Annotated in this window: 398 protein-coding genes, 4 tRNA genes, 1 other RNA gene and 2 pseudogenes (2 of these 405 only partly in view); 225 read left to right on the forward strand and 180 right to left on the reverse strand. The window is 63.5% G+C overall.

The features are described from left to right. The 4 genes from IGS60_RS01820 to IGS60_RS01835 all read left to right on the forward strand — a co-directional run. A protein-coding gene (locus tag IGS60_RS01820; RefSeq protein ID WP_230502044.1) for an acetate/propionate family kinase crosses the window boundary here: on the forward strand, positions 1-685 show its 3' portion. 533 nt of this gene lie to the left of the window's left edge; 685 of the gene's 1218 nt are visible here — the last part of the coding sequence; its start codon lies off the left edge, out of view; its stop codon occupies positions 683-685. 215 nt (positions 686-900) lie between these two features. Further along, a complete protein-coding gene (locus IGS60_RS01825; protein WP_070224288.1) occupies positions 901-1377 on the forward strand; it encodes a hypothetical protein in 477 nt (158 codons plus the stop codon). Positions 1378-1541: 164 nt separating this feature from the next. Then, positions 1542-3866, forward strand: coding sequence for a M43 family zinc metalloprotease (locus IGS60_RS01830; protein WP_230502046.1), 2325 nt, complete (start codon positions 1542-1544; stop codon positions 3864-3866). A 34-nt stretch (positions 3867-3900) separates the two neighbouring features. Beyond that, positions 3901-4248, forward strand: coding sequence for a hypothetical protein (locus tag IGS60_RS01835; RefSeq protein WP_070224289.1), 348 nt, complete (start codon positions 3901-3903; stop codon positions 4246-4248). On the opposite strand, the gene IGS60_RS01840 is transcribed toward IGS60_RS01835, so the two are convergent. The 5 genes from IGS60_RS01840 to IGS60_RS01860 form a co-directional block, all read right to left on the reverse strand. Beyond that, positions 4245-4433: a helix-turn-helix transcriptional regulator gene (locus IGS60_RS01840; RefSeq protein WP_035822224.1), complete on the reverse strand. Its 189-nt coding sequence runs from the start codon at positions 4431-4433 to the stop codon at positions 4245-4247. The genes IGS60_RS01835 and IGS60_RS01840 overlap by 4 nt on opposite strands. Positions 4434-4617: 184 nt before the next feature. Then, positions 4618-6972 carry a DNA topoisomerase IV subunit A gene (gene parC, locus IGS60_RS01845; protein WP_230502048.1) on the reverse strand — a complete coding sequence of 785 codons (2355 nt, stop codon included), beginning with the start codon at positions 6970-6972 and terminating at the stop codon, positions 4618-4620. A 48-nt stretch (positions 6973-7020) separates the two neighbouring features. Beyond that, a complete protein-coding gene (locus tag IGS60_RS01850) occupies positions 7021-8826 on the reverse strand; it encodes a J domain-containing protein (protein ID WP_230502051.1) in 1806 nt (601 codons plus the stop codon). Positions 8827-8838: 12 nt separating this feature from the next. Then, complete coding sequence (locus IGS60_RS01855; protein ID WP_070288625.1) at positions 8839-10548, reverse strand: molecular chaperone HscC; 1710 nt, start codon at positions 10546-10548, stop codon at positions 8839-8841. Further along, the gene (locus tag IGS60_RS01860) at positions 10548-12545 is read right to left on the reverse strand and encodes a DNA topoisomerase IV subunit B (protein ID WP_230502052.1); all 1998 of its coding nucleotides are present in this window, start codon (positions 12543-12545) and stop codon (positions 10548-10550) included. The genes IGS60_RS01855 and IGS60_RS01860 overlap by 1 nt, the downstream gene beginning before the upstream one ends. A gap of 463 nt (positions 12546-13008) precedes the next feature. Here IGS60_RS01860 and kdpF point away from each other — a divergent pair, with 463 nt between their 5' ends. The 7 genes from kdpF to IGS60_RS01895 all read left to right on the forward strand — a co-directional run bounded on the left by kdpF (position 13009) and on the right by IGS60_RS01895 (position 22165). Further along, the gene (gene kdpF, locus IGS60_RS01865) at positions 13009-13098 is read left to right on the forward strand and encodes a K(+)-transporting ATPase subunit F (RefSeq protein ID WP_034746483.1); all 90 of its coding nucleotides are present in this window, start codon (positions 13009-13011) and stop codon (positions 13096-13098) included. Then, positions 13098-14903, forward strand: coding sequence for a potassium-transporting ATPase subunit KdpA (gene kdpA, locus IGS60_RS01870; RefSeq protein WP_070311586.1), 1806 nt, complete (start codon positions 13098-13100; stop codon positions 14901-14903). The genes kdpF and kdpA overlap by 1 nt, the downstream gene beginning before the upstream one ends. Positions 14904-14912: 9 nt before the next feature. Continuing rightward, positions 14913-16997: a potassium-transporting ATPase subunit KdpB gene (kdpB, locus tag IGS60_RS01875; RefSeq protein WP_070224295.1), complete on the forward strand. Its 2085-nt coding sequence runs from the start codon at positions 14913-14915 to the stop codon at positions 16995-16997. 10 nt (positions 16998-17007) lie between these two features. Then, a complete protein-coding gene (gene kdpC, locus IGS60_RS01880) occupies positions 17008-17583 on the forward strand; it encodes a potassium-transporting ATPase subunit KdpC (protein ID WP_230502054.1) in 576 nt (191 codons plus the stop codon). 250 nt (positions 17584-17833) lie between these two features. After that, complete coding sequence (locus tag IGS60_RS01885; protein WP_230502056.1) at positions 17834-20575, forward strand: DUF4118 domain-containing protein; 2742 nt, start codon at positions 17834-17836, stop codon at positions 20573-20575. Further along, the gene (kdpE, locus tag IGS60_RS01890; RefSeq protein WP_034746496.1) at positions 20572-21270 is read left to right on the forward strand and encodes a two-component system response regulator KdpE; all 699 of its coding nucleotides are present in this window, start codon (positions 20572-20574) and stop codon (positions 21268-21270) included. The genes IGS60_RS01885 and kdpE overlap by 4 nt, the downstream gene beginning before the upstream one ends. Before the next feature lie 145 nt (positions 21271-21415). Further along, positions 21416-22165 carry a TorF family putative porin gene (locus IGS60_RS01895; RefSeq protein WP_230502059.1) on the forward strand — a complete coding sequence of 250 codons (750 nt, stop codon included), beginning with the start codon at positions 21416-21418 and terminating at the stop codon, positions 22163-22165. A gap of 95 nt (positions 22166-22260) precedes the next feature. Here IGS60_RS01895 and IGS60_RS01900 read toward each other — a convergent pair whose 3' ends face one another. Genes IGS60_RS01900 through IGS60_RS01910 form a run of 3 tightly spaced genes read right to left on the reverse strand, consistent with a single transcriptional unit; the run spans position 22261 to position 24105 of the window. Further along, positions 22261-22812, reverse strand: coding sequence for a ParA family protein (locus IGS60_RS01900; RefSeq protein ID WP_230502060.1), 552 nt, complete (start codon positions 22810-22812; stop codon positions 22261-22263). Then, the gene (dapA, locus tag IGS60_RS01905) at positions 22790-23827 is read right to left on the reverse strand and encodes a 4-hydroxy-tetrahydrodipicolinate synthase (RefSeq protein WP_230502062.1); all 1038 of its coding nucleotides are present in this window, start codon (positions 23825-23827) and stop codon (positions 22790-22792) included. Before dapA ends, IGS60_RS01900 begins: the two co-directional genes overlap by 23 nt. Then, complete coding sequence (locus IGS60_RS01910) at positions 23824-24105, reverse strand: hypothetical protein (protein WP_230502065.1); 282 nt, start codon at positions 24103-24105, stop codon at positions 23824-23826. The genes dapA and IGS60_RS01910 overlap by 4 nt, the downstream gene beginning before the upstream one ends. Positions 24106-24341: 236 nt before the next feature. Here IGS60_RS01910 and IGS60_RS01915 point away from each other — a divergent pair, with 236 nt between their 5' ends. Both IGS60_RS01915 and IGS60_RS01920 read left to right on the forward strand, forming a co-directional pair. Then, positions 24342-25343 (forward strand): gamma-glutamyl-gamma-aminobutyrate hydrolase family protein, encoded by a 1002-nt coding sequence (locus IGS60_RS01915; RefSeq protein ID WP_230502067.1) that lies wholly within the window; start codon positions 24342-24344, stop codon positions 25341-25343. Beyond that, a complete protein-coding gene (locus IGS60_RS01920; RefSeq protein ID WP_230502069.1) occupies positions 25340-26437 on the forward strand; it encodes an alginate lyase family protein in 1098 nt (365 codons plus the stop codon). The genes IGS60_RS01915 and IGS60_RS01920 overlap by 4 nt, the downstream gene beginning before the upstream one ends. Here the strand turns inward: IGS60_RS01920 and IGS60_RS01925 are convergent. The 8 genes and pseudogenes from IGS60_RS01925 to IGS60_RS01960 form a co-directional block, all read right to left on the reverse strand. Further along, the gene (locus IGS60_RS01925; RefSeq protein WP_230502071.1) at positions 26434-28905 is read right to left on the reverse strand and encodes a TonB-dependent receptor; all 2472 of its coding nucleotides are present in this window, start codon (positions 28903-28905) and stop codon (positions 26434-26436) included. The two genes, IGS60_RS01920 and IGS60_RS01925, sit on opposite strands and share 4 nt — an antisense overlap. Positions 28906-29000: 95 nt before the next feature. Continuing rightward, on the reverse strand, positions 29001-29753 hold the full coding sequence (locus IGS60_RS01930; RefSeq protein ID WP_230502673.1) for a FecR domain-containing protein: 753 nt from the start codon (positions 29751-29753) through the stop codon (positions 29001-29003). A gap of 81 nt (positions 29754-29834) precedes the next feature. Further along, positions 29835-30317 (reverse strand): annotated as a pseudogene (locus IGS60_RS01935) (sigma-70 family RNA polymerase sigma factor); the annotation flags it as partial. Positions 30318-30555: 238 nt separating this feature from the next. Next, positions 30556-31686 carry a YbdK family carboxylate-amine ligase gene (locus IGS60_RS01940; protein ID WP_034780287.1) on the reverse strand — a complete coding sequence of 377 codons (1131 nt, stop codon included), beginning with the start codon at positions 31684-31686 and terminating at the stop codon, positions 30556-30558. Continuing rightward, positions 31687-32874 carry a cation:proton antiporter gene (locus IGS60_RS01945; protein ID WP_070218615.1) on the reverse strand — a complete coding sequence of 396 codons (1188 nt, stop codon included), beginning with the start codon at positions 32872-32874 and terminating at the stop codon, positions 31687-31689. A gap of 313 nt (positions 32875-33187) precedes the next feature. Continuing rightward, positions 33188-34357: a VWA domain-containing protein gene (locus IGS60_RS01950; protein ID WP_070288614.1), complete on the reverse strand. Its 1170-nt coding sequence runs from the start codon at positions 34355-34357 to the stop codon at positions 33188-33190. Beyond that, entirely contained in the window at positions 34351-34968 is a 618-nt protein-coding gene (locus IGS60_RS01955; RefSeq protein ID WP_230502675.1) for a GNAT family N-acetyltransferase, read from the reverse strand. The genes IGS60_RS01950 and IGS60_RS01955 overlap by 7 nt, the downstream gene beginning before the upstream one ends. Positions 34969-34998: 30 nt before the next feature. Beyond that, complete coding sequence (locus IGS60_RS01960) at positions 34999-35868, reverse strand: MoxR family ATPase (protein WP_034746522.1); 870 nt, start codon at positions 35866-35868, stop codon at positions 34999-35001. A 233-nt stretch (positions 35869-36101) separates the two neighbouring features. Here IGS60_RS01960 and IGS60_RS01965 point away from each other — a divergent pair, with 233 nt between their 5' ends. After that, the gene (locus IGS60_RS01965) at positions 36102-36431 is read left to right on the forward strand and encodes a cytochrome c (protein ID WP_046684254.1); all 330 of its coding nucleotides are present in this window, start codon (positions 36102-36104) and stop codon (positions 36429-36431) included. Positions 36432-36445: 14 nt separating this feature from the next. After that, positions 36446-36787, forward strand: a complete 342-nt coding sequence (locus tag IGS60_RS01970; RefSeq protein WP_230502677.1) for a cytochrome c — start codon at positions 36446-36448, stop codon at positions 36785-36787. 14 nt (positions 36788-36801) lie between these two features. Here IGS60_RS01970 and norR read toward each other — a convergent pair whose 3' ends face one another. Next, positions 36802-38358 (reverse strand): nitric oxide reductase transcriptional regulator NorR, encoded by a 1557-nt coding sequence (gene norR / locus IGS60_RS01975; protein ID WP_121670464.1) that lies wholly within the window; start codon positions 38356-38358, stop codon positions 36802-36804. Positions 38359-38508: 150 nt separating this feature from the next. Between norR and nirK the strand changes: the two genes are divergently transcribed. From nirK to IGS60_RS01990, 3 genes are read left to right on the forward strand one after another with little or no spacing between them, the layout of a single operon-like run. Further along, the gene (nirK, locus tag IGS60_RS01980) at positions 38509-40005 is read left to right on the forward strand and encodes a copper-containing nitrite reductase (RefSeq protein ID WP_230502073.1); all 1497 of its coding nucleotides are present in this window, start codon (positions 38509-38511) and stop codon (positions 40003-40005) included. Between the two features lie 32 nt (positions 40006-40037). Then, entirely contained in the window at positions 40038-40715 is a 678-nt protein-coding gene (ytfE, locus tag IGS60_RS01985; protein WP_070288611.1) for an iron-sulfur cluster repair protein YtfE, read from the forward strand. A 14-nt stretch (positions 40716-40729) separates the two neighbouring features. Beyond that, positions 40730-43003 carry a nitric-oxide reductase large subunit gene (locus IGS60_RS01990; protein WP_230502075.1) on the forward strand — a complete coding sequence of 758 codons (2274 nt, stop codon included), beginning with the start codon at positions 40730-40732 and terminating at the stop codon, positions 43001-43003. A 48-nt stretch (positions 43004-43051) separates the two neighbouring features. On the opposite strand, the gene IGS60_RS01995 is transcribed toward IGS60_RS01990, so the two are convergent. From IGS60_RS01995 to IGS60_RS02010, 4 genes are read right to left on the reverse strand one after another with little or no spacing between them, the layout of a single operon-like run. Beyond that, a complete protein-coding gene (locus tag IGS60_RS01995) occupies positions 43052-43435 on the reverse strand; it encodes a DoxX-like family protein (RefSeq protein WP_052140001.1) in 384 nt (127 codons plus the stop codon). Further along, a complete protein-coding gene (locus IGS60_RS02000) occupies positions 43432-43902 on the reverse strand; it encodes a DUF2269 domain-containing protein (RefSeq protein ID WP_099410756.1) in 471 nt (156 codons plus the stop codon). Before IGS60_RS02000 ends, IGS60_RS01995 begins: the two co-directional genes overlap by 4 nt. Next, entirely contained in the window at positions 43899-45017 is a 1119-nt protein-coding gene (locus tag IGS60_RS02005; protein WP_230502078.1) for a saccharopine dehydrogenase family protein, read from the reverse strand. Before IGS60_RS02005 ends, IGS60_RS02000 begins: the two co-directional genes overlap by 4 nt. A 46-nt stretch (positions 45018-45063) precedes the next feature. After that, positions 45064-45486 (reverse strand): DUF1841 family protein, encoded by a 423-nt coding sequence (locus IGS60_RS02010; RefSeq protein WP_070218599.1) that lies wholly within the window; start codon positions 45484-45486, stop codon positions 45064-45066. A gap of 442 nt (positions 45487-45928) precedes the next feature. On the opposite strand from IGS60_RS02010, the gene mqo reads away from it, so the two are divergent. Then, a complete protein-coding gene (mqo, locus tag IGS60_RS02015; protein WP_230502080.1) occupies positions 45929-47527 on the forward strand; it encodes a malate dehydrogenase (quinone) in 1599 nt (532 codons plus the stop codon). A 100-nt stretch (positions 47528-47627) separates the two neighbouring features. On the opposite strand, the gene IGS60_RS02020 is transcribed toward mqo, so the two are convergent. Next, entirely contained in the window at positions 47628-48260 is a 633-nt protein-coding gene (locus tag IGS60_RS02020) for an RNA pyrophosphohydrolase (protein ID WP_070218597.1), read from the reverse strand. Between the two features lie 204 nt (positions 48261-48464). On the opposite strand from IGS60_RS02020, the gene IGS60_RS02025 reads away from it, so the two are divergent. Both IGS60_RS02025 and IGS60_RS02030 read left to right on the forward strand, forming a co-directional pair. Then, positions 48465-50204 (forward strand): proline--tRNA ligase, encoded by a 1740-nt coding sequence (locus tag IGS60_RS02025; RefSeq protein ID WP_230502082.1) that lies wholly within the window; start codon positions 48465-48467, stop codon positions 50202-50204. After that, complete coding sequence (locus IGS60_RS02030; protein WP_230502083.1) at positions 50201-50818, forward strand: lytic transglycosylase domain-containing protein; 618 nt, start codon at positions 50201-50203, stop codon at positions 50816-50818. The genes IGS60_RS02025 and IGS60_RS02030 overlap by 4 nt, the downstream gene beginning before the upstream one ends. A 216-nt stretch (positions 50819-51034) precedes the next feature. Here the strand turns inward: IGS60_RS02030 and IGS60_RS02035 are convergent, their stop codons facing one another. Continuing rightward, a complete protein-coding gene (locus IGS60_RS02035) occupies positions 51035-51430 on the reverse strand; it encodes an SWIB/MDM2 domain-containing protein (RefSeq protein ID WP_071650146.1) in 396 nt (131 codons plus the stop codon). 77 nt (positions 51431-51507) lie between these two features. Between IGS60_RS02035 and IGS60_RS02040 the strand changes: the two genes are divergently transcribed. Beyond that, positions 51508-51858: a hypothetical protein gene (locus IGS60_RS02040; protein ID WP_230502085.1), complete on the forward strand. Its 351-nt coding sequence runs from the start codon at positions 51508-51510 to the stop codon at positions 51856-51858. A 4-nt stretch (positions 51859-51862) separates the two neighbouring features. Here IGS60_RS02040 and ffh read toward each other — a convergent pair whose 3' ends face one another. Continuing rightward, positions 51863-53230, reverse strand: a complete 1368-nt coding sequence (gene ffh, locus IGS60_RS02045; RefSeq protein ID WP_034746567.1) for a signal recognition particle protein — start codon at positions 53228-53230, stop codon at positions 51863-51865. Between the two features lie 239 nt (positions 53231-53469). Here ffh and IGS60_RS02050 point away from each other — a divergent pair, with 239 nt between their 5' ends. The 9 genes from IGS60_RS02050 (at position 53470) to IGS60_RS02090 (ending at position 64172) form a co-directional block, all read left to right on the forward strand. After that, positions 53470-53979, forward strand: a complete 510-nt coding sequence (locus IGS60_RS02050; protein WP_070310119.1) for a sigma-70 family RNA polymerase sigma factor — start codon at positions 53470-53472, stop codon at positions 53977-53979. Next, positions 53976-54968 carry a FecR domain-containing protein gene (locus IGS60_RS02055; protein WP_230502088.1) on the forward strand — a complete coding sequence of 331 codons (993 nt, stop codon included), beginning with the start codon at positions 53976-53978 and terminating at the stop codon, positions 54966-54968. Before IGS60_RS02050 ends, IGS60_RS02055 begins: the two co-directional genes overlap by 4 nt. Before the next feature lie 115 nt (positions 54969-55083). Further along, on the forward strand, positions 55084-57282 hold the full coding sequence (locus tag IGS60_RS02060; RefSeq protein ID WP_230502090.1) for a TonB-dependent siderophore receptor: 2199 nt from the start codon (positions 55084-55086) through the stop codon (positions 57280-57282). Positions 57283-57398: 116 nt separating this feature from the next. After that, a complete protein-coding gene (locus tag IGS60_RS02065; protein ID WP_230502092.1) occupies positions 57399-57680 on the forward strand; it encodes a hypothetical protein in 282 nt (93 codons plus the stop codon). Then, positions 57677-59374 (forward strand): PepSY domain-containing protein, encoded by a 1698-nt coding sequence (locus IGS60_RS02070; protein ID WP_230502094.1) that lies wholly within the window; start codon positions 57677-57679, stop codon positions 59372-59374. Before IGS60_RS02065 ends, IGS60_RS02070 begins: the two co-directional genes overlap by 4 nt. Next, positions 59371-59712 (forward strand): DUF3325 domain-containing protein, encoded by a 342-nt coding sequence (locus IGS60_RS02075; RefSeq protein WP_070218591.1) that lies wholly within the window; start codon positions 59371-59373, stop codon positions 59710-59712. The genes IGS60_RS02070 and IGS60_RS02075 overlap by 4 nt, the downstream gene beginning before the upstream one ends. Positions 59713-59803: 91 nt before the next feature. Then, the gene (locus tag IGS60_RS02080) at positions 59804-60991 is read left to right on the forward strand and encodes an efflux RND transporter periplasmic adaptor subunit (protein WP_099410762.1); all 1188 of its coding nucleotides are present in this window, start codon (positions 59804-59806) and stop codon (positions 60989-60991) included. A 5-nt stretch (positions 60992-60996) separates the two neighbouring features. After that, a complete protein-coding gene (locus IGS60_RS02085; protein ID WP_230502678.1) occupies positions 60997-62991 on the forward strand; it encodes a MacB family efflux pump subunit in 1995 nt (664 codons plus the stop codon). A gap of 236 nt (positions 62992-63227) precedes the next feature. Further along, a complete protein-coding gene (locus tag IGS60_RS02090; protein ID WP_099410811.1) occupies positions 63228-64172 on the forward strand; it encodes an ABC transporter substrate-binding protein in 945 nt (314 codons plus the stop codon). Positions 64173-64241: 69 nt separating this feature from the next. On the opposite strand, the gene IGS60_RS02095 is transcribed toward IGS60_RS02090, so the two are convergent. Continuing rightward, a complete protein-coding gene (locus tag IGS60_RS02095; RefSeq protein ID WP_230502096.1) occupies positions 64242-64781 on the reverse strand; it encodes a hypothetical protein in 540 nt (179 codons plus the stop codon). 331 nt (positions 64782-65112) lie between these two features. On the opposite strand from IGS60_RS02095, the gene IGS60_RS02100 reads away from it, so the two are divergent. The 6 genes from IGS60_RS02100 (at position 65113) to IGS60_RS02125 (ending at position 72568) form a co-directional block, all read left to right on the forward strand. Next, a complete protein-coding gene (locus IGS60_RS02100; protein WP_070218587.1) occupies positions 65113-65916 on the forward strand; it encodes an inner membrane protein YpjD in 804 nt (267 codons plus the stop codon). Beyond that, on the forward strand, positions 65913-66167 hold the full coding sequence (locus tag IGS60_RS02105) for a PP0621 family protein (RefSeq protein ID WP_070218586.1): 255 nt from the start codon (positions 65913-65915) through the stop codon (positions 66165-66167). Before IGS60_RS02100 ends, IGS60_RS02105 begins: the two co-directional genes overlap by 4 nt. A 119-nt stretch (positions 66168-66286) precedes the next feature. Beyond that, positions 66287-67366, forward strand: a complete 1080-nt coding sequence (locus IGS60_RS02110; protein WP_306798455.1) for a sigma-54 dependent transcriptional regulator — start codon at positions 66287-66289, stop codon at positions 67364-67366. After that, on the forward strand, positions 67344-67955 hold the full coding sequence (ampD, locus tag IGS60_RS02115) for a 1,6-anhydro-N-acetylmuramyl-L-alanine amidase AmpD (protein WP_070310136.1): 612 nt from the start codon (positions 67344-67346) through the stop codon (positions 67953-67955). The genes IGS60_RS02110 and ampD overlap by 23 nt, the downstream gene beginning before the upstream one ends. 391 nt (positions 67956-68346) lie before the next feature. Then, positions 68347-71298 carry a ribonucleoside-diphosphate reductase subunit alpha gene (locus IGS60_RS02120; RefSeq protein ID WP_070218583.1) on the forward strand — a complete coding sequence of 984 codons (2952 nt, stop codon included), beginning with the start codon at positions 68347-68349 and terminating at the stop codon, positions 71296-71298. A 118-nt stretch (positions 71299-71416) separates the two neighbouring features. Next, positions 71417-72568 (forward strand): ribonucleotide-diphosphate reductase subunit beta, encoded by a 1152-nt coding sequence (locus tag IGS60_RS02125; protein ID WP_034780261.1) that lies wholly within the window; start codon positions 71417-71419, stop codon positions 72566-72568. Positions 72569-73287: 719 nt separating this feature from the next. On the opposite strand, the gene IGS60_RS02130 is transcribed toward IGS60_RS02125, so the two are convergent. Further along, positions 73288-73998, reverse strand: coding sequence for a hypothetical protein (locus tag IGS60_RS02130; RefSeq protein ID WP_230502098.1), 711 nt, complete (start codon positions 73996-73998; stop codon positions 73288-73290). A gap of 56 nt (positions 73999-74054) precedes the next feature. Next, the gene (locus IGS60_RS02135) at positions 74055-74423 is read right to left on the reverse strand and encodes a hypothetical protein (protein ID WP_230502100.1); all 369 of its coding nucleotides are present in this window, start codon (positions 74421-74423) and stop codon (positions 74055-74057) included. A 254-nt stretch (positions 74424-74677) separates the two neighbouring features. On the opposite strand from IGS60_RS02135, the gene IGS60_RS02140 reads away from it, so the two are divergent. Beyond that, on the forward strand, positions 74678-75211 hold the full coding sequence (locus IGS60_RS02140; RefSeq protein ID WP_227742044.1) for a YggT family protein: 534 nt from the start codon (positions 74678-74680) through the stop codon (positions 75209-75211). Between the two features lie 70 nt (positions 75212-75281). Here IGS60_RS02140 and IGS60_RS02145 read toward each other — a convergent pair whose 3' ends face one another. The 8 genes from IGS60_RS02145 to IGS60_RS02180 form a co-directional block, all read right to left on the reverse strand. Continuing rightward, complete coding sequence (locus IGS60_RS02145) at positions 75282-76220, reverse strand: carbohydrate kinase family protein (protein ID WP_034780255.1); 939 nt, start codon at positions 76218-76220, stop codon at positions 75282-75284. An 11-nt stretch (positions 76221-76231) separates the two neighbouring features. Continuing rightward, positions 76232-77491 carry a DUF3426 domain-containing protein gene (locus tag IGS60_RS02150; protein WP_230502102.1) on the reverse strand — a complete coding sequence of 420 codons (1260 nt, stop codon included), beginning with the start codon at positions 77489-77491 and terminating at the stop codon, positions 76232-76234. A gap of 8 nt (positions 77492-77499) precedes the next feature. Then, the gene (prmA, locus tag IGS60_RS02155) at positions 77500-78444 is read right to left on the reverse strand and encodes a 50S ribosomal protein L11 methyltransferase (RefSeq protein ID WP_070310144.1); all 945 of its coding nucleotides are present in this window, start codon (positions 78442-78444) and stop codon (positions 77500-77502) included. Continuing rightward, the gene (accC, locus tag IGS60_RS02160; RefSeq protein WP_070222157.1) at positions 78441-79856 is read right to left on the reverse strand and encodes an acetyl-CoA carboxylase biotin carboxylase subunit; all 1416 of its coding nucleotides are present in this window, start codon (positions 79854-79856) and stop codon (positions 78441-78443) included. The genes prmA and accC overlap by 4 nt, the downstream gene beginning before the upstream one ends. Before the next feature lie 101 nt (positions 79857-79957). After that, a complete protein-coding gene (gene accB / locus IGS60_RS02165; RefSeq protein ID WP_070222155.1) occupies positions 79958-80422 on the reverse strand; it encodes an acetyl-CoA carboxylase biotin carboxyl carrier protein in 465 nt (154 codons plus the stop codon). Positions 80423-80513: 91 nt separating this feature from the next. Further along, on the reverse strand, positions 80514-80951 hold the full coding sequence (aroQ, locus tag IGS60_RS02170; RefSeq protein ID WP_034746628.1) for a type II 3-dehydroquinate dehydratase: 438 nt from the start codon (positions 80949-80951) through the stop codon (positions 80514-80516). 82 nt (positions 80952-81033) lie between these two features. After that, positions 81034-81588, reverse strand: a complete 555-nt coding sequence (locus tag IGS60_RS02175) for a TlpA disulfide reductase family protein (RefSeq protein WP_070222153.1) — start codon at positions 81586-81588, stop codon at positions 81034-81036. Positions 81589-81607: 19 nt separating this feature from the next. Next, positions 81608-82246, reverse strand: coding sequence for a hypothetical protein (locus IGS60_RS02180; protein WP_070222151.1), 639 nt, complete (start codon positions 82244-82246; stop codon positions 81608-81610). 115 nt (positions 82247-82361) lie between these two features. Here IGS60_RS02180 and mpl point away from each other — a divergent pair, with 115 nt between their 5' ends. From mpl to IGS60_RS02225, 9 genes are all read left to right on the forward strand, one after another. Then, entirely contained in the window at positions 82362-83738 is a 1377-nt protein-coding gene (gene mpl / locus IGS60_RS02185; RefSeq protein WP_230502104.1) for a UDP-N-acetylmuramate:L-alanyl-gamma-D-glutamyl-meso-diaminopimelate ligase, read from the forward strand. Next, entirely contained in the window at positions 83735-84319 is a 585-nt protein-coding gene (locus IGS60_RS02190) for a YqiA/YcfP family alpha/beta fold hydrolase (protein WP_230502107.1), read from the forward strand. The genes mpl and IGS60_RS02190 overlap by 4 nt, the downstream gene beginning before the upstream one ends. Next, positions 84316-84930 (forward strand): chorismate lyase, encoded by a 615-nt coding sequence (locus tag IGS60_RS02195; RefSeq protein ID WP_070222145.1) that lies wholly within the window; start codon positions 84316-84318, stop codon positions 84928-84930. The genes IGS60_RS02190 and IGS60_RS02195 overlap by 4 nt, the downstream gene beginning before the upstream one ends. Positions 84931-84932: 2 nt before the next feature. Further along, positions 84933-87002, forward strand: coding sequence for a ribonuclease catalytic domain-containing protein (locus tag IGS60_RS02200; protein ID WP_230502111.1), 2070 nt, complete (start codon positions 84933-84935; stop codon positions 87000-87002). A 137-nt stretch (positions 87003-87139) separates the two neighbouring features. Beyond that, a complete protein-coding gene (locus tag IGS60_RS02205; protein WP_070222141.1) occupies positions 87140-87997 on the forward strand; it encodes an energy transducer TonB in 858 nt (285 codons plus the stop codon). 11 nt (positions 87998-88008) lie between these two features. Further along, on the forward strand, positions 88009-88836 hold the full coding sequence (aroE, locus tag IGS60_RS02210; protein WP_230502113.1) for a shikimate dehydrogenase: 828 nt from the start codon (positions 88009-88011) through the stop codon (positions 88834-88836). Beyond that, positions 88833-89558 (forward strand): monofunctional biosynthetic peptidoglycan transglycosylase, encoded by a 726-nt coding sequence (gene mtgA, locus IGS60_RS02215; RefSeq protein WP_230502115.1) that lies wholly within the window; start codon positions 88833-88835, stop codon positions 89556-89558. Before aroE ends, mtgA begins: the two co-directional genes overlap by 4 nt. Before the next feature lie 221 nt (positions 89559-89779). Further along, positions 89780-90745, forward strand: a complete 966-nt coding sequence (corA, locus tag IGS60_RS02220) for a magnesium/cobalt transporter CorA (protein WP_034746658.1) — start codon at positions 89780-89782, stop codon at positions 90743-90745. A gap of 278 nt (positions 90746-91023) precedes the next feature. Beyond that, entirely contained in the window at positions 91024-91740 is a 717-nt protein-coding gene (locus IGS60_RS02225; protein WP_070222139.1) for an HAD family phosphatase, read from the forward strand. A 6-nt stretch (positions 91741-91746) separates the two neighbouring features. Here the strand turns inward: IGS60_RS02225 and hemL are convergent, their stop codons facing one another. Next, entirely contained in the window at positions 91747-93036 is a 1290-nt protein-coding gene (gene hemL, locus IGS60_RS02230) for a glutamate-1-semialdehyde 2,1-aminomutase (RefSeq protein WP_070310161.1), read from the reverse strand. A 59-nt stretch (positions 93037-93095) separates the two neighbouring features. Next, positions 93096-93953, reverse strand: coding sequence for a hydroxymethylpyrimidine/phosphomethylpyrimidine kinase (locus tag IGS60_RS02235; protein ID WP_368858608.1), 858 nt, complete (start codon positions 93951-93953; stop codon positions 93096-93098). Positions 93954-94049: 96 nt separating this feature from the next. Here IGS60_RS02235 and IGS60_RS02240 point away from each other — a divergent pair, with 96 nt between their 5' ends. The 6 genes from IGS60_RS02240 (at position 94050) to IGS60_RS02265 (ending at position 103214) form a co-directional block, all read left to right on the forward strand. Beyond that, positions 94050-94202, forward strand: a complete 153-nt coding sequence (locus IGS60_RS02240; protein ID WP_010401308.1) for a rubredoxin — start codon at positions 94050-94052, stop codon at positions 94200-94202. Positions 94203-94286: 84 nt separating this feature from the next. Further along, entirely contained in the window at positions 94287-94709 is a 423-nt protein-coding gene (locus IGS60_RS02245) for a response regulator (RefSeq protein WP_070222136.1), read from the forward strand. Positions 94710-94745: 36 nt separating this feature from the next. Next, a complete protein-coding gene (locus tag IGS60_RS02250; protein ID WP_070222135.1) occupies positions 94746-95111 on the forward strand; it encodes a response regulator transcription factor in 366 nt (121 codons plus the stop codon). 62 nt (positions 95112-95173) lie between these two features. Next, a complete protein-coding gene (locus IGS60_RS02255; protein ID WP_230502119.1) occupies positions 95174-95743 on the forward strand; it encodes a chemotaxis protein CheW in 570 nt (189 codons plus the stop codon). Beyond that, complete coding sequence (locus IGS60_RS02260; RefSeq protein ID WP_070308405.1) at positions 95743-97980, forward strand: methyl-accepting chemotaxis protein; 2238 nt, start codon at positions 95743-95745, stop codon at positions 97978-97980. The genes IGS60_RS02255 and IGS60_RS02260 overlap by 1 nt, the downstream gene beginning before the upstream one ends. Positions 97981-98021: 41 nt before the next feature. Next, on the forward strand, positions 98022-103214 hold the full coding sequence (locus IGS60_RS02265) for an Hpt domain-containing protein (RefSeq protein ID WP_230502121.1): 5193 nt from the start codon (positions 98022-98024) through the stop codon (positions 103212-103214). Positions 103215-103337: 123 nt separating this feature from the next. Here IGS60_RS02265 and IGS60_RS02270 read toward each other — a convergent pair whose 3' ends face one another. Continuing rightward, a complete protein-coding gene (locus IGS60_RS02270; RefSeq protein WP_230502123.1) occupies positions 103338-104801 on the reverse strand; it encodes a deoxyribodipyrimidine photo-lyase in 1464 nt (487 codons plus the stop codon). A 386-nt stretch (positions 104802-105187) separates the two neighbouring features. On the opposite strand from IGS60_RS02270, the gene IGS60_RS02275 reads away from it, so the two are divergent. The 6 genes from IGS60_RS02275 to IGS60_RS02300 all read left to right on the forward strand — a co-directional run bounded on the left by IGS60_RS02275 (position 105188) and on the right by IGS60_RS02300 (position 110081). Then, positions 105188-105790, forward strand: coding sequence for a YqgE/AlgH family protein (locus IGS60_RS02275; RefSeq protein WP_070222127.1), 603 nt, complete (start codon positions 105188-105190; stop codon positions 105788-105790). Between the two features lie 165 nt (positions 105791-105955). Continuing rightward, on the forward strand, positions 105956-106339 hold the full coding sequence (ruvX, locus tag IGS60_RS02280) for a Holliday junction resolvase RuvX (RefSeq protein ID WP_070222165.1): 384 nt from the start codon (positions 105956-105958) through the stop codon (positions 106337-106339). A 39-nt stretch (positions 106340-106378) separates the two neighbouring features. Next, positions 106379-106903, forward strand: coding sequence for a bifunctional pyr operon transcriptional regulator/uracil phosphoribosyltransferase PyrR (gene pyrR, locus IGS60_RS02285; protein WP_070222125.1), 525 nt, complete (start codon positions 106379-106381; stop codon positions 106901-106903). Beyond that, positions 106896-107861, forward strand: coding sequence for an aspartate carbamoyltransferase catalytic subunit (locus IGS60_RS02290; protein WP_034746695.1), 966 nt, complete (start codon positions 106896-106898; stop codon positions 107859-107861). Before pyrR ends, IGS60_RS02290 begins: the two co-directional genes overlap by 8 nt. A 24-nt stretch (positions 107862-107885) precedes the next feature. Continuing rightward, a complete protein-coding gene (locus tag IGS60_RS02295; protein WP_230502125.1) occupies positions 107886-109187 on the forward strand; it encodes a dihydroorotase in 1302 nt (433 codons plus the stop codon). 147 nt (positions 109188-109334) lie between these two features. Next, positions 109335-110081, forward strand: a complete 747-nt coding sequence (locus IGS60_RS02300) for a 1-acyl-sn-glycerol-3-phosphate acyltransferase (RefSeq protein WP_070300501.1) — start codon at positions 109335-109337, stop codon at positions 110079-110081. Here IGS60_RS02300 and IGS60_RS02305 read toward each other — a convergent pair. From IGS60_RS02305 to IGS60_RS02335, 7 genes are all read right to left on the reverse strand, one after another. Further along, a complete protein-coding gene (locus tag IGS60_RS02305) occupies positions 110078-110842 on the reverse strand; it encodes an ABC transporter permease (protein ID WP_070222119.1) in 765 nt (254 codons plus the stop codon). The genes IGS60_RS02300 and IGS60_RS02305 overlap by 4 nt on opposite strands. 2 nt (positions 110843-110844) lie before the next feature. Then, positions 110845-112089, reverse strand: coding sequence for an ABC transporter substrate-binding protein (locus tag IGS60_RS02310; RefSeq protein ID WP_070222116.1), 1245 nt, complete (start codon positions 112087-112089; stop codon positions 110845-110847). Between the two features lie 20 nt (positions 112090-112109). Further along, entirely contained in the window at positions 112110-112898 is a 789-nt protein-coding gene (locus IGS60_RS02315; protein WP_086137046.1) for an ABC transporter ATP-binding protein, read from the reverse strand. Next, positions 112895-113974 (reverse strand): acyl-CoA dehydrogenase family protein, encoded by a 1080-nt coding sequence (locus tag IGS60_RS02320; protein ID WP_230502127.1) that lies wholly within the window; start codon positions 113972-113974, stop codon positions 112895-112897. The genes IGS60_RS02315 and IGS60_RS02320 overlap by 4 nt, the downstream gene beginning before the upstream one ends. 1 nt (position 113975) lies before the next feature. Further along, complete coding sequence (locus tag IGS60_RS02325; protein ID WP_070222110.1) at positions 113976-114530, reverse strand: carboxymuconolactone decarboxylase family protein; 555 nt, start codon at positions 114528-114530, stop codon at positions 113976-113978. Positions 114531-114659: 129 nt separating this feature from the next. Beyond that, complete coding sequence (locus tag IGS60_RS02330) at positions 114660-115580, reverse strand: AraC family transcriptional regulator (protein WP_070222108.1); 921 nt, start codon at positions 115578-115580, stop codon at positions 114660-114662. Between the two features lie 93 nt (positions 115581-115673). Then, a complete protein-coding gene (locus tag IGS60_RS02335; RefSeq protein WP_070290470.1) occupies positions 115674-116513 on the reverse strand; it encodes a symmetrical bis(5'-nucleosyl)-tetraphosphatase in 840 nt (279 codons plus the stop codon). A 410-nt stretch (positions 116514-116923) separates the two neighbouring features. Between IGS60_RS02335 and IGS60_RS02340 the strand changes: the two genes are divergently transcribed. From IGS60_RS02340 to waaA, 4 genes are all read left to right on the forward strand, one after another. Beyond that, positions 116924-117232, forward strand: coding sequence for an H-NS family nucleoid-associated regulatory protein (locus tag IGS60_RS02340; protein ID WP_070290469.1), 309 nt, complete (start codon positions 116924-116926; stop codon positions 117230-117232). A 90-nt stretch (positions 117233-117322) separates the two neighbouring features. Beyond that, positions 117323-118705 (forward strand): phosphomannomutase/phosphoglucomutase, encoded by a 1383-nt coding sequence (locus IGS60_RS02345; RefSeq protein WP_230502129.1) that lies wholly within the window; start codon positions 117323-117325, stop codon positions 118703-118705. Between the two features lie 4 nt (positions 118706-118709). After that, the gene (waaC, locus tag IGS60_RS02350) at positions 118710-119732 is read left to right on the forward strand and encodes a lipopolysaccharide heptosyltransferase I (protein WP_230502132.1); all 1023 of its coding nucleotides are present in this window, start codon (positions 118710-118712) and stop codon (positions 119730-119732) included. 32 nt (positions 119733-119764) lie between these two features. Beyond that, complete coding sequence (waaA, locus tag IGS60_RS02355; protein ID WP_230502134.1) at positions 119765-121042, forward strand: lipid IV(A) 3-deoxy-D-manno-octulosonic acid transferase; 1278 nt, start codon at positions 119765-119767, stop codon at positions 121040-121042. Positions 121043-121101: 59 nt separating this feature from the next. Here waaA and IGS60_RS02360 read toward each other — a convergent pair whose 3' ends face one another. The 11 genes from IGS60_RS02360 to miaB form a co-directional block, all read right to left on the reverse strand. Further along, entirely contained in the window at positions 121102-122022 is a 921-nt protein-coding gene (locus IGS60_RS02360) for a M48 family metallopeptidase (RefSeq protein ID WP_230502136.1), read from the reverse strand. 44 nt (positions 122023-122066) lie between these two features. Next, positions 122067-122807 carry a 1-acyl-sn-glycerol-3-phosphate acyltransferase gene (locus IGS60_RS02365; protein WP_034746739.1) on the reverse strand — a complete coding sequence of 247 codons (741 nt, stop codon included), beginning with the start codon at positions 122805-122807 and terminating at the stop codon, positions 122067-122069. Positions 122808-122823: 16 nt separating this feature from the next. Continuing rightward, on the reverse strand, positions 122824-123411 hold the full coding sequence (gmhB, locus tag IGS60_RS02370) for a D-glycero-beta-D-manno-heptose 1,7-bisphosphate 7-phosphatase (RefSeq protein ID WP_083287342.1): 588 nt from the start codon (positions 123409-123411) through the stop codon (positions 122824-122826). Then, the gene (gene glyS / locus IGS60_RS02375; protein WP_230502138.1) at positions 123411-125513 is read right to left on the reverse strand and encodes a glycine--tRNA ligase subunit beta; all 2103 of its coding nucleotides are present in this window, start codon (positions 125511-125513) and stop codon (positions 123411-123413) included. The genes gmhB and glyS overlap by 1 nt, the downstream gene beginning before the upstream one ends. 37 nt (positions 125514-125550) lie before the next feature. Next, positions 125551-126465, reverse strand: a complete 915-nt coding sequence (gene glyQ, locus IGS60_RS02380; RefSeq protein ID WP_070290459.1) for a glycine--tRNA ligase subunit alpha — start codon at positions 126463-126465, stop codon at positions 125551-125553. 146 nt (positions 126466-126611) lie between these two features. Beyond that, positions 126612-128201: an apolipoprotein N-acyltransferase gene (gene lnt, locus IGS60_RS02385; RefSeq protein WP_230502139.1), complete on the reverse strand. Its 1590-nt coding sequence runs from the start codon at positions 128199-128201 to the stop codon at positions 126612-126614. A 16-nt stretch (positions 128202-128217) separates the two neighbouring features. Next, positions 128218-129096 (reverse strand): HlyC/CorC family transporter, encoded by an 879-nt coding sequence (locus tag IGS60_RS02390; RefSeq protein ID WP_034746750.1) that lies wholly within the window; start codon positions 129094-129096, stop codon positions 128218-128220. Positions 129097-129213: 117 nt separating this feature from the next. Further along, a complete protein-coding gene (locus IGS60_RS02395; RefSeq protein WP_070290454.1) occupies positions 129214-129636 on the reverse strand; it encodes a DUF4259 domain-containing protein in 423 nt (140 codons plus the stop codon). A 165-nt stretch (positions 129637-129801) separates the two neighbouring features. Further along, complete coding sequence (gene ybeY / locus IGS60_RS02400) at positions 129802-130272, reverse strand: rRNA maturation RNase YbeY (protein ID WP_230502140.1); 471 nt, start codon at positions 130270-130272, stop codon at positions 129802-129804. Beyond that, positions 130256-131320 (reverse strand): PhoH family protein, encoded by a 1065-nt coding sequence (locus IGS60_RS02405; RefSeq protein ID WP_034746759.1) that lies wholly within the window; start codon positions 131318-131320, stop codon positions 130256-130258. Before IGS60_RS02405 ends, ybeY begins: the two co-directional genes overlap by 17 nt. After that, a complete protein-coding gene (miaB, locus tag IGS60_RS02410; RefSeq protein WP_070310193.1) occupies positions 131317-132684 on the reverse strand; it encodes a tRNA (N6-isopentenyl adenosine(37)-C2)-methylthiotransferase MiaB in 1368 nt (455 codons plus the stop codon). The genes IGS60_RS02405 and miaB overlap by 4 nt, the downstream gene beginning before the upstream one ends. A 650-nt stretch (positions 132685-133334) precedes the next feature. Between miaB and IGS60_RS02415 the strand changes: the two genes are divergently transcribed. After that, on the forward strand, positions 133335-133661 hold the full coding sequence (locus tag IGS60_RS02415) for a hypothetical protein (RefSeq protein WP_034746769.1): 327 nt from the start codon (positions 133335-133337) through the stop codon (positions 133659-133661). Between the two features lie 166 nt (positions 133662-133827). Here IGS60_RS02415 and IGS60_RS02420 read toward each other — a convergent pair whose 3' ends face one another. Beyond that, the gene (locus tag IGS60_RS02420) at positions 133828-134673 is read right to left on the reverse strand and encodes an HDOD domain-containing protein (RefSeq protein ID WP_070221006.1); all 846 of its coding nucleotides are present in this window, start codon (positions 134671-134673) and stop codon (positions 133828-133830) included. Next, a complete protein-coding gene (locus IGS60_RS02425) occupies positions 134670-135008 on the reverse strand; it encodes a hypothetical protein (protein WP_070221004.1) in 339 nt (112 codons plus the stop codon). Before IGS60_RS02425 ends, IGS60_RS02420 begins: the two co-directional genes overlap by 4 nt. 207 nt (positions 135009-135215) lie before the next feature. On the opposite strand from IGS60_RS02425, the gene IGS60_RS02430 reads away from it, so the two are divergent. Genes IGS60_RS02430 through IGS60_RS02445 form a run of 4 tightly spaced genes read left to right on the forward strand, consistent with a single transcriptional unit; the run spans position 135216 to position 137959 of the window. Beyond that, positions 135216-136781 carry a sensor histidine kinase gene (locus IGS60_RS02430; RefSeq protein WP_230502680.1) on the forward strand — a complete coding sequence of 522 codons (1566 nt, stop codon included), beginning with the start codon at positions 135216-135218 and terminating at the stop codon, positions 136779-136781. A gap of 13 nt (positions 136782-136794) precedes the next feature. Next, entirely contained in the window at positions 136795-137382 is a 588-nt protein-coding gene (locus IGS60_RS02435; protein ID WP_070290442.1) for a DUF1697 domain-containing protein, read from the forward strand. Then, a complete protein-coding gene (locus IGS60_RS02440) occupies positions 137382-137783 on the forward strand; it encodes a DUF3224 domain-containing protein (protein ID WP_230502142.1) in 402 nt (133 codons plus the stop codon). The genes IGS60_RS02435 and IGS60_RS02440 overlap by 1 nt, the downstream gene beginning before the upstream one ends. Further along, positions 137780-137959, forward strand: a complete 180-nt coding sequence (locus IGS60_RS02445) for a hypothetical protein (protein ID WP_121670428.1) — start codon at positions 137780-137782, stop codon at positions 137957-137959. The genes IGS60_RS02440 and IGS60_RS02445 overlap by 4 nt, the downstream gene beginning before the upstream one ends. Positions 137960-138030: 71 nt before the next feature. Here IGS60_RS02445 and IGS60_RS02450 read toward each other — a convergent pair whose 3' ends face one another. Further along, positions 138031-138435 carry a PEP-CTERM sorting domain-containing protein gene (locus IGS60_RS02450; RefSeq protein WP_230502144.1) on the reverse strand — a complete coding sequence of 135 codons (405 nt, stop codon included), beginning with the start codon at positions 138433-138435 and terminating at the stop codon, positions 138031-138033. A 333-nt stretch (positions 138436-138768) separates the two neighbouring features. Between IGS60_RS02450 and IGS60_RS02455 the strand changes: the two genes are divergently transcribed. Genes IGS60_RS02455 through IGS60_RS02470 form a run of 4 tightly spaced genes read left to right on the forward strand, consistent with a single transcriptional unit; the run spans position 138769 to position 140895 of the window. Further along, on the forward strand, positions 138769-139122 hold the full coding sequence (locus IGS60_RS02455) for a helix-turn-helix transcriptional regulator (protein ID WP_070310209.1): 354 nt from the start codon (positions 138769-138771) through the stop codon (positions 139120-139122). Positions 139123-139129: 7 nt separating this feature from the next. Further along, entirely contained in the window at positions 139130-139555 is a 426-nt protein-coding gene (locus IGS60_RS02460; RefSeq protein ID WP_230502146.1) for a YeeE/YedE family protein, read from the forward strand. A gap of 8 nt (positions 139556-139563) precedes the next feature. After that, positions 139564-139995, forward strand: coding sequence for a YeeE/YedE family protein (locus tag IGS60_RS02465; protein WP_230502148.1), 432 nt, complete (start codon positions 139564-139566; stop codon positions 139993-139995). 42 nt (positions 139996-140037) lie between these two features. Then, positions 140038-140895 carry a ChaN family lipoprotein gene (locus IGS60_RS02470; protein ID WP_230502150.1) on the forward strand — a complete coding sequence of 286 codons (858 nt, stop codon included), beginning with the start codon at positions 140038-140040 and terminating at the stop codon, positions 140893-140895. Here the strand turns inward: IGS60_RS02470 and IGS60_RS02475 are convergent, their stop codons facing one another. Then, positions 140896-141723 (reverse strand): IclR family transcriptional regulator C-terminal domain-containing protein, encoded by an 828-nt coding sequence (locus IGS60_RS02475; protein WP_230502152.1) that lies wholly within the window; start codon positions 141721-141723, stop codon positions 140896-140898. A gap of 165 nt (positions 141724-141888) precedes the next feature. Between IGS60_RS02475 and IGS60_RS02480 the strand changes: the two genes are divergently transcribed. The 18 genes from IGS60_RS02480 (at position 141889) to IGS60_RS02565 (ending at position 163805) form a co-directional block, all read left to right on the forward strand. Continuing rightward, positions 141889-142587 carry a 3-oxoacid CoA-transferase subunit A gene (locus IGS60_RS02480; RefSeq protein WP_230502154.1) on the forward strand — a complete coding sequence of 233 codons (699 nt, stop codon included), beginning with the start codon at positions 141889-141891 and terminating at the stop codon, positions 142585-142587. Positions 142588-142597: 10 nt separating this feature from the next. Next, on the forward strand, positions 142598-143239 hold the full coding sequence (locus tag IGS60_RS02485; protein WP_230502156.1) for a 3-oxoacid CoA-transferase subunit B: 642 nt from the start codon (positions 142598-142600) through the stop codon (positions 143237-143239). Between the two features lie 66 nt (positions 143240-143305). After that, positions 143306-144508 (forward strand): 3-oxoadipyl-CoA thiolase, encoded by a 1203-nt coding sequence (pcaF, locus tag IGS60_RS02490; protein ID WP_230502158.1) that lies wholly within the window; start codon positions 143306-143308, stop codon positions 144506-144508. Between the two features lie 153 nt (positions 144509-144661). Next, positions 144662-145957, forward strand: coding sequence for an MFS family transporter (locus tag IGS60_RS02495; RefSeq protein ID WP_230502160.1), 1296 nt, complete (start codon positions 144662-144664; stop codon positions 145955-145957). A 76-nt stretch (positions 145958-146033) separates the two neighbouring features. Then, a complete protein-coding gene (locus tag IGS60_RS02500) occupies positions 146034-146729 on the forward strand; it encodes a fumarylacetoacetate hydrolase family protein (RefSeq protein ID WP_070290426.1) in 696 nt (231 codons plus the stop codon). An 18-nt stretch (positions 146730-146747) separates the two neighbouring features. Next, a complete protein-coding gene (locus IGS60_RS02505) occupies positions 146748-147071 on the forward strand; it encodes a thioredoxin family protein (RefSeq protein ID WP_230502162.1) in 324 nt (107 codons plus the stop codon). 585 nt (positions 147072-147656) lie between these two features. Beyond that, positions 147657-148955: an MFS transporter gene (locus IGS60_RS02510; protein ID WP_070310222.1), complete on the forward strand. Its 1299-nt coding sequence runs from the start codon at positions 147657-147659 to the stop codon at positions 148953-148955. A 247-nt stretch (positions 148956-149202) separates the two neighbouring features. Next, entirely contained in the window at positions 149203-150222 is a 1020-nt protein-coding gene (locus IGS60_RS02515; RefSeq protein ID WP_099410802.1) for an ABC transporter substrate-binding protein, read from the forward strand. A gap of 203 nt (positions 150223-150425) precedes the next feature. Continuing rightward, complete coding sequence (locus IGS60_RS02520; RefSeq protein ID WP_230502165.1) at positions 150426-152600, forward strand: iron ABC transporter permease; 2175 nt, start codon at positions 150426-150428, stop codon at positions 152598-152600. After that, positions 152597-153682, forward strand: coding sequence for an ABC transporter ATP-binding protein (locus IGS60_RS02525; protein WP_070220974.1), 1086 nt, complete (start codon positions 152597-152599; stop codon positions 153680-153682). The genes IGS60_RS02520 and IGS60_RS02525 overlap by 4 nt, the downstream gene beginning before the upstream one ends. Further along, positions 153679-154512 (forward strand): inositol monophosphatase, encoded by an 834-nt coding sequence (locus tag IGS60_RS02530; RefSeq protein ID WP_230502166.1) that lies wholly within the window; start codon positions 153679-153681, stop codon positions 154510-154512. Before IGS60_RS02525 ends, IGS60_RS02530 begins: the two co-directional genes overlap by 4 nt. Positions 154513-154623: 111 nt before the next feature. Beyond that, the gene (locus IGS60_RS02535) at positions 154624-155724 is read left to right on the forward strand and encodes a porin (protein ID WP_230502168.1); all 1101 of its coding nucleotides are present in this window, start codon (positions 154624-154626) and stop codon (positions 155722-155724) included. Between the two features lie 70 nt (positions 155725-155794). After that, positions 155795-156784, forward strand: coding sequence for an inositol 2-dehydrogenase (iolG, locus tag IGS60_RS02540; RefSeq protein ID WP_230502170.1), 990 nt, complete (start codon positions 155795-155797; stop codon positions 156782-156784). A 12-nt stretch (positions 156785-156796) separates the two neighbouring features. Continuing rightward, a complete protein-coding gene (gene iolC / locus IGS60_RS02545; protein WP_230502172.1) occupies positions 156797-158743 on the forward strand; it encodes a 5-dehydro-2-deoxygluconokinase in 1947 nt (648 codons plus the stop codon). Then, positions 158740-160581, forward strand: a complete 1842-nt coding sequence (gene iolD, locus IGS60_RS02550; RefSeq protein ID WP_230502174.1) for a 3D-(3,5/4)-trihydroxycyclohexane-1,2-dione acylhydrolase (decyclizing) — start codon at positions 158740-158742, stop codon at positions 160579-160581. Before iolC ends, iolD begins: the two co-directional genes overlap by 4 nt. 1 nt (position 160582) lies before the next feature. After that, complete coding sequence (gene iolE / locus IGS60_RS02555; RefSeq protein WP_230502176.1) at positions 160583-161497, forward strand: myo-inosose-2 dehydratase; 915 nt, start codon at positions 160583-160585, stop codon at positions 161495-161497. Further along, entirely contained in the window at positions 161494-162291 is a 798-nt protein-coding gene (gene iolB / locus IGS60_RS02560; RefSeq protein WP_230502178.1) for a 5-deoxy-glucuronate isomerase, read from the forward strand. Before iolE ends, iolB begins: the two co-directional genes overlap by 4 nt. Before the next feature lie 14 nt (positions 162292-162305). Next, on the forward strand, positions 162306-163805 hold the full coding sequence (locus tag IGS60_RS02565; protein WP_306798456.1) for a CoA-acylating methylmalonate-semialdehyde dehydrogenase: 1500 nt from the start codon (positions 162306-162308) through the stop codon (positions 163803-163805). Between the two features lie 30 nt (positions 163806-163835). On the opposite strand, the gene IGS60_RS02570 is transcribed toward IGS60_RS02565, so the two are convergent. The 12 genes from IGS60_RS02570 to IGS60_RS02625 form a co-directional block, all read right to left on the reverse strand. Beyond that, positions 163836-165422 carry a histidine-type phosphatase gene (locus tag IGS60_RS02570; RefSeq protein ID WP_230502180.1) on the reverse strand — a complete coding sequence of 529 codons (1587 nt, stop codon included), beginning with the start codon at positions 165420-165422 and terminating at the stop codon, positions 163836-163838. 96 nt (positions 165423-165518) lie between these two features. Next, positions 165519-167135 (reverse strand): histidine-type phosphatase, encoded by a 1617-nt coding sequence (locus IGS60_RS02575; RefSeq protein ID WP_230502182.1) that lies wholly within the window; start codon positions 167133-167135, stop codon positions 165519-165521. A gap of 78 nt (positions 167136-167213) precedes the next feature. Next, positions 167214-168614 carry an alkaline phosphatase family protein gene (locus IGS60_RS02580; protein ID WP_070220788.1) on the reverse strand — a complete coding sequence of 467 codons (1401 nt, stop codon included), beginning with the start codon at positions 168612-168614 and terminating at the stop codon, positions 167214-167216. A 240-nt stretch (positions 168615-168854) separates the two neighbouring features. After that, positions 168855-169874 carry a LacI family DNA-binding transcriptional regulator gene (locus tag IGS60_RS02585; RefSeq protein WP_070310452.1) on the reverse strand — a complete coding sequence of 340 codons (1020 nt, stop codon included), beginning with the start codon at positions 169872-169874 and terminating at the stop codon, positions 168855-168857. Positions 169875-170036: 162 nt separating this feature from the next. Then, positions 170037-172511 carry a TonB-dependent receptor gene (locus tag IGS60_RS02590; RefSeq protein ID WP_230502184.1) on the reverse strand — a complete coding sequence of 825 codons (2475 nt, stop codon included), beginning with the start codon at positions 172509-172511 and terminating at the stop codon, positions 170037-170039. Positions 172512-172584: 73 nt separating this feature from the next. Then, entirely contained in the window at positions 172585-173589 is a 1005-nt protein-coding gene (locus IGS60_RS02595) for a FecR domain-containing protein (RefSeq protein ID WP_230502186.1), read from the reverse strand. Next, positions 173586-174113 (reverse strand): sigma-70 family RNA polymerase sigma factor, encoded by a 528-nt coding sequence (locus IGS60_RS02600; protein ID WP_070312288.1) that lies wholly within the window; start codon positions 174111-174113, stop codon positions 173586-173588. Before IGS60_RS02600 ends, IGS60_RS02595 begins: the two co-directional genes overlap by 4 nt. A gap of 180 nt (positions 174114-174293) precedes the next feature. Further along, positions 174294-174370 (reverse strand) — tRNA-Met (locus IGS60_RS02605). A 59-nt stretch (positions 174371-174429) separates the two neighbouring features. Next, positions 174430-174506, reverse strand: a tRNA-Met gene (locus tag IGS60_RS02610). 227 nt (positions 174507-174733) lie between these two features. Further along, the gene (miaA, locus tag IGS60_RS02615) at positions 174734-175681 is read right to left on the reverse strand and encodes a tRNA (adenosine(37)-N6)-dimethylallyltransferase MiaA (protein ID WP_070223023.1); all 948 of its coding nucleotides are present in this window, start codon (positions 175679-175681) and stop codon (positions 174734-174736) included. A 106-nt stretch (positions 175682-175787) separates the two neighbouring features. Next, on the reverse strand, positions 175788-177701 hold the full coding sequence (gene mutL / locus IGS60_RS02620) for a DNA mismatch repair endonuclease MutL (protein WP_230502188.1): 1914 nt from the start codon (positions 177699-177701) through the stop codon (positions 175788-175790). A gap of 116 nt (positions 177702-177817) precedes the next feature. Continuing rightward, entirely contained in the window at positions 177818-178756 is a 939-nt protein-coding gene (locus IGS60_RS02625) for a peptidylprolyl isomerase (RefSeq protein ID WP_070312284.1), read from the reverse strand. A 248-nt stretch (positions 178757-179004) separates the two neighbouring features. Here IGS60_RS02625 and IGS60_RS02630 point away from each other — a divergent pair, with 248 nt between their 5' ends. Both IGS60_RS02630 and IGS60_RS02635 read left to right on the forward strand, forming a co-directional pair. Next, on the forward strand, positions 179005-179655 hold the full coding sequence (locus IGS60_RS02630; protein WP_070223029.1) for a VTT domain-containing protein: 651 nt from the start codon (positions 179005-179007) through the stop codon (positions 179653-179655). Positions 179656-179812: 157 nt separating this feature from the next. Continuing rightward, positions 179813-180844 carry a carbonic anhydrase gene (locus IGS60_RS02635; protein WP_070312282.1) on the forward strand — a complete coding sequence of 344 codons (1032 nt, stop codon included), beginning with the start codon at positions 179813-179815 and terminating at the stop codon, positions 180842-180844. Here the strand turns inward: IGS60_RS02635 and IGS60_RS02640 are convergent. From IGS60_RS02640 to tsaE, 3 genes are read right to left on the reverse strand one after another with little or no spacing between them, the layout of a single operon-like run. Beyond that, on the reverse strand, positions 180841-181677 hold the full coding sequence (locus IGS60_RS02640) for a D-hexose-6-phosphate mutarotase (protein WP_230502190.1): 837 nt from the start codon (positions 181675-181677) through the stop codon (positions 180841-180843). The genes IGS60_RS02635 and IGS60_RS02640 overlap by 4 nt on opposite strands. A 14-nt stretch (positions 181678-181691) precedes the next feature. Next, complete coding sequence (locus IGS60_RS02645) at positions 181692-183089, reverse strand: N-acetylmuramoyl-L-alanine amidase (RefSeq protein WP_230502192.1); 1398 nt, start codon at positions 183087-183089, stop codon at positions 181692-181694. Then, positions 183053-183541, reverse strand: coding sequence for a tRNA (adenosine(37)-N6)-threonylcarbamoyltransferase complex ATPase subunit type 1 TsaE (tsaE, locus tag IGS60_RS02650; RefSeq protein WP_070223037.1), 489 nt, complete (start codon positions 183539-183541; stop codon positions 183053-183055). The genes IGS60_RS02645 and tsaE overlap by 37 nt, the downstream gene beginning before the upstream one ends. A 78-nt stretch (positions 183542-183619) precedes the next feature. Here tsaE and queG point away from each other — a divergent pair, with 78 nt between their 5' ends. Then, positions 183620-184711 (forward strand): tRNA epoxyqueuosine(34) reductase QueG, encoded by a 1092-nt coding sequence (queG, locus tag IGS60_RS02655; protein ID WP_230502193.1) that lies wholly within the window; start codon positions 183620-183622, stop codon positions 184709-184711. A 6-nt stretch (positions 184712-184717) separates the two neighbouring features. Here queG and IGS60_RS02660 read toward each other — a convergent pair whose 3' ends face one another. Beyond that, a complete protein-coding gene (locus IGS60_RS02660) occupies positions 184718-185062 on the reverse strand; it encodes a DUF3052 family protein (protein WP_230502195.1) in 345 nt (114 codons plus the stop codon). Positions 185063-185304: 242 nt separating this feature from the next. Here IGS60_RS02660 and IGS60_RS02665 point away from each other — a divergent pair, with 242 nt between their 5' ends. Both IGS60_RS02665 and IGS60_RS02670 read left to right on the forward strand, forming a co-directional pair. Beyond that, positions 185305-185856: a PadR family transcriptional regulator gene (locus IGS60_RS02665; RefSeq protein WP_230502199.1), complete on the forward strand. Its 552-nt coding sequence runs from the start codon at positions 185305-185307 to the stop codon at positions 185854-185856. A gap of 22 nt (positions 185857-185878) precedes the next feature. Then, complete coding sequence (locus IGS60_RS02670; protein ID WP_230502201.1) at positions 185879-186706, forward strand: siderophore-interacting protein; 828 nt, start codon at positions 185879-185881, stop codon at positions 186704-186706. A gap of 98 nt (positions 186707-186804) precedes the next feature. Here the strand turns inward: IGS60_RS02670 and IGS60_RS02675 are convergent, their stop codons facing one another. Next, positions 186805-187389 (reverse strand): response regulator transcription factor, encoded by a 585-nt coding sequence (locus IGS60_RS02675; RefSeq protein WP_070287725.1) that lies wholly within the window; start codon positions 187387-187389, stop codon positions 186805-186807. 26 nt (positions 187390-187415) lie between these two features. Beyond that, positions 187416-189440 carry a PAS domain S-box protein gene (locus tag IGS60_RS02680; RefSeq protein ID WP_230502203.1) on the reverse strand — a complete coding sequence of 675 codons (2025 nt, stop codon included), beginning with the start codon at positions 189438-189440 and terminating at the stop codon, positions 187416-187418. 130 nt (positions 189441-189570) lie between these two features. Between IGS60_RS02680 and IGS60_RS02685 the strand changes: the two genes are divergently transcribed. The 6 genes from IGS60_RS02685 (at position 189571) to IGS60_RS02710 (ending at position 194662) form a co-directional block, all read left to right on the forward strand. Next, a complete protein-coding gene (locus IGS60_RS02685; protein WP_070223050.1) occupies positions 189571-190569 on the forward strand; it encodes a TRAP transporter substrate-binding protein in 999 nt (332 codons plus the stop codon). A gap of 116 nt (positions 190570-190685) precedes the next feature. Next, positions 190686-191258 carry a TRAP transporter small permease gene (locus tag IGS60_RS02690; protein WP_034746865.1) on the forward strand — a complete coding sequence of 191 codons (573 nt, stop codon included), beginning with the start codon at positions 190686-190688 and terminating at the stop codon, positions 191256-191258. Beyond that, positions 191255-192535 (forward strand): TRAP transporter large permease, encoded by a 1281-nt coding sequence (locus IGS60_RS02695; RefSeq protein WP_070223052.1) that lies wholly within the window; start codon positions 191255-191257, stop codon positions 192533-192535. Before IGS60_RS02690 ends, IGS60_RS02695 begins: the two co-directional genes overlap by 4 nt. A gap of 425 nt (positions 192536-192960) precedes the next feature. Next, positions 192961-193461, forward strand: a complete 501-nt coding sequence (locus IGS60_RS02700) for a methylated-DNA--[protein]-cysteine S-methyltransferase (RefSeq protein WP_230502205.1) — start codon at positions 192961-192963, stop codon at positions 193459-193461. Next, the gene (gene xerD, locus IGS60_RS02705; protein WP_175444799.1) at positions 193461-194375 is read left to right on the forward strand and encodes a site-specific tyrosine recombinase XerD; all 915 of its coding nucleotides are present in this window, start codon (positions 193461-193463) and stop codon (positions 194373-194375) included. The genes IGS60_RS02700 and xerD overlap by 1 nt, the downstream gene beginning before the upstream one ends. Positions 194376-194455: 80 nt before the next feature. After that, positions 194456-194662, forward strand: coding sequence for a hypothetical protein (locus IGS60_RS02710; RefSeq protein ID WP_070223057.1), 207 nt, complete (start codon positions 194456-194458; stop codon positions 194660-194662). A gap of 66 nt (positions 194663-194728) precedes the next feature. On the opposite strand, the gene IGS60_RS02715 is transcribed toward IGS60_RS02710, so the two are convergent. The 3 genes from IGS60_RS02715 to IGS60_RS02725 are packed head-to-tail and all read right to left on the reverse strand — an operon-like array spanning position 194729 to position 200223. Then, the gene (locus IGS60_RS02715; RefSeq protein ID WP_230502207.1) at positions 194729-196006 is read right to left on the reverse strand and encodes a TolC family protein; all 1278 of its coding nucleotides are present in this window, start codon (positions 196004-196006) and stop codon (positions 194729-194731) included. Continuing rightward, a complete protein-coding gene (locus IGS60_RS02720; protein WP_230502210.1) occupies positions 195993-199097 on the reverse strand; it encodes an efflux RND transporter permease subunit in 3105 nt (1034 codons plus the stop codon). Before IGS60_RS02720 ends, IGS60_RS02715 begins: the two co-directional genes overlap by 14 nt. Continuing rightward, the gene (locus IGS60_RS02725; protein WP_230502212.1) at positions 199090-200223 is read right to left on the reverse strand and encodes an efflux RND transporter periplasmic adaptor subunit; all 1134 of its coding nucleotides are present in this window, start codon (positions 200221-200223) and stop codon (positions 199090-199092) included. The genes IGS60_RS02720 and IGS60_RS02725 overlap by 8 nt, the downstream gene beginning before the upstream one ends. 238 nt (positions 200224-200461) lie before the next feature. Between IGS60_RS02725 and IGS60_RS02730 the strand changes: the two genes are divergently transcribed. Next, positions 200462-201142, forward strand: coding sequence for a response regulator transcription factor (locus IGS60_RS02730; protein ID WP_230502214.1), 681 nt, complete (start codon positions 200462-200464; stop codon positions 201140-201142). Beyond that, positions 201135-202532 carry a cell wall metabolism sensor histidine kinase WalK gene (locus IGS60_RS02735; RefSeq protein WP_205602421.1) on the forward strand — a complete coding sequence of 466 codons (1398 nt, stop codon included), beginning with the start codon at positions 201135-201137 and terminating at the stop codon, positions 202530-202532. Before IGS60_RS02730 ends, IGS60_RS02735 begins: the two co-directional genes overlap by 8 nt. Here the strand turns inward: IGS60_RS02735 and IGS60_RS02740 are convergent. From IGS60_RS02740 to IGS60_RS02755, 4 genes are all read right to left on the reverse strand, one after another. Continuing rightward, on the reverse strand, positions 202524-202835 hold the full coding sequence (locus tag IGS60_RS02740) for a hypothetical protein (RefSeq protein WP_230502215.1): 312 nt from the start codon (positions 202833-202835) through the stop codon (positions 202524-202526). The two genes, IGS60_RS02735 and IGS60_RS02740, sit on opposite strands and share 9 nt — an antisense overlap. Then, complete coding sequence (locus IGS60_RS02745; protein WP_070223069.1) at positions 202835-203557, reverse strand: MgtC/SapB family protein; 723 nt, start codon at positions 203555-203557, stop codon at positions 202835-202837. The genes IGS60_RS02740 and IGS60_RS02745 overlap by 1 nt, the downstream gene beginning before the upstream one ends. 358 nt (positions 203558-203915) lie before the next feature. Further along, positions 203916-207029: an efflux RND transporter permease subunit gene (locus IGS60_RS02750; protein WP_230502217.1), complete on the reverse strand. Its 3114-nt coding sequence runs from the start codon at positions 207027-207029 to the stop codon at positions 203916-203918. Between the two features lie 3 nt (positions 207030-207032). After that, entirely contained in the window at positions 207033-208271 is a 1239-nt protein-coding gene (locus IGS60_RS02755) for an efflux RND transporter periplasmic adaptor subunit (protein ID WP_230502219.1), read from the reverse strand. A gap of 391 nt (positions 208272-208662) precedes the next feature. Here IGS60_RS02755 and IGS60_RS02760 point away from each other — a divergent pair, with 391 nt between their 5' ends. Next, on the forward strand, positions 208663-211197 hold the full coding sequence (locus IGS60_RS02760; RefSeq protein ID WP_230502222.1) for a bifunctional diguanylate cyclase/phosphodiesterase: 2535 nt from the start codon (positions 208663-208665) through the stop codon (positions 211195-211197). On the opposite strand, the gene IGS60_RS02765 is transcribed toward IGS60_RS02760, so the two are convergent. Next, positions 211194-212171: an endonuclease/exonuclease/phosphatase family protein gene (locus tag IGS60_RS02765; RefSeq protein ID WP_230502224.1), complete on the reverse strand. Its 978-nt coding sequence runs from the start codon at positions 212169-212171 to the stop codon at positions 211194-211196. The two genes, IGS60_RS02760 and IGS60_RS02765, sit on opposite strands and share 4 nt — an antisense overlap. A 37-nt stretch (positions 212172-212208) precedes the next feature. Here IGS60_RS02765 and ybaK point away from each other — a divergent pair, with 37 nt between their 5' ends. The 21 genes from ybaK to eutC all read left to right on the forward strand — a co-directional run bounded on the left by ybaK (position 212209) and on the right by eutC (position 233443). Beyond that, positions 212209-212700 carry a Cys-tRNA(Pro) deacylase gene (gene ybaK, locus IGS60_RS02770; RefSeq protein ID WP_230502226.1) on the forward strand — a complete coding sequence of 164 codons (492 nt, stop codon included), beginning with the start codon at positions 212209-212211 and terminating at the stop codon, positions 212698-212700. Positions 212701-212797: 97 nt separating this feature from the next. After that, positions 212798-213442, forward strand: a complete 645-nt coding sequence (plsY, locus tag IGS60_RS02775) for a glycerol-3-phosphate 1-O-acyltransferase PlsY (RefSeq protein ID WP_230502228.1) — start codon at positions 212798-212800, stop codon at positions 213440-213442. A gap of 90 nt (positions 213443-213532) precedes the next feature. Next, positions 213533-214204: a DsbA family oxidoreductase gene (locus tag IGS60_RS02780; protein WP_230502229.1), complete on the forward strand. Its 672-nt coding sequence runs from the start codon at positions 213533-213535 to the stop codon at positions 214202-214204. 70 nt (positions 214205-214274) lie between these two features. Beyond that, positions 214275-214565 (forward strand): DUF427 domain-containing protein, encoded by a 291-nt coding sequence (locus IGS60_RS02785; RefSeq protein ID WP_230502231.1) that lies wholly within the window; start codon positions 214275-214277, stop codon positions 214563-214565. A 48-nt stretch (positions 214566-214613) separates the two neighbouring features. Further along, a complete protein-coding gene (locus IGS60_RS02790; RefSeq protein ID WP_230502233.1) occupies positions 214614-215573 on the forward strand; it encodes a DUF2157 domain-containing protein in 960 nt (319 codons plus the stop codon). Next, positions 215570-217231 carry a GDYXXLXY domain-containing protein gene (locus tag IGS60_RS28305; RefSeq protein ID WP_268993876.1) on the forward strand — a complete coding sequence of 554 codons (1662 nt, stop codon included), beginning with the start codon at positions 215570-215572 and terminating at the stop codon, positions 217229-217231. The genes IGS60_RS02790 and IGS60_RS28305 overlap by 4 nt, the downstream gene beginning before the upstream one ends. Before the next feature lie 101 nt (positions 217232-217332). Continuing rightward, entirely contained in the window at positions 217333-218574 is a 1242-nt protein-coding gene (locus IGS60_RS02810; protein ID WP_230502235.1) for a metal-dependent hydrolase, read from the forward strand. Between the two features lie 106 nt (positions 218575-218680). Beyond that, positions 218681-220432, forward strand: coding sequence for a cation:proton antiporter (locus IGS60_RS02815; RefSeq protein ID WP_070287752.1), 1752 nt, complete (start codon positions 218681-218683; stop codon positions 220430-220432). Between the two features lie 81 nt (positions 220433-220513). Then, a complete protein-coding gene (locus IGS60_RS02820) occupies positions 220514-221422 on the forward strand; it encodes an ion transporter (protein ID WP_230502237.1) in 909 nt (302 codons plus the stop codon). A gap of 37 nt (positions 221423-221459) precedes the next feature. Next, on the forward strand, positions 221460-222440 hold the full coding sequence (locus tag IGS60_RS02825) for a 3-oxoacyl-[acyl-carrier-protein] synthase III C-terminal domain-containing protein (RefSeq protein WP_070287756.1): 981 nt from the start codon (positions 221460-221462) through the stop codon (positions 222438-222440). Positions 222441-222450: 10 nt separating this feature from the next. Then, entirely contained in the window at positions 222451-223488 is a 1038-nt protein-coding gene (locus IGS60_RS02830; protein ID WP_121670388.1) for an NAD(P)-dependent oxidoreductase, read from the forward strand. Further along, positions 223481-224311: an MBL fold metallo-hydrolase gene (locus tag IGS60_RS02835; RefSeq protein ID WP_230502240.1), complete on the forward strand. Its 831-nt coding sequence runs from the start codon at positions 223481-223483 to the stop codon at positions 224309-224311. The genes IGS60_RS02830 and IGS60_RS02835 overlap by 8 nt, the downstream gene beginning before the upstream one ends. After that, complete coding sequence (locus IGS60_RS02840) at positions 224308-225603, forward strand: F390 synthetase-related protein (protein ID WP_230502242.1); 1296 nt, start codon at positions 224308-224310, stop codon at positions 225601-225603. The genes IGS60_RS02835 and IGS60_RS02840 overlap by 4 nt, the downstream gene beginning before the upstream one ends. An 11-nt stretch (positions 225604-225614) precedes the next feature. Further along, positions 225615-226238, forward strand: a complete 624-nt coding sequence (locus IGS60_RS02845) for a phosphatase PAP2 family protein (RefSeq protein WP_230502244.1) — start codon at positions 225615-225617, stop codon at positions 226236-226238. Further along, positions 226235-227350 (forward strand): sterol desaturase family protein, encoded by a 1116-nt coding sequence (locus IGS60_RS02850; RefSeq protein WP_083287504.1) that lies wholly within the window; start codon positions 226235-226237, stop codon positions 227348-227350. Before IGS60_RS02845 ends, IGS60_RS02850 begins: the two co-directional genes overlap by 4 nt. Further along, positions 227347-228462 (forward strand): acyl-CoA desaturase, encoded by a 1116-nt coding sequence (locus IGS60_RS02855; protein WP_230502247.1) that lies wholly within the window; start codon positions 227347-227349, stop codon positions 228460-228462. Before IGS60_RS02850 ends, IGS60_RS02855 begins: the two co-directional genes overlap by 4 nt. 67 nt (positions 228463-228529) lie before the next feature. Next, a complete protein-coding gene (locus IGS60_RS02860) occupies positions 228530-229084 on the forward strand; it encodes a GbsR/MarR family transcriptional regulator (RefSeq protein WP_230502249.1) in 555 nt (184 codons plus the stop codon). Then, positions 229081-229725 carry a DUF4166 domain-containing protein gene (locus IGS60_RS02865; protein ID WP_230502251.1) on the forward strand — a complete coding sequence of 215 codons (645 nt, stop codon included), beginning with the start codon at positions 229081-229083 and terminating at the stop codon, positions 229723-229725. The genes IGS60_RS02860 and IGS60_RS02865 overlap by 4 nt, the downstream gene beginning before the upstream one ends. Then, positions 229722-231185: a TIGR01777 family oxidoreductase gene (locus IGS60_RS02870; RefSeq protein WP_230502253.1), complete on the forward strand. Its 1464-nt coding sequence runs from the start codon at positions 229722-229724 to the stop codon at positions 231183-231185. The genes IGS60_RS02865 and IGS60_RS02870 overlap by 4 nt, the downstream gene beginning before the upstream one ends. Before the next feature lie 86 nt (positions 231186-231271). Continuing rightward, positions 231272-232660 carry an ethanolamine ammonia-lyase subunit EutB gene (locus IGS60_RS02875; protein ID WP_230502255.1) on the forward strand — a complete coding sequence of 463 codons (1389 nt, stop codon included), beginning with the start codon at positions 231272-231274 and terminating at the stop codon, positions 232658-232660. 9 nt (positions 232661-232669) lie between these two features. Then, positions 232670-233443 (forward strand): ethanolamine ammonia-lyase subunit EutC, encoded by a 774-nt coding sequence (gene eutC, locus IGS60_RS02880; protein WP_230502257.1) that lies wholly within the window; start codon positions 232670-232672, stop codon positions 233441-233443. On the opposite strand, the gene tsaD is transcribed toward eutC, so the two are convergent. Continuing rightward, complete coding sequence (tsaD, locus tag IGS60_RS02885) at positions 233444-234484, reverse strand: tRNA (adenosine(37)-N6)-threonylcarbamoyltransferase complex transferase subunit TsaD (protein ID WP_099409665.1); 1041 nt, start codon at positions 234482-234484, stop codon at positions 233444-233446. It abuts the gene before it with no gap. 210 nt (positions 234485-234694) lie between these two features. Here tsaD and IGS60_RS02890 point away from each other — a divergent pair, with 210 nt between their 5' ends. Beyond that, entirely contained in the window at positions 234695-235102 is a 408-nt protein-coding gene (locus tag IGS60_RS02890; protein ID WP_230502258.1) for a nitrite reductase (NAD(P)H) small subunit, read from the forward strand. 166 nt (positions 235103-235268) lie between these two features. On the opposite strand, the gene IGS60_RS02895 is transcribed toward IGS60_RS02890, so the two are convergent. Together IGS60_RS02895 and IGS60_RS02900 are read right to left on the reverse strand one after the other, a co-directional pair. Further along, complete coding sequence (locus IGS60_RS02895) at positions 235269-236330, reverse strand: 3-deoxy-7-phosphoheptulonate synthase (RefSeq protein WP_070223112.1); 1062 nt, start codon at positions 236328-236330, stop codon at positions 235269-235271. Between the two features lie 149 nt (positions 236331-236479). Further along, positions 236480-237157, reverse strand: coding sequence for a hypothetical protein (locus IGS60_RS02900; protein ID WP_230502260.1), 678 nt, complete (start codon positions 237155-237157; stop codon positions 236480-236482). A 159-nt stretch (positions 237158-237316) separates the two neighbouring features. Between IGS60_RS02900 and ybiB the strand changes: the two genes are divergently transcribed. From ybiB to IGS60_RS02935, 7 genes are all read left to right on the forward strand, one after another. Continuing rightward, positions 237317-238309 (forward strand): DNA-binding protein YbiB, encoded by a 993-nt coding sequence (gene ybiB, locus IGS60_RS02905; RefSeq protein WP_230502263.1) that lies wholly within the window; start codon positions 237317-237319, stop codon positions 238307-238309. 56 nt (positions 238310-238365) lie between these two features. Further along, a complete protein-coding gene (locus tag IGS60_RS02910; protein WP_230502264.1) occupies positions 238366-239580 on the forward strand; it encodes an NAD(P)/FAD-dependent oxidoreductase in 1215 nt (404 codons plus the stop codon). A gap of 183 nt (positions 239581-239763) precedes the next feature. Beyond that, entirely contained in the window at positions 239764-239976 is a 213-nt protein-coding gene (gene rpsU, locus IGS60_RS02915; protein WP_008451879.1) for a 30S ribosomal protein S21, read from the forward strand. A 196-nt stretch (positions 239977-240172) separates the two neighbouring features. Then, positions 240173-240625 carry a GatB/YqeY domain-containing protein gene (locus IGS60_RS02920; protein ID WP_070287781.1) on the forward strand — a complete coding sequence of 151 codons (453 nt, stop codon included), beginning with the start codon at positions 240173-240175 and terminating at the stop codon, positions 240623-240625. A 130-nt stretch (positions 240626-240755) separates the two neighbouring features. After that, entirely contained in the window at positions 240756-242552 is a 1797-nt protein-coding gene (gene dnaG / locus IGS60_RS02925; RefSeq protein WP_070223121.1) for a DNA primase, read from the forward strand. Between the two features lie 464 nt (positions 242553-243016). Continuing rightward, on the forward strand, positions 243017-245257 hold the full coding sequence (gene rpoD / locus IGS60_RS02930; protein ID WP_230502266.1) for an RNA polymerase sigma factor RpoD: 2241 nt from the start codon (positions 243017-243019) through the stop codon (positions 245255-245257). 108 nt (positions 245258-245365) lie between these two features. Further along, a tRNA-Ile gene (locus tag IGS60_RS02935) sits at positions 245366-245444 on the forward strand. Positions 245445-245528: 84 nt separating this feature from the next. Here IGS60_RS02935 and IGS60_RS02940 read toward each other — a convergent pair. The 3 genes from IGS60_RS02940 to IGS60_RS02950 are packed head-to-tail and all read right to left on the reverse strand — an operon-like array spanning position 245529 to position 248768. Next, positions 245529-246611, reverse strand: a complete 1083-nt coding sequence (locus IGS60_RS02940) for a serine/threonine-protein kinase (RefSeq protein WP_230502268.1) — start codon at positions 246609-246611, stop codon at positions 245529-245531. Continuing rightward, on the reverse strand, positions 246608-247660 hold the full coding sequence (locus IGS60_RS02945; protein WP_230502270.1) for a protein kinase: 1053 nt from the start codon (positions 247658-247660) through the stop codon (positions 246608-246610). The genes IGS60_RS02940 and IGS60_RS02945 overlap by 4 nt, the downstream gene beginning before the upstream one ends. After that, a complete protein-coding gene (locus IGS60_RS02950) occupies positions 247647-248768 on the reverse strand; it encodes a PP2C family serine/threonine-protein phosphatase (RefSeq protein ID WP_230502272.1) in 1122 nt (373 codons plus the stop codon). Before IGS60_RS02950 ends, IGS60_RS02945 begins: the two co-directional genes overlap by 14 nt. Positions 248769-249010: 242 nt before the next feature. On the opposite strand from IGS60_RS02950, the gene IGS60_RS02955 reads away from it, so the two are divergent. Beyond that, entirely contained in the window at positions 249011-249346 is a 336-nt protein-coding gene (locus IGS60_RS02955) for an FKBP-type peptidyl-prolyl cis-trans isomerase (RefSeq protein WP_230502274.1), read from the forward strand. Between the two features lie 15 nt (positions 249347-249361). Here IGS60_RS02955 and IGS60_RS02960 read toward each other — a convergent pair whose 3' ends face one another. Together IGS60_RS02960 and IGS60_RS02965 are read right to left on the reverse strand one after the other, a co-directional pair. Then, a complete protein-coding gene (locus IGS60_RS02960; protein WP_230502276.1) occupies positions 249362-249850 on the reverse strand; it encodes a DUF2726 domain-containing protein in 489 nt (162 codons plus the stop codon). Positions 249851-249947: 97 nt separating this feature from the next. Further along, on the reverse strand, positions 249948-250661 hold the full coding sequence (locus tag IGS60_RS02965) for a YjjG family noncanonical pyrimidine nucleotidase (protein WP_230502277.1): 714 nt from the start codon (positions 250659-250661) through the stop codon (positions 249948-249950). Positions 250662-250789: 128 nt separating this feature from the next. Here IGS60_RS02965 and IGS60_RS02970 point away from each other — a divergent pair, with 128 nt between their 5' ends. Then, positions 250790-251515: a pyridoxine 5'-phosphate synthase gene (locus IGS60_RS02970; RefSeq protein WP_230502278.1), complete on the forward strand. Its 726-nt coding sequence runs from the start codon at positions 250790-250792 to the stop codon at positions 251513-251515. A 120-nt stretch (positions 251516-251635) separates the two neighbouring features. On the opposite strand, the gene IGS60_RS02975 is transcribed toward IGS60_RS02970, so the two are convergent. The 5 genes from IGS60_RS02975 to IGS60_RS02995 all read right to left on the reverse strand — a co-directional run bounded on the left by IGS60_RS02975 (position 251636) and on the right by IGS60_RS02995 (position 254869). Further along, positions 251636-252037: an STY0301 family protein gene (locus tag IGS60_RS02975; protein ID WP_141749877.1), complete on the reverse strand. Its 402-nt coding sequence runs from the start codon at positions 252035-252037 to the stop codon at positions 251636-251638. Continuing rightward, positions 252034-252489, reverse strand: a complete 456-nt coding sequence (locus IGS60_RS02980; RefSeq protein ID WP_230502280.1) for a BPSL0067 family protein — start codon at positions 252487-252489, stop codon at positions 252034-252036. Before IGS60_RS02980 ends, IGS60_RS02975 begins: the two co-directional genes overlap by 4 nt. Before the next feature lie 38 nt (positions 252490-252527). Continuing rightward, positions 252528-253019, reverse strand: coding sequence for a DUF4265 domain-containing protein (locus IGS60_RS02985; RefSeq protein WP_070310528.1), 492 nt, complete (start codon positions 253017-253019; stop codon positions 252528-252530). Positions 253020-253307: 288 nt separating this feature from the next. Further along, entirely contained in the window at positions 253308-253970 is a 663-nt protein-coding gene (locus IGS60_RS02990; protein ID WP_175444717.1) for a hypothetical protein, read from the reverse strand. A 179-nt stretch (positions 253971-254149) separates the two neighbouring features. Next, positions 254150-254869: a Crp/Fnr family transcriptional regulator gene (locus tag IGS60_RS02995; RefSeq protein ID WP_035828139.1), complete on the reverse strand. Its 720-nt coding sequence runs from the start codon at positions 254867-254869 to the stop codon at positions 254150-254152. Between the two features lie 498 nt (positions 254870-255367). On the opposite strand from IGS60_RS02995, the gene IGS60_RS03000 reads away from it, so the two are divergent. Beyond that, a complete protein-coding gene (locus IGS60_RS03000; RefSeq protein WP_070224356.1) occupies positions 255368-257056 on the forward strand; it encodes a methyl-accepting chemotaxis protein in 1689 nt (562 codons plus the stop codon). A 10-nt stretch (positions 257057-257066) separates the two neighbouring features. Here IGS60_RS03000 and IGS60_RS03005 read toward each other — a convergent pair whose 3' ends face one another. After that, positions 257067-257285 carry an oxidoreductase-like domain-containing protein gene (locus IGS60_RS03005; protein ID WP_070224406.1) on the reverse strand — a complete coding sequence of 73 codons (219 nt, stop codon included), beginning with the start codon at positions 257283-257285 and terminating at the stop codon, positions 257067-257069. A gap of 362 nt (positions 257286-257647) precedes the next feature. Here IGS60_RS03005 and IGS60_RS03010 point away from each other — a divergent pair, with 362 nt between their 5' ends. The 22 genes from IGS60_RS03010 to IGS60_RS03115 all read left to right on the forward strand — a co-directional run bounded on the left by IGS60_RS03010 (position 257648) and on the right by IGS60_RS03115 (position 280615). Then, positions 257648-259231, forward strand: a complete 1584-nt coding sequence (locus IGS60_RS03010; protein WP_230502283.1) for a DEAD/DEAH box helicase — start codon at positions 257648-257650, stop codon at positions 259229-259231. A 400-nt stretch (positions 259232-259631) separates the two neighbouring features. Then, complete coding sequence (locus tag IGS60_RS03015) at positions 259632-260570, forward strand: glycosyltransferase family 2 protein (RefSeq protein WP_230502285.1); 939 nt, start codon at positions 259632-259634, stop codon at positions 260568-260570. 1 nt (position 260571) lies between these two features. Continuing rightward, the gene (rfbB, locus tag IGS60_RS03020) at positions 260572-261630 is read left to right on the forward strand and encodes a dTDP-glucose 4,6-dehydratase (protein WP_230502287.1); all 1059 of its coding nucleotides are present in this window, start codon (positions 260572-260574) and stop codon (positions 261628-261630) included. Continuing rightward, positions 261627-262523 carry a dTDP-4-dehydrorhamnose reductase gene (gene rfbD, locus IGS60_RS03025; RefSeq protein WP_230502289.1) on the forward strand — a complete coding sequence of 299 codons (897 nt, stop codon included), beginning with the start codon at positions 261627-261629 and terminating at the stop codon, positions 262521-262523. The genes rfbB and rfbD overlap by 4 nt, the downstream gene beginning before the upstream one ends. Continuing rightward, positions 262520-263401, forward strand: coding sequence for a glucose-1-phosphate thymidylyltransferase RfbA (gene rfbA / locus IGS60_RS03030; protein WP_230502291.1), 882 nt, complete (start codon positions 262520-262522; stop codon positions 263399-263401). Before rfbD ends, rfbA begins: the two co-directional genes overlap by 4 nt. Next, complete coding sequence (rfbC, locus tag IGS60_RS03035) at positions 263401-263946, forward strand: dTDP-4-dehydrorhamnose 3,5-epimerase (RefSeq protein ID WP_230502293.1); 546 nt, start codon at positions 263401-263403, stop codon at positions 263944-263946. The genes rfbA and rfbC overlap by 1 nt, the downstream gene beginning before the upstream one ends. Then, the gene (locus IGS60_RS03040) at positions 263943-264731 is read left to right on the forward strand and encodes an ABC transporter permease (protein WP_230502295.1); all 789 of its coding nucleotides are present in this window, start codon (positions 263943-263945) and stop codon (positions 264729-264731) included. The genes rfbC and IGS60_RS03040 overlap by 4 nt, the downstream gene beginning before the upstream one ends. A gap of 5 nt (positions 264732-264736) precedes the next feature. Beyond that, positions 264737-265480 carry an ABC transporter ATP-binding protein gene (locus IGS60_RS03045; protein WP_230502297.1) on the forward strand — a complete coding sequence of 248 codons (744 nt, stop codon included), beginning with the start codon at positions 264737-264739 and terminating at the stop codon, positions 265478-265480. Next, on the forward strand, positions 265473-267230 hold the full coding sequence (locus IGS60_RS03050) for a DUF563 domain-containing protein (protein WP_230502299.1): 1758 nt from the start codon (positions 265473-265475) through the stop codon (positions 267228-267230). The genes IGS60_RS03045 and IGS60_RS03050 overlap by 8 nt, the downstream gene beginning before the upstream one ends. Next, positions 267227-267745, forward strand: coding sequence for a GNAT family N-acetyltransferase (locus IGS60_RS03055; RefSeq protein WP_230502301.1), 519 nt, complete (start codon positions 267227-267229; stop codon positions 267743-267745). Before IGS60_RS03050 ends, IGS60_RS03055 begins: the two co-directional genes overlap by 4 nt. Positions 267746-267752: 7 nt before the next feature. Further along, positions 267753-268169: an FdtA/QdtA family cupin domain-containing protein gene (locus tag IGS60_RS03060; RefSeq protein ID WP_230502303.1), complete on the forward strand. Its 417-nt coding sequence runs from the start codon at positions 267753-267755 to the stop codon at positions 268167-268169. Next, entirely contained in the window at positions 268166-269260 is a 1095-nt protein-coding gene (locus tag IGS60_RS03065; RefSeq protein ID WP_230502305.1) for a DegT/DnrJ/EryC1/StrS aminotransferase family protein, read from the forward strand. The genes IGS60_RS03060 and IGS60_RS03065 overlap by 4 nt, the downstream gene beginning before the upstream one ends. 124 nt (positions 269261-269384) lie before the next feature. Continuing rightward, positions 269385-270779 carry a glycosyltransferase family 4 protein gene (locus IGS60_RS03070; protein ID WP_230502306.1) on the forward strand — a complete coding sequence of 465 codons (1395 nt, stop codon included), beginning with the start codon at positions 269385-269387 and terminating at the stop codon, positions 270777-270779. 50 nt (positions 270780-270829) lie between these two features. Further along, positions 270830-273226, forward strand: coding sequence for a glycosyltransferase (locus tag IGS60_RS03075; protein WP_230502308.1), 2397 nt, complete (start codon positions 270830-270832; stop codon positions 273224-273226). Positions 273227-273392: 166 nt separating this feature from the next. Next, complete coding sequence (gene rfbF / locus IGS60_RS03080; RefSeq protein ID WP_230502310.1) at positions 273393-274166, forward strand: glucose-1-phosphate cytidylyltransferase; 774 nt, start codon at positions 273393-273395, stop codon at positions 274164-274166. Next, on the forward strand, positions 274163-275236 hold the full coding sequence (gene rfbG / locus IGS60_RS03085; RefSeq protein ID WP_230502312.1) for a CDP-glucose 4,6-dehydratase: 1074 nt from the start codon (positions 274163-274165) through the stop codon (positions 275234-275236). The genes rfbF and rfbG overlap by 4 nt, the downstream gene beginning before the upstream one ends. A gap of 31 nt (positions 275237-275267) precedes the next feature. Continuing rightward, a complete protein-coding gene (rfbH, locus tag IGS60_RS03090; protein WP_152250489.1) occupies positions 275268-276596 on the forward strand; it encodes a lipopolysaccharide biosynthesis protein RfbH in 1329 nt (442 codons plus the stop codon). A gap of 12 nt (positions 276597-276608) precedes the next feature. Then, positions 276609-277427: a transketolase gene (locus tag IGS60_RS03095; protein WP_230502313.1), complete on the forward strand. Its 819-nt coding sequence runs from the start codon at positions 276609-276611 to the stop codon at positions 277425-277427. Further along, positions 277424-278341: a transketolase family protein gene (locus IGS60_RS03100; RefSeq protein ID WP_230502316.1), complete on the forward strand. Its 918-nt coding sequence runs from the start codon at positions 277424-277426 to the stop codon at positions 278339-278341. The genes IGS60_RS03095 and IGS60_RS03100 overlap by 4 nt, the downstream gene beginning before the upstream one ends. 3 nt (positions 278342-278344) lie before the next feature. Beyond that, positions 278345-279286 (forward strand): NAD(P)-dependent oxidoreductase, encoded by a 942-nt coding sequence (locus tag IGS60_RS03105; RefSeq protein WP_230502318.1) that lies wholly within the window; start codon positions 278345-278347, stop codon positions 279284-279286. Next, the gene (locus IGS60_RS03110; protein WP_230502320.1) at positions 279283-279675 is read left to right on the forward strand and encodes a GtrA family protein; all 393 of its coding nucleotides are present in this window, start codon (positions 279283-279285) and stop codon (positions 279673-279675) included. Before IGS60_RS03105 ends, IGS60_RS03110 begins: the two co-directional genes overlap by 4 nt. Positions 279676-279679: 4 nt before the next feature. Next, positions 279680-280615, forward strand: coding sequence for a glycosyltransferase (locus tag IGS60_RS03115; RefSeq protein ID WP_230502322.1), 936 nt, complete (start codon positions 279680-279682; stop codon positions 280613-280615). 116 nt (positions 280616-280731) lie between these two features. Here IGS60_RS03115 and IGS60_RS03120 read toward each other — a convergent pair whose 3' ends face one another. The 5 genes from IGS60_RS03120 to IGS60_RS03140 all read right to left on the reverse strand — a co-directional run bounded on the left by IGS60_RS03120 (position 280732) and on the right by IGS60_RS03140 (position 286827). Then, positions 280732-282681, reverse strand: a complete 1950-nt coding sequence (locus IGS60_RS03120; RefSeq protein WP_230502324.1) for a nucleoside-diphosphate sugar epimerase/dehydratase — start codon at positions 282679-282681, stop codon at positions 280732-280734. An 82-nt stretch (positions 282682-282763) separates the two neighbouring features. Beyond that, the gene (locus tag IGS60_RS03125; RefSeq protein WP_230502326.1) at positions 282764-283324 is read right to left on the reverse strand and encodes a sugar transferase; all 561 of its coding nucleotides are present in this window, start codon (positions 283322-283324) and stop codon (positions 282764-282766) included. Further along, positions 283308-284267 (reverse strand): SDR family oxidoreductase, encoded by a 960-nt coding sequence (locus IGS60_RS03130; protein WP_230502328.1) that lies wholly within the window; start codon positions 284265-284267, stop codon positions 283308-283310. The genes IGS60_RS03125 and IGS60_RS03130 overlap by 17 nt, the downstream gene beginning before the upstream one ends. Positions 284268-284551: 284 nt before the next feature. Continuing rightward, complete coding sequence (locus IGS60_RS03135; RefSeq protein WP_230502330.1) at positions 284552-285433, reverse strand: sulfurtransferase; 882 nt, start codon at positions 285431-285433, stop codon at positions 284552-284554. A gap of 179 nt (positions 285434-285612) precedes the next feature. Next, entirely contained in the window at positions 285613-286827 is a 1215-nt protein-coding gene (locus IGS60_RS03140) for a hypothetical protein (RefSeq protein ID WP_230502332.1), read from the reverse strand. A 569-nt stretch (positions 286828-287396) separates the two neighbouring features. On the opposite strand from IGS60_RS03140, the gene dnaE reads away from it, so the two are divergent. Then, positions 287397-290936: a DNA polymerase III subunit alpha gene (dnaE, locus tag IGS60_RS03145; RefSeq protein WP_230502684.1), complete on the forward strand. Its 3540-nt coding sequence runs from the start codon at positions 287397-287399 to the stop codon at positions 290934-290936. A 65-nt stretch (positions 290937-291001) separates the two neighbouring features. Here the strand turns inward: dnaE and IGS60_RS03150 are convergent, their stop codons facing one another. From IGS60_RS03150 to IGS60_RS03165, 4 genes are all read right to left on the reverse strand, one after another. Next, positions 291002-291232, reverse strand: coding sequence for a DUF6139 family protein (locus tag IGS60_RS03150; protein WP_070224376.1), 231 nt, complete (start codon positions 291230-291232; stop codon positions 291002-291004). Between the two features lie 118 nt (positions 291233-291350). After that, complete coding sequence (locus tag IGS60_RS03155) at positions 291351-292349, reverse strand: VirK/YbjX family protein (protein WP_230502334.1); 999 nt, start codon at positions 292347-292349, stop codon at positions 291351-291353. 46 nt (positions 292350-292395) lie between these two features. After that, the gene (locus IGS60_RS03160; RefSeq protein WP_070224378.1) at positions 292396-292935 is read right to left on the reverse strand and encodes a universal stress protein; all 540 of its coding nucleotides are present in this window, start codon (positions 292933-292935) and stop codon (positions 292396-292398) included. Between the two features lie 103 nt (positions 292936-293038). Then, on the reverse strand, positions 293039-293860 hold the full coding sequence (locus IGS60_RS03165; RefSeq protein WP_070224379.1) for a MipA/OmpV family protein: 822 nt from the start codon (positions 293858-293860) through the stop codon (positions 293039-293041). Between the two features lie 156 nt (positions 293861-294016). Between IGS60_RS03165 and IGS60_RS03170 the strand changes: the two genes are divergently transcribed. The 4 genes from IGS60_RS03170 to IGS60_RS03185 all read left to right on the forward strand — a co-directional run bounded on the left by IGS60_RS03170 (position 294017) and on the right by IGS60_RS03185 (position 298401). Then, the gene (locus tag IGS60_RS03170) at positions 294017-294703 is read left to right on the forward strand and encodes a response regulator (protein ID WP_070224380.1); all 687 of its coding nucleotides are present in this window, start codon (positions 294017-294019) and stop codon (positions 294701-294703) included. Then, positions 294700-296088, forward strand: a complete 1389-nt coding sequence (locus IGS60_RS03175) for a HAMP domain-containing sensor histidine kinase (protein ID WP_230502336.1) — start codon at positions 294700-294702, stop codon at positions 296086-296088. The genes IGS60_RS03170 and IGS60_RS03175 overlap by 4 nt, the downstream gene beginning before the upstream one ends. 119 nt (positions 296089-296207) lie before the next feature. Next, positions 296208-297803, forward strand: coding sequence for an ATP-binding protein (locus tag IGS60_RS03180; RefSeq protein WP_230502338.1), 1596 nt, complete (start codon positions 296208-296210; stop codon positions 297801-297803). Beyond that, positions 297790-298401: a response regulator transcription factor gene (locus IGS60_RS03185; RefSeq protein WP_070310517.1), complete on the forward strand. Its 612-nt coding sequence runs from the start codon at positions 297790-297792 to the stop codon at positions 298399-298401. The genes IGS60_RS03180 and IGS60_RS03185 overlap by 14 nt, the downstream gene beginning before the upstream one ends. Positions 298402-298416: 15 nt before the next feature. Here the strand turns inward: IGS60_RS03185 and IGS60_RS03190 are convergent, their stop codons facing one another. The 4 genes and pseudogenes from IGS60_RS03190 to IGS60_RS03205 all read right to left on the reverse strand — a co-directional run. Next, positions 298417-299517 (reverse strand): glycosyltransferase family 9 protein, encoded by a 1101-nt coding sequence (locus IGS60_RS03190; RefSeq protein ID WP_070224383.1) that lies wholly within the window; start codon positions 299515-299517, stop codon positions 298417-298419. A 58-nt stretch (positions 299518-299575) separates the two neighbouring features. Beyond that, on the reverse strand, positions 299576-301309 hold the full coding sequence (gene msbA, locus IGS60_RS03195) for a lipid A export permease/ATP-binding protein MsbA (protein ID WP_230502340.1): 1734 nt from the start codon (positions 301307-301309) through the stop codon (positions 299576-299578). A 51-nt stretch (positions 301310-301360) separates the two neighbouring features. Further along, positions 301361-302572 (reverse strand): O-antigen ligase, encoded by a 1212-nt coding sequence (locus IGS60_RS03200; protein ID WP_230502342.1) that lies wholly within the window; start codon positions 302570-302572, stop codon positions 301361-301363. A gap of 254 nt (positions 302573-302826) precedes the next feature. Beyond that, positions 302827-304065: pseudogene (locus IGS60_RS03205) on the reverse strand (malic enzyme-like NAD(P)-binding protein); the annotation flags it as partial. Between the two features lie 206 nt (positions 304066-304271). On the opposite strand from IGS60_RS03205, the gene IGS60_RS03210 reads away from it, so the two are divergent. The 3 genes from IGS60_RS03210 (at position 304272) to IGS60_RS03220 (ending at position 306490) form a co-directional block, all read left to right on the forward strand. Then, positions 304272-305297 carry a LacI family DNA-binding transcriptional regulator gene (locus tag IGS60_RS03210; RefSeq protein WP_070224387.1) on the forward strand — a complete coding sequence of 342 codons (1026 nt, stop codon included), beginning with the start codon at positions 304272-304274 and terminating at the stop codon, positions 305295-305297. A 107-nt stretch (positions 305298-305404) separates the two neighbouring features. Then, on the forward strand, positions 305405-305884 hold the full coding sequence (locus IGS60_RS03215) for a hypothetical protein (RefSeq protein ID WP_070310515.1): 480 nt from the start codon (positions 305405-305407) through the stop codon (positions 305882-305884). Between the two features lie 66 nt (positions 305885-305950). Beyond that, a complete protein-coding gene (locus IGS60_RS03220) occupies positions 305951-306490 on the forward strand; it encodes a hypothetical protein (RefSeq protein ID WP_230502344.1) in 540 nt (179 codons plus the stop codon). A 4-nt stretch (positions 306491-306494) separates the two neighbouring features. Here IGS60_RS03220 and IGS60_RS03225 read toward each other — a convergent pair whose 3' ends face one another. The 12 genes from IGS60_RS03225 to IGS60_RS03280 form a co-directional block, all read right to left on the reverse strand. Beyond that, on the reverse strand, positions 306495-307124 hold the full coding sequence (locus tag IGS60_RS03225) for a LysE family translocator (RefSeq protein ID WP_230502346.1): 630 nt from the start codon (positions 307122-307124) through the stop codon (positions 306495-306497). 79 nt (positions 307125-307203) lie between these two features. Continuing rightward, positions 307204-307986 carry an AraC family transcriptional regulator gene (locus IGS60_RS03230; RefSeq protein ID WP_230502348.1) on the reverse strand — a complete coding sequence of 261 codons (783 nt, stop codon included), beginning with the start codon at positions 307984-307986 and terminating at the stop codon, positions 307204-307206. Positions 307987-307988: 2 nt separating this feature from the next. Further along, positions 307989-309452 (reverse strand): ribonuclease G, encoded by a 1464-nt coding sequence (gene rng / locus IGS60_RS03235; RefSeq protein WP_034747098.1) that lies wholly within the window; start codon positions 309450-309452, stop codon positions 307989-307991. 43 nt (positions 309453-309495) lie between these two features. After that, positions 309496-310116, reverse strand: a complete 621-nt coding sequence (locus IGS60_RS03240) for a nucleoside triphosphate pyrophosphatase (RefSeq protein ID WP_070224393.1) — start codon at positions 310114-310116, stop codon at positions 309496-309498. An 8-nt stretch (positions 310117-310124) separates the two neighbouring features. Beyond that, positions 310125-310595, reverse strand: coding sequence for a 23S rRNA (pseudouridine(1915)-N(3))-methyltransferase RlmH (gene rlmH, locus IGS60_RS03245; protein WP_034747108.1), 471 nt, complete (start codon positions 310593-310595; stop codon positions 310125-310127). A 6-nt stretch (positions 310596-310601) separates the two neighbouring features. Further along, positions 310602-311291: a ribosome silencing factor gene (rsfS, locus tag IGS60_RS03250; RefSeq protein WP_121670355.1), complete on the reverse strand. Its 690-nt coding sequence runs from the start codon at positions 311289-311291 to the stop codon at positions 310602-310604. After that, on the reverse strand, positions 311292-311963 hold the full coding sequence (nadD, locus tag IGS60_RS03255) for a nicotinate-nucleotide adenylyltransferase (protein ID WP_368858609.1): 672 nt from the start codon (positions 311961-311963) through the stop codon (positions 311292-311294). Continuing rightward, positions 311960-312874, reverse strand: a complete 915-nt coding sequence (hemF, locus tag IGS60_RS03260) for an oxygen-dependent coproporphyrinogen oxidase (protein ID WP_070310513.1) — start codon at positions 312872-312874, stop codon at positions 311960-311962. The genes nadD and hemF overlap by 4 nt, the downstream gene beginning before the upstream one ends. Before the next feature lie 129 nt (positions 312875-313003). Beyond that, positions 313004-314554 carry a class I SAM-dependent methyltransferase gene (locus IGS60_RS03265; protein WP_230502350.1) on the reverse strand — a complete coding sequence of 517 codons (1551 nt, stop codon included), beginning with the start codon at positions 314552-314554 and terminating at the stop codon, positions 313004-313006. Between the two features lie 70 nt (positions 314555-314624). Beyond that, positions 314625-315440, reverse strand: a complete 816-nt coding sequence (locus IGS60_RS03270) for a hypothetical protein (protein WP_230502351.1) — start codon at positions 315438-315440, stop codon at positions 314625-314627. A 113-nt stretch (positions 315441-315553) separates the two neighbouring features. Beyond that, positions 315554-316822 (reverse strand): phosphoribosylamine--glycine ligase, encoded by a 1269-nt coding sequence (gene purD / locus IGS60_RS03275; protein WP_230502354.1) that lies wholly within the window; start codon positions 316820-316822, stop codon positions 315554-315556. A 69-nt stretch (positions 316823-316891) separates the two neighbouring features. Next, a complete protein-coding gene (locus tag IGS60_RS03280; protein ID WP_230502356.1) occupies positions 316892-317617 on the reverse strand; it encodes a YebC/PmpR family DNA-binding transcriptional regulator in 726 nt (241 codons plus the stop codon). Positions 317618-317760: 143 nt separating this feature from the next. On the opposite strand from IGS60_RS03280, the gene IGS60_RS03285 reads away from it, so the two are divergent. The 4 genes from IGS60_RS03285 to IGS60_RS03300 all read left to right on the forward strand — a co-directional run bounded on the left by IGS60_RS03285 (position 317761) and on the right by IGS60_RS03300 (position 322802). Next, positions 317761-320244, forward strand: coding sequence for an alkaline phosphatase (locus IGS60_RS03285; protein WP_230502358.1), 2484 nt, complete (start codon positions 317761-317763; stop codon positions 320242-320244). 195 nt (positions 320245-320439) lie between these two features. Continuing rightward, positions 320440-321360: a DMT family transporter gene (locus tag IGS60_RS03290; RefSeq protein WP_230502360.1), complete on the forward strand. Its 921-nt coding sequence runs from the start codon at positions 320440-320442 to the stop codon at positions 321358-321360. Positions 321361-321389: 29 nt separating this feature from the next. Next, positions 321390-321779, forward strand: a complete 390-nt coding sequence (locus IGS60_RS03295; RefSeq protein WP_034786684.1) for a methylglyoxal synthase — start codon at positions 321390-321392, stop codon at positions 321777-321779. A gap of 93 nt (positions 321780-321872) precedes the next feature. Continuing rightward, complete coding sequence (locus IGS60_RS03300) at positions 321873-322802, forward strand: quinone oxidoreductase (protein ID WP_070224409.1); 930 nt, start codon at positions 321873-321875, stop codon at positions 322800-322802. 181 nt (positions 322803-322983) lie between these two features. Here the strand turns inward: IGS60_RS03300 and IGS60_RS03305 are convergent, their stop codons facing one another. Further along, positions 322984-323613 carry a DUF4136 domain-containing protein gene (locus IGS60_RS03305; RefSeq protein ID WP_230502363.1) on the reverse strand — a complete coding sequence of 210 codons (630 nt, stop codon included), beginning with the start codon at positions 323611-323613 and terminating at the stop codon, positions 322984-322986. A gap of 198 nt (positions 323614-323811) precedes the next feature. Here IGS60_RS03305 and pepN point away from each other — a divergent pair, with 198 nt between their 5' ends. From pepN to IGS60_RS03320, 3 genes are all read left to right on the forward strand, one after another. After that, positions 323812-326466, forward strand: coding sequence for an aminopeptidase N (gene pepN, locus IGS60_RS03310; protein WP_230502364.1), 2655 nt, complete (start codon positions 323812-323814; stop codon positions 326464-326466). A 135-nt stretch (positions 326467-326601) separates the two neighbouring features. Then, positions 326602-327603: a class 1 fructose-bisphosphatase gene (locus IGS60_RS03315; RefSeq protein WP_034747152.1), complete on the forward strand. Its 1002-nt coding sequence runs from the start codon at positions 326602-326604 to the stop codon at positions 327601-327603. 117 nt (positions 327604-327720) lie between these two features. Next, a tRNA-Thr gene (locus tag IGS60_RS03320) sits at positions 327721-327796 on the forward strand. Positions 327797-327870: 74 nt separating this feature from the next. Here IGS60_RS03320 and IGS60_RS03325 read toward each other — a convergent pair. The 4 genes from IGS60_RS03325 to IGS60_RS03340 all read right to left on the reverse strand — a co-directional run bounded on the left by IGS60_RS03325 (position 327871) and on the right by IGS60_RS03340 (position 332257). Continuing rightward, on the reverse strand, positions 327871-328281 hold the full coding sequence (locus tag IGS60_RS03325; RefSeq protein ID WP_230502366.1) for a cupin domain-containing protein: 411 nt from the start codon (positions 328279-328281) through the stop codon (positions 327871-327873). A 77-nt stretch (positions 328282-328358) separates the two neighbouring features. After that, the gene (locus tag IGS60_RS03330) at positions 328359-329186 is read right to left on the reverse strand and encodes an AraC family transcriptional regulator (RefSeq protein WP_230502368.1); all 828 of its coding nucleotides are present in this window, start codon (positions 329184-329186) and stop codon (positions 328359-328361) included. 98 nt (positions 329187-329284) lie between these two features. Beyond that, positions 329285-330373 carry a porin gene (locus tag IGS60_RS03335; RefSeq protein WP_230502370.1) on the reverse strand — a complete coding sequence of 363 codons (1089 nt, stop codon included), beginning with the start codon at positions 330371-330373 and terminating at the stop codon, positions 329285-329287. A gap of 9 nt (positions 330374-330382) precedes the next feature. Then, positions 330383-332257, reverse strand: coding sequence for an amidohydrolase (locus IGS60_RS03340; RefSeq protein WP_230502372.1), 1875 nt, complete (start codon positions 332255-332257; stop codon positions 330383-330385). A 245-nt stretch (positions 332258-332502) separates the two neighbouring features. On the opposite strand from IGS60_RS03340, the gene IGS60_RS03345 reads away from it, so the two are divergent. Beyond that, positions 332503-333201, forward strand: coding sequence for a YoaK family protein (locus tag IGS60_RS03345; RefSeq protein WP_230502374.1), 699 nt, complete (start codon positions 332503-332505; stop codon positions 333199-333201). Positions 333202-333209: 8 nt separating this feature from the next. Further along, positions 333210-336284 (forward strand): sensor histidine kinase, encoded by a 3075-nt coding sequence (locus IGS60_RS03350; RefSeq protein WP_230502376.1) that lies wholly within the window; start codon positions 333210-333212, stop codon positions 336282-336284. Here IGS60_RS03350 and IGS60_RS03355 read toward each other — a convergent pair. Continuing rightward, complete coding sequence (locus IGS60_RS03355) at positions 336258-336890, reverse strand: response regulator transcription factor (protein ID WP_070310322.1); 633 nt, start codon at positions 336888-336890, stop codon at positions 336258-336260. The two genes, IGS60_RS03350 and IGS60_RS03355, sit on opposite strands and share 27 nt — an antisense overlap. A 198-nt stretch (positions 336891-337088) precedes the next feature. On the opposite strand from IGS60_RS03355, the gene IGS60_RS03360 reads away from it, so the two are divergent. After that, positions 337089-337775 (forward strand): hydrolase, encoded by a 687-nt coding sequence (locus IGS60_RS03360; RefSeq protein WP_035828118.1) that lies wholly within the window; start codon positions 337089-337091, stop codon positions 337773-337775. A gap of 72 nt (positions 337776-337847) precedes the next feature. Beyond that, positions 337848-338129, forward strand: a complete 282-nt coding sequence (locus tag IGS60_RS03365; RefSeq protein ID WP_230502378.1) for a XapX domain-containing protein — start codon at positions 337848-337850, stop codon at positions 338127-338129. A 23-nt stretch (positions 338130-338152) separates the two neighbouring features. Here IGS60_RS03365 and IGS60_RS03370 read toward each other — a convergent pair whose 3' ends face one another. The 3 genes from IGS60_RS03370 to IGS60_RS03380 all read right to left on the reverse strand — a co-directional run bounded on the left by IGS60_RS03370 (position 338153) and on the right by IGS60_RS03380 (position 340686). Then, positions 338153-338797: a response regulator transcription factor gene (locus IGS60_RS03370; RefSeq protein WP_121670342.1), complete on the reverse strand. Its 645-nt coding sequence runs from the start codon at positions 338795-338797 to the stop codon at positions 338153-338155. 8 nt (positions 338798-338805) lie between these two features. Then, the gene (locus IGS60_RS03375) at positions 338806-339549 is read right to left on the reverse strand and encodes a sensor histidine kinase (protein WP_230502380.1); all 744 of its coding nucleotides are present in this window, start codon (positions 339547-339549) and stop codon (positions 338806-338808) included. Positions 339550-339705: 156 nt separating this feature from the next. Then, positions 339706-340686 (reverse strand): alpha/beta fold hydrolase, encoded by a 981-nt coding sequence (locus IGS60_RS03380; protein ID WP_230502382.1) that lies wholly within the window; start codon positions 340684-340686, stop codon positions 339706-339708. A gap of 184 nt (positions 340687-340870) precedes the next feature. Between IGS60_RS03380 and IGS60_RS03385 the strand changes: the two genes are divergently transcribed. From IGS60_RS03385 to IGS60_RS03415, 7 genes are all read left to right on the forward strand, one after another. Continuing rightward, positions 340871-341284: a DoxX family protein gene (locus IGS60_RS03385; RefSeq protein WP_230502384.1), complete on the forward strand. Its 414-nt coding sequence runs from the start codon at positions 340871-340873 to the stop codon at positions 341282-341284. 332 nt (positions 341285-341616) lie between these two features. Next, complete coding sequence (locus IGS60_RS03390; RefSeq protein ID WP_230502386.1) at positions 341617-341970, forward strand: YqjD family protein; 354 nt, start codon at positions 341617-341619, stop codon at positions 341968-341970. Positions 341971-342211: 241 nt separating this feature from the next. Next, a complete protein-coding gene (locus IGS60_RS03395) occupies positions 342212-344623 on the forward strand; it encodes a catalase (RefSeq protein ID WP_306798458.1) in 2412 nt (803 codons plus the stop codon). A gap of 188 nt (positions 344624-344811) precedes the next feature. Beyond that, positions 344812-346506 (forward strand): MFS transporter, encoded by a 1695-nt coding sequence (locus IGS60_RS03400; RefSeq protein WP_070287897.1) that lies wholly within the window; start codon positions 344812-344814, stop codon positions 346504-346506. Further along, positions 346493-347689, forward strand: coding sequence for an HlyD family secretion protein (locus tag IGS60_RS03405; RefSeq protein WP_230502388.1), 1197 nt, complete (start codon positions 346493-346495; stop codon positions 347687-347689). The genes IGS60_RS03400 and IGS60_RS03405 overlap by 14 nt, the downstream gene beginning before the upstream one ends. After that, positions 347686-349080, forward strand: a complete 1395-nt coding sequence (locus tag IGS60_RS03410; RefSeq protein ID WP_230502390.1) for an efflux transporter outer membrane subunit — start codon at positions 347686-347688, stop codon at positions 349078-349080. Before IGS60_RS03405 ends, IGS60_RS03410 begins: the two co-directional genes overlap by 4 nt. A gap of 95 nt (positions 349081-349175) precedes the next feature. After that, positions 349176-349916, forward strand: coding sequence for a hypothetical protein (locus tag IGS60_RS03415; RefSeq protein WP_070310338.1), 741 nt, complete (start codon positions 349176-349178; stop codon positions 349914-349916). 30 nt (positions 349917-349946) lie between these two features. On the opposite strand, the gene IGS60_RS03420 is transcribed toward IGS60_RS03415, so the two are convergent. From IGS60_RS03420 to IGS60_RS03470, 11 genes are all read right to left on the reverse strand, one after another. Next, positions 349947-350918, reverse strand: coding sequence for a hypothetical protein (locus tag IGS60_RS03420; RefSeq protein WP_230502392.1), 972 nt, complete (start codon positions 350916-350918; stop codon positions 349947-349949). Between the two features lie 131 nt (positions 350919-351049). Further along, the gene (locus IGS60_RS03425; RefSeq protein ID WP_230502394.1) at positions 351050-354166 is read right to left on the reverse strand and encodes an efflux RND transporter permease subunit; all 3117 of its coding nucleotides are present in this window, start codon (positions 354164-354166) and stop codon (positions 351050-351052) included. An 8-nt stretch (positions 354167-354174) separates the two neighbouring features. After that, complete coding sequence (locus tag IGS60_RS03430) at positions 354175-355359, reverse strand: efflux RND transporter periplasmic adaptor subunit (protein WP_121670335.1); 1185 nt, start codon at positions 355357-355359, stop codon at positions 354175-354177. Between the two features lie 13 nt (positions 355360-355372). After that, positions 355373-356788: an efflux transporter outer membrane subunit gene (locus IGS60_RS03435; protein WP_230502396.1), complete on the reverse strand. Its 1416-nt coding sequence runs from the start codon at positions 356786-356788 to the stop codon at positions 355373-355375. Next, positions 356785-357507, reverse strand: a complete 723-nt coding sequence (locus IGS60_RS03440) for a CerR family C-terminal domain-containing protein (RefSeq protein WP_230502398.1) — start codon at positions 357505-357507, stop codon at positions 356785-356787. The genes IGS60_RS03435 and IGS60_RS03440 overlap by 4 nt, the downstream gene beginning before the upstream one ends. A 263-nt stretch (positions 357508-357770) precedes the next feature. Further along, on the reverse strand, positions 357771-359132 hold the full coding sequence (locus tag IGS60_RS03445) for a hybrid sensor histidine kinase/response regulator (protein WP_070310347.1): 1362 nt from the start codon (positions 359130-359132) through the stop codon (positions 357771-357773). A gap of 142 nt (positions 359133-359274) precedes the next feature. Beyond that, on the reverse strand, positions 359275-360009 hold the full coding sequence (locus tag IGS60_RS03450; RefSeq protein WP_230502399.1) for a 2OG-Fe dioxygenase family protein: 735 nt from the start codon (positions 360007-360009) through the stop codon (positions 359275-359277). A 103-nt stretch (positions 360010-360112) separates the two neighbouring features. After that, positions 360113-362149 (reverse strand): TonB-dependent receptor, encoded by a 2037-nt coding sequence (locus IGS60_RS03455; protein WP_230502401.1) that lies wholly within the window; start codon positions 362147-362149, stop codon positions 360113-360115. 22 nt (positions 362150-362171) lie between these two features. Beyond that, entirely contained in the window at positions 362172-362660 is a 489-nt protein-coding gene (locus tag IGS60_RS03460; RefSeq protein WP_230502403.1) for a DUF6702 family protein, read from the reverse strand. A 342-nt stretch (positions 362661-363002) separates the two neighbouring features. Next, positions 363003-363464 carry a MarR family winged helix-turn-helix transcriptional regulator gene (locus IGS60_RS03465; RefSeq protein WP_070224423.1) on the reverse strand — a complete coding sequence of 154 codons (462 nt, stop codon included), beginning with the start codon at positions 363462-363464 and terminating at the stop codon, positions 363003-363005. A 21-nt stretch (positions 363465-363485) separates the two neighbouring features. Continuing rightward, entirely contained in the window at positions 363486-364361 is an 876-nt protein-coding gene (locus tag IGS60_RS03470; RefSeq protein ID WP_230502405.1) for an aldo/keto reductase family oxidoreductase, read from the reverse strand. 130 nt (positions 364362-364491) lie between these two features. On the opposite strand from IGS60_RS03470, the gene IGS60_RS03475 reads away from it, so the two are divergent. Next, the gene (locus IGS60_RS03475; RefSeq protein ID WP_070310358.1) at positions 364492-365430 is read left to right on the forward strand and encodes a LysR family transcriptional regulator; all 939 of its coding nucleotides are present in this window, start codon (positions 364492-364494) and stop codon (positions 365428-365430) included. On the opposite strand, the gene IGS60_RS03480 is transcribed toward IGS60_RS03475, so the two are convergent. Together IGS60_RS03480 and IGS60_RS03485 are read right to left on the reverse strand one after the other, a co-directional pair. After that, positions 365415-366236 (reverse strand): sugar phosphate isomerase/epimerase, encoded by an 822-nt coding sequence (locus IGS60_RS03480; protein WP_230502407.1) that lies wholly within the window; start codon positions 366234-366236, stop codon positions 365415-365417. The genes IGS60_RS03475 and IGS60_RS03480 overlap by 16 nt on opposite strands. Further along, positions 366236-367075, reverse strand: a complete 840-nt coding sequence (locus IGS60_RS03485; RefSeq protein WP_086143956.1) for a phytanoyl-CoA dioxygenase family protein — start codon at positions 367073-367075, stop codon at positions 366236-366238. Before IGS60_RS03485 ends, IGS60_RS03480 begins: the two co-directional genes overlap by 1 nt. 109 nt (positions 367076-367184) lie before the next feature. Here IGS60_RS03485 and IGS60_RS03490 point away from each other — a divergent pair, with 109 nt between their 5' ends. Beyond that, positions 367185-368144, forward strand: coding sequence for a LysR family transcriptional regulator (locus tag IGS60_RS03490; RefSeq protein ID WP_230502409.1), 960 nt, complete (start codon positions 367185-367187; stop codon positions 368142-368144). Positions 368145-368147: 3 nt separating this feature from the next. Here IGS60_RS03490 and IGS60_RS03495 read toward each other — a convergent pair whose 3' ends face one another. Further along, complete coding sequence (locus IGS60_RS03495) at positions 368148-369218, reverse strand: hypothetical protein (RefSeq protein WP_230502411.1); 1071 nt, start codon at positions 369216-369218, stop codon at positions 368148-368150. Positions 369219-369494: 276 nt separating this feature from the next. Here IGS60_RS03495 and IGS60_RS03500 point away from each other — a divergent pair, with 276 nt between their 5' ends. After that, positions 369495-369941, forward strand: coding sequence for a hypothetical protein (locus IGS60_RS03500; RefSeq protein ID WP_070224416.1), 447 nt, complete (start codon positions 369495-369497; stop codon positions 369939-369941). A 433-nt stretch (positions 369942-370374) separates the two neighbouring features. On the opposite strand, the gene IGS60_RS03505 is transcribed toward IGS60_RS03500, so the two are convergent. Continuing rightward, positions 370375-371877 (reverse strand): hypothetical protein, encoded by a 1503-nt coding sequence (locus IGS60_RS03505; protein WP_230502412.1) that lies wholly within the window; start codon positions 371875-371877, stop codon positions 370375-370377. Next, the gene (locus tag IGS60_RS03510) at positions 371874-372746 is read right to left on the reverse strand and encodes a hypothetical protein (RefSeq protein WP_230502414.1); all 873 of its coding nucleotides are present in this window, start codon (positions 372744-372746) and stop codon (positions 371874-371876) included. The genes IGS60_RS03505 and IGS60_RS03510 overlap by 4 nt, the downstream gene beginning before the upstream one ends. Before the next feature lie 294 nt (positions 372747-373040). Between IGS60_RS03510 and IGS60_RS03515 the strand changes: the two genes are divergently transcribed. Continuing rightward, on the forward strand, positions 373041-373844 hold the full coding sequence (locus IGS60_RS03515) for a hypothetical protein (RefSeq protein WP_230502416.1): 804 nt from the start codon (positions 373041-373043) through the stop codon (positions 373842-373844). A 56-nt stretch (positions 373845-373900) separates the two neighbouring features. Here the strand turns inward: IGS60_RS03515 and acpA are convergent, their stop codons facing one another. After that, positions 373901-376021: an acid phosphatase gene (acpA, locus tag IGS60_RS03520; RefSeq protein ID WP_230502418.1), complete on the reverse strand. Its 2121-nt coding sequence runs from the start codon at positions 376019-376021 to the stop codon at positions 373901-373903. 167 nt (positions 376022-376188) lie between these two features. Here acpA and IGS60_RS03525 point away from each other — a divergent pair, with 167 nt between their 5' ends. After that, positions 376189-377454, forward strand: coding sequence for a cytochrome-c peroxidase (locus IGS60_RS03525; protein WP_230502687.1), 1266 nt, complete (start codon positions 376189-376191; stop codon positions 377452-377454). Positions 377455-377603: 149 nt separating this feature from the next. Then, positions 377604-377933 carry a hypothetical protein gene (locus IGS60_RS03530; RefSeq protein WP_230502420.1) on the forward strand — a complete coding sequence of 110 codons (330 nt, stop codon included), beginning with the start codon at positions 377604-377606 and terminating at the stop codon, positions 377931-377933. Between the two features lie 57 nt (positions 377934-377990). Here the strand turns inward: IGS60_RS03530 and IGS60_RS03535 are convergent, their stop codons facing one another. From IGS60_RS03535 to phaP, 5 genes are all read right to left on the reverse strand, one after another. After that, a complete protein-coding gene (locus IGS60_RS03535; RefSeq protein ID WP_306798459.1) occupies positions 377991-380054 on the reverse strand; it encodes a tetratricopeptide repeat-containing diguanylate cyclase in 2064 nt (687 codons plus the stop codon). Positions 380055-380227: 173 nt separating this feature from the next. Further along, positions 380228-381928: a methyl-accepting chemotaxis protein gene (locus tag IGS60_RS03540; RefSeq protein WP_070218019.1), complete on the reverse strand. Its 1701-nt coding sequence runs from the start codon at positions 381926-381928 to the stop codon at positions 380228-380230. Between the two features lie 126 nt (positions 381929-382054). Next, the gene (locus IGS60_RS03545) at positions 382055-383863 is read right to left on the reverse strand and encodes an ABC transporter ATP-binding protein (protein ID WP_230502422.1); all 1809 of its coding nucleotides are present in this window, start codon (positions 383861-383863) and stop codon (positions 382055-382057) included. After that, the gene (locus IGS60_RS03550; RefSeq protein ID WP_070218015.1) at positions 383853-385604 is read right to left on the reverse strand and encodes an ABC transporter ATP-binding protein; all 1752 of its coding nucleotides are present in this window, start codon (positions 385602-385604) and stop codon (positions 383853-383855) included. Before IGS60_RS03550 ends, IGS60_RS03545 begins: the two co-directional genes overlap by 11 nt. Before the next feature lie 165 nt (positions 385605-385769). Continuing rightward, on the reverse strand, positions 385770-386642 hold the full coding sequence (phaP, locus tag IGS60_RS28440; protein ID WP_306798460.1) for a TIGR01841 family phasin: 873 nt from the start codon (positions 386640-386642) through the stop codon (positions 385770-385772). A 382-nt stretch (positions 386643-387024) separates the two neighbouring features. On the opposite strand from phaP, the gene IGS60_RS03565 reads away from it, so the two are divergent. The 12 genes from IGS60_RS03565 (at position 387025) to IGS60_RS03620 (ending at position 401079) form a co-directional block, all read left to right on the forward strand. Continuing rightward, entirely contained in the window at positions 387025-388299 is a 1275-nt protein-coding gene (locus IGS60_RS03565; RefSeq protein WP_070312832.1) for an amidohydrolase family protein, read from the forward strand. A 36-nt stretch (positions 388300-388335) separates the two neighbouring features. Next, on the forward strand, positions 388336-388854 hold the full coding sequence (locus tag IGS60_RS03570) for a GNAT family N-acetyltransferase (protein WP_070221881.1): 519 nt from the start codon (positions 388336-388338) through the stop codon (positions 388852-388854). An 8-nt stretch (positions 388855-388862) separates the two neighbouring features. Continuing rightward, positions 388863-389393: a GNAT family N-acetyltransferase gene (locus IGS60_RS03575; protein WP_230502425.1), complete on the forward strand. Its 531-nt coding sequence runs from the start codon at positions 388863-388865 to the stop codon at positions 389391-389393. 137 nt (positions 389394-389530) lie between these two features. After that, positions 389531-390811 (forward strand): sugar ABC transporter substrate-binding protein, encoded by a 1281-nt coding sequence (locus IGS60_RS03580; RefSeq protein WP_070312831.1) that lies wholly within the window; start codon positions 389531-389533, stop codon positions 390809-390811. 115 nt (positions 390812-390926) lie between these two features. Further along, positions 390927-391823 (forward strand): carbohydrate ABC transporter permease, encoded by an 897-nt coding sequence (locus IGS60_RS03585; RefSeq protein WP_230502427.1) that lies wholly within the window; start codon positions 390927-390929, stop codon positions 391821-391823. Then, complete coding sequence (locus tag IGS60_RS03590; RefSeq protein ID WP_230502429.1) at positions 391811-392638, forward strand: carbohydrate ABC transporter permease; 828 nt, start codon at positions 391811-391813, stop codon at positions 392636-392638. Before IGS60_RS03585 ends, IGS60_RS03590 begins: the two co-directional genes overlap by 13 nt. A 10-nt stretch (positions 392639-392648) precedes the next feature. Continuing rightward, positions 392649-393689 (forward strand): NAD(P)-dependent alcohol dehydrogenase, encoded by a 1041-nt coding sequence (locus tag IGS60_RS03595; protein WP_230502431.1) that lies wholly within the window; start codon positions 392649-392651, stop codon positions 393687-393689. Between the two features lie 2 nt (positions 393690-393691). Continuing rightward, entirely contained in the window at positions 393692-394828 is a 1137-nt protein-coding gene (locus IGS60_RS03600) for an ABC transporter ATP-binding protein (protein ID WP_230502433.1), read from the forward strand. Between the two features lie 35 nt (positions 394829-394863). Further along, a complete protein-coding gene (locus IGS60_RS03605) occupies positions 394864-395754 on the forward strand; it encodes an AraC family transcriptional regulator (RefSeq protein ID WP_070289188.1) in 891 nt (296 codons plus the stop codon). A 17-nt stretch (positions 395755-395771) separates the two neighbouring features. Continuing rightward, positions 395772-397247 carry a xylulokinase gene (gene xylB, locus IGS60_RS03610; RefSeq protein ID WP_230502435.1) on the forward strand — a complete coding sequence of 492 codons (1476 nt, stop codon included), beginning with the start codon at positions 395772-395774 and terminating at the stop codon, positions 397245-397247. Between the two features lie 226 nt (positions 397248-397473). Then, on the forward strand, positions 397474-399102 hold the full coding sequence (locus IGS60_RS03615) for a methyl-accepting chemotaxis protein (protein WP_230502437.1): 1629 nt from the start codon (positions 397474-397476) through the stop codon (positions 399100-399102). A gap of 168 nt (positions 399103-399270) precedes the next feature. After that, positions 399271-401079, forward strand: a complete 1809-nt coding sequence (locus IGS60_RS03620) for an EAL domain-containing protein (protein ID WP_230502438.1) — start codon at positions 399271-399273, stop codon at positions 401077-401079. On the opposite strand, the gene IGS60_RS03625 is transcribed toward IGS60_RS03620, so the two are convergent. The 8 genes from IGS60_RS03625 to IGS60_RS03660 all read right to left on the reverse strand — a co-directional run bounded on the left by IGS60_RS03625 (position 401066) and on the right by IGS60_RS03660 (position 410839). Next, entirely contained in the window at positions 401066-401434 is a 369-nt protein-coding gene (locus IGS60_RS03625) for a DUF3325 domain-containing protein (protein ID WP_230502691.1), read from the reverse strand. The two genes, IGS60_RS03620 and IGS60_RS03625, sit on opposite strands and share 14 nt — an antisense overlap. After that, entirely contained in the window at positions 401434-403056 is a 1623-nt protein-coding gene (locus IGS60_RS03630; protein ID WP_230502440.1) for a PepSY domain-containing protein, read from the reverse strand. Before IGS60_RS03630 ends, IGS60_RS03625 begins: the two co-directional genes overlap by 1 nt. Continuing rightward, positions 403053-403388 carry a DUF3649 domain-containing protein gene (locus tag IGS60_RS03635; RefSeq protein WP_230502443.1) on the reverse strand — a complete coding sequence of 112 codons (336 nt, stop codon included), beginning with the start codon at positions 403386-403388 and terminating at the stop codon, positions 403053-403055. The genes IGS60_RS03630 and IGS60_RS03635 overlap by 4 nt, the downstream gene beginning before the upstream one ends. 2 nt (positions 403389-403390) lie before the next feature. Next, on the reverse strand, positions 403391-404137 hold the full coding sequence (locus tag IGS60_RS03640; protein WP_099409562.1) for a DUF4198 domain-containing protein: 747 nt from the start codon (positions 404135-404137) through the stop codon (positions 403391-403393). A 59-nt stretch (positions 404138-404196) separates the two neighbouring features. Next, the gene (locus IGS60_RS03645; RefSeq protein ID WP_230502445.1) at positions 404197-406458 is read right to left on the reverse strand and encodes a TonB-dependent siderophore receptor; all 2262 of its coding nucleotides are present in this window, start codon (positions 406456-406458) and stop codon (positions 404197-404199) included. Between the two features lie 274 nt (positions 406459-406732). After that, entirely contained in the window at positions 406733-409156 is a 2424-nt protein-coding gene (locus tag IGS60_RS03650) for a TonB-dependent receptor (protein WP_230502446.1), read from the reverse strand. An 85-nt stretch (positions 409157-409241) separates the two neighbouring features. Next, positions 409242-410336 (reverse strand): FecR domain-containing protein, encoded by a 1095-nt coding sequence (locus IGS60_RS03655; protein WP_230502448.1) that lies wholly within the window; start codon positions 410334-410336, stop codon positions 409242-409244. Positions 410337-410344: 8 nt separating this feature from the next. Further along, the gene (locus IGS60_RS03660) at positions 410345-410839 is read right to left on the reverse strand and encodes a sigma-70 family RNA polymerase sigma factor (RefSeq protein WP_230502450.1); all 495 of its coding nucleotides are present in this window, start codon (positions 410837-410839) and stop codon (positions 410345-410347) included. 168 nt (positions 410840-411007) lie between these two features. On the opposite strand from IGS60_RS03660, the gene IGS60_RS03665 reads away from it, so the two are divergent. After that, positions 411008-412639 (forward strand): alpha-D-glucose phosphate-specific phosphoglucomutase, encoded by a 1632-nt coding sequence (locus IGS60_RS03665; protein ID WP_230502453.1) that lies wholly within the window; start codon positions 411008-411010, stop codon positions 412637-412639. Between the two features lie 111 nt (positions 412640-412750). Here IGS60_RS03665 and IGS60_RS03670 read toward each other — a convergent pair whose 3' ends face one another. Both IGS60_RS03670 and IGS60_RS03675 read right to left on the reverse strand, forming a co-directional pair. Beyond that, the gene (locus IGS60_RS03670) at positions 412751-414289 is read right to left on the reverse strand and encodes an oligopeptide:H+ symporter (protein ID WP_162995845.1); all 1539 of its coding nucleotides are present in this window, start codon (positions 414287-414289) and stop codon (positions 412751-412753) included. 118 nt (positions 414290-414407) lie between these two features. Further along, positions 414408-414977, reverse strand: a complete 570-nt coding sequence (locus IGS60_RS03675) for a GNAT family N-acetyltransferase (protein WP_230502455.1) — start codon at positions 414975-414977, stop codon at positions 414408-414410. Positions 414978-415077: 100 nt separating this feature from the next. Between IGS60_RS03675 and IGS60_RS03680 the strand changes: the two genes are divergently transcribed. Further along, entirely contained in the window at positions 415078-415617 is a 540-nt protein-coding gene (locus IGS60_RS03680) for a PadR family transcriptional regulator (protein ID WP_230502457.1), read from the forward strand. Then, entirely contained in the window at positions 415614-416852 is a 1239-nt protein-coding gene (locus IGS60_RS03685; protein WP_230502459.1) for an MFS transporter, read from the forward strand. Before IGS60_RS03680 ends, IGS60_RS03685 begins: the two co-directional genes overlap by 4 nt. Positions 416853-416856: 4 nt before the next feature. On the opposite strand, the gene IGS60_RS03690 is transcribed toward IGS60_RS03685, so the two are convergent. The 3 genes from IGS60_RS03690 to groES all read right to left on the reverse strand — a co-directional run bounded on the left by IGS60_RS03690 (position 416857) and on the right by groES (position 419540). Further along, positions 416857-417330: a hypothetical protein gene (locus IGS60_RS03690; RefSeq protein WP_230502461.1), complete on the reverse strand. Its 474-nt coding sequence runs from the start codon at positions 417328-417330 to the stop codon at positions 416857-416859. A 219-nt stretch (positions 417331-417549) separates the two neighbouring features. Next, a complete protein-coding gene (gene groL / locus IGS60_RS03695; protein WP_230502463.1) occupies positions 417550-419199 on the reverse strand; it encodes a chaperonin GroEL in 1650 nt (549 codons plus the stop codon). A 50-nt stretch (positions 419200-419249) separates the two neighbouring features. Then, entirely contained in the window at positions 419250-419540 is a 291-nt protein-coding gene (groES, locus tag IGS60_RS03700) for a co-chaperone GroES (RefSeq protein ID WP_010400979.1), read from the reverse strand. A gap of 524 nt (positions 419541-420064) precedes the next feature. On the opposite strand from groES, the gene IGS60_RS03705 reads away from it, so the two are divergent. From IGS60_RS03705 to IGS60_RS03725, 5 genes are all read left to right on the forward strand, one after another. Then, positions 420065-420811: a hypothetical protein gene (locus IGS60_RS03705; RefSeq protein WP_230502465.1), complete on the forward strand. Its 747-nt coding sequence runs from the start codon at positions 420065-420067 to the stop codon at positions 420809-420811. 156 nt (positions 420812-420967) lie between these two features. Next, positions 420968-421231: a DUF904 domain-containing protein gene (locus IGS60_RS03710; RefSeq protein WP_070289202.1), complete on the forward strand. Its 264-nt coding sequence runs from the start codon at positions 420968-420970 to the stop codon at positions 421229-421231. Next, complete coding sequence (locus IGS60_RS03715) at positions 421231-421542, forward strand: cell division protein ZapA (protein ID WP_034747344.1); 312 nt, start codon at positions 421231-421233, stop codon at positions 421540-421542. The genes IGS60_RS03710 and IGS60_RS03715 overlap by 1 nt, the downstream gene beginning before the upstream one ends. A 54-nt stretch (positions 421543-421596) precedes the next feature. Further along, a non-coding RNA gene (ssrS, locus tag IGS60_RS03720) (6S RNA) lies at positions 421597-421774 on the forward strand. A gap of 90 nt (positions 421775-421864) precedes the next feature. Further along, positions 421865-422329 (forward strand): EVE domain-containing protein, encoded by a 465-nt coding sequence (locus IGS60_RS03725; protein WP_230502467.1) that lies wholly within the window; start codon positions 421865-421867, stop codon positions 422327-422329. Between the two features lie 9 nt (positions 422330-422338). Here IGS60_RS03725 and lgt read toward each other — a convergent pair whose 3' ends face one another. Both lgt and IGS60_RS03735 read right to left on the reverse strand, forming a co-directional pair. After that, positions 422339-423169: a prolipoprotein diacylglyceryl transferase gene (gene lgt / locus IGS60_RS03730; RefSeq protein ID WP_230502469.1), complete on the reverse strand. Its 831-nt coding sequence runs from the start codon at positions 423167-423169 to the stop codon at positions 422339-422341. A gap of 79 nt (positions 423170-423248) precedes the next feature. Then, positions 423249-424160 (reverse strand): LysR family transcriptional regulator, encoded by a 912-nt coding sequence (locus IGS60_RS03735; protein WP_230502471.1) that lies wholly within the window; start codon positions 424158-424160, stop codon positions 423249-423251. Between the two features lie 173 nt (positions 424161-424333). On the opposite strand from IGS60_RS03735, the gene ilvD reads away from it, so the two are divergent. After that, positions 424334-426199: a dihydroxy-acid dehydratase gene (ilvD, locus tag IGS60_RS03740; RefSeq protein WP_121670309.1), complete on the forward strand. Its 1866-nt coding sequence runs from the start codon at positions 424334-424336 to the stop codon at positions 426197-426199. Positions 426200-426419: 220 nt separating this feature from the next. Next, positions 426420-426731 carry a c-type cytochrome gene (locus IGS60_RS03745; RefSeq protein ID WP_070221905.1) on the forward strand — a complete coding sequence of 104 codons (312 nt, stop codon included), beginning with the start codon at positions 426420-426422 and terminating at the stop codon, positions 426729-426731. Between the two features lie 21 nt (positions 426732-426752). Here the strand turns inward: IGS60_RS03745 and IGS60_RS03750 are convergent, their stop codons facing one another. Further along, complete coding sequence (locus IGS60_RS03750) at positions 426753-427760, reverse strand: NAD(P)H-binding protein (protein WP_070221960.1); 1008 nt, start codon at positions 427758-427760, stop codon at positions 426753-426755. 108 nt (positions 427761-427868) lie between these two features. On the opposite strand from IGS60_RS03750, the gene IGS60_RS03755 reads away from it, so the two are divergent. Beyond that, a complete protein-coding gene (locus IGS60_RS03755; protein ID WP_230502473.1) occupies positions 427869-428771 on the forward strand; it encodes a LysR family transcriptional regulator in 903 nt (300 codons plus the stop codon). Here IGS60_RS03755 and IGS60_RS03760 read toward each other — a convergent pair. From IGS60_RS03760 to folD, 5 genes are all read right to left on the reverse strand, one after another. Further along, on the reverse strand, positions 428764-429906 hold the full coding sequence (locus tag IGS60_RS03760) for a branched-chain amino acid ABC transporter substrate-binding protein (protein ID WP_070289205.1): 1143 nt from the start codon (positions 429904-429906) through the stop codon (positions 428764-428766). The two genes, IGS60_RS03755 and IGS60_RS03760, sit on opposite strands and share 8 nt — an antisense overlap. A gap of 382 nt (positions 429907-430288) precedes the next feature. Further along, positions 430289-430654, reverse strand: a complete 366-nt coding sequence (locus IGS60_RS03765; protein ID WP_230502475.1) for a hypothetical protein — start codon at positions 430652-430654, stop codon at positions 430289-430291. After that, positions 430651-431076, reverse strand: coding sequence for a DNA polymerase III subunit chi (locus tag IGS60_RS03770; RefSeq protein WP_230502477.1), 426 nt, complete (start codon positions 431074-431076; stop codon positions 430651-430653). The genes IGS60_RS03765 and IGS60_RS03770 overlap by 4 nt, the downstream gene beginning before the upstream one ends. Before the next feature lie 5 nt (positions 431077-431081). Continuing rightward, positions 431082-433151: a M3 family metallopeptidase gene (locus IGS60_RS03775; RefSeq protein ID WP_230502693.1), complete on the reverse strand. Its 2070-nt coding sequence runs from the start codon at positions 433149-433151 to the stop codon at positions 431082-431084. A gap of 94 nt (positions 433152-433245) precedes the next feature. Continuing rightward, on the reverse strand, positions 433246-434091 hold the full coding sequence (gene folD, locus IGS60_RS03780) for a bifunctional methylenetetrahydrofolate dehydrogenase/methenyltetrahydrofolate cyclohydrolase FolD (RefSeq protein WP_035821601.1): 846 nt from the start codon (positions 434089-434091) through the stop codon (positions 433246-433248). A gap of 956 nt (positions 434092-435047) precedes the next feature. On the opposite strand from folD, the gene aceE reads away from it, so the two are divergent. The 4 genes from aceE (at position 435048) to IGS60_RS28310 (ending at position 441583) form a co-directional block, all read left to right on the forward strand. Beyond that, positions 435048-437744, forward strand: coding sequence for a pyruvate dehydrogenase (acetyl-transferring), homodimeric type (aceE, locus tag IGS60_RS03785; protein WP_099408847.1), 2697 nt, complete (start codon positions 435048-435050; stop codon positions 437742-437744). 94 nt (positions 437745-437838) lie between these two features. Continuing rightward, the gene (gene aceF, locus IGS60_RS03790) at positions 437839-439512 is read left to right on the forward strand and encodes a dihydrolipoyllysine-residue acetyltransferase (protein WP_230502479.1); all 1674 of its coding nucleotides are present in this window, start codon (positions 437839-437841) and stop codon (positions 439510-439512) included. A gap of 10 nt (positions 439513-439522) precedes the next feature. After that, positions 439523-441301: a dihydrolipoyl dehydrogenase gene (lpdA, locus tag IGS60_RS03795; protein ID WP_230502481.1), complete on the forward strand. Its 1779-nt coding sequence runs from the start codon at positions 439523-439525 to the stop codon at positions 441299-441301. Between the two features lie 153 nt (positions 441302-441454). Continuing rightward, the gene (locus IGS60_RS28310) at positions 441455-441583 is read left to right on the forward strand and encodes a hypothetical protein (RefSeq protein WP_268993879.1); all 129 of its coding nucleotides are present in this window, start codon (positions 441455-441457) and stop codon (positions 441581-441583) included. 299 nt (positions 441584-441882) lie between these two features. Here the strand turns inward: IGS60_RS28310 and IGS60_RS03800 are convergent, their stop codons facing one another. Further along, a complete protein-coding gene (locus IGS60_RS03800) occupies positions 441883-442095 on the reverse strand; it encodes a hypothetical protein (protein ID WP_230502483.1) in 213 nt (70 codons plus the stop codon). Between the two features lie 180 nt (positions 442096-442275). On the opposite strand from IGS60_RS03800, the gene IGS60_RS03805 reads away from it, so the two are divergent. Further along, positions 442276-443445, forward strand: coding sequence for a hypothetical protein (locus IGS60_RS03805; protein WP_230502484.1), 1170 nt, complete (start codon positions 442276-442278; stop codon positions 443443-443445). A gap of 23 nt (positions 443446-443468) precedes the next feature. Here IGS60_RS03805 and IGS60_RS03810 read toward each other — a convergent pair whose 3' ends face one another. Beyond that, positions 443469-444188 carry a TetR/AcrR family transcriptional regulator gene (locus tag IGS60_RS03810; protein ID WP_230502487.1) on the reverse strand — a complete coding sequence of 240 codons (720 nt, stop codon included), beginning with the start codon at positions 444186-444188 and terminating at the stop codon, positions 443469-443471. A 144-nt stretch (positions 444189-444332) separates the two neighbouring features. On the opposite strand from IGS60_RS03810, the gene IGS60_RS03815 reads away from it, so the two are divergent. The 3 genes from IGS60_RS03815 to IGS60_RS03825 all read left to right on the forward strand — a co-directional run bounded on the left by IGS60_RS03815 (position 444333) and on the right by IGS60_RS03825 (position 448678). Then, positions 444333-445538 (forward strand): HlyD family secretion protein, encoded by a 1206-nt coding sequence (locus tag IGS60_RS03815; RefSeq protein ID WP_230502489.1) that lies wholly within the window; start codon positions 444333-444335, stop codon positions 445536-445538. Positions 445539-445544: 6 nt separating this feature from the next. Beyond that, complete coding sequence (locus IGS60_RS03820; protein ID WP_070312823.1) at positions 445545-447143, forward strand: DHA2 family efflux MFS transporter permease subunit; 1599 nt, start codon at positions 445545-445547, stop codon at positions 447141-447143. 74 nt (positions 447144-447217) lie between these two features. Continuing rightward, entirely contained in the window at positions 447218-448678 is a 1461-nt protein-coding gene (locus tag IGS60_RS03825) for an efflux transporter outer membrane subunit (protein ID WP_230502491.1), read from the forward strand. Between the two features lie 9 nt (positions 448679-448687). Here the strand turns inward: IGS60_RS03825 and IGS60_RS03830 are convergent, their stop codons facing one another. Continuing rightward, positions 448688-449605 (reverse strand): LysR family transcriptional regulator, encoded by a 918-nt coding sequence (locus tag IGS60_RS03830; protein WP_230502493.1) that lies wholly within the window; start codon positions 449603-449605, stop codon positions 448688-448690. Positions 449606-449717: 112 nt separating this feature from the next. On the opposite strand from IGS60_RS03830, the gene IGS60_RS03835 reads away from it, so the two are divergent. From IGS60_RS03835 to IGS60_RS03850, 4 genes are all read left to right on the forward strand, one after another. Further along, entirely contained in the window at positions 449718-450317 is a 600-nt protein-coding gene (locus IGS60_RS03835) for a short chain dehydrogenase (RefSeq protein ID WP_121670302.1), read from the forward strand. Positions 450318-450425: 108 nt separating this feature from the next. Beyond that, positions 450426-452147 (forward strand): hypothetical protein, encoded by a 1722-nt coding sequence (locus IGS60_RS03840; protein ID WP_230502495.1) that lies wholly within the window; start codon positions 450426-450428, stop codon positions 452145-452147. Between the two features lie 153 nt (positions 452148-452300). Next, entirely contained in the window at positions 452301-453011 is a 711-nt protein-coding gene (locus IGS60_RS03845) for a hypothetical protein (protein ID WP_230502497.1), read from the forward strand. Positions 453012-453115: 104 nt separating this feature from the next. Next, positions 453116-453394, forward strand: partial view of a BON domain-containing protein gene (locus tag IGS60_RS03850; RefSeq protein ID WP_121670300.1) — the 5' portion only. The gene runs 453 nt beyond the window's last position; 279 of the gene's 732 nt are visible here — the first part of the coding sequence; it begins with the start codon at positions 453116-453118; the stop codon falls past the right edge of the window.

Genomic DNA, 453394 nt, shown 5'->3' on the forward strand with positions numbered 1-453394 from the left:
GCGGGGCTTGCGCCGCTATGGTTTCCACGGCCTGTCCTACGAATACCAGTCGCTGGTGCTGGAACAGCGTTTTGGCGCTGTCGCGCGCGGCAAGGTCATCGTGGCCCACCTGGGCAGCGGCGCCAGCCTGTGCGCCATGGACAATTTGCACAGCGTGGCCACCACCATGGGCTTTTCCGCGCTCGACGGCCTGATGATGGGCACGCGCTGCGGTTCGCTCGATCCTGGCGCCGTGATCTACCTGATGGAAATCGAAAAGCTGTCGCTGGAAAAAGTGGCGCATGTGCTGTACCACGAGTCGGGCTTGCTGGGCGTGTCCGGCGTGTCGGCCGACCCGCCGGTCTTGCTGGCGCAGCAGGACCGGCAGGATGCGACGGGCGAACGCATCCGCGCCGCGCTGGCTTTATATATCCGCCGCATCGTGCGCGAGATCGGCGCCCTGACGGCCGTGCTGGGGGGACTGGACATGCTGGTGTTTACGGCCGGTATCGGCGAACACAGCGCCGAATTGCGCCAGCGCATCTGCGCCGAGCTCGGTTTTATCGGCCCCGTGCTCGATGCGCAGGCCAATGCGCGCAACGCCAGCCGTATCTCCACCGACGCCAGCCGCATCGTGGTGGGCGTGGAGCCGGCCAACGAGGAGTGGGTGGCGGCGCGCCACGCGGCGCTGGCCGTGGGCGCATGAGGATCTGAAGCGTCAGGCCGCGCTCGATGGGAAATTTGCCGATTTGCATATATTTCTCGTTGAGTGCGCTACCGCACTGTGTGGTTTGCCAGTTATCTTTACTATGAAGTCATGCCATTGCGCTACATCAAGAAACAGCGCGATGCCTGGCAAATTTTGAACATTTTGCCCGCCTTTAGTAAGAATAAAATTAAACCATATTGAAAGGTCTCATCATGAACAAATTACTCGCCGCACTGATCGCTACCCTGTTTGCTACCGCCGCCTTCGCTCAAACCGCGCCGGCCACGGAAGCTGTCGTGAAAGCCCAGGCTTCCGCGCAAAAAGACGTCAACAAGGCTGCCGCTTCGGAAGCCAAAGTCGATGCCAAGGCTGACGCCAATGTCGCCAAGGCCGAGATGAAGGCTGACGAAAAGAAAGCTGACGCCCATCACAAGGCGAACAAAACCAAAGCCAAGGCCCATGACAAAGTCGTCAACGCCGATGCGGAAGACAAGCTGAAAGCGGAAGCCAAGGCAGACAAAACCGATGCCAAGGCCGATGCGAAAGCCACCAAGGCTGCCGTAAAAGCGAACGCCAAGGTCGCCAAGGAAAAAGTGGAAGCGAATGCCGACAAAGCCCTCGCCGCCACCAAGACGGAAGAAGCCAAGGCCAAAGCCGACGCTGAAGTCAAGGCCGCCGCCGCCAAGTAATTCCCCGTTTGCGGGCCACGGCCCGCAAGCCAAAAAGACAGCTTCGGCTGTCTTTTTTTTCGTCTGCCACTTTTTTCGGGCACCGCTTGCCAGTCTTGATCTGGCACAAATGCTCCTCTTTTCGCCGTGCCATAGTGAATTGGCAAACAGACGAAGGAGACACCATGAGCACCGCTAAAACGAAAAAATTACCGGCCACCGGTTCGGCCGAAGGCGCGCCGGCCATACAGTCCATGCAGTCCATGCCGGTCGAGGGCGACGTGCATGCCGGTACTGATGCGGCGGGCGCCGACGCCATGCCGGGGCCGCGCCTGGGCATGTCGTACGCGGATCAGGCGGCGCTCGCGCAGGGCGCGGCCGCGGCGAACGGCGGCGACATGCCGGGCGGCGGCATGCAGCAGGCATCGCAGGGCATGGCCGGCGCCAGTTGCATGCACGTGGGCGATGGCGGCGGCATGGGGGGCGACCGCGATGGCGGTGGAGGCGGCATGGGCGGCGACGGCGGCGGCCAGGGCGGCGGCACGCCGCAGGTGCGCACCTGCGCCACGATGGACGTGCATCGCCGCCTGCTGACGGAGGACCCCTCCTATGCGAACATCCGCGCCGATATTGAAAACCAGGCTGGCATGTACGAGGGCGCCGGCAGCAGCGCCGGGCGTTCCGGCGTGACGCAGATACCGGTGGTCGTGCACGTGGTGTGGAATACGGCCGCGCAGAATATTTCGGATGCGCAGATCGCCAGCCAGATCGATGTACTGAACCGTGACTTCCGGCGCGTCAATCCCGATGTCAACAGCACGCCGGCGCCGTTCCTGCCGCTGACGGCCGATGCGCGCGTGGAGTTCGCGCTGGCCACCATCGATCCGCATGGCGCGGCCACCAGCGGCATCGAGCGGCGCCAGACGACCGTGGCCTCGTTTGGCGCCGACGATGCCGTCAAATCGCAGGCGACGGGCGGCATGGATGCCTGGCCGGCCGACAGCTACCTGAATATCTGGGTCTGCCAGCTGGGCGGCGGCTTGCTCGGCTACGCGCAATTTCCTGGCGGCCCGGCCGCCACCGACGGCGTGGTGATCCTGCAATCGGCCTTCGGCACGACGGGCACGGCGGCGCCGCCGTTCCACCTGGGGCGCACGGCCACGCATGAAATCGGCCACTGGCTGAACCTGAACCATATCTGGGGCGACGACGGCACCGGCTGCTCGGGCACGGACAACGTGGCCGACACGCCGAACCAGGGCGGACCGAACACGGGCCAGCCTTCGTTTCCCCACATTTCCTGCAGCAACGGGCCGAATGGCGACATGTTCATGAACTACATGGATTACGTCGACGATCCCGCCATGTTCATGTTTACGGCGGGCCAGGTGGCGCGCATGCAGGCCTGTCTCGACGGTCCGCGCGCCAGCATCGGCACGGGAACGGGCGGCACGGGCGCCACGCCGCGCCAGAGTTCTTCCCCCGTCGTGGCCTGGGGCGCGAACCGCCTCGACGTCTTCGTGCTGGGCACCGACCGCGCGCTGTACCACAAGGCCTGGAACGGCACGGCCTGGGCGCCTTCCGCCACCGGCTATGAAGGGCAGGGCGGCATCTGTACCAGCGCCCCGCAGGTGGTGTCGTGGGGGCCGAACCGGCTCGACGTGTTCGTCACGGGCACCGACAGCGGCTTGTTCCACAAGTGGTGGAACGGCACGGCCTGGGGGCCGTCCCTGACCGGTTATGAAGCGATGGGCGGGCTGTGCGTGGGCGACCCGCGCGCCGTGGCCTGGGGGCCGAACCGCCTCGACGTGTTTGTCGTCGGCACGGACCGCGGCCTGTATCACAAGTGGTGGAACGGGGCCGCCTGGGGGCCGTCGCTGACCGGCTACGAAGCCATGGGCGGCATCTGCCTGGGTCAGCCGGAAGCCGTGGCGTGGGGGCCGAACCGCCTCGACGTCTTCGTCATCGGCACGGACCGGGCGCTGTACCACAAGTGGTGGGACGGCACGGCCTGGGGACCGTCGCTGACGGGCTACGAGCGCCTGGGCGGCATTTGCACCTCGTCGCCGAAGGCGGTGGCGTGGGGACCGAACCGGCTCGACGTCTTTGTCACGGGCACCGATGGCGCGCTGTACCACAAGTGGTGGGACGGCGCGAAATGGGGGCCTTCCAACGACGGCTTCGAACGGCTGGGCGGCATTTGCGTGGGCGAGGTGGAAGCCGTGTCGTGGGCGCCCAACCGGCTCGACCTGTTCGTCATCGGCACCGATAGCGCCCTGTACCACAAGGCGTGGAACGGCAGCGCCTGGACGCCGTCGCTGACGGGCTTTGAAAGCCTGGGCGGCGTGTGCACTTCGCGCCCGCGCGCCACGGCCTGGGCGGCGAACCGCCTCGACGTGTTTGTCACGGGCACGAATGGCGCTCTGTTCCACAAGGCCTGGAACGGTACGGCCTGGTCGCCTTCCGTGAGCGGCTATGAAAGCCTGGGCGGCGTGGTATCGTGTTTCTGACGTCAATGCGTCAATGCGTGAAACGGGAGGCGGCATGCACGGTATGACAACGGCTTTGCCCAGCGGCAGCTGGACGCATTCCTTCGAGGAGGATGCAGACGGTATCGAGGTGTACCGGCCCACGGCCACCTTCGTCTTTCCTCCCAGCCGCAAGGGGCGCAAGGTGCTGGAGTTTGGCCCGTCCGCCGGCGCCATGGCGCAAGGGGCGGCGACATTGACGTCGATGGCGCCCGGCCCCGACGACCGTCCCCGCGCCGGCCCCGTTGCCAAGCTGGTGCCCTTGGGCATGGGCCGCTATGCCCTGAGTGATGCTGGCGGGGCGCAGGACGTGATCGACATCGTCGAAGCGACGCCCGACGTGCTGCGCCTGGCGCGGCGTTAAGGCTGGCCGCGCAACTTGTGCGCGAGCGCCGTGCGGTTGCCCACGCCCAGTTTCTGGTAAATCGCATGCAGCTGGTTGCGCACGGTGGCCGGCGACTTGCCCAGTTCCCTGGCGATGCTTTTATACGGCAAGCCTTCCGCCGCCATGGCCGCCACCAGCCGTTCTGCCGGCGTCAGGCGCTGCATGGCAGCCTGCCTGAAACGTTGTGTGTCATTCTTGCTCTCCTGTCCGTAAGCGGCATGCCGGTGGCATGCCTGCAGGGATAACGGGAGCACGGTGCCTATCTGTAAAATTATTTTCTCTGCTGCCAGATGCGATGAACGAAAAAAAAGACAGGCGTACCTGTCTTTTCGTGTGGCTGGGTGGCGCTCAGCCGATGGCTGCCATCGAGACAGGCTTCAGCTTGGCCGCCAGCGCCTTGCCCTTCTTGGCGCGCTTGCCGAAGTGCTCGGCCAGGGCCGTGGCGCCCAGCGACGCATCCTGCGGTTTCGAGGCCCGGCCGATGCCCGAGACCACCACGCCACGCTGCGTGATCGGCTGCACGGCCAGCAGCTTGTCCTTGGCATCGAGGTCGATCAGCTTGACGCCGGTGCCGCCCTTGGACAGGGTTTTCATTTCATCGAGGCCGAACACCAGCAGGCGCCCGCCTTCCGTCAAACAGGCCAGGGCGCTGGCCGCCTCGGGGATGACTTTCGGCGCCAAAGGCACGTCGCCATCGTCCAGGGTGATGAAGGCCTTGCCGCCTTTCAGACGGCTCGTCATGTCGCCCGCCTTGGCGATGAAGCCGTAGCCGGCGCTCGACGCCAGCAGCAAATTGGTGGCGCCATTGCCCGCAAAGTAATGGAGGATGCGCACGGCGTTGCCCGGCGTGCCGCCGCTCAGGTCGCACAAGGTCGTGATCGGCACGCCGTCGCCGCGCGCGTTGGGCAGCGCCGAGACGGGCACCGAGTAGATCTTGCCGTTGTTGCCAAAGCCCAGCAGGGTGTCGACCGTGCGGCACTCGAAGGCGCCATGCAGGCTGTCGCCCGCCTTGAAGGTGAACTGCGCCGCATCGTGGCCGATGCCGGTACGCGCGCGCACCCAGCCTTTTTCCGAGATGATGACGGTGACCGGCTCATCGACCACTTTTTGCTCGGCCACGGCTTTCTGCGCTTCCTCGATCAGGGTACGGCGCGCGTCGCCGAACTGCTTGGCGTCCGCTTCGATCTCGCGGATGATGGCGCGCTTCATCGAGCCCGGGTTGTCGAGCAGGTCCTGCAGCGATTTTTCTTCCTTGCGCAGCTCGGCCAGTTCCTGCTGGATCTTGATCGTTTCCAGGCGCGCCAGCTGGCGCAAACGGATTTCCAGGATATCGTCGGCCTGGCGCTCGGACAGCTTGAACGCCTCGATCAGGGCCGCCTTCGGCTCATCCGAATTGCGGATGATCTGGATCACCTTGTCGATATTGAGCAGGATCGCTTCGCGCCCTTCCAGGATATGGATGCGGTCCTTGACCTTGCCCAGTTTGTAGCCGGTGCGGCGCGTGACGGTCTCGAAACGGAAATCGATCCACTCGCGCAGGATGTCGCCCAGACCTTTCTGGCGCGGACGGCCATCGCCGCCTATCATCACCAGATTGATCGAGGTCGACGATTCCAGCGACGTATGCGCCAGCAGCATCAGCATGAATTCCGTCTGGTCCTGGTTCTTCGACTTCGGCTCGAACACGAGGCGCACGGGCGCGGCGCGGCCCGATTCGTCGCGGATGGTGTCGAGCGAATTGAGGATCAGCGCCTTCAGGGCCACCTGGTCCGGCGACAGCGCCTTCTTGCCCAGCTTGATCTTCGGATTCGTCAGTTCCTCGATTTCTTCCAGCACCTTTTGCGAGGAGGTGCCCGGCGGCAGTTCCGTCACGACGGCTTGCCACTGGCCGCGCGCCAGCTCTTCGATCTTCCAGCGCGCGCGCACCTTCATGCTGCCACGGCCGCTCGCGTACATGTCGGCGATCTGCGATGGCGGCGTGATGATCTGGCCGCCGCCGGGGAAGTCGGGGCCGGGAATGATGGCCATCAGCTCGGCGTGCGTCATCTTCGGATCGCGGATCATGGCGACGGCCGCTTTCGCCACTTCGGCCAGGTTGTGCGACGGGATTTCCGTCGCCAGGCCCACGGCGATGCCGGAGGCGCCATTGAGCAGCACCATCGGCAGGCGCGCCGGCAGCAGCTTCGGTTCTTCCGTCGAACCGTCGTAGTTGGGCTGGAAGTCCACCGTGCCCATGCCGATTTCATCCATCAGCAGCTTGGCGATCGGCGTCAGACGCGCTTCCGTGTAACGCATGGCCGCGGCGCCGTCGCCGTCGCGCGAGCCGAAGTTGCCCTGGCCATCGATCAGCGGGTAGCGCAAGGAGAAATCCTGCGCCATGCGCACCAGCGCGTCGTACACGGACTGGTCGCCGTGCGGATGCAATTTACCCAGCACGTCGCCGACCACGGCCGCCGATTTGCGCGGCTTCGCCGTGGAATTCAAGCCCAGCTCATTCATCGCATACAGGATGCGGCGCTGCACGGGTTTCTGGCCGTCGCACACGTCGGGCAGGGCGCGGCCCTTGACGACGGAGATGGCGTAATCGAGATAGGCGCGCTCGGCAAAGGTGGACAGGGTCAGCGCTTCGCCGTCGAATACCGGTTCATCCGGCTCGATCGGCTCAGGCTGGGCATCGTCAAATAAATTGGTTTGTGTGGACATGGCGCTTGTTTCGGTGTTAAGTGGTTGCGGTTGAATTCGTGGGGCTGATTATGACAGCCGTGATTTGGAAAAGGACTTGCCGTACGTCAGATACATATAGCGCAAGGTCAGATACAGCACGGCCAGGGCCAGCTCGACGCTGTTGTGCATCATCGGCATGGCGCGGATGGCCGGGGCGTGGCCGGCCAGCACGAAGCTGGCGAGGGACGGCACCAGCACCACCGGCCAGATCGTCTTCCATTTGAAATCGGTGGGGGAAAACAGCAGGCCGGCGCACGACCAGGCATACAGCGCTGCGCCCACGAGGGCGGCCGGCAGCAATTGCAAATACAGTTGCAACAGCAAGCCCGCACAGCCGATCAGCCATGCCGCGCGCAGGCGGGGCAAGAGCGCCTCCGGCCCGCCGCAATCGCCATACAGGCCGGTGGCGCTGCGCAGGGCCAGCGCCGCCAGACAAAACATCATCGGCATGGCGTCGCCGATGGCCAGCGCAGACTGGCCCTTGCCGCTCATGAACATGGCGGCGAACAGCGACATGCCCAGGACCAGGAGCAGCAGCATGCCATGCAGCAGCTGGCGGTTCATCGCATACGCGAGCAGGGCCGACGCGCACAGGCCGCCCGCAGTGACGAGGCGCATGGTGTCGCTGCGTTCGGGCAGGAACAGCATCAGCGCCAGTACGAGGTAGGGCACGATCCAGCCCAGTTGCCGCAAGCCGGGCCGCTGCCATAGTACGGGCAGGCGGTCCTGCAGCGCGTCCTGCAGCGAGTCGAGCCGCGCGAACAGGGGTGCCGGCCAGCGCAAGGCATGCATGGCCAGCACGGCAAAGGCCAGCGCCTGGAAGCCGAGCAGGCTGACATAGGCGGCCGCGTCGCCGAGCTTGAAGCCGGCCGCATCGAGCACGCCCGCGAGCATGAAGTGCAGCACGAAGCCCAGGCCGCCCGACGCGAGCGCCGTCTGCTTGAAGTAGCGTTTGCCATGCACGGCGTGTTCCCACTGCTCGAACAGGTCCGTATCGAGCTTGTAGGCCAGCATCTCGCCATGCTGCCAGCGTATCGCGTGCAGCAGTTCGCGCAGCTGCAGCGTGAATTTTTGGTCGAACAGCTGGCGCGCATAGGCGCTTGGTGCCTGCTGCGACATGATGCAGTCCAGGCCCGGGTAGCTGTCGCGGTTGTCGCTGAAATGGGCGAACGAGCGGTCCGCCCGGTAGCGCTGCACGGCACTGCGCACCAGGTCCGCATGGCTGCGCGCCAGATAGGAAAAGTCGTGGTCCCAGCCCAGCTGCTCGAACAGGGCGTGGCGCAGCGCCGGGTCATAGCCGGCGCTGGCGCAATAGCGCAGCGCGCACAGCTCGAATTCCTCGCGCACGTCGAGGTTCAGCATGGCCTCGTCCTGCAGCATGCGGGCCAGCGCGTCGCCCGCATCCGCATGCCGCATCCATGCCAGGCAGCCTTGCCACAGATTGGCCGCTTCCTGCGCCGGATCGGTGGCGAGCACGCCCCATAGTTCCGGCGGCGGTGCCTGGTCCTGGGCTATGACGCCCCACAGTTCCGCAGGCGCCTGCTGCGCGGGCTCGTCGATGACGCCCCACAGGTCGGCCGGTTCCATGGGCGGCGCTTCTGGCGCTTGCGCCACCGCCGCTTCGGCCGCTTGCGCTTCCGGCAGTTCATCAGCAAACAGGTGCGCATGGCGCAGCGCGTATTCATACGCTTCGCGCAGCTCCTGGAAGGCGGCCGGATCGTCTTCGGGCCGCGTCACCTTCAGGCGCTTCGCATACGCGCGCTTGAGGGCGCGCTCGTCGCCGGTCGGCTCCGTGCCGAGGATCTCCCACAGGCCGCGCTGGCCGTTGTGCATGCCGCCGTCCATTTACAGGAAGCTCTCGCTCTCGACCTGGCGCAACACCTCGTCGAGCGCCTGGCGCGCCTTGCGGATGGTGGCCGGGTCCTGCGTTTCCAGCGCGGCCTGGAAATTGGCCGTGTGCGCCGCCAGGTACTGGCGCACGTCGCCCAGCGACTGTTCATACAGGCGGTCGGCGCGCGTGACGAGGGTGCGGTTTTCCATCTGCTCGCGCGGGTGGATCTTCAGGTCGGCCAGTTCCGCAAAGCGCTGCTCGATCTGTTCCGGCGTCATCACGCCCGCATTGTCGCTGATGATCATCTTGTGGCGTTCCTGCGTGGCCAGCACCGTCACTTCCGCTTCCAGCACGCCGCTGACGTCGTAGGTGAAGCGCACGTCGATGCCGATCTCGCCCGCCTTTTTCGCGGGGATCGGGAAGCTGATCTTGCCCAGGAAGACGTTGTCGGCCACCAGGCGCGACTCGCCCTGGAAGATCGCCACGTTGATTTCCTTCTGGTTGTCGTGGATGGTGGTGATGTTTTCCGTGCGCGAGACGGGTACCACGGAGTTACGCTCGATGATGGGCAGGTAATGGCCGCCCTCATACTGGTTCGCGCCGACCTGGCGCGAAATCGAAATGCCCAGCGAATACGGCGCCACGTCCGTCATGACCACTTCGTCGAGGGCCGCGTCGCGCATCTTCAGGCCCGCCTGCACGGCGGCGCCCAGCGCCACGGCTTCGTCCGGGTCCAGGTGGATGGCGGGGAAGCGGCCGAACATGCGCGAGACGAGTTTACGCACCAGCGGCATGCGCGTGGCGCCGCCGGCCAGCACCACTTCATTCAATTCCGCCGCGCGGATGGTGGCGTCGCGCAGCGCCCGTTCCACGGGCAGGCGCAGGCGGGCCAGCAGCGGCTCGCACAATTGCGCCAGCTTGTCTTCGCCGATCTCCCAGCTGTATTCCTTGTCCTGGTAGCGCGTGGCCATGCGCACGGACGGCTGGTCCGACAGCAATCGCTTGACGCGCTCGGCTTCGTCGCGCAGCAGCTGCTGCTGGCGCGGGTCGAGCAGGCGGCTGCCGACGGCGTCGCGCAGGCCGCTGCCTTCCATGAAAGCGTCGACCAACACGGTGACGAAGTCTTCGCCGCCCAAAAAATTGTCGCCGGCCGAGGCGCGCACTTCCATTACGCCTTCGAACAGCTCCAGGATCGACACGTCGAACGTGCCGCCGCCCAGGTCGAAGACGAGGAATTTGCTTTCCTGTTCCTTGTCGCGGATGCCGTAGGCCAGCGCGGCGGCCGTCGGCTCGTTGAGCAGGCGCTCCACGCGCAGGCCCGCCAGCTGGCCGGCGATGCGCGTGGCCTTGCGCTGCGCATCGCTGAAATACGCGGGCACGGTGATGATGGCTTCCTCGACCTTGTGGCCGAGGAAGGCTTCGGCATCTTCCTTCAGCGCGCGCAGCACCATCGACGACAGTTCTTCCGGGCGGAATTGCTGCGTGCCGAGGGTGATCTTCTTTTCGCTGCCCATGTAGCGCTTGAAGACGGCCGCCGTCAGCTGCGGGTGCGTCTGCAGCCGTTCGCGCGCGGCGCGGCCGACCAGCACGGTGCCGTCGTCGTCGATGCTCACGCATGACGGCGTCAGGTGTTCACCGAGCGCATTCGGGATGATGGAAGCCTTGCCGTCGCGCCAGATGGCGACCAGGCTGTTGGTGGTGCCCAGGTCGATGCCGATGATCATCAGATATCCGCCTCCGCCTCATTGCCGTGTTCCTCGATCCAGGCGCGGCGTCCTGCCGCCTCGCCCTTGCCCATCAACATATTGAAGCGCAAGGCCGAGGCCATGTGGTCGATTTCGCCGAGCGTGACGGGCAGCAAACGGCGCGTGTCCGGGTTCATCGTCGTTTCCCACAGCTGCTCGGCGTTCATCTCGCCCAGGCCCTTGAAGCGCGAGATCGACCAGGCGCCCTGTTTCACGCCTTCCTTGCGCAACTTGTCCTCGATGGCCAGCAGTTCGCCATCGTCGAGCGCATAGATTTTCTGCATCGGCTTCTTGCCGCGCGCCGGCGCGTCCACGCGGTACAAAGGCGGACGGGCGATGCAGATGTGGCCCTTGTTGATCAGGACGGGGAAGTGCTTGAAGAACAGGGTCAGCAGCAGTACCTGGATGTGCGAGCCGTCCACGTCCGCGTCCGACAGGATGCAGATCTTGCCGTAGCGCAGGCCCGACAGGTCGGGCGAGTCGCCCACGCTGTGCGGATCGACGCCGATGGCCACCGCGATGTCGTGGATCTCGTTATTGGCGAACAGGCGGTCGCGGTCCGTTTCCCACGAGTTCAACACCTTGCCGCGCAGGGGCAGGATCGCCTGGAATTCCTTGTCGCGGCCCATCTTGGCCGAACCGCCCGCCGAGTCGCCCTCGACGAGGAACAGTTCATTGCGCGCGATGTCCGACGATTCGCAGTCGGTCAGCTTGCCCGGCAACACGGCCACGCCCGAGGATTTTTTCTTTTCCACTTTTTGCAGCGAGCGCTGGCGCGACTGCGCCTGCTTGATCACGAGCTCGGCCAGCTTCTTGCCGTAATCGACGTGCTGGTTCAGCCACAGTTCCAGCGGCGGCTTGGTGAAGGTCGACACGAGGCGCACGGCGTCGCGCGAATTGAGGCGTTCCTTGATCTGGCCCTGGAATTGCGGGTCCAGCACCTTGGCCGACAGCACGAACGATGCGCGCGCGAACACGTCTTCCGGCAGCAGTTTCACGCCTTTGGGCAGCAGCGAGTGCATCTCGACGAAGTTTTTCACGGCGCCGAACAGGCCGTCGCGCAAGCCCGATTCGTGCGTGCCGCCATTCGAGGTGGGAATCAGGTTGACGTACGATTCGCGCACGATGGCGCCTTCTTCCGTCCAAGCCACGACCCAGGCCGCGCCTTCGCCTTCGGCAAAGCCTTCCGAGTCCGGGCCAGCGTATTGCGCGCCTTCGAACAGGGGAATCAGGGTTTCGCCGTTCGATACCTGTGCCAGCGTTTCGGTCAGGTAGCCGCGCAAGCCTTCCGCGTACTGCCACGTTTGCGTGTCGCCCGTCTTCGCGTTGGTCAGCGTGACGGTGACGCCCGGCAGCAGCACGGCTTTCGAGCGCAGCAGGCGTTGCAGTTCCGTTTGCGAGATGTTCGGCGAATCAAAGTATTTCGCATCGGGCCAGGCCGTGACGCGCGTGCCGGATTTTTTGCCGTCGCGCGGGGCGGGGCGGGAACTCAGGGGCTCGATCACGTCGCCGTTGGCAAACACCATGTGGTGCAGGCCGTTGCCATCGCTTTCCTTGCGCCAGACGGTGATTTCCAGGCGCGTCGACAGTGCATTGGTGACGGACACGCCGACGCCGTGCAAGCCGCCCGAGAACGCGTAGGCGCCGCCCGAACCCTTGTCGAACTTGCCGCCCGCGTGCAGCCGCGTAAACACGATTTCCACCGTCGGCACGCCTTCTTCCGGGTGCAGGCCGACGGGAATGCCGCGGCCATTGTCTTCGACGGTGATGCTGCCATCCGTGTTCTGCGTCACGGCGATATGCGTGCAATGACCGCCCAGCGCCTCGTCGGAGGCATTGTCGATCACTTCCTGAATGATGTGCAGCGGATTTTCAGTGCGGGTGTACATCCCCGGGCGCTGCTTGACGGGTTCCAGTCCTTTCAGGACACGGATGGATGATTCGCTGTAGTCGGATGCTGGTTTTTTAGTGGCCATACGTGTTCAAGCTAAGTAAAGACAGTGGTTGGAACGCCAGGCCAGGGCACTGCGGGACGCAATGACAGCGGCGGCGATAACTGTATGAATATACAGTATATCCCGTCCAGCGTCACTGGGGGAGGGCAGTGCGGCAGGCTTGGCGTCCTTGTGCGGACGCTCGCGCATTCTATCTTGTCCGGCGAGCAATAGCGCTACTCCAAGGCAACAACAGTGCGCCGCGCGCGTGGTTTTGCGCCCATTGTGATGGATTTTATGCGGTAAAGCCGCCTTTTTTACATCTTGTTTACAGCTGCCTTCCCAGTCTTTACGAATTTTTTAGACCCTTTTGGCTAATCTGCTCACTATCAAAACAAACCTGAATGAGGGTGGGAATGGATCTCGTATATCTCGGCTTGATTGCCGTGTTTTTCGTCGTGGCGGCCGGCTTTGCCGTCGCCTGCGACAAATTAGGGAGCGTCAAATGAACGCGTTTTATGTGCTGGGCGCCGTCGTCTCAGCCGGCCTGCTCGTGTATTTGCTGGTGGCGCTGCTGAAGGCGGAGGAACTGTGATGACGACGCAATCGATATTGTTGTTGGTGGCCTTCCTGGCCGTGCTGCTGGCCGCCGGCTATCCGCTGGGCCTGTACATGGCCAGGGTGGCCGGCGATGGCCCCGTGCGCGGCCTGGGCTGGCTGCAAAAACTGGAAAACCTGCTGTACCGCTGGTCCGGCCTGCCCGCCGACAAGGCCATGGGCTGGAAAAGCTATGCCATCGCCCTGATCGTGTTTAACACGGTGGGCGCCGTCTTCGTCTACGGCCTGCAGCGCCTGCAGGGCTTCCTGCCCCTCAATCCCCAGGGCCTGGGCGCCGTCAGCCCCGATTCCTCGTTCAATACCACCGTCAGCTTCGTCGCCAACACCAACTGGCAGGGCTACGGCGGCGAACAGACCATGAGCTATCTGACGCAGATGCTGGGCATGGCCTGCCAGAATTTCTTTTCGGCGGCCACCGGCATCGCCGTGATCTTCGCGCTGGTGCGCGGCTTCGCCTCGCGCTCGGGCAAATCGATCGGCAATTTCTGGGTCGACCTGGTGCGCTCGACCCTGTACATCCTGCTGCCGCTGTCCCTGGCCCTGTCCGTCGTCTTCATGGGCGAAGGCATGATCCAGAATTTTTCCGCCTACAAGGAAGTGACCCTGCTCGACCACGTGGCGTATGAGACGCCGAAAACGACGGCCGACGGCCAGCCCGTGCTGGACGCCGCCGGCAAACCCGTGATGGAAGCGCAAGTGGCGGCCACGCAGACGATCGCCATGGGCCCCGTCGCGTCGCAGGAATCGATCAAGCTGCTGGGCACGAATGGCGGCGGCTTCTTCAATGCCAATTCCTCGCACCCGTACGAAAACCCCACTGTGCTGTCGAACTTCCTGCAGATGCTGGCCATCTTTATCATTCCCGCCGGCCTGTGCTTCACGTTCGGCCGCATGGTGGGCGACATGCGCCAGGGCTGGGCCGTGCTGGCCGCGATGACCCTGATCTTTGTCGTCATGACGGCCGGCGTGATGAGCGCCGAGCAGCAGGCCAATCCGGCGCTGCAGGCGCTGGGCGTGGATCAGCAGGCCAGCAGCCTGCAATCGGGCGGCAATATGGAAGGCAAGGAAACGCGCTTCGGCATCAGCTCCTCGACCCTGTTCGCGGCGGTGACGACGGCCGCGTCGTGCGGCGCCGTCAATTCCATGCACGACTCCTACATGCCCCTGGGCGGCATGGTGCCGCTGCTGCTGATGCAGTTCGGCGAAGTGATCTTCGGCGGCGTGGGCACGGGCCTGTACGGCATGCTGATGTTCGCCATCCTGGCCGTCTTCATCGCCGGCCTGATGATAGGCCGCACGCCTGAATACCTGGGCAAGAAAATCCAGGCGTATGAAATGAAGATGGTGTCGCTGGCCATCCTGATTACGCCAGCCCTCGTATTGACGGGCACGGCGATCGCCGTGATGGTCGAACCGGGCAAGATCGGCGTGGCCAATCCGGGCGCCCACGGTTTCTCCGAGATCCTGTACGCCTTCACGTCGGCGGCCAACAACAACGGCAGCGCGTTTGCCGGCCTGTCCGCCAACACGCCGTTCTACAACGTGATGCTGGCGATCGCCATGTGGTTCGGCCGCTTCGGCGTGATCGTGCCCGTGCTGGCGGTGGCCGGTTCGCTGGCGGCCAAGCAGCGCCTGTCGGCCAACGCCGGCACCATGCCCACGCACGGCCCCATGTTCATCGGCCTGCTGATCGGCGTCGTCGTGCTGGTTGGTGTATTGAATTACGTTCCCGCGCTGGCCCTGGGCCCGATCGTCGAACACCTGCAACTTTTCATCAAATAAGAGGCTACCATGTCACGCACAAGCCTGACTTTGTTCGATTCCGCACTGATTGGCCCCGCCATCGTCGATGCGTTCAAAAAACTCGACCCCCGCACGCAATGGCGCAGCCCCGTGATGTTCGTCGTCTATGTCGGCAGCATCATCACGACCTTGCTGGCGACCCAGGCCGGGATCAGCGGTGGCCAGGGTGAAGCGCCGTTCGGCTTCATCGTCGCCGTCGCCGTGTGGCTGTGGTTTACCGTGCTGTTCGCGAACTTTGCCGAAGCGCTGGCCGAAGGCCGCAGCAAGGCCCAGGCGGCTTCGCTGCGCGCCCTCAAGCAGACGGTGATGGCGAAGAAAATGCAGACGCCGAAGTACGGCACTTCCTGGCTGCCCACGCCGGCGACCGACCTGCGCAAGGGCATGACGGTGCTGGTCGAGGCGGGCGACGTGATTCCCGCCGACGGCGAAGTGACGGCCGGCGTGGCCTCCGTCGACGAAAGCGCCATCACGGGCGAATCGGCGCCCGTCATCCGCGAATCGGGCGGCGACTTTTCCGCCGTGACGGGCGGCACCCGCGTGCTGTCGGACTGGCTGCTGGTGCGCGTTTCCGTCAACCCGGGCGAAGCCTTCATCGACCGCATGATCGCCATGGTCGAAGGCGCCAAGCGCCAGAAGACGCCGAACGAGATCGCCCTGACGATTTTACTCGTCGCCCTGTCGATCGTGTTCCTGATCGTCACCGTGACCCTGCTGCCGTACTCGCTGTTTTCCGTGGCGGCGGCCGGCAGCGGCACGCCGGTGACGATCACCGTGCTGATCGCGCTGCTCGTGTGCCTGATTCCGACCACCATCGGCGGCCTGCTGTCGGCCATCGGCGTGGCCGGCATGAGCCGCATGATGCAGGCCAATGTGATCGCCACCTCGGGCCGCGCCGTGGAAGCGGCCGGCGACGTGGACGTGCTGCTGCTCGATAAGACGGGCACCATCACCCTCGGCAACCGCCAGGCGTCGAGCTTCGTGCCGGCGCCCGGCGTGACGGAACAGCAGCTGGCCGATGCGGCGCAGCTGGCCTCGCTGGCCGATGAAACGCCGGAAGGGCGCAGCATCGTCGTGCTGGCCAAGCAGAAGTTCAATATCCGCGAACGCGAGATGGCCAGCCTGCACGCCACATTCGTCCCGTTCACGGCGCAGACGCGCATGAGCGGCGTGGATATCCCGGGCGAACAGCAGGTGCGCCAGTTGCGCAAGGGCGCGGCCGATTCCATGAAAAAGTATGTGGAAGCGCTGGGCCAGCCGTATCCGGCCGAGGTGGGACGCGCCGTCGACGACATCGCGCGCCGCGGCAGCACGCCGCTGGTGGTGGTCGACGACGGCCGCGTCATGGGCGCCGTGGAACTGAAGGATATCGTCAAGGGCGGCATCAAGGAGCGCTTCGCGGAATTGCGCCGCATGGGCATCAAGACCGTCATGATCACGGGCGACAACAAGCTGACGGCGGCCGCGATTGCCGCCGAAGCGGGCGTGGACGATTTCCTCGCCGAAGCGACGCCGGAAGACAAGCTCAAACTGATTCGCAGCTACCAGTCCGAAGGCCGCCTGGTGGCGATGACGGGCGACGGCACCAACGACGCGCCCGCGCTGGCCCAGGCCGACGTGGCCGTGGCCATGAACTCGGGCACGCAGGCGGCGAAGGAGGCGGGCAACATGGTCGACCTCGATTCGAACCCGACCAAGCTGCTGGAAATCGTTGAAATCGGCAAGCAGATGCTGATGACGCGCGGTTCGCTGACGACGTTCTCGATCTCGAACGACATCGCCAAGTACTTCGCCATCATCCCGGCCGCCTTCGTGGGCACCTATCCGCAATTGAAGGCGCTCGACATCATGCATTTGGCCAGCCCCGCCTCGGCCATCATGTCGGCCGTGATCTTCAATGCCCTGATCATCGTCGTGCTCATTCCGCTGGCGCTGAAAGGCGTGCAGTACCGGGCCATCGGCGCGGCCAGCCTGTTGCGCCGCAACCTGCTGATCTACGGCCTGGGCGGGATTATTTTGCCCTTCATCGGGATCAAGCTGATCGACATGCTGCTGTCCGCCCTCAATTTAGTCTAAAGGAACCATCATGAGCACTATCGTCCGTCCCGCCCTGGTCCTGTTTGCCGCGCTGACCGTGATCTGCGGCGTCGTCTATCCGTTTGCCACGGCCGGTATCGGCCAGCTGGCCTTCAACGATGAAGTCAACGGCAGCATCGTCGAGCGTGGGGGCAAGCCCGTCGGCTCGATGCTGATCGGCCAGTCCTTTACCTCGTCCAAGTATTTCTGGGGCCGGCCGTCGGCCACCGCGCCGATGGCCAATAACGGCGCCGGTTCGGGCGGCTCGAACCAGGGGCCGACCAATCCGGCCCTGGTGGACGCCGTCAAGGCGCGCATCGCCGCCCTGCAGGCAGCCGATCCCGGCAACCGCAAGCCGATCCCCGTCGACCTGGTGACGGCGTCGAGCAGCGGCCTGGACCCGGAAATCAGCCTGGCGGGCGCCTTGTACCAGGCGCCCCGCGTGGCCCGCGTGCGCGCCGTGCCGCTGGCGCAGGTGGAAAACGCCATCGCCAAGGTGCAGAAAACCGCATATATCGGCTTTTTCGGCGAACCGCGCGTAAATGTGCTGGAACTGAATCTGGCGTTGGATGCCATGGCAAAGTAAGCTGGCAAAGGCGTGCAGGTCGGTATCGTGCACGGCTTGGCCAATGATGTCGTCGGATGACGCGCTTGCGCGCTAATCCGACCTACTTGACGCCATGGCAAAATAAGGCGCAGGTCGGCGTAGGTCGGCTTAGCGCAGCGTAAGCCGACATCACCCATAGCCCCAGCCAGGCCAACGATGTTGTCGGATTACGCGCGCCCTTCGGACGCGCTAATCCGACCTACAATGCCCAAGAAGATTAAAATACAACATGCTCCCCAACGACAGCCAACGCCCCGACCCTGATGCCCTGCTGGCGCAAGTGCAGGCGCAGGAACAGAAAGCCGCGCGCGGCCGGCTGCGCATCTATTTCGGCGCCTCGGCCGGCGTCGGCAAGACTTACGCGATGCTGGCGGCCGCCCGCAAATTGCTGGCCGACGGCCAGGACTTGCTGGTGGGCGTGGTGGAGACGCATGGGCGCCAGGATACGGCGGCCCAGCTGGACGGCTTGCCCGTGCTTCCGCTCAAAGCCATCGAGTATCGGGGCAAGATCCTGTACGAGTTCGACCTGGACGAGGCCCTGCGCCGCGCGCCGCCGCTGATACTGATGGATGAACTGGCCCACTCGAACGTGGCCGGATCGCGTCATCCGAAGCGCTGGCAGGATGTCGAGGAATTGCTGGCGGCCGGCATCGACGTGCTGTCGACCGTGAACGTGCAGCACCTGGAAAGCCTGAACGACGTGGTGGGCGGGATCACGGGCGTGCGCGTGGCCGAGACCCTGCCCGACACGGTGTTCGACCGCGCCGATGAAGTGGTGCTGGTCGATATCCCCGCCGATGAACTGCTGCGCCGCCTGAAGCAGGGCAAGGTGTATCAGCCGCAGCAGGCCGAACGCGCATCGCAGCATTTTTTCCGCAAAGGTAACCTGATCGCCCTGCGCGAACTGGCCTTGCGCCGCACGGCGGACCGGATCCAGGATGACGTGCAGGCCTACCGCGTCGAAAAATCGATCAACCCCGTATGGAAGACGGGCGCCGCGCTGCTGGCCTGCGTGGGACCGCACGCGGGGGGCGAACACGTGATCCGCAGCACGGCGCGCCTGGCCAGCCAGCTGAACGCGGAATGGCACGCGCTGTACGTGGAAACGCCGCGCTTGCAGCGCTTGCCGGCGGGCCAGCGCGAACGCATCCTGAAAACCCTGAAACTGGCGCAGGACCTGGGCGCGCGCACGGCCATTGTGCCGTCCGCCGACATCGCCGGCGCCGTGGTCGAGTATGCGCGCGGCGCGAATATCTCGAAAGTCATCGTGGGCCGTGGCCGCGGCCGTGCGCTGGCGCGCCTGTGGCAGGCGCCGCCGGCCGCCCGCATGGCCAGCCTGGCGCCCGATATCGATTTGATCGAGGTGGGCTTGCCGCCGGCCGATGCGGCGCCCCGGCGCGCGGCGGGCGACGACGCGGACGCGCCGCGCCGGCCCGCGCGTCACTGGCGTTACATCCTGGCCGCCGGCGCCAGCCTGGGCACGGCCCTCGCCTCGGTGCCGCTGCAGCCCTACCTGGACCTGGCCAACATCGCCATGCTGTCCCTGCTGACGGTGGTGCTGCTGGCCGTGCGCCTGGGGCGCGGGCCGGCGGCATTGGCCAGCCTGGTGGGCGTGGCCTGCTTCGATTTCATCTTCGTGCCGCCCCGTTTCTCGTTTGCCGTGGGCGATTTCCAGTATGTGATCACGTTTGGCGTGATGCTGGCCGTGGGCCTGATCACGGGCCACCTGACGGCCGGTCTGCGCTTCCAGGCGCGCGTGGCCTCGCACCGCGAAGCGCGCGCCCGAGCCTTATACGAATTCTCGCGCGAATTGTCCGGCGTGCTGCAGACGGAGCAGATTTTCGACATCACGAAAAGCGCCATCGAACGGGCGTTCCGCGCGCGCGCCACCTTGCTGCTGCCCGATGACGAGGGCAACTTGCAGGCCGCGAACGGCGGCGAACCGCTCGATATCGGCATCGCGCAGTGGGCCTTCGACCATGCGCAGGCGGCGGGGACGGGCACCGATACCTTGCCGGCTTCGCCCATTTTCTACCTGCCGCTGATCGCGCCGATGCGCACGCGGGGCGTGCTGGCGCTGCTGCCGCTCGATGGCGCGCAGCGCGGTCGCTGGCTGCTGGTGCCGGAACAGCGCCAGCACCTCGATACTTTTGCCGCGCTGGCGGCCATCGCCCTCGAACGCGTGCACTACATCGACGTGGCGCAGGGCGCGCTGCTGCAGATGGAATCGGAGCGGCTGCGCAATTCGCTGCTGGCGGCCCTGTCGCACGACTTGCGCACGCCCTTGACGTCGCTGGTGGGCCTGGCCGAATCGCTGGCGCTGTCCCGGCCTGCGCTGTCGCCTGCGCAGCTGGACATGGCGCGCTCGCTGCAGTCCGAAACCGTGCGCATGAGCGCCCTGGTGGCGAACTTGCTGGACATGGCGCGCATCGAGAGCGGCCAGGTGCGCCTGAATTTGCAATGGCAGGCGCTGGAAGAGGTGGTGGGCAGCGCGCTGCGCGCCAGCGGTCCGCAATTGCAGCAGCACGCCGTGCAGACGCAGCTGGCGCCGGACCTGCCGCTGGTGCGCTACGACGCCGTGCTGATCGAGCGCGTGCTGTGCAACCTGCTGGAAAACGCGGCCAAGTACACGCCGCCGGGCAGCACCATCACGGTCGCCGCCGGCGTGCACGGCCAGTTCCTGCAGGTGACGGTGCTTGACGATGGCCCGGGCCTGCCGCCCGGCCGCGAAGAAGCCATCTTTGAAAAATTCACGCGCGGCGAGCGCGAATCGAACAAGCCGGGCGTCGGGCTGGGGCTGGCCATTTGCCGCGCCATCGTCGAAGCCCACGGCGGCACCATCCACGCGCAGCCCCACACGCCGGGGCAGGGCGCCGCCATCGTCTTCAGCCTGCCGCTGGGCACGCCGCCGGCGCCGCCGGAGATCGAGCTCGATGACGCCAACGACCATGAAACAGGAAAACCAACATGAACGAACCTTCCGCCACCGCCTTGCTGGTCGAGGATGAACCGCAAATCCGCCGCTTCGTGCGCGCCGCGCTGGAAGACGAGGGCTGGCAGATTTTCGAGTCCGCCACCATGCAGCGGGGCTTGATTGATGCCGGCACGCGCCGGCCCGACCTGATCGTGCTGGACCTGGGGCTGCCCGACGGCGACGGCATCGATTTCATCGCCGACATCCGCAAATGGTCGGCCGTGCCCATCATCGTGCTGTCGGCGCGTGTCGACGAGCAGGACAAGATCCGCGCGCTCGATGCCGGCGCCGACGACTATCTGACCAAGCCGTTCGGCGTGGGCGAGCTGCTGGCCCGCGTGCGCGCCACCCTGCGCCGCCAGCGCCAGCCCGCCGCCAGCGATGATGGCGTGGTGCAGTTCGGCGACGTGCGCGTCGACCTGAAGGACCGGCTGGTCACCCGCAACAAGCAGCTGGTGCACATGACGCCGACGGAGTTCCGCCTGCTGTCGGTGCTCGTGAAGAACGCGGGCAGGGTGGTCACCAATCCGCAGCTGCTGCGCGAAGTGTGGGGGCCGTCGAACAGCGAGAATGGCCATTACCTGCGCATCTACATGGGCCATCTGCGCCAGAAGCTGGAAGCCGATCCGGCCCAGCCGCAGTACCTGCTGACGGAAACGGCCGTCGGTTACCGCTTGCTCCTGCCGCTCTAACACCTGATATTCCCCTGTTGGAAAACAGGCGCCGCGCGCGCCGGGGGGACGCTTTACTTTAAATTTTTGCAGCGAATTTTTGCAGCGGCGGGCCAGCTGCGCCATGTTGGCAAAGGCCCATACCACCCATGAAGAAGAAAAAACCATGAATAAAATGCTACTTGCACTTGCCGTCGCCACCTCCTTGACGGGCAGCCTGGCCCACGCGGAAGAGGCCAAGCCCGACAATGAAGTCAGTTTCAACGTGGCCGGCGTGTCGGACTACCGTTACCGGGGCATCTCGCAGACGCGCCTGAAGCCCGCGCTGCAGGGCGGCGTCGATTACGTCAATAACCCGACGGGCCTGTATGCAGGCGCCTGGGCTTCCACCATCAAGTGGACCAAGGATGCGGGCGGCAGCGGCGACGTGGAAGTCGATCTGTATGCGGGCAAGCGCGGCCAGTTGGGCGGCGATGTTGGCTATGACGTGGGCGTGCTCGCTTATGTGTATGCGGACAACGGCTTGAAGCACATCGCCGGCCTGGCCGACGCGGATACGCAGGAAGTCTATGGCCAGCTGTCTTACGGCCCCGCCTATATCAAATATTCGCACGCCGTCTCGAACCTGTTCGGCATCGTCAACAGCAAGAACAGCGGCTACCTCGATATCGGCGCGACGATCGACCTGACGAACGGCTGGACCGGCAACCTGCATGCGGGCCACCAGAAAGTGAAAAACAATGATGCATCGAGCTACACGGACTGGAAAGTGGGCGTCACGCGCGACTTCGGCTTTGTTTCGGGCGCGCTGGCCGTGATCGGCACGAACGCGGACAAGTCGGCCTATGCCTCGCCCGTGAATGGCAAATTCATGGGCAAGACGGCGCTGCAGCTGACGCTCAGCAAGACGTTTTAATGGACTGAGTTGACTGAAAGGAGAGGCGGCGCATGCGCCGCCTTTTTTTGCGCCACGGGGTCAGACCCGTCGGGTCTGACCCCAGCTGTCGAGAGCTATGCTGCGCGGTGATGGTTGTCGAAAACGGCGCAGTACAGCTGCCCCAGACCGACCACGCGGGCGGCTGGAATCTGCGCGGCCAGGGCATGGGCGGGCGCCGCCTGCGTGTCCGTTGCCAGCAGCACGCGCAGGTCAGGATTGACGCTGCGCGCGTGCGCGATGCGGCGCGCCAGGCCCGCCTGCGCGCCGGCGTCGACGACGCCGGCTAGCGGCACCACCAGCACGCGCGCGGCGATCAGGGCCGAGCGGCTGCCCATGGAGTCGCGGCCTTCGCTGTCGATGACGATGTCGTGGTAGCAGTGCACCAGGTGCTCGAGCTCCGGCTGCAAGCCCTTGGCGCTGATGGCGCGCGCCATCAGGCGCGGCCGCGTCAGGCTGCCGTGCATGGCACCGTCGTGCAGGTTCCTGGCCTGCGCCATGGCGCCCTGGCGCGGATCGGCATCGAGCAGCAGCACCTTGCGGCCGGCCAGCGCGCGCGAGGCGGCCAGCCGTCCGGCCAGGATGGATTTCTCCATCCCTCCGCGGTCATCCGTGATAGCGATGATCATCTTGGCGCACGGCTGGCATGATGTTGGCAGGGGAAACCAGCTGCAGCAGACAGCCTTCGCGCGGCGCCTCCCTGTCGCTGCAGGTCCATACGGGCAGTTCCAGCAGGGGTTCGAGTGCTTCTGCCAGGGCGGCCTGGCCGGCGGCCGACATGGGCGTCATCGGCAGGCGCAATGCGTCGCCTACCTTGCCCTGCATGGCCAGAGCTGCCTTGACGGGAGCGGGATTCGGTTCGGCAAACAGCAGGCGGATGACGGGCAGCATGGTCTTGAACAGGGCGCCCGCGGCGCCGTGGTGGCCCTGCCTGACGAGGTGGTACAGCTGCGCATACAGGTCGGGACGCACCTGGGCGGCGGCCGACATGGCGCCGTGGCCGCCCATGGACAGGCTGGCCAGCAGCAGCGCATCGTCGCCGCACAGCACATCCAGACGCGTGTCGAGCAGCAGTTCGCCCAGCTGCTGCAGCTTGCCGCCCGCTTCCTTGATGGCGACGAAGTGCGAGTCGCGCGCCAGCAGTGCCGCCGTTTGCGGTTCGATATTGACGCCCGTGCGGGCCGGCACGTTGTACAGCACGATGGACTGGTCGGTGGCGGCGGCGATGGCCTGGAAGTGGCGCACGATGCCGTCCTGCGAAGGGCGCACATACGCTGGCGCCGAGACCAGCAAGCCGGCCAGCGGATGGTCGTTGTAGCGCTGCACGGCGGAGACGACGCTGCGCGTATCGCTGCCGCCTATCCCCATCACGACGGGGAAGCGGGGGCCGACGGCTTCGAGCACGCTGTCGAGCAGCATGCCCTGTTCCGCGGCGCTCAGCATGGCCGCTTCGCCCGTGGTGCCGCACACCACCAGGCCATCGATGCCGCTGGCGGCCAGTTCGCACGCGAGCTGCTGTGCCGCGTCGAAGTCGATGTCGCCATCGCCGTCGCAAAATGGCGTGACCATCGGCACCCAGATGCCCTGGAAGTGCGCGGTGATGCGCGATGACGACATCGCCTGCTCGCAGGAGTACTGGTTCATAGCGATTTCCCCTGGCTGATGCGGCCAAATTCCGCCGCCGGCAGCAGGCGCATGACGGCATCCATGGTCAGGCGCAGGGCCGGTTCCGTGACGCACAGCCAGACTTTCATGCGCTCGGCATGATCGACCGCCTCGACGCGCATGAACGACAGCATGCCGCCGCAGGTCCTGACGACCAGCCGGCGCAGCTCGGCCAGGCAGGCTTTGTCGACCGTGATATGCATGAGGAAGGTGGGCAGGCGGGGGGTGCGGTGGGGCAGCGCTTGATGCGATGGCATGCGTGAATGGGGTTCCATGGTGGCTTTGCAGCGGTGGTTGAGGTACGTTCAAGATTAGCAGCGGGGGCGTAAAGATTCTCTAAAAAGCGGGGCCCCCGGCGTAAACGGGCTGTATGCAGGCGGCGTGAGTGTGTTGCGCAGAGGCCCCGCGCGTGGGCTTTTGTTACAAAATTGAATCGTGCTTTCGGGGGAGGAGGTTTATATTGAAAACGTCTCCGCTTTCAGTCAGCCTTGCCATGTCAGACGAAAAAGATCCCCAGCAGCCCCCATCCACCGATCCCGCAGCGCCAGCGCCGTCCCGGCCCGACCGGGTAGGCCGCCGGGCGCCCGATGATGAGCACCGTGCGCGCGACGCCGCCCCCCGCTATTTGAAGGATAACGACACGCCGCTGGCGCTGGCCTGGCGGGTGATCTCGTCGCGCTACCGTTCCATGCGCGACAAGGCCAGCCGCGATTTCATGCGGCGCACCCTGCGCATCGGCATCTCGGCGCGCATTTTCCACCCCGAGCCGGGCGCCACTGGATTGCGCAGCAAGAACCTGCAATACCTGGAAGAGTCGATTGCCCAGTGGGTCATGTCGCGCGACGTGCTGGTGTTCATGATCCCGACGGTCAATACCAGCGGCCAGCTACACCCGAGCAATATCACCCTGCGCCACTATGCGCGCCACCTGGACGGCCTGGTGCTGCAAGGCGGCGCCGACGTCTCGCCGCAGACGTATTCCGAGGCGGCCACGCGGCCCGAATGGAACGGCGACCGCGCGCGCGACCTGTACGAGCTGGAACTGCTGCACGAATTCGTCGATGCGGGCAAACCCGTGCTGGGCATTTGCCGCGGCTGCCAACTGATCAACGTGGGCTTTGGCGGCACCCTGTACCAGGACATCGCCTCGGACGTGGAAGGTGCGGCCTCCCACGTCAACGACCTGTATGACCGCCACCGCCACACCATCGTCTTCCCGAAAGGCTCGTCCCTGGCGGGCATGTTTCCGAAGGCGGGCGAGGCACTCGTCAATTCCATCCACCACCAGTCGGTCAAGGATCTGGGGCGCGACGTCACCGTGGAAGCCTATTCGCAAGGGGACAACATCGTCGAGGCCATCCGCTACCAGCGTGCCCGCTTCGTCATGGGCTTGCAGTGGCACCCGGAATTCCATTCGGCGGGCGGCGTCGAGCTGCTCGATTGCACGCCCATCCTCGATAACTTTTTGCGCGCGGCGCGGGAGACGCGGTTTTGAGTACGCATCTGATCCGCCGGCGCGCCGTGCTGGCCGGCCTGCTGGCGCTGCCCCTGGCGGGCTTGCGCGCGGCGCCGCGCCCGCATGAAGGCGCGCCGCCGTTTGCGCTGACGTCCGCCGCGCGCGCACGCACGCTCAAGGCGCGGGTGGCGCCGGCCATCGCCGAACAGGTGGTCAAGGCGGCGCGCAAGGACGCTGCGCGGCCCGTGCACCTGATGGCGCAGGTGCGCACGGGCGGCTTGCTGAAGGGAGAGGGCGGGCGCGAGACCAGCCAGCAGGCGCAGGAAGACTGGCGCCAGGCGCGCTTGCAGGCGCTGGCCTGGCGGCTGTCGGGCGAGATGCCGCATTTCGAGGCGGCGCGCCAGCTGCTGCTGGCCTGGAGCGGCAGCTATCAGCCCTCGTTCAGCCCTGTCGACGAGACGGAACTGGCCAGCCTGCTGATGGGATTTGACCTGGTGCAGGAGCGCTTGAACGGCGTCGAGCGCGAGCAGGTGCAGGCGTTTTGCCGCACCCTGGCGCACGGGTATCTGAGCGATCCGATCAAGGTGGGAGGCCCGTCCACGGCGCGCAACAACTGGCACAGCCACCGCATCAAGATCGGCACGGCCGCCGCGTATGTCACGGGCGACGCCTTGCTGGTCGCGCGGGCGAAGGAACGCTTCCTGGCGCATGTGCCGCGCAATATCGGCGCCGGCGGCGTGCCCTTCGACTTCGAGCAGCGCGACGCCCTGCATTACACCACCTACAGCCTGGAGCCGCTGCTGACGACGGCCCTGATGGCGCAGGCGCATGGCGACGACTGGTATGGCGCGCCGGAAGCGCGGCGCCTGGCCGAGGCGCTGGCCTGGCTGGCGCCGTACGCGCAGGGCAAAAAGACGCACGAGGAGTTCGCGAAAAGCGCCGTGCCCTTCGACCGCAAGCGCGTGGCCGCCGGCGAAAAGGGCTTTACGGGGAATTGGGAGACCAAGGGCGCCGCCAATGTGTATCTGCTGGCGGCGCGCTTCGATCCCGCTTACCTGTCCCTGGCGCTGGAATTGCGCCCGCCAGCCTGGGCGCTGGCGCTGTACGGCAGTGAGTTAAAACTTGTTGGTTAAAACTTCGTGCGCACGGTGAACATCACGTTGCGCGGTTCGCCGTAAAAGCCCGTCTGGAACAGGCCCAAGCCCGTAAAGTACTTCTTGTCCAGCAGGTTGTTCACGTTCAGGCTGGCCGTGACGTTCTTGCTGATCTCGTAGCGCGCCATCAGGTTGACCAGCGCGTAGCCGCCCTGCTTGATGCGTGAATAGTCCTCGATGGCGGGATTCCAGATATTGCCGTAGTAGCTGCTTTGCCAGTTGATGCCGCCACCGACGGTCAGCTTGTCCAGGCTGGCCGGCAGGCGCCACGATCCTTGCACGCGCACCAAATGGGCAGGCTGCGTGGTTTGCAGCATGGTGGAAAAGACATCCTTGCCATCCGCGTCGCGCACGTGGGTGTAGGTATAGCCGGCGCTCAGCTTCACATCCTGCATCACTTCGCCCGTCACTTCCATTTCCACGCCGCGGCTGGTGACGCCGTCGATGGCTCGATACGCTTCCTCGCCGTTGACTTCACCCACGGAGCTGGCCACATTGCTCTGGCGGATATGGAACAGGGACGCGCTGGCATTGACCTTGCCATCGAGGTATTCGGCTTTCACGCCCGCCTCGATACCTTTGCCGCGCACGGGGGCGAGGAAGTTGCGGTTCACATCGCGGTTGCTTTGCGGAGCGAAGATGCTGGTATAGCTGCCGAAGAGGGAATACGTCTTGTCGAGGTCATACACGACGCCCGCATACGGGGTGATGACGTTGCTTTCGTCGATGCGCGAGGTGATGCGTGCGGTCTTGGGGTCGAAGAAGCTGCGGTCCTGCTCCTGCCTGTAGTTGCTCACGCGCGCGCCGACGATGACGGACAGCGCGTCGGCCGGATGCAGGCGCACGGCACCATACAGGCCGCTCTGGCGCGTGCTGTCGTTGTCGTTGCCCAGACGGCTAAATGCGGGTTCCGCATACTGGCCGCGCCAGTCGAAATAGCTGCCTGCGACGGGTGGGTAGACCGATTCGTAGACGGGGCCATCCTGCTTTGCCGTCGAGGTGGAATAGCCGAGCATCGCTTCATGGCGGCGGCCGAAGGCGGTAAACGGCCCGCTGGCGTCGACGTTGACGGTGGTCTGGCGGCGGTCACCCTTGTATTTGCCCATGAAGAAATAGGCGCCTTCGCCCGTGACGGGGTCGGGATTGCCGCCGCTGGCCGAACCGAGCACGCTGTCATGCTTGCTGCGCAGCTGGTTGGCGCTCAGTGTCAGTTTCCACGCGTTGGCGAACGTGTGTTCGAGCGACGAGAACAGCGTGGTGTTCTGCATGTCGCGGCGGCTCCAGCCGGTGGCCGGGTTCCACGCGGTGGGGAAATCCGTGCGCGAGCCGTCGGCCAGCAGCACGGGGAAGCCCGTCCAGGTCGAGCCGCGCGGCTTGTAATCCTGGTGCGTAAAGCCGGCCGTCAGCAGCGTCACGGGTGTCAGGTCCGCCTCGACGATGCCGTAGGCGACGGATTTTTGCTGCGTGTAGCGGTCCAGGTAGGAGTGCTTGTCCTGATAGGCGCCGACCAGGCGGCCGCGCACCGTGCGGCTGTCGTTCAGGGGACCGGAGACATCGGCCTCGCCCCGGTAATTGTCCCACGATCCCGCGCCCAGGGTCGCCGCGCCCTCGAAGCTGGCAGTGGGACGCTTGCGCACCATGTTGACGGTGGCCGACGGGTCGCCCGAGCCGCTCATCAGGCCAGTCGCGCCCTTCAGCACTTCGATGCGGTCGTAGATGGCCATGTCGCTGTTGGTCGTGCCCCAGTCGTAGACGCCGTCATAGATGGCCGAGACGCCGTCGTACTGGAAATTGGTGACGGCAAAGCCGCGCGCCTGGAAGCTCCAGCGGTCGCTGTCATAGTTTTGCACGCTCACGCCATTGACGTTCTTCATGACGTCGGAGACGGCGTTGCTGTTTTGGTCATCCATCTGCTGGCGCGTGACGATGGTCAGCGACTGCGGCGTTTCGCGCTGCGTCAGGGCCAGGCCCGTGGCGCCGCTGGCGGGGCCGCCCGTGTAGCTGCCCGTGCCGCTGGTGGCGGCGCTGCGCTCGGCCGACGCCACCACGGTGACGCCGCTCATGACGGCCATGCCGCGGCTGTCCGCCGTGGGAGTAGTCGCGCCGGCGGGGATCTTTTGCAGCAGGTAGCCGCCATTTGCCTGCGGCACGGCTTGCAGGCCGCTGCCGGCCAGCAGCACGCGGAAACCGTCTTGTACGCCATAGCTGCCTTGCAGGCCGGCGCTGCGCAAGCCTTGCGTGGCGTCGCTGGAGAACGACAACAAAATGGCGCTGTCGCTGCCGAAGCGCGTCAGCACGTCGCCCAGCGCGCCGGCCGGAATGCTGTAGGCGCGTACTTGCCGGCTTTGCGCCTGGGCTGGCGTCGGCAGGGCCAGGGCCATGCCGATCTGCGCCAGGGCGCAGGCCAGAACGGTACGGGTAAGGAGGGAACGCGAAGCGTGGTGCATGGAATAAAGCCTTTCGTGGATGCGCAAGATGGAGACTGCCTATCTTCCAGGTCACGCGAGCACGGTAAAACAGCTCACTTTGCAGAAAATATTTTTCAGCGGGCCGCCAGTTCGATGCGCACCACCTGATGGCCCCAGAAGCGCGTGACGGTATTGCGCCGCAATTGCAGGCTGGCGCTGACGGCGTCGACGATGGCATCGACGTCGGCCAGCGGGTAGGAGCCGGACACGCGCAAACCGGCGACGGCGGGCGTGCAGTCCAGCGGCTGCTCGCTGTAGCGCGACAGCTCGGCGAGGAAATCGGCCAGGCGCATGTCGCGCGCCACCAGCATGCCATCGAGCCAGGCGCCGCCGTATGGCGCCAGCGCCTGGCGGTGATAACCGTCACTGTCGAAATGGGCGCCTTCGCCGGGGCGCAGCAGCAGGCGCTGGCTGCCGTCACCGGCCAGCACGGCGACGGCCCCTTCGAGCACGCCGGCGCTGGCATAGCCATCGTGCAGGCGCACGGTGAAACGCGTGCCCAGCGCCTGCAGCCTGCCGTGCGGCGTGCCGACGAAGAACGGCCGCTGCGCCGCATCCTTGCCGGTGGCGATGAAGATTTCGCCGGCCAGCAGGTCGATGCGGCGCTGCGCGCCGTCGTAAGCGATATTCACGGCGCTATTGGTATTGAGGGTGAGCCGCGTGCCGTCGGCCAGGGTCACGACGCGGCGCAGGTTGACGGCCGTGCGGTAATCGGCCGTCCAGCTGCGCCACGGGCCACGGCGTTCGAATCCATACAGCGAGGCGCCGCAAGCCAGCAGCAGGGCCAGCGTCTTGACGGCGTGGCGGCGCGGCGCGTTCGCCTGCACGCAGGCGCGCAGCAGGCTCGCGTGCGCCGCGGGCGGCAGGTGCTCGTGCTGTATTTGCAGCTGCTGCCACGCCTGCGTGGCGCTGCCGGCCCGCTGCAGATGGCGTTTTACTGTCGCCAGCGAGATGCCGAGCTGGCGCGCGATGTCTTCCTGCGGCAGTTCGTCGAGCTGGCGCAGTAAAAAAGCCCGTTTGACGGGAGGCGGCAGGCCGTCGAGCATGCGGTCCAGCTCAAACACGGTGGCCAGCAGCAGCGCGCGTTCCTCGGGCGAGGGTGCATGCAGGGGCGGCAGCTGGGCCAGCACGTCGAGGTACGCCTGTTCCAGTTTCTGGCGGCGGTAATGGTTGAACAGCACGCGCTGGGCGACGGTGGCGAGAAAGGCGCGCGGCTCGCGCGCGGCGACGGCGTCTTCGCGGTCGAGCAGGCGCATGAAAGTATCGTGCGCCACATCGGCCGCGCACGCCGTGCTGCCCAGTTTTTTGCGCAGCCAGCCCTGCAGCCAGCCGTGGTGGTCGGCATACAGTGTCGCGATGTCCTGGCGTTGTAGCGGCTTTGCCAGCGGCATCGCATTCCCCTTGCGTTTTTAAACAATAATAAGAATCATTCTCATTGTAGCAAGCGAGGACGGCGGCTGTAAATGACGGGCAGGCGCGCTGTGGTTTTTTGGTTGACGAACGGTAGGTCGGATTAGAGGGGCCGCCGAGGCGCGCAAGCGCGTAATCCGACGCCACCACCGGCGCTAACGATGTTGTCGGATTACGCGGCTACGCCGCTAATCCGACCTACGTTACCAGGCAGCAACGTCAGTAGTTCATGGGCTCGCCACGGAAGCAGCGGATCGCCGAATCGACCATGCCCTCGGCGCTGCCCTGCAGGCTGTGCTGCTTGCGCAGGTATTGCGCGTCGCTCCACTGCTTGGCCACGTCCGACAGGTGTTTCAGGGCCGGCGTGCTGCCCAGCGCCTCGGCGTGCGGTTCCATCTTGCGCAGGGTGGTCATGATGTCTTCGCGCAGCGACATCGTTTCGTAGGTTTTCGGATGCGTGATGGCGCCATCGAGGCCGAAGCGGCAGGCCTGGAAGCGGTTGTAGTTATATACGAGGTAATCGTCTTCCACGGGCGGGGTTTCGCGGCGTTCGAGCAGGTAGCGGCACAGCGCCTGCAGGTAGGCGGCCAGCGCGGCGGCCCGCTCCACCGTCAGCGGCGTGTCGCACACGCGCAGTTCGATGGTGCCGAATTCCGGCTTGGGACGGATATCCCAGTAAAAATCCTTCATGCTCTTGATGATGCCCGTGTTCTCCATCTTGGCGAAATACTCGTTGGAGAACTGATCCCAGCTCAGCGTAAACGGCGCGCGTCCGCTCATGGGGAATGCGAACACGGAGTTCAAACGGGCCGAATCGAACAGGGTGTCGCGGCCCTGCACATAGGGCGAGGAAGCCGACAGGGCGATGAAGTGGGGGATGTAGCGGTTCAGCGAATGCAGCAGGAACATGGCGTCGTCGCCCGAGGCGCAGCCGATGTGCACGTGTTGGCCGAAGATGGTGAACTGCTTGGCCAGGTAGCCGTACAGTTCCGAAATCTCCTGGAAGCGGGGCTTGGAAAAGATCTTTTGCGACGACCATTGCTGGAACGGGTGCGTGCCGCCGCCCGCGATGCCGATATTGAGCTTGTCGCCGGCCGTGATCAAGGTGTCGCGGATTTCCTGCAGCTGCTCCAGCAGGGGGCCGTGATGCGTGTGCACGCTCGAGTTGATCTCGATCATGCTCTCGGTGATTTCCGGCGTGACGTTGCCGGGAAACGGTTTCTTGTTCAGCAGATGCAGCAGGTCTGGGCTGGCGGCCGTCAAGTCATAGTCCGACAGGTTCACCAGTTGCAGTTCGAGTTCGACGCCGAAGGTCAGCGCGGCCGATTGGCCAAAAGGTTCCAGCGGCATTTAGCGCTCCTTGATTTCGTGGGTTTCTTTGGCCAGCATCAGCACGCGCTGCACCAGCACGGGGCCGATCAGTTCCAGGCCCAGGGTGATGGCGGCCAGGGCGTTCAATTCGTCGCCGAAGTTCACGCCGTGCTGGCGCGCGTGCTCGAGCAGCAGGATGATGAAGACGGAGACGGGCGTCAGGGCCACGCCCGTCAGCACGCCCTTGCGCCAGGAAATGCCGCTCACATGCGAAAACGCGGCCACGCCGGCGACCTTCGTCAGCAATCGTCCGCCGACGACGGCCAGGGCCAGTCCTGCGCCGGCCGTCACGCTGGCCCATTCCAGGGTGGAGGCGGCATACACGAACAGCAGCACCGTCAGCAGCTCGCCCATGGCGCCGAAATTGCGCTGCGCCTGGCTGAAGGCGACCCTGCGGTGGCGCGCCACCAGGCCGAAGGTGAGGGTGGCCAGCAGCGGCGACAGGCTGGTGGTGTAGGTCAGGGCGACGAGCAGCATCACCGACAGGGCGAACGCCACGGTGGCGTCCTGCGCCATGTTGCCCAAGCGGCGCAGCATGGCCGGCACGACGATGCCGAAGACGGTGCCGGCGGCCACGGAGGCGGCCAGCACGGCGGCGCTGCTGCTGCTCGCCTCGATCAGGTCGGTGGAACTCTGGAACATCCAGAAGCCGACGATGATGTTGAACGTGAAGACGGCCAGCACGCAGTTCAGGGCGGTGAGGTGGACGATGCGTTCCGTGACCTGGCCCGAGCTGCGTTCCTCGTTGATGACGCGCATGATGGTGGCCGGCGAGGTGGACATGGCCAGTGATGCGAGCAGCAGCGCCGTCATCGAGGTGCTGCCGAATTCGATGCCGATGAAGTAGACGACGGCAAAGGTCAGCAGGGATTCCACCAGGCCCGTGACGGCGATCCACGGATTGTTCTTCAGCCAGCGCAGGTTGATGCGGTAGCCGACCTCGAACAGGATCAGGCCGAAAGCCACGTCGGCCAGCACCAGCATGGGGCCGGCGTCCGTCTGCGGCAGGATGCCTACCTGCGTCTGCGCGAGGACGAAACCGATCACGCCGTAAAAACTGATGCGCGGCAGGCCAGTCCAGCGGTGGCCGAATTCGCCCACCACCCAGGCCAGGGTAATGGCGAACGGCCAGGACAGGTCGGCGGCGATCGAGATCAGACTTTGCATGCTCATTCCTTTGAAATTGGCGCTGGCACCGGCCGGCAGCACGGGGGCTGGCGCGGCAAGGTCTTGGTGCAGCGGTGGTGCATAGTTTGCGCAGAGCGATGCGCCGATTCTACCGGAGCAGAGGGCGCGCACGATGTGCGCAATCGAACAGTGTCGCGACCATGGCGGCCGCGCACGGGATGCAGCAGGGTGGGGCAGGGCTGGTATCGGCGTATGCTACCCGCCCGCGGCGGAGATGCTCCGCACGGTAGTGCCGTGTCGCAGTGTACGGCATGGCGGGCTCATGCCGCCATGGACTTTTTGTTGCGTGCTTTTATTTACTGAGCAGACGCATGCCCCGTTCCAGCCCATCGATCGACAGGGGGAACATGCGGTTGTTCATCAACTGCCGCATCACGCCGATCGACTGGCGGTACTGCCACAATCCTTCCGCTTCGGGGTTGAGCCAGATGAATTTCGGGAACGCCTGGGTAAAGCGCGCCAGCCACGTCGATCCCGCTTCCTCGTTGTTGTATTCCACGCTGCCGCCCGGCTGCAGGATTTCATAGGGGCTCATGGTGGCGTCGCCGACGAAAATCAGCTTGGTATCGGGCGGGTATTTGCGCAGCACGTCCCAGGTGGGAAAACGCTCGGCATTGCGGCGCCGGTTGTTCTTCCACAGATAGTCGTAGACGCAGTTATGGAAGTAAAAGAATTCCATGTTCTTGAATTCCGTCTTCGCCGCCGAAAACAGTTCTTCGGTGCGCTCGATATGGTCGTCCATGCTGCCGCCCACGTCGAGCAGCATCAGCACCTTGATGCGGTTCTTGCGCTCGGGCCGCATCCTGATGTCGAGGTAACCCGCGTTGTTGGCCGTGGCGGCGATGGTGGCGTCGAGCGCCAGTTCGTCTTCCGCGCCTTCGCGCGCGAATTTGCGCAGGCGGCGCAAGGCTACCTTGATGTTGCGCGTGCCCAGTTCGCGCTCGCCGTCGTAATCCTTGTAGCTGCGCGCTTCCCACACCTTCACGGCCGTGCGGTTGCCGCCCTTGCCGCCGATGCGGATGCCTTCCGGATTCGTGCCGCCATTGCCGAACGGCGAGGTGCCGCCCGTGCCGATCCACTTGCTGCCGCCCTCGTGGCGCTCCTTCTGTTCCTTCAGCAGCTCGTTCAGGCGGTCCATCAGCTTGTCGTAGCCGAATTTTTCCAGCTGCGCCTTCTGCTCCTCGGAAAGCTCGCGCTGCATGCGTTTGAGCAGCCAGTCGAGGGGAATCGCCGCGTTCGTGTCGAAAGCCGCGCTGACGCCCTTGAAGTACTGGCCAAAGGCGCGGTCGAACTTGTCGAAATGGGCTTCATCCTTGACCAGCGTCAGGCGCGCCAGATAGTAGAAATCGTCCATCGAGGCGTCGATGACGTTCTTTTGCAGCGCTTCAAGAAGGGTCAGAAATTCCTTGATCGAGACGGGAATCTTCGCATCCTTGAGCGTGAAGAAGAAATCGATCAGCATGGCGCCTGCTCTCCCGCGCGGGGCAGTGCGGCAATGGGGCGCTGCGCCAGCTTGTGGCGCAGGTGGGCGGCAATTTCCGGCCACTCGCCGCGCGTGATGCTGTACATGACGGTGTCGCGCACGGTGCCGTCGCGGCGCAGCGCATGGTGGCGCAGCACGCCATCCTTTTTCGCGCCCAGGCGCTCGATGGCCGCCTGCGAGGCGTGGTTGAAATTGTCGGTGCGCAGGCCCACCAGCGCGCAGCCGAGGTTATCGAAGGCGTGCGCCAGCAGCAGCAATTTGCAGGTGGTGTTGACATGGCTGCGCTGGCAGCGCTTCGCGTACCAGGTATAGCCGATTTCCAGGCGTCCGATGGCCGGCACCACGTCGTGGTAGCTGGTGGTGCCGAGCACCTCGCCGCTGGCCGCGTCGATGACGGCAAAGGCGAAGCGCGTGGGGCGCATCTCGATGCCCTTGAAAATGTACTGGTCCACCTGGTCCGGCTCGGGCACGGAGGTGACGCGCAGATTCCACAGTTCCCCATCCATGGCCGCCGCGCGCAGGCCGGGCGCGTGGTGCGGCGCCAGTGCCTCGAGGCGGATGCCGTGCAGTTCCAGGGGGACGAAGACCATGTCGGGGCTGATATCGTTCACCGGCGCTCCTTAGCGGTTGGTGCGCGACATGAACATCAGGCGCTCGAACAGGTGCACGTCCTGCTCGTTTTTCAGCAGCGCGCCGTGCAGCGGCGGCACGACGGCCTTGTTGTCCTTGCTGCGCAGCGCTTCGGCTGGGATGTCCTCGGCCAGCAGGAGCTTGAGCCAGTCGAGGAATTCCGACGTCGACGGCTTTTTCTTCAGGCCCGGCACGTCGCGCACTTCATAGAAGGTTTGCAGCGCCTGCGCCAGCAATTCCTGTTTCAGGTGCGGGTAGTGGACGGCGACGATCTGCTCCATCGTGTCCTTGTCCGGGAATTTGATGTAGTGGAAGAAGCAGCGGCGCAGGAAGGCATCCGGCAATTCCTTCTCGTTGTTCGAGGTGATGATGACGAGCGGACGGTGGCGCGCCGTGACCATTTCGCGCGTCTCATACACATAGAATTCCATGCGGTCCAGCTCGCGCAGCAAGTCGTTCGGGAATTCGATGTCGGCCTTGTCGATTTCATCGATCAGCAGCACCACCGGTTCGGGCGCCGTGAATGCCTGCCACAGCACGCCCTTGACGATATAGTTCTGGATGTCGCGCACGCGCTCGTCGCCCAGCTGCGAATCGCGCAGGCGCGACACGGCGTCGTATTCGTACAGGCCCTGCTGCGCCTTGGTGGTCGATTTGATATGCCATTGCATCAGCGGCATGTTCAGCGCGGCGGCTACTTCCTCGGCCAGCATGGTCTTGCCCGTGCCCGGTTCGCCCTTGATCAGCAGCGGGCGTTGCAGGGTCAGCGCCGCATTCACGGCCAGTTTCAGGTCGGCGGTGGCGACATAGCTGTCGGAACCTTCGAAGCGTTGGCCTTGCTGGGTGTGCTGTGCTTGCATGAGCGGTCTGCCAAAGTAGGGAAATGGTGAGTATAAACAGAACTGTGGCGCGCTGCCACGCGGACGGCCTGTGCCTGCCTGCCGACAATGCGGGTTTTATAGGTGGACTTGCAAGAATATCTTGGCTAGAATCGGCAAGCAGCAGATTAATTGTCAACCTTAATTGTCAACACATAAAATCAATAAAAACCAGCACTGGCGTTTCTCCGATTACCTTTGTTCACATTGCCACTATGAAAAAAATATTTGCACTTCTCGTGCTTGCCGGCATAGCAAATGCCGTCACAGCGGCTGACATTGTAGGAAACGCCAAGGCAGCCCCTGCCAAGGTGGAAATGTGTATCGGCTGCCACGGCATCCCCGGTTACAAGGCAACCTTCCCCGAAGTGTTCCAGGTGCCGATGATCGGCGGCCAGCCGGCAAAATATATCGAGAATGCGCTGCAAGCCTACAAGAAGGGCGACCGCAAGCACCCCAGCATGAAGGGCATCGCCAGCAGCCTGTCGGACCAGGATATCGCCGATGTCGCCGCGTACTATGCGCAACAAGCCAAGCCGAACTGAGGATCAGCCAGATGATGAAAACACTACTCGCCGCCCTCGTTTGCGCCACCGTTTCGTTTTCCGTCAGCGCCGCCGGCAATGTCAACACGGGCAAGGCCCTGGCCGAAAAATACAGCTGCGCCACCTGCCACGGCAAGGATTACGGTTCGCCCATCGACCCGTCCTACCCGAAGCTGGCTGGTCAGCACAGGGATTACCTGGAACACGCGTTGACGGCGTATAAACGGGGCGACAAGGCCAACGGCCGCAACAACGCCATCATGACGGGCCAGGTGAAACCGTTGAGCAACCAGGACATCAAGGACCTGGCCGCCTACCTGCACAGCTTGCCGAGCAGCCTGGTCACTCATCGCTGAGCGGTAACGCCGGCTCAGGCTTTCAGCCCCACCCGGCGAGCAAGTTTATGCAGATTGCTGGCGTCGAGTCCCAACTGCCGCGCCGCAGCGGCCCAGTTATCCTGATGCAGCACCAGCGCTTGCCGGATGGCCTGGCGCTGGCTCGCTTCGACGATCTGATGCATCGATAGCAGCGGCGCCGCCGGCGTGCCGCACGCGGCTGGCGCCAGCGGCAGCGCGTCCGTGCCGGCCGGCGCTTCCAGCGCATCGAGGTCGAGCATATCCGTTTCCAGCGTTACTATCTCTTTGCGGTCCGCGCCGCGGATCACGGCTTTCAGCGCGGCCCGGCTGATCACATGTTCCAGTTCGCGCACGTTGCCGGGCCAGCGGTAGTGGCACAGAGCGTTTTCCGCCGCGGCCGACAGGCGCAGGCTGCGCAAGCCCAGGCGCGCGCGGTTCAGTTCCAGGAAGCCGCCCGCCAGCAGCAGCACGTCGTTGCCCCGCTCGCGCAGCGGCGGAATCGGCACGGGATAGACGGATAAACGGTGGTACAGATCGGCGCGGAACGAGCCGTCGCGCACATGTTCGCGCAGGCTGCGGTTGGTGGCGGCGATCACGCGCACGTTGACCCGGCGCGGCCGGTCCGCGCCCAGGCGCTGGATTTCGCCATTTTGCAAGGTGCGCAGCAGCTTGGCCTGTATCGACAGCGGCAATTCCCCCACTTCATCGAGAAACAGGGTGCCCCCTTCGGCCGCCTCGAAACGGCCGGGCCGGTCGCTGACGGCGCCGGAAAACGCACCGCGCACATGGCCGAACAACTCGCTCTCGGCCAGCGATTCCGGCAAGGCTGCGCAATTGACGTGGATCAGCGGTTTGCCCGCGCGGCGCGACAGGCGGTGCAGGCGGTGCGCGCACAATTCCTTGCCCACGCCCGTCTCGCCCAGCAGCAGCACGGGCAGTTCGGAATCGGCGACCACCTGCAATTCGTGCAGCAAGTGCGTGATGGCGCTGCTCTGGCCGACGAAATCGTGTTCCTCGCGCGGCGCCTGGGCATCGGCCAGCATGGCGCCGCCCGACAGGCGCAGGGCGCGGATTTCCGTCTCCAGGCGCGTCACGCGCACGGCCGCCTCGATGGCGCAGGCCAGCTCGCCCAGGTCGCGCTGCGCCTGCGTATCGAAGGTGCCCACCCGCAGCGCGTCGAGCGTGATCACGCCCCAGCGTTCGCCTTCCAGGTCCAGCGCCATGCCCATGCAGTCGTGCACGGGCAGCGGTTCGCCGGCCCGCTCGGCGATCAGGCCATCGTAGGGATCGGGCAGGGAGCTGTCGTGATGGAAGCACAGCACGCCGCGCCGCTGCAGGATGGCGGCCAGGCGCGGATGGTCGGCGACGGCGAAGCGGCGTCCCAGCGCGTCGCTGGCCAGGCCGGCCATCGCCACGGGGCGCAGGTGCTCGCCGTCGAGCTTGAGCAAGGCCACGGCCTCGCAGCCGAAGTGCGCGCGCAGGCTGCCCACGAGGCGCTGCAGGCGCACGGCCACGGGCAGGTCGGCGACCAGGTCGGTGAGCAGCAGCAGGTGGATGGCGGTGGTGGTCATAAGTACCATGCAGGGTACAACGGACCACGCTTGAAAAGGGTCATATCGACCCTGCATTTTTCAAATCGTTGATTTAAAACAAGTTTTTCCTGGCACACCGTTTGCCTAGGTAAGGGTGCCGAACCGGCATACAAGACCAAGGAAAGCCTGATGAAAACGACTCCCTCCCTCCGCGCCATTGCCGCCGCCGTCTGCGTGCTGGCCATGCCCCTGTCCGTGCAAGCCCAGGCGAGCCTGCCGGCCAGCGCCGCCGCCACTGCGGCCGCTGTCAGCCAACCCTCTGCTGCCGCCGCGCTCAAGCGCTATGAACTGCAAACCAATATCGTCGACGGCAAGATGGTGTTCATCGATGCCAAGGGCCAGGTCAACCCCGTGCTGACGGCCAAGGTGGGCGACACGGTCGAACTGGTGCTGAAAAGCGGCGAAGGCGCCGAGCACGACCTGCTGATCCCGGAACTGAACGTGGCATCAAACAAGTTCAGCGCCAATAGCGGCAGCACCACCGTGCGCTTCAAGGTCACGCGCGCCGGCACGTTCACCTATTACTGCTCGATTCCCGGCCACCGCCAGATCGGCATGGAAGGCAAGCTGGAAGTCGCCGGCACCTCGCTGGCCGAAGCCGGCGCGCCGAAGGCCGCTGGCGCCGGCAGCGCAGCGGGCGAATCGAGCCAGGCCGCCGCGCTGGCCCTGTACACGCCCGCGCCGTCGCCGATGCGCGGCCCCGATCCATCGGCCGTCAGCGTGGCCGCCAATCCGGCGCAGGTGCCTTCCGCCATCGGCGCGCGCGCGCCACAAACCCTGAAATACCGCATGGAGACGGTGGAACTGCCGGGCAAGCTCGATGACGGCACCAGCTTTACCTACTGGACCTTCAACCGGCAAGTACCGGGCCCGATGCTGCGCGCGAAGGTGGGCGATACGGTGGAACTGACCCTGTTCAACGCCAAGGACAGCAAGATGATCCACTCGATCGACCTGCACGCGGTGACGGGCGGCCATGGCGGCGGACAGCACACGCAGGTGGCGCCGGGGCAGGAAAAGACGGTGACTTTCAAGGCGCTCAATCCGGGCCTGTTCGTCTACCACTGCGCCACGCCGCTCGTGCCGCAGCATATCGCGGCCGGCATGTACGGCATGATCCTCGTCGAACCGGAAGGCGGCCTGTCGAAGGTCGACCGCGAGTACTACGTGATGCAGGGCGAGATGTACACGGGCCGTCCGCACGGCGCACCCGTGCACCAGGAACCGAACCTGGAAAAAATGGCCAATGAGCTGCCCGACTACTACGTCTTCAACGGCGAAGTGGGCGCCCTGAGCAAGACGCACAAACTGCAGGCGAAAGTCGGCGAGACCGTGCGCATCTATTTCGGTGTCGGCGGCCCGAACAAGATTTCGTCGTTCCACATCATCGGCGAGATCTTCGACAAGGTGTACAGCGAAGGCTCGATCAGCAGCCCGAAAAACGACGTGCAAACCACGCTGGTGGCGCCGGGCGGCGCGACCATCGTCGAACTGAAGGTACAGCATCCTGGCAGCTATCTGCTGGTCGACCATGCGCTGTCGCGCGCCGGCAAGGGCGCCGTGGGCGTGCTGGAAGTGACGGGCGAAGCCGTGCCCGGCGTCTACCACGCGGGCGCCGTCCAATAAAACAACCCCCCATTCATCATCAAGGAACTGCTATGGAAATGATCGACCTATCCCTGGGCCAGCTGGCCCGCCGCATCCCCGGCGCCACGCGCCTGTTCGATGCGCACCGCCTCGATTTCTGCTGCGGCGGCAACAAGACCCTGCGCGCGGCGGCCGAAGCGGCCGGCGTGGACGCGGCGCCCATCGTCAAGGAACTGCAAGTGCTGGCCGGACGGATTGACGCCAGCGGCGAGCGTGACTGGCAGGACGCCCCGGCCGCCGAGCTGGTGGAACACATCCTGGCGCGCTACCACGCCGTGCATCGCGAGCAGCTGCCCGAGCTGATACGCCTGGCGCGCAAGGTCGAGCAGGTGCATGGCGACCGCGCCGACTGTCCGCACGGGCTGGCGGAACACCTGTCGGCCATGGCGCAGGAACTGGAAAGCCATATGCGCAAGGAGGAAGACGTGCTGTTCCCCATGATCGTGCGCGGCCAGGGCCCCCGGGCCGGCGCGCCCATCAACGTGATGCGCATGGAGCATGACGACCATGGCGTGGCCTTGCGCGCCATGGAGGCGATGACGAACGATATCACCGCACCAGGTGGCGCCTGCACCACCTGGCGCGCGCTGTACACGGGCCTGCGCACCTTCCGCGAAGACCTGATGGCGCACATCCATACTGAAAACAATATCCTGTTCGAGCGCTTTGCGCCGGCCGTGGTGCACTGACAAAGGAAAGACCCATGGGTCCCTACAAAAAACTCTGGTTCACCCTGATCGGTGTGCTGATCGTGACGTTTTCGCTGCTCGGCTACTACGGCACGGAAGTGTATCGCCAGGCGCCGCCGATTCCCGCGCAAGTGCTGGCGCAGGATGGCCGGCAACTGTTCGACCGCGAGGGCATCCTCGACGGCCAGACGGCCTGGCAATCCGTCGGCGGCATGCAGCTGGGCTCCATCTGGGGCCACGGCGCCTACCAGGCGCCCGACTGGACGGCCGACTGGCTGCACCGCGAACTGACGGCCTGGCTGGAACTGGCCGCGCAAGAGCAGCATGGCAAGGCGTACGCGGCGCTCGACGGCCCCGCGCAGGCGGCGCTGCGCGAAGCGCTCAAGCTGGAATACCGCGGCAACCGGGTCGATGAAGAACAAGTACTGCATCTGTCGGCGCGCCGCGTGCAAGCGATCGCCAGCACGGCGCACTATTACGACCAGCTGTTCTCGGACGCGCCTGCGCTGCACGCCAGCCGCGAGCATTTCGCCATGAAGGAAAACACCTTGCCCAGCGCCGCGCGGCGCGCGCAGATGACGCAGTTCTTCTTCTGGACGGCGTGGGCTGCCGCCACCGAACGTCCGGGCCAGAAAGTGACCTATACGAACAACTGGCCGCACGAACCGCTGATCGGCAACCAGCCCAGTGGCGAAAACCTCGTCTGGTCGGTCGCCAGCGTGGTGGTGCTGCTGGCCGGCGTGGGCTTCCTCGTCTGGGGCTGGGCCTTCTTGCGCGACCACGACGAAGCGCTGCCGGCCGCCGGTCCGCGCGACCCGCTCACCACTTTCGCGCTGACGCCTTCGCAGCGGGGACTGGGCAAGTACCTGTTCCTGGTGGTGGCGCTGTTCATCTTCCAGGTCTTCATCGGCGGCTTTACGGCGCACTACACGGTGGAAGGACAGCAGTTCTACGGCATCGACGTGTCGCGCTGGTTCCCGTATGCGCTCACGCGCACCTGGCATATCCAGGCCGCGCTGTTCTGGATCGCCACGGGCTTCCTGGCCGCCGGCCTGTTCCTCGCCCCGCTGATCAATGGCGGCAAGGACCCCAAGTGGCAGCGCCTCGGTGTCGACGTGCTGTTCTGGGCCCTCGTCGCGGTCGTCGTCGGCTCGTTCATCGGCAATTACCTGGCCATCGCGCAAGTGATGCCGCCCGAGTGGAATTTCTGGCTCGGCCATCAGGGTTATGAATATGTGGACCTGGGACGCCTGTGGCAAATCGGCAAATTTGTCGGCATTCTGCTGTGGCTCGTGCTGATGCTGCGCGGCGTCGTGCCCGCCCTGCGCCAGCCGGGCGGCGACAGGAACCTGCTGGCGCTCTTGACCGCGTCCGTGGGCGCCATCGGCCTGTTCTACGGCGCCGGCCTGTTCTACGGCGAGCGCACGCATTTATCGGTGATGGAGTACTGGCGCTGGTGGGTGGTGCACCTGTGGGTGGAAGGTTTCTTTGAAGTCTTCGCCACCACGGCGCTGGCCTTCATCTTCTCGACCCTGGGCCTGGTGTCGGTGCGCATGGCCACGACGGCCAGCCTGGCGTCGGCCTCGCTGTTCATGCTGGGCGGCATACCCGGCACCTTCCACCACCTGTACTTTGCCGGCACCACCACGCCCGTGATGGCCATCGGCGCGAGCTTCAGTGCGCTGGAAGTGGTGCCGCTGATCGTGCTGGGCCACGAAGCGTGGGAAAACTGGCGCCTGAAGGAACGCGCGCCGTGGATGGAGCAGTTGCGCTGGCCCCTGATGTGCTTTGTCGCCGTCGCCTTCTGGAACATGCTGGGCGCCGGTGTGCTGGGCTTCATGATCAACCCGCCTGTGGCCTTGTACTATATCCAGGGTCTCAACACGACTCCCGTGCATGCGCATGCGGCGCTGTTCGGCGTGTACGGCTTCCTGGCGCTGGGCTTTACCTTGCTGGTGCTGCGTTATCTGCGGCCCGACTACCGCTTCAGCCCTGCGTTGATGAAGACGGCATTCTGGGGCTTGAACGGGGGCCTGGCGCTGATGATCTTTACCAGCTTGCTGCCGATTGGCATCATCCAGTTCCACGCCAGCGTGACGGAAGGCCTGTGGTATGCGCGCAGCGAAGGCTTCATGCAGCAGCCTTTGTTGCAGAACCTGCGCTGGATACGCACCTTCGGCGACGTGGTCTTCATCGTCGGCGCGGTGGCCATGGCGTTGCAGGTGGTGCTGGGGTTGATGGGCAAGGCGAAGGCACCCGCGCTGCCACAGGCGGTACGGCCAGCCTGATCGGTTGCTGCGCCGCCGAGTGTTGTTGATCGATCTCCCGAAGCCGTGCTAGCCACGGCTTTTTTCATATAGGGCCAGGAAGACGAGGCCGGCGACCAGCGGGATATTTTTCGTCAGCGGCCCGAAAGGGTGTATCAGGAATTCCGGCAGGAAGACGGCGATCACCAGTGTATAGCCGGCCACCAGCGCGCACTGCGTCCACCATAGCAACGGCCTGGCATGGAACAGCGAGGCGATGCCCATGGCTAGGTCGGCCAGGCAGGAGGCGGCAAACACGTGTTCCGTATGCAGCGTGATGCCGCTGCGGCGCAGCCATGCGAGCGATTCGGCATGCGGATACAGATACCAGGACACAAACGCCGTCCATAGCCAGATAAAGGCCATGCCGAGGCGCATGGCCCAGTACAGCCCTTGCAGCTTGGCTGGCGTCATGGCGCGGGCTTGGCAACCATCAGCCAGTAGACCAGCATGAGCGCGGCAAATGCGGGCACGCCAAGCCAGAACCAGCAGCGCGCATAGAACCAGTACAGGCGCGGCAGCGGTGTGCCCGTGTCATCAGCCAGGCGGGCCAGGCTGCGCATGCGGATCTGCAGCCATACCACGGGTAACCAGCAGGCGCCGGCCACCGCATACAGCAGCATCGAGGCGAGGACCCAGCCGGACAGGATCGGATAGCCGGCCAGGTGCGCCAGGGCCAGTCCGGACAGCGGCTGGACAATGACGGCCGGCGTGGTGAACAGCCAGTCGGCCAGCACGGTCTTTTCGGCCGACAGGCGGATCGCACGCACCTCGCCACCCCGGTCGTTGATCCACTTGAAGAAAGCGATGCCGATGCCAGTGCCAAACAGGATGGTGGCGCTGAGGATGTGCAGCCATTTGACGAACAGGTACCAGCTCATGCCGGTACCTCGGTCACGTCATGGCCTTGCAGCGCGGCCAGGTAATTTTCCACCGTGAGCAGGCCGACGCAGGGCATCGCGCCGTGCGGTAGCGGCGCGCCACCGCTGCTGGCGCCGGCCAACCGGTTCGCCAGCGCGATCGACGCGCCGCACGGGATATGCGGGCCGTGGTTTTGCGCCGCCAGCAATTGCCAGGTCAGCGTCAGCGGCAGGCCATCGAGTCCCGTGCCTTGCAGCGTTACGAACATCGCGCCTTTGTCGCTGACCAGCGGTTCCACCCATTGGCTGATGGCGTGCAATGGCCTGGCCAGCGGCAGCAGGCTGCGCAACAGGCCCAGGCGCACCAGTTGCGCGGCGGCCCAGACGAACAGATGGCCGGGCGCACCGGCAAAACCGGCGTGAAAAGTGACGGTGTCGAGGCCCGGATAGCGTTGCGGGAACAGCGCCAGGTCGGGCACGTCGCAGCTGCCCAGCAAGCGCCGTCCCACGGGCGCGGCAAAGCGGTGGCGCTTCAGGTCGAGCCAGCCGTGCGTGGTCTGCTGGCTGCCGGCAACCAGGCGCTGGAACGGTTTGCCACAGTACGAGAAGATGCCGGCCATAGTGGCGATGCCCGGCGCGCGGGCGCCGGAGGCGATGCCGTGGCGGATCGATGTGAGCTGGCGAAAGCGCGGCAGGTAGCGGTCTACCACGGCCGAGGACAGCGCTGGCAGCGAGCTGGCGCCGCTGGTGACGAACACGCCGCGCTGGCGCGCCAGGTCGTCGAGGCTGGCGATGCCGGCGACAAAATCGCGGCCGTCGGCCAGGTCGATATAGTTGGCGCCGGCATCGATCGCCGCATCGGCGACGCGGTAATCCTGGCCCTGGAACGGGCCGGCGGTATGGATCAGCGTATCGACGCCCAGTTCGGCCAGGCGCCGCGCCAGATCAGGTGCATCAGCATCGAGCGCCAGTGCTTGCCGCGGCGGCAAGCCCAATTGCGCCGCCAGTACCCTGGCCCTGGCGGCGTCGCGCCCGGCCACCAGCAGATGGATATCCTGGTTGCCGGCTAGCGCCTGGCAAATGCGCGTGCCGAAAAAACCGTAACCGCCGAGTACGAGAATGGTGTGATGGGCCAAGATATCCTTCAGTGGCTGAGTTTCTTGGCAACATGATACTACCTGATCAGCGGCGCCGCACGCAGTCGATATACGCGTCCGTATCGGGCGGCAAGCCCGAGCGCTGCGAGGCCCAGATCATCTGGCCCAGACATTCCATCACTTCGTGCTGGGCCGCATGGGCCGAATCGAGGCGCTGGGTCAGCTGCTGGACGGCCGGGCGAATGCCGCGCGGCTGGTCCACCTGTACCTGCTCCGTGATCGACAGATGCATGGACAGGTGCAGGAAAGGATTGGCCTGGCCCCCTTCGACGGAGTAATCGCGCGCCAGCGCCGCTTCGACGTCGGAGAGCTCGTTTTCATACTCGGGATGTTCGAGGATCCAGTCGAGCGCGATGGCTTCCATCGGCGTGAGGATTTCGTGGGCGCGGTGCTTGCGCAAGGTGTCGCAAAAGAAGCGGCGCACGTCGTCGGAAGAGGGGTTGAACATGGCGGAAGGACTATGGCTAAGGGGCAGCCGGCATTGTACCGCGTACATCAATTCAAGGCATCGGGGATGCCCTTTTTGCCGTCCGGCGTCCGCTTTCGTGACCCGATAGTCACCGCAATTTAATACCCTGCAGTAAGTATTATCCACTACCGCCACGGCCCGGCGGCGCCAAATAACGGTGATAAAATCGCCGCTCTTGATATTTGCTCTGGACACGACGGCGATTTTGTTGCTATTCCGTGCTTCCATTGCCCGCACCTTTGCCACCAGATCTTGCTCCTGGCTTATTCCGGAGCGCGGCAGCATGCCTATCACCATCGACCTTGACCTGTCCGGCCGCCCTGGCGTTCCGGCTGGCCAACTGTTTTCATTTCATACAGCGATGGTGCCGCCACGGTGGCGCGCAAGAATCATCCTTCAGTATTCATAAACGGAGTTACGTATGCGTAAATCGCTATTACTTTTGATGTCGTGCCTGATCCTGGCGGCATGTGACAAGACCCCTCCGGCCTCGTCCGAAAAACCGGTCGACGTGCTGCTGATCGGCGCCGGCACCATGAGCGCCACCCTGGGCAGCATGCTCAAGGAACTCGATCCCTCGCTGACGATGGAAATGGTCGAGCGCCTCGATTCCGTGGCCGCCGAAAGCTCGGACGCGATGAACAACGCAGGCACGGGCCACTCGGCATTTGCCGAACTGAACTACACGCCCGAAGCGGCCGACGGCAGCATCGAGACCAAGAAAGCCGTTGCCATCAACGAGCAATTCGAAATTTCCAAGCAATTCTGGGCTTATCAGGTGGCCAACAAGCACCTGGGTGCGCCGCAAACCTTCATCAACAACGTGCCGCACATGGCTTTTGTCTGGGGTGACGACAATATTGCCTTTTTGAAGAAGCGCTATGCCGCGCTGCAAAAGGAAAACCTGTTCAAGGGCATGCTGTACTCGGAAGACCAGGCGCAGATCGAACAATGGGCACCGCTCGTCATGCAAGGGCGCGACAAGGGCCAGAAAGTGGCGGCGACGCGCATGGAGATCGGTACCGACGTCAATTTCGGCAACCTCACGCGCGGTCTCGTGAAATACCTGACGGACAGCCACGGCATGGTGCTGCACCTGCGCCACCAGGTGGAAGACATCCGGCGCGGCGCCGACGGCGTGTGGAACGTGACGGTGAAAGACCTGGCTGCCGGCAAGGAAAAAACCATGCGCGCCAAGTTCGTCTTCATCGGCGCCGGCGGCGGTTCTCTGCCGCTGCTGGAAAAATCGGGTATTCCTGAAGCCAAGGGCTACGGCGGCGTGCCGGTGGGCGGCCAATGGCTCGTGACCACCAATCCGGAACTGGTGGCGGCGCATGCGGCCAAGGTGTACGGCAAGGCGTCCGTCGGTTCGCCGCCGATGTCCGTGCCGCATCTGGACACGCGCATCATTGATGGCAAGAAAGCCCTGCTGTTTGGACCGTTTGCCACCTTCTCGACCAAGTTCCTGAAAAACGGCTCGTGGATCGACTTGCCTGCCTCGATCGGCACGGGCAATGTGAAACCGATGCTGCAAGCCGGCTACGACAATATTCCGCTGACGAAGTATCTGGTGGAACAGGTCATGAATACGCCGGAAGACCGCCTGAAGACCCTGCGCGAATACTTGCCGAACGCCAAGATGGAAGACTGGACCCTGCAAAACGCCGGCCAGCGCGTGCAGATCGTCAAGGATGACCCTGTCAAAGGCGGCTTGCTGCAGTTTGGCACGGAAGTCGTCGGCGCCGCCGATGGCAGCATCGTCGCCTTGCTGGGTGCTTCGCCAGGCGCCTCGACCGCGCCGCCGATCATGATCAAGGTGCTGCAAACGGCCTTCAAGAGCCGTCTGGCCACGCCGGAATGGCAAGCGAAGATGGTGGAAATGGTGCCGTCGTACGGTCAAAAGCTGAACAACGACCCGGCCCTGGCCAACAAGATCCGCCATTACAGCAGCAATATCCTGGGCTTGAAGGCGATCACGCTCGACGTTCCCGCTGCTGCGCCAGCGCCGGCGGCAAACTAAGTCAGCCTGACCGGCAGGGAAGTTTCCTGCCGGCATGAAAAAAGGGGCAGCCTGTTCAGGCTGCCCCTTTTGCGTGGGAGCGTGCGTTCATTGCGGCGGACTACTCCTTGCCCGGCAAGATCAGCTCCGGCGTACACCCTTCGGCGGCGATGCCGTCGCAAGGCTTGGCCAGTGCCGCGCCGTCCTGTGCCCGTGGCGCATGGGGCTGGCGCAGGTAGCGCGACGTGTGGCGATGCGCTTGCTGTGCGTTGCCATGCACGGGCCAGGTCAGGAAGCGGGACAGCTCCTGCAAGGCGCGCTGGTACACATCGCGTTTAAATTCAATGACGACATCGAGCGGGACCCAGTATTCATGCCAGCGCCAGGCGTCGAACTCGGGATGGTCGGTCAGGCGCAGATTGACGTCGTTATCGCGCGCGCACATTCTCAGCAGAAACCAAATCTGCTTCTGGCCACGGTAATGGCCGCGAATCTCGCGCTTGATGAAGTGGTCTGGCACTTCATAGCGCAGCCAGTCGCGGGTGCGGCCGACAATTTTGACGTGTTCCTGTCTGAGTCCGATTTCCTCTTCAAGTTCGCGAAACATGGCTTGTTCCGGTGTTTCGCCATATTTGATACCGCCTTGCGGAAACTGCCATGAGTGCTCGCGCACCCGCTTGCCCCACCACACCTCGTTCTGGGCGTTTAGCAGGATGATGCCGACGTTGGGCCGAAACCCTTCACGGTCGAGCATAATGCACCTCAAACTTTCTGCGACAGTGCGTCCTTTTTTACATAATTACCCACAACTTCGCAAGCCGGTGACCTTTTCGGGGTGCGAAAAGCGCCGGAATCGCACCAATTGAGCGCATTTGTGTAAAGTATGGACGCATCAGCCAGCTAATCCTTTAAAATTAGGTTGATTATAACCCTCTCTTTTTAAAAAGAATTCACCGTTATGCGCGCCTCCCGTTTTTTTATTTCCACACTTAAAGATGCACCTTCTGACGCGGAAATCGTCAGCCACCAATTGATGATGCGTGCAGGCATGATCAAACGCCTCGGTTCCGGCATCTATACCTACATGCCGATGGGCTTGCGCGTGATCCGCAAGGTGGAAGCCATCATCCGTGACGAGATGAACAAAGCCGCCGGTATCGAACTGCTGATGCCGCTCGTGCAGCCGGCCGAACTGTGGCAGGAGACGGGCCGCTGGACCAAGATGGGCGACGAACTGATGCGCGTGAAAGACCGCCACGGCCGCGAATACGCGATCCAGCCCACGTCGGAAGAAGTCATCACCGACGTCGTGCGCACGGAAATCAAGTCCTACCGCCAGTTGCCGCTGAACTTTTATCACATCCAGACCAAGTTCCGCGACGAGCGCCGCCCACGTTTCGGCCTGATGCGCGGCCGCGAATTCACGATGAAGGACGCGTATTCGTTCGACCGCGACTTGGCCGGCATGCAGGCGTCGTACAAGGTCATGTTTGACGCCTACACTCGCATCTTCACGCGTTTCGACCTGAAATTCCGCGCCGTGGCGGCCGACAACGGCGCCATCGGCGGTTCCGGTTCGCATGAATTCCACGTCATCGCCCACACGGGTGAAGACGCGCTTGTGTATTGCCCGACGTCCGACTACGCCGCCAACATGGAAGCGGCCGAAGCGCTGCCGCCAGCGGGCGAGCGCCCGGCCGCCGCCCAGGCGCTGACCAAAACGGCCACGCCGGACACCGTCAAGTGCGAAACCGTGGCCGCCTTGCTGGGCATCGAGCTGTCGCGCACCGTGAAAACCATCGCCCTGACGGTGGAAACGGCGGGCAAGGATGAAAAAATCACGAAACAGCATTTCATGCTGCTGCTGCGCGGCGATCATGAATTGAACGAGATCAAGGTGGGCAAGGTTGCCGGCCTGGCCGGTCACCGTTTCTCGACGGAAGCGGAAATCCTGGAAGTCTACGGCACCATCCCCGGCTACCTGGGCCCGATCGGCACGAAGGCACCGGTCACCGTGGTGGCGGACCGCACGGTCGCCCACATGAGCGACTTCGTCTGCGGCGCGAATGAGGCCGGTTTTCACTACACGGGCGCCAACTGGGGCCGTGACGTGGCCGAGCCTGCCATCGTGGCCGACTTGCGCAATGTCGTCGCCGGCGACGCGTCGCCGGACGGCCAGGGCGCACTGGCCATCGAGCGCGGCATCGAAGTGGGCCACGTGTTCCAGCTGGGTACGGCGTATTCGGAAAGCATGAAAGCCACCTTCCTCGACGAGAACGGCAAGCCTGCGCCGCTGCAGATGGGTTGCTACGGCATCGGCGTGACGCGCATCCTGGGCGCCGCCATCGAACAGAACTTCGATGACAAGGGCATCATCTGGCCAGCGTCGATCGCGCCGTTCGAGGTCGTGCTGTGTCCGATGGGCATGGATCGCAGCGAACTGGTCAAGGAAGAGACGGAGAAGCTGTACGCGGCCCTGCAAGGCGCTGGCGTGGACGTCATCGTCGACGACCGCGGCTTGCGCCCTGGCGCCATGTTTGCTGACTGGGAACTGATTGGCGTGCCGCACCGCATCGTCATCGGCGAGCGCGGCCTGAAAGAAGGCAAGCTGGAATACCAGGGCCGCCGCGATGCGGAAGCGACCGGCGTGGCGCCGGACGAGATCGTCGCCTTCATCCAGGGCCAAATGGCGCAGTGAAGCGCCTATCGGTAAGTAAAACGGCTGGCGCGCTCGCGCTGGCCGCCGGCCTGGCCTGCGTCTCTCCGGCGCAGGCCGGTAACCAGAAGGAGGAGGCGCTGGCCGACTCCGTCCGCCTGGCCCTGTCGCATGCGATCCGCGACGAACGCCCGCCGCAGCCCAAATTTGTCACGCCCGCCGACCTGCAGCGCTACCAGCAATGGCTGGCGCAGATGTCGTCACGTCTGCAGCGCAAGCTGCCGGACGCGCAGTTGCGCACGGAATTCCTGGAAACCGTCTGGTACGAGTCGCGCCGCGCGGGCCTGGAACCGGCGCTGGTGCTGGGTCTGATCCAGGTGGAGTCGGCCTACCGCAAATATGCCGTCTCGCTGGCTGGCGCGCGTGGCTACATGCAGGTGATGCCGTTCTGGACGGGCGTCATCGGTGATAGCGACCGCAGCAAGCTGTTCCACATGCAGACGAATCTGCGCTACGGCTGCGCGATCCTGCGCATGTACCTGGATATGGAAAAGGGCGATTTGTACCTGGCGCTGGGCCGGTATAACGGCAGTCGGGGCCGGGCCGAGTATCCGAATGCGGTAAGGGCGGCTTGGAAGCAGTGGGAAGTCAAATAAAGGCTGGGGTCAGACCCCCGGCAGCGTTGGCGCAGAGCTCTGTATTAACGGTGTTGGGGGGGTGACCCCGGGTGAATGGGGCGGACGTAGGTCGGATTAGGTCTGAAAGACCGTCATCCGACAACATGGTTGCCCCCCCCCGCAGCAAAAAAATGCCCCGCTCGCAGTAAAGCGGCGGGGCACTCACACGGCGTAGACGCCCTGTGCGTATCTGATTTATTTCAAATGATCGGAGATCAGTTTCGTCATTTCAAACATGGAGACTTGGGCTTTGCCGCCGAAAACAGCTTTCAGCTTGTCGTCCGCATTGATCATGCGGCGGTTGGCCGGATCTTGCAGATCGAGTTTTTTGATGTAATCCCATACCTTTTTGGTCACTTCCGTGCGCGGCAGTGGTGCTGCGCCAACAACGGCGGCCAGATCTTTCGATGGCGTCATTGCTTTCATGAATGCTGCGTTTGGCTTGCGTGGTGTTGCCGGTGCTGCCGCTTTCTTCGCCGCTGCTGGTTTAGCTGCTGCCTTGGCTGCGGGTGCTGCTTTCTTGGCGGCTGCAGGCTTGGCTGCTGCTGCTTTGGCTGGCGCTGCTACTGGGGTTTTTTTGGCTGTTGCCATCTTCGAGCCTCCTTAACAAACACATGGGAAATTGCGCAATTAATCGCACGGCTAATATTGGTGTGGATTTACCTTGTATGCAAGTGTTTTTCACGTTTTCACGAGGAAAAAGCAGGGAAATGGCAATGCTGTCGCCCGGGCGCACCGCTTGGGAGCGCAGAACGGGGTTTTTACCCGTAAATGGCATGGTTGCTGGCTATGCGGGGAGGGGCGCTGCGGAGGGCGGGAAGCGTGATGCCGGACACATGAAAATGCAATCCGGCATTATTTGGAACGGTGTTTTTTCGGGTTTTAAAGCGATGATCTGCGGCATCTCGAAGGCCTTCAAAATCACAGCGAGCGGGGATGATTTGTGGCCGAGAAGCGCAACCGTACTGAAGTACGGTGAGCATCGCCGGCCGCAAAGCGCCCCGCGCAGCGGATTTTGACGCCTTACCTCATCCCGGGCATCATGCCCTTCATGGAACGCATCATCTTCATCATGCCGCCGCCCGACAATTTCTTCATCATCGTCTGCATCTGCTCGAATTGCGTCAGCATGCGGTTCACTTCCTGCACCTGCACGCCGGCGCCGGCGGCGATGCGGCGCTTGCGCGTGGCCTTGATCAGTTCAGGCTTGGCGCGTTCCTGCGGCGTCATCGAGTCGATGATGCCGCACATGCGGCGCACCTGCTTGTCTGCCTGATCCATGTTCTTGCCGCCCGCCGCCTGCTGGAACTGGGCCGGCAGCTTGTCCATCAGGTTGGCCATGCCGCCCATTTTCTTCATCTGGCCCAGCTGCGCCTTGAAGTCGTTCATGTCGAACTTGCCGCCGACCTTGATCTTTTGCGCCAGATCGGCTGCCGCCTTGCTATCGACGCCCTTGCGCGCCTCTTCGACCAGCGCGAGGATGTCGCCCATGCCGAGGATGCGGTTGGCCATGCGGGTCGGATCGAACGCTTCCAGGCCGTCGAGTTTTTCCGAGACACCGGCAAACTTGATCGGTTTGCCCGTGATGTGGCGCACGGACAGGGCCGCACCGCCGCGCGCGTCGCCGTCGAGCTTGGTCAGCACGATACCGGTCAGCGGCAGCGCATCATTGAAGGCCTTGGCCGTGTTGATGGCGTCCTGGCCCAGCATGGCGTCGACAACGAACAGGGTTTCGATCGGTTTCACGGCGCCATGGACGGCGGCGATTTCGCGCATCATCTCTTCGTCGATACCGAGACGGCCCGCCGTATCGATGATCAGCACGTCGTGGTAGTGCTTTTTCGCCCAGTCCAGCGCGGCCAGGGCGATATCGACCGGCTTGTCCGTGCTGGTGGACGGGAAGAAGTCGGCGCCGACCTGGGCGGTGACCGATTGCAGTTGGGCGATCGCGGCGGGACGGTACACGTCGGCCGAGACGGTCAGCACTTTCTTCTTCTTTTCTTCCTTCAGGTACTTCGCCAGCTTGCCGACGGTGGTGGTTTTACCCACACCTTGCAGACCGGCCATCAGGATGATGGCGGGCGGCTGCTGCGCAAAGCTGATCTGCGACGCTTCCGGTCCCAGGTCGGCGCCCATCAGGGCGGCCAGCTCGCGCTGCACCACGCCAACGAGGGCCTGGCCTGGCGTCAGCGAGGAAATGACATCCTCGCCCATGGCTTTTTCTTTGACTTTGGCGATGAATTCGCGCACGGCGGGCAGGGCGACGTCGGCTTCGAGCAGCGCCAGGCGCACTTCGCGCAGCATGTCGGCGGTGTTCGCTTCGGTCAGGCGCGCCTCGCCGCGCATGGTCTTGACGACTTTGGCAAGCCGTTGGGTGAGATTATCTAGCATGATGAACCTGCAATGAAAAGCTTGGGAGTGGGCGGCGCAAGCCGGACGATGGCCGTCATTTTACCTTATCGCGGGTGGCTGGCGGTCCCGCGCGGCAGCGCCTGGCGGTTGGCCGGCTTTTGAATGAGTTGGTATTTCTGCCAATGCCGCGATTGCATGAAAGTCAAAAACACGGTTAAAATGAGAATAATTCTTATTTACATTCGTGGGCGCGTCGCGCCAGACCGGAAAGGAATGCCATGTCGGCCGCCGATTTTGCACAGCAACAAGACCTGCACGCGCTCTACAGCAGCCATCACGGCTGGCTGCAGGGCTGGCTGCGGCATAAGCTGGGCAATGCGGGCGACGCGGCGGATCTGGCGCAAGATACCTTCATCAGCGTGCTGACGGCCGCTTCCGCGCCGCAGATCCGCGAAGCGCGGCCGTTTCTCGCCACTATCGCGCGCCGCCTGGTGGCGCACCGCTACCGCCGCCAAGTGCTGGAAGACGCTTACCTGGAGGCGCTCGCCTGCCTGCCGCCCGAGGTGGTGCCCGCGCCGGAAGCGCGGCTGCTGGCGCTGGAAGCCTTGCAGGAAATCGACCAGGCCCTCGACGGCTTGCCGGGTCCCGTGCGCACGGCGTTCTTGCTGGCGCAGCTCGAAGGCCTCAGCTATGCCGAGATCGCCGCGCGCCTGAACGTATCGGCCAGCTCGGTCAAGCAATACCTGACGCGCGCCAACCGCCAGGTGTTTTTCTCGCTGCCGGCATGAGCAAGTTGGCAGAGCCGGCGGCACCGCCAGCCATCCGCGAGGAGGTGCAGCAGCAGGCGGCCGAGTGGCTGACCGTGCTGATGTCGAGCGAGGCCAGCGAAGCGCAGCAGGCCGCCTGGCAGCGCTGGCGCGCCGCCGACCCGGAACATGAACGGGCCTGGCGGCATATCGAAGCGGTATCGCGGCGCTTCAACGGCTTGCACCGCGGCGCGGCCGCGCAGGCGCTGGCCGGCACGCAGCGCAAAGCCGTCAACGGCAAGCGGCGCCAGGTGCTGGCGTGGCTGGGCGTGGCGGCCGGCGGCGGCATGCTGGCCGCGCAGACGGGCGCCTGGGACGGCGTGCGCACCCTGCGTGCCGACTACCGCACGGCCACGGGCGAGCGGCGCGAGGTGGTGCTGGACGATGGCAGCGTGCTCAGCCTGAATACGGGATCGGCCGTCAACGTGCGTTTCGACGCCAGCCGCCGCCTGATCGAACTGCTGGCCGGCGAGATCCTCGTCGTTAGCGGCCACGGCGCCGGCAGCGCCGCGCCTTTGGTGGTGGCCACGCGCGAAGGCCTGGTGCGCGCGCTGGGCACGCGCTTTGCCGTACGCCAGCAGGATGACTACAGCACGGTGGACGTGTTGGAAAGCGCCGTTGAAATCCGTCCCCGCGACAGTGCCGGCGCGCCAATGCTGCTGGCGGCCGGGCGCGGCGTGGCATTTTCCCGCCAGACGCTGGACGCGCCGCACGCCATCGCTGCGTATGCGCATGCCTGGTCGCGCGGGCAGCTGATCGTCGACGACGTGACCCTGGGCGATTTCCTGGCCGACCTGGCCCGCTACCGCCCCGGCGTGATCGACTGCGCGCCGGCAGTGGCCCAGCTGCGCCTGTCGGGCGTGTTCCCGCTGGCCGACACGCAGCGCATTTTGAACATGCTGCCCAACTCGCTGCCGGTGCAGGTCCGCAGCCGCACGCGCTATTGGGTCAGTGTCGAGCCGGCGTCATAGCACGCTGCGCAGAAATATTTAGCCATCCGGCTGCCCGTTTTTCGTTTTCGCGGCACCTACAAGGTAGGCGCCTGTTTTTTACCGTCTCATGACGCCATTACTATCAGGAACTTTCATGTCGCACGCTTTGCCTTTTGTCAGTTTGCCATCCTCTCACTCCTCACTGCGTCCGCTGGCGCAAGCTGCCGCGGCCCTGTGCCTGGCCGCCAGCCTGCCGGCGCTGGCGCAGCAGGCGCCAGCCATTCCCGCGACCGAGCAAACCATGCTCGGCGTGTCCGTCACGGCGGGGCGCGATGCGACGACGGAAGGCAGCGGCTCCTACACGACGGGCGTGAGCAACACGGCAACCAAGCTGAACCTGTCGCTGCGCGAAACGCCGCAGTCGGTCAGCGTGCTGACGCGCCAGCAGATCGACGACCTCGGCATCACGACCCTGGACGATGCCGTGCAGTCGATCACGGGGCTGGTCATGCAAAAAGGCAACTTTACGGGCGATTCGGGCAGTTTCAGCGCGCGGGGCTTTCCAATCGACAACATCCTGTTCGACGGCTTGCCTACCAGCCTGGGCGCGAACGGCACGTTCAATGGCGACAATGACGACCTGGCCATCTATGACCGCATCGAGGTGGTGCGCGGCGCCACGGGCTTGATGACGGGCAGCGGCACGCCCAGCGCGGCCATCAACATGGTGCGCAAGCGCCCGACGGCCACGCCGCAAGCGTCGTTCTCGGCCAGCATCGGCAGCTGGAGCAACTACCGCCTGGAAGCCGATGCGGCCAACGCGCTCAACGCAGCGAAGACCCTGCGCGGGCGCATGGTCGTCACGGTGCAGGACAAGAAGGATTTTGTCGACGTGCTGCATGGACGCAATCACCAGCTGTACGGCATCATCGAGGCCGATCTGCGTCCCGATACCACGTTGACCGTGGGCGCGCATTACCGCAAGACGGACAACGACGGCGTCTCGACGGGCGTGGTGACGGCCGCCGACGGCCGCTTTTTGCATTTGCCCCGTTCCACCTACCTGGGCAGCGATTTCGACGGCTGGCGCCAGACCGATAAAACCATCTTCGCCGAACTGGAACACCGCTTCGCCAACGGCTGGAAGGCCAAGCTGGCGGCCACGCGCAAGACGCCCGAGATCGACACGACGTTTTCCGGCATCAACCGCCGCGGCGACACCCTGCGCTTCAATTCGCAAAGCTACCGCGCCGAACTGGCCAACACCAGCTATGACGCCTATGCGAGCGGCAGCTACAGCCTGTTCGGCCGCGAGCACGAGCTGACGGTCGGTGCCAGCCACCGCCGTTCGTCGAAAAACAGCTATGGCGGCTGGGCGCCGTACAGCTGGGGCGCGGCTGCGCCCGTGCTCGACCCGTTCCACTGGGACGCGGGCAGCGTGGCGCGCCCCGTCATCAATTACGCGCAGTGGCGCACGGCCAGCATTACCGAGCAAAGCGGCGTGTATGCGGGCACGCGCCTGCGCCTGACCGAGCCGCTGTCGCTGGTGCTGGGCGGGCGCGTGAGCTGGTACAAGGACGATGCCGGCTACTCGGTGGCGCGCGAATTCACGCCGTACGCCGGTGTCGTGTATGACCTCGACAAGCAGCATTCCGTGTACGCCAGCTGGACCGAGATCTTCCAGCCACAGGCGTCCACCGATGCCAATGCGCGGCCCCTGAAACCGATCAGCGGCACCAACTATGAAGCGGGCGTGAAAGGCGAATACTTCGGCGGCGCCCTCAATGCCAGCGCGGCCGTGTTCCAGATCCGCCAGCAGAACCGCGGCGTGGACGACCTGGCCGGTCCGAATCCCTGCCCCGGCAGCACCTGGGGCTATTGCCAGCGCGCGTCGGGCGAAGTGCGCAGCGAAGGCGTGGAGCTGGACGTGGCGGGCGCGCTGACGCCGGACTGGCAGCTGTCGGCCGGTTTTACGTATGTGAAGGCGCAATTCACGCGCGACAGCGATCCGGCCAATATCGGCAAGGATTTCAACAGCCGCTATCCGCGCCAGCAGCTCAAGCTGGCCACCAGCTACCGCCTGTCCGGCGCCGCACAGGGCTGGCGCGTCGGCGCGTCGGTGTACGGGCAGGGCGCGACCGAGTCGAGCGACGGCACCTACCATCTGCGCCAGGGCCGCTATGCGATCGTGGGCCTGAACGCGGCCTGGCAGATCGACAGCCGCGCCGAGCTGCGCCTGAACGTCAACAATGCGCTGGACAAGCATTATTACCAGAGCATCTATTCCGATGTCTTCGGCAACCTGGCAGGGGCGCCGCGCAACGTGATGCTGACATTGAACTACAAACTGTAAACAATCACTTTTGAATGACCTATCTTGATGAAGGATGCATGGCTTATGGATGTGCAGTTGAATCTGGCCCACGCCAGTAATGGCGTGAGCCGGCGTATGCCACGGGGAGTGCCGCGATGATGAAGTCGGCCAACATGATGTTGTTTTCGCGCGTGCTTGCCGCCGTCTTTGGCGGCTATGCGCTCACGTCCGGCGTGGCCGTGCTTCTGGCGGCCATGCTGCCGCTGTCGCGCGCCGAAGCCGTGCTGACGGCGACCCTGAGCGCCTTTGTCGTCTACACCTGCGCCGTGATCTGGGTCTTTGCCGTGCAGGACCTGCGCCGCGCCTGGCTGGGCATGCTGTTGCCAGCGATCCTGTGCGGCGGCATCGGCCTGCTGCTGTCGCGGGGTGCCGCATGAGCGCCGTCAAGGTAGACAAAGTGGTGAAAACGCCGCAGCAGGGCGGCCTGCGCCAGGCCATGGCCTGGCTGCATACCTGGAGCGGCCTGTGGATTTCCTGGCTGCTGTTCGCCATCTTCCTGACCGGCACCCTGGCCGTCTTCGACGACCCGATCGGGCACTGGATGACGCCCGAACACGCGTTGGAAGAAGCGGCGCATGCGAACGATCCGCCGTTGCCGAAGGTCACGGACCGTGGCCACCGCCTGGAGCTGGCGCTCGACTTCATGGCCAAGGAACATCCGAAGGCGGACATGTGGGAAATCTGGCCCGTGCAGCGTCCCGGCCACGGCCTGTCCGCCTACTGGTTCCAGCCCAGCGGCGGCTATGGCTCGGCGGAGCTCGATCCGCTGACGGGCGCCGTCATCGAACATGCGCGCGAGGCAACGGAACGGGAAACCATCGGCGGTCACCATTTCGTCGATTTCCACTACGAGCTGCACGCGGGGCGCATCGGCGTCTGGATCGTCGGCATCACCACCATGATCATGCTGGTGGCGCTGGTGAGCGGCGTCATCACGCACAAGCGCATCTTCAAGGATTTCTTCACCTTCCGCCCGGCCAAAGGCCAGCGCTCGTGGCTCGACGCGCACAACGCCGTGGCCGTGCTGACCTTGCCGTTCCAGTTCATGATCGCCTACACGGGCCTGGCATTCTTCAGCGATGACTATGTGCCGGCCCCCGTGGCGGCGCAATACGGCATGGACAATCCCAAGAAAGCCTTTTTGAGCGACTGGAACGACGCGGGCAAACCCGTGAAGACGGGCCAGCCGCTGGCCATTCCCGCGCTGGAAGCGTTCGCGCTGCGCGCCGAGCAGTCCATCGGCCAGGAAATCCGCGCCGTGGTGCTGGACAATCCGAACGACGCCTCCATGCGCGTGTGCATGTACGGCTGGAATGAAGAGACGGACACGATGGAACGCATCAGCGCCAACACGGGCAGGGCCTGCTATGCGCTGGCCACGGGCGAGCAGACCGCCTTGCGCCTGCCCGGTGCGTCCGACACGGGCGGCGCGGGCCTGACGCGCTCCGTCATGTCGAATCTGCACATGGTGGGTTTTGGCGGCACGCCCATGCGCTGGCTGTACTTTTTCTGCGGCCTGGCCGGCACGGCCATGATGGGCACGGGCGCGATCATGTTCATGGTCAAGCGCCGCCAGAAGTCGGGCGGCGAGTTCGGCGCTTACACGCAGCGCGTCTACCGCGTCATCGAATGCCTGAACGTGGCGGCGATTGCCGGCCTGTCCATCGCCTGCGTGGGCTTCCTGTGGGCGAACCGTTTGATCCCCGTCGGCCTTGAGCACCGCGCCGGCTGGGAAGTGCGGGCCTTCTTCGGCATGTGGTTTTTGATGCTCGTGCACGCCTGCCTGCGCGCGGAAAGGCGCGCGTGGATCGAGCAACTGGGCTTGCTGGCCGCCCTGTGCCTGCTGCTGCCGGTGCTCAATGTCCTGAGCACGGGCGACAACCTGGCGGCGCAGATCGCGCGCGGCGACTGGGAAAGCGCCGGCGTGGAGCTGGGCAGCATGGCCTTCGGCCTGCTGGCCGCCTGGGGCGCGTGGAAAGTCCACCAGCGCAAGGAAAAACCGCTCAAAAAGACGGCAAGCAAGGAAACACCATCGGTCAGCCTGCACGTCACTACGGAAGGACAGTCATGATTAACACCATCCTGTGCGCGCTGGGCCTGTCGTATGCGGGCATGGCCAGCCTCTCGCTGGCGATGGACCGCCACCATGGCCAGGTCTGGGGCAGGGACGCGGCGCCGAACGTGCGGCGCGCGCTGCAGCTGGCGGGTGCCGTCCTGCTGGCGCTGGCCATCTGGCCTTGCGTGGCCGGCTGGAGCGCCACCGTCGGCGTCGTCGCCTGGCTGGGGTTCATTTCGGCCGGCGCGCTGCTGGTGGCCCTGCTGCTGCCGTATGCGCCCCGCTTGCTGTTGCGTAGTTCCCTGCTGGCAGCCGTCGCCGCGCTGGCAGGTCTTGTGACGTTCCTGCGGTGATGTCCACCGCTATTTTCAAGGATAGACCGATGTATTTTTCACGTTTGGCGACACCGTTTTACTGTACCTGTAACCGCAAGGCGGCTTCCTGATGGCGGCCCGACTGCCTTCGCGCCGCGCCCGCATCCTCGGCGGCGTGGTCTTGCTGGCGCTGTTCGGCGCCGGCGCACTGTGGGCCACGCGCGGCCCGGCCACCGTGTTCGACACGGCGCCCGTCAAGCGCGGCAATATCGAGGCCAGCGTCACGGCCATCGGCACCCTGCAGCCGCAAACCTATGTCGACGTGGGTGCGCAGGTGTCGGGCCAGATCACCCGCCTGCACGTGCAGCCGGGCAGCGCCGTGGAAAAAGGCCAGTTGCTGGCCGAGATCGACCCCAGCGTGCAGCAAGCCACGGTCGACGCGGGCCGTGCCGCGCTGGCGGGCTTGCGCGCGCAGCTGGCCGACCAGCAGGCGCAGCATCGCCTGGCGGGCCAGCAGCACGTGCGCCAGAAGCAGATGGCCAAGTTCGATTCGACGCCGCTGGCCGACCTGGAGACGGCCGAAGCCACCCTGGCCTCGGCCGGCGCCAAGATCGACCACCTGAAGGCGCAGATCGACCAGACGCAGGCCAGCCTGAAGGCGGACGAGGCGCGCCTCGGCTATACGCGCATCTACGCGCCGATGGCCGGCAAGGTGGTGGGCCTGGACGCGAAAGAGGGGCAAACCCTGAACGCCACCTACCAGACGCCGAACATCCTGCGCATCGCCGATTTGTCTGCCATGACGGTATGGACGGAAGTGTCGGAAGCGGACGTGCGCCGCGTGCGCCCGGACATGCCCGTGTACTTCACCACCCTGGGCGGCGACCAGCGGCGCTGGAGCGGCAAGGTACGGCAAGTGCTGCCGGCGCCGCCGGTGCCCGGTGGTTCCGCCGCCGGCACGGCCCTGGCGCCGTCAACCAGCAAGGTGATCTTGTATACCGTGCTGTTCGACGTCGATAACGCCGATGGCGAATTGATGCCGCAGATGACGGCGCAAGTGGTGTTTGTCACGGCAGCGGCGAACAATGTGCTGGCCGTGCCCTTGCCGGCCCTGAAACCATCGACGGAAGAAGGCGCCAAGCCGGGGCAGTTCACGGCCCGCGTGATGGATGCGGACGGCAAGGTCGATACGCGCGCCGTCACCGTGGGCGTGCGCAACCGCCTCAGCGCGGAAGTGCTGCAAGGCTTGCGCGAAGGCGAATTGCTGGTCACGGGCGAGCAGCCGGCCGGCAGCGGCAGCAGCAGGTTCCAGCTGTGAGCGCGATGAGCGAGGCCGCTTCTCTGGGACAAAGCGGAGAAGGCGGCCAGGCGGCGCCCCTGATCGAGCTTGCCGGCATCCGCAAGCGCTACGGCGGCCACGATGGCGCGCCGGCCGTGGAAGTGTTGCGCGGCTTGACCCTGGCTATCGGCGCCGGCGAATTCGTCGCCATCGTCGGTGCGTCCGGTTCCGGCAAATCGACCCTGATGCACTTGCTTGGGTGCCTGGACAGGCCCAGCGACGGCACTTACCGTTTCGCCGGCCAGGACGTGGCCAGCCTGAATCCCGATGAACTGGCGTGGCTGCGGCGCGAAGCGTTCGGCTTCGTCTTCCAGGGTTATCACCTGATCGCCACCGAATCGGCGCGCGAAAACGTGGAAGTGCCTGCCTTGTACGCGGGCATGCCGGCCGCGGCCCGCCACGCCCGCTCGGAAGCGCTGCTCAAGCGCCTGGGCCTGGGCGAGCGGCTCGACCACCGGCCGAATCAATTGTCGGGCGGGCAGCAGCAGCGCGTGTCGATCGCGCGTGCCCTGATGAATGGCGGGCGCATCATCCTCGCCGATGAACCGACGGGGGCGTTAGATAGCAGCAGCGGTGCCGAAGTCATGGCCCTCTTGGGCGAACTGGCCGACGCGGGCCATACCATCATCCTCATCACGCATGACCGCAAGGTGGCGGCCCAGGCGCGCCGCGTGATCGAGATCAGCGACGGCGAAATCATCGCAGACTCGGGCGCCATCGCCATTCCCGCCACATCGACGGCCCTGCCGCCGCTGGACATGTCGCGCGCCGCCCATGACACGGGCGCGTCGCTGGGCACGGAATTGCTCGACGCGGCGCGCGCCGCCTGGCGCGTGCTGTGGATCAACCGTTTCCGCACGGGCTTGACCTTGCTCGGCATCGTCATCGGCGTCGCTTCCGTGATCGTCATGCTGGCCATCGGCCTGGGCACGCGCCAGCAGGTGATGGCGCAACTGGGCGCCTTCGGCTCGAACCTGCTGTACATGGCGTCGCGCGGCGAAAGCTCGCGCATCCCCGGGCGCAGCATCACCCTGGCCGACCTCGATGCGCTCAAGGACGTGCCGGGCATTTCCCACGTGCTGCCGAATGTTACGGGCAACAAGGTGATACGCCACGGTAACCTCGACGTGCAGACCTATGTGCGCGGCACGGGGCCGGCCCTGCCGCAGATCCAGACCTGGCCCGTGGCCAAAGGCGGCTTCTTTACCGAGGAAGACGAGCGCGAGATGGCCACCGTGGCCGTGCTGGGCGCGCACCTGGCCGAAAAGCTGATGCCCGACGTGGCCAACCCCGTGGGGCAGAGCATCCTGATCGGCAACGTGCCGTTCCAGGTGATCGGCGTGATGAGCGCGAAGGGCGCGCTGACGGGCGAGAAGGATGAAGACGACGTGCTGCTGCTGCCGTTTTCCACGGCCGGCATCCGCGTCTTCGGCCAGCGCGAGCCGACGTACACGGTGATGGCGGTGGACGACGTCAAGCGCGTGACGGAGGTGGAGGCGGCGGTCGACGCCACCATGTTCGAGCGCCACCGCATCCGCGACTACGGCATAAGCAATGCGGCCGCGTCGATCGCCGCCGAAGCCAAGACGCAGGACAACATGACCATGATGCTCAGCCTGATCGCCGCCGTCTCGCTGGTGGTGGGCGGCATCGGCGTCATGAACGTGATGCTGATGACGGTGCGCGAGCGCACGCGCGAAATCGGCATCCGCATGGCGACGGGCGCGCGCCGGCGCGACATCCTGCGCCAGTTCCTCACCGAAGCCGTGCTGGTGTCGGTGGTGGGCGGCGTGGCCGGCATCGTGGTCGGCGTGACGGTGGCCGGCCTGCTGCTGGTCTGGGACGTGCCGGTGATCTTTTCGCTCAGCGCCATCGCCGGCGCATTTGCCTGCGCCGTGGTGACGGGGCTGGTGTTCGGCTTCATGCCGGCGCGCAAGGCGTCGGGACTCGATCCGGTGGTGGCGCTGGCGGGACAGTAACGCTTCATGCAGCCGGGCTTGCTGCTCCCGGATTCGCCTGTCTTTGCGCTGCTGCAACAGCGCCAAGGCAGGCTTTCCATAAAAAAGATTGCTCCTGACTCAACACACGGTACTATCTCCCCATAATAAGAAGCCGTGTTTCGCATAGCTGTGCCCTGACGGGCACACGTCAACCACCACAGGAGAACCCGATGCAGAAAAAATCAACCTTGAAGACCGGTATTGCCGCCGCCCTCATGCTGGCGTTCGGCATGGGCGCCGTGCAGGCGCAGGCGCAGGAAGTCGTGCGCCTGGGGAATTTGAAATTCGCCCACTACGGCGCCGTGTCGTACATCAAGGAAATCGCGCCCAAGTGCGGCATCAAGGTCGAAGAGCATGTCTTCGCCAAGGGCCTCGACGTGATGCAGGCAATTATCGCGGGCGAGCTGGACGTGGGCGCGACGGCATCCGAAGCGGCCATTTCCGGCCGCGCCGGCGGCGCGCCGATCTATGTGGTGGCCGGTTTTGCCAAGGGCGGCGCGCGCCTGGTGGCGGGCGCCGGGCAAAAGATCGCCAGCGTCAAGGAACTCAAGGGCAAGCGCGTGGGCGTGACGCGCGGCGGCATCCAGGAAGTGCTGCTGCTGGCCGAGCTGTCGCAGGCGGGTCTGACGTATTCGGAAACCAAGGGCAAGGACGTGCAGCTGGTGTTCCTCGCCTACGCCGACTTGAACCAGGCGCTGATGGGCAAGAATATCGACGCCATGATGCAGTCGGAACCGCAATCGTCGCAGGCGATCAACAAGGGTTTTGGCACCGAAGTCATCAAACCGTACGACACGCCGATCGGCGAGCCTGTGCGGACCATGGTGATGACGGAAAAGTTCTACAAGGAACGCCGTCCTGTGGCGGAAAAATTCATGCGCTGCTTCGTCGAAGCGACGAAAACCTTTATCGACAACAAGGCGACGGCGGAAAAGTATGTGCGCGAAGTCGTGTTCCGCGGCCAGATCACGAAGGATGACTTCGACGACGCGATCAGCAATTCGCCGTATTCGTACGACATCTCGCCCGAGCATATCCAGGTCACCACGGACGTGATGGTGAAAACGGGCGTGGGCCGCATGACGAAACCGCCTGTGGCCAAGGACTGGGTCAAGACGGACTTGCTGGAGCAGGCGAAAAAGAGCCTGAACGTGAAGTAAATCAGGCAACCATGTAAAAAACCTCCGTGCCAGCGATGGCGCGGAGGTTTTTTTTGTGGAGGCGTGGCCTTAGCGGGCGTTAAAACCCATCCAGCCTTTTTCCGTCTGCCGGAAGCTCAAGGTGTAGATGCGCGTCAGTTCATCGCCCTTCTTGAGCTGGCGGCTGATGATGGCGCCGTAATTGTCTTGCACGAGCTGGTCCGACCATTGCAGCAGGTTCTCGAAACGCTCGGCCGTCATCGCCGCCTGGCGCGCCAGCAGCGGTGCGGGAATCGCCTTCTTTTCCTGCTGCTGCGTCCAGAATTCGCGGAACACCTTGTTTTCGCCGCCCATGCCGCGCGCCATCAGGCCCAAACCCATGGTCATGCCCACGGAGCCGTCCGTCTTGGTCTGCGCTTCGAGCTTGTCGGCCACGTCGGCCAGCAATTCCAGGTAGCCCACCTTGGCGCGCAGCACGGCCGAGCCCTTGATTTCATATTGTTCGTTCTCTTTCCAGCCGTTCAGCTTTTCCAGCTTCGCGATGTCGAAGTACTCCTTGTACAGGTCATAGCCCTGGATCGAGGTACGGAAATACTCTTCGTACGTGGATTGTGACGGCGCATCTTTCATGCAGCCGCTTAATATAGTGCAGGCGGCCAGCAGCAGACAGGTCCAGGAAATTTTTTTGAAAGAAAACATGGCGATGGGGGCAGGTGGCGAAAAGTGAAAGATTGTTGCTCTATGGACATAATTATAGGGCTGGCTCATCCAGATGGCAACGTGGCCGCGACGCGGCGACCGTACATGGAAGGAAAGATTGCCGAAATCTTGAGGGTGCGCCACCCCGTCGCGCCCGAGGCACGATATCATGGCAGGCTTGCGGTATCGGCTGGCGGCGAATTGCCTGCAGCCCATACTGTCGCTTGAATCGCGCTTGCCGGCTATGGTGTAAACTTAAACTATGCAGATCTATTTCTTTTTCATCGCCGCCCTGTTGTATGCGGCGTGCGCGGTGCTTCCCTCGTCCCGTGCCCGGCTCATTGCCGGCCTGACCGGCGTCGCCTGGCTGGCGCACGCCGCCACCCTGTGGTTCGACCTGATGGCGCCGGGCACCTTGCGCTTCGGTTTTTCCGCCATGCTGTCGGCCGCGCTGTGGGTCTCGGTGGGCGCCTACTGGATAGAGAACCGCAATTTCAGCCTGGACGGCCTGCGCCGCATGGTCATGCCCAGCGCCGTCATCGCCATCGGCTTGGCCTGGGCCTTTCCCGGCAGCCAGGTCAGCATGGAAGGCAAGTCGGCCGTCTTCGGCTGGCATATCGCCGTGGCCGTGCTCGCCTACAGCACCTTGACGATCGCCGCCTTTCACGCCGTGCTGATGGCGCTGCAGGAATCGCGGCTGCATACGCGCAGCGAAAGCCGCGGCTTCATCGGCAGCGCGCTGGACCAGCTGCCCGCCCTGCTGACGATGGAAAAGCTGCTGTTCCGCATGATTGGCCTCGGTTTTATTTTGCTCAGCTTGACCGTGCTGTCGGGCATCGTGTTCTCCGAGCAATTATTTGGCAAGGCGCTCAACTGGGATCACAAATCCGTGTTTACCATGCTGTCGTGGTTATTGTTTGCCGCCCTGCTGGCGGGGCGCCGCTTTCGCGGCTGGCGCGGCAAGACGGCGCTGAGCTTTACCCTGGCCGGTTTCGCCACCTTGTTGCTGGCCTATGTCGGCAGCCGTTTTGTACTGGAAGTGGTTTTACACCGAGGATTCGCATGACACGTGTTTTATTCTGGCTGGCGCTGGTGTTCCTGGTGCTGTTTGCTATCCGCAGCAAGATCCGGGGCATGCAGCAGCGCGCCCGCGCGCAGCAGCCGCCGAATCCGTTTGCGCCGCCGGGCCGGCCGCAGGAATTGCCCGATGCCGAGCTGATGCTGTGCTGCGCCCATTGCGGCGTCTACTATCCGGCCTCGGAAAACGTGCAGGCCAAGGGTCACGATTACTGCAGCCACGCGCACGCCACCGTGTAAGGGCAAGCGCGCAGCTTCGCGCGCGTTGCTCATCCGTATCGTAACGACCTCCGGCATTCGTCCGGCGTAGCATCTGCAGCAGGCGGTTCGCCACCGCCATTGCAGAAAGGCGCGCTCCCATGTCCAGTCCCCGCACCAGCCAGCAGACCGTGACCACCACCGGCATGCCGCCGGCGCCACAACTGAGCGGTAATTCCTTGCCCATGCAGGCGCTGCGCGCGCAGATAAGCCGCATCGCCCGCTGCGGCGCGCCGGTGGCCATCCGCGGCGAATCGGGCACGGGCAAGGAACTGGCGGCGCGCGCCATCCATGCGCAGGGCGCGCGCGCCGGCTTCCCGTTTATCGCCGTCAACTGCGGCGCCATACCCGAAGCGCTGATGGAAGCGGAATTCTTTGGCTGCCGCCCGGGCGCCTACACGGGCGCGCTGCACGAGCGCCAGGGCTTGTTCCAGGCGGCCCATGGCGGCAGCCTGCTGCTCGACGAAGTCGACGACCTGCCGCTGGCCATGCAGGTGAAACTGTTGCGCGTGCTGCAGGAGCGCCGCGTGCGCAAGCTGGGCGGCAGTGCCGACGAAGCCGTTGACGTGCGCATCCTGTGCGCCAGCCAGCATGGCCTGGCGCGCGGCGTGGCCGCCGGCACCTTTCGCCAGGATCTGTTTTACCGCCTCAATGTGATCGAACTGGCGCTGCCGCCGCTGCGCGAACGGCGCGGCGATCTGCAGGTATTATGTGAGGTGATCCTGGCGCGCCTGTCGCCACGCCGGGCCGTGAGCCTGGCGCCGCCCGTGCTGGCGGCCCTGGCCGCGTATGCGTTTCCCGGCAATGTGCGCGAACTGGAAAACGTGCTGGAGCGGGCACTGGCCTTTGCCGACGGCGGCGTGATCGCGCTCGACGGGCTGGCCTTGCCATCCGGGGCGGGCAGCATGCCGTTGCGGGCGGCGCCGGCATTGCCGGACTTGCCGGAACGGCAACTGTGCCTGTCCGGCATGGCGGCATATGCCGTGGGCCCGGTCCTGCCGCTGGACGTGTATTTGCGTCAGGCCGAGCGCGACATGATCATGCAGGCGCTGGTCCAGGCGCGTTATCACCGCGCGCGGGCGGCGCGTCAGCTGGGCCTGAGCGTGCGCCAGTTGCGTTACCGCATGCAGAAATTGACGATACAGGAAGCATTACTTGATGAGCGGATGGACGATAGATGAAGACGGCTGGTGCGACGGCGCGCTGCGCTATGACTCGCCGTACTGTGATGCGCGTCCGGACGGTGCGCAAGTCGACTTGCTGGTGATTCATAACATCAGCTTGCCGGGTGGCCGCTTTGGCGGGCCGCATGTGTCGGACTTGTTTACGGGCCGGGTAGATTATAATGCCGATCCTTCCTTCGCCGACCTGCGTGGCTTGCAGGTGTCGGCGCACTTTTTTGTGCGGCGCGATGGTGCGTTGTTGCAATATGTTTCTACTGATCAACGTGCTTGGCATGCGGGCGCGTCCGTATTCGAAGGACGCCCGCAGTGCAATGGCTATTCCATCGGTATCGAAATGGAGGGCGCGGACGATGTGCCTTTCCAGCGGCGGCAATACCATGTGCTGGCGGCGCTGACGGCGGCGCTGGTGGCGCGCCACGGGCTGTCCCATGTGCGCGGCCACGAGCATATCGCACCGGGAAGGAAGACGGATCCGGGGCCGTTTTTTGACTGGCATTTTTATCAAGAGTGCTGGCTGGAAACCCTGCGCGGGCAGCCTGCGTTAGCGCTTACTTCGCGGGGATTGGGCTTTCCATCCATGCCCTGAAAAGTCAACCGAAATCGTATATGAAAATACAAAAAATTACGCCGGCGGATGCTGGAAAACTATTGCATCGCCCTTCGATGGGCACTACAATTAGTGCAGAAGTTGGATATAAAGACTATATCTAGTGCCATCACAGACGTTTTCAGAATTATTATCAAAGCTACCCGGATTGCTGATAAAGCACTGGAACTGGCGGTTTATCACCCTTGATCATGTTTTGCGCCAGCCGGGCAGTACGGTGTGGCGCTATGGATACTGACCTGTTTTATGCATTATAAATTTACTATTTAGCAACAAATACCTGAAGAAACCCTGACCATCGGGCGTTCTATTCAACAACACACGCGGCAGCAAAACTGCAGGCTGACTTTAGCTGACAACGGGAGCTTCAATGCAATCACCACAAGATATTTCCATCCATCCAACGCCAGTATCGCCAGCGCCAGGCGCGGCCAACAGCGTGGCGAGCACGGGCGCGGCATTGGGCGACTATCGCATCATCCGCCGCAACGGCGCGGTGGTGGCATTTGAGCCTTCGAAGATCGCCATCGCCATGACCAAGGCGTTTTTGGCCGTTAACGGCGGCCAGGGCGCCGCCTCGGCACGCATCCGCGAACTGGTGGAGCAACTGACGGACGGCGTCGTCGCCGCGCTGGTGCGTCGCCATCCGGGCGGCGGCACCTTCCATATCGAAGACGTGCAAGACCAGGTGGAACTGTCGCTGATGCGTTCGGGCGAGCACGACGTGGCGCGTGCCTACGTGCTGTACCGCGCCAAGCATATGGAAGAGCGCCGCCTGCAGAAGGAAGCGCAAGGCGCGTCCGCACAAGTTTCCGCACCACAATTAAATGTCACCGACAACGGCGTGCGCCGCCTGCTGGACATGCAGGAAGTGCGCGACCTGATCAACGCCGCCTGCGCCGGCCTGGAAAAGCACGTCGATGCCGACGCCATCCTGGCTGAAACGGTGAAGAACCTGTACGACGGCGTGCCCGTCGAAGAGCTGCACAAGTCGGCCATCCTGGCAGCGCGCGCGCTGATGGAAAAAGACCCGGCCTACAGCCAGGTCACGGCCCGCATCCTGCTGCACACGGTGCGCAAGGAAGTGTTCGGCAAGGAAGTGCCGCAAGCGGCCGCCGCCGCCGAATACCTGACGTATTTCCCGCAATATATCGCCAAGGGCATCGCCGCCGAGCTGCTGAATCCGGTGCTCGCCAGTTTCGACCTGGAGCGCCTGGCGAAAGCCATCGTCGCCGACCGCGACTTGCAGTTCGGCTACATCGGCCTGCAAACCCTGTACGACCGCTACTTCCTGCACATCCAGGACGTGCGCATCGAAATGCCGCAGGCGTTCTACATGCGCGTGGCCATGGGCCTGGCGTTGAACGAAGCGGACCGCGAAGCGCGCGCCATCGAGTTCTACAGCCTGCTGTCCTCGTTCGACTTCATGAGCTCGACGCCGACCCTGTTCAACTCGGGCACCCTGCGCTCGCAGCTGTCGTCGTGCTACCTGAGCACCGTCTCCGATGACCTGGAAGGCATCTACGACGCCATCAAGGACAACGCGCTGCTGGCCAAGTTTGCCGGCGGCCTGGGTAACGACTGGACGCCGGTGCGCGCCCTGGGCGCCCACATCAAGGGCACCAACGGCAAGTCGCAAGGCGTGGTGCCGTTCCTGAAAGTGGTCAACGACACGGCCGTGGCAGTCAACCAGGGCGGCAAGCGCAAGGGCGCCGTCTGCGCCTACCTGGAAACCTGGCACATGGACATCGAGGAATTCCTCGACCTGCGCAAGAACACGGGCGACGACCGCCGCCGCACGCACGACATGAACACGGCGAACTGGATTCCCGACATGTTCATGAAGCGCGTCATGGAAAAAGGCGATTGGACCCTGTTCTCGCCGTCGGACACGCCAGACCTGCACGACAAGGTCGGCAAGGCTTTTGAACAGGCTTACCTGGGCTACGAAGCCAAGGCCGCTGCCGGCGAAATCCGCGTCTTCAAGAAGATCGCGGCGCTGGACCTGTGGCGCAAGATGCTGTCGATGCTGTTTGAAACGGGCCACCCATGGATCACGTTCAAGGATCCTTGCAACATCCGCAGCCCGCAGTCGCACGTCGGCGTCGTCCACAGCTCGAACCTGTGCACGGAAATCACGCTGAACACGGGCCCTGACGAAATCGCCGTCTGCAACCTCGGTTCCGTCAACATGCCGGCGCACATGAAGGAAGGCAAGCTCGATCACGTCAAGCTGGCCAAGACCATCCGCACCGCCATGCGCATGCTCGACAACGTCATCGACATCAATTACTACGCCGTCGACAAGGCGCGCAACTCGAACATGCGCCATCGTCCGGTCGGCATGGGCATCATGGGCTTCCAGGACTGCCTGCACATGATGCGCGTGCCGTTCGCCTCGGACGCGGCTGTCAGCTTCGCCGACACCTCGATGGAAGCCGTCTGCTACTACGCCTACCTGGCGTCGACGGAACTGGCCGAAGAGCGCGGCCGCTATGAATCGTACGCCGGTTCGCTGTGGGACCGCGGCATCCTGCCGCAAGACTCGGTCAAATTGCTGGCCGAAGAGCGCGGCGGCTACCTGGAAGTCGATTCCTCGTCGGCCATGGACTGGACGCCGGTGCGCGAACGCATCGCCAAGTTCGGCATGCGCAACTCGAACTGCGTGGCGATCGCCCCGACGGCGACGATTTCGAACATCATCGGCGTCTCGGCCTGTATCGAGCCGACGTTCCAGAACCTGTACGTGAAATCGAACCTGTCGGGCGAATTCACCGAGATCAACGGCTACCTGGTGCGCGACCTGAAGGCGCGCGACCTGTGGGATGAAGTCATGATCTCGGACCTGAAATACTTCGACGGCAGTCTGGTGAAGATCGACCGCATCCCGCAAGACCTGCGCGACATCTACGCCACCGCCTTTGAAGTGTCGCCAAGCTGGCTGGTGGAAGCGGCTTCGCGTCGCCAGAAGTGGATCGACCAGGCCCAGTCGCTGAACATCTACATGGCTGGCGCTTCGGGCAAGAAACTCGACGAGACCTACAAGCTGGCATGGCTGCGTGGCCTGAAAACCACCTACTACCTGCGCACCATCGCCGCCACCCACATGGAGAAATCGACTTCCAAGACGGGCGCGCTGAACGCCGTGGCAGTCGACGGCGGCATGTCGGCCAGCGCACAGAGCGCCCAGGCAGCGGTCGTGGCGGCAGCAGCAGTGGCCGTGGCGCCGGTAGTGGCAGCGGCGGCGGATGACGCCGATGGCGAAGCCTGCTATCTGCGTCCCGGTGATGACGGCTTTGAAGAGTGCGAAGCCTGCCAGTAAGATTTTAGTTGTCAGCCCAGAACTTCTGGGCTGATTCAATGTTGTCAATGTCCGTATTGTCCGATTCAACGGGCCTGTTGCGGATCGCCGGCTCGCCGGCATGGAAAGGAAGAAGAATATGTCGTTGTCTTGGGATGATGAAACCACGTCGGCAGCTGTGCCGCGTCCGGCGCAGCAAGCGCCGTTGGGAAATACCGAATTGAACCTGCCGGCCGGCGCCGAGCCGTCCGAAGCGAATGCCGAGCAAGTGGCGCGCCGCGTGAATGCCGACGACAAGCGCATCATCAACGGCAAGACGGACGTCAACCAGCTGGTGCCGTTCAAGTACAAGTGGGCGTGGGACAAATACCTGGCCGGCTGCGCCAACCACTGGATGCCGCAGGAAGTGAACATGCAGCGCGATATCGAGCTGTGGAAAAACCCGAACGGCCTGACGGACGACGAGCGCCGCCTGGTCAAGCGCAACCTGGGCTTCTTCGTGACGGCCGACTCGCTGGCCGCCAACAACATCGTGCTGGGTACCTACCGCCACATCACGGCGCCCGAGTGCCGCCAGTACCTGCTGCGCCAGGCGTTCGAAGAAGCGATCCACACGCACGCCTACCAGTACATCGTCGAATCGCTGGGCCTGGACGAAGGCGAGATCTTCAACGCCTACAACGAAGTCAAGTCGATCCGCGACAAGGATGAATTCCTGATCCCGTTCATCAACACCCTGACCGACCCGGCCTTCGTTACCGGCACGGTGGAAAACGACCAGAAGCTGCTCAAATCCCTGATCGTGTTTGCCTGCCTGATGGAAGGCCTGTTCTTCTACGTCGGCTTCACGCAGATCCTGGCGCTGGGCCGCCAGAACAAGATGATGGGCGCGGCCGAGCAGTACCAGTACATCCTGCGCGACGAATCGATGCACTGCAACTTCGGCATCGACTTGATCAACACGATCAAGATGGAAAACCCGCAGCTGTGGACGGCCGCCTTCCGCGAAGAGATCAAGGATCTGTTCATGAAGGCCGTGGAACTGGAATACGCGTACGCGGAAGACACCATGCCGCGCGGCGTGCTGGGTCTGAACGCGCCGATGTTCAAGGGCTATTTGCGCTTCATCGCCAACCGCCGCGCGCAGCAGATCGGCATCGAGCCGCTGTTCGCCCAGGAAGAAAACCCGTTCCCGTGGATGAGCGAGATGATCGACATGAAGAAGGAACGCAACTTCTTCGAGACCCGCGTGACCGAGTATCAAACGGGTGGTGCGCTGAACTGGGAGTAATCCTTTTTCAGGCTACGCCAACAAGCGCCGTCATCGTGACGGCGCTTTTTTTTTGCGTGCGTGGCGGCGCAAAAATGCGCGCATCATCGGTGCATGCGACGAGGCCTGCGCCAGGATTTCCGGATGCCGCGCATGGCCGCATCGCACACCCGAAAAAGCATTTCCGGAGACGCTGGCGGCGGCATTTGCCGCGCGATTGTGCGATAGCACGCGTATCGTGCAAAAAAGCGGGCGAAAACGTGTCGTGCCGGTTGCGCATTGACAAGGTTTTCGTGTACTTTATGAGATTGCAAATGCGAGCGTTAGAATGCGGGGTTTTTTAACCAGCGCGGTAGCGAAAAAACCTCGCAAAACAGGGATACAGATTTACACGGATATGCACAAAACCACACCGTTTTCGTCTGCCGCCGTGCCCGAATTTTTTCAGGCATGGCGGTTTTTTATTTGACGCATCGGTGTTGTGGCGAGCGCGATGCGAGGAGCGAAAAAACGCACGGCATCGAAAACGAATGACCGAATTCAGACTTTGCCACCAGCTGCGAGATAAAGCAGGGTGGCACCGACGATGGCTGAAGTGCTGCAAACGTGAGGAGTTGCAGCAGTTCAGCTGGTGCCGAATTCATTAGCGCAAACGACCGTTTGTGCCGATGAATAATTCGCCTGGCCTATCCCTGTGGTGGGTCGGACGGGTTTAAATCTTGTAGCTTAAATTTCTCATCTCAGATGAAGGAGAGACAAATGGCAACAGCCGCTAAGAAATCAGAAGTAAAGAAACCAGCCGCCAAGGCTGCTCCTGCCGCGAAGAAGCCGGCAGCCGCAGCGAAGACGGTTGCCGCTAAACCAGCTGCCAAAGCCGCAGCGAAACCAGCAGCAAAACCAGCCGCCAAAGCCGCAGCCAAGCCCGCAGCAAAAGTGGCTGCCAAGCCAGTAGCGAAAGCCGCAGCCAAACCAGCGGCCAAGCCGGCAGCGAAAGCCGCAGCAAAACCTGCAGCCAAGGCAGCAGCCAAGCCTGTAGCGAAAAAAGCCGCAGCCAAACCAGCGGCCAAGCCAGCAGCAAAAGCTGCGGCAAAACCAGCCGCCAAAGCAGCAGCCAAGCCAGCAGTGAAAAAAGCCGCAGCGAAACCTGTAGCCAAGGCAGCAGCCAAGCCGGCCGCCAAGGCAGCAGTCAAGCCAGCAGCGAAAAAAGCCGCGGCAAAACCAGCAGCCAAGCCGGCCGCCAAAGCCGCAGCGAAGCCAGCAGCAAAAGCTGTCGCCAAGCCAGCAGTGAAAAAAGCCGCAGCGAAACCTGCAGCCAAGGCAGCAGCGAAGCCGGCCGCCAAAGCGGCCGCCAAGCCAGCAGCGAAAAAAGTCGTCGCCAAGGCGGCAGCCAAGCCAGCAGCCAAGGCAGCAACCAAGCCAGCAGCAAAAGCAGCATCGAAGCCAGCGGCCAAGGTAGCAGCGAAGCCGGCGGCCAAGGCCGCAGCGAAGCCGGCAGCCAAGCCAGCAACTAAGGCAGCAGCCAAGCCAGCGGCCAAGGCAGCGGCGAAGCCAGCAGCCAAGGCAGCAACGAAGGCCGCAGCCAAGCCAGCAGCCAAGGTGGCAGCGAAGCCGGCAGCAAAAGCGGCAGCCAAGCCAGCGGCCAAGGTCGCAGCGAAGCCAGCCGCCAAAGCAGCAGCGAAACCTGTCGCCAAGGTAGCAGCAAAACCTGCAGCCAAGCCAGCGGCCAAGGTAGCAGCGAAGCCGGCAGCAAAAGTTGCAGCCAAGCCAGCGGCCAAGCCGGCAGCAAAAGCAGCAGCGAAACCTGCCGCCAAACCAGCCGCAGCGCCAGTCGTGGCAGCCGCACCAGCAGCAGCGCCGGCAGCAGCTCCAGCGGCACCAGCCGCCGTGGCCGCCAAGCCAGCCGCCAAGAAGGCCGCGCCTAAAAAGGCCGCACCGAAGAAGGCAGCTCCTGTCGCCAAGCCATCGGCACCTATCGCACCTGTAGCAAAAACCGTGTTGGCACCGGCTGCAGCCTGGCCATTCCCAACCAGCACCCGCCCATCGTAATTCCAACGATACGGGTGCCTGGATGAGGCAACACGCCGCTGTGTGACTCAATCACACAGCGGTTTTTTTTTTGGAGAATTAGTCGTGCTGATCGTTATCCTTACATTGATCGTTGATACCATCGCCACCTTGCTGGGCGGCGTGTTGCTGCTGCGCTTCTGGATGCAGGCGGTGCGCGTGCGGCCGCCCTCGTCGGTGGCGCAATTCACGTTTCAATTGTCCGACTGGCTGGTGCGCCCCCTGCGCCGCGTGGTGCCGGGCGTGGGCGGGTATGACTGGGCCAGCCTGATCGGCGCCTTCCTGATCGTGCTGCTGGCCAGCTCGGTGCTGTTTATTTCCGGCGCTCCCGTCGAAGTGGTGCTGCTCAAGTCGCTGCAACGCTTCCTGCAATGGATACTCTACGGTTTCATGGCCTTGCTGATCATCGAAGCCATCTTCAGCTGGGTCAACCCGCATGCGCCGCTGGCGCCGTTCGTACGGGCCCTGAACGAGCCGCTGCTGCGTCCGATTCGCAAGGTGGTGCCGCTGGTGGGCAGTCTGGATTTGTCGCTGCTGGTGGCGCTGATCCTGTTGCAGATTGCGCAAGTGCTGGTGGGGATGATTATTGTGCTGCGATGATGGTGATGTGAGGGCGTAGGTCGGGTTAGCGTAGCGTAACCCGACATCCCCCACGAACCCGACCTACATATTAATAGCGGTAACCGAATGCCGCTTCGAACTGCTCGGCGATGCTCTCCGGCGTAAACACATGGTTTTGCGCGCCCTGGGTGGCGATCTTGATGGCGCCCAGCAAGCTGGCCAGACGGCCGCTGGTTTCCCAGCCCAGGTCGTTGGTGATGCCGAACAGCAAGCCGGCACGGTAGGCGTCGCCGCAGCCGGTCGGGTCCAGCACTTCCTTGGCGGTCACGACAGGAATGTCGATGCGCTTGCCGTCCGTATAGATCTCCGAACCTTTTTCGCCACGCGTGACGATCAGCGCTTCCAGGCGGCTGGCGATGTCCGGCAGGGTCAATCCCGTGCGTTCCATCAACATTTCCATCTCATAATCGTTGGCCGATACATACGTGGCCTTGTTGATGAAGTCGATCAACTGTTCGCCATTGAAGCGTGGCAACTGCTGGCCCGGATCGAACATGAAGGGAATGCCCAGCTCGGCCAGGTCGGCGGCGTGCTTGAGCATGCCCTGGTCGCCGTCCGGTGAAATGATGGCGACCTTGGCCGGGCCTGCATTGGCGATCGGGTTTTCATGCGCGAACGACATGGCGCCCGGGTGGAAGGCGTTGATCTGGTTGTTGTCCGCATCGGCCGTGACGAAGCACTGCGCGTTGTAACTGTCGGCCTTGATCAGGATGTTGGCGGTGGAAATGCCCAGCTTTTGCAGGCGCTCCAGGTAGGCGGCACTGTCTTGCCCCATGACGCCGACGATGCGCGGGTCGCCGCCCAGCATTTTCAGGCTGTAGGCGATGTTGCCCGAGCAACCGCCGAACTCTGTGCGCATGGTGGGCACGAGGAAGGAGACGTTCACCTTGTGCAGCTGGTCGGCCAGCAGGGATTCGCCGAAGCGGCCAGGGAATTGCATGATGGTGTCGGTGGCAAGCGAGCCGCAGATCAGCGATGTTTTGGTCATGATAGTGCCTGTTAAGGGTAAAAGATGGCGATATGGTAGCCAGACGCCGTGAGCTGGTCTAATGCAAAATACAGTTTGATGGTTTGTTCCGAGCGCGGCGCAAACCCCGTGTTCACGTCGATAGTGGCCGGCAGATAGTCGCGCGGCGCGATCACGCGGCGCAAGAGGGGCTTGTCGTTCGCGTCGTTGAGAATCAGTTCGATGCTGGGCCAGGCTTGCACGCTGCGGCTCTGGTTGCGCAGCAGCGAGACGTAGGAAAACGTCTGTTCCTTCAGGGTCTGCAGCTCGCCCTGCTCGATGGCCAGCGCCTCGATCTGCGCCGGCAAGTCGACCTGGCAGCCGCTGAGCTTGCACAGCGTGACCAGGGTCGGCTTCCACTGCGGAAATTGCGCCGCCAGCGGATTGCGGAAGGTGGTCATTACCTGCAGGAATAATAAAAGCAGCAGTACCACCGAGCCGGCGGCCATGGCCACGCGCAGGGCCTTGCTGCTCTGTTCGCGGCGCCGGCCCTGGGTGACGAAAGCCGGTTCGTCGTCGGCTGGCGGCAGGACCGGTTCTTCCTGCTCATCGGCTGGCGCCGGCGCAACGGCGGCGGGCCGCGGCGTGAAGGCATGGTCGGCCAGCGTGGGTTCGCGGCGCGCGGGGCTGGCTGCGGCAGGCGCAGGCGGCATGGGCTTGTCCAGGCTGACTTTTTCGGTCGCGGGCGGCGCCGCTGCGGCGCCAGTTTCCAGATTCGGTTCGCGGCGGCTGTCGCGCAAATACGTGGCAAAGGCGGGCGCGTCATCGACCTGGCGGCGCTTGAAGGGCGCCATTGGCTGGGGCAACGGTGGTTCGGGCAGCTCGGCCGGTGTTTTTGCCGGTGTTTCTTCGGGGAGTTCGGGCGGTGTGTCGGCTGCTGCCTCTTCAGGCAGGCTGACGTCGAGGTCCAGCTCGATGTGCTCGCCATCGTCCGCGTCGTCCTTGAGCTTCGCCGTTTCCGGCAGGATGCCAAACGGGTCAAACGAGGTGTCGAAGTCGAGGGAGTAGATGGGTTCGTCGTCCGTGGCGGACGGCAGGCTGTTGTCGGCCAGATAACTGCTTGACGGCGGGGCGGCAGTACCGGGAGCGGATGTTAAAAACGGCGATGCCGCGGCTGGATCGACCAGCGCGGCATTGCCGTCAAACACTTCCCTGCACGTGCCACAGCGCACGATGCCCCCACGTAACTTCAACTGGTCAGCAGCGACCCGAAATATCGTGTTGCAATGGGGGCATTTGGTGGCGAGGGCCATTGCTGTGCTTATGCACCTTCCGCGCGGGGCGCAGGCGCTTGCGTTGCACCCAGGCGGCCATGCAGGGCCACCCAGCCGTCTTGCTCGGCCCATACACCCAGCTGGATGAACGGTGCGTAGGCAGCGGCCACTTCTTCCGCCTGGCGTGCCAGCACGCCGGACAGGATCAGCGCGCCGCCGTCGGCGACACGGCCGGAGAGCATCGGCGCCATCAGCTTCAATGGGCTCGACAGGATATTGGCGACGACGATGTCAAACTTGGCCGTGGCGTGTGCCGACGTGGCAAACGTGTCTGGCAAGAAATATTCGATCTCGCACTGGTTGCGCTCGGCATTGTCGCGCGCCGATTCGATCGCTTGCGGGTCGATGTCGACGCCGGCCACCGTTTGCGCACCGAGTTTCTTGGCCACCATGGCCAGGATGCCGGAACCGCAACCGTAGTCGAGCACGGTCTTGCCTGGGGCCGGATGGGCTTCCAGCCATTCCATGCACAAACGCGTGGTCGGATGGCTGCCCGTGCCGAAGGCCAGGCCCGGGTCCAGTTCCAGGATCAGACCGCTTGGATCCGGTGCCTCGTGCCAGCTGGGCACGACCCAGATATTCTTGCCGATGTGAATCGGTGCGAATTGCGACTGGGTCAAACGCACCCAGTCCTGCTCTTCCACGGGGCGCATGCTAAAGGCGGGCACTTCCGTCATGCCGACCGCTTGCGCAGCGGCGGCCACGATGGCGGCCTGGTCGGCGTCGACGTCCGTCAGCGCCACCACGCGGCTGCGTTCCCACGCCGCTTCCTTCGGTTCCATGCCGGGCTCGCCAAACAGCGGCTGCTCGGCATCCGTGCCTTCATCGGCGTCTTCCACCGATACCGACAGGGCGCCCGCTTCCATCAACGCGTCGGACATGGCCTCGGCGTTGTCACGGGCGATTTCGATGACGATTTCCGTCCAGCTCATGCGCCCGCCTTGATTTCGGACTTCTTGGCGATGCTGGGGCTGCCGCCATTCAGGTTCTTGCCCAGGTCCGGCATGTCGGCCAGCTTCTGTTCCAGATAGTGAATGTTGGTGCCGCCTTCGATGAAGCGCGCGTCGATCATCAGTTCGCGGTGCAGGGCGATATTCGTGTTGATGCCTTCGACCACCATTTCGGACAGGGCGATCTGCATGCGGCGGATCGCTTGTTCGCGCGTGGCGCCGTAAGCGATCACTTTGCCTATCATCGAGTCGTAATGCGGCGGCACATAGTAGCCGGCGTAGGCGTGCGAGTCGACGCGGATGCCAGGGCCGCCCGGCGCATGCCAGGACACGATCTTGCCTGGCGATGGCGTGAACTTGAACGGGTCTTCCGCATTGATGCGGCACTCGATGGCGTGACCCGACAGCAAGACGTCGCGCTGGCGGAAACGCAGTTTTTCGCCGGCGGCGATGCGGATCTGTTCCTGCACGATGTCGATGCCGGTGATCATCTCGGTGACGGGATGCTCCACTTGCACGCGGGTATTCATTTCAATGAAATAGAACTCGCCGTTTTCGTACAGGAATTCAAACGTGCCGGCGCCGCGGTAGCCGATCTTGCGGCATGCTTCGGCGCAACGGTCGCCAATTTTCTCGATCAGTTTGCGCGGGATGCCCGGCGCCGGTGCTTCTTCGATCACTTTCTGGTGGCGGCGCTGCATGGAGCAGTCGCGCTCGCCCAGCCAGACGGCGTTCTTGTGTTCGTCGGCGAGGATCTGGATTTCCACGTGGCGCGGATTTTCCAGGTACTTCTCCATATACACTTCAGGGTTGCCGAAAGCGGTGCCCGCTTCCGTCTTGGTCATCGCCACGGCGTTGATCAGGGCAGCTTCCGTGTGCACCACGCGCATGCCGCGTCCGCCGCCGCCGCCGGCGGCCTTGATGATGACCGGGTAGCCGATCTTGCGGGCAATTTGCACGATCGCTTTCGGATCGTCCGGCAACGCGCCTTCCGAGCCGGGTACGCACGGTACGCCAGCCTTGATCATGGTTTGCTTGGCCGATACTTTATCGCCCATCAAGCGGATCGATTCGGAGCGGGGGCCGATGAAGACGAAGCCCGATTTCTCGACGCGTTCGGCAAAGTCGGCATTTTCCGACAGGAAGCCATAGCCTGGGTGAATCGCTTGCGCATCCGTCACTTCAGCGGCGCTGATAATGGCGGGCATGTTCAGGTAGCTCAGGGTCGACTGTGCCGGACCGATACAAACGGATTCGTCGGCCAGCTTGACGTATTTCGCGTCCTTGTCGGCTTCGGAGTGGACTACAACCGTTTTAATGCCCATTTCGCGGCAGGCGCGCTGAATACGGAGGGCAATTTCACCACGGTTGGCAATCAGGATTTTTTCAAACATGGTAGGTTCGCGTATGTCTGTGAGAGCCGGCGAGCCGGCGAAACAACAAGTGTGAGGGGCTAAAACTGCAAACGGCCGTTGCCGGCCGTGTGGACTGGGTTTTAGCCGATCACAAACAAGGGTTGACCGAATTCGACCGGTTGGCCGTTTTCGACCAGGATCTGGGTCACGACGCCGGCTTTATCGGAGTCGATTTCATTCAGGAGCTTCATCGCTTCGATGATGCACAGGGTATCACCTTCCTTGACGGTCGAGCCCACTTCAACATAGGCGGCGCTGCCAGGAGCGGAGGAACGGTAGAAGGTACCGACCATCGGCGACTTGACCACATAGCCCGTTGGCTCGGCGGCGACCACGACGGCAGGTGCCGCAGCGGGAGCGGCGGCTGGCGCGGCTGGCTGGTATTGCGCTTGCATGCCTTGCGGCTGCATCATGACCATCTGGTTTTGCGGCATGGCCGACGATTTGACGATGCGAACCTTGCTTTCGCCTTCGGTAACTTCCAGCTCTGCGATATCCGATTCGGCGACCAGGTCGATCAAGGTCTTGAGTTTTCGTAGATCCATGTAAAACCCCTAGGAATGTAGTTTGTTTTATGAGTGATGCGGTGATGTCCAAGAGCCTATCGCCGCGCTAAATGCGTGCAGATCGCGTAGATTAACGTTTTTTAAGCGCAAAGTCGATGGCAAACCGATATCCATCGATACCTAGCCCGCAGATCGTCCCCTGCGCGATCGCGCTGAGAAATGAGTGATGTCGAAACGTTTCGCGTTGATAAATATTCGAGATATGGACTTCCACGAACGGGATGGCGACCCCGGCCAGCGCATCGCGCAAGGCAACACTGGTATGGGTCAGGCCGCCCGGATTGATGACGATGGCATCGATCCCTTCCGCTCGCGCGGCATGGATGCGGTCGATCAGCGCGCCTTCGTGGTTGCTTTGAAAGCAGACCAGGTCGGCACCGGCCGCCATGGCTTGCGCCATTGCTGCCTGTTCGATATCGGCCAAGGTGCTGGCGCCGTAGACCTCAGGCTCGCGCGTTCCCAGCAAATTCAGGTTGGGACCGTTGAGCAGAAGGAGGTTTTTTGCCATGTATGGAAGACCGTTTTAGCGAAAGTTCCGCATTTTGCCGCCAAAGATACGCATTGGCAAGAGAAAAAAGCACGCTCCGAATTTACAATTTATCCAGATCGGCGCGTAACTGATCAAATTTCAAGCGGCCCAGATAGGTCTTTTTGACTTCGCCATCGGCGCCGATCAGCACCGTAAAGGGCAAACCGCCCGTGGCATTGCCAAAATGGCGCGACAGGTCGGTGCCGCTCATGCCGGAGACATACACGGGATAGGCAATCTTGAACTTGCTGGCAAAAGTAGCAATATTGCTGGCCGAATCGATGCCGATGCCGATCACCTGCAGGTTTTTTGCCGCATAGTGGCCTTGCACTTCGGATAACTCCGGCATTTCTTCCACGCAAGGAGGGCACCACGGCGCCCAGAAATTGACCAGCAAATTCTTGCCTTTCCATTGCGACAAGGCTTGCGTGGCGCCCGCCGCGTCCGGCAAGGACAGCGCATACAGCTCGTTGACGGGGCCCGTCGCGCCTGGCGCGATCGTGGTCGTCAGCGGTCCCGCTGCTTTCGCTTTTTCCTTGCTTAAACCGACGTAGGCGCCCATGCCGCCAAACATCAGCGCGACGATGGCGCAGGCGATCCAATTCTTTTTTGTCATAACTTTATCTATATCAATGTTAGTCGGCAGCCGGCACGCCATCGGCAAGGCTGGCGGCCAGCAGGCTGCGCAGCCCGGCGATATCGGTGCGCAGCACCTTGCCGTCCGCCTTGGCTTTCAGCGCGCCGCGCATATCGTCGAGCTCATACATGGCGGCGTGCACGCCTTCGTTTTTCCACAGGAAACTGGCTGTCTCGACCGCATCATAACGCGCTCCCTTGAAATGCGGGCTTTCCGACATGTCGAGCACGACATTTTTATTCAGCAGGAAGATGTGGATTTCCTTGGCGCTCTCGGCAAACAGCTGCAAATAGATCTCGTCATGGGGGCCGGCCGTGCCATTGAGCACGGGGCCGCTGAGCAGGGGATGAAATTGTTGCAACGCTTCCATGACCTGCAGCGCAATCGTGCGCAGCTGGAACAGCCGTGCCGGCTGGCTGTCGGCCAGGAACAGGGCATTGTATTGCCGCACCTGTTCTTCGATCATGTCGTTGTCAGGCAGTACATTGGTCAGGTTCGGCGCGTCACCGAGGACTTGCCGCGCCGCCTTGCGCTTGGCGCTGCCATAGTCGGCGCCATCCTGCGCCACGAGGCGCGCGGCAGCGGCGGCGATTTCCAGGCGCAACTGCGCGCTATCGTCAAATGCATCGTTCGTCATGAGCGAGATGATACTCCGAAGCGGAAAAAGTCATGGCGTCAGGTAAAATCCTGCACTTGCTGTTTTTTATCTCACCGTCTTACTTACTTAAGCGTGCACCTTTCGCACTGATCACATGCATATTCATATTCTCGGTATTTGCGGTACCTTCATGGGCGGCCTGGCCGTCCTGGCCAAGGAAGCCGGCCATAAAGTCACCGGTTGCGATGCCAACGTCTATCCGCCGATGAGCACTCAGCTGGAATCGCAGGGAATCGAACTGATCCAAGGATTCGATCCGGAACAGACCAAGCTGAACCCGGATTTGTATGTGATTGGCAATGTCGTCTCGCGCGGCAACCCGCTGGTGGAAGAAATCCTCAACCGCAGCCTGCCCTATGTATCGGGCCCGCAATGGATCGGCGAACACATCCTGCGCAATCGGTGGGTGCTGGCCGTGGCCGGTACGCATGGCAAGACGACAACATCAGCCATGCTGGCCTGGATACTCGAAGACGCGGGCTACGCGCCGGGCTTTTTGATCGGCGGCGTGCCGATGAATTTTGGCATTTCCGCGCGCCTGTCCGGCAAGATCGACGGCAAGAGCGCCGAGTCGGACTTCTTCGTCATCGAAGCCGACGAATACGATACGGCCTTCTTCGACAAGCGCAGCAAGTTCGTGCATTACCACGCGAAGACGGCCGTCATGAATAACCTGGAATACGATCACGCCGACATCTTCCCCGATCTGCACGCGATCGAGACGCAATTTCACCATCTGGTGCGCACCGTGCCCGGCATCGGCCGCCTCGTGTACAACGGCGACGAAGTGTCGCTGCAGCGCGTGCTGGCACGCGGTTGCTGGAGCGAACAGGAAAGTTTTGGTCAAGATGCTAACTGGCAACTGCAAGAGCAGGCCGACGGCAGCTTCGATGTGTATTTCAATGGCCAGCAGGAAGGCCATGTGGCCTGGGCGCTCACGGGCAAGCACAACCGCAGCAATGCGCTGGCGGCCATCGCCGCCGCGCGCCACGTGGGCGTGCCCATTGCCCAGGCGTGCGCTTCGCTGGCCACGTTCGAGAGCGTCAAGCGCCGCATGGAAGTGCGCGGCGTGGTCAACGACATCACCGTGTACGACGATTTCGCGCACCATCCGACGGCCATTGCCACCACCGTGGGCGGCTTGCGCCAGAAGATAGGCGACAGCGGCCGCATCCTGGCCGTGCTGGAACCGCGCTCGAACACCATGAAGCTGGGCGCCATGAAAGAGGCGTTGCCGGGCAGCCTCAAGGATGCGGACCTGGTCTTCGGTTTTGGCAGTCATGCCGCGCTGGGCTGGAGTCTGGGCGACGCGCTGGCGCCGCTGGGCAAGATTGCCAGCGCCTTTGAAGACATCGATACCCTCGTGGCCGCCGTGGCCGCCAGCGCCCGTCCAGGCGACCAGATCGTGGTCATGAGCAACGGCGGCTTTGGCGGCGTGCACCAGAAATTGCTGGAGGCGCTGGGCCGATGATTCTGTACCTGCATGGATTTCGCTCGTCGCCCCTGTCGATGAAGTCGCGCCTGCTGGCCGCGCAGATGCAGGCGCTGGGCCGCGAAGCTGAATGGCTGTGCCCGCAGTTGCCGGCCTCGCCCAAGCTGGCCATCGAGCTGGCCCTGTCGCTGGTCAAGGATGCGGCGCCGGCCGACCTGACGATTATCGGCTCCTCGCTGGGCGGCTATTACGCCACCTGGCTGGCCGAGCGGCTCGGTTGCCGCGCCGTGCTGCTCAATCCTGCCATCGTGCCCCTGATCGACCTGGAGCAGCATGTGGGCGTGACGACCGAGTTCCATTCGGACAAGCCATTCGAGTTCAAGCGCGAATACATCGCCGAGCTGGGAACCTTTGCTGTAGAGAAAATTACTGAGCCGCAACGCTATTTCCTGATCGCCGCCACCGGCGATGAAGTGCTCGACTACCGCGACATGGTGGCGCATTATCAGGGGGCGCGGCAGTGCGTCATCGACGGCAGCGACCATGGCATCAGCGAATTTGCCGCCTACCTGGCGCCCGTGCTGGCCTTTTGCGGCATCGACGCGGACTCTGCCCAGTGAGGCCGGGTTCGCTGCGGCAGGCGCAATGGCATGCGCACGTGAACGCCGTCAATGCGCCGCCGGCCCTGCGCCACTGGCTCACGGGCGGCGGTTCGCTGACGGCCAAGCTGAAAGCGCACAGCCAGGCGTTCCGCGTGCAATGTTTGCATCAGGAAACGGCACGCTGCTTGAGCGACGAGGCCGCCATCATTGGTTTGCACCGCGCGGGCCGGGTATGGGAGCGCGAAGTGCTGTTGCGTTGTGATAACAGACCGGCCGTGTTTGGCCATACCGTCGTGCCCATGCAGGCGACGGCCACGGACTGGCCCCTGTTTTCGGCGCTGGGCGAGCGCTCGCTGGGCACGACGCTGTTTGGCGACCGCATGGTACGCCGCGGTGCACTGGAATTTGCCCGCTTGCGCGCCGGGCACCCGCTGGTGCAGAGGGCGCAGGCGGCACTGGCATTGGAAGGGCGGCGCTTTGATGCCAAGTCGCTGTTTTTTGCCCGCCGCTGCCTGTACCAGCGTCACCAGGGCTTGCTGCTGGTAACAGAAGTATTTTTGCCGGCGGTGCTCGAGTTGACGTCCGTCGCTCGCACCGCTGCAACCGACACACTAATAAACAAAGCATAATAATGAATCTATTTTTTGAAGAATCCGGCGATTTCAAGGTCGGCACGGTCCTGTCGCAAGCGGGTGAAGCGTACCAGGTCGAAATGGCCAGCGGCAAGCGCACCAAGGTCAAGGTCAAGGATGTGCTGCTGCAGTATGAAAAGCCGGCCCCGGCCGAGCTGCTGGAACAGGCCAAGGCCGTTGCTGCCGAGATCGACCTCGATTTCCTATGGGAAGTGGCGGGCGAAGACGAGTTCGGCTTTGCAGAGCTGGGCGCCGAGTATTTCGGCCATGCCCCCTTGCCGCCGGAAGCGGCCGGCTTGATCCTCGCCTTGCATTCGGCGCCCGTGTATTTCTACAAGAAGGGCCGTGGCCGCTACAAGGCGGCGCCGGAAGCGTCCTTGAAGGCGGCATTGGCCGGCATCGAAAAGAAAAAGCAGCAGGCCCTGGTGCAGGCAGGCTATGTGGAAGAGCTGAAACAGAACCGCTTGCCCGCCTCGATGCAGCCCATGGTGCTGCAATTGCTGTTCAAGCCGGACAAGAACACGATTGAATACAAGGCGCTGGAAGCGGCGTGCACGGAATTGCACACGACGCCGCCGCGCCTGATGCTGGCCGTCGGTGGTATCGCTTCGCCGAAAGACTTGCACCTGTCGAAGTTCCTCTTCGAAAATTTCCCCAAGGGCGCCGGTTTCCCGAGCGTGCCTGTGCCGTCCGTGACAGCCAAGCTGCCGCTGGCCGACGTGGCCGCCTTTTCGATCGACGACGTGACCACGACCGAGATCGACGATGCGTTTTCCGTGCAGCCCTTGCCGGACGGCACCGTGAAAGTGGGTATTCACATCGCCGCGCCGGGCCTGGGCATCCGTCCGGAAGACGTGATCGACAAGATGGCGCGCCAGCGCATGTCGACCGTCTACATGCCGGGCGATAAGATCACCATGCTGCCGGACGAAATCGTCAATGCGTTTACCCTGGCGGAAGGCACGACGTGCCCGGCACTGTCGCTGTACGCGACCCTGGACCCGAAAGCCGACTGGGCCGTGGTCAGCACGCAGACGCGCGCCGAGCTGGTGCCGATTGCCAGCAACTTGCGCCACAACCAGCTCGACGACCTGGTCAACGAGGAAACCCTGACCAGCGGCGAAGGCGACTATCCGCACAAGGCCGACTTCGCCATCCTGTGGCAATGGGCGCAGCAGCTGGAACAGGGCCGCATGAAGAAGCGCGAAGCGTTTGGCCTGAAGCCGGAACAGAATAACCGCGTCGATTTCAACTTTTATGTGGAAAACGACATCGTCACCGTGGCGCGCCGCAAGCGTGGCGCGCCGCTGGACAAGATCGTCGCCGAATTGATGATCTTTGCCAACAGTACCTGGGGCAAGATGCTGCACGAACATGGCGTACCGGGCATCTACCGCAGCCAGGGCGGCGGCAGCGGCAATAGCTGGGCGGCAAAGATGCAGGTGCGCATGGTCACCCATGCGGCGCCGCATCAGGGCCTGGGCGTGGATCAATACGCGTGGAGCACCTCGCCCTTGCGCCGCTACACGGACCTGGTGAACCAGTGGCAAATCATCGCCTGCGCCGAGCATGGCGTGACGGCGCCGCTGGTGGCCCCGTTCAAGCCGCGCGATGCGAATCTGTTCGCCATCGTCTCGGCCTTCGACGCCGCGTATGCCGCGTATGGCGATTTCCAGTCGAATATGGAACGCTACTGGTGCTTGCGCTGGCTGCACCAGGAAAACGCGCGCCAGGTCGATGCCGTCGTGCTGAAAGACGAGATTTTGCGCCTGGTCGACATTCCGCTGGTCATCAAGCTGCCGGGCATGCCATCGGTGGCGCGCGGTGCGCAGGTCAAGCTGGATCTCTTGCGCTGGGATGAAGTCGACCTGAGCATCGAAGCGCGCTTGCTGGAAATCGCCGCCGTGCCCGATGCGGCGGCCGATGCCGAGCTCGACTACGAAGAGGAATCGGGCGACGAAGGCGCGGAGGAAGCATCGCCGGAAGCGGCGAACCAGGTCAGCGACGCCGACGCGGAAGTGGCGGAACTGGCCAGCGAAGACGTGGTCAGCGAGCCCGAGGTCAAGTAAGGCCGCGAGGCGGCGTGAAAAACGGGACTAAAACTGTTTCCCGCGCCGCCCTTTGACGTAGAATTCAGCCATCTTGTATCTTGTGCTTGTTGCGAACTGGGTTGCGCGTGAAGTCTTTCCGAGAGAATCGTTTCCTGATGATAGCCGTGGCGGTATCGTTGCTGGCGCACGGCGCCTTGCTGGCGATGCATTTTGTCGCCCCGGCCCCGCAGCGGGCCGTCGCCACCGATCCCGGCCTGGAAGTGATACTGGTCAATGCCAAGCATGCGGACAAGCCGCTGAAGGCGGACGCGCTGGCGCAAGCCAACCTCGACGGTGGTGGGCAGGCCGACAAGGGCCGCGCCAAGTCGCCCTTGCCCGACATGCGCAAGGTGGAAGAGGGCGACAGCGTCAAGGCCAGCGCCCGGCGCATCGCCGAGCTGGAGCAGAAGCAGCAGGAATTGCTGACGCAGGCGGCCAAGGCGACGCCCTATAGCGCCGCGCCCGTGACGGAAAAGGACAAGCCCAATCCCCTTGCCAGCGGCTCGGACTTGATGGAAAGCAGCAAGGCCATCGCCCGCATGGCGGCCGAGATCAGTCAGACCGTGGAAGACCAGAACAAGCGCCCGCGCAAGACCTTTATTACGCCCAGTACGCAGGAGGTCGGCTATGCCATGTATTACAAGACCCTGCAAAAGCGTATCGAGGAAATCGGCACCCTGAATTTCCCGCAAAACAATGGCCGCAAGATGTATGGCGAACTGGTCGTCTACATCCCCATCTTCCAGGATGGCACGATTTACCAGAAAGAGGGCGGCGTCCGCGTGGAAAAAAGCTCGGGTAATCCCGCGCTGGACGCGGCAGCCCTGGCCATCGTGCGCCGCGCGGCGCCGTTCGGCCGTTTCCCGCCGAATATGTTGTCGAGTGATAAAGATGACCTGTGGGTCGTCATCACCCGTTTCAAATTTACCCGCGAAGAAAAAATGGAAGCTAACCTGACTGGCGGCAGCAATTGAACAAGCAAGAGATGAATCCCGATCAATATTGCGTCTTCGGCAATCCCATCGCCCACAGCAAGTCCCCCCTGATCCACGCCGCGTTTGCCCAGCAGACGGGCGAGCCCATCGTGTATGAGCGCCGGCTGGCGCCGCTCGACGGCTTTGCGCTGGCCGCCCGGACGTTTGCGGCCGAGGGCGGCAAGGGCGCGAACGTGACGGTGCCCTTCAAGCTCGACGCGTGCGCGCTGGCCACCGCGCTGACGCCGCGGGCCAGGGCCGCCGGCGCCGTCAATACCCTGCGTTTTGATGGCGACATCATTCTTGGCGACAATACCGATGGCGCGGGCCTGGTGGCCGACATCGTGCGCAATGCGGGCGTGGCCATCGCCGGCAAGCGCGTCCTGCTGCTGGGTGCGGGCGGCGCGGCGCGCGGCGTCGTGCTGCCCTTGCTGGAACAGGGACCGCAGGAAATGTTTATTGCCAACCGCACCGTGACCACGGCCGAGGCGCTGGTGGCGCATTTTGCCGACGCGCTGGCGCACCCCGGCCAGCTGCGTGCCGGCGGCTTCACGCAGCCCGAAGGCGTCTTCGATATCGTCATCAATGCCACCTCGGCCAGCCTGGCGGGCGACTTGCCGCCCGTGCCGCCCGGTATCTTCGGCAGCCACACCCTGGCGCTGGACATGATGTATGGCGCCCAGCCCACCGTCTTCATGGACTTTGCCGCCCAGCATGGCGCGCAGGTGCGCGACGGCCTGGGCATGCTGGTGGAGCAGGCGGCTGAAGCGTTTTACGTGTGGCGCGGCGTGCGGCCGCAGACGCAGGACTTGCTGGCGCAATTGCGGGGCAGCCTGTGAGCGCCGGCAAGAAGGGCGCGCGCAAGAGCGGCCGTGGCTACGGCTGGATCAAGTGGCTGTTCATCGTGCCCGTGCTGGCCTTTATCGTCGTGCAACTGTATTTCTTCCTGCAAATCTGGTGGTGGGTCGACCATAACCCGTCCAGCACGGCTTTCATGCGCGAACAGTTGTCTGTCTTGCAGGAAAAGAATCCGAATGCCACGATCCAGCAGACGTGGGTGCCGTACAACCGCATTTCGAACAATCTGAAACGGGCCATCATCGCCTCGGAAGACGCGAATTTTTCCGAGCACGAAGGCGTGGACTGGGAAGCCTTGCAAAAGGCATATGAAAAGAACAGCAAGAAGCAGAAAGTCGTGGCGGGCGGCTCCACCATCACGCAGCAGCTGGCGAAGAATCTGTTCCTGTCCGGTTCGCGCAGCTATGTGCGCAAAGGCCAGGAACTGATCATCACGTATATGCTGGAAAACCTGATGGAAAAGCAGCGCATTTTCGAGATTTATCTGAACGTAGTGGAATTTGGCACGGGCACCTTCGGCGCCGAAGCGGCCGCGCGCCACTATTACCGTGTTAGCGCGGCGGGCTTGAGCGCGGCGCAGGCGGCGAAACTGGCCGTGATGCTGCCGAACCCCCGCTTTTACGACCGCCACCGCGATACCGGTTATCTGAACCGGCGCACGGGCGTGATTCTGCGCCGCATGGGGGCGGCGGAATTGCCTTGATGGCGAGGCGATTCCTTTGCATAAAGTTAAAGCTGCCTGATTGGCACTATTGCGGCGCAGCATCTTAATCGCCTCCCTTGGTGCAACGCCGCACTTTTTCCGTGAAAAAGCCGTGCCGGGGGTGGTCGTGAAAAGGCCTTTGCGGGTACACTTGCGCTGTTTTCATTTTTGGCGCCAGCGCCAGCACATCACGATAACCCCACATCCGGCTGAGAGCGCGCATGATCAATGTCTTTGTATTACAGAATGGCCGGCTCAACCAGGTGCCGATCGACAGCCGCGCAGACCTCGAAAATGCCGAACCGGTGTGGGTCGACCTGACCGACCCTACCGATGATGAACGGGCCTGGGTCAAGGCCATCTACAACGTCACCCTGCCGGGCGAAGACGAAGTCAAGGATATTGAAGCGTCGGCCCGCTATTACGAAGCGGAAAACGGCGACTTGCACCTGCGCACGGACTTCTTGCGCGAAGAGGACGACGGTCCGTCGCGCGTCATCACCGTGGCCTTCATTCTTGCCCGCAAGATTTTGTTTTCCATGCATACGGACGACTTGCCCGTGTTCCGCCTGGTACGCATGCGCGCCCGCTCGCGGCCCGGCTCGATTGCCGACTACATGGACGTGCTGCTCGACCTGTACGCCACCGATGCCGAATATTCGGCCGACGTGCTCGAAGGCATCTACCAGAACCTGGAAGAAGTCAGCACGCGCGTGCTGCAAAAGGAATTTACCGATGCGCACGCGGCCGAAGCGCTGAATGCTATTGCCCACGAGGAAGATTTGAATGGCCGTATCCGCCGCAACATGATGGATACGCGCCGCGCCGTGAGCTTCCTGATGCGCGGCCGCTTGCTCAATTCTGAGCAGTTCGAGGAAGCGCGGCAGATTTTGCGCGACATCGAATCGCTCGATGGCCACACCTCGTTCCTGTTCGACAAGATCAACTTCTTGATGGACGCCACCGTCGGCTTCATCAACATCAACCAGAACAAGATCATCAAGATCTTCTCGGTGGCCAGCGTGGCCTTCCTGCCGCCTACCCTGATCGCCAGCGTGTACGGCATGAACTTCAAGCTGATGCCGGAGCTGGAATGGTCGTTCGGCTATCCATGGGCCTGGGGCTTGATGATCACCAGCGCCATCGCGCCCTTCCTGTACTTCCGCCACCGCGGCTGGCTGAAATAAGCAGCATCGCCGGGACGCTCCCGCGTCCCGGTTTCAAGGCGAGCGCAGCAAATTCAAAAATCAGCGATAATCACTGGTATTGCGTGGTATTGAATTGGTATCTACGTTGCCTGTGTTGAGCCAGTCTTTTCCCCGTAGTCTGTCTTTTGCAGAAAAGTATCGTCATTGAGCCGTTTTCTGCGTGGCAGCGTCCGCCTGTTCCACCTATGATCGTTGCGATGCCAGCCTTGGCCGGCTGGCCGCCGCATTTCCCGTCACCGTTGTCTTCTGGAGAGTCCATGCCTGATACCGCCATCACCCCACCGCGCTTTACCCATCTGATCAGCGACTGCGATGGCGTGCTGATCGACAGCGAAGCCGTGGCCCTGCAAGCGCTGCTGGAGTTGCTGGGGCCGCGCCTGCCGAACCTGCCCGAGGGCGTCACCCTGCAAGGCTTGATCGAGCCGCGCCTGGGCCAGCGCCTGGTGCCGCTGATGCAGGATATCTACAAGGAGCTGGGCTTGCCGCAATTGCCGGCCGACGAGATCATGGCCATCGGCAACGCCGTCGATGCCGCTTGCGACGCGCAATTGCGCGCCGTGCCCGGCGTGGCGCAGGCGCTGGCCGCCATTGCGCTGCCCAAGGCCGTGGCCTCGAACAGCGTCAGCGCGCGCGTGCTGTCGGCGCTCGAGCGGACCAGCATGGCGCCGCTGTTCGACAAGCGCGTGTTTACGCCGGACCTGGTGGGCCATGCCAAGCCGCATCCGGGCGTCTACCTGGCGGCGGCTGCCGCGTTTGGCGTGCCGCCAAGCCAATGCCTGGTGCTGGAAGACAGCGTGACGGGCGTGACGGCCGCCGTGGCGGCGGGCATGACGGTATTGGGATTCATCGGCGGCGGGCATATCGCCGCCGGCCAGGAAGATAGGTTGAAAGCGGCCGGCGCGCATGTCGTGTTCAACGACATGGCCAGGCTGCCGGCGCTGGTGGCCGCGGTGATGGACACCGCGACCGTCTGATTGTGCTTATGCTAATTTAGCAAAGACCTTGCGCGCGGCAGCGATGGTGGCGTCGATGACGGCGTCATCGTGCTGCGCCGAGACGAAGCCCGCCTCGAAGGCGGCGGGCGCGAAGTACACGCCTTCGTCCAGCATGGCGTGGAAGAAGGCGTTGAACTTGCTGCGGTCGCCCGCCATCATTTCCGCGTAGCTGGTCGGCGGTGTTTCGCTGAAGTAGATGCCGAACATGCCGCCGATGTAGTCGGCGCAGAACACCACGCCTGCCTCCTTGGCGGCGGCGGTCAGGCCTTCGGCCAGGCGCTTGGCCGTGGCGCCCAGCTGCTCGTAGAAGCCAGGCTGCTGGATCAGTTTCAGGGTGGCCATGCCGGCCGCCACGGCGACCGGGTTGCCGGACAAGGTGCCGGCCTGGTAGACGGCGCCCAGCGGCGCCATGTTGTGCATCAGCGCCGCGCTGCCGCCGAAGGCCGCCACCGGCATGCCGCCGCCGATCACCTTGCCCAGCGCGGTGAGGTCGGGCTGGATGCCGTACAGCGCCTGCGCGCCGCCCAGGGCCACGCGCAAGCCGCACATGACTTCATCGAAAATGAGCAGAGCGCCGTGCTGCGTGCACAGCTCGCGCATCGCCTGCAGGAATTCTGGCGTGGCTTTTACCAGGTTCATGTTGCCGGCCACCGGTTCGACGATGACGCAGGCGATTTCCGCGCCGAAGCTGTCGAAGGCGTCCTTCAGCTGTTCCACGTTGTTATAGTCGAGCACCAGGGTGTGCTTGACAAAATCTTCCGGCACGCCGGCCGACGTCGGGTTGCCGAAGGTGAGCAGGCCGCTGCCCGCCTTGACCAGCAGCGAATCGGCGTGGCCGTGGTAGCAGCCTTCGAACTTGACGATCTTGTCGCGTCCCGTGGCGCCGCGCGCCAGGCGCAGGGCGCTCATGGTCGCTTCCGTGCCCGACGACACCAGGCGCACCTGCTCGATCGACGGCACCAGACGCGTGATTTCCTCGGCCATCAGCACTTCGCCTTCGGTCGGCGCGCCGAACGACAGGCCCAGCGCAGCCGCATCCTGCACCGCCTTTACCACTTCCGGATGGGCGTGGCCGACGATGGCCGGGCCCCACGAGCCGATGTAGTCGATATAGCGCTTGCCGTCCGCGTCCCAGAAGTACGGGCCTTCGGCGCGCGTGATGAAGCGCGGCGTGCCGCCCACGGAGCGGAAGGCGCGCACGGGCGAGTTGACGCCGCCTGGCGTGGTTTTTTGTGCGCGGGCAAACAGGATGTCGTTCTGTGAAGTCGTCGTCATGATAATCGTGCCTTGAGAGTGGATCGTTGTCTGTGTCGTCTGTGTTTGTCTGGACGGGATTATTGGGCGCCGTGCTGGCGCTGCTGCCGGAACAGCCGGTTAGGCACCAGCTTGCCCATGCCGTGGCGCTGCGCGTGCGCCAGCGCGCCGGCCGTGAATTCCTGCGCCGCCACGACCACTTGCGGCACATCGTCTTCGTTTTCGGCCAGGGCCAGCAGGGCGGTGGCCGCCGCCGACAGGGTGCTGCCGGCACCGTTGAAGATGCCGGGCAAGTGCTGCCATTCGTCGTGGCGCACCACGCCGTCCTCGCCGAACAGGGTATTGGCGCGCAGCTTGCCTTCGCCCGTGCCGGACTTGCTGGCGTCGGCCGGCATGCCGGTGACAAGCACGTACTCGCAGCCCAGCGCCACCAGGTAATCGACGTCGTTTTGCAGGGTGTCGTCCGGATCGGCGTCGCGCCAGGTCTCGGCCAGGCGCTCCAGTTCCACCGGCGAGAGCACCAGCAGGGTCGTTTGCGGGATCAGCAACTGGCGCACGGCCGTGAGGATGTCCTCGTCGTCCATGCCCTGTTCCGGCAGCGCCGAAATGAAGGGATCGAGGATCAGCGGCACGTTCGGATAGTCGGAGACGATTTCGGCGATGGCCGTCACGTTTTCCACGCTGCCCAGCGCGCCGATCTTGATGGCGGCCACGGACATGTCTTCCAGCAGCACGCGCGCCTGGTCGGAAACCCAGTCCGGGTCGACCGCCTGCACGTCTTCCACGCGCGCCGTATCGCTGATCAGCAGGCCCGTGGTGACCGACAGGCCATGGCAGCCGAAGGCTGAAAATGTGGCCAGATCGGCCTGGATACCGATCGCGCCGACCGGATCGGACACGCCGAAGCTTAATATGAGGGGAGAAGTTTGGTTTTGCACGGCGGGTAGATTAAGATACCTAATTCAGCATTTTACTTGATTGAAGGGTGGCAGAACGTGAGTAGCAACGAAACAACGCAGCAATTCCAAACGTGGATGTGTCTTATTTGCGGCTGGGTTTATGATGAAGCGGCCGGCTTGCCCGACGAAGACATCGCTCCCGGCACGCGTTGGGCCGATGTTCCGATGAACTGGACCTGTCCTGAATGCGGTGCGCGCAAGGATGATTTCGAGATGGTAGCGCTGTAATCAATCAGGTCCACGGGATGCCGCTGCCGCACGCAGGTGTCGCGGCTGCCTGTGCTATGGTATGAAAAATTGTCGAATAATCACATGACGCGATCTTCCTTGCCAGAGGCGCCGTCCGATGCCGTGTGTGCCGGCGTCACGGTACTCGTCATCGACGACAGCGCGACGATACGCAGCGCGGCCGCGAAGATACTGGGCGAGGCCGGTTACCGCGTGGTGGTGGCGGAAAACGGCTTTGCGGCCCTGGCCAAGATCGCCGACTGCCAGCCGGCGCTGATCGTGTGCGACATTATGATGCCGCGCCTGGACGGCTACCGCACCTGTGCGCTGATCAAGGCCAGCGCCGCGTATCACGCCACGCCGGTGCTGATGCTGTCGTCGAAGGAAGGCTTGTTCGACCGGGCGCGCGGCGCCATGGCGGGCGCCAGCGCCTGCCTGGTCAAGCCGCTGGCGCGCGAGGCGCTGCTGGAGGCCGTGCGGCTGCACCTGGCCGGGCATTTTGAGTAAGTGTTTTTATTGATTGACAACGCAGCAAGGAAGCAGATGGCCATACACACAATTCTGATCGTCGATGACTCGCCGACAGAACGCTACTACCTGAGCGAGATGCTGGTGCGTGCCGGTTATGCCGTCCTCACGGCGCAGGACGGCGCCGACGCGCTGGCGCAACTCAAAGAGGCCAGGCCCGACCTGATCCTGATGGACGTGGTGATGCCCGGTGCGAATGGCTTTCAGATCACGCGCGCGATTGCGCGCGATCCCGAACTGCAGGACGTGCCGGTGATTATCTGTTCCAGCAAGAGCCAGGAAACGGACCGCATCTGGGGCTTGCGCCAGGGCGCGCGCGATTACCTGGTCAAACCGGTGGTCGAAGCCGAGCTGCTGGCCAAGATCGCCGCGCTTTCCTGAGCATGCAAACGATGCCAGGTCTCGGCGTGCCTACAGCGGCCTTTCCGCCCGCCGCTGCCGCCATGCCATCTTTCGAGACGGGCACGCGGCAGGGGCGCTTGCGCCAGTATCAGCTGCAATTGATCGAGCGGATACAGGCGGCGCGCAGCGGCGCGCTGGCTGCGCGCAAGGAACTGGGCGTGATGCTCGGTGGCCGGCCCTGCCTGCTCGACCTGACGCAGCTTGGTGAAATCGTCATTGCCGCCGGCGTGCAGATCCAGGGCGTGCCGCTGGCGCAGGACTGGTACCTGGGCCTGGCGGCCATGCGCGGACGCCTGACGGGCGTCGTCGACCTGGCCCGCTACATGGGCGAACCGGCTTGCGCGCCCGGCAATCACTGCCGCATCATCACTTTTTCTCCGCGCCTGGGCCTCAATTGCGCACTGCTGGTCGAGCGCGTACTGGGCTTGCGCCAGCTGCGCACGATGCAGCCTGTCTCCGTGCCGGATGCACCGCCGTCGTGGGCGGCGCAGGCGCTGCGCGACAGCGAAGGGCAGCAGTGGCTGCGCCTGGACCTGGCGCAGCTGGCGCAAGCGGAACGCTTCCTCGATGCCGGCTTTGGCGGCCTCGCCGACTACAAGGATATTTGCTGATGGGCGCCCATTCCCCCATCCTGGCGGCCGCCATGCCCGAAGCGGAGCACGCGCCCGGCGAGCCGGCATCGGCGGCCGACCTGCCGCTGCGCCTGCGCGACGCGCTGGGACGGCGCAAGTCGCTGGCCAGCACGCCGGTGCGCGACTTGAAGCTGCCGCTGATCGGCCATTTGCCGCTGCAAAAGCAGCTGAGCATCCTGTCGACGGTGATGGCCCTGAGCCTGGCCGCCAGCCTGCTGTTCGTGGGCCTCAATACGCGCAGCGGCAATATCGCCTCGGCGCAGACGCAGCTGGCCAGTGATGCGCTGATGCATTCGCAGCGCATCGGCAAGGCCGCGCCGAACGCCGTGCAAGGCAATCCGGAAGCGTTCCGTCAGCTCGAGGAAAGCCGCAATGAACTGAACCAGGATTTCCGCCTGATGCTGCGCGGCGGGACGTATCACGGCCGCGATATCGGCGAGTCGCGTTCCGCCCTGCTGGCGGCCGTGGCCGACGCGCGCAAGAAGTGGGCCAGCAGCGACCGCGCGGCCAGCACCATCCTGCGCCTGAAACCTGAATTGGGCGAATTCGACAAGACCTTGCAGCAATTGAACGCGCTGTCGCCGGCGTTGCTGGCGCAGACCGAGGAAGTCGCGGCCCTGAAGGTGCAGCGCGGCGGCAATGCGCGCGACCTTGCCGTCATCGGCCGCCTGATGATGCTGAGCCAGCGCATGAGCCGCAGCGCCAGCGAGTTCCTGTCGTCGGGCAGCATCAGCTCGGAAACGGCGTTTTCGCTCGGGCGCGACACGACGTATTTCCGCACCGCCGTCGAAGGGCTGTTGAATGGCAGCGTGCCGCTGCAACTGGCGCCCACGCGCGACGCCGAACTGCGCGACCGGCTGGTGGCGCTGAAAGCCAGTTTCGACACTTACCAGAAGCTGGTGTCGTCGATACTCGACCGGCTCGATAAATTCAGTTCGGCGAAAAGCGCCGAACAGCTGATCTTCAACGAGAACGAAGATCTGCGCCAGCGTTTGACCCTGCTGCAGCAGATGTACCACGTGAACCAGGAAACCCTGGGCATGGCCTTCTGGATGATGGTCGGCGGCGTGTTGCTGACCCTGATCGCGGCGGCCGGCATCGGCAGGGTGCTGCTGCAGGACTCCGTCAACCGCACGCGCGACGCCGAGCGGCGGCGCCAGGAGGCGGAAATCCTGCGCCTCCAGTCGCAGGGAAAAGAGGAAGCGGCGAAGGCCAGGAATGACCAGAACCAGGCGGCCATCCTGCGCCTGATGAACGAATTGCAGAAGGTCGCCGATGGTGATCTGACGGTGCAGGCCACCGTGTCGGAAGACATCACGGGCGCCATCGCCGATTCCGTCAACTACACGGTCGAGGAATTGCGCGGCCTGGTGGGACGGGTGACGGCGACGGCCGAACAGGTCAACCGCGCCTCGACGCAGGCGCAAAGCATCTCCAGCAAGCTGCTGATCGCGTCGCAGCAGCAGTCGCGCGAAATCCAGGGCGTCAGCGCCACCGTGGTCAAGATGGCCAATGCGATTACCGACGTGTCGAAGTCGGCCAGCGTCTCGGCCGACGTGGCGCGCCAGTCGGTGGCGGCGGCGCAGCAGGGTTCGACGGCGGTGGAAAACGCCATCAAGGGCATGCATGAAATCCGCGAGCAGATCCAGGATACGTCCAAGCGCATCAAGCGCCTGGGCGAATCGTCGCAGGAAATCGGCGAAATCACCGAGCTCATTTCCGACATCACCGAGCAGACCAATGTGCTGGCGCTGAACGCCGCCATCCAGGCCGCATCGGCCGGCGAGGCGGGGCGCGGCTTTTCCGTCGTCGCCGAGGAAGTGCAGCGCCTGGCCGAACGCTCGGCCGCGGCCGCCAAGCAGATCGGCGCGCTGGTGCGCACCATCCAGGCCGATACCCAGGATGCGACGCGGGCGATGGAAACGTCCACGCAGGGCGTGGTCGAGGGCGCGCGCCTGTCCGACGCGGCCGGCGCGGCCTTGAACGACATCAGCCAGGTGTCGAAACACCTGGCCGAACTGATACAGGGCATCTCGTTCGCCACTGGTACGCAGGCCGGTTCGGCCAGCGGCGTGGCCTTGAATATCCAGCATATCCTGAGCGTGACGGAGCAGACGCAGGACGGCACGCAGCAAACGGCGCAGTCGATCCATAAACTGTCGATGCTGGCGCAGGAACTGAAAAACTCGGTGTCGCGCTTCCGCGTCGCCGCCTGAACGTCGCGCCAAGCCAGGGCGATTTCTTTACCGAGGCATGCATGAGCACACCAGATAGTCCACAGCAGTCCAAGCCGTTCGACAGCGAACCTTTGTCCTGGGTGATGGTGGAAATCCGCGAAGCGCTGGGCCGCTCGAAAACGGCCCTGTTCGAAGCGGGCGGCCGCGAACGCGAGGAACGCGCCACGGCCCTGCAGCATGCGCGCTCGCACCTGCACCAGGCGCATGGCGCGCTGGTGATGGTGGACGTGGCCGGCGCCAGCCTGCTGACGGACGGCGCGGAACAGGCGCTGGCGCGCTTTCGCGACGGCAGCCTCGAGTACACGCTGGACCATGCGCAGATCGTCGCCGCACTGTATCAGGCCCTGACCGAATACCTGGAAGACCTGGTGGCCGGCACGCCGCCGCAGCCGGCGCGTTTGTTCCCCTACTACCGCGACCTGCAAACCCTGCTGGGCGCCGAGCGCATCCACCCGGCCGACCTGTTTTTTCCGCCCTCCGCCATGCTGGAAGGGCAGGCCATCGCGCTGGCCGACACGCCGCCCGTGGCGGACTATCCTGCCTGGCGCGGGCGCTTTGAAAAATCCCTGCTGCCCTTCCTGAAGGCGCAGGATGATGGGGTGCGGCGCCAGCACGCGGGCGAGCTGCACGCCACCTTGACCCTGGTGGCCGACGCGCAGCAGGAAGCGCCGGCGCGCACCTTCTGGTTCGCCATGCAGGCGTTCGCGGGGCTGGCGGCCAGCGGCGAGGGCATGGGCACGCTCAACGTCAAGCAGCTGTTCGGCCTGATCAACCTGCAGTTGCGCCGTCTGGCGCAGGGCACGGCCAGCCTGCCCGAAGCGATGCTGCGCGACGCCCTGTTCTTCATCGCCGCGGCGCCCGAGCCGACGCCGGAGGCACGCCAGCTGCGCGCCGCTTTCGCCCTGGACGGCATGCTGCCCGCCGACGTGGAAACGCGGCGCTACGGCCAGGTCGACCAGGATGCCTTGCAAGGCGCCCGCGCGGCCCTGGCGCAGGCGCGTGCCAGCTGGAGCCGCCTGGCGCAAGCCGACCTCGATCCTGCCCTGGGCCCGGATTTTGAAGCGTCGCTGCAACAGGTGGCGGCACATGTGGAGACCTTGAAGCAGCCGGCCCTGGCCAGCCTGCTGCGCGAATGCGCGGCCGTGGCGCGGCAAGCCGTGGCCAGCGGGCGCAGCGCGGCCCTGGAGAATGAAATCGGCATGGCGCTGCTGTTTGCCGACACGGGACTGGAGCAGCTGCGCCGCCTGCCCGACGATTTCGCCGGCAATGCGGAAACCATCGCCGCGCGCCTGCAGGCGCTGCTGGCTGGCGAAGCGCCGCCGCCCGTCACGGCGGGCGAGCTGTCGCGCCAGATCGAGCAGGGCCAGACCGTGGCCGCGCTGGCCGAAGACATGAAGACGGGGCTGCGCCAGGTGGAAAAGGTGCTCAACGCCTACTACGCGGATGCCGCGGGTGCGGGAACGGCGGGGGCGCTCGATGGCGTCGCGCCCGTGCTGGAGCAGTTGCAGCGGCAGCTGGCCGGGCTGGGACAGGAAGACGCGCGCGCCGCCGTGCTGCAGGTCGATGCGGCCGTGCGGCAGCTGGCCGGTGGCGACGCCAATGCGCACGCCGAAGCGCTCGACGAGATCGCGCAAAATGTCAGCGCGCTGGGTTTTTTTGTCGATATGCTGGGCCGCAACGCGCAGGCGGCCAGCGGGCGTTTCCATTTCGATGCGGCCGCCGGCACTTTCCGCGCGCTGCCATTTGAAAAAGTCGCCGCCGCCGGCGCTGTACCGGTACCTTTGCTTGACCAGGCCCTGGCGCCCGCAGCACCCGCCGGCATGGATGCCGTGCCGGCCGTGACCGACGTCGACGCGGAGATGCTCGACATTTTCATCGCCGAAGCGCGCGAAGTGCTGGCCTTCATCGACACCACCCTGGCCTTGCCGCGCGAGCAGGCCGCCAGCGGCGACCACCTGGCCATGCTGCGCCGCTCGTTCCATACCCTGAAAGGCAGCAGCCGCATGATCGGCCTGGCGCAGTTTGCCGAAGCGGCCGGCGCCATCGAGCGCGTCATGAATACCTGGCTGGCCGAAGCGCGTCCCGCCAGCGACGACTTGTTTACCTTGCTCAATTACGGCTGGTACCAGCTCAGCGAATGGGTGGCCGAACTGGAAGGCGGCGCGGGGCGCGAGCGCGAGGCCGGCATGCTGCTGATGGCGGCCGAGCGCGTGCGCGAAGGGGGAACGTTCGAACTGCGCAAGCCGCGCCCGGCCGCGCCGTTGGCCGGCAATGGCAATGTGATCGGACTTCCTTTGGCCACGGCGCCCGCGCTCCACGAAGCGCCGGACGATCACCTCAAGCACGTGGGCGAACTGCGCATCAGCCTGCCTTTGTACAACATCTACCTGGCCGAGACGGATGAATTGCTGCGCGTGCTCACGCGCGATTTCGGCGAGTGGCGCCATGAACCGCGCGCCGTCAGCGCCGAGGCGCTGCAAGCCGTGCATACGCTGGCGGGGACGTCCGGCACGGTGGGCTTCCAGTCCCTGCGCGACCTGGCGCACGCGCTGGAAACGGTGATCGAAACGGTGGTGCCGCCACTGGCCGGCCTGCGCGCCGAACAGCACGACGTGCTGGAGCAGGCCACGCAGCGCATCGGACAAATGCTGCAGGCGTTCGCGCTGGGCGACCTGGCGCCAACGCAGCCGGACATGATCGAAGCGCTCAACACTCTGTGGCGCGCCTTGACGGCGCCGCCTGGCGAAAGCAAGGAAGACCGCCTTGACGCCCTGTTTGCGGACGCTTACGCCAGCATCGTCGGTACGCCGGCGCAGCCTGCCGAGCCGCTGGCCGAAGTGCCGGCACCGGCGCAGGCGCCGACGCAGGAGAGCGGCGCCAGCGACGACCTGTTCGATGCCGGTTTCGAACACGCACCGCCATTGGAGCATGCGGCGCCGGAAGCGCCGGCACCGGCCATCATGCCGGCCGATGCGGCCGCGCTGCTGGCGGCGAGCGCCGGCATCAGCGATGAACTCGACCTCGATTTATTGTCCGTCTTCCTGGAAGAGGGCGCCGACCTGCTGCCGCAGATCGGCGAGGCGCTGCGCAGCTGGCAGCAGCAGCCGCACGACAGCGGCCAGGCGCAGATGCTGCTGCGCACCCTGCACACCGTCAAGGGCAGCGCGCGCATGGCCGGCGCCATGCGTCTGGGCCAGCATGCGCATGAAATCGAGACGCATATCGAAAACATGCTGCACGCGGGCACCGCCACGCCGCAAGCTTTCGAGGAATTGCTGGCCCATTACGACCATGCGCTGCACCTGTTCGAGCAGCTGCAGCAACCGTTGCTGCCCTTGCCGGGCATGGAAGACACCCCGGTGGCCGAACCGAAGGCGGCGCTGGTGCGCGTGCGCGCCGATATCCTCGACCGCCTGGTGAACCAGGCCGGCGAAGTGTCGATCACGCGTTCTAAAATGGAAAATGAAGTGGGCGTGCTGGGCGCCTCGCTGTCCGAGTTTTCCGATAACCTGGCGCGCCTGCGGCGCCAGCTGCGCGAAGTGGAAATGCAGGCCGAATCGCAGATCGCTTCGCGCATGGCGGTCGGCAGTGAGCGCGAATTCGACCCGCTCGAATTCGACCGCTTTACGCGCCTGCAGGAACTCACGCGCATGATGGCCGAAAGCGTCAACGACGTGGCCTCGTTCCATGAAAACCTCAGCCACAGCGTCGATGCGGTGACGGACGACCTGGTGCTGCAGGCGCGGCTGACGCGCGAGCTGCAGCGCGACCTGATGCAGATCCGCATGGTGCCGTTTGCCAGCATCGCCGAACGCCTGTTCCGCGTGGCGCGGCAAAGCGCCAAGGAAGTCGACAAGCGCGTCAACCTCGACATCCGCGGCGGCGGCGTGGAAATCGACCGCAGCGTGCTCGAACGCATGGCCGCGCCCTTCGAACACCTGCTGCGCAACGCCATCGTGCACGGCGTCGAGCCGCGCGATGCGCGCCTGCTTGCTGGCAAGAGCGAGACGGGCGAGCTGCTGGTGCAGGTCAGCCAGCAGGGCAATGAAGTGGCGATCGCTTTTTCCGACGATGGCGCGGGGCTGGACCTGGAACGCATCCGCGCCAAGGCGCACGGCGCCGGCCTGGTGCCGACGGACGCGCCTTTGAGCGACGCGCAGGCGGCCGAGCTGATTTTCACGCCCGGATTTTCCACCGCCGACAGCCTGACGGAACTGGCAGGACGCGGTTTTGGCATGGACATCGTGCGCTCCGAAGCGCTGGCCCTGGGCGGGCGCGTGGAAACGCAGACGCAGGCGGGCCTGGGCATGCGCTTCACCATCCACCTGCCGCTGACCCTGGCCGTCACCCAGGTGGTGCTGCTGGCGGCGAACGGCAAGACGTATGCCTTGCCGTCGGTGCTGGTCGAGCAGGTGCTGCACCTGAAAGGGGAACAGCTGGAGCAGGTGCGGGCGGCCGGGCGCATCGAGTCGCACGGGCAGTCGCTGGCGCTGCATCACCTGTCGGCCATGCTGGGCGAGACGCCGGCGGAGCAGGCCACGCAGCGCCATGCGCCGGTGCTGTTGCTCCGGAATGGCAATGACAGGCTGGCCTTGCAGGTCGATGACGTGGTGGGCAACCGCGAGGTCGTGGTCAAGCACGTGGGGCCGCAACTGGCGCGCATGCCGGGCATCGCCGGCGCCACGGTGCTGGGCACGGGCGACATCGTGCTGATCCTCAACCCGGTGGCGCTGGCGCAGCACCTCGAGCACCATCCGGAACTGCTGTCGCAATATGCGCTGGCCAGCCGCGAGCAGCACGCCGCTTCCAGCGTGCTGGCCGTGCCAGCCGTGCGCGTGATGGTGGTTGACGATTCGCTGACGGTGCGCCGCGTGATGCAGCGCCTGTTCGAGCGCGAAGGCTACCAGGTGCTGCTGGCCAAGGATGGCCTCGATGCGCTGGAGCAGCTGCATGCGCTGGAACCGGCCGCCATGCCGGCGCTGCTGCTGGTCGACGTGGAAATGCCGCGCATGGACGGTTTTGATTTGACGCGCAATGTGCGCAGCGACGACAAGACGCGCGCCATCCCCGTCATCATGATCACCTCGCGCAGCGCCGACAAGCACCGCGCGCATGCATTTGAACTGGGCGTGAATGCGTATTTCGGCAAGCCGTTCCAGGAAGAGGAATTGCTGGCCGAGGTGGGACGCTTGCTGGCCGACGGCGTGGCGTAAGCCGACGCCGTCACAAGCGCCAACGATGTTGTCGGATTACGCGGGGCCTTGCCCTGCCAATCCGACCTACGCTCTTTACGACAGCGTAACCCGACATCACCGCAATGCCAATCAATTACCTGCTTACCCCACCACCTTCACCACGGCATAGCGCTCCAGGGTCTCCTTGCGCGCCTCGTCGTGCTGCACGATGGGTTCCGGATAGTCGCGTCCCAGCACGATGTTTTTTTGCTCGAGCAGCATGCGCGGCACCAGCCAGGGCGCGTGGATTTCCTTGTCGCCCAGCGCCTTCAGCTGCGGCAGGTAGCGGCGGATGAAGCGTCCGCCGGCGTCGAATTTTTCCGACTGCGTGATGGGATTGAAGATGCGGAAGTAAGGCTGCGCGTCGCAGCCGGACGACGATGCCCATTGCCAGCCGCCGTTGTTCGAGGCCAGGTCGAAGTCGTTCAGATGCCGCGCGAAATACGCTTCGCCGCGGCGCCAGTCGATGCCCAGATCCTTGATCAGAAAGCAGGCCGTGACCATGCGCAGGCGGTTGTGCATATAGCCCGTCTGGTTCAGCTGTGCCATGGCCGCGTCGACCAGAGGATAGCCGGTGCGCCCCTCGCACCAGGCGGCAAAGGCGGCATCGGCCTCGGCTCCCGTTTCCCAGGCGATGGCGTCGTAGGCCGGTTTGAAAGCGCCGCCTTCCACGTGCGGGTTCTGGTACAAAATCATGGCGTAGAAATCGCGCCAGATCAGTTCGGCCAGCCACACGGGTGCGCCATCGCCGCCGCCGCCGCGGTCCATCAGATCGACCACGGTGCGCACCAGATAGCGCAGCGACACGGTGCCGAAGCGCAGATGCATGGACAGGTAGGACGGTCCCTTCAGGGCGGGAAAATCGCGCGCCACGTCATAGCGGGCCACGCGCGGCAAAAAATCCTCGAACAGCGCGCTGGCGCCCGACATGCCGGTGGGGATGGCCAGTGCGGCCAGGTTGCTGGCCTCGAACCCCAGTTCGCCCAAGCTGGGCAGGGGCGACGGCGTGCCGGCGCGGGGCGGCGCCAGGCTGGCCGCATGCGGCTCGATAGCGAACGGCGCCAGGCAGGCGGGTTCGGCGCGCATTTTCTTCAGCCAGGCATTTTTATACGGCGTATAGACGGTGTAGGGTTTGGCCGAGAGCGTCAATACCTCGTCCTTTTCAAAGATGACCTGGTCCTTGAAGCTGAACCACAGACGCGCGCCGTGCGTGAGCGCGGCGGCCACCGTGGCGTCGCGGGCGATCGCCTGCGGTTCGTAGTCGTGGTTGGCAAAGACGGCGTCGGCGTTCAATTCGGCGGCCAGGCGCGGAATCGCCTCGGCCGCGTCCGCGTGCAGCACGATCAGGTCGCCGCCCAGCTGGCGCAGCTCGGCGGCCAGCTCGGCCACGCTGGCATGGATGAAGTCGACCCGCCGGTCGCGGCGCGGCAGCGCTGCCAGGATGGCGGTGTCGTATACGAAGACGCAATGCACGGCCTGGCTTTGACGCAGGGCGTGATGCAGTGCAGCATGGTCAAACGCGCGCAGATCGCGGCGGAACCACACCAGGGAAGTCTTAATTGTCATTATTTCGCGTGTTCAAGGTCAAAGATAGGCGATTTTTTGCCGTCAACAGGGCTTTATGGCCGCTCGCGTCGCGCCTTTGGCGTCGCTGCGGCGGCAATTCAGTGTAAACTAGCGGGTATGTTCGCGGTACTTTATGTGCGACAGCGATTTTGCAATCAATTTTACAATTGGCATTGAAATGCGCCTGCAGGCATAGCGAATTGATCATTAATTTATAACATAACAAGAATAACGCCTGGCACCACGGTGCGCGCCGCCCAAGATATGCGGCCGCTTGCGCCGGGCGTACGATAGCGGGGTAAGCGAGACTTGCCAGCAAGCCCACAGAGAGAGCATCGCGTATGAAAAAGAGTAAAATCGACCAGACTCTACCAGGACATCGTCTGATGCAGGGTGTGGGAGAGCCGGCCGCGACCGGTTCCTCCACCCTGAATCTGGCGAACCATTTCCTCATTGCGATGCCGGCCATGCAAGATCCGATCTTCGGCGGCACGGTCGTGTACGTGTGTGAACACAATGAAAACGGCGTGCTGGGCGTCGTCATCAACAAACCCACCGACATGACCATGGAAGTGCTGTTCGACCGCATCGACCTGAAACTCGAGGCTGGCAGCGACACGCCCATCATCAACGAGCCGATCATGTTCGGCGGCCCCGTGCAGGATGACCGCGGCTTCGTGCTGCACACGCCGGGCGCGCGCTATTCCTCGTCGCTGACGGTGACCGATGAAGTGGCGTTTACCACCTCGATCGACGTGCTCGAAGCCGTCGCCAAGGGCGATGGTCCCGAGCGCATGCTCGTCTCGATCGGCTACTCGGGCTGGAGCCCGGGCCAGCTGGAAGACGAGATCGGCCGCAACGGCTGGCTGACGGTAGGCGCCTCGGCCGATATCCTGTTCGATTTCCCCATCGAACAGCGCTACGTGGCGGCCATCAAGTTGCTCGGTATCGATCCCCTCATGCTGGCATCCGAAGCCGGACACGCATGAGGTGGATGCCATAAACCTACTGCGCAGCCCACTTTCGGGCATCCGTTGCTCGCTGTACCTTCGTACAGCTCCGCTACTCAACCCGACATTGAGCTTGCTCGCTACGGTTTCTGACACCACCTATGTTGATCTTTATTATGGAAAAATGCTGTGACGAGTAACGCCATCGACACCATCCTTGCCTTCGATTTCGGCTTGAAACGCATCGGCGTGGCCATCGGCAATACCATGATTTGCCAGGCCAAGCCGCTCAGCGTGATCACGGCCACGGCGAACGAGCCGAAGTTTGCCGCCATCGATAACCTGATCAAGGAGTGGGGCGCCAGCCGCATCGTGGTGGGCTTGCCCAGCCACCCCGATGGCACGGAACACGAGATGAGCGCGCGCTGCCGCCGTTTCGCCAACCAGGTGCATGGCCGCTTCAACCTGCCCGTGGAACTGGTCGACGAGCGCTATTCCTCGGCCGTGATCGCCGCCAAGCGCGGCGAAGTGATCGATGACCGCGCCGCCGCCATCATCCTGCAACAGTATTTCGACGCGAATTATTAATCTGACCCTAGACTCCCTCCCTGAATGATTAAGAACTCTATGCCGCATCCTGCGAATCCTTCCCAACTCGACGCCGAGGCCCTGTATGCAGATTTGCTGCAGCAGGTGCGGAGCGGCCTGGCGGGCATCCCCAACGTGGCCATCGTCGGCATCCATTCGGGCGGCGCCTGGCTGGCTGAACGCCTGGCGCGCGATCTGAATCTGCTCGACCGTCTGGGCGTGCTCGACGTGTCCTTCTACCGCGACGACTTTGCCCAGAAGGGCTTGCATGCGGACGTCAAGCCGACGCAAATCAGCTTCGACGTGGCCGGCGCCACCATCCTGCTGGTCGACGACGTGCTGTACACGGGCCGCACCACGCGCGCGGCCATCAACGAATTGTTCGACTATGGCCGCCCGGCCAAGATCATGCTGGCGGCCCTGGTCGACCGCGGCGAACGCCAGCTGCCGGTGGCCGCCGATTTCGTGGCCGCCTTCACTGCCGTGCCGCCGGGCCAGGCCCTGGTCCTGAAGCAAGCCGACGATGGAAAATTCACGCTCACCATAGATAACAACCATGCTTAATCCGCAACTGAATAAACACGGCGAACTGCAACATCTGCTGACGATCGAAGGCTTGCCGAAGTCTATCGTCAACCATATCCTCGACACGGCTTCCTCGTTTGTCGGCATTTCCGACCGCGACGTGAAAAAGGTGCCGCTGATGCGTGGCAAGAGCGTTTTCAACCTGTTCTTTGAAAACTCCACGCGCACCCGCACCACCTTCGAAATCGCCTCGAAGCGCCTGTCGGCCGACGTCATCAACCTGAACATCCAGGCCTCGTCGGCCAGCAAGGGCGAATCGCTGCTCGACACCATCGACAACCTGTCGGCCATGCATGCCGACATGTTCGTCGTGCGCCACGCGCAGTCGGGCGCGCCCTACCTGATCGCCAAGCACCTGATCGACACGAAGCAGCCGCACGTCCACGTGGTCAACGCGGGCGACGGACGCCACGCGCACCCGACCCAGGGCTTGCTCGATATGTACACGATCCGCCACTACAAGAAGGATTTCACGAACCTGACGGTGGCCATCGTGGGCGACATTTTGCACAGCCGCGTGGCCCGTTCCGACATCCACGCGCTGACCACCCTGGGCGTGCCGGAAGTGCGCGCCATCGGCCCGCACACCCTGCTGCCGGGCGGCCTGGAACAGATGGGCGTGCGCACCTTCACCAACATGGATGAAGGCCTCAAGGGCGTGGACGTGATCATCATGCTGCGCCTGCAGAATGAACGCATGAGCGGCGCGCTGCTGCCGTCGGCGCAGGAATACTTCAAGAGCTATGGCCTCACGCCCGAACGCCTGGCGCTGGCGAAGCCGGATGCCATCGTCATGCATCCGGGCCCGATGAACCGCGGCGTGGAAATCGATTCGGCCGTGGCCGACGGTCCGCAGGCGGTGATCCTGCCGCAGGTGACCTTCGGTATCGCCGTGCGCATGGCGGTAATGAGTATTTTGGCTGGTAATCAGGGCTGATAGCCCAAGGACGAGTAAGCGAGCATGACGACACTACATATCAAGAACGGCCACCTGATCGACCCTGCCAACGGCATCGATGGCTTGCAAGACCTGTTTATCGCCGACGGCAAGGTGCTGGCCGTGGGCAGCGCCCCGGCCGGCTTCACCGCCGACACCACGTTTGACGCGGCCGGCCTGGTGGTTTCCCCCGGCCTGGTCGACCTGTCCGCGCGCCTGCGCGAGCCGGGATACGAATACAAGGCGACCCTGGAATCGGAACTGCAGGCGGCGCTGCAGGGCGGCGTCACGAGCCTGGTCTGCCCGCCCGACACCGACCCCGTGCTCGATGAGCCGGGCCTGGTGGAAATGCTGAAATACCGCGCCAAGACGCAAAACAAGGCCCACGTGCACCCGCTGGGCGCGCTGACCATGGGCTTGAAGGGCAAGTCGCTGACGGAAATGGCGGAATTGACGGAAGCGGGCTGCATCGGCTTCGCGCAGGCGGAAGAGCCGATCGAGGACACCACCGTGTTGCTGCGCGCCATGCAATACGCGAACACCTTCGGCTACACGGTCTGGTTGCGCCCGCAAGACCCGCACATCGGCCGTGGCGGCATCGCCCACAGCGGCCCGCTGGCGTCGCGCCTGGGCTTGTCCGGCGTGCCCGTGATGTCCGAAACCATCGCCCTGCACACGATTTTCGAATTGATGCGCGCCAGCCGCGCGCGCGTGCACCTGTGCCGCATCTCGTCGGCGGCGGGCCTTGACCTGATCCGCGCCGCCAAGGCCGAAGGCTTGCCCGTCACCTGCGACGTCGGCGTGCACCATGTGCACCTGACGGACGCCGACATCGGCTTCTTCGACCCGAACGCGCGCGTCACGCCGCCGTTCCGCAGCCAGCGCGACCGCGATGCGATCCGCGCCGGCCTGCTTGACGGCACGGTCGACGCCATGTGCTCTGACCACACGCCCGTCGATGACGATGAAAAACTGCTGCCGTTCGGCGAAGCGTCGCCCGGCGCCACGGGCCTGGAACTGCTGCTGTCGCTGGCCCTGAAATGGGCCGACGACTACGCCTTGAACCAGCCGCAAACGGGCGCGCGTCCGCTGGCGCGCGCCGTGGCCAAGGTCACGTCCGATGCGGCGCGTGTCGCCGGCATCCCGGCCGGCAGCCTGGCCGTGGGCGAAGCGGCCGACATCTGCGTCTTCGATCCCGCCGCGCGCTGGACCGTGTCGTCGGCGTCGCTGGCCAGCCAGGGCAAGCACACGCCTTTCCTCGGCTATGAGCTGAGCGGCATCGTCAAGGCGACCATCGTTGCCGGACAGGTGGCGTTTCAGCGCTAATTTTTTGTATCGGAGCCGTAGGTCGGATTAGCGGTACGCGTAATCCGACAAGTCCATGGCGGCTCCTGTCGGCTTACGCAGCGCCTCGCGGGCGCTGCCAAGCCGACCTACGCAGTTGCATGGCTTTGCTTCCAACCTTGGTGTCATTTGAAACTTCTGCTTACCTACCGCCTCGCGCGCATCGCCATTCACCTGAGCTGCGGCATGGCCAAGAGCGCCGTGCTCTTTCCCTGGCTGGACCTGGAAGGGCGCAACCGGCGCATCCGCCGCTGGTCGACGCAGCTGCTCGACATCTGCGGCGTGCACGTGGCGCAACCGGCGGACAGCGTGCCGGCACTCGACCATGCGATGATGGTGGCGAACCACGTCTCGTGGCTCGACATCTTCGTCATCAATGCCGTCCACCCTTGCCGTTTCGTCGCCAAGGCGGAAATCCGCGCCTGGCCTATCCTCGGCTGGCTGGCGGGGCGCGCCGGCACCATCTTCATTTCACGCGGCAGCAAGCGCGACCTGCGCCTGATTTTCCAGGGCCTGGTGGACAAATTGACGGCGGGCGAACGCATTGCGTTTTTCCCCGAAGGCACGACCGCCGCGCAAGGGCAGATCCTGCCGTTTCACGCCAACCTGTTCGAGGCGGCCATCGATGCGCAAGTGCCGGTGCAGCCGTTCGCGCTCGTGTATGTGGATGACAAGGGGGCGCTGCACCACGCCGTCGACTTCATCGGCGACATGAGCTTTGCGCAAAGCATGGTGGCGATCCTGAGCGGCCCTCCGATCACGGCGCGCCTGACCTGTCTGGCGCCAGTGGCGACGTCCGACGCGCACCGGCGCGAACTGGCGGCGGCAACGCAGGCGGCCGTGGCCGCTGCGCTGCCGCTGGAAAAGGCGGCCTAGTTTTTGACGTGCAGCCAGCGCGCATGCGCGGCGCGGGCCAGGTAGTCGAGGATGAAACCTAACATCCCGATCAGCACGATGGCGGCCATCAGCTCCGAATACGCGAGGCGGTCGCGCGTGTCGAGGATGAAGTAGCCGAGGCCGGCCGATACGCCCAGCATTTCCGCCGGCACCAGCACGATCCAGATGATGCCGATGGCCAGCCGCACGCCCGTCAGGATATCGGCCGTGATGCCCGGCAAAATCACCTTGAAGACGATCTCGCTGCGCGTGGCCGACAGGCTGCGCGCCAGCAGCAGCCAGTTCGGGTCGAGCCGCGCCACGCCGGCCGCCGTATTGAGCAAAATCGGCCAGACGGCCGCAAACGCCAGCAGGAAGTACACGGGCGCGTCGCCGACGCCGAGCACCATCACGGCGATCGGCATCCACGACAGCGGCGAAATCATGCGCAGCAGCTGGAACAGCGGCATGGCCGCGCCGGAAAAGCTCTTCGACATGGCCACCAGCACGCCCAGCGGCACGCCGATGACGATGGCCAGCCCCAGGCCCACGGCGACCCTTTGCAGGCTCAAGACCACGTGCAGCCAGATATCCGAACCACCGAGCATTTCCCTGAACGCCAGCGCCGTGGGCAAGGGCGCGAAGGCGGTGGCGATCGGCGTGGATTTCTCCAGTGCCGTCACACCCATGGACCACAGCAGCAAGGCACAGGCCAGCCCCACCAGGGGCAGGCCGAACTTCGTGAACAACTTGCTTGCCATCGTCAGACCGCCACGGTTTCGCTGCGCAGCAGGTTGGCCGGCAAGCCGAAGGCGGCCGGTCCGCCGACTGCCGTGATGGCCTTGCGCACGAAACGGTCATCGACCAGGTCGCGCGCGGCGAATTTCGGATCGAGATTCGCCAGGAAGCGCGTATCGCCCTCCACCTTGGTGCGGCCGATGGCGCGCACCAGTTCTTCCGTGTACGAGGCGAATGGATAGGGCTGGAAGTCGATGCGGCGCTGCTGCCAGTTCTTGTGCACGATCAGGCCCTGCTTTTCATAGCCGGCGTAATCGGTGGTGGCCAGCACCTTGGTCAGCACCTGCAGCGGATGGGGCGTGTAGCGGTGCTCGCCCACGTTCGACAGCAGCTTGGCCGTATCGACCTGGTTCGAACGCGTCCACAACTGCGCCTTGACGATGGCGTTGGTGACCTTTTGCGCCCATTCCGGGCGCGTGTTGATGTCGCGCTCGGACAGGAAGGTGACGCAGCACGCATGGTTTTTCCACACGTCGCCCGAGAAGCGAAGGATCTTGCCGATGCCGGCGTTTTCCGCCGCCGCATTGAAAGGCTCGGCCACGATGTAGCCGGCAATCGACTTGCTGGCCAGGGCCGAGACCATTTCGGCCGGCGCCAGCACGATCAGGTTGACTTCATTCGGCTTGATGGCCGCGTTGCGCGCGCGCGTGACCGGCGTCAGGCCATTCGAGGACAGGATCTGCTGCAGCAGGATGTTGTGGATCGAGTACCAGAATGGAATCGCGACCGTGCGTCCGCCCAGGTCGGAGACCTTGTTGATCTCGTTGGCCACGGTCAGCGCGGAGCCGTTGACGTGGTTCCAGGCGACGACTTTCGCGGGGAACTTGGCGCCGTAGCGCACCCACAGGGTGGCCGGCGACAGCAGGTGGATGACGTTGACCTGGCCGGCGACGAACGCTTCGATGATCTGCGCCCAGCTACGGAACAGGCGCGGCGTTTCCGCCTGCAAGCCTTCCGCCTCGAACAGCTTGCGGGCGTGGGCGACGAGCAGCGGGGTGGCGTCGGTGATCGGCAGGTAGCCGATTTTTACGGGCTGGTCATCGCCTTTCGGGCCTTGCTGGGCCATGGCGTCGCCGGCGAACAGCAGGGGAGAGGCGACGCTGGCCGTGGCCAGGGCCGACATGCGCAGGAAGTCGCGCCGCGTCAGGCCGCAGTCGCAATCGGAGGAGGCGCAGATATGCAGGGGTTTGTTATCGTGTGGGAGGGACATGAAGGTTCCAGTAAAGTGCATTAGTGGGCGGCGTGGGCCTGATCTTGCTGTTGCAGCGCTTGCAGGGCGTCGAGGATGTCCATCTTGAGGGCGATGACGTCGGCGCTGTGGCCGATGCGCGGCTGGTCGATGGCGACGGACCATTCGCGCACGATGTTGCCCGGCTTGCCTCCCATGAGCAGGATGCGGTCGGCGACGAGGATGGCTTCGTCGATATCGTGCGTGACCAGCAGCACGGCCGTGTGCCAGCGGTGCACCACGTCGACCAGCAGCGACTGCATCTCGGCGCGGGTGATGGCGTCGAGGGCGGAAAACGGTTCGTCGGCGAACAGCAGTTCCGGTTCGCGCGCCAGCGCGCGGGCCAGCGCCACGCGCTGCGCCATGCCGCCCGACAGCGCGGACGGATACAGTTTTTCGCGGCCCTTCAGGCCCACCGCTTCGATGGCTTGCGCCACGCGCGCCTCGTGCGCTGCGCGCGTGAGCTGCGGCTGGTGCTTGAAATCCAGACCGAAACCCGCGTTGCCCGTGACGTTCAGCCAGGGCAAAAGGCTCGCCTGCTGGAACACGAGGGCGCTGCGCGGGTCCGGTTCGCGCATGGGCGCATCGAGGAATTGAATGGCGCCCGTCGATGGCGGCTGCAGGCCGGCCAGCACGCGCAGCAGGCTCGATTTGCCGCAGCCGCTGCCGCCCAGCAGGCAGACGATCTCGCGCTTGCGCACGCCCAGCGAGACGTGCTGGAACACGGGCGCGCTGCCCGCATAGGAAAAGCTCAGGTCCTGCGCCTGCAAGGCCCAATCAGCAACGCTCATGCCGGGGCTCCCGCTGCCGCCTGCTGGCTGTCGAACAGCTGCAAGGCCGATTGCAACTGCGTCAGGCTGGGGGTGACGATGGGGATGAACGACGATTCGCGCCAGCGGCGGGCAAAGCCCTGCTGCTCGGCGTTCAGGTAGGCGCGCCCGCCCATGGCTTGCAGTTCCAGCATCAGCGCCTGCTGCAGCACGTCGGCCAGTTGTATGCGCAGGCGGAACATGGCCGGCGCCTGCGTCTTGAAGCGGCCGTCGTGCACGCCGGCCAGCAGGGTGGCGACTGCGCTTTCCAGTGTCGCTTGCAGCGCTTCGATGCGTGGCGTGAGCTGGTTGCGCGAGCCGGCCGAGATTTGCGCCGCCTTTGCCAGGCTGGCGCGCGCCAGGCCGATCGACAGGCCGCATTGCATGCCGAGGAACGATGGGCGCACCTGTGGCAGCCAGGCCGGCGCGTTGTCGCTGATGATGTCCGCGGCGGGGATGTGCACCTGCGCCAGCTTGACGGAAGCCGTATTGCTGCCGCGCAGGGCAATCAGGTCCAGGTCATCGCTGCGCTTGACGCCCGCCGTGCCGCTGTCGAAGGCGACGATGACGGGGGGCGCGCCGTCGTCGGGCGCCACGGCGGCCGCCGCGACAAAGCCGGCCTTGCGCAAGTTGGTCACCCAGGCCAGGCCGCCGTCGACGAGCAAGCCGTCATCGTGGCGCGCGCCCGTGATTTGCAGCTGTTCGATGCCGGACAAGAATTTCATCGCGTTCGACAGACCGCTGGCGCCTGCCTGCGTGCCGGCCAGCAGGCCGGGCAAACGGCGCTCGGCCAGTGCGCGGTTCTCGCTTTGCAGCAGGAATTCGATGAAGCAGCGCTGGCCCCAGAAGACAAAGGCCGCCGTCACCGATTGCTCGGCCACTTTGGCGATGGCCTCGATGGCGTCGCGCACGTCGCCGCCCGCGCCGCCGTGTTCCTGCGGTACGCCGATGGCCAGCAGCTTGTCGCCGGCCAATGCCGGCAATACGGTTTCAGCCAGCTCCGGCGATTGGTCGAGCTGGTCGGCATGCATGTGCAGCCAGTGAGTGAGGTTCGCCATGTCAGACGGCGCCAGGCAGGTAGGGGGTCAATTGCGGATTGACTGGCGTGCCGGCCAGGCTGTTGGAGAAATTGCACAGGGTGGCCAGGCTGATGCCCAGCACGACTTCGAGCGCCTGCTGTTCGTTGTAGCCGGCGGCCAGGAAGGCTTGATATTCGGCGTCGCTGACGGCGCCGCGCGTGGCGATGACGGCCGTGGCGAAGGCGGCGACGGCGTCGAGCTTCGTATCGCCCGTCGGCTGGCCGTGCTGCAGGGCACGCACCGTGTCCGGTGTCTGGCCCGCTTTTTTCAGCGAGATGGCGCTATGGCCGGCGATGCAGAAATCGCAGCCATGGATGCGCGCGGCCGTGATCTGCACCACTTCGCGCTCCATCAGGGTCAGGCTGGCGCGCGCATTGATGCCGGAGACGGTCAGATAGGTTTCCAGTGCCAGCGGGGCATTGGCCAGCACGCCGATCAGATTGGGCAGGAAGCCATTGTTGGCGATGGCCTTTTCCACGAAGGGGCGGCTGTCGGCCGGGGCGGTATCGAGAGTGTGCAGCGTCAGACGGGACATGGGGTACCTTGCTAAGTTAGTAAGTCACCCGGTCATTATATCGGCCATGCCGTGCACGCAACAGACGTCAGCGTCGTCCTTTTGTGCTCGTTCGTCTGCGATTGTGTGATCCTTGATTCCGGCAGGCTCTTAGCTGGCCAGCTGGCGCAATCGCTGGTCGCGCCGGTAGGCGCCCGGCTGCTCGCCCGTGACCCGCTTGAAGGCGCGCGTAAAGGCGGCGTGCGAGCGGTAGCCCACCAGTTCGGCGGCGCGTTCGACGGAGACGCCGTCGTGCAGACGCCGCGCGGCGATCTTCATGCGCAGCAGGAGCAGGAACTGGGCCGGCGAGTGGCCGCTGGCGCTGGCGAAATGCTTGCAGAAGCTGGCGCGCGACATGCACGCTGCCTTGGCCATGTTCTCGATCGACCAGTCGTCGGCAGGGGCGTCGAGCATGCGTTCGAGCAGTGGCGAAAATGCGGGCTGGTGCAGCAGCGACAGCAGGCCGGCCGCCACCTGCTCGCCCTGCGCCACATGGCGGATCAGGTAAAAGAACAGCAGCTCGACCAGGCGCGCGATGAGCGGCGACGGTTGCTCCGGATCGCCGCCTGCTTCGGCGAGGATCAGGTCGAACAGCGCGGCGGCGGCGCTGAAGGCGGGCGCGTCGCCGCGTATCAGCAGATACGGCGGGAACGAGTCGACGATCAGCGCGGAGAGGGCGCCGCGAAATTGAAAGAAGCCGCAGGCCAGCGCCGTCGCCGGCTGCTGCGTGGGCGTTTGCAGCGGCAGCATCGCTTGCGCGCTCGCCGCCTGCAGCGGATCGCTGTGGGGACTGAGGAAGTGCGGCAAGTCGCGCAGCAGGAAGACGCCGTCGCGCGGGCCGAGCGCAATGGGCGCCGCGCCGTCGAGGTGCAAGTAGCAATGGCCATCGAGCACCAGGTGAAAGCTGCCCAGTTCCCGGCCCGCCGTGGAAGCGCGCCAGCGGCCGCAGTACTGGCCCACATGCAGGACGGCGGTGTCGAGTTCCAGGCTGCCGAGCAGCCAGCGCGCCAGTCTGTCGGTATCAGGATGCATGGGATCGCAAAGGCAAAAGCTCCATCATACGGGCCAGACGCGGCAAGGCCAACGACCGATTTCGACTAAGCATATGCGCGCCAAGCTTGGCGCTTACTGCTTGCCGCCGTGCTGCTGGAACGCGGGGCAGTCGACTTGCAGCAGCGAGCGGTCTTCCAGGCACACGGCCGAGAGTTTCCCGCCCCAGACGCAGCCGCTATCGAGTCCGATCAGGTGCGGCCGTAGTAGCAGTCCCAGCGCCGACCAGTGGCCGAAGACGATGGTGTCGCCGGCGCTGCGCCGGCCCGGCACGTTGAACCAGGGCAGCAGGCCGGAGCCTGGCGGCGGGCTGCCGCTTTCCTTCATCTTGAAATCCATCACGCCGTCCGGCGTGCAAAAGCGCAGCCGCGTCATGGCGTTGACGATGCAGCGCAGCCGGTCGGCGCCCTGCAGGTCGTCGCGCCAGGCGGCCGGCTCGTTGCCGTACATGGTGCGCAGGAACGCCACCCAATCGTCGCTGCGCAGCATGGCGGATACCTCCCCGCTCAGGGACAGGGCCTGGGCCGCGCTCCATTGCGGCAGCAAGCCTGCATGCACGAGCACATGGCCATCGTGTTCCAGTGCCAGTGGCCGCTGGCGCAGCCAGTTGATCAACTCCTCGCGGTCGGGTGCATCGAGGATGTCGGCGAGGGTGTCGGACGCATGCTCGGGCCGGATGCCGTTGGCCACGGCCAGCAAGTGCAAGTCATGGTTGCCCAGGACGCTGTCGGCCAGGCCTTGCTGCGCCAGGGCGTGCACGTGGCGCAGGGTGGCCAGCGAGGCCGGGCCGCGATTGATCAAGTCGCCCGCGAACAGCAGGCGGTACGGACCGCCCGCTGCCGCCTGGATCCGTTCGATCAATTCGACGGTTTGTGCATGACAGCCTTGCAGATCGCCGATAAAGTAAGTTTTCATATGTGCCGGGGTGAAGTGAACTACGCGCCTGCATTATAAGCATGCCCGCCCTTTGGCGTCGGGGCATTTCTGGCAGGTGCCCGATTGCGCGCATGGCCGGCGGGAAGAAAAACGCGGGCGCCGATTATGCCGCATGGGAATTTGATTCAGCGGTATGTCACGCTGCCGTATAGGAATACTAATCCGCCGGCATGCCGTTCAGGCACGCGGGAATGCCATTTAATTCATGGTTATTCATTTTTCATGCGTGCGTCCGGTATATTCTTCATTTAATCTTAATGTTGGCCCGCCAAATAAATCGAGGGCCGTGATTCAATTGATGATGGATTATGCGTTGGTGCACAGATATTTATGCAATGTAGTATATTCCACGTGATTTTATTATTTAAATGAATATAAAGGATGTACCAATGGATCTGTCTACGATGACGATGCTGGAATTGCGCAAACTGGAAGATAATGTCAAACAGGAATTGAACAGCCGCGAGCGCCAAGACTTGAACAAGGCGCGCGAACAGATCATGGCCATCGCGCAGCAAGCCGGTATTCCGCTGAAACAGCTGATACTCGATGGCTTGCACCCGCGCACGGGCAAAGTCGCGGTGCGTTACCGCCATCCTGAGAATGCGGCCGAGCAATGGACAGGCCGTGGCCGTCAGCCGCTGTGGGTCAGGCAGTGGGTGGAATCGGGCAAGTCGATCGATCTGCTGCGCGTATAATTCGGTATACTCTTGGCGTAGTGGCAAGCCGCCAGCCGCGCGCTGCACCTTGCCAGGCACCTTATTGACCCTACTTATACCGGCCACACCATGCTCCCATTGTCCAGAACGATCTTCAAGGCCTACGATATTCGCGGCATCATCGCTAAAACCCTCGATGCCGGCGTGGCCCACAAGATCGGTCAGGCATTTGGCCAGGCCGCCCTGGCCAAGGGCGAGCAGCGGGTCGTGATCGGCCGCGACGGCCGTCTGTCGGGACCGGAATTGACGGCGGCGCTGGCGCAGGGCTTGCAAGCGGCGGGCGTCGACGTGATCGACCTGGGCGTGGTGGCCACGCCGATGGTCTACTTCGGCACGAATGTGCTCGACACGCGCTCCGGCATCATGGTCACGGGCAGCCACAATCCGCCCGACTACAACGGCTTCAAGATGGTGCTGGCCGGTGAAGCGATCCACGGCGAGGCGATCCAGGCGCTGTACCACAGTATTGTCGCGCACGACGGCAGCGACAGTGCCAAGCCGGGCACCTATGCCACGCACGATATCCGCGCCGCCTACCTGGCGCGCATCCTGGGCGACGTCAAGCTGGCGCGCCCGATCAAGATCGCCGTCGACTGCGGCAATGGCGTGGCCGGCGCATTCGCGGGCGACCTGTTCCGCGGCATGGGCTGCGAAGTCATCGAACTGTTCTGCGAAGTCGATGGCCACTTCCCGAACCACCATCCGGACCCGGCGCACCCGGAAAACCTGCAGGACCTGATCCGCTGCCTGGCCGAGACGGATGCCGAAATCGGCATCGCCTTCGACGGCGACGGCGACCGCCTGGGCGTGGTCACCAAGGATGGCCAGATCATCTACCCTGACCGCCAGATGATGCTGTTCGCGGCCGACGTGCTGACCCGCCACCCTGGCGCGCAGATTTTGTACGACGTGAAATGCACGCGCCACCTGGCGCCGTGGATCAGCAAGCATGGCGGCGTGCCGCTGATGTACAAGACGGGCCACTCGCTGGTAAAAGCCAAGCTGCGCGAAACGGGTGCGCCGCTGGGCGGCGAAATGAGCGGCCATATCTTCTTCAAAGACCGCTGGTACGGTTTCGACGACGGCCTGTATTCGGCCGCGCGCCTGCTCGAAATCCTCACGCGCGAAGCGGATCCGTCGGCTTTGCTGAATTCCCTGCCGCAGTCCGACAGCACGCCGGAACTGCACCTGGAGCTGAAGGAGGGCGAGAACGTCGCGCTGATGGACATGCTGCGCCGCGACGCCGTCTTCCCCGGCAATGAACAGATCATCACCATCGACGGCTTGCGCGTGGAATACGCGGACGGCTTCGGCCTGGCCCGCTCGTCGAACACCACGCCAGTAATCGTCATGCGCTTCGAAGCGGAAACGCCGGCAGCCCTGGCGCGCATCCAGGGACAGTTCAAGAGCGTGATCCTGGCCGCCAAGCCTGACGCCGTGCTGCCGTTCTGACAGCATGGCCGCTCAACCAGGCGCGCAGGCGCCCTTGAAAATCCTGCTGGTGCGCGTGTCCTCGCTGGGCGACGTGCTGCATAACCTGCCGATGGTGGCGGACATCGCCCGCCATTTCCCGAATGCGACCATCGACTGGGTGGTTGAAGAGGGCTACACCAGCCTGGTGCGCCTGAACGCGCGCGTCAATACCATTTTCCCGTTCGCGCTGCGGCGCTGGCGCAAGAGCCTGGGCAAGAAAGAGACGCGCGCGGAAATCGCCGCCTTCTTCCGCAGCCTGCGCCAGACGCGCTACGATTATGTGTTCGATACCCAGGGCTTGCTCAAGACGGGCATCATCATGGGCGCCGCGCGCCTGGCGCCGGGCGGACAGAAGGTCGGCCTGGCCAATGGCAGCGAAGGCTCCGGCTACGAAGGCATCTCGCGCCTGTTCCACACCAAAAGCATTCCGCTCGACCCGCGCACGCACGCGGTAGCGCGCGGCCGCCTGGTCGCTGCCGCCGCACTCGGCTACACGATCGACACGCCGGCCGATTTCGGCTTGCCGGAAGTCTCGCGCAACGAGCCGCGCCCGGACTGGATGGGCGAAGCTCCCTACTGCGTGTATTTCCACGGTACGGCGCGCGACGCCAAGAAATGGGCGCCGGAAAACTGGATCGCCCTGGGCCGTGCCTTGGCGCCGATGCCGATTTTGCTGCCCTGGGGTTCGCCCAGGGAAAAGGCGGGAGCCGAACAACTGGCGGCCGGTCTGCCGAACGCGCGCGTGCTGCCGAAACTGTCGATGGACGACGCCACCCTGCTGGCGCGCCACGCGGCGCTGGTGATCGGCGTCGACACGGGCCTGACGCATATCGCGGCCGCCTTCGTGCGCCCGACGGTGGAAATCTATGCCGATTCTCCGCTGTGGAAAACGGAAGGCAACTGGTCGCCGAACATCATCAACCTGGGCGACAAGGGTACGCCGCCCGGCGTGCCGGAAGTGCTGGCCGCGGCACAACGCCTGCTGGCCGAACATCCTCCCGCCTGACTTCAACCGCCTGACCTTAACATTCAACAATCATGCGACTTCTTTATACCCTTGCCTGGTGGCTGGCCTTGCCCCTGGTGCTGGCGCGGCTGTGGCTGCGCGGACGCCAGGAACCCGGCTACCGCCAGCACTGGGGCGAGCGCCTGGGCTTTTACGGCCGCCAGCCGACAACGGCTACAGACACCATCTGGCTGCACGCCGTCTCCGTCGGCGAGACGCGCGCGGCCGAGCCGCTGATCGATGCGCTGCTGGCCGCCTGGCCCAGGTGCCGCATCGTCCTCACGCACATGACGCCGACGGGGCGTGCGACGGGCAAGGCGCTGTTCGCCAAACACGGCGCGCGCCTCGTGCAAAGCTATCTGCCCTACGACACGGGCGCCATGCCGGCCCGTTTCATCCGCCATTTCACCCCGCGCATCTGCATCCTGATGGAGACGGAAGTGTGGCCGAATCTGATCCACCAATGCACTCGCTACAAAGTGCCCGTGGTGCTTGCCAACGCGCGCTTGTCGCAGCGTTCGCTGGGCAAGGCGCAGCGTCTGGGCAAGCTGATTGCCGATGCGGCGCGCGGCATCACCCTGGTGGCGGCGCAGACGCAGGACGACGCCGATCGCGTGCGCCAGCTGGGCGTGCAGGACGTGGTGGTCACGGGCAGCATCAAGTTCGACGTCGTCGTGCCCGAGGCGGCCCTGGCGACGGGGGCAGCGCTGCGCGCCGCCATCGGTGCGCGCCCCGTGCTGCTGTGCGCCAGCACGCGCGAAGGCGAAGAGCAGCTGATCCTCGATGCATATATCCGCGCCAGCTTGCCGGCGCATGCGCTGCTGCTGATCGTGCCGCGCCACCCGCAGCGCTTCGACGAGGTGGAAAAATTGATCGCGGCGCACGGCCTGGCCGTGCAGCGCAGGTCCGGCCTGGCGCAGGACGATACCGTTGCGGCGGGCACGCAGGTGCTGCTGGGCGACTCGATGGGCGAGATGTTTGCATATTACGCGGCCTGCGATTGCGCATTCGTTGGCGGCAGCCTGCTGCCGCTGGGCGGGCAAAACCTGATCGAACCGGCGGCCCTGGGCAAGCCCGTGCTGATCGGCCCGCACACCTTCAATTTCGCGCTGGTCACCGAGCAGGCGATTGCCGCCGGCGGCGCCGCGCTGGTGGCGGATGCCGATGCGCTGATGGCGCAGGCATCTGCCTTGCTGCAGGATACCGCGCGTTTATCGTCGATGGGTCAAAAGGCGCTGGCCTTTGCCAACCAGCACCGGGGCGCCACGCCGCGCACCATCGCGGCGATTCAACCTTTATTGTTGGTTTAATTCCGGGGTCAGACCCGCCGGGTCTGACCCCAGCTTTGCGCCGTTTGGTCGGAGTACCGTTAAAACAACACCGGCAGTTCTTGCGAGCGCTTCCTTAATGCCTGCTTGGCCCCATCGTAATCGGGATAGATCGATTCCACGGTGGCCCAGAAGCGGGGGCTGTGGTTCATTTCCAGCAGGTGCGACAGTTCGTGCGCCACGACGTAATCGATCAGCGGCAGGGCGAAGTGGATCAGGCGCCAGTTCAGGCGGATCTTGCGCTCGATGGTGCAGCTGCCCCAGCGCGTGCCGGCCGACGACAGCGACAGCGAATCGTAGCGCACGCCCAGCTTGTCCGCATACAGGTCCAGGCGCGCCTCGAACAGCTGGCGCGCCTCGTGCTGGAACCAGCCCTTCACTTTTTCCTTCAATTGCTGCTCGCTGCCCGTGGGCGTGACCCACACGTGCAGCTCATTGGTATCGCGCTGAAAGCTGGCGCGGTGGCGCGGCGCCTGGTGCAATCGCAAGGTGATCTCGCCACCGAGGTAGGGTAGCACGGCGCCATCGACCCATGCCACGGGCGGGCGCTGCTGGCGCTGTACCTTGCGCTCGCCCCGTTCCAGCAGTTTCGAGACGATCCAGCCTTGCTTGGCGCGGATGGCGTTGTCGATTTCGGCCAGGGTGACGCGCTTGGGCGCGGTGACGCGCAAACCGTTATCGTCGATCATGAAGCCGATGGAACGGCGCGTGGAGCGGCGCAGGGCGAATTCGACGAGGTGGCTGCCCAGCTGCAGCTGGCGCAGCGGCGGGCCATCGGCGGAGCGTGGCGGGGAAGGCAGGGGAGGCGGGGCAGGGCGAACGATGGGCGGCGCTGGCGCCACTACCGGTGGGGCCACGGGCGGCGCTGGCGGTGCCGTGGGGCGCACCGCCGGGGGCGTGCTGGTCGAGACGTCATGCGCGAACAAATCCAGTTGCTGGTCGCCGACCTTGATGGTCTTCATCTGCTGGCGCAGTGTCGGCTCCTGGATGACCGCGCTGATGCCGTCTAGCCAGCGTTGTAGGCGTGAGGCGAAATGACGCGCATTTCTGATTCTATCCAATTTTCCACCTGTTGCATCATGCTGTCCGGGGTTTGCCCTTCCGGCGAAATCGGTTTGCCTATCGAGACGGTGATCAGTCCCGGGCGTTTGAGGAATGACTGCTTGGGCCAGCACTCGCCTGAATTATGCGCAATCGGCACCACTACGGCGCCCGTGGCGATGGCCAGACGCGTGCCGCCGCTCTTGTACTTGCCCGCCTGGCCCACGGGAATGCGGGTACCTTCAGGGAACATGATAATCCATTGGCCATCGGCCAGGCGGCGCTTGCCATGTGCGACCACGCTCTTGAACGCATGCTTGCCCTGCTTGCGGTCGATGGGGATCATGCGCAACAGCGCCATGGCCCAGCCGAAGAAGGGGATGTACAGGATCTCCTTCTTGAACACATATACGAGCGGACGGGGCAGGCTTGGCAGCAAGAAGATGGTTTCCCATGCCGACTGGTGCTTCGACAGCACGATGGCCGGCGCGTCCGGGAAGTTCTCGGCGCCCTTGACTTCATAGCGGATGCCGCAAATGACCTTGGCGCACCACAGGATAAACACATTCCAGCGCGAGGTGACCCAATAGCGCTTGTTGTAGCTCAATGGCGCGGCAAAAAAGCACACGCAGGCCCAGACGATGGTGGCCACGATCATGATGATCATGAACAGCAGTGATCGCAGGAACAGGGAAATATTACGCAATGCGGTTCTCCGAAGATTAGATACTGAATGCCACGGTGGGCGCCGGTGCGGCGGGCGCCTTGAGCAGGTGGTTCACGACGGCGGCCAGGTCGGGGAAGACCTGGGTGCCGGGCGGCAGGCCACCCGTCTCGTTGGTTTTTTCGCCCTTGCCCGTCAAGACCAGGTAGGGCACGCAGCCGCTGATGAAGCCGGCCTGCAGGTCGCGCAGCGAATCGCCAACGGTGGGCACGCCTCGCAGGCTGGTGTTGTAACGCTGCGAGATTTCATGGAACATGCCCGGTTTCGGCTTGCGGCAGTCGCAATTGTCCGCGCCCGCATGCGGGCAAAAGAAGATGGCGTCGATATCGGCGCCCACCTGCTGCGCCAGGGTGTGCATCTTCTGGTGGATCGCGTTGAGCACCGTCATGTCGAAGTATTCGCGCGCGATGCCGGACTGGTTCGAGGCGACGACGACGCGATAGCCGGCCTGGTTCAGGCGGGCTATCGCTTCGAGCGAACCGGGGATGGGCAGCCATTCGGCCGGCGACTTGATGAAGTCCGGCGAGTCATGATTAATGACGCCGTCGCGGTCGAGAATAATCAGTTTCAGCGCCGGAGTGCCCATTATGCCGCCAGCTTGGAAATGTCGGCCACGCGGTTCATCATGCCGTGCAAGGACGACAGCAAGGCCAGGCGGTTGTTGCGCAGGGCGACATCCTCGGCCATCACCATCACGTCGTTGAAGAAGCCATCGACGTCATCGCGCAGCTGCGCCAGGGTTTGCAGGGTGCTGGTGAAGTCGCCCTTGGCGAAGGCCGCGTCGACTTCCGGCTGCACGCGCGAGACGGCGGCGGCCAGTTTTTTCTCCGCCTCGTCCTGCAGCAGCGCCACGTTGACGCCGCCGGCGGCGACCTGGCTCACGGCTTCCTCGTTCTTTTTCAGGATGTTCGTGATGCGCTTGTTGGCCGCTGCCAGCGAGGCGCTTTCCGGCAGCGCGGCAAACGCCTGCACGGCTTCCAGGCGCTGCACGATGTCGTCCAGGCGGTCGGGATTCTGCGCCACGACGGCTTCGATTTCATTCGGCGAGAAACCGCGCTCGCGCAGGATGCCGCGCAGGCGGTCCAGCATGAAGGTGGTCACATCCGCGACGGGGTCCTTGAAGCCTGGCACCGACGCGAACTGCGCGGCGGCGTCAAACAGCAAGCCCTGGATCGACAAGGGCAGGCGTTTTTCCAGCAGCATGCGCAGCACGCCCAGGGCGTGGCGGCGCAGCGCGAACGGGTCCTTGTCGCCTGTCGGCGCCAGGCCGATGGCCCAGATGCCGACCAGGGTTTCGAGCTTGTCGGCCAGGGCCACGGCGGTGCCGGTGGCGATCGATGGCAGGCTGTCGCCGGCAAAGCGCGGCTGGTAGTGTTCGGAGGCGGCCAGCGCCACTTCTTCCGGTTCGCCGTCATGGCGCGCGTAGTACGTGCCCATGATGCCTTGCAGTTCGGGGAATTCGCCCACCATGTCGGTCAGCAGATCGGCCTTGGCCAGCAGGGCGCCGCGTTCGGCCAGTGCCACGTCGTAGCCCAGCTTGGCGGCGATGGCGCCGGCCAGCGACTTGACGCGCTCTGTGCGGGCCGCTTGCGTGCCCAGCTTGTTGTGATAGACGACGTTGGCCAGCAGCGGCAGACGCGATGCCAGCGTTTTCTTCTTGTCTTGCTCGAAGAAGAACTTGGCGTCGGACAGGCGCGGGCGCACGACGCGCTCGTTGCCGCCGATGATGTGCTCGGGCGTGTCCGTCTCGATGTTCGAGACGATCAAAAAGCGCGAGCGCAGCTTGCCTTCGCTGTCCGTCAGCGCGAAGTATTTCTGGTTCGTCTGCATCGTGAGGATCAGGCATTCCTGCGGCACGGCCAGGAATTCTTCCTCGAAGTGGCACTCATACACGACCGGCCATTCGACCAGGGCCGTGACTTCATCGAGCAGCGCTTCGGGCATCAGCACCTGGTCGGCGCCGGCCTTGTCCAGCAGCTGGGCGCGGATGCGCTCCTTGCGTTCCTCGTTGCTGGCGATGACGCTGGCGTTGAGAATCAGCGACGGCGCATAGTTTTCCGCGTGCGCGATGGTGATCGGTTCGCCGTCGGTGAGGAAGCGGTGGCCCAGGGTGGTGCGGCCGGCCGTCAAGCCCAGCAGGGTCAACGGCAGGATATTGATGCCGTGCAGGGCGATCAGGCTGTGGGCCGGGCGCACGAATTGCACGGTGGTGCCGTCCGGGCGCTGATAGCTCATCAGTTTTGGAATCGGCAGCTTGGCGGCCGATTCCGTCAATGCGGCCTGCGCCCCTGTGGCGAGCTGGCTGCCCGGCGCCGTGTAGGTGTAGAAGAAGCTTTCCGCCTTGCCGTCGGCGGCGCGTTCCAGCTCGGCCACCGTCAGATCGGGGAAGCCCAGCGCGGCCAGTTTCTTGGCCAGCGGCGGCGTGCCGTTGCCGTTCGCGTCCAGCGCCACGGAGACGGGCAGGACTTTTTCGCGGATCGATTTGTCGGGCGAGACTTCGCGCACGTTGGTGATGGAGACGGCCAGGCGGCGCGGCGAGGCGTAGCTGGTGGCGACGCTGTCGGCTTCCAGGAAGTCGCGCGATTTCAGGCCGTTGACGATGCCGGCCGTGAAGGCGGCGCCCAGTTTGGCCAGCGCTTTCGGCGGCAGTTCTTCGGTCAGCAGTTCGATGAGCAGTGTTTGGTTCATGGTGTTCTTGTCAGGTACGGCGGTGTGGAGGCTCGAATTAGGCGGCGGCTTGGTCTGCGGCGGGCAGCATCGGGAAACCGAGGCGTTCGCGCGAGTCGTAATACGCTTGCGCCACCAGGCGCGACAGGGTGCGCACGCGGCCGATGTAGGCGGCGCGTTCCGTCACCGAGATGGCGCCGCGCGCGTCGAGCATATTGAAGCTGTGCGAGGCCTTCATGATCTTCTCGTAGGCGGGCAGGGTCAGCTGCAGCTCGATCAGGCGCTTCGCTTCCGCTTCGTAGTTGCCGAACTGTTCGAACAGCAGGTCCGTATTCGCGTGCTCGAAGTTGTAGGTCGATTGCTCCACTTCGTTCTGGTGGAAGACGTCGCCGTAGGTCAGTTTTTTCGTAATACCGTTTTCTTCCCACTCGGTCCACACCAGGTCATACACGTTTTCCACGCCCTGCAGATACATGGCCAGGCGTTCGATGCCGTAGGTGATCTCGCCCAGCACGGGCTTGCAATCGAGGCCGCCCACTTGCTGGAAGTAGGTAAATTGGGTCACTTCCATGCCGTTCAGCCAGACTTCCCAGCCCAGGCCCCAGGCGCCCAGGGTCGGGCTTTCCCAGTCGTCTTCGACGAAGCGCACGTCATTCTGCTTCAAGTCCAGGCCCAGCGCGGCCAGCGAACCCAGATACAGGTCGAGGATGTTTTCCGGCGCTGGCTTGAGCACCACCTGGTACTGGTAGTAGTGCTGCATGCGGTTCGGGTTTTCGCCATAGCGGCCATCTTTCGGGCGGCGCGACGGCTGCACATACGCGGCGCGCCACGGTTCCGGGCCGATCGCGCGCAGGAAGGTGCCGGTGTGGAAGGTGCCGGCGCCGACTTCCATGTCGTAAGGCTGGAGCAAGGCGCAACCTTGCTTGTCCCAATAGGTTTGCAAGGTCAGGATAATTTGTTGAAATGTGAGCATCGTATGAGTTCGCCGCGCGGGAGGCTGCGCTTTGTTAAGGTTTGCTTGAAGCCCGCACGCTGCTAACAAGCGCGTCCGGGCCGGGGTTTTGCTAATTTTAGCGGTTTTTACGGGCCCACTGTGACTCTTCGGGCAATATCGGCCGCTTATTGCTGCACGGCGCGGCCACGGCGGGCGGCGCGCGACAGCAGGAAGGCCGTCAGCAGGGCCAGCGCGGCCAGGGCCAGCACCAGTTTGTTGCCGTACAGAATGTATGGCGTCATGCCGCCCATGCCCTGCACCTTGGCCGCCAAGGTCGCTTGCTGCTCCGGCGGCAGCAGGCTTTGCACCACGCCCTTGCCGTCGATGACGGCCGTGGCGCCCGTGTTCGTCGAGCGCAGCATGGGGCGGCCCGTTTCCAGGCTGCGCATCTGCGAAATCTGCAGATGCTGGGGGATGGCGATCGAGTCACCGAACCAGGCCAGGTTCGAGATATTGAGCAGCACGGACGCCGACTGCTTGCCGTGGCGGTGGGCGCTGGCCAGCTGGCCGGCGATTTCCTCGCCAAACAAGTCTTCGTAGCAGATATTCGGCAGCACCAGCTGGTCGCGTACCTGCAGCGGCGCCTGCACCTCGGCGCCGCGGCCCATGTCGCCCAGCGGGATGGCCATCATGGCGACGAACCAGTGCAGGCCGGGCGGCACGAATTCGCCGAACGGCACCAGATGGTGCTTGCGGTACTGGTAGTAGGGACCGCCCGCGCCGTTGGGGGAAATCCCCACGGCCGCATTGTAGAAGCGCTGCTGCTCGTCGAGCACGGGCATGCCGACCAGGATCGTGCTGCCCGTCTGCTGTGAATACGTCGCCAGGCTATCGAGATAGCCGGGCGGCAGCTGGTGCGGCAGCACGGTGACGGCCGTTTCCGGCGTGGCGATCAGGTCGGCCGGCGCGCTGGTGATGGCGCTCTGGTACATCTGCAGGGCCCCCAGCACGAAGCCGGGGTCGAATTTCTGCTGCTGCGGCACGTTCCCCTGCAGCAGGCGCACCGTGATGGGGCGCCCGACCGGGTGGGTCCAGTTCACGTATTGCAGGCCAGCGCCGGCCGCGTACAGCGCGACCACGCCGCCCAGCGCGCTCCAGCGCGTGCGGTGCCGGGGGTGGACCAGCAGCAGCAGGGCGCCGGCGGACAGCGCCGCCAGCCAGCCCAGGCCGTACGATCCGACGATGGGGGCAAAGCCGCCCAGCGGGCTGGCATTGTGGGCGTAGCCGGTGGCCAGCCACGGGAAACCCGTAAACAGCCAGCCGCGCGTCCATTCGAACAGGGTCCACGTGGCGGGCAGCACCAGCAAGGTCATGGCGGGCAGGGACAGCACCCAGCGCTGGCGCAGCCAGGCGGCCACGCCCATGGCCAGGGCCACGTAGATGGCCATCAAGAGGGCCAGCAAGGCCACGGCGATGGCGGCGATCGGCGCGGCCATGTCGCCATAGCGGTGCATCGAGATGTACAGCCAGTGCGTGCCGGCCGCGCACCAGCCGAAGCCGTAGGCCCAGCCGATCAGTGCACCGGCCTTGACGTTTGCCGCGCGCAGCACCTGGTAGAACAGCACGCCCAGGCTGAGGATTTGCAGCGGCCAGTAGCCGAAAGGGGCGAACGCCAGCACGGCGACGGCACCGGCAACAAAGGCAGTCAGCATGCGCGCCCAGGTGCTGCGGGGCGGTTTGGCGGGGGCGTTGGGGTCGGCGCGTCTGAAACGCATTTACAGCACGCGCATGTCAGAGTTCCAGTTCCGGCACATTGGGCAGGCGCTCGACGAGCAGCACGTGCACCTGGCGCGCATCGGCGCGCAGCACCTCGAAGCGCAAATTGCCCAAGTCGAAGATGTCGCCCTTGTGCGCCATGCGGCCCAGGTACTTCGAGACCAGGCCGCCGATGGTGTCGACGTCGTCGTCGACCAGGTGGCTGCCCACTTCTTCGTTGAACTGTTCGATCTCGGTCAGCGCCTTGACCCTCCAGCGGGGGCCGAACTGGCCTTCCTTGAGCGAGAGGATATTGTCCTCGGCTTCGTCGAAGTCGTATTCGTCCTCGATATCGCCGACGATCTGTTCCAGCACGTCTTCGATGGTGATCAGGCCGGCGACGCCGCTGTATTCATCGACGACGATGGCCATGTGATTGTGGTTGGCGCGGAAATCGCGCAGCAGCACATTCAGGCGTTTCGATTCGGGGATGAAGATGGCGGGGCGCAGCATGTCACGCACGTCGAAAGTTTCTTCTGCGTAATAACGCAGCAAGTCTTTCGCCAGCAGGATGCCGATGACCTTGTCGCGCTCGCCTTCGATCGCGGGGAAGCGCGAGTGGGCGGTGGACAGGACTTCCGGCATCCATTCCTCGATCGGCTTGCTGATGTCGATGACATCCATTTGCGAACGGGGAATCATGATGTCGCGCGCACAGAGATCCGACACCTGGAACACGCCTTCGATCATCGACAGGGCGTCGGCGTCGATCAGCTTGCGTTCATGCGCATCGTGTAGAACTTCGAGCAATTCTGCACGGTTCTCTGGCTCGGGGGAAATGAGTGCGGTCAGGCGTTCAAACAGTGACCGGTGGGGCTTGACGTCAGTTCTGACGCCACTAGGGTGCTCGGGCATAGGAGGCGTGAGCCGTTGTTGCGAAGGGATATAGGATACACCAAAAGTGGGGGAATACCGGATTTCCCCGCTTTTGATGCAAATTTAATACGTTGAAGTGCGCCGTTGCGCGATCTTTTACGCCGCTTCCGGGCCCAGCACGCGCGCGCGCAAGTGCGCCACGTCGGCCTGCCAGTCGGCAAAGTGTTCGCTGTCCTGCCACAGCTGGCGCAGTTCCGACGCTTCGGCCGTGATCTTGTCGAAGGCCAGGCGCGCCTTTTCCAGCAGCGGCGGCGTGACTTTCTTCCTGCAGGCGGCCACCCATTCGTCAACCTCGGCCGTGGCCGGGTCGTCCTCGCCCGGCTTGCCCAGCAGGCGTGCGATCACTTCCAGCGCGGCCAGCGCCTCGGCGGCGAACGGCGCTTCCAGTTCTGCTTCCGTGCTGTCGATGACGTTGTCGAGCGTCGTCTCGACCAGTTCAAGAGTTTTATATTCGTGCAAGTCCTGCGCCCAATCCATGGCGTAGTCGTTGCCGAAGGCGTCAGTGGCCCAAGTGCCCATAGTATGTCCTTGTGTGCGCGCGTTGGCGCTATTTGTACGTAGGTCAGATTAGCGCAGCGTAATCTGACACTGTGGTGCTCCGGTTACGTTGATGGATGTTGTCGGCTTACGCCCTGCGGGCTAACCCGACCTACCCGACCTACCGACCGCCCCAATCTGCGCGGTTTATTTTGGGTCCGCGTACGGATCGGCAATGCCGAGTTTGGCCAGGATCTCCGTCTCCAGCCCTTCCATTTCGCTAGCTTCCTCGTCATCCATGTGGTCGTAGCCCTGCGCATGCAGCACGCCGTGCACGATCAGATGGGCCGTGTGCTCTTCCACGCTCTTCTTTTGCTCGGCCGCTTCCTTTTCCAGCACGTCCGTGCACAGGATGATGTCGGCGCGCGTCGGCTCGTCGTCATTCAACTCTTCGCCTTCGTTGTAGGCGAATGTCAGCACGTTGGTGGCGTAGTCCTTTTCGCGGTAGTCGCGGTTCAGGCTGCGGCCTTCTTCCGCGTCGACGAAGCGGATGGTGAATTCGGCCGGGGCGAACAGGGCCGCCTTGACCCAGCGGCGCACTTTCGGGCGCGTGATCAGGGTTTCCAGACGGGCATCCGGGTATTGCACGGACAAGGACAGTTTATTTTTTTCGGACATTTTTGGCGGCGGCTGGTTTCAATAAGGAGGGCAGGTGGGCGGCGTCGGCATTGGCCGCCTGCGCCGTTTCATAAGCGTCGACGATGCGCGCGACAAGCGGATGGCGTACCACGTCGGTGCTGTTAAATTGCGTGAAGCCGATACCGCGTACGTCTTTCAATACGTGCACGGCGTCGATCAGGCCGCTTGTCTGGCTCTTGTGCAGGTCGACTTGCGTCACGTCGCCCGTCACCACGGCCTTGCTGCCGAAGCCGATGCGCGTCAAAAACATCTTCATCTGTTCGACGGTCGTGTTTTGCGCCTCGTCGAGGATGACAAACGCGTGGTTCAGGGTGCGCCCGCGCATGTAGGCCAGCGGGGCGATCTCGATCACCTGTTTTTCAAACAGCTTCTGCGTGCGGTCAAAGCCCAGCAAATCGTACAGCGCGTCGTACAGGGGGCGCAGGTAGGGGTCGACCTTTTGCGCCAGGTCGCCCGGCAAAAAGCCCAGGCGCTCGCCCGCTTCGACGGCGGGGCGCGTCAGGATGATGCGCTTGACGGCGTCGCGCTCGAGCGCGTCGACGGCGCAGGCGACGGCCAGGTAGGTCTTGCCCGTGCCGGCTGGACCCACGCCGAAGCTGATGTCGTGTTCGAGGATGTCGCGCAGGTAGGCGATCTGGTGCGGCGTGCGTCCGCGCAGGTCGGAGCGCCGCGTTTTCAGCACGGGGCTGGCGATGTCCGGTTCCACAAAAGTGCTGGCGGGCGCGTTGGCGTGGTGTTCCGAGGCGGCGGACAGGCCCGCGCGCTGTTCCACCAGGGCCAGTTGCACTTCTTCCAGCGGCACGACCTTGTTGGCGATGGCGTAGAACTGTTCGAGGATTTCCACGGCGCGTTCGGCATTGCTGCCGCCGACGATGAATTTCTCGCCGCGGCGGAAAATCGTCACGTCGAGGGCGGCGGAAATCTGGCGCAGGTTTTCATCGAGCGGTCCGCACAAATGCGCCAGGCGCGTGTTGTCGAGCGGCTCGGGGATGAAGTAATGCGGCTGTATCGGGGCTTTGGTTTTCAACTGGCTCTTTTCAATGCGGGGGCGCTGGCGACAAGTTCGCCGCGCAGGGTGTAGGAATGGCTTTCGGTGATGCGCACGTCGACCAGCTGGCCGATCAATTGCAAACCGTCCGGGCCGGCGTCGAAATTGACCACGCGGTTGTTCTCGGTGCGGCCTTGCAGCTCGCTATCGTCTGTATCCTTTTTGGAGCGGCCTTCGACGAGGATGGTTTGCACCGTGCCCACCATGGCCAGGCTGTATTTGCGCGTATTGGCGTCGATGGCCGCCTGCAGCTGCTGCAGCCGGGCCAGCTTGATCTCGTGCGGCGTGTCGTCTTCCAGGCTGGCGGCCGGCGTGCCGGGGCGCTTGCTGAAGATGAAGCTGTAGCTGTTGTCGAAGCCCACGTCCGCGATCAGCTTCATCATGGCGTCGAAGTCGGCCTGCGTCTCGCCAGGAAAGCCCACGATGAAGTCGGACGAAATGGCCATGTTCGGGCGCACGGCGCGGATGCGGCGGATGATGGACTTGTATTCGAGGCCCGTGTAGCCGCGCTTCATGGCGCCGAGGATCTTGTCGGAACCGTGCTGCGCCGGCAGGTACAGATGGTCGACCAGTTGCGGGATCTTCGCGTAGGCGTCGATCAGGCGCTGCGTGAATTCCTTCGGGTGGCTGGTGACGAAGCGCATGCGTTCGATGCCGGGAATGTCGGCCACGTATTCGAGCAGCAGGGCGAAGTCGGCGATCTCGCCGCCTTCCATCGCGCCCCGGTAGGCATTCACGTTTTGCCCCAGCAGGGTGATTTCCTTGACGCCCTGGGCGGCCAGGCCCGCCACCTCCGTCAGCACGTCCTCGAAGCGGCGCGACACTTCCTCGCCGCGCGTGTAGGGCACGACGCAGTAGCTGCAATATTTGCTGCAGCCTTCCATGATGGAGACGAACGCCGAAGCGCCTTCCACTTTGGCCGGCGGCATGTGGTCGAACTTTTCGATTTCCGGGAAGCTGATGTCCACTTGCGCATCGCCGCTGGCGCGGCGCAGTTCGATCATCTGCGGCAGGCGGTGCAGGGTTTGCGGGCCGAACACCATGTCGACATACGGCGCGCGCTTGACGATGGCGTCGCCTTCCTGCGAGGCCACGCAGCCGCCCACGCCGATCAGGAGGTGCGGCTTGGCCAGTTTCAGCTCGCGCAGACGGCCCAGGTCGGAAAACACTTTTTCCTGCGCCTTTTCGCGCACGGAGCAGGTGTTGAGCAGGATGACGTCGGCGTCTTCCGGCGTGTCGGTGCGCACCAGGCCATCGGAGGCGCCCAGCACGTCGGCCATCTTGTCCGAGTCATACTCGTTCATCTGGCAGCCGAAGGTTTTAATGAATACTTTTTTCTGCATGGAGTCGGGCGCTTATCGGTAAATGTGGCGGCAAACAAGATGGGTGGGCAGGATGCTGCGGCGCAGGGGGCCGCTCAGGGTTGGGCGCGGTGGGTGACCGGCCGGGCGCCTCTGGCTGCCCGGTGGCAGGCTCGCTGCAAGTTCAGGCCATAGTTTAGCGTAAATCGCCGGCACGGGCCATGTCGTGCTGATCTTGCCGGCAAGGTTGCGGTGTGAACAAGGCGCCCGGAACGGCGATGCTGAAAAGCATTTATTGCTGTACGGCACCATTGATTTGTAACAAGTTGCTGCAAAGCCTTGTGTGCGCCCGCTGGCATCCTAATGTGTTGAAATAGCATCGTTGCCAAGCCAACCAGCAGATTGATTGATATTTAACAATCAGGAAGTTTGCGCGAGGCGCAGATGCTGCGTGTTTGGACTAGTATATTGTCTTATATGCAATTCATTTTGGTGGGTTGCAGTGCTTTTACTCACGCGGCAAGTTGCGTACGTTGGCCGGGCGTGGCTGTGCGAGTCCTGTGCGGGCAGTGCGATAAGGAAAAAGGCGGGGGAAGGCTGAATCAGTTGGAAAGACGTTTATTTAAACACTCTAAGCCAGCCTTAAGTTCGTATCGGCATTATTTTCTACATTCACCAGACGAGGAAAAATCATGGCACATCATGCATTAGCATCGCAAGAGAGTTACAACCCGAACCACCTGCTGGATATTCTGCTGAGCAAGATGCAGCTGAAGAATGATGCAGCCCTGTCGCGCCTGCTTGAAGTGGCGCCACCGGTCATCAGCAAGATCCGCCACCACCGCTTGCCGGTCGGCGCCTCGCTGCTGATCCGCATGCACGAAGTGACGGGCATGAGCATCCGCGACCTGCGCGACTTGATGGGCGACCGCCGCACCAAGTATCGTCTGTCCGACGCCCAGGGCCGTCCAAAAGCGGAAGACCGCGGCGATGCGCAAGAATCCAATTACGCGCACTGATGTGGCGGTTGCGCGCTGACTGTGCCGCTTGCGTAGCTGCTGGCGGCAACAGGCTGGCGTGGACCGGGCAGCATGGACCGGGTAACATGGATGTATCGCAGTACCGATAACGGCTTTCGCTTCGCAGCGAGAGCCGTTTGCGTTTGCGGCCTTGTGAGGATCTTGATTAGCTCAGCAGTGCCGAGGTGATTTCGTCGTAGCGCAGTTCCGTTTCGCGGAACAGTTGCAGATACGCGTCTTCGCCCAGGCCCAGCGCATCCCAGGCCACCGGCGAGACGCGCGGCACCATGTCGTCGCCTGCCTGCGCCAGGTCGAGCGCGCAGACAATCGCATGGGCCACGTGGATCAGCGACGCGAGAAAGCCTGCCCCCGGCGCTTCCGGCTGCAGGTAGTTGCCCAGCGCCAGGCGCATGGTGTCGGAAAAATTCCAGTGTTCGGCCAGGGCCACGGCCGCCTGCACGTGGTCCACGCCCAGCACGGCCTGTTCCGCTTCGAGCAGGCTGCAATCGTGCGCGGCCTGGTGTGCGATGACTTGCGCGTAGTGCGCGGGAAAGCTGCTGACCAGCACCAGCCGTCCGATGTTGTGCAGCAAGCCGGCCGTGAATGCGTAATCCTGGTTGAAACGGATCTGCCGCGCCAGCACCTTGGCGCAGGCGGCCGTCGCCACCGAATGGCGCCAGAAGGCCTTGTCGTCGAAACCGGGGCAGCGGCCTTCCGGGAAGCAGCCAGTGATGGCGGCCGAGGTGATCAGGCTGCGCGTGGTCTGGAAGCCCAGGTAAGTGATCGCCTGCTGGATGGTGGTGGCCTTCACTTGCAGGCCATAGTGCGATGAGTTGGCCAGGCGCAGGGTTTTTGCCGTCAGCGCCTGGTCATACGACACTTTTTTGGCCAGCACGGAAATATCGACGTCCTCCTGGTCTATGCTGTTGAGCAGTTCCATGACGACGGCGGGCAGCGAAGGCAGGTCATCGAGGTGGGCGACGATATCGTCGAGCGTCAGCTGGGTGCTCATGCGGCCTCTCCCGTGCCCAGGCGGTAAGCCGTGACATAGTTGCGCAGCAAGGTGGTGGCCGCATCGAGGGGATCGTCCGGGTCATGCTTGCGGAACAGGTAGGCCAGCCGTTCGCTGTCGGCCGCCTGCTGCGCGGCGATTTCTTCCGGCGACGGGGGCGGCGCCTGGATCGGCAGCATGTCGATGTTGTGGCGGGGCATCAGAGCCAGCATGTTTTCCGTCAATACCGCGCCTTGCGGCAACAGCACTTGTCCATGCGCATCGAGCAAGACATCCGACAAGATCATGCCGGGACGAACTTGTTCCAGGGGTAGATGTTGATGCGTGACCGCCATGACGACTCCTTAGATGATTGCGGGATATTACCATTGCCATGACGCAATGTCTCAACCTGCATCAAAGTCTCTATCGAAACTGGGAATGCTGTAAATCTTGCCAATAAGCATGTCATACCGTACATTTGAATCAGGCCCTTGCATTGCTGACGTATCTGCGCCCGCGCCGCGGGCTGGCGGCTGGCCTGGCCCGGGGAGTGTTGATTGATGGTGAGTATCCAAGTCCGGCTGACCCTGCTTTTTGTCGTGATCGTCACCTTGGTGCTGGGCATTTCCGGCAGCTATACCCAATATACCTTGAGCAAGGAACTCGAATCGGGCAGCGCGCGCCTGCGCAGCGGCGTGCTCACGCGCTTGCAGACCAGCTTGCCGTCCGCCCTGTGGGACCTCGATAAATCCAAGGTCGACAGCATCGTGGCGGCCGAAATGCTGCCGCCGGAACTGGTCGGCATCCGCGTCTATGACGCCTCGGTCGGTTTGTTCGCCGGCGAGGTGCGCGACGCGGCCGGCACGCTGGTGCCGCTTGAGGCGGACGTGGCCATGGGCGGCACGCCCGTCGAGGCGCCGCTGGTGTTCCGCGACGCCGTGGCGGCGGCCTCGGGCGGCAAGCCGGTGATTGTCGGCAAGGTCATCGTCAATTTCAGCCGCGCGCAGATCGATGCGGCCTTGCGCAGCGAAGTGCGGCGCAAGGTACTGGAAGTGTTGCTGCTTGACATCATCCTCGTGGGCGCCCTGGCGCTGAGCCTGCGCATCGTCTTCGACCCCCTGAAGCAGTTGCGCGACGGCTTGTTCGACCTGGCCACGCGCGGCAGCGACGAGGTCGAAGAGCTGCCGGAAAGCCGGCGCGACGAACTGGGCGACGTGATCCGCGGCTTCAATGCCGTGCAGCGCAAGCTCAAGTCCATCATCGAAGGCAGCCGCGAGGCGGAAGACATGGCGCGCCGTTCGCAGCAGGCAACGGCGCAGGCCATGGACGAGCTGCGCCGCGCGCAGGAATCGTTGCTGCAGTCGGAACGCCTGGCCTCGCTGGGCAGCCTGGTGGCCGGCGTGGCGCATGAAATCAACACCCCGGTCGGCATCGCCCTGACCAGCGCTTCGGTACTGAAGGAAGCCACCGATGACATCAGCGCGGCGGTGGCTGGCGGCAACGTGAAGAAGACCGACATCGTGCGCTACCTGGAAACGGCCGGCGAAAGCGCGCGGCTGATCATGAACAATGCCTACCGGGCCGCACACCTGATCCACAGCTTCAAGCAGATCGCCGTCGACCAGGTCAGCGAGGCGCGCCGTTTGTTTGAATTGCGCGACTATATCGGCGAAGTGATCTCGAGCCTGCAGCCGACCCTGAAAAAGACGCGCATCAGCATCGATATCGATTGCCCGCCTGACATCATGCTCGACAGCTATCCGGGTGCGCTGGCGCAGGTGCTGACCAACCTAGTCTTGAACTGCGTCGAGCACGCCTTCGATGCGGACACGGCGGGCAATATCCATATCGGCGTGCGCCGCGACGGCGACGCGATCGCCATGCAGGTGCGCGACAACGGCCGCGGCATCGCGCCCGACATGCTCGACCGCGTGTTCGATCCGTTTGTCACCACGCGGCGCGGGCAGGGCGGCACGGGGCTGGGCTTGAATATCGTGTTCAACTTGATTGCCAAGCAGTTTGGCGGCACCATCACGGTCAGCAGCACCTTGGGGCAGGGCGCGACGTTCCTGCTGCGCTTGCCCACGGTGACGCCGTTGCCGGAAAGCACCAGCAGCCAGGCATAGTCAAGGAGATGACATGGCACAGATAGAAAACAGTCAGCAAGTGGCGCTTTTGCGCGGGATCAATGTGGGTCGCGCCAAGCGCGTGGCCATGGCCGACCTGCGCAAGCTGCTGGGCGACCTCGGTTTTGCGCAGGTGCGTACGGTACTCAACAGCGGCAACGTCGTGTATGACGGGGGGGCGGTGGCGCCGGCCGAGGCCGCTGCCCGCATCGAGGAAGCGCTGGTGCTGAAACTGGGCGTGGCGGCCAGGGTGACGGTGCTGTCGGCCAGCCAGTTTGCCGAACTGGTCGAACAAAACACCCTGGCGCCGGCGACCGATGCGGCACGCCTGCTGACCTTGGTGCTGAACAATCCGGCCGACGTGCAGCGCCTGACGCCGCTCTTGCAGCAGTCGTGGCAGCCCGAAGCGCTGGCGCTGGGCCGATGGGCCGCGTATGCCTGGTGTCCCGATGGCGTGCTGGCCAGCAAGGTGGTGGCGGCGCTGGGTGTGCTGCTGGGCGACGGCGTCACCTCGCGCAACTGGGCCACCATGCAAAAATTATATGCGCTGCTGAACGGAGCGGATGCGGCAGCCATATCCTCATTTACCAAGGAGCACTGATGCCTTCCATTTCAGGGACATTCGACGTCATCATCCGTCCGGAAGCCTTGTCTGACACGGCCGCGCAGTCGGGGCTGGGACGCTTGTCGCTAGCCAAGCGCTACCACGGCGCCCTCGACGCCAGCGCGCAGGGCGAGATGCTCAGCGCGCGTGCCAGCGTGACCGGTTCGGCAGGCTATGTGGCGCTGGAATGGGTGGAAGGCACTTTGGACGGGCGCCACGGCAGTTTTTATTTGCAGCACAGCGGCAGCATGACGCGCGGCGCGCCCGCCTTGTCCGTGACGGTGGTGCCCGATACGGGTACGGGCCAGTTGCAAGGACTCACCGGCAGCCTGGCCATCCGCATCGAGGAGGGCAAGCATTATTATGATTTTACGTATGACATTGTTGAGACGCCATGAACTGGGATATCGTCAAGGGCGTCTTGATCGTGCTCGTCGCCATCAGCGCGGTGGTGACGGCCTTCGTGCTCATGTCCGCCTCGGGCCCGGACAAGGCGGGCTGCATCGCGCGCGCCCTGAAGTCGGGCATTCCGGTGGGGAATATCGAACGGGTCTGCCGCCTGCTCGATAAATGAGGACGCCATCAAAAAACATTCCGCACCAGGCGGAATGTTTTGCAGCAGCGCACTTGCCAGCGCAGGCGCTGTCAGTTGTCGAATTTTTCCTGTTTTTCGCCGTGCAGGCTCAAGGCCACCAGGCCCAAACCCACCAGCAGCATCGAGTACATGCTCGCTTCCGGCACGGCGGCCGGTACGCTGGTTTGCTGTGCGGTCGCGGCCGTCGTGGGCCTGGGCGGCGCCAGGGCCGTATGGCGCGCGCCACTGCTGCTCCAGTGCGGTGCCGCCGTCGCGGTGCTGCTGGCCAGCAGGCGTGCATACGGCAAGTCCGGCGTTTCCCAGCCAGGATTGTTATTCAAGCTGATGCTTTCATCGATCGTCACGCGTTCGCCGGCTTCCTGCTTGCCGGCCGTCGTGTCGCTGACTGCCGCCATGCTCCCCGTGCTGGCCGACAGCGCCAGCAAGGCCACGCATAACGGCTGATAGATTCTCATCGTGCTCTCCCTGTTGTTCACCGCGCGGCGCAGCCGAAACCGGCTAGCGCATGGACGGACAATTCGCCTGTACGGGGGCGTATCATGATTTTTCTGCTGTTCTCCCATTACAGCATAGATCGTGACATTTTTGATACGTTTATTTCCTCTTTATTACGAATATTTGTCATTTTGATAGCGTAAACATGATCGCTGCCGCACACTTCGCATAAGCACGCTATCGCCGAAAAACACTGTTGTTTTTTTGTGCGAATCGCCAGCAGGAAAACAATATATTGATTAGTATATTGTTTATCGCACGCTATTCAATATGACCGCCTGTGGGAGGGCACGATGGAGACAGTCGCAACACAACACGCCGAATACAACCTCGACGCCATGCGGGGTTCGGCCTACAAGGCCAGCTCGCTGCTCAAGGCCATGGGCAATGCCGACCGGTTGATGCTGCTGTGCCAGCTATCGCAGGGCGAGCATTGCGTCAGCGACCTCGAGCAAAAAGTGGGCATCGGCCAGCCGACCCTGTCGCAGCAGCTGGGCGTGCTGCGCGAAGAGATGCTGGTGGCCACGCGGCGCGACGGCAAGCAGATCTATTACCGCGTCGCCAGCGCGCCCGTGCTGGCCGTGCTGCAAGTGCTGTACGCGCAATTTTGCGCGCCGCGCCCCCCGTTCAACGACGAAGCCGACTGATCCTGCCATGACTATCGACTGGCCGCACTTCACGCCATGGGCCGCGCTGGCCGGCGGCATGCTGATCGGTCTGGCGGCGGCGCTATTGATCTTGTTCAATGGCCGCATCGCCGGCATCAGCGGCATCGTCGGCGGCTTGCTGCGCCCGCGCAGTAGCGACCTGGGCTGGCGCATCGCCTTTCTCGCCGGCCTGATCGGCACGCCCCTGCTGTGGCAGTTGTGGCAAGCCTTGCCGCCCGTGCAGATCGACGCCGGTACGCCTGCCCTGATCGCGGCGGGCCTGCTGGTGGGCGTGGGCGTGCGCTACGGCGCCGGCTGCACCAGCGGCCACGGCGTGTGCGGCCTGTCGCGCCTGTCACCGCGTTCATTGGCGGCCACGTGTGCCTTCATGGCGGCCGGTTTCTTCACCGTGTATCTGTTGCGCCATCTGTGAGCAAGCTTATGAGCAAGCTCATCCTTTCCCTGTTGAGTGGCCTCGTCTTTGGGCTGGGCTTGATCGTCTCCGGCATGGCCAACCCGGCCAAGGTGCTCGGTTTCCTCGACCTGGCCGGCGCCTGGGATCCGTCGCTGGCGCTGGTGATGGGCGGCGCCATCGGCGTGGCCCTGCCCGCCTTCTGGCTGGCGCGCCGGCGCAGCAATTCGCTGCTGGGCGAGCCCATGCAATTGCCCGCGTCGCGGCGCATCGACCGGCGTTTGCTGCTGGGCAGCCTGGCCTTTGGCGCGGGCTGGGGCATCGCCGGTTTCTGTCCCGGACCCGCCCTCGTGTCGCTGCTGGCGGGCCAGCCGAAGGCCTGGCTGTTTGTGATCGCGATGCTGGCCGGCATGCTGCTCTTTGAAGTGCTGGAGCGCCGCAAGGCACCTTCGCCGGCCTGAGACGGTACAATCTGGCGCATCGCCACTCTGGATACTGCTTACATGAAGACCGTGATTTTCCGCGCCGGCGCGCGCGCCGCCCTGCTGTGCAGCGTGCTGGCGCTGTCCGCCTGCGGCGGCTTGTTGAAGAAGGAAGCCCCGCCCCCTCCCGCGCCCGTGGCCGATACCTTGCCCAATCCGCAAGTGCTGCTGCTCGGCGAAGTGCATGACAATGCGCAAGGCCACCGCCTGAGGGTCGCGGAATTGCAGCGCCGGCTGGCGGCCGGTTGGCGTCCCGTGATCGTCATGGAGCAGTTTGATCGCGAAAACCAGGCCTTGCTGACGCGCGCCGCGCGCGATTGCGCCGACCCCGATTGCATCATCCGCGTGATGGAACAGCCGCGCTGGGACTGGAGCTTGTACCGGCCCGTGCTGGACCTCGTCATCAGCTACCAGCTGACCCTGGTCGCCGGCAACCTGTCGCCGGCCGATGCCTCGCGCATCGTGCGCGACGGTATCCAGTGGTCCATGCTGCCCGCCATGGTCGCCACTTACCTGGCTGCGCCCGTGCCGGCCGATATTCTGGAAGGGCAAAAGAAGGAAGCCCAGGCGGCCCGCTGCAATATGCTGCCCGACATGATGATCAACGGTGTCGTCAACGCCCAGGTGGCGCGCGATATCTGGATGGCCAAGCTGATCCGCGACCAGGCGCCGCGCGACGTGGTGCTGATCGCCGGCAATGCGCATGTGCGCAAGGATCTTGGCGTGCCCCGCTGGCTGAAGCTGGCCGACCCGCAACTGAACCTGCGCAGCATCGGCTACCTGGAACAGGGCGTCGCCGGCTACCAGGGCACGTTCGACTTGACGCAAACGATGCCGGCGCAGCCGCGCCCGGACTTGTGCGCCAAATTCAGGAAATAATCACTGCTGCACCCGCACCAGGGCGCTGACCCGGCTGGCCGTGTCGAGCAGTTTCGGCAGGCTGTGTTCCAGCAGATGCGCCACGGACGGCCCCGCCGTCTGGCCGCTGACGTTGATCGCCGCCACCACCTTGCCGGCCCGGTCGAACACGGGCGCGGCCAGGGCGATCAAGCCCTGTTCCAGCTCTTCCTGCACCAGGCACCAGCCCTGGCGCCGCACTTGCGCAATCTCTTCCATCAAGACATCGATATCGACCTTGGTCACCGGCGTGATCTTCAGCAGCGCCATCTTCGACAGCCGCTCGCGCAGCGCGTCGGGCGCCAGGCCCGACAGCAACACTCTGCCCATCGAGGTGCAGTAGGCGGGCAGGCGGCTGCCGATGCCCAGGTTGATCGACATGGTGCGGTGTGCGGACAGGCGCACGACATACACGATGTCGTCGCCGTCGAACACGGTGGCCGAGCACGACTGGCGCAAGGTCTGCATCAATTCTTCCAGCAGCGGCTGTGCCTGCGTCCACACGGGCAAGGATGACAGGTAGGCGTAACCGAGGTCGAGCACCTTGGGCGTCAAACGGAACAGCCGTCCATCCGCTTCCACATAACCGAGATGCAGCAAGGTGTGCAGGATGCGCCGCGCGCCCGCGCGCGTCAGCTGCGCCCGTTCCGCCACTTCGCTCAAGGTCTGTTGCGGCGCCTCCGCGCCAAAGCTGCGCAGCACGGCCAGGCCCCGCGCGAACGATTGCACATAGCTGTCGCCGGGACGCGGCGCGCCGTCGGCATCGACGGTTTCTTCGGTGGAAAGGGAGGTGCGGCTGCGTGCGGTCATGGCAATTCCAATGGGGCAAGGTGGCAATTATAGCCATGGCGCTGGCGAAAACGGCAAATTGACAAGCGCCCCGATCAGGCATATTCTCACGAATAAGTTCTAAATGCGAATATTTGTTCGTTATACGAACAAATGACTAATGAGTTTGATTGGGAGGAGACCGCAATGATCGACAAACTGCGTTCCAGCGTGATTGATGCGCTGGCCGATATCCACGATGGCGCCACCGTCATGATTGGCGGCTTCGGCGGCGCGGGCCAGCCGGCCGAGCTGATCGACGGCCTGATCGCCCAGGGCGCGCGCGACCTCGTCATCGTCAACAACAACGCGGGCAATGGCGACACGGGCCTGGCCGCCCTGCTGAAAAACGGGCAGGTGCGCAAGATCATCTGCTCGTTCCCGCGTCAGGCCGATTCCCACGTCTTCGACGCCCTGTACCGCGCGGGCAAGCTGGAACTGGAATTGGTGCCGCAGGGCAACCTGGCCGAGCGCATCCGCGCCGCCGGCGCCGGCATCGGCGGCTTTTTTACGCCCACCGGTTATGGCACGGACTTGGCCAAGGGCAAGGAAACGCGCGAGATCGACGGGCGCATGTATGTGTTCGAGTCGCCCATCCACGCCGATTTCGCCCTGATCAAGGCGGAGCAGGGCGACCGCTGGGGCAACCTGACCTACCGCAAGACGGCGCGCAACTTCGGTCCCATCATGGCCATGGCCGCCAAGGTCAGCATTGCTTCCGTGCACGAGGTGCTTGACTTGGGCAGCATCGACCCCGAACACGTCATCACGCCGGGCCTGTTCGTGCAGCGCATCGTGCAAGTGCCGCGCACGGCCACCGGCCCCGCCGGCTTCAAAGCTGCCTGAGGAGTATCAAATGCATAAATGGAATCGAGACCAGATGGCGGCCCGCGTGGCGGCCGACATCCATGAAGGCGCCGTCGTGAACCTGGGCATCGGCTTGCCGACCCTGGTGGCGAACCACTTGCCGGCCGGCGCGGAGATCATCCTGCACAGCGAAAACGGGGTGATCGGCATGGGCCCCGCGCCCGCACCGGGCGAGGAAGATTACGACCTGATCAACGCGGGCAAGCAGCCCGTCACCCTGCTGGCGGGCGGCAGCTATTTTCACCACGCCGACAGCTTCGCCATGATGCGCGGCGGCCACCTGGACATCTGCGTGCTGGGCGCTTTCCAGGTGTCCGCCACGGGCGACCTGGCCAACTGGCACACGGGCGCGCCCGACGCCATTCCCGCCGTGGGCGGAGCCATGGACCTGGCCATCGGCGCGAAAAAAACCTGGGTCATGATGGAATTGCTGACCAAGGGCGGTGAAAGCAAGCTGGTGCAGGCCTGCAGCTATCCGCTGACGGGCATCGGGTGCGTGAGCCGCATCTACAGCGACCTGGCCGTGTTCGACCTGGGGCCGGCTGGCGCCACGGTCGTCGAACTGGTCGATGGCTTGAATTTTGAACAGTTGCAGGCGTTGACGCCGGTTTCACTGCTGGATGGACGTTAGCAGCCAGCAATGTCGGCTTACGTGCTTGCGCACTAACCCGACCTACATTTCTTGGAGGAAAAAAATATGACTGCAGCGTTTATCTGCGATGCCCAGCGCACCCCATTCGGCCGCTACGGCGGCGGCCTGTCCGGCGTGCGCGCCGACGACCTGGGCGCCGTGCCCATCCGCGCCTTGATGGCGCGCAACCCCAATGTGGACTGGACGGCCGTCACGGACGTGCTGTACGGCTGCGCCAACCAGGCGGGCGAGGACAACCGCAACGTGGCGCGTATGGCCGCCTTGCTGGCGGGATTGCCCGACAGCGTGCCGGGCGCCACCCTGAACCGCCTGTGCGGCTCGGGCCTGGACGCCATCGGCAGCGCTGCCCGTTTCATCAAGAGCGGCGAAGCGGGCTTGCTGGTCGCCGGCGGCGTGGAAAGCATGAGCCGCGCGCCGTTCGTCATGGGCAAGGCCGACAGCGCCTTTTCGCGCGGCATGAAAATGGAGGACACGACCATCGGCTGGCGCTTCATCAATCCGCTGATGAAGGCGCAGTACGGCGTCGATTCGATGCCGGAAACGGCGGAAAACGTGGCCAGCGACTTCGGCATCAGCCGCGCGGACCAGGATGCGTTTGCCCTGGCCAGCCAGGTCAAGGCCCTGGCGGCGCAGCAGGCTGGCGTGTTCGACAGCGAAATCTGCCCCGTCAGCATTGCACAGAAGAAGGGCGATCCCATCGTCGTCGCCCGCGACGAGCATCCGCGCGCCACCACGCTGGACACCCTGGCCAAACTGAAACCGGTCGTGCGCGCGGACGGCACGATTACGGCCGGCAACGCGTCCGGCGTCAACGACGGCGCGGCGGCGCTGCTGCTGGCCGATGAGGCGAACGCGGCCCGCTTTGGCCTGACGCCGCGCGCCCGTGTCGTGGCCATGGCCACGGCCGGCGTGGCGCCGCGCATCATGGGCATCGGCCCCGCACCTGCCACCCTGAAAGTGCTGGCCATGACGGGCTTGACCCTGACCGACTTCGACGTCATCGAATTGAACGAAGCGTTTGCCGCCCAGGGCCTGGCCGTGCTGCGCCAGCTGGGTGTGCGCGACGACGATCCGCGCGTCAACCCGAACGGCGGCGCCATCGCCCTCGGTCACCCGCTGGGCGCGTCCGGTGCGCGCCTGGCCATGACGGCCGTCAACCAGCTGCACCGCACGGGCGGGCGCTATGCGCTCTGTACGATGTGCATCGGCGTGGGCCAGGGCATCGCGCTGGTGCTGGAACGGGTCTGATTCCATGCGCCTGATGGCGAAAAATAGTTGCCGGCGATACGTATTAACCCGTATGCCGGCCGGCTTTTTGACCCTGATCAAGGGCGTATGATGCAAAACCAGCCCGGGCAACCTGGCTGGCGTTGGCTTTTTCACACGAACAAGAAGATTGATATGACATCCCACGATACTCCGCATGACGTTGCGCAGCTGACTTCCCAGCAGCGCATCAAGGCCATCATTGGCGCTTCTTCCGGTAACCTGGTCGAATGGTTCGACTTCTATATTTACTCGTTCTGCGCGCTGTATTTCTCGCACGCCTTCTTCCCTTCCGGTAACTCGACCACGCAGCTGCTGCAGGCGGCCGGCATCTTTGCCGCCGGCTTCCTGATGCGCCCCGTGGGCGGCTGGCTGTTCGGCCGCATCGCCGACAAATACGGCCGGCGCCAGTCGATGATGATTTCCGTGCTGATGATGTGCGGCGGCTCCCTGATGATCGCCGTCCTGCCGACGTATGACACCATCGGCGCCTTCGCGCCGTTCCTGCTGCTCGTGGCGCGCCTGTTCCAGGGCCTGTCCGTGGGCGGCGAATACGGCACCAGCGCCACCTACATGAGCGAAGTGTCGGAATCGGGCAAGCGCGGCTTCTTCGCCTCGTTCCAGTACGTGACCCTGATCGGCGGCCAGCTGCTGGCCTTGCTGGTGCTGGTGGTCTTGCAGCAACTGCTGACCCTGGAAGAATTGCGCGCCTGGGGCTGGCGCATCCCGTTCGTGTTTGGCGCCCTGGCGGCCCTCGTCTCGCTGAACCTGCGTAAATCCCTGACGGAAACGACCACCGCAAGCGAGCGCAAGGACAAGGACGCGGGCAGCCTGCGCGGCTTGCTCAAGCATAAGCGCGCCTTCATCACGGTACTCGGCTTTACGGCCGGCGGTTCGCTCGTGTTCTACACGTTCACCACCTACATGCAGAAATACCTGGTGAACACGGCCGGCATGGATACCAAGACGGCCAGCGCCGTCATGACCTGCGCCTTGCTCGTCTACATGATTCTGCAGCCCGTGTTCGGCGCCTTGTCCGACCGCATCGGCCGCCGCACCTCGATGCTGTTCTTCGGCGGCCTGGCCACCCTGTGCGTGCTGCCGATCATGCATGCCTTGAAGGATATTTCCAGCCCGTACGCGGCGTTTGGCCTGATCATCATCGCGCTGGCCATCATCAGTTTCTACACGTCGATCAGCGGCCTGATCAAGGCGGAAATGTTCCCCGTCGAAGTGCGCGCGCTGGGCGTGGGCCTGTCGTATGCGGTGGCCAACGCGATGTTCGGCGGTTCGGCCGAGTACGTGGCGCTGCAGTTCAAGGCCTGGCACGTGGAAGAGTATTTCTATTGGTACGTGACCGTCATGTGCCTGATTTCCTTCATCGTCGCCATCCGCATGCCGGACCCGAGCCGCTCGGGACTGCTGAAGTAACGTTGTCGTAAAATGGGGGACACTGCGGTGTCCCTTTTTCATCGCCGCCTTTTTATCGTGCCGATCAGGAGTTTTCATGTCGTATGTCATTCCCGCACCGATCCAGCCCAGCGTTCCCGTCATCGGCAGCGTTGATACTTTCCCCGTCCACCGCATCTATTGCGTAGGCCGCAACTATGTCGAGCACGCCAAGGAAATGGGCCACACGGGCCGCGAGGCGCCGTTTTTCTTCATGAAGCCGGCTGACGCCGTGCTGCCCGTGCCAGCCGGCACGACGGGTGAGCTGCCGTACCCGGCGCAGACACAGGATTTCCAGCACGAGATGGAACTGGTGGTGGCCATCGGCAAGGGCGGCAGCGATATCGGCGCGGCCGATGCGCTGAGCCACGTGTGGGGTTATGCGATCGGCCTGGACATGACGCGCCGCGACGTGCAGGGCGCAGCGAAAAAACTGGGCCGTCCATGGGACACGGGCAAGGCCTTCGAACACTCGGCGCCCATCGGCCCCATCTCGCCGGCCGCGCAGGCAGGTGACGTCCAGCATGCCGCCATCACCCTGCACGTGAATGGCGAGCTGCGTCAAAGCAGCAGCATCGATATGCTGATCTGGAACGTGGCCGAAACCATCGCCGACCTGTCGACCTACTTCACCTTGCAACCGGGCGACCTGATCTACACGGGTACGCCGGCCGGCGTGGCGGCCGTGCAGCGCGGCGACGAGCTGGTGGGCGCCATCGATGGCCTGGGCGAACTGCGCGTGAAAGTGGTCTGAGCGGACAAGGAGGGCGGCATGATGAACGACACATATTCCGTAGCACAACCCACGCGCGCCGAGATCGACGCCTTGACGGGGCCGGCCCTGCTGGAATTCGGCACGGGCTGGTGCGGCCACTGCCGCGCCACAGACGCGCCGCTGGCCGCCGCGTTGGCGCAGCACCCCGGGGTAGCGCATATTCGCGTGGAAGACGGCCCCGGCCGCGCGCTGGGGCGCTCATTCCGCGTGAAACTGTGGCCGACCCTGATTTTCCTGAAGGATGGCCAGGAAGTGGCGCGCCTCGTGCGCCCGCTCGACTGCCGCGAGATCGAGCAGACTTTTGCATTGATCGATGCGTAGGTCAGTATAGGTGGGCGTAGGTCGGCGTAGGTCGGCTTAGCGCAGCGTAAGCCGACACCACCGTACATGCTCCATCACAACTTCTTGCCGCACCGCAGCACTGCGCGTATGATAAGCCGCTTACAGCAAGATCAACCGCATCCTGCGTGATGCAGCGCGATCATCGCCGGCCCGCTCCACCCGGAGGGGCCGCAGGCAAGGATTCACCACAAATGACCGATGCCGCGATGCCGACGCGCGGGTCTGGTACGGAATGCCTGGCGATACGCCGGGCCTGATACACGTCGCCCATCCCCTGACGCCTTTCCTGCCGTGCCCCGGGTAACCGGATGGCGCACGACCGTTGTTTCTCTAAATCAGCACTGATCACGGCGCGATAGCGCGCGTTGGTACACCGTTGTCTGCCGTTAACAACGGCGTGTTGCGGCGTGGAATTTGTTTGCGAATTTAATAGCAATTTCGCAGCAAATACGCCCGCGCACAGCTATGATATGTGAACCGCGCGCCTAGACAACGTGCTGTGCTGCTGCCTGAAAAAACATCCAGAGAATGGCCTTTAGACACCCTCCCCAAGGAGCGCAGTAAATGAGTAAGCCCCGGAGCACCCCCCCCAAGAAAAATTCCCCCGGCACGGTGCTGTTCGCCAGCCTGATCGGCACCACCATCGAGTTCTTTGACTTTTATATCTACGCCACCGCCGCCGTGCTGGTGTTCCCGAAACTGTTCTTCCCCGCCGGCGACCCGTCGGCCGCCGTGCTGCAGTCGCTGGCCACGTTCGCCATCGCCTTCTTCGCCCGTCCCATCGGTTCGGCCGTGTTCGGCCACTTCGGCGACCGCATCGGCCGCAAGGCCACTCTCGTGGCGGCCTTGCTGACCATGGGTATCTCCACCGTCATCATCGGCTTGCTGCCGACGTATGCCGCCATCGGCACCCTGGCGCCGCTGCTGCTGGCGCTGTGCCGTTTCGGCCAGGGCCTGGGCCTGGGCGGCGAGTGGGGCGGCGCGGTGCTGCTGGCAACCGAGAACGCGCCACCGGGCAAACGCGCCTGGTACGGCATGTTCCCGCAGCTGGGCGCGCCGATCGGCTTCTTCCTGTCGGGCGGCATCTTCCTGCTGCTGAGCGAAACCATGACCGATGAACAGTTCTTCAGCTACGGCTGGCGCATCCCCTTCCTCGCCAGCGCGCTGCTGGTCATCGTCGGCCTGTACGTGCGCCTGAAGATCACGGAAACGCCGGACTTCCAGAAAGTCATCGACAAGAACGAAGTCGTCAAGCTGCCCGTGGCCACCGTGTTCCGCCAGCACGGCCGCATGCTGTTCCTGGGCACCATCATCGCCCTGGCCACCTTCGTGCTGTTCTACCTGATGACGGTGTTCGCGCTGAGCTGGGGCACGACCAAGCTGGGCTTCACGCGCAAGGAATTCCTCGTCGTGCAACTGTTTGCCGTGCTGTTCTTCGCCCTGACGATACCGTTGTCGGCCGTGCTGGCCGACCGCCGCGGCCGCCGCGCTACCCTGATCTGGGTCTCCGTCGCCATCGCCATTTTCGGCCTGGTGCTCGCGCCGATGTTCGGCTCGGGCGTGACATGGGAAGTGACCGTCTTCATGGCTGTCGGCCTGGGCTTGATGGGCATGACCTACGGACCGCTGGGCACGATGTTGTCCGAGCTGTTCCCGCCCGAAGTGCGCTACACGGGCGCCTCGCTGACCTTCAACCTGGCCGGCATCCTGGGCGCCTCGCTGGCGCCGTACATCGCCACCTGGCTGGCCACCAACTACGGTCTGCAATACGTGGGCTATTACCTGTCGCTGGCGGCCGTGCTGACCCTGGGCGCGCTGCTGATGGTGGGCAAGCCGCGCGCGGGCAAGGAAGCCTGGCAGTAACACGCCTCTGATCCCGGAGCACCCGAAAGCCGCCAGCTGCAACCAGCTGGCGGCTTTTTTTGTCGGTAAAACGCCACGCCGCACGCCTGCCGAGATTCTTGTTGACAGTCAAAATCGGCTGGTGGTAAGGTGTGCACACGTGTGCAATACAGTGCAAGGCCTTAAAAAGCACATCCCGGGACAGTGACACCGCAAGATAGCGGTGCGGTCTGAAGTACCACAACGATAACGAACTTGGAGTGAGACGATGAAGATGCGCAATGTTGCGATTGCTATAAGCCTGGCCCTGCCGATGACGGCCATGGCCGCCGAGGAACGCCTGTCCGTGCTGTGCTCGGCCGACATGGAATGGTGCCAGCTGATGAAGAACCGCTTCGAGGCGGAAAGCAAGATCAAGGTATCGATGATCAGGAAGAGCGCGGGGGAAGCCTACGCGAAGATCCGCGCCGAAGCGTCGAACCCGAAATCGGACATCTGGTGGGGCGGCACGGGCGACCCGCACCTGCAGGCCGCCGCCGAAGGCTATACGGAAGAATACAAGTCGCCCACCCTGCCCAAGCTGCAGCCGTGGGCGCTCAAGCAGGCCGAGACGGCCAAGTACCGCACCGTCGGCATCTACATCGGCATCCTGGGCCTGGCCTATAACGAAAACGTGCTGAAGAAGAAAAACCTGCCGCCGCCCCAGTGCTGGAAAGACCTCGTCAAGCCCGCCTACAAGGGCGAGATCGAGATGGCCAACCCGAACTCCTCGGGCGCCGCCTACAACGCGCTGGCCACCGTGGTGCAGCTGTTCGGCGAAGAGGAAGCCTTCGATTTCCTGGCGAAAATGGGCCAGAACGTCAGCAAATACCCGAACGCGGGCGTGGCGCCGGGCGAGGACGTAGGCCGCGGCGAAGCGGGCGTGGCCATCGGCTTCATGCATGACCTGATGAAACTCACCGTCGCCGGCTTCCCCGTGAAGGTCTTGCCGCCCTGCGAAGGCACGGGCTACGAGATCGGCTCGATGAGCATCGTCAAGGGCGCGAAAAACATGGAACAGGCAAAGAAATTCTATGAATTCGCCCTGCGTCCCGACGTGCAGAGCGAAGCCGTCAAGGCGCTGGCTTTCCAGATCCCGTCCAACGCGGCCGCCACCATTCCCGCCGCCTCGCCGCGCCTGGAAAACATCAAGACCATCAACTACGACTTCGCCAAGTACGGCGCGTCGGACACGCGCAAGCGCTTATTACAACGCTGGACCACGCAGATTTATTCTGCCGGCAATTAACGCGCGCCAAAACTTACTGCGCGTCGCGATTTGCAGCCTGCGATGCTCACTGTGCTAGCGCACAGCTGCGCGTCTCGGCCGCAACTCACTGCCGCTCGCTACAGTTTTGGCAGGCGTTAAACCTATATCAATTGTTCAAAACGTCTGGAAAACAGAGCGCACCGCGCAACAGAATTTCAGACGTTCATAGTTGGATGAAACTCATGAAAAAGATATTTTACGGCTGGCTGCTGGCCGCTTTGGCCGCGTTGTGCCTGTTGCCCTGGCAGCAGCAGGAAGCGGGCCTGTTCGCCGGCGAATGGCTGCGCGACGGCCAGTTCTTCAGTGAACGTGGCGCACCGGCCGTGTTGCACGTGCTGTCGTTCGGCGCCTGGCCGCTGGGCGTGTTCTTTGCCCTGATCGCCGCCAGCGCCGCGCTGGTGGCCGCCAATCCCCACCGCAAGACCCTGGGCCTGGGCCAGATCGCCCTCGGCGGCGCGGGCCTGCTGTGGCTGGCATGGCTGGGCTGGGGGCCGCTGGCCGCCGGCACCGGCCTCGGTTTCGGCGCGCTGCTGCTGGCGCTGTGCCTGCTGTTCCTGCTGACCTCGGGCGCCGCCGCCTGCGGCGTGTGCCGCGGCGACGCCTTCGTGGCCGGCGCCATCGGCCTCATCATCTGCCTGATTTCCCTGTTCGTGCTGTTCCCCGTCGCGCTGATTCTGGTGAGTGCCGGCCAGCCCATGGACGATGGCGGCACGGGCGCCGCCGCCCTGGCGCGCCGCCTGGCCGACCCCGGTATCTGGAGCCTCAATTGCGTGGCCGGTCCCGGCCGTTGCGGCGTGGCCTGGAACACCCTGGCGCTGGCCTTGCTGACGGGCGTGTCGGCCACCTTCCTCGGTCTCGTGTTCGCCCTGCTGGTGACGCGCACGAATGGCCGCTGGGTACGCCCCATGCGCGCCATCACGATTCTCCCCATCGTCACGCCGCCGTTCGTGCTGGGCCTGGCGCTGATCCTGCTGTTCGGCCGCAACGGCGCCATCACGGGCCTCGTCGGAGAATTGTTTGGCATCGAGCAAAGCCGCTGGCTGTACGGCATGACGGGCGTGTGGCTGTCGCAGATGCTGGCCTTTGCGCCGATCGCCTTCATGACATTGATCGGTGTGGTCGAAGGCGTCAGCCCCTCGCTGGAAGAAGCGTCGGGCACCCTGGGTGCCAGCAGCTGGCAAACCTTCGTCAAGGTCTCCTTGCCCTTGATGCGTCCCGGCATCGCCAATGCCTTCTTGCTGTGCTTTATCGAAAGCATGGCCGACTTCGGCAACCCGATGGTCTTGGGCGGCAACTTCCACGTGCTGTCTACGGAGATCTTCTTTTCCGTGGTGGGCGCCTCGAACGACCAGGGCCGCGCGGCGACTTTGGCCATCGTGCTGCTGACGTTTGCCGTGGGCGCCTTCTTCATCCAGAACCTGTGGCTGGGCAAGAAATCGTATGTGACGGTGACGGGCAAGGCCGACCACGGCGGCCACGCCTCGCTCAACCCGCGCCTGAAAACCACCCTGTGGACCATCGCCCTGCCATGGTTCGCCTTCACGGCCCTGATCTACGGCACGGTGGTGGCGGGCGGCTTCGTGAACAACTGGGGCCAGGACAATGCCTTCACCTTGCGCCATTACATCGACGCCTTCGGCATCACGGCGGGCGCTTCCGGCTGGCACTGGACGGGCCAGGCCTGGCCGTCGCTGTTCACCACGCTGACTATTTCGGCCATCGCCGCGCCCTTGACGGCCTTTGTCGGCATCCTGTCGGCCTGGCTGCTGGTGCGCCAGCAATTCGCCCTGAAGAGCGCGTTCGAGTTCGGCACCATGCTCAGCTTTGCCATTCCCGGCACCGTCATCGGCATCAGCTACATCCTGGCGTTCAACTCGGCGCCGATCGAGTTGACGGGCACGGCGACGATTCTGATCCTGTGCTTTGTCTTCCGCAACATGCCGATGGGCTTGCGCACGGGCATCGCCGCCATGCGCCAGCTCGACGGCAGCCTGGACGAGGCGTCGATCACCCTGGGCGCCAGCAGCTGGACCACCATGCGCAAGGTCATCCTGCCGCTGCTGCGCCCGGCGATTGCCTCGGCCCTCGTGTATGGCTTCGTGCGTTCGATCACGTCGATCTCGGCCGTCGTCTTCCTCGTCAGCGCCGATTACGACATGGCCACGTCCTACATCATCGGTCTGGTGTCGAACGGTAACTATGGCACGGCCATCGCCTATGCCACGGTGCTGATCGTCATCATCCTGCTGTGCATCCAATTGATCCATTTGCTGGTCGGCAAGCGCCGCCTTCGCCGCGTCAGCGCCGAAAAAACGCTGCCGGCCGCCGTTCCCAACCTGGAAAAGAGCTACGCATGAACCACTTTACTACCCAAGCAACAGAGCTTGCCGCGCTGGAATTCGACGGTGTTACCAAGCGCTACGGCAAGGCCCTGGCCGTGAACGATGTGTCGTTCACGATCGCGCCGCGCACCATGGTCACCCTGCTGGGTCCCAGCGGCTGCGGCAAGACGTCCACCCTGCGCCTGATCGCGGGCCTGGAACGCGTCAGCGCCGGGCGCATCCTGCTGGCCGGCGAGGACGTCACCCTGACCTCCGCCGCCGAGCGCGACGTCAGCATGGTGTTCCAGTCGTATGCGCTGTTCCCCCACATGACGGTGCTCGACAACGTGTGCTACGGCTTGACCGTCTCGGGCGAGACCAAGCCGCGCGCCATCGAACGGGCGCAGGAAAGCCTGCGCCTGGTGGGCCTGGCCGACTTTGCCGCGCGCTTCCCCAACGAGTTGTCGGGCGGCCAGCAGCAGAGGGTGGCCGTGGCCCGTTCGCTGGTGCTGCAGCCCAAGGTCTTGCTGCTGGACGAGCCGCTGTCGAACCTCGACACGAAACTGCGCCGCCGCGTGCGCGACGAGATCCGCGACATCCAGGTCAAGCTGGGCTTGACGGCCGTGTACGTCACGCATGATCAGGAAGAGGCGCTGGCCATTTCCGACCAGATCATCGTCATGAACCGCCAGGTGATCGCGCAAAAGGGCACGCCGCACGAGCTGTTCGAGTCGCCGGCCGACAAGTTCGTCGCCGACTTCATCTGCAACGCGAACATCGTCGATGGCGTGATCGAATCGGTGGCCGACGGCAAGGCCGTCTGCGTCATGGGCAAGCTGCGGCTGCGCCTGCCATGCCGCAGCCAGCGCAGCGGCGAAGCGAGTTTCGCCGTGCGTCCGGAAGCGATCCTGCTGTCGCCCGCGCAGCCCGACAGCGCCATGGTGGTGCGCGTGGCGCGCGCCACTTACCTGGGACGCGAAATGCAATACACGCTCGAGACGCCGGTCGGCGAACTGTTTGCCGTCTCGCACGACTTGAGCCAGGTTTTCACGCAAGGCACGTCGGTCGCCATGACCGTACACGAACATGGCGCAGCCATCATTGGAGGACAAGCATGACAGATATGACACAGGCAGCGGTACTGGCCGACGCGGCGACCCTGGAACGCTATGCCTACGCCCGGCACATCATCGGCCAGGCGGGCGAGATCGCGCTGGGCATGTTCCAGCGCCGCGCGGAACTGGTGATCGAGGAAAAGGGCTTGCAGGACATGGTCAGCATCGCCGACCGCATGGTCGAGGATTTCCTGCGCGCGCAGATCGCCGAGCGCTTCCCGGAAGACGCCGTGGTGGGCGAAGAGCGGGGCGGCGGCGCGTCCGACGCGCGCTGCGTGTGGGTCATCGATCCCATCGACGGCACGGCCTGTTTCGTCAACGGCATGCTGGCCTGGTGCGTGTCGATCGGCGTGCTGGTCGACGGCCAGCCCGCCATCGGCGCCGTGTACGACCCGAATGCGGACGAGCTGTTCCACGCCTGCCTGGGGCAGGGCGCGCATGTGACGGCGAAGGCGGGCGAAACGCGGCTGCGCGTCAACGACGTGGCCAGCCTGCAGGGCGGCGTGCTGGGCGTGGGCTTTTCGCACCGCGTGGGCACCGATACCTTTTTGCCCTTCCTGCTCGACGTGCTGGAAGAGGGCGGCATGTTCATCCGCAACGGTTCCGGCGCGCTGATGATCGCCTACGTGGCGGCCGGGCGCCTGATCGGCTATTTCGAGCCGCACATCAATTCCTGGGATTGCCTGGCGGGCATCGTGCTCGTCAACGAGGCGGGCGGGCGCTGCAATGATTTCCTGGCCGATAACGGTCTGGAAAAGGGCAACCCCATCCTGGTGGGCGGCCCCCGCTTGTATCCGCAACTGGCGGCGCTGGCCTTGCCGCGCTGTACCTGAACACATTGACTGGAGAGGGAGGGCAGGCGTCCGGCGAGGGACGCATGTAGTGGCAACACGCTGTTGAGCATCATGAGTAATCCACCACCATAAAAACAAGCAGGAGACAAAATGAAAAACGGGATGAAAAAGAGCACCATGCAGTTGAACAAGATCGCCGCCGTATTGTTGCTGGCCGCACCAGGTTGCGTGCTGGCCGAATCGAGCGTCGTCGTGTACGGCCGCATCCACGCGGGCTTCGACCGTATCGAAACGTCGAGCTCGGCCACGGCGCCGAATGGCGAGTCGGTATCGCGCGTATCGGACAATTCCTCGAAGATCGGCTTCCGGGGAAGGGAAGATTTGGGCAATGGCAACACGGCCTTCTTCCAGATCGAGGGCAATGCCAAGCTCGACGATGGCACGGGTGCCATCAATAGCAAGGATACCTTTGTCGGGCTGGAAAACCCCGCCTATGGCCGCATCGCGCTGGGCCGCTTCGCCACGCCGATCCGCCAGATCAACGGCTACACCAACCGTTTCGTGGGCGAAGGCATCCAGGATGACGCCAACATTTCGCAGCTGGGCGGCGAAGGCTTCAACCGCCGCAGTTCGAACGCCGTCAGCTATCGCACGCCCGTGGTACAGGGATTCAGCGCCACGATTTACCGCGCCAGCGAAAACGAGGCATCGAACGGCGACCGCATCTATTCGGGCATCGTGCAATACGCAAACGGTCCCGTGAAGGGCGCCGTCGGCTATGAAAAGCACAAGGACTTGCGTCCCGGCTTCAGCGAAAAGATGTTCCGCGCCGTGGGCAATTACAACTTCGGCGGCGGCGACGTGGGCGTGGCCTGGAACCGCATGGTGTATGACGTGGCCGGCGGCGACTTGCAGCGCGACTACTTCACCATCACGGGCGCCTACAAGGCGGGCGGCGGTGCCTTCATCGGCCGTTTCGGCGTGGCAGGCGACGTGTCGGGCAGCGCGCCCAACGGCAGCAGCGTGACCATCAAGGCCACCACCCTGGTGCGCGGCGACGACAGCGGCGCCAAGCAGGCGACTTTGGGCTACGAATATTACTTGTCCAAGCGCAGCACCGTGTATGCCTACTACACGCAAACCAATAACGACAAGAACGCCAACTACACGTTTGGCGGCAATGCCTTCGCCGCCACCAAGAAGGGTGCCAAGCTCAGCGGTGTAATGCTGGGCGTCATCCACCTGTTTTAACTTTTTTAGCCCGGATTTGCACACGTGTGCATTTCCGGGCCAAGCGATACCGACTATCAAGGAGATGGAAATGATTCAAGTGGCATTGTTCGGCGCCGGGCGCATCGGCCGCATTCACGCCGGCAATCTGGTACGCCAGCCCGGCGTGCGCCTGAAATACGTGGTCGACGTGCATGCGGGCGCGGCGGCGGAAGTGGCGGCCCTGCATGGTGCCAGCGTCGCCAGCGTGGAGGCTGTGCTGGCCGACCCGGAAGTCAAGGCCGTGCTGATCGCGTCGAGCACGGATACGCATGCGGACCTGATCGTGCGCGCGGCCGCCGCCGGCAAGGCCATCTTTTGCGAAAAGCCCGTCGACCTGACCCTGGAGCGCGCGCGCGCCGCCGCCGCCGCCGTCAAGGAGGCAAAAGTGCTGTGCATGATCGGCTTCCAGCGCCGCTACGACCCCACGTTTGCCGCCGTCAAGCAGCGCATCGCGGCGGGCGAGATCGGCACGCCGGAGATGCTCATCGTCACCAGCCGCGATCCGGGTCCGCCGCCCGTCAGCTACATCCAGGTGTCGGGCGGCATCTTCAAGGATATGCTGATCCACGATTTCGATATCTTCCGCTGGATACTCGACGATGAAGCCGTCAGCGTGCACGCCACGGGCAGCTGCCTCGTCGACCCGGCCATCGGCGCGGCGGGCGATCTCGACTGCACGGCCGTGACCATCCGCACGGCAAAGGGACGTTTGTGCCAGATCAACACCACGCGCCGCGCCGCCTACGGCTACGACCAGCGTTTCGAAGTGCTGGGCAGCGCCGGCATGCTGCAGGCAGGCAACCACAAGCCGACGGAAGTGACGGCCTATGGCGCCGTGAACGTCAGCGTGGACAAGCCGGAAGACTTTTTCCTGGAGCGCTACCGCGCCGCCTACGCCAGCGAAATGGCGCACTTTTTCGACGCCTTTGCCCATGGCGCAGCGCTGCGCACCACCGTCCACGATGGCTTGAAGGCGCTGGAACTGGCCGAAGCGGCCACCGTATCGTGGCGCGAGCAGCGCATCGTGCAACTGTCATAAGGAAACAATGCCATGAAGAATACGACTGAATTTGCCCAGGGTAGGGCGCTGGACGTAATCTGCCTGGGCCGCCTGGCGGTGGACCTGTACGCGCAGCAGATCGGCAGCACCCTGGAAGACGCGACCAGTTTCGCCAAATACCTGGGCGGCTCGTCGGCGAACATCGCCTTCGGCACGGCCCGGCTGGGCTTGAAATCGGCCATGCTGTCGAAGGTGGGCGACGATCACATGGGGCGTTTCCTTACCGATACCTTGGCGCAGGAGGGCTGCGACGTCAGCCACGTCGGCATCGACCGCGAGCGGCTCACGGCCCTCGTCATGCTGGGCATCAAGGACAAGAACACCTTCCCGCTGATCTTTTATCGCGAAAATTGCGCCGACATGGCCATCGACGCATCGTCGGTGGATGCGGCTTTCATTGCGTCGAGCAAAGCCTTATTAATCACCGGCACGCATTTCTCGACTAGCGCCATGCACGCCGTCAGCACGCAGGCATTGCAGCTGGCGCGCGCCAATAACGTGCGCACCGTGCTCGACATCGATTACCGGCCCGTGCTGTGGGGCTTGTCCGGCAAGGCGGACGGCGAAACGCGGTTCGTTTCCAACGAAGGCGTGACCAGCCATTTGCAGGCCATCCTGCCGCAGTTCGACCTGATCGTCGGCACGGAAGAGGAATTCATGATCGCCGGCGGCGGCACCGACATCATGGCGTCCTTGCGCGCCGTGCGCAAGGTGAGCAGTGCAACCCTGGTGGTCAAGCGCGGGCCGCTGGGCTGCGCCGTCATCGACAATGTGGTGCCGGCCAGCCTCGATGACGCGTATAACTACCGCGGCGTGCGCGTGGAAGTCTTGAACGTGCTCGGCGCGGGCGACGCTTTTCTTTCCGGTTTCCTGAAAGGCTGGCTGCGCGGCGAGGATTACGAGGCGTGCTGCCGCTACGCGAACGGCTGCGGCGCCCTCGTCGTGTCGCGCCACGGCTGCGCGCCGGCCATGCCGTCACCCGTCGAGCTCGACTATTTCCTGGCCAACGCGGCCAAACTGACCCGTCCTGACCAGGATGCGACCTTGTCGCGCCTGCACCGCACGACGGTGGCGCGCCCGCAGTGGAACGAGCTGTGCGTGTTTGCGTTCGACCACCGCACGCAATTCTTTGAGCTGGCCCAGCAGGGCGGTGCCGACGAGGCAAAGATTGCGCGGCTCAAGCAACTGTTCGTGCAAGCCGTGGGCCAGACGGAGGCGGCGCGCGGCTTGCAGGGCGGCACGGGCGTGCTGATCGATGACCGCTATGGCGTCGACGCGCTCAACGATGCCACGGGGCGCGGCTGGTGGATTGGCCGTCCCGTCGAGATGCCGGGTTCGAATCCCTTGCAGTTCGACTGGGGCCGTTCGCTGGCGTCGCGCTTGATGCAGTGGCCGAAAGAGCACGTGATCAAGTGCCTGGTGCAGCTGCATCCCGACGATACGCCGGAAAACCGGCTGGAACAGGAAGCGCAAATCAAGGGCTTGTACGACGCTGCGCAAATCACGGGCCATGAATTGCTGCTGGAAATTATTCCTGCCAAGTCCCTGCCCCAGCACGACGATACCGTGTATCGCGCGGTGAAACGCCTGTACAACCTCGGCATCTACCCTGAATGGTGGAAACTGGAAAGCATGTCCGCCCAGCAATGGCAAGCCATCGATGCCCTCGTGCACGAGCGCGATCCGTATTGCCGTGGCGTCGTCTTGCTGGGCTTGAACGCGCCCATCGCCGCCCTGGCCGCCAGTTTCGAACAGGCCAGTGCCAGCAGCACGTGCAGGGGTTTCATGGTGGGCCGCACCATCTTCCAGGAACCGAGCCGCCGCTGGCTGGCCGGCGAACTCGACGATGCGGGCCTGATCGCCGCCGTGCGCGCCAACTTCGAACAGCTGATCAGCTTGTGGCAGCGCACGCGCAACCGCCTGGAGCGTGCCGCATGAGCGCCACCATCCATAAAACCATCCGCCTGACCATGGCGCAGGCGCTGGTGCGCTATCTGTCGGTATTGCGTACCGAGGATGGTCAGCCCCTGTTCAGCGGCGCCTTCGCCATCTTTGGCCACGGCAACGTCGCCGGCATGGGCGAGGCGCTGTACCAGTACAAGGATGTGTTCCCCACTTTCCGCGCGCACAATGAGCAGGCGATGGCGCACTCTGCCATCGCCTATGCGAAAGCCCACATGCGCCGGCGCATGATGGCCGTCACCAGCTCCATCGGTCCGGGTGCGACGAATCTGCTCACCGCCGCCGCCCTGGCGCACGTCAACCGCTTGCCCGTCCTGCTCCTGCCAGGCGACGTCTTCGTCTCGCGTGCGCCGGATCCCGTCTTGCAGCAGCTGGAAGATGCTTCTGACGGCAGCGTCTCGGTGAATGACGCTTTTAAACCTTTATCACGCTATTTCGACCGCATCGTCTATCCGGAGCAATTGCTCACGGCCTTGCCGCGCGCGATCGCCGCCTTGACGGACCCGGCCGCCTGCGGCCCCGTCACCTTGTCCCTGCCGCAAGACGTGCAGACGATGGCGCATGACTATCCCGTGGATTTCTTTGAACCGAGAGTCGTGCGTTTCCGCGCCGTGCCGCCCGTCGAGCAGGAGCTGGAAGAGGCCGCGTTGCTATTGAAAAACGCGAAGCAGCCGCTGATCGTCGCCGGCGGCGGCGTGCTGTACGGCCAGGCCGGCGCCGCCTTGCAGGCGTTTGCCGAACGGCACGGTATTCCCGTGGCGGAAACCCAGGCCGGCAAGAGTTCTTTGCCGTGGGACCATCCTTTGCAGCTGGGCGCCATCGGCGTCACCGGTTCGCCCGCCGCCAACGCGCTGGCGGCGGACGCGGACGTGGTGCTGGCCGTCGGCACGCGCCTGCAGGATTTCACGACCGGGTCCAACTCCCTGTTTGCGCAGGCGCAATTGCTCAGCCTGAACGTCAACGCTTTCGATGCGCTGAAACGCCGCGGCCTGGGCCTGCAGGCGGACGCAACCCTCGGCTTGCAAGGCCTGTCTCGGTTGCTGGGCAGCTGGAGCAGCGATGGACAATGGCAGGACAGTGCGCAGCAGGAAGCGAAGGCCTGGCGCGATACCGTGCTGGCCATCACCGGCAAACGCGAGGTGGCCGGCTTGCCGTATGACGGCGAAGTCATCGGCGCCGTGCAGCGTTCCGCACCGGATTCTACTGTGCGCGACATCGTCGTCTGCGCGGCCGGGACTCTGCCGGCCGAACTGCATAAACTGTGGCGAACGGAAACACCGGGCGGCTACCACATGGAATACGGCTACTCGTGCATGGGCTATGAAATCGCCGGCGGCCTCGGCGTCAAGATGGCCAAGCCGGAAGCCGAGGTCATCGTCATGGTGGGCGACGGCAGCTATCTGATGATGAATTCGGAAATCGCCACTTCCGTCATGCTCGACAAAAAACTCATCATCGTCGTGCTCGACAATCGCGGCTATGGCTGCATCAACCGCCTGCAGCAGGCCTGCGGCAATGCCTCGTTCAACAATATGTTGCCCGACAGCGCCCCGCGCATCGACTTCGCCCTGCATGCGCAATCCCTGGGCGCGCTGTCCGAACATGTGGGTTCGATTGCCGAACTCGAACAGGCCATGCTGCGCGCCCGGGCAGCTTCACGCACGTATCTGATCTGCATCGACACGGACGCCACGCGCACGACGCAGGAGGGCGGCTGCTGGTGGGAAGTGGCCGTGCCCGAGGTCTCCACGCAAGCCGGCGTGCAAGCTGCGCGTGCCCGTTATGAAAACGATCGCCTGAAACAAAGGAATTGAAATGACTACCTGGAATGTACGTATCGGCATCAACCCGATCTCGTGGATGAACGACGACTTACCGAGCCTGGGCGGCGAAACGCCCCTGGAAACGGCGCTGAAGGAAGGCGCCGAGATCGGCTACGTGGGTTTTGAACTGGGCAACAAGTTTCCGAAAGATGCCCCGGCCCTGAACGCCGTGCTGGGCAAATATGGTCTGGCCTGCGTCTCGGGCTGGTATTCGGGCCGCCTGGCGCACCGCTCGGTGGAAGAAGAGATCGCTTCTGTTGGCCCGCATTTACGTTTACTTGCCGACAGCGGCGCCACCGTCATGGTCTACGGCGAAGTGGCCGACGCCATCCAGGGCGAAGCGCGCCCCCTGTACAAACGCCCTCGCTTCCAGACGCAGCAGCAATGGCAGGACTACGCCGATAAACTCACGGCGTTTGCCGCCCACTTGCTGGCGCACGGCGTGCGCCTGGCCTACCACCACCACATGGGCGCCTACGTGGAAACCCCGGCTGATGTGGATCAATTGATGGCCCTGACGGGGCCGGAAGTGGGCTTGTTGTTTGATACGGGTCACATCACGTTTGCCGGCGGCGACGCGCTGGCGGTACTCAATAAACATATCGATCGCATCTGCCACGTGCATTGCAAGGACGTGCGCCCGAACGTGGTGAAACTGGCCCGCAATGGCCACTGGAGTTTTTTGCAGGCCGTCATCAATGGCGCTTTCAGCGTACCGGGCGACGGCTGCATCGACTTTCCGGCCATTTTGACGCGGCTGTATCTGCACGGCTATGCGGGCTGGCTGGTGGTGGAAGCGGAGCAAGACCCGGCCGTCGCCCCCAGCTACGCATACGCGAAGATGGGCCACGATTACCTGGCGCGCCTGGTCGATGCGATTCCGCGCCTGGGTCGGGAGGCGGCATGAGCCCGCTGCTGGTCAAAGCAGGCAAGGCCGGCGGCAAGATTGTGGAAGTCACGCCCGCATCGGCCGGCTGGACGCACGTGGGCTTTGCCGCCCACCGCCTGGCGGCGGGCGAGGTCTTGACGCTGGAGACGGGCAGCCGCGAGCTGTGCCTCGTCGTGCTGACGGGCACGGTCACGGTGCGGGCGGGCGATCACGTCTGGGAAGGCATCGGCAAGCGCGCCAGCGTCTTCGAGGACGTCTCGCCCTACGCCGTGTATGTGCCGCTGGACACCACGGTGCGTATCACGGCCGTGAGCGCCGCCGAGGTGGCCTTGTGCAGCGCCCCGGCCACGACGCACCGCCCGGCGCGCCTGATCGAACCTTCCAGCATGACGCGTTCCGTGCGCGGCAAGGGCGCGAATACCCGCTATGTGTGCGACATCCTGCCGCAGACGGAAGCAGCGGACGGCTTGCTGGTGGTGGAAGTCGTCACGCCGTCCGGCCATTCGTCCAGTTATCCGCCCCATAAACACGACAGCGACAATATTCCAACCGAAAGTTCGCTGGAGGAAACGTATTACCACCGCCTCAATCCCGAGCAGGGCTTTGCCTACCAGCGCGTCTACACGGATGACCGCTCCATTGACGAAGCCATGGCCGTGGAAAACCACGACGTGGTGATGGTGCCGCGCGGCTACCACCCCGTGACCGTGCCGTATGGCTACGATGGCTATTACCTGAACGTGATGGCCGGCCCGAAACGCGTGTGGCATTTTAAAAACGACCCGGCCCATGACTGGCTGATGACGAAATAACCAAGGACAAGACAATGACGACCCCGATGATCGGCCACTTTATTGGTGGCAACCCCATGGCTTCGCGCACCGAGCGCACGAGCGACGTCTTCAACCCCGCCACGGGCGCCGTGACGGCCAAGGTGGCGCTGGCCACGCCTGCCGAACTGAACGCGGCCGTGGCTGCCGCTCATGCAGCGTTTCCCGCCTGGTCGCAAACCTCGCCCCTGCGCCGCGCCCGCGTCATGTTCAAATTCAAGGAGTTGCTGGAGCAAAACGCCGACAAGCTGGCCGAGCTGATCACGCGTGAACACGGCAAGGTCTTCACGGATGCGAAAGGGGAAGTGACGCGCGGCATCGAAGTGGTGGAGTTTGCCTGCGGCATCCCGCAGATGATGAAGGGAGAATACTCGGAACAGGTGGCCGGCGGCATCGACGCCTGGTCGATCCGCCAGGCGCTCGGCGTCTGTGTCGGCATCACGCCGTTCAACTTTCCCGTGATGGTGCCGATGTGGATGTTCCCGATGGCCATTGCCTGCGGCAACACGTTTGTACTGAAACCGTCGGAACGCGACCCGTCGGCCAGCCTGCTGCTGGCGCAGCTGCTGACGGACGCGGGCTTGCCGGACGGCGTCTTCAACGTGGTACAGGGCGATAAAGAAGCCGTCGACGGCTTGCTGCACCACCCGGACGTGCGCGCCGTCAGCTTCGTCGGTTCCACGCCGATCGCCGAGTATATCTATGCGACGGGCTGCGCGCAGGGCAAGCGCGTCCAGGCCCTGGGCGGCGCGAAAAACCACATGGTCGTCATGCCCGACGCGGACATTGCCCAGACGGTCGATGCCCTGATGGGCGCCGCCTTTGGCTCGGCCGGCGAGCGCTGCATGGCCATTTCCGTCGTCGTGGCGGTTGGCAATGTGGCGGATCAATTGGTGGAAGCCCTGGTGCCGCGCATCGCGGCGTTAAAGATCACGCAAGGCATGGATATGTCGGCCGAGATGGGGCCGGTCGTCACGCAGGTGCACAAGGACAAGATCGCCGGCTATATCGCGCAAGGTGTGGAAGAGGGCGCCAAGCTCATCTGCGACGGGCGCGGTTTTGTGCTGCCCGGTCATGAGCACGGGTTTTTCCTCGGCGGCAGCCTGTTCGACCACGTCACGCCGGACATGACGATCTACAAGGAGGAAATCTTCGGTCCCGTGCTGTGCATCGTGCGCGTGCCCGATTTCACGGCGGCGCTGGACCTGGTCAATGCGCATGAATACGGCAACGGCACGGCCATCTACACGCGCGACGGCAACACGGCGCGCGAATACACGCACCGGGTGCAGGTGGGGATGGTGGGGGTCAACGTGCCGATTCCCGTGCCGATGGCCTTCCACAGCTTCGGCGGCTGGAAGCGCAGCCTGTTCGGCGACCACCATGCGCACGGCCCGGAATCGGTGCGTTTCTATACCAAGCAGAAGGCGGTGACGCAGCGCTGGCCGGCCTCGACGGCGGCCGGGGCCGAGTTTGCCATGCCGACCTTGAAGTAAAGCGCGCTGGCGGCGCGCAGTATCAGCGCGTCAGCGCGCCGCCACGTGTCCGTAGCAGGTTTTCAGTTTTGCGTAGTCGTAAAAGACGCTGCCCGGCGCGATGCGGGCGCCGTCGCAAGCGGCCTGGAAGTCCGTTTCCTTTTCGTTGTACAGCAGGCGCACGATGAGCTGCCCTGCCTCGTTGCGGTACACATCCCACTGCATATTGGCCGCCAGCGGCGAGACGTTCTGGCCGCGCCATGGATTGTTTTCATAACTGTAACTGAGCGATGCCGGCAAGGGGGCCAGCGCCTGCTGCAAGCCCATGGCCGAAGCGAGCGGAATGATCATCTCGGCGTGCGTGAAGCGCAGCTTCGCCGCGTGGCGCACATCTCCCCTTGCCAGCGCATCGACCTCATTGAAAAAATCGTCGCGCAAGGCCAGCGCAAAGCGCCACGTCACGCCGCTGCTTTCCGTGGTGGCCGGTCCCTTTTGGTAAAAATCCTCATGGTCGGCGACATATGCGTAGTAGCGCGCGTCGTCGGCAGGCATGTAGCGGCTGAAATCGGCCGGCACTTCATGCCGCATGCCGGCGGCGATCGCATAGAGCTCATACAATTTTGTCGCGGCCGCATTCAGGCTGCGGATGACGGTCTTGCCGCTGCCCGTCATGGTGCGCGTGAGCTTGCCGTCGGCGCTGGTGAAGGTGTAGCTGCCCGTGTCCGCATAGCTGGCGCGGCCGCCTTCCAACTGGTCGAGGAAGGCGGGAGAAAACAGCCGTTCGAGCACGTGGCGCGCATGCGCGGTCGCCGCAGGCAGCCTGGCCGGGGTTCCCATCAGCGCATCCAGCTGCTTGCTTCGTTCATAGTACTGGTAGGCCTGGCTGGCGGCATAGGTGGCGTAATACGGGTTGGCCGGATCGGTGACACGGTCCGTCTGCGGCGCCAGCTTGTGCGCGTACAGCAGGAAGCGGTTGACGCCATCGGGCTGCAATATCGGCTGTACCGCGGGCTTGCGCCCTTGCGGATATGGCGCCGGCGCGGGCGGCAGATATACCAAGGGTGTCAGCGCTGGCGCTTGCTCGAGCAGCGACTGCGTGAAGAAGCGCGAACTGTCGCGCGCGCGGTCCACGCCGGAATGGATGGTGACGAGCTGTCGCGGCGCCGTCGCCGCGTCTTGCCCCACTTGCGCGAACAGGGTGGGCAGGCGCGCCAGCATGCGCACGGCCAGCTGCCGGTGCTCGTCGATACCCGTCTGCGACAGATTGCCGTAGCCGGGCCGCTCGATGCCGGCCACGCCATAACCGAGCAAGGCATTGGCCTTCATCAGGGCCAGGATGTCGGGGCCGAGTTCGCGGCCCAGGGGCGTGAGCGCATCCTGCGCGGCGGCCTGCTGCCACATCGCATACAGGGCCGCGTCGTTCTTCATGCTGGTGAGTCCGCGCGAACCGTGGCGCGCCGCCAGCTGCGTGAAAATGGGCTGGAAGCCGGCCGGCGGCGCGGCATAGGTGGCCGGGTCCTGCTGCGGCGCATACGGCGTCTTGGTCTGGTAATGGCCTTCGACGGCCAGCGTGTGACCGGCGCACATGGCGAGGGCCAGGGCCAGCGGGATGCTGGCCAGGGGAAGCGATGGAGGCATGGGAGTCCGTGACGTGATGAGTTCCTGGGCGCAAGCCTAGCATCAAACGTCAATCAGGCGGGCACGGCTGGGAGCCGGCCCGCCTGCACTCCGTGATTACTGCGCCACGTGGCCGTAGCAGGTCTTCAGCTTTGCATATACATAGAAATGGCTGCCGGCCGCATGGCGCGCGCCATCGCAGGCGGCATGGAAGTCGGTTTCCTTTTCGTTGTACAGCATTTTTACCAGCACATTGCCGCTGGCGTCGCGGTACACGTCCCACTGCATGTTGGCCGCCATCGGCGCCACGTACAGGCCGCGCCAGCTGCTGTTGTCATAACTGTAGGTCTGCGCCGCCGGCAGCGCGCCGACGACGGTCTTCAGGCCCATGGCCGTGGCCAGCGGGATGATGGCTTCCGCATGCGTGAAGCGCAGCTTGGCGCCGTGCGACAGGTCGCCGCGCGCGATGGCGTCCACTTCCGTGAAGAAGTCGTCGCGCAGCGCGCGCACGTAGTTCCAGGTGACGCCGGCGCTTTCCGTGGTGCCGGGACCCTTGTTGTAGAAATCCTGGTAATCCTGCACGAAGGCCTGGTACTTGGCCGCGTCCGACGGCATGTACTGCACGAAGTCGGCTTTGACCTCGTTCGTCATGCCGGCCATGATGGCGTACAGGTTGTACAGCACGGAAGCGGCATCGGCCAGGCCCTTGATGGTGGTCTCGCCGTCGCCCGTGACAGTGTTGGTGAACTTGCCGTCGTCGCTGGTGAAGCTGTAAGTACCCGTATTGGCGAAGCTGTAGGTGCCGTTGTCGATCTTGTCGACAAACGCCTTGCTAAACAGCCGCTCCAGCACTGCACGGCCCAGGGTGCGCGCCGTGGCGTCCGTGTCGATGGCCGTGTACTTGGCCAGGAAGTCGGGGCTTTTCAGGTAGTTCTGGTAGGCCTGGCTGTCCTGGTAGGTCTGGTAGTAGCTGTCGATGGCATCGGTGACCAGGTCCGTCTTGGGCACCAGCTTGTGCGCATACAGCAGGAAGCGGTTGGTGCCAGCTGGCTGCGCCACGGGCTTGCCGGCCGGGTAGCCGGCCGGCGCGGGCGGCAGGGTAATCAGCGGCGCGACGTTGGGTGCCGTGGCGGCCAGCGACTGCGCAAAATACGCGGCGCTGTCCTTGGCGCGGTCCACGCCGGAACTGACGGTGACGATCTGGCGCGGCGCGCTGGCGGCGTTCGCGCCCAGTTGCGTGAACAGGGCGGGCAGGCGCGCCAGCATGCGCACGGCCAGCTGCTTGTGCTCATTGATGCCCGTCTGCGACAGGTTGCCGTAGCCGGGCGCCGTGATGCCGTCCACGCCATAGCCGAGCAGCGCGTTGGCCTTCATCAGTTTCAGGATGTCGGCGCCCAGCTTTTGCCCCAGTGGCGTGAGCGCATCGTCGGCGGCGGCCCTTTGCCAGACGTTGTAGAAGGCGGCGTCGTACTTCATGCTCGACAGGCCGCGCGAGCCGTGGCGCGCCACCAGTTCGGTGAACACGGGCGCGTAGCCGGCCGGCGCCGCTTCATACGTGGCCGCCTCCTGCTGCGGCGTGTACGGCGTCTTGGTCTGGTAGTAGGTGGCGGGCGGCGGGGCCACAGGAGGCGTCACCGGCGGCGCGACAGGGACGGTCGGCGTATCGTCGCCGCCGCCACAGGCGGCCAGGGAGAGCATCAGGAGGGACAGGGGAAGATGGCGTGCGTGCAGCATGGCGTTTCCTTTGGATGTGAGTTGCCCGGGCGCGCCGCGCAGGACGGCGCACCCAGGGTAGACAGGCAGGAGGGGGCGTTACAGCTTGAGGGCCTTGGCCAGGCTGTTGGCGCGCGCATCGCGCTCGCTCAATGGCGCCAGGCCATGGCGTTCCTCGATGAACTTCAGGATCGACACGGTTTCATACTCGGTATGGTCGATATGCCCGCCTTCGCTGAACGGCGAGATGACGAGGGCGGGGATGCGCGTGGCCGGGCCGAAGCGGTCGCCTTTGGGCGGCGCCACGTGGTCCCAGAAGCCGCCGTTTTCATCGGTGGTGACGATGATGACGGTATCCTTCCATTGCGGGCCTTCCATGATGGCGTTGATGATGGCCACGCCCTCGTCGTCGCCGGCCGCCACGCTCGATTTGTCCATCCCCGGATGCATGTTCTTCTTGCCCATGGGCTTGTAGAACGAGACGGGCGGCAGCTTGCCCGCCTGGACGTCGGCGATCATGTCGGAGCGGTCCTTCAGGTGCGTGGCGCGCTGCTGCGGGCTGTCGATGAAGCGCTTGAAGTAGGTGAACGGCTGGTGGTGATATGAGAAATCGTCTGCCTTCTTGCCCGACTTGGTCGAGGCGACGGCGATGTCGTAACCGTCCGCATAATAGACCCAGGATATGCCCTTGTCCGTCAGGCGGTCACCGATGGTGGGCATGGTTTGCGGCGGCAGGAATGTCTGCTTCTTGGTCGGGTCGAACAGCAGCGGGCCCTGCATGGTGTTGACGGCGTAGCCGTCCTGCGTCACTTCCGCTTCCTCGCCCTTCTTGTGGCCCGTGCCGCGCTCATCCTGGGCGACGATGGACTTGGGCGCGTTCGGGAATACGGGGGTGCAGGCGCAGGTCAGCCACATGTGGTTGAGGAAGGAGCCGCCGTAGGCGGACTGGAAGAAGCGGTCGGCCAGGGTGTAGCGCTGCGCCAGGGCCCACAGTTTGAGCTTGCTGCCGTCGAAATAGCCCATGGGCAGGGCGCCCGTATTGCCCTCGACGACGAAGCGGTCGTTCTTGCCGTCGTTGATCTGGCGCTTGTGCGTCCAGAATGCGTGCACGGGACTGGCCGTCTTGTCGCCCAGCGACACGCTCGGCTCCATGTGGAAGGGCGCGTTGGCGATGTCGCCCTTGAAGCGCTGGTCCAGGCCGCCCTTGTCGAGCGCCACGGCGGGCAGCATCGCATAGGGCTTGCCGTCGGGACCGGTCTGCGTGGTGGTGTCCGGCGAGCGGCCATTGGCGATGCCGTCGGCGCCGGGGAAAGTGCCGAACAGGTGGTCGAAGCTGCGGTTTTCCATGTACACGACGACGATCTGGCCGATCTTCGCCAGCTTCGGATCGGCGGCGGCACTGGCAGCCGTATTGTGCTGCATGCCGGCGGGGGTGGTGCAGGCCGCCAGGCCGATGGCCCCGGCGCCGAACAGGGCGATTCTTAGAACGTGGTTCAACATAACGGTCTCCTTAATACGCCTCCGTGGACGGGGCGCTTTTTTTAGTGGTATGGCCAGAACAGGCTTCTTGAAGAAATTGCACACGTGTGCAGCACGCGTGTGCAAACAGTAACCCGGATTTTTTTCGATGTCAACAAGTACAGGCGGAGGATGAAAAAGTGTGGAAAACGGGGAACGGCGGGCGCTGCGGGGCGGTGGGGGCGGGCAGACGGCGTTGCGCCATCTGCCGTATTGAGTCGCTTAGCGCGTCGTGCCGCGCCGCACCAGCGTGACGGGGACTTCCTTCAGGCGGCCCGGCATGGCGAATTTTTCCATGCGCTCGACCAGGCTCTTGACGGCGCGGCGCGCCAGTTCGCCCGCATCCTGGCGGATGGTGGTCAGCTGGTAGGCGTCGAGCGCCGCCATGGGAATGTCGTCGAAGCCGATCACCTGCAATTGCGCGGGCACGTCGATGCCGTACTTGCTGCGCGCCGCGTCGATGAAGCCGCAGGCGATCAGGTCGGTGGCGCAAAAGACGCCGTCGGGCAGCTTGCCCGAGGCGAGCAGGGCGTCGGCCGCTTCCTGGCCCGCCTGGTAGCCGATGGCGTCGGCCAGGTATTCGCCGGCCGTGCAGCGCTTCTTCGCCACGGCCGGCGCCAGGTGGTCGAGGAAGGCCTTGCCGCGCGCGATGCCGCTGAAACTGCTGGCGCGCGTGTTGACGAAGGCCAGCCGTTTGGCGCCGCTGTCGAGCAGGGTGCTGGCCGCCAGTTCGCCGCCATGGCGGTTGTCGCTGTTGACCACGTCCACGCCCTTCAGGTCGCGCGCGCGGTTGATCATGGCCACCGGTACTTGCCGCTGCAGGTATTCCGTCGCCACGGCGGACGGCGGCGAGCCGGACGTCATGATGACACCGGAAATCTTGTAGCTGAGGAGAATGCGCAGCAGTTCGCTGAGGCGTTCGGGATCTTCCGCATTCATCAGCAGCGGCACCAGCGCATGTTCGCTCAGGCTGCGCGTGACTTCGCCCAGCAGGGCCACGCGGAACGGGTCCGTGAAGCCCGTGATGACGACGCCCACCAGATTGCTTTGCCCCTGGTTCATGCTGCGCGCCAGGATGTTGACCTGGTAGCCCAGCGACTGCGCCGCTTCCATCACGCGGGCCCGCGTTTCGGGCGCCACGCTGGCGCCGGGCGTGAATGTGCGCGAGACGGCGGAGCGCGAGACGCCGGCCCGTTTGGCGACGTCGACCGAAGTGACCCAGGACTTGTCTTTTTGTTCCATTGACGGTGTAGATGATTGAGAGGCCGATGCACGATGCGGTGCGGCGCAACGCCGCGCCATCATCTTAGCCGAAAATCCCGGCCGCGGCGCGAACTGAATGCCGGTGGCACTATCAGTCACGCGGCGCGTGCCGGCGTGCCGGCCCTCAGCTTTTCAATCGTCCTACCACTTCGGCGTGTACTTCAGGGTGAACTGCACGTTGCGCGGGTCGCCATAATAGTTGTTCGACCCGGTGGTGTTGTAGGCCGGGATGATGTAGCGCTTGTCGAACAGATTGTTGACGTTGACCGACAGGGCCACTTGCGGCGTGGCTTGCCAGCCCAGGCGTGCATTCCAGATCGAGAAACCGGCAACCTTGAACGTGCGTTCGGTATCGACCGTATGGCTTTGCAGGCTGGTGCCGGCGCCCACGCTGAACTTGTCCCACGCGCCGGGCAGGGTATAGCTGGACCAAAGGCGCAGCATGTGCTTCGGCGTCCACGTGGAAAAGACCTGGCCCTTGTTGTCCGGATCGTCGAGGTAGGTCGTCGTCGTGTAGGCATAGCCGGCCGACAGCTGCAGGCCGCGCGCCACTTCGCCCGACACCTCCGCTTCCAGGCCCTGGCTGCGCACCTTGCCCGAGGCGCGCGAGCAGTACCAGCCGTCGCAGGCGAAACCGGCAGCATAGTCGGTGACGGCGCGGTCCTTGTGGTCATAGCGGAATACGGCCAGCGAGGTGTTGACCTTGCCGTCCAGCAGTTCACCCTTGATGCCGCCTTCGTAGCTGCTGCCCGTGATCGGCTTGAGGGTGCGGCCGGCCACGTCGTGGTTCGTCTGCGGCTGGAACACGTCCGCATAGCTGGCGTAGGCCGACCATTGCGGCGTCAATGCATAGATCAGGCCCACCGATGGCGTGAACCTGGCCGTGGCGCGGGTGGCGTCGCGGTAGCCGTCCGGCGTGGCATACAGGAAGTCGTACCAGCTGAAGCGCCCGCCCAGCAGGGCTTTCAGCTTGCCCGTCAGCTGGCCGTTCCAGGTGGCGTACAGTCCTTTCTGGCGCATGTCGTAGGTGCTGTAACTGCTCACGCCGCGCGCGGCGATGCTGTCGAAGTCCTGCCACGGGCGATGGTGCTTGATGTTGAAGATATCCGCGCCTGTTTCCCACGCGCGCGCATAGCGGTCTTTCGACGTCATGCTGACATAGCTGGCGCCGGCGACGACTTCCTGCGCGATGCCCAGGCCGTCGAATTTGCCGCGCACGAAAGCGTCGATGCCGCGCTTGCGATTGTCGAAATCGGTGGAAAAGTCGCCATAGCGCGCGCCGCTGCCATCGGGTTTGATGGCGAAGGCCGTGCGCTGGTGCGTGGAGCTGGTGCTTTCATTCATGCCCAGCGCCGAGGCTTTCAGGCTCCATTGCGTATTGAAGTGGTGTTCCAGGTCCAGGTAGACGGTGCTCTGTTCCACCAGGCTGCGGTTCCAGTCGGCGCCCGTGAAGGTGGAGCGCGGCAGCGGCAGTGCGCTGCCGTCAACGTAGCGGGGCAGGCCGATGAACGTGGGGCGGCCGTGGGCCTTCGCATGGCTGGCGGCCAGGCCCACGGTGGTGGCGGGCGCCAGGTCGTAGTCGAGCGCTGCATACAGGGTGCGGTTCTTGCTCCACACCTGATCGATGAAGGAGTGGCTGTCGTCCTCGTCGACGATGGCGCGTCCGCGCAGGCTGCCTTCCGCGTTCAGGGGGCTGCTGATGTCGACCTGGGCGCCATAGTGGTCCCAGGAACCGGCGCGCCCCGTCAGCGTGATCGCGCGTGTGGCCAGCGGGCGCTTGCGCACCAGGTTGACGGAACCGCCGGGGCTGCCCGTGCCAACGAGCATGCTCGAAGCGCCGCGCAGCACTTCCAGGCGGTCGTAGATGACCATGTTTTCCTGGCCCCAGTTACCCAGCGCATAGGTGTTGCGGTCGATCGGCACGCCGTCGTATTGCCACTGGTCGATCTGGAAGCCGCGCGCCGTGATGACCACGCCCGGGCCCACGCCATGCACGCCCACCACGCCGGTGACGTTGTTGACAGCTTCGCGCAAGTCCGTGATGCCCTGGTCGTCCAGGCGCTGGCGCGTCAGCACGCTGACCGATTGCGGGATGTCCTTCATCGATTGCTCGCCCTTGCCGATGGTGAGCTTGCGCGCCGTGTAGGAACCGCTGCCTTCCGTGGTGGCGCCTTGTTCGGCCTGGCCGACGATGGTAATCGAGGGCATGGTGCGCTCGGCCGCCGAGGCGGCACTGGCCGCCGCCGTGGGGGCGGACGCCGGCGCGGCCACCAGCACGTAGCCGGTGGACGTCTTGCCGATGGCATAGCCGCTGCCGCGCAGCAGCATGGCGAAGCCGTCGTCGATGGCGTAGCTGCCTTGCAGGCCGGCCGTCTGCAGCCCCTGTACCTTGGCCGCGTCGATGACGATGGACACGCCCGCCTGCTGTGCGTAGCGGTTCAGGGCGCCGGCCAGTGGGCCGGCGGGAATGGCGTAGCTGGCGACCGCCGGCACGGCCTGGGCGGCTGCCTGGGCATGCAGGGCGGCGCCAGCGAGCAGCATGGCCGCCAGGGCCAGCGGGCGCAGACGCGTGCGCAGGGTGTTCGGGGAGGAAACGGCAACGACTTGAGCGTACATGGTGACAGCCTTTTTTGAATGATCTCAGCTGCCTTGACGCGCGAGATGCGCCAACACGAACCTGCGTGGCAAATTATTTTTTTGCGGTGCCAGTGCTTGGCGCGTCGACCATCACCAGGTAGCGCGTCAGCATGCGGATGCGCAGCTGCGGGAAATTGTCGATCAACAGCTGCAGCGCCTTGTCCGTGTCGTCCAGCGGCAGCACGGCCGCCACGCGGATGCCGGCGATCTGCGCGCGGTCGTAATGCAGCTGGCCGGGACGGTGGCGCGCCAGCTCGTCGAGCACCTCGGCCAATGGCTGGTCGTCGACCACCAGCTGGTGCGCGTGCCACGCTTGCTGCACGCTGACCACATCGATGGTTGTTAGCGGTCCGACGCCATCGCGCGTGATGCGCGTGCGCTGACCCGCCCGCACCACGACGGCAGGATGTTGCGGCACCTGCGCCGATACTGTCGACTCCAGCATGTTCAGGATGGTGGCGCCGTCTTCCCGGCGCACGCTAAAGCGCGTGCCCAGCGCGCGGATCGCCGCCTGCCTGCTGTCGACGATGAAGGGGCGCTGCGCATCCTTGGCGACGTCGACGAGGATGTCGCCACGCACCAGTTCCACGTGTCGCTCGCCCGCAGTAAAGCGCACGTTGACGGCGCTGTTGCCGGCCAGGGTGATACGGCTGCCGTCGGCCAGGATGTGCGACTGCCATTGCCCTGTGGGGCTGCGCAGGTCGGCCAGCAGGTAGGCGGGGCGCTCGCTGGCGACCATGGCCGTGCCCAGCACCAGCACGGCGACGGCACTGGCGGCGGCCAGCTGGCGCAAGCGCTGGCGGGGACGATCGGGGGCGATGGCGGCCAGGGCGGCCCGCGCGGGGCGATGGTCGCCGCCGGCCGGCTCGCGCACGGCGTGCAACTGGCGCAGCAGGTTTTCCATGCCGGCCGCTGCGTTCGCGTGCAGCGGGTCGGCCGCCTTCCATGCGGCGAAGCCGGAGCGTGCCTGTTCGCGCTCGGCCGGGTCGTCGGCGCTCAGGCGCACGATCCACTGCGCGGCCTGTTCGGCTGTCGCGTCGGTGCGCGCGCCCTTCATGCCGCCATGGCCGGGCAGGCGTGGCGGCAGGCCAGCAAGGCTTGCACCAGGTATTTTTGCACCATGCGCGTGGAGACGTTCAGCTGCGCGGCGACGGCGGCCTGCGGCTGCTCTTCCAGGTAGTGCAGCAAGAAGGCGTCGCGCGCCCTGGCGGACAAGCCGGCCAGCGCCGTGGCGATCTGCCCGAGCGCCTGCACGGCCATCAGGATCTCGTCCGGCGACGGCGCGCCGGGCAGGCTGTCGGCCAGCAGGGCCAGTTCCGCCAGGTAGCTGCGTTCAAGTACCTGCCGGCGCGCGCGGTCGAGCAGCAAGCGCTTCGCCGTGGTGGACAGATAGGCGCGCGGCTCGCGCATGCCGAACAGGGCGTCGCGCGAGGCGATGATGCGCACGAACGTGTCTTGTGCCACATCGGCCGCGCCATGCGGACAGCTGAGCTTTTTGCGCAGCCAGCCCACCAGCCAGCCATGATGCTCGCTGTAGAGCGACTGCACTTGCTGTTGCAGGCTGGACTGAATGGCGGACATGGGGAATGAATAATATAAATGAGAATTATTCTCATTGTAAGCGCCAGCGGCGTCTCGCCACAATCCCCGATTGCATGCGGAGGGGGCGGGTGTTGCGCGCAGGCCGCATGCGCGGCAGCCGGAAATGAAAAAACCCGCCGCTGCACGGGGCAGGGCGGGTTCATCAATGCTGCAAATTCTTGGTGGTGATAGGTGGACTTGAACCACCGACCCCAGCATTATGAATGCTGTGCTCTAACCAACTGAGCTATATCACCAAACAGACCGGTCAGACCGGATGCTGGTTTTGACCAGGTGAAACCTGATCGATGTTCTTTGGTGGTGATAGGTGGACTTGAACCACCGACCCCAGCATTATGAATGCTGTGCTCTAACCAACTGAGCTATATCACCCAACAGCCGAGCATTATCCAGTCTTCCGATTTCCTTGTCAATGCTGGCGCAAAAAAATGTGCGGGTTTTTCGTGGTGGATTGTTGTATGGCTATTTCAGCAACGCTTGAATCTGCGCCAGCATGGCCGCGGCCGGGTCACGTCCCAGGCAATCGATGACGACGCGTTCCGGCATCGAGCGCAGCCTAAGTCGAGCCTAGCGCTTGGCCAGTTGTTGTGTGGCGACGCTTATGTCAGCAAAGGGGCGATTTGTGCCAGCATGGCATTGGCCGGATCAGCTCCCAGGCAATCGATGACGATGCGTTCCGGCATCGAGCGCAGCCATGTCAGCTGCCGCTTGGCCAGCTGGCGCGTGGCGATGATGCCGGTCTCGCGCAGCGCGGCGCGGTCGATGCGGCCGTCCAGGTATTCCCAGGCCTGGCGGTAGCCCACGCAGCGCATCGAGGGCAGGCCCGGGTGCAGGTCGCCGCGCCGGCGCAGCTGTTCCACTTCGTCGAGCAGGGCGTCGTTTTTCAGCATCAGGTCGAAGCGCGTGGCGATGCGCGCGTGCAGCACGGCGCGGTCGGACGGCTCCAGCGCGAACGATTGCAGCTGGAACGGCAGCACGGTCTTTTCGCGGCGGTCCAGCAGGGCCGACATGGGCTGGCCGGACAAGGCGATGATTTCCAGCGCGCGGCCGATGCGCTGCGCGTCCTGCGGCGCCAGGCGCGCGGCCGTGACGGGGTCCTGCTCGGCCAGGCGCGCATGCATGGCGGGCCAGCCGATGGCGGCCGCGTCTTCTTCCAGCCGGGCGCGCAGCACCGGATCGGCGCCGGGCAAGTCGTCGAGGCCATCGGCCAGGCCCTTGAAGTACAGCATGGTGCCGCCGACGAGCAGCGGCAGCTTGCCGCGCGCGGAGATGTCCGCCACCAGACGCAGGGTATCGTTGCGGAACTGGGCCACGGAATAGGCATCGAGCGGATCGATGATATCGATCAGATGATGCGGTACCTGGGCCAGCTCTTCTTGCGACGGCTTGGCCGTGCCGATATCCATGCCCCGGTAGACGAGGGCGGAATCGACGGAAATGATCTCGGACGGGATCGCTTGCGCGATGGCCAGCGCACTGGCCGTCTTGCCGCTGGCCGTGGGGCCCATGATGGCGACGGCCAGGGGGAGATGTGGGGTGTTTTGCATGTTGACTCGTGTAAGGTGATGCGTAGGTCGGCTTAGCGCAAGCGTAAGCCGACGTGATGCCGCCGCTGCAGTGTCGGATTACGCTTGCGCTAATCCGACCTACCGTTTATTGGCCGCGCAGGAACAGCTTGTCTAGCGCGTTGATCTCGACCTGCACCCAGGTGGGCCGGCCATGGTTGCACTGGTCGGCGCGTTCCGTGCTCTCCATCTGGCGCAGCAGGGCGTTCATCTCCTGCACCGACAAGATCCGGTTGGCGCGCACGGCTGTGTGGCAGGCCAGGGTGCCCAGCAATTCGTTCTGGCGCTCGATCAGCACGCGCGAGCCGCCGTATTCGCGCACGTCGCGCAGCACGTCGCGCGCCAGGGTTTGCGCGTCGGCGTTCTTGAGCAGGGTCGGCACGGAGCGCACGGCCAGGGTGGTGGGCGACAGGGCGGCGATGTCGAAGCCCAGCGCTTTCAAGGTGTCCTGGTTTTCATTCGCCGTCGACACTTCGATGGCGTCCGCATAGAACGTCACGGGGATCAGCAAGGATTGCACCTGCATGTCCTGGCCGGAGACCTGGGCCTGCAGCGCGTTTTTCAGCTGTTCGTACAGGATGCGCTCGTGCGCCGCGTGCATGTCGACCAGCACCAGGCCCTTGGTGTTTTGCGCCAGGATGTAGATGCCGTGCAGCTGGGCCAGGGCAAAGCCCAGCGGATATTCTTCGCGCGCCATCGCCTCGGGCGAGGCGATGTAGGGCTCCGCCTGCGTGACCGGCGAGTTGGCGGCACCTGCGCCGCCGCCGAACAGGGCGCCGTAGGCCGCCGTGTCCTGGGCCACGCCTGGCGCCTCGGCGAAGAAGGGGCGGGCCGCGCCGGGCGGGGCGGGCGCGAAGGTATTCGTAAATTGCGCGCCGAACGAGGTCTGCGTCTGCTCGCGGCGCCAGATGCCGGGGCCGCCGTTAGCTGAGCCGGCGTCGCCGCCGCCCAAGGTGGAGGCGGCAGGCAGCGGTGCCGGCACGCTGCCGAACGCCGTGGCCGATGTCTGCGCCAGCGCGCGCTGCACCGCGTGGAAGACGAACTGGTGCACGGAGCGGCTGTCGCGGAAGCGCACTTCGATCTTCGACGGGTGCACGTTGACGTCGACCAGGGCCGGGTCGAGGTCGAGCGCCAGCACGTACGACGGGAAGCGGTCGCCATGCAGCACGTCCTGGTAGGCCATGCGCACGGCGTGCACGAGCAGCTTGTCGCGCACGAAGCGCCCGTTGACGTAAAAGAACTGGCCGTCGGCGCGCGCCTTCGACGCCGTCGGCAAGCCGGCAAAGCCGTGAATGCGCAGGCTGCCGGCCGACTCGTCCAGCGCCAGGCGCGCTTCGGCGAAGTCGTTGCCCAGGATGTGGGCGCTGCGCTTGGCCAGTTCGCTGATATTCCACTGGTCGATGGTGCGGCCGTTGTGCGACAGCGAGAACGACACGTCGGGCCGCGCCAGCGCGATGCGGCGCACGACTTCGGCGCAGTGGCCGTACTCCGTCTGCTCGGATTTGAGGAATTTGCGCCGCGCGGGCGTGTTGAAATACAGGTCCTGCACGTCGACCGTGGTGCCGTGCGCGCCCGACGACGGCGACACGCTGCCGTTGTGCGAGCCGACGATTTCCCACGCATGGGCCGCATCCATCGTGCGCGAGGTCACGGTGACGGCGGCCACCGAGGCGATCGAGGCCAGTGCCTCGCCCCGGAAGCCCAGGGTGCCCACGTTTTCCAGGTCGTGCAGCGATGCGATCTTCGAGGTGGCGTGGCGCGCCAAGGCCAGCGGCAGCTGGTCTTTGTCGATGCCGCGCCCGTTGTCGGTGATCGCGATGCGTTTCACGCCCCCTTCTTCCAGCCGCACCGTGATCTGCGTGGCGCCCGAGTCGAGCGCGTTTTCCAGCAGCTCCTTGACCACGGCCGACGGCCGCTCGACCACCTCGCCGGCGGCGATTTGCGAAATCAACTGGTCAGGCAGGGCCTGGATCGGGCGGTGGGGCGTGATGGGAGCGTTCATGCCCTGATTATAACGGGTTCGCAAGGGGAGGCACTGCTGTGCTGATGCCTTAAACCCAAAACGAAGACTGGGATCGTACCCTCAGGGTACGACCCCGGAATTTGCCCTTCGGGGTTTTATTTTCCCACCTCCCGCACCGGTATCGGCGCATTGCACAGGTCGACGTGGCCGGCCGTGACCTTGCTCCACGGGCCGCCGCGGTGGCGCTGGGCTTCCAGCACGGCCTGGTAGGCGGCGCTGTCGGTGCGCATCACTTCCAGGTTCACGCGCTGTTCCGGTGGCACGCTGGCGGCCAGGCGGATGGACTTGATCGGCACGTTTTTCTCGGGGCTGTCGTAAAAGCCCATGGGCGCCGTGCCGCGCGGCAGGGTGGACAGCAATGGCATGCCGGAGACGACCCGGCCGACGACCGTGATGTCGCGGTCCAGGTGGCGCGGCGACTGGCCGATGACGGCGTACAGCTCGGTGCCGCCGCCGCTGTCGCTGGCGCTGTCGCGGCCCACGCCCACGGTGGCATAGCAATGCGTGAGCCAGGCCGTGCCGGTTTTCGGGTCGCGCGCGGACGGGAAGCCGTTCGAATGGCCGACCTGCGGCGCATAGCCGTCAACGTCCGGCAGGCGCGTGAAGCTCTTGATGTTTTTCAATGGCACGGTGAATTCGCCGGGCAGGGTGCGCTGGGCGTGCTGGATGGGCTTGGGATTTTTCTCGTTCGGATCGCCCCACTGCGCCACCCAGTTGTCCTGCGCGCGCGTGATGGCCAGGCCGTCGTAATACTGTTCGGCCACCAGGGCCTTGATGTTGGCCACGTGCTTCGGTGCGAAGTCGGGCGCCAGTTCGATCACCACGCGGCCGGCGGGAATGTCCAGGTACAGGGTGTTGTCCGGGTCCAGCGCACGCCAGTCGGACGGTTTCGAGGCCTTGATCACGTCGGCCAAGGTTGCCTTGGCGGGCAGTTCGGCGGGCGCCTTGATCTGGACAGGGGCCGCGTGGGCCGTCAGATGTGCAAGGCCCAGTACGGTGGCCATGGTCAGGCCGCTCAATGGGTGTCGATACATGTTTTCTCCTGGTGGGCGCGGGTTGCGCCGTGGAGAAAGTGTATACCGGAATGGCAATATTTCGCTGTAAAAACATTGCAGATGGCAATCCTGACAGTTGCCTGCCGATATGGCGTTTCCTTAACCTTTACTTAAAATGCCACATCGCCAAGGGCGCTGCCGAATTAATCACGAAATATCGGCCCGGGGACTGCCGTTGCGCTGGCCGGGTGGTGTATGATTCCGCCGCTACCTTTAGGGAAAAATATATGGATTTTGTGCAATTCCTCGACATGATCGTGCATGTCGACAAGACGCTGGGCCTCTTGATCGAGCAGTACGGTACTCTCGTGTATGCGGTGCTGTTTGCCATTATTTTTTGCGAGACAGGCCTCGTGGTACTGTTTTTCTTCCCTGGGGATACCTTATTGTTTATCGCCGGCGCGTTTTGCGCGACGGGACAGATGCACCTGGGCTTGCTGATCGCCTTGTTGGTGACGGCCGCCGTCACGGGCAACACGCTCAATTACTGGATAGGCGAGGCCATCGGGCAAAGGGTGTTTACCCACGATTACCGCTGGATCAACAAGGATGCCATGCGCCGCACGCATGAATTCTTTGAAAAGCACGGCGGCAAGACCATCATCCTGGCCCGTTTCGTGCCGGTGGTGCGCACCTTCGCCCCGTTCGTGGCCGGCATTTCCGACATGACGCATGCGCGCTTCCAGATGTACAACGTGACGGGCGCCCTGTTGTGGGTGGTCGGTCTGGTGACGGCGGGCTACTTCTTCGGCAATATTCCGTGGATCCGCGACCACCTGACCTTGATCGTGCTGATCGGTGTCGGCGCCGCCGTCGTGCCGGTGGTACTGGGCGGCTTGTGGAAACTCTACAAGCGCATGGTCGGCAAGTCGGCGTAAGGCTGCATGGATCCGGGGCAAGCGCGCTGCGGCTCAGCCCGCAGCCGGCCCCGGATCCCGTTTTTCTCTCCGTTGTTTCTGTATTACGCCTGCGCTGATTCAAGTTTTGTTGCTTTCCAGCCGTAAACCAGAAGGTATTCTCACTTTCTGGATTTCCATGCGACATTTGAGCGCCCTGTTAGCTTGCAGCCTTGCCGCGATGGCGGCCATGGCAAGCGCCAAAGATGCCCCCGCTTCGGCGAGCGCGGCCGCCTCCGCGCCGATGTCGGCGTCGGCGCGCGCGGCCGCCATGAAAACCCTGACCGAATCGGTGAAGGGCAAGGAGGCCAAGGCGCCTGTCGTCGTCGCGCCCACGGCGCGCGAGAAGGAAGAAGCGGCCGAAGTCGACCTGTCCGAACGCATCGCGGCGCGCCTGGCGGAAATGCGCGCCACCCAGGCGGCCCGCGCCGCCGCCCGCGCCAAGCGCGCCGCCGTGGTGAAGGCCGCGCCGCCGCCACCGCCGCCCGTGGCGCGCGGCACGCACTGGTCGTACGAGGGGGAGAGTGGTCCGGCCAACTGGAGCAAGATCAATGTCGACTGGGCCAAGTGCGGCAATGGCAACCGCCAGTCGCCGATCGATATCCGCGATGGCATGAAGGTGGAACTCGAGCAGATCAGCTTTGACTACCATCCGTCGTCGTTCAATGTGGTCGACAACGGCCACACGGTGCAGGTGGGCGTGAGCGGCGGCAATTACATCACGGTGCAGAACCGCATGTTCGAGCTGCAGCAATTCCATTTCCACCGTCCGTCCGAAGAGCGCATCAATGGCAAGGCATTCGAAATGGTGGTGCACCTGGTGCACCGCGATGCGGAAGGCCGGCTGGCGGTGCTGGCGCTGCTGCTGGAGCGGGGCGCGCCGCAAGCGACCATCCAGACCGTGTGGAACAACCTGCCGCTGGAAAAATTCGACACCATGCAGCCGACCATTTTGCTCGACCCGGCCGAGATGCTGCCGGCGCGGCGCGACTACTACACGTATATGGGATCGCTGACTTCGCCGCCGTGCAGCGAGGGCGTGCTGTGGCTGGTGATGAAGCAGCCGGTGCAGGCGTCGCCGGCGCAGATGGCGCTGTTCAGCCGTTTGTATCCGCTCAATGCGCGCCCGGTGCAATCCGGTAACGGACGCATCATCAAGGAATCCAACTAAGCGAATTCCAGGCGCTGGCGGCCGGTCCATTCGGCGCCGGCGGCCAGCAGGTCGGGCTGGATCAGGGCAGGCTCGATGCAGATGAAGCGCTGGTACTCGTCGTCGCCCAGGTCGGGCAGGGCGGCCGCGTCCTGCGCGCCGGGGTTCCACACGACGGCATCCGTGAAGCCCTGCTGCTCCAGGCGCAAGGTGTGGCCGCCGGACTGCAGGGTCAGGGCGCCCGGCAACTGGTAATAGATGCGGTCCAGCTTGTCCGAAAATTGCAGCTCATCTTCCGCCTGCAAGGCATCTTGCGGCGTCTCATCCGAATAGCGCACGCGCTGCAGGCCGCCAACGCGGGCCTCGCTCAATCGATCGATCGCAAAATAGCTGTGCAGGGCGGCCGAGAACGGAAACGCCTGTTCGCCCGTGTTGTGCACGGACAGGTGCAGTTCCAGCGATTGGCCTTGCACCGCCACGCGCAGGCGCAGGGTGAAGGCCCAGGGCCAGCTGGCGGCGATCGCCTCCGGCAGGTCCGTGTGCCGCAGGATGAATTGCGCCCATGCGGTGCCATCGGCGTCGCCCGTCGATTCCAGCTGCCAGGTCGCCACGCGCGCAAAGCCGTGGCGCATGCCCGTGCCGCGCGCGCCGAACTGGGGGAAGATCACGGGCACGCCGCCCCGGATGGCGCGGCTGCCGTCGAGGGCGGAATCGCGGCTGCAGAACAGGCACTCCTGGCCATCGCTGGTTTGCCACGAGACCAGGTGGCCGCCGTACAGGGTGACGGTCGCCTGCGCGCCATCGGCGGCGCGGATGGTCACGGCCGGCAGCTGGCCAAAGGTGCTGTTGCTCATGCTAGGCTTTCATGTCAGGTCAAACGGCTTTTCGCCAGCGGCGGATTCTTCGCAAAATAATTCTTGATGCCCGTGACGATGGCGTCGGCCATCTGGTCCTGGTAGCCGTTGTCGGTCAGCTTGGCTTCTTCCTCCGGATTCGAGATGAAGGCCGTCTCGATCAGGATGGACGGGATGTCCGGCGCTTTGAGCACGGCGAAGCCGGCCTGCTCGACGGAACCCTTGTGCAGGCGGTTGATGCCGCCGATTTCGCGCAGCACGGCCTTGCCCAGCTTCATGCTGTCATTGATCTGCGCCGTCGTCGACAGGTCGAGCAGCACGCTGGCCAGCTGCTTGTCGTGGTTCTTCACGTTCACGCCGCCGATCAGGTCGGCCTGGTTTTCCTTGTTGGCCAGCCAGCGCGCGGCCGTCGAGGTGGCGCCTTTCTCGGACAGCACGAAGACGGACGAGCCGCGCGCCGTCGGCTGGATGAAGGCATCGGCGTGGATCGAGACGAACAGATCGGCCTGCACCTTGCGCGCCTTTTCCACGCGCATGCCCAGCGGGACGAAGAAGTCGGCGTCGCGCGTGAGCATGACGCGCATGTTCGGCTGCAATTCCAGCTTGGTCTTGAGGCGCTTGGCGATGGCCAGCACCACGTCTTTTTCGCGGCTGCCCCGGCTGCCCATGGCGCCCGGGTCTTCGCCGCCGTGGCCCGGATCGAGCGCGATGGTAATCATGCGCACCACTTTCTGGCCCGGCAGGGGGCGCGCTTCGGGGCGCTGTTCCGGACGCAGTTCGGGCATGGGCGGCACGATCGGCGTTACCGGCGTGACGGCGGCCACGGGCGGCTTGCCGCTCTCGGGCAGCGGCAGCGCGGGCGGCGGCGTATGCGTGTCGGACATCAGGGGCTTGGCGGGGTCGCTCGACCAGTCGCCCTTTTCGATCATTTGCGCGATCAGGTCCGGCTCGCGCACGGGATACAGGTCGAAGATCAGGCGGTGGTTGTAGGAGCCGGCCGGCGGTAGGGTAAACAGCTGCGGCGTGACTTCCTCCTTCAGGTCGAATACGAGGCGCACGACATTGGGCCGGTTCTGGCCCACGCGCACCTGCTTGATGTACGGGTCGTTCGACTGGATCTTCGCCACCAGGCCCTTCAAGGTGGGATTGAGTTCCAGCCCTTCGATGTCGACCACCAGCCGTTCCGGGTCCTTGACGATGAAGTGGGTCGCCTTGAGGATGCTGTCGTTTTCCAGGGTGACGCGGGTGTAGTCCTCGGCCGGCCAGACGCGCACGGCGAGAATTTGCGCCGCCATCGCCGACATGGGCGCGAACACGGACAACAGCAGGGTGCCGCCGGCCTTGAGCACCGTGCGCCGGGTGATGGGCGAGGAGATCAAAGGTTCGGGGCGAATTTGAGACGGTGAAGGCATGACAGACCCAATTCAGAAGACGCTTGCAATTCTACATCACGTCCTGTACCCGCAACGTTCAAATAAATATTCAGGTCGGCAGGCGGCAGCACCGGTTCGGCTTTCTCCGGCCATTCGACGATGCAGATATTGCGTCCGTCGAAGTCTTCGCGAAAGCCCGCGTCGAGGAATTCCTCGGCACTGCCCATGCGGTACAGGTCGAAGTGGATGACGTTGACGCTCTGGCCGTCGAGCTGCACCGTGTACGGTTCTGACAAGGTGTAGGTGGGACTTTTGACGTGGCCCGCGTGGCCGGCCGCGTGCAGCAGGGCGCGCGTGAGGGCCGTCTTGCCGGCGCCCAGGTCGCCGTGCAGGTAGATCGCCAGGCCGGGCGCCAGCGCGCGCGCCAGCGCGGCGCCCAGCGCGGCGGTGCCGGCTTCGTCGTGGAGGTGGGCTGTGAAGTGTTCGGTCATGATCTTCCGTATCGCATAAAATGGAGGCTGCTGTCATTGTAACCGCCCGCGCGCCTGCCGTTTTCCGTAAAGTCCCCTATGTCCGCCACCACCACCGATCTCGCCGTCCTGGCGCGCACCATCAAGGAATGGGGGCGCGAGCTGGGTTTTGCCGAGGTGCGCATCGCCGACGTGGACCTGTCGCACATGGAAGCACCGTTGCAGGCCTGGCTCGATGCAGGGTATCACGGCGAAATGGATTACATGGCCAGCCACGGCATGAAGCGCGCGCGCCCGGCCGAACTGGTGCCGGGCACGGTGCGCGCCATCAGCGCGCGCATGAACTACCTGCCGCCGGCGCTGGGCCCCGACTGGCGCGCACACGAGGCGGTGCGCGACGCCGACCCCGCGGCGGCCGTGATCTCCGTGTATGCGCGGGGCCGCGACTATCACAAGGTGATGCGCTCGCGCCTGCAGCAGCTGGCCGACCGCATCAAGGGCGAGATCGGCGACTTCGGCTACCGCGTCTTCAGCGATTCGGCGCCCGTGATGGAAGTCGAGCTGGCGCAAAAGGGCGGCCTGGGCTGGCGCGGCAAGCACACCTTGCTGATCAACCGACAGGGCGGTTCCTTCTTTTTCCTCGGCGAGATCCTCATCGACGTGCCGCTGCCCGTCGACCCGCCGGAGACCCCGCGCTGCGGCCAGTGCTCGGCGTGCATCACGGTGTGCCCGACGCAAGCCATCCTGGGGCCGTACCAGCTTGACGCGCGCCGCTGTATCTCCTACCTGACGATTGAGCTGAAGGGCGCGATTCCCGTCGAGATGCGTCCCCTGATCGGCAACAAGGTGTACGGCTGCGACGATTGCCAGACCGTCTGCCCGTGGAACAAGTTCGCCCAGCGCGCCGTCGTGCCCGACTTCGACGAGCGCCACAGCCTGGGCAGCGCCGGCATGGTGGAACTGTTCGCCTGGACGGAAGAGGAATTCAACCGCCGCATGGAAGGCAGCGCGATCCGCCGCATCGGCCACGAACGCTGGCTGCGCAACCTGGCCGTCGGCATGGGCAACGCGGCCGCCAAGGCACGGGGCCAGGCCGACATCGTCGCGGCCCTGCTGTCGCGCCGCGCGCATCCGTCTGCCATCGTGCGCGAACACGTCGAATGGGCACTGGCCTTGCACGGCATCGCCTAGCGTTTTTTAAACCTGCTTCAGGCGCAGCGCCGACCACTCGCTGTCGATGGCGATCATCGCCACGCTGTCGAGACCTGTTGCCTGCGCATACAGGCGAATATCGTCGCGGTGGATATCGCTGCCCGCCTTGATGCCACCCTTGCGGTACGCCACCCAGACCGCGCCGCCCGGCGCCAGCCGCGCCTGCGCCGCCGGCAGGAACTGCTCCAGTTCCGCGCGGCTGCGCGCGAACAGCAGTAGCCAGTCGGCGTTCTCTCCTTCGCTCACCCGCCGTTCGGCCGGCAACTGCGCCAGCAGGGCGGCATGCTCGCCGCCGTCATTGAGCACGGCCAGGGCTCTGGCATTTTTCACAACCATTTTTTCAGCAACGGTTTTGTCGGGCATGGCATTCACGCGTGGAGGGAGAAAAGACGAGCATAACAAATTTCTCCTTGACTTATCGATATATCGTTATAAAATAGCGATACCTACTAACGATATATCTTTAAAGAGAAAACATGAGAAACTCACACCACGCAGAACACGGCCATTGCGGCCAGCATCACCATCACCATCAAGGCGGGCATCGCCACGAACACCGTCACGAATACTTCATGCACGGCCGCGGCCCGCGCGGCTTCGACGAGCGCGGCGACGGCATGGGCCATGGCGGCCCCGGTGGCCGGGGCGGGCGCGGCGAACGGGCCGAGCGCGTCTTCGGCCGCGGCGATCTGCCGCTGATCGTGCTGGCGCTGATCGAAATCAGCCCCCGTCACGGCTACGAAATCATCAAGGCCATCGAAGAGCGTTGCGGCGGCGCGTATGCCCCCAGCCCCGGGGCCGTGTATCCGACCTTGACCTTGCTGGAAGAGCAGGATCATGTGACGTCCTCCGAAAGCGCCAGCGGCAAGAAGCTCTACACGATCACGGAGCTGGGGCGCGCCTATCTCGACGAGAATCGCGCCCAGGTGGACGGCATCCTGGCCCGCCTCGACATGTTTGCCCGCGTCCAGGCGCGCAACGCCTTGCCCGAGCGCGTGCGCCAGGCCATGCACACCCTCAAGCATGCGCTGTTGCTGAACAAGACTAACTGGAGCGAAGCGGAAGCCGAACGCGTGTCCGCCGTGCTGGAACAGGCGGCGAACGCCATCGTCGACGGCCACTGAGCCCACTTTACAAGGATACGCAATGACTACTGCCTCAACTGCAATCCCACGCCCGCACGCCATCGAACGCGTGCGGCATGACTTGAAACTGCGCGTGCTCACCGTCGTGCGTACCGAACAGCTGACGCCGCACATGCGCCGCATCACACTGGCGGGCGACGACCTGGACGGCTTTGTCTCGCCCGCGCACGACGACCACGTGAAACTGTTCTTCCCCGCCCCGGGTCAGACCACGCCCGTGTTCCCCGTGCTGGGCAATGGCGCCAATCCCATCGAGTATGCGGAAGGGCCGCGCCCCATCGCCCGCAATTACACGCCGCGCCGCTACGACGCCGAACGGCGCGAGCTGGAAATCGACTTCGTGCTGCATGGCGACGGGCCTGCATCGTTGTGGGCGGCGCAAGCGGCGCCCGGCCAGACCCTGGGCGTGGGCGGGCCGCGCGGCTCCATGCTGGTGCCGCTCGACTTCGACTGGTATGTGCTGGTGGGCGACCAGACGGCCTTGCCGGCCATCGCCCGCCGCCTGGAGCAGCTGCCGGCTACGGCGCGGGCCATCGCCGTGATCGAGATCGTCGAAGACGGCGAGCAGATCGCGCTCGAGTGCGCGGCGCAGCTGGACGTGCGCTGGGTGGCACGCAATGGCCGCCAGGGTCCGCTGCTGCTCGACGCCTTGCGCCAGATCGCGCTGCCGTCAGAGGGAGACGGCTACGTGTGGGTGGCGTGCGAGCACGCGCAGGTGCAGGGCTTGCGCGGGCATTTTATCGACGCCGGGGTGCCGAAGCAGCATCTGCATGTGGCCAGTTACTGGAAGCATGGGGCGGCGGAGCACCATGAGCATCACGATGCTTGATGGTGGTAGTGGTGGTGGTGTCGGGTTACGCGCTTTGCGCTAACCCGACCTACGCCGACCTGCGTTGCAATATACGGCGTAATCCAACGTTACCGCCATTACTTCAACAACCCCGCCAGCTCCACCGCCGTCTTGACCTGCATCTTGTCGAAGATATGCGCGCGGTGGACTTCCACGGTGCGCATGCTGATGCCCAGCTTGTCGGCCACCACCTTGTTCATCTTGCCCGCCAAAATCAGGTCCAGCACTTCGCGTTCGCGCGTCGACAGGGTGGCCAGGCGCGCGTGCACGGCGGCCAGTTCGCCCGCCTGGCGCGAGTTGGCCAGGCCCTGCTGCACGCGGTCCATCAGGTCGTTGTCGTTGAACGGCTTTTCAAAGAAATCGAAGGCCCCCCGTTTCAGGCTGTCGACGGCCATCGGCACGTCGCCGTGGCCGGTGAGGAAAATCACGGGCAGGCGCGCCGTCAGGTCGCGCTTGACCAGCTGGTCGAACAGGGCGATGCCGTTCATGTCGGGCATGCGCACGTCGAGCAGCACGCAGTCGCCGGCGGCGTCGAAGCCGCCGTCGAGGCTATCGAGAAATTGCTGGGCGCTGGCGTAGCTGCGCGCCTCGATGCTGCGCGAGGCGGCCAGCCAGGAGAGGGAGTCGCGCACGACTTCTTCGTCGTCGATGATGTGTAGCATGGTGTCTCCGGCTTGTCGGTTATTCGTTATGCGTTATTGCCTGGTGCGGCGCGCGGCGCGGCCGGCACGCTGAAGGTAAAGATGGTACCGCCAGCGGGGTTGGCGCCGAAGGTCAGCGCGCCGCCGTGAAATTCGATGGCGGTGCGGCAGATGTTCAAGCCCATGCCCATGCCTTCGGACTTGGTCGAGAAAAACGGCGAAAACAGCCGCTCGGCCACGTCCACCGGGATGCCGTGGCCATGGTCGATCACGTCCACCGTCACCATGCCTTGCTGCGCGTCGTGGCTGGCCCGCAGACGCATGATACGCCGTCCGGGCGCCGCATCCTGCATGGCCTCGATGGCGTTGCGCGTCAGGTTCAGCAGCACTTGCTCGATCATCACGGGGTCGGCGCGCAGCAGCGGCAGGTCCGGCGGCAGCTCTTCCTGGATGGTGACATAGTATTTGCGCGCCTGCAGGTCGATCAGCGCGCGGATGCCGTCGATCAGGGTGCGCAGGGCGATATCCTGGCGCTGCGGTTCGCTCTTGCGCACGAAATCGTGCACGCTGCGGATGATCTGGCCGGCCCGCTGCGCCTGCGCGCTGGCCTGTTCCAGCGCCGGCTTCAGGGTGCCCGGATCGACGGGGGCGTCATGCTCGATGGCGCGCCGGATCAAATTCAAGGCCCCTGTCGTGTAGCTGGAAATGGCCGCCAGCGGCTGGTTCAGTTCATGCGCCAGCATCGACGCCAGCTCGCCCATGGTGGCCAGGCGCGAGCTCGTTTGCAGCTTTTCCTGCTGCTGGCGATTGAGTTCCTCGACGCGCTTGCGGTCCGAGATGTCGAGCACGGAACCCATCCAGCCCGTCTGCTGGCCATTCTTGTCCACCAGCGGCGCTTCGAAGATCAGCACGGGCACGCGCGTGCCGTCCGGGCGCTGGAAATAGGTTTCGAACTGCGGCGTGGGATTGCCGGCCAGGGCCTTGACGAAGCGCTGCTGGTATTCCTCCAGCGCCTCCGGCACCCAGTAGGGCATGGGCGGCAAACGGCCCAGGATTTCCTCGGGCGGATAGCCGACGATCTGGCAAAACGCCGGATTCACGTAGGTGACGCGGCCTTCCAGGTCGCGCGCGCGCATGCCCGTCACCAAAGAATTTTCCATCGCCGTGCGGAACAGCATCTGCTGGCGCAGCGCGCCTTCGGCCACCAGGCGGCGCGAGATGTGGCGCCACAGGGCCAGCAAGCTCCATAATAAACCCAGCGACAGGGCGATGACGGAGCCGACCAGCAGATTGGGCAGCAGCTTGGGCTGGCTTTTCACGCTGTCGGTAAACAGGGTGATGGTGGCGCCGGGCACGTCGAGCGCGCGCTTGTGCGTGTACACGCCGTGGCCGGGACCGGCGGCGGCGCGCCGCGCCAGCACCTTGTCGTCGCGGTCAATCAGCGAAATCTGGTTATCCTGCGCAAACCACCACGGCACCATTTCATCGAGCAGGCTGCTGATCTGATAGGTGGCCACCAGGCTGCCGACATAGCGCTGACCATCGAACAGGGGCTGGTGGTAATCCATCAGCATGGCGCCCGGCGGCGCATCGGGAAAGCCCGTCTGCTGCGAAGGCTGGGCGTATTGGCCCCGGTGCAGGCGGCGCGCATTGTCGGCCGCCGTCAGCGAGGCCGGCGCAAACGCCAGGGCGTGCGGCAGATTGTTGTCGCTGGTGGCCAGCACGTTGCCGTTGGTATCGAGCCACAGCACGCGCTGCAATTCGCGGCCATTGCGCAGCATCTGCTGCAGCCTTTCGTGCACTTTTTCCGCCGACAGGGAGCCGCTGGCGATGTCCACGCCCAGGTTGAACAGGCTTTCCTCGTTGCGCGCCAGCTGGAAGCGGATGGTCTGCTCCACCCACAGCGTATCGGCGATCAGCTGCTCCTGGCGCTCGTTGCTTTCCATCTGGCGTGCCTGCCAGGGTAGCCAGAACAGGATGGAGAGGAACAGCAGCAGCAGGATGACGGGCAGCAGCCAGCGCATCGGACTCGATAGCTTGAAGCGGCGCGCAAGGGTGGGGGGAGTCGGCATGGCTGGCAGGGTAGCGGCTTATCGGGAACCGGCTATTGTGGTTAACCACAATAGCCGAGGCAGTTTCTTTGGCACAATATTCAAGTAGACAAATAATAAAGTTTTTCTAAACACCATTCAGGAGACAAAAATGCAGATGAAAACCATGTTCGTCGCGCTGTGCGCGGCCATCGGCGCCACCGCCGGCGTCCACGCTTACGCGCAAGCCCCCATCGTCATCAAGTTCAGCCACGTCGTGGCCACGGACACGCCGAAAGGCCAGGCCGCCGAGCGCTTCAAGCAGCTGGCCGAAAAAGCCACGAATGGCAAGGTCAAGGTCGAACTGTACCCGAACAGCCAGCTGTACAAGGACAAGGAAGAACTCGAAGCGCTGCAGCTGGGCGCCGTGCAGATGCTGGCGCCATCGCTGGCCAAGTTCGGCCCGCTGGGCGTGAAGGAATTCGAAGCGTTCGACCTGCCCTACATCTTCCCCACCAAGACGGCGTTGTACAACGTCACCGAAGGCGAAATCGGCAAGAGCCTGCTGAAAAAGCTCGAGCCCAAGGGTATCACGGGCCTGGCCTACTGGGACAATGGCTTCAAGGTGATGTCGGCCAACAAGCCGCTGCATACCCCGGCCGACTTCAAGGGCCTGAAAATGCGCATCCAGTCGTCGAAGGTGCTTGACGCGCAAATGCGCGCGCTGGGCGCCAACCCGCAGGTGCTGGCCTTCTCGGAAGTGTATCAGGCGCTGCAGACGGGCGTGGTCGACGGCACGGAAAATCCGCCATCGAATATGTACACGCAAAAGATGCATGAAGTGCAAAAGCACGTGACCGTGTCGAACCACGGCTACCTGGGCTATGCCGTCATCGTCAACAAGAAATTCTGGGATGGCTTGCCGCCTGATATCCGCACGCAGCTGGAAAAAGCCATGCGCGAGGCGACCACGTTTGAAAAAGCCATCGCCCAGCGCGACAACGACCAGGCCCTCGACGCCATCAAGAAAGCGGGCAAGACGCAGATCTATACGCTGACGGTGCAGGAACAGGCCGAATGGCGCAAGGCGCTGGCACCCGTGCAGAAGGCCATGGAAGGGCGCATCGGCAAGGATCTGATCTCGGCCATCAACAAGGAAAGCGCGAAGTAAGCAGCGCTGGCCGCGCCGCCTGGCGCGGCAGGCAGGGCATCCCTGCCGGTCCGTTTGAACGACTCCCGCGCGTCCTGCGCGGGAGTGCGTGCACCCGCATTCTTTGAAAGTCCACCATGAAATTTCTGGATCACCTGGAAGAGTGGCTGATCGCGACCCTGATGGGCGCGGCCACCTTCATCATCTTCGTCGCGGTCGTGCACCGCTACCTGGCAGGCTTGCCGATTCCGGGCCTGCAAGACTTCCTGATTCAAATCAACACCAGCTGGGCCCAGGAACTGTGCATCTACATGTTCGTCTGGATGGCCAAGTTCGGCGCCGCGTATGGCGTGCGCACGGGCATCCACGTGGGCGTCGACGTCCTGATCAACCGCATGAACCCGCGCTGGCGCGACCGTTTCATCGTCTTCGGCCTGGGCGCCGGCGCCCTGTTTACGGGCATCGTCGGGACCCTGGGCGCCAGCTTCGTGTGGTCGATCGGCCACACGGACCAGACTTCGGCCGACATGGAAATACCGATGTGGCTGGTCTACCTGGCCGTGCCGCTCGGTTCCTACCTGATGTGCTTCCGCTTCCTGCAGGTGATGGTGCATTTCATCAAGACGGGCGCCCTGCCAAAACACGACCACTCGCACGTCGAGGGCCTGGAAGATGAACTGACGGCGGAAGAAAAAGGAGCCAAGGCATGAACGCGCTGATTATTTTTGTGCTGCTGCTGGCGCTGATGCTGACCGGCATGCCGATCTCCATTTCGCTGGGCCTGACGGTATTGACGTTCCTGTTCACCATGACCAGCGTGCCCATCGAATCGGTGGCCCTGAAGATCTTCACGGGCATCGAGAAATTCGAAATCATGGCCATCCCGTTCTTCATTTTGGCGGGTAACTTCCTCACGCATGGCGGGGTGGCGCGGCGCATGATCAACTTCGCCAGCTCCATGGTCGGCCACTGGCATGGCGGCCTGGCGCTGGCCGGCGTGATGGCGTGCGCGCTGTTTGCCGCCGTTTCCGGCTCCAGCCCCGCCACCGTGGTGGCGATCGGCTCCATCATCCTGCCGGCCATGGTCAAGCAGGGCTATCCGCGCGGTTTCGGCGCCGGCGTCATCACGACTTCGGGCGCGCTGGGCATCCTGATCCCGCCCTCGATCGTGATGGTGATGTATTCCGTCAGCACGAACACGTCCGTGGGCAAGCTGTTCATGGCGGGCGTGATTCCCGGCATGATGCTGGCCATGCTGCTGGGCCTGACCACGTGGTTCTTGGCGCGCAAGCACAACTATCCGCGCATGCAGAAGGCCAGCTGGGGCGAGCGCTTCGTCACGTTCAAGAAGAGCGCCTGGGGCCTGCTGTTGATCGTCATCGTCATGGGCGGCATCTATTCGGGCGCGTTTACGCCGACGGAAGCGGCCGCCATGGCTGCCGTGTACGCCTTCATCATCGCCGTCTTCGTCTACAAGGACTTGAAGATCAAGCAAGTGGGCAAGGTCTTGCTCGACTCGGCCGCCATGTCGGCGATGCTGTTGTACATCATCACGAATGCCGTGCTGTTCTCGTTCCTGATGACCAGCGAAAACATCCCGCAGGCGATGGCCGAATGGATCACGGGCAAGGGCCTGGGCGTGATCAGCTTCTTGCTGGTGGTCAACGTACTGTTGTTGTTGGCTGGTAACGTCATGGAGCCGTCGTCCATTGTGCTGATCATGGCCCCGATCTTGTTCCCCGTCGCCATGAAGCTGGGCATCGATCCCGTGCACTTCGGCATCCTGATCGTGGTCAACATGGAAGTGGGCATGTGCCATCCGCCCGTGGGCTTGAATCTGTACGTGGCGTCCGGCATCACCAAGATGGGCATCTCGGAGCTGACCGTGGCCGTGATGCCATGGCTGCTGACGATGCTGGCCTTCCTGGGCTTGATTACCTACGTACCACAAATCTCGCTGTGGCTGCCAAATTTAATTTACAACTAAAACAGTTGTCCCCTTCATGGTGCAAAAAAAGTCGATCCTGCCGAACAAATGCGCTATGATGGGCAGCCTTAAGGGGAAACACGTATATGCATATGCGCCCCGGTAGCAAGGCTGAAATACAGAATTGGCAACAAGGTTAGTGGGGGAGTGGTCTATAAAAACGGTATTGATACCGGGGATATATTGAGGAGACACACGTTTCACAGAAGTTGTTGAGTCATAGCTGTCTGCGGCCACAAGCCGGCACCGGCGGACCCAAACGACCGGGAACGTGAAGCAATATTTGAAGCGCACCGGCTGGTGCGCTTTTTTTTCGTGCGCAGGAAACGTCCGCCGGCACGCCCAAAGTCGGTGCATAATTCCCGTGGCGCGGTTTCCGGCGCCGGCAAGTTGCATATATGCCACACTTGAATAATGATCAGCAGATGAAAAAACAACAGGGCAGTGAACTGTTCAGCGCCATCGTGGCCGCGCCGTTCGGCGCCATGGGCGTGCGCGCGCAGGACGGCCAGGTATGCGAATTGGTCTACCTGCCGCCGCACTTTGCCGAGAAAGACGCGCAGGATGCCGTCTCCGAGCGGGCGTGCGAACAACTGGCGCGCTATTTCCGCGACCCCGATGCGCCGTTCGACTTGCCGCTGGCGGGCCTGGGCAGCGCTTACCAGCAACGGGTATGGGCGGCGATCGCCGGTATCCCGCGCGGCCAGGTGCGCACGTATGGCGACGTGGCGCGCCTGATCGGTTCGGCCCCGCGCGCCGTCGGCCAGGCCTGCGGCGCCAACTGGTTTCCCGTGGTGATCCCTTGCCACCGCGTGACGGCCGCCGGCGGCCTGGGCGGCTTTGCCCACCATGACGATGCGACCGGCTTCCACCTGGGCGTCAAGCGCTGGCTGCTGGCGCATGAAGGCGTGGAAGCTTACCGATGATGAACAGTCTGCTGGCGCCCGACAACGCCACCCTGATCGATGAATTCTGCGACAGCCTGTGGCTGGAAGACGGCCTGTCGAAAAACTCGCTCGATGCCTACCGGCGCGACATGCGGCTGTTCGCCCGCTGGCTGGAAGTGGCACGGCCCGGGCGCGAGGGCCTGTACGAGGTATCCACGGCCGACATCGAGGCGTATTTCGCCGCCCGCCACGACGAAAGCAAGGCGACGTCGTCGAACCGGCGCCTCTCCGTGCTCAAGCGTTTTTACCAGCTGGCCTTGCGGCACAAGCATATCGCGGCCGACCCATGCCTGAAGATGGTGTCGGCCAAGCAGCCGGCGCGCTTCGTGCATACCCTGAGCGAAGCGCAGGTGGAAGCCTTGCTGGCGGCACCCGACGTGAGCACGCCGCTGGGCTTGCGCGAGCGCACGATGCTCGAACTCATGTATGCCAGCGGCTTGCGCGTGTCGGAACTGGTGGACTTGCAATCCGTGGAACTGAGCCTGAACGATGGCGTGCTGCGCATCACGGGCAAGGGCAGCAAGACGCGCCTGGTGCCGTTCGGCGAACAGGCGCGGCTGTGGATCGAGCGCTACCTGAAGGAGGCGCGCGGCGTCATCCTCGACGGGCAGATGGACGACGCGCTGTTCGTCACGCGGCGCGGCGGCGCCATGACGCGGCAAATGTTCTGGGTCATCATCAAGAAACACGCGCTGAACGCGGGCATCACGGCACCGCTGTCGCCGCATACCTTGCGCCACGCGTTCGCCACGCATTTGCTGAACCACGGTGCGGACTTGCGTGTTGTGCAATTGTTACTGGGGCACTCCGATATTTCCACCACGCAGATTTACACGCATGTGGCCCGTGAACGGCTGAAACTGCTGCATGCGCAGCATCATCCGCGAGGCTAAACATTTGGAGTTTGCTCCAACTACGTCATAATGTGCCTTATATGCTTATCTGTAACATCTAAAAACTAAAGAGGTAGTAAATGGCCAAGACAAATTTCCAATACGAAAAACGGCAAAAAGAGCTGGAAAAGAAGAAGAAAGCCGAGGAAAAAGCCAGGCGCAAGCTGGAAGCGAAGAACAATCCGAAGCCGGCCGACGGCAGCGAGGGCGATGAGCCGGAAGCGGACGACGCAGACGTCGACGCTGATCCAGCCGCCGCTGGCGACGCTCCTGCCCAGCCGCAGTAATTCCCCTGTTTCTGACGACCGGTGCGGCATGGCCGCGCCGGTCTCCCCGCGTTTTTCCTTCCCCCGCTACAAGCGCGGCCGCTGGCCGATCGCCAGTTGCAGCTGCGTGCTGGCGATGGCCGCATCGGCGCGCGCCTGCACATAACCCTGATACGCCTCATCGGCCGAACGCTGCGCCGCCAGCCATTCCAGCAGCGAGGCATTGCCACTGAAGTAGGACAGGCGCATGCCGTCGACCACCTTTTGCGCATCGACCAGCACGCCGTCGCGGTAGCGCGCCAGCCTGTCCTGCGCCGCACGCAGCTGCCGCTGCGCCGTGCGCACCTGCGTTTCCGCCGCCAGTTCCGCCTGGCGCAGGGCCAGCATCGCTTGCGTCACGCCCGCTTCCGCCTGCACCACGTCGCCCTTGTCGCGCCGCGACAGGGGGATGGGGATGGCCAGCGATACGCTCAAGGCGCGCGAGCGCGGCGACCCGTCGACGGGATTGCCGCTGGCGTCAACGCCGTCATGGTAGCCGCGCGCGGCGGCCAGGCCCACGGTGACGGTCGGGTCGACCGAGCGGTTGGCGCGCACGAGCGCCGCGCCGTCGCGCAGATTGTCCACGGTGGCGCGGGCGATGCGCACGTCGCTGCGCGCCTCGAGCGCCTGCGGCACCAGGGCGCTGGCATCCTGGTCGGCATACGCGGCGAAGTCGCAGGCCAGCTGCGCGTCCGGAAACAGGCTGTCGAACCGGCGGCCCAAGGGGGGCGACAAATTCAACATGGCGCTGTCGGCCTCGCTGCGCGCCTGCGCCAGCTCGGCCTGGAACTGGTCGCGTTCCACGCGCGACTGCAGCAGCTCGATGCCGCCCACGTCGCCCGCCTTGCGCCGCACGGCATTCGCGTCGACGACTTTCGACAGGGCCGCCATGGTCTGCTCCTTGCGCGCGAGGACCTCGCGCGTGCGGCACGCTTCCGTGAACGCGGCGGCGGCCGTGCCATACAGTTCGCTTTTGAAGCCGGCCACCGTTTCCTCGGCCAGCGCGACGTGGCTGTGCGCCGCCTTCAAGCGCGCGGCACGCTTGCCGCCCGTTTCGATGGCCATGCTGATGGCCGGATTCCACGTGACGGGACGGTGCTCGACGCTGCGCACGGTTTCGCGCGTGGCGCCCAGCGTGAATTCGGGATCGGGACGCAAGCCGGCGATGCCGATGCCGGCCTTGGCCGAGACGATGTCTTCCTGCTGCGCCTGCAATTCCAGGCTGTGGCTTTCCACGGCAGACAAATAGGTCTCGAAGGTCAAGGGCGCGGCGCAGGCGCCGGGGGCGATCAGCCAAGCCGCCAGCAATACATTAAAACGTGTCATGGTTCACTCCTTCGGTATCGGTCCGGCGTTGTTGTACATACGCCTCGATCAGGTAATACAGGGCCGGCAACAGCAGCAGGGTCAGTGCCGTCGCCGTCACCAGCCCGCCCACCACGACGGTGGCCAGCGGGCGCTGCACGTCGCTGCCCAGGCCCGTCGCCAGCATGGCCGGCGTCAGGCCCAGGGCGGCCACGGTGGCCGTCATCAGCACCGGGCGCATGCGGTCGCGCGCGCCATCCAGCACGGCGTCGCGCAAGCTCCTGCCTTCGTCCGCGCGCAAGCGGTTGATCTGCGCCAGCATCAGCACGGCATTGAGCACGGCCACGCCGAACAGGGCGATGAAACCGACGGCGCTCGACACGTTCAAGGTCATGCCGCGCAGGTGCAGCGCGGCCAGGCCGCCCAGCATGGCCAGCGGCACGGCCAGCAAGACCAGCGCGGGCTGGCGCAGGTTGCGGAACTGGCCAAACAGCAGCAAAAACATGGCGCCCAGGGTCATCGGCAGGATCAGGGCCAGGCGGCTTTGCGCGCGCTGCAGGTTTTCGAACTGGCCGCCCCACTCGACGCCGATGCGCTGGTGTTCATCGGCCACGGCTTGCGCCACCAGCGGGCGCGCTTCGGCCAGGAAGCCGGCCAGGTCGCGTCCGCGGGCATTGAGGCGCACGATGATGTGGCGCCGCCCCATTTCACGCACGATCACGCTTTCGCCCGAGGTGGTGCTGATGGTGGCCACCTGCGCCAGCGGTATCCTCGCGCCGTTGGCGGCAGTGAGCTTCAGGCTGGCGATGGCGTCCGGGCTGGAACGCGTGGCGGGCGGGAAGCGCACGGCGATATCGTAGCTTTTCTCGCCCACGTAGACCTGGCCGATGGGCGCGCCGCCGATGCCGGTGGCAATCAGGTCGGCCACGTCGGCTGCATTGATGCCATAGCGGGCCGCCTTGGCACGGTCCAGTTCCACCTTCAGGTTGGGCAGCGGCGGCTCCACGTCCACCGCCACGTCGGAGGCGCCGTGGACAGTCTTCAGCACATTGGCCACCTTGCCGGCGATGGCACGCACCTCATCGAGGTCGTTGCCGAAGATTTTCACCGTCAGGTCGCTGTGCGCGCCCGACAATTTGTCCTGTACGCCATCGATCATCGGCTGCATGAAGGCGACTGTGACGCCGGGCATGCGCGCGAAGCGTGCGTTCATTTTCGCGATCAGCTGCTGCTTGCTCATGCCCGACTTCCAGCTTTTATAGGGATGCAGTCCCACGCTTGCCTCGATGTGCGACGGCGTCCAGTAATCGGTGCCGTCGTCGTTGCGTCCCGTCTGCGTGACGATGGTCGACACTTCCGGGAATTCCAGCGCGGCGCGCCGCAGTTCGCTGGCCATCTCCGACGCCTTGTCCAGGGTGATCCCGGGCGGCATCTGCACCTGCAGCCACAGCGAACCCTCATCGAGGTAGGGTAAAAAATCGCGCCCGATGCTGCCGCCCAGGATGGCAAGCGCTGCGAGCGATCCTGCGCACACCATCGCCACCCAGCGCTTCTTGCCCACCATGCGTTCGAGGAAGCGCCCGTACGCGCCCGCCAGCTTGTCCAGCGCGCGGTTATGGAAGGTGCGGCGCGGCTTGCGCAGGGCCAGCCAGGCCAGGCCAGGGATCAGTACCAGGGCCACCACCAGCGCACCCACGAGCGCCGCGCCCACCGCATAGGCCATGGGCGAAAACAGCTTGTACTCGATGCGCTGGAAGGCGAACAGGGGCAGGTAGGCGGCGATGATGACGGCCATGCCGAACATGATGGGCCGCGCCACCTGCAGGGTCGCGTCGATGGCGTCCTGCAGGGTCAGGGGACGGTCCTGCTCCCGTTCGCGGCGGCGCAGCATGTTTTCCAGCACCACCACGGAACCGTCGACGAGGATGCCGAAGTCGATCGCTCCCAAGGACAGCAAATTGGCGGGAATCTTAAAGTGGTGCATGAAGATGAAAGCGATCAGCAGGGCCAGCGGGATCGTCAGCGCGACGATGGCGGCCGCGCGCGGGCTGCCCAGATACAGCAGCAGCACGAGGGCGACGAGCAGCATGCCTTCGCCCAGGGTATAACTGACCGTGTGCAGGGTGGCGTCGATCAGCGAGCTGCGGTCCAGATAGGGCACGACCTTGACGTCCTTCGGCAGCACATTCGCATTCAAATCGTCCACGGCCGCATGGATGCCGGCCAGCGCTTCGGACGGGTTGAAATCCTTCAGCAGCAGGGTGATGCCTTCGATGGTGTCGGGGTTGTCGTCCTTGCCGAGGATGCCGCGCCGCTCCACGTTGCCGTAGGCGAGCTTGCCCAGGTCCTTCACCAGCACGGGCACGCCGTCCTTGCTGCTGACGACGACGTTACCCATGTCACCGAGCGAATGCAGCAAGCCCACGCCGCGCACCACGTACGATTGCTGGCCGCGGTCGATGACGCTGCCGCCGCCGCTGAGGTTATTGGCGTTGATGGCGTCCTTCACCTGCGCCAGCGAGAAACCGTAGCTGTCCAGTTTTGCGGGGTCGAGTTCCAGCATGAACTGCGTCGTCAGGCCGCCGAAATTGCTGACGTCGGCCACGCCGCGCACCTGCTGCAGGCGCGGAATCACGGTCCAGAACTGCAGCTCGGACAGTTCGCGCAGGGAGCGCGTTTTCGATTCCAGCGTGTAGCGGTAGATTTCGCCCGTGGGCGAGGTGTAGGGATCGAGTCCCGGCTTGGCGTCGTACGGCAGGTTCACGCTGGCCAGGCGCTCCTGCAGCCGTTCGCGCGTGAAGTAGCCGTCGCTGCCATCCTCGAACACCACGGTGATCAGCGACAGCGCGAACAGGCTGCGCGTGCGCAGCACGTGCATGCCGGGCGTGCCGAGCAGGGCGCGCTCGAGCGGGATGGTGATCTGCTGCTCGATCTCCTCGGCGCCCAGGCCCGGCACCTGCGTGACGATCTGCGAGGTCACGTCGGCGATGTCGGGATAGGCTTCGATGGGCAGCTGCTTCCAGCAGTAGACGCCGTAGACGGCGACGAACAGCAGCACCAGCCAGACGATGCCGCGCCGCTGGCAGCAGGTGGCGATGAAACGGTCAATCATTGAGCAGCACTCCTTCCTTGACGACGATGCGTTCGCCCGCTTTCAGGCCGGCGAGGATTTCCACCTGTTCTCCATGGCTGGCGCCCACTTCCACCGTGCGCGGCGTGAATACCAGCGGGCTGCGCTCGACCATCACACGCGTCGATGGCCCGCTTTGCAGCACGGCGGCCGCGGGCACGAGGAGGGCGCGGCGGCTGGCGCCGGCGAATCCCGCGTGGGCGAACATGCCGGGCTTGAAGGTGCCGGCGCGGTTGTCGATGGCCACGCGCACTTTCACCGTACGCGTCTCGGGATCGAGCACGGCGCCCACATACGCGACCTTGCCCTCGAAAGCCTTGCCGGGCCAGGCATCGACGGTGATGCGGGCCGTCTGGCCCACGGCCACCTGCGCCAGGTCCCTTTCGGCCACGTTGGCCGACAGCCACACGGTGGAGAGATCCGCCACCGTCATGACGGGCGCGTTGATATCGTTCCAGTAGCCGCCCTGGGCGCCGTCCATGGCGATCACGGTGCCGGCGATGGGCGAACGCAGCACGTAGTCGCGGCGGGTGCCGCGTGTGCCGCGCGCGCCGGCGCCATACTGGGCCAGCTTGTCGGCGCTGGCCTGCGCGTCGCTGCCCGCCTGCGCAAAGGCCGCCTGGGCCGCCTCATACTCCTTGCGCGCGGCGATTTCCGCCTCGAACAGCGTTTTCTGGCGCTCCAGTTCCTGGCGCGCCTGCAGCAGGGCGGACTTCGCCTTGCTGTCGTCCGCGTAGGCAGCACTGAGTTCCGCCGAGTCGAGCGTGAACAGCGGGTCGCCCGCCTTCACGCTGTCGCCCAGGGCGCGCTGCAAGCGCGTGATGCGCCCGGCCAGGGGCGGCGTGATCTTCACCAGTTTTTCCGGCATCGCTTCGATGCTGCCCGGTGCCTCCGTCTGTGTGGCGATCTCCTGTTCCTGCACGGCGGCGATCTGCAGGCGCTGGCGCAGCGGCGACATCCTGTCGACGGCGATGCTGCCGTCGTCCAGATGCATCGATTGGACGGGCGGCGTGGCTGCCGCCGTCGGTTTGGCGCAGCCGGCCAGGGCCGAGCAGGCGAGAGCGAGGGCGCAGCTGGCGCCCAGGGCGTTGCGGGTGGTCGTGTTCATCCCGTGTTTCCTTGTTATTGATGGTGATGGGGCATGCGTGGATGCCGTGCCCAGGCGGGCGGTCAGAGGGGAGCGCGGGCAGCGGTATGACAGCGCCGGAAAAGCATAGCAATGTGCTCCTGAAGAAGCGCCCAAGAACGCCTGAATCATTCTTCAGGTTGCGTGCGCGCGCGGTGTGGCGCGGTAAAATGCAAGGATGGAAAATGCGGGAAAACACAGCACAATGGGAAAGGCAGGCATGAGAATCCTCCTGGTGGAAGACGACCGCAAGGCGGCACGCCTGCTGGCCCGTGGCTTGCAGGAAGAAGGCTTTGTCGTCGACGTGGCGCACAGCGCGGAAGAGGGCGAAGACGAAAGCTACGCCGTCGACTACGACGCGATCGTGCTGGACTGGATGTTGCCGGGCAAGCAGGGCATCGATTTTTGCCGCGATTTGCGCGCGCGCGGCATCCAGACGCCCGTGCTGATGCTCACGGCGCGTGACGCCACGGCCGACCGGGTGGCGGGCCTGAACACGGGCGCCGACGATTACCTGACCAAGCCGTTCGAATTCGAGGAGCTGCTGGCGCGCATCCGCGCCTTGCTGCGCCGCTCCGACATCAGCCGCCCGCTGGTGCTGGCGCTGGCCGACCTGACGCTCGATCCCGTCAGCCACCAGGCGACGCGCGCCGGCGCGCCGCTGGTGCTGACTCCCAAGGAATACGCGATTCTGCTGATCCTGCTGCGCCAGGCGGGCGAGGTGGTCAGCCGCGCGCGCCTGGCCGAGCAGATCTGGCAGGCTGACCTGATCGGCATCGATAACCTGATCGATGTCCACGTGCGCAACCTGCGGGGCAAGGTCGATGTGCCGGGCTTGCCGCCCCTGATCCACACGGTGCGCGGACGCGGCTTCCGCCTGGCGGAAAACCACGGTGGCTAGCTTTCGCAAGCGATTGCTGCTGGTGCACCTGGCCGTCATCCTCGCCATCGTCGCCTGCACGGCGCTGGCCGGCTACTGGGGCCTGTCGCGCGCCGTGCATGGCCAGCTCGATGCGGCCCTGCTGGCGCTGGCCGAGACGGAAATGGCCATGCTGCCGGCCGCGCCGCGCCAGCCCGTGCAGGTGCACGAGGTGGCGCCGGGCCTGGCGCCGCCGTCGTTGACGCGGCTGGACCGCCTGGTGCAGATCATCGATGGCGAAGGCCGCGTGCTGGCGCGCAGCCGCAACCTGGAGGCGGCGCAGCTGCCGGCGCCGCCCGCCCTGCTGGCGCGCCTGGCGGCCGGCGAGACCGTCTTCGAAACCTTGCCCAAGTTCGGCGAGGAGCCACTGCGCATGGTCTCGATTCCCGTGCCCTCGTCCGGCGCGCGCCTGGCGGTGCAGGTGGCCGGTTCGCTCGACGACACGAATCACGTGCTGGCCGCGGCCACCGTGCTGTTTGGCGCCATGGCGCTGGCCTTGCTGGCGGCCGTGGGCCTGGCCGGCGAAATGCTCACGCGCCGCGTGCTGGGCGCCATCGACGACGTGGTGGACCAGGCGCATTCGATCGGCGAGGCCAGCCTGCACCAGCGCCTGCCCCATCCCGGCACGCAGGACGAGATCGGCCGCCTGGTCGATACCCTGAACGCCATGCTGGACCGCCTGGAACACGGCTACGATGCGCAGCGCCGCTTCACGGCCGATGCTTCGCACGAACTGCGCTCGCCCCTGTCGCGCCTGCGCACGGAAATCGAAATCACCCTGCGCCGTCCGCGCGAAGCGCCCGAGTATGTGGACGCGCTGGCGTCCTGCCTCGATGAAGTGCAGCGCCTGACGACCCTGGTGGAAGAACTGCTGATGCTCACGCGCCTGGACGTGGGGCAGGAGCGCAATGCCGTGGAAACCATCGCGCTCAATCCGCTCGTGCGGGCGGCCGCGCAGCGGCTGGAAAAGCCGGCAGCGCAGCGCGGCATCCGCATCGTCTTCGATGACAGCGTGGCCGTGCACGCGCGCGTGGCGGCCGGCCCCGTGGACCTGGTGCTGGCCAATCTGCTCGATAATGCCGTAAAGTTTTCGCCACCCGATAGTGTCATCAGCGTGCACGTGGCGCGCGAGGGTGAACATGCACTCGTCGGCGTGGCGGACGCGGGACCGGGCATCGGCGTGGAAGACTTGCCGCATCTGTTCGAGCGCTTTTACCGTGGCGCCCAGGCGCGCGCGGGCGAGGCGCCCGGCTTCGGCCTGGGCCTGGCCCTGTCGCAAGCGATCGTGCACGCGTACGGCGGCAGCATCGAGGCGCGCAACCGCCCGCAAGGCGGCGCGCTGTTCCTCATGCGCCTGCCCGCGTCAAGCTGAGGGGGCGACGCCTTCCCAGCGCACCTGCCGCACTTGCGGCCAGGCGCCCGCGCGGTTGACGAAGCGCACCAGCACGGCGCGCTGCACGGCCTGGCACAGCACCGTGGCGATCAGCCGCACCACTTGCCGGGCTTCGTCCCAGCTGCGCAGCATCTGCGACGGCGCCAAGCCCGCGTCTTGCAGTTCGGCCAGCAGCAGGCGCACCACGTGGTCGGCTTGCGCCGCGGGGCAGGTGACGGTCAGGCGGTAGGTGGCCACGACGGGACCGCGCCTGGCAAACCAATGGAAGAATTTTTTCATCATCACACTCCCCGTTCAGCGACAAATTCCGCGTTGTTCACGAGCGCCCAGCGCACGGCCGAGACGCTGCCTTCCAGGCTGACCTGGCTGACGATCTGCTCCAGCAATCCCAGGCTGGACAAGGGCGTGAGCAGGTCGGCCCGCACTTCGATGCGCCCGGCCTGCGCCGCGTCTTCGCTGTGCAAGGATTGCAGCATCAGCGCCGGCATGCCGCTGATCAGGCGCAGCATCAGCTTGCGCACCTGCACTTCCTGCTCCGCCTCGCACACGGCCGTCACGCGGTAGATGCTTTCCGTCTCGATGCCCGCTTCGCTGCCGTGCGCGTTGATGCGTTGCGCCAGGTGGCGCAGCACCAGGTTGGCGATCAGCACGAAGCCCGTGCCGATGGCCGCTTCGAGGGCAAACCCCAGGCCGCACAGGATGCCGATGGCGGCCGAGCACCACAGGGTGGCGGCCGTGTTCAGGCCGCGCACCGTCATGCCCTCGCGCATGATGACGCCGGCACCGAGAAAGCCGATGCCCGACACCACTTGCGCGGCGATGCGCATATGGCCGGAGGCATCGCCTTCGAGCACGGAAACCATCACGAACAGCGAGGCGCCGACGGACACCAGCGCATTCGTGCGCAGCCCCGCCATGCGCTGGCGCAGCTGGCGTTCGGCGCCGATCATGGCGCCCAGGGTCAATGCCGCGGCAACGCGCAGCGCAAAATCAAATACCACCATCAGTTTCTCCCGGCTGGGGAGGAACAGGCGAGTGCAAGGGCGAAGACAATCCGCCCGCAAGGGGGCAGCAGACGACAACGGTGGAACGATGAGGGGGAAGTGGCGGCGAGAGAGTACCGCCGCTGGTAAAACCGCACCTTGCCGAGGGCAGGGCGGGCGGAATGCGCGCGTCTTGCCTAAGGCCGATCGCCGATGGTCAATCGACTACTGTCACTGGAACAAGCACCCACGAGTCACTCCATATCATTGATAACGGGGACAGTCTAGCCAGTGGGGCTGCTTTGGTCAACTGAAGCTCTCTTCAGGTAGCCGCCGCGTCGTCCCCGCCAATGCGGGGACGGTGAAGGCGACCGGTCAATCAGTGGGCGTGTGCTTTGCCATCATCGGCGGATTCGGCATGCTCGCCGCCGCCGAAAAAGCGCGCGGCGCGCTTGCCCAGGCTGTCGAGATAGGTGTAGGCGACGGGCACCACCACCAGGGTCAGCAGGGTCGAGGTGATCACGCCGCCGATGACGGCGCGGCCCATCGGGGCCTGCGATTCGCCGCCGTCGCCCATGCCGATGGCCATCGGCAGCATGCCGAAGACCATCGCCAGGGTCGTCATCAGGATGGGACGCAAACGCACTTGCCCCGCTTCCATCAGCGCCTCGAACTGACCCAGGCCTTCGCGCTGGCGCTGGTTGGTGAAGTCGACCAGCAGAATCGCGTTCTTCGTCACTAAGCCCATGAGCATGATGAAGCCGATCACGGAGAAGATGTTCAGGGTGCTACCCGTGATCAGCAGCGCGGCCAGCACGCCGATCAGCGACAGCGGCAAGGACACCATGATGGCGATCGGCTGCAGGAAGCTGCCGAACTGCGAGGCCAGCACCAGGTAGATGAAGATCACGGCGATCCCCAGCGCCATCATCGCGCCGCCCATGGTTTCAGCCATCTGCTGCGCATTGCCGGCCACGTCGAAGCGCACGCCCGGCGGCAGGTCGATGGACTTGATGGCCTTCTGCACGTCGGCGTCGACGTCGCCGGCAGGGCGGCCCTGCACGCCCGCATAGATCGCGACCCGGCGCTGCAAGGCCTGGCGTTTGAGCACCTGCGGGCTCGAGGACGGCACAAAGTCGACCACCTGGCGCAGCGGAATCATGACGGGCTTGCCGTTCGCATCAAGCTTGCTCGACGCGAGCGACAGGTCGGCCAGGTCGGCCACCTTTTGCCGGCCCGATTTGGGCAGCTGCACGTTGACGTCGTAGTTTTGCCCGTCGGACGCCAGCCAGTGGCTGACCGTGTCGCCCGCCACGAACGGCCGCAGGGCATTGCCGATCTGCTGCACCGACAAGCCCAGGTCGCTGGCCAGTTCGTTATTGATCTTCACCGTGGTCGACGGATTGGCGCCTTCCTGGCTGTATTCCATGTCGGCCAGGCCCTTGATGTTGCGCATCTTGTCCATCAGGGTGTGCGCCACGGCATCGAGCTTGCCTTCGTCGGTGCCGAGGATGGCGATGAAGATGGGGCGCTGGCCGACGGACAGGGTGATGCCGGCGATCGGCGCCAGGCGTTCGCGGATCAGCTTTTCCAGTTCCTGCTGCGAGCGGCGCTTGTGCGTCTTGATGTCCGTCAGCTTCAGGTTCACCTCGGCCGTGTTGCGCCCATCGGGCGTGCCGATATTGGCCACCAGGCTGTCGATCTCGGGAAATTCCTTCAAGGCCGTTTCGATCTGGCGCACTTTGGAATCCGTGTATTCGAGGCTGGAGCCGACGGGCGTCTTGAAGCGCAGGTTCACCCAGCCCTGGTCCGTTTCGGGGAACATCTCGCCGCCGATCATGGGCACGAGCATCAGGCTGGCCGCGAACAGCGCCACGGCCGTGGCCAGCGTGGTCTTGCGCCAGCGCAGGGCCACAGCCAGCACCTTGCCGTACCAGACGTGCAGGCGGTCGATGCCCGTTTCGATCCAGGCCATGAAGCGGCCCAGCCACGGCGCGTACTTGAAGCGGTCCTTGACGGGGTCGCGCCAGACGGACGACAGCATGGGGTCGAGCGTGAAGCTGACGAACAGGGAAACGAGCACGGCGACGGCCACGGTGATGCCGAACTGCAGGAAAAAGCGGCCGATGATGCCGTCCATGAAGGCGACGGGCACGAACACGGCGACGATGGCGAACGTGGTGGCCATCACGGCCAGGCCGATTTCATTGGTGCCGTCGTTGGCCGCCTGGTAGTGGTTCTTGCCCATGCCCAGGTGGCGCACGATGTTTTCGCGCACCACGATGGCGTCGTCGATCAGCAGGCCGATGCACAGGGACAGCGCCATCAGGGTCAAAAAGTTCAGGGTGAAGCCAAAGGCCTTCATGGCGATGAAGCTGGCCAGCACGGAGATCGGCAGGGTCAAGCCCGTGATGATGGTCGAGCGCCACGAGTGCAGGAACAGGAAGACGATCACCATGGTCAGCACGGCGCCTTCGATGATGGTGCGCTTGACGTTATTGAGCTGGCTTTGCACGCGTTCCGATTCGTCGTCGAGCACGCGCAGCGTGATATCGGGCGGCAGGGTCTTTTGCAGGTCCGCCGCCACTTTCAGGATGCCGGTACCCACTTCGACCACGTTGGCGTCCTGCACCTTGGTGATTTCCATGGTCACGGCTTGCTGGCCGTTCATGCGCGAAATCGACAGTTCTTCCTGCTCGCCGTCGACGACGGTGGCCACCTGGTCCAGGTAGACGGGACCGATGGCGCGGCGCGCCACGATGATCTTGCCGAATTCGCGCGCATCCTTGATCTTGCCTTCCACGCGCACCAGCTGTTCGGCCGCGCCATGGCTGATGGAACCGGCCGGCAAATTGGTATTCGTCGCCTGGATGGCGCGGATGACTTCATCGACGCCGATGCCCTGGGCATTGAGCTCGATCGGCTTCATGCTGATGAGGATCTGGCGCGCGCGCAGGCCGCGCAGCTTGACCTGCCCCACGCCGGCCACGCCCTGGAAGCGTTTGCTGATGATCTGCTCCGTCATGGTCGACAGCGAGCGCAGGTCATGCCCGGTCGAGGTCAGCACGATGGTGGCGATGGGGCGCTCGTTGTCGCCCTCGGCGCGCGCGATGAACGGGTCCTTGGCTTCCTTCGGGAAGCGCGGCCGCACCAGGGCGACCTTGTCGCGCAAGTCCTGCATGGCCTTGTCCATGTTCGTCGACAGCTCGAATTCCAGGTAGACGCCGGCGCGTCCTTCCCACGAATTGGCGCGGATGGTCTTGATGCCGCTGACGGTGTTGACGGCGTCCTCGATGGGGCGCGTGATGTCGTTTTCCACGGCTTCGGGCGAGGCGCCCGGGTAGTTCACTTCAATGGCGGCGAACGGGAACTGCACGCTGGGCATGCTCTCCACGCCCAGGCCACGGTAGGAAAAGATGCCCAGCACCACCAGCGCCACCATGACCATGGTGGCGAAGACGGGGTTTTGAATGCTGACTTTGGTCATCCACATGGCTTAATCCTTCCGTGCCAGCACGGCCGCCGGCGCGGCGGGGGCGGGGCCGGTGGCGGGCGCGGCGAAGGTCACGCTGTGGCCCGGTTTCACGCCATCGAGCCTGGCGATGATGACTTTCGCGCCCGGCACCAGGCCCGACTTGACCTCGGCATAGCCTTCGTCCTCGTTGCGCAGTCCCAGGGTGACGGGCTGCGCGACCACCTTGTTATTCACCAGCGCATACACGACGGGGCCCTGCTTTTCGTTGCGCACGGCCGTCAACGGCACCAGCGGCGCCACGGGCGAGCGTTCGGTGACGATGCTGCCCTTGGCGAACATGCCGCCGCGCAGCGCGCCATCGCCATTGTCGACGGCGATGTAGACGAGCATGGCGCGCGAGCCGCTCTCGGTGGTGGGGTTGATGCGCGTGACCTTGCCGGCGAAGTCGCGCGCGCCGAAGCCGTCGACCTTGAAGCGCACGTCCTGGCCCAGCTTGATGCGGGGAATCTCCGCGCTGGGCACGGGCGCTTCCAGGGTCAGCTGGGCCAGGTTGACGATGGTGTAGACGGGCATGTCGGGCGCGACTTTTTCGCCCGCCTGCAGGTGGCGCTTGCTGACGATGCCGGCCATCGGCGCGCGGATCACCGTGTCGGCCAGCGCGATGCGGGCGATGTCGACCATGGCGGCGGCGGACTTGACGTTGGCGCGCGCCAGGTCGACCGAGTTTTGCGTCGTGTCGTAGGCCGTCTGCGAAATGTATTTTTGCTTGAGCAGTGCCTGACTGTTCGCTTCATTCTTGGCCGCCATCGACAGGCGCGCCTGCGCTTCGTCCAGCATGGCTTGCTGCTGCGTCAGGCGGGCGCGCAGGTCGGCCGCATCGAGGTGCACGAGGACTTGCCCGTTGGCCACTTGCTGGCCTTCCTGCAAGGTCGTTTCCTGGATCACGCCGGAAACCTTGGCCTTGATGGTGGCCTGGGTCACGGGTGCTAGCGAACCGGACAGGGGCAGGCTGATGCTGAGTGCGCGCGCGTCGATGGCGGCCACGTCGCCCTGGGCCAGTTCATGCACGGGCGTCTTGGCCTGCTCCTTCTTCTTGCTCGCTTGCTGTTCGGCAACCTTAGCCGCTTGCTGCTTCGATTGCATCACCGTCCAGCCGCCGCCGGCCAGGCCCAGCACGACGAGGATCAAGAGGGGCATGCGCCAGCGCCGGCGGCGCGTGGCGGCAAGGGGAGAGGCGGGGGGCAGGGTCTCGTTTTTCATAGGTTTTTTTTCAGGAGCGGCGCAGGGCTTCGGCGCCAGGTCTCGGTGCGGCCGGCCTGCGGCGGGCCGGGGGAATTCGGGTAGCGCATCACCGTGGCGGCCGCAGACAACACGCCTGCCGCTGCGGCCGTTCACGGCGATGCGCATGTTGCCACTTTAGGAAGATCCAAGTCCGGCCGCCATCGCCGTGCGACAGATTGCACAAAACCGGGGCTGGAATGCAAAAAACGGCGACCAAAGACCATCGCCAGCATGCACGCCGTCCACGTCACGATGCTTGCGCCTTCTCAAGAAGCCGATTCGCCGGCGCGCAAGAATGGTCGGGATGGTTGCGCTACCGGACAGGCCATTTGCCCGCCGGTTGCCGCGCGGCCGCGCCACGGGGGGGCTGATGTCTGATCGGATTGCCGGAGCCGCCCCGTCGCCGGGCCGTTTGCTGGCCGCGGCCGAACCGCAGGCGGGGCCGGTCGGCAAGGCGCTCGACTTGCTGTCCATCATCGTTGCCGCCGTCGAACAGGCGCCCGGCCTGGCCGTGCGCGGTATCGACCGCGACGGCATCGTGCGCTACTGGAGCGCGGGTGCGGCGCGCCTGTATGGCGTGGCGGCCGAGCTGGCGCTGGGCCAGCCGTGGGCCAGGGTGGCCGCTTCGCTGCCCGGTGCCGCCACCCTGGCCGAGGAAGTTAGCGGCGAACTGGCGGCCGTGTGGGAGAGCGGCAAGGCGCGCGGCATGCGCCTGTGGAAACTGGACGCCGACGGGGCCGCGCCGCGCTGCATCTGTTCCACCGTATTTCCGGTCATGCAGTCCGGAAGGGTGCGGCAAGTGGTCTGCATCGATGCCGACATCACGCCCAGCGGCCAGGATGACGCGGCGCAGGGCGCCCTGCTGCTGATGGGAGACAATTTCCGCCAGCTGTACGAGAAGTCGGCCGACGCCATCGTGCTGCTGCGCGACGAGCACATCGCCGAGGCGAATCCGGCCGCCATCGCCCTGTTTCAATGCGAAGACCGGACACGCCTGCTGGGGCGCCGCCTCAGCGACTTTTCGCCCTTGCGCCAGCCCGATGGCGCATTGTCCTCGTTGCGCGGCACGCAGCTGGCGGCGCAGGCCCACGCCGACGGCAACTGCCGCTACGATTGGCGTTACCAGACGTGCACGGGCCAGCTGTTCTGGGGCGAAGTGCTGCTTACGTCCGTCACGCTCGACCATAGCTATCTGTTTTACGCCGTGATCCGTGATATTTCCTCACGCAAACTGGCCGAGCGGGCCCTGTACCTGTCGGCGCAGGTTGTCGAGCATGCGCGCGAGGCCATCGTCGTGATGGACCCGCAGCAGCACGTCGTCAGCATGAATCCCGCGTACAGCGAGATCAGCGGCTACAGCCTCGACGACATGCTGGGCAAGCCCTTCGTCCCGCACGGCGTCGAGCCGGACGTGCCCGCATTTTTCGACCACGTGTGGGACGAAGTCGATGCCAACGGTTACTGGCAAGGCGACATCGTCGGCCAGCGCAAGGCGGGCGGGCGCTATCCGGCCTGGCTGTCGCTGACGGCCATCCGCGACCCGCAGGGGCAATTGAGCAATTATCTGGCCATCCTCAGCGACATCAGCGAGCGCAAGAAAAACGAGGAGCACACGCGCCACCTGGCCGAGCACGATTTCCTCACCGACTTGCCGAACCGCGTGCTGCTGCTCGACCGGCTGTCGCTGGGGCTGGCGGCCGCGCGGCGCAAGCTGAGCATGTTGGCCATCCTGTACCTGGACCTCGACCATTTCAAGCACATCAATGACAGCATGGGGCACCACGTGGGCGATTTGCTGCTCAAGGAAGTGGCGCGGCGCCTCGTGCGCTGCGTGCGCGGCGTCGATACGGTCAGCCGGCATGGCGGCGACGAGTTCGTCATCATCCTGGCCGAGGTGGGCGGCATCGACCAGGTGGCCCACGTGGCGGCCAGCCTGCTGCATGCCGTCACGCAACCCTATCAGCTGGGCGAGTACGAATTGCATGTGTCGACCTCAATCGGCGTGGCCATCTTTCCCAGCGACGGCGACAGCATCGATACCCTCGTGCACAACGCCGACATCGCCATGTACCACGCCAAGGAAAGCGGGCGTAACAATTTTCAGTTTTTCAATGCCGAGATGAATGCGCAAATCGTCGAGCGGGCTAGCCTGGAGCAGGGCTTGCGCGAAGCGCTGGGGCGCGACGAGTTCGTGCTCGAATTCCAGCCCGCGCTCGATGTCGCCAGCGGGCAAATCCTCGGCGCCGAAGCGCTGTTGCGCTGGCGCCACCCGCAACTGGGCGTGCTGCCGCCCGAGCGTTTCATTGCCGTGGCCGAGGAATGCGGCTTGATGGTCTCGATCGGCAACTGGGTGCTGCAGCAAGCCTGCCGCCGCGCGCGCGCCTGGCACGATGCGGGCCATGCCTGGAGAGTGGCCGTGAATCTGTCGCCGGCGCAGTGCCTGCACAATAACTTATTGCTCAGCGTGCAAGAGGCGCTGGCCGTGTCGGGCTTGCCCGCCGCCTGCCTGGAACTGGAAGTGACGGAATCCTTGCTGATGAAAGGGGGCGCGCGCCTGGCCGGCGTGCTGGCGCAGCTGCGTGCGCTGGGCGCCAGGCTGGCCATCGACGACTTCGGCACCGGCTATTCGCGCCTGGCCAATCTGCGCCATTACCCGGTGGATCAACTCAAGATCGACCCGTCGTTCCTGCCGGCCGCGGCCGATGGCGCGGTCGGCGAGTCCGACACAGCCATCGCCGCCACCATCATCGCCATGGCGCGCGAGCTGCAATTGACGGTGATCGCCGAAGGCGTGGAAACGGCGCAGCAGCTGGCCTATCTGCGGGGGCAGGGCTGCCAGCAATACCAGGGGCGCTTTGCCAGCGCGCAAGTCGCGGGCAGCACGCTGGCGAAGTTATTGAATTAGTCAATGTTGCCCAGCAGCTTGATGCGTGCTAGCACCTGGCCATGGTCGGAGGCATGCGGCAAGCCCAGCAGCAAATGGTCGTTGAGATACGTCACTTCCTGCAGCACGCCGATGGCGCGCGGCGAGGCGGGATGAAAATGTTCGGACACGAGGATATGGTCGATCGTCATGTAGGTGCTGTCGTGAATATTCGTGTAGCCCGCGTGGCGCAGGGCGTCCTGGCGCAGCTGGATGGTGTTGGCGTCGTACAGGCGCGCGCGCATCTCGGCACCCGGTTCGCACGGCGCGCCGGCGCCCATGACGATGGCCGTCGTGACGGCATTGGCGATGTCGTTGAAGTCGCCCAGCACGATGCGGGGACGGCCAGTGTGGCCCAGCTCGCTTGCCAGCACGCGCAGGGCGACGGCTTCCGCGCCGCGCCGCTGCAGCGAGCGCAGGTTGGCCAGCGCGTAGGCGATGGCATCGTTGCCGTCGCCATGGCGGTAGTCGGGCCGGCGCGATTTCAAATGCACGACGACCACGTCCGTGAGTTGTCCGCCCGGCAAGATGACCTGGACATGCAGGGGCGCGCGGGCGAAGCGGCAGGCGTTGTCGTCGGCGGACTGTCTGTCGGCGGACACGGTCACGCCGGCGGGAAAATTCGCCCAGGCAACACCAGCGCCGGCCAGCGGCAGGCGCGACACGAGCGCCACCGTGGGCAGCATGCGTCCGGCAATATCCGTCGCATCGTAGCCGGCCAGCGTGGCTGCGCGGTAGTGGCGCGTGCGCGACATCACGTCGCGCAGGGCCGCCTGCGAGAAAATTTCCTGGAATCCGATCACGTCGGCGTCGAGCAGGTCGATCTGCCGCGCCGTCCATTCCGCCTTGGCCTCGTATTGCGCCGGGCTCAACGGTTCCAGGTTGTCATACAATTTCGCCCCGGCGGGGGCGAGGTTGCAGACATTGAATGTGGCAAAGCGGATTTCTTCCTGCATAATTAGCACTCCTCACTGAACGATCAGCGTATCACGCATGGCTAAAAAAGAGCATATTTCCGAAACCCAGGCGACGCAGCTGCTGCGCAAGCATCAAGTTTCCTTCGAAGAACACCCGTATCCTTACGAGGAGCACGGCGGCACCAGCGTCTCGGCGCGCGAATTGAACGTGCCGGAACACGCAGTGATCAAGACCCTGGTGATGCAGGACGAGGCGGCCAAGCCGCTGATCGTGCTCATGCATGGCGATTGCAAGGTGTCGACCAAGAACCTGGCGCGCGGCATCGGCTGCAAGTCCGTCGAGCCGTGCAAGCCCGAAGTGGCGCAGCGCCATTCCGGCTACATGATCGGCGGCACCTCGCCCTTCGGCACCAAAAAGACCATGCCCGTGTACGTGGAGCAATCGATCCTGGACTTGCCGCGCATTTACATCAATGGCGGGCGGCGCGGTTTCCTCGTCTCGCTGGCGCCGCAGGTCTTGCTTGACTTGCTCAAGGCCAAGCCGGTGCAGTGCGCGCTGCAAGATTAAGAAAACCAGACGCCGCCCTGTCCCTGGACTGGACGCTGGTGTATATTCTGCTGCGCCAGCCTCGATGCTGGTGTAATAAACACAATAAAGGGAAGAAATGAATCCAGTAATCACAACCGTGGCAATGACAGTGGCCGCTTACTTGCTCGGCTCGATATCGTTTGCCGTGGTGATGAGCAAGGTCTACGGCATTGCCGATCCGCGCACCTATGGCTCGAAAAACCCGGGCGCCACCAACGTGCTGCGCAGCGGCAACAAGGGGGCCGCCATCATGACCCTGCTGGGCGATGGCGCCAAGGGCTGGCTGGCCGTGTTCCTGGCCGACCATTTTGCCAGCGCGCTGGGCGTGGGCGACACGGCCGTGGCCCTGGTGGCCATCGCCGTCTTCCTGGGCCATCTGTGGCCCGTGTTCTTCCGCTTCGTCGGCGGCAAGGGCGTGGCCACGGCCCTCGGTGTGTTGCTGGGCATTAATCCCTGGCTGGGCCTGGCGACCCTGGCCACCTGGCTGATCATCGCCTACGCGTTTCGCTATTCCTCGCTGGCAGCCCTGGTGGCGGCCCTGTTCGCGCCGTTTTACTACGGCTTGCTGTTCGGCGTCGATCCCATCTTGCTGGCCGTGATCGTCATGAGCGTGCTGCTGGCGTATCGCCACAGCCAGAACATCGCGAACTTGCTCTCTGGTAAAGAAAGCAAGATCGGCGGCAAGAAGGATGGGGCCAAGGCACCCGTGCAGAAAAAGTAAGCGCTTGATTTCCCGCGGCCCGCACGCATATGCTGTGCTTGCGGCGCCGCGCGGTGCGGCCGCCACCGACTCGCGCAAAGGCTGCCCACCATGACCGTTTCCACCACCTCCGCCACACCCACCCCTATCCGTATCGATTTCGTTTCCGACGTTTCCTGCCCCTGGTGCGTGGTGGGCCTGAAGTCGCTGGAGCAGGCGCTGGCCAAGCTGGACGGCACCGTCCAGGCCGACATCCACTTCCAGCCTTTCGAACTGAACGCGAATATGCCGCCCGAGGGCGAGGATATCGGCGAACACATCGCCCGCAAATACGGTTCCACCCCGGAACAGATGGCGCAGTCGCGCGAATCGATCCGCGCGCGCGGCGAACAGCTGGGCTTTACCTTTGCCATGGACAAGCGCGGGCGCATCTACAACACCTTCGATGCGCACCGGCTGCTGCACTGGGCTGCTCTGGAAGGGCGCCAGAAGGCACTCAAGATGGCCTTGTTCGATGCCTACTTCACGCAGGGCCAGGATCCGTCCTCGCACGAGGTGCTGCTGGCTGTGGCGGGCAAGGTGGGCCTCGATACCGCGAAAGCGGCCGAAGTGCTGGCGTCCGATGCCTATGCGGACGAGGTGCGCGCGCAGGAGCGCTTCTATCAGCAGAACGGCATCAATTCCGTGCCCGCCGTCATCATCAACGAGCGCCACCTGATTTCCGGCGGCCAGCCGCCCGAAGTGTTTGAGCAAGCCTTGCGCCAGATCATCAGCGGCGCCTGAACGGGGCGCCAATGGCGCGCGCCATGGCGGGCTTTTTCGGCTACACTCGGCAAAGAAGGAGGATAGTCAAATGCCAACAGCCAGCTGGAATGGCGCCGTCATCGCGCAAGCCACCGATGCGCAGGTGCAAGTCGTTGAAAACAATGTGTATTTTCCTTTGTCGGCGGTGACGCAGGAGTACTTGCGTCCCAGCAGCCACACGAGCGTCTGCCCGTGGAAAGGCACGGCCAGCTATTACGATGTCGTCGTCGATGGCCAGACGAACGCCAACGCCGCCTGGTATTACCCCCAGCCCAAGGATGCCGCCAAGCAAATTGCCGGCCACGTCGCCTTCTGGCGCGGCGTGAGCGTCGAGCGCTGACCTGACTCCCCCTATTTCCTGACAAAGCCCTGACAAAGAAAGCAGACGATGGATTTACGCCTCGCCGTGTACCAACTCGCCTCGGCCCATGCGCTCGATGCCCAGCAAACCCGGCAGTTGCAGGAAGCGGCCGGTTTCCAGCGCGAACCGGCGCGCCTGGCCTACTGGCTGCCGCGCGGCGTGGCCGTGCTGGGCGCCGCGCTGCTGGGCATGGGCCTGATCTGCTGGGTCGCCGCCAACTGGGAAGACCTGGGCCGCATGGGCCGCTTCGCCCTGCTGCAAGGCGTGTTTGCCGCCGCCTGCGTGGGCGCCTTCGCCGTGCCCAAGGCGCGCATACCGCTGCTGCTGATGGCCTTGCTGGCCATCGGCGGCCTGTTCGCGTATTTCGGCCAGACCTACCAGACGGGCGCCGATCCGTGGCAGCTGTTCGCCCTGTGGGCCGTGCTGGCCTTGCCCCTGTGTTTAGTCGCGCGCAGCGACGTGCTGTGGACGCCTTGGATGCTGGTGCTGGCCACGGCCGCCGCCCTGTGGATGCAGGCGCATGCGCGCCACAGCTGGCGCATCGATTCGGCCGACCTGTCCATTTTCGTCAGCGGCTGGCTGGCCGTGCTGCTGGCCTGTGCGTTTGTCTCGCCCCTGCTGGCGCGCTGGACGGGCGCCGGTGTCTGGGCCTTGCGCCTGGGTCTGGTACTCGCCACCATCCTTATCACGGGCACGGCCGTCAGTGCCCTGTTCGGCAATGAGATCGAATCGCCGTACTGGGCCGGTCTCGGCTTGCTGGCCGTCGCCGCTGTCCTGCTGGCCACGCGCCGCTACTTTGACGTGTTCGGCCTGAGCGCCGTCGCGCTCGGTATCAATACCTTGCTGGTGGGAGGGCTGACGCACGTGCTGTTCAACGGTCATGGCGATGGCGTCGGCGCGCTGGCCACGCTGGGCTTGCTGGCAGCCGTGCTGCTGGCGCTGACCGTGCAAGGCATTCTGTGGCGCACGCGCCAGGAGGCGGCATGAGCAAGATGAACACTCAGCGCGACGATGCGCTCGGCACCCTGATCGACGATGCCACGCGCGCCGGCCTGTTGCCGCCCAACGCCAGCCGCCCCGTGCAGGATGTACGGCCGTGGCCGCTGGTGCTGATGACGGCCTTCGGTGCCTGGCTTGCCGCCATTCCCCTGATGATTGCGCTGGGCGTGGGCCTGGAAAGCGTCGTGCGCCACGGTCCCGGCGCGTATGTCGTGGCCGCCATCGTGCTGGTGGTGTCCGTCCTGCTGATCCGCACGCGCGGCGTGGCGCTGTTTGTCGAGCAGCTGGCCGTGCCCTGTCTGCTGGTGGGCGGCGGCTTGCTCGGCTACGCCTTGTACCGCGACTATTCCACGCAGACGGCGTCGCTGCTGCTGTGCCTGGCAACCCTGGTGGTGGCCGCCGCCTTGCCGCGCGACTGGCTGCGCGTGCTGCTGGGGCTGGTCGCCTGCGGCTTGCTGGGGCTGGGCATCGTCGACAGCACGCGCGACTGGATCTTCGATAACGATCCGACGCAACTGTATCTGGCCTGGATGCTGGCCCTGGCACTCTGGCTGGCGGCCCACTGGCTGCAGAAGCAAGCCTTCAACGATGGCCGCGGCGCGCCCATTGCCGCCTTCCTGGAATCGCTGTCGACGGGGTGGGTCCTGGCCATCTTGCTGGGGCTGGTCTTCTGGTCCGGCATGACCTTCATGCTGGGCGGTGCCTTGGGCGGCGGCTTCACGGGCGAAGTGGCGCGCGAAGTGAGCAGGCACCATGCCGGCGCCTGGTATGCGCAAGCGTTGAACGGCGTCTCGCTCGTGCTGGCCACGGCGGCGGCCGCCTGGACGGGCTGGCGCTGGCCGGCGCTGCGCCAGTTGCCCGCCATCGGCGTGGCCCTGGTGCTGATCGTGCTGGCGTGGTTCATGCCGGCGCTGGGCCCCGTGCTGCTGATCCTCGCGTATTGCGTGACGAGCGGGCGTACACGCGTGGCCGTCGCGGCCGCGCTGGCGGCGGCGTGGATCATCGGCAGCTTTTATTACCAGCTGGCCTGGCCGCTGGCCAGCAAGGCGGCGCTGCTGGCCGTGGCCGGCGCCGTGCTGTGCGCCCTGTCGTGGCTGGCCACGCGCGGCGCCGTGCTGCACCTGGTGGAAAGCAAACCGGCGGACGTGGCGGTCGAACGCCGCTTCTTGCGCCTGGGTGCGCTGGGCGGCTTGCTGCTGGTGCTGCTGGTGGCCAACATCGGCATCTGGCAGAAGGAGCAGCTGATCGCCAAGGGCGAGGCCATCTTCGTGGCGCTGGAACCCGTCGATCCCCGCTCGCTGATGCAGGGCGACTACATGCGCCTCAATTTCGTCAACCTGGGCGTCCTCTCCACGTTGGCCAGCGTGGAGCGGGCGCCGGGCCGTCCCTTCGTGGTGGCCCGGCGCGATGCGCGCGGCGTGGCCGAACTGCTGCGCCCTTACACGAGGGAGGCGCTGGCGCCCGGCGAATTTTTGCTCGAGCTGACGCCGAAGGATGGCAACTGGGTGCTGGTCAGCGATGCCTGGTTCTTCAAGGAAGGCGAGGCGGCGCGCTGGGAAAAGGCCCGTTACGGCGAGTTCCGCGTGCTGCCCGATGGCCGCGCCTTGCTGGTTGGCATGCGCGGGGAAGATTTACAGGCGCTGTAGCCGCTTGATTGCACAAACCAATGGCAGAATCCGGGGGCGTACCCTGAGGGTACGAGCCCAGCCTTTGCTATTGATGTGGCCGCATCCTGTAAAATTGCCCGATGGATAATATTACGCATTCGGTCATCGGCCTCGGGGTCGGCGAACTGGTACACCGCAGCCTGCCGCCCGAGCCGCAAGCCCCCGCACAGCGCACCCGGCGTGCGCTGTTTCTGTTTACGGCCTGGTTTGCCAGCAACGCGCCCGACCTGGATCTGGTGCTGACCAGGCTGCTGCCGCGTCCGTTCGGCTACATGCTGCACCACCGTGGCCACACGCATACCTTGCTGCTGGCCTTGCCGCAGGCGCTGCTGTTGCTGGCCCTGCTGTGGCTGTTGTGGCCCGGCGCGCGGCGCTTGCTCAAGGAGAGCGTGCCCGCCCGCATCGGTCTGGCGGCTTGTCTGCTGCTGGGATTTTGCTTGCACATGGGCATGGATTTCCTCAATTCCTATGGCTTGCACCCGTTTTATCCGTTCAACAGCCGCTGGCTGTATGGCGACATGGTCTTCATTGTCGAACCCATGTTCTGGGTGCTGCTGGGCGTGCCCGTGATCATGTCCTTGCGCTACGGTATCGTCAAAAGCGTGCTGCTGGCCGGATTGGCGGCGGCCCTGTGCTTCTTTACCTATAAAACCTACCTGGCGCCCGCCGCGCTGGCCGTGCTGCTGACGCTGGGCCTGGTGCTGGCCGTGCTGCAAGGGCGGGCCGGCGAGCGGGGGCGGGGACCGCTGCTGCTGGCCTTCGCGCTGGCGGCCACGTTTATCGGCACGCAGGGCGTGGCGTCGGCCATCGGCCGTACGCGCATCGAGGCGGCCGTGCAGCGGCTCGATCCGGGCACGCGCGTGTGGGACGTGGCGATGACGGCGTTTCCCAGCAATCCCCTGTGCTGGATCTATGTCTCGCTCGACAGCAAGACGGACGTGTACACCCTGCGGCGCGGCACCCTGAGCCTGCTGCCCGCAGCGCTGGCGCCCGCCGCCTGTCCGGCCGGGCTGGCGGAAACCAGCAAGCAAGGACGGCAACTGGCGCCCGGTATCGCCGTCTCCGCCCAGGCGGCGGGCAGCCTGGCCGCTCTGCGTGCGCTGCAGGAAGAAAATTGCTATGTCGACGCCTGGTTCCGCTTTGCCCGCATGCCCCGATTGAATGCGGACAAGCTGACGGACGTGCGTTTCAACCCCGGCATGTTGTCCAATTTCACGACCGTCGAGCTGCAGCAGTTCCGTGGCAGGCCGTGTCCCGCCTACGTGCCGGGCTGGGACCGCCCCCGTGCCGACATGCTGGCGCCGCCAGCGGCGCGCCCGTAGCGGATTTGTTGCCTTGTGGAAAAATATCATGTGTGCCCATACTTCTCTGTCGCCCAGCATGCGACAATTATCAATTCGGCATGGATGTCATTGAGTTAGGATTATCTTGGAAGAGCAACACGCCTTACCGTATCTGCGGGAAACCCTGCTGTTTCTCGCCCTGGCCGGGATTTTTATTCCGCTATTGCAACGCCTGAAAGTCAACCAGGTGCTCGGCTTCCTGGCCGTGGGCGCCCTGTTCGGCCCGTTCGGCTTCGGCCTGTGGGCCGGCGACTTCCCATGGCTGACGTATTTTTCCTTCGTGCGCGCCGAGCAGGTCAGCGGCCTGGCCGAGCTGGGCGTGATGTTTCTGATGTTCATGATCGGCCTGGAACTGTCGACGGAACGGCTGTGGGCGCTGCGGCGCTGGGTGTTCGGCGCGGGCGTGGGGCAGGTGGCCGTCAGCGCCTGCCTGATCGGCGGCGTCGCGTATTACTTCGGCCTGTCGCTGGAAGCGTCCATCGTGCTGGGCCTGGTGCTGTCGCTGTCGTCCACGGCCGTGGTGATGCAGCTGCTCACGGACCAGCGCTCCCTGCAGACGCCGGCCGGCCAGGCGGGCTTTTCCATTCTGATGTTCCAGGATCTGATGGTGGTGCCGCTGTTCATCCTGATCGACGTGTTCGCCAGCGGGCGCAGCGACGACCTGGCGTACCTGCTCAGCTTTGCGGCCGTGAAATCGGCGGGCGCCATCCTGCTGATCTATCTGCTGGGCCGCCGCGTGATTCGCCCGCTGTTCCAGTTTTTCGTCAAGAAACGCCAGCCCGACGTGTTCATGGCATTGACCCTGCTCAGCACCCTCGGCATCGCGGGCCTGACGTACCTGGCGGGCTTGTCGATGGCGCTGGGCGCCTTGCTGGCCGGCCTGCTGCTGGCGGAAACGGAATTTCGCCACGAAGTGGAAGTGACGATCGAGCCCTTCAAGGGTTTGCTGATGGGCCTGTTCTTCATGTCGGTGGGCATGCAGATCGACGTGCGCGAAATCCTCAAGTCGCCCATCCTGATTCCCCTGGCCGTGCTGAGCCTGTTTGCCTTGAAAACCCTCGTCATCAGCGTGATTTTCCGCATCGGCGGCTTTCACTGGGGGCGTGCCGTGGAAACGGGCGTGCTGCTGGGGCAGGGCGGCGAATTCGCCTTCATCGTCGTCGCGTATGCGCTCGGTACCAAGCTGATCGGCCCGCAGGTGGCGCAGTTCGTCATGCTGGTGGTGGGCCTGAGCCTGTTCGCCACGCCGGCGCTGGCCAAGGCGGCGCGCGCCTTCGGCAACTGGTGGGAACAGCGCCACCACCATCAGCTGGCCGACCTGGCGCACGGCGCGCTGCCGCCGCAGGGCAGCACCGTCATCATCGCCGGTTTCGGCCGGGTGGGGCAGTTGCTGGCTAAGGTGCTGACGGAGCAGGATATCGCCTATGTGGCGATTGAAAACGATGCACGGCTGGTGACGACCCTGCATCCGCGCGGCTTTCCCGTGTATTTCGGCGATGCGTCGCGCGCGGAACTGCTGCAAAAGGTCAATGCCGACCGGGCCGCAGCCGTCGTGCTGACGATGGACCATGCGGCCTCCGTGCTGCATGCCGTCAAATCGATCCGCCGCGAATATCCGCAGTTGCCCGTGTATGCACGCGCCCGCGACGAGGCGCATGCGGTGGCCCTGATCCAGGCGGGCGCCACCCTGGTCGTGCCCGAGGCGCTGGAGTCGGCGCTGCAGCTGACGGCCACCGTGCTGCACACGGTGGGCCTGTCGGAAGCGCGCACGACGGACATCGTGCAAGCGGAGCGCGACCGGCGCAATGCCGTGCTGCTGGCGAAAAAATTGTCGTAGGGAAAACCTTCGCACAAACGTGCGTGTCGCCGTGCTTTGTGAATTATCTATACAATAATAGTATATGAGCACACTACCCACATGAAAGCCGCGACGAAGAGCGGCGCGGCACCCCTGACGCCGCAGCAACTGGCGGCGCAGGAAACGCAGCAAAAATTTGGCAAGCCCGAGCGGGGCTGGCGCGAGCGGGTGTACACCGTTATTTTCGAGGCGGAAACGCGCACGGGCCGCGCCTTCGACCTGCTGCTGATCGCCGCCATCCTGATCAGCGTGACGGTGGTCGTGCTCAGCAGTGTCGCCTCCGTGGCCGAGCGCTACGGCGCCTGGCTGACGGCGCTCGAATGGTTTTTCACCATTTTATTTACCATCGAATATTTCGCCCGCCTGTCGTGCCTGCAGCATCCGGTGCGCTACGCCAAGAGTTTTTTCGGCGTCATCGACTTGCTGGCCATCGTGCCGACCTACATCGGCTTGCTGCTGCCGGGTGCGCACGTGCTGATCGACGTGCGCATTTTGCGGCTGCTGCGCATGTTCCGTATCCTCAAGCTCACGTCGTATGTGCATGAATACACGGTGCTGGGGCGGGCCTTGCTGGCCAGCCGGCGCAAGATCCTCATTTTCTTGTCTTTTGTCATGATGGTGGTCTTTCTGCTGGGTACTGTGATGTATGTCGTGGAAGGGCCCGATAACGGTTTCAGCAGTATTCCCACGTCGATTTATTGGGCCATCAGCACCATGACCACGGTCGGTTTCGGCGATATCACGCCGCGCACCGACATCGGGCGCACCATCGCTTCGCTGATGATGCTGCTCGGCTGGGGCATCCTGGCCGTGCCTACCGGCATTATCAGTGCCGAAATGACGGTGCAGCGCAGCTCCAAGCTGGTCACCACGCGTACCTGCCCCACGTGTCTGAAAGAAGGGCTCGATGACGATGCCAATTTCTGCAAGAACTGCGGGGTTGCATTGCCGCCGCTGGCACGTGATTAATTCATAACCCTATTTACTTTACTTTGTTAAGGCCAACATGATTCCAGTTCGCCTGATCGCGACGGGCAAAGCCTTGCCGTCGCATAGTGTGACTTCCGCCAGCCTGGACCTGAAATTGGGGCATCCGGATGGCTATACCCTGCGCAAGAGCGGCGTGCTGTCGCGCTTTGTCGCCGCGCCCGATGAATCGCAAAGCCAGCTGGGCGCCGCCGCCCTGCTCGACGCGCTGAAGAATGCCAGCCTGCGTCCGGCCGACATCGACTTGCTGATCTGCGCCTGCGGCGTGCCCGAGCAAGCCTTGCCGAATACGGCCTGCTTCGTGGCCGAACATGCCGGTTTGCCGCCAGGCACGCAAAGCTTCGACGTCAACGCCAGCTGCCTCAGTTTCATGGCCGCCTTCCGCGTGGCCGCGTCCATGCTGGCCGGCGGCGCCTACCGCCGCATCGCCATCGTCTCGTCGGACCTGGCCTCGCGCGGGGTCGACTGGAGCGAACCGGAAGCGTCGATGATCTTTGGCGACGGCGCCGCCGCCGTCATCGTCGAGCGGGGTGACGGCAGCGCCGGCATCCGCGCCTACAAGATGGGCACGTATCCGGAAGGGCGGCGCTACTGCGAAATCCGCGGCGGCGGTACCGAGCGCAACCCCCGCAACGGCTGCGAACCGGGCGACTACCTGTTCCGCATGGATGGCAAGGCCGTGTTCCGCCTGGCCGTCAAGGTGATGCCGGATTTCCTGACGGAACTCATGCAGGAATCGGGCGCGGGACTGGATAAAATCGACGTGGTCGTGCCGCACCAGGCCAGCCCGCTGGGCCTCGCGCATGCGGCGCGCATCCTCGACGTTCCCGATGCTAAAATCATCAAGATCTTTGAAACGCATGGCAACCAGGTGGCCGCGTCCCTGCCCACCGCCCTGCACGAGGCGGTGATGACGGGGCGGGCAGTGGCAGGCCAGCGTTTGCTGATGATGGGTACGGCCGCGGGCCTGACCATCGGCGGCATGATTCTTGACCTGTGAAGGTGGTGCGATGAGGCGGATACTGGTCACGGGAGCGACGGGCGGCTTGGGGCGCAATGCCGTGCGCACCCTCCTGGCGCAGGGCGTGGAAGTGCGCGCCACGGGCCGCAACGCCGCCGTGGGCCGCGAGCTCGAACGCATGGGCGCGCAATTCGTGGCGCTCGACCTGGCGCAAGCTACGCCGCGCCAGGTCGACGAGCTGGTGCGCGGCATGGACACCGTCTGGCACTGCGCCGCGCTGTCCTCGCCGTGGGGCGCGGAGCGCGACTTCATCGCCGCCAACGTCACGGCCACGGCCCAGCTGTTGCGCGCGGCCGCCAGCCTGCACGTGGCGCGCTTCGTGCACATCTCCACCCCGGCCATCTATTTCGACTACCGCAACCGCTACGAGGTGCCGGAAACCTTCCGCCCCGACGCTTTCGTCAACGCGTACGCGCGTTCGAAAGCGATGGCGGAAAAACTGGTGCAGGAGTGCGTCGACCGCCACCGCGGCATGACGTGCGTGATCCTGCGCCCGCGCGCCATCTTCGGCCCGCACGACCAGGTGCTGATCCCGCGCCTGGCGAGGGTGCTGCAGGAGCGCGGCGGCAAGCTGCCGCTGCCCAATGGCGGCGCGGCCACCATCGACGTCACCTATGTCGACAATGTCGTGCACGCGATGTGGCTGGCCACCGTGCACAAGACCATCGCTTCGGGCGCCGCCTTCAACATCACGAACGGCGAGCCGGCGCGCCTGTGCGACATCTTGCGCAGCCTGTTCTGCGACCATCTGCAGCAGCCGTTCGAAATCGTCAGCGTGCCTTATCGCGTGCTGGCGCTGGCGGCGCGCCTGATGCAGTTCGCCTCGCGCTTCACGCGCCGCGAGCCCTCATTGACGCCCTACAGCATCGGCGCGCTCAGTTTTGACATGACGCTCGATAACGCCAAGGCGCGCAAGGTGCTCGGCTACCGTCCCGTCGTCAGCCTGCAGGACGGCATCGCCCGCACGGCGCAGTGGATGCGCCAGGAAGCGGCGGCGCACAAGGTGGGCAAGGAGCGCAATGGCTAGCATCACCGCATTTCGCGTCGGCCACTGCACCCATCCGTCGTGCATGGTCTTGAAAGGCAGCGGGCTGGCCAGCCGCTGCTTCCCTTCGCGCGCCTACCTGATCGAAACGCGCGCGGGCCTGTACCTGTGGGACACGGGGTATGCCGAGCACTTCCGCGCCGCCACGTCGAAAGGCGTCTACCGCATGTATGCGTGGGTCACGCCCATCTCGTTCGACGAGAACGAGTCACTACATGGCCAATTGCGCGCGCATGGCGTATCGCCCGGCGACATCCACACCTTGCTGCTGTCGCACTTCCACGCCGACCATATCGCCGGCCTGCGCGATTTTCCCGGTGCGCGGCTGATGGCCTCCAAAACGGGCTGGGACGCCGTGCGCGGCTTGTCCGGCGTGTCCGCCGTGCGCCAGGCCTTCGTGCCCGAGCTGCTGCCGAACGATATCTCTGACCGCCTGGATTTCGTGGAAAGCGTGCCCGAGACGGCCTTGCCGGCGGCCCTGCTGCCGTTTACGCACGGGCGCGACGTCAGCGGCACGGGCGAGATCTACATCGTCGACTTGCCCGGCCACGCCATCGGCCACCTGGGCGCCTTCGTGCTGCAGGACGGGGGCTGGACCCTGCTGGCGTCCGACGCGGCCTGGGTGCCGGAAAGCTTCCAGCAGCTGCGCGGACCGTCGGAACTGTCGTTCCTTATCCAGCACAAGCGCGCGCCGTATTATGAGACGTTGAAGCGCCTGCACCAGCTGCACCAGTCGGGCCAGGCGCAGATCCGCATCACGCATGAAGACAGCAACGATTATTTGCCAGTGGCGGGCCGCCCGTGAAGCGAATTTTCTGGCTGTTGCTGTCGTACTGGCGCACGCGCCGCCTGCGTTTCGCAAGCCGCGCGCAGCTCGACGCCTACCAGCGGGAGCAACTGGCCCGTTTCATCGACGTGCTGTGCGCGCGCAGCGCTTACTTCGCCCCGTTCCGCGATCTGCCGCTGGCGCGGTGGCCGACGATGAACAAGGCCTTGATGCTCGAGCATTTCGACGCCATGAACACCGAGGGCGTCACCCTGGCGCAGGCGATGGACGCGGCCATGGCGGCCGAGCATAGCCGCGACTTCACGCCCGCGGTGGGCGACATCACGGTGGGGCTATCCTCTGGCACGTCGTCGCGACGCGCCGTGTTTACCGTCAGCCCCCGCGAAAAGGCCCAATGGGCGGGCGTGATGCTGGCCAAGGCGCTGCCCGACGGCCTGTTTTCCGGCGAAAAGGTGGCGCTGTTCCTGCGCGCGAACAGCAATCTGTACACGGCAGTGCGCTCGCCGTGGCTCACGTTTGCCTTTTACGACCTGTTCGCACCGTTCGACAGCCTGTGCGCGCAGCTGGCGCACTATCAACCGTCCGTCATCGTCGCGCCGGCCCAGGTGCTGCGCCAGCTGGCGCTGCGCGTCATCGACGGCAGCCTGGTGCTGGCGCCGAAAAAAGTCATCTCCGTGGCTGAAGTGCTGGAAGCGCAGGACCGCGCGCTGATCGTGCAGGCGTTCGGCGCCGTGCATGAAATCTATCAGGCGACCGAGGGTTTCCTCGCCAGCAGCTGCGAACACGGCGTGCTGCACCTGAACGAGGAATACGTGCACATCGAGCCGCAATGGCTCGATGCGGAACAGCGTCGTTTTGTGCCCGTGATTACGGATTTCACGCGCATCACGCAGCCCATCGTGCGCTATCGCCTGGACGATATCCTGGTCGCGCGCGCCACGCCATGCCCGTGCGGCCGCGCCACGCGCGCCATCGACGGCATCGAAGGGCGCTGCGACGACATGCTGCTGCTTCCGTCTGCACGCGGCGGCGCCGCCGTCGCCGTGTTTGCCGACGTGCTGACGCGCGCGTTCGCGCAAGCCTTGCCGGCGGACGCCGACTACCGCCTGCTGCAGTCGGGCGATTGCGCCCTGCAGCTGCATGCGGCCCTCGACGACGCTGGCCTGGCTGCCTTGCGCGATCACCTGGCAACGGTGCTGCGCGGCCTGGCCGTGGCCGTCGACAGCCTGGCCTGGACGACGAGCGGCGAATTGCCTCCCTTTGACCCCACCATGAAACGGCGCCGCATCCGGCGCCTTGCGACTGCATGAATCCTTCTTCCATGACCGTACGCTGCCGCCTGCTGCATTTGCTGGCCGGCTGGGGCAGCGTCGGCCTCGTGTATTTTTCCAGCGACCTGCTGCAAGGGCAGGGCGTGCTGCTGCCGGAAACGGCGCTCGACCGCGCCATTCCCTACACGGACGCCGCCATCTGGCTGTACTTGTCGTTCTTCATCCTGATTCCGTACGCCTACCTGGCGGCCGATGCGGCGAGGGTGCGCTGGCTGGCGCGCGCCATGGCGCTTTCCGCCGTCATGTGCGGCGTGGTCTTCCTGCTGTATCCGACGACGCTCGCGTATCCGCCCGTGGGCGAGGGCAGTGCCTGGAGCACGCAGGCGCTGCGCATGCTGCAGGCGGCGGACTCCGCGCAAAATTGCCTGCCCTCGCTGCATGGCGCCCTGACATTGCTGTGCGTGTGGGCCTTGTGCGACAAGCGCCATCTGCTGCGCTCCGCGCTGGCGCTGGTGCTGGGCGTGGCCATTTGCTACGCCATCATCGCGCTGCGCCGGCACGTGAGCATCGACCTGGCCGCCGGCCTGTTGGTCGGCATCGCTGGCGGCATGCTGGCGAAAATGCAGGTATTCTGGACTGCTCACCGCGTCATTTCTACTGAAACCGCATCATGATGAACCCCTTTGCCCTCTCTTTCCTTGTCATGCTGGCCTTCGTGCTGGCCGAATTGCTGATCCTCAAATGGGTACGCAAGACCCCCGTGCCGTGGAAGGACGTGATCTTCAACCTCAATTCCGGCCACATATTGATGTGGGTGTTCCGCGGCGTGGAAGTGGCGGCCTTCGCCCTGCTGCTGCGCCATGTGAACCTGCACATCGTCGACCAGTGGCCCGTGGCCGCGCAGTGGGTGTTCGCATTCTTTGCCTGGGATTTGTGCTTTTACTGGATGCACCGGCTGCACCATAAGATCCCCTTGCTGTGGGCCGTGCACGTGGTGCACCACCAGGGCGAGCATTTCAACCTGTCGCTGGGCGTGCGCAATTCCTGGTATTCGTCGCTGACGAATTTCCCCTTCATCGCCATCCTGGCCGTGCTGGGCGTGCCGCTGGAAATCTTCCTTGTCGTCTCGTCCCTGCATTACACGGTGCAGTTCTATAACCACAATGCGCTGGTGAACAAGTCCGGCATTCTCGATAGCTTCATGGTCACGCCCTCGCACCACCGCGTGCACCATGGCACGGACAAACGCTACATCAACCGCAATTTCGGCGGTACCCTGCTGCTGTGGGACAGGCTGTTCGGCAGCTTCCAGCCCGAACTCGAAGGCGTGGAAATGCGCTATGGCGTGAAGGGCATGACGCAAACGCATAATCCGCTCCTGGCCAGCAACGGCAAGCTGTTCAAGTGGCTGCGCGCGCGCTTTCCCCACTGGCAGTCGCGCGGCACTTTCGAGGTGCCCGAACTGTTCATCGGCATCGGCGGCGTGATCCTGTTTGGCCTCGTGATCTATTACGTCAACCACGAAGCGGTGCTGGCCGGCGCGCAGCAAGCGATCCTGTTCGCGCTGATTTTTGGCGGCACCTTGGCGCTGGGCGGCCTGTCGGATGCGCGCCGCTGGGGCGCCATCGCCTGGGTCGCCATCGCCGTGGCCATGCCGGCCCTGTATCTGGGCTGGTATGGCGCGCGCGACGTGTGGGGCATGGTGTTCCTGGCCGCGCTGCTGGCGCATGGCCTCGACGGCGCGCGCCGCCTGTGGTGGCCGGCCGCGGCGGGGACGCGCGCGTGACGCCTGTGCCTTCCCTGCCGCCGCTGCGCTTCCAGCCCGCCCGTGATTCCGCCTTCCGCCGCGAACTGCGCGCGCGCGCCGACGCCTACCTGGCCAGCGAGGGAAAGCACCGCTTCGGCGACTGGCGCCTGCACGCGAAAACCGTGTTCCTGGCCGCGCTGACGGCGGGGCTGTATGCGCTGGCCTTGAGCGCCGGCAGCACCTGGCCGTTTGTCGCCAGCTATGTCGCCTGCCTGGTCGCGGCCATGGCGCTGGCCATGAATACCCTGCACGACGCGGCCCACAGCGCCGTCTTCCGCCAGGGACGCCTGAATCGCATCCTGATCCGCCTCGTGGGCTTGCCCGTAGGCGTGGACACGGATTTCTGGACCATCCGCCACGTGCATTTCCATCACACGTATGCGAACGTGGAAGGCTATGACCTCGATACGGAGCCGAACCCCTTCCTGCGCCAGACGCCGTTCCAACGCTGGGCGCCCCAGTACCGCTATCAATACCTGTATTGGCCCGTGGTGGCGGCCCTGTCGCTGCCGTATCTGAACTGGTATGGCGACTGGCTGGACCGCTTCGGCAAGACGCCCGTGGCCGCGCACAGCCGCTTGCAGGGCTGGCGCGGCTGGCTGTCGTTCCTGGGCTGGAAGCTCGGTCACGTGGCGCTGGTGCTGGCGCTGCCCATGTGGGTGCTGCAGCAGCACGGCATCGGCTGGGGCGTGGTGCTGGGCGCGTATTTCGTGGGCCAGATGCTCGCCTCGTGCGCGCTGGTGGCGCTGATCCTCGGCACGCACTGGGCTGAAGTGGAGTTTTTCCAGCCGGGGCAGGACGGCACCTTGCCGCACGACTGGTACCAGCACACGTTTTACACGGCCTGCGACTGGACGCCGAAGCCGCGCGCGTTGCGCTGGCTCGGTTACTGGCTCGGCGGATTGAATTTGCACCTGACGCACCATCTGTTCCCCACCTGGAGCCACCGCCACTACCCGGCGCTGGCGCGCATCCTGGCCGAACTGGCCCCGCGCCACGGCCTTGTGTACCGCGAACTTGGTTACGGCCAGCTGCACGCCTCGCAGCAGCAATTTCTGCGCGCCATGGGCCAGCCACCCGCCCAGTCCTGACGAATCGTGCTTGACTAGGATTCTGTTTCGTCTTACATTTCTGTAACGACAGAAATAAGAGAAAACCATGGAATTGAGTCCGACCACGCAGAAGTACATTCTCCATTGGGGGGAAATGGGCACCCGCTGGGGCGTCAACCGCACGGTGGCGCAGATCCACGCGCTGCTGTTCCTGGCCAACGAACCGCTGACGGCGGAAGACATCGCGGCCAGCCTGAACGTGGCCCGCTCGAACGTCAGCAACAGCCTGAAGGAATTGCAAAGCTGGGGCCTGGTCCGCATCACGCACGTGATGGGGGACCGGCGCGACCATTTCCTCGCCCTGCAGGATGTGTGGGAAATCTTCCGCGTCATCATGGAAGAGCGCAAGCGGCGCGAGATCGACCCCACCCTGACGGTGCTGCGCGAATGCGCAATCGAGGGCGAGCACGATGCGGCGATACCGCCGGAAACGCTGGCGCGCATGGGCGAAGTGCTGGCCTTCCTGGAAATGCTCAGCGCCACCTACAGCGACTATAAAAACCTGCCGCCGGCGACCCTGCAGCGCATGCTATCCATGGGCGGCAAGGTGGCCAAGTTCCTCAGCCCGGACGACAAGCCGGGCAAGCAGGGAAAAGCATGAGCGGCCCCTCCGAAGGAGAGCTGTTCAAGAAGGTCATGGGCGAGCGATGGCTCGCCCTGCACCCGGACATCCGCCGCCGCTTCGAGAAAAATCCCGCGCCGGGCCAGCCCCTGTATTACCGGGGCGAGCTCAGTGAGCTCACGAGCTCGCGCCTGGGCAAGGTGCTGGGCTGGCTCACGCGCCCCTTCATCGACGGCGCCCTGATCCCGCATGACGATCACGACTTCCCCGTCGATATCGAAGTGTATTCGCGCCCCGGCTGCCCCTTCATCTTCAAGCAGCGCACCTACCGCCTGCATGGCCGCGCGCCGATCCGCTTCACGTCCTACATGGCCGAAAGCGCAAAAGGCGAAGTGCTCGAATACGTGGGCATGGGCCTGGGCATGAAGCTGGTGCTGCACGTCGAGGATGGCAATCTGCATTTCACCAGCGATGGCTATTTTTGGGATCTTTTCGGCTGGCGCATGCCGCTGCCCGGCGTGCTCACGCCCGGCAAGACGTATCTGTGCCACCGCAACGACACGCCGCAGCAGTTCAATATCCGCATCGAGATCCGCCACGCCCTGTTCGGCACCACGTTTACCCAGGTCGGCGTGTTCCGCGAATCCGCCGCACCGGAAACCCACAAGGAGACACCATGAATACGCATCTGCTGGCCCTGCAACTGATGGCGGCGCAAGGCTGCCTGGGCGCCTTCGACACCATCTATCACCATGAAATCACGGAGGCGCTGCCGCAAAAGGCCTCGGCGCGCCTGGAGCTGACCATCCATGCCACGCGCGCGCTGATCTACAGCCTGCTGTTCGTGGGCCTGGCGGCCTGGGAATGGCATGGCGCCTGGGCCTGGGTGCTGGTGATCGTGTTTGGCGTGGAAATCGTGCTGACCCTGTGGGATTTCGTCGTCGAAGACCAGACCCGCCTCTTGCCCGCCACGGAGCGGGTCACGCACACGGTGCTGGCGATCAATGCGGGCGCCTTCATCGCCCTGCTGGCCCTCAACAGCAGCGAATGGGCGACCTTGCCGACGGCCCTCGTATGGCAGCCGTACGGCTGGCTCAGCGTCTTCCTCGCCCTGTGCGGCGTGGGCGTGGGCCTGTCCGGCCTGCGCGACGCGTATGCCGTGTGGCAGCTGGGACGGCGCAAGGTGCAGGAGACAGCGGAGCAAGAGGAGCGCCTGCATTTTGCCGCCGCGCCGCAGTCCGTGCTGGTGACGGGCGCCACGGGTTTCATCGGCCAGCAGCTGGTCAGCGCCTTGCTGGCCGACGGCCATGCGGTGACGGTGCTGACGCGCCAGCCGAAACAGGCCGCGTGGACGTTTAACGGCCAGGTGCGCTGCATTCGGTCGTTCGACGAGCTGGCGGATGCACGGCGCATCGACATGGTGGTCAACCTGGCCGGCGCGCGCATCGTCGGCAAGCGCTGGACGGATGCGCGCAAGGCGGCCCTGCGCCGCAGCCGCGTGGCGCTGACGCAGGACCTGGTGGCGTGGATCGCCCGCGCGCAGCACAAGCCGAGGGTACTGCTGTCGGCGTCGGCCATCGGCTACTACGGCGTGCAGCCGCAGGGCGACGCGACGGAATTGACGGAGGAGAGCGCGCCGCAAGCCATCTTCATGTCGCAGCTGTGCCAGGAATGGGAAGCGGCCGCGCGCCAGGCGGAGAAATTTGGCGTGCAGGTGGGCTGCATGCGCTTCGGTCTCGTCTTCGGCCACCAGGGTTCGCTGCCGCAGATGCTGCTGCCGGTCCGTTTCGGCGTGGGGGGCCCGCTGGGCAGCGGCAAGCAGTGGGTCACGTGGGTGCATGTGCGCGACGTCATCCGCGCCATCGCCCATCTGGCGCGCCGCAGCGAACAGGGCGCCGTGAGCGGCGCGTATAACTTCTGCGCGCCGGAAGCGATCGAGCAGCGCCGCTTTGCCCAGGTGGCGGGCACCGTGCTGCACCGCCCCAGCGTCGTGCCCACGCCGGCCTTCGTCATGCGCGCCTTGCTGGGCGAGCAGGCAGACTTGCTGGTGGAAGGCCAGCGGGTCGCCCCGCGCCGCCTGCTGGACGACGGATTCAGCTTCCGTTATCCGCAGCTGGAAGGGGCGCTGCGCAGTTTGTGACGTGGGGTGGTATCGCGTTGCTCCGGGCGTAGAATAGGCATGCTCCGGGGTCAGACCCGGCGGGTCTGACCCCACAGGAGAAATCCATGCCCCGCTTCAGCCATACGATAGACAGTCATGTTTACCAGTTTGCCAGCCTGAAGGAGCTGCTGGCCAAGGCCACGCCGCCGCGTTCGGGCGACGTGCTGGCCGGCGTGGCGGCCGCCAGCGCGCGCGAGCGGGTGGCGGCGCAACTGGCGCTGGCCGAGGTGCCGCTGTTAACCTTTCTCAATGAGGCGCTGGTGCCGTATGAAGGCGATGAAGTCACGCGCCTGATCATCGACACCCACGCGCGCGCCGCGTTCGCGCCCATTTCCCATCTGTGCGTAGGCGACTTTCGCGACTGGCTGCTCGACGACGCGACGGACACGCCCACGCTGTCGCAGGTGGCCGCCGGCATCACGCCGGAAATGGCGGCCGCCGTCTCGAAAATCATGCGCCTGCAGGACCTGGTGCTGGTGGCCCGCAAGTGCCGTGTCGTCACGGCTTTCCGCAATACCCTGGGCCTGGAAGGGCGTCTGTCCGCGCGGCTGCAGCCGAACCACCCGACGGATGACGCCACGGGGATTGCCGCATCGATGCTCGATGGCTTGATGCTGGGCAGCGGCGACGCCGTGATCGGCATCAATCCCGCCACCGACAATGTGGCGCAGGTGGTCTCGCTGCTGCACCTGCTCGACGCCGTCATAGCTCAATATCAAATTCCCACGCAGACCTGCGTGCTGACACACATCACCAATACGCTCGAGGCGATCCGTCGCGGCGCACCCGTCGACCTGGTGTTCCAGTCGGTGGCGGGCACGCAGGCGGCCAACCGCAGCTTCGGCATCGACCTGGCCCTGCTGGCCGAGGGACAGGCGGCGGCCCTGTCGCTGGGGCGCGGCACGGTGGGCAGCAACGTCATGTATTTCGAGACGGGGCAGGGCAGCGCCCTGTCGGCCGGCGCCCACCACGGCATGGACCAGCAGACGTGCGAGGCGCGCGCCTATGCGGTGGCGCGCGCGTATCAGCCGCTGCTGGTCAATTCCGTGGTGGGCTTTATCGGCCCCGAATACCTGTACGACGGCAAGCAGATCATGCGCGCGGGGCTGGAAGACCATTTTTGCGCCAAGCTATTGGGCCTGCCCATGGGCTGCGACGTGTGCTACACCAACCACGCGGAAGCGGACCAGGACGACATGGATGCCTTGCTGACCATGCTGGGTGTGGCCGGCTGCAATTTCATCATGGGCGTGCCGGGCGCGGACGACATCATGCTCGGCTACCAGAGCACCTCGTTCCACGACGCCCTGTATGCGCGCCGCGTGCTGGGCCTGCGTCCCGCGCCCGAATTCGCGGCCTGGCTGGCACGCATGCAGATCACGGATGCGCAGGGAAATCTGAACGTGGCGCTGGCGCCGGCCTTCCAGGCGGCCCTGCTGCGCCTGGACGATTAGGGAGCATACATGGACGAGAAAACCCCGTGGCAAACGCTGCGCGCGCATACGGCGGCGCGCATCGCGCTGGGACGCCGCGGCGTGAGCGTGCCGACCAGGGCGCAGCTGGCGTTCCAGCTGGCCCACGCGCAGGCGCGCGACGCCGTGCACCTGGCCCTCGATGGCGAAGCCCTGGCGCGCGACTTGGCCGCGCAGGGGCAAGCCAGCGTGCATCTGCACAGCGCCGCCGCCACGCGTGCCGACTATCTGCAACGCCCCGACCTGGGGCGCCGGCTCGACGATGCTTCACGGGCGCGCCTGGCCGCTGGTACGACGGGAGTGGACCTGGCGCTGGTGGCGGCCGACGGCCTGTCGGCGCTGGCGATACAACGCCACGCGGCGCCGTTCCTGGCCGCTTTGCGCGCACGGCTGGCGCTGGAAGCATGGACGTTGTCGCCACTGCACATCGTGGCGCAGGGGCGGGTGGCCGTCGGCGACGAGGTGGGCGAATTGATCAAAGCGCGGGCCGTGCTGGTGCTGATCGGCGAGCGGCCGGGCCTCAGTTCCCCGGACAGCCTGGGCCTGTACCTGACGTGGGCGCCGACAGTGGGCTTGCTGGACGAGCGCCGCAACTGCATCTCGAACGTGCGCCCCGAGGGGCTGGCGTATGCGCCGGCCGCGTACCGGCTGCACTACCTGCTGTCGCAGGCGTTCAGCCGGCAGTTGTCGGGCGTGGACTTGAAGGATGAAACGGTGGAAGAGGGCGCGGCCCTGGCGGGCGCGCGCAACTTCCTGCTGGCGTGATCAGACTTCGCGGATTTCGTCGAGCGGCCAGCGCGGGCGCACGTTGAACGAGTAATCGTGCTTGGCGGCGTCGGGGTTGATCTGCAGGCGCATGGCGCCGGCAAAGGCGATCATGGCGCCGTTGTCGGTGCAGAATTCCAGCTCCGGGTAATACACTTTAAAACGCTTCTTGGCGGCGGCCGCGTTGAGCGAGGCACGCAGCTGCGCGTTGGCGCCCACGCCGCCGGCGATCACCAGGCGTTTCAAGCCCGTGTGCTTGAGGGCCGACACGCATTTGGCCGTCAGCACGTCGACGATGGCGTCGACGAAGCCGCGCGCGATATTCGCCTTGTCCTGCTCGCAGATATTGGCGATGACTTTTTCTTCATGGTTTTTCACCACCGTCAGCACGGCCGTCTTCAGGCCGGAAAAGCTGAAGTTGAAATCCTTCGAGTGCAGCATGGGGCGCGGCAGTTTATATGCCAGCGGGTCGCCGAATTCGGCCAGGCGCGAAATGGCGGGGCCGCCCGGGTAACCGAGTCCCAGCAGCTTGGCCGACTTGTCGAACGCCTCGCCGGCCGCATCATCGAGGGTTTCGCCCAGCATCGTGTACTGACCCACGCCATCGACGCGCATCAGCTGCGTGTGGCCGCCCGACACCAGCAGGGCGATGAAGGGGAATTCCGGCGGCTCGGACGCCAGCAGCGGCGACAGCAAATGGCCTTCCAGGTGGTGGATGCCCAGCACCGGCTTGTTGATGGCCAGGCCCAGGCTGCAGGCGACGGACGATCCCACCAGCAGCGCGCCGGCCAGTCCCGGACCCTGCGTGTAGGCGATGGCATCGATTTCGGACAGGCCGATGCCGGCCTTCGTCAGGGTCTCTTCGAGCAGCGGGATGGCGCGTCGGATATGGTCGCGCGACGCCAGTTCCGGCACCACGCCGCCGTACTGCTCGTGCATGGCGACTTGCGAATAGAGGGCGTGCGACAGCAGGCCGCGTTGCGTGTCGTACAAGGCCAGGCCGGTTTCGTCACAGGAGGATTCGACGCCAAGAACAATCATGAAGGTACTGAATAGGGAGGAGTAATCCGCCATTGTAAAGGAAAGCCGGGCAGTCCACCGTGCGGCCGGCGCACCATTTCGGCGGCAGTGTGCACTTGCGCAGTGCGGCGCGTGCCGGTTTTGCCCGCGATTCCGACTGCTTTGCGCCTGTACCGGTACTGGCACCGCTCTTGCTTAGGCAAGCGTGTGCCTTTTTCAAGGGAGCTTGCGATGCCGGAACAATGGAAAATGATTTGCCGCCTGAAGGACATGCCGCTGGCGGGCGCGCGCATGGTACAGCGGGGGCTGGCGTGGCAGGATTTGCCCGGCGTGGCGCTGTTTCGCGCGGTGGATGATACGGTCTACGCGCTGCTCGACACGGTGCCCTGCCTGGGCGGCCCGCTGGCGCAGGGGGTGCTGATGGAGAAAAACCTGATGGGGCCGAAGAACGGCTGGATCATCGAGCTCGATTCGGGCCGCCTGGTGGCGCCCGTGCAGGGCATGGCGCGCATGTACGCCGTGCGCATCCTCGACGGGCGCGTCTACCTGGACGTCAATGAACTCAATATCCCGGCCAGCAAGGCGGAGCAGGCGCTGGCGGGATCGTTCGCCGTGCTGCCGCATGTGCAGATGGCGTGATGAAGGGAAAAGCAAAAACGGCGCACAGGGCGCCGTTCTTTGTCTGCAGTGATGTGTCGGCTTACGCGCTACGCGCTAAGCCGACCTACGTATTGACGCGGCCAGCCGGGTAGGTCGGATTAGGCCCACAGGGCCGTAATCCGACAACATCGTTGGCCGTAATGTTTTACGCCGGGCGATTGAGCAGGTGCGCATGCGCGTCGCGCAGCATGGTGGCCGTCGTATCCCAGTCGATGCAGCCGTCCGTGACGGAGCAGCCGTAGGTCAGTTGCGACAGGTCTTGCGGGATCTTCTGGTTGCCGCCGACGATGTTCGATTCGATCATCACGCCCACCAGCGAGCGGTTGCCCTGGCGGATCTGGTTGACCACGTCGCCCATCACCAGCGGCTGCAGCTCCGGCTTTTTATAGCTGTTCGCGTGCGAGCAGTCGACCACCAGGTTGGCGGGCAGCTTGGCCTTGGCCAGTGCCTGTTCGGCGATGGCGATCGAGACGGAATCGTAGTTCGGGCGGCCGTCGCCGCCGCGCAGCACCACGTGGCCATACGCGTTGCCGCGCGTGCGCACGATGGCGACGTTGCCTTCGGCGTTAATGCCCAGGAAGGAGTGCGGGTGCGCCGACGACAAAATCGCGTTGACGGCGATGCTGATGTCGCCATCGGTGCCGTTCTTGAAGCCGACCGGGGTCGACAGGCCCGACGACATTTCGCGGTGCGTCTGCGATTCTGTCGTGCGCGCGCCGATGGCGGTCCAGGCGATCAGATCGCCCAGGTATTGCGGCGAGATGGGGTCCAGCGCTTCGGTGGCGGTGGGCAGGCCCAGTTCGCACACGTCGAGCAGGAACTGGCGCGCCTTTTCCATGCCTTCGTTGACCTTGAACGAATCGTCCATGTACGGGTCGTTGATGTAACCCTTCCAGCCCGTGGTGGTACGCGGTTTTTCGAAATACACGCGCATCACCAGCAGCATCGTATCCTTGACTTCCTCTTGCAGCGCTTTCAGGCGGCGCGCGTAATCGAGGCCGGCGACGGGGTCGTGGATCGAGCACGGACCGACGACGACGAACAGGCGCTGGTCCTTGCGGTCGATGATGTTGCGCAGCGCTTCGCGGCCGCGGCTGACGGTGTCGAAGGCGCTTTCCGACAGGGGCAGCTTGGCGTGCAGTTCGGCCGGTGTCGGCATGGGCGCGAAAGAGGTGACGTTGATATTTTCGATGTCTGGCGTATTCATGATTCTGGCTCGGCTTTCGCTATTGCGTTCTTTAAGAGGCAATAGTGTAGCGGAAATGCGGCCTGGCGGCGGGGTTGGGGCCAAAACGGAATGCATGAGTTGTTTTTATGGCAGGGCCGGCACGCCGCCGGCCCCATGCTCTCGGACGCTCAATGGCCGCTGGCCAGGCTGGTGCCAACGCTGTAGCGGGCGACGCGCTGGTAGTTGCCAGCCAGCTCGGGCGGCCGGGGCAGGCCGGGATGGCGCCGCACGTGCGCGAGGATGGCCGTTTCATGCTGGCGTATCTGTGCGTCCAGACAAGCGATTTGCTGGCACAACAGGGCGTGCAGCGCATGCTGGCCAGCCTGCAGATGGGCGTCGAGGCGCGCCGACTCCTGCTTGCGCACGCCTGCGATGGCATGCAGGCGGCGCAGCCACAAGCGCAGTTCCACGTAGGCGGGCGAGGGCGGCGTCCAGCCAGCGGGGCGTTTGTCCTCGCAGTAATTGGCCAGCACCACGGCGCCGTGCGCCGCATCCTCGGGCAAACCTTGACTGCGCAGATAGTCTGCCAGCTGCGCGGGCTGGGCATCGCAGACCAGCATGCCCATGTCGGCCAGCATGCGTGCTGGCGTCTCGCTGTACGGGGCGTCGAGGCGCATGCAGACGCGCAAGCCCATGACGGGCACGTCGTTCCTTTGCAGCCAGCTGCGCAGCCAGCGGTAGCCGGCCACGTCGTTTTCCAGCACCTTGCACAGCACATCGCCGCCCGAGCGCAGCACGGCTTTCAGCAGCAGTTTGCCCGTTTCGATGCCGACGAAGGCCGTTTCCTGTTTGATCGCGTGTTCCATGATGAGTTCCCCCTGTGCAGTCTTATACGCAGCGGCGGCGCGTTTGGATGCAGGCGCGAAGCACATTCATCAAAAAAATAGCTGGAAAGACTGTTGCATCGGCGCCTATGGCATCCGCCAGCCCGTCTGCACGGGGAAAAATCCGTGTAAGCTGGCGCCATGACGACTGTTTCCATCCCCCATACCGACGTGGCCGGCGAGCCATTTCCCGCTGCACGTTTCATTAAAGAAATAGGACGCGGCAAGAACGGCGCGCGCAGTATGACGCGCATTGATGCCTGCGCCCTGTACCGCGCCATGCTCGAGGGCCGCGTGTCGGACCTGGAGTTGGGCGGCATTTTGTTATCGATGCGTATCAAGGGCGAGTCCGTGGACGAGATCGCCGGCTTCCTCGACGCTGCCGAAGCCTCGTTCGTCCCGCTGGCCGCGCCGGCAGGCGAATTCGCGCCCATCATCATTCCCAGCTACAACGGCGCGCGCAAGATGGCGAACCTGACGGCCTTGCTGGCGCTGCTGCTGGCGCGCGCGGGCGCACCCGTGCTCGTGCATGGCGTCACCAGCGACCCGGGCCGCATCACGACGGCCGAGGTGCTGGCCGCGCTGGGTGTGCCCGCCTCGCCGGACCATGCGCAAGCCGAGGCCGCCATGGCGCGCGGCGAAGCGGCCTTCCTGCCCATCGAGGCGCTGGCGCCGCGCCTGGCGCACATGCTGTCGCTGCGGCGCGTGCTGGGCGTGCGCAATTCCACGCATACCCTCGTGAAAATCATGCAGCCGTTCGCCGGGCCCGCCCTGCGCCTGGTGTCGTACACGCATCCCGAATACTTGGAAATGCTCGGTGAATATTTCCTGACTGCCTGCGATCCCGCGCGCGGCGACGCCTTCCTGATGCGCGGCACGGAAGGCGAAACGGTGGCCAACGCCAACAAGGCGCAGCAGATCGACTGGTTCCACGACGGCGAACGCACGGTATTGGTGGAAAAGCAATTGCTGGTGGAAGAGTTGCCGCATTTGCCGGGCGAGCGCGACGCGGCCACTACGGCGGCCTGGATCGCGGCCGTGCTGCGCGGCGAGGTGCCCGTGCCGCCGTCGATCGCCGAACAGGTGGAGCAATGCTTGACGACATCGCGGCAGATTGCGGCACGGCCGCGCTAGCCGCGCCGCCGCAGTTTACAATGGCGTCTTTGTACTCAGCGGTGACCGGAATTCTTATGGCAAAACAATTTGATGTGGCAGTGATCGGCGCGGGCGCGGCCGGCATGATGTGTGCGGCTGTTGCCGCCCAGCAAGGCAAGCGCGTGGTGTTGATCGATCACGCGGCCAAGCTGGCCGAAAAGATCCGCATCTCGGGTGGCGGACGGTGTAATTTCACCAATATTAACGCCACCCCACAAAATTTCCTCTCGGAAAACCCGCACTTTTGCAAGAGCGCACTGTCGCGCTACACGCCGCAGGATTTCCTCACGCTGGTGAAAAAATACCGGATCGGCTACCACGAAAAGCACAAGGGCCAGCAATTCTGTAATGAATCGGCCGAGCAGATCATCGACATGCTCAAGGACGAGTGCGCTGCTGGCGGCGTGCACTGGCGCATGCCATGCAAGATCGACAATGTTGTTCAGCAAGACGACGGCGGCTTCGTGCTGCAGACGGACAGCGGCGACATCGAAACGGCCAGCATCGTCATCGCCACGGGCGGCCTGTCGATCCCGAAGATCGGCGCCACCGACTTTGCCTATCGCATCGCCAAGCAATTCGGTCTGGCAATGGTCGAGCCGCGTCCGGCCCTGGTGCCGCTGACGTTCGACCCGGCCAGCTGGGCGCCGTTCGCGGAATTGTCCGGCATCGCGCTGGAAGTGGATGTGGAAACGGGCAGCCTGAAAGGCCGCAAGGCCACGGGCGCGCGTTTTCGCGAAGATTTGCTGTTCACGCATCGCGGCCTGTCCGGTCCGGCGATTTTGCAGATTTCCAGCTACTGGCTGCCGGGCGAGCCCATCGTCATCAACCTGTTGCCGGAAGTCGATGTGGCGCAGACCTTGATCGAAGGCAAGGGCACACTGAAGAAGCAGTTGGGCAATATCGTTGCCCAATGGCTGCCGCAGCGCCTGGCCGACTGCCTGCTTGCCACGAACGGACTGGCGCCGGACGCGCGCATCGCCGACATGCCCGACGCGCAGTTGCGCAAGCTGGGCCAGGCCATCAATGCCTGGTCCATCGTGCCGAACGGTTCCGAAGGCTACCGCAAGGCGGAAGTGACGCGCGGCGGCATCGACACGCGCGAACTGTCGCAGCAGACCATGATGGCCAATAAAGTGCCGGGCCTGTATTTCATCGGCGAGTCGGTCGACGTGACGGGCTGGCTGGGCGGCTACAACTTCCAGTGGGCCTGGGCTTCCGGCGTGGCGGCAGGTATTGCCTTGCAGTAAGCTACTCTGTAATATGGGGTTTTGGCGCCCGGTGCGCCGATCCCGGTGCGTGGTTTACGCCACATTCCGGCAGCGACCGCAGGCTGCATGCCGCACGCAAGTGGGGGAGGGGCTTCCCTTTCCGAATAAAAGCTGCTACTATCTATCTCTTCCTATACACCACCTCAACGGTTTGAATTTTACATGACCACTATTCGCCTTAAAGAAAACGAGCCGTTCGAAGTCGCAATGCGTCGCTTCAAACGCACCATCGAAAAAACGGGTCTGCTGACCGAATTGCGCGCTCGCGAATTCTACGAAAAGCCAACAGCTGAGCGCAAGCGCAAGCTGGCAGCTGCTGTCAAGCGTCATTACAAACGCATCCGCAGCCAACAACTGCCGAAAAAATTATTCTAAGACTGTTCAGTCAGAACCAACCCGGGTAGTTCGGCGCATTGTTCGCCACGGGTTTTGTTTTGATTCGCCTGGAGTGATACTTCAGATGAGTCGCATACCCGCTCCGGTTCGCCGCAGCGGGTTTTCGCTTTTGTGGCCCGTACTTGTTTCTGGCCGCGCACGAGCACCGTTCCCATACTGACCAACGAGGATTGCCATGAGCTTGAAAGAACAAATTACCGAAGACATGAAAAACGCCATGCGCGCCAAGGAAGCGGGCAAGCTGGGCACGATTCGCCTGTTGCTGGCGGAAATCAAGCGCAAGGAAGTCGACGAGCGCATCGAATTGACGGATGCCCACGTGACGGCCATCGTGGAAAAGATGATCAAGCAGCGCAAGGATTCGATCACCCAGTTCGAAGCCGGTGGCCGTGCCGACCTGGCCGACATCGAAAAAGCCGAGCTGGTGCACCTGATCGGCTACATGCCTGCCGGTCTGTCGGATGAAGAAGTGGCGGCCGAAGTGGCTGCCGCCGTGGCCGCCTCGGGCGCCGCCGGTCCGCAAGACATGGGCAAGGTCATGGCCATCGTCAAGCCGAAGCTGGCCGGCCGCGCCGACATGACCGTGGTCTCCGCGCTGGTCAAGAAAGCCTTGACGCCGGCCGCGTAAGCAACAATAGTAGCAAGGGCTGCCAGCCGTCGCGCTGGCAGCCTGTTAAACAGCCCACACGTTGACCTGGCTCAACCTCAGGCCACGTGCGGTAGTATAGTCTGACCTATAACAAGACCCGCCCTCGCCAGTGATACCTCAATCCTTCATTTCCGATTTGCTCAACCGCGTCGATATCGTCGATGTCGTGGGGCGCTATGTGCAGCTGAAAAAAGGCGGCGCCAATTTCATGGGCTTGTGCCCGTTCCACAGTGAAAAGTCGCCCAGCTTTACCGTCAGCCCCACCAAGCAGTTCTACCACTGCTTCGGCTGCGGCGCGCATGGCACCTCGATCGGCTTCCTGATCGAATACTCGGGCATGGGCTTTGTCGATGCCGTCAAGGACCTGGCGCAAAACGTGGGCATGGTCGTGCCGGAAGCGGACGACAAGATCCCGCCGGCACAGCGCGCGCAGATCCAGGCGCAAAGCCTGGCCCTGTCCGACGCCATGACGCAGGCCTGCGATTATTACCGGGGCCAATTGCGCCACGCGCCGGAAGCCATCGCCTACCTCAAAAATCGGGGCTTGACGGGCGAAGTGGCCGCTCGCTTCGGCATGGGTTTCGCGCCCGGCGGCTGGGATAACCTGCGTTCCGTCTTCCCCGACTACGATGTGGTGGCCCTGGCCGAGGCCGGTCTCGTGATCGACAAGGTCGATGAAGAGGGCAACAACCGCAAGCGCTACGACCGTTTCCGCGAGCGCATCATGTTCCCGATCCGCAATACCAAGGGCCAGGTCATCGCCTTTGGCGGCCGCGTGCTCGACCATGGCGAGCCGAAATATCTGAATTCCCCGGAAACCCCCTTGTTTTCCAAGGGTTTCGAACTATATGGGCTGTTCGAGGCGCGCCAGGCCATCCGCGACGCCGGCTATGTGCTGGTGACGGAGGGGTATATGGACGTGGTGGCGCTGGCGCAGATGGGTTTCCCGCAGGCAGTGGCTACCCTGGGTACGGCGTGTACGCCCACCCACGTGCAGAAACTGCTGCGCCAGACCGATAACGTGATTTTCAGCTTCGACGGCGACAAGGCCGGCCGCCGCGCCGCGCGCCGCGCGCTCGAAGCGAGCCTGGCCCACGTGACGGACAATAAAACGATCAAATTCCTGTTCTTGCCGTCGGAACACGATCCGGACAGCTATATCCGCGAATTCGGCGCCGAAGGTTTTGAGCAGCAGGTGCATGAAGCGATGCCGCTGTCGCAGTTCTTGCTGAAAGAAGTGTCGGGCGAGCATGATTTGTCGGAACCGGAAGGGCGCGCCCGCGTGCAGTTCGACGCCAAGCCCCTGCTGCAATTGATGGCGCCGTCGTCGCTGCGCCTGCAGATCGTGCGCGGCCTGGCGCAGCTGACGCAGTCCACGCCGGCCGAGATCGAAGCCCTGTTCGAGCTGGCCAAGCCCGTTGCCGTGGCGCACCGCGCGCCGCCGAAATCGGGCCGCCCCGTGCCCGTGGGCCTGGAATTGAAGATCATGCGCATGCTGGTGGCGCATCCGCCCTTGACCCTGCGCATCGACGAGGCGGCCCTGACCGCCTTCCAGCACCTGGGGCCCGATGCGGCGCACAGCCTGGGGCAGCTGGTGGCCGTGGGCCAGGCGCTGGGCGAGCACGGCAGTTTTGCCGCGCTGGCGCAGCAGTTGAAGGAGCTGGGCAGCGAATACGACGAGATCATCGGCGAGATCGCGGCCGGCACGGAGTCCGATTACGACAGCGAATTGTCGTGGCTGGTGAGCACCATCCGCGAGATCAAATTGAATGCCTTGAAGGCGGAATTGCAGCAATTGTTTGCGTCGGGTTTGCCATCGGAGAAAATTGGTGTACGCTACCGCGAAATCATGCAGGAGCAGGGCGAGCTGGAACGCGAACGCGATGCCGAGTTGGTGAATCGCTAACCTTGCCCTGAGGGTATGGCGCGCACTGGAAAAACATTTTTCGCGTGCTATAATTAAATGCTAAGTATTGTGTGCTTTGGCAAGCTAGTTCTGTTTCGTAAATAGTATTTGTTTTCAGTAAGTTAGGCTCTTGATCGGCGCGGTGGATCGTGTCGGCAGCCAGGGCCAACTGGCGCTTTCGGCGTTGCGGGCAAGGCTCGCAGACGCTGGCAAGCCGCGCCAGGCTCTCGCTCCCAACGCGGTCGATGCAGGAATTTTTGCCGAGACGGCTGGCAACAGCCGGTGGACAGGAATTGCTGCGCTTCCCGCGGATCGTGGCCGATGAGGTGTAAGTAACGTAACAGTGTCGAATTTGCGTAGTCGGCAGGTTCGAAGATGGTGGTTCCCGCAGGTAGACAGGGAACTGGCAGCAAACTTTATCCTAATCCACCGTAAAGCAAGTCGTTGTGTAATCGAAAGCGCCTGTGCCAATCAAGAAACCCGAATCCAAAGCGGCTGCAAAGCCCACTAAAGTTACCACGAAAGCCGAAAAGGCGCTCGACCGGCCAGAAGCGCGCGTGACCAGCGCGCCCGTGGTCAGCCAGACCACCGACGCCGCCACCCTGGCGGCCATCGATACGTCCGGTTATGTCTTGCCGTCGGTAAAAGTGCCAGGCCGCCGCGGCCGCAAGCCAAAAGAATTCCAGCCAGAAAATGATGAAGTCGCCGCCCTGAACGCCGTCGAGCGGGCCGAACTGAAGGCCGTCGACAAGGCCAAGGCCAAGGACCGCAAGGCGAAAGAGCGCGCGCTGCTGAAGGACGCCTTCTCGTCCGACACGGAAGCGAGCGAGGAAGAACTCGAGCGCCGGCGCCAGAAACTCAAGACCCTGATCAAGTTCGGCAAGGAACGCGGTTTCCTCACGTATGCGGAAATCAACGATCACTTGCCCGAAAACATCGTCGATCCAGAAGCCATCGAAGGCATCATCGGTACCTTCAATGACATGGGCATCGCCGTCTACGAGCACGCGCCCGATGCGGAAACGTTGTTGCTGTCTGATAACGTTGCCGTCGTCACCAGCGACGACGAGGCGGAAGCGGCGGCCGAGGCCGCATTGTCGACCGTTGATTCCGATTTCGGCCGCACCACCGACCCCGTGCGCATGTACATGCGCGAAATGGGCTCGGTCGAGCTGTTGACGCGCGAAGGCGAGATCGAGATTGCCAAGCGCATCGAAGATGGCTTGAAAGACATGATCCAGGCCATTTCCGCCTGTCCCGTGACGATCGCCGAAATCATCGCCGCCGCCGACCGCATCGCCAACGAAGAGATCAAGATCGACGAAATCGTCGACGGCCTCGTCGATGAAAACGAACCGGTCGCCGCCGCTCCTGTCGTGTCCGCTCCCGTCGAAGAAGACGAGGAAGAAGGCGAAGCGGAAGAACAGGAAGAGGAAGAAGAGGAAGAAGCGAGCGCTTCGGGCGCCGCCGGCTTCTCCGCCGAACAGCTGGAAACCCTGAAACGCACGGCGCTGGAAAAATTCGCCGTCATTTCGCAGCAATTCGACAAGATGCGCCGCGCCTTCGAGAAGGAAGGCTACAACTCGAAGCCGTACGCCAAGGCGCAGGAAGCCATTTCGCAAGAGTTGCTGGGTATCCGCTTCACGGCCAAGGTCGTGGAAAAGCTGTGCGACACCCTGCGCGGCCAGGTCGACGAAGTGCGCCATATCGAGAAGCAGATTCTCGACGTGGCCGTGAACCGCTGCGGCATGCCGCGCGCCCACTTCATCAAGGTCTTCCCGGGCAATGAAACCAACCTGGACTGGGTCGATGGCGAAGTCAACGCAGGACACGCGTACAGCGCCATCCTGGGCCGCAACATTCCGACCGTCAAGGAACTGCAGCAGCGCCTGATCGACCTGCAGGCGCGCGTCGTGCTGCCGCTGCCGGACTTGCGCAACATCAACCGCCAGATGGCGGCCGGTGAAATGAAGGCGCGCAAGGCCAAGCGCGAAATGACGGAGGCCAACTTGCGCCTGGTTATTTCGATCGCCAAGAAATACACGAACCGCGGCCTGCAATTCCTCGATTTGATCCAGGAAGGCAACATCGGCCTGATGAAGGCCGTCGACAAGTTCGAATACCGCCGCGGCTACAAGTTCTCGACGTATGCGACCTGGTGGATCCGCCAGGCGATTACCCGCTCGATCGCCGACCAGGCGCGCACGATCCGCATTCCCGTGCACATGATCGAAACGATCAACAAGATGAACCGTATCTCGCGTCAGATCCTGCAGGAAACGGGCGCGGAACCCGATCCGGCCACCTTGGCGATCAAGATGGAGATGCCCGAGGACAAGATCCGCAAGATCATGAAAATCGCCAAGGAACCGATCTCAATGGAAACGCCGATCGGCGACGACGACGATTCCCACCTGGGCGACTTCATCGAGGACAACAACACCCTGGCCCCGGCCGACGCAGCGCTGCACGCGTCCATGCGGGGCGTGGTCAAGGACGTGCTCGATTCCCTGACGCCACGCGAAGCCAAAGTGCTGCGCATGCGTTTCGGCATCGAAATGTCCACCGACCACACGCTGGAAGAAGTGGGCAAGCAATTTGACGTGACGCGCGAGCGCATCCGCCAGATCGAAGCCAAGGCGCTACGCAAGCTGCGCCACCCATCGCGCTCCGACAAGCTGAAAAGCTTCTTGGAAGGCAACTAGAAGCCAATAGGGCTTGACGTACGCCCCTGATACCCCTATCCTCGCGTGTCCGTTTCCAAAACGGCCGCGCGAGGCGGGCATCAACAGCGCCGCCAAGCCGCAGTCCCCGGGCCTCTAGCTCATGCTTGGTTAGAGCAGCGGACTCATAATCCGTTGGTGCCGTGTTCGACTCACGGGAGGCCCACCACATAATCAAAAAAAGCCAACCCTGAGGGGTTGGCTTTTTTTTAATAAATTTATCAAAGGCACTACTTACAATCATGCCTTGTCGTTATACATCCTGACGGAGCAGCAATATTGGATGGGCACGACGCTTCGGGTGGCCTGCGAAACTTGAATAGCAAATTTTGTTGTGTGATGTCGGGTTCGGTCGGTTAGGCCCATAAACACTATCCATACTGAAGAATACCTTTTCCGTCGGACCTTGTGCAAAACCGCTATAGTTGTTTTGAATTAAATTCTGGACAGTGCCTATTTCCCGTTCAACAGACAAGTAGCAGAGATCCTGGCATTGTTTTGAAATTTCGGATGCTGTCGGTCGGTCATTAGGGTTGTAACTAAGACACTTTTCTACAAGCGCTTGTAATTGCAATGCCAGGGGTGTCAATTGACGATTGGATGTCATGAAACCGGGCCAAGGCACTCGATTTTTGGTCTTCACATTCACTGCTGCGTCCAAGAAGACTCCAAATGGATATTCGCCGGTAAGTAAGCGGAACATCATCGCCCCAAGCGACCAAATATCAGTGGCTTCTGTAATCTTTTCACCTGCTTTTCTGAACATCATTTCTGGTGCCATATAGGGTATTGCACCTTTAATCGTGCCTGAATTAGATTTTGTCAGATCACCTGCTTGAGCAGCGTCGTCAAAAAATTCTTTGGTTAAGGTTGCAATGCCAAAGTCTGTAATTTTCAGATGGTGTAAGTTGACACCTCCAGAGACCATAACGTTACTTGGTTTGAGGTCGCGATGAATAACACCCACACGATGTGATGCTGCAAGTCCTTTTGCAAGATGATGCAAGACTCGTGCCGCTAAATGGGGGTCCAAAAACTGAAAATAGGCAAGTTTTTGCTCTAGATTTTCTCCTTCAATAAACTCCTCGACTAGGTAGTCGATGCCGTCAATCTGGAAATAGTCTAAGGTTTTTGCAACGTCATGATGATTGATTCGTGCAGCAATCTGGGCGCTTAATTTGAACCCCTTGGTTTGTTGCCCAGGTTGCGGGGTCTTAAGTGCGACATCAATATCCAGCAGCGTATCACGTGCGCGATATACATATTGCATACCACCATTACCAGCGTGTTTAATCACTTCGTACCGCTGAGCAATGAGTGTGCCGATCTTGATCATGATATAACCTCTGGATTGGAGACATCGAAAGTTACAAAAGTCCTGTCTGGATATACTCCGAAAGTAATTACGCAGCAAGCCGGCAATTCATCCGCGATTTTAACGGGGGAATTATTTAACAATACTGCGCCATCAATGCTTGTTACCGAAAACACCAAGCCATCGTATTTGATGCCAAGCGACCCTCTGTTTCCACTCGAAACTGTTGCAGTTCGTGAGCCACTATGGATTTCATGCGTATCCTTGCCGAGAACAAGAAATGCCCGGTGTCGATCTTTCAGGAGGTGTTTTCTAATTGATCCTTCAATGGTAGCAATTGTGGGGCGTGTTTTCGGATCTGATCGCAAACTTTCTTGAAGCAATTGCACGACATCTGGAGGCGTGTTTGGCATTAACTTGGCAAGCTTACCCGCAGGCATTGGCAGAGGGGGCCAACTGGCAAGTTCATCGGGAAGATCTTCCTGAGTAAGCATCAGCGCAGTAACGGCAAAAGCATAAACGTCAATAGCCTGATCAAAACTGATATTTGATGATTTCCAAAGTTCGGGAGCCATGAATCCTGGTGTACCAATCGGGCTACGAGTATGAGCATCCTCGCCCACCGACCGTGCCAGACCGAAGTCTAGGATTTTCACAACTCCATCATTATCTACCCTGATGTTGTTTGGTTTAATGTCGCGATGGATAATATTTTCTTGATGAATGGCAAGAAGTCCGCAGGCGATTTGCCATATCACGTTTAAATGCGTTGGGTCGCCTTTAAAAGTTCCGGCGGCAAGATCCTTGCCATCTATGAATTCTAGTACCAGTGCTCTCTGCGTAGTACCCGCGTTATCAATCTCCAATAAGTCAAATAATTGCACTACATGTTTTGAACGTAGCCTTAATAACGCTTTTCGTTCATCAATTAGCCGTCTATCGTCTTGGCCGGGCTTTAGCGTCTTGACAACAACATTTCGATTCAAATGCGAGTCAAGATATATGGAAATATCGCCCATGCCGCCGCCGGTGGCACTTCCAGTGTTTTGATAGCGTTCAGTTGGATTCATTGTGGCTCTTTGCTGTCGACTCTTCGGCTATTGAGGAAGTATCTAGCTGGATTGAAAACTGATTATCATCATTGCTTATCTTGGGTTTGTCTTTTTTGTTTGAGGCAGATTTCCTGCTCTTCTTTTTTCCAGCCACTACGGGTTGGGGGGGCTCAGCGGGAAGTTGAGTGTCAGGGGCAGGTGACGATGCTTGCGAAGGTATTTGCTCAACCATTTCCGATCGTATCCATGCAACCTCAAGCATGTTGAAAGAGTCAGTAAGATTGATTCCTGACTCCTCATATCGCAGATCATTTTTCAGATCTTTTATATCGATTAAGGCTAGACTGGCATTGTCAGGCGACCCTCTCCAGCGTGCATAGGTTAACAGTTGCTTGGATATGTCGGCTAGTTGTCCTGTGTTGAATAAAATATCATTGAACACGTGATTACTAATGAAATGCACACCGTCCGAAGTGATGGCTAATTTCTGGATTGCTTTAGGTACAATACCAACATGAGGCCTGAGCCCTGGCCCCATCCCACAGAACTGTAACAGCTCGGTGCCTGTCCCACCTACGGCCTCTTGAAGGTTGTCATCAACGGTCAATCTGGTTATGTCGTTCGAGCCTTCATCAGCGTGCCACCCGTAAATTCTGCTATCGCCAATATTGAGCGTTATTGCCGAAGAATCTGGGGAAATGTACACGGCTGAAAGAGTTGCCCCACCATAACCTTTTGCCAAGTTGAAGACCGCTTGGTTGGCCTCTAAGGAGGCAAGGCGTAACATCTCGCTTGGGTTGGTATTGCGTAGTTTCACGATGGAGTTAAAAAAGGCAGCTAAGCCTATAGTGGCGCACTCACCACCGTCGCTCATGCCACCCATTCCATCTGTTAGTGCTACCACCGAAAACGGGGATGTGTTAGGTGATGAGCTCACGCGCATCATTGCGACTCGATCTTGGTTTTCTGAGCGGGATGTACCCGTATCAGTGGCGAGTACAACAGCACCCTCCTGATAAGTACTTGTAGTTTTGCCTTTGGCGTTAAGACGCAGCCAGCGAGCAATTCGATAATTGAGCATATTGAACTGTAATGTGTCTATTCTGAGCGTTATCCCCAGCAACATGCTGGGCTTTCGGTGAGTTGTGTGGAGTTGACTGCCACAGAAACTATACTCATCTAACTTAAGCCGATAGGTATTTTCTCTATCCAATACTGCCACAATGCAATTAACGATGTCGAGCTTACTTAGTATCTTAGCCTACCAGAATTTAGCAAAAATGAGTGAAGTCTGGGCGGGCCACTGCCGGGGCTTTTTTCGTGCTGTCGTACAATCGCGGCATTGATATTTCTCAAGGGTGAAACGAGATGACGGCGGAAGTGAAGATTGACGATATCGTGGTGGGCGATGGCAAGGCGGCGGCGCGTGGCGCGCTGGTCACGGCGCATTACCGGGGCTGGCTGGAAGATGGCACGGAATTCGACTCGTCGCACAAGCGGGGCGAGTCTTTTCGCTGTGTGTTGAGCAATAACAAGGTCATTCAGGGCTGGATTCTGGGTTTGCACGGCATGCAGGTCGGTGGCACGCGCAAGTTGTGGGTGCCGGCGCATCTGGCGTATGGCGAGCGGCAGGTGGGTTTGATTCCGCCGCATTCCAATTTGATCTTCGAGATTGAGTTGCTGGAAGTGCTGACGCGCGATTGATCGCTTGACGCGCAATCAGGCGGGCAGGGCGCTTGCCTTCGCTCCGGCTTGTTGCGTGAGTAGTTGCTCGACATCGGCATGTAGCGCCTGCTGGGTGGGGAAGTTGGCATAGCGCAAGGTCACGTAACCGGCCAGCCTGAGCATGGCGTCGCGTTCCTTGTCCTGGCGTTCGCGGCCGGCGTGGCTGCGGTCGTCGAGTTCGATCACTGCGATGACGTTCAGTTGCTGGCTGCACAGGACAAAATCGGCCACCTTGCGGTCGAAACGGTTTCTGTTTGCCCGTCCCTGCGCCGTCACCAGTGCGGAAAACGCCACTTGCGCCAGCACCGTGCATTCCGGCAAGGCCGTTTGCAGCAGGTGGTACATCTGCTGTTCGCGTGTTGTCATGACGGGTTTTCTTTGCAGACGCAGCGGCCTGCGAGATTTCGCAGCCTGGCGCGTGGCCAGCATGGCAAGGAACAGGATCACTGCCGCGATGGCGATCAGGACGGTGTAGGAAGGCATGGGCTGGTACCAGAATGGACGAGCCCTGATGGTACGCGAACAGCGGCGTGTTTTCGTGCCGCCGCCAGCGTATTTCAGGTGGTGCGCTTGTGGAAGATCAAGCCTGCTTCAGCTTGACCTGCAACATGCCCAGCAGCGGCGCGATCTCGTGCAGGCTGGCGACTTCACAGGTGGGGATGGCGGCCGAGGTGTTGGCCATGTTGTCGGGGTTGAACCAGCAGCTGGCTATGCCGTAGCGGTTGGCGCCCAGGATGTCGGCGTCTAGCCGGTCGCCGATGATGATGGTCGTTTCCTTGTTGAATGCGCGCGCCATGTTGGCCGCGTATTCGAAGAAGCGCACGTCTGGCTTGGCGTGGCCGCACGCTTCGGATGTGGCGACGAAGGAGATGTAGTCGCTCAGGCCGGAGGCGGCGATGCGGCGGTTCTGGATGGATTCGACGCCGTTGGTGATGATGCCCACTTCGCCGATGCGCGACAGTGTTTCGCACACTTGTTTGGCGCCATCGATGAGCACGACCGTGTCCGGCAGCGATTCCAGATACAAACGGCTGGCCAGTTCCGGGTCGATGGCGATGCCGTTCAGCGCAAACGTCTTGCGGAAGCGTTCCACCTTCAGGAAATCCTTGCTCACCTCACCTGTTTCGAAACGTTTCCACAGGTCGACGTTGATCGCCTGGTACTGGGTAAACAGCGCGTCGATGCCGTCGCGCAAGCCCAGTTCGTGCATGGTGTGCAGAAACGAGCGTTTTTCGGACGCGCGGAAGTCGAGCAGGGTATCGTCGAGGTCAAACAGGAATAGCTGGTAGGTCATGGTATGTATTGAAAGCGTGGAACTTGTCTTGCATCGTAGCACGTAGCGCTGAGTTCGGTTGGCCGTGCCCTGCGCGGGCGATCCGCTACAATCGCTGCCGGACCCGTCACTTTCACTTCATTCCTTTCATGACCCAGCTCTCCGTCAACGTCAATAAAATCGCCCTGCTGCGCAATTCGCGCGGCCGCAATTTCCCGGACCTGCTCGCGTTTTCCGCGCGCTTTCTCGACCTGGGCGCCGCCGGCATTACCTTGCACCCGCGCCCGGACCAGCGCCATGCGCGCTACGATGATGTTGCCGCTTTGCAGCGCCTGTGCGCGGAACGGGGACGCGAGCTGAATGTGGAGGGCTATCCTGCGGCGGAATTCCTGCAGGTCGTGAAAGACGCGCGCCCGGCGCAATGCACCCTGGTGCCCGATATGCCGGGCCAGCTGACGTCCGATCACGGCTGGGACATCGAACGGCATGCGGCGCTGTTGCGCCCCGTTATTGGGGAATTGAACGACCTGGGCATCCGCGTCAGCCTGTTCGTCGATGCCGACTATCCGGCGCTGGAATGGGCGCGCGAGGTGGGCGCGGCGCGGGTCGAGCTGTACACGGAACGGTTTGCCGAGAGTTATGGCGGCGGGCAGGCCGAGGCCGTGTTTGACACGTATCTGCAGGCGGCGCGGCGGGCACAGGCGCTGGACCTGGGCGTGAATGCGGGGCACGACCTCGATTTGCATAACCTGGCGCGCTTCCTGGACATTCCCGGCATCCTGGAGGTGTCGATCGGCCACGCGCTGGTGGTCGAGTGCATCGAGCAAGGCATGGACAAGGTGCTGGGACGCTACCTTGAGATATGTCAATCGTAGGGCTGCCGCACATCGAACGCGCTTGCCGCTTGCTGACCTTGCTTACCAGTCATTTCTGAATGGATTTTTGCATGTTTGACGCAACTGCGGGGAGTGGCTTGAGGAGTGGTATTGAGCGCACTATTTGCACTGAAAACTGACTATTTTCGTTTGCTGTGTAATGGCTGCAACGCACTGTTTGACGCCTGGCAAAGCCATGCGCAGGTAGCGTTCGGTACCGGCATACAGGCAGTCCACCTGAAACAGATACTCGGGTGCATCAAAATTGATGTCCCAGCGTTGATGCAAGGTGCCGTTGCGTGTCCATTCCTTGTCCGGGGCCAGGATAGGCAACGCTTCGCCAGCTGCTGGCGGCTGATCCGCCGGATAGGACAGCACGCGTACGCTGTCGAGCCTGGCGGCTGGCAGGTTCCAGCTTGAGGGAGGCGCTTGCGGGCAAGACACGGATGCAATGGGGGCCGCGGCAGCTGGCCGCATCGCTGCGGCAGCGATGGCCAATACCAACAGTGCGAGCGGCTTCATTCCACTACCGAATAGAGTTCGGGACGATTCGATGCCCCCGCCGCCGAACGGCCGAAGTAGATCACGCGGGCGCTGGGCTTGTGGTTACGCCACTGGTCGAAAATTTCTATGCCGCCAGGCACCTGGCGGATGAACAGCGCCGCATGATTGCCCTGCCGCAGACTCTGATAGCGGCCGTTGACGAAGTTGGCAATCACTGTACCTTTCGCGATACCGCCTTGTTCCAGCAGATCCGGCACCTTGTCTCCTTCGCGCCAAAGCGATGAGGCACGGGCGCCGGTGAGGTGCCTGACCAGGGTAACGCACTCGCCATTTCCCACGAACTCTTTTTGCTTCGCATAATCGGCACGCGCAATGTAGGGCATAGCGTTGCTCTCTGTGGCTGACGATAGGGAGAGCGTATGCAAGGCGCGGGCAAGCAGCTTGATGTGTGCCAGAGCAATACAGAACATTGACATGTGTCATGGGCCCGTCTGGTGCACGGACAACCTTACATATCCACCCACCAGTTGAGCAAGGTTTCATCATCGTCGTCATCGAGGTTGACGTAGATATTGGCGAAGTACCATTCCACGCCCGTTGCCTCGCGGAAGGCGTCGAAGGGACCGTTGACGTTGTAGATGCCGTGGTGTCCCGGCACGCTGAAGGTGAGGTTGCCCTTGTGTTGGCCGTCCAGGGTGCCGCCCAGCTGGCTTTGCACGTCGCGTTCGAGCTGGTCCACTGCTGCTTGCGGCACATCGTCGGCGTAGATCTGGATGCAGAAGTTGCCGCCGCGCTTTAAGACTTCGGCGGGGGCGAGCGGGTCGGCGATGCTGACAATGTCGCCGCGCGCCAGGTTCAGGGTCAGGCCGGGCGAGGCCAGCAGTTCGTAGACGTGTTCGTCGATTTGGCGCGCGGGCAGGGTTTCATACACGGGACCGCTGGTGTTTTCGCCTGCCAGTACGCGGATATGTGGCAAGCCTTCGCAATTGATGTCTTCCATTTATTCTTTCATAGTGCCGGCGCAATGCGCCGCAGGGCGCCAGGTAGGGGTATATGGCAATATTGTACCGGCTAGGTGTTTGCTGGCGGGGTATGCAACAGTGCAGACGGGGAGACGCAATCGGGAATGCCGTGCCGGCAGGTGGTTGTTTATGTGGCCTGTGCGGTTCGAAGTGCCAGTTATGCGCCCTTGTCGCAATGCTTGGCCTGCGGCGTTTCAAGAACACGGAATATGCAAAAGGCACGCCGCAGCGTGCCTCGATATCATGCCAGGCGGGTTGGCCCCAGCTTAGAAGCGGTAGCTGGCGCTGATGCGCAGCACTGGATATGCCTTGAAATCCTTGACCTTGTCGGACAGTTTTTCGTTTTCAGCGGCAACGTCCGTTTTCAGGGCGGCACAGACCAGCGGGTCGCAGCCGGTATTGTGCAGCGAGGTTTTCGGCGAACCCTGGAACAATACGCCGATGTCGCTGGAAATGCTCCAGCCGGCCTCTTTCACCGGGTTGCCCCAGCCGATGCCGATGTAGGGGGCGACCTTGCGGAAATCGATGGTGCCGTCCAGCTGGCCAGCGCTGGCCGCCGTATAGGTGTTGCCGTTCAATGTGTAGCTGCCGCTTTTGTTCGGCTTGCCTTTGGCATCGATTTTATTGCCGTTGTACACGACGCCGGCGCTGACGCGGAAGGCGCCGTCCATGGGGAAGTAGTCGAGCAAGGCGTCGAAGGTGCGCAGTTTGAGTTTCAGCTTGTAGTCGACGTCTTCGGTGCTGGAGTCGTAGGAGTAATTCAGGAAGCCGACGCCAAAACGGGCATTCAGATTCGATTGCAGCGGCACGCTCAGGTGGGCGCCGACGCCAGTCGTACCCAGGTCGGCGGCGATGGCGATTTCTGCCTGGGCTTGGCTTGCGCAGAACATGCCTGCCAGTAGGGCGGCGATCAGGTATTGCTGTTTCATGCTTACTGACTCCAGTCGTTGGTCTAATTATGTACGCGATAAATTACCCAATTGAAACTAAAATTTCTATTGGGTAATTTCAACGAGAATAATAGAGGCTGGATTGTTGCCAAGCAAGACGAAGTGGCAAATGGTGGTACAAGGTGTTGCTTTCCTGCCGCATCAGCTTGCGACGTGGCTTAATTGTGTGCGCTGATGCCGCTGCGGAATTGTTCGAAACCGGCGCGTGCGGCTTTATAGCAATTGCCGGCGGCCGCTTCCAGGCCTTCGCGGTCGAGCACTTCGACCGTGCCGCGACGGTACTGGATCAGGCCTTCGTCCTGCAGCTTGCGCGCCGTGACGGTGACGCTTTCGCGGCGCACGCCCAGCATGTTGGCCATGGTGTCTTGCGTGACCTTCAGTTCGTTCGACAGGGAACGGTCGAGGCGGTCCAGCAGCCAGCGGCACAGTTTTTGTTCGATGCTGCAATGACGGCCGCCCACCACGTTCTGCGCCATTTGCGCAAACATGGCGCTGGTGTAGCGCATCAGCAATTGCGCCAGCGCGCCGCCTTCATTGAACACTTCGCGCAGGAAGGCGGTTTTCAGGCGGTAGCCGTAGCCTGCCGTCTGCACGATGGCGGTGCAGGTGGCGCGCTCGGCTTCGTACAACACCACGCCAGCCACGCCTTCGCGGCCGATGACGGCGATCTCGGTGGTGGCGCCGTCTTCCATCACATACAGCAGGGAAACGATGGCGTTGGTGGGGAAGTACGTGTATTCAATCTTGCCGCCGCAATCGAACAGGTGCTTGCCGGCAGGCAAAGCGACCAATTCCAGCTGGCAAAACAGGCGCTCCAGATCGGCGCGCGACAAGGCGCGCAGCAATTCGTTCTGTTGGGCGCCCGTGATGCTGATCATGGGTGTGGCCGGAGCGGCTTGCCAGTTGTGCTGGGCGGCTGCGTGGCTATTCGTTGCTGGTGTCAGGTTGCTATAAGCTTTGTACATGGTAGGGCCTCGTCTTCTGATTTTGTTGGATGGCGCTGCTTTTCTGGCTTGCTAGCGTTGTGCTGAATCTTGTATCCACTATAGAACCAGGGGGCAATGACGGGCATCGGATGAGCCGACGTGCTTATGTAGGCTAGGAACATTGCCCCGTGTCATCCAACTCCTACGCCCGCTCTTCATTTTCCCGTTTGGAAACAACCGTGTTTGGACAAAAATGCGGCGCGCTGCCCGCTACACCTGAACTTTGGCCGCATGCCGCGATCAAACCACTCTGCGCTGCAGTGCGTCGGTGATAAAATGTTGCCTTGTGGAAATTTAACCGGCGTTTCGGTATGAGCCGCCGCATTACCTGCGCCGTGTTGGTGCGCGCCTGTCTTGTCCCGTTTACCTGTTAATGAAGGAACGCAACGCATGAAATGGTTTTTTGATCTGAAAATTGCCACCAAGCTGATCTTGTCGTTTGGCGCCGTGCTGCTGCTGACGGCCGCGCTGGGCGTGTCGGCGATCTTTTCCATGGCGCGCATCAATACCGCGTCGACGGACCTGTCCGACAACTGGATGCCCAGCGTGCTGGCGGCCATGTCCATGCGCAGCGATGTCAGCGATTTCCGCCGCTGGGAACTGGCGCACATGCTGGCCGCGCAGGATGCCGACATGGCGCAGAACGAAACGCGCATGACGGAAACCCAGGCCAGGCTGAAGGCCGATGCCGACAAGTACCGCAGCCTGATTTCCGAACCGGGCGAGAAGGAAGTGTTTGAGCGCTTCCTGGCGCTCAACGATGAATTCATGCGCCTGCATGCAACCATGCTGAGCCTGTCGCGCGAGATGAAAAAGGAAGAGGCGCGCGCGCTGGCCGTGGGACCGTCGGCCCAGGTCATGACGGACATGATGGCGGCGCTCGATAAACTGGTGGCGATTAACACGGACGGCGGCGTGCGCTCGAGCGCCAGCGCCGACGCAACCTATGCGGCCTCGCGCGCCAGCCTGATCGCCTTGGTGGCGGGCATCGTCATCATCGGCATGCTGCTGGCGCTGTGGGTGGCGCGCAGCGTGGCGCGTCCGCTGATCGAGGCCGTCGGCGTGGCGCGCCGGGTGGCGGCTGGCGACTTGACGGCGCATATCGTTGTGCGATCGCAAGACGAAACGGGGCAATTGATGCAAGCCCTGAAAGACATGAATGCCAGCCTGCAAAACCTGGTGGGCCAGGTACGCGGCGGCACCGATACCATCGCCACGGCGTCGAGCCAGATCGCGGCCGGCAACCAGGATTTGTCGTCGCGCACGGAAGAGCAGGCCAGTTCGCTGGAAGAAACGGCTTCGTCGATGGAAGAGCTGACCTCGACCGTGAAGCAGAACGCGGACAATGCGCGCCAGGCCAACACCATGGCGCAGACCTCGTCGAGCATCGCCATCGAGGGCGGCAAGGTGGTCAGCGAGGTGGTGGGGACGATGGCGTCGATCAATGCCTCGTCGCGCAAGATCGTCGACATCATCGCCGTTATCGACGGGATTGCTTTCCAGACCAATATCCTGGCCCTGAATGCGGCCGTCGAGGCGGCGCGCGCAGGCGAGCAGGGGCGCGGCTTTGCCGTCGTCGCCACGGAAGTGCGCAACCTGGCGCAACGCTCGGCCGCGGCGGCCAAGGATATCAAGGTGCTGATCGGCGATTCGGTCGAGAAAGTCGAGGCGGGCTCGAAACTGGTGGATCAGGCGGGCCGCACGATGGATGACATCGTTGCCAGCATCACCCGCGTGACGGACATCATGAGCGAGATCACGGCCGCCAGCAGCGAGCAGAGCGCCGGTATCGAGCAGGTTAACCAGGCCATCACCCAGATGGACCAGGTGACGCAGCAAAATGCGGCCCTGGTGGAAGAGGCTGCCGCGGCGGCCGAGTCGATGCAGGAGCAGGCCGCCAGCCTGAGCGAGGTGGTCAGCATCTTCAAGCTCGATGCGGCCAGCGCCGCCGCAAACCGGCCGCGTGCGCCTGTCAAGGCTGTCAAGGCGTCGGCAGCCGTGACGCCGGCACCGGCGCCGCGTCAACTGGCCAGCACGGCGCGCCGCGCGGCGCCGGTGGATGAGTGGGAAAGCTTTTAATTGAATTAAGTTAAGCGCGCTTGCGCGGCTTCCTGACGCTCTGGGTGGCGGGCGCGGCAGCGGCTTGCTGGCGCTGTTGCCACGCCCTCAGGGCATCTTCGTAGGCGGCCAGGTCTTCCTGGTACATTTCCAGTACGCAAAAAGTGCAGCCGCTGTGGCAGCACTCGTCATTGCCCGGTTTGCTGGGCGGCTGCGGTTGCGGATCGTGGGATAAAGGCGGGGTGGGCATGGTAAGGGCAGGGACGGCGGAGCTGGCATCGGAGCCGGCATGATACGGCATCCCGGAGGTCTATTGCTGGAACGCTTTTTGCTCAAAAATCACGGTTTCCGTGTACAGTTGCGGTGAATTAGGGTATCGTTTACAGCACTGATATTGTATCTTCTGCGCGCGATGTTCCGCCGGCGCGATCTCCGCCGCCATCGCAGCACATCTCTTCGACGCTCCCGCATACGCCATACAGCATGTCCCGGAGCACGGAGGTGCCGCAAGAACAATGATCCATGGCTTGCAAGACGGAGCTGCCTGTGCCCCGAAATGTTGTTTATTGAGAAAGCATGGCTTCCGCAGTGCGGAGGCACACCAGAAAATTTATGTCTGAAACCGAATCGACTCCTACGCCCAGCCCGGCGATTGCCCCTGAAGCGGCGCCCGTCGCCGCTGCGCCTGCGCCTGCACCTGCACCTGCACCTGCACCTGCACCTGCACCTGCCGCATCCGCTGCTCCCAGCCTGACTTTTGCCGACTTTGGCCTTGCGCCTGAAATCCAGCGCGCCTTGACCGACCAGGGTTACACCCATCCGACACCGATCCAGGAACAAGCGATCCCCGTGGTGCTGCAAGGCCGCGATGTGATGGGCGCCGCGCAAACGGGCACCGGCAAGACGGCCGGTTTTTCCTTGCCGATCATCCAGTTGCTGATGGCGCACGCCAGCAGCAGCATGTCGCCGGCGCGCCACCCGGTGCGCGCGCTGATCCTCACGCCGACGCGTGAGCTGGCGGTGCAGGTGGCCGAAAACGTCAAGGCCTACGCCAAGCACACGCCGCTGCGCTCGACCGTCGTCTTCGGCGGCATGGATATGAAGCCGCAAACCGTCATCCTGCGCGGCGGCGTGGAAATCGTCATCGCCACGCCGGGCCGCTTGCTCGACCATATCGAGCAAAAGAACATCAGCCTGAGCCAGGTGCAGATGCTGGTCATGGATGAGGCCGACCGCATGCTGGACATGGGTTTCCTGCCGGACTTGCAGCGCATCATCAACTTGTTGCCGAAACAGCGCCAGAACCTGATGTTCTCGGCCACGTTCTCGCCAGAAATCAAGAAACTGGCCGCCACCTTCCTCAACGATCCGCTGACGATCGAAGTGGCGCGCAGCAACCAGACGGCCGACAAGGTCACGCAAGTGGTCTACAAGGTGACGGAAGACCAGAAGCATGCCCTGGTCGCCCATCTGCTGCGCCAGCGCGACCTGAAGCAGGTCATCGTATTCTCGAACACCAAGATCGGCGCCTCGCGCCTGGCCCGCGTGCTGGAACAGGAAGGCATGAGCGCCACGGCGATTCACGGCGACAAGAGCCAGCAGGAACGCATGGCGGCGCTGGAGGCGTTCAAGAAGGGCGAAATCGACGTGCTGGTGGCGACCGACGTGGCGGCGCGCGGCCTGGATATTTCCGACCTGCCTTGCGTCATCAACTTCGACTTGCCGTACAACGCGGAAGATTATGTGCACCGCATCGGCCGCACGGGCCGCGCCGGCGCCTCGGGCGACGCCATTTCGATCTACTCGGATAAGGACGAGCGCTTGCTGGCCGATATCGAGAAACTCATCAAGCAAAGCATCAAGCGCGGCGAATTGACGGGCTTCAACCCGGCGCCCGCCCGCAGCGGCGACAGCGAGCGCCGTCCGCCACGCCGCAGCGAAGGTGGCGAGGCACGCCCGGCGCGTCCGTCCGAGAGCCGCTACGCGGGCGACGCCGAGACGCGTTCGGCGAGCCGTCCGGCCGACCGCGCCAGCCGTCCCTTCTCTGCAGGGCCGCGTCGCGACAAGGTTGATCCGTGGTTCCTCAGGCCGTATGAGCCAGCTAAGGCCGCCGCACCTGTGGCTAGCAACAATCTCCCTGCGCCGAAACCGAAGCCGAAACTGGCAGCTCTCTTGGGTGGTCTAGCCAAGGGTTGATCATTGTCGGGGAAATGCAACACTGCCGTGCCGTTTCCCCAGACAGCCTGCATGTCTGTTCCGCTTTTATCCCATATGAATTCGCCTGCTTTGGTAGGAGCATTTCAATAGTGCGCAGATTGCCAGCTAGGAATGTGAATGCTACAATTAGGATGTCGTTCTCAAATTGATAAAATAACTAGCTGCTCAGCTTGTTTTATTTCCCCTTTTTCCTGTTTGTTTTTTTAGGTAATGTGGCGAAGTTGGCTGTTTGGGTCTAACTTTTGGTTAGTTTTCTCAAGGTGATACATTTTCGTTACATTTTGTATCAAATGTAACGCGATTGGTGAATAAAAGCTCTGTGCCCATATGCGGACAGTTGTAATAATACTGATCTTGCCAATATTCGGGTATTTATCATATGCAGTCTAGCCGCGTTAAACCTAAGGTCGCGATTCTTTTGTGCACCTATCACGGTCAGCACTACCTTTGTGATCAGCTCGATTCGTTTGCAACGCAATCATATCCCAACTGGGAGGTGTGGGCTTCTGACGACGGGTCCAAGGATGATACCCATTCAATTCTGGAAGCTTATCAGGCCAAGTGGGGCGAAGGCCGCCTTTCTATTCATCCGGGACCAGGCCTTGGTTTCGCCGCAAATTTTCTCTCGCTAACGTGCAGGAGTGATATTGAGGCTGAGTACTATGCTTACTCCGATCAGGATGATATATGGGAAGCTGACAAGTTGGAGCGAGCTCTGGCGTGGCTATCCACCGTGCCCCAGCAAGTGCCGTCATTGTACTGTTCCCGGGCTCGTCTGGTCGATGAGGGAAACAACCATATCGGTTATTCGCCGCTGTTCACACGCGCCCCAAGTTTTCCGAATTCATTAATACAAAGCATCGGTGGTGGTAATACGATGGTATTTAACGCTGCAGCACGCAAGTTGTTGCAGGAGGCTGGCGATGATGTCGACGTCATTTCGCATGATTGTTGGGTCTATATGGTCGTTGCAGGCTGTGGCGGGAAGGTATTTTATGATGCCTATCCGTCCTTGCGTTATCGCCAGCACGGCGATAACCTAGTTGGCACGAATGCCGGCTGGGGGGCTCGCATGTCCCGCCTGAAGCGTCTTTGGAATGGGTGGTTTAGAGACTGGAATGACCGCAATGTCGCAGCGCTACAGCGCCTGCATGGCCACCTCACCAGCGAAAATCAACAGATCCTCGATGATTTTTCAGAGGCCCGGCGCACTTGGCTACTTCCGCGCCTGCTGCGCTTGAAGCAGTCAGGCATCAGTCGGCAAAATTGGACGGGCAATGTAGCCCTTTTCGTCGCAGCAATTTTTAATAAAATATAATATGAGCATATTGGTAACGGGTGGTGCGGGATTTATTGGCAGTAATTTTGTGCTTGACTGGTTTGCCCAATCACAAGAGACTGTCATCAATCTGGATAATTTGACGTATGCAGGGAATTTGGCGAATTTAAGTGGCCTGAAGGATAATCCGGGCCATGTTTTTATTCGTGGGGATATTGGTGATGTAGCGTTGATTGCATCCTTGCTGGAGAAATATCGTCCTCGTGCCATTCTGAATTTCGCCGCCGAGAGTCATGTGGATCGGTCCATCCACGGCCCCGAAGACTTTATTCAGACGAATATTGTCGGTACATTTCACCTGCTCGAAGCGACGCGCGCATATTGGTCCGCTTTAACTGAGGTGGAGAAAGCCGCTTTCCGTTTCCTGCACGTCTCTACCGACGAAGTATATGGTTCCTTGGAGAAGGATGCTCCTGCTTTTAATGAAGAACATCGTTACGAACCTAATAGCCCGTATTCGGCGAGCAAGGCCGCGAGCGACCATTTGGTGCGTGCCTATCATCATACGTATGGCCTGCCAGTGTTGACGACAAATTGTTCCAATAACTACGGGCCATACCACTTCCCAGAAAAACTGATTCCATTGATTATCCACAATGCGCTAAGTGGCAGAGCGTTGCCTATATATGGTGATGGCCAGCAGATTCGCGACTGGTTGTACGTGAAAGACCATTGTTCTGCGATTCGTCGCGTGCTGGAAGATGGTCGACTCGGTGAAACATATAATGTCGGCGGCTGGAATGAAAAGGCCAACCTGGAAGTCGTCCATACGTTATGCGACATACTGGATGAATTGCAGCCCCGATCGGATGGCCAGCTCTATAAGACGCAAATTACGTATGTCAAGGATCGTCCGGGACATGACCGCCGTTATGCCATCGATGCGAGCAAGCTGGAACGTGAGCTCGGTTGGAAGCCGGCCGAGACGTTTGAAACTGGAATTCGTAAAACGGTGCAATGGTATCTTGACCATCACGATTGGGTGGCCAGCGTTACCAGCGGTAATTATCGTAATTGGGTAGAGCAGCAGTACACATGAAGATACTTTTGCTTGGTCGAAATGGTCAAGTTGGCCATGAGCTGCGGCGGACATTATTGCCGCTCGGCGAATTGCTAGCTGTGTCGCGTTCGGACGTGGATCTGGCCGACCTTGAATGCTTAAAAGCAAAATTGCGGCAGTATCAGCCCGACCTGGTGGTGAATGCCGCCGCTTATACGGCTGTGGACAAGGCCGAGGTCGAGATTGCTTCGGCATTTAAGGTGAATGCCGAAGCTGTGGCTGTGCTGGCAGATTATGCCAGGGCTTATGGCGCCAGATTGTTGCATTATTCCACTGATTATGTCTTTGATGGCGCTAAAGGCGAGCCTTATGCTGAAACTGATGCGGTGTCTCCGCAAAATGTTTACGGCAAGAGCAAGTGTGCAGGCGAAGATGCCATTCGCGCTAGTGGCTGCGATGCCATAATCTTGCGAACCAGCTGGGTCATTTCCTCGCATGGGAAAAATTTTATCAAGACAATTTTGCGTCTTGCGCAAGAGCGGGACAGCCTGGACGTGGTAGCGGATCAAATCGGTGCTCCGACATCGGCTGAATTGATTGCCGATGTCACTGCACTTGCGGTAGCCGCCTGGCTTCAGCATCGCCTGAGTGCCGGAACTTACCATTTGACCGCCTCGGGAGCGACCTCGTGGCATGGCCTGGCCAGCTATATTCTTGAGCGGATGCTTGCACAGGGGGGGAGCACCCGTCTGCGCCCGTCCGCCGTAAGGGCAGTCTCTACGGATGACTATCCTTTGCCGGCCAAGCGTCCACTAAATTCGCGCATGAACACGGAAGCCATTTGTGGCGCCTTGGGATTGACCCTTCCTGACTGGAAAAACCATGTTGATCGGTGCGTCGATCAACTGCTTCAATTGGACTCATCGACATGAAACGTAAAGGTATTATTCTCGCTGGTGGGTCTGGTACCCGCCTACATCCTGCGACATTGGCGATTAGCAAGCAGTTACTTCCTGTTTTCGATAAGCCAATGATTTACTATCCATTGAGCACGTTGATGCTCGCCGGCATACGGGATATTTTGATTATTTCTACCCCTCAGGACACTCCCCGCTTTGAACAATTGCTGGGTAATGGCGCGCAGTGGGGCTTGAATCTCGAATATGCCGTGCAGGCTACTCCAGATGGCTTGGCGCAGGCATTCATCATCGGTGCGGATTTTATCGGAAATGATCACTCGACGTTGGTCCTTGGCGACAATATTTTCTATGGCCACGACTTTCATGATCTGCTTGGTAATGCGATGCAGCGAAAAGAGGGCGCCAGTGTATTTGCCTATCATGTGCATGATCCGGAGCGCTATGGGGTTGCGGAATTTGATGCGCAGTGCCGTGTCCTTTCGTTGGAAGAGAAACCTTTGCAGCCGAAGTCGAATTATGCGGTGACCGGTCTGTATTTCTACGACAATGATGTAGTGGAAATGGCAAAGACTCTTTCACCCTCGCATCGGGGCGAGTTGGAAATCACTGATTTGAATCGGCTTTATCTTGAGCAGGGACGGTTGAATGTCGAAATTATGGGCCGCGGCTACGCATGGCTTGACACTGGCACGCATGAGTCTCTTTTGGACGCCAGCCAATTTATTGCGACAATAGAAAATCGCCAAGGCCTGAAGGTTTCGTGCCCTGAGGAAATTGCATTTAGGCAAAAATGGATCGATGCGGCGCAGTTGGAGAAACTGGCGCAGCCATTGAAAAAAAATGGTTATGGCCAGTATTTGTTGCGGCTATTGAATGAAATGGTGTACTGATGAATGCAATTCTTCTGACTATTCCTGATGTGATTTTACTGGAGCCCAAGCTTTACAGTGACGATCGTGGCTTTTTCTTTGAAAGTTTTAATCAGCGTCAATTTGAGCTGGATATAGGGCAAGGTGTGAATTTTGTGCAGGATAATCATTCCTATTCTGCCAAGGGCGTGTTGCGTGGCCTGCATTATCAGGTAGAGCAGAGTCAGGGGAAATTGGTCCGGGTAACATCGGGCTCGATATTTGACGTTGCTGTCGATTTGCGCCGCAATTCGGCTACGTTCGGGAAATGGGTTGGTGAGATTCTGAGCGCGGAGAATAAAAAACAGCTATGGATACCACCGGGATTTGCTCATGGATTTTATGTGCTATCTGATGGTGCGGAATGCTTGTACAAGACGAGTAATTATTATGCGCCAGCACACGAGCAGTGCATTATGTGGAATGATCCAGAATTGAATATCGATTGGCAACTACATATGCAGCCAATCCTGTCGCTTAAAGATCAGGCTGGAATTTCACTGGCCAATGCCAAGGTATATGAATGAGTAACAAATTGGTGGAATACATGGGGGAGCTGGGGAAGGCGCGTGCCGTTCTTTGGCAATTGGTTCGTCAGCAGCTGATTTTACGTTACCGTCGTACTGCATTAGGTTATCTGTGGACATTGATCAGTCCATTGCTGATGATGTCCGTCACGGCCGTAGTGTTTTCAACGTTGTTCAAATTGGATTTGAAGAGCTATACGGTGTTTTTGTTTGCCGGCATGATACCGTGGAATTGTTTCAGTGCGATCGTTAGCCAGTCTGGTGGCTCACTGATAAATAATGAAGGTCTTATTAAGAAGATTTATTTGCCGAAATTAATTTTTCCGCTCAGCGTAGCTTTAGGCGTCTTGATAGATAGCATCTTGTCTTTCTTTGCGCTGTTTCTGATTATCATGGCAGTCGGGGCAGAGCTGTCCTGGGCTATTTTGTTCATACCCGTTGCCTATATATTGCTCTTCATGTTTGCGGCCGGACTGGGATTCATCATATCGATAGTTACCGTGTTTTTTCGGGACTTGCAGCACGTTATCGTGATTGTCATGCAGGCCTGGTTCTATCTGACCCCGGTGATGTACAAGTACGATGCGTTGGCTGGAAAACTGACTGAATTCATCAAATGGAATCCGCTAGTGCCATTTATTGAATTGTTCCGTGCTCCTCTATATTCGGCCAGCCTGCCATCGACGAGCACAATTTTAGTCTGCCTGGCATATACCATGACTTCGCTGGTCGCGGGATCTCTATTCTTTTTCTTCCAAGAGAAGAAAATCGTTTTTAGACTGTGAACAAAATGTCGAATATTATTGTTGATAATCTGTCGATCAAGTTTCGTGTCTATCACGACCGTTCGCCTTCACTGAAGGACTTTTTTGCCAGTCTATTTCGGAGAAATAAGAAGTCTGCCTATTCGGACTTTTGGGCTGTGAAGAACGTTTCTCTGAAAATGCATGCTGGCGAACGTATCGGTATCGTCGGGCATAACGGTGCTGGGAAGAGTACTTTGCTCAAGGCGCTGTGCCGGATTTATGAGCCATCCTCCGGATCTATCCGTGTGAATGGTCGGATTGCCCCCCTCTTGGAAATCGGTGCCGGTTTTCATCCAGAATTTACTGGCCGGGAGAATATTTACCTGAATGGTTCTATCTTGGGTTATAGCAATGCTCAGTTAAAAGAAATTGAGGATGGCGTTATTGCCTTTGCCGAACTTGAGGAGTTCATTGATACTCCTGTGAAATATTACTCCAGTGGAATGTATATGCGTCTGGCATTTTCTCTCGCTACTGCCATGCATCCGGACATCCTTGTACTCGATGAAGTCTTCGCCGGCGGTGATGCTGCCTTTGTAAACAAGGCAAAAGAGCGGATGCATAATTTGATAGATAAGGCTAATATCATGATCATGGTGTCACATGATCATGATCTGATTTTGTCATTATGCAATCGTGTGATTTGGATGGATCATGGCATACCGGTTGCCGATGGTGCACCTGGTGAAGTGGTCGAACGATATTTGACGGGGCGCATACATGGATAAACCAGGTCTAGCTTCTTCGTTTCAGCAAACAATCGAGATGGTAACCGCGTTGTATAGCGATGCAGAGCGGCATAATAAAATGCTGGAGATGATGCAGAAAACGGTGTGTCACCTTTCGCTGCAGCTAGAGGAGAGTGAACTTGCCCACCAATCATTGGTGGCACAGGCGGAGAGCCTGGCGCAGGCGATGGAAATGGAAAAGAGTATTCCAATGGCGGAATACGTGCGGCATACGTTGCAATTCTTGTCTCGACAGCGCTATATCGCGTCGCTTACCCTAACCAATGCGCACGCAGGCCTGGAAGCAGGTTCCGCATCGTCTGCGGAAGGTGCGGCCGCGCCAGATCCACTGCAGTCCTGGTTGCCTGAGGCGCCAGTGAATACCACTGCTGAGGGCGCGGTTGAGCATAGAGTGCTGGCTGAAGAGAATCGTCCCCAAGATAGCCTAGGGCGCCTGCGAGCCTCTTGGGCCGGGCAGATTTATATCCGCCACCTGAAACGTATTACTTTGGCGCGTCAACTCGCGTTGTGGATGTGGCGTAATGGTTATCCATTCTACATAAACCATATTGCTACCCATCTTGGGAAGGGGAAGTTGCGCAAGTGGCGGCCATTGGTACCGCTAAGCAGTTTCGGCAAGATAAACCACCTTACCCGCTACGAACTATTTGCACCGGCCGTGGTTGATACTCCGGTTCCGCGCGTCGTGCCTTCATGCGATCAGTCATATCTGCAGTCCCCCCACGAGCGGTACGAATTTCCCTCGCTATCTGTGACCGTGCTGAAAAATGCTACAGCATATGCTAATACCAATCTTGTATTGGTAGATGGAAAGGTGATTTGTCATGATTTATTTGACGTCGAACGCGATTACACCAGCGAAGAATTGCATGGGAGAATATTAATTGATCCTAAGTCGAAACGTTGCCGGTGGCTGGTATCTGATGCTGCGCCGGTATCTTTTGATGTCGTCGCCAGTTTCTTTGATGCTTGCGCGCCCAATTATGCACATTGGTTGACAGAAGTGTTGCCACGTGTCGCAGTTTATTGTGCCGATTCCCGTTTTAAGGATGTGCCTATTGCAGTCAATGATGGGTTGCATAAAAATATTATGGAGTCGTTACGCTTGGTTGTTGGTAATGACCGGCAGATTATCACTGTGGCAGCAGGGAAAGCCTTGTTGGTAAAAGAATTGCACCTTATGTCGGTAGCCGGTTACGTGCCATTCGACCGGCGAGATCCAAAGTTGCGAGGGCACTCGCATGGAAAATTTAGCCCGAGTGCGATCGAGTTGATTCGTAATCACTTATATGGTGTGACGAGCGATGATACGAAAGAGCAATGGCCAGAAAAAGTCTTCTTGCGACGCAACTCCGGAGTACGGAAAGTTGCCAATGCCACTGCGCTGGAAGAATTGATGGTGACGCGAGGCTATGTCATAGTAGAGCCAGAAAAATTAAGTTTCAAGCAGCAAGTTCACCTGTTCAGAAATGCAAAATCCATCGTTGGATCATCAGGGGCAGCGTTGGCGAATATTATTTTCGCAAAAAAAGATGCTAATATATCTATATTTATCAGCAAATACCCAGACACCAGTTATTGGTATTGGCAGAATATGGCTAGCGCTGCCGGCGCGCGTATAAATTATGTATTAGGTAATATAGCGAGTGATGGGAAAGAGGAAAGTATTCATTCTGATTTTCATATCGACTTAGATAAGTTAGCTTTGGAAAAGGATGAGAGCCTATGAAGCCATGCGTGCGGGGAAAGACGGTATATTTGCGTGAGGTAGCATCATCGGATTCCGAATTTATTCTTGCTCTGCGTACCGATGCGCAAAAGAGCAAATACCTTCATTCAACAGATTCTGACATTAAAAAGCAAGAAGAATTTATTGAAAAATATCAATCGTCTATGACTGATTTTTATTTTATCATATGCGATTGGGAGCATCGGCAGCTAGGGACGGTGAGAATTTATGATGTTCGTGGCGATAGTTTTTGCTGGGGCAGCTGGATTCTTTCTGCCGATGCGCCTGCGAATGCTGCGATTGAATCTGCACTGCTTCTTTACGATTTTGCTTTCTATTCCTTGCATTATGCGAAATCGCATTTTGACGTGAGAAAAGAGAACAAGCGCGTTGTCGACTTTCATCTCCGGTTTGGGGCGGTAGTTGTGAGTGAGGATGCGGAGAATTTTTATTTTGAGTATCCGATGGAAAAGTATTTAAGTATTAGAAATAAATATCGGCGCTATATCCCATAGGAGTAAAATGAATATTGATATATGTCAGCTTGTTGATTTGCCAAAAATCAATGATCGTCGAGGTAATTTGACTTTTGTCGAGTCTGGTCGTCACATTCCCTTCGATATTCGAAGGGTGTATTATTTGTACGATGTGCCGGGTGGGGCGGAGAGAGGTGGGCATGCACATAAAAAACTACATCAGTTAATTATTGCGATGTCTGGTTCATTTGACATTCATCTGGATGATGGTCATTCAAAAAAAGTGGTGCATATGAACCGCAGTTATTATGGTTTGTATGTATGTCCAATGATCTGGCGTGAAATTGATAATTTTTCTTCTGGCGCTGTCTGCATGGTTTTGGCATCAGACTATTATGAAGAAGAGGATTATTATCGAGAATATGCAGAATTTAAAAAAGATGTAAATAAGGAAGCCCCATGAGAAAAGTCCCGTTTCTTGATATCGGACGCATGCATCAGTCGATCCGTGATGACCTAGACGCCGCTTATCGCCGTGTTACCGATTCCGGCTGGTTTATCATGGGACCAGAACTGGAGGCATTTGAGGCGGAATTCGCCGCCTATTCGGGGGCCAAGCACTGTATCGGGGTAGGCAATGGCCTGGAAGCCTTGCATCTGTTGCTGCGGGCCTATGATATTGGCCCTGGCGATGAAGTCATTGTGCCTTCCAATACATTTATCGCAACATGGCTGGCGGTTAGCCAGTGCGGAGCGATACCGGTGCCTGTCGAGCCTTGCAGTGATACCTACAATCTTGATCCGGCATTGCTCGCTGCAGCGATTACCACGCGTACCCGCGCCATTATGCCGGTTCACTTGTACGGGCAACCTGCCGACATGGACCCTATTAATGAGTTGGCAAAAAAACATGGCTTGAAGGTTATTGAAGATGCTGCCCAGTCGCAAGGTGCCCGTTATAAGGGGCGTTGCGCCGGGGCATTGGCGGACGCTGCAGCGACCAGTTTCTATCCCGGGAAGAACTTGGGAGCGCTGGGCGATGGTGGCGCAGTTTTAACCAGTGACGATTCCGTTGCGGCGCGCGTGCGCCAGTTGCGGAATTATGGTTCCACAGTCAAGTACCAGCACGACGTGGCTGGCTTCAATACCCGGTTGGATGAATTGCAGGCTGCTTTCCTGCGCGTGAAGTTACCCCTGCTTGATGCGGGAAATGCCCGTCGTCGCGAAATCGCTGCGCTGTACACGGCCGGCCTGGCGCAGGCCGACGTGGTACTGCCGGTCGTTGGCGCGGATATCGAGTCTGTCTGGCATCTTTATGTGATCCGTAGCAAACAGCGCGACGCGCTCAAAGCGCATCTGGAGCGTGCCGGTGTCTCCACGGTGATTCACTATCCTACGCCACCGCACCTGCAGGCTTGTTATCCGGAATATAAGGATTTCTCTCTGCCTATCGCCGCCAGCCAAGCCGGTGAACTGTTGAGTTTGCCAATGTCTCCGCTTCTCGATCAAGGCGATATCGATCACGTGATTCAGTCCGTACTGAGTTTTCGCTGATGTTTGTTGACCCTCGCGCCTGTCGCGCGTGCTCCGTTTCATCGTTTGCGTGCTCAACTAACGTAGGCAAGCAATGAGGGTTCGGTACGATTCCGTGTATGCGTTGCGTACTGCTACCATACAATTGATCGAGCTCGGTAAATTGGATCAGGCATTGCGCCTGATTCATGATTTTGTCGAGCGTATCATCACGGAGCCCTTGTGTACCTCCGAGGTATTCGGCTCTGAAATCCTTGATGCTTTGTGCCAGCAAATCGGTCAACTTAACCTGGCTAGCTTGGCAGCATCGACGGCGCGTGCTCCGGTCTGCGAGGGGCTGTGTGTTTACATAGTAAGCAAGGTGCAGAAGTCGGGAGGGCATACGCGAGTCATCGAAGATTTCATTCGCGCCCGCCCTGATGCGCGTCATATGATCTGGTCGACTGAGTTGGATGGTCATTCGGATACGGACTATATCACGCAAAATATTTGCAAAAATAATAATGTTTCGTTTGAGCGTGGGCCGAAAGGCGATTATCTGGCGCGTCTGAACTGGTTGCAGCATGGTCTGTTATCTGTGCGCCCACATAAGGTCTATTTGTTCAACCACCATCAAGATAGTGTTGCCGTGGCAGCTATCCAGCCGGCGATGGGGCTTGACGCAGTCTTTTATCACCATGGCGATCACCATTTGTGCCTGGGGGTTTTCTTGCCTAATCTGCAGCATATTGATCCGCATCCGATGGGCTACCACCATTGCCGTTCAGTGCTGGGTATTGATAATGTATATGTGCCGCTCACGGTCGATGACAAGCATGGTATTGCGGAAGACCGCGTATTCCTGCATGCCGGGGGGCTGACCACTTGCACAGCAGCAAAATCTAACAAGGTCGAGATTCCATATTTTGTCAGTTATCTTGATATGGTGCCACGCATCATTCTAGCGGGAGGCGGACGGCACGTGCACATTGGCCGGTTGTCGTGGTGGGCTCTGGCGCGCATACGTCGCGGCTTGAAGCAATATGGTATCGCAGCGGATCGGTTTATCTACTTGCCGTGGGTGGCAAGCGTGTGGCGAACGCTGCAGGAGTATCAGGTGGACCTGTATATTGCGTCGTTTCCCTATGGCGGTGGCCTGACTCTGATCGAGGCCATGGGGGCTGGCATTCCTGTGGCATTGCATAGGCACATCAGTTCAAGAATATTGAGCTGTATTGAACTGGCATACCCGCAGGCTTTTAGCTGGCGTGATCCGGAGGCGTTGCTGAGCTATTGCCGTGGTCTGGATACGGCCACGTTGCAGCAGCAGGCGGCCATGGCGCGCCTGCACTATCAGGTGTTTCATCGGCATCAGGTCTTGCACGATGCCTTGCACGGCATCGCCATCGCACAACCTTTGGCTGCAAGTGCCTGGTCCCCATTCATCGCCGCAATGGATGAGCGAGGTTTCTGGATGGAGAGACAGCTGAGTTTGAAAAGGATGGTCGCGCGTCTGGCATATCGAATGGCCAGGAAACTACGCGCGATATTGCAGCCATAGTTACGCTAGGCCAGCCATGTTGATGCAGTAATAATTTATTAGAAAATAAAATGAATCATAAGAAAGTAAAGCTGGATGACAGAAATGGGATGTGGTTTTTTCTCTATTTTCTCGTGCTTTTATCATTAGGCTGGTTGGTCCGCGATGTGGCAAGTCAGCCGAGCCTGTGGGCGACGATGGCCGAGTTTGTGCATCCGCAGACTGGTACCTCAATGGGCGATCCCAAGAGCTTTGCTATGGGAGCCATGAATTTCTATCAATTTGGCATGATCACCGAACCAAATATGTGGTTGATCCGGTTATGGCCACCAGGCTTCATGTTTCTGGAGGGCATGATTCTGAAGTTATTTGGAGTCAATGCGCCGGTTATTTTCGTGTTGCTGATACTTGCCTCTCTGATGGGGGCCTTTATGCTTTTCATTTTGCGCAAGCATTTGATGCTGCTGGTTAGTCCTGCCATCGCTACGTTGCTGCCGCTACTGCCATTTGCTTTTCCGCTGCCACGCTTCTTTTTGCTGCAGCCGAACGGGTTGATACTTGGCGAAAGCTTTGCAATCATTTTTTTCCTAACGGCGCTGCTGCTGCTGCCACTGGCGTTGCGCCTGCGTTCGATCTGGGTGGCTATCGGTGCCGGTTTGCTGCTGGCTCTTTCGGCTTACTTCCGTTCGCAATTCGAGTTGATCGTGGTTGTGCTGAGCGCCGCCGGCGTGTGTCTGGCAATACTCTTGTGCTGTTTGTTGCTCAAAAAGGAGCAGGCTGCAGAGCATCGCTCACACATTAAATGGATGCTGGCACTCGTCGCGGTGGCCATGATCACCGCCAATCTGAGCATGCTGCCATGGCGCGTAAAAAACTATTTCGATCCCTACCTCGTGAATATGTCATGGGTGCAAACTTCCCAGCTGATTTACATCAATGCGAGCAAGACAAACAAGGAATTGCTAGACGTCGGCGGTGAATGGGTTATCAATGGCGGCGGGAATATCGCGTGCAATGTCGAGCCAAGTTATTGCGGTAATCCGGGCAAGGACGGTTTCTATCAGGCCCTCATCAAGCATCCACGCCAGTGGTTTGGCCGGAAAATTTCCTTACTGGGAGATTACTGGTTTTCCTCGCTTGCCGATTTGGGCGGCGTGATAAGAATCAGTTCTTTCATGGAGAATACAACTAACTTTTTCTATTTGCTGTGCGTACTGGCCACGCTTCCCTTGTTATGGATGGTGCGCCGGCACCGTAACTTCTTGCTCTATGGGTGGATATGCGGCGCGTTTTACTCCTGTTTTGCCGTTGTCTTGTCCCTAGTGCATCTGGAAACAAGGTATTTCTTTGTCATAAAGATTTTCGCGCTGTTTTCTACCATTGGACTCTCATGCCTAGCATGGGGAATGCGCCATCCTGGAGCCGAACTGGAAGACGGTGGCACGGCGCCGACCGGTAATGCCGCCGTGAAATCCGTACCTGCGCCGGATGCTGTTACAGCACACAGCGCCCCGTTGACGGTTGGTGCTGTGGAAGAAAGACCATTGCTCTCAGTGGTTGTCGCCGTGACGCATGACGAGTGTCCGCTCGAAAAATTCTATGCACGCCTCGTCGCTGCGTTGACGCCGCTAAGCAGCAATATTGAGATACTGCTGGTGGATGTCTCAGGCGGGCAACGTTGCTGGCCCATCATCGAACAGTTGGCAGAAGTGGATGCGCGTGTCGTGGGTTTGCAGTTGAGCCATAGTCTGCGGGCATCCTCCGTATACAAGGCTGGTTTCGATTATAGCCGTGGCAACTGGGTCGTACTGATGAGTGGAGACTTGAACGACCGGCCGGAAGACATTCCTCGTCTGTATGCCAAGGCGTGCGAGGGGTATGACATCGTCATAGGCAGGGTTAAGGTACAGCAGGATTCGCTGTTTCTGCGTTGCAAAGCATGGATTGCGCAACAGCTGTTCGGCCATCTGGCGGAAACCGTGCATGCAAACGGCTTTAGCATCATTGCGCGTCAGTCCCTGCACAGATCGGGGCGGCTGATGTGGCAACTGCCCGCTTTGGACAAACAATTGGAAAAAAGGGGAGTTGCGGCTGCCAGCATTGATCTCGGCAAGGCGGGGACGCTGAAACTGACAGCGGGCGATATGGCACAGTCTGCGGGAACGTCAGGTACTGCCATCCCTAAGCCCATGCTGCTCGCTGCTGCTGGTGGCATGTTGACGGCGATTATTGCATTCCTCTGCGGCATCGTGCTGTTATGGCAGATGTTGTTCGATGGTGTGTCGTTTTCGGGGGCGGCCACCCTGATCACTTCCCTGTATTTCCTCGGTGGCCTGGTTATTTCCCTGCTGGGCTTTATCGGAGCTAGCCTGTATGCGCTGAACGACGAGATGAAGCACGTGCCGAAATATAGTGTGTGGCGTAGCACGGAAAATGTGAAGAGCATTTCCATTCAATCTGCTGCGTAGAAATCTGCTTACTGCGCTGTACTGCGCTGCCCTGGTGGCGCAGTTAGAAGACTGAGCGATTACGATGTTGGCTATCTGGAATCGAATGCATATGCATGTAGAATGTCGCCAAATTTCTTGGCATGGTTAGTTATATTTTATTATTTGAAGAATAGTAGGAGTCATTATGAAAGCTGTGATTCTCGCCGGAGGCCTCGGTACCCGGATCAGTGAAGAAACCTCGGTGCGTCCTAAGCCTATGGTAGAAATCGGCGGCAAGCCGATTCTTTGGCACATCATGCAAACCTATTCCGCCCATGGCGTGAATGAATTCGTGATCTGCTGCGGCTACAAGGGTTACGTGATCAAGGAATATTTTGCGAATTACTTTCTGCATATGTCGGATGTGACGTTTGACATGGAACATAACAAGATGGAAGTGCATCAGCGTTATGCGGAACCGTGGAAGGTGACTCTGGTCGACACGGGCGAAGAAACCATGACTGGCGGCCGCCTGAAGCGCGTGGCGGACTATGTGAAGAACGAGGAAGCTTTCTGCCTGACGTACGGCGATGGCGTCAGCGATGTCAATATTAGTGAACTGATCGCTTTCCATAAAGCGCAAAAGGTCAAGGCGACGCTGACGGCCACCGTGCCGCCAGGGCGCTTCGGTGCGCTGGATATCTGCGGCAGCAAGGTCAACAGCTTCATGGAAAAGCCGAAGGGCGATGGCGCGATGATCAATGGCGGTTTCTTCGTGCTGTCACCGTCAGTACTCGACTATATCGAGGGAGACAAGACCCTTTGGGAACGCGAACCGCTTGAGCGCCTGGCCGACGAAGGCAATCTGGCCGCATACCAGCATCATGGTTTCTGGCAGCCGATGGATACCTTGCGCGACAAGATGTATCTGGAAGAATTGTGGCAGTCTGGCGAGGCGCCCTGGAAGGTGAAAAAATGAATGCGGATTTCTGGCGCGGTAAGCGCGTGCTGCTGACGGGCCATACCGGCTTCAAAGGCAGCTGGATGTCGCTCTGGCTGCAATCGATGGGGGCCAACGTGGTGGGCTATGCGCTGGCGCCGCCTACCCAGCCGAGCCTGTTCGAAGAGGCGCGTGTCGCCGAAGGCATGATCAGCGTGATCGGCGATATCCGCGACCTGACTGCCTTGCAGGCAGTATTTGCCGAGCATCGTCCGGAAATCGTGTTCCACATGGCGGCGCAGCCGCTGGTGCGCTATTCCTATGCCGAGCCGGTCGAAACCTATGCCACCAACGTCATGGGAACGGTCAATTTGCTGGAAGCCGTGCGCATGTCGCCAGGCATCAAGGCGGTGGTGAACATCACCACCGACAAGTGTTATGAAAACCGCGAATGGGTCTGGGCTTACCGCGAAAACGAGCCGATGGGCGGCTATGATCCCTACAGCAGCAGCAAGGGATGTGCCGAGCTGGTGACGTCCGCCTACCGCTCCTCGTATTTCAATGCGCTGCAATACGACAAGCATGGCGTTGCGCTGGCGACCGTGCGCGCCGGTAATGTCATCGGTGGCGGTGACTGGGCGCTGGACCGTTTGATTCCCGATATTCTGTCCGCTTTCGAGCAAGGCCGCACTGTCAATATTCGCAATCCGAATTCCGTGCGCCCATGGCAGCACGTGCTGGAACCGTTGCGCGGCTACCTGACGCTGGCCGAACGCCTGTACCAGGATGGTGCCGCATTCGCCGAGGGATGGAACTTCGGTCCGAACGAGGATGATGCCAAGCCGGTCGGCTGGATCGTCGAGAAGATGAGCGCTTTATGGGGCGAAGGCGCGGTGTGGCAAAATGACGGCGGCGAGCATCCGCATGAGGCGACGTATCTGAAGCTGGACATTTCGAAAGTCCGTGCGCGTCTTGGCTGGCAGCCAGCCCTGCGCCTGGAAGCGGCATTGCAAATGATCATTGAATGGTCGAAGCAGCGGCAGGCCGGTGCAGACGTGCGCAGCCTGACCATGGCGCAGATCCAGTCGTACCAGAACATCAATAATTAATAATTATCAATATATAAGCAAGGTTATTATCATGACAGCTCCACAACAAACCAAAGAACAACTCCGCGAACAAATCAGTGCCCTCGTCGCCCAATATGGTGCGCTGGCCAGTGCCCCGCGTCCATTCGAGCCAGGTGTCACCGTTGTTCCCCCCGCCGGCAAAGTTGTGGGTGCTGAAGAAATGCAGATGATGGTCGATGCTTCGCTGGATGCCTGGCTGACCACTGGCCGTTTCAACGATGAGTTCGAGAAGCGCCTGGCAAAGCTGATCGGTGTGGAATTCCTGATCACCGTCAACTCCGGTTCGTCGGCGAACCTGGTGGCGTTCAACACGCTGACCTCGCCAAAACTGGGCGCGCGCGCGATCCAGCCAGGCGACGAAGTCATCGGCGTGGCGGCGGGCTTCCCGACGACCGTCAACCCGATCCTGCAGTTTGGCGCCGTGCCCGTGTTCGTGGACGTCGAACTGGGTACCTACAATATTGATGCCTCCTTGATCGAGGCGGCCATTACGCCGAAGACCAAGGCCATCATGCTGGCGCATACGCTGGGTAATCCGTACAATCTGGAAGTCATTGTCGCGCTGTGCAAGAAGTACAAGCTGTGGCTGATCGAGGATTGCTGCGATGCCCTCGGTTCGACCTATAACGGCCAGATGGTCGGCACCTTCGGCGACATTGGCACCATGAGTTTCTATCCTGCCCATCACATCACCATGGGTGAGGGCGGCGCCGTGTTCATGAACGATCCCGACCTCAAGACGATCGCCGAATCGTTCCGCGACTGGGGGCGCGACTGCTACTGCGCGCCGGGCAAGGACAATACCTGCGGCCAGCGTTTCTGCTGCAAGCTGGGCACCCTGCCGGAAGGCTACGATCACAAGTACACCTATTCGCACCTGGGCTACAACCTCAAGATTACCGACATGCAGGCAGCCTGTGGCGTGGCGCAGCTCGACCGCGCGGCTGGCTTCGTTCAGGCACGCAAGGATAACTTTGCTTACCTGAAGGACCGCCTGCAATCCTGTGCGGAATTCATGATCTTGCCTGAGGCGACTGAGAACTCGGATCCATCGTGGTTTGGTTTCCCTTTGACCTTGAAGCCGGAAGCGAACGTCAGCCGTGTCGACTTGCTGACCTACCTGGACCAGCACAAGATCGGTACCCGCCTGCTGTTCGCCGGTAACCTGACGCGCCAGCCGTACATGATCGGCCGTAATTTCCGCGTGTCGGGCGAGCTGACCAATACCGACCGTGTCATGCACGATACGTTCTGGATCGGCGTGTTCCCTGGCCTGACGCGTGAAATGCTGGATTTCACGGTTGGTAAATTGGAAGAATTCTTCGGTGTAAATTTCTAATCGGATATGACAATGTCCCCTCCCAAATCTTTTGATGCCAGAGTCCTGCGCAAGACGGTGCTGGACATGGCCCATGCTGGTGCCACGGTGCATATCGGCTGTGCTTTTTCCATCGTTGATATTCTCGCAGTGTTGTACCGGGATTTCCTGCGTTATCCGGGGAATAATCCGCGCTCTCCAGGACGTGATTACCTTGTGCTTAGCAAGGGACACGGTGTAATGGCGCAATATGCCTGTATGCGCGAACTGGGTTGGTTGGAAGAGTCCGCTTTTACCGGCTATTTTGCCGATGGCAGTGAATTGAAAGGTCTGTCCGATTCGCGCATTGCCGGACTGGAAGTGACATCGGGCTCGCTGGGCCATGGTTTTTCCGTGGGTGTGGGCTTGGCGATGGGGGCCAAGTTACGCGCCACGGATCAAAAGGTTTATGCCTTGGTTGGTGACGGGGAATTGAACGAAGGACCGATTTGGGAAGGGGCCATGTTCGCCGCGCATCATGAGTTGAAAAACTTTATGTTGATCATCGATGAAAACGGTTTTCAAGCGATGGGCACGACGGAAGAAGTACTCAAGCTAGGCTCACTGGATGCAAAATTTAAAAGTTTCGGTTTTGAAACATTAACAATAGACGGCCACGACGAGAAGGCAATTGCAGAGGCTGTTGCCCAACTCTGGGCAAGTGCTTCGCCTGCGCCAAAGGCGCTTATTGCGAAAACAGTCAAAGGCAAGGGTGTACCGTTTATGGAACATAATAATATGTGGCACTACACGCGGCTCAATGCAGAAACTCACGCAGCCGCCGTTGCTGCCGTAACGGGAGTGGCAGAATGAGGGCCGCTTTTTCAGAGGCGCTTGTACGTATTGCGAAGGCCGACCCGAATGTCTTGTTGCTGACGGGCGATCATGGCTATGCCTTGTTTGATGATTTTCGCAAGGCGTGTCCGGCTCAGTACATTAATGCGGGCATTGCAGAGCAAAATATGGTTGGCATGGCAGCCGGCCTGGCCCGCGCCGGTTTCAGGCCCTTTGTGTATGGCTTGAGCGCCTTCATTCCGGTGCGCGTGGTCGAGCAGATCAAGCTGGATGTTGCGCACGATCAGCTACCGGTTATTTTTATCGGTGATGGAGCCGGTTTTGTGTACAGTCATCTGGGTACCAGCCATCAGTCGACCGAGGATGTCGCGTGTACGCGTGCTATTCCCGACCTAGCTGTGTACTCGCCAGCAGATCGCTTCGAAGTTTCTTTATGCATGGATAACGCTTACGAATCCAAGCTGCCTGTGTATTTGCGCATGGGGAAATCCGACCGTGGCGACGTGCATGCTCATGCCGTGCAAGCGAAAGTGGGCGCACTGCTGCCCGTACGCCCTGGTTGCTCGGACAATGTCGCGTTTATCGCTACCGGTGCCTTGTTGCGTACCGCAACCGATATCGCGGCTGCGTCTTATCCTGATGCGGCGGTTTGGAGTGCCCCATTCATCAAGCCGATTGATACCGAGCAGGTCACCGAAATCTGCCGTCGCTACAGCACGGTGATCGTGCTGGAAGAACATTCGGTCCTGGGTGGTTTGGGGTCGGTAATTGCGGAAATCTCCGCAGAGCTGGCACCTGTGCGCGTACTGCGTATTGGCGTCAATGATCGCTTTTCGCACCATTGCGGTACCTATGAGTATTTGTTGAAAGAGCATGGCTTGGATCGTGCATCGATTGAACAACGTATTCATGCCTATCTTGCTGCGGATTAAGTAATGAAAATTGCGATTCTAGGAGCAACGAGCCAGATTGCACAGGATTTGGTTCGCTCCTTTGCCGAACACAGCGATGATGAACTGGTGTTGTATGCACGGCGACCGGATGTCGTACTGCAGTGGCTTGCTGCGGTCGGCCTCCCGCGGCGCTATGCCGTTGCCGATTTTTCCGCATTCAATACCGATTTACATTTTGATGCGCTGCTTAATTTTGTTGGCGTAGGAAATCCTGCACAGGCGGCAGCCATGGGGGCGTCCATTCTTGACGTTACGCAAACCTATGACCAACTGGCACTCGCTTATGTACGCAAGCATTCCACGTGCAGGTATCTCTTTCTGAGCAGCGGGGCAGCATATGGTGATGTGTTCGCTCAGCCAGCAGACGACGACGTGATGGCACGCGTACCGATCAATCATCTGCAACCGCAGGATTGGTATGGCATGGCCAAGTTGTACGCAGAATGTTGCCATCGTGCCCAGCCATCGTTGCCTATTATTGATATCCGGGTATTCAATTACTTCAGCCGGACGCAGGATATGTCGGCGAGGTTCCTGATTAGCGACATGCTGCGCGCGATTCGTGATCGCAGTGTATTGCTGACCAAGTCAGATTATATGGTGCGCGACTACCTGCATCCAGCCGACTTTTATCGGTTGGTACAGGCTTTGCTCAGCGCACCGTTGACGAATGACGCCGTCGATTGCTATACGCTGGCACCGGTTGACAAGTCTCAATTGCTGACAGCGTTACATGAGGCCTTCGGCTTGCGTTACGAGGTGACGCAGGCGGCATTCAGTATCAATGCGACGGGTAGCAAGGCGCATTATTATTCGCGTAACAGACGAGCGGCACAGTTTGCTTATCAGCCACAGCTGACCTCATTGGAAGGCGTGCTCATGGAGATGCGCGCGGCGCTGGATATGTCCGGGGGCGTGGCGTGAGCTCTGGCGTCGTGAAATGGCGCGACCCCAAAGTAGTGCGCTTCCTGGTGACGGGGGTACTCAACACACTTTTTGGCTATGCAGTTTTCTCCGGGCTGTTATGGTTATCGGTGCAATATCTGGTTGCGCTGATGCTGGCGACCATTGCCGGCGTGATTTTTAATTATTTCAGCTTTGGACGTCTGGTCTTTCAAACAGAAGTTCAATGGCGCATATTTGCCAAGTTTGTCGCTGCGTACGCTATTATTTACGCCATCAATGCGGCGCTGCTCTCCGCGTTGACAAAGTATTGCTCGCTGAGTCCATATGTAGGGCAGATTATTTGTATTCCGGTTAGTGTTGGATTGAGCTGGCTGTTAATGAATCATTGGGTTTATAAAAAGGATTGATGGAATGTCGGAAAAGAAGATGATCAGTATTGTCACTCCTTGTTATAACGAGGAAGAGAATATTGATGAGCTATACCAGCGCATTGCGGCAGTTATGGCAACTTTGCCGTACGATTACGAGCATATTTGCATTGATAATGCATCGACCGATGGTACTGTTAAACGCATCAAGGAATTGGCTGCACAAGATAAGCGCGTCAAGTTGATTGTCAATGCGCGTAATTTCGGACATATCAAGTCTCCATATTATGCGATTCAACAGTCCAATGGAGATGCTTGTGTGTTGATTGCATCAGATCTGCAAGATCCGCCGGAAATGATTCTTGAGTTTGTGAAAAAGTGGGAAGAGGGTTTCAAGACGGTGTTGGCAGTGAAACCGGAGAGCGAAGAATCCTCCGTTATGTTCTTTTTACGTAAATCCTATTACCGCCTGATCACGAAAATTTCGGAAGTGGCACTGGTCCAGAATGCGACTGGAGCAGGTTTGTTCGATCGTGCTGTCATCGATATCCTGCGAACTATCGATGATCCCTATCCTTATTTTCGGGGCTTGTTGTGCGAGATTGGGTTTCCCATCGCTACGGTACCCTTCAAGCAACCGCGGCGTCAGCGCGGTGTGACAAAGAACAACTTCTATACCCTGTATGACATCGGCATGCTGGGGATTACCAACCATTCCAAGGTACCGCTGCGCCTGATGGCAATGAGCGGGTTCTTTCTCGCATTTCTGAGCTTGCTGGTGGCATTCATGTTCTTTGTCGCCAAGCTGCTGTTCTGGGATTCTTTCCAGCTGGGGACTGCGCCCATCCTGATCGGCATTTTCTTCTTTGGCGCCATCCAGGCTTTCTTCATTGGCGTGCTGGGGGAATATATTGGCTCCATCCATACGCAGGTGCGCAAGATGCCGCTGGTGGTGGAACTGGAGCGCGTGAACTTCTAGCGTCCTGTACCCGTCATCCTGGCAGCGCGGTGTGCGCCAGGGCGGCGCAGGTCATGCTTCACCCTCTCCTCTTGAAGGGCATCCGGCACGCCGCTCAGCGTGCCGGATGCCTTTTCCTAGCGTAGTTGATATCGGGGATTCTCCACCACCTTGATCTCCCCCTGCGCTTCCGCAAGCTGATTTTTTTTACTCCAGATCAAGTCCTCAATCCCGCACTGTGGCGCATATTCCTGCACCGCCAGCAGCAGCAGGGCGCGGAGTTCTTCGTAATTGAAGTCCGTACAGGCGCGTTGCATGTTGCTGAGGATAGTGCGCAGTTCGGACCACGGGATTTCCGCCTCTTGCGCGCGCATGATCAGCGGGTGTTCCGTGCCTTCCACGTTGTTGCCAATCAGTAATTCCTCATACAGTTTTTCACCCGAGCGCAAGCCGACATGCTCGATCTCGATGCCATCCGGCGCCGTTTTGCTGCGTACTTCCAGGCCGCTCAGATGGATCATGCGGATGGCCAGGTCCATGATCTTGACCGGGTCACCCATGTCGAGCACGAAGACGTCGCCGCCTTCTCCCATGGCGCCGGCCTGCAGCACTAGCTGCGCCGCTTCGGGGATGGTCATGAAATAGCGCGTGATTTCGGGGTGGGTCAGAGTGATCGGGCCGCCCGCTTCGATTTGCTTGCGGAACAGGGGCACGACGGAACCCGACGAGCCCAGTACGTTGCCAAAGCGCACCATGCAAAAACGCGTGTTGGTCTGTTCGCGCGCAAACGCCTGCAGGATCAGCTCGGCCAGGCGCTTGGTGGTGCCCATCACGTTGGTGGGGCGTACCGCCTTGTCCGTGGAGATCAGCACGAAGTTCCTGACGCCCGCCGCCATGGCCGCCTGAGCAATGCTGAGCGTGCCGAAGACATTGTTGCGCACTCCGTCAATGGGATTGAATTCCACCAACGGCACGTGTTTATAGGCCGCGGCGTGGTATAGGGTTTCGACCTGGAAGGTGGCCAGGATGCCTTTGCATTTTTCCGTGTCGAGCACACTGCCGAGGAATGGCAGCAGTTCGACATCCGAGTCTTGGAGCAGCTTGATGTCCTTGAGTTCCTGTTTGATCGAATACAGGGCAAACTCGGACATTTCCAGCAGAATCAGGCGTGCTGGTCGCAGCTTGATAATCTGGCGACACAATTCGGAACCAATGGAACCGCCGGCACCCGTCACCATCACGCTTTTTCCCGTAATGCAGCGGGCGATCAGGGCCGGGTCCGGCGTGACCTTGTCGCGTCCCAGCAAATCGTCGATTTCGATGTCGCGCACGTCCTGCATGCGCAACTCGCCGTTGAGCAAACTTTCCACCGGTGGCGCCACTTTGACCTTGACCTTGTGGTTTTCAACGATGTGCAGGATATGCTTCTGCTTGCCCTTGTTGAGCGATGGCATAGCGAGGAAAATCTCGGTGATCCTGTTTTTCTCGATGACTTGCTGTAGATCCGTGGCCGCATACACCTTGATGCCGGAAATGGTGGCACCATGTAACTCCTTCATGTCGTCGATAAACGCCACCGGCAAGTATTCCTGGCCCGCCCGCAGGGCATTCGCCAGCTGGCTGCCGGCCTTGCCGGCGCCATAAATGGCCACACGCACGACATCTGCTTCCTTGTTGGCATTGAGCAACATACCCCTGGCCAGGAAGCGGCTGGTCACTACATAGGTGATGGCGCTGACCCAGTAAATGCCGAAGACACCGCGCGAATAGCCTTGCATATGCGTGGCAAATGCCGTCATTGCCACTAGCAGCGCGACGGACAGAGTCACGCCGAGAATGACGACATAGACGATCTTCTGGTCGATGAAGCGGATGACGGCACGGTACAGTCCAAGGCGGATGAAGATCGGGATCGAGACCAGCGGCGTGGCGATAATCAGCCACAGGTATTGCGTGAGCAACTCCCGGTTGAGGAGATCGTAGCGCAAGGCGATCGCCAGGAAAAACGTTAGCGGCAAGAAGAACAGATCCAGCGTAGCGGCCAGCAGTTTCTTGTGCAGTCGGGAAAAGCCGAGGAATATTTTCATGTGTGGGGCGAATAATTGCTCAATGAATGACAGCTTGATGCGTTAGCGCGCCGCTCAGATGGCCCGGTATTGTCGCTGCATATTAATGGGTAATGCCATCGCGGCGCACGACCTTCAGAAAGGTAAGTACGATAATCTTGATATCGAAGGGTAGCGATTGCCGCTGCAGGTATTCCACGTCGAGTTTGACCTTTTCCGGAATCGGCAATTCATCACGGCCATTGACTTGCGCCCAACCCGTCAAGCCCGGCGGCAGTTTTTCGACGCCATATTGCGTGCGCAAGGCGATCAGATCGTCCTGGTTGAACAGCGCCGGACGGGGACCGACAAAGCTCATGTCGCCGCGGATGATGCTCCATAGCTGCGGCAGTTCGTCGAGGCTGCTCTTGCGCAAGAAGTTGCCGACTGGCGTCAAGTGCGAATGGGCGTCGGCGAGCAGGTGCGTGGCCACGGCCGGCGTACCTACCCGCATGCTGCGAAACTTGGGCATCTTGAAAATCGAGTTGTTCTTTCCTATGCGGTCGGACCAGTACAGGGCAGGTCCTGGCGAGGTAAGCCGGACCAATAGCGCAACGAGCACGACGGGGATGAACAGGATCAAGGAGGCCAGCAATCCCAGCATGAGATCAAACGCACGTTTCACGTACAGTTCCTTTCGCAGCTTTTTGTAAACCTTGATCCAGTGTCAAGGGAGGTGTCCAGTCCAGCAAACGGCGCGTCTTGTCGATATCGACCTGTAACGACCCGCACAGGCGCTGCGCGACAGCACGCTTGCCGAGCAGGCTTGCGCCGAATGTCAGGCAGGCGGCGGGCACTGGGATCAGGCGCGCGGGGCGGCCCATGGCACGGCCCATGCGCTGCAGTAATTCCGTGGTGGAGGGATCTTGCCCATCGGATACCAGAAAAGTCTGGCCGGCTGCTTGCGGGTGACGCACGCAGGTGACGATCAAGTCCACCAGGTTGTCGAGTGCCACCAGGCTGCGCCGGTTATGAATTGCGCCCAGGGGCAGGGGAATGCCGCGCGCCAGCCACTGCATCATGGCGGCGAAGTTGGCTTTGACACCCTTGCCGTAGACCAATGGCGGACGAACGATTACCACTTGCATGCCGCTCTGGCTTTCCAGATCGCGCAGACCTTGCTCGGCCTCCATTTTCGACACGCCATAGGCATCGACCGGCGCGGGGGCATCATCAGCCGTGAATGGCTTGTTCTTTGCCGTCATTTCGCCATTGACCTTGATGGAGCTGATAAATACAAAGCGCCTGACTCCTGCTGCGGCCGCTTGCTCGGCTAATGCCAGCGTCCCTTGCACGTTGACCCGGCGGAATTCTTCGAGAGGGTTTGCAGCGCTGTCATCCATGACGTGGACGCGCGCGGCACAATGCACGAGCGCGCTTACGCCTGTCAGGGCGGCGCGCCAGTCCGTGTTCTGGGCCAGCGCACCGACCACTATCTTGTCAATGCCGGGCGGAATGTGCGAACCGGCGCTGCGTACCGCGGCACGCACGGGTATGACGCCATCCTCAGCCAGCCTGGCCAGGACGGCGGAACCCACGAAGCCGGTACCACCGGTTACCAAAATCATCTTTTACCTTTGTTGAATAGCACCTGCATGGCGTATTGGCGGCATTGCCAAGCGCTCGGTGTGAAGTGTCAGGAGCGCATTTCTCCACCAATGATTTTTTGATAGTATTTTCTCATTTGAACCCGAACTGTGTCCGTTTCAACATCACGGGTAACGGTGCCTCCGGCAATGCACACCTGGGCGGGGCACCCCGCATCGCTTGGGGCCCAGGGCCATCACGCTTTGTTCCAGCGGGCAATCATTGACGACGATAAAGACCTTGCCATGCGCGAGTATCGCCGAGTTTAGCTTTTTTGATAGCAATGCGGGCAAGATACCTCATACACATATTCCGGCGCCAGCTGCTGGCGCGGCGTGACGACGGCGCGGCACACAAAACATTGCACGGTTTCCGTCGGTTCCAGTTTCGGGTTCAGGGCCGTGCGGTAGTCGAACACGAAGCAGTCGCCCGTGTAGTGCTCGCCACCCACTTCTTCAAAATATTTCAGGATGCCGCCGTCGAGCTGGTACACGCTGTCGTAGCCGATTTCCTTCATGTGGATGGCGGCCTTTTCGCAGCGGATGCCGCCCGTGCAGAAGGTGACGACGGTCTTGCCTTCCAGTTCGTCCTTGTGGGCGGCGGCGACGGCCGGAAATTCCGTGAACTTGTCGATGCGGTAATCGAGCGTGTTGTTGAACGTGCCCACGTCCACTTCAAACGCGTTGCGCGTTTCCATCATGACCACGGGTTTGCCCGCATCGTCGACGCCGGCATCTAACCAGCGCTTGAGCGTGTGCGCGTCGACGGACGGGGCGCGGCCCAGTTCCGGCTTGATCAGCGGCATGCGCATGGTGATGATTTCCTTTTTCAGCTTAACCAGCATGCGCTTGTGTGACTGCTCAGCTGATATGCTTTCCTTCCACTCCAAATCCGTGAGACGCGCGTCGCTGCGGACCCAAGTGAGGAAGGTGTCAATATTTTCCCGTGTCCCGGAAAGAAACATATTGATGCCCTCCGGGGTCAGCAAGATCGTACCTTTGAGGCTCAGCGCCAGCGTCTGTTGCTGGTATATGGAGCGCATGGCTTCGGTATCATCCAGAGTGATGAATTTATATGCGGCAATATTGATATAACTGTCAGTGAAATTTTTGCTTTGAGTCAAGCTTAAATCGGTGTTCGTTTGCATGATATTCATCCAGATAATCTACTAGGCACCATTATAAATAAACTCCCGACCAGCGTCACATCCAGATGCCGGGCTGCCATGACTTTCTGCAGACGTCGCCTGCTTAAAGGGCCTGCACGACGCACTCCCGGAAAGCTGCCCCCTCTCTTTTCTTGCTGGGCTGAAGCCGAAAGCTGACGCTAGTCAGCCGGCCAAATTTTGTTGGCGTCGTCCGAGACCATCAAGATGGGGGAGGTGGACGTTGCATCTTTCCGGTGGTGGAAAAGATATTCTTTTAATCTTTTTGCTGTCGATATCGTGTCATCATAGGTGAAAATTTCAGCATAGAGATTTTCCCGTAATGCGCGCTTCGAGTCTACGTTCATCATCAGGTTCTTTAGATGTAATTCCAATTCATTGGGATTCCCTGCGATGTAGCTGGCGTTAATGATGCTGATGCCAAGTTGGTTTAAATTGGCATGCGTATCGGTAAAAATGATCGGATTTCCGGTTGAACAGTATTCTGCCAGTGTCGAGGAAATATCGCCAATGTATACATCGGAACCCAATACATCATCCAGGAAGTCAGGTCCGGAAATGAAGTTGACATTTTCCAGTTTTTTTAGCTCCTCCAGCATTTCCAAGACGTGCTCGTTTCCTCCGGCGCGGTGCAGTGCTGAGAAAAGCATCGGGTGCGTGATGAAATTGAGGATGATATCATTCGTGCGTGCGATAGTAAGAAAAAAATCGATGAATTCATGAATGCCCGAGTCTTGCATTACTGTCCAGCGCGGTTTCCAGGCAATACTGAACTTATTGAACTTGTTCGGGTGCTTGTCGTAATGCAGATAACTATCGATTTTTAGATATCCGAGAGCCACGAATTTTTCTTTTTCAGGAAATATCAGGTCTGATTCAATAAATATACGCCAGGCATTGGTGAGAAATTCATTATTATTGAGGAATTGATAATCTCCTTCCCATTTTATCAATGTGGCGCCATATGAGAAATGTGCAACTCTTCCAATGGTGCAAAGACTGTCCGAACGAAAGTCCGGAGTAATATACATATCATATGGGTTGGATGTGAAAATGAAATCGGGTTCAAAAGCATGTAAGGTCGCGATGTCAGGGTTGACGATGTGCGGGATACAGTGCTTGTCCAGTAATGCCGATACTTGACTTCCAGACGCGCCCGGAGAAAAATCATACTCGATTCGGTCGCAGGCAATAATGAGGATGTTGAAGCGCTTGTCTTTTTCTACTTCAAGAAAAAACGTAATGAAATTGTTGACATATACATCATTTAATATAATGGCTATGTTTACTTTTTTTATTCTTGTCAGTTCAACAAGGCGATTTGTAACGTCGTCATCGCTTGTTTCCTTGAGGTTTACATAGATAAAATTTTTCATCGAATAGATAGCTATCTCATGGTTGCTGCTACGCCTGCTTTAGTTCTTGATGCCTTTCCTGTGCCCCCGTCCAGGCCGGAATGCGGAAATTTATGCTTTATTTTCAGAGCGAGAAGCTTTATTAGGGCTGATGGATTAAGGGGAGTATTGCTAATTTTTCTTTCATGTGAAGAAATTGGAATTTCTATTTATTAATGTTTTTTTGGATGTAAATTTCTTATGGAATTTTAATTTATGTAATCGTAGTGTGCAGTATAGTCGCTAATTTTAAGCTTGGGTAGAGTGATATCAATTAGATAACTTTCAAGGCAATTGCCTTCCTTATGAAAATTTTTTCTTTTGATGGTTTTTTTTAAAACATTGTTCTTATATTTTTGGTGCTTGTTCAGGGAAATCACTGCAGGCGGCGTTTTTGTGAAGGTAGCCGCATATCTTGGCAGGCGCCTGAGTCAGCAAAGTGCGGCCAGCCTGTTGCAAGTGCCTTGGCCGGCATGCGGTTGAAGGCCGCGACGCGGTAGAATAGACCCCATTGAATTTTGCACGAAACGGTACACAGGATGGAAATGGTAATGCAAGAGGCCGGCGCTCCGGCAGGTTCACAGCAAGCGATGCAGCCCGGTCCTGCCTTCGTCCATTTGCGCGTGCACTCGGAGTACTCGATCGTCGATGGCCTCGTGCGCATCGACGACGTGGTCAAGGCGGCGGCGAAGGACAAGCAGGTGGCGCTGGCCGTCACCGACCTGTCGAACCTGTTTGGCATGGTCAAGTTCTACAAGGAAGCGCGCGGCAAGGGCATCAAGCCCATCGTTGGCGTCGACGTGTGGATCACGAATGACGACAACCGCGAAAAACCGTCGCGCCTGCTGTTGCTGGCGAAGAACCGCATGGGCTATCTGCAGCTGTGCGAACTGCTGTCGACGGCCTGGCTGACGAACCAGTACAAGGGGCGCGCCGAGCTGCGCATCGAGTGGCTGCAAGCGCTGGCGACGAATACCTATGACCTGTACCCGGGCGAAAGCGCGGCCAATGGCCTGATCGTGCTGTCGGGCGCGCATTTCGGCGACGTCGGTATCGCCATCGAGAATGGCAACCTGGCCCTGGCCGAACGCAATGCGCAGCGCTGGGCCGAGATTTTCCCCGGCCATTTCTATATTGAAATCCAGCGCGGCGGCCAGGCCAACCAGGAAGCGCAGGTACGCCATGCGGTGGCGCTGGCGGCCAAGCTGGGCTTGCCCGTGGTGGCCACGCATCCCGTGCAATTTATTTCTCCTGAGGAATTCATTGCCCACGAAGCCCGCACCTGTATCGCCGAAGGCGAAATGCTGGCCAACGCCAAGCGGGTGAAACGCTTCAATGACAGCCAGCGCTTCCTGTCGCAGGCCGACATGGCGGAATTGTTCGCCGACCTCCCGGCCGCGCTGGCCAATTCCGTGGAAATCGCCAAGCGCTGCAATCTGACCTTGACCCTGGGCAAGCCGCAATTGCCGAACTTCCCCACGCCGCCGGGCATGACGATCGACCAGTTCCTCGTGGCCGAATCGCAGGCGGGCCTGGAAAAGCGTTTGATCCAGCTGTATCCGGACCCGGAGCGCCGCGAAAAGGAGCGTCCGCGCTACGAATCGCGTTTGAAATTCGAGACAGACACGATTTGCAACATGAAGTTCCCCGGCTACTTCCTCATCGTGGCGGAGTTTATCCAGTGGGCCAAGGAAAACGGCGTGCCCGTCGGTCCGGGCCGCGGTTCGGGCGCCGGTTCGCTGGTGGCGTATTCGCTGCTCATTACCGACCTCGATCCATTGCAATACAACCTGCTGTTCGAGCGCTTTTTGAATCCCGAACGCGTTTCGATGCCCGACTTCGATATCGACTTTTGCCAGGAAGGGCGCGACCGCGTCATCCAGCACGTCAAGGATTTGTACGGCAAGGAGGCTGTCTCGCAGATCGCCACCTTCGGTACCATGGCGGCCAAGGGCGCGATCCGCGACGTGGGCCGCGTGATGGATTTCGGCTACAACTTCTGCGACGGCATCTCGAAGCTGATTCCGTTCAAGCCCGGTAAACCCGTGTCGATCGCCGATGCCATCGAGGAAGAGCCGCTGCTCAAGGAGCGCCTGGAAAACGAGGAAGAGGTCAAGCAGCTGCTGGACCTGGCGCAGCAGGTCGAAGGCATCACGCGCAATATCGGCATGCACGCGGGGGGCGTGCTGATCGCCCCGGGCAAGCTGACGGACTTCTGTCCGCTGTACACGCAGGGCGGCGATTCGGGCGTCGTGTCGCAGTACGACAAGGATGACGTGGAGGCCGTCGGCCTCGTGAAGTTCGACTTCTTGGGTCTGACGACCCTCACCATCCTCGACCGCGCCGTGCGCTACATCAAGCAGCTCGATCCCGCGCAGGCGAACTTCGACCTGGCGACCTTGCCGCTGAACGACAAGCCGTCCTACGACTTGCTGACCAAGGCCAAGACCGTGGCCGTGTTCCAGCTCGAGTCGCGCGGCATGCAGGGCATGCTGAAAGACGCGCGTCCCGACCGTTTTGAAGACATTATCGCGCTGGTGGCGCTGTACCGTCCGGGCCCGATGGACCTGATTCCGGATTTTTGCAAGCGCAAGCACGGTGAACGTTTCGATTATCCCGATCCGCGCACGGAATCGATTCTGTCCGAAACCTACGGCATCATGGTGTATCAGGAGCAGGTGATGCAGATGGCGCAGATCGTCGGCGGCTACTCGCTGGGCGGCGCCGACATGCTGCGGCGCGCCATGGGCAAGAAGAAGGCCGAAGAGATGGCCGAGCACCGCGAGATCTTCCGCGCCGGTGCGGCGAAAGACGGCTTGACGGCGGAAAAGGCCGACGAGATCTTCGACTTGATGGAAAAGTTCGCCGGCTACGGTTTCAACAAATCGCACGCCGCCGCCTACGCCCTGCTGTCGTACCACACGGCGTATCTGAAGGCGCACCACACGGCCGCCTTCATGGCCGCCAACTTGTCGCTGGCCATGGACGACACGGACAAGATCAAGATTCTGGTGGAAGACTCGCTGGAAATCTGCAAGCTGACCTTGTTGCCGCCCGATATCAACGAATCCGACTACCGCTTCACGCCGAGCGGCGCGCCGCCGTCCGTGAGCGGCAAGAAAGTCACGCAGATCCGTTACGGCCTGGGCGCCGTGAAGGGCTCGGGCCAGAATGCCATCGAAGCCATCATCGCCGCGCGCGAGGCGGGCGGGCCATTCACGAGCCTGTTCGATTTCTGCAAGCGCGTGGATAAAAAGCAGATCAACCGCCGCACCATCGAGTCGCTGATCCGCAGCGGCGCGTTTGACTGCCTGAAGGTCGACCGCGCCATCCTGCTCGCTTCCGTGGCGTTCGCCATGGAATGCGCCGACCAGGCCGCCAAGGCGGCCAACCAGGTGAGCCTGTTCGGCGGCGACGACAGCGACATGGTGGCGCCGCCCGAGTACGTCAAGGTGCCCGTGTGGACAGATAAACAGCGCCTGACGGAAGAAAAGATCGCGCTGGGCTTTTACCTGTCCGGCCACCTGTTCGATTCGTATGCGCCCGAGGCGCGCCGTTTCGCGCGCACGAAATTGTCGGAACTGTCGCCTTCGCGCGAGCCGCGCATGATGGCCGGCGTCATCACGGGCTTGCGCACGCAGATGACGCAGCGCGGCAAGATCCTCATCGTCACGCTCGATGACAAGAGCGGCACGGTGGAAGTGACGGTGTATGGCGAACTGTTCGATGCCAACCGGAAAATCTTCAAGGAAGATGAATTCCTGGCCGTCGTGGGCAAGGTATCGGAAGACCGTTTTTCGGGCGGCTTGCGGATCACGGCCGAGAGCGCTTTCGACATCATCGCCGCGCGCGTGCAATATGGCCGCCAGCTGGGCCTGACCTTGCCGGCCACCCTGGACGCCAAGCGCATCCGAGACGTGATCATGCCGCACCGAGCCGAGACGGGCTTGCCGATCGCCGCGCGGGTCAGCCCGCAAGGCGTCAGTTGCGTGCTGCAGTTTGGTGATGAGTGGAAAGTGGCGCCATCGGATGAATTGCAGATGGCGCTGGAGCAAATGCTGGGTGCGCAAGAGGTGGCGGTCGAATACTGACCGGCACCGTTCGTGGCATACGACAAAGCCAAACCGCAGACATGCTGGTTTGGCTTTTTTTACGTTTACATGTCTTTCAGGCCCGTGATCGCATAGCCCTTGGCGGCGATCTGCTGGTGCGGCTGTTCGATATGGTAGTCCGGCAATATCTGGGCATCGTCGGCCACTTCGCTGGCGCGTACTTCTAGCTGCCAGTCGGTATTGGTCACTTCTTCCGGAATGAGTTTTCCTTCCGGCACGGCGAGGTAGGAAAAAATGCCGTCGTGCTCGGCCCGGCGGTAGATGTCTACGCGCATGAATGCCTCCTAGTAAGCGTTGGGGGAACCGGCGCACCGTAATGCGTACCGATAGCGCTAGCGTAACAGGATTGCGCCGTGCACGGGTTGTAGCGTGTGCCGCAGGTGGGGGCGGCGCTCAGGCGACAACGGAAGCGTAGTCGTCGTCATCGAGCATGGCCGCTTGCCGCGCCTCGCTGGCGGCGGCCGCAGCACCTGCCGTGGCGGCTTGCATCGGGCTGCGATGGGCGTCGAGGCCGCTGCGCAGGCTGGCGATCATGGCCAGCGTCAATTCGTGGCGCTTGCGTGCTTCCGAGCGTTTTTTGGAAGGAATGTCTTGCAGCGCCGGCAAAGGCAGGTTTTCGCACGCTAACTCAAAATCGCCATCCTGGCGTACTTGCGCACCCAGTTCTTGCCATAGCGCATTGTAGTCGGCGAACAAACGGCCTTTCTTGGCGGAGTGGTGTACGGCGCGGTTGATATTGCCGACAAGAAGCATCTTGCGGCAGCCGTGCTCATATCCCAGCTGGCGCACCAGGCGCACCATCAGGGTCTTGGGACGCAAGCCGTGCAAGTCGCGCGTTGCCTCGCGCACGCGGTGTGCGCTTTCCTCGCCCTTCGGGCCTTGCAGGCAGCCGATGCGCATGCCCAGGGTGGCGCGCAACTGGCTGCCGAAGAAGGAAAAGGCGATCGAATAGAGGACGTCGTCGTCATCCACCAGTTGCAGCACCATCTCGCCTTCGCGGTCCATCGGATGCAGCGAACACAGTTGCAGGTGGTAGGACGCGCCCGACTTGCCCGCCACTGTGCCCAGGCGTACGGGCCCGTGCGCCGCTTGAGCCATCAGCTTGCCCCAACCTTGCTGCAAGATGAAATGGTAGTGTTCGGCCAGCAATTCCACGCGCTGGTGGCAATTCAAGGTCAGGCTCAGGTAAGGCCGGTAGACCTTGTGGATCATGTGCGGATAGGCATGTACCAGATCATGAAACACCGGATGCGAGTTCAGCAGTTGCAGCCATAGTCGGGTTTGGCGCTGTTGCACGCGGGCGCGCAGATGCAGCTTGAGCAGTTCACGCCAGCGGCGCATGCCGCTCGGCATCGCCATCAAGCCGTCAGACAGGGTAATAGTTGGCATCATCGTGCGCATGTCCATGATAAAGGAGGAGCGTCGAAGCCGTTCCGGCTCAGACGGGTACAGGGCTGCTGACGCCCTCGTGGTTTGCCAGCAGGATGGTGGTGCCGCGGCTGCCCCGCGCCAGCTTGCCGGCCAGTCCGCCTGAAAACCGGCGCGGCCAGCCGCCTTGCTTGTGTGCTGGCAAGACGACTTCGTGGCAACCCAATAGCTCAGCCGTATCGAGGATCGTAAACAGCGGCTCGCCGGCGAAAATGTGGGTGCTGAAATCGATATGAGAGCGGCTCAGGTAGAGTCCCGCCTCGTGCATCATGTGCTGCGTGGCCAGGTCAAGGGCATCGCATTCATTGGCGCTGTGCCGGGGCAGGCCATCGGCGCAGCGTCGCGGCGCCGGTGTCACGTGCAACAGGCTGACGCACACTTTGATGCCCCATTCCTGCAGGCGCCTGGCGTAGCGCGCACCATAGATGATGTCGCTGGCGCGCTTGACGGGCAAGAGCAGCAGCAAGGTATCCTGGCCCGGCTTGCCGCAGGCGCTCGCGGCGCTGTCCGGGGCGCGGGGGCGTTGCGGGGCAAGGCGCGATGCATGCATGGAAAAGATGGCCGTGGTGGAAAAACCGTGTCATCTTATCCATGCCCGTATCCGCTGTAAATTGGCGAAACAGCGTACGGGTTTCCCTTATGTTCGCGTGTTGTTAATAGCGGTAAGTGACATACACGGCGCCGATCGGCGATGTCTTGCGCTGCACGATGGGGCTCTTGGCCGCGTCGCCCAGACGGCTCTCGACGCCGATCAGCGTATTGATGCCCCAGCGTGCATCGAAGCGGTGTTCCCAGTTGACGGTGGCTTGCGCTTCGTAGAAACCGCCCTTGGGCGTGTATTGCTTGAACGAGGTATTGGCGGCCTGGGTGGCCGTCACGCCATACATGGTCTGCACGTACTTGCGCTCGCCCCAGCCCAGCTGGCCGCCGATGGTCACGCTGTCTTGCTGCACGCCCTTGGCATCGGCCCGGCCGTAGATCTGTCCTGTGGCGCCGAAATGCACGTTCGCGCCATTTTCGCGGTTCGACAGGGGAATGTCGCTCGTGACGCTCAGCGACAGGCCCGGCAAAGGCGAATAACCGGCACTGAGCAGGGCGCTGGCGTTGCCCTTGACTTCGCCCATGCCCTTCAGGTAATCGCTGCCGCCCCAGCCGTTGGCGCCCGTGCGCTTGTGGTCTTCGCGGTTGCCGCGGTAGCCCAGTGCTGCACTGTAGCTGAAGGCGCCTGCCTGGCCGCCATAGCCGATGCCGCGCGACGTGCTGAAGAACAGGCCATTGGCCATGGCGTAATCGAGGATGATCAGCGGCGAGGCCGACAACTTGTCGGCGCCGGAATAGCTGGAGACGGCGGCGACACCGCCGCCGATGGTGAAGACATTTTCCGCCGGCGGTTCGGCCGCCGCGGCGGCCAGCGGGTTGAGGATCATGCCGCTGGCAAGTGCCAGCGAGGTCAGCAGGGTTGTGGGTGCGTGCATGGAGTTTTCCGTCAGATGAGAACCGAGTCCGGAGTGGCTCGATTGACTGCCGGTAGTATCTGTCCTTGCCATGAAGGAAAAATGAGCCTTTTATTAAGATTGCATGAAGAGCGCTTCTTTACCCTTTCTTCAGCTTGCGGTGGTTTAATACCCACCATGAAGATATTGCTGATTGAAGATGATATGGATCTGGGCAACGGCGTGCGGATCGCCTTGCGCGACCAGGGCATGCAAGTGGTCTGGGTGCGCAGCCTGGAGGATGCGGCGCGCAGCATCGAGCACGACAGTTGCGAGCTGGTGCTGCTGGACCTGGGCTTGCCCGATGGCGATGGCCTCGATTTGCTGGCCCGGCTGCGCGCGGCCCGCTTGCCGGTGCTGATCCTCAGCGCCCGCGACACGCTGGAGCAGCGCTTGCGGGGCCTCGATGGCGGCGCCGACGATTACCTGGTGAAGCCCTTCGTGCTGGCCGAGCTGCTGTCGCGCGTGCGCGCCCTGGCGCGCCGCAGCTATGGCTTCGACGGCGACACCATCGAGTTGCGCGGCCTGCTGCTGCAGGTGCCCACGCGCCGTGTCAGCGTGCATGGCCGGCCCGTGGAGCTTACGGCCAGTGAATATGCCTTGCTGAAGACCTTGCTGATGCGCGCCAACCGGGTCATCACGCGCCGCGTGCTGGAAGAACATATCCTGCCCGGCGGGCTCGCCAATGCCAGCAATACCCTTGACGTGCATATGGGCAACCTGCGCCGCAAGATAGGCGAAGGCTATATCCGTACCGTGCGCGGCGTCGGCTATGTGATCGACCAGCAGGGCGAATCATCCACCCCATCGGGTGCCGGCGCATGATGGGGCGTTTCTGGGCCATGCTGCGCCAGCCTACCCTGGTACGCCGCCTGATGATGGCGCAAATGCTGATGCTGACCATGGTGTGGAGCCTGGCCGTGGCGTATGTGCTGGTCGAGGGCGCGGATGAAGCGAGCACTGTCAGCCGCGGCGTCCTGCATGCCATTATCAGCGTGGCCGATAACCTGGCCGAGCAGCCGCAGCGCCAGGAACAAAGCTTGCGCGCCATCGACGCAGCCCTGCGCGAGGAGTTTGAAACGGGGCAGGTGCCGGAACTGGCGCCGCGCATCCTGGTCTGGCGCGAAGGCAAGCTGGTCTACAAGTCGCCCGATGCGCCCAGCGGGATCCGCAGCGCCGGCCCGGAACAGATGGAAGTCGTGTACATCAAGGGCCAGGCCTGGCGCAGCCGCAGCCTGGCAGAGGGCGGCACGCGCGTGACGGTGCTGGAAGCGGGAGGCGCCTGGCAATTGTTCATCACCATCAATTCACGCGGTTACTACCTGCTGCCGTTGCTGATCAGCTTGCCGTTCCTGTTGGTGCCGGCCTGGCTGTCGATCCGCCTTGCCATGCGCCCGTGGCGCAAGCTGGCGCAGGAGGTGGCGGCGCGCGGGCCGCAGGATTTGCGTCCGCTGACCTTCAAGCCGCCGCATGGCGAACTGGCGGCACTGGTTGACAATATCAATGCGCTGCTGCAGCGGGTCGATGCCAGCGCTGCGCGCGAACGCAGCTTCATCGCCGATGCCACGCATGAGCTGCGCACGCCGCTGGCGGCCATGCGTGTGAATGTCGAGGCCTTGCAGGGCCAGGTGCATGATGCGCGCCAGCAAGAGCTGCTGGACGGTATCTTGAACAGCGGCAACCGGGCCGCGCGTCTGGTGGGCCAGCTGCTGCAGCTGACGCGCAGTGAAGTGCAGGCGGGCGCGGGCGAGTTGCCGCGGCGGCAGGCGCTCGATACCTTGCTGCAAGATCGTCTGGCGGCCCTGTCCGGCCTGGCCCAGGCGGGCGATATCGAGCTTGAATTGCAAGCCAGCATCTCGCTCAGCGTGCCCGGACAGCGCGAGAGCCTGGTGTCGCTGATCGATAACTTGGTGGAAAACGCCATCAAGTACAGCCCGCGCGGCAGCAGCGTGACGGTGTCGCTGCATGCGGAGCGGGGCCAGGCCGTGTTGCATGTGGCCGATCAGGGACCGGGCATCGCGCCGGCACTGTATGACCGCGTGTTCGACCGCTTTTTCCGCGCGCCGCAGCAGGCGCAGCCAGGCAGCGGCCTGGGCTTGTCGATCGTCGCTTCCGTCGTACGCCAGCATGGCGGCACGATTCAGTTGCACAGCGGTAACGGTGGCCTGGGTTTGCTGGTGGAGGTGCGCTTGCCCCTGGCCGTAGCCTGACCGCGCTGGCAGGCTTTGCGATATTGTCTGAAAATTATTTCATGTGCCTATAACGCAAGATGGCATGGCGTGGCGCACGCTTGCGATGCATAATGCGGAACAGTTTAAAAAACACCGTTATGCGCCCCTTCCTGTCCCGCTACCTGCCGTATCCCGCCTTTGTCGGCCTGTACCTGCTGTTTGACTGGGCCACGTATATTGACCCGATGTACGGGCTGAACATCACCCCGTGGAATCCCGACCCCGCGCTGGGTCTGGTATTTTGGCTGATCCACGGCCGCAAGGCGGCGCTGCCATGGTTCATCGCCCTGGTGGCCGGCGAGGTGCTGGTGCGCGGCATGCCGGCAGGCCTGCCCCTGACCCTGCTCTGTTCGGCGTGGCTGGTGCTCGGCTATGGCGGTATCGGCGTAGTCTTGCGCCGCAGTTTCAGCAGCAGCGACATCTTCGACAACCGGCGCCGCCTGAGCGCCTGGGTTCTCATCGTGCTGCTTGGCACCGCGCTCAATGCAATCGGCTATATTTCATTGCTGTCGCTCACGGGGCGCATACCGTCCGCCGAATGGGGCACGGCCGTCTGGCGTTTCGGCATCGGCGACACGGTCGGCATGCTGGTGTCGATGCCGCTGATCTGGGTGCTGTTCAGCGAGCGCGGGCGTGAGCGCCTGCATGCCGCCGTCTGGCGCTGGGAAACCCTGGCGTACCTGGCCCTGGCCTGCTTCGTGCTGTGGAGCGTCTTCGGTTCCATCGTGCGTTCCGAATACAAGCATTTCTATTTTTTGTTTCTCCCCGTCATCTGGGCCGCCTCGCGCCAGGGCTTGCATGGCGCCGTGCTGGCCGTGTTTGTATTGCAGTTATGCATCATTACCCTGGTGAAATGGACGCATGCCGTCGATATCCAGTTTTATGAATTGCAACTGCTCGACGCCGTACTGGCGCTGGTGGGCTTTTTTATCGGCATCGTCGTCGATGAAATGCGGCAGGTGGCCGACGAACTGAAGCACACGATGCGCCTGGCGGCGGCCGGCGAAATGGCGGCCGCCCTGGCGCACGAACTGAACCAGCCGCTGACGGCCTTGTCGACCTATGGCAAGGCGTGCGAATACCTGCTGGAACGGGGCGAGAACGGCGCCTTGCTGCAGGGCGCCATCGGGCACATGATCGTTGAATCGGGACGCGCCGCGGACGTGGTGCGCCGCCTGCGCGACTTTTTCCGTACCGGCGCGATGCAGCTCGAGGCGGTGCAGGCGAGCGCCTTGATCGAGGGCCTGGCGCGCCAGTTCGCGCCGCTGTTCCATGAGCATGGCATCGAGCTGGCACTGGCGCCGCCGTCGCCGCTGGCCGTCAATGCGGACCGCCTGCAAATCGAACTGGTATTGCGTAACTTGCTGGCCAATGCACAGGATGCGGTGATGGCCCAGCCGCGCGGCCAGCGCCGCATCACGGTGTCGGCCGAGCCGCTCGAGGGCGGCCGGCTGCGCCTGTCCGTGGAAGACAGCGGGCCCGGCATTTCCAACAGCCTGGCCGCGCGCCTGTTCGAACCGTTCGTCTCGACCAAGGCCAGCGGCCTGGGGCTGGGGCTGGTACTCAGCCGCAGCATCGTCGAAGCGCATGGCGGCCAGCTATGGGCTGAAGTGGGCAAGCATGGTATGTTTCGTTTTATCCTGCCCCTGGCGCACGCCGGTGCAGCTGCCAAGGGAGAGTATGGTGACAAGTAATTTGACGGTGTTTATCGTGGACGACGATCCCGCCGTGCGCGATGCGCTGGGTTTGCTGTTGGGCATACGCGGCTACCGCACGGCGCTGTTTTCCTGCGGCGAGGATTTCCTGCACAGCTGGCGGCCCGAGTGGGCCGGTTGTCTGCTGATCGATATCCGCATGTCGGGCATGGATGGCCTGAGCCTGCAGCGCCGCTTGCTGGAGCTCAAATGCATGCTGCCCATCATCATCATCACGGGGCACGGCGACGTGGCCCTGGCACGCCAGGCATTCAAGGCGCAGGCCAGCGATTTCCTGGAAAAACCATTTGACCACGACAAGCTGCTGGCCGCCATCGATGAAGCGTTTTCACGCGAGGCGCAGGCGCGCGGCCAGTTGCAGCGCCAGGTGGAAGGGCTCGCCTTGCTGCGCGCCTTGACGCCGCGCGAGCGCGAAGTGATGCAGTTGGTGGTGACGGGCCAGCACAACCGCGATATCGCCCCGGCGCTCGGTATTTCCGTACGCACGGTGGAAGTGCACAAGGCGCGCCTGATGGACAAGCTGGGCGTCGATAATGTGGCCGACCTGGTGCGCATCAGCATGCTGGGCACCGGCTAGCCGAGGAAGAGTTCTCTAGGCGATCGCCTTCAATACCTGATCGCTTGAAATTGCCTTGACCCAGTCGCTGCGCCGCGCCACCGTGATGACGGTGCTGTTGGCGCTGTCGAAGGGCGCCCATTCGGGATTCTTCTTGCGCATCAATGCCACCACGGGCACATGCACGGCGTTTGCCAGATGCATGATCGATGTTTCCACCGAAATAATCAGGTCGCATTGCGCCAGCATGGCCGGCAGTTGGAAAAAGTTGTCGACGGCACTGAAGGCCTGCGTGCGCGGCAAGTTGTGCGCCTGCACGACGGCATCCACCTTGGCCAGTTCCTGCGGCATGGCATTGATCAGGAAGCAGGCATGCTGCCATTTCGGCATCGCTTGCATGCGCGTGATCAGCTCGGCAATGCGCTCCAGGGGCCAGCCGCGCTTGTGCGACTTGGCAAACGGGTTCAATAGCACCAGCGGACCCTGGCGCGGGGCAAAGCCCCAGGCGGCCAGCTGCTCTTGCGCCTGCTGCAATGCGTGCTCGGGAATGTGCACGAAGGGATAGCGTTCGGCCACGGGAATGTCGAGTCCCGTCAATTGATGGAACCAGTCCGCATACACGCTGCTGATATGGTGTTCGCCGGCATCCTGTCCCGCATACGAGGCCAGCACGGCATCGATCTTGCGGTAGGCCAGGTAATGCCAGGGGCGCAAGGGGCTGAACGGCTTGCGCGTGCCGATCACCAGCCCGTGCGGGCTGATCGCGCGGGCAAGGTCCGCATATTGCTGTGGCCGTACGTGGGCCAGCGACACGACGACAGGATAGTGCTCCGCCTTGGCTTCGCGCAGCGACTCTTCGTACAGCGCGGGGCTGTAAGTCTTGCGGTACACCTTGGAAAACAGGCCCGACTGTTCCACCCAGTCATACAGCGAATAGGTGCGCAAGCTTTCCCATTGTTTGGCGTCGGACGTGCGTCGGACTTCATCGACCCACAGGTGGATCTGGATATGCGGGTAGGCCGCGGCAAAGGCGCGGAAGCCGTTTTGCAGGTAGGTGAAGTCTCCCAGCGCCAGATGGGCGATGAACAGAATTTTGTCCGACTTTTGTAGCAGTTCGGCGGGAATCAAGGGCGTCATGTATCAGTACGATTTCAGGTATTCATTCGATGGTGTCATACCACTGGGTGGGATGGTGTCATGCCACTTGCTGGGAAAATTGCAGGCGGTGCAGATTGGCATAGGCGCCGTTGGCGTCCAATAATTGCTGGTGACTGCCGGTTTCCATTATTTTCCCATGTGACAATACCACGATACGGTCCGCCCGTTCAATTGTTGATAGGCGATGAGCAATAACTAAGGTGGTTTTTCCTTGCATCAGGTGTTCCAGTGCCGCTTGCACGGCCCGTTCCGCCTCCGTATCCAGTGCCGAGGTGGCTTCATCGAGAATCAGGATGGGCGCATCCTTGTAGATCGCGCGGGCAATGGCCACGCGCTGGCGCTGGCCGCCGGACAGGCGCGAGCCATTGTCGCCCAGGCGCGTTTCCAGGCCGTCGGGCAAGCCGTCGATGACGTCCGACAGGAAGGCTGCCGCGGCGGCGGCCTCAATGCGCTGCCGGTCCGGGGCCGCATCGCCATACGCGATATTGGCGGCCAGGGTATCGTCGAACAGCACCACTTGCTGGCTGACCATGGCGATCTGGCTGCGCAGGCTGGTCAAGGCGATGGCATCGATATTCTGTCCATCGAGCAAGATTTCACCGCTGCTGACCGAGTAAAAGCCGGGCAGCAGGCTGACCAGGGTCGATTTGCCGCCGCCGGACATGCCGACAAAGGCGACCGTTTGTCCCGGCGCGATGTTCAGGTCGATGTGTCGCAGGGCCGGTTCCGGATGTCCGGGGTAGGCAAAGCTCACGTCCTTGAACTCGATGCGGCCTTTGCTGCGGCCGGCCAGCGGCTTGCCGCCCGTGCGTTCCGGTGTCTTGTCGATCAGCAAAAAGACTTCTTCGGCGGCGGCCATGCCGCGTTGCAGGGGACCGTTGACTTCGGCCAGTTGCTTCAACGGCGTCAGCAGCATCAGCATGGCCGTGATGAAGGATACAAAGCCGCCGACCGTGATCTCCCCCTGCTCCGACTGGAACAGGGCCATCACGATGACCAGGGCCACGGCGGCGGCCGTAATTACCTGCGTGATGGGCACGGTGGCGGAAAAGGTCGTGGTCATGCGCATGCTGTAGCGGCGCAATTGTTCGGCGCGCTCTTCGAAGCGCGCTTTCTCGTAGGCCTGGCCGCCGAAGATCTTGATCACTTGCTGCGCGCGCGTGGTTTCTTCGATGACCTGGGTCAGCTCGGCATTGACGGCCAGCGAGTCGCGGTTGAGTTTTTTCAGGCGCTTGCCCGTGGTGCGCACGACGATGGTCAGCACGGGCAGCAGCACCAGGGTCACCAGGGTCAGTGCCCAGTTCAGGTACAGCAGCCATGCCAGCAAGCCCAGCACGGTCAGCGAGGAGCGCACGATCGAGGTAAACACCTTGGTTACCATCTCGATGATCTGCTGCACCTCGAACATGATGGAGTTGATGACCTTGCCCACCGTGTGCGTGTTGTAGAAGTCGATGGGCAAGTTCAGCATGCTGGCAAACATCCGGCGCCGCAATTCGTTGAGGATGCGCGTGGAGACATAGCTCATCAGGTAGCTGCTGGCAAACGTCGACGCGCCGCGGATGGCAAAGATGCCGATGACGATCAGCGGCACCAGCCAGAAGGAAAAACGCACTTTGCCGCCAAAACCATTGTCGAGCAGCAGCTTGAGCGCATACGGCAGCAGCGGTTCCGTGCCCGCCGTGACGACCATCGCCAGCAGGGCCAGGGCCAGGTGTTTCTTATAGGGCGCGTGCAGCGCGGTAAGGCGCTTCAGGTCGGGCGTGAGCATCGGTATGATTCCTTGCAGGGGGCAGCAAAAACGGTCAGGCGAAAAACGAGCTCAAGCGGTGCGCTCTTGCTGGCGCAACAGGGCCCACAATATCACCATCGGGAAGACCAGCATGATGATGCCGATATTCAGGGTGAGCGAGCTCGTCGTAAGGCCAAAAATCATGTAGCAGGTGCATAGCACCACGCCGGCCAGCGCGAACGGCCTGGCGCTGCCATGGCCGTGACGCAGTGCTCGCACAAACAGAGCCAACGGCACGAGGAAAAGCGCCAATAAGGCCAGTACGCCGACGATGCCGCGTTTGACGAGTGCATCGAGGTAATCATTGTGGGCGTTGGTGTAGTCTTTGATGCTGGCGTCCATTTCCCCCCCCTCCGCAAGCTTTTGCTTGGCGGCAAGGTAGCCGCTGCGCCCCATGCCAAGCCAGATATGCTCATCGGAAAGAGCCCATGCGGTACGCCACATTTCCATGCGTTGGCCGATGGACGTCGTCGCATTATCGTTGTCTTTGAATTCTTTGATGTCCTCTAACGCGGCCTTGACGCGTTGCGGTACGGGGGAGTCGGGCAGCATGTAGGCAGATATGGACACGGCGACAAGTGCACTCATCAGAGCGCCCAGGTAGTAGGTGCTGCGGCCCTTCGAGTAATAGAAGGAAAACACGCAGCCGCAGACGGGCAAGGCCAACCAGCCGCCACGGCTGCCACTGATGATGGAACCGAGGATGCCCGCCACGCCACCGGCCAGTAACAAGCTGATCCATACCAGGCGATAGCTGCTGGCCCGCGCCCAGCCCAGACCGCAGAGGCATAACATCCCCAGCAGTATGCTCACATTGCCATAATGGATGGCATTGCTGGTGGCGGCCTGAGGACGGGGCATGTCAAGCATGAGCAGTTGCCAGGATGCCAGAGCGGCACCGCTAATGGCGCCGACAGCCAAGCCGCCCCACCATGCGGCCGCACGCGGCGGATAGGCGATCAACAGCAGCATGACGGGCGCCGCCAGCAGCGCGCGCAGGGGGATGTCGAGTTCACGGGCCGGATCCGCGTGGTACAGCATGTTGGCCGTGAAAACACAGAAATACAGCAACAGCGTGCCCAGCAGTAGATAATCCTGGCGTTGCAGGTTCAGGCGGGGACGTTTCCATAGCAACCAGCTGCTGGCCAGCAGCAGAACCAGCGCGCCAAGGGAATATCCGCTGGTGACAGCCAACGCCAATGCCGAAAAGAGAAAAACACAAACAGAGGTCAAGCCGAGCATGAATATCCTTGGTAACGCACGTCGTCGCCATTATGGCAACTGTAGCAACATAAAGCAGGCGTCATTGTAATCGAAGGTTCATGCAAAAACGCCGACGTAAAAATTGCTTTTTTGAAATCAATTCGCCAAGCCCAAGGGTATAAAGGAAAAAACCATGGTTTTGAACCATGGTTTTTTTGTAAGCAATGGTAACTTGCTGTAATTTTGTCAAGGCAAGGCGGGCCTTGCCTTGCGCATCAGGCGGTAGCCGGCACGCGCGTGGCTACGCCGGTGGCGATGGCCGCTTGGGACACGGCAGGCGCGACCCAGCTGCGCAGACGCTCGTCGAACGGCGACGGGATCAGTTGCAACGGCGTCAGGGCGCTGCTCTCGTGGCCTGGCAACGGCTCCTTGGCCAGCGCGGCAATGGCGCGCACGCAGGCCAGCTTCATCTCTTCATTGATGGTGGTGGCGCCCACGTCGAGCGCGCCGCGGAAGATGTACGGGAAGCACAGCACATTGTTGATCTGGTTCGGATAATCCGAGCGGCCCGTCGCCACGATGGCGTCGTCGCGCACGGCGTGCACTTTTTCCGGGGCAATTTCCGGATGCGGATTGGCCAGGGCGAAGATCAAAGGCTTGGCGGCCATCGATTCGACCATCTGTGCGCTGACCACGCCGCCCTTCGAGACGCCGATGAAGATGTCGGCGCCGACCATGGCATCGGCCAGGTCGCGGTCGCTCGTATCGTTCGCGTAGCGCGCCTTGTTCTCTTCCATGTTGGCATCGCGGCCCGGGTAGATCACGCCCTGGCTGTCGCACACTTTCAGCAGCGACTTGTTCAGGCCCAGCGAGACGAGCAAGTCCAGGCAGGCGATCGAGGCCGCGCCGGCGCCCGAGACGGCCACTTTCACATTGCCGATATCCTTGCCCACCAGCTCCAGGCCGTTCAGGATGCCGGCCGCGACGATGATGGCCGTGCCGTGCTGGTCGTCGTGGAAGACGGGAATGTTCATGCGCTTGCGCAATTGCTGTTCGATGTAGAAGCAGTCGGGCGCCTTGATGTCTTCCAGGTTGATGCCGCCGAAGGTCGGCTCCATGCGCACCACGGTGTCGATGAACAGGTCGGGATCGTTCTCGGCCAGCTCGATGTCGAACACATCGACATCGGCGAACTGCTTGAACAGGCAAGCTTTGCCTTCCATCACCGGTTTGCTGGCCAGCGGGCCGATATCGCCCAGGCCCAGTACGGCCGTGCCATTGGTGATCACGGCCACCAGGTTGCTGCGCGACGTGTAGGTGCCGGCCGTGCGCGGATCTTCCACGATGGCTTCGCAGGCGAAGGCCACGCCCGGCGAGTACGCCAGGGTCAGGGCGCGCGCGTCGCCCAGCGGTTTGGTGGGCGTGACGGAAATCTTGCCTGCGCGGGGTTGTGCGTGATAGGCGAGGGCGGCTTCTTTCAGGTTGAAGGTTTCGCCGTTCTGTTCGGCATGCTTGCTGTGCGAAGTAGACATAGGAATTCTGGGAGGGGCAACCAGGCCCGAGTGGTAAGTCCGAGCCATGGTATGCAAGCGTTTGCACGCTGTCAAGGCTGGAATGTACTTAAGCGTACCAAAACCGCTTTGGGCAACGGCTTTATTTCAATGCAAGCGTTTGCTCGGTTTTTGACGAAATGGGGAATTTTTACGATAAAATCACAGTATTGCGATCCGGGAAGCCCATGACAAACAAGAACCCCACCTTAAGCGACGTTGCGCGGGCCAGCGGCGTGCACTTTTCCACCGTGTCGCGCGTGATGAACCCGGCAACGCGGCAAATGGTCAGCGCCGAGGTGGCCGCGCGCGTGCTGGCCGAAGCGGGCCGCCTCGGCTACCGGCCGAACCGCGCCGCCTCGACCCTCGTCACGCGCAAGTCGCGCATCATCGGCGTGGTCTTGCCCGACATCACCAACGCTGTTTTCCCGCCGATTTTGCTGGGCATCGAAGAGGGCTTGCGCAAGCATGGCTACCTGGCCATCGTCGCCAATGTGGGCGCCGACGAGGAAGAGCAGCTGTTCGTCATCAACCGCCTGCTGGGGCAGCAGGTCGATGGCCTGATTTTGGCTACCGCACGGCGCGACGATCCCGTCATCAAGATGTGCATCGACCAGAATGTGCCCGTCGTCACCGTCAACCGCAGCGACGAGACGGGCGTCGCTTCCTGCGTCGTCAGCGACGACGTGGTCGGCATGCGCCTGGCCGTGGAACACTTGCTGGCGCTCGGTCACCGCCATATCGCGCACATTGCCGGCCCGGAAAACCTGTCCACGGGCCACGTGCGCCGTCTCGGTTTCCTGGCCGCCATTCAGGCCAGCGAACTCGACCCCTCGCAAGCGTTCGTCTTTGAAAGCAGCGGCTATTCGCGCGAATGCGGCAAGGCGGCCCTGCTGGAACTGCTGCGCCAGTCGCCGCAAACGACGGCCGTGGTGACGGGCAGCGACCTGGTGGCCCTCGGCTGCTACGACGCCATCCGCGAACTGGGCTTGAGCTGTCCCGAAGATATTTCCGTGGTGGGCCACAACGACATGCCCTATATGGATATGATCCGTCCGCCTTTGAGCACCATCCGCATCCGCCACCACGGCATCGGCACGGAAGCGGCCCGGCTGATCCTGCAAACCATCGCCTCGCCCGACTCCCCGGTGATCGACGTGCGCCTGAAGCCCGAGCTGGTGGTGCGCGAGTCGACAGCGCCGCCGCGCGCCTGAGCCTGTTGCCCTTCTTTTGCCAGAGTATGTTTAAATCTTGATATTGATATTAATCAAGACAACGCCATGCAGACGACGGAAAAGCATGCACAGCAGGGAGGCCGCTGATGCCGAAGAATTTCGGCATGCCCGGCAACGCCTGGCGCTATGCACTGGGCAGCGACTATGGTTATTGCTCGCCGCTACTCGAAGGCATTGAATTTGAAAACGAGTGGGTGACGATACGCGAATCGGCCATCCGCATCCGTGCCGGTTATGCCTGGGATGGCTGTTCGCCCTGTATCAGCGTGCTCGGCCTGTTTTATGTGGGCACGCCCGATGGCGCGCAGCACCTGGGCTTGCCCGCCACCTACCATGCCAGCCTCGTGCATGACGTGCTGTGCCAGTGGCGCGCCGAGATGCCCGTCACCCGCGCGCAGTCGATCGCCATTTTCCACCAGTTGCTCAGGGAGGTGCGCTTCCCCCTGGCGGGACTGTATGCCGGCGCCGTCTTCCTGTTCGGGCCGCGGCGTGGCTTCATGCGGCCCGGTGCGCGCGCCGTAGTGGCCGCCCCGCACCCGCCAGGCGCAACATTAAAGCGGCGCTAACGCCGCCGCCGACGCGCCATGATGTTAAACTGGCGCCCCTCATCGTTTCTCTTGCCCTCTACCGCCATGACCAAAACCAACACGCCTTCCCCGAAACGCCGCGAAGAGGGCGTCGCCAAACTGACCGTCAATCCCTTCCTCGACGCCGAGTTTTACGCGCGCATGCGCGACTACACGGAGCGCGACGCAGCCATCATCAAGGAATTGAAGGCGATCGCCGAGATCCGCGCCGGCAACAAGCAGCCCGATCCCCGCCTGGCGCCGTCGCTGGCCGCCTTGCGCAGCACCGTCAAGAAAGGCTTGAGCTTTGGCGACATGCTCGAGCGCATGGCGGCCGGCAAGGAAAAGGGCTTGTGGGAACCGTGGATGACAACCTTCGGCATCGAGATCCGCGCCGTCAACTACGGCGCCGGCCCGCGCAACGCCTGCCTGGTGCTGGACCTGGCCGCGAATGCCCCCGCGCACGCGATGTTCGCCAAGGCCGGCATCCAGAACTGGCGCAGCCTGGCTGCCGACGACTGCTCCGTCGTGCGCTCGGAAAAAGCGACGGAAACCACGCCGTTGAAAGTGTACGCCGTCTTTTACCTGGATCCGCTGCCGGCCTGATCCGTCAGACACTGCTGCTGGCGACATTTACCAGCAGCAGCACCGCCAGCATGATCAGCACGGCGCCCGACAGCCGTTCCAGCAACGGCAGGGCGCGCGCGAAGCGCTGCCGCAGCGCGCCATTGCCGATGGCCAGCGCCACCGCCATGTCCCACGCCAGCACCGCACACACCATCCACACGCCATACAGCACGACCGAGCCGCTGCCCGTTTGCCGGCTGGCGACGACGGACGCCAGACTCACGTAGAACAGCGCATTCTTCGGATTCAGGATGGCAGACAGGAAACCCATGCCCAGGCCGTTGCGCCAGTGCGCCTTGCCGGGCGTGGCGGCCGGCGCTGCCGTCAGCGTCGTGGTGCCCGCATGGCGCAGGAATAGGCCGCCGAGGTACAGCAGATAAGCGCAGCCCGCCAATTGCACGGCGATAAACAGGGGACTGCCTGGATGCAGCACGGCGACGCCGCCAAACGCCGCCACGATGAACACGCCATTGGCCAGTGCGATGCCGATGCACGCTGGCATGGCGCCGCGCCAGCCGTGCGCCAGCGCGCTGCGGGCGACGAGGAAAAAATCGGGCCCCGGCGACAGCAGCGCGAGGAAGTGGGCGGCGGCGATAAGGAGAAAATCCTGCATGAAACGCGACTCCGGCAATGGCGATGCGCGAGTATGCGGGGGGACGCTCCGGTCTGTATTGAAGAAAATTGCAGGCACTTCAGCCGCGATAGCGTCCCGGCGTGATGCCGGCATGCGCCTTGAAGACGCGCTGCAGGTGGCTCTGGTCGGCAAACCCCAGCGCGCAGGCGATGTCGGCCAGGGCGTTGCCCGCCTGCAAGTCGCTGCGCGCGCGGTTGACGCCCAGATTCAGCTGGTACGCATGCGGCGTCATGCCGGTGGCGGCACGGAAGGCGCGGATCAGCTGGTAGCGGCTCATGCCGGCCAGTTCGGCCAGTTGCGCCAGGCTGGCCAGCGGTTGAGACTGCAGCTGCTGCACTACCGGGCGCAGTTGCATCGGGATGCGGGCAGCGTGCGAGGGGAGGGGGATTGCCCCGCCGGCATCGGCACAGGCGTGTAGCAAGGCCAGCAGGGCCTCTTGCTTGGCGGCCGCGGCTGCAGGCGAGAACAGCAGCGCATTCATGGCACAGAACTGCGCATACAGGACAGGTTCGTGCAGTACGCTGGCGCTGCTTGCATCCAGCCGCGGCACGTGGATATGCAGCCACTGCGCATCGAGATGCAGCATCTGGTAGCTCCAGACGGCGTCAGGCAGGGGATTGCAGGCGTGCACGCAGCCAGCCGGCACCAGCACCAGGCTGCCATTGCCAAGAGCCACCTTGCCTTCTTTGCTGCCCGTAAAGATGCTGCCGCCCGAATCGACGGCACCGATGGAAAACGTGGGATGGCTGTGCGGCTTGTAGCACGCGCGGCTGTGGCAGGCGCGCCGGCTCTCCACGTGGGGTAGAGCCGGGTCGCGCCAGAAGGCGGTGGTGCCGGGCATGGCTACATCAGAATGACGTCGTACTGCTCCTGGTGGTAGGCGTTCTCCACCTGCAGCGAGATTTTCTTGCCGATGAAGTCGCCCAGCATGGCCAGGTGCTGCGATTCCTCTTCCAAAAACAGATCGACCACTTCCTGCGAGGCGAGAATGCGGAATTCGCGCGGGTTGAACTGTTTTGCCTCGCGCAGCAGTTCGCGCAGGATTTCATAGCAGATCGTGCGCGAAGTTTTCACCTGGCCCTTGCCGGCGCAGGCGGGGCACGGTTCGCACAGGATGTGGGCCAGCGATTCGCGCGTGCGCTTGCGCGTCATTTCCACCAGGCCCAGCGGCGAGAAGTTGCTCACCGACACCTTGGTGCGGTCGCGCGACAAGGTGCGTTTCAGCTCGGCCAGCACGGCGTTGCGGTGCTCGGCGTTGTCCATGTCGATGAAGTCGAGGATGATGATGCCGCCCAGGTTGCGCAGGCGCAGCTGGCGCGCGATGGCGTGCGCCGCTTCCAGGTTGGTCTTGAAAATCGTGTCGGCGAAATTGCGCCCGCCGACAAAACCGCCCGTGTTGACGTCGATGGTGGTCATCGCTTCCGTCTGGTCGACGATCAGGTAGCCGCCGGACTTCAAATCCACGCGGCGGCCCAGCGCGCGCAAGATCTCTTCTTCCACGCCGTACAGGTCGAACAGGGGGCGCTCGCCCGTGTAGTGCTGCAGGCGCGTCAGTTCGCTGGGCGTGTAGATTTCCGCGAATTCGCGCAGTTTTACATAGTTTTCGCGCGAATCGACCTGGATGGTGGCCGTTTCATCACCGACGAAGTCGCGCAGCACGCGTTGCGCCAGGCTCAAGTCCTGGTGCAGCAGGCTGGTGGCGGGACGCGTGCGCGCGCCGTGCGTGATGGTGCTCCAGGTTTTTCTCAGGTAGTCGACGTCGGCCTTCAGGTCTGCGTCGGATGCGTCTTCGGCCATGGTGCGCACGATGTAGCCGCCTTTTTCATCGGGCGGCAGCAGGCTTTGCAGGCGCACGCGCAGCTGTTCGCGCTCCGCTTCCTTTTCGATTTTCTGCGAGATGCCGATGTGCTTGTCTTGCGGCAGATAGACCAGCATGCGCCCGGCGATGGAAATCTGCGTCGACAGGCGCGCGCCCTTGGTGCCGATCGGGTCCTTGATCACCTGCACCGTCAGCACCTGGCCGTCAAACAGGATTTTTTCGATCGGCGCCGGCGTCGCATTCTGGCCGTCGTGGCCGCGCGCTTCCCAGATGTCGGCCACGTGCAGGAAGGCGGCGCGCTCCAGGCCGATGTCGATGAAGGCCGACTGCATGCCCGGCAACACCCGCACCACTTTGCCGGAGTACACATTGCCGGCCAGGCCGCGCGTGAGCGTGCGCTCGATGTGCAATTCCTGCACGGCGCCCTGCAGGATGAGGGCGACGCGCGTTTCTTGCGGCGTGATATTGATCAGGATGTCTTCGTTCATGGGGGCGCGGGAGTGGAGGCAACGAATGACATCATACCCGGGATCAGGGCAGGGGCAAACCTGCCAGCCGTAGCAACTGTGCGGTTTCGTACAGGGGCAGGCCCATGATGCCGGAATGGCTGCCTTCGATATGCTCGACGAACAGCGCGGCGCTGCCCTGAATGCCGTAGCCGCCGGCCTTGTCGTAGGGTTCCGGCGTGGCGCAATAGGCGGCGATCGAGGCGGGCGAGAGCACGCCGAAGCGCACTTGCGACACCTGCGTGCGCTGTTCGGCGAAATCCTTGTAGTGCACGGCGATCGAGGTCAGCACCTCGTGCGTGCGGCCCGACAGCTGCTGCAGCATCGCCACAGCTTCCGCCCGGTCGGCCGGCTTGCCGAGGATGACGCCGTCGATGGTGACGGTGGTGTCGGCCGCCAGCACGGGGCGCGGGGTCAGGTGGCGGCGGCGCACCAGGTCCCAGGCGAAGGCGGCTTTTTCATTCGACACGCGGGCGACATAGTCGAGCGCCGATTCGCCGGGGAGGACTTCCTCGGTGACGTCGGCGCCGCGCGGGCCGTCGCTGCGCAGCAGCAGCAATTCGAAATCGATGCCGATCTGGCGCAGCAGTTCTCGCCGGCGCGGGCTTTTGGAGGCGAGGTAGATCTTGTGATCAGCCGTTTTCATGGGGGAGTTCAGACACGGTGGTAGGGGTGGTTTTGCGTGATCGACCAGGCACGATAGAGCTGCTCGGCGAGGATCACGCGCACCACGCCGTGCGGCAAGGTCATGCTGGAAATGCGCAGCATGCCTTCGGCACGCGCCTTGAGTTGCGGATCGAGGCCGTCGGCCCCGCCGATCAGGAAAGCCGTGTCGCGGCCATCCTGCTGCCACGCCATCAATTGCTGCGACAGGCCGACGCTGGTCAGATCCTTGCCGCGTTCGTCGAGGGCGATGATGCGCACGCCCTTGGGCAGGACGGCTTCGATGCGCTCGCGTTCGAGCGCCATCGCCGTGGCGGCGGTCTTGCTGCCGGAGCGCTCCACCGGCTTGATTTCTTTCAGCACGATGCGCAATTCCGGCGGCATGCGCTTCGCGTATTCCGCGAAGCCCGTCTCTATCCAGGCCGGCATTTTATGGCCGACCGCAGCGATGATGAGCTGCATCGAGGCTTACGCTTCGACTTTTTTGATACGCTTGATCACGGTTTTTGCCGGTGCAGCATCGGCTGCCGGCTTGGCCGCGCGTGGGGCGCGCACTTTTTTCTCCGGCAGCGCTTTCAGCGCTTTCACGGCAGCTGCTTCGGTCTTGGTAGGCGCGACTTTCACGGTCTTGCCGACGGCTTTGGAAGCGGTGGTTTTTTTCGCCGGGGCTTTCTTGGCGGCGGTGGCAGCGGTGGCTTTCTTCGCTGGCGCTTTCTTTTCGATCACGGGCGAAGCTTCCACATTGGCCTTGCTTGCCGCCAGATGGCCGCTGACCTTTTTCGGCTCGTCGCCGGCCGCTTTTTTCGGCGCGCGCTTGGCGGCGCCCAGCTTGACCGGAGTGTCGCCCCAGATTTCTTCCAGGCGGTAGTAGGCGCGGATAGGTGCTTGCATGATGTGGACGATCATGTCGCCCAGATCGACCAGCACCCATTCACCGGTTTCCTCGCCTTCCATGCCGATGATTTGACCGCCAGCGTCCTTGACCTTGTCGCGCACCGAGGCGGCCAGCGCCTTGGTTTGACGGTTCGAGGTACCGGACACGATCGCGATGCGGTCGAACAGGCTGGTCAGATGACTCGTTTCGAAGACGGCGATGTCTTGGCCTTTGACGTCTTCCAGGGCGTCAACGACGAGGGTTTGCAGTTTTTTGATGTCCATTTAGCTTTTGTATAAATTATGTTGTTCAATATAGTCTAGCACTAGCGGGGAAAGAAGCGAGTTTGCCCGATTCCCCCGTTGTAATGCCGCACGTATTTCGGTGGCGGAGATATCCACCGCGAAGTCCTGTGCCAGATAAGTCAGACCGTGCGGCGTGTTGCGGATGCTTTTCAGAGACCCCAGGCGGCGCGAAAACTCGTCGGCGACCACTTGCGGTACTGCTGTGTCATTCAGCGCGAAGCCGGGGCGGGCCGCGACGCAGATATGCGCGTATTCAAATAATTGCTGCCATTCGCGCCATGTCGCGAGCCGCTGCAGCTGGTCGGCGCCCATCAGGAAAACGATGGAAGCGCGCGGTCCCAGCTCGGCGCGTACCTGGCGCAAGGTATCGATGGTGTAGCTGGCCTGGCCATGTTCGCTGCGCTCGATTTCCTGGCGGTCGATCACCACGGGCAGGGGCAGGCCGGCAAAGGCCAGGCTGGCCATCTCGGCGCGCTGCTGGCCGGTGGCGCCCAGCTTGCTCTTTTGCCAGGGCGCGCCGGCCGGAATCACGCGCAGTTCGTCGGCGTGCAGCAGGCTGGAAAAATGCGTGCCCAGCGCGACGTGGCCCATGTGCACCGGATCGTAGCTGCCACCGAGTAGCGCCACGCATGCCGTACCACTTTCCTTCACGCCTGCAGCCAGTCGCGATGCACGAGGAAGTCAGTATACAACGCCGCTTCGGGACTGCCCGCTTCCGGGTGCCAGTCGTAGCGCCACTTGACCAGGGGCGGCATCGACATCAGGATCGCCTCGGTGCGTCCACCCGATTGCAGGCCGAACAGGGTGCCGCGGTCGAACACCAGGTTGAACTCGACATAGCGTCCGCGCCGGTAGCACTGGAAATCGCGTTCGCGTTCGCCGTACGGCGTGTCCTTGCGGCGCGCCAGGATCGGCACATAGGCGTCGATGAAGGCGTCGCCTGCGCTGCGCAGCATGGCAAAGCTGTCGTCAAAGCCCAGGGCGTTGAAGTCGTCGAAGAAGATCCCGCCGGCGCCGCGCGCTTCGCGCCGGTGCTTCAGGTAGAAATAATCGTCGCACCACTGCTTGAACTTCGGATGCAGTTCGCCGCCGAACGGCGCCAGCGCGTCATGGCACACCTGGTGAAAGTGCTTCACGTCGCCCGCGTCGCCGTAGTACGGCGTCAGGTCCATGCCGCCGCCGAACCACCATACGGGTTCGCCATCGGTATTCACGGTGCTGAAAAAGCGCACATTCATGTGCACCGTGGGCGCGTAGGGATTGCGCGGATGCAGCACCAGCGACACGCCCATCGCTTCCCATGCCTTGCCACCGAGTTCAGGGCGCGCGGCCGCGGCCGATGGCGGCAATGCGGCGCCGGTGACGTGCGAAAAATTCACGCCGCCCCGCTCGAACACATTGCCTTCCTCGATCAGCCGCGAAATGCCGCCGCCGCCCTCGGGGCGCTGCCAGGCATCGGTCAGGAAGGGCTTGCCGTCCTGCGCTTCGAGCGCCTGCACGATACGGCTTTGCAAATCGAGCAAATAAGCCTTGACGGCCGAAGGAGAGGGAGTTGACGACATCGCGTGGGCCGACGAGGCCGAAATAAAAAAGTAAGGACGGATTGTACCCTGTTACGCGTTTTTGTGATAGGGCGGCGCTTGCGCTGTGGTTTTGGGCTGGCCGCGCACACCGTCCGCGGCCAGCGCCTTCTACAGCACGCGCAATTGCTGCAGCACGGGCAGCGTGTCCCGCATGAATTCCTCGATGGCCGCGTTGAGCAGCTGCTGGTGCGCCGCCTCGTCGGCGCATGCAGCGCCATCCTTGAGCAGGCGGCGCCCGCAGCGCGCCATGGCGGTGGCCGCCTGCGCCTGCAGGGTGGCCAGGTCCGGCTGCTCCCGCTCCTGGGTCAGCAGCGAAAACAGCAGCCGGTCGATGAATTCCGTATCGATACCGCTGCCTGTCAATGGCGAGCACAGGATGCGGTAGTCGTCGCCGTAGCGCAGCTGCGCGCCGACGGTCCGGTTCAGGCGGTGCGCGGCTGCGTCGCCGTTGTCGGCGTGCGCCTGACTCGGGAAATACATCACGACCTGGCCGCCGGTGACGAGCATGGCCGCCACCTCCACCAGGCTTTGCACGCTCTGTCCGGGCAAGGAGGGCAGTGCGGCCAGTTCGGCCAGGCTATGCGGGCCGTTGGCCAGCGCGTCGCAGACGGCGCCGTAGACCTGCTCGTTGCCTGTCACGACGCCCGCCTTGGTCTGGAAGGTAAAGGTCATTTTTGCGCGCGGTACCAGCATGGCCAGGTGCACGTCGGCGTAACATTCGGCCTGGCGCACGGCCCCCATGCGGCGCGCGCCCCGTACCAGCACGTCCTTGCGGAAGCTGGTATTGAGAAAATAGTCCTTCATCGTTTCGCGCCTGGCCGCATCGGGCAGCAAGTCGATGGTGGCTTGCTGGTCGGCGTTCAGGTACAGCTCGGGAAAGGCCAAAGGCAGGTCGGCGGAGCCGGCAAAATCGAGCTTGGCGCGCGCCACATCGCGCATCACGTCGGCGTGGTACAGCGGTTCCCAGTCCTGGTTCAGATACTCATGCACGCTGTAATGGGGATCGCTGTTGATGAGCGCATTGAGGCGCGGCGCGAGTGCGGGATTGTCCGCGATGTAGCCAGCCTGCAGATTCTGCAACTGTTGCACATAGGCGATGCCAGCCTGCATTTGCATGTCGCTGCGGCCGGGGAAGCTGGCGGCAAACTCCAGCAGCAGGCGTTGCAGCGGCAGGGCGGAACTCCATCCCGGCATGGCGTTATAGCTGAGCGAAACGATGCCGCCCGGTTTCAGGTAGCGCGCGATGAAGTCGACGATATGCTGGCGGTTCTCCCGGTTGACCCAGGTGTAGATGCCATGCAGGGTAATGAAGTCGAACTGCGGCAGATCGGCCACGCGGCCCTGCGCCAATTCTTCAAAGCTGTTTTCCAGCAGGGTCAGATTGCCCAACTGTGCCTTTGCCGCCAGGGCGCGTGCGCCAGCGACATGGGCCGGATTGAAATCGTTGCCGTAGAACTGGCCGTTAGGGTTGGCGGCGGCCAGCACGTTGAGCGTCTGGCCGCGCCCGAAGCCCAGTTCAAAGTAGGTGTAGGGTTGATCCAGGGGGACCGGTTCGATGCCGTTGAGGATGCAGCTGAAATTGAGGTGATGCGGACTCAGGTCGCTGTAAAAACCGTTGGTGTACTCGATATCCGACACGTATCCTTCATTCCAGGCCATGGTTTCCCCGCATTGGTGGCAAAACGGCAGTATGCCATCATCATCGCCGGCGCGGGAAGTGCGCTGTGGTTCAGCGTGCCGGCGGCGCGGCGCCGTCCTGCTCCACGGTGACGGACAGGTCCGGTCCGGCGCCGGGCAGGCGCGCACTTTCCACGGCCTGCGCGGCGCGCTGCTGCAGATCATGCCGTTCGGCGCCCTGCTCAGCGGTGGCGGCGGCGGGACTGGGCACTTGCTTGCTGATCATGGCGCTGGCCGCAAAGGCCAGTACCAGCAGTATCAGCGCGGCCTTCACCCACGTTCCAGGGCGCGCATGGGCGGGCAGCTCGCGGCGGGTCTGGCGCGCGGCGGCGTCGACGATGATGACGGCCAGTTCCGAGCCGCGCTGGCGGGCGCGCTGGCGCAGCGCTTCAAATTGGGGCGCGGACAAGGTGCCTTGCCGGAGCATGTCGCACAGGGCGGCAACCGGCGAGGCGAGCAGGCGGTCCGCAGGCAAGCTGGCGTGCGCGGCGTCGCGCTGCCACTGGTCGATCAGGTCCTCGTCGTACAGGGTGTCGATGGCCTGGCGGTTGACTTGCCGCAGCGCGTCGGCGGCCAGTTGCTGGCGCTCGAGCAGGGCCGCGCCGCCATGCTGGCGCGGCAGGTCGCGCACCCGCTGCAGGAAGCCGTGCTGCGGCAGCAGGTCCGTGAGCAGCAGCCATGCCAGGGTGTCGACCAGCCCCGCGTCAGCGGCCAGCTCCGGCACGTCGATATCCTCTTCTTCGTTATGGCTGCGTTGCAGTTCGATAATGTCCAGTTCGGCGATGGCGTCGTCGAGTTCATCGTCCGTGATCAGGCCGAGCTGGCGCACCTGGGCGAGGGCGGGGGGGAGTTGGCTGGGGCTGGACATGGGCTGCATCTTAGCGCAACGCCGGTTTTCCCGGCGCGCCAATATGAACGGGGCCGGGGCGGATGACTTCCGCGCCGGCCCCGCCGTTTGCCGCAAAGCGGCGTGCTGGGTGCTTAGTGCTTCAGGCCGCGCCAGCCGATGTCGCGGCGGTACTGCGCGCCGTCGAAATGGATTTTTTCCACGGTTTCATATGCCTGCTTCTGCGCCATCTTGATGCTGTCGCCCAGGCCCACCACGCACAGCACGCGCCCGCCGTTGGTGACCAGGCGTTCGCCGTCGATGCGGGTGCCCGCATGGAAGGTGACGGCGTCCGGCGTTTCGGCCGGGATGTCGCCGATCGGCGTGCCCTTGACGGGATCGTCAGGGTAGCCGGCGGCGGCCATCACGACGCCAACGGCCGTGCGGCGGTCCCATTCCAGTTCCACGGCGTCCAGCGTGCCGTTGACGGCGTGTTCCATGACGGTGACCAGGTCGGTCTTCAGGCGCGCCATGATCGGTTGCGTTTCCGGGTCGCCCATGCGGCAGTTGAATTCCAGCGTCTTCGGCGTGCCCTTGTCGTCGATCATCAGGCCCGCGTACAGGAAGCCCGTGAACGTGATGCCGTCCTTGGCCATGCCCTGGATGGTCGGCACAATGATTTCGCGCATGACGCGCGCATGCATGGCCGGCGTGACGATGGGCGCCGGCGAATACGCGCCCATGCCGCCCGTGTTCGGGCCCTGGTCGTGATCCTTCAGGCGCTTGTGGTCCTGGCTGGTGGCCAGCGGCAGGATGTTCTTGCCGTCGCACATGACGATGAAGCTCGCTTCTTCGCCGGCGAGGAATTCCTCGATGACGATGCGCGCGCCGGCGTCGCCGAACTGGTTATCGGACAGCATCATGTCGACCGCCTGGTGCGCTTCTTCCAGGCTCATGGCGACGACGACGCCCTTGCCGGCGGCCAGGCCGTCGGCCTTGATGACGATAGGCGCGCCCATGGCGTCGACGTAGGCATGCGCGGGAGCGACGTCGGAAAACGTCTGGTAGGCGGCCGTCGGGATGCCGTGGCGCTGCATGAAGGCCTTGGCGAAGTCCTTCGACGATTCCAGCTGCGCCGCTTCCTTAGTCGGGCCGAAGATTTTCAGGCCGCGCGAGCGGAACAGGTTGACGATGCCGGCCGCCAGCGGCACTTCCGGGCCGACGACGGTCAGGCCGATGTGTTCCTGCTGAACGAAGTCGGCCAGCAATTGCGGGTCGCTGATGTCCAGATTGACCAGGCGCGCATCGCGCGCGGTGCCGCCGTTGCCCGGTGCGACATACACCATCTGTATGCGTTCGGACTGGGCCAGTTTCCAGGCCAGGGCGTGTTCGCGGCCGCCAGAGCCGACTACCAGAATTTTCATAGGGACCGTTCGTTCAGTGTGGGTTGCAGGGCGGCGGTGCCGCCCTTGAGGTGTACAGCATATTTTTGCTTAGTTTTCGATCAAGGCATTCGTAAAGACTTCCTGGACATCGTCCAGCAGTTCCAGCGCATCGATCAGTTTTTGCATCTTGACGGCGTCGTCGCCCGCGTACACGGTTTCCGTCGCCGGCTTCATGATGACTTCGGCCACTTCGGCCTTGAAGCCGGCCGCTTCCAGCGCTTCCTTGACGGCGGCGAAATCGTGCACGGGCGTGAGCACTTCGAAGCCGCCTTCTTCATCGGCGATGACGTCGTCGGCACCCGCTTCCAGGGCCGCTTCCATCAGCTTGTCTTCGTCGGTGCCCGGCGCGAACAGCAACTGGCCACAGTGCTGGAACATGAAGGCAACGGAGCCTTCATTGCCCATGTTGCCGCCGTTCTTGTTGAAGGCGTTGCGTACCTCGGCCACCGTGCGGACCTTGTTGTCGGTCATGCATTCGACGATGACGGCCGCGCCGCCCACGCCGTAGCCTTCGTAGCGCACTTCTTCATAGTTGGCGCCATCGACGCCGCCGCTGCCGCGGTTGATCGCGCGCTGGACGTTGTCTTTCGGCATATTGGCGTCAGCCGCCTTGTCGACGGCCAGGCGCAGGCGCGGATTGGTGATGGCGTCGGCGCCGCCCATGCGGGCCGCGACCGTGATTTCCTTGATCAGGCGCGTCCAGATTTTGCCGCGCTTGGCATCGGTGGCAGCCTTTTTATGCTTGATATTGGCCCATTTGCTATGTCCTGCCATGTCGAATCTTCCTTAGACGGGTGTTCAATTGTGGCCGACATTTTAGCATATCGGCCCCCTGCGAAGCGGCATGGCTCCGTCATCAGGATGACACAATCTGTTGCTAAAGTGACGCGCTTTCACCATATCGAGGGCGCGACATCATGGCAAGTCAAATGGATAGGCGGCAATTTCTGAAATTGGGCGGCTTTATTACGGTTTCCGTGGCCACCGTCGGCCTTGCCGCCTGCGGCAGCACCGATCACAGCGATCCTGGCGTGCCGCTGGCCTCGGGCAGCCACTGGAAATTCCCGCAAAGCGTGGCCTCGGGCGACCCGCGTCCGGATAGCGCCATGCTGTGGACGCGCGTCGTGCCCGCCAGTTTCGACGCCGTCGCGCCCGCCGTGGCCGGCAAGTCGGACGTGGCCGTGCGCCTGATCGTCAGCGCCAGCGACAATACGGCCGCCCTGGGCGGCAATACGGCCCTGGCCGGCACGCCCATCGTCGACGCCAAGCTGCCCCTGAAAGCCGATTTCGACAATACGCTGCGCCACAAGGTGACGGGCCTGCAGCCGGGCCAGGTGTATTTTTACCAGTTCATCGCCGGCGACGTGCGCTCCAACGTGGGCCGCTTCAAGACGGCGCCCGCCGCGACCAGCGACGTGTCGCAGCTGCAGTTCGCCTACCTGACGTGCCAGGACTGGAGCATCAACCATTGGGGCGCGCTGTCGCACATCGCCGCCAACGAATCGCTCGATTTCATCGTCCACCTGGGCGATTACATCTATGAAACGGTGGGCGAGGCCTTCCAGAGCGGTGCCGTGGAAAGCCGCCACGACCAGCTGAAATTGCCCGACGGCACGTATAAAAGCGGCACCTCCGGCGCGAAATACGCGACCACGGTGGCCGATTACCGCTACCTGTACAAGAAATACCGCACCGATACGCGCCTGCAAGCCGTGCACGAGCGCTTTGCCTTCATCGCCATCTGGGACGACCATGAATTCACGGACGACGCCTGGCAGGATGCCTCCACCTACGAAGGCATCGTGGCGCTTGATGGCAGCGATCTGCACCAGCCGGCCCGCCGCCGCAGCGCCAACCAGGCATGGTTCGAATACATGCCGGCCGACGTCACGTTCGATGCCGCCGCGACAACGTTCCAGAACATCCAGATCTACCGCGATTTCCAGTTCGGCAAACTGATGCAGCTGGTGATGACGGACGAGCGCCTGTACCGCGCCGACCATGCGATCGCCGAGTCGACGATCAACCCGGCCACGGGCAAGCCGCTGGGCAGCATCGGCAGCCGCTACCTGGTGCCGCAAGCGCTGTTCGACAGCGTGGAAGGGCAGAAAATGGCGGCCGCCACCAAAGCCGGTGCCGACTCGCTGGCCTTTGTTGCCATGCTGGGCAGCACGCAGCGCGACTGGTGGAAAAGCAAGATGAAGGCGGCCACCTCGACCTGGAAGCTGTGGGGCAATGAAGTGTCCCTGCTGCGCATGGGCTTGAATGGCACGGATGCGATTGCCACTTTGCTGGCCCTGAGCGCGATGTCGAACGTGGGCCAGGCCATCGCCAGCACCTTGCCGCTGGTGGGCGGCAGCGTGCCGCTGGCCTGCGCCATCGTGGCCGCCTCGACGGCCGGTGCATCGCAGTCCGTGGCGCAGGCGGCGGCCATGGCCATTGCCGGCGCGGCAGCCAATGCCGGCGCGCAGGGCGCCGCTGCCGTCGGAGCCGGCTTGAGCGCGGCCCAGGCCGGCATCACGGTAGCCGCCTACAACAGCGGCTCGCCGGCCGCCGCCGCGCAAGTGATCGCCTTCGGCTGGATCAAGCCCGACGTGCAGGCCAAGGGCGCGGCGTCCAGCTTTGTCGCCGCGTCGGGCCAGCAAGCGGCGCTGGCGCCGTTCTTCACGCGCTTTCTGCTCAATTGCGACCAGTGGGATGGCTACAACAGCGAGCGCAAGAATTTGATGGCGCACCTGAAAAACAACGCCATCGGCAATGTGGTCGCCATTACCGGCGATATCCACTCGTTTTTTGCCGGCACGGTCAGCGACGACTTCGACGCGGCCGGCGGCGGCACGCCCGTCATGGTGGACCTGGTCTCGGCGGGCGTCAGCTCGGATTCCTTCTTCAGCTACCTGAAGTCGGCCGCTGGCGCCTTGGGCGACATCGGCACTCTCGTCAGTTATCCGTTGGCCATTCCCGTCACGGGCCTGGGCACGGTCAACCTCGACGTCAACCTGCTCGACTACACCATGGGCAAGACCGCACCCACCGTCGACAGCCTGCTGGAGCAGTTGCGCGTGCAACTGCGCGGCGCCCTGGCCGCCAAGGGCGTGCCGGAAGCCCAGCTGGACGCGACCGTATCAGCCGTGCAGGCTGGCTTGAAAGCGAGCACTGACTTCAGTGTGACCCTGCTGGGCCTGGCGCAGCAATTGTCCGGCCTTGGCAACAATCCGTGGATCAAGCACCTGAATACGGATGCGCAGGGCTACACGGTGGTCACCTTGACGCCAGGCAAGCTGGTGGCGCAGTTCAAGCAGGTGAATAAACTGATGGGCACGGCGGCGCCGTCGAACGTGATTGCGCGCGTGACGACGGCCACGGTCACGGCGGGCGCGGCGGCGGTGGTGGTGGCGTAAGGGTAGGTCGGATTAGCGCGGCCATGCCGCGCGTAATCCGACAACATGGTTGGCGGGGATGGGGGGCGGGTTACGTTGCGGTGGTGTCGGGTTACATTGCGGTGGTGTCGGGTTACGCCCTTTGGGCTAACCCGACCTACGCCCGACCTACGCCCCACCCACGCCGCCTTTGGCTTTTGCCATTACAATCTGGGCATGAGCTCCAGTTCCCCACAAGCAACCCCTCCATCTATTCCCCGTTCCGTCTATCTCGGTGGCCTGGCCATCGCCGTGGGCGGGGCGGTGCTGTTTTCCACCAAGGCCATCGTCGCCAAGCTGTTGTACCGCTACCAGATCGACGCCGTCACCCTGATCGCCTTCAGGATGATCTTCTCGCTGCCCGTGTTCGCCGTCATCGCCTGGTGGAAGATGCGCACGGAGCCGCCACTGTCGGTCAGCGACCGCTGGCGCCTCGTCGGGCTGGGCCTGGTCGGCTATTACCTGTCCAGCTATCTGGACTTCCTGGGCCTGCAATACATTTCCGTGGGGCTCGAGCGCCTGATCCTGTTTCTCACGCCCACCTTCGTACTGCTGATTACCACCGTGTACTTCAAGCAGCGCATCAGCCGCCTGCAATGGCTGGCCTTGCTCACTTCGTATTGCGGCATCGTGCTGGTGTTCGTGCACGATTTGCAGGGCGGCGCCAGCAATGTGGCGCTCGGTTCCACCCTCGTACTGGGCTCGGCCTGTTCGTATGCCGTGTATCTGCTGGGCTCGGGCGAGCTGGTGAAACGCATCGGCTCGATGCGCCTGGTCAGCTACGCGATGTGCGTGGCCAGCTTTGCCTGCATCACCCAGTTTTTCATCCTGCGCCCCGTCGAATTGCTGATCCAGCCCATGCCCGTGTATGGCTTGTCTTTGCTCAATGGCATCTTTTGCACGGTGATGCCCGTCTTCATGACGATGATCGCCGTCGAGCGCATCGGCGCGCCCGTCGCCTCGCAGGCGGGCATGATCGGCCCCGTGTCGACCTTGTTCCTCGGTGCCATGATCCTCGACGAACCGATCACCAACTGGCAACTGGCTGGCACCAGCCTGGTATTGGCCGGTATTTACTTGCTGTCGAAAAAGAAATAATTCCTTCACTCACTGAAATGGTCCGCACCATGAAAACACGCATCGCCCTGATTGCCCACGACAAGAAAAAAGATGACATGATTACCCTGGCGGGCGAATACCTGGATTTCCTCAAGGGCTGCGAACTGTCGGCCACGGGCACCACGGGCGGCCGCCTGATCAACGAGCTGGGCCTGGCCGTCGAGCGCAAGCATTCGGGCCCGTTCGGCGGTGACTTGCAGATCGGCTCGCTGCTGGTGGAAGGCTTGATCGATTGCGTGATTTTCCTGCGCGACCCGATGACGCCGCAGCCGCACGAGCCGGACATCAACGCCCTGGTGCGCGCCTGCGACGTGCACAACGTGGCGTGCGCAACGAATCTGTCGTCGGCGCACCTGGTGCTGTCGCAACTGCAGGCGCGGGCCAGCGCGGCCGCCTGACGTTTTTCCCGATTCTTCTTCAAGGAGCATATTGTGAGCGCAACGATTACCACCAAAGCCATCCGCGTACAGCGCGTGGGCGGCCCGGAAGTGATGGAATACGTGGACGTGGAACTGCCGCCGCCCGGTCCCGGCGAGGCGCGCGTGAAACACGAGGCCATCGGCCTCAATTTCATCGATGTGTATTTCCGCACGGGCTTGTACCCGCAGCCGCTGCCGAATGGCTTGGGCGTGGAAGGCGCGGGCATCGTCGAGGCGGTGGGCGAGGGCGTCACGGAAGTGAAGGTCGGCGACCGGGTGGCCTATGCGGCGCGCATCAATGGCGCCTATGCGCAGCAGCGCAACCTGCCGGCGGCCCTGCTGCTGGTGCTGCCCGAGCGCATCGGTTTCGATACGGCCGCCGCCATGATGTTGCAAGGCTTGACGGTGCAATACCTGTTCCACCGCACGGTGGCGCTGAAGGCGGGCGATACCGTCCTGTTCCACGCGGCCGCGGGCGGCGTGGGCCTGATCGCCTGCCAATGGGCCAAGGTGCTGGGCGTGAACCTGATCGGCACGGCCGGTTCCGATGAAAAGGCGGCGCTGGCCAAGGCGCACGGCGCGGCCCATGTCATCAACTACAACACGGAAAACTTCGTCGAGCGCGTGCGCGAGATCACGGGCGGCAAGGGCGTCTCCGTGGTCTACGATTCCATCGGCAAGGATACGTTTACGGGCTCGCTCGACTGCCTCGCGCCGCTGGGCATGATGGTCAGCTTCGGCAACGCTTCCGGTCCCGTGCCGGCATTTACGCTGAGCGAACTGGCCTCGCGCGGCTCGCTCTTCATCACGCGTCCGGCCCTGTTCAGCTATGCCTCGAACCGCGCCAACCTGGAAGAGATGGCCACTTCGCTGTTCGGCGTCGTCAGCAGCGGCGAAGTGCAGATCGAGATCAACCAGCGCTACAGCCTGGCCAATATCGCCCAGGCGCACACGGACCTGGAAGGGCGCAAGACGACCGGTTCGACCATCATCGTGCCATGAGCGGCGGCAGTGACGGCACGCCGAAATTCGGCCGCCTGCTGATCGTGCTGTTATTGGCCGTGGCGCTGATCGGCGCGCTCACCTTTGCCGCCGAGGCGTATTACTCATAGGCATAAAACAGGCATGAAAAAACCGGCTGGCGCATCGCTGCACCAGCCGGTTTTTTTGTCTTGCCACGAAATTATTCTATTTTCACTTCGACCTTGCGGGGCACGCCGCTCTGGCCGGGGAAGTCGGCAAAGGCGCTCGCTACCATGGCTGGCATCACTTGCGAGGTGGCGCGCTTGTTGCTGGTCGATTGCACGGTCACGTCGTACAGTTTCTTGCCGTTGCGGTCATTGATCGTGATGCGCAATTCGCGTTCGTATTTGTGGCGCACGCTTTCCTCGACATCCATCGGGCCATACCAGTAGGGGTTGTAGCCGAAGCGGCCATAGCCTGGCCATGCGCCGTAGCGGTAGCCGTAGCGGCCAGGCCAGTAGCCAGGACCATACCAGAATGGGTCGGTGGCTTGCAGCACGCGCTCAGGATAGTCGACGGTGGAAAAATGCATTGCCACGCGCAAATTGGCTGCCGCAGGGCCGGAAGCTTCGCCGAAACCGTGCTTGGCCAGTTCCGCGCGCACCAGGTTCTGGTAGCTGCGGTATTCCAGCGTGTCATTTTCGGCATCTGGCGTTTCAAACGCATACGATTTGTCCTGCAATTGCGCAGGCCACTCATGGAAGACGGTCACATCGCTGCGTATGGTGGTGGCGCATCCGGTCAGCAACACGGTCAATGCGGCCATCATGATGGTGAGATATCGTTTCATTGCATGACCTCCTGATTAGTAGACGCAATTCATCGCTTAGTATTATAAGAATAGTTCTATTTGTTTCTATTCATTATTACAGAATGTTACCTGGTATGTCGGCGTGTAAGGGAATCCAACATTCCTGAGCTGAATCGCGACCATCGGGGGCTGGTGTTGGTAAAATAGGCTTTTGCCTCCGCTCCCACCCAAATCCCTATGCGCACAGACAGCCCTCAGACGATTTACCGCAAAGATTACACGCCGCCCAGCTTCCTGGTCGACAGCGTCGAACTTGGTTTCGATCTTGATCCCGCCCGCACAGTGGTGGCGAGCCGGATCCGCATGCGCCACAACCCTGCCAGCACCAGCCGCAGCATCGAATTGCACGGCGAACACATCGAGCTGGTGATGGTGCGCCTGAACGGCAAGCAGCTGAAACCGTCGCAATACAAGCTGACGGCCGGCATGCTGACCATCCCCAAGGCCCCGGACGAGGTGCTGCTCGATATCGAGACCGTGCTGGCGCCGCAGGACAATACCTCTCTGTCCGGCCTGTACGTGTCGAACCATAATTTCTTCACGCAGTGCGAAGCGGAAGGCTTCCGCCGCATCACCTTCTTCCCGGACCGCCCGGACGTGATGGCCAAGTACACGGTCATGCTGCGCGCCGACAAGGAACACTATCCGGTGCTGTTGTCGAACGGCAACCTGATCGAAGAGGGCGACCTGGGCGATGGCCGCCATTACGCCAAGTGGGAAGACCCGTTCAAGAAGCCGTCCTACCTGTTCGCGCTGGTCGCCGCGCGCCTGGTGTGCCAGGAAGAGCGCTACACGCTCCAGTCCGGCCGCGAAGTGCTGCTGCAGGTGTGGGTGGAAGAGGGCAACCTCGATAAAACCGACTATGCCATGCAGTCGCTGAAAAACTCGATCCGCTGGGACGAGGAACGCTTCGGCCTGGAGCTGGACCTCGATCGTTTCATGATCGTCGCCGTGGGCGACTTCAACATGGGCGCCATGGAAAACAAGGGCCTGAACATCTTCAATACCAAGTACGTGCTGGCCAATCCGCGCGTGGCGACCGACGTCGATTACGCGGGCATCGAAGCGGTGGTGGGCCACGAGTACTTCCATAACTGGACCGGCAACAGGGTGACGTGCCGCGACTGGTTCCAGCTGTCGCTGAAGGAAGGCTTGACGGTATTCCGCGACCAGGAATTCTCGGCTGACATGATCGGCACGGACACGGGCCGCGCCGTCACGCGCATCGACCAGGTGCGTACGCTGCGCCAGGCGCAGTTCCCCGAAGACGCGGGCCCGATGGCCCATCCCGTGCGTCCCGACTCTTTCGTCGAGATCAATAACTTTTATACGGTCACCATCTACGAGAAGGGCGCCGAAGTGGTGCGCATGTACCAGACCCTGGTCGGCCGCGACGGTTTCCGCAAGGGTATGGACCTGTATTTCGAACGCCACGATGGCCAGGCCGTGCAGTGCGACGACTTCCGCGCCGCCATGGCGGACGCGAATGGCCGCGACTTCAGCCAGTTCGAACGCTGGTACAGCCAGGCCGGCACGCCCGTCGTCACCGCTTCCACGCGCTACGACGCCGCCAGCCGGACGTTCGAGCTGACCCTGGCGCAAAGCTGCCCCGCCACGCCGGGCCAGCCGAAAAAACTGCCTTTCCACATTCCCGTCACCGTCGGCTTGCTGGCTGCCGATGGCAGCGACCTGCCGCTGCACGTGGATGGCGTGGCGTCGAACGGCGCGGCCAGCGTCGTGCTGGAATTGACGCAGGCGTCGCAGACCTTCCGCTTCACGCATGTGATGGAAGAACCCGTGCCATCGCTGCTGCGCGATTTTTCCGCGCCCGTGGTGCTCGAATACGGCTATACCGATGCGGAGCTGCTGCACCTGTTCCGCCACGACAGCGATCCCGTGAACCGCTGGGAAGCGGGCCAGCGCCTGGCCATGGAGCGCCTGCTGAAACTGACCGCCGCCGTCGCCGCCGGCGAGACCCTGGCGCTGGACGACACCTTCATCGCAGCGCAGCGCGCCTTGCTGGCCGACGACACCCTCGATCCTGCCTTCCGCGAGCTGGCCCTGATCCTGCCGTCGGAAACCATCATCGCCGAGCGCATGGCGCAAGTCGACCCGCAGGCGATCCATGCGGCGCGCCAGTTCATGCGCCGCACCATCGCGGCAGCCCTGAAACCTGAATTGCTGGCGCAATACCACGCCAACCAGACGCCGGGCGACTACAGCCCCGACGCCCTGTCGGCCGGCAAGCGCGCGCTGAAAAACCTGGCCCTGTCGTATCTGCTGATCGCGCCCGAAGCGGCGGAGCTGGACCTGGCGCGGCTGCAGTTCGACAATGCCGGCAACATGACGGACCGCGCCGCGGCGCTGGCGGCGCTGATTCATTCCGGCTCGCAGCCGCATGCGCAGGCGGCCTTGACCAGCTTCTATGCCGACTTCGAGAACGAGGCGCTGGTGGTCGACAAGTGGTTCGCCATGCAGGCGGCCGCGCCGACGACCGACGTGCAAGCCGTGCGCCAGCTGATGACGCATCCGGCCTTCACCTTGAAGAATCCGAACCGCGCGCGCAGCCTGATCTTCAATTTCACCAACGGCAATCCATCGCAATTCCATGCGTCCGACGGCAGCGGCTACGTCTTCTGGGCCGAGCAGGTCATCGCGCTCGACGCCCTGAACCCGCAAGTGGCCGCGCGCCTGGCGCGCTCCATGGACCGCTGGCGCCGTTACGTGCCGGCGCTGCAAAACCACATGCGCACGGCGCTGGAGCAAGTCGCCGGCCAGGCCAGTTTGTCGAACGACGTGATGGAAGTGGTCAGCAAGGCATTGGCCAATTGACGGCTGTCGGATGACGCCCTGCGGGCTGATCCGACCTACACGGCGTCATGATTTCGTAGGTCGGCTTAGCGCCAACGGCGCGTAAGCCGACAATCACCGCACGAGACGTATTTAAAACACTAACTAAGGGGTTTCATGAAACGCATCAGTCTTACGCAATACCTGGTTGAAGAGCAGCGCTCGAACAACAGCATTCCGGCCGAACTGCGCCTGCTGATCGAAGTCGTCGCGCGCGCCTGCAAGACCATCAGCCACGCCGTCGGCAAGGGCGCCCTCGGTGAAGTGCTGGGCACGGCCGACACGGAAAACGTGCAGGGCGAGGTGCAGAAAAAACTCGACATCATCTCCAACGAGATTTTGCTCGAAGCGAACGAATGGGGCGGCCACCTGGCGGCCATGGCGTCGGAAGAAATGGAATCGATCCACCCTATCCCGAACCGCTATCCGAAGGGCGAATACATGCTGCTGTTCGATCCATTGGATGGCTCGTCGAACATCGACGTCAACGTCTCGATCGGCACCATCTTTTCCGTGCTGAAGGCGCCGGACGGCATGGGCCAGCCGACGGAGCAGGATTTCATGCAGGCGGGCAGCAAGCAAGTGGCGGCCGGCTACGCCGTGTACGGCCCGCAAACCATGCTGGTGCTGACCTTCGGCAATGGCGTGAACTGCTTCACCCTGGACCGCGAGATGGGTTCGTGGGTCCTCACGCAAAGCAATATGCAGATTCCGCCGACGACGAAGGAATTCGCCATCAACATGTCGAACGCGCGCCACTGGCATCCGCCCGTGAAGCGTTATGTCGACGAACTGCTGGCCGGCGACACGGGCCCGCGCGGCACCAACTTCAACATGCGCTGGATCGCCTCGATGGTGGCCGACGTGCACCGCATCCTGAACCGCGGCGGCATCTTCATGTACCCGGCCGACCTGCGCGACACCTCGATGCCGGGCAAGCTGCGCCTGATGTACGAAGCGAACCCGATGGCCTTCATCGTCGAGCAAGCCGGCGGCGCGGCCACCGACGGCCAGCAGCGCATCATGGACATCGCCCCGCACAAGCTGCACCAGCGCGTGCCCGTCTTCCTCGGCTCGAAGGACGAAGTGGCCCGCGTCACCGCGTATCACGCCGAGTAAAAAAGCCGCACTTTTCCACGATTTTCAGCGGCCCGCAGCCGGGCTGCTAAAAAAATGCAAAAAAGTTCGCGTTGACACTAGCAAATTTTGTGCATTGTTTGTAGAATGTGGGTCTTCGCCGTTGTAGCTCAGTTGGTAGAGCAGCACATTCGTAATGTGAAGGTCGCCAGTTCGATTCCGGCCAACGGCACCAGGTTTCATCAGAAAGCCCGCTGACTTGCAAAAGTCAGCGGGTTTTTTGTTTTTGTCACTGTTATCTTTCCTGCTTCAAATCCACTGATCGTTCTCCACAGTGCGCTCGCCCGCGTCGCCGTCGCCCGTGTTGACCACGCCGCGCGGTTCGATCAGCAGCAGCCGGGTTTCGGCGAGGGCGCACGGTCTATGTTCGACCCCCTTGGGCACCACAGCCATCTGGCCGGCAGTGAGCACGATGGCGTGTCCTTCCGCGTAGCCAGGGCCGCGCAGGGCGATGCGCAATTCGCCGTCCAGCACGATGAAGGTTTCATCCGTATCGGCGTGCCGGTGCCACTGGAATTGGCCGAGTACCTTGACGACCTTGAATTGGTAGTCATTCATTTCGGCGATGACGCGCGGCTGCCAGTGCCCCTCTAACAGGGAGACCTTGCCTGCCAGGTCGATGGACCGGCCCTGGCCGCGCGTGGTGGTGGTGATAGTCATGCGGTGCTCCGTTCAAATGGCGATACAGCCAGAATACGCAGGCGCCTGCCGGCCGTATTGAACGATCGTGGGTGTTTTCAATCCTGGCCGATGCCGCTGGCGTAGCGCAGCCAGCGGCCAGGCGTCAGTCCATGGGTTTTCAGGAAATGTCGCGTCATGTGGCTCTGGTCGGCAAAGCCCGCGGCCATGGCGGCCGAGGCGAGCGTGCTGCCTGCCAGCAGCAGGCGCCGCACCCTCTCCAGGCGCCGCATCGTCAGATAGCGGTAGGGGCTGGTGCCATAGAACACGCGAAAGTCGTGCGACAGGCTCCAGCGGTCGCGTCCCGTTGCCGCTTCAAGCTGCGCCAGCGTAACGGCGTGGGTGCAGTGCGCCTGCAAATAGTCGCGCGCGCGCCGCGCCGCCAGGAAGTCGCCTTTTGGACGTTGCGCCGGCGTGCCGGCTGCCGCCGCCAGCGCATGCGCCAGCTCGGCCAGCGCCTCGCTCTGTTCCAGCGCTTCGAGCGGGTGGCCGTCGTGCGGCAGCAAGGCGGACGTGGCCGCCGCCAGGCGGGGATCGGTCGACACGCCGCCTTCAATGAAGGGCAGCGCGCGTCCGCCCAGCACATCCTGGAACAGCGCCGGTTCGATATACAGCATGCGGTAGCGGAAGCCGGCGTCGGTGCCCGCCTGGCCATCGTGCGCCTCGTCCGGGTGCAGGATCATGGTATTGCCGGGCAGGCTGTCGCGCTGGCCGCGGCGATAGCTGAAACGCTGCACGCCCGCCAGCGTGCGGCCGATGGCGTAAGTGTCGTGGCGGTGCATGGCATAGGCCTTGCCCTTGAACCATGCCTCGATGCGTTCGACCCCTTGTACCGGTTCGGCGCACTTGACCCAGTCGCTGCGCGCTGGCGTTGGTGCTCGCTTCATGGTGTTTGTCCGTGGATGCCCGCCCTGGTTGCCGATTGCTGACTGTACCCGCCGCGCGCGGGGTTGTCCACGAAAACCGCCGTATTGGAAATCGTGGCTCAGAAATTGTGCCGGATTCCCAGCGTCACGCCCGACAAGGTGGCGCCCTTGGTTGCTGCGTCGCGTCCCAGGCTGTTGATGGCAAAGTCGGCGACGCCGTTGCTGCCGTTGGCCAGGCGTGTGTAGTAGGCATACAGGCTGCTGCGTTTCGACAGCTGGTAGTCGTAGCCGGCGGTGGCGTGGGTGGCGCCCGTACCGGTTCCCGCGCGCACCGTGCCGATGGTTTCCAGCGCGCCGCCGCTGGCGCTTTGGGCATGCGCCAGGCCGAAACGCAAGCCATGGGGGCCGAACTGGCGCGTGGCGGAAAAGTAGGCCGTGCGGCGGCGCAGCTCACCCGTGGGCGTCGCATAGCGCAGGCTTTCCACTGCCACCGCCAGCTGCGTGGCGCTGTCGATCCGCCAGGCGATCGCCAGCTTGCTGCCACGGTCGGTCAGCCCGCGTCCCTGGTAGTCGTGATGGTCTTCCTGCGCCAGGGTGGCGTACAGGGCGCCGCCGTCGTAGATCAATGCGGCCGAAGTCAGTGCCGGATGCGCGCCGCTGGCGGGCCGCTCTTCCCCCATGCCGCGCGCCACGCGCAGCGACCAGCCCTGCCATGGCGGCGACCAGTAATGCAGGCTGTTCTGCTGGCGCCGGTCGAACGAGTAGGTGTTGCTGGTATTGCTATCGTTCGAGGCGGAGCCATTGCCCATCAAGCTCATGTAGCCGGCCGTGGTGGAATAGAACGGGTCGAGCGCGGACGTGGCGCTGTTGTAGGGCAGGGTCCAGTTGCCGCCAAACAGCGTGCCCCACGGTCCGGCAATGCCGACGCGCGTGTCGCGCGCGGCCAGGCTGCCGGCGCCCGAGTCGGGTGCCAGGGTGCCCTCGACCTGGAACAGCGCCTGCCAGCCGCCGCCCAGGTCTTCCGTGCCGCGAAAACCGAGCACGGAGCGGTTGTTGGACAGCCGCTGCACGCTGTCGCCGCTGCCGGACGAGTGCAGCGCTTCGAGCGCCACGTTCAGGCGGCCGTACAGCTGCACGTTTTCCTGCGCCTGGCTGGGCAGGGCGGCCGCCAGCGCAAGGGCGCCGGCAGCGCATGAGAATGCACGCATCACCATGCCTCAAAACGCAAAGCAGCTGCACCCCAGCGCGCCCCAGAAACCGGAGTGGCTGGAGACGGGTACGGAACTCTTGCGCGCCACGTCGTGGGCGTGGGCGTGCACGCCGCAGGCGCCCTGGCACTGGTGCTGTTGCATGGCGCTGGTCTTTTGCGGCGGCGCGGCGCGGTAGTGGCCGGCCACGTTTTTCACGGGCGACCAGTCGGGCAGCACGGGGATGGCTGGCGGCGCCAGATTGGCAAATTCCGCCTGGCCGTAGACGATCTTGCCGCCGACGACGGTGAGCACCGATTCGATCGACTTGATCGCCTCTTCATCGATGCTGAAAAAATCCGCGCTCAGCACGGCCAGGTCGGCCAGCATGCCTTCCTGGATGCGGCCCTTCTTGCCTTGCTCGCTGGAGAACCAGGCGCTGCCCGCCGTCCACAGTTCCAGCGCCGTGTCGCGCGACAAACGGCTGCCCGCGTCGTACAGGCGCAAGCCGCCCACGGTGCGGCCCGATACCAGCCAGTACAGCGCCGTCCACGGGTTGTAGCTGGCGACCCGGGTGGCGTCCGTGCCGCCGCCCACGGGCACGCCCGAGGCCAGCATGCGGGCGATCGGCGGCGTGGCCTTGGCCGCTTCCGCGCCGTAGCGGTCGACGAAGTATTCGCCCTGGAAGGCCATGCGGTGCTGGATGGCGATGCCGCCGCCCAGCGCCCTGACCCGGTCGATGTTTTTCGGCGTGATGGTTTCGCAGTGGTCGAACATCCAGTGCAGGCCGTCGAACGGGATATCGCGGTTGACCTTTTCAAAGACCGTCAGCATGCGGTCGATCGATTCGTCGTAGGTGGCGTGCAGGCGGAAGGGCCAGCGTTTGGAGACCAGGTGGCGCACCACCTTTTCCAGTTCGTCGTCCATGCCGGGCGCCAGGTCCGGGCGCGGCTCGAGGAAATCCTCGAAGTCGGCGGCGGAAAACACCAGCATTTCGCCGGCGCCGTTATGGCGGTAGTAATCGTCGCCCTGGCCCGGCGTGACCATCTCCGTCCATTTTTCAAAATCCTCCAGTTCGCGGCCCTTGTTTTGCGTGAACAGGTTGTAGGCGATGCGGATGGTCAGCTGCTCCTTTTGCGCCAGTTCCTCGACCACCGCGTAGTCTTCCGGATAATTCTGGAAGCCGCCGCCCGCATCGATGGCGCTGGTGATGCCGAGGCGGTTCAGTTCCCGCATGAACTGGCGCGTGGAATTGACTTGCAGTTCGCGCGGCAAGGTCGGGCCCTTGGCCAGGGTCGCATACAGTATCATCGCGTTCGGCCGCGCGATCAGCATGCCCGTCGGGTTGCCGGCAGCATCGCGCACGATTTCGCCGCCGGGCGGGTTCGGCGTATTTTTATCGTAGCCGACCACGCGCAGGGCCGCGCGGTTCAGCAAGGCGCGGTCGTACAGGTGCAGGATGAAGACGGGGGTGTCGGGCGCGGCCGCGTTGATCTCATCGAGGGTGGGCATGCGCTTTTCGGCGAACTGGAATTCGTTCCAGCCGCCGACCACGCGCACCCATTGCGGGTTCGGCGTGCGCAAGGCCTGATCCTTGAGCATGCGCAGGGCGTCGGCCAGCGAGGGCACGCCTTCCCAGCGCAGTTCCAGGTTGTAGTTCAAGCCGCCGCGGATCAGGTGCAGGTGCGAGTCGTTCAGGCCGGGAATGACGGTGCGGCCACCGAGGTCGATCACGCGGCTGTCCGGCTTGCGGTGGCGCATGACGTCGTCGGCATCGCCGACAGCGAGGAATTTGCCGTCGGCGATGGCCACGGCGCTCGCCTGCGGGCACGACTTGTCGACGGTGTGGAAGCAGCCGTTGATCAGTATCAGCGGCGCGGCGGAGGAAAGGGTCGGTTCGGTCATGATGCGGCTCCATGGTGGCAATGCGGGGGGAGGCCGGGGCGCGGCCAGGATCTGCGGTCAGTGTAGCCCAGGGCCCGGGAGCGGACACGGGCCAAAAGATCAGGTATGGCAGGTATGGCGGCGCGCCGACTGGTCTAAGGGCGGGTGCGGCGGCGCGCGACATGGATTACCATGCCGGCAGTAGCGGCTGGGCATGCGTCCGGATGCATTTTTTATCGCGGTTTACCGCATCGCAGGGAGTCCTCATGGATCAAGCACCACACAGCCGTTTATACGGCACCAGCCTGGGCTTTTTGGCCGGGTATGTCGATACGCTGGGCTTTATCGCCCTGTTCGGCCTGTTTACCGCCCATGTCACGGGCAACTTCGTGCTGATCGGCGCCGCGCTGGCCGAACCGACGCGTATCCCCATCCTGCTGAAAATCCTCGCCTTTCCCGCCTTTATCGCCGGCATCGTCGTCACGCGCCTGATGGTGCTGGCCATCGAGCGCCGCGGCGGTCCGGCGCTGACGCTGGCCTTCCTGCTGCAATGGATCTTGCTGGCCGGTTTCATGGTGTTCGGCGTGCTGGCCGAGCCGCTCGGCAAGGAAGTGGGCACGCTGGCGATGCTGGCCGGCTTGCTGGGCACGGCCGCCATGGGCGTGCACAGCGCCACCAGCCGTCTGCTGCTGGCGCATCTGGCGCCCACCTCCATGATGACGGGGAACGTGACGCAGATCGTGCTCGACACCGTCGACGTGCTGCGCGGCGCTGGCGATGGAGGCACGCGCGCGCGCTGCGGAAAGTTCTTCTGGCCGCTGCTGGCCTTTGCGCTGGGCGCCATCGCTGCCGGCTTTGGCTACCTGGTCTTCGGTTTCGCGGCGCTGGCCGTGCCGCTGGTGCTGCTGGGCGGCCTGATCGTGGTGGAGCAGCGTAGCGGACGGACCGCCGTGCCCGTGTCCTGACAGCCGCCATGCGCGCCTTCCTGCTGTGGCTGATACTCATGCTGGCCAGTCCTTGCGGACTGGCCATCGATGCCGCACGCGGCATCCATCAGCTGCAGCACACGCGCTGGACGGCCAGCGACGGCGCGCCCGACGATATCACCGTCATGACACAGGGCAATGACGGTTTCCTGTGGCTGGGCACGCATGCGGGCGTGCGCCGTTTCGACGGCTTGCGCTTCGAGCCCGTGCGCGCGCGCCAGGGCAGCTTTCCCGACACGGTGGCGCTGGCGCTCAAGCGCGCCGCCGACGGCGGCATGTGGATAGGCTGGCAAGTGGGCGGCATCAGCCACGTCAAGGATGGCGTGGTGCGCAATTATGCCGAGCCGCAGGGCGTGCAGGCGGGCGCCATTTGGGGCTTTGCCATCGGCGGCGACGGTGCCGTGTGGGCGGCCGGCGTGTCCGGCATCTCGCGCTTCGATGGCCGGCGCTGGCAGGCGATGGGACCGGCGCAGGGCTACACGGCGCAAAAGGCGTCCGCCGTGTTTGCCGACCGCGATGGCCGCATCGCCGTGTTCAGTGAAAAAGGCCTGTTCATATGGCAGGCGACGCAGTCGCGCTTCGCGCCGCCCATCGGCCGGCTCGACCTGCGCGCGCCGCCGCAGCAGGGGCCGGACGGCCGCATTTACTTGCTGGAGATGCGCGGCATCCGCATCATCGAGTCGCTGGAACGCTACGAGCAGCTCGATCATCGGTGGATTTATCGCGATACCAGCGGCACCAGCGGCAGCATGCTGGTCGACCGCGCGGGCACCTTGTGGTTCGACAGCCAGTACGGCTTGCACCGCACGCGCAGCGGCGGCGCGCTGGCGCAGGGGCAGCTGGGCATCAGCAGCGACACGGAATCGTTCCTGCCGCGCGATGGCTTGAGCAATGTCCTCGTCGGCTCCATGTGCGACGACAATGAAGGCAATGTATGGGTTTCCACGTACGGCGGCCTGGACCGTTTCCGCCAGGCCGCGCCCGTGGTCCTGCGCACGCGTGCCGCGCCCGATGTGGCCGAAGTGTTCCGTACCCAGGAAATGCTGGCCGGGCCGGCAGGCGCGATGTGGCTGTCGCGCGACGACGTCCTGGGGCCGCTGCTGCTGGCGCGGGCCGACGGCACGGTGCTGCGCGCGCCGCGCCTGGGGCCCGTCAGCGCCATCCTGGCAGCGCCAGGCGGCCTGTGGGTGGCGGCCCGCGCGGGCCTGCAGCAGCTGGCTGGCGAGGATGGCCGCGTGCTGCGCACGATCGCCTATCCCTCGGGCGCGGCCGCGCTCAAGCGCATGCGCGCCGGCGTGCTCGCGCCCGATGGCAGCATCTGGGGCGTGTTCAGCGGCGCCGGCATTTTCCAGTACCGCGACGGGGCCTGGCGGCGCGAACCGCTGCTGCCCGATGGCGGCGCGAAAGTGCCGCTGGCGCTGCTGGCCGACGCGGCCGGGCGCCTGTGGCTGTCGTATGCCGATGGCAGCGTCGCCATGCTGGAAAAGGGGCGGCTGCACGCCTTCGGTCCCGCGCAGGGCCTGGACCTGGGCAAGATTCCCATGCTGATCGAATACCACGGGCAGGTGTGGGCGGGCGGGCAGCGTGGCGTGGCGCTGTGGCGCGGCGGCCGCTTCGTCGCCCTGCGCAGCGAGCCGGCCAGTGCCACCGAGGGCGTGGTGGGCCTGCTGCGCGCGCGCGACGGCAGCCTGTGGCTCAATCATGGCAGCGGCGCCGCGCAGATTCCCGCCGCGCAAGTGGAACTGGCGCTGCGCGACGCCGCCCATGCCATGCGCGCCACCTCGTACGACGCCGTCGATGGCTTGAACGGCAGCATCGGCATGCTGCACAACCGCTCGGTGGCCGAAGCGGACGATGGCAAGATCTGGTTTTCGCGCCAGAGCGCGACGTTCTGGATCGATCCGCGCCAGGCGCTTGCGGCCTTGCCGGCGCCGCGCGTGGAAATCGGCGCGCTGCTGGCAGACGGCCGGCGCGTCGATCCGCCCGCAAGCGCGAGCCTGCAGCTGGCGGCCGGCACGCGCGACGTGCAATTCCATTACAACGCCGCCAGTCTGGGCACGCCGGAGCGTTTGCAGTTCCGCTACCGGCTCGACGGCTACGATATGCAGTGGCAGCAGGCGGGCGGCCGTCGCCTGGCGCAGTACACGGGCCTGGGTCCGGGCAGCTACCGCTTCGAAGTAATCGCGGCGAATGGCGACGGCGTGGACAGCGCTGTGGCGCAACTGCCGTTCCGCGTGCTGCCCGCCTTTTACCAGACCTGGTGGTTCCGCAGCCTGTGCGCGGCGCTGCTGCTGGCCGCCGCATACGGCGCCTACCGCTGGCGGCTGCGCCAGCACGCCGCGCGCCTGCAGGTGCGGATGGAGGCGCAACAGGCCGAGCGCGAACGCATCGCGCGCGAGCTGCACGATACCCTGCTGCAGGGCACGCAGGCGATGATCCTGCACTTTCACAATGCCAGCATGGCCATCGCCGAGGATGATCCCGCGCGCGCCGCCATGCTGCGCGCGCTCGACGATGCCGACCGCATGCTGGGCGAGGGGCGCGACCATGTGCACGACTTGCGCGCCGGCGACGATGGCGGCGCGCGCTGGAGCGCCATCCTGCGGCGCGAAGGCGAACGGCTGGCGGCGCAGCACGGCATCGTGTTCCGCTATGCGGAGGAGGGCGAGGCGCGCATGCTGCATGCCCGCGCCGCGCACGAAATCTACCGCATCGCCAGCGAAGCGCTGCGCAATGCCTTCCAGCACGCGCGTGCGCAGGTGGTCGAGGTGGCGGTGCGCTATGCGCGCGGCGGCATCGAACTGGTCGTGCGCGACGATGGCCAGGGCTTGCCGCCGGTGGTCGCGGCGAACGGACAGATTCCCGGACACTGGGGCATGCCCGGCATGCGCGAGCGCGCCGCCAGGCTCGGTGCGCGCCTGTCCGTGGACGGGCGCGACGGGGGCGGCACGCAGTGGCGCCTGCGGGTACCCGCGCGGCGCGCCTGGCCGGCGGCGTACGGGCCCTTGCGACGCTGGTGGCAGCGCTGGCGCCGTTCAGGCGTCGAGGATGCCACGCCGTAGCGCGATGGTGACGGCATGGGTGCGGTCCCTGGCGCCCAGCTTGGCCAGGATGGTGCTCATGTGCGCTTTGACGGTTTCTTCCTTGATCTGCAGCAGGGCGCCCGTTTCGCGGTTGGAATTGCCTTGCGCGACCTGCTTGAGCACGTCCAGTTCGCGGTTCGACAGCACGTCGCTGCAGGCATACAGGGCCAGCTCCGCCTCGATCTCGGGCGTGATGTGGCGCCGCCCCGCGTGCACGTTCTGTATCGCCGCCAGCAACTCGTGGCGCAGCGCGCTTTTCAGCACATAGCCGCACGCGCCCGCGCGGATGGCGCGCAGCACCTGCGTGTCGCCCTTGTAGGTGGTCAGCACGATGATGCGCGCCTGCGGATGGCGCGCGCGGATGGCGCCGATGGCGTCAAGACCGCTCATGCGCGGCATCTGCAAATCCATCAGCGTGACATCGGGCTGCAGCGCGTCAAATTGCTGCACCGCCTGCTGGCCATCGGTGGCCTGGCCCACCAGCGCCACGCCGGGAAAGGCGCGCAGCAGGGCCGCGATGCCATCGAGCAGCAATTGGTGGTCGTCGGCGATGAGCACGCGTATCGGTGCCGTATCGCTGCGCATGACGTTGCCTGGCAAAGAGGAGTGATCGATCAAGAGTCGTCGGAAGATGGTAAGCAAAAGGTATTTTACCGCAGCGCCCGCCAGCCTGCAGAGGGGGATTGCTCGGGGGGAGCCTATATTTAGATAGTGGTGCGGGCACGCCGCCAGGCATACGATGCATGGCAGTACCCACTCAACCCTTTCTTCATGGATGACATCATGACCAATCCGAAACTGGAAGTCCTTACCCCCGACAATTGCCAGATCATCTTCATCGACCAGCAGCCGCAAATGGCGTTCGGCGTGCAGTCGATGGACCGCCAGGCGCTGAAAAACAATACCGTGGGCCTGGCCAAGGCCGCCAAGGTGTTCAACATCCCCACCATCATCACCACGGTGGAAACGGAAAGCTTCTCCGGCCACACCTATCCGGAACTGCTGGACGTCTTCCCCGGCAAGGATATCCTCGAGCGCAGCTCGATGAATTCGTGGGATGACCAGAAGGTGCGCGATGCGCTGGCCGCCAACGGCAAGAAAAAAGTCGTCGTCTCGGGCCTGTGGACGGAAGTGTGCAACAACAGCTTCGCCCTGTGCGCGATGCTCGAAGGCGATTACGAGATCTACATGGTGGCCGATGCATCGGGCGGCACCTCGAAGGAAGCGCACGACTACGCCATGCAGCGCATGATCCAGGCCGGCGTGGTGCCCGTGACGTGGCAGCAGGTGCTGCTGGAATGGCAGCGCGACTGGGCCCACAAGGCGACCTATGATGCCGTCATGGCCATCGTGCGCGAACATTCGGGCGCCTACGGTATGGGCGTCGATTATGCCTACACGATGGTGCACAAGGCGCCGCAGCGCATCCATGGCGAACACGCCACCCTGGCGCCGGTGCCGGCCAAGTAAACGCCGCACGGCCATGCCATGCGCCGCGCGCCTGACCGCGCGCGGCGTTTTTTTTATTGAAAGGAATGCGCCATGAAGTTATATGTGATTTCGCTGGCCGTGGGCTTGCTGGTTGGCATCATCTATGCCGTCCTGCAGGTGCGCTCGCCGGCGCCGCCAGCCATTGCCCTGATCGGCCTGCTGGGCATGCTGATCGGCGAACAGATCGTCCCCAGCGTCAAGCGTCTGATGGCGGGCGAAGCCGTGACCGTGTCGTGGCTGCGCAGCGAATGCGTGCCGAAGATCAGCGGCGTGGAAGCGAAACCGACAGTGGCCAAGGCCGAGTCGCAGCAGCAGGATGACGGCGCCGCCTGAACCCCGTTTGCCGGGTCAAAACGCTAGAACGCGCCCAGCAAGCCGCGCCGGGCGGCCACCGTGGCCGCCTCGGTGCGGCTTGATACGTTGAGCTTGGTCAAAATATTATTTACGTGAAATTTGACGGTGCCCACCTCGATGCCGGCGCTGCGCGCGATCATCTTGTTGCTCTTGCCCGCAGACAGGTGCAGCAGGATGTCGTGCTCGCGTTTCGACAGGCGGTTCGCCTCGATGCGGCCGGCCTGCTGCGCCGCCAGTTCCGGCGGCAGGTAGTGCCTGCCGGCGGCCACCTGGCCGATGCATTGCGTCAGTTGCAGGAAGCCGGAATCCTTCAGCAGGTAGCCGCGCGCGCCGGCGCGCAGGGCCCGGTGCACGCTGTCCTCGCCCTGGTAGGTGGTGAGGATGACGATCTTCGCTTGCGCGTCGTCCGCGCAGATACGCTCGATCGCCTCGACGCCATGCATTTCCGGCATGTTCAAATCCATCAGCACCACGTCGGGACGCAGCTCCCGGTACAGCGCCACGGCGGCGCTGCCCGTGCCGGCCTGGCCCAGCAGGCGTAAACCCGGCAGCGATGCGATCAGCGAGGCCAGGCCGGCCAGGATCAGCGGGTGGTCGTCGGCGATCAGCAGCGAGATAGGGGTGTCGTTGTCGCGGGGCGTGTGCATGCTTGTGCTCATGGTGCTGGCAGGGTGAAGTGGAAGACGCTGCCGTGGGGCGCGCCAGGCGCATGCCACAGGCGGCCGCCATGCGCGTCGAGGATGCGCCGGCAGATGGCCAGGCCCATGCCCATGCCGTCCGGCTTGCTGGAATACAGGGCGTGGTACAGGTACTCGGCCGCCTGCGGCGCGATGCCGGCGCCATTGTCGGCGATGCTGAAATGCTGCACGCCGCCATCGAGGCGCGAGGACAGCAGCACCGTGCGCGGCCGGCCGCTGGTGCCTTGCAAGGCTTCGATGGCGTTCATCAGCAGGTTCAGGAGGACTTGCCGGAATTGCACCGGGTCGGCATGCAGCAGCGGGCGGCCCGGCGCCAGCCGCGTTTGCAGGTCGATGGCGTGGCGTTGCAGTGGCGCGCGCAGCAGCGGCAGCAGCTCCTGCACGGCGTCGTCGGTGACAAACTGCACATGGCTGCCCGGCGCATGGCAGGCCAGGCCATGCACGCTGCGCAGCACGGCGCTGGCATGGCTGCCGGCGCTGGCGACCAGGGCCAGCGCCGCGCGCGCCTCGTCGAGGCGGGGCGGATCGTGGTCGAGCCAGCGCAAGGCGGCATCGGCATTGAGCGCGATGGCCGCCAGCGGCTGGCGCACCTCGTGCGCGACCGATGCGGCAAATTCGCCCATGCCGCCCATGCTGCCCATGCGCTGGGCCTGCGCCAGGCCGGGGTCTTGCTGTTGAGGGAAATAATGCATGCTGGCCATCGCCGTGCTCCTGTGCTGTCGCGGCGTATGCCGCATTGCAACAAGTATGCATGGCATCGCCGCCGGGGCACTTATACGAATGGGGGAGGCGGACGGTTTTTTTGCAAGGCAGGGGCGGGAAACACCGCCGGGCGGGCCGGCGGTGCGAAGAGCGGATCAGGACTTGATAAAGGCCAGCAAGTCTTCGTTCAGGCGGTCCTTGTGGGTGGCCGGCAAGCCGTGCGGCGCGCCTTCATAGATGACCAGTTTGGCGTTCTTGATGAGCTTGGCCGCGGCCTTGCCGGAAGCGTCGATCGGCACGATCTGGTCGTCGCCGCCGTGCACGACCAAGGTCGGCACGGAGATTTTCTTCAGGTCGGCAGTGAAATCCGTCTCGGAAAACTGCTTGATGCAATCGTAGGCGTTCTTGATGCCGCACTGCATGCCCTGCAGCCAGAAGGTGTCGCGCATGCCTTGCGACACCTTGTTGCCGGGACGGTTGGCGCCGAAGAAGGGCACGGTCAGGTCCTTGAAGAATTGCGAACGGTCGGCCAGCACGCCGGCGCGGATGCCGTCGAAGACGGACATCGGCAAGCCGCCGGGATTGGTGTCCGACTTGACCATCTGCGGCGGCACGGCGCCCACCAGCACGGCCTTGGCCACGCGCTTTTCGCCATGGCGGCCGATATAGCGCGCCACTTCGCCGCCGCCCGTCGAATGGCCGACCAGGGTCGCGCCCTTGATGTCGAGCGCGTCGAGCAGGGCGGCCAGGTCGTCGGCGTAGGTATCCATGTCATTGCCCTGCCATGGCTGGCTCGACAGGCCGTGGCCGCGGCGGTCGTGCGCGATCACGCGGTAGCCGTGGCTGGCCAGGAACATCATCTGGTCTTCCCAGGCGTCGCCCTGCAATGGCCAGCCGTGGCTGAAGACGACGGGCGTGCCCGTGCCCCAGTCCTTGAAATGGATGACGGTGCCGTCCTTGACGGTGACCTTGTTGACGGTGAGCTTGCCCGGCGCGGCGGCGGCGGCAGCGGCAGGCTTGGCGGCGGCGCTGGCGCCACCGGCGGCCAGCAGGCCCGCACCGGCGGCGACACCGGCGACGCTGACGAGCAGCTTGCGGCGGGAATTGACTTCTTCGGCTTCGATTTTCTTCGACATGATGCTTTCCTTCGGGGATGGGGGAGGGGCCGCTTACGGCCTGGACCAGTGATGGCAGCGGCCAGTCTAGGCCTTCGCGCGCGCCGGCGCCTCTGCCAAAAGACCAGTCGCGCCGGGTCTTCCGCCTGCCTATGATGGCTGGCGGCGGCGCGCCGCGCCGCTTGCCTTTTCCACTGGAGCGAAGATGAAGAAACACTGGATGGCGGCGCTGGCCGGCCCCTTTTTACCCGATGCCGGCTTGCTGTTTGCGCGCGTGGCGGGCGCACTGCTGGTGCTGCACGTGCACGGTTTGCCCAAGCTGCTGCATTTTTCCGAGGAACTGGCGCACATCGACGACCCGCTGCACCTGGGCCGCGCCGTCACCCTGTACTGCGCGCTGTTCGCGGAAATCGTCTGCCCGCTGCTGGTCGCCGCCGGCCTGCTGACGCGCCTGGCCTGCCTGCCCCTGCTGTTCCTGCTGGGCGTGTCGATGCTGCTCGTGCATCCGGACTGGAGCATCGCCGACGGGCAGTTCGGCTGGCTGCTGATCATCGTCTTCGGCACCATTGCCATCAGTGGCGCGGGACGCTATTCGCTCGATGCGCGGTTGCGGGCGTAAGCGGTGATGTCAACGATGTGTCGGGTTACGCTCCGCTAACCCGACCTACGCCTAAATAACACCATTTCACCCCGATCCCCGTCCGCCCCACCAGGCCGGCGGGGATTGTTATTTCCATCAGGAATTTAAGTCTGTGCCTCAAGGTGTGGCAGCGCACGGTGGCGCGCGGCGGGCGCGGTTAAGGTAGTGCCAACAGCTTGCTGCTGATCCAGTGTTTGATATGGCTCAGCCCGGCAGCGTTTAGCCGCTTCTTTTTCCCAGAAGCGAGGAGAATCATGATTCGGTCACGGCATCGAGCATGGTTGATTTATTCACTATTAAAGGAAACCATCATGAACGCGATTGAAAAAACCAGCTCCGAGATGAACGGCACCGCCCAGGATACCCGCCAGGATTTGCACCGCACCATCGACAAGGTGGCTAGCCAGGCACAGCCTCTGGCCGACAAGGTCGCCACGCGCGCGCATGACAGCGTGGACCAGGTGGGCGACCGCATCGAGCAAGTCAGCGACACCGTCAGCAAGGCCTCGGAGCGCCTGATGGCGCGCGGCAAGCAACTGGGCGTCGCCTGCCAGCGCGCTGGCGAAACGGGCCGCGATTATGTGCGCGAGCGCCCGGCCATGTCCCTGCTGATTGCGGCCGCGGCCGGCTATGGCCTGTCGAAATTGCTGGGTTCGCGTAAATAAGTTTTACGCCTTCCTGGAAGCATTTGTCGTGGGCGCTGTTCCCTTCGCCGTCATGGCGGAGAGGGCCAGCGCCCACGCACACAAGGTAGTAGCAAGCAGTAAAGGAGAGTGATGATGCGCTCCATTTTGTTGTGGTTGATTGACATACCTATTCCCATCATTATTTTGATTGCCCTGTTCGTGCGCTGAATGAGGGAGTTGTAGCGTTACTTCCCGGGGCAAACTACTCACAGGAGATGTAATGGCTACCACCAAGAAAACGCCGTCCACGGACGGTGCGGGTTCCGTATTGAGCAGCATGTCCGGCCCATCCGACAGCAATGCGCCAAACAACCTGGGCACGGACAATGACGTGACCCGCGCGCTGCTGCAAAAGACGGCCGCCAGCCAGCAGCTGTCCGCCGCCATGGCCGACAATCCCAAGGAAGATGGCCAGTATGGCGAGGCGGCGCGCACTCCGATCGAAGGCGTGCATGTGGCGGCCGGCGAACCGCTGGCCACGGCCAGCACCACGGGCGAAACGCTGGCGTCGCCGAAGACGGGCGATGGCCAGCCCGCGCTGGGCGAGAATGCGCTGAATAGCTCGCTGGATGGCGCCCGCAGCGACGACAGCGGCTGCGTGCTGACGACCAATCAGGGTGTGCCCGTGGGCGACAACCAGAACTCGCTGAAGGCGGGCTTGCGCGGCCCCACGCTGATGGAAGATTTCATCCTGCGTGAAAAGCTCACGCATTTCGACCATGAGCGCATCCCCGAGCGCGTCGTGCATGCGCGTGGTTCGGCCGCCCACGGCTATTTCGAATGCTACAAGGAACAAAGCAAGCTGACGCGCGCCGCGCCGTTCGCCAAGGCGGGCAAGCGCACGCCCGTCTTCGTGCGCTTTTCCACGGTGGCCGGCGAGCGCGGCTCGACCGACACGGCGCGCGACGTGCGCGGCTTTGCCGTGAAGTTTTATACGGACGAAGGCAACTGGGACCTGGTCGGCAACAACATCCCCGTCTTCTTCATCCAGGATGCGATGAAATTTCCCGACGTGGTCCATGCGGTCAAGCCCGAGCCGCACAACGGCATGCCGCAGGCGGCCAGCGCGCACGACACCTTCTGGGATTTCGCCTCGCTGTCGCCGGAAATCACGCACATGCTGATGTGGGTCATGTCCGACCGCGCCATCCCGCGCAGCTACCGCATGATGCAGGGCTTCGGCGTGCACACCTTCCGTCTCGTGAACGCCAAGGGCCAGTCCGTGTTCTGTAAATTCCACTGGTCGCCCATGGCCGGCACGCACTCGCTCGTGTGGGACGAAGCCGTCAAGATCAGCGGCGCCGATTCCGATTTCCACCGGCGCGACCTGTGGGAAGCCATCGAATGCGGCGAGTATCCCGAATACGAGCTGTCGTTCCAGGTCTTCACGGAAGCGCAGGCCGAAGCGTTTCCCTTCGACGTGCTCGACCCCACCAAGCTGATTCCCGAAGAGGTGGTGCCCCTGATACCCGTCGGGAAAATGGTTTTGAACCGCAATCCCGACAATTTTTTCGCCGAGACGGAGCAGGTGGCCTTTTGCACGGCGCACATCGTGCCCGGCATCGATTTTTCCAACGACCCGCTGCTGCAGGGCCGCATCCACTCGTATATCGACACGCAGATCACGCGCCTGGGCGGCGCCAACTTCCATGAAATCCCCATCAACTCGCCGCTGGCGCCCGTGCACAACAACCAGCGCGACGGCATCCACCGCCAGGCCATCAACCGGGGCCGGGTCGCGTACGAGCCCAATTCGCTGGCGGGCGGCTGCCCGTTCCAGGCCGGCGCCAGGGGCTTCAACAGTTTTCCCGCCTCCGCCGAGGGCGACAAGGTGCGCGGCAAGCCCGAGAAATTCGCCGAGCACTTTGGCCAGGCGAGGCTGTTCTGGATCAGCCAGACGCCGGTCGAGCAAGACCATATCGTGCATGCGTTCCGCTTTGAACTGAGCAAGGTGCAGACGGTGGCGATTCGCAAGCGCATCGTCGCCATGCTGCGCAATGTCGACGAGACCCTGGCGCAGCGCCTGGCCGATGCGCTGGGCCTGGCGCTGCCGCCCGTCATGCCGCCCGTGTCCATGCTGCCGATTCCTGCGTATCCGCCGTCGCCGGCGCTGTCGCTCTTTTTCCGCCCCGGCAAGACAGGCATCCATACCCTGCGCGTGGCCATCCTCGTCGGGCCGGGCAGCGATGGGGCGCAGGTGCGCAACATCTATGCATCCTTGCTGGCCGAGGGCGCCGTGCCGCGCCTGGTGGGCAGCCATCTGGGGAAAGTCGACACGAGCGGCGGCGCGCCGCTCGACGTGGAAATCTCGCTCGAAACGGGACCGTCCGTGCTGTTCGACGCCGTCGTGATACCGGATGGCCAGGGCGCCGTGCAGCAGTTGGGCAGCGACGCCAACGCGCTCGACTTCCTGCGCCTGCAATACCGGCACTGCAAGCCGATGCTGGCCATCGGCGCGGGCAAGGGCTTGCTGGACAAGGCTGGCGTGCCGGTGACCCTGCCCGACGGCAAGCCGGACCCCGCCATCATCGTCGTGCCGGCGGGCGACGTGGCGAAAGGCGTGGCGGCCTTTAAAAAGGCGCTGGCCGCGCACCGGGCGTTTGCGCGCGAAACGGATCCGCCCCGCGTGTGATGTCCGTTTGAGCGTCAGCGGGGCCGGCCTGGCTTGCCCCGTTGGCGTAACCGTGCGCAACAGTGCGCAACAATGTAAACAAGAAAAACGTCCTGCGATGATATGCTGCTGACTAGAACTGTTCATTTGCAACTATTTCTATCACTGCAGCAAAGAACGGCTTCAGCAAACCGGATCGCGATTACCGCATGGACAAGTACACACCTCGCACCTGGGGGCCGGGCGAACGTCCGACCTTGCCCGGGTCGCCATCGATGCCCGAACATTCGACGCCCAAGCGTGTCGCGTATTTCATCGTCGGCCTGATCGTCGCGCTGACGGGGGGACTCGGTAATGGCCTGGTGACGGCCAATTTGCTGAACCTGCAAGGTTCGCTGGCCGCCTATGCCTACCAGATGCAGTGGCTGCCGGCCGCCTACGTGATGACCATCGTGTCCATGAATCTGCTGCTGGTGAAGTTCCGCCAGCAATTCGGCCTGCGCCTGTTTACGGAAGCGTTCCTGGTGCTGTATGCGCTGGTGACGTTCGCCCACTTGTATGCCAATACCTTGCCGTCGGCCATCGCCGTGCGCGCCGCGCATGGCATGGTGGGCGGCGCGCTGGGCGTGCTGGGGCTGTACTACACCTTGCAGGCGTTTCCCGCGCGGCACCGGCTGAAAGGCGTGGTGCTGGGCCTGGGCTTTGCCCAGCTGGCGCTGCCGCTGGCGCGCATCTTCACGTCTGAACTGCTGCAGATCGGCGAATGGCACGGCCTGTACCTGTTCGAGCTGGGACTGGCCCTGCTGGCGCTGGGCTGCGTGCTGGCCCTGAAGCTGCCGCCCGGCGACCGCGTGCAGACGTTCGAGCCGCTCGATTTCCTCACCTTTATTCTGTTCGCGCCCGGCGTGGCCCTGCTGTGCGCCGTGCTGGCGCAGGGACGCACGGCGTGGTGGATGGAATCGGAGTGGGTGGGCGTGTGCCTGGCGGGCTCCATCGTGCTGATCGCCGCCTCGCTGGCCATCGAGCATAACCGCGCGCGCCCGCTGCTCAACACGCGCTGGCTCACCACGGGCAAGATCGCCAAGCTGTTTTTATCGGTGCTGCTGTTTCGCATCGTGCTGTCCGAATCGACGGGCGCCGTGGGCTTTTTGCAGGCGCTGGGGCTGAACACGGACCAGATGCAGAACCTGTTCATCGTGGTCCTGCTGGGCAGCGTGGCGGGCCTGGTGGTCAGCGCGCTGACGATCAATCCGGCCACCCTGAACCGCTCGCTGATGTTCGCGCTGCTGCTGATCGCAGCCGGCGCCCTGATCGACGCGCACGCCACCAGCCAGACGCGCCCCGTCAACATGTATGTCAGCCAGTTCCTGCTGGCCTTTGGCGGCACGTATTTCCTCGGTCCCACCATGGTGGCCGGTATGGGCGCCGTGATCGCCGAACCGCGCAACCTGGTGAGTTTTTCCGTGATGTTTACCATGACGCAGAACCTGGGCGGCTTGCTCGGGTCGGCCATCGTCGGCACCATCCAGACGGCGCGCGAAAAATACCATTCCAGCTACCTGGTCGAGCACCTCACCATGCTCGACCCGCAGGTGGCCGCGCGCGTGCAGTCCGGTGCCGCAAGCTACGGCGGCGTGCTGACGGACCCGGCCCTGCGCAGCGCCCAGGGCGTGGCCCGCCTGGGCGCCGTCGCCACGCGCGAAGCCAATGTCCTCGCCTACAACGACGTCTTTTTGATGATCGCCGGCGTCGCCGTCGCCACCCTGATCTGGATGCTGGTCAGCCAGTTCTGGACCCGCATCACCACCGGCGCGCGCCGTCTGGTCGGCCCCGTGCGCGATGCGCAGACGGCCATGGCCATCGTCCCCATTACCAATTCGGAACCGAGCAATGACAGAAAATAGCACCCCGCCGCCAGTACCGACGCCTGCACCGCCATCCGCACCCGCAGCGCCACCCGCGCCCGCGGCCAGCAGCACGCCGCCGCAGCCGGACCGGCGTCACCAGTGGCTGTCCGCGCTGGCCTTTGCGGCCGTGGCCCTGGTGGGCGTGCTGATCGTGCTGTATGCGTGGCGTTTGCCGCCGTTCACCAGTCCCATCGTGACGACGGAAAACGCCACCGTGCGGGGGCAGGTTACCATCATCGGCACGCAGCTGTCGGGCTATGTGGTGGAAGTGACGGTGCAGGACTTCATGGATGTGAAGGAAGGCCAGCTGCTGGTGCGCATCGATGACCGCATCTACCAGCAGCGCTACGAGCAGGCGCAGGCGCAGCTGGCCGCGCAGCAGGCGGCGCTGTCGAACTGGGCGCAGCAGAAGGCCAGCGCGCAGGCGGGCATTTCCGTCAGCGAGGCGGCGCTGGCCAACGCGGAAGCGCAGGCGCGCAAGGCCAGCGCGGACTTGAGCCGGGTGGAGCAGCTGGTGGCCGACGGTTCGCTGTCGCAGCGCGAACACGACCAGTCGCGCGCCACGCAGGCGCAGATGGCGGCCGCGCTGGCGCAGGCCCGCGCCAATCTCGACATCGCTCAGCAAAGCGTGCATTCCGTGGTGGTCAACAAGCAGGCGCTGGAGGCTGCCGTGGCCAACGCGCAGGCGGCCGTCAAGGCGGCGAAGATCGACCTCGATAACACGCGCATCGTCGCGCCCTCCGACGGCCAGCTGGGCCAGGTGACGGTGCGCCAGGGTGCCTATGTGAATTCGGGCGCGCAGCTGATGGCGCTGGTGCCGCGCCAGATGTGGGTCATCGCCAATTTCAAGGAAACGCAGATGAACGGCGTGCAGGAAGGGCAAAGCGCCACCTTCCACGTCGACGCGCTCGACGGCGCCGTGCTGACGGGCCAGGTGGAGCGCATTTCGCCGGCCACCGGTTCCGAGTTTTCCGTGCTGCCGGCGGATAACGCGACGGGCAACTACCTCAAAATTGCCCAGCGCATTCCCGTGCGCATCCGCATCGATCCGGGCCAGGCGAATGCGCGCCGCCTCGTGCCGGGCATGTCGGTGGTGGTCAGCGTCGACACGTCGGCCGTGCTGAACGATTCGGCGGACAACCCGGCGCCCCCGCCTGCACCGAAGAAGGCCAAGCCATGAAGCGCCGTCACCTGCTGATGGCCGGTGCGCTGGCGCTGGCCGGCTGCGCCGCCAACGCGCCGCCGCAGCCCGCATCGGCACTGCAGCTGCCGTCCGGCTGGCGCGCGCAAGCGATCGGCGCACCTGCGGCGACGGGTGCCCATGTCGAGCAACTGTGGTGGCAAGCCTTCGGCGATCCTGTCTTGAGCGACCTGGTGGGCGAGGCGCTGGCGCGCAATGGCGATTTGCGCGTGGCGCGCGCCCGGGTGCAGGAGTACCGCGCACGTCTGGCGCAGGCCGACGCGAACCGCGCGCCCAATCTGGCCTTCGACGGTTCGCCCACGCGCACGCGCACCCTGGCGTCCAGCGGCAAACCGTATGTGACGAATGTCTTCCAGGCCGAATTGCAGGCCAGCTATGAAATCGACGTGTGGGGCCGGCTGGCCAGTCTGAGCGACGCCGCCGGCGAGAGCTACCGCGCCGAGCAGGCCAGCCTCGATGCGGCGGCTCTGTCGATCGCCGCCAGTGTGGCGACCAGTTACCTGAACCTGCGGGGACTCGACGCGCAGCTGGCGCTGACGCAATCGACCCTGCAGCTGCGCGAACAGTCGCGCGAGCTGGCGCGCAAGCAGTTCGAGGTGGGTTACAGCTCGCGCCTGGAATGGCTGCAGGCGCAATCGGAATACCATGCGGCGGCCGAGCAGGTGCCGCAGCTGCAGCGGCAGATCTTCGAACAGGAAAATGCGCTGGCCGTCCTCGTCGGCGGCAATCCCGGCCCCATCGCGCGCGGCTTGCCGCTGGCCGAGCTGGCCGCGCCTGGGGTGCCGGCCGGCTTGCCGTCCGAACTGCTGCGCCGGCGGCCCGACATCGCGCGCGCGGAACACAACCTGGCGGCCGCCAACGCCAGCCTGGCCGCCACGCGCGACCAGCTGCTGCCCTCGTTCAAGCTGACGGCGGCCGGCGGCGGGCAGGCGACGACCCTCACCGATTTCCTGCATGCGCCCACCGCCCTGTGGCGCCTGACGGCCTTGGCGGCCGGCCCCCTGTTCGATGGCGGCCGCGTGCAGGCGCAGACGGATGCGGCCGGCGCGCAGCGCGACCAGCTCGTGTACGCGTATGAAAACGTGGTGCGCAACGCCTTCGCCGAAACAGAAAACAGCCTGGGCGCCCTCTACCGCCTCCAGCAGCAGGCCGTGGAAAACGACGCGCGCCGCGCCGCGGCGGCGGACACCCTGCGCATCGCGCACAACCGCTACCGCAATGGCTACGCCTCCTACCTGGAGGAACTCGACGCCCAGCGCACCCTGTACAGCGCCGACGTGGGACTGCTGCAGCTGAAGACGCGCATCCTCGTCGCCTCGGTCGACTTGTATCGGGCCATGGGCGGCGGCTGGTCGGCCAAGGCGCAATAGACGCGTGTGCACGGTGCGGCCAGTGTAATATTCTGAGCAGGGAAAGCGGCGGCGCCGTGCCAGCTGCTCCCGTCACGAACGAACGAGGTCGCAGCATGACGATTTTTGGCATAGGCATCCACATCCTGATCGCGGTATTTTTTGCGATCCACGTGGTGCGCAACGGGCAGCAGCTGTACTGGCTGCTTATTTTATTCATGTTCCCGCTGCTGGGCAGCGTGGTGTATTTTTTCGCCATCTACCTGCCCAATTCGCGCCTGCCGCAAGGCGCGCGCAAGGTCGCTTCGGTGGCCGTGCAGGTGCTCGATCCGAACCGCGAATTGCGCGAGGCGAAAGCGGCTTTCGAGTACACGCCGACGGCGCAAAACCAGATGCGCCTGGCCAGCGCGCAGCTGGAGGCGGGCGATGCGCAGGAAGCGGCAGCGACGTACGAAGCCTGCCTGCGGGGCGCGTTTTCATCGGACCTGGAAATTCGCCTGGGCGCGGCGCGCGCCTATCTGGAATGCGCGCGCGGCGCCGAAGCGCTGACGCACCTGGAATTCATCCGCCGCACGGATATCCATTTCCGTCCCGAGATGGTGTCCCTGCTGACGGCGCGCGCGCTGGCGCAAAGCGGGCGACAGCAAGAAGCGAAAGCGGAATTCGACGATGCGCTGACGCGCTACAACAGCTTCGAGTGCCGCGCCGAGTGCGCGATCTGGGCGCTGCAGCAGGGCGACAAGGTGCTGTCGGAACGCCTGCTGCTCGATATCGACAGCGCCATGGCCCGCTGGAGCAGCCATACGCGGGCGATGTATGCGCCGCTGCTGGCGCGCCTGGAGGCCGCGCGCCGCTAGCCGGTTTGCCGGTGCCTGGCGCGGATACGCTTACACGCCTGGCACTGGATTCTTCCCTTCAAGCAGTTTGTACCCCTTGCCGTCGAAGCCATAGCGCGCGTGGCCGTTCAGTGGCGTGGCGATGCGCGGCGGGTCTTCATCCTGCTTGACCTTGACGCCCGGCTTGATCTTTTCGGAGGCGCCCTTGAAGTCGATCAGCAAGTCATCGTAGGCGCCGCCATTGCGCGCTGGCGCGAAGCGCCAGTTCCCCTTGACCATCCAGCACTCGTCCGTTTCAGGACCGCAGGCCCCCATATTGTCCGAGTACAGGTCGATGGCGCCATCGAGCGAGGTGACCTTGCCGTCGCCGATTTCAAACAGGGCCAGTTGCGTGATGGTGTAGCCCTGGCCCGTATAACCGTAGCGGATCGCCAGTCCCGGCTTGTTCGCGCCCAGCATGACCCAGTGGACTTCGCCGAGCTGCCCCGACGAGCCCAGGGCGGCGATGTTTTCCAGGCGTTTCACGACTTGCCACTGGCCGTCTTCCGGCGTGCCCTTGGGCGCCAGGAAAAAGACATTCAGCAGCCCCGGCGAGGCATGCGCCGATTCGGCCGTGCCTTCCGTATTGGCCGTTTCCGCATTCGCCACCAGGATGGCGCTGCCATCAGGCAGCAGCTTGTGGCTGACGGCGCTGACCACGTAACTGAGCTTGTCGACGTGGTTGTCCGGATCGGGCAGGTCGGCCAGTGCATCGTCGCTGTCGTCGCGGTAGGCCTTGCCGAAGACGGCGCGCATCATGGTCGCTTCGCGCTCGCGCGCCTGCGGCGTGTTCATCGCTTCCGTCCTGGGCGCGGTGGCGGACGGCGGCGGCACGTGTTCGACCGATGCCGTTGCATCGGCGGCGGCGGGGACGGCGGCTGCCACGTCGGCTGCCAGGCCAGCGCTGGCGGGGGTGGTCTTGTCCGAGCAGGCGCCGAGCAGTGCGGAGACCATCAGCAGGACGAGCGGGGTGCGGTAATTCATAGGCAGGGCAGATTGCGGTCATGGAGAATGGGCGCAGTATGCCAGATAGATGAAAGCGAGGGAGCGCGGCCTGGCGACCGGTCCCTCGCTTCCTTGCCCGCAGGGGGCGTTTTTACAATCAGCCTTGGCGCTTATTTTTCCAGCGCCACCCTGTCATCGCGCCGCAGCGGCGCCTTCTGGCGGCGCAGTTTCGCCATGCCGCGCTTGAGCAGGTGCTCCAGGTCGTCGATGTAGGTGAACACGGCCGGCACCACCAGCAGGCTCAATAAGGTCGAGGTGATCAGGCCGCCGATGACGGTAATGGCCATCGGCGAACGGAAGCTGGGGTCGGCGCCCCAGCCCAGCGCCAGCGGCATCATGCCGGCGCCCATGGCGATCGTCGTCATCAGGATGGGCCGGCTGCGCTTGTGGCAGGCGTCGACCAGCGCGTCGAAGCGGTTCATGCCGGCCTGGCGCGCCAGGATCGCATAGTCGACCAGCAGGATGGAGTTCTTCGTGACGATCCCCATCAGCATGATCAGGCCGATCATCGACGGCATCGACAGGGCGCTGCCCGTGATCAGGAGGGCCACGAAGGCGCCGCCGATCGACAGCGGCAGCGCCGCCAGGATGGTCACCGGCTGCATGAAGTCCTTGAACAGCAGCACCAGCACGCAGTAGATGCACAGCACGCCGATCAGCATGGCCAGGCCGAAGCTGGCGAACAGCGAGGCCATTTCCTGCGCGTCGCCCAGTTCGGCGATCTTCACGGACGGCGGCAGATTCTTCATCGACGGCAGCGCGCGCGCTTCTTCATTCAGTTCGCCGAGCGTGCGCGAACCGAGTTCCACGTCGAGGGTGACGTTGCGGCTGCGGTTCAACCGGTCGATCTGCGCCGGGCCGCTTTCCATCGTCACCGTGGCCACGTTCGCCAGGCGCACGGGGCCATTCTTGCCGGGCACGGTCAGGCGCTCGATGGCGGCCAGGTCGGCGCGCACGCTGTTGGGCAGCTTGACGCGGATCGGCACCTGCCGCTCGGGCAGGTTCATTTTCGTCAGGTCCGTGTCGTAGTCGCCGGCCGTGGCCACGCGCACGGTCTCGCCGATGGCTGCCGCGGTCACGCCCAGGTCGGCCGCCTTGGCGAAATCGGGGCGCACGATGATTTCCGGACGCACCAGCGAGGCGCTGGAATTGACGTTGCCGATGCCTTTCAGGCCGCGCAGTTCGCGCTCGACCTTTTGCGCCGCGGCCATCAGCGCCACCGGGTCTTCCGAGCGCAGCACCAGCTGCATCTTGACGCCCGTGTCGGGCGGCCCCACCGTGAAGCGGGCGCCGGGGATCGTATCGAGCTTGTGGCGCAGCTGCGTTTCCAGGTCCGCCATCGATTCCTTGCGCTCCGTGCGATGCACGGTGGTCAGGGTCAGCACGGCGCGGCGCGCCTCGGCCGCCGCGCCGGGGGCGAAGGCGTCGCCGCTGGAGCCCCCGCCGATCGAACTGAAGACGCCCTGGATGCCTTGTGTGCGCATGGCCGCGTCGCGCGCCAGCGCTGCCACGGCCTGCGTTTCCGCCAGGGTGGAGCCGGGCGGCAGTTCCAGGTTGATCTGCGTCTGCGCGCGGTCGGCGGCCGGCACGAAACCGGTCGGCAGCAGCGGCACGAGCGCGATAGCGCCGACAAAGAACAGGGCCGCGGCGATGGCCGTGATGCCGCGGTGGTTCAGGCACCAGCGCATGACCGTCAGGTAGCGCGTCATCAGCCAGCCATCCTGTTCTTCCTTGTGCGGCAGCGGTTTCAATATGTAGGCTGCCATCATCGGCGTGAGCAGGCGCGCCACCACCAGCGAGGCCAGCACGGCCAGCACGGCCGTCCAGCCGAACTGCTTGAAGAACAGGCCGGGAATGCCGCTCATGAAGGCCGTCGGCAGGAACACGGCCACCAGCGCGAAGGTGGTGGCGATCACCGCCATGCCGATTTCGTCGGCCGCTTCCATGGCCGCTTCCATGGGCGACTTGCCCATGCGCAGATGGCGCTCGATGTTTTCGATTTCCACGATGGCATCGTCGACCAGCACGCCGACGACCAGCGCCAGCGACAGCAGCGTGACGGTATTGAGCGTGTAGCCGAACCAGTAGATGCCGAGGAAGGCCGGCATCACGGACAGGGGCAGGGCGGCGGCGGCCACCAGGGTGGCGCGCCAGTCGCGCAGGAACCACCACACCACCAGCACGGCCAGCAGCGCGCCTTCGTACAGCAACTCCATCGAACCGTCGAAGTTTTCCTCGACGGGGAAGGCGTTGTCGATCGACTGCTGCAGCACCACATTCGGGTTTTCCTTTTGCAGGTCGGAGATGGCGTCGCGCGCGCCCTTGGCGACGGCCACTTCGCTGGCGCCCTTGGTGCGGAACACCTCGAAGGCGACCACGGTCTTGCCATCCTGCTCGGCCAGCGCGCGCGGTTCGGCGATGGTGTCGCGCACGGTGGCCACCTGGTCCAGGCGCACATGGCGGCCGTCCGGCAGCGGCACTTCCACGCGCGACAGTTCATCGGCCGTCTTGACGGTGGCGATGGTGCGCACCGACTGCTCGGCGCCGCTGACGTCGCCGCGGCCGCCCGGCGCTTCGCGCTGCACCAGGCGCAGCTGGCGCGAGACGTCGAGCGCGGACACTTTCAATGCCGCCATGCGCGCCTCGTCGAGTTCCACCTGGATTTCGCGGTAGACGCCGCCCACGCGGGTGACGGCGCCCACGCCGGGCACGGTCAGGAGGCGCTTGGCGACCGTGTTGTCGACGAACCACGACAGGTCGGGAGAGTCGAGCGGGTTGTCCACGCCGGGTTTTGCCGTGGCGATAAAGGTCAGCACCACGCGCCCGGCCGTGGACGCCTTTGTGACGGTGGGATCGCGCAGCTCGGCCGGCATGTCCGCCTTGACCCGCGCGACGGCGTCGCGCACATCGTTGACGGCTTCGGCGATCTGCTTTTCCAGAATGAATTCGACGGTCACCGTGACGACGCCATCGAGCACCTTGGTGTAGATGTTTTTCACGCCTTGCAGGGTGGCGACGGAGTCTTCGATCTTGCGCGCCACTTCCGTTTCCAGCTGGGCCGGCGCGGCGCCGGGCAGCACCGCGCTGACGGTGACGATGGGCAGTTCGATGTCGGGGAAATCCTGCACCGGATTGGCCTTGTAGGCCAGCAGGCCTGCCAAAGTCAGCAGCGCGAACAGCATGATGGCCGGGATCGGATTCTTGATCGAGAGAGAGGAAAAATTCATGGCTTGCCTTACTTTTTCGCTGCCACGGCGGCCGGCGCAGCAGGCTTGGCTGCCGCCGGTGCCGCTACCGGGGTGGCGACATTGCGTACCAGGTCGCCGTCATTGAGAAAGCCGGCGCCGCTGACGACGATGGTCGTGTCGGCCGTGATGCCGCCTAAAATCTCGATGCGGTCGCTCAGGCGCCGTCCGGCCTGCACCTTGATCTGGCTGACCCGCTGGTCGGGATTGAGGCGGAAGACATAGCTGAAGCCGTCGCGCACGGCAATCGCCTGCTGCGGCACCGTCAGCGCGCCCGAGGTGCCCAGTTCAAATTCGCCGCTGGCGTACATGCCTGCCTTGAACGGCGCATGGTTGCCCGTGCTGGCCGGCAGGTCCACGTAGACGAGGGCGGAACGCGTCTGCGGGTCGACCGTGGGGGCGATCATGCGCACCTTGCCCGTCAACACGCTGCCATTGGCCGCCTTCACTTGCGCCAGCGTCCCTGGTTTCAAATTGAGCAGCTCGGTGGCCGTCACTTCGGCGCGCCATTCGAGGCGGCCCTGGCGGATCATGCGGAACAATTCCGTGCCGGCGCCCACCACCGAGCCCACGGTGGCCGAGCGCGAGGAAATGATGCCGCTGTCGGGCGCCACCACCTGCGTGTATTTCAGGCGCAGCTGCTGCGACGCCAGCTGCGCCCTGGCGGACGCGATGCGCGCGTTGGCCGTCTGTTCTGCCGTCAGGTACTGGCTGATCTGCTGCGCGCTGATGGCGCCCGTGCTTTGCAGCGAGCGGGCGCGCTGCGCGTTGGCTGCCGCCTCGGCCGCATTCGCTTCCGCTTCCAGCACGGCGGCCCTGGCCTGCGCCACGTCGGCGTTCACCGTGTCGTTCGAGAACACGGCCAGCACCTGGCCGGCGCGCACGACGTCGCCGACATTCACGCGCACGTCGGTGAGGCGCAAGCCGTTCGACTCGCTGCCGATGACGGCTTCCTGCCAGGCGGCGACGTTGCCGTTGGCGCTCAGCTTGATGGGCAGGCTGGCCGTCTGCGGCTTGGCCGTGGTGACGGTCAGCGCGGGTTTTTGCGCCGCCTTCTTGTCCTTCGCCTCGTCGGCTGCCGTGGAAGCAGATGGGTACAGGGCCACGCCCGCGCCCAGCATTACGCAAAGGGCGGCCAGGGCGAATGCCGTGGGTGTCAAAATCAGTTTTTTCATGTTGTCGTATCCGTCAAGGTGCGTTGTTGGCGATGGCGCTGCTGCCGTTCCAGCCGCCGCCGGCGCCGCGGTACAGCGCCACCCAGGCGGCGCTGCGTTCGCGCTCGAGGTTGACCACCGTGTTTTCGGCGGCCAGGCGCGTGCGGCGGGCGTCTTCCAGTTCGATCAGGCTGGCCAGGCCGTTCCTGTAGCGGTCTTCGGTGGCGACAAACGACACGCGGTAGCCTTCCAGCGCGGTTTTGGCATGCGCGCTGCGCGCGTCCGTGCTGGCCAGGTTAACCAGCGCCTCTTCCACTTCGCGCACGGCCTGGCGCACGCCGGCGCGGTATTTCACCACGGCTTCGTCGTAGCGCGCCGTGGCCGCGTCGACCTGGGCGCGGCGGGTGCCGCCGTCGAAGATGGGCAGGCTGACGGCCAGCGGGCCGATGCTCCAGGTGCTGGCCGTGATGCTGGTGCCGCCGGCGCGGATATTGCCCTTGCCGATCGAGCCTGCCAGGCTCAGACGGGGATAGCGCTGCGCCTGCGCGCCGCGTACTTCGAAGCTGGCGGCCGCCACTTCGCGTTCGGCGCTGTAGATGTCGGGACGCTGGGCCAGGGTTTGCGCCGGCAGTTCCGCAATCGCCACGGGCGAGGGCAGGATGGCAGGGCTGGCCGCCAGCTTCTGGCGCAGCGACGCTTCCGGCATGGCCGACAGGGCCACCAGCGCCTTGATGTTCACGTCGCAGGCGGCGCGCTGTTCGATGGCGCGGCTGGCGCCTTCGGCGGCGCTGGCGCGGGCCAGGGCGGCGTTGGCGGGCGGCTGGAAACCGGCGCCGGCGCTCAGCTCCGTCAGGCGTGCCGAGTCGCGGCGCGAGGCCGCATCCTGTTCGGACACGGCCTGCAATTGCTGACAGGTGCGCAAGGCGTAGTACTGGTTCGCCACTTCGGCGGCCACCGAGACGCGGGCTTCATGCCAGAGCGCGCGGGCGCTGCCGTAGCGCTCCTGCGCCGCGTCGCGCGTGGCGCGGTTGGCCCCAAACACGTCGATTTCCCACGACGCCTGCAAGGCCGCCTGCGAGGTGGTGCCGCTGGGCTGCGCCGATTGCTGGCTGGTGCGCACCACGCTGCCCGTCGCGTCGAGCTTGGGCGCCAGCGCGGCGCCGCTGGCGATGCTGTCCGCGCGCGCCTGCACGATGCGCGTGCCGGCGGCGGCGATGGTGGGGCTGACCTGTTGCGCCTCGGTGATCAATTCCACCAGCAGGCTGTCGCCCTGGCCCAGCCACCAGCTGGCCAGGTCCGTCAGCTTGCCGTTGTGCGGCAGCGGCGCCTGCCACTGCGCGGGTGCGCTGGCGGCCACCGCGGCGGGCGGCCCTTGCAGGGCGCAACCGCCCAGCGCCAGCACGATGCCGGCGGCCAGGGCGCGTTGAACGGTGCATCGAATAATCGTCATGCTGGTCCTTCTGCTTGTCGTTGAGTGGTAGAGGGGGGAGTGGCCAGGCGCCGGCGTTCCACGTCGGCCATGGCCAGCGCGTAGTCGGTCAAGCGCGCCAGCCAGGTGTCGATCGCGTGCGGAGATTCCAGCAGTTGCGGGCGCAAGGTGTGCAGCACGTCGGCGCCCACCATGTGCTGCAGGGCCAGCGAGGCGATGGAAAACGCCAGCCGGTGCATGTCGTCGCTGTTGGCTGGCGTGCCCAGGTGGCGCGCCAGCACGCGCGTGAGCGCCTCGTGTTCGGCACGGATGTTCTGGTCGACCTCGCGCGCCCACAGGCCCGTCGGTTCGAGCATCTCGCGGCACCACAGGCGCATGCAATCGCGCGCGATTTCTCCCTGCTGCATGGGGGCGAGCAATTGCGCATAAAAGCCTTCCAGACTTTGGCGCAGGGTGAAATGCGGTTGCTCGTACAGGGCGATATTGTCTTGTGGATTCGATAGTTGATGGGAGAAGGCGGCGCGGTACAGGCCCGCCTTGTCGCCAAAATAATAGCGGATGGCCGCCGCGTTGGTGCCGGCCGCCTGCGCCAGTTCGCGCGTGGAGGTCTTGGCGTAGCCCTGCCCGGCAAACAGGCGGATGGCGCTATGCAGCAGGCGCTCGCGCGACTGCTCGCCATCGGAGCGGGGCTTGCGCCCGTCGTCGGCGCTTGGTGTTGGGGAAATGTTTTTTTCAATCATGTCGGAGATTTAATCATATATCTCAAACGATTGATATAACTAAATCGCTTGATTTAGTTAAGGAAAGATGAAGATGCGGTAAAACGCGGGCAAAAAAAAAGCCCGCGAACTGGCGCGGGCTGAATCCAATGTTCAGGGAACGAATTGGAGGAGACAGTTCCACTATAGCGCTGAAAATGGTGCGGTGCAATACCGTAGAACTACTGTATTCATCTCTTGTTGATGGCAAAAAAACAGCATTTCATGCTGCGGCGCACAGAAACTCAGGCCTTGCTGCGCAGTGCCAGCGTGAAGGTGCTGCCGGAGCCGTAGTCGCTGTTGAAGAACAGGGCGCCGCCGATGGCGTTGGCCAGGTTCTGGCACAGGTACAGGCCCAGTCCCGCGCCTTCCACGTGGCGCGTGGAGGTGGAATCGAGTTGCGAGAAGGCCTGGAACAGCTTGGCCTGGTCTTCTTCCTTGATGCCGGCGCCGCTGTCGGCGATGCTCATTTCCGTCACCAGCACGCCGTCTTCCTCGCGCTGGGCCAGGCTGATGCGCACCGTGCCCTGTTCCGTGAACTTGATGGCGTTGTTGAGCAGGTTGATGAGGATTTGCGTCAGTGCGCGGCGGTCCGTCTCGATGATGGCGGGCGGCCGGCCCGCTTCGCCCAGCGCCATTTCCAGCGCCAGGCCTTTTTGCTGGGCCAGCGGGCGCAGGGTGTCGGCCACTTCGGCCATCAGGTCCTGGCAGTGCACTGGTTCGATCGACAGGGTCAGTTTGCCCGCCTCGATCTTGGCCACGTCGAGAATGTCGTTGATCAGCGAGAGCAGGTGACGCGCGCTGGCGCGGATGGTGTTGAGCTGCTTGTCCTGGTCCGACGTCAGGGGGCCGGGCAGTTTCATCAGCAGCGCGCCCGTGAATCCAATGATGGCGTTGAGCGGCGTGCGCAGTTCATGCGACATGTTGGCGATGAAGGCGGACTTCATGCGGCTCGCCTCGGCCAGTTCCAGGTTTTTCAGGGCGATTTCGCGGTTGATGGTTTCCAGTTCGGCCGCATGGTGCGCCAGGCGCATGTTCAGCTCGATCACCTGGCGTTCGCGCGCCTGCAGTTCGCCGTTGACCTGCACCGCCTGTTCATATGTGGAAATGAGCAAATCGAGGATTTGCTGGCGCTCCGCATTGATGAAGTGCTTCTGGTCGCCCAGGTACAGGGCGATGCCGATTTCCACATTCTGGTTCTTGCGCAGCTTCTGGTTCATCAGCATGTGGCTGATGCGGTTGAGCAGGTAGTCTTCCGCGTAAGGCTTGCGGATGAAATTGTCGGCGCCGCACTCGATGCCGCGGATGATGTCCTTCGGGTCGTTGAGCGAGGTGACGAGGATCACGGGGATGTCGCGCAGGGTCGGGTCGGACTTGATGGCGCGGCACAGGTCGTAGCCATTCATTTCAGGCATGACGATATCGGACAGCACCAGGTGCGGCTTGCGCTCGCGGATGGCGGCCAGGGCCAGCTGGCCATTGGCCGCCACGCGCGCGTTATAGTGCAGCGACTGGATCAGGCGGCGCAAGCGCTCCGCCTGGGTCGGGCTGTCCTCGACGATCAGGATCTCGATTTCGTCAGGCTTGATTTGGTTGTTGGAGTCCACAGACCTCTCCTAGGATTTCAGTGTGGTGATGCTGGGCGCGGTGAGCGCGCAATATCGACATCGTATGACTATATCGGATTTAGGTCTGTAAAAGTAACTTCCAAGTAACTATTTTGCCCACAGGGAATGCTGTGGCCGCCTGTCAGTTTTCGCCCTGGAACTGGCCGGCGCGATAGGTCAGCACGAGGGTGTCGCGGTGGCCGTGTTCGCCGATGGGCTGGATCGGCGTCGATTCGTGGATCACGGCAGCGTCGTCGAGCAGCAGCAGCGACCATGGCTCGGTCAGGGTAAAGCGCTTGCCGTTGGGGCCCTCCGCTTCGAAGATGCGCGTCTCGCCGCCCTTGACCTGTTCGCGCCCGATCAGCAGCACGGCGACGAAATCGACGCCGTCGCGGTGCGCGCCTTCCGGCGTGGGGCGGCCGATGCCGTCGGTCGTATCGATGCGGAACTGGTGCGCCTCGATGAACCACGGCTGGCGGCCCTTGACCTGCGAGCAGGCGTCGCCCAGTGCGCGAATCAGCTGCTGCCAGGCCGCTTGCGCGACGATGGCCGGGTCGACCGGTTCGAACAGGCGGTGCATGCCGCCGTGCAGGGCGTTGTATTCCACCGGCTGCCAGTGCGGACGGTGCGCCGTCTGCGTCAGGCGCTCGCCATCCTGCACGAAGCACGAATGGCGCCGGCGCCGATAGCGGCCGCCATCCTTCAGGTAATTGTCCAGCGCCAGGGTATTCCAGCTTGGTTCCAGCGCGCGCAGCGCGTCCAGCGGACAGCCGGCCAGCGCGGCCACGTCCTGCGGGCGCAGGACGGCATAGCCGTCATCGCGCAAGGCTTCCTTGACGTGGGACGGGGCGGTAAAGATCGGTGCGGAAGTGCTCATGGCGGTGCCGGCCGCAATGCGGCCTGTCTCAGTTTATCCAGCCTGGCATTCTACGACTTCGCGGCGTTTCCTGTGCAGTGCAACAGGAATTATTCTTGTTTACTTAAAAATTCTTTACCAGGGTCAGACGCAGCGAGCGCGATTCCACCGGATGGAAGTGGATATCGTCCACGGGCTGCGCTTCGCCGGGCAGGCGCGAGGCATAGTAGTAATCGATGGCCGCGTCGCGCCGGTTGGCCAGGTTGTAGCCTTCCACTTCCATGCGCAGGGTCTTGTCGACCTGGTAGGCGATGCGCCCGTTCAAGCCCACGCTGGCGGCGGAGCGTACGCTGTTGTCTTCCACCAGGGGGCGCGGACCGAAGTAGCGCAGGCGCAAGGAGCCCGACCACGGTCCCGGCGGCGTCACCGTCATGGCCAGCTGGGCCACGCCTTCGATGGCGCCGGGAATGAAGTCGCCCGCCGGGTCGCTGCCGCGCGAGCGTGCGCGCGCATACGCGAGGTCCAGGTCCAGCGACAGCCAGCGGGCCGCCTTGTAGTAGGTGGAAAACTCGATGCCGTAGCGGCGGCTGGGGCGGCCCGCCTGCGTGGCGCCCGCGTCGCCGATGAACAGCAGCTCGGAATCGAAGTCCAGGCGGTACAGCGACAGCGAGGTTTGCAGGCCGGCGATGGCGGCGCTGCGCAAGCCCAGTTCCAGGCCGCGCGAGCGCACCAGGGGCGTGACCTTGCCAGCCGCCTCGCCCGTCTTCGGATCGACCGTGATGGTCGTGCCGCGCGCGTCGTTGCTGTGAAAACCGTTGCCGATGTTGACATATGCTTCCGTCTCGCGCCACGGCCCCGCGATCACGCTCAGGCTGGGGCTGAACAAATGGTCGCTGGCCGTGCCCGAATTGGCGGCGCGGTCGCTGCGCACGTCGAAGCGGTAGGCGTCCGCGCGCAGGCCGGCCACGGTGCGCAGCGATCGCGACCAGCGCGTGCTGTTTTCGCCATACACGCCGATGCTCGTTTCGACGAGATGGTCTTGCCGCGTGGTCGACAGGATCTGGCGTCGGCGCGTGTGGTACAGGCCATTGTGGATATTGTCGTTCTGTAGCTGCAGGCCGATGGTGGTGTCGCTGCTGCCCCGGTCCGTGTGGCGGTGCCAGGTGTGGCTGGCGTCGAGGCCGGCCGTCACGCGGCGGTCGGGCTGGGCGAACTGGTCGCCGTTGAGCGGATCGTCCATCGCATACGTAAAGTTCGAGAACAGGGCCAGGCGGTTGGCGATCACGTACGCGCTGGCCCTGGACGACACGTCGTCCGTCGTCTGGCGCCAGGCGCCCGACAGGCTGTAGCGCTGCGCCTTGCCGCCGTCGCTGGCATCGACGGCGTCGAAGCGGCCCAAGCTGCCGTCCTGCACGGCGCGCAGCGGGATCTGGTCCGTGGCGTTCCAGTTGGCGTCGTACACCATGGCCGTGACGTTGAAGCCGTTGTTGGCATAGCCTTCGCTGTAGCGCAGCACGCCATTGCGCTTGCGGTAGCGGTCCGGCTGCGTGAACGGGCCATCGTTATGCTGCGCTTCGAGCGCGTACAGCAGGCTGCCGTCGCCCGCATTGATGGAGTCGGCCAGCAGGGCGCGGCGAAAGCCGTTTTGCCCGATGCCGGCGCTGGCGATGCCTTGCGTCAGGCGGTTCGCGTAGACGACGGACGCCGCGCCCGCCGAGGAAAAATCGCCTTGCGCCGCCGCATACGGCCCCTTCTTGTAATCGAGGCGCATGGCCAGTTCGGGGATCAAAAAGTTCAGGTCCGTCCAGCCCTGGCCGTGGCCATGGCTGCGCTGGTTGACAGGCATCTCGTCGACGGTGGTGCGCAAGTCCGTGCCGTGATCGAGGTTGAAGCCGCGCAGGTAGAACTGGTTGGCCTTGCCCTCGCCGCTATGCTGGCTGACGATCAGCCCCGGCACGGCTTCGAGCAATTCGCCGGGCCGGTAGCTGGTGCGCGCGTCGAGCTGCTGTTGTGTGACGCTGCCCGCGTTGGCCGAATCGGCCACGCCCAGCTGGTTCAGGCGCGAACCGTCGACCAGCACGCGCTGGAAGAGGTCGTCGGCGTGGGCGGCGGTGGTGGAAAACAGGGCCGCGAGGAGGAGGGGAAGGGAGCGTGGCGTCATGGGTGTATGGGGGAGCCGGGCATTACCGGATCGGCAGTTCCGTGTTCTGGCGGTCGAAGATCAGCGTCTGGATGCTGCCGCTGTCCTGCACGTTGAGGGTATTGCGCTGGCTGGGCAGGAAGTCGGTCAGCAACTGGTTGTGGATGCGCGTGGCGGGGGCCAGGCGTGTGCCTTCGATCTCCTGGAAGATCACCACGTTGTCGGCGTTGACCTTCATGCCGACCCAGTTCAGGCGCAATCGGCTGCCATCCGGCCCCACGAGGTAAAACTGTTTCTCGACATAGCGGCGCAGCGCCGCTTCGCTGTCTTCCTGCCCCAGGTCGAACCGGCGCTGGTACAGATTCGTCAGCAGCGCCTCGACGTCGTGGCCCGTGTAGGTGTGCACCACTTCCGTGCTGCCGCTGGCCGCGTTATAGCTGATGTCGGCGATGCCCATGTGGAAGTTATGGGCGGCCGCCGCCATGCTGATGCAGGCCAGCGTGACGGCCGTCAGCGCACGCCAGCGCTTCATGCCGCGTCGCCCTTGGCCGAGCCATTGCTCTTGCCTTTCAACGGCGGATGAAAATCGCGCATCAGCTTCTCCTTGGGTGATTTTTCGCTCTTGAACAGTTCCACGCGCGAAGGCGTGACCTTGCGCGCAGGAGGCGGTGCGGTAGGTCTTCGGGGGGAGCAGAAAGGTATATGCGCATGGTCACCCTGACGTTGTTGTAAGGAAATAGTGGCAACTATTCTATACGCAGGGTGGGCCATTCTTGTTTTGATCTGCAATAAAGAAAGGCGGATGATGGACCGGCTTTTGCCGGGCGCCGTCAGGTGGATGCTTTATCTGATTTTGCTCGGGAAAGCAGCGCTTTTACTCACTTTTCATCAGGCTGTCGCGCAACTGGTTCAGTTGTTGTTTCATGTCCACAATCTGTTCCACGCTGCAGTGGCTGGCCGTCAGGATGGCTTCGGGCAGCAGGGCCGCTTGATGGCGCAGCTGGTCGCCCTGCTGCGTGAGGGAAATGATGACCTGGCGCTCGTCGCTGGCGGCGCGCGTGCGCGTCAGCAGCCCCGATTGCTCCATGCGCTTGAGCAAGGGCGTCAGGGTGGCCGAGTCGAGGAACAGGCGCTCGCCCACTTCCGACACCGTCAGGCCGTCGCGCTCCCACAACACCATCATCACCAGGTACTGCGAATAGGTCAGGCCGAGCTTGCGCAGGAGCTTGCGGTACAGCTTGTTCATTGCAAGCGAGGTCGAGTACAGCGCAAAGCACAGCTGGCCGTCCAGGCGCGGCACCTGGTGCAAGGGGTTGGGGGCGGTGGTGGTATCCATGGGCACAGTATATATAGTGCGCTACTTAGTTGCAAGCGACCCCAATGCCGCTAATGCCTGCGCGTCGAGCCTGAGCGCGCCGGCGGCGACATTCTCGCGCAGATGCGCCATGGACGAGGTGCCGGGAATGACCAGCATATTCGGCGCGCGCTGCAGCAGCCAGGCCAGCGCCACCTGCATCGGCGTGGCTTGCAGGGCGGCCGCCACCTGGTTCAAGGTATCGGACTGCAGCGGCGAAAAGCCGCCCAGGGGGAAGAAGGGCACGTAGGCGATGCCTTGCGCGGCCAGGGTGTCGATCAGCGCATCGTCTGCGCGGTGTGCCAGATTGTAGTGGTTCTGCACGCAGACGATGGGAGCGATGCGCTGGGCCTCGGCTACCTGGCCGGCATCGACATTGGACAGGCCGATATGGCGCACCAGGCCTTCCCGCTGCAGCTGCACCAGTGTGGACAGCGGCTCGGCAAGCGACGAGCCGTCGGGGCCTTCCATGCCCGGCGCGCGCAGGTTGACCACATCGAGCACGTCCAGGCCCAGGTTGCGCAGATTGTCGTGCACGGCGTCGCGCAGCTGCTGCGGCGATGCGGCCGGCAGCCAGGACTGGTCGGCGCCGCGCACGAAGCCGATCTTGGTGACGATGGTCAAGCCGCCGCGATACGGATGCAGCGCTTCGCGGATGATCTGGTTGGTGATGTGGGGGCCGTAAAAGTCCGACGTGTCGATATGGTTGATGCCCAGTTCAATGGCGTCGCGCAGCACGGCAACGGCGGCGGCGCGGTCCTTCGGCGGGCCCCAGACGTGCGGGCCGGCCAGTTGCATGGCGCCGTAGCCGAGGCGGTTGAATACGATGTCGCAATGGGCGGGCGTGAATTGGTCGCTGGCGGGGTCATACGTGTGCATGGGAGCTCCTGTGTAGTGGTAAGGGACGGGAGCCGCCATCGTAAGGGCGAATGCGCTGTATGATAATCGGGTCAATCCGGCACAGGCTGTACTTATTTGCGCACAATCTCATCCCGTGAAAGCTCTCCTTATGCATGCAGACAACCCTTCCATGGCCGACCTGTCCGCCTTTGCCCTGGTGGCCGGGCACCGGGGTTTTCGCCAGGCCGCGCGCGCAAGCGGGCAGTCGGCGTCGGCGCTGAGCGAGGCGCTGCGGCGGCTGGAGCAGCAACTGGGCATCCGCCTGCTGGAACGCACCACGCGCAGCGTGACGCCGACGGCAGCCGGCGCGTTGTTGCTGACGCGTTTGCGTCCGGCGCTCGAGGAAGTGAGCAGCGCGCTCGATGTGCTGAACGACTTGCGCGACAGTCCGCGCGGCACCTTGCGCCTGAACGTGCCGGTCAACGCGGCGCGTTTCTTTTTGCAGCCCATGGTCGACCAGTTCCTGCGCGCCTATCCGCAGATCAGGGTCGAGCTGGTGGTCGATAATAATTTTGTCGATGTCGTCGCCAGTGGCTGCGACGCCGGCATCCGCTATGGCGAGCGGCTGGAGCAGGACATGATCGCCATCCCGATCGGCCCGCGCACGCAGCGCTTCGCGGTGGCGGGCGCACCGTCCTACCTGGCGCAGCGGGGCGTGCCCGTGCATCCGCGCGAGCTGCTGCAGCACGCCTGCCTGCTGGGAAAATTCCTCAGTGGCGCGATTCCCCCATGGGAGTTCGAACGCGATGGGCAAAAAGTGAGCGTGGAGCCGGACGGCCCCGTGATCGTCACGCCGACGGCGGCCGACTTCGCGGTCAGCATGGCCATCGCCGGCCATGGTCTGGTGTATCTGTTTGAAGAGTGGTTGCAGCCGTATATCGATGCGGGCCAGCTGCGACCCGTGCTGGAAGACTGGGCGATGCCCTTTCCCGGCCCGTTTTTATACTATGCGGGCCGGCGCCACCTGCCGGCCCCGCTGCGCGCCTTCATCGATTTCGTGCAGGCCAATTTTGCGCAGCTTCCGCCGCTTGCTCAATCCGCAGGATAGCGCTGGCGTAAAAGCTGCAACATGGCGACGTTCTGTTCCCACGCATCCGTCACTGGCTGCTGCGTCCAGGGCAGCGTTTGCGTGTACGGCGCTGGGCCGAATTCCGGCGTGAACGTCATGCGCTCGGCGCCAGCCGCGCGGCGCAGCGCGACGATGGCATCCCACCAGGCCAGGTGGGCGTCGAGCGCCGGCTTGGCTTCCGGCGCGCGGAAGTCGGCCACCTGCGGACCCTGCGCATGGCCCACGCGCGCATGCACGTGGCGCACCAGCGGCAGCACTTGCGCCAGCGTGTGCGGCTGGTCTTCCAGCAGCGTTTCGCAGGCGCAGCACCAGTGCGACAGGTCGGCCGTCAAAGGCAGTTCGGGATACTGCTGCAGATACGGCAGCAGCAGCATCGGGTGGCCGGAAAAGCGGCTGCGGTGGAGCTCGTGCACGATGGGCACGCCGTGCTTTGCCGAGATGGCGGCGGCCAGGTCGATCAATGCCGCGTTCTGCGCCTGGGTATAGTAATCCTTGCCCGTGTGCGTGTTGACCAGCACGGGGCGCGCCAGGCAGGCGTTTTCCAGCAGTTCCGCCAGGGCGGCGCGGTGCAGCTCGAAGTCGCCGTGGAACACGGTTTCCCACTGCGCGGCGATCAGGTCCAGGCCCGCATCGGCGATGCGCCCCGTCCACTCCTCGCGCAGGGCGGCGTCCAGCGGCAGCGACATTTCGATGCCGTCGAAGCCGGTCGCCAGTACCTTGTCGATGAAGACGTCGGGCGGCAGCTCGTTATTGCCCCAGTGGGCGGCAAAGACGTCGATGCGCATCAGACGAAGCCCCGCACGGGGAACGCCGCGTCGCGCTGTATCCAGTTGTGCGCCGCGTATTCGGTCTGGCCGTCGGTGGCGTGCAAGGTGTAGGCGTGGCGCGAGACGGGCGAGCGGTTCGGCGCGCTGTAGTGGGGCAGCAAGCCGTGGAAGCAGACGAGGGCGCCGGCCTTCACTTCCAACGGCACGGCCGTGCTGTCGTCGGGCCACGGCATGGCATCGAGTTTTTCCACGCGCACCTGGTCGCCGTTGCGGATGAAGCGTTCGCGCAGGGGGCCACGGTGGCCGCCCGGTTCGGCCCACAGGCAGCCGTTATCCAGGGTCGCGTCTTCCAGCGCGAACCAGAACGTGGTCACGCTGATCGGCGTGGTCTCGAAATACGTGGCGTCCTGGTGCCAGCGCACTTCGCCGCCGATGCCGGGCTGTTTAAATATATACATCGATTGCCATACCTGCGCATCCGCCAGGCCCAGGTCGCGCGCCACTTCGGCCAGTTTCGGGTCGGCCGAAAAAGCGCGGAAGACGGGGTCCAGGTCGTGCATGGCGTGGCCGATCTTGTTGATCGACAGCGATTTCGCCTGCTTCAGCTGGCCGTCCGCGCCGAACGCCTCTTCCTCGAAGAAGCAGCGGATGGTGTTGTCGGAGGCGAGGAAATAATCGTTGGTGTTCTTCGCCTGGTCGCGCGTAGTGAAGATCGACTGGCTGACGCTGGGATCGAATTCGTTGACAATCTGCTCGGCGCGCGCGCGCAGGGCGGCGATTTCATCCGCGCCCTTGAAATCGGGCAGGATGATGTAGCCGTCGCGTTGGTATTGTTCCTGTTGTTCGATCGTCAGCATGGCGGCGGCTCCGGAGATTGGTAGAAGGCGCCATTGTAGGATGGGGACAGTGCGCAAACAATCGCCCTCTGGTTGACAGATTGTCGCCAAAGCGATGACAATCTTTGACATGGATCAACTAAAAGCGATGGAAATCTTTGTCGAGGTGGCGCGCCAGCGCAGCTTTACGGCGGCCGGGCAGCGCTTGGGGCTGACGCGCGCCATGGTCAGCAAGACCATCATGCAGCTGGAAGAGCGCCTCAATGCGCGCCTGCTGCACCGCTCCACGCGCGAAGTGAGTTTGACGGACGCGGGCCGCGCCTACCTGGCCCCGTGCATGGCCACCGTCAGCCAGGCGCAGGAAGCGGCGCGCATGGTGGCGCACGTTGCGCAGGCGGGAGCGGGGGCGGAGCTGGCCGGGCCGCTGCGCATCCAGGCGCCATCGAGCTTCGGCAGCGCGTGGTTGGCCGATGCCGTTGCCCGTTTCAGTTTGCTGCACCCGCAGGTGCGGGCCGAACTGTTTGTCGACGATGCGCTGCTCGACCCGATACGCCACGGCTTTGACTTGACGATACGCGTGGGCGGCATCCCGGACAGCAGCGCGCTGGCCATGCGGCCTTTGGCGCCGTGCCGCGCCGTGCTGTGCGCCAGTCCCGCCTACCTGGCGCAATGGGGCATGCCGCAGACGCCGCAGGATTTATTGCAGCACCAGTGCCTGCATTTCAGCCATTTGACCGATGGCACGAACTGGCATTTCCAGCGCGGAGACGGGGAACAGCGGGAGGAAGTGAGCGTGCGCGTGCAGGCGGGTTTTACGGCGAATAACGGCCTGGTGCTGCACCAGGCGGCGCAGCGGGGACTTGGCATCGTCTACAGCACCACGTTTCTCGCCTGGCGCAACCTGCTCGATGGCAGCCTGCTGCCCGTGCTGTCCGGCTGGGACCTGCCCCTGAATCACTTGAGCGCCCTGTATCCGGCCAGCCGCCAGCCTTCGCCCAAGGTGCGCGCGCTGATCGATTTCCTGGTGGCCGAATACCAGCCCGTGCCGCCGTGGGACCGCGAGCTGGCAGCGGCCGGAGTTTTCAGCTGACGGTCAATTGAACGCGACCGGTTCCACCGTCCAGGCGCCATCGGCATACACGCGCTCGTCGTCGAGATAAACGGCTTCGGTGACGGCGAAGATGTCGACGTGGTAGCGCGCATCCTTGCGCTTGAATTGCGGTTTTGTATACACGCCGTGCTTGGCGCCCAGCGACAGATGGATGCCGCACATGCGTTCATACGTGCCGATGTCGTTGACCAGCTGCTCGCGCGAAAAGGCGCGGTTCATGCCGAAGCCCAGTTCGCGCACCCACACTTCGCCTTCATGCGCGCGGATGATCTCGAGCATGGCGGTAAATTCCGGCGTGGCGTGCTCCGTGCCCGTGACTCTGCCCTTGTCGATGATCAGGGTGATCGGCGTATCGGGGCGGTTGACCATGAAGTGCGTGTCGCCGAAGACGAAGATGCGCACGCGCCCGTTCACCGCTTCCAGGTCCTGCGCTTCCGTGAATACTTCGCCCAGGGGGAACTGGCCGCCGATATTGTTCATGCCGCTGTAGTCGCCGATATTGAGCTTGGCCGGTTCGAACGGGGAAGCAAACACCAGCTGCTCGCCGCCGCTGTCGACCATGCCGTGGCGGGCACCGTCGATGCGCGCTTTCAGTGCATGGCCGACGCCGCGGTAATAGGCCGGGTCGTAGGCCAGCGAGGCGATGTAGTGCAGCCCCTGTACGCCGGGCATGCGCGACAGATGCACGTGTTCGATCACTTTCAGGCCCCGCTTGAACAGTTCGATGCGGATGCGGAACGCTTCCAGGCGGAAGCTGGTCGACTGGATCAGCACGACGAGGCTGCCGGCCGGCAGTTCGGCAAACGCGGCCAGCACGGCGTCGGGCGTGACGTCGTCGAAATCGATGAAGGCGGCGTCCGGCAAGGCCTGGCGGTACGCTTCCGTCAGCACCACGTTGAGCCAGCTGCGCTTGTCGCAGACGATCAGGGACGGTTCGTCCGGGCGGTGGCGGATGGCCATGGCCAGCAGGTCGGCCACGTTTTGCGCGGCCACTTCGGTGGCGGCGGCGCTGATGGCGTCGAGCCGGCTGGTGTCATTCTCGGGAAGCGTCATGGTGCGAAGGTGGGGGCGTGAAGTAATCGCAGCATTATAAGGCGATTGCCCCGGCCGTCACCATTCCCCATCCGGCGGAGGACCGGCGGCTGCCGCGCCCCTGATTATCTTGTGTAGTGCTTTCCGGCAATGTATTATTTGAAAAATGGTATGAACCGGTATGACAGGGCATGGCAGCGGCCTGGCGCAGCGGCAAAGGCGCGCATGCGCACGGTGGCATGCTTTCAGTGAAGCAGGGACAACAAGCCAACAGGCGAAGACTAAGAGTGTGATGTGATGAGCATAATCGGACAAGATATTCCCATGGAACGGCCGGATGCGGATGGCCGTGCTGCCGTGTTCGTTCCCGTCACAGGCGTCAAGGAAGATGTCCTGTTGACCATACGCAAAGGTGCGGCCATCGTCGGCTTTGCCAACCACGACCGCACCATTACCGTGTATTTTGAAAGCAACCGCTTTGACGACCCCGCGCTGGCCAAGTGGGAGCACAAGGCGCGCAAGGCCTACGACCGCCTGGTCGACAATGCGCCCACCGTGTCGAAACTGACCACCAGCCCCGCCAATTTCGAGCAGATCGGCTACATCAATGGCAAGGGCATCACCATCCGCCGCATGGAAAGCCTGCAGCGCTGGCTCGCGTATTCGGATGCGATGGATACGTGTCCGGCGATGGATATCATTCCGCGCACGGTTATTGCCAAGGCCGACGCGGTCAAGGTGTAAGAGCGGCTGATAAAACGCCCAAGGCGTTGTTGCCTGCCTCTCGCCGTACTGACGTACTGTCTTCGAGGCGGCGCCTAGCCCTGAGCATTTTCTCAGCCGCTCTTGGCGCGCTTACGAATGGCTGTACGAAAGGCCACAGTTTGTAGCCTTTCCCTCGGTCCTGGCGTACTGTCTTCGAGGCGGCGCCTAGCCCTGAGCATTTTCTCAGCCGCTCTTGGCGCGCTTACGAATGGTTGTACGAAAGGCCACAGTTTGTAGCCTTTCCCTCGGTCCTGGCGTACTGTCTTCGGGGTGGCGCTTGGCCCTGCATGCTTGCGCGGCCACTGTCGCGTGGGCTTGGAGTCAACAATGTGTCGGATTACGCGGGGCGTTTCCCCGCTAATCCGACCTACGCGACCTACGCCTGACTTCGCTTCTTGCTTCTCGCCCCTTGCTACACCACGATGATATTCGCCTGCGCCTTGAGCGGGCAGGGCAGGGTATCGTCGAAGGTGATTTCGATGGCGCTGGCGACGAACATGCCGCCGATGTGCTGGGCGGCGATTTCAGGCGGCGTGCCGGGCTTGGTCAGGTTGACGTCCTGGGCGAAGACGAAGACTCTCCAGGTGCCGTAGACTTTTTGATCATATTGCAGCAGGGTGCGGTAAGCGCGCTTCAAGTCCAGGCTGCCTGCATAGACGCCGTCGTTGGCACCCGGGTCGAAGCCCAGGCCGTCGTCGGTCAGCGATTCGACGAAGTACAGGCCCTGCGGCGCCTGGAACAGCACGAACGCATACAGCTCCGTGCCGCGGAAGACATTGCCGTTGTCGCGCTTGAAACTGGCGCGCAGCCACAACGGCTCGTAGGCTTGCACGACGGCGGGCGTATCCGTTTCCACCGGCCCCGCCACGTGGATGTTGACTTGCGTTTCGGTCACCGCATGCTGGTAGGTGGCGCCCGTGGTGAAACGATCGTACTCCCAGCTGATGTCGGCCGTATAGGGCAGGCCCGCATTCGGCGCTTCCGGCAAGACCCATTTCGCCACCACGCGCTCGGCCAGGGTCAGTTCGCCTGCGGCCGGTGGTGTTGCTTCCTGACCACGCCAGAACGGGTCGGCGATATCGGAGCAGGCGACGGCGATGGCGCCCGAGGCGATGGCCGAGGCCACGCCCGCCACCGTGAACTCGGGCTGGCCGGAGCCGGCCCCTTCCAGCGAACAGCAATGCACGTCGGGTTCCGTTTCCTCGAAACTGCCGCCCACGCTGAAGCTGGCCTTGCCGGAGCCGAGCGCGGCGGCAACGATGGCCACCAGCGCGGCGATGATGGCGATGATGATGGCGAGAACCTTCCACCACGGGTCGGAAAACGGCAGCTCGCCATGCGTGCCCGCATAGGCGGGGTTCGGCGTCCAGACGAGGGTCATGCCGGTCGGTACGATGGGGCCCAGGCCGGGAGGGCAGCGGCACTCCTTCCCATCCGTGCCCGTGCTGCCCCAGCGCTTGCCCGGCAGATGGCCCTGCGGCTTGGACAGTTCCAGCGTGCCTTCCTCGACCGTACACGTGTAGGTGTTGGTCGTGCTGTCAAAGCGCGTCTGCGACACGAAGATTTGCTGGATCGAGCGGTGCGGCGTGTAGCCGTCCGCCTTGGCGACAAAGCTGACGAGCCTCTTGCCGGGCGCCGCATGCTGGAAATCGGCATCCCACATCACCAGCATGGCCGCGCCGGCGGGAATGCTGGCAAAGAAGAAGGTGCGGGCCACGGGCACGATGCCGGGGTCGCCCACGCTTTCCAGGTACACCGTGACATTCGTCAGGGCGCTGCCGGACATATTGGTGACGTGGGCGGCAATGCGCAAGCCATAGATGGCATTGTCGAAGATGCCATCGGGCAGCATGATATTGGTGACGGGCTCGATCGCGAACGGCCGCGTCAGCACCTGCAGGGGTGTGTCGCTCATGATGCTTGCTCCTCGGGGCTTTGCTGTTCTTGCGCTTGCTCTTTCTCCAGGTCGGTGACGACATACGTGACGCCGCCCAGCAGCTTGCCATCCTGGGTTTCCAGCACGCGCAGCAGCGCATACTGGCGTGGCGGCAAGGCTTCGGCGCGCACGCTCAGATACACGGCCTGCGCCTGGCCGCGCGGCACTTCCAGCACCAGTGTTTGCTCGCCGGGCGCGTCGCCATTGCAATGGGGCGTACGCGCCAGGCCTGCGACCAGGTGTGCGTCCCTGGCCGGCTGCCATCGCTCAAGCCCGAGGGTGGCCAGCAGGCGCTCCGGCAGCTCGCCGCCATACTCGATCTGCAGTTCCACTTTTTTCGTTTCGCGGGGCAGGGCCGCCACCGCGATGGCCAGCAACTGCGCGCGCCTGGCCGCCAGCACCACGTTGACGTTGCGCTGGGCGATCTGGTCATGCTGCTTGGGCTGGAAGGGAAAACCGTTGGGCAGCGGGTCGGGCAGCGGGTTGACGTCGCCAGGCCCGTGGGCCACGGCCAGCAGGCATTCGTGGCCGCCATTGACGATGACGGGCACCCACGGTACCAGGCACAGCACTTCCTGCGTGGCGCCGGGCGGCAGGTCGGCAAACGCGGAGCCGATCTGCGTGGCGGCGCCGACGGCGATCTGGCCGGAAGGATCGGCCCAGTAAAAGTCCACGCGCACGCCGTTCGAGGCGCTGTTGCCCGTGTTGTGCACGCGGCCCCACAGGTAATTGCTGGTGCCGGCAATGGGCGCGCCGGGCGGGCCATTCGGATCATTGCCGGGCACGACCCAGATATCGGCGCTGTCCCACCAGGGCTGGCCGTCTTCGATGATCAGGTGGGCTGACATGGCGTTCTCCTTGTCCTTGGCCTGTGCTTGTAGCTTAGGCCGCGGCGGCGGAGGTTTTTTGATTGGTATCAAGGCAAGGGAACACGGGGCCGGTGCGCCGTTGCCTTGGCCGCGTAAGGTAATATTGCGGCAGAACGCAGTGGAATGACTCCAGGAAAAGGTTGGAATGTGCTTGAAACAGTGAATGACGTTTGCATCAACGCCGCCTGCGGCCGGACTTTGCCGCTACGCGTGGCGCATTGTCCGTTTTGCGGCGCGCGCCAGGTGGCGCAAGCGCCTGTTCTGGAGAAGGTAGTGGCGCCGCCCCCGGTGCCGCGCATGCCGCCGCCGGTGCCCGTCGCCCCGCCGATTTCCACGCCGCAACCGGCGCCGCAAGCCCCGCCGCAACCCGCTCCTCAGCCAGCTTCCGCTCCCCAGCCGGCCCCGCCGCCGGCTGCCGCGCCGGCCAAGGCGCCGCCCGCCAAGCCTGCCGGCAGGGGCTCGGTGCCGCCGCCGCGCCCGCCCGTGCGCTTGCGCACGTGGATCGCGGCGGCCGTGGTGCTGACCGGTATCTGGTTTTATAACAAGCCGGCCGACAAGCCGGCCAGCGTGGCGGAACAGGTCGAGGCCGCCACCGCGCTGGCGGCGCAGTGCGACCTGGATGGGGCGCGCAGCGCGCTGGCCGTGCTGAAAAGCGCCAAGGCGCCCGCCGCGCAGATCAAGCGCTTGCAGGCGAATATCAGCAAGTCCGCCGCTACTTGCGACAGGCAACAGCAGCGGGCGCAGGCGTGGGCGGCGCTGCAAGGCAGCGTCAACCAGGCCCTCGACGCGGGCAAGCCGGAGCTGGCCGCCACGCGCCTGGCCGCCTATGTGAAGCGCTGGGGCGACGATCCCGACACCCTGGAACTCGACGCCAAAGTGAAAGTGGCGCAAGCCAGCGCCCAGCTCGACCTGGCCGACGCCTGCCTGGCCAAGGGCGACCGCGTCTGCCTGGAAAACAGCCTGATCGCCGCCGAGCGCTACAAGCGGCCCGAGCTGGCGGCGCGCACGCAGGCGCTGCGCGCGGCCTTGTCGCAATTGCTCGAACGCTCGCTGCTCGATGCGTCCCCGGGCCAGTAGCGCCAACAGCTAAAACGCCCGTCGCGGCCACGCCGGGCGGGTGCACCTACTCAGCCCTACTCTTGCGGTACCAGCGCCAGCGCGGCGCTGAAGTCGCCCATCGGCTTGCCGCCGTTGGCCACCAGCGCCTTGTCGCGCGTGCTCAAGCCGTCGAGCACGGGCAGGGCGAAGCGGTGCGTGATGGCGCGCAGGATCGAAGCCGAATCGTATTGCGTATGGTCAACTAGTCCCTTTTTCACGTACGGCGAGACGAGGATGGCCGGCACGCGCGTGCCCGGGCCCCAGCGGTCACCCTTCGGCGGCGCGGCGTGATCATAGAAGCCGCCGTTTTCATCGTAGGTGACGATGACCAGCATGTTCTTCCACTGCGGACTCTTCTTCAGCTGGGCGATGACGCTGGCGATGTGCGCGTCGCCGTCGGCCACGCTGGCGTAGCCAGCATGCTGGTTCAAATTGCCCTGCGGCTTGTAGAAAGTCACGGGCGGCAGCTTGCCGGCGCCCGCGTCGGCCAGGAACTGGCTGTCGAAGTCGCGCAGGTGGGCGGCGCGGTAGGCGGGCGCCTTCACGGGGTCCATGTTGGCAAAATAGTTAAACGGCTGGTGGTGGAACTGGAAGTTCGGCGGATTCGGGAAGCTGCCGGCGCGCGCGCTGGCCGTGGCCAGGGCCGTCGTGTCCTTCCAGGCGCCCGCATACCAGGCCCAGTCGATATTTTTTCCTGAGAGCAAGTCGCCGATATTCGTCTGCGTCTGCGGCGGCAGCGTGTTGGCCTTGCCCGTGTCCGCATACAGCTTGCTGCTGTCGGCCGATGCCGGGGCGTTGCTGCTGGGCTGGAACGGCGGCTGCATGGTGTTGACGGCGTAGAACATGCCCGTGCCGTCGGCCGGCGTCAGCGCGCCGTCGTTGGCGTAGGCGGGCGCGCCGTTCAGGACCGTGGTCGGCGCCGTGGCGGACGGCGTCAGGCGCACGAAGTTGCCGTTGGCGTCGACGTCGATCTTCGCGATCGAGCCCTTGGCCACCGAGGTGTCGGCGTTCGGATACGTGGGCGCGCAGGCGCAGATCAGATACTGGTGCGTGAGGAAGGAGCCGCCAAACGCGCCGATGAACAGATTGTCGGCCAGCGCATATTGTTTGGCGATGTCCCACAGCTGCATCTTGCTGCCGTCGTAATAGCCCATCGACAGGCCGCCCGCGTCGGAATAGGCCGCGAATTTGTCGTTGGCGCCGCCGTTGATCTGCATCTGGTTGTTATAGAAACGGTGCACGAGGTCGCGCGTGATCACCGATTGCGGCAGGTACAGGGGGCTGCCGGCATCGTCGATCTGGAACGGCTTGTTCGGCAGGTTGGCCGATTGCGCCTGCGTGATGACGGTGCTCTGGCCGGCCGCCGTCATGCCGCCCCAGGTGGGCGGCAGCACGGGCAGGGTGCTGCCGTCATAGTCTTTCTGCGGCACATAGTTGGAAGTCGACGTGGGATTGACGCCCGGCACGCCATTCGCGCCCGGGAACAGGCCGTACAAGTTGTCGAAGCCGCGGTTTTCCGCGTAGATGACGACGATGGTCTGGATATTGTTCAGCGCCAGGGCGCCGTTCAGGGCGGCCAGCGCGTCGGCCGGTGCCGCCTGCGCGCTGGCGCTGGCGATCAAGGCCGTCACGCTGGCGTTTTCCGCCTTCAGTTTCGCCAGCTCGTCGCCGCTGGCCTTGTTGAAGTCGGACGCCAGGCCCGCTTCGGACACGCCGATGCGCGCGGCCAGCTTGCTGCTGGCGGCCGCAAAGTCGCCGCCATTGCCGTCCATGACTTGCGCCAGTTCCGTCGACAGGGCGCTGACGAAGGCGCTGTGGCCGGCGGGGGCGCGCAGCAGCAGTTTTTGCGTCACCTTGCTGCCGCTGTCGCCGATGGCTTCATGGCGGATGGCGTCCGTGCCGACGGTCACCAGCACGGCGCCCTGGCCGTCGAGCGCGTAGCTGCCGTCGGCGGCCGTGCGCACCGTTGGCGAGCCGCTGTCGCACGTCAGCTTGGCGGTGCCGCTTTCCAGGCATACCTGGGCGTTTTCATAGTAGCTGCCGATCACCTGGCCCGTGGTGCTGGGCGTGATCGCATAGTTGCTGCCGCAGGCGGCCAGGCCCAGCGACAGCAAGATTGGCAGGGGACGTAAGACAGGGCGAGCGTACGGTTTCATTGTTCATGCCTTCTGGGTGGAAAACGTCGCATGCTAGGCAGGCAATATGTCAGCTGCGTGACATGTCAGCGTCTGTTACATGACGTAATGTACGGACTTGATACATTACGTTTTGCAGGGACTTGTCACGCAGCGGTCACATACCGTTGCTACGCTGCCAGCCCATGATGAAAACGAAGCCCTCACTGCTGCTCGCCTTTGTAGCCGCCTGCCTGCTGGCCGCCTGCCATCCGGCAGCGCAAAAGGAAGCCGCAGCCAAGCCCGCCTATCTGGCGGGCGCCTACGCGCCCACCCTGCCACGCCAGCCTTCCGTGGCCCAGATGACGGCCATGGGCCGCGCCATGTTTTTCGAGCCCAGCCTGTCCGTGTCGGGGAAGATGTCGTGCGCCAGCTGCCACAGTCCCGAGCACGCGTATGGGCCGCCGAACGGGTTGGCGGTACAGCTGGGCGGCCCGGAACTGAAGGACGCGGGCACGCGCGCGGCGCCCTCGCTGCGCTACCTGCAGACCGCACCCGCATTCACCGAACATTTTCATGACGACGATGGCGACGACAGCGTCGATGCGGGTCCCACGGGCGGGCGCAACTGGGATGGCCGCGCCCAATCCGGCCATGAGCAGGCGCTGGCGCCGTTGCTCTCCCAACGCGAGATGGGCAACCGCGACGCGGCGGCCGTCGTCGCCAAATTGCGCGCTGGCCCCCTGGCGGCGCAATTTCGCCAGACGTATGGCGCCGATATCTTCGAGCAGCCGGGCCAGGCCTTGCGCTGGGCGCTGATGTCGCTGGAAGTGTTCCAGGAAAGCCCGCTAGATTTCTATCCGTACACGAGCAAGTACGACGCCGTCTTGCGCAAGCAGGCCGTTTTGAGTCCGCAGGAAGCGCGCGGCCTGGCCCTGTTCAACGATGAGCGCAAGGGCAATTGCGCGTCCTGCCATATCAGCCAGATCACTTCCGGCGGCGCCTTTCCCCAATTTACCGATTACGGCTTGATCAATATCGGCGTACCGCGCAATGGCAAGCTGCCCGTCAATGCGGACCCGGCGTTCTTCGACATGGGACTGTGCGGCCCGGACCGCACCGACTTGATGGAGCACAAGGAGTACTGCGGCAGCTTCAAGACGCCATCCCTGCGCAACGTCGCCTTGCGCAAGGTGTTTTTCCACAACGGCAGTTTTGACAGTCTGGAGCAGGTGCTGCGCTTTTACGTGCAGCGCGATACGGCGCCGCAAAAATGGTATCCGGCAGAGCGAAACGGCAAGGTGCGCAAATACGACGATTTGCCGCCGGGGCTGGAAGCGAACGTCAACGTGGAAGCGCCGTTCGACCGGCTGCCGGGCCAGGCGCCGGCCCTGAACGAAGCGGAGATCGCCGACGTGATCGCCTTCCTGCATACCTTGACGGATGGCTATCGGCCGGCCCCTGCGGCACACTGAACGCATGCCAAAAAGATATCAAGATACCATTGCTTACAACTACGCTACAAAAGCCTGTTTTTATGTGCGTTAGCGCACGCTAGAAAATTTTAGGCAGGTGTATATTGCGAACTGATCTGTGTCTTTTGATAACAATGAAAGGGAATACCATGAAAGCAAGCAAAAATTGGATGACCGTGTGCGCCGCCGGCATGATGGTTGTGGCCCTGGCTGCCTGCCAGAAGAAGAGCGATGTCGCCGCCGGTCCTGCGGAACAAGCTGGCCAGAAGATCGATGCGGCCGCTGCCAAGGCTGAAGCCGACATCAAGGCCGCAGCAACCAAAGCTGACGCCGCCGTGAGCCAGGCCGCTTCCGATACGGGCGCCAAGATGGACCAGGTCGCCGCTGACGCCGACAAGAAAATGAGCGAAGCGGCCGATGCCGTCGGCAAGAAAGTGGAAAAAGCCGGTGAAAAGATGCAGGACGCCGCGCACAAGTAATCACCGTCATCACCGCGCCAGGACCAGCTAACGCCGGCCCGGTTCCCGCAGCTGTCGTCAGGTGACGGCAGCTGCGGCGACGCCATCGCCCGCTTGGCCGCCTGGCGTCAACGTCTGCGTTCCAGCCGTCTCCGGCCTGTCCGCCTCGTCCGTACCCCCCAGTACCACGCTCAAATCGACAAAGCCGTCGCGCCACGCGCGTTCCAGGTCTTGCTCCACCACTTCCAGGGTCGTTCTTTCCACATGATGAAAACCGCGCAAGCCATACGCCCGGTTGCGCCCGTGCGCCTTGGCCAGGTACAGCGCCATGTCGATCAGGTTGACGCTGCGTTCCCACGTGAGCGGCCGTCCCAGCGGCGCCAGCGGATAGGGCGCAAAGCCCACGGACACGTGCACTTCGATGGTCTGGCCCTGGTAGTCGATGCGTTGCGCCGCCATGCCGTTGAGGATGCGCCGCGCGATCTCGTCGAGCCCTTCGCGCGCGACGGCCGGCAGGAAGGCAAGGAATTCCTCGCCGCCCCAGCGCACGATCATGTCCGTTTCGCGCAACACGTCGTGTAGGGTTTCGGCGATCGTCGTCAGCACCAGGTCGCCCGCCGCATGGCCGTAAGCGTCGTTGATGTGCTTGAAGTGGTCGACGTCGAGCAGGAACAGCGCGCCCACGACATCGTCGCCGGCATAGGCGGGCTGCGGCTTGCCCGCATGGCTGCGCATGAATTCCTGGAAATGGCGGCGGTTGTACAGGGCCGTCAGCGGGTCGCGCGAACTCTGGCGCTTGAGTTCCTGGTTTTTTACCTTCAGCTGCACGTTCGCATGGCGCACCTTGCGGTACAGCAAGCCAACGATGGCGGACGCCATGGCCAGTACCAGCGCCAGCAGCCACCACACGCGCTGCTGCAGACGGCGGTTGTCGATTTCGGTGCTCTTCAGCTGATTTTCGCGGCTCAGCAGCTCGATCTGGCGCTGTTTCTTTTCCGCCTCATACTTTTCTTGCAGTTCATACACGGCCTTTTGCCGCTGCTTTTCGAACAGCTGGTTGGAAATGCCGCGCTCGCGGTGGTACGCGGTGACGGCGCCGCGCAGGTCGCCCGCCTTTTCCAGCGCCATGCCGTATTCCAGCAGCACGGCCTGCATTTCCGGCTGGTTGGCCGTGCGTTCGTAGTAGGCCAGGCCCGTGGCCACGCTTTGCTTGCCTTCCTGCAGCCGTCCCTGGCCGATCAGCGCCTGGCCGATGTTCAGCCGCGCCGTCGCCTCCACCTGTTCATCGTTGACGAGGTCCGCCGCCGTGATCGCTTCATTTGCATAGCGCAAGGCGCGCGCGTAGTCGCCTTCCTTGAGATAGCTGTCCGACAGGTTGACGAGGGTGACGGCCACCATGCCGCGCGCGCCCAGCTGGCGTTCCAGCGCCAGGGCCGCCAGCAGGGCGCGCTGGCCCCGCTGCGGCTGCTGCGCGTCGAGCGCCAGCCCGTATTCCGTATTCTTTGCCTGCGCCATGCGGCCCGGTGACGCCAGTCTCGCGGAGACTGCCAGCAATTCGTCGAGCACTTCGAAGCCCTTGTCGTATTCGCGCATCTGCGTGTACAGCAGGGTGAGGGCATTCAGGGCGGCGGCCAGGCTGGACGGGGATTTGCTCTGGCGCGCCAGGTCGACGGCTGCCTGCAGCTTGGCCAGCGCAAACGGAAAATTGCCTTCCTCGGCCCACGACTGGCCCGCGCTGATGGTCGCTTGCACGCGCACGGGCAAGTCGTCCGTGCCATTGGCGATCTTTTCCGCCTCAAATGCCAGCAGGTGCGAGGCGCGGCGCTCGTTGCGGGCAAACGTGATGTAGGCCTTGTTGAGTATGCCTTTTGCCAGCGCCACGTCGCTCTTGTTCATGCGGGCGTAGGCAATCAGTTCCTCGGCCAGCTGCATGGCGATGTCGTTCTGCCCCAGGCGCATGCGGGCGTTGCTCAGTTGGGTAAGGAATTCCGCGCGCACGGGCAGGGGAGCGCTGCGCGCCTGCGTTTCGACTTCCTGCAGCCGTTGCAGCGCGCGCGCGGGCACGTAGCGGCCGTCGTCGCGCACGGCGGCAAGATACTGCTCAAGGTCGCTGACCTGGGCGTGTGCGGCAGGCGGCAGCAAGCAGGCCAATACCAGCAGCCAATGCGCCTTTCGCCATGATGCCCGTCTCTGTCTGCCTGCCAACGTCCCGCTCCCGCAATGACCACCTGTCTGTAACAGATTATATTCTGTTGCAATCCAGAAATATCATGCAGTGCGCGGAAATTTGCGAAAGTGCACACTTTGGCCGCACGTCAGCGCAGGGGCAGGGCGGCCGTGGCCGGCGGGCTGCCTTTCAGGCGGAAGATGGCGACGGCCGCGATCAGGGCTTGTGCCTGTTCCTGCAGGCTTTCGGCCGCGGCGGCCGCCTGCTCGACCAGGGCGGCGTTCTGTTGCGTGATGTTGTCCATCTGCGTGACCGCCTGGTTGACCTCGCTGATTCCCGCGCTTTGCTCGTGGCTGGCGCTGGTGATTTCGCTCATGATGGCGGCCACCTTCTGGATCGATTCCACCACCAGCGCCATGGTGCGCCCCGCCTCGTCGACGAGCTTGCTGCCGGCGTCGACCCGTTCCACGGAGGCGCCGATCAAGGTCTTGATTTCCTGGGCGGCGGCAGCGCTGCGGTGGGCCAGGCTGCGCACCTCGCCGGCGACGACGGCGAAGCCGCGTCCCTGTTCGCCTGCCCGCGCCGCCTCGACGGCCGCGTTCAGGGCCAGGATGTTGGTCTGGAAGGCGATGCCGTCGATAACGCCGATGATGTCGGCGATCTGGCTCGAGCTTTCCTTGATCGCGCCCATCGTGCTGACCACTTGGGCGACGACGGCGCCGCCCTGCACGGCGACGGCCGAGGCGGTGGCGGCCAGCTGGTTCGCCTCGCCGGCGTTGCTGGCGTTTTGCCGCACCGTCGCCGTCAGCGTTTCCATCGAGCTGGCCGTCTCTTCGAGGGAACTGGCTTGCGCTTCCGTGCGCGCGGACAGGTCCGCATTGCCCAGCGCGATTTCGTGCGTGGCCACCGACATTTCGCCGGTGCCGCTGCGGATGTCGCCGATCAGCCCCGTCAGGTTGGCGTTAATAGTGTTCATCGCATGCAGCAGCACGCCGATTTCATCGGCTCGTTCGATGACGGCGTCGATGCTCAGGTCGCCGCCGGCGATCAGCTGCGCCGTGGCGATCGCCTGGTCCAGGCTGCGCTTGATGTGGCGGTACACGAGGAATAGGCACAGCAGCGAGACCATGACGGATACCAGCAGCACGCCGACCGTCACGGAGTAGGCGGCCATGGTGCCGCTCATCGCCGTCTGCACGGCCGCGCTCGTGCGCTGGTCGAGCAACGTGAGGAATTCATTCACCGGCTGCATGATCTTCGCCTTGTTGCTGTGGTATTGGGCATCGTGCATGATGGCGCGGGCCATTTCCAGGTCCGGCGGCCCGGTTTTGGTGAAGTTGCCGCTGCCGTCGTCGAAGCGGCCCTTGACGGCGTTCATGGCGATCACCTCGGTCTTGACCAGGCCGTCCGAATTGGCTTGCGCTTCGCGCAGCTTGGCGAATTCCTGCTCGCTGAAGCCGGCCTTGCGCATCAGTTCTGCCAGCGGCACGGCAGGCCCCGTCGATGCGGGCACGGGCACGCCTGCCGCCACGAAGTCCCAGTAGATGCGCTCGTAATGGGCGGGGCGCGGCTTCTTGCCGTTGCGGATGTCGAGGATGTCCAGGTATTGCTGTTCGTACCTGGCGTCGCCGGTGACGACGTAGGTGCGGGCCAGCCGGGTCAGGTCGTCCGAGCTTTGCCGCAGTTCGTCGGCCAGCAGGTAGGACTGGTAGCGCGTTTCAGTGACGCGGTTCGCCTCGGCCTGCTTGCCCGCCACGCGGAACAGCGCCCACAGGCTGATGACGGAGAGCGCCAGGCTGAGCAGAAAAATGGCGGCAAAGATATTCCTGATCGACAGTTTGCTGCGCATGGTATCCCCCGGAAGTGTGGTTGGGGCCTTTGGCGCTGCCCGCCAGATGAATATACTCCCGTCTGTACGGCATTTTTAATGCCGTACAGAAAAAAAGTGGCGCCATGCAACGGCGCCCCATGGCTATCAAATTGCCAGTTGCTGCAGCAGGTAGAGGCGCTGGTACAGGCCGCCTTCGATCTGCATCAGTTCCTCGTGCGGTCCCGCTTCCGTGATGCGGCCATGGTTGAGCACGATGATACGGTCCGCTTCGCGGATGGTCGACAGGCGGTGGGCGATGGCGATGATGGTGACCTTGCCGCGCAACTCGTTGAGGGCCGTCTGCACGATCTGCTCCGTCTGGCTATCGATGCGCGACGTCGCTTCGTCGAGCAGCAAAATGCGCGGCTGGCCGGCCAGCGCGCGGGCAATCGCGATCAGCTGCTTCTGCCCCGACGACAGGCGCGAGCCGCCTTCGCCCAGCGGCGTGTCGTAGCCGTGTTCCAGCGCCGCGATGAAGTCGTGCGCATGCGCGGCGCGCGCGGCCGTCTCGATCTGCTGCTGCGTGTAGCCGCGGCCCATGTCGATGTTTTCGCGCGCCGAGGCGGCCAGCAGGAAGGGGTCTTGCGGCACCAGGCCCACGTCGGCGCGGAAGTGCTCGTTGTCGATGCTGTCGAGGGCGACACCGTTGATGGCGATGCTGCCCTGCGTGACGGGGTAGAAGCGCAGCAGCAAGGAGAGCAGGGTCGACTTGCCGCTGCCCGTGTGGCCGACGATGCCGAAGAACGCGCCTTGCGGGATCTGCAGCGACAGGTCGTGCAGCACGGGCTGGTTTTCCACGTAGGCGAAGGTCAGGCGGGCGATGTCGACGGCGGGCACGTCGCTGCCCGTTTTCGCCTGCCGCAGGGCCGGTGTCTCCCTTCCCTGTGCGTGTTCCAGCGCCTGCGCTTCGTCCAGCAGGGCCGAGACGCGCGCCGTCGCCACCACCGACTGCTGCAGCTGGCTGAACTGCATGGTGATCTGGATCAGCGGTTCGATCACGCGCGCGATGTAGCTGATGAACGCATACAGCACGCCCACTTCCACGGCACCCATGTCGCGGCGGCCGAAGCTGAAGATGACGACGGCCAGCAGCACGATGTTGAGCATGTCGAGCGCGGGGCGCAGCAGCCAGGCGTTGGCGCGCAATTCCTGCATGCGCGCCGTGTAGTGGTCCTGGTTGATGCCCGTGAAGCGCGCGCCGAAGCGCTTTTCCGCGTTATTCGCCTGCAGCACGCTCATGCCGCCGATCGATTCGGCGATCTGGCCGTTGATCTCGCTGCGCAGGGCGCGCGCGCGCGTGACGGCCGGCGCGCTCCAGCGCTGGTACAAAAAGACGATGAGCAGCACGGCCGGCAGCAGGGCCAGCACGATCAGCATCAAGCGCCAGTCGAGGAAGGCCATGGCGGCCATGGTGCCGACCAGGACGATGGAGCTGTCGAGGATGACGAACAGCACCTGCACGTACAGCGATTTCACCGCTTCCGTGTCGTTGGTGACGCGGCTGACCAGCTGGCCCGTGATGGCGCGGTCGAAAAAACTCATCGGCAGGCGCAGCACGTGCTGGTAGACGGTTTCGCGCAGGCGCTGCACCGAGCGCATCGCCAGGCCGGACAGGCGCACCAGCTGCAAATAGCGCAGGCCGGAAGCGACCCAGCCCGTCAGCAGGCAGCCGCCCAGCAGCAGCGACATGCGCGTCCAGTCCAGGTGGCGCGGCAGCAGATGCTGGTCGATCAGGGCCTTGCCTAAAATGGGACCCGTGACTTCGAGGGCGGCGGCGAGGATCAGCCAGAACGTGGCCCAGTATAAATGGCGCAGGTCGGGCGCGGCGGCGCGGCGCAGCAGGCCGATCGCTTGCGCGGCCTGGCGGCGCACGGATGGCGTGGCGGTGTTGGCTTGGTCGTTCTTAGATGGCATCGAGGCTGGCCTCCAGTTGTTGATAGCGCCACTGGCTGGCGTACCAGCCGTCGCGCTGCATCAGCGCGTCGTGGTTGCCCGTTTCCGTCACGTGGCCGTCGCGCAGCACGAGGATCAGGTCCGCGTTGACGACGGCGCTCAGGCGGTGGCTGGCGATGATGGCGCTGCGCTCGGGGCGCTTGCGGCGCAATTCCTCCAGGTGCTGCAGGATGCGCGTTTCCGTGCCCGTGTCGACGGCGGACAGCGCATCGTCGAGCAGCAGCAAGCCGTTGTCGGCCAGCAGGGCGCGGGCAATCGCCACGCGCTGGCGCTGGCCGCCGGACAGGGTGATGCCCTTTTCGCCCACGTGGGTGGCATAGCCTTCGGGGAACTGCAAAATGTCCGCGTGGATGTCGGCCAGCTGCGCCGCCCGCTCCACTTCTTCGCGCGTGGCGCCGGGGCGGGCCAGCGCGATATTGTCGGCGATGGTGGCGGAGAATAAAAAGGACTCCTGCGGCACCCAGCTGATCGCCGCGCGCAACGCGTGCAAGGTGTAGGCGTCCAGTGCGTGCCCATTCCACGTGGCCGTGCCCGATTGCGGCGTGACCTGGCGCAGCAGCACGCGCAGCAGGGTCGACTTGCCGCTGCCCGTCGGGCCGACCAGGCCCAGGGTCTGGCCCGGCTGCAAGCGCAGCGAAATGCCGGACAGGGCCGGCGCCGTCTGGCCCGCATACGCAAAGCCGACGTCCTGCAATTGCAGGGGGCCGGGCGTCAGCGTGGCGATGCTGCCATGGTCGTCGATGGCCAGCGGCGCGTCGAGCATCGGCTGCAGGCGCTGCCAGGCGGCGCGGCCCCGTTCGATCAATGACAGTACCCAGCCGGCGGCGAACATGGGCCAGATCAGCTGGCCCAGGTACATGGAAAAGCTCGTCAGCGCGCCGATGGTCAGCTGGTCTTGCCACACGAGGTAGCCGCCCAGGCCCAGGGTCAGCGCCGTGGCCGCCGTCAGGGTCAGGCCGACGGCCGGTTCATACGCCGCTTCCCAGCGCTGCGCCGTCAGGCTGGCGTTGGCCGCGTGGCCGGCCAGGGTGGAGAACTGCTTGCTGCTGCGCTCTTCCAGGCCCAGCGCGCGCAGGGTGCGCACGCCCGACAAGGACTCTTGCACATGGTCGTTCAGCGCGGAAAAGCGTTGCAGCGAATCCGTCGACGCCGTATGGATATGGCTGGAAATGCGCCAGAAGGCCAGTCCCATCAGCGGGAAGGGCAAGAGGGCGATGCAGGCCAGGCGCCAGTCCACGCCCAGGAGCATGATGCCGAGCACCATCAGCAGGGTCAAAGTGCCGTCGAAACCGGCCAGCATGGCTTCGCCGGCGGCCATTTCGATGGCGTCGATATCGTTCGTCGCCAGCGCCATCAGGTCGCCCGTGCGCTGATTCTGGTAGAACGACGCGCCCTGCTGCGACATGCGCGTGTAGAAGCGCGTGCGCAGCATCACGCCCAGCTGGTAGGCGGCCTTGAACAGGGTGATGCGCCAGCCCACGCGCAGGAAGTAGATGACGACGCCGACGGCGAGCAGAGTCAGCAGCTCAAGCCACAGTTCTGCGGCCGTCATGCGGTGTGCGGCCAGCGCGTCGATGATGGCGCCCACGCGGCGCGGGATCCAGACGGTCAGTGTTGCCACGCCTGTCAGCATGACGGCGGCGGCGGCATACGCCGGCCAATGCTGACGCACGAAGCCGGCGATGAGCCTCGATAAACTCATGGTTACCTTTTGTTTTGAGTAATGGGGTGTCGCGGGGCGGAAGGACGGGCACGCGGACGGAAAGTACGCGTAGGATACAACAAGGCGGAAAAGCGCGCTGTGGACGAGCACGCAAAAAACGGGCCGTAGCCCGTTGTTTTGCTGCGTCAGTGCCGTGCGCGCGGCTTACTTGCGGCCGCTGCCTTTGCCGCCGCCCAGCATGTCGAGCTGTTTCGATGGCGTGCCCTTGGGCGCTGCCTTGGCTGCCGGCTTGGCCGCTGGCGCAGCGGCGTGCTGCACGGCGGCCTTGGCCACGGTCTTGCCGGCGGTGCTGGCCGGCTTGGCGGCGGGTTTGCTGGAAGGAAATGACTTCGCGGCTGGCTTGGCGGGGGCTGGCGCGGCGGCTTTCGCTGGTGCGGCGGCGGGTGCCGCTGCGTGCTTGGCTGCTTCAGGCTTGGCTGCCGGTTTGGCCGCCGGCTTGGCTTCCACCGCTTTGGCGGCAGGCTTGTCGGCGACCTTCTCGGCCGCCTTGGCAGGCGCTGCTTCCGGTTTGGCTGCCGGGGCGGCGGCAGGTTTGGCTACTTCAGCAGGCTTGGCGGCAACGGGGGAAGGCGCCGCGGCCGGTGCTGGTGCAGGCGCAGCGGCAGGCGCGGCAGCGGGCGCCGCGACGGCCAGGACAGGTTTGGCTGCGGCAGGAGCCGGGGCCGTTGCTGCGGCTGGCGCGGCCGCATCGAGGCGGGCCTTGGCCGAGGCCAGCAATTCCGCCTGCGTGCCCGAGGCGATGCCGAACAGCTGGCGGCTGTAGGCCAGCACGCTCTCGATGCTTGGCTGCGCCTGGCTGGTGCTGTAGCTGAAGAAGTCGCGCGGGTCCTGCGTAACGAGCAGGTGCTGCGCCGTTTCCGCCGTCTGCGAAATGGCGGCCTTGCCGGCGTTCAGGTTCAGGGCGATGATTTTTTCGGCGCTTTCAAAGACTTTGCTGGTCAGAAGGCTGAAGATTTGCAGCTGGCTTTCCAGTTGCGACTTGGCGGCGCTGGAAAATTGTTCAGGAAGCGGAAACATATTTACTCCTTTGTACGGATTAAAATGCTGGCAAAACGCTCTGCAAAATCCCGAAAACCAGAGTTGGCCGCGTTTTGTAAAGTGGGTAGCGTGCTGAATAGCTGATCATAGACTTTTTATGATGCAACGCAATATGAATATTCTAGCGGTGATTCGAGTTAGTTGAAAGTTATTTTCTCAAGGGCGTGCGCCGTATGTTTTGCGCTATTCATGCGCCTGGCGGCATTTGCGGGAAGTTTGCGCGCGCGCAAAGCGCTGCCAAGGAATCTATGGCTACGCTTTTGCCAGTGCCTTGTTTCTTGCACTGCAACATCCGCGAGAAATATGTAAATGATCATTAACTGAAACACCAGACACAGTCGTCAACCGAAGGAGTGTCCGCATGGACCTAGTCATCCGCAATGCCAGCCTGCCCGACGGGCGCCGCGCCATCGATATCGCCATCGAGGGCGGCCGCATCGCCGCCGTCGGCCCCGCCTTGCCCGTGACGGGCGTGCAAGAGATCGACGCCGCCGGCGACCTCGTCACGCCGCCCTTCGTCGACGCCCACTTCCACATGGACGCCACGCTCAGCTATGGCCTGCCGCGCGTGAACGCGTCCGGCACCCTGCTCGAAGGCATCGCCCTGTGGGGCGAGCTGAAGCCGCAACTGACGCAGGACGCGCTGGTCGAACGCGCCCTGCAGTATTGCGACTGGGCCGTGGCGCGCGGCCTGCTGGCGATCCGCTCGCACGTGGATATCTGCGACCCGCGCCTGCTGGCCGTCGAAGCGCTGCTCGACGTCAAGCGGCAAGTGGCGCCGTATCTCGATTTGCAGCTGGTGGCCTTTCCGCAGGACGGCATCCTGCGCAGTCCCGGCGCCTTCGATAATCTAAAACGCGCGATCGCCATGGGTGTCGACGTGGTGGGCGGCATCCCGCATTTCGAGCGCACCATGGCCGACGGCGCGGAATCCGTGCGCCTGCTGTGCGAATTCGCCTGCGAGCGTGGCCTGATGGTCGACATGCATTGCGACGAATCGGACGACCCGCTGTCGCGCCACATCGAAACCCTGGCCTTCCACAGCCAGCGCTTGGGGTTGCAGGGCAGGGTGACGGGCTCGCACCTGACGTCCATGCATTCGATGGACAATTATTATGTGAGCAAACTGCTGCCCCTGATCCGCGAGGCGGGCGTGGCGGCCATCGCCAACCCCCTCATCAACATCACCCTGCAGGCGCGTCACGACACGTATCCGAAGCGGCGCGGCATGACGCGCGTGCCCGAGATGCTGGCCGCCGGCATTCCCGTCGCCTTCGGCCACGACTGCGTGATGGATCCGTGGTACAGCCTCGGTTCCGGCGACATGCTGGAAGTGGCGCACATGGGACTGCACGTGGCGCAGATGACGGGCCAGCAGGCGATGCACGAGTGCTTCCTGGCAGTCACCGAGACGCCGGCCGCCATCCTGGGCCTGGACGGCTACGGCATCGCGCCCGGCTGCCATGCGGATTTGCTGATCCTCGATTGCGGCTCCACGGTGGAAGCGCTGCGCCTGCGCGCCGCGCGCCGCCTGGTGCTGCGCCGCGGGAAAGTCGTCAGCGAGGCGCCGCGCGCGCAATCGCGCCTGCATCTGCCGGGGCGGCCCGAGAGTGTGAACTTCCGCCTGGGGCGCTGATACAATCGGCCATCACTTGTTATCGGGAGCACCGCCTTGAAAGAAATTGATATCCGTCCGGCCAATGAAGGCGATTTCGACGCCATGTGGCCGATCTTCCAGACCCTGGTCGCCGGCGGCGACACTTATACCTTCCCCGCCGGGACCACGCGCGAAGAGTGCCACGCCTACTGGTTCGGTCCCGGCGTGCAAAGCTTCGTCGCCGTGATGGGCAGCGAGCGCCTGCTGGGCATGTACAAGCTGGTGGCGAACCAGCCGGGCCATGGATCGCACGTGGCCAATGCCTCGTTCATGGTCGATCCCGCCGCGCAAGGCGTGGGCGTGGGCCGCCTGATGGGCGTGCACTGCATGGAAGAAGCGCGCCGCGCGGGCTACCTGGCGATGCAGTTCAACTTCGTCGTCAGCACCAACCTGGCCGCCGTCACCCTGTGGAAAAAGCTGGGTTTCACGGTGGTCGCCACCTTGCCGCTGGCCTACCGCCACGCGCAGCTGGGCTATGTCGACGCCTACGTGATGTACCAGCTGCTGACCGACCCGATGCAGTGGCCGGCATGAGCGGCGCCATGACAGAGCCGATTACCGTCATCGAGACGCCCCGTCTGCGCCTGCGCACCGCCACCCTGGACGATGCGGCCTTCTACATGGAGCTGGTCAACGACCCGTCGTGGATCGCCAACATCGGCCAGCGCAACATCGACACGCTGGAAGCGTCCCGCGCCGCGCTGGAGTCGGGACCGATGGCGCAGTTCCGCGAGCATGGCTATTCGCTGTACATCGTCGAGCGCCGCAGCGATGGCGCGCCCGTGGGCATGGCCGGTCTGGTGCGCCGCGACAGCCTGCCCGGCCCCGATATCGGCTACGCCATGCGTCCCGCCTACTGGGGCCAAGGCTATGCCTGGGAGGCGACGGCGGCCATCGTGCGGCATGCGCAGCACGTGCTGCGCCTGCCCACCCTGTACGGCATCACGTCGCTGCAGAACCAGGCGTCGATCAATCTGCTCAACAAGCTGGGGCTGCGCTTCGAGCGCTTTACGCGCATGCCGCCGTCGGGCAAGGATACGAATGTCTACCGCCGCGATTTTCGTTTGGATTGACGCGGCAAATCCGTATCGGAAAAGTGAAAAAAAGTATTTAGAAAGCCGCGTCTTTTGTAGTGGTGGCGCGCGGGCTTTGTTTTTATAGTTGGCATACCGGTGGAAAACCGCCGGACTATAAAAACTGGAGACTCGTGATGAAAATCGTTACTGCTATTGCATGGGGCGGCGTCATGTCCGCCGCCTGTGCATCGATGCCGGCGGCATCGGCGCAAAGCTGCTCGGTGCCCGTCCTCAAGGTGCTGGCGCAAAAAAGCCTGGGCCTGACCGTGATGGAAAAGACCCTGGCCGAGTATGAAAAGAAAAACGGCACCAAGGTGCAGATCAGCTATTTCGGCGAAAACGATCGCCGCTCCAAGGCCAGGCTCGACGCTTCCACCAAGGCCGGCTCCTACCAGATCTATTACATCGACGAAGCCAACGTGGCCGAATTCGCCACGGCCGGCTGGGTCGTTCCCCTGCTCAAATACCTGCCCAAGGACGCCGACTACGACGACTTCCTGCCGGGCCGCCGCGCCGTCGCTTCGTACAAGGGCGTGGCGTATTTCGCGCCCCTGATCGGCGGCAGCGACTTCCTGTTCTACCGCCGCGACCTGCTGGAAAAGGCCGGCATCGCCGTGCCGAAGACGCTCGACGAACTGGTCGCCGCCGTGAAAAAACTCAACAACCCGCCGAACGTGTACGGCTGGGCGGCGCGGGGCCAGCGCGGCTCGGGCATGAATGTGTGGCGCTGGGCGCCGTTCATGCTGGCCGCCGGCGGCAAGTGGGAAAACAATGGCGTGCCGGCCTTCAATTCGCCGCAGGCCGTGAAGGCCACCACCCTGTACCGCGAACTGTTCAAGTATTCGCCGCCGGGCGGCGCCACCTACGACTGGAGCAATGCGCTCGAAGCATTCAGGTCGGGCAAGGTGGCCTTCATGATCGAATCTACGCCGTTCGCCGACTGGATGGAAGACCCGAAAAAATCCTCGGTGGTCGACAAGGTGGGCTATGTGCGCCCGCCATCGCCGCTGCCATCGGCCGCGTATGGCCATGGCCTGGCCATCTCCGCCACGGGCGCGAAGGATGAATGCACGCGCCAGGCGGCCGGCAAGTTCATCGCCTGGGCCACGGGCAAGGAGCAGGAACAGGCGCGCCTGAAGGACAACGTCTTCAGCGACTACAACCGCAGCAGCACCATCGCCAGCGAGTACTTCCGCAAGCACGTCAAGCCGCAGATCCAGGCGGGCCTGACGGACACCACGCCCGTCTCGCGCGTCACCATCTGGCCCAGCCCCGAGTGGCCGGACATCGGCGACAACCTGGGCGTCGTGCTGGAAGAAGTGTTTACGGGCACGCGCGGCGACGTGCAGAGCGCGCTCGATGAGGCCAACGAGTACGCGACGGAAGTGATGCAGCGGGCCAGCAAGCGTAAATAAGCCCATATCGCCAACGACTCCACCAGCTAAAACCAGGGGTCAGACCCCGACGGGTCTGACCCCAGCTCTTGCTTTTGGGGTAACGCCAGCGCTTGTCCGTTCTCGTTTGAAAGCCATGACCATGCCGCACACCATCCGTAAAAAACGCCACACCTGGTTGCCGGCCGTGTTCCTGACGCTGCCGCTGCTGGTCCTGCTGATCCTGGGCCTGGTGCCCAGCATCGCCGCCATCAACCTGGCCCTGCAAAACCGCGTGCTGCGCTACAGCGACAGCGACTACGTCGGCTTCGCCAATTTCATCCGCCTGTTCGGCGACCGCCGCTTCCTCAATGCCGTGCAGGTATCGGCCATCTGGGAAGTGGTCACCGTGGCCGGCTCGCTGCTCGTCGGCGTGCTGCTGGCCGTGTTCCTGTTCGAGAAAGTCAAGGGACGCACGCGCGATCTTCTCGCGCTGCTCTTGATCGTGCCCGTGCTGCTGCCGCGCGTGTCGGCCGCCTTCATCTGGAAGTTCATGTATTCGCCGCTGATGGGCATCCTCAACTGGCTGCTCGAATGCGTGGGCCTCGGCGGCACGGCGCTGCTGTCGGACCCCGTCACGGCCCTGTATGCGGTGGCGCTGGTCGATATCTGGCAGTGGGGCCTGTTTTTTGGCGCCGTCATCCTGAAGCTGCTGGAAACCCTGCCCGCCGAACCGCTGGAAGCGGCGCGCCTCGATTACGCCAGCACGCTCCAGGTGTATGCCTACATCGCGCTGCCCATGCTGAAGGTGCCGATCATGAGCCTCGTGTTCATCAAGATGGTCGAGTCGCTGCGCTCGTTCGACCTGATCTACGTGATGACCAAGGGCGGCCCCGGCATCTCCACCGAAACGCTGGATATGTACGCGTATGCGCAAGGCATCGGCCTGATGGGCAAGGTGTCGTACGCGTCCAGCATGGCCGTGCTGATGATGCTGGCCACGACTGTCATCTTCACTTTACTCTGGAAGCGGGTCGCCAAATGGGAAAACTGACTCTGACGCGCGGCGCTGGCGCCGTCACCACCGCCGCCATCACCACCGTGATTATCCTGGTGGCGCTGTTTCCCATCCTGTGGGCCGTGCTCAATTCCTTCAAGGAGCTGATGGACATCGTCACGCCCGTGCCGCGCTTTTTCTTCAGCCCGACCCTGGCCAACTACCAGCAGGTGCTGGCCAGCCCCGAGGTACTCACGGGACTGGGCAACAGCGTGGCCATCGTCGGCGTGGCCGTGCTGTTGGGCGCCGTGCTCGGTGTGCCGGCCGCATATGCGATCGCCCGCTATCCGATTCCGGCGAAGAAGGATATCCAGTTCTTCCTGCTGTCCCTGCGCTTTTTGCCGCCCGTGGCCGTCGCCATTCCGCTGATCTCGATCTGGATCGACCTGGGCCTGTACGACTCGCGCCTGTCGATGGTGGTGACGTATCTGCTGGTGACTTTGTCGACCATCATCTGGCTGTCGATTCCCGCCTTTGCCCGCATTCCGAAGGAGATCGAGGAAGCGGCCGCGCTCGACGGCTACGGTCCTTACCAGGTGTTCTGGCACGTGGCCCTGCCGGTGGCCTCGAAGACCCTGATGGGCGGCATCGTCTTCAGCTTCGTGCTGGTCTGGAATGAACTGATGATCGCGCTGGCGCTCACCTCGTCGAAAAGCATGACCCTGCCCGTGGTGGCGTCGGCGTTTACCTCGATGGGCCAGGAAGTGCCGTGGGGCGTGGTGAACGCTTCCACCGTGCTGCTGGCGCTGCCGCCGCTGCTGTTCGTCGGCATCCTGGGACGGCTGCTCAACTCCATGCTCAAACATAAATAAGGAATTCATCATGCAAGCACTCGTACTGGAACAGGCGGAAAAAATCACCTTGCGCGACATCGACATGCCGCTCGTCGTCGGCCCGCGCGACGTGAAGATCAAGATTCATACTGTCGGCATCTGCGGCAGCGACGTGCATTACTTCAAGCACGGCAAGATCGGCCCCTTCGCCGTCGAAGCACCGATGGTGCTCGGCCACGAAGCGTCCGGCGTGGTCGCGGAAGTGGGGGATGAGGTGACGCATTTGAAAGCGGGCGACCGCGTCTGCATGGAGCCGGGCGTGCCGCAGTTCGACTCGCCGGCCACCATGCGCGGCCTGTACAACCTGGACCCGGCCGTGCGCTTCTGGGCCACGCCGCCCATCCACGGCTGCCTCACGCCGTACGTCGTGCATCCTGCCGCATTCACCTTCAAGCTGCCCGACAACGTCAGCTTCGGCGAAGGCGCCATCGTCGAGCCGCTGGCCATCGGCCTGCAGGCGGCCAAGAAGGCGGCCATCAAGCCGGGCGACGTGGCGGTGGTCATCGGTGCCGGCACCATTGGCGCGATGACTGCGCTGGCGGCGCTGGCGGGCGGCTGCTCGCGCGTGATCCTGGCCGACCTGGTGCCGGAAAAGCTGGCCCTGTTCGCCGATAACACGGCCGTGACCACGGTCGACGTGCGCCAGGCCAGCCTGGCCGACACGGTGCGCGTGCTGACGGATGGCTGGGGCGCCGACATCGTCTTCGAGGCCAGCGGCAGCATGCGCGCCTACGAGCACATCGTCGACCTGCTGTGCCCGAACGGCTGCCTGGTGCTGGTCGGCATGCCGCCGGATAAGGTGCCTTTCGATATCGTCGCCATCCAGGCCAAGGAAGTGCGCATCGAGTCGGTGTTCCGCTACGCGAACATCTTCCCGCGCGCCATCGCCTTGCTCGCCTCGGGCAAGATCGACGTGAAACCCTTCATTTCGCGCACCTTCGGCTTTGCCGACGGCGTGCAGGCGTTCGAGGAAGCGGCCCAGGGCCATCCGCGCGACGTCAAGATACAAATCGAACTGGCAGGAGACTGATCATGGCAAATATCGCCTGCAGGCAGCTGCACAAGACCTATGACCAGAAGACGGCCGTGCTGCAGCCGTTCGACCTGGAGATCGCCGACGGCGAATTCATCGTCCTGCTGGGGCCTTCGGGCTGCGGCAAGTCGACCCTGCTGCGCATGATCGCGGGCCTGGAAGACATCAGCGGCGGCGAGCTGTTGATCGGCGGGGCCATCGTCAACGATTTGCCGCCCCGCGCGCGCAACGTGGCGATGGTGTTCCAGAACTACGCGCTGTATCCGCACATGACGGTGTACGACAACATCGCCTTCGGCCTGCGCCGCCTGAAGGTGCCGAACGACGAGATCGAGCGCCGCGTGCGCGAGGTGGCGGCCATCCTCAGCCTGGACAGCCTGCTGGAACGCAAGCCGCGCGCCATGTCGGGCGGCCAGCAGCAGCGCACGGCGATTGCGCGCGCCATGATCAAGACGCCGCAGGTGTTCCTGTTCGACGAACCGCTGTCGAACCTGGATGCCAAGCTGCGCGCGCAGCTGCGCGCCGACATCAAGCGATTGCACCGGCGCCTGCGCACCACCACCCTGTACGTCACGCACGACCAGCTCGAGGCCATGACTCTGGCCGACCGGGTGGTGCTGATGAAGGGCGGGCATATCGAGCAGATCGGCACGCCGGCGGAACTGTACAACCATCCGCGCACCCTGTTCGCGGCTGGCTTCATCGGCACGCCGGCCATGAACTTTATCGACGGCATCGTCGAAAAAGACGGCGGGCAAACGGTGCTCGTGTGCGCCGGCTACCGCTGGCCATTGACGTCGCCCCGCTTCGCGGCGCTGCAGGCGGGTGCGCGCGTGGTCTTCGGCCTGCGCCCGAACCACTTGCGCGCGGCGCAAGCGCAGGCACAAACGCGGGAGCCGTCAGGCACGCATGGCCTGGCGTGCGTGATCGACCTGGTCGAGCTGCTGGGGGCCGAAGCGCTGATCAGCTTTCAGTGCGGCGCCTTGAGCCTGTCGGCCCTGCTGCCGGCGAATGCGGCCAACAGCGCGGCGCAGGTGGGGCAGACCCTGGCGCTGGCCTTCGACGAGGAGCACATGCACCTGTTCGACGCCGACAGCGGGCTGGCCGTGGCGGTCGGTACTCAGGTAAGTGGTTAGAATAGCTGGCAACGAGACCGCGCAAGGGAACTGCCGTGACGCCTGACCTGGAACTGATCCACAAACCGATCCACGAATCGTTTCGCGCGTGGGCGCACGGCTTTCCGCACACCGTGGCGAAATGGCATTTTCATCCCGAGTACGAACTGCACTTCATCATCACATCGAACGGCAAATTTTTTATCGGCGACCATATCGGCAGTTACGGGGCGGGCAATCTGATCCTGACAGGGCCGAACCTGCCGCATAACTGGGTCAGCGAACTGCCGGAAGGCGTGGTGCTGCCCGAGCGCGACCTGGTGCTGCAGTTTTCCAGCGATTTCATCGAACGTTGCGCGCTGCTGTTCCCGGAAATGGCGCCCCTGAAAAGCCTGCTGGGCGAGGCCGCCAGGGGCTTGCAATTTCCCGATGCGCTGGGCCTGCGCCTGGTGCCGCTGATGAAGGAATTGACGACGGCGCAGGGCTTGCGCCGGGTCGAACTGTTTACGCGTTTGTTCGGCGAGCTGTGCGAGTGCCGCGAGCGGCGGCCCCTGGCCAGCGTGACCTATCTGGCGCAGGCGGGCCGCTACATGTCGTCGACCATCAACCTGGTGCTGGCCTACATCAAGCAGAACATCACGCTCGATTTTTGCGAGCAGGACGTGGCCGACGTGGCGGAGATGAACACCTTGAAATTTACGCGCTTTTTTCGCAAGCATACGGGCACCTCGTTCATTCAATACGTGAACCAGGAGCGCATCGCGCTGGCCTGCGAGCTGCTGATGAACACGGACATGAAGGTCACCGATATCTGCTACCGCACGGGCTTCAACAACCTTTCCAATTTCAACCGCCAGTTTTTGGCCCACAAGCAGATGTCGCCGTCGAAGTTCCGCTCCTGCCTGCTGATGAACATGCCCGAGCCGTCCGGCGACGGCCATTCTTAACTCTCTTTTGGAATCAAATGACTTATCTCGGTATCGATATCGGCACTTCCGAAGTCAAGGCCATCCTCACCGATGACGCGCAGACCATCCTTGCCAGCGCTGGCGTGACCCTGCGCGTCTCCAGCCCCCATCCCGGCTGGTCGGAGCAGAATCCCGAAGACTGGTGGCATGCCACGCTGGACGTGATCGCCGCCATCCGCGCCGCGCAGCCGGTGGCGTTTTCCGGCTTGCGCGGCATCGCCCTGTCGGGCCAGATGCATGGCGCCACCCTGCTCGACAAGCAGCAGCACGTGCTGCGCGCGGCCATGCTGTGGAACGACACGCGCGCCTTTGCCGAATGCGTGGAACTCGAAGCGCTGGTGCCCGAGTCGCGCGCCATCACGGGCAACCAGGCCATGCCCGGTTTCACGGCGCCCAAGCTGCTGTGGCTGCAAAAGTACGAGCCATCGCTGTTCCGCGCCACGGCCAAGGTCCTGCTGCCCAAGGATTACGTGGCCCTGCGCCTGACGGGCGAGTATGTGTCCGACATGTCCGACGCTTCCGGCACCCTGTGGCTGGACGTGGCCAAACGCGACTGGTCCGAACGCATGCTGGCCGCCACGGGCCTCACGCGTGAGCACATGCCGCGCCTGGTCGAAGGCAGCCATGCCGCCGCGCAGGTGCGGCCCTCGCTGTGCCAGGAATGGGGCATTGCGCACGCGGTCGTGCTGGCCGGCGGCGCGGGCGACAACGCCGCGGCGGCTGTCGGCCTGGGCGTGGTGGAGCCGGGCGCCGGCCTGCTGTCGCTGGGGACTTCGGGCGTGCTGTTCGCCGGCAGCGACGGCTTCGCGCCCAATCCGGGCCAGGGCGTGCACGCGTTCTGCCATTGCCTGCCCGAGCGCTGGCACCAGATGAGCGTGATCCTCAGCGCCGCGTCCAGCCTCAGTTGGGTGGCGCGGCTGACGCAGTCGAACGACATCGGCGAATTGGTGACGCTGGCGGAAAACGTCGAGGCGCGCACGGCCCCCGTCTTCCTGCCGTATTTGAGCGGTGAGCGCACGCCGCACAACGACGCTTCCGCGCGCGGCGTGTTTTTCGGATTGTCGACGGAACACGGGCGCGCGGAACTGGCCTACAGCGTGATGGAAGGCGTGGCCTTTGCCATGGCCGACGGCAATGCGGCCCTGCGCAGCGCCGGCACGCATCTGAAGGAAGCGTCGTTCGTCGGCGGCGGCTCGCGCAGCCGCTTCTGGGCCCAGCTGTGCGCAAATGCCTCGAGCTTGCACGTGCTGCGCCACGATCACGGCGTGGCCGGCGGCACCCTGGGCGCGGCGCGCCTGGCGCAGATGGCGGCGACGGGCTTGCCGCCTGCGCAAGTGTGCACGCGCCCGGCCGTGCAGGAAACGGTGGCGCCGCAGGCCTCCGGTGTGCTGGACGAACGTCTGGCGCGCTACCGGCGTTTGTATCCGCTGTTGCGCGAAGAATTCGCGGGGGCGGCGGCGGCAACGCGCTGACGGGGCCGGCAAGATTGCCGGCCCGGCCATGCTGCGTCGATGGGAATATGGCCAGACAGTCAATCTTCCCGTGTAATTTGTTGTTTCTATGTTGAAAGTGTTTCTCTAGCGAAAGCGCCGCTTGGTTTTTCGCGGGGCGGGCCGCATGATTTCCCTGTTTGGTGGGAATTGGATAGATTTGGCGACGCCTTTGTTGCCATCCTGTTCTTGCCGCCGGGAGAAACATATGCAACTCGCGAATCTGAAAATCTCCGTCCGCCTGGGTCTGCTGGGCGCCTTCTTCTTTCTTGCGCTGGTGTTCGTCGGCGCACGCGGCTGGAGCGCGCTCGACGCGGCCAGCGCGCGCAGCAACGAAGCCATGCAGCGCTCCGTGGCACTGACGGAAGCCGTCGACGCGGCGCGCAGCGCGCAGGTGGAATTCAAGATCCAGGTGCAGGAATGGAAAAACATCCTGCTGCGCGGCGGCGACGCGGCCGCCTTCCAGCGCTACCGCGAAGCGTTCGTCGCCAGCGGCGCGCAGACGCGCAAGGAATTGAAAGGCCTGCAGGCCATGATGGAGGCATTGAAACTCGATACGGCGCCCGTCGAGCGTGCGCTGCAGGCGCACGATGCGCTGGGCGTGAGCTACCTGGCGGCGCTGCAAAAATTTGATGGCGCGCGCGCCGACAGCGCCCAGACGGTCGATGCGCTGGTCAAGGGCATGGACCGCGAACCGACGCGGCAGATTGACGCCATCGTCGCGGCCATCGGCAAGCAGTCGCACGGCCTGATGGCGCAGATGAAGGAGCAGGATGACGCCGCGCACCGCAGCGCCAGCATCGCCATGCTCGTCACCGTGCTGGTGACCCTGGTCGTCGGCAGCGTCACCGTGTGGTGGCTGATCCGCAGCATCACGGTACCGCTGGGCGCGGCCGTCGGCATCGCCCAGCAAGTGGCGGCCGGCGACCTGCGCGCCGTGGTGGCCGGCGGCAGCCGCGATGAAATCGGCGACCTGCTGCGTGCGCTGAAAGCGATGAGCGGCAACCTGGCCGCCATCGTCGGCAGGGTGCGCGTCGGCACGGACGCCATCGCCCTGGCGTCCGGTGAAATTGCCAGCGGCAATATGGACCTGTCGTCGCGCACGGAAGAACAAGCCAGTTCGCTGGAAGAAACGGCCGCCTCGATGATCGAGCTGACCACCACCGTGCGGCAGAATAACGACAACGCCGACCAGGCGCGCCAGCTGGCCGGCGGCGCGTCCGACGTGGCGCAGCGCGGCGGCGCGGCCGTGGCGCAGGTGGTGCAGACCATGAACCATATCAATGCCTCCTCGAAGCGCATCGTCGATATCATCGCCGTCATCGACGGCATCGCCTTCCAGACGAATATCCTGGCCCTGAATGCGGCCGTGGAAGCGGCGCGCGCGGGCGAGCAGGGACGCGGTTTCGCCGTCGTGGCCAGCGAAGTGCGCAGTCTGGCCCACCGCTCGGCCGCGGCGGCCATGGAAATCAAGCAGCTGATCGGCGAATCCGTGCGCACGGTGGAAGAGGGCAGCGTGCTGGCCGGCCAGGCCGGGCGCACGATGGATGAGGTGGTGAGCAGCGTGCAGCGCGTGAACGCCATCATCGGCGAGATCGCCGTGGCCAGCGTGGAACAGCGCGACGGCATCGAACAGATCAGCATCGCCATCAGCCAGATGGATGGCGTGACGCAGCAGAACGCGGCCCTGGTGGAGCAGGCCGCCGCCGCGGCGGACGCGCTGCAGCAGCAGGCGGCCAGCCTGGCCGACGCCGTCAGCATCTTCAAGCTGCACGGCACGCCCGGTGTGGCCGCATCGGCGGGCGCCGCCTTGGCGCGAAAGCTGTCGCTGGCCTGAGGCCGGCGTGCCCTGCGCCGCTTGATGCCAGTCAAGCGGCACCCGATCAGGCAAATATCGCGCCAAAATTCTTATACTATTTCCTTTCAGCATGTATCTGCGCCCGGCCGCATGGCGCGCGTTGCAAAGGAAAACCATGTTCCCTACGTTCCGCCTGCCGGGTGACGCATGACGGCGCTGCTGCTGGCGCTGTGCCTGACCCTGACCATGGTGCTCGCCGTGCTGCTGGCCTGCCAGTGGCGCGCGGCGCGCACGTGGCGCATGCGTCATGCGACCGGCGCGGTGCTGCAGGCGGCGCAGGCGCGGCGCATGGCGGAGGCGCTGGCGCTGCTGCACGCCTTGCCGGCGGCCGTCATCGGCACCGACCACGACGGCGTGGTGCAGTATCTGAATCCCCGCGCCAGCGCCATGGGCGGGCTGCTGGGCGACGCTGGCCTGGGCCAGCCCGTGACCGGGTTGCTGCCGCTGTTCCATGACGGCACGCCCATTGATGCGGCGCGCCAGGTGCGCGACTGCGTGGCGCGGCAGGAGGTGCTGGAAGTGGCGCGCGGCGCCGTGCTGCTGCGCCATCTCGACGGCAAGCGCATCGACGTGCAGTACAGCTGCGCGCCGCTGGCGCAGGGCGGCGCGGTGCTGCTGCTGCACGATGTGTCGGCCCGCAGGCGCGCCGAGCAGCAGCTGGAATTCATCGCCCACCACGATGGCTTGACGGGACTGCCGAACCGCCTGCATTTCCAGATCCGCTTCGAGCACGGCATCGCCTACGCGCGCCGCCACCAGGGTTTGCTGGCCGTGCTGTTTGTCGACATCGACCGTTTCAAATCCATCAACGACAGCCTGGGGCACGACGTGGGCGACCAGGTGCTGACGGAGTTCGCGCGCCGGGTGCAGCAGTGCGTGCGCAAGGTCGATACGGTGGCGCGCCAGGGCGGCGACGAATTCATCATCCTGCTGACGGAACTGCGCACGGCGCACGATGCCGAACGGGTGGCCGAAAAGATCGTCGCCGCCATCGCCGCGCCCTTCGTCATCGGCGAGTACAGCCTGTCGGTGGCGGCCAGCGTGGGCGTGGCCCTGTATCCGGACGACGACGACGACGTCAATGCGCTGATCGAAAAGGCCGACCTGGCCATGTATGCGGCCAAGCGCCACGCCCCCGGCACTTGCCAGCGCTATGCGCCGCGCATGCAGACGCAGTCGTATTCGCGCACCATCCTCGAGACGGCCCTGCGCCACGCGCTCGAACGCGATGAATTCGCCCTGTTCTACCAGCCGCGCATGGACTTGAAGACGCGCAGGATCACGGGCGTGAAGGCGCTGCTGCGCTGGAAGCACCCGGAACTGGGCTTGATGATGCCGCTCGACTTCTTGCCGGTGCTGGAGGAAAGCGCCTTGATCCTGCCGGTGGGCGCCTGGGTGCTGGCCACGGCCGTGGATCAGGCGCGCGGCTGGATTGCGCAGGGGCAGATGCTGACGGTGTCCGTCAGCCTGTCGGCGCGCCAGTTCTACCAGCGCGATATCGCGCGCAATTTCGCCGCCGCGCTGCAGGCGGCCGGCGTGCCGGGCCATTGCATCGAACTGGAAATCGCCGCCGGCATCTTGATCGACAGCAACCAGAACTGCGAGCTGATACTGCGCCAGTTCCGCCAGCTGGGCATGGCGATTGCCATCAGCGATTTCGGCACGGGCGACGCTTCGCTCACTTACCTGAAACGCTTTCCCACGGATGCCGTGAAGATCGAAAAGTGTTTCATCGACGACCTGGACAAGCCGGGCGGCGATGGCGCCATGGTGCGCGCCATCGTGGCGATGGCGCGCACGCTCGGACTGCGCACCATCGCCGGCGGCGTGGAAAGCGGCGAGCAGCTGGAACTGCTGGCCGAGATGGGCTGCGACGAGGCATTTGGCTATTTTCTCGGCCGCGCCATGGCGCCCGAGGGCATCGAGGTGCTGCTCAAGTCGCCTAGCCCGGCGTGACGGACAGCGCCGCCAGCAGCGCGGCGGCCAGCACGGCCGCGCCGCCGATCACGCGCGCCAGGCGCATGGCCTGGTGCGGCGCATACGGCAGCAGCCAGATCAGCAGCAAGCCGCAGCCCGTCAGGCTGCCGACCCAGTAGACGAGGCCATAGCCGCCGCCGGCGATGTGCATGGCCCAGGCCAGGCCGGCCGCCAGCGCCAGCCAGCCCGTCCACTGCAGGCGGCGGCGCAGCGGGGCGGGCGGTTCGGCGCCGCGCCCGTGCAGGTCGGCGTAGTGGCGGTCCATGGCCAGGCACAGCGAGGACAGGCCCGCGTAGCACAGCGCGAAGACGAGGAAATTGGCTAGCGGTTCCATCACGCGGCCTCCATCGTCGTCGGCGCCGGCTTGGCCGGTGCTGGTTTGGAGGCTTTCACGGGCAGCGGTTTCAATTTGAACGCCGCATACGCGAGACCCAGTCCCAGCACCAGCACCACCAGGTCGAAGGCGGCCACCGCCACGGGGCCGCGCCCCAGGAACAGGGTCACGCCCAGGTGCGAATGGGTGGTGAAGACGTTCAGCACGGGCAGCGCCGCGAGCAGGAAGGCGCCGGCGGCCAGCTGCATGCGCCACATGGCGCGCGACGGGCGCAGCTGGGCGATGATGGCGGCCAGGGCCCAGGCGCCGAAGAAGCAGGCGATTTCCTCTTTCGAGCGCTCCTCCATCGCCGCCGGCAGCAGGCGGTTGGCCCAGAAGTAGGCGCCGAAGGCGATCGGGATGCCGGCGATGGCGCCGATGTTGAGCGCTTCGACCAGGCGCAGGCCGAAGCTGGCGCGCTTGCCGGCGGCCAGCGCCTTGGCCTGCTTCTGGCGCGTCTTGACGGCCCACAGCAGGGCGCCCGTGGCGACCATGGCGCAGCCGGCCAGGCCGGAGAGGAAGAACAGGGCGCGCAGCAGCGGTCCGCCGAAATGCGCGACGTGCAGGCCGACCATCACGCCTTGCGTGGCGGCCGCGCCAGGCTGCGCCTCGCCGTCGGTCGACAGCAGCTTGCCGGACACGCCATCGAATTCCATCGACGGCTGCTTCGACGACATGTCGCGTCCGCCGGCGCGCGTCAGCGTGATGGTGGCGTTGGCGTCGCCCGGGTGATTGACGGAGATGCGTTCGACCTTGCCGCCCCAATGCTGTTCCGCCTGGCGCACGAGGGGCGCGATCGGCGTCAGCGGCGCGGCCACGCCGGCCGGCTTGCTGTCGCCCGAGCGGCCCGGGAAGGCTTCGGCGAAGAAGGCGTCCTGGTCGCCCTTGTAGGCGGCCGTGACGCCGGACGGCATGTACAGGAACATCAGGGTGACCAGGCCCGTGTAGGTGATCATGATGTGGTAGGGCAGGGCCAGCACTGCCGTCACGTTATGCGCGTCGAGCCATGAGCGCTGGCCCTTTTTCGGCCGGAAGGTAAACAGGTCCTTGAAGATGCGCTTGTGCGTGACGATGCCGCTGATGATGGAGACGAACATGAACATGGCGCAGAAACCCACGATCCAGCGGCCCCAGATGGCCGACATGTAGTGCAGGTCGAAATGCAGGCGGTAGAGGAATTCGCCGCCGCGCGTCTCGCGCGGCTTCGATAGCACCTGGCCCGTGGCCGGGTCGGCTTTTTCGCTATGAAAATTGCCGCGCCGTCCGCGTTTCTTTTCGCCCGGTTGCGACGGCTTGCTCCAGCCCAGCTGCGTGGCGGGGCTGCGCTCGCCGGGCAAGCTGATGAACCAGCGCGTGGCGCCTTCGGCCCGCTCTTCCATCGCCTGCTGCGCGACCTTGGCCGCTTCCTCGGTGCTCACTTCGCTGGCGGCGGCGCCGTGCAGCTCGGGCTGCATCCACAAGGTGATTTCATTGCGGTAGTAGCTGGCGGTGCCGGCGCAAAACACCAGCAGCAAGATCCAGCAGACGAGCAGGCCGGACCAGGTGTGCAGCCATGCCATCGACTGGCGGAAACCTTCTTTCATGCGAGACTCCAGGATAGTGCGCCCATCGACTGCAGGATGGCGGCGATGACGGCGGCCGGAATCAGGAGACCCAGCCACGCGCGCAGGGCGCTGCGCGTGGCGAAGACCCACATCACGGCGCAGGTGTAGATGGCAAACGACAGCAGGGTGGCCGTCATGACGGCTTCGGAACGGGCCATGGGCAGGCTCACCGACAGCAGCATGGTGACCAGTGCGGCCAGCACGTAGCCGCCAGCGATGGCGGCCACGCTGCGCGACGCCACGCCGAGGCGGTACACGACCCCGGCGGAGAGCCGCAGGCGCGGCATTTTAATGATGGCAGGCGCTTGCATGGTCAGTCGTGATCCTTGCTCGGCGGCTGGGCTGGGCCGGCCGGCAGCGGCGTCACGCCTTGCGGCTGCACCAGGCTCAGGGTGGTCACGAACATGGCCTTGTCATACGCTTGCGCGCCGCGCTGTCCGGCCGTCTTGTCCGTGTGCTGCACTTCCAGCACATACGTGCCTTGCCATGGCAGCGGGAAGCTGACCAGGCCTTGCGCATCGCTCCACGCTTCCTTGCCCCAGCCCGACTGCACCACGGCGTTGACCTTGGCCTGCGCCAGCGGCTTGCCCTGGTAGCTGACCTGGAACTGGCCCGGCGTGCCGGTCGGCACCAGGTCCAGGGTCAGCGCGGGTGCTTGCGCCTTGCCGTCGGCGATCAGGCGCGCGGCCGGCACCCACACGGTGCGCGTGGTCTTGCCATCCTTTTTCTCTTCCCATGACGGGTAGGCGTTTTCCTCGACGATGATACTTTCGCCGGCGCCCACCTTGCCATTGAGGAGGAAGGCGCCCGCCGTCTTGCTCGCCTGCAGCGGCTGCGCGCCCTTGGCCGACAGCCACGTCACGTTCTTGATGCTGAACTTGTCCAGCAGACCGGGCGACGCTTCGCGCAGGTTGTCGCCGAATTCGCCGAAGTACACGCTGGCCGCCTTGCCGTCCTGCTGCAGCCAGATCTGGTGCGCGCTGGCGCTGCCGCAGGCGAGGGCCGCGCCCAGCAGGGCGGTGGCGAGGGCGCCGGGGCGCGCGATGGAAGCGATGTGCATGGTGTATCCCTTATCTTGCTTATCTTGTTATGTGAGTGGAAAAAGCGGCCGGCGCTGCATCAGTACTGGTAGCGCAGGTTCAGCGCCACGTTGCGCGGCTCGCCGTAATAGCCGCCGTTATAGAAGCCCACGCGGCGGAAATACGTCTTGTCGAACAGGTTGTTGACGTTCAGGCTGGCCGACAGTTTCGGGCTGATCTGGTAGCGCGCCATCAGGTTGGCCAGCACGTAGCTGCCCTGGCTGACGCGGATCTTGCTCTTGTTCGGCAGGGTGGCCATCGTCCAGATCTCGCTCTGCCAGTTCAAGCCGCCGCCGATGGTGAGATTTTGCAGCTCGCCCGGCAGGCGGTAGGTGGTCGAGACGCGCAGCATGTTGGTCGGCTGGATGGTGTTGGTCACCACGCCCTTGCCCGTCTTCGAGCTGCTGTGCGTGTAGCCTGCGAACAGCTGCCAGCCGCGCAAGGGGCTGCCCGACACTTCTGCTTCGTAACCTTTGCTTTTCGTGCCCTTGCCCGTCGATATATACGGACGGCTGCCATCCGGCAGCACGAAGGTCGGCGGCACCGACTTGTCTTCCTCGCCCAGATTGTCCTGCTTCGCTTCATACACGGCGAACGAGGCATTGACGGCGCCGTCGAGGAATTCGCTCTTCACGCCCGCTTCCACGTTGCTGCCCGTGATCGGGTCGAGGAAGGCGTTGTTCTTGTCCTTCAGGTTTTGCGGCTTGAACAGGTCGGTATAGCTGGCGTACAGCGACGTGCTCTTGCTCACGTCGAGCACCAGGCCCGCATACGGCGTGACGACATCGTCCGTTTTATACGCGGAGCTGCGCTTCACAAAACGGCCCCCGGTGTCGTAACGGTCGTTATACGTTTCCCACTTCGACACGCGCGCGCCGGCCAGCACCTTGACGCTGTCGGCGACGTTGATGCGCGTGGCGATGAAGGCGCCCGACTGTTTGGTGGTGGCGACGTCGCGCGCGCCCGTGCGCGTGAGCGCCGGCTCGGGCACGTCGCCCGTCCAGTTGCGGAAGTCGGGGATGGTGGTGGCGAACGGCAGCGGATCGGGCAGCAAGGTTTCATTCGTCGTGCCCTTTCGCTTCCAGCCGTTCACGCCCAGCACCAGGTCGTGCCGGCGGCCGAACAGGGGGAAGCTGCCATTGGCCGACAGGTCGAAATTGTCCTGCTTTTCCTCGTAGGGGAAGGCGCCGCTCCAGACTTCCAGGCCGCTGCCGTCGCGTTTCGGATAGCCGCTGCCGCCGTAGAACAGCTTGCCGTTCGAGGAGCTGTCCAGGCGCCCGTAGGCGGCCTTGAGCTTCCAGTCGCTGGCGAAGCGGTGCTCGAGGTAGACGTACTTGTTCTGAAACTCGCGTTCCCAGCTGCTCCACTTGGCCGCCATATTGAACGAGCGGGGCATGTTGGCCGGCGTGCCGTCCGCGAAGAACAGGGGCGTGGTGCCCCAGCTCGTGCCTTTCGGCGTGTTCTTTTGATAGTCGATGCCGGCCGTGAGCAACGTTGCCGGCGTCAGGTCCGCCTCGACGATGACGGCGCCCGCCAGCTTGCGTTCCTTGTACAGGTCCATGTAGGAATGGCGGTTCTGGCCGGCCACCACGACTCTTCCGCGGATGCTGCCGTCCGCATTTAGCGGCGCGCCGATGTCGCCTTCGAGCCGGACCTTGCTCCACGAACCCAGCGTCAGGCCGGCCGAGGCGGCGAACTCCTTGCCGGGACGCTTGTGCAGCATGTTGATGGTGGCCGACGGGTCGCCATTGCCGCTGACCAGGCCCGTCGCGCCGCGCACGATTTCGATGCGGTCGTAGATGGCCGTGTCGAACAACGCATTGGAGCCCGAATTGACGGCCACGCCATCGATCTGGTAATTGCCGATGGAAAAGCCGCGCGCGGAAAAGCTCGTGCGTTCGCTGTCGTTTTCCTGCACCGTCACGCCCGTCGACTGCACCAGCACCTCGGCCAGGCTGTTCAAGCCCATGTCGTCCATGCGCTGGCGCGTCACCACGGAAATCGATTGCGGCGTTTCGCGCATCGACAGGCCCATGCGCGTGGCCGTGGCCATTTCCCTTGTCGTGTAGGAACCCGTATGCTCGGTCGATGCCTTGTCTTGCTGGGCTTGCACCTTGATTTCGCTCAGGGTGGCTTCCTCCGGCTTGGCGCTCGTATCGGCGGCCAGCGCCGTGCCTGCGCCCAGGGCCGCCGCCAGCAATGCCGCCTGCACGGCGGCGGCCAGCGGACGCAGGGCGGTATTGCCAACGGTTGGGGAAAACGGGCCGGCCACCATGCCGGCCAGCGAAACTGCTCGCGCCATGAAACATCCTTCTTCTCGCATGCCCGCCGTCGGACGGCGGGCGTTTTTGGTAGGGGAGGCTTGCTTGGCGGTGTGGCCTGGCTGGCGCAGCGTGTCATCCAGCCATATGGCAGTCAGGCGACTGCGTGCAGACTCTGGCGAGTCCAAATGTGAATGAGAACTATTCTTATTATAGTGCGGGGTTGTGAGACATGCAAGAGTGCGATGTTGTAAACGCGCACGGCCGCCCGGTACTGGGGGCGGCCGTGGCGCGCGATGCTGGCTGCGCGGGCGCTTACAGCGCCGGCGTGTAGCGCACGGTGAGGATGATGTTGCGCGGTTCGCCGAAGTAATTACCACGGCGCAATTCACCCGTGGCGGCCCAGTAGGTCTTGTCCGTTACATTGGCGATGCTGAGGCTGGCGCTCCAGTGGCGGTTGAAAATATACGCGGCGCGCGCATCCCACACCGTGCGCCCGCCATTGCGGAAACGCACGTCGGGATTGTCGTCGGCCCGGTAGACATAACCGCTTTGCGCCGAGACGCCGCCGCCCACCGTCCAGTGGTTCCACGCGCCGGGCAGGCGGTAGCTGGTCGACACGCGCAGCATGTGCTTGGGCGTGACGGTGGGCGGCGTTTCGTCGCCTTCGCCGCGCGCGATATTGTAGGTGTAGCCGGACGACAGCTGCCAGCCCGGCAGCACTTCGCCGCTGGCGTCCGCGTCGATGCCCGTGCTGCGGATGGGGCGGCCATTGCGGTAGCAGCTGCCCGTGACGTCCCACTTCAGGCAATCGTCGTTGCTGGCCTCGTCGTACACGGCCGTGTCGCGCTTGTCGATGCGGAAAGCGGCCAGCGCCACGTTCAGGCGGCCGTCGTACAGCTCGCCCTTCACGCCCGCTTCATAGGTGTCGCCGACGACGGGTTTCAACGGTTGTCCGCCCAGCGTGTAGTACAGGCTCTGCGGCTGGAAGATGCTGGCGTAGCTGCCGTACACGGACCAGCGCTTGTCGAGGTCGAGCACCAGGCCCGCGTACGGCGTGAATTCGCGGCTTTCCTTGTAACGGCTGACGGGGTCGGTCTCCAGCTTGCCCGTGGTCTGCTTGTCGAACCAGCTCAGGCGGCCGCCCAGCAGCAGATGCAGGTCAGGCCGCAGTTCCCAGCGCGTGCTGGCGTAGGCGCCGTAGTGCTGCTCGTTCAGGTGCGGCAGCGCGTCCCAGGCCGGATGCGGGGGACGGGCAAGCAGCGTATTGTTTGGATGGAAGACGTCGAAGGGCAGGCCGGGCGAGGTCGAGGCCGCATGATCGTCGGTGACGGCGCGCGAGGCATTCATGCCCAGCAGTACCTCATGCCTGCCGCCCCAGGCCTGGAAGCTGCCGCCCACGTTGGCGTCCACGCCCGTGGTGACGATATCCTGCTTGCGGTAATTGACCGTGTACAGGCGCGCCCCTTGCTGCGTGGCGGGGGCTATGCTGCCGCGCACGATGGCCGCCTGCTGGTCGAAGGCCCCATACGTGCGGTTGAGGGCAACTTTGGCCTTCCAGTCGCCGCCAAAACGGTGTTCGAGGTCGGCGAACAGTTCGCCGATGGTGGCGTCGTGGCGGTTCCAGTCCTGCGCCAGCGACGTCGAGCGCCGCACGGGCAAGGTCGCGCCGTCGCTGTAGCGGGGCAGGCCGAACAGCCAGTAGCCGTCCGTCACCGTGTGCTGGCGGCGCGCGCCGGCGCGCACGGTGGTGGCGGCGTCGAGATCCGCCTCGACGATGCCGTAGAACAATGGCATGCGGCTGTGCGCCGCGTCATAAAAGTAATCGCGCTCTTCATAGGCCACCAGCGCGCGCCCGCGCACGGTGCCGGCCGCGTTCAGGGGCGCGCCTGCGTCGAGCTCCACGCGGCGCTGCTGCCAGCTGCCCACGGTGGCCGTCACATCCGCGTGCGCTTCGGCGCGGGGGCGCTTGCGCACCAGGTTGGCGACGCCGCCCGGCGTGCCGGCGCCGACGATCAGGCCGGCCGAACCGCGCAGGATTTCGACGCGGTCATACACGGCCATGTCGGGGATCAGCCATCCCGTGGCATTGTCGGAAATGCCGGGCATGCCATCGATCAGGTAAGACAGGGCATTGCCGCGCGACAGGAATTCATGCGAGCCGAAGCTGCGGTTCATGCGCGTCAGGCCCGTGCTTTGCTCCAGCACCTGGTCCAAGGTGAACAGGTTCTTGTCATCCATCTGCTGGCGCGTGACCACTGACACCGATTGCGGCGTGTCGCGCAGCGCGCGTTCCGTGCCCGCCAGGGTCACGGCGCGCGTCGTGTAGGCGCCCGTGCCTTCGCTGGTGGCCGTGCGCTCGCCATTGGCCGTCACGGTGATTTCCGACAGGGTCGCCGTTTCGCCCGTGGCCTTGGGCGCCGCCTTGATGATGACGGCATTGCCGTCGATCGACGCCTGCAGCCCGCTGCCGGCCAGCAGACGATCGAGGCCGTTGCGCACGCTGAGCGTGGCGTTGATGGCGGGCGCCGTCTTGCCGGCCACCAGGTCGGGCGAAAACAGCAGTTGCAGATTGGCTTGCCGCGCCAGTTCATTCAGGGCTTGCCCCAGCGGCTGGGCGGCGATGGACAGTTTGACGGTGGGCAAAGTTTGCGCCTGTGCGGCGCTGAGCGTGCCCAGGGCCAGCATGGCGGCCAGGGCGAGGGGGGCAGGTTGCAGATTGAAGCGGGGGGACCACATGCGGCATTCTCCAGGTTACTTGTTGTCGATACACCTGGTAGACGCGGCAGTGGATAAAATCCTCACCTGCGAATGCGACTTATTTTCATTTATTTTGTTGCAGATGCATGGCGGGCGCCTGCGCAGGCATTGTTGCCGCCATGCGGATCTCGCTGGCAGTGCCGCTGTGCACGAGCTGCACGGGCAGCAGCTGGGGCAGGGCGGCGGCAAAGCGGTCGAGCTGGGTCAGGCTGAAGCTGCCGCCGATGCGCAGGCGCGCCACGGCCGGATCGCGCACGAGCAGGCCTGTGTCGCCATAGCGCTCGAACTCGGCCAGCGCCGCGCCCAGCGGCACGTTGTCGAAGGTGATCCTGCCGTCGCGCCACGGCGCCACGCTGCCGGGGGCCAGGCTGGCGACGGCCGACAGGCGGCCGCCGGCATCGCTGCTGACGCCCTGGCCGGCCGTCAGGTCGACTTGCTCTTGCCGCGCGCCCGCCACGCGCACGTGGCCATGCTGCACGGCCACGCGCAGCTGGCCGTCCTGGGCCAGGGTGTTGCGCACGGCAAACTGTGTACCCACCACCGTCACCGTCAAAGGGCCGCTGAGCACGTCGAACGGCTGCCCTTGCTTTGATTGCACCTGGAACAGCGCTTCGCCCTGCGCCAGGCGCACTTCGCGCCGCTGGCGGTACACGGTGACGTGCAGCTGCGTGGCCGTGTCGAGCTGCAGCTTGCTGCCGTCGGGCAGGGCGACGGCCAGGCGCTGGCCCCGCGCCGTGGCATACGACTGGCTGAACGTGGGTTGCTGCCACCACTGGTAGCCGCCCGCGCCCACGCCGAGCAGCAGCATGGCGGCGGCCGCATACGGCAAGGCGCGCAGCCAGTGCCGGCGGGGAGCGGACACTGGCGCAGGGGAAGCCTGGGGCACGGTCCAGCGCGCGGCGACGTGCGCGGGAATCCGGCGCACGGCGCGGTGCGTGTCTTTGAGCTGCGCATATTCTTGGGCGTGACGCGCATCGGCCGCCAGCCAGGCGGCAAACTCGGCCTGGCTTTGCGCATCGAGGTCATGGCGCCGGCTGAACCAGGTGGCCGCCGCCAGCGCTGCCGGGTCTTGTGTGGCGGTAAAAGCGGCATACTCGCGCAAGTCCGCCTCGTCCTGGGCGGACGGGCCGAACTCATGGCGGGGCGGGCGGGCGGTCATGGGCGCCATTATGTGGCTTTGCGCAAGGAATGCAACTGCAGCAACTGCGCCCGGCAACTGAGCATGCCGCGCGCGATATGTTTTTCCACCATGCTCACGGATATGCCCATGCGCGCCGCGATCTGCGCGTGCGGCAATTCCTCGAAGACGTGCAGCACGAAGGCGTCGCGGCAGCGGGGCGGCAGGGCGTCGATGGCGGCCACGCAGGCTTGCCAGTCCCGGCTGCTTTCCAGTGCCTGTTCCGGCTGCAAATGCAGCGGCCCTGCCGGATGCGCCGCTTCCGGCAGGGCGTCAAGTTCCTCGTGCTGGCGCAGGGCGGCGCGGCGGTGCTGGTCGATCATCAGGTTGCGCGCCGTGCGGTACAGCAGCGCGCGCGGTTCGCGCACGGCCTGTTCGCCCAGCACGCGCGCATAGCTTTCCTGCACCAAGTCGGCAGCAGCGTCGCGGTTGCGCAAGCTGCGCCAGCAAAAGTTCAACAGTTCTTGGTAATAGCGTGCAACCACGGCGTCCGATGTATGAGTCCGCAGCGAGGAATGCCGCATATGAGAATGATTCTCATTATACGGTATGCCGGGATGCGGCGTTAAGCGGCTTGCCGCACCGTGGCAGGCGTACAACGCTTTGCCGGGCGGCCGGCATCGGTTAACATGGGAAGTTAACAGGGAGGCAAGATGGCTATTCAAATTATTAATACGGCGCCGATGGCCGGCCAGCGGCCCGGCACGTCGGGCTTGCGCAAGAAGGTGGCGGTCTTCAGCGCCCCGCAGTACCTGGAAAACTTCGTGCAAAGCGTGTTCGACACGCTGGGCGACTGCCGCGGCCAGACCCTGGTGCTGGGCGGGGACGGGCGTTACTACAACCGCGCCGCCATCCAGACGGTGCTGCGCATGGCGGCCGCGCACGGCTACGCGCGCGTGCTGCTGGGGCAGGGCGGCATCCTGTCGACGCCGGCCGTCAGCTGCGTGATCCGCAAGCATGGCGCCAGCGGCGGCATCATCCTGTCGGCCAGCCATAATCCGGGCGGCCCCGATGGCGATTTCGGCATCAAGTACAACATCGCCAATGGCGGCCCGGCGCCCGAAAAGGTCACGGAAGCCATGTTTGCGCGCACGCAAACGCTCACCGAATACCGCATCAGCGACGCGGCCGACATCGACCTCGACGCCTTGGGCACTGTGCGCATCGAGCAGATGACGGTCGAAGTGATCGATCCGGTGCTTGATTACGCTGAATTGATGCAGCAGCTGTTCGACTTCGACGCCATCCGCGCCCTGTTCGCAGGCGGCCTGCGCATCTGCTTTGACGGCATGCACGCCGTTTCCGGCCCGTATGCGACGGCCATCCTGGAAGGCATGCTGGGCGCACCGAAGGGCAGCGTCATCAACGGCGTGCCGCTGGAAGACTTCGGCGGCGGCCATCCGGACCCGAATCCCGTCAACGCGCAGGAACTGATCGCGCGCATGGCCGGCGACGATGCTCCCGACTTCGGCGCCGCTTCGGACGGCGACGGCGACCGCAACATGATCGTCGGCCGGCGCTTCGACGTCACGCCCTCGGACAGCCTGGCCATCCTGGCCGCCAACGCCACCGTGGCGCCCGGCTACCGCGCGGGCTTGTCCGGCATCGCCCGCTCCATGCCCACGTCGGGCGCGGCCGACCGGGTCGCCAGCGCGCTGGGCATCCCCTGCTACGAGACGCCCACGGGCTGGAAATTCTTCGGCACCCTGCTCGACGCCGGCATGGCCACCCTGTGCGGTGAGGAAAGCTACGGCACCGGTTCGAACCACGTGCGTGAAAAGGATGGCCTGTGGGCCGTGCTGTTCTGGCTCAACCTGCTGGCGGAGAAAAAACAATCGGTGGAAGAAATCGTGCGCGCGCACTGGGCCACGTATGGCCGCAACTACTACTCGCGCCACGACTATGAAGACATCGACAGCGCTGGCGCGGCGCAGCTGATGGCGGCCGTGCGCGGCCAGCTGGCCGCCTTGCCGGGCCAGCAGTTCGATGGCTACACGGTGGCGCTGGCCGACGATTTCAGCTACACGGACCCCGTCGACGGTTCCGTGGCGACGCAGCAGGGCATCCGCATCGTCATGACGGACGGCGCGCGCATCGTGCTGCGCCTGTCCGGCACGGGCACCGAGGGCGCCACCCTGCGCCTGTACCTGGAGCGCTACGAGGCCGATCCCGCGCAGCATGACATCCCGACCCAGCAAGCGCTGGCGGGATTGATCGCCGTGGCCGAGCAAGTGGCGCAGATCCGCGCACGCACGGGGCGCGACGCGCCGACGGTGACGACGTAAAAAAAGGGCGCGTAGGTCGGATTAGCGTGGCATCGCCACGCGTAATCCGACGACATTGTCAGCAGCGTTGTCGGATTACGCCCTTTGGGCTAATCCGACCTACTTGTATGATTACGCCTTGCCCGGGACAGCCGCCTGGCGGTAGTTGTCCACCATCTTGTAGCGCTTCGCATACAGGCCGAAGGCCAGCATGGCGACGGCGGCAAAGGCGGCGAAGAAGAACATCTGGAAAGCCGTCACGCTGATGCCGCTCTCGGCGATCTTGCCGATCACGCCTTCATTCATGACGCTGCGGTTGACGATCAGCACCCACAGGTTGCCCACCGTGGTCGACAGGTTCCAGAAGCTCATGATGGCGCCCTTCATCGACACGGGCGCCTGGCTGTACGCAAACTCCAGGCCCGTGGCCGAGACCAGCACTTCGCCGAACGTCAGCAGGGCGTACGGCAGGATCTGCCACATGATGGAGACGGCGTTGCCGCTGTCGAGGGCCAGCTGCAGCAAGCCGATGACGATCCACGCCAGCGAGGAAAAGCCGATACCGGCCGTCATGCGGCGCAGGGCCGTCGCTTCCAGGCCGAAGCGGTTGAGCATCGGGTACAGCACCAGGTTGTTGAACGGGATCAGCAGCATCACCAGCATCGGGTTCAGCGCCTGCATCTGCGCCGGCAGGAACCAGCTCGGTTTTTCCATGGTGTTCGCCTGCACGATCCACGTCGAGGCCTTCTGGTCGAACAGCGAGAAGAACGGCGTGACGAGGGCGAAGATGACGAGGATGCGCAGCACGGCGCGCACGCCTTCGACGGCTTCGTCCGGGTGGATGCCGCGCGCGCGTTCCAGCTGCATGGCCGTGCCGATGCTGCCGAAGGCCAGCAGCAAGACCAGCGCCGTACACGCGGAAATCACGAAGCCCCATTCGGGAATGCTGTAGAACGCGTACAGGGCGCCGATCACGCCCACGTAGGCGACGTACAGGCCGGGACGCGAACCGCCGTCGACGCGCGCCAGCAGTGCCGTGCGGGCCACGCGGGTGAACGAATCGGGATTCGGCGGCGCCGGCGGCACGTGCACGTATTTCTTGGCGCCCATCCAGAAGACGACGGTGGCGGCCAGCATCATCAGGCCGGGGATGCCGAAGGCGATCGACGGGCCGAAGTCGCGCAGGAACATCGGCATCAGCAGCGAGGCGAAGAAGGAGCCGAAGTTGATGATCCAGTAGAACAGGTCGAAGACCAGCTTGGCCTTGTGCTTGTTGGTCTGGTCGAACTGGTCGCCGACGAACGAGGCGACGAGCGGCTTGATGCCGCCGGAACCGAAGGCGATCAGGAACAGGCCGAAATAGAAGCCGTTGACGCTGTTTTCAAACAGGGCCAGGCAGGCGTGGCCCGCGCAATACACGAGGCTGAGCCAGAAGATGGTGTTGTACTTGCCGAAGAAGCGGTCGGCCAGCCAGCCGCCCAGCAGCGGGAAGAAATACACGCCGATGACGAAGGTGTGGAACACGTGCTTGGCTTCGCCCGTGCGCTGGTCGATCGGGATCATCAGCAGCAGGGTGCTGATGAGGAATGGCGTCAGGATGTTGCGCATGCCGTAAAAGCTGAAGCGTTCGCAGCCTTCGTTGGCGATGATGTACGGTATTTGCCGCGGCATTTTGCCTGTGGCGGTTTGTGTCTCGGCCGATGACATTGGCTCTCCCCCAAGTTTTTTTTGTAAGCCGCGATGCTAAGGCCTGCCGCGTTTGCTTGCAACAGAAAAAACGGCCTGTCCGCTATTTCGCAGGGATTTGTAAGGTATTGATTTTCATAAAGACATTACTTTCGGCACTTGCGCTTGCACTTGCACACGCCGGGCGCGGCAGCCACAGCTGCATTTGCAGCATGCCGTCCGATGCGGGGCCGTCCGCCAGGGTAAAGCCGCAGCCCAGGTACAGGGTCAATGCCGCGTGGTTGTCCTGCGCCACGGCCAGGCGCAGGCGGGCCAGTTCGGGGATGGCGCAGGCATGGGCGATGGCGGCCTGCAGCAGTTGTCGTGCAGCGCCGCGCCCGCGCGCCTGCGGCGCCACGTATACGCTCCACAGGCTGGCCTTGTCATGCACGACGGCGATCGGTTCGCGGCGCAGGCCGGCAATGCCGATCAATTGATCCTTGTCGAAAGCGCCAAATATTATTTGGTGGGGCGTGATGCGCAAGCGCTCGGCTATCCGTGCCAGCGGCAAGCCGCTCTCCGCCGCGTGCGTGGTGCAGAAGGCGGCGGGCAGTTCGGCGATGCCGGCCAGACGCAGCGCGCGGTAGGCGGCAACGTCGTCGGGCGTCAGGGGGCGGACGGTGGTGGCGGACATGTGGGCGAGTATCGGGCTTCGATGCCAGAAAGTAAACCTTGCGTTGCTGCGTTTTCGACAATAAGATATATCTTATTGCGATATATCTTAAGGAGTCATCATGTTCCATCTTCTGCACGGGATGCACCCCGTGCGCGCGGCAGCCCATGGCCAAGGCGATGCGCCAGGCACGCCTGGCCATTCCGTTGCCCGCGGGCCGAAAATGTTTGACGCGGGCACCTTGCGCTACCTGGTGCTGCAGTTGATCGCCGACAAGCCGCGCCACGGCTACGACATCATCAAGGCCATCGAACAGCGCGCCGGCGGCGCGTATGCCCCGAGTCCCGGCGCCATCTATCCGCTCATGCACGGCCTCGTGGGCCACGGCTATGTGGCCGTCAGCCTCGATGGCAACAAGAAGCTGCACAGCATCACGCCCGAGGGACGGGCTTTCCTGGAGGCGAACCGCGCCTATGTTGACGCGATTGCCGCCAGGGTCGATGCGCCGGCCGGCGCGGACGACGATTTGCGCCACCTGATGCATGAACTGAAGGCGGCCGTGCTGGCGCGCGGGCGCGCGGGCGAGCCGGATGCCGCGCGCCTCGATGCCATCCGCGCCATCCTGCGCCAGGCCCGCAGCGCTGTCGAGGCGCTGGCATGACGGCCGCGCCTGTTCCCGTGCTGACGCCGGCGCGCGAGCGCACGATGCTGTGGCTGCTTGCGCTGACGCAATTTACCGTCATCATGGATTTCATGGTGATGATGCCGCTGGCGCCCCAGCTGATGCAGGCTTTCCACATCGGCCCGGCCGCCGTCTCGGGCGCCGTCTCGGCCTACGCCTGGTGCGCGGGCCTGTCCGGCTTGCTGGCGGCCACGTATATCGACCGCTTTGACCGCAAGAAGCTGCTGCTGACCATGTTTTGCCTGTTCACCTTGTCGAACCTCGCTTGCGCGTTGGCGCCGAACTTTTATGTGCTGCTGTGGTCGCGCGCGTTTGCGGGGCTGACGGGCGGCGTGCTGGGCGCCATGGTCATGGCCATCATCGGCGACGTGATTCCTTCCGAGCGGCGCGGCGCGGCCACCGGCATCGTCATGACCTCGTTTGCCATGGCGGCCGTGGGCGGCGTGCCCATCGGCGTGGTGCTGGCCGCGCACTTTGGCTGGGCCTCGCCGTTTTTCCTGCTGGTCGTGCTGTCGCTGCTGGTCTGGCTGGGCGCGGCGCGCGTGCTGCCGTCGCTCACGGCGCACATGGGCGCGGCTGTCACGCCGCTGCGCCAGGTGCTGCCGAACCTGCTGGCGCTGTTCCGCGAGCGGCGCCACCTGCAAGCGTTTTCCTTGTCGATTGTCAACATGACGACGGGCATGCTGGTCATTCCCTTCATTTCGCCCGTGCTCGTGGGCAATATGGGGCTGGCGCCGGCCGATGTCACCTGGGTGTATCTGGCGGGCGGCTGCGCCACGATCTTTACGGCGCGCCTGATCGGCCGCTGGGCGGACCGGGCCGGCAAGCAGCAGGTGTACCGCTGGGTGTCCCTGTTGTCGATTGCGCCGCTGCTGTTCATGACGCACTTGCCCCAGCTGCCGTTGCTGGGGCTGATGCTGGCGTTTCCCTTCTTTATGGCCCTCGTCTCGGGCCGCATGGTGCCGCTGCAGGCGCTGCTGACGACCATCCCGGAAACGCACAAGCGGGGCGCGTTTCTCAGCGCCAATTCGGCTCTGCAAAGCTTTGGCAGCGGCCTGGGCGCCTGGCTGGGTGGCCTGACCCTGCAGACGGATGCGGCCGGCCACATCAGCGGCTACGGCATCAATGGCTGGCTGGCGGCGGGCTTGTCGCTGTGGACGGTGTGGTGGGTGGCGCGCGTGCGCGGCGCGGCGCCGCAGGGGGCGCCGGCGTAGGCAGTTACTGGGTGGCGATGCGCTGCATGGGCGCATTGTCCTTGCGCCATTGTTCCAGGCTGATCAGCTCACCGCTGACGACGTCGTCGACGAGGATGCGCTTGCCATCCTGGGAGACGACGAAACTCTCCCAGCGGTGCGCCGCGTCCGGCGTGTTTTCCACAAAGGTCAGGTCATAGTAGGGCTTGCCGTCGATGAGACGCACGTCGGGCGATGTTTCCATCACGGCGCCGTGGGCGCGGCCGCCCGAAGCCTTTTCGATATGCGCCGACCAGGCCTTGATCTCCGGCAATGCCATCAGCGCATCGACGGCGCGCGCGCTCTGTTCTGGCGCCACCTGGCTGCTCGCGGCCGGGGCATTGGTGCCGTGCGGCGCGCCTTGCTGGTGCAGGTAGAAAGCGCCGAGCCCGGCGGCCAGCAAGCCGGCCAGGATGCCGGCGATGATGGTGGTTTTGGAAGAAGAGGCGCGTGGCTGCATGATGGTGGCGTGAGAAAGAGGGACGATGGCGGCCATGCTAAAGCAAAACGTGCAGGCGGGCAATCGTTGAAATTTCTAAAAAGCAAGACGAAAAAAAGCCACCTTCCGTAGAAGATGGCTCTCGGGGCTGCCGGGCAGGCGCTGGCAGCTTTTGGTCTGCCTGTCCCGTCCCGGCGTGGCGGCTGCGCGCGCCGTCGCCTGCGCGCGCGGCCGCCTGGATTACATCATGCCGTCCATGCCGCCCATGCCGCCCATACCACCCATGCCGCCGCCCATGCCGCCGGCTGCCTTGTCGTCAGCGATTTCGCAGACCATGCAGTCGGTCGTCAGCATCAGCGAAGCGATCGAAGCGGCGTTTTGCAGCGCCGAACGGGTCACTTTGGCTGGGTCCAGAACGCCCATTTCCACCATGTCGCCATACGTGCCGTTGGCAGCGTTGTAGCCGTAGTTGCCCGCGCCAGCCAGGACGGCTGCCACGACGACCGAAGCTTCTTCGCCGGCGTTTTGCACGATCATGCGCAGTGGCTCTTCCATTGCGCGCAGGACGATCTTGATACCAGCGTCTTGATCAGCATTGTCGCCCTTGACCGTGATGTTGGCGCGTGCGCGCAGCAGGGCTACGCCGCCGCCTGGCACGATGCCTTCTTCCACGGCAGCGCGGGTGGCGTGCAGTGCATCTTCAACGCGGGCTTTCTTCTCTTTCATTTCGACTTCGGTGGCTGCGCCAACCTTGATCACGGCAACGCCGCCAGCCAGTTTGGCCACGCGCTCTTGCAGTTTTTCACGGTCGTAGTCCGAGGTCGCTTCTTCGATCTGTACACGCACTTGTTTCACGCGTGCTTCGATCGAGGCAGCTTCGCCGGCGCCATCGATGACGATGGTGTTTTCCTTGCCCACTTCGATGCGTTTCGCCTGGCCCAGTTCGGCCAGGGTCACTTTTTCCAGGGTCAGGCCGACTTCTTCAGCGATCACCTGGCCGCCCGTCAGGACAGCGATGTCTTCCAGCATGGCTTTGCGGCGGTCGCCGAAGCCTGGTGCTTTCACTGCGCAGGTTTTCAGGATGCCGCGGATGTTGTTCACAACCAGGGTAGCCAGCGCTTCGCCTTCGATGTCTTCCGCGATGATCAGCAGTGGACGGCCAGCCTTGGCGACTTGTTCCAGTACCGGCAGCAGGTCACGGATGTTCGAGATTTTCTTGTCGCACAGCAGGACGAATGGGCTGTCCAGGACGGCAACTTGCTTCTCTGGGTTGTTGATGAAGTATGGCGACAGGTAGCCGCGGTCGAACTGCATGCCTTCAACGATGTCCAGCTCGTCGTTCAGCGACTTGCCGTCTTCTACCGTGATGACGCCTTCTTTGCCGACTTTTTCCATCGCTTCAGCGATACGCTCGCCGATCGAGTAGTCCGAGTTCGCCGAGATCGCGCCAACCTGGGCGATTTCCTTGGTCGTGGTGCAAGGACGGGCGATTTTCGCCAGTTCTTCGACGGTCGCTGCAACAGCTTTGTCGATACCGCGCTTCAGGTCCATCGGGTTCATGCCGGCGGCAACGAACTTCATGCCTTCGCGCACGATGGCTTGTGCCAGTACGGTCGCGGTGGTGGTGCCGTCGCCGGCGTTGTCACTGGTGCGGGAAGCCACTTCCTTGACCATTTGCGCGCCCATGTTCATGAGCTTGTCTTTGAGTTCAACTTCTTTCGCTACCGACACACCATCCTTGGTGACGGTAGGGGCGCCGAACGAGCGCTCCAGCACGACGTTGCGGCCTTTCGGGCCCAAGGTGACTTTGACTGCGTTGGCGAGGATGTTGACGCCTTCGACCATCTTGGCGCGCGCTGCGTCGCCGAATACTACTTCTTTAGCTGCCATGTTCAATTCTCCTGAGTTTCGGGATGTATCTGTCTACAACGTGGAAACAATTACTTGACGACGATCGCCATGATGTCTTCTTCGCGCATGACCAGCAGCTCATCGCCGTCAACTTTGACGGTTTGGCCGGCGTACTTGCCGAACAGGACGCGGTCGCCCACTTTGACATCCAGAGGACGGACTTTGCCGTCGTCGAGAATCTTGCCATTGCCTACGGCAAGGACTTCGCCTTGATCCGGTTTTTCAGCAGCTGCATCAGGAATGATGAGGCCGGACGCAGTCTTGGTTTCCTGGTCGAGGCGTTTGACGATGACGCGATCGTTCAATGGGCGCAGATTCATACAAAACTCCTTAAAGTTCAATGGATAGGTGTTGCTAAATGAATACATGCCTGGCACAGCGCCAGGCGTGCTTTCAGTGACCGCCGTTGAAAGCAGCCCGCAACGGTCAAGCAAACCCCATGGCATCGGGTGCATGCCGGCGCTGGGCAGTGGTGGCATCGCGGCGTCGCCCGCCGCGTAGCGTTCCCTGCTGTTGCCCGGCAGACACCATCATGTCTTGAGGATTGCTACGAAAGAGTTTGTTAGCACTCTCTACTAACGAGTGCTAATTATAGGGACGGTAGGGGGCTTATTCAAGGGCTTATTCTCCGGGAAGATAAGCTTGGACGTTCTACGCAGCCTGCATTTACGCAGGGTTTGCGCAAACGCAAGCCTCGTTCCCGGGCGTCAGCAACAGGCGCGACTCTAGCATGCCCATCAGGCGAACGGCGTTCCTGTACGCACAGGAAACAGAGTTTTGCTATGGACTTTGATAAGATGATTGCAATTGCATATCAATATTCCCCTGTACCAGAAAGCACACCATGCCATCGACTCTTTCCCGTCCCGCCCTGCGCCTGCTCGGTGCCGCCCTCGTCGGCCTCGCCTGCCTGGGCAATGCCGCCGCGCAAACGCCCACGATTCTCGACGAGATCACCGTGGCGACCCTGACGCCGCTGGAAAAGGACATGCTGCTCAACGAGCTGTTCAACGACCTCAACAAGGACGACGACGACCAGGAAGCGCATGTGTGGGACAACGGCGGCGACCGTGGCGTGCGGGTGAAAGTCACATATAACTTCAGCAACTCCGGCATGACGGAACACAGCCTGAAGGCGCACATCTGCCGCGACCTGAAATTCGTCGTCACGGCGGGCGACAAGTCGCAAGACCTGAGCCGCCGTACGTGTTCGCAGAACAGCGGCCGTTGGGATGTGCAGGGCAAGGACCCGGCGCCCGTCGTGTATCCGCCCTTCCTGTCCGACGTGACCATCGCCAAGCTGAATGCTAAGGAACAGAAATCCTTGCTGACGGCCGCCGTGCGCACCCTGAAAGATGAAGAGGATGGCAAGACCCGTGAATGGAGCAACAAGGGGCTGGGCAATGCCGTGCCCTTGCGCGTCACTTTGACGCCCTCGCGGACGGACGCCAAACCTGGCAGCTACCACCGTACTTGCCGCGACTTGACGATGGTGCTTGACGGCAAGAGCGGCAAGCAGGAATTGACGCGCCGCTCGTGCGAAAACCGCTATGGCGGTCTCGATATCGAACCCGATTACGTCGACGAGTAAAGCGCTGGCATCGCGGCGCCGGCGGATGCGTGCAGATGGCGAAAAGCGCCGGAAAAAGCGTGTATTTCACGGCAACTGACCTGCATTGATGTAAATATGTGTGACAGCGGCGTGATTCGATTGACGCCCATGGAGCGTCCGCCCTATAGTGGCGGGATGATTTCCGAATTCAACGAATTATCCGACAAAATAGGCCTGCTGGCCGAAATGACCCATGCGCTGCGTCGTGAAAACGCGCAACTGCGCAAGGACAATGCCGCGCTGGCCGCCGAGAACGCCCTGTATGTGCAGCGCATGCGCGAGGCGCAGGAGCGGGTGGAAGCGTTGCTGGAAAAAATTCCCGAACTGGTGCAAGCCGGCCTGGAGCAAGCCGCTTCGGAGGCGGGCGCCTATCTTGCCGAGAACGAGAAGGAAGCGTAATGCCGCGTGTCGATGTCAATATCATGGGCCAGTCCTACAGCATGGTCTGCCGCGACGGCGAAGAGCGCGCGCTGCGCGAAGCGGCGATCTATCTCGATAGCAAAATGAAAGCCATCCGCGACGCGGGCAAGGTCAAGGGCAATGACCGCATCGCCGTGCTGGCCGCGCTGGGCGTGGCCGCGGAATTCCTCTCCGTGAAGTCGCCGCAAGGTCCGCTGTCGGAGCTGACGATCCTGGAAGTGAAGCAAAAGATCTCGGCCATGCACACAGTATTAGATAGCGCATTGACGCCCCAGGAAAACCTTTTTTAAGCGGACACGGTACGATTTGTCTTTGCGATGCGCGATCAAAGGAGTAAACTTGGGTCTACCCTGCGGTGTTCGCGATTGCCATATATTCCTTGAACCATTTATGCGCATCGGTTGCGAATTTTGTTTGATGGGAGTGAGCGTCGCTCGTTCGACGAACCCGAAATTGAACTAACGTGACCACCTTGAACCGTTTGGTTCGGGATGCCGGCATAGCGGCACAGGCGGGGCCCAATTTGCAGTACATTTGTAAGTACAACTGAAAACGGTTGCCGCATCCTGCGCAACCGTTTTTTTACGTCTGGCGCTTTCACACGGAGTCCGCATGAAACAATACTGGCTGATGAAATCCGAACCCGATGAAGTGAGCATCGACGACCTGATGGCCGCGCCCGGGCACACCATGCCCTGGTTCGGCGTGCGCAACTACCAGGCGCGCAACTTCATGCGCGACGGCATGCAGGTCGGTGATGGCGTGCTGTTTTATCACTCGAGCTGCCCGCAGCCGGGCGTGGCGGGCGTGGCCGAAGTGGCCAGCGGCGCGTATCCCGATCACAGCCAGTTTGAAGAGGGCGGCAAGTATTTCGATGCCAAGGCCACGCAGGAACAGCCGCGCTGGATCAGCGTCGACGTGCGGGGCCTGAAGAAGACGGCGCTGTTGCCGCTGTCCGAGATGCGCCAGATGCCGGAGCTGGAAGACATGCTGCTGCTCAAGAAGGGCAGCCGGCTGTCCATCACGCCGGTAACGCCGGCGCAATGGAAAGTGATTACAGACAGGTTGAAGGCGTAGGCAGCCCGATCAGGCGTCCGCCACGCGGGCCTTGGTGGGCGGCGTACCCATCACCTGGCTTTTATATGCCCACACGAGCAGCGCGATGGCGCCGACGATCATCGGCAAGGACAGCATCTGGCCCGACGTGATCGGCACGCCCAGCCACACGACTTCCCAGTCCGGCGTGCGGAAGTATTCCGTGAAGAAGCGCGCGCAGCCGTACAGCAGGGTGAACATGGCGCCCACGGCCATGCGCGGACGCTGCTTGCGCGCAAACAGCCACAGGATGATGAACACCAAAATGCCGTCGACCAGCATCTGGTAGATCGGCGACGGGTGCACGGGATACGGAATGCCCGGCCATTGCATGGCCCACGGCAAGGTTTCCGGCGCGATGCGGCCCGGCAGTTCGGCATTGATGAAGTTGCCCAGGCGACCGGCCGCGTAGCCGAGCGGCACCAGCGGGGCGATGAAGTCGAGCACGTCGAACAGGTTGCGGCCCGCCTTGCGGCTCCACAAGTACATGGCCAGGATGACGCCGAGGAAGCCGCCATGGAAGGACATGCCGCCATGCCAGACCATGAAGATCTCGAGCGGATTGTGCAGGAAGTATTCGGGACGGTAGAACAGTACTTCGCCCAGGCGCCCGCCGATTACCACGCCCAGCATGCCGTAGAACAGCATGTCGTCGAGGTCTTCCTTCTTCCAGCCCAGCACGGCGATATGCGGCTGCTTGATGCGCACTCTGCCCAGGATAATGAACAGGGCAAAGGCCAGCACATACATCAGGCCGTACCAGTGCACGGCGAGCGGGCCGATCTGGATGGCTATCGGGTCGGGCATCGGGTGTATCAGCATGGGGTTTCTTTCTTTGTTTAAAGCCAAGGTTGCGTAGTATGGGGGCGCTGGCGGTTTTTTGCCTTAGCGGCCACTTAATTTAATCGGCGGCAGCGCTGATCTGCTTGCGCAGCAGCGCCAGGAAACCTTGCAGCACGGCGGACGGATTGTCGCGGCGCCAGGCCAGGCCCGTTTCCACCAGCGGCGTGGCGTCCTGCAGCGGCCTGTATTCTACGCCCGGGCGCATCAGATTCGATACCGATTGTGGCACAAGCGCGATGCCCATGCCAGCCGAGACGAGGCTGACGATGGTTTGCATCTGGATCGCTTCCTGGCCGATCTGCGGCGTGATGCCGGCCGCGCGGAACACGCCGAGGATCGCGTCGTGCAGGGCGGGCGAGATCGCGCGCGGAAAAATAATCAGGGGCAGGGGTGGCAGGTCGCGCAGGCGCACGGGGCCCGGCGTGTTCAGGATGGCGAGGCCGGACGGCGCGGCCAGCACCAGCGGCTCGGCCAGCACGGGCAGGTAATCGAGCTCCCCTTTCGCCTTCTCGGGCAGGGGCGGAATCAGCAGGCCCGCATCCGTGCGCCCGGCCAGCAGTTCATCGAGCTGCAGGTCCGAGGTGGCTTCCTGCAGCGCGATCTGCACCTGCGGATAGGCAGTTTGATACGCGCGCAGCAATGGCGGCAGCACGCTGTAGTCGGCCGACGAGACAAACGCCAGGCTCAGGCGGCCCGCCTCGCCCTGCGCGGCGCGCCGCACCAAGGCGGGCAAGTCTTGCGCCTGCGCCAGCAGCCGGCGCGCCTCGGGCAGCAGGGCCGTGCCGGCCGGCGTCAGCTGCACTTCGCGGCGCGTGCGCACGAACAGGGGGGCGCCCAGCTGTTCTTCCAGGGCCATGATGGTTTGCGACAGGGGCGGCTGCGTCATGTGCAGGCGCGCGGCGGCGCGGCCGAAGTGCAGCTCCTCGGCGACGGTGACGAAATAGCGCAGCTGGCGCAGTTCAAGGTTCATATGCGTTTCCATGCAGATTGATTGCTGTGATATGCAAAACGACTCACAGGCACGTGCATCATATATTTGACAGTGGGGCGCGCGCAAGGCAATCTGGCGTACCCCCACTGTATGCAGGGTTTTGCTGGAAATCCGCGCAGTCAGGCATCAATCATCCTTGGAAGGACCCCATCATGCCGCAATACCGCTCCCGCACCACCACCCACGGCCGCAACATGGCTGGCGCCCGCGCCCTGTGGCGCGCCACCGGCATGAAGGACGGCGACTTCGACAAGCCGATCATCGCCGTCGTCAACTCGTTCACCCAGTTCGTGCCCGGTCACGTGCACCTGAAAGACCTGGGACAGATGGTGGCGCGCGAGATCGAGGCGGCCGGCGGCGTGGCCAAGGAATTCAACACCATCGCCGTCGATGACGGCATCGCCATGGGCCACGGCGGCATGCTGTATTCGCTGCCTTCGCGCGACCTGATCGCCGATTCCGTCGAATACATGGTCAACGCCCACTGCGCCGACGCCATGGTCTGCATCTCGAACTGCGACAAGATCACGCCGGGCATGCTGATGGCCGCCATGCGCATCAATATCCCCGTCGTGTTTATTTCCGGCGGGCCGATGGAAGCGGGCAAGGTCGTCAAGGTGGTCAACGGCACGCAGAAGATCATCAAGCTGGACCTGGTCGACGCCATGATCAAGGCGGGCGACAGCACCGTCTCCGACGCCGACGTGGCCGAGATCGAACGTTCGGCCTGCCCGACCTGCGGTTCCTGCTCCGGCATGTTTACGGCCAACTCGATGAACTGTCTGACGGAAGCGCTGGGCCTGGCCCTGCCCGGCAACGGCACGATTTTGGCCACGCACTCGGACCGCCAGCAGCTGTTCCTGCGCGCGGGCCGCCTGATCGTGGAACTGGCCAAGCGCCATTACGAGCAGGACGATTATTCGGTGTTGCCCCGTTCCATCGCCACCAAGGCCGCGTTCGAAAACGCCATGGCGCTCGACGTCTCGATGGGCGGCTCGACCAATACCGTGCTGCACCTGCTGGCCGCCGCGCACGAGGCGGAAGTGGAATTCACGATGGCCGACATCGACCGCATTTCGCGCAAGGTGCCTTGCCTGTGCAAGGTGGCGCCGATGACGGACAAATACCATATCGAAGACGTGCACCGCGCGGGCGGCATCGTGGGCATTTTGGGCGAACTGGCGCGCGCCGGCCTGCTCAACACGACTTTGCCGACGATCCACGCGCCGACCCTGGCCGACGCCATCGCGCAAAACGACATCATGTGCACGGACAACCCTGCCGTGCATGAACTGTTCCGCGCCGCGCCGGGCGGCGTGCCGACGCAGACGGCGTTTTCGCAGTCGGAGCGCTTCGCGGCCGTCGACACGGACCGCAGCACGGGCTGCATCCGCGACAAGGCCCACGCCTACTCGCAGGATGGCGGCCTGGCCGTCTTGTACGGCAACCTGGCGGAAAAGGGGTGTATCGTCAAGACGGCGGGCGTCGACGAGAGCATTTTGAAATTCTCGGGCAAGGCGCGCGTGTTCGAAAGCCAGGACGCGGCCGTCGCTGCCATCCTGGAAGACACCGTGCATGAAGGCGACGTCGTCATCATCCGCTACGAAGGCCCGAAAGGCGGCCCCGGCATGCAGGAAATGCTGTATCCGACCTCGTACATCAAGTCGAAGGGCCTGGGCAAGGCGTGCGCGCTGTTCACGGACGGGCGCTTCTCGGGCGGCTCCTCGGGCCTGGTGATCGGCCACGCCTCGCCGGAAGCGGCAGAAGGCGGTGCCATCGGCCTGGTGGAAGAGGGCGATTTCATCGACATCGACATCCCCGAGCGCACCATCAACCTGCGTATCACGGCTGCCGAGCTGGCCGCGCGCCGCGCCGCCATGGAAGCGAAGGGCGACGCGGCCTGGCTGCCCGTCGACCGCGAGCGCTACGTGTCGCAGGCGCTGCAGGCGTATGCGGCGCTGACGACGTCGGCCGACCGGGGCGCCGTGCGGGATCTGTCGCAGCTGAAAAAACGCTGATCTGTTGCGTCAGTGCGACGGCCGGCCCCGTTTGACGATGCGGGGCCGCCTGTCGTTACATCGCCTTACAAACAACATGGTCATGTGCGCGCAGATGGGGCAGAATAGCTATGCCTTCTGACGACATTGCGTGACTACATTGAAACGCTTGATCTGGGCTCGTGGTGCATCTGCGGAAACACAGTAAAATGCCGCAGGAAGTAACTTTGGAGAAAAGACAATGAAACGTTTTATGTTGGTGAGTGTATTGACCGTATCGGCTCTGGCATCGCAAGCAGCGTTGGCCAATCCGGACCTGGCGAAAGCAAAGAACTGCATGGCTTGCCATGCGGTGAGCACGAAACTGGTGGGCCCTGCGTTCAAGGACGTGGCTGCCAAGTACGCTGGTCAGAAAGACGCGGAAGCCAAGCTCGCGGCGAAAGTCATGAAGGGCGGTTCCGGCACCTGGGGCGCGATCCCGATGCCAGCCAACCCGCAAGTGAGCGATGCGGAAGCCCATACTCTGGTTAAATGGGTACTGGCACAGAAATAATCTGTGCCGCAGTACCTGCAATTAGCGCGCCGGCAATCCCGGCGCGTTTTTTTTGCCCGCTGCCTTATGCAGATTGCCCATGCCCTCCAGTGTCGCCCGCACCGCCTCGTCGAGCGGCGTATGCGGCTCCTGGCCCAGCACGGCCAGCAGCCGCGCATTGTCCATGGACAAGGGCGCTTGCCACAGATAGCGCATCTCGCGCATTTCGCGCAAGGTCGCCACGAACGGCGACGCCAGCGCCACCAGCCACCACGGAAAACGCCGGATGGCGGGCGCCGCTCCTGTCGCCTGTTGCACCACGCGGACAATCGCCCCCGTCATTTGCCGGCCGTCGTGGTCCCAGTGGCCGGCCATGTGAAAGCGCGCAAACGCGGGCAAGGTGGCGCGTAAAGCCAGCAATTGCACCATCGTGCGCGCCACGTCGGGCAGGTAGGACCACTGGTGGCCCACGCCGGGTGCGCCCGGATACAGCACCTTGCGCACGGGTTGGCCCGGTTTCACCAGTCCCTGCGAAAACCAGTTATTGCCGGCACGGGGACCGAAGAAGTCGCCCGCGCGCACGATCAGCACGCGCGCGCCCTGCGTGCTGGCCCGTTCCAGCCGTGCTTCCAGTTCCACGCGGATGGTGCCCTTGCGCGTGAGCGGACGTTGCGGCGCGTCTTCCGACAGCACGGGAAAGGCGTCCGGGCCGAAGTTGTACACGGTGCCGGGCAGCACGATGGTGGCGCCTTCGGCCATCGCCGCGGCGATGGTGTTGTCGAGCATGGGCAGCACCAGCTGGCCCCAGTTCCGGTAGCCGGGCGGGTTGACGGCGTGCACGATGACGACGCAGCCTTTGGCGGCCGCCAGCACGTCCGTGCGCGACAGCGCGTCGCCGCGCAGCCACTCGATGTTATCTCGCCGTGGCGATGGCGTTTCTCCCCGCGTCAGGGCGCGCACCTGCCAGCCCGCCGCCAGCAGCTGGCGCACCATCTCGCCGCCGATGCCGCCCGTCGCGCCCAGTACCAATACTGTTTTCGTATTCTCCATCATGACCTCCGTGTGGTTGATGGTGCCAGTATCTGCCGCGCTGGGCTAATTGGGAATTGACGAACATCGCGTACAAGCTATACATTTATGTATGACCAAGTTGACACTATGAACCCATCCATCGCCTGGGAATACTACCGCTCCTTGCTGGCCGTGCTGAAGCACGGTTCGCTCTCCGGCGCGGCCCGCGCGCTGGGCATCACGCAGCCCACCGCCGGCCGGCACATCGCGGCCCTGGAGCAGGCGCTGGGCGCGACGCTGTTTACGCGCTCGCAGCAGGGCTTGCTGCCCACGGAAGTGGCCCTGGCGCTGCGTCCCCATGCGGAAACCATGGAGCACACTGCCGCCCTGATGGAGCGCGCCGCCAGCAGCCAGGGGCAGGGCGTGGCCGGCGTCGTGCGCATCGCGGCCAGTGAAGTCGTGGGCGTGGAAGTGCTGCCGCCCATCCTGGCCCGCTTGCGCGCGCGCCATCCGGGCCTGACCATTGAATTAGTATTAAGCAACAAGGTGCAGGATTTGCTGCGCCGCGAGGCGGACATTGCCGTGCGCATGCTGCGGCCGCGCCAGGAGCAGCTGGTGGCGCGCAAAGTGGGCGAGATCGAACTGGGCCTGCATGCGCACGCCGATTATCTGGCACGCCATGGCACGCCGGCGCGATTGCTTGATCTGGCGCAACACGCCGTCATCGGCTACGACGAGGCGAGCCCCTTCGTGCGCAACGCGGGCGCGGCCTTTCAGGGATTTACGCGGGAAAGCTTTGCCTGGCGCAGCGACAGCGATCTGGCGCAACTGGCCCTGATACGCGCGGGCGCCGGCATCGGCGTGTGCCAGGCAGGGCTGGCGGCGCGCGATCCGGCCCTGCGGCGCGTGCTGCCGCAAGCGTTTTCGCTGCCGATGGAAACCTGGGTCACCATGCATGAAGATTTGCGCGGCAGCCTGCGCTGCCGCGCCACCTTCGACGCGCTGGCCGAAGGATTACGCGATTACGTGGTTGAACAGCCGCCTACTTGACGACTTCCATCTTGGTTTTCTTGCCATCCCGGTAGGTGAACAAGGTCAGCGCGCCATCCTTGATGTCACCGTTGGCGTCGAACGAGATCGGCCCCGTTACGCCCTGGTAGTGCACCTTGGCCAGATACGGCAGGTAGACGGACGGTTTCGACGATTTCGCATCCTGCATGGCGGTGGCCATGGTCATCACGGCATCGTAGACGTATGGCGCGTACAGCTGCACTTCCATATTGTATTTCTGCTTGTAGCGGGCGCGGAAATCGTCCATGCCTTTTTGCTGCGCGCCCGTCACGCCGCCCGCTTCCGCGCAGGTGACCATGTCTTCGCCGACGGCGTCGCCCGCCAGCTTGCCCAGCGGTTCCGTGCACAGGCCGTCGCCGCCCATGAACTTGGCCTTGATGCCCAGCGCCTTCATCTGGCGCAGCATGGGGCCGCCCACGGAATCCATGCCTCCGAAGAAGATCAGGTCGGGATTTTTCGACTTGATGCTGGTCAAAATGGCATTGAAGTCCGTCGCGTTGGCATTGGTAAATTCCTTGCCGACGATTTGCACGCCAGGTGCCGCCTTCTTGGCGCCCTTGACGAACTGTTCCGCCACGCCCTGGCCGTAGGCCGTACGGTCGTCGATGACGGCGATTTTCTTCGCCTGCAGCTTGCCCACGGCATATGCGCCCAGGGTACCCCCCAGCTTGTTGTCATTGGCCACGACGCGGAAGGCCGTGTTGAATTTTTGCTGGGTATAGGTCGGGTTGGTGGCTGCCGGCGAAATCTGCGGGATGCCGGCATTGAAGTAAATGCGCGAGGCGGGAATCGTCGTGCCCGAGTTCAGGTGGCCGACGACGCCGTTGACCTTGGCATCGACCAGCTTTTGCGCCACGGCCGTGCCCTGCTTGGGATCGGCCGCGTCATCTTCGGGCACCAGCACGAATTTCACGGCTTTGCCGTCGATCTTGAAGCCTTTGGCGTTCAAATCCTCGATGGCCATCTTGGCCGCGTTCTCGTTATCCTTGCCCAGGTGGGAGCTGGCGCCAGAGACCGGGGCGACGTGGCCGATCTTGATGATTTCCTGCGCGCCCGCATGGCCGGCAAAGGCGAGGGCGAGGGCGAGAGGAAGGACTTTGGTCTTGAGCAGCATAAACATTCTCCAATGGATAAAGATACGGCGGCGTCTCGTGAAAACCGCTTCGACAGGCGGTACGTGTGAAGAAAGGTACAACAAAAAACAGGCGGCGCAAAGCCGCATTTCGGGCTTTTTACATTTTGTCGCAACAATCACCAAAGTGAGGCGCGATGCACCGATTTCGCAGGCGCGAGCGCACCAAAGAATGGCGTTGGAGGAAAGAATAGGGTAGGTCGGGCAGGTCGGGGTAGGTCGGGTTAGCGCGCAGCGCGTAACCCGACATTGCGCGGCATGCTCATAACCCAACGGCAAGGACGGGGAATGCCGGGGTCAGACCCGTCGGGTCTGACCCCAGATTTTTGTCGGTGATGAAATGGTCGCAACGACAGGTGTGTGATTACTGAGCCGGCGGATGCAGATGCCCCAGCTCATGGCTGACCGCATGCGCTACGATCTGTTCCAGCGACTGCTGCAAATCTTCGCGCAGGGCGCCGCGCATGCCGATCAGGGCGTTTTGCAGGGCCGTCTGCAGGACGTGGGCGATGCGTTCTTCCAGCAGATGGTCGATCTTGCCCTGCACTTGATGCAGGATGCGCTGCGTTAGCCGCTGTTCGATGGCGTCCCAGTCCGGTTGCGGCATGCTGGGCGGCAATGCCGGCGCTTCTTCGACAGCAGGCTCGGCCGGGATGGCGGGAGCCACCTCCGGCCCCAGCAACACCTCCGTCAGCAGGGGGATGCCCTGGTCGAATGGCGGCTGGCTCATGTCTTCCCTGCCACGAAGTGCGTCAGCTGCACGTCTTGCTGGCGGTAGTGCAGGAAGCGCTGGCGGCCCGCCTGCGCATCCTGTTCATCCATGGAGACGATCTCGAACACGCGCTGGAAATCGGCGTAATTGGCGGGCGGCAGCTGCGACAGGTTGACGAGGATGTCGTGGTGCGGCAGCTCGGCCGCCGCGTCATCGGTCAGGATGATGGGCGTTTGCGGGGCCAGCGGGTCGCCGGCCAGCACGTGCGGCAGGAAATCCGTGGCGGAAATGGTCCACATGGCGCTGTTCAAGGCGTCGAGCTGGGTGCCATCTTGCACCAGCACGACCACCTTGTTGCCGGCCATATAGGCCTTGCGCGCCAGGCGGCAGGCGTAGGCCAGCTTGTCCGGCACGTTGCTGTGAAAATCGACGCGGCTCATGACGGTCAAGCGGCCATGCCGCTGTGGCGCAGCAGGGCGTCGATCGACGGTTCGCGGCCGCGGAAGGCCGTGAACGATTCCAGCGCGGGGCGCGAGCCGCCGACGGACAGGATTTCCTGCAGATAACGCTTGCCCGCCGCCGTGGTGGCGGCCGGTCCCAGCGCCCTGGCTTCCTCGAATGCCGCATAGGCGTCTGCGGACAGCACCTCGGCCCATTTGTAGCTGTAGTAGCCAGCCGCGTAGCCGCCGGCGAAGATATGCCCGAAGGAATTCTGGAAGCGGTTGAAGGCGGGCGGGATGATCAGCGCGAACTTGGCGCGCACGCCGTCGATCAGCTGCTGCACGCTCTGGCCCGTGCCGGCATCGTAGTCATAGTGCAGATGCATGTCGAGCAGGGAGAATTCCACCTGGCGCAGGGTTTGCAGGCCGGACTGGAAATTCTTGGCCGCCAGCATCTTGTCGTACAGCGCGCGCGGCAGCGGCTCGCCCGTGACGGCATGCGCCGTCATGTGTTCGAGCACTTCCCATTCCCAGCAGAAATTTTCCATGAATTGTGACGGCAGTTCCACGGCATCCCATTCGACGCCGGCGATGCCCGACACGCCCAGTTCGTCGACGACGGTCAGCATATGGTGCAGGCCGTGGCCGAACTCGTGGAACAGGGTAATGACTTCATCGTGGGTGAACAATGCAGGCTGTGCCTGGCCGTCGACCACGGCCGGTTCCGTGAAATTGCAGGTCAGGTAGGCGATCGGCGTTTGCACGTGCTGTGCGTCGGCGCGGCGGCCGCGCGCGTCGTCCATCCAGGCGCCGCCGCTCTTGCCGGCGCGCGCATACAGGTCCAGGTAGAACTGGCCCACCAGCTGGCCGTCGCGCTCGATGCGGTAAAAACGCACGTCCGGGTGCCAGACGGGCGCCGTATCCAGTTTGATCTCGACCGCGAACAGGTTCTGGATCTGGCGGAACAGGCCGTCGATCACCTTGTGTTCAGGGAAATATTGTTTGACTTCCTGGGCCGAGAACGCGTAGCGGCGTTCCTGCAGTTTTTCGGAGGCGTACGGCACGTCCCACGCCTGCAGTTCATCGATGCCCAGCTCTTCGCGGGCGAATTGCTTCAGTTCGGCCAGGTCCTTTTCGGCGAACGGACGCGCGCACTTGGCCAGGTCTTCCAGGAAAGCGATGACTTGCGCCGGCGAAGTGGCCATCTTGGAGACCAGCGACACTTCGGCGAAATTGGCGTAGCCGAGCAGTTGTGCCTCTTCGTTGCGCAGCCGCAACAAGGTGACAATGTTGTGCGTATTGTCCCAGTCCTCTTTCTTGCTGAACACGTCGCCCTGGTCCGATGCCTTGGTGGCGTTGGCGCGGTAGATGGTTTCGCGCAGCGCGCGATTGTCGGCAAATTGCAGGATCGGGTAGTAGGACGGGAAGTGCAGCGAGAATTCATAGCCTTGCTTGCCGGCTTTGTCGGCGGCGGCGCGCGCGGCCGCCTTCACGTCGTCGGGCAAGCCGGCGAGATCGGCTTCATTGTCGACCAGCAACTTGTAGTCATTGGTGGCGTCGAGCACGTTTTCGGAAAAACGCGTCGAGACGGCCGCGTGTTCTTCCTGGATGGCGCCGAAGCGCTCTTTCTTGTCCTCGGGCAACTCAGCGCCGCCCAGGCGGAAGTCGCGCACGGCATTCTCGACGATGCGCCGGCGCGCCGGCGACAGGCTGGCGAAAGCGGGGCTGGCCTGCAATTGCTTGTATTTGCCGAAGAGGATTTCGTTCTGGCCCAGCTCGGTCAAGAACTCCGTCACCTTGGGCAGGTTGGCATTGTAGGCGGCGCGCAGTTCCGGCGTATCGATCACGCTATTTAAATGGTTGACGATGCTCCAGGCGCGGCCCAGGGTTTCGGCGATCTGGTCCTGGGGCGCGACGAAGTTGTCCCAGCTCACTTCTTCCATGGGCGCTTCCAGCCGCGCCACCGTGCCGCGTGCCTGTTCCAAAAGGGTATCGATGGCGGGCGTGACATGCTCGTGCGTGATCGCGTCGAAGCGTGGCAGGCCGGAAAAATCAAGCAGGGGATTGGTGTTCATCGTCGGTTCGTCCATTCTGTCTTCATATATGGAGCGCCTGAAAAATGTTCAAGGCCAGGCAACGCCGCCATGAGCATTGTCTCAGGTGCTCCTCTTAAATGCGCTCGGCGGCCTCGACCGTGTTCATGAGCAACATCGTGATCGTCATCGGACCCACGCCACCCGGCACGGGCGTGATGTGGGAGGCGACTTCTTTCACGCCGGCAAAATCCACGTCGCCGCACAGCTTGCCTTCATCGTCGCGGTTCATGCCCACGTCGATGACGATGGCGCCCGGCTTGACCATGTCGGCCGTCAGGGTGTTGCGGCGGCCGACGGCGGCCACGACCACGTCCGCCTGGCGCGTGTACAGGCCCAGGTCCGGGGTCGCACTATGGCAGATGGTGACGGTAGCGTTCGCTTGCAAGAGCAGCAGGGCCATCGGCTTGCCGACCGTGTTGCTGCGGCCGATGACGACGGCGTGCTTGCCGCGCAAGTCGACGCCCGTGCTTTCGATCAGTTTCATGCAGCCGTACGGTGTGCAAGGGCGGAAGCCGGGCAAGCCCGTCATCAGTTCGCCGGCGCTCAGGACGGAATAGCCGTCCACGTCTTTCGTCGTGGCGATCGCTTCGATGACCTTGTGCGGGTTGATGTGCTTGGGCAACGGCATTTGCACGAGGATGCCGTGGATGGCGGGATCGGCGTTCAGGCTGGCGATGCGTGCCAGCAAGTCGGCTTCCGACAGGTCCGCTTCATATTTTTCCAGCACCGAGTGGAAACCCACGTCGCCGCACGCCTTGACCTTGTTGCGGACGTACACCTGGCTGGCCGGGTCTTCGCCGACGAGGATCACGGCCAGGCCGGGCTGGGTGCCCTTGGCCGTGAGGGCGGCGGCGCGCGTGGCGATTTCGCTGCGCAGTTTTTGGGAGAGGGCGATTCCGTCGATCAGTTGTGCTGGCATGGTAGGGGCTGAGAGATGTGGGAGGGAAAAGACAGATTATAAAGCCGGGCGGCGCAAAGGGGCGGTTTTGGCGCCAGTGCCGCTAAGTTAAGCAGCGCTATGCATTTATAAGCGCAAGGCTTAACAACAGCGGGCCGGAGACGCGAGCCTGAGAAAATGCCGATGGCGGCGTTGCAGCTCCTTGCCGTACTGGCGTACTGTCTGTGTCGCCGCGCCTTGCCCTCGACGTTTTTCAGGCCCGCTTGGCCCGGCATAAAAGCGGGCCGGAGACGCGGGCCTGAGAAAATGCCGATGGCGGCGTTGCAGCTCCTTGCCGTACTGGCGTACTGTCTGTGTCGCTGCGCCTTGCCCTCGACGTTTTTCAGGCCCGCTTGGCCCGGCATAAAAGCGGGCCGGAGACGCGAGCCTGAGAAAATGCCGATGGCGGCGTTGCAGCTCCTTGCCGTACTGGCGTACTGTCTGTGTCGCTGCGCCTTGCCCTCGACGTTTTTCAGGCCCGCTTGGCCCGGCATAAAAGCGGGCCGGAGACGCGAGCCTGAGAAAATGCCGATGGCGGCGTTGCAGCTCCTTGCCGTACTGGCGTACTGTCTGCGTCGCTGCGCCTTGCCCTCGACATTTTTCAGGCCCGCTTGGCCCGGTATGCCTGTGCGGACGACTGGGGCGTTAATGCGTTTTGCTGGTGTGCTGGTGGCCTAGGGAGCGCAAGGGCCTGCGGTTCTTTGGCGCCGTTTTTGGCACTTTGATCACCCTAATTTCCGGACAGAATTTGCGGCAGTGCAGCATAAATTTCATAGGGTGATTTCATGATATGAAATGCTATATCGTAATTTGAAAAATACTAAATACGCTGTTAGAATCCCCACACTAAACCGACTTAATAGTAAATAATCAGCGAAATACCGTCCGACAGCGATCCGGAAAATCGGGGTGGGGCGTTCACAAAGGAGACTCAACAGATGTCAGCTCAACTGAACCAGGTAACGACACAGATCGGCACCGACCCGGATATGCAGGAAACCAAGGAGTGGCTGGACGCGCTCGAAGCCGTGCTGGAAAATGAAGGTCCGGAACGCGCGCATTACCTGATGGAGCGCATGGTTGACCTGGCCCGCCGCCGCGGCGCCCAGATCCCGTTCTCCAGCACCACCGCCTACGTCAATACTATCCCCACCAAACAAGAAGCACACTGCCCCGGCAACCTGGAATACGAAGAGCGCCTGCGTTCGTGGATGCGCTGGAACGCCATGGCCATGGTGGTCAAGGCCAACCGCGCCGACGGCGACCTGGGCGGCCACTTGTCCTCGTTCGCGTCGCTGGCGAACATGCTGGGCATCGGTTTCAACCATTTCTGGCACGCGCCGACGGCCGACCACGGCGGCGACCTGCTGTACATCCAGGGCCACTCCTCGCCCGGCGTCTACGCGCGCGCCTTCCTCGAAGGCCGCTTGACGGAAGAGCAAATGCTGAACTTCCGCAAGGAAGTCGACGGCAAGGGCCTGTCCTCGTACCCGCATCCAAAGCTGATGCCTGACTTCTGGCAGTTCCCGACCGTGTCGATGGGCCTGGGCCCGCACATGGCGATCTACCAGGCGCGCTTCCTGAAATACCTGCACGCACGCGGCATCGCCAAGACCGACAACCGTAAAATCTGGGCCTTCTGCGGCGATGGCGAGATGGACGAGCCGGAATCCCTGGGCGCGATCGGCCTGGCCGCACGCGACATGCTCGACAACCTGGTCATCGTGGTCAACTGCAACCTGCAGCGCCTGGACGGCCCCGTGCGCGGCAACACCAAGATCATCCAGGAACTGGAAGGCGAATTCCGTGGCGCGGGCTGGAACGTCGTCAAGGTCATCTGGGGCCCGGGCTGGGACGCCCTGCTGGCGCAAGATAAAGAAGGCATCCTGCAGCGCGTCATGATGGAAACCGTCGACGGCGAATACCAGAACTACAAGGCGAAAGATGGCGCCTACGTGCGCAAGCACTTCTTCGGCAAGCATCCGAAGCTGCTGGAAATGGTTGCCAACATGACGGACGACGACATCTGGCGCCTGACCCGTGGCGGCCACGATCCGCACAAGATCTACGCAGCCTTCAAGATCGCCCAGGAACACAAGGGCCAGCCTACCGTCCTGCTGGTGAAGACCATCAAGGGCTACGGCATGGGCAAGTCGGGCGAAGCGCGCAACACGGCGCACCAGACGAAAAAACTGGACGACGAAGCCATCCGCGAAATGCGCGACCGCTTCTCGCTGCCTATCCCGGACGACAAGCTGGCCGACATCCCGTTCTTCAAGCCTGCCGACGATGCGCCAGAAATGGTCTACCTGCACGAGCGCCGCAAGGCCCTGGGCGGCTACCTGCCGCAGCGCCGCCAGAAGGCGGAAGAAACCCTGCCCGTGCCTGGCCTGGACGCCTTCAAGAACGTGCTGGAAGCGACGCCTGAAGGCCGCGAAATCTCGACCACGCAAGCCTTCGTGCGCGTCATTTCGACCCTGCTGAAAGACCCGAACCTGGGCCAGCGCGTGGTGCCTATCCTGGTCGATGAATCGCGTACCTTCGGCATGGAAGGCCTGTTCCGCCAGATCGGCATCTACAATCCGAAAGGCCAGTTGTACGAGCCGGTCGACAAGGACCAGGTCATGTACTACCGCGAAGACAAGGCTGGCCAGATCCTGCAGGAAGGCATCAACGAAGCGGGCGGCATGAGCTCGTGGATCGCCGCGGCGACGTCGTACTCGACCAACGACCGCATCATGATCCCGTTCTACACCTTCTACTCGATGTTCGGCTTCCAGCGCATCGGCGACCAGGTATGGGCTTCGGCCGACATGCGCGCCCGCGGCTTCCTGATGGGCGGCACGGCCGGCCGTACGACGCTGAACGGCGAAGGCTTGCAGCACGAAGATGGCCACAGCCATATCTTCGCCGCGACCATCCCGACCTGCATGCCGTACGATCCGACCTTCAGCCATGAAGTCGCCGTCATCATCCAGGACGGCCTGCGCCGCATGATCGCCAACCAGGAAGATGTGTTCTACTACATCACGATCATGAACGAGAACTACGCCCAGCCAGGCATCAAGCCGGGTCAGGAAGAAGGCATCCTGAAAGGCATGTACAAGCTGCAGGAAGGCAAGGCGGATGCCAAGCTGCGCGTACAGCTGATCGGTTGCGGCACCATTCTGCGCGAATCGATCTTCGCCGCCGAATTGCTGGAAAACGACTGGGGCGTGGCCGCGGACGTATGGTCGGCGCCGTCGCTGACCCTGGTGGCCCGCGATGGCCAGGATGCGGAACGCTGGAACATGGTCAACCCGTCGAAACAGCAGCGCGTGCCGTACGTGACGTCGCTGATGCAGGACACGGATGGCCCGATCGTTGCCACGACCGACTACATGCGCGCATTTGCAGAACAGATCCGCGCCTTCATGCCGAAGGGCCGCACCTACAAAGTGCTCGGTACCGATGGCTTTGGCCGCTCGGACAGCCGCGCCAAGCTGCGCGAGTTCTTCGAAGTGAACCGTTATTATGTCACCGTGGCCGCGCTCAAATCGCTGGCTGACGAAGGCAAGATCGACGTGTCGGTGGTGGAGCAGGCGATCGCCAAGTACGGCATCGACGCGAACAAACCGAATCCGGTGACCCAGTAATCGTTGTGCGGACCCGATGATGCCAGGGCGGTGCGAAAGTGCCGCCCTGGCGTGTGTGCGGGTCCATCTGACAAATAAAATAACGGAGCAAGCTATGAGCATTGTGGAAGTCAAAGTCCCGGATATCGGCGATTTCAAGGAAGTCGAGATCATTGAACTGATGGTCAAGCCAGGCGACACGGTCAAGGTCGACCAGTCCCTCATTACCGTCGAATCGGACAAGGCCAGCATGGAAATCCCATCGAGCCACGCCGGTGTCGTCAAGGAATTGAAAGTCAACGTGGGCGACAAGATCGCCGAAGGCTCGCTGGTCCTGCTGCTGGAAGTGGCGGACGACGCCTCGGCCCCTGCGCCAGCTGCTGCCGCTGCCGCCCCGGCACCTGCCGCTGAAGCCGCCCCCGCCGCCGCTCCCGCGGCCGCGCCGGCACCCGCCGCCCCTGCCGGCGCGCCGGCCCTGGTCGACGTGACCGTGCCCGATATCGGCGACTTCAAGGAAGTCGAAGTCATCGAGCTGATGGTCAAGGTGGGCGACACGATCAAGGTCGACCAGTCGCTGCTGACGGTCGAATCGGACAAGGCCAGCATGGAAATCCCGTCGAGCCACGCCGGTGTCGTGAAAGAATTGAAGGTCAAGGTCGGCGACAAGGTCGCCAAGGGTAGCTTGGTGCTGGTCGTGGAAACGACCGGTGGCGCTGCCGCTCCTGCCGCTGCCCCCGCCGCCGCGCCTGCACCGGCCGCGCAAGCTGCCGCCGCGCCAGCCGCCGCCGTCGCTTCGGCGCCGGTCGCTGCTGCTGCCCCGGCAACTGCCGCCGCCCCTGCAGCGAACGGCAAGCTGGCGCATGCATCGCCTTCGATCCGCAAGTTCGCGCGCGAACTGGGCGTGGAACTGGCGCTGGTCGGCGGTTCCGGTCCGAAGGGCCGCATCACCCAGGAAGACGTGCAGAACTTCGTCAAGGGCGTGATGTCGGGCGCCGTTGCCGCACCAAATGCTCCAGCCGCTGCCAAAGGCGGTTCCGGCGTGGGCCTGGACTTGCTGCCATGGCCGTCGCTGGATTTCAGCAAGTTCGGCACGACCGAATTGCTGCCGCTGTCGCGCATCAAGAAAATCTCGGGTCCGAACCTGCACCGCAACTGGGTCATGATCCCGCACGTCACGCAGTTCGACGAAGCGGACGTGACGGACCTGGAAGCGTTCCGCGTCGACACCAACGCGGCCAATGCGAAGAACAAGGATGCGGCCAAGCTGACCATGCTGGCATTCGTCATCAAGGCCTCCGTCGCCGCGCTGAAGAAATTCCCCGCGTTTAACGCCTCGCTCGATGCCAAGGGCGAAAACCTGATCCTCAAGCAGTACTACAACATCGGCTTCGCGGCCGACACGCCGAACGGCCTGGTGGTACCTGTGATCAAGGGCGCGGACCAGAAGTCGGTCTCGCAGATCGCCCGCGAAATGACGGAACTGTCGCTGCAGGCGCGCGAAGGCAAGCTGAAACCGGCCGACATGCAGGGCGCCAGCTTCACGATTTCGTCCCTGGGCGGCATCGGCGGCACGCACTTCACGCCTATCGTCAATGCGCCGGAAGTGGCGATTCTGGGCCTGTCGAAAGCCTCGATCAAGCCGGTATGGGATGGCAAGGCCTTCCAGCCGCGTTTGATGATGGGCACCTCGCTGTCCTACGACCACCGCGTGGTCGATGGCGCGATGGGCGCGCGATTCTCCGTGTACCTCGGCGAAGTCCTGGCCGACATGCGCAAAATTCTGCTGTAAGGAGCGATTGATGAGCACAGTAGAGGTAAAAGTACCGAATATCGGCGACTTCAAGGAAGTCGAAGTCATCGAACTGATGGTCAAGGTGGGCGACACCATCAAGGTGGACCAGTCCCTGATCACGGTCGAATCGGACAAGGCCAGCATGGAGATTCCGTCGACCCACGCGGGCGTCGTCAAGGAAGTCAAGGTCAAGGTCGGCGACAAGATCGCCGAAGGCAGCGCGCTGCTGGTGGTGGAAGCGGCTGAAGGTGCGGCCGCTGCCGCGCCAGCTGCCGCTCCTGCGCCGGCGGCAGCCGCTCCGGCAGCCGCACCTGCACCTGCGGCAGTTGCCGCCATCCCTGCCGGCAATTACAGCGGCCAGGTCGACATCGACGTCGACATGATGGTATTGGGCGGCGGTCCTGGCGGCTACTCGGCGGCGTTCCGCGCGGCCGACCTGGGCATGACGACGGTCATCGTCGAGCGCTACGCCACCCTGGGCGGCGTGTGCCTGAACGTGGGCTGCATCCCGTCCAAGGCGCTGCTGCACGTGGCATCCGTCATCGACGAAACGGCGCACATGTCCAATACGGGCGTGACGTTCGCCAAGCCGACGATCGACATCGAGCAGGTACGCAAGTACAAGGAAGGCGTGATCTCGAACATGACGGGCGGCCTGGCCGGCATGGCCAAGGCGCGCAAGACGCAGGTCGTCACCGGCGTGGGCCAGTTCCTCAGCGCGAACCACATCGAAGTGACGGCAGGCGACGGTTCTAAAAAGGTCGTGCAGTTCAAGCAGGCCATCATCGCCGCCGGTTCGTCCGTGGTGAAGCTGCCGTTCGTGCCGGAAGACCCGCGCATCGTCGATTCGACGGGCGCGCTGGAATTGCGCCAGATCCCGAAACGCATGCTGGTCATCGGCGGCGGCATCATCGGCCTGGAAATGGCGACTGTCTACTCGACCTTCGGCGCGCGCATCGACGTGGTCGAAATGATGGATGGCCTGATGCAGGGCGCGGACCGCGACGCCGTCAAGGTATGGCAGAAGTTCAACGAGAAGCGCTTCGACAACATCATGACCAAGACCAAGACGGTCGCCGTCGAGGCATTGCCGGAAGGCATCAAGGTCACGTTCGAAGCGGCCGAAGCGGGTGCCACGGCACCGGCACCGCAAGTCTACGATCTGGTGCTCGTCGCCGTGGGCCGCAGCCCGAACGGCAAGAAGATCGCTGCCGACAAGGCCGGCGTGAACGTCACCGACCGCGGCTTCATTGAAGTCGACAGCCAGATGCGCACCAACGTGCCGAACATCTTCGCCATCGGCGACCTGGTCGGTCAGCCGATGCTGGCGCACAAGGCCGTGCATGAAGCCCACGTGGCAGCGGAAGCTGCCGCCGGCCAGAAGTCGCACTTCGACGTCAAGGTGATCCCGTCGGTCGCCTACACGGATCCGGAAGTGGCATGGGCCGGCATCACGGAAGACGAAGCGAAAGCCAAGGGCATCAAGGTCGAGAAAGGCCACTTCCCATGGGCCGCTTCCGGCCGCGCCGTGGCCAACGGCCGCGCCGAAGGCTTCACCAAGCTGCTGTTCGACGCGGAAACGCACCGCATCATCGGCGGCACCATCGTCGGCACGCATGCGGGCGACATGATCGGCGAAATCGCGCTGGCCATCGAAATGGGTTGCGACGGCACCGACATCGGCAAGACCATCCACCCGCACCCGACCCTGGGCGAATCGATTGGTATGGCAGCCGAAGTGTACGAAGGCGTGTGCACGGACTTGCCGCCGCCGCGCAAGCGCTGATGTTGTAGCGTTGTGACACCAAAAACCCCGCAAGCGATTGCGGGGTTTTTTATTGTCCAGATACGATTAAATACTTCACCGTTGGCAGCATCGTCGGCACGCATGCGGGCGACAGGTGAAAAATGAAGCGGCGAAATCGCGCTGGCCACCGAAATGGCCTGCGATGGCACCGACATCGGCAAGACCATCCACCCGCACCCGACCCTGGGCGAATCGATTGGTATGGCAGCCGAAGTGTACGAAGGCGTGTGCACGGACTTGCCGCCGCCGCGCAAGCGCTGATGTTGTAGCGCTGTGACACTCAAAACCCCGCAAGCGATTGCGGGGTTTTTTATTGTCCAAATACGATTAAATACTTCACCGTTGGCACCATCGTCGGCAAGCATGCGGGCGACAGGTGAAAAATGAAGCGGCGAAATCGCGCTGGCCATCGAAATGGCCTGCGATGGCACCGATATCGGCAAGACCATCCACCCGCACCCGACCCCGGGCGACTCGATCGGCAGGTTGGCAAAAGCGCACCGAAGTGTACGAAAGCGTGTGCACGGACTTACCGCCGCCGCGCAAGCGCTGATAAAAAATTAACTTTCAGTACAAAAAACCGGGATGTGTTCCCAACTTTTTTTATTTCCCTTGACCTTCAGCAGGGTAAAACGTGGCGCGGCGGCACCATGTGAAAATTGGTGAGTATTGCCGTATGGAAAAAATGGCAGAATGACGGTCTGTAACCATGTTTTGCTTCTATGAACGCGTGCGATTTTTCCAGCAATGTTGCCAGCATGGGAATCGGTCAAGTTCCGCTGTACCAGGAGCCTGTCCCAGCAGATGAATACATCCCTTGCTGGCGCCCCTCGGAAGCGGGGAGTCGTCGCGTGGCTCGCTACGCATCTTCCTCACGCCTTGTCAGCGCTCCTGATGAACTGCCAGCAGAAGACGCTCCTTATTGGGATAGGCTCTAAGAAAGTTTTGCAACGATGAGAAAATTTACCGCCCTTCATATCGCCGATGTCCGTTTGCGCCGGGCTGATGAGCAAGAGCAAGCCGTGATGCTGCATGCCTTGTACCAGGATGTGGCCGCTATCCTGGCGGCGGGCAAGAGGATCGATGCGATTTTCTTCACGGGCCAGCTGGTGGCGCCGGACGCCTGTGTCGGCACGACACCCGTGTACGTCTACGAATACTTCCTGCGCCCCTTGCTGCAGGCGGCCAGCTTGCCCGGTGCGCGTTTCTACCTGGTGCCGGGCAGCCGCGCGCAGGGTGTCGCCGCGGCGGCGCTGGGCAATGCCGGCTTCAGCTTTTTCTCTGCCGACGAGCACGCCAGTGCGGAGCAGCGCGCGCACTACAAGAATATCCACGCCGTGTTCCATGGCCACCAGCATACGGGCGATGCCAGCTCGCTGATGAAGTCGCTGGGCATTCTGTTCAAGAGCAATCCAGGCAGCCTGTACGGTGCGAATGGCCAGATGGCGGCATTTTCCGTGCTCGAGTTCGCCACGGGAGAGGCGGATGGCGGCGGGGCAGGCGCGCAGTGGACGGTGTCGCTGCGCGAGTTCGATGACGTGAGCAAGAGCTTCGCCCTGTCGGTGCTGTACACGCCGAATGGCCAGGAAACGGGGCAGGTGGATGCCGAGTATGTGTTTGCCACCTTGCTGCCGCAGCTGGCAGGCGATCGCGCCTATCTTGATGGCTTGCTGGGCAAGGCGGGCGCGCAACGGCGCGAGGACGCCGGCGTCGCTGCCGATGCGCGCGAATTCCTCATCGAGCTGGCGTTCGTGATGTTCGAAGCCAAGAGCGTGTTCCTCAGCGAGGTGGAGCTCGAGCGTTTTGTCAGCGACTATTGCGGCGTGAAGGGCTGGAGCATGGCGGCCGGGGACTGGCTGGCGCCGCTGTATGCGCATGGCTTGCTGCTGTGTGCCGATGGCCAGGTGGCGTTTTCCTTCGATTACTTCCGCACGTATTTCCTGGCACAACGCTTTGAAACCTCGTTCGACCTGATGCGCTACGGCCCGGACCGCTACGATGGAAGTGAGTCTTCACTCAGCGTTGATGGCGCGTCGGCGGCCCAGCCTTTCCTGCGTGCGCTGGGCTTGAACGATGAACAGGTCGAAGCGGCGCTGCCGGAAGACTGCAGCCGCCCTGGCTGACTTCCGGGGCCAGCCGTGCCGCGTCAGTCCGCCAGCGGCTGGCGCAGGGTGCCGCGCAGGAACAGGTCCAGGCTGAGTGCAACCTTGGTGCGCAGCTGTGCGACATCCGGCTGCGCCTGTGGCGGGAATAGCAGGCGCGACATCTGGTCGCCCAGCAGGCAATTGAGCAGGTGCAGCGCCAGCATGGATGGGGTCAGCTCCGCGCGAAACAGGGGCGCGATGTCGGGGCGGCTGAAAAACTTGGTCAGCATCTCGCGCGTCTGGCCCGGTCCCACCTTGTAAAACGTTTCCGCCAGTTCCGGGTGCGTGGCCGCTTCGGCCACCACCATGCGATTGAGGCGGATCGCCGCCGGCATGGTGACCAGTTGCACGAACAGCAGGCCGAACTCGCTCAAAATGGCGGGCAGGGGCCGCATATCCGTTTCCAGCGCCGGCATGGTCGAGAAGTAGGCGGCGCGGCGCAATTCCACGACGGCATTGAACAAGCCCGACTTGCCGCCAAATTTCACGTAAATCGTGCGCACGGCCACATGGGCTTCGCGGGCGATCATTTCCAGGCTGACCTTCCCATACCCTTTTTCCAGAAACAGGCAGCCGGCCGTGTGCAGCAGGTTTTCCATGCGCGCTTCCATGTCGGCCGCGCGCGGGCGGCCGGCTGGCTTGCCGCAGCAGGAAAGCTCCTGGGCGGCGGCGTCGGATGCTGTATCGGTGGGCAAGGGATCGTTGAGGCCGGGATCGGACATGGTCTGGGTCTCTTTATAAGGTGGAAGGTAAGTGATGGCTCACACTGTAGTGCAAATTAAAATGAAATGCAATCGTTTCATTTCTTGACTTTGCCTTTTCTTTGCCCAATAATGAACCTATATCATTTCATTTTCGGAGCGAGTATGTCCAACCAGCCAGGCCAAGCAGAGCACAAGGTGCTGAGCGCCGTCCCACCCGCGGCCCCCGCCGCACCTTCCACGCCCGCCGCTTCCGCCAGCTCCGCACCACCGAATAACCGTGTGAAAATCATCGCCGGCCTGATCGTCCTCGTCGCGCTGGGCGCCGGCGCGCGCATGTGGTACCGCAGCCACTATTTCGTGGAAACGGAAAACGCCTATGTGGCCGGCCACGTGCATCCCGTCTCGGCGCGCATTTCCGGCGTCGTTACCAAGGTCTTCATCGACGACAATCAAATCGTGAAAGAGGGCGACGTGATCGCCGAACTCGACCCGTTCGACCAGCGCGTGAAAACCGAGCAGATCGCCGCGCAGATCGCCAGCGCCGAGCAGCAAGTGCTGCAAGCGGACGCGCAGATCGCCCAAGTGCAGGCGCAAGCGAGTGCCGCCCAGGCGCAAGTGGCGCAAGCCGATGCGCAATTGCTGCGCGCGAAACAGGATGCGGACCGTTATGGCCAGCTGTACACGAGCCAGATGAAAGCCGTCTCGAAGGCGGAACTCGACGCGGCCAACGCGGCCCGCTCGAGTGCCGTGGCCGACCTGGCCGCCCGCCGCGACAGCGCTTCGGCCGCCAAGTCGCAGATCGGCGCGGCGCAAGCCGCGCGCGACGTGGCCAAGGCGCAAGTGGCCGTGCTGCGCGTGCAATTGAAGGATGCGGAACAGCAGCTGCAATACAACCGCATCCTGGCGCCCGTCGCCGGCCGCATCGGCAAGCGCAACGTGGAAACGGGCATGCGCGTGCAGCCTGGCCAGCAATTGACGGCCATCGTGCAGGACAACGTCTGGGTCACCGCCAACTTCAAGGAAACCCAGCTGGCCGACCTGCACCGCGGCCAGAGCGTGCACGTGACCATCGACGCCATGCCGGGCAAGAAACTGGTGGGCACCGTGGACAGCTTCGCCCCTGCCTCGGGCGCGCAATTCGCCCTGCTGCCGGCCGATAACGCCACCGGCAACTTCACCAAGATCGTCCAGCGCGTGCCCGTGAAAATCGTCTTCCAGCCGGAAGACATCAAGGCCATGAATGGCCGCCTGGTGCCGGGTATGTCGGTGATTGCCGAAGTGGAAGTGAACCAGCCCGAGCCGGCCCAGGACAAGGCCGAGGCCCCGCGCCACGCGGCCGCTCCTGTCACCCAGACCACCGCCCGCTAAGCTTCCATGAGCAGCTCCTCCACCACGCTGGCGAAGCCGCCAGCGTTTCCCGTGATTGACGAGAAAGTTTCCGGGCGCACCTGGCTGGCGGTCGCCGCCGGCATGCTGGGCGCCTTCATGGCGGTGCTCGACATCCAGATCACCAACTCCTCGCTCAAGGATATCCTTGGCTCGCTGTCGGCCACCCAGGAAGAGGGGTCGTGGATTTCCACGGCCTACCTGGTGGCGGAAATTATCGTCATTCCCCTCACCGCGCTGCTGGCGCGCGTGTTCGGACTGCGTACCTACATGATCGGCACCACCGCTTTCTTCCTGCTGTTCTCCACCCTGTGCGGCACGGCCTGGAACCTGGAAAGCATGATCGTCTTCCGCATGCTGCAGGGGTTCACGGGCGGCGCCCTGATACCGATGGCGTTCACCCTGGTGATGCTCAAGCTGCCGCCGTCGAAGCGCGCCGTCGGCATGGCCATCTTCGGCCTGACGGCCACCCTGGCGCCGGCCATGGGCCCGACCCTGGGCGGCTACCTCTCCGAGCTGTATGGCTGGCCTTCGATCTTTTACATCAACTGGGTGCCGGGCGTGCTGCTGATCGCCGGCATGATCTATGGCCTGGACAAGGAGCCGATGAAGCTCGAGATGTTCTGGAAGGCCGACTGGCTGGGCATCTTCTTCATGGCCCTGGGCCTGGGCTGCCTGACGATCTTCCTGGAAGAAGGCAATTCGAAGGACTGGTTCGACTCGGGTTTCATCATCACCTTCGCCGCGCTGGCCCTGGTGGGCATCTTGGGCTGGGTCGTCACCAGCGCCACGCGCGCCGAACCGTTCGTCAACCTGGGCCTGTACGGCCAGCGTAACTTTTTGGTCGCCACCGTGCTGTCGGCCGTGACGGGCATGGGTCTGTACGGCTCGGCCTTTTTGCTGCCCCTGTTCCTGGGCCAGATCGCCGGCTATTCGCCGATGCAGATCGGTGAAGTCATCATGTGGGTGGGCTTGCCGCAGCTGTTCATCATGCCGTTTGTCGCCAAACTCTCGTCCGTGGTGGACAACCGCATCCTGTGCTCGTTCGGCCTGCTGCTGTTCGGCGGCTCGTGCATGATGAATGCCTACATGGACGCGTCCACCGGCTACGACCAGCTCTTGTGGTCGCAGGTCGTGCGCGCGCTGGGCCAGCCCTTCGTCATGCTGACCCTGTCGAACTTCGCCATGAAGGGCATCGCGCCGAAGGACATGCCGTCCGCATCGAGCCTGTTCAACATGACGCGCAACCTGGGCGGCTCAATCGGCATCGCCCTGCTGGCCACGGCCCTGAGCACCCGCGAACACTTCCACTCGCAGCGCCTGGGCGAGGCGATCAATGCCTATTCCAGCGCCACGCAGCTGCGCATCGATCAGCTGACGTCGTCGTTCATGGCCAAGGGCTATGACGCCGTCACGGCCGGCAACCAGGCCTTGCAGGCGATCGACGGCATCGTGCGCCGCGAAGCGTATGTGATGGCTTACAACGATGGCTTCTTCCTGATCGGCGCCATCCTGCTGGCCTGCATCGTGCCCCTGTGGCTGGCCGACAAACTCAAAGCTCCCGGTGGCGGTGGCGGTGGTCATTGACCGCGCACAGCGCGCACGTGCAGCACCTCAAGAACAAGAAGGTAATCATCATGCAAACCATCATGCAAACAGTAATGACGAAAATAGCGCTGGCTGCTTCCCTTGCCGTGGCGCTGTCCGCCTGCGGCACCGTGGGCCAGGATTTCACGGCCCCGGCAAACGTGGCCGGCACCGACACCTTCCGCCACGGCGCGGCCGCCGCGGATGCCGCGCAGCTGCCCAAAGAGTGGTGGCGCATCTACGGCGACGCGACCCTGGACCGTCTCGAGCAAAGCGCGCTGCAGGACAATCCCAGTGTAAAAGCGGCGGGCGAGCGCCTGCTGCAGGCGCTGGCGCAAAGCGGCACGGCGCGCGCCAACCAGGGCCCGAGCGTGAACGTCAGCACGGGCATCTCGAACTCGCGCACCTCGGCCAACACCTCGCAGGGCCTGGCGCTGGGCAACCGCTCCATCAGCGGCAATAACTTCTCCGTGGGCGGCTCGCTGTCGTATGAAGTCGATTTGCTGGGCCGCGTGAAACGCATGGTCGAAGCGGCCGATTCGCAGGCGCTGGCGGCGCAGGCGGACCGCGACGGCGTGCTGCTGATGCTGTCGTCGCAAGTGGCCAGCAATTACTGGCAGCTGCGCGGACTGGACGCGGAAATGGCGATCCTGAATGGCGCCCTGGACACCCGCCGCGAGTCGGCGCAGCTGGTCGAGGCGCGCTTCAATGCAGGGCTGACGAATGAGCTGGACCTGGCGCGCGCGAAAGTCGAACTGTCGAACGCGCAGGCCGACCTGCATGAAGTCAAGCGCCAGCGCAACCAGCTGGAAAACAGCCTGGCCACCCTGACGGGCAAGCCGCCGTCGGCGCTGCAATTGCCGGTGGCGGCCGATCCGTCGATCTTGCCGCTGCCGCCCGCCATCCCTGTCGGCTTGCCGGCCAGCCTGCTGGCGCACCGTCCCGACCTCGTGTCCAGCGTGGCGGGCCTGCGCGCGGCGAACGCGCAAGTGGGCGTGGCAGAAGGCGCGTTTTACCCGTCGCTGCAATTGACGGGCAATTTCGGCTACGCCTCGGAAAAACTGCGCGACCTGGCGCAGGGCGGTTCGCGCCAGTTCAGCTTTGGTCCGCTGGCCCTGTCCCTGCCGATCTTCGACGGCGGCCGCAACCAGGCCAATCTGGACCTGTCCAAGGCGCGCTATGCGGAAGCCGTGGCGAACCACGAAACGAAGCTGCTGACGGCCTTGCGCGAAGTGGAAGACGCCTTGTCCGACGTGGAGCAGCGCCAGTTGCAGGGCGATGCGCAAGCCCTGTCGCAGGCAGCGGCGGCGCGCGCCTACCTGGTGGCGCGCACGCGCTATGAGCGCGGCATCTCGACCTACTTGGACGTCACCGATGCCCAGCGCAGTTCGCTGGCGGCGGACCGCGCCGCCGCGCAGATCAAGACCCAGCGCCTGCTGGCGACGGTCGCCGTGGCCCGCTCGCTGGGTGCCGGCTGGCAGCCGGACGGCGAGCTGGCCAGGCTGGCGTCCGCGCCCGCCGCGAAGGCCAACTAAGTACGACGGTTACGTGAGCGTGGCCGGTGGCGGTGTCGCCGCCGGCCCGTAGCGTTCCAGCAGAAAATCGATGAAGGTCGTCAGCTTCGGCGTGGGCTGGCGGTCGCGTGCATACACGAGGTGCATGGGGCGTGGCGCCGGCACGTAGCCGGCCAGCAGCGGCACCAGCCTGCCGGCGGCGATATCGCCGGCCATCAGGATCTCCGCCTGCATGACGATGCCGAAGCCGTGCAGGGCCGCCACGCGCAGCGCCTGACCATTGTTCGAGCGGAAGCGGCTCTCGCGCACGGGGCTGTCGTCATCGTCGCCGCTCCTGGCCAGGCGCCAGCGCACATGGCGCGTCCATTGCATGAAGTCCAGGCATTCGTGGCGGGCCAGGTCTGCCGGCGTGCGCGGCGTGCCGTGTCTGGCCAGGTAGGCGGGCGCGGCGCAGATCACCATCGCATACGGCCGCAGCACGCGCGCCACCATGGCGGAATCTTCCAGCTTGCCGATGCGGATGGCCGCATCGAATCCTTCCTCCACCAGGTCCACCATCCTGTCGTTCAGGTTCAGTTCCAGGCTCACTTCCGGATACGCATCGAGGTAGTCGGCCATCAGCGGCGCGATGCACTCGCTGCCGAAGGACACGGGCGCCGTGATCTTCAGCTTGCCGCGCGGCGCCGCGCGCATGGCTTCCGCACCCCGTTCGGCCGCATGGATGCTGGCCAGGATCTGACGGCACTGTTCCGCATACTGCTGGCCGATTTCCGTCAGGCTTTGCCGCCGCGTGGTGCGCGCCAGCAGCCGCGCGCCCAGCCGCTCTTCCAGGTATTTGATGTGCTTGCCCACCATCACGGGCGAAATCTGGAACGCCTCGGCGGCGGCCGTGAAACTGCCCGCATCGACGACGGCGACAAAAATCTCCATGCTGCGCAATTTATCCATGACATCCCGATTGCAAACTACAGATTAGTAATCTTGTAAATTCTAGCGTATTTATTCCTTTTTGTAAGCGGCGCATACTGGCTCCATCGTTCAACCCACACAAGGAAGCAGCATGAAAATCGTCATCATCGGCGCCAGCGGCACCATCGGCACGGCCGTCGCCGCCCAACTGGCGCAACGCCATGAAATCATCGAAGTGGGCAGCCGCAGCGGCACGCACCAGGCCGACATGGGCGACATCGCGCAAGTGCGCGCCCTGTTCAAGCGCATCGGCAAGGTCGATGCCGTCGTCGTCACGGCCGGCAAGCTGCATTTCGGCCCGCTGAGCGAATTTACGCCCGAGCAATTCCGCCTGGGCCTGGACAGCAAGCTGATGGGCCAGGTCAACGTGGCGCTGGTAGCGCAGGAATACCTGAACGACGGCGGTTCGATTACCTTGACCAGCGGCATCGTGGCCGACCAGCCGATCCGCTTCGGCACGGCCGCCAGCATGACCAATGCGGCCGTGGAAGGTTTTGTCAGGGGCGCCGCCATCGAGCTTGCGCGCGGCGTGCGCATCAATGTCGTCAGCCCGACGGTGCTGGCCGAATCGCTGGAATCGTACGGCCCCTTCTTCTACGGCTTCGAGCCGGCCGCCGCCAGCCGCGTGGCCCTGGCCTACAGCCGCAGCGTGGAAGGGGCGCAGACGGGGCAGGTGTACAAGGTCTGGTAAGCCGCTTGCCATGCCATGGGGGCAGGTGGGACAATCGCAGGCTGAGCAAGAAAGCGGTAGCGCGCCATCCGCGCCAGCCGCGTCTGAGAAAAATCCAACCGAGGCCCCATGAAAAAACTCCTGATTCCCCTGCTGATGGCCGCCGCCGTCGGCAGCGCCTGCGCCGCAACGCCAGCCGCCCCGGCCACCGCGCAACAACTGACGGCCATGAGCGCCCGCTACGCGCCCGTCGCGCTGACGGCCGACGTCAGCCACCTGTCCGCGGGCGACCGCCAGGCCATCGCCAAACTGGTCGAGGCGGCCAAGCTGGTCGACGTGCTGCAGCTGCGCCAGCGCTGGTCCGGCAATGAAGCGCTGTGGGCGGCCCTGAAGAAGGACAAGTCGGCCCTGGGCCAGGCCCGCCTGAATTATTTCTGGATCAACAAGGGCCCATGGTCGGTGCTCGACGCGCACGCCTCGTTCATGCCGGCCAGCTATGCGGGCATCGCCATTCCCGCGCACAAGCCGGAAGCGGGCAATTTCTATCCGCAGGGCGCCACCAAGGCCAGCCTGGAAACATGGATGAACGGCTTGCCGGCGGACGACAAGCAGCAGGCGCAATGGTTTTTCACGACCATCCGCGCGGGCAAGGACGGCAAATACCAGACCGTCAAGTATTCGGACGAATACACGGTGGAGCTGAAACAGCTGGCCAAATTGCTCGATGAAGCGGCGGCCGCCACGGACAACGCATCGCTGAAGAAATTTTTGACCCTGCGCGCCAAGGCTTTCCTCGACAACGATTATTTACCGTCCGACTTCGCCTGGATGGACCTCGATTCGCCCGTCGACATCACCATCGGCCCGTATGAAACGTACAACGATGAACTGTTCGGCTACAAGGCCGCCTTCGAAGCCTACGTGAACATCCGCGACCAGGCCGAAACGCAAAAGCTCAATTTCTTCGCCAAGCACATGCAGGAGCTGGAAGACAACCTGCCGCTCGACGCCCGGTACCGCAACCCGAAAGTGGGTGCGCTGGCGCCGATGGTGGTGGTTAACCAGGTGTACGGCGCCGGCGACGGCAACATGGCCGTGCAGACGGCCGCCTACAACTTGCCCAATGACGAACGCATCATCAGCGCGCGCGGCTCCAAGCGCGTGATGCTGAAGAACGTGCAGGAAGCCAAGTTCAAGGCCACTCTGACGCCGATCTCGAAACTGGTGCTCACGCCGGAAGCGCAGCAGGACGTCGATTTCAATTCCTTCTTCACGCACATCCTCGCGCATGAAATCATGCACGGCCTGGGCCCGCACGCCACCGTGGTCGACGGCAAGCCATCGACGCCGCGCCAGGACTTGAAGGAAGCGTATTCCACCATCGAGGAAGCCAAGGCCGATATCACGGGCCTGTTCGCGCTGCGCTACATGATGGACAAGGGCCAGCTCAACGACACCCTGGGCCAGGGCGAGGCGGCCGAGCGCAAGCTGTACAACACCTTCCTCGCCTCCGGTTTCCGCACGCTGCATTTCGGCCTGACGGATTCGCATGCGCGCGGCATGGCCATCCAGATGAATTACATCCTCGACAAGGGCGGTTTTGTGTCGCTGGGCGACGGCAAATTCGGCGTCGATTTTGCGAAGATCAAGCAGGCCGTGATCGACCTGGACCGTGAATTTCTAACCATCGAGGCGACGGGCGACTATGCGCGCGCGCAAGCGATGATGAGCAAGTACGTGGTCATCCGCCCTGAAGTGCAGGTGGCGCTCGACAAGATGAAGGCCGTGCCCAACGATATCCGCCCGGAATTCGTCACGGCCCGCGCGCTGGATAAGGCGGCGAAGAAATAAGCTGACCTTGATTATTATCAGTCTGAAAAGCCGGTGCCTTGCGCACCGGTTTTTTTTCGTCTTTATTTGCGAAAAGTTGCCAGTTTTTCCTTGTGGAAATACATCCACCGCTTACTCTGCAGTGGTAAATCCTCCTTTCTTCCCGCCTATTTCATGCTGAATCCGCTATTGCTGATGAGCTTGCTCATCGCTTTCTCTCCTTTGCCTGCCGTGGCTGCCGCCCAGCTGACCGATTTGGAAACGCGCTGGCTGCAGGCGGGCCAGCCCGTCATCGCGTTTGCGCGTGCGCAAGGTTTGCCCATCGATATCATCGTGCAGCCGCAGGATGCGCCCGGCGCCGTGCCGCTGGCGCTGGGCTACGAAGGGGGGCGCTGCAAGCTGGTGCTGTCCTTGCGCGGCAATGCGCAGGCGGACAGTGTCTTGGAAGGCGTGCCGCCCGCGCGCCAGGGCCTGATGATGGAAGCGATGACGGCGCATGAGATCGGCCATTGCCGGCGCTATGCGCAGGGCGACTGGCATGCCTTGCCGCGCGGCTTTGTCGAGCCGCGCAGCAGGCAGCGCGGCAAGTTGGCTGCGCTGGCGCAGGAGCTGCGCGAGACGCGCCGCGAAGAGGGGTATGCGGACCTGGTGGCCCTGGCCTGGATGCATGGACGCCACCCCGGCCAGTATCAGGATGTGCTGGCCTGGATGCGCGGCGTGCGCGCGGCAGGCGAGGCTGCGGGCGGCGGTGTAGGCAGTTCCCACGCCACGCAAGGCTGGCTGGCGCTGGCCGATGGCGCAGGCGCAGGCGCATTTGATGGGGCCGTTTCACCATTTGAACAGGCGCAAGTATTGTGGCAGATGGGTTTGAGCGGCGACAAATAAACGGTGATTTTTAAGCGAATGGACTGTCAGCGTGTGCTGTCGCACGGAGCTTTGCGCGCGGCAGGGGTCTAATCTGGGCATCAACTAACCAGAGAGGAACCATCATGAACAAAATGATCGCACTCATGCTGGCCGCCAGTGCCAGCGCCCTGCTTGCCGCCGCGCCCGCGTATGCGCAGGATGCCTCGTACAAGAGTTTGACGGACAAGGCGTCAAGTGACTACAAGCAGGCCAAGGCCGCCTGCGACAGCCACAGCGGCAACGCGAAAAAAGTCTGCGTGGAAGAAGCCAGGGTAGCGCGCGCCAAGGCCGAATCGGATGCCGTGGCCCAATACCGCAACACGCCGCGCGAGCTGACCAAGGCCCGCAAGGATGTCGCCAAT

It is taken from the genome of Janthinobacterium sp. FW305-128 (assembly GCF_020858135.1).
Lineage (GTDB): Bacteria > Pseudomonadota > Gammaproteobacteria > Burkholderiales > Burkholderiaceae_D > Janthinobacterium.

What these genes read in the sequence shown, in the direction of transcription:
- xylB (WP_230502435.1), top strand. Translation starts at nt 395,772, where the DNA reads ATGACTTATCTCGGTATCGATATCGGCACTTCCGAAGTCAAGGCCATC.
- IGS60_RS03265 (WP_230502350.1), bottom strand. Translation starts at nt 314,554, where the DNA reads ATGGCCTGGAATGAAGGATACGTGTCGGATATCGAGTACACCAACGGT.
- lpdA (WP_230502481.1), top strand. Translation starts at nt 439,523, where the DNA reads ATGAGCACAGTAGAGGTAAAAGTACCGAATATCGGCGACTTCAAGGAA.
- IGS60_RS03000 (WP_070224356.1), top strand. Translation starts at nt 255,368, where the DNA reads ATGAAATGGTTTTTTGATCTGAAAATTGCCACCAAGCTGATCTTGTCG.
- IGS60_RS03675 (WP_230502455.1), bottom strand. Translation starts at nt 414,977, where the DNA reads ATGTCCGCCACCACCGTCCGCCCCCTGACGCCCGACGACGTTGCCGCC.
- IGS60_RS01995 (WP_052140001.1), bottom strand. Translation starts at nt 43,435, where the DNA reads ATGACGCCAGCCAAGCTGCAAGGGCTGTACTGGGCCATGCGCCTCGGC.
- aroE (WP_230502113.1), top strand. Translation starts at nt 88,009, where the DNA reads ATGAATCCCGATCAATATTGCGTCTTCGGCAATCCCATCGCCCACAGC.
- IGS60_RS02750 (WP_230502217.1), bottom strand. Translation starts at nt 207,029, where the DNA reads ATGTGGATGACCAAAGTCAGCATTCAAAACCCCGTCTTCGCCACCATG.
- IGS60_RS03820 (WP_070312823.1), top strand. Translation starts at nt 445,545, where the DNA reads ATGAGCAGCTCCTCCACCACGCTGGCGAAGCCGCCAGCGTTTCCCGTG.
- IGS60_RS02260 (WP_070308405.1), top strand. Translation starts at nt 95,743, where the DNA reads ATGGGCGCCCATTCCCCCATCCTGGCGGCCGCCATGCCCGAAGCGGAG.
- waaA (WP_230502134.1), top strand. Translation starts at nt 119,765, where the DNA reads ATGCGACTTCTTTATACCCTTGCCTGGTGGCTGGCCTTGCCCCTGGTG.
- IGS60_RS03565 (WP_070312832.1), top strand. Translation starts at nt 387,025, where the DNA reads ATGGACCTAGTCATCCGCAATGCCAGCCTGCCCGACGGGCGCCGCGCC.
- pepN (WP_230502364.1), top strand. Translation starts at nt 323,812, where the DNA reads ATGCGCACAGACAGCCCTCAGACGATTTACCGCAAAGATTACACGCCG.
- IGS60_RS02920 (WP_070287781.1), top strand. Translation starts at nt 240,173, where the DNA reads ATGAGCTTGAAAGAACAAATTACCGAAGACATGAAAAACGCCATGCGC.
- IGS60_RS02175 (WP_070222153.1), bottom strand. Translation starts at nt 81,588, where the DNA reads ATGACAAAAAAGAATTGGATCGCCTGCGCCATCGTCGCGCTGATGTTT.
- IGS60_RS02000 (WP_099410756.1), bottom strand. Translation starts at nt 43,902, where the DNA reads ATGAGCTGGTACCTGTTCGTCAAATGGCTGCACATCCTCAGCGCCACC.
- rfbG (WP_230502312.1), top strand. Translation starts at nt 274,163, where the DNA reads ATGAATGCGGATTTCTGGCGCGGTAAGCGCGTGCTGCTGACGGGCCAT.
- IGS60_RS02095 (WP_230502096.1), bottom strand. Translation starts at nt 64,781, where the DNA reads ATGAAAGATGCGCCGTCACAATCCACGTACGAAGAGTATTTCCGTACC.
- IGS60_RS02120 (WP_070218583.1), top strand. Translation starts at nt 68,347, where the DNA reads ATGCAATCACCACAAGATATTTCCATCCATCCAACGCCAGTATCGCCA.
- IGS60_RS01900 (WP_230502060.1), bottom strand. Translation starts at nt 22,812, where the DNA reads ATGATCATCGCTATCACGGATGACCGCGGAGGGATGGAGAAATCCATC.
- iolE (WP_230502176.1), top strand. Translation starts at nt 160,583, where the DNA reads ATGACTACCTGGAATGTACGTATCGGCATCAACCCGATCTCGTGGATG.
- rfbF (WP_230502310.1), top strand. Translation starts at nt 273,393, where the DNA reads ATGAAAGCTGTGATTCTCGCCGGAGGCCTCGGTACCCGGATCAGTGAA.
- IGS60_RS02980 (WP_230502280.1), bottom strand. Translation starts at nt 252,489, where the DNA reads ATGTTCTGTATTGCTCTGGCACACATCAAGCTGCTTGCCCGCGCCTTG.
- IGS60_RS01990 (WP_230502075.1), top strand. Translation starts at nt 40,730, where the DNA reads ATGGGTCCCTACAAAAAACTCTGGTTCACCCTGATCGGTGTGCTGATC.
- IGS60_RS03160 (WP_070224378.1), bottom strand. Translation starts at nt 292,935, where the DNA reads ATGCATGCATCGCGCCTTGCCCCGCAACGCCCCCGCGCCCCGGACAGC.
- gmhB (WP_083287342.1), bottom strand. Translation starts at nt 123,411, where the DNA reads ATGGGCACTCCGGCGCTGAAACTGATTATTCTCGACCGCGACGGCGTC.
- IGS60_RS02320 (WP_230502127.1), bottom strand. Translation starts at nt 113,974, where the DNA reads ATGGCGAACCTCACTCACTGGCTGCACATGCATGCCGACCAGCTCGAC.
- iolG (WP_230502170.1), top strand. Translation starts at nt 155,795, where the DNA reads ATGATTCAAGTGGCATTGTTCGGCGCCGGGCGCATCGGCCGCATTCAC.
- IGS60_RS02270 (WP_230502123.1), bottom strand. Translation starts at nt 104,801, where the DNA reads ATGACAATTAAGACTTCCCTGGTGTGGTTCCGCCGCGATCTGCGCGCG.
- pyrR (WP_070222125.1), top strand. Translation starts at nt 106,379, where the DNA reads ATGCCGCATCCTGCGAATCCTTCCCAACTCGACGCCGAGGCCCTGTAT.
- IGS60_RS02860 (WP_230502249.1), top strand. Translation starts at nt 228,530, where the DNA reads ATGGAATTGAGTCCGACCACGCAGAAGTACATTCTCCATTGGGGGGAA.
- IGS60_RS02665 (WP_230502199.1), top strand. Translation starts at nt 185,305, where the DNA reads ATGCACGGCCGCGGCCCGCGCGGCTTCGACGAGCGCGGCGACGGCATG.
- dnaE (WP_230502684.1), top strand. Translation starts at nt 287,397, where the DNA reads ATGCAAGAGGCCGGCGCTCCGGCAGGTTCACAGCAAGCGATGCAGCCC.
- aroQ (WP_034746628.1), bottom strand. Translation starts at nt 80,951, where the DNA reads ATGGCAAAAAACCTCCTTCTGCTCAACGGTCCCAACCTGAATTTGCTG.
- hemF (WP_070310513.1), bottom strand. Translation starts at nt 312,874, where the DNA reads ATGTCGTCAACTCCCTCTCCTTCGGCCGTCAAGGCTTATTTGCTCGAT.
- IGS60_RS03830 (WP_230502493.1), bottom strand. Translation starts at nt 449,605, where the DNA reads ATGGATAAATTGCGCAGCATGGAGATTTTTGTCGCCGTCGTCGATGCG.
- IGS60_RS03325 (WP_230502366.1), bottom strand. Translation starts at nt 328,281, where the DNA reads ATGACTATCACCACCACCACGCGCGGCCAGGGCCGGTCCATCGACCTG.
- iolC (WP_230502172.1), top strand. Translation starts at nt 156,797, where the DNA reads ATGAAGAATACGACTGAATTTGCCCAGGGTAGGGCGCTGGACGTAATC.
- IGS60_RS02275 (WP_070222127.1), top strand. Translation starts at nt 105,188, where the DNA reads ATGCAGGGTGTGGGAGAGCCGGCCGCGACCGGTTCCTCCACCCTGAAT.
- IGS60_RS02790 (WP_230502233.1), top strand. Translation starts at nt 214,614, where the DNA reads ATGGATTTACGCCTCGCCGTGTACCAACTCGCCTCGGCCCATGCGCTC.
- IGS60_RS03095 (WP_230502313.1), top strand. Translation starts at nt 276,609, where the DNA reads ATGTCCCCTCCCAAATCTTTTGATGCCAGAGTCCTGCGCAAGACGGTG.
- IGS60_RS03415 (WP_070310338.1), top strand. Translation starts at nt 349,176, where the DNA reads ATGACGATTTTTGGCATAGGCATCCACATCCTGATCGCGGTATTTTTT.
- rfbB (WP_230502287.1), top strand. Translation starts at nt 260,572, where the DNA reads ATGAGCATATTGGTAACGGGTGGTGCGGGATTTATTGGCAGTAATTTT.
- IGS60_RS03410 (WP_230502390.1), top strand. Translation starts at nt 347,686, where the DNA reads ATGAAGCGCCGTCACCTGCTGATGGCCGGTGCGCTGGCGCTGGCCGGC.
- IGS60_RS01860 (WP_230502052.1), bottom strand. Translation starts at nt 12,545, where the DNA reads ATGGCCACTAAAAAACCAGCATCCGACTACAGCGAATCATCCATCCGT.
- IGS60_RS02465 (WP_230502148.1), top strand. Translation starts at nt 139,564, where the DNA reads ATGAGCAAGCTCATCCTTTCCCTGTTGAGTGGCCTCGTCTTTGGGCTG.
- IGS60_RS02875 (WP_230502255.1), top strand. Translation starts at nt 231,272, where the DNA reads ATGCCCCGCTTCAGCCATACGATAGACAGTCATGTTTACCAGTTTGCC.
- IGS60_RS03155 (WP_230502334.1), bottom strand. Translation starts at nt 292,349, where the DNA reads ATGATGCCAACTATTACCCTGTCTGACGGCTTGATGGCGATGCCGAGC.
- IGS60_RS01960 (WP_034746522.1), bottom strand. Translation starts at nt 35,868, where the DNA reads ATGCAAGCACAGCACACCCAGCAAGGCCAACGCTTCGAAGGTTCCGAC.
- IGS60_RS03650 (WP_230502446.1), bottom strand. Translation starts at nt 409,156, where the DNA reads ATGTGGTCCCCCCGCTTCAATCTGCAACCTGCCCCCCTCGCCCTGGCC.
- IGS60_RS02440 (WP_230502142.1), top strand. Translation starts at nt 137,382, where the DNA reads ATGCCTTCCATTTCAGGGACATTCGACGTCATCATCCGTCCGGAAGCC.
- IGS60_RS02055 (WP_230502088.1), top strand. Translation starts at nt 53,976, where the DNA reads ATGAGCAAGTTGGCAGAGCCGGCGGCACCGCCAGCCATCCGCGAGGAG.
- IGS60_RS03490 (WP_230502409.1), top strand. Translation starts at nt 367,185, where the DNA reads ATGGATCAACTAAAAGCGATGGAAATCTTTGTCGAGGTGGCGCGCCAG.
- IGS60_RS02450 (WP_230502144.1), bottom strand. Translation starts at nt 138,435, where the DNA reads ATGAGAATCTATCAGCCGTTATGCGTGGCCTTGCTGGCGCTGTCGGCC.
- IGS60_RS02505 (WP_230502162.1), top strand. Translation starts at nt 146,748, where the DNA reads ATGATGAACGACACATATTCCGTAGCACAACCCACGCGCGCCGAGATC.
- rpsU (WP_008451879.1), top strand. Translation starts at nt 239,764, where the DNA reads ATGACCACTATTCGCCTTAAAGAAAACGAGCCGTTCGAAGTCGCAATG.
- IGS60_RS03645 (WP_230502445.1), bottom strand. Translation starts at nt 406,458, where the DNA reads ATGGCGCGAGCAGTTTCGCTGGCCGGCATGGTGGCCGGCCCGTTTTCC.
- ytfE (WP_070288611.1), top strand. Translation starts at nt 40,038, where the DNA reads ATGGAAATGATCGACCTATCCCTGGGCCAGCTGGCCCGCCGCATCCCC.
- tsaD (WP_099409665.1), bottom strand. Translation starts at nt 234,484, where the DNA reads ATGATTGTTCTTGGCGTCGAATCCTCCTGTGACGAAACCGGCCTGGCC.
- corA (WP_034746658.1), top strand. Translation starts at nt 89,780, where the DNA reads ATGATCAATGTCTTTGTATTACAGAATGGCCGGCTCAACCAGGTGCCG.
- IGS60_RS02510 (WP_070310222.1), top strand. Translation starts at nt 147,657, where the DNA reads ATGAGTAAGCCCCGGAGCACCCCCCCCAAGAAAAATTCCCCCGGCACG.
- kdpB (WP_070224295.1), top strand. Translation starts at nt 14,913, where the DNA reads ATGTCACGCACAAGCCTGACTTTGTTCGATTCCGCACTGATTGGCCCC.
- tsaE (WP_070223037.1), bottom strand. Translation starts at nt 183,541, where the DNA reads ATGACCGAACACTTCACAGCCCACCTCCACGACGAAGCCGGCACCGCC.
- IGS60_RS02480 (WP_230502154.1), top strand. Translation starts at nt 141,889, where the DNA reads ATGATCGACAAACTGCGTTCCAGCGTGATTGATGCGCTGGCCGATATC.
- IGS60_RS02060 (WP_230502090.1), top strand. Translation starts at nt 55,084, where the DNA reads ATGTCGCACGCTTTGCCTTTTGTCAGTTTGCCATCCTCTCACTCCTCA.
- IGS60_RS02070 (WP_230502094.1), top strand. Translation starts at nt 57,677, where the DNA reads ATGAGCGCCGTCAAGGTAGACAAAGTGGTGAAAACGCCGCAGCAGGGC.
- IGS60_RS02360 (WP_230502136.1), bottom strand. Translation starts at nt 122,022, where the DNA reads ATGAAGACCATCAAGGTCGGCGACCAGCAACTGGATTTGTTCGCGCAT.
- ybaK (WP_230502226.1), top strand. Translation starts at nt 212,209, where the DNA reads ATGGCTAAAAAAGAGCATATTTCCGAAACCCAGGCGACGCAGCTGCTG.
- IGS60_RS03170 (WP_070224380.1), top strand. Translation starts at nt 294,017, where the DNA reads ATGAAGATATTGCTGATTGAAGATGATATGGATCTGGGCAACGGCGTG.
- IGS60_RS03200 (WP_230502342.1), bottom strand. Translation starts at nt 302,572, where the DNA reads ATGCTCGGCTTGACCTCTGTTTGTGTTTTTCTCTTTTCGGCATTGGCG.
- IGS60_RS03040 (WP_230502295.1), top strand. Translation starts at nt 263,943, where the DNA reads ATGAGTAACAAATTGGTGGAATACATGGGGGAGCTGGGGAAGGCGCGT.
- IGS60_RS01840 (WP_035822224.1), bottom strand. Translation starts at nt 4,433, where the DNA reads ATGCAGCGCCTGACGCCGGCAGAACGGCTGGTGGCGGCCATGGCGGCG.
- IGS60_RS03585 (WP_230502427.1), top strand. Translation starts at nt 390,927, where the DNA reads ATGACCATGCCGCACACCATCCGTAAAAAACGCCACACCTGGTTGCCG.
- IGS60_RS03500 (WP_070224416.1), top strand. Translation starts at nt 369,495, where the DNA reads ATGAGCATAATCGGACAAGATATTCCCATGGAACGGCCGGATGCGGAT.
- IGS60_RS02960 (WP_230502276.1), bottom strand. Translation starts at nt 249,850, where the DNA reads ATGCCTTCCTACACCGTCCTGATCGCCATCGCGGCAGTGATCCTGTTC.
- IGS60_RS01855 (WP_070288625.1), bottom strand. Translation starts at nt 10,548, where the DNA reads ATGATCATCGGCATCGACCTGGGCACCACCAACAGCCTGGTCGCCATC.
- IGS60_RS03665 (WP_230502453.1), top strand. Translation starts at nt 411,008, where the DNA reads ATGGCTATTCAAATTATTAATACGGCGCCGATGGCCGGCCAGCGGCCC.
- IGS60_RS03765 (WP_230502475.1), bottom strand. Translation starts at nt 430,654, where the DNA reads ATGAGCCAGCCGCCATTCGACCAGGGCATCCCCCTGCTGACGGAGGTG.
- IGS60_RS03615 (WP_230502437.1), top strand. Translation starts at nt 397,474, where the DNA reads ATGCAACTCGCGAATCTGAAAATCTCCGTCCGCCTGGGTCTGCTGGGC.
- IGS60_RS02495 (WP_230502160.1), top strand. Translation starts at nt 144,662, where the DNA reads ATGACATCCCACGATACTCCGCATGACGTTGCGCAGCTGACTTCCCAG.
- acpA (WP_230502418.1), bottom strand. Translation starts at nt 376,021, where the DNA reads ATGAAACCGTACGCTCGCCCTGTCTTACGTCCCCTGCCAATCTTGCTG.
- glyS (WP_230502138.1), bottom strand. Translation starts at nt 125,513, where the DNA reads ATGAACCAAACACTGCTCATCGAACTGCTGACCGAAGAACTGCCGCCG.
- ffh (WP_034746567.1), bottom strand. Translation starts at nt 53,230, where the DNA reads ATGCTAGATAATCTCACCCAACGGCTTGCCAAAGTCGTCAAGACCATG.
- groES (WP_010400979.1), bottom strand. Translation starts at nt 419,540, where the DNA reads ATGAATCTGCGCCCATTGAACGATCGCGTCATCGTCAAACGCCTCGAC.
- IGS60_RS03810 (WP_230502487.1), bottom strand. Translation starts at nt 444,188, where the DNA reads ATGTCCGATCCCGGCCTCAACGATCCCTTGCCCACCGATACAGCATCC.
- IGS60_RS02810 (WP_230502235.1), top strand. Translation starts at nt 217,333, where the DNA reads ATGGATAATATTACGCATTCGGTCATCGGCCTCGGGGTCGGCGAACTG.
- IGS60_RS03625 (WP_230502691.1), bottom strand. Translation starts at nt 401,434, where the DNA reads ATGGAACCGCTAGCCAATTTCCTCGTCTTCGCGCTGTGCTACGCGGGC.
- accC (WP_070222157.1), bottom strand. Translation starts at nt 79,856, where the DNA reads ATGTTTGAAAAAATCCTGATTGCCAACCGTGGTGAAATTGCCCTCCGT.
- IGS60_RS03150 (WP_070224376.1), bottom strand. Translation starts at nt 291,232, where the DNA reads ATGCGCGTAGACATCTACCGCCGGGCCGAGCACGACGGCATTTTTTCC.
- kdpA (WP_070311586.1), top strand. Translation starts at nt 13,098, where the DNA reads ATGACGACGCAATCGATATTGTTGTTGGTGGCCTTCCTGGCCGTGCTG.
- IGS60_RS03805 (WP_230502484.1), top strand. Translation starts at nt 442,276, where the DNA reads ATGAGAAAATTTACCGCCCTTCATATCGCCGATGTCCGTTTGCGCCGG.
- IGS60_RS03210 (WP_070224387.1), top strand. Translation starts at nt 304,272, where the DNA reads ATGACAAACAAGAACCCCACCTTAAGCGACGTTGCGCGGGCCAGCGGC.
- IGS60_RS02125 (WP_034780261.1), top strand. Translation starts at nt 71,417, where the DNA reads ATGTCGTTGTCTTGGGATGATGAAACCACGTCGGCAGCTGTGCCGCGT.
- IGS60_RS03285 (WP_230502358.1), top strand. Translation starts at nt 317,761, where the DNA reads ATGGCAAGTCAAATGGATAGGCGGCAATTTCTGAAATTGGGCGGCTTT.
- IGS60_RS01950 (WP_070288614.1), bottom strand. Translation starts at nt 34,357, where the DNA reads ATGCTGATCGATTTCTTCTTCACGCTCAAGGATGCGAAGATTCCCGTC.
- IGS60_RS03510 (WP_230502414.1), bottom strand. Translation starts at nt 372,746, where the DNA reads ATGTCAGCCCACCTGATCATCGAAGACGGCCAGCCCTGGTGGGACAGC.
- IGS60_RS01835 (WP_070224289.1), top strand. Translation starts at nt 3,901, where the DNA reads ATGCACGGTATGACAACGGCTTTGCCCAGCGGCAGCTGGACGCATTCC.
- IGS60_RS02100 (WP_070218587.1), top strand. Translation starts at nt 65,113, where the DNA reads ATGCAGATCTATTTCTTTTTCATCGCCGCCCTGTTGTATGCGGCGTGC.
- IGS60_RS03345 (WP_230502374.1), top strand. Translation starts at nt 332,503, where the DNA reads ATGGATCAAGCACCACACAGCCGTTTATACGGCACCAGCCTGGGCTTT.
- IGS60_RS02390 (WP_034746750.1), bottom strand. Translation starts at nt 129,096, where the DNA reads ATGCCCGAGCACCCTAGTGGCGTCAGAACTGACGTCAAGCCCCACCGG.
- mutL (WP_230502188.1), bottom strand. Translation starts at nt 177,701, where the DNA reads ATGAACGCTCCCATCACGCCCCACCGCCCGATCCAGGCCCTGCCTGAC.
- IGS60_RS03685 (WP_230502459.1), top strand. Translation starts at nt 415,614, where the DNA reads ATGACGGCCGCGCCTGTTCCCGTGCTGACGCCGGCGCGCGAGCGCACG.
- IGS60_RS03050 (WP_230502299.1), top strand. Translation starts at nt 265,473, where the DNA reads ATGGATAAACCAGGTCTAGCTTCTTCGTTTCAGCAAACAATCGAGATG.
- IGS60_RS03525 (WP_230502687.1), top strand. Translation starts at nt 376,189, where the DNA reads ATGAAAACGAAGCCCTCACTGCTGCTCGCCTTTGTAGCCGCCTGCCTG.
- IGS60_RS02635 (WP_070312282.1), top strand. Translation starts at nt 179,813, where the DNA reads ATGCGACATTTGAGCGCCCTGTTAGCTTGCAGCCTTGCCGCGATGGCG.
- IGS60_RS02425 (WP_070221004.1), bottom strand. Translation starts at nt 135,008, where the DNA reads ATGGCGGTCACGCATCAACATCTACCCCTGGAACAAGTTCGTCCCGGC.
- IGS60_RS03115 (WP_230502322.1), top strand. Translation starts at nt 279,680, where the DNA reads ATGTCGGAAAAGAAGATGATCAGTATTGTCACTCCTTGTTATAACGAG.
- IGS60_RS03010 (WP_230502283.1), top strand. Translation starts at nt 257,648, where the DNA reads ATGTCTGAAACCGAATCGACTCCTACGCCCAGCCCGGCGATTGCCCCT.
- IGS60_RS02640 (WP_230502190.1), bottom strand. Translation starts at nt 181,677, where the DNA reads ATGAGCAACAGCACCTTTGGCCAGCTGCCGGCCGTGACCATCCGCGCC.
- IGS60_RS02700 (WP_230502205.1), top strand. Translation starts at nt 192,961, where the DNA reads ATGAAAAAACAACAGGGCAGTGAACTGTTCAGCGCCATCGTGGCCGCG.
- IGS60_RS02315 (WP_086137046.1), bottom strand. Translation starts at nt 112,898, where the DNA reads ATGAGCGTTGCTGATTGGGCCTTGCAGGCGCAGGACCTGAGCTTTTCC.
- IGS60_RS03545 (WP_230502422.1), bottom strand. Translation starts at nt 383,863, where the DNA reads ATGCCATCTAAGAACGACCAAGCCAACACCGCCACGCCATCCGTGCGC.
- IGS60_RS03710 (WP_070289202.1), top strand. Translation starts at nt 420,968, where the DNA reads ATGATTTCCGAATTCAACGAATTATCCGACAAAATAGGCCTGCTGGCC.
- IGS60_RS03230 (WP_230502348.1), bottom strand. Translation starts at nt 307,986, where the DNA reads ATGCCCGGCACCACCGCCTTCTGGCGCGACCCGGCTCTACCCCACGTG.
- IGS60_RS03280 (WP_230502356.1), bottom strand. Translation starts at nt 317,617, where the DNA reads ATGGCAGGACATAGCAAATGGGCCAATATCAAGCATAAAAAGGCTGCC.
- IGS60_RS02830 (WP_121670388.1), top strand. Translation starts at nt 222,451, where the DNA reads ATGAGGCGGATACTGGTCACGGGAGCGACGGGCGGCTTGGGGCGCAAT.
- IGS60_RS02475 (WP_230502152.1), bottom strand. Translation starts at nt 141,723, where the DNA reads ATGACCGCACGCAGCCGCACCTCCCTTTCCACCGAAGAAACCGTCGAT.
- IGS60_RS03435 (WP_230502396.1), bottom strand. Translation starts at nt 356,788, where the DNA reads ATGACGATTATTCGATGCACCGTTCAACGCGCCCTGGCCGCCGGCATC.
- IGS60_RS03845 (WP_230502497.1), top strand. Translation starts at nt 452,301, where the DNA reads ATGCTGAATCCGCTATTGCTGATGAGCTTGCTCATCGCTTTCTCTCCT.
- IGS60_RS02500 (WP_070290426.1), top strand. Translation starts at nt 146,034, where the DNA reads ATGTCGTATGTCATTCCCGCACCGATCCAGCCCAGCGTTCCCGTCATC.
- IGS60_RS03355 (WP_070310322.1), bottom strand. Translation starts at nt 336,890, where the DNA reads ATGCGCAGCGATACGGCACCGATACGCGTGCTCATCGCCGACGACCAC.
- IGS60_RS03505 (WP_230502412.1), bottom strand. Translation starts at nt 371,877, where the DNA reads ATGAGCGACACACCCCTGCAGGTGCTGACGCGGCCGTTCGCGATCGAG.
- IGS60_RS03580 (WP_070312831.1), top strand. Translation starts at nt 389,531, where the DNA reads ATGAAAATCGTTACTGCTATTGCATGGGGCGGCGTCATGTCCGCCGCC.
- IGS60_RS03635 (WP_230502443.1), bottom strand. Translation starts at nt 403,388, where the DNA reads ATGCAAGCGCCTGCCATCATTAAAATGCCGCGCCTGCGGCTCTCCGCC.
- IGS60_RS03215 (WP_070310515.1), top strand. Translation starts at nt 305,405, where the DNA reads ATGCCGAAGAATTTCGGCATGCCCGGCAACGCCTGGCGCTATGCACTG.
- IGS60_RS03450 (WP_230502399.1), bottom strand. Translation starts at nt 360,009, where the DNA reads ATGAGCACTTCCGCACCGATCTTTACCGCCCCGTCCCACGTCAAGGAA.
- IGS60_RS03405 (WP_230502388.1), top strand. Translation starts at nt 346,493, where the DNA reads ATGACAGAAAATAGCACCCCGCCGCCAGTACCGACGCCTGCACCGCCA.
- IGS60_RS02255 (WP_230502119.1), top strand. Translation starts at nt 95,174, where the DNA reads ATGCCATCTTTCGAGACGGGCACGCGGCAGGGGCGCTTGCGCCAGTAT.
- IGS60_RS03770 (WP_230502477.1), bottom strand. Translation starts at nt 431,076, where the DNA reads ATGAGCCGCGTCGATTTTCACAGCAACGTGCCGGACAAGCTGGCCTAC.
- IGS60_RS01885 (WP_230502056.1), top strand. Translation starts at nt 17,834, where the DNA reads ATGCTCCCCAACGACAGCCAACGCCCCGACCCTGATGCCCTGCTGGCG.
- IGS60_RS02240 (WP_010401308.1), top strand. Translation starts at nt 94,050, where the DNA reads ATGTGTCTTATTTGCGGCTGGGTTTATGATGAAGCGGCCGGCTTGCCC.
- IGS60_RS02250 (WP_070222135.1), top strand. Translation starts at nt 94,746, where the DNA reads ATGGCCATACACACAATTCTGATCGTCGATGACTCGCCGACAGAACGC.
- IGS60_RS02890 (WP_230502258.1), top strand. Translation starts at nt 234,695, where the DNA reads ATGCCGGAACAATGGAAAATGATTTGCCGCCTGAAGGACATGCCGCTG.
- IGS60_RS01945 (WP_070218615.1), bottom strand. Translation starts at nt 32,874, where the DNA reads ATGCAAAGTCTGATCTCGATCGCCGCCGACCTGTCCTGGCCGTTCGCC.
- IGS60_RS03715 (WP_034747344.1), top strand. Translation starts at nt 421,231, where the DNA reads ATGCCGCGTGTCGATGTCAATATCATGGGCCAGTCCTACAGCATGGTC.
- IGS60_RS02525 (WP_070220974.1), top strand. Translation starts at nt 152,597, where the DNA reads ATGAACCACTTTACTACCCAAGCAACAGAGCTTGCCGCGCTGGAATTC.
- IGS60_RS03360 (WP_035828118.1), top strand. Translation starts at nt 337,089, where the DNA reads ATGACCAATCCGAAACTGGAAGTCCTTACCCCCGACAATTGCCAGATC.
- IGS60_RS02570 (WP_230502180.1), bottom strand. Translation starts at nt 165,422, where the DNA reads ATGCCTCCATCGCTTCCCCTGGCCAGCATCCCGCTGGCCCTGGCCCTC.
- IGS60_RS02870 (WP_230502253.1), top strand. Translation starts at nt 229,722, where the DNA reads ATGAATACGCATCTGCTGGCCCTGCAACTGATGGCGGCGCAAGGCTGC.
- IGS60_RS03430 (WP_121670335.1), bottom strand. Translation starts at nt 355,359, where the DNA reads ATGAAAAAACTGATTTTGACACCCACGGCATTCGCCCTGGCCGCCCTT.
- IGS60_RS03300 (WP_070224409.1), top strand. Translation starts at nt 321,873, where the DNA reads ATGGAATACGTGGACGTGGAACTGCCGCCGCCCGGTCCCGGCGAGGCG.
- IGS60_RS03815 (WP_230502489.1), top strand. Translation starts at nt 444,333, where the DNA reads ATGTCCAACCAGCCAGGCCAAGCAGAGCACAAGGTGCTGAGCGCCGTC.
- IGS60_RS03530 (WP_230502420.1), top strand. Translation starts at nt 377,604, where the DNA reads ATGAAAGCAAGCAAAAATTGGATGACCGTGTGCGCCGCCGGCATGATG.
- IGS60_RS03015 (WP_230502285.1), top strand. Translation starts at nt 259,632, where the DNA reads ATGCAGTCTAGCCGCGTTAAACCTAAGGTCGCGATTCTTTTGTGCACC.
- IGS60_RS02310 (WP_070222116.1), bottom strand. Translation starts at nt 112,089, where the DNA reads ATGTCCCTCCCACACGATAACAAACCCCTGCATATCTGCGCCTCCTCC.
- IGS60_RS03735 (WP_230502471.1), bottom strand. Translation starts at nt 424,160, where the DNA reads ATGAACCTTGAACTGCGCCAGCTGCGCTATTTCGTCACCGTCGCCGAG.
- IGS60_RS03600 (WP_230502433.1), top strand. Translation starts at nt 393,692, where the DNA reads ATGGCAAATATCGCCTGCAGGCAGCTGCACAAGACCTATGACCAGAAG.
- IGS60_RS02625 (WP_070312284.1), bottom strand. Translation starts at nt 178,756, where the DNA reads ATGTATCGACACCCATTGAGCGGCCTGACCATGGCCACCGTACTGGGC.
- IGS60_RS02745 (WP_070223069.1), bottom strand. Translation starts at nt 203,557, where the DNA reads ATGGTGGTATTTGATTTTGCGCTGCGCGTTGCCGCGGCATTGACCCTG.
- IGS60_RS03105 (WP_230502318.1), top strand. Translation starts at nt 278,345, where the DNA reads ATGAAAATTGCGATTCTAGGAGCAACGAGCCAGATTGCACAGGATTTG.
- IGS60_RS03180 (WP_230502338.1), top strand. Translation starts at nt 296,208, where the DNA reads ATGCGCCCCTTCCTGTCCCGCTACCTGCCGTATCCCGCCTTTGTCGGC.
- IGS60_RS02670 (WP_230502201.1), top strand. Translation starts at nt 185,879, where the DNA reads ATGACTACTGCCTCAACTGCAATCCCACGCCCGCACGCCATCGAACGC.
- IGS60_RS03840 (WP_230502495.1), top strand. Translation starts at nt 450,426, where the DNA reads ATGAAAAAACTCCTGATTCCCCTGCTGATGGCCGCCGCCGTCGGCAGC.
- IGS60_RS03470 (WP_230502405.1), bottom strand. Translation starts at nt 364,361, where the DNA reads ATGCACACGTATGACCCCGCCAGCGACCAATTCACGCCCGCCCATTGC.
- IGS60_RS02865 (WP_230502251.1), top strand. Translation starts at nt 229,081, where the DNA reads ATGAGCGGCCCCTCCGAAGGAGAGCTGTTCAAGAAGGTCATGGGCGAG.
- ybeY (WP_230502140.1), bottom strand. Translation starts at nt 130,272, where the DNA reads ATGTCCGAAAAAAATAAACTGTCCTTGTCCGTGCAATACCCGGATGCC.
- IGS60_RS02785 (WP_230502231.1), top strand. Translation starts at nt 214,275, where the DNA reads ATGCCAACAGCCAGCTGGAATGGCGCCGTCATCGCGCAAGCCACCGAT.
- dapA (WP_230502062.1), bottom strand. Translation starts at nt 23,827, where the DNA reads ATGAACCAGTACTCCTGCGAGCAGGCGATGTCGTCATCGCGCATCACC.
- IGS60_RS03370 (WP_121670342.1), bottom strand. Translation starts at nt 338,797, where the DNA reads ATGCACACGCCCCGCGACAACGACACCCCTATCTCGCTGCTGATCGCC.
- IGS60_RS03680 (WP_230502457.1), top strand. Translation starts at nt 415,078, where the DNA reads ATGTTCCATCTTCTGCACGGGATGCACCCCGTGCGCGCGGCAGCCCAT.
- purD (WP_230502354.1), bottom strand. Translation starts at nt 316,822, where the DNA reads ATGAAAATTCTGGTAGTCGGCTCTGGCGGCCGCGAACACGCCCTGGCC.
- IGS60_RS03465 (WP_070224423.1), bottom strand. Translation starts at nt 363,464, where the DNA reads ATGGATACCACCACCGCCCCCAACCCCTTGCACCAGGTGCCGCGCCTG.
- IGS60_RS02995 (WP_035828139.1), bottom strand. Translation starts at nt 254,869, where the DNA reads ATGATCAGCATCACGGGCGCCCAACAGAACGAATTGCTGCGCGCCTTG.
- IGS60_RS02760 (WP_230502222.1), top strand. Translation starts at nt 208,663, where the DNA reads ATGTCTGATCGGATTGCCGGAGCCGCCCCGTCGCCGGGCCGTTTGCTG.
- IGS60_RS03120 (WP_230502324.1), bottom strand. Translation starts at nt 282,681, where the DNA reads ATGAAAATATTCCTCGGCTTTTCCCGACTGCACAAGAAACTGCTGGCC.
- IGS60_RS03055 (WP_230502301.1), top strand. Translation starts at nt 267,227, where the DNA reads ATGAAGCCATGCGTGCGGGGAAAGACGGTATATTTGCGTGAGGTAGCA.
- IGS60_RS02395 (WP_070290454.1), bottom strand. Translation starts at nt 129,636, where the DNA reads ATGGGCACTTGGGCCACTGACGCCTTCGGCAACGACTACGCCATGGAT.
- IGS60_RS03745 (WP_070221905.1), top strand. Translation starts at nt 426,420, where the DNA reads ATGAAACGTTTTATGTTGGTGAGTGTATTGACCGTATCGGCTCTGGCA.
- IGS60_RS02340 (WP_070290469.1), top strand. Translation starts at nt 116,924, where the DNA reads ATGGATCTGTCTACGATGACGATGCTGGAATTGCGCAAACTGGAAGAT.
- iolD (WP_230502174.1), top strand. Translation starts at nt 158,740, where the DNA reads ATGAGCGCCACCATCCATAAAACCATCCGCCTGACCATGGCGCAGGCG.
- IGS60_RS02695 (WP_070223052.1), top strand. Translation starts at nt 191,255, where the DNA reads ATGAACGCGCTGATTATTTTTGTGCTGCTGCTGGCGCTGATGCTGACC.
- pcaF (WP_230502158.1), top strand. Translation starts at nt 143,306, where the DNA reads ATGACTGCAGCGTTTATCTGCGATGCCCAGCGCACCCCATTCGGCCGC.
- IGS60_RS03065 (WP_230502305.1), top strand. Translation starts at nt 268,166, where the DNA reads ATGAGAAAAGTCCCGTTTCTTGATATCGGACGCATGCATCAGTCGATC.
- IGS60_RS03005 (WP_070224406.1), bottom strand. Translation starts at nt 257,285, where the DNA reads ATGCCCACCCCGCCTTTATCCCACGATCCGCAACCGCAGCCGCCCAGC.
- IGS60_RS02765 (WP_230502224.1), bottom strand. Translation starts at nt 212,171, where the DNA reads ATGCAGGAAGAAATCCGCTTTGCCACATTCAATGTCTGCAACCTCGCC.
- IGS60_RS03075 (WP_230502308.1), top strand. Translation starts at nt 270,830, where the DNA reads ATGAATCATAAGAAAGTAAAGCTGGATGACAGAAATGGGATGTGGTTT.
- queG (WP_230502193.1), top strand. Translation starts at nt 183,620, where the DNA reads ATGTCCGCCACCACCACCGATCTCGCCGTCCTGGCGCGCACCATCAAG.
- IGS60_RS02460 (WP_230502146.1), top strand. Translation starts at nt 139,130, where the DNA reads ATGACTATCGACTGGCCGCACTTCACGCCATGGGCCGCGCTGGCCGGC.
- IGS60_RS02575 (WP_230502182.1), bottom strand. Translation starts at nt 167,135, where the DNA reads ATGCTGCACGCACGCCATCTTCCCCTGTCCCTCCTGATGCTCTCCCTG.
- kdpE (WP_034746496.1), top strand. Translation starts at nt 20,572, where the DNA reads ATGAACGAACCTTCCGCCACCGCCTTGCTGGTCGAGGATGAACCGCAA.
- IGS60_RS02305 (WP_070222119.1), bottom strand. Translation starts at nt 110,842, where the DNA reads ATGGCAAGCAAGTTGTTCACGAAGTTCGGCCTGCCCCTGGTGGGGCTG.
- IGS60_RS03350 (WP_230502376.1), top strand. Translation starts at nt 333,210, where the DNA reads ATGCGCGCCTTCCTGCTGTGGCTGATACTCATGCTGGCCAGTCCTTGC.
- IGS60_RS03335 (WP_230502370.1), bottom strand. Translation starts at nt 330,373, where the DNA reads ATGCGTGCATTCTCATGCGCTGCCGGCGCCCTTGCGCTGGCGGCCGCC.
- IGS60_RS03220 (WP_230502344.1), top strand. Translation starts at nt 305,951, where the DNA reads ATGACCAAAACCAACACGCCTTCCCCGAAACGCCGCGAAGAGGGCGTC.
- IGS60_RS02420 (WP_070221006.1), bottom strand. Translation starts at nt 134,673, where the DNA reads ATGAGCACCCAGCTGACGCTCGACGATATCGTCGCCCACCTCGATGAC.
- IGS60_RS03640 (WP_099409562.1), bottom strand. Translation starts at nt 404,137, where the DNA reads ATGCACATCGCTTCCATCGCGCGCCCCGGCGCCCTCGCCACCGCCCTG.
- IGS60_RS02975 (WP_141749877.1), bottom strand. Translation starts at nt 252,037, where the DNA reads ATGAAGCCGCTCGCACTGTTGGTATTGGCCATCGCTGCCGCAGCGATG.
- IGS60_RS01895 (WP_230502059.1), top strand. Translation starts at nt 21,416, where the DNA reads ATGAATAAAATGCTACTTGCACTTGCCGTCGCCACCTCCTTGACGGGC.
- IGS60_RS03135 (WP_230502330.1), bottom strand. Translation starts at nt 285,433, where the DNA reads ATGCAAACGAACACCGATTTAAGCTTGACTCAAAGCAAAAATTTCACT.
- IGS60_RS03270 (WP_230502351.1), bottom strand. Translation starts at nt 315,440, where the DNA reads ATGTCCAGCCCCAGCCAACTCCCCCCCGCCCTCGCCCAGGTGCGCCAG.
- kdpC (WP_230502054.1), top strand. Translation starts at nt 17,008, where the DNA reads ATGAGCACTATCGTCCGTCCCGCCCTGGTCCTGTTTGCCGCGCTGACC.
- IGS60_RS03575 (WP_230502425.1), top strand. Translation starts at nt 388,863, where the DNA reads ATGACAGAGCCGATTACCGTCATCGAGACGCCCCGTCTGCGCCTGCGC.
- IGS60_RS03240 (WP_070224393.1), bottom strand. Translation starts at nt 310,116, where the DNA reads ATGAAAACGGCTGATCACAAGATCTACCTCGCCTCCAAAAGCCCGCGC.
- IGS60_RS03835 (WP_121670302.1), top strand. Translation starts at nt 449,718, where the DNA reads ATGAAAATCGTCATCATCGGCGCCAGCGGCACCATCGGCACGGCCGTC.
- IGS60_RS03315 (WP_034747152.1), top strand. Translation starts at nt 326,602, where the DNA reads ATGAAACGCATCAGTCTTACGCAATACCTGGTTGAAGAGCAGCGCTCG.
- IGS60_RS03045 (WP_230502297.1), top strand. Translation starts at nt 264,737, where the DNA reads ATGTCGAATATTATTGTTGATAATCTGTCGATCAAGTTTCGTGTCTAT.
- IGS60_RS03725 (WP_230502467.1), top strand. Translation starts at nt 421,865, where the DNA reads ATGAAACAATACTGGCTGATGAAATCCGAACCCGATGAAGTGAGCATC.
- IGS60_RS02225 (WP_070222139.1), top strand. Translation starts at nt 91,024, where the DNA reads ATGCCTGATACCGCCATCACCCCACCGCGCTTTACCCATCTGATCAGC.
- IGS60_RS03455 (WP_230502401.1), bottom strand. Translation starts at nt 362,149, where the DNA reads ATGACGCCACGCTCCCTTCCCCTCCTCCTCGCGGCCCTGTTTTCCACC.
- IGS60_RS02290 (WP_034746695.1), top strand. Translation starts at nt 106,896, where the DNA reads ATGCTTAATCCGCAACTGAATAAACACGGCGAACTGCAACATCTGCTG.
- glyQ (WP_070290459.1), bottom strand. Translation starts at nt 126,465, where the DNA reads ATGCTCACATTTCAACAAATTATCCTGACCTTGCAAACCTATTGGGAC.
- IGS60_RS02335 (WP_070290470.1), bottom strand. Translation starts at nt 116,513, where the DNA reads ATGAAAACTTACTTTATCGGCGATCTGCAAGGCTGTCATGCACAAACC.
- IGS60_RS02200 (WP_230502111.1), top strand. Translation starts at nt 84,933, where the DNA reads ATGAATCTATTTTTTGAAGAATCCGGCGATTTCAAGGTCGGCACGGTC.
- IGS60_RS02965 (WP_230502277.1), bottom strand. Translation starts at nt 250,661, where the DNA reads ATGACCTACCAGCTATTCCTGTTTGACCTCGACGATACCCTGCTCGAC.
- IGS60_RS03290 (WP_230502360.1), top strand. Translation starts at nt 320,440, where the DNA reads ATGAGCTCCAGTTCCCCACAAGCAACCCCTCCATCTATTCCCCGTTCC.
- IGS60_RS02180 (WP_070222151.1), bottom strand. Translation starts at nt 82,246, where the DNA reads ATGACGAACGATGCATTTGACGATAGCGCGCAGTTGCGCCTGGAAATC.
- IGS60_RS03630 (WP_230502440.1), bottom strand. Translation starts at nt 403,056, where the DNA reads ATGAAAGAAGGTTTCCGCCAGTCGATGGCATGGCTGCACACCTGGTCC.
- IGS60_RS02835 (WP_230502240.1), top strand. Translation starts at nt 223,481, where the DNA reads ATGGCTAGCATCACCGCATTTCGCGTCGGCCACTGCACCCATCCGTCG.
- rfbH (WP_152250489.1), top strand. Translation starts at nt 275,268, where the DNA reads ATGACAGCTCCACAACAAACCAAAGAACAACTCCGCGAACAAATCAGT.
- aceE (WP_099408847.1), top strand. Translation starts at nt 435,048, where the DNA reads ATGTCAGCTCAACTGAACCAGGTAACGACACAGATCGGCACCGACCCG.
- IGS60_RS02680 (WP_230502203.1), bottom strand. Translation starts at nt 189,440, where the DNA reads ATGCCGACTCCCCCCACCCTTGCGCGCCGCTTCAAGCTATCGAGTCCG.
- IGS60_RS02675 (WP_070287725.1), bottom strand. Translation starts at nt 187,389, where the DNA reads ATGCTACACATCATCGACGACGAAGAAGTCGTGCGCGACTCCCTCTCC.
- IGS60_RS02565 (WP_306798456.1), top strand. Translation starts at nt 162,306, where the DNA reads ATGACGACCCCGATGATCGGCCACTTTATTGGTGGCAACCCCATGGCT.
- ilvD (WP_121670309.1), top strand. Translation starts at nt 424,334, where the DNA reads ATGCCGCAATACCGCTCCCGCACCACCACCCACGGCCGCAACATGGCT.
- phaP (WP_306798460.1), bottom strand. Translation starts at nt 386,642, where the DNA reads ATGTTTCCGCTTCCTGAACAATTTTCCAGCGCCGCCAAGTCGCAACTG.
- IGS60_RS02595 (WP_230502186.1), bottom strand. Translation starts at nt 173,589, where the DNA reads ATGAAGGGCGCGCGCACCGACGCGACAGCCGAACAGGCCGCGCAGTGG.
- rfbA (WP_230502291.1), top strand. Translation starts at nt 262,520, where the DNA reads ATGAAACGTAAAGGTATTATTCTCGCTGGTGGGTCTGGTACCCGCCTA.
- IGS60_RS02010 (WP_070218599.1), bottom strand. Translation starts at nt 45,486, where the DNA reads ATGTTCAACCCCTCTTCCGACGACGTGCGCCGCTTCTTTTGCGACACC.
- IGS60_RS02645 (WP_230502192.1), bottom strand. Translation starts at nt 183,089, where the DNA reads ATGCCTTCACCGTCTCAAATTCGCCCCGAACCTTTGATCTCCTCGCCC.
- accB (WP_070222155.1), bottom strand. Translation starts at nt 80,422, where the DNA reads ATGGATCTACGAAAACTCAAGACCTTGATCGACCTGGTCGCCGAATCG.
- IGS60_RS02755 (WP_230502219.1), bottom strand. Translation starts at nt 208,271, where the DNA reads ATGAAAAACGAGACCCTGCCCCCCGCCTCTCCCCTTGCCGCCACGCGC.
- IGS60_RS01830 (WP_230502046.1), top strand. Translation starts at nt 1,542, where the DNA reads ATGAGCACCGCTAAAACGAAAAAATTACCGGCCACCGGTTCGGCCGAA.
- IGS60_RS02535 (WP_230502168.1), top strand. Translation starts at nt 154,624, where the DNA reads ATGAAAAACGGGATGAAAAAGAGCACCATGCAGTTGAACAAGATCGCC.
- IGS60_RS03375 (WP_230502380.1), bottom strand. Translation starts at nt 339,549, where the DNA reads ATGGCCAGCATGCATTATTTCCCTCAACAGCAAGACCCCGGCCTGGCG.
- miaB (WP_070310193.1), bottom strand. Translation starts at nt 132,684, where the DNA reads ATGCAGAAAAAAGTATTCATTAAAACCTTCGGCTGCCAGATGAACGAG.
- IGS60_RS02950 (WP_230502272.1), bottom strand. Translation starts at nt 248,768, where the DNA reads ATGTTGCTGGGGATAACGCTCAGAATAGACACATTACAGTTCAATATG.
- IGS60_RS02970 (WP_230502278.1), top strand. Translation starts at nt 250,790, where the DNA reads ATGACCCAGCTCTCCGTCAACGTCAATAAAATCGCCCTGCTGCGCAAT.
- IGS60_RS03425 (WP_230502394.1), bottom strand. Translation starts at nt 354,166, where the DNA reads ATGAATTTTTCCTCTCTCTCGATCAAGAATCCGATCCCGGCCATCATG.
- IGS60_RS01965 (WP_046684254.1), top strand. Translation starts at nt 36,102, where the DNA reads ATGAAAAAAATATTTGCACTTCTCGTGCTTGCCGGCATAGCAAATGCC.
- parC (WP_230502048.1), bottom strand. Translation starts at nt 6,972, where the DNA reads ATGTCCACACAAACCAATTTATTTGACGATGCCCAGCCTGAGCCGATC.
- IGS60_RS03185 (WP_070310517.1), top strand. Translation starts at nt 297,790, where the DNA reads ATGGTGACAAGTAATTTGACGGTGTTTATCGTGGACGACGATCCCGCC.
- norR (WP_121670464.1), bottom strand. Translation starts at nt 38,358, where the DNA reads ATGACCACCACCGCCATCCACCTGCTGCTGCTCACCGACCTGGTCGCC.
- IGS60_RS02580 (WP_070220788.1), bottom strand. Translation starts at nt 168,614, where the DNA reads ATGTTGAACCACGTTCTAAGAATCGCCCTGTTCGGCGCCGGGGCCATC.
- IGS60_RS01850 (WP_230502051.1), bottom strand. Translation starts at nt 8,826, where the DNA reads ATGCACAACGGCCAGCGCGGCCTGTGGGAGATCCTCGGCACGGAGCCG.
- IGS60_RS02025 (WP_230502082.1), top strand. Translation starts at nt 48,465, where the DNA reads ATGCGCGCCTCCCGTTTTTTTATTTCCACACTTAAAGATGCACCTTCT.
- IGS60_RS03760 (WP_070289205.1), bottom strand. Translation starts at nt 429,906, where the DNA reads ATGCTGCTCAAGACCAAAGTCCTTCCTCTCGCCCTCGCCCTCGCCTTT.
- IGS60_RS02910 (WP_230502264.1), top strand. Translation starts at nt 238,366, where the DNA reads ATGGCAAAACAATTTGATGTGGCAGTGATCGGCGCGGGCGCGGCCGGC.
- IGS60_RS02295 (WP_230502125.1), top strand. Translation starts at nt 107,886, where the DNA reads ATGACGACACTACATATCAAGAACGGCCACCTGATCGACCCTGCCAAC.
- IGS60_RS01925 (WP_230502071.1), bottom strand. Translation starts at nt 28,905, where the DNA reads ATGCACCACGCTTCGCGTTCCCTCCTTACCCGTACCGTTCTGGCCTGC.
- IGS60_RS02445 (WP_121670428.1), top strand. Translation starts at nt 137,780, where the DNA reads ATGAACTGGGATATCGTCAAGGGCGTCTTGATCGTGCTCGTCGCCATC.
- IGS60_RS02430 (WP_230502680.1), top strand. Translation starts at nt 135,216, where the DNA reads ATGGTGAGTATCCAAGTCCGGCTGACCCTGCTTTTTGTCGTGATCGTC.
- IGS60_RS02630 (WP_070223029.1), top strand. Translation starts at nt 179,005, where the DNA reads ATGGATTTTGTGCAATTCCTCGACATGATCGTGCATGTCGACAAGACG.
- IGS60_RS02720 (WP_230502210.1), bottom strand. Translation starts at nt 199,097, where the DNA reads ATGATTGACCGTTTCATCGCCACCTGCTGCCAGCGGCGCGGCATCGTC.
- IGS60_RS03590 (WP_230502429.1), top strand. Translation starts at nt 391,811, where the DNA reads ATGGGAAAACTGACTCTGACGCGCGGCGCTGGCGCCGTCACCACCGCC.
- IGS60_RS03380 (WP_230502382.1), bottom strand. Translation starts at nt 340,686, where the DNA reads ATGTCGAAGAAAATCGAAGCCGAAGAAGTCAATTCCCGCCGCAAGCTG.
- IGS60_RS03190 (WP_070224383.1), bottom strand. Translation starts at nt 299,517, where the DNA reads ATGACGCCCTTGATTCCCGCCGAACTGCTACAAAAGTCGGACAAAATT.
- IGS60_RS02515 (WP_099410802.1), top strand. Translation starts at nt 149,203, where the DNA reads ATGAAGATGCGCAATGTTGCGATTGCTATAAGCCTGGCCCTGCCGATG.
- miaA (WP_070223023.1), bottom strand. Translation starts at nt 175,681, where the DNA reads ATGCAAAACACCCCACATCTCCCCCTGGCCGTCGCCATCATGGGCCCC.
- IGS60_RS03595 (WP_230502431.1), top strand. Translation starts at nt 392,649, where the DNA reads ATGCAAGCACTCGTACTGGAACAGGCGGAAAAAATCACCTTGCGCGAC.
- IGS60_RS02150 (WP_230502102.1), bottom strand. Translation starts at nt 77,491, where the DNA reads ATGGCCCTCGCCACCAAATGCCCCCATTGCAACACGATATTTCGGGTC.
- IGS60_RS02330 (WP_070222108.1), bottom strand. Translation starts at nt 115,580, where the DNA reads ATGCATCCTGATACCGACAGACTGGCGCGCTGGCTGCTCGGCAGCCTG.
- IGS60_RS03305 (WP_230502363.1), bottom strand. Translation starts at nt 323,613, where the DNA reads ATGAAACGATATCTCACCATCATGATGGCCGCATTGACCGTGTTGCTG.
- IGS60_RS01970 (WP_230502677.1), top strand. Translation starts at nt 36,446, where the DNA reads ATGAAAACACTACTCGCCGCCCTCGTTTGCGCCACCGTTTCGTTTTCC.
- IGS60_RS02600 (WP_070312288.1), bottom strand. Translation starts at nt 174,113, where the DNA reads ATGTCCGCCATTCAGTCCAGCCTGCAACAGCAAGTGCAGTCGCTCTAC.
- lgt (WP_230502469.1), bottom strand. Translation starts at nt 423,169, where the DNA reads ATGCTGATACACCCGATGCCCGACCCGATAGCCATCCAGATCGGCCCG.
- IGS60_RS02075 (WP_070218591.1), top strand. Translation starts at nt 59,371, where the DNA reads ATGATTAACACCATCCTGTGCGCGCTGGGCCTGTCGTATGCGGGCATG.
- rlmH (WP_034747108.1), bottom strand. Translation starts at nt 310,595, where the DNA reads ATGCAGCTCATCATCGCTGCGGTCGGCCATAAAATGCCGGCCTGGATA.
- IGS60_RS02725 (WP_230502212.1), bottom strand. Translation starts at nt 200,223, where the DNA reads ATGAACACGACCACCCGCAACGCCCTGGGCGCCAGCTGCGCCCTCGCT.
- IGS60_RS02825 (WP_070287756.1), top strand. Translation starts at nt 221,460, where the DNA reads ATGATTCCAGTTCGCCTGATCGCGACGGGCAAAGCCTTGCCGTCGCAT.
- IGS60_RS03060 (WP_230502303.1), top strand. Translation starts at nt 267,753, where the DNA reads ATGAATATTGATATATGTCAGCTTGTTGATTTGCCAAAAATCAATGAT.
- IGS60_RS03655 (WP_230502448.1), bottom strand. Translation starts at nt 410,336, where the DNA reads ATGACCGCCCGCCCGCCCCGCCATGAGTTCGGCCCGTCCGCCCAGGAC.
- IGS60_RS03480 (WP_230502407.1), bottom strand. Translation starts at nt 366,236, where the DNA reads ATGCGCATCGACGTCTTTGCCGCCCACTGGGGCAATAACGAGCTGCCG.
- prmA (WP_070310144.1), bottom strand. Translation starts at nt 78,444, where the DNA reads ATGAGCTGGACGGAAATCGTCATCGAAATCGCCCGTGACAACGCCGAG.
- rfbD (WP_230502289.1), top strand. Translation starts at nt 261,627, where the DNA reads ATGAAGATACTTTTGCTTGGTCGAAATGGTCAAGTTGGCCATGAGCTG.
- IGS60_RS02730 (WP_230502214.1), top strand. Translation starts at nt 200,462, where the DNA reads ATGAGAATCCTCCTGGTGGAAGACGACCGCAAGGCGGCACGCCTGCTG.
- IGS60_RS02205 (WP_070222141.1), top strand. Translation starts at nt 87,140, where the DNA reads ATGATAGCCGTGGCGGTATCGTTGCTGGCGCACGGCGCCTTGCTGGCG.
- IGS60_RS01940 (WP_034780287.1), bottom strand. Translation starts at nt 31,686, where the DNA reads ATGCCGCTGGAACCTTTTGGCCAATCGGCCGCGCTGACCTTCGGCGTC.
- IGS60_RS01825 (WP_070224288.1), top strand. Translation starts at nt 901, where the DNA reads ATGAACAAATTACTCGCCGCACTGATCGCTACCCTGTTTGCTACCGCC.
- IGS60_RS02265 (WP_230502121.1), top strand. Translation starts at nt 98,022, where the DNA reads ATGAGCACACCAGATAGTCCACAGCAGTCCAAGCCGTTCGACAGCGAA.
- IGS60_RS03365 (WP_230502378.1), top strand. Translation starts at nt 337,848, where the DNA reads ATGAAGTTATATGTGATTTCGCTGGCCGTGGGCTTGCTGGTTGGCATC.
- IGS60_RS03130 (WP_230502328.1), bottom strand. Translation starts at nt 284,267, where the DNA reads ATGATTTTGGTAACCGGTGGTACCGGCTTCGTGGGTTCCGCCGTCCTG.
- IGS60_RS03330 (WP_230502368.1), bottom strand. Translation starts at nt 329,186, where the DNA reads ATGAAGCGAGCACCAACGCCAGCGCGCAGCGACTGGGTCAAGTGCGCC.
- IGS60_RS28305 (WP_268993876.1), top strand. Translation starts at nt 215,570, where the DNA reads ATGAGCAAGATGAACACTCAGCGCGACGATGCGCTCGGCACCCTGATC.
- IGS60_RS03755 (WP_230502473.1), top strand. Translation starts at nt 427,869, where the DNA reads ATGAACCCATCCATCGCCTGGGAATACTACCGCTCCTTGCTGGCCGTG.
- IGS60_RS03825 (WP_230502491.1), top strand. Translation starts at nt 447,218, where the DNA reads ATGACGAAAATAGCGCTGGCTGCTTCCCTTGCCGTGGCGCTGTCCGCC.
- groL (WP_230502463.1), bottom strand. Translation starts at nt 419,199, where the DNA reads ATGGCAGCTAAAGAAGTAGTATTCGGCGACGCAGCGCGCGCCAAGATG.
- IGS60_RS02990 (WP_175444717.1), bottom strand. Translation starts at nt 253,970, where the DNA reads ATGAAACAGCAATACCTGATCGCCGCCCTACTGGCAGGCATGTTCTGC.
- IGS60_RS02080 (WP_099410762.1), top strand. Translation starts at nt 59,804, where the DNA reads ATGGCGGCCCGACTGCCTTCGCGCCGCGCCCGCATCCTCGGCGGCGTG.
- IGS60_RS02415 (WP_034746769.1), top strand. Translation starts at nt 133,335, where the DNA reads ATGGCACATCATGCATTAGCATCGCAAGAGAGTTACAACCCGAACCAC.
- IGS60_RS02190 (WP_230502107.1), top strand. Translation starts at nt 83,735, where the DNA reads ATGATTCTGTACCTGCATGGATTTCGCTCGTCGCCCCTGTCGATGAAG.
- IGS60_RS02685 (WP_070223050.1), top strand. Translation starts at nt 189,571, where the DNA reads ATGCAGATGAAAACCATGTTCGTCGCGCTGTGCGCGGCCATCGGCGCC.
- lnt (WP_230502139.1), bottom strand. Translation starts at nt 128,201, where the DNA reads ATGCGTTTCAGACGCGCCGACCCCAACGCCCCCGCCAAACCGCCCCGC.
- IGS60_RS28310 (WP_268993879.1), top strand. Translation starts at nt 441,455, where the DNA reads ATGGCCTGCGATGGCACCGACATCGGCAAGACCATCCACCCGCACCCG.
- nirK (WP_230502073.1), top strand. Translation starts at nt 38,509, where the DNA reads ATGAAAACGACTCCCTCCCTCCGCGCCATTGCCGCCGCCGTCTGCGTG.
- IGS60_RS02940 (WP_230502268.1), bottom strand. Translation starts at nt 246,611, where the DNA reads ATGATCAAGATCGGCACACTCATTGCTCAGCGGTACGAAGTGATTAAA.
- IGS60_RS02945 (WP_230502270.1), bottom strand. Translation starts at nt 247,660, where the DNA reads ATGAATCCAACTGAACGCTATCAAAACACTGGAAGTGCCACCGGCGGC.
- IGS60_RS02985 (WP_070310528.1), bottom strand. Translation starts at nt 253,019, where the DNA reads ATGGAAGACATCAATTGCGAAGGCTTGCCACATATCCGCGTACTGGCA.
- IGS60_RS03690 (WP_230502461.1), bottom strand. Translation starts at nt 417,330, where the DNA reads ATGCAGCCACGCGCCTCTTCTTCCAAAACCACCATCATCGCCGGCATC.
- hemL (WP_070310161.1), bottom strand. Translation starts at nt 93,036, where the DNA reads ATGACGACGACTTCACAGAACGACATCCTGTTTGCCCGCGCACAAAAA.
- IGS60_RS02035 (WP_071650146.1), bottom strand. Translation starts at nt 51,430, where the DNA reads ATGGCAACAGCCAAAAAAACCCCAGTAGCAGCGCCAGCCAAAGCAGCA.
- IGS60_RS02895 (WP_070223112.1), bottom strand. Translation starts at nt 236,330, where the DNA reads ATGAATACGCCAGACATCGAAAATATCAACGTCACCTCTTTCGCGCCC.
- IGS60_RS03165 (WP_070224379.1), bottom strand. Translation starts at nt 293,860, where the DNA reads ATGCACGCACCCACAACCCTGCTGACCTCGCTGGCACTTGCCAGCGGC.
- IGS60_RS03485 (WP_086143956.1), bottom strand. Translation starts at nt 367,075, where the DNA reads ATGCTGACGATCGAACAACAGGAACAATACCAACGCGACGGCTACATC.
- IGS60_RS02955 (WP_230502274.1), top strand. Translation starts at nt 249,011, where the DNA reads ATGACGGCGGAAGTGAAGATTGACGATATCGTGGTGGGCGATGGCAAG.
- plsY (WP_230502228.1), top strand. Translation starts at nt 212,798, where the DNA reads ATGAATCCAGTAATCACAACCGTGGCAATGACAGTGGCCGCTTACTTG.
- IGS60_RS02085 (WP_230502678.1), top strand. Translation starts at nt 60,997, where the DNA reads ATGAGCGAGGCCGCTTCTCTGGGACAAAGCGGAGAAGGCGGCCAGGCG.
- IGS60_RS02435 (WP_070290442.1), top strand. Translation starts at nt 136,795, where the DNA reads ATGGCACAGATAGAAAACAGTCAGCAAGTGGCGCTTTTGCGCGGGATC.
- IGS60_RS01955 (WP_230502675.1), bottom strand. Translation starts at nt 34,968, where the DNA reads ATGGTCTTCGTCCCCCTGGAACTGCACGGCATCCGCCTCGAGGCACTG.
- IGS60_RS03400 (WP_070287897.1), top strand. Translation starts at nt 344,812, where the DNA reads ATGGACAAGTACACACCTCGCACCTGGGGGCCGGGCGAACGTCCGACC.
- IGS60_RS03460 (WP_230502403.1), bottom strand. Translation starts at nt 362,660, where the DNA reads ATGAAGCGCTGGCGTGCGCTGACGGCCGTCACGCTGGCCTGCATCAGC.
- iolB (WP_230502178.1), top strand. Translation starts at nt 161,494, where the DNA reads ATGAGCCCGCTGCTGGTCAAAGCAGGCAAGGCCGGCGGCAAGATTGTG.
- IGS60_RS02740 (WP_230502215.1), bottom strand. Translation starts at nt 202,835, where the DNA reads ATGATGAAAAAATTCTTCCATTGGTTTGCCAGGCGCGGTCCCGTCGTG.
- IGS60_RS03440 (WP_230502398.1), bottom strand. Translation starts at nt 357,507, where the DNA reads ATGATTGAAAAAAACATTTCCCCAACACCAAGCGCCGACGACGGGCGC.
- waaC (WP_230502132.1), top strand. Translation starts at nt 118,710, where the DNA reads ATGGCCGCTCAACCAGGCGCGCAGGCGCCCTTGAAAATCCTGCTGGTG.
- IGS60_RS03495 (WP_230502411.1), bottom strand. Translation starts at nt 369,218, where the DNA reads ATGACGCTTCCCGAGAATGACACCAGCCGGCTCGACGCCATCAGCGCC.
- IGS60_RS02245 (WP_070222136.1), top strand. Translation starts at nt 94,287, where the DNA reads ATGACGCGATCTTCCTTGCCAGAGGCGCCGTCCGATGCCGTGTGTGCC.
- IGS60_RS02530 (WP_230502166.1), top strand. Translation starts at nt 153,679, where the DNA reads ATGACAGATATGACACAGGCAGCGGTACTGGCCGACGCGGCGACCCTG.
- IGS60_RS02040 (WP_230502085.1), top strand. Translation starts at nt 51,508, where the DNA reads ATGCAAGTGTTTTTCACGTTTTCACGAGGAAAAAGCAGGGAAATGGCA.
- IGS60_RS03390 (WP_230502386.1), top strand. Translation starts at nt 341,617, where the DNA reads ATGAACGCGATTGAAAAAACCAGCTCCGAGATGAACGGCACCGCCCAG.
- IGS60_RS01915 (WP_230502067.1), top strand. Translation starts at nt 24,342, where the DNA reads ATGTCAGACGAAAAAGATCCCCAGCAGCCCCCATCCACCGATCCCGCA.
- IGS60_RS02020 (WP_070218597.1), bottom strand. Translation starts at nt 48,260, where the DNA reads ATGCTCGACCGTGAAGGGTTTCGGCCCAACGTCGGCATCATCCTGCTA.
- IGS60_RS03340 (WP_230502372.1), bottom strand. Translation starts at nt 332,257, where the DNA reads ATGACCGAACCGACCCTTTCCTCCGCCGCGCCGCTGATACTGATCAAC.
- IGS60_RS02105 (WP_070218586.1), top strand. Translation starts at nt 65,913, where the DNA reads ATGACACGTGTTTTATTCTGGCTGGCGCTGGTGTTCCTGGTGCTGTTT.
- IGS60_RS03775 (WP_230502693.1), bottom strand. Translation starts at nt 433,151, where the DNA reads ATGAACACCAATCCCCTGCTTGATTTTTCCGGCCTGCCACGCTTCGAC.
- IGS60_RS02050 (WP_070310119.1), top strand. Translation starts at nt 53,470, where the DNA reads ATGTCGGCCGCCGATTTTGCACAGCAACAAGACCTGCACGCGCTCTAC.
- IGS60_RS03140 (WP_230502332.1), bottom strand. Translation starts at nt 286,827, where the DNA reads ATGAAAAATTTTATCTATGTAAACCTCAAGGAAACAAGCGATGACGAC.
- IGS60_RS02850 (WP_083287504.1), top strand. Translation starts at nt 226,235, where the DNA reads ATGATGAACCCCTTTGCCCTCTCTTTCCTTGTCATGCTGGCCTTCGTG.
- IGS60_RS02520 (WP_230502165.1), top strand. Translation starts at nt 150,426, where the DNA reads ATGAAAAAGATATTTTACGGCTGGCTGCTGGCCGCTTTGGCCGCGTTG.
- IGS60_RS02325 (WP_070222110.1), bottom strand. Translation starts at nt 114,530, where the DNA reads ATGTCCCGTCTGACGCTGCACACTCTCGATACCGCCCCGGCCGACAGC.
- IGS60_RS03395 (WP_306798458.1), top strand. Translation starts at nt 342,212, where the DNA reads ATGGCTACCACCAAGAAAACGCCGTCCACGGACGGTGCGGGTTCCGTA.
- folD (WP_035821601.1), bottom strand. Translation starts at nt 434,091, where the DNA reads ATGCCAGCACAACTGATCGACGGAATCGCCCTCTCCCAAAAACTGCGC.
- rfbC (WP_230502293.1), top strand. Translation starts at nt 263,401, where the DNA reads ATGAATGCAATTCTTCTGACTATTCCTGATGTGATTTTACTGGAGCCC.
- IGS60_RS03175 (WP_230502336.1), top strand. Translation starts at nt 294,700, where the DNA reads ATGATGGGGCGTTTCTGGGCCATGCTGCGCCAGCCTACCCTGGTACGC.
- IGS60_RS02065 (WP_230502092.1), top strand. Translation starts at nt 57,399, where the DNA reads ATGATGAAGTCGGCCAACATGATGTTGTTTTCGCGCGTGCTTGCCGCC.
- IGS60_RS03540 (WP_070218019.1), bottom strand. Translation starts at nt 381,928, where the DNA reads ATGCGCAGCAAACTGTCGATCAGGAATATCTTTGCCGCCATTTTTCTG.
- IGS60_RS02110 (WP_306798455.1), top strand. Translation starts at nt 66,287, where the DNA reads ATGTCCAGTCCCCGCACCAGCCAGCAGACCGTGACCACCACCGGCATG.
- IGS60_RS02345 (WP_230502129.1), top strand. Translation starts at nt 117,323, where the DNA reads ATGCTCCCATTGTCCAGAACGATCTTCAAGGCCTACGATATTCGCGGC.
- IGS60_RS03420 (WP_230502392.1), bottom strand. Translation starts at nt 350,918, where the DNA reads ATGAATTACCGCACCCCGCTCGTCCTGCTGATGGTCTCCGCACTGCTC.
- ampD (WP_070310136.1), top strand. Translation starts at nt 67,344, where the DNA reads ATGAGCGGATGGACGATAGATGAAGACGGCTGGTGCGACGGCGCGCTG.
- mpl (WP_230502104.1), top strand. Translation starts at nt 82,362, where the DNA reads ATGCATATTCATATTCTCGGTATTTGCGGTACCTTCATGGGCGGCCTG.
- kdpF (WP_034746483.1), top strand. Translation starts at nt 13,009, where the DNA reads ATGAACGCGTTTTATGTGCTGGGCGCCGTCGTCTCAGCCGGCCTGCTC.
- IGS60_RS03475 (WP_070310358.1), top strand. Translation starts at nt 364,492, where the DNA reads ATGCATGCAGACAACCCTTCCATGGCCGACCTGTCCGCCTTTGCCCTG.
- IGS60_RS01910 (WP_230502065.1), bottom strand. Translation starts at nt 24,105, where the DNA reads ATGCCATCGCATCAAGCGCTGCCCCACCGCACCCCCCGCCTGCCCACC.
- IGS60_RS03295 (WP_034786684.1), top strand. Translation starts at nt 321,390, where the DNA reads ATGAAAACACGCATCGCCCTGATTGCCCACGACAAGAAAAAAGATGAC.
- xerD (WP_175444799.1), top strand. Translation starts at nt 193,461, where the DNA reads ATGAACAGTCTGCTGGCGCCCGACAACGCCACCCTGATCGATGAATTC.
- IGS60_RS03670 (WP_162995845.1), bottom strand. Translation starts at nt 414,289, where the DNA reads ATGCCGCGGCAAATACCGTACATCATCGCCAACGAAGGCTGCGAACGC.
- IGS60_RS02590 (WP_230502184.1), bottom strand. Translation starts at nt 172,511, where the DNA reads ATGTACGCTCAAGTCGTTGCCGTTTCCTCCCCGAACACCCTGCGCACG.
- IGS60_RS02455 (WP_070310209.1), top strand. Translation starts at nt 138,769, where the DNA reads ATGGAGACAGTCGCAACACAACACGCCGAATACAACCTCGACGCCATG.
- aceF (WP_230502479.1), top strand. Translation starts at nt 437,839, where the DNA reads ATGAGCATTGTGGAAGTCAAAGTCCCGGATATCGGCGATTTCAAGGAA.
- IGS60_RS03385 (WP_230502384.1), top strand. Translation starts at nt 340,871, where the DNA reads ATGAAGAAACACTGGATGGCGGCGCTGGCCGGCCCCTTTTTACCCGAT.
- IGS60_RS03705 (WP_230502465.1), top strand. Translation starts at nt 420,065, where the DNA reads ATGCCATCGACTCTTTCCCGTCCCGCCCTGCGCCTGCTCGGTGCCGCC.
- IGS60_RS02585 (WP_070310452.1), bottom strand. Translation starts at nt 169,874, where the DNA reads ATGGAACAAAAAGACAAGTCCTGGGTCACTTCGGTCGACGTCGCCAAA.
- IGS60_RS02715 (WP_230502207.1), bottom strand. Translation starts at nt 196,006, where the DNA reads ATGACACGTTTTAATGTATTGCTGGCGGCTTGGCTGATCGCCCCCGGC.
- IGS60_RS02900 (WP_230502260.1), bottom strand. Translation starts at nt 237,157, where the DNA reads ATGGAACACGCGATCAAACAGGAAACGGCCTTCGTCGGCATCGAAACG.
- IGS60_RS02090 (WP_099410811.1), top strand. Translation starts at nt 63,228, where the DNA reads ATGCTGGCGTTCGGCATGGGCGCCGTGCAGGCGCAGGCGCAGGAAGTC.
- IGS60_RS03225 (WP_230502346.1), bottom strand. Translation starts at nt 307,124, where the DNA reads ATGCAGGATTTTCTCCTTATCGCCGCCGCCCACTTCCTCGCGCTGCTG.
- IGS60_RS03750 (WP_070221960.1), bottom strand. Translation starts at nt 427,760, where the DNA reads ATGGAGAATACGAAAACAGTATTGGTACTGGGCGCGACGGGCGGCATC.
- IGS60_RS02485 (WP_230502156.1), top strand. Translation starts at nt 142,598, where the DNA reads ATGCATAAATGGAATCGAGACCAGATGGCGGCCCGCGTGGCGGCCGAC.
- mqo (WP_230502080.1), top strand. Translation starts at nt 45,929, where the DNA reads ATGCGTAAATCGCTATTACTTTTGATGTCGTGCCTGATCCTGGCGGCA.
- IGS60_RS02145 (WP_034780255.1), bottom strand. Translation starts at nt 76,220, where the DNA reads ATGACCAAAACATCGCTGATCTGCGGCTCGCTTGCCACCGACACCATC.
- IGS60_RS02690 (WP_034746865.1), top strand. Translation starts at nt 190,686, where the DNA reads ATGAAATTTCTGGATCACCTGGAAGAGTGGCTGATCGCGACCCTGATG.
- eutC (WP_230502257.1), top strand. Translation starts at nt 232,670, where the DNA reads ATGGACGAGAAAACCCCGTGGCAAACGCTGCGCGCGCATACGGCGGCG.
- IGS60_RS02470 (WP_230502150.1), top strand. Translation starts at nt 140,038, where the DNA reads ATGAAGACCGTGATTTTCCGCGCCGGCGCGCGCGCCGCCCTGCTGTGC.
- IGS60_RS02710 (WP_070223057.1), top strand. Translation starts at nt 194,456, where the DNA reads ATGGCCAAGACAAATTTCCAATACGAAAAACGGCAAAAAGAGCTGGAA.
- rng (WP_034747098.1), bottom strand. Translation starts at nt 309,452, where the DNA reads ATGAACGAAGACATCCTGATCAATATCACGCCGCAAGAAACGCGCGTC.
- IGS60_RS02780 (WP_230502229.1), top strand. Translation starts at nt 213,533, where the DNA reads ATGACCGTTTCCACCACCTCCGCCACACCCACCCCTATCCGTATCGAT.
- IGS60_RS02820 (WP_230502237.1), top strand. Translation starts at nt 220,514, where the DNA reads ATGAAAGCCGCGACGAAGAGCGGCGCGGCACCCCTGACGCCGCAGCAA.
- IGS60_RS02845 (WP_230502244.1), top strand. Translation starts at nt 225,615, where the DNA reads ATGACCGTACGCTGCCGCCTGCTGCATTTGCTGGCCGGCTGGGGCAGC.
- IGS60_RS03620 (WP_230502438.1), top strand. Translation starts at nt 399,271, where the DNA reads ATGACGGCGCTGCTGCTGGCGCTGTGCCTGACCCTGACCATGGTGCTC.
- msbA (WP_230502340.1), bottom strand. Translation starts at nt 301,309, where the DNA reads ATGCTCACGCCCGACCTGAAGCGCCTTACCGCGCTGCACGCGCCCTAT.
- ybiB (WP_230502263.1), top strand. Translation starts at nt 237,317, where the DNA reads ATGACGACTGTTTCCATCCCCCATACCGACGTGGCCGGCGAGCCATTT.
- IGS60_RS03100 (WP_230502316.1), top strand. Translation starts at nt 277,424, where the DNA reads ATGAGGGCCGCTTTTTCAGAGGCGCTTGTACGTATTGCGAAGGCCGAC.
- rsfS (WP_121670355.1), bottom strand. Translation starts at nt 311,291, where the DNA reads ATGGACATCAAAAAACTGCAAACCCTCGTCGTTGACGCCCTGGAAGAC.
- IGS60_RS03550 (WP_070218015.1), bottom strand. Translation starts at nt 385,604, where the DNA reads ATGAGTTTATCGAGGCTCATCGCCGGCTTCGTGCGTCAGCATTGGCCG.